This is a genomic window from Streptomyces sp. NPDC030862 (genome assembly GCF_055571835.1).
On the sequence record NZ_JBVIEN010000003.1, the window covers coordinates 113,177 to 574,549 of the forward strand.

380 protein-coding genes, 4 tRNA genes, 5 pseudogenes and 1 riboswitch (2 of these 390 only partly in view) are annotated in these 461,373 nt (G+C 72.0%); of the genes and pseudogenes, 191 read left to right on the top strand and 198 right to left on the bottom strand.

Features of this window, described 5'->3' with window-relative positions; all coding sequences use genetic code 11:
* Together ACZ42X_RS08715 and ACZ42X_RS08720 are read left to right on the top strand one after the other, a co-directional pair.
* Positions 1-1,430: the 3' portion of a PP2C family protein-serine/threonine phosphatase gene (locus ACZ42X_RS08715; RefSeq protein ID WP_468287421.1), read on the top strand. The gene continues 139 nt to the left of window position 1, outside the view; only the last 1,430 of its 1,569 coding nucleotides appear in the window; its start codon lies off the left edge, out of view; its stop codon occupies positions 1,428-1,430.
* Between the two features lie 90 nt (positions 1,431-1,520).
* Positions 1,521-2,984, top strand: coding sequence for an aminopeptidase P family protein (locus ACZ42X_RS08720; protein ID WP_468285903.1), 1,464 nt, complete (start codon positions 1,521-1,523; stop codon positions 2,982-2,984).
* Between the two features lie 61 nt (positions 2,985-3,045).
* On the opposite strand, the gene ACZ42X_RS08725 is transcribed toward ACZ42X_RS08720, so the two are convergent.
* Entirely contained in the window at positions 3,046-3,486 is a 441-nt protein-coding gene (locus ACZ42X_RS08725) for an ATP-binding protein (protein WP_468285905.1), read from the bottom strand.
* 191 nt (positions 3,487-3,677) lie between these two features.
* Here ACZ42X_RS08725 and ACZ42X_RS08730 point away from each other — a divergent pair, with 191 nt between their 5' ends.
* The 9 genes from ACZ42X_RS08730 (at position 3,678) to ACZ42X_RS08770 (ending at position 13,392) form a co-directional block, all read left to right on the top strand.
* Positions 3,678-4,466 (top strand): hypothetical protein, encoded by a 789-nt coding sequence (locus tag ACZ42X_RS08730; RefSeq protein ID WP_468285907.1) that lies wholly within the window; start codon positions 3,678-3,680, stop codon positions 4,464-4,466.
* 85 nt (positions 4,467-4,551) lie between these two features.
* A complete protein-coding gene (locus ACZ42X_RS08735; protein ID WP_468285908.1) occupies positions 4,552-5,322 on the top strand; it encodes a YcnI family copper-binding membrane protein in 771 nt (256 codons plus the stop codon).
* 42 nt (positions 5,323-5,364) lie between these two features.
* Entirely contained in the window at positions 5,365-6,075 is a 711-nt protein-coding gene (locus ACZ42X_RS08740; protein ID WP_468285910.1) for an SCO family protein, read from the top strand.
* Complete coding sequence (locus tag ACZ42X_RS08745; protein ID WP_468285913.1) at positions 6,072-6,575, top strand: copper chaperone PCu(A)C; 504 nt, start codon at positions 6,072-6,074, stop codon at positions 6,573-6,575. The genes ACZ42X_RS08740 and ACZ42X_RS08745 overlap by 4 nt, the downstream gene beginning before the upstream one ends.
* Before the next feature lie 21 nt (positions 6,576-6,596).
* Positions 6,597-8,510: a copper resistance CopC/CopD family protein gene (locus tag ACZ42X_RS08750; protein ID WP_468285916.1), complete on the top strand. Its 1,914-nt coding sequence runs from the start codon at positions 6,597-6,599 to the stop codon at positions 8,508-8,510.
* Positions 8,507-9,751, top strand: a complete 1,245-nt coding sequence (gene efeB, locus ACZ42X_RS08755; protein ID WP_468287424.1) for an iron uptake transporter deferrochelatase/peroxidase subunit — start codon at positions 8,507-8,509, stop codon at positions 9,749-9,751. The genes ACZ42X_RS08750 and efeB overlap by 4 nt, the downstream gene beginning before the upstream one ends.
* 56 nt (positions 9,752-9,807) lie before the next feature.
* Positions 9,808-10,743 (top strand): prephenate dehydratase, encoded by a 936-nt coding sequence (gene pheA, locus ACZ42X_RS08760; RefSeq protein ID WP_468285919.1) that lies wholly within the window; start codon positions 9,808-9,810, stop codon positions 10,741-10,743.
* Between the two features lie 547 nt (positions 10,744-11,290).
* Positions 11,291-12,568, top strand: coding sequence for a serine--tRNA ligase (serS, locus tag ACZ42X_RS08765; RefSeq protein WP_468285922.1), 1,278 nt, complete (start codon positions 11,291-11,293; stop codon positions 12,566-12,568).
* Positions 12,565-13,392, top strand: a complete 828-nt coding sequence (locus ACZ42X_RS08770) for an HAD family hydrolase (protein WP_468285925.1) — start codon at positions 12,565-12,567, stop codon at positions 13,390-13,392. The genes serS and ACZ42X_RS08770 overlap by 4 nt, the downstream gene beginning before the upstream one ends.
* A gap of 209 nt (positions 13,393-13,601) precedes the next feature.
* Here the strand turns inward: ACZ42X_RS08770 and lpdA are convergent, their stop codons facing one another.
* The 5 genes from lpdA to ACZ42X_RS08795 form a co-directional block, all read right to left on the bottom strand.
* On the bottom strand, positions 13,602-15,005 hold the full coding sequence (gene lpdA, locus ACZ42X_RS08775) for a dihydrolipoyl dehydrogenase (RefSeq protein ID WP_468285928.1): 1,404 nt from the start codon (positions 15,003-15,005) through the stop codon (positions 13,602-13,604).
* 91 nt (positions 15,006-15,096) lie between these two features.
* Positions 15,097-15,816: an ABC transporter permease subunit gene (locus ACZ42X_RS08780; RefSeq protein ID WP_468285931.1), complete on the bottom strand. Its 720-nt coding sequence runs from the start codon at positions 15,814-15,816 to the stop codon at positions 15,097-15,099.
* Between the two features lie 16 nt (positions 15,817-15,832).
* Positions 15,833-16,744: an ABC transporter ATP-binding protein gene (locus ACZ42X_RS08785; protein ID WP_468285934.1), complete on the bottom strand. Its 912-nt coding sequence runs from the start codon at positions 16,742-16,744 to the stop codon at positions 15,833-15,835.
* Positions 16,745-16,793: 49 nt separating this feature from the next.
* Positions 16,794-17,714, bottom strand: a complete 921-nt coding sequence (locus ACZ42X_RS08790; protein WP_468285935.1) for an ABC transporter permease — start codon at positions 17,712-17,714, stop codon at positions 16,794-16,796.
* Positions 17,711-18,679: an ABC transporter ATP-binding protein gene (locus tag ACZ42X_RS08795; protein ID WP_468287427.1), complete on the bottom strand. Its 969-nt coding sequence runs from the start codon at positions 18,677-18,679 to the stop codon at positions 17,711-17,713. The genes ACZ42X_RS08790 and ACZ42X_RS08795 overlap by 4 nt, the downstream gene beginning before the upstream one ends.
* Positions 18,680-18,929: 250 nt before the next feature.
* Here ACZ42X_RS08795 and ACZ42X_RS08800 point away from each other — a divergent pair, with 250 nt between their 5' ends.
* From ACZ42X_RS08800 to ACZ42X_RS08815, 4 genes are all read left to right on the top strand, one after another.
* Positions 18,930-19,775: a M24 family metallopeptidase gene (locus ACZ42X_RS08800; RefSeq protein WP_468285938.1), complete on the top strand. Its 846-nt coding sequence runs from the start codon at positions 18,930-18,932 to the stop codon at positions 19,773-19,775.
* On the top strand, positions 19,775-21,547 hold the full coding sequence (locus ACZ42X_RS08805; protein ID WP_468285940.1) for an SDR family oxidoreductase: 1,773 nt from the start codon (positions 19,775-19,777) through the stop codon (positions 21,545-21,547). The genes ACZ42X_RS08800 and ACZ42X_RS08805 overlap by 1 nt, the downstream gene beginning before the upstream one ends.
* Before the next feature lie 56 nt (positions 21,548-21,603).
* Entirely contained in the window at positions 21,604-22,539 is a 936-nt protein-coding gene (locus ACZ42X_RS08810; RefSeq protein ID WP_468285942.1) for a MerR family transcriptional regulator, read from the top strand.
* Between the two features lie 188 nt (positions 22,540-22,727).
* Entirely contained in the window at positions 22,728-23,276 is a 549-nt protein-coding gene (locus tag ACZ42X_RS08815; protein WP_468287430.1) for an RNA 2'-phosphotransferase, read from the top strand.
* 12 nt (positions 23,277-23,288) lie between these two features.
* Here the strand turns inward: ACZ42X_RS08815 and ACZ42X_RS08820 are convergent, their stop codons facing one another.
* On the bottom strand, positions 23,289-24,188 hold the full coding sequence (locus ACZ42X_RS08820; RefSeq protein WP_468285945.1) for an LLM class flavin-dependent oxidoreductase: 900 nt from the start codon (positions 24,186-24,188) through the stop codon (positions 23,289-23,291).
* Between the two features lie 209 nt (positions 24,189-24,397).
* Here ACZ42X_RS08820 and ACZ42X_RS08825 point away from each other — a divergent pair, with 209 nt between their 5' ends.
* Complete coding sequence (locus ACZ42X_RS08825; protein WP_468285948.1) at positions 24,398-25,258, top strand: HAD family hydrolase; 861 nt, start codon at positions 24,398-24,400, stop codon at positions 25,256-25,258.
* Between the two features lie 19 nt (positions 25,259-25,277).
* On the opposite strand, the gene ACZ42X_RS08830 is transcribed toward ACZ42X_RS08825, so the two are convergent.
* The 5 genes from ACZ42X_RS08830 to ACZ42X_RS08850 form a co-directional block, all read right to left on the bottom strand.
* On the bottom strand, positions 25,278-26,402 hold the full coding sequence (locus tag ACZ42X_RS08830; RefSeq protein ID WP_468285951.1) for a M23 family metallopeptidase: 1,125 nt from the start codon (positions 26,400-26,402) through the stop codon (positions 25,278-25,280).
* A gap of 213 nt (positions 26,403-26,615) precedes the next feature.
* Positions 26,616-28,148 (bottom strand): sensor histidine kinase, encoded by a 1,533-nt coding sequence (locus tag ACZ42X_RS08835; protein WP_468285954.1) that lies wholly within the window; start codon positions 28,146-28,148, stop codon positions 26,616-26,618.
* A gap of 37 nt (positions 28,149-28,185) precedes the next feature.
* Complete coding sequence (cydD, locus tag ACZ42X_RS08840) at positions 28,186-31,851, bottom strand: thiol reductant ABC exporter subunit CydD (protein WP_468285957.1); 3,666 nt, start codon at positions 31,849-31,851, stop codon at positions 28,186-28,188.
* Positions 31,852-31,873: 22 nt separating this feature from the next.
* Complete coding sequence (gene cydB, locus ACZ42X_RS08845) at positions 31,874-32,878, bottom strand: cytochrome d ubiquinol oxidase subunit II (protein ID WP_468285960.1); 1,005 nt, start codon at positions 32,876-32,878, stop codon at positions 31,874-31,876.
* Positions 32,879-32,910: 32 nt separating this feature from the next.
* Positions 32,911-34,428, bottom strand: a complete 1,518-nt coding sequence (locus ACZ42X_RS08850; protein ID WP_468285963.1) for a cytochrome ubiquinol oxidase subunit I — start codon at positions 34,426-34,428, stop codon at positions 32,911-32,913.
* Between the two features lie 197 nt (positions 34,429-34,625).
* Between ACZ42X_RS08850 and ACZ42X_RS08855 the strand changes: the two genes are divergently transcribed.
* Positions 34,626-35,000, top strand: coding sequence for a cyclophilin-like fold protein (locus ACZ42X_RS08855; protein WP_468285965.1), 375 nt, complete (start codon positions 34,626-34,628; stop codon positions 34,998-35,000).
* A gap of 20 nt (positions 35,001-35,020) precedes the next feature.
* On the opposite strand, the gene hisC is transcribed toward ACZ42X_RS08855, so the two are convergent.
* Positions 35,021-36,139, bottom strand: coding sequence for a histidinol-phosphate transaminase (gene hisC, locus ACZ42X_RS08860; protein ID WP_468285968.1), 1,119 nt, complete (start codon positions 36,137-36,139; stop codon positions 35,021-35,023).
* Positions 36,140-36,531: 392 nt separating this feature from the next.
* Between hisC and ACZ42X_RS08865 the strand changes: the two genes are divergently transcribed.
* From ACZ42X_RS08865 to ACZ42X_RS08875, 3 genes are all read left to right on the top strand, one after another.
* A complete protein-coding gene (locus ACZ42X_RS08865) occupies positions 36,532-37,638 on the top strand; it encodes a LacI family DNA-binding transcriptional regulator (RefSeq protein ID WP_468285971.1) in 1,107 nt (368 codons plus the stop codon).
* 193 nt (positions 37,639-37,831) lie between these two features.
* The gene (locus ACZ42X_RS08870) at positions 37,832-38,929 is read left to right on the top strand and encodes a metallophosphoesterase (RefSeq protein WP_468285974.1); all 1,098 of its coding nucleotides are present in this window, start codon (positions 37,832-37,834) and stop codon (positions 38,927-38,929) included.
* Between the two features lie 158 nt (positions 38,930-39,087).
* Positions 39,088-39,957 carry a hypothetical protein gene (locus ACZ42X_RS08875; protein ID WP_468285977.1) on the top strand — a complete coding sequence of 290 codons (870 nt, stop codon included), beginning with the start codon at positions 39,088-39,090 and terminating at the stop codon, positions 39,955-39,957.
* A 69-nt stretch (positions 39,958-40,026) separates the two neighbouring features.
* Here the strand turns inward: ACZ42X_RS08875 and thiC are convergent, their stop codons facing one another.
* Entirely contained in the window at positions 40,027-41,808 is a 1,782-nt protein-coding gene (thiC, locus tag ACZ42X_RS08880) for a phosphomethylpyrimidine synthase ThiC (protein ID WP_468285980.1), read from the bottom strand.
* A 199-nt stretch (positions 41,809-42,007) separates the two neighbouring features.
* Between thiC and ACZ42X_RS08885 the strand changes: the two genes are divergently transcribed.
* On the top strand, positions 42,008-43,363 hold the full coding sequence (locus tag ACZ42X_RS08885) for a YibE/F family protein (protein WP_468285982.1): 1,356 nt from the start codon (positions 42,008-42,010) through the stop codon (positions 43,361-43,363).
* Between the two features lie 30 nt (positions 43,364-43,393).
* Here ACZ42X_RS08885 and ACZ42X_RS08890 read toward each other — a convergent pair whose 3' ends face one another.
* The 3 genes from ACZ42X_RS08890 to ACZ42X_RS08900 form a co-directional block, all read right to left on the bottom strand.
* The gene (locus ACZ42X_RS08890; RefSeq protein ID WP_361424341.1) at positions 43,394-43,828 is read right to left on the bottom strand and encodes an SsgA family sporulation/cell division regulator; all 435 of its coding nucleotides are present in this window, start codon (positions 43,826-43,828) and stop codon (positions 43,394-43,396) included.
* Between the two features lie 290 nt (positions 43,829-44,118).
* Positions 44,119-44,337 carry a DUF5326 family protein gene (locus ACZ42X_RS08895; protein WP_468285984.1) on the bottom strand — a complete coding sequence of 73 codons (219 nt, stop codon included), beginning with the start codon at positions 44,335-44,337 and terminating at the stop codon, positions 44,119-44,121.
* Between the two features lie 125 nt (positions 44,338-44,462).
* The gene (locus ACZ42X_RS08900) at positions 44,463-44,780 is read right to left on the bottom strand and encodes a cupin domain-containing protein (RefSeq protein WP_468285987.1); all 318 of its coding nucleotides are present in this window, start codon (positions 44,778-44,780) and stop codon (positions 44,463-44,465) included.
* 52 nt (positions 44,781-44,832) lie between these two features.
* Here ACZ42X_RS08900 and ACZ42X_RS08905 point away from each other — a divergent pair, with 52 nt between their 5' ends.
* The 4 genes from ACZ42X_RS08905 to ACZ42X_RS08920 all read left to right on the top strand — a co-directional run bounded on the left by ACZ42X_RS08905 (position 44,833) and on the right by ACZ42X_RS08920 (position 48,007).
* On the top strand, positions 44,833-45,213 hold the full coding sequence (locus tag ACZ42X_RS08905; RefSeq protein ID WP_403548044.1) for a phage holin family protein: 381 nt from the start codon (positions 44,833-44,835) through the stop codon (positions 45,211-45,213).
* Positions 45,213-46,361 carry a cystathionine gamma-lyase gene (locus ACZ42X_RS08910; RefSeq protein ID WP_468285990.1) on the top strand — a complete coding sequence of 383 codons (1,149 nt, stop codon included), beginning with the start codon at positions 45,213-45,215 and terminating at the stop codon, positions 46,359-46,361. Before ACZ42X_RS08905 ends, ACZ42X_RS08910 begins: the two co-directional genes overlap by 1 nt.
* A 227-nt stretch (positions 46,362-46,588) precedes the next feature.
* The gene (locus ACZ42X_RS08915) at positions 46,589-47,485 is read left to right on the top strand and encodes a LysR family transcriptional regulator (protein WP_361424105.1); all 897 of its coding nucleotides are present in this window, start codon (positions 46,589-46,591) and stop codon (positions 47,483-47,485) included.
* Positions 47,486-47,527: 42 nt separating this feature from the next.
* Positions 47,528-48,007 carry an NUDIX domain-containing protein gene (locus ACZ42X_RS08920; RefSeq protein ID WP_468285993.1) on the top strand — a complete coding sequence of 160 codons (480 nt, stop codon included), beginning with the start codon at positions 47,528-47,530 and terminating at the stop codon, positions 48,005-48,007.
* 14 nt (positions 48,008-48,021) lie between these two features.
* Here the strand turns inward: ACZ42X_RS08920 and ACZ42X_RS08925 are convergent, their stop codons facing one another.
* Positions 48,022-49,569 carry a globin domain-containing protein gene (locus ACZ42X_RS08925; RefSeq protein ID WP_468285995.1) on the bottom strand — a complete coding sequence of 516 codons (1,548 nt, stop codon included), beginning with the start codon at positions 49,567-49,569 and terminating at the stop codon, positions 48,022-48,024.
* Between the two features lie 484 nt (positions 49,570-50,053).
* A complete protein-coding gene (locus ACZ42X_RS08930; protein ID WP_468285997.1) occupies positions 50,054-51,268 on the bottom strand; it encodes an MFS transporter in 1,215 nt (404 codons plus the stop codon).
* A gap of 141 nt (positions 51,269-51,409) precedes the next feature.
* Between ACZ42X_RS08930 and ACZ42X_RS08935 the strand changes: the two genes are divergently transcribed.
* Together ACZ42X_RS08935 and ACZ42X_RS08940 are read left to right on the top strand one after the other, a co-directional pair.
* A complete protein-coding gene (locus tag ACZ42X_RS08935) occupies positions 51,410-51,877 on the top strand; it encodes a MarR family winged helix-turn-helix transcriptional regulator (RefSeq protein WP_468285999.1) in 468 nt (155 codons plus the stop codon).
* A gap of 10 nt (positions 51,878-51,887) precedes the next feature.
* Positions 51,888-52,340 carry a GNAT family N-acetyltransferase gene (locus ACZ42X_RS08940; protein WP_468286002.1) on the top strand — a complete coding sequence of 151 codons (453 nt, stop codon included), beginning with the start codon at positions 51,888-51,890 and terminating at the stop codon, positions 52,338-52,340.
* A gap of 42 nt (positions 52,341-52,382) precedes the next feature.
* On the opposite strand, the gene ACZ42X_RS08945 is transcribed toward ACZ42X_RS08940, so the two are convergent.
* Positions 52,383-53,759 carry a serine hydrolase domain-containing protein gene (locus tag ACZ42X_RS08945; protein ID WP_468286005.1) on the bottom strand — a complete coding sequence of 459 codons (1,377 nt, stop codon included), beginning with the start codon at positions 53,757-53,759 and terminating at the stop codon, positions 52,383-52,385.
* 131 nt (positions 53,760-53,890) lie between these two features.
* Here ACZ42X_RS08945 and ACZ42X_RS08950 point away from each other — a divergent pair, with 131 nt between their 5' ends.
* From ACZ42X_RS08950 to ACZ42X_RS08960, 3 genes are all read left to right on the top strand, one after another.
* The gene (locus ACZ42X_RS08950; protein WP_468287434.1) at positions 53,891-54,562 is read left to right on the top strand and encodes a HEAT repeat domain-containing protein; all 672 of its coding nucleotides are present in this window, start codon (positions 53,891-53,893) and stop codon (positions 54,560-54,562) included.
* 3 nt (positions 54,563-54,565) lie between these two features.
* On the top strand, positions 54,566-55,570 hold the full coding sequence (locus ACZ42X_RS08955; protein ID WP_468286007.1) for a MerR family transcriptional regulator: 1,005 nt from the start codon (positions 54,566-54,568) through the stop codon (positions 55,568-55,570).
* Positions 55,571-55,861: 291 nt separating this feature from the next.
* Entirely contained in the window at positions 55,862-56,302 is a 441-nt protein-coding gene (locus tag ACZ42X_RS08960; protein WP_468286010.1) for a pyridoxamine 5'-phosphate oxidase family protein, read from the top strand.
* A gap of 75 nt (positions 56,303-56,377) precedes the next feature.
* Here ACZ42X_RS08960 and dnaB read toward each other — a convergent pair whose 3' ends face one another.
* Positions 56,378-57,868 (bottom strand): replicative DNA helicase, encoded by a 1,491-nt coding sequence (gene dnaB / locus ACZ42X_RS08965; protein WP_361424136.1) that lies wholly within the window; start codon positions 57,866-57,868, stop codon positions 56,378-56,380.
* A gap of 423 nt (positions 57,869-58,291) precedes the next feature.
* Between dnaB and ACZ42X_RS08970 the strand changes: the two genes are divergently transcribed.
* Positions 58,292-59,629, top strand: coding sequence for an MATE family efflux transporter (locus tag ACZ42X_RS08970; protein ID WP_468286012.1), 1,338 nt, complete (start codon positions 58,292-58,294; stop codon positions 59,627-59,629).
* A gap of 92 nt (positions 59,630-59,721) precedes the next feature.
* On the opposite strand, the gene rplI is transcribed toward ACZ42X_RS08970, so the two are convergent.
* The 4 genes from rplI to rpsF form a co-directional block, all read right to left on the bottom strand.
* Positions 59,722-60,168: a 50S ribosomal protein L9 gene (rplI, locus tag ACZ42X_RS08975; RefSeq protein WP_468286015.1), complete on the bottom strand. Its 447-nt coding sequence runs from the start codon at positions 60,166-60,168 to the stop codon at positions 59,722-59,724.
* Between the two features lie 18 nt (positions 60,169-60,186).
* Positions 60,187-60,423, bottom strand: a complete 237-nt coding sequence (gene rpsR, locus ACZ42X_RS08980; protein WP_005315025.1) for a 30S ribosomal protein S18 — start codon at positions 60,421-60,423, stop codon at positions 60,187-60,189.
* Between the two features lie 78 nt (positions 60,424-60,501).
* Entirely contained in the window at positions 60,502-61,080 is a 579-nt protein-coding gene (locus tag ACZ42X_RS08985) for a single-stranded DNA-binding protein (protein ID WP_468286016.1), read from the bottom strand.
* Positions 61,081-61,151: 71 nt separating this feature from the next.
* Positions 61,152-61,442 (bottom strand): 30S ribosomal protein S6, encoded by a 291-nt coding sequence (rpsF, locus tag ACZ42X_RS08990; protein ID WP_003956532.1) that lies wholly within the window; start codon positions 61,440-61,442, stop codon positions 61,152-61,154.
* Positions 61,443-61,713: 271 nt separating this feature from the next.
* On the opposite strand from rpsF, the gene ACZ42X_RS08995 reads away from it, so the two are divergent.
* The 3 genes from ACZ42X_RS08995 to ACZ42X_RS09005 all read left to right on the top strand — a co-directional run bounded on the left by ACZ42X_RS08995 (position 61,714) and on the right by ACZ42X_RS09005 (position 64,402).
* Positions 61,714-62,028, top strand: a complete 315-nt coding sequence (locus ACZ42X_RS08995; RefSeq protein WP_468286018.1) for a hypothetical protein — start codon at positions 61,714-61,716, stop codon at positions 62,026-62,028.
* Between the two features lie 151 nt (positions 62,029-62,179).
* Entirely contained in the window at positions 62,180-63,298 is a 1,119-nt protein-coding gene (locus tag ACZ42X_RS09000) for a lipid II:glycine glycyltransferase FemX (RefSeq protein WP_361424151.1), read from the top strand.
* A gap of 72 nt (positions 63,299-63,370) precedes the next feature.
* Positions 63,371-64,402, top strand: coding sequence for an alanine racemase (locus ACZ42X_RS09005; RefSeq protein WP_361424154.1), 1,032 nt, complete (start codon positions 63,371-63,373; stop codon positions 64,400-64,402).
* A gap of 48 nt (positions 64,403-64,450) precedes the next feature.
* Here the strand turns inward: ACZ42X_RS09005 and ACZ42X_RS09010 are convergent, their stop codons facing one another.
* On the bottom strand, positions 64,451-65,971 hold the full coding sequence (locus ACZ42X_RS09010; protein WP_468286021.1) for a glycosyltransferase family 87 protein: 1,521 nt from the start codon (positions 65,969-65,971) through the stop codon (positions 64,451-64,453).
* A gap of 150 nt (positions 65,972-66,121) precedes the next feature.
* On the bottom strand, positions 66,122-68,512 hold the full coding sequence (locus ACZ42X_RS09015; protein ID WP_468286022.1) for a transglycosylase domain-containing protein: 2,391 nt from the start codon (positions 68,510-68,512) through the stop codon (positions 66,122-66,124).
* A 24-nt stretch (positions 68,513-68,536) separates the two neighbouring features.
* On the opposite strand from ACZ42X_RS09015, the gene ACZ42X_RS09020 reads away from it, so the two are divergent.
* The 4 genes from ACZ42X_RS09020 to ACZ42X_RS09035 all read left to right on the top strand — a co-directional run bounded on the left by ACZ42X_RS09020 (position 68,537) and on the right by ACZ42X_RS09035 (position 72,383).
* Complete coding sequence (locus tag ACZ42X_RS09020) at positions 68,537-68,689, top strand: hypothetical protein (protein ID WP_468286024.1); 153 nt, start codon at positions 68,537-68,539, stop codon at positions 68,687-68,689.
* A gap of 510 nt (positions 68,690-69,199) precedes the next feature.
* On the top strand, positions 69,200-69,892 hold the full coding sequence (locus ACZ42X_RS09025; RefSeq protein ID WP_468286027.1) for a PadR family transcriptional regulator: 693 nt from the start codon (positions 69,200-69,202) through the stop codon (positions 69,890-69,892).
* A gap of 50 nt (positions 69,893-69,942) precedes the next feature.
* Positions 69,943-71,025, top strand: a complete 1,083-nt coding sequence (locus tag ACZ42X_RS09030) for an inositol-3-phosphate synthase (protein WP_468286030.1) — start codon at positions 69,943-69,945, stop codon at positions 71,023-71,025.
* 89 nt (positions 71,026-71,114) lie between these two features.
* Positions 71,115-72,383 carry an MFS transporter gene (locus ACZ42X_RS09035; protein WP_468286033.1) on the top strand — a complete coding sequence of 423 codons (1,269 nt, stop codon included), beginning with the start codon at positions 71,115-71,117 and terminating at the stop codon, positions 72,381-72,383.
* A 108-nt stretch (positions 72,384-72,491) separates the two neighbouring features.
* Here ACZ42X_RS09035 and ACZ42X_RS09040 read toward each other — a convergent pair whose 3' ends face one another.
* The gene (locus ACZ42X_RS09040; RefSeq protein WP_468286035.1) at positions 72,492-73,973 is read right to left on the bottom strand and encodes a CCA tRNA nucleotidyltransferase; all 1,482 of its coding nucleotides are present in this window, start codon (positions 73,971-73,973) and stop codon (positions 72,492-72,494) included.
* Positions 73,974-74,135: 162 nt separating this feature from the next.
* On the opposite strand from ACZ42X_RS09040, the gene ACZ42X_RS09045 reads away from it, so the two are divergent.
* The 7 genes from ACZ42X_RS09045 to trxA all read left to right on the top strand — a co-directional run bounded on the left by ACZ42X_RS09045 (position 74,136) and on the right by trxA (position 83,715).
* A complete protein-coding gene (locus ACZ42X_RS09045; RefSeq protein WP_468286038.1) occupies positions 74,136-76,442 on the top strand; it encodes a DUF6049 family protein in 2,307 nt (768 codons plus the stop codon).
* 46 nt (positions 76,443-76,488) lie between these two features.
* Entirely contained in the window at positions 76,489-78,714 is a 2,226-nt protein-coding gene (gene murJ, locus ACZ42X_RS09050; RefSeq protein ID WP_468286040.1) for a murein biosynthesis integral membrane protein MurJ, read from the top strand.
* 129 nt (positions 78,715-78,843) lie between these two features.
* Complete coding sequence (locus ACZ42X_RS09055; RefSeq protein WP_468286043.1) at positions 78,844-80,577, top strand: protein kinase family protein; 1,734 nt, start codon at positions 78,844-78,846, stop codon at positions 80,575-80,577.
* A gap of 27 nt (positions 80,578-80,604) precedes the next feature.
* Positions 80,605-81,312 carry an RNA polymerase sigma factor SigM gene (gene sigM / locus ACZ42X_RS09060; RefSeq protein WP_468286045.1) on the top strand — a complete coding sequence of 236 codons (708 nt, stop codon included), beginning with the start codon at positions 80,605-80,607 and terminating at the stop codon, positions 81,310-81,312.
* The gene (locus ACZ42X_RS09065; RefSeq protein ID WP_468286048.1) at positions 81,309-82,217 is read left to right on the top strand and encodes an anti-sigma factor; all 909 of its coding nucleotides are present in this window, start codon (positions 81,309-81,311) and stop codon (positions 82,215-82,217) included. Before sigM ends, ACZ42X_RS09065 begins: the two co-directional genes overlap by 4 nt.
* Before the next feature lie 126 nt (positions 82,218-82,343).
* Entirely contained in the window at positions 82,344-83,318 is a 975-nt protein-coding gene (trxB, locus tag ACZ42X_RS09070) for a thioredoxin-disulfide reductase (protein WP_468286050.1), read from the top strand.
* A 49-nt stretch (positions 83,319-83,367) separates the two neighbouring features.
* Positions 83,368-83,715, top strand: a complete 348-nt coding sequence (gene trxA, locus ACZ42X_RS09075) for a thioredoxin (protein WP_361424196.1) — start codon at positions 83,368-83,370, stop codon at positions 83,713-83,715.
* A gap of 66 nt (positions 83,716-83,781) precedes the next feature.
* Here trxA and ACZ42X_RS09080 read toward each other — a convergent pair whose 3' ends face one another.
* From ACZ42X_RS09080 to rpmH, 9 genes are all read right to left on the bottom strand, one after another.
* Positions 83,782-84,399 carry a GNAT family N-acetyltransferase gene (locus ACZ42X_RS09080; protein ID WP_468286054.1) on the bottom strand — a complete coding sequence of 206 codons (618 nt, stop codon included), beginning with the start codon at positions 84,397-84,399 and terminating at the stop codon, positions 83,782-83,784.
* Between the two features lie 304 nt (positions 84,400-84,703).
* Positions 84,704-85,810, bottom strand: coding sequence for a ParB/RepB/Spo0J family partition protein (locus ACZ42X_RS09085; RefSeq protein ID WP_468286057.1), 1,107 nt, complete (start codon positions 85,808-85,810; stop codon positions 84,704-84,706).
* Complete coding sequence (locus ACZ42X_RS09090; RefSeq protein ID WP_361424344.1) at positions 85,807-86,883, bottom strand: ParA family protein; 1,077 nt, start codon at positions 86,881-86,883, stop codon at positions 85,807-85,809. The genes ACZ42X_RS09085 and ACZ42X_RS09090 overlap by 4 nt, the downstream gene beginning before the upstream one ends.
* A 253-nt stretch (positions 86,884-87,136) precedes the next feature.
* Entirely contained in the window at positions 87,137-87,847 is a 711-nt protein-coding gene (gene rsmG / locus ACZ42X_RS09095; protein ID WP_468286060.1) for a 16S rRNA (guanine(527)-N(7))-methyltransferase RsmG, read from the bottom strand.
* Between the two features lie 123 nt (positions 87,848-87,970).
* Entirely contained in the window at positions 87,971-88,483 is a 513-nt protein-coding gene (locus tag ACZ42X_RS09100) for a Jag family protein (RefSeq protein WP_468286063.1), read from the bottom strand.
* Between the two features lie 14 nt (positions 88,484-88,497).
* The gene (yidC, locus tag ACZ42X_RS09105) at positions 88,498-89,742 is read right to left on the bottom strand and encodes a membrane protein insertase YidC (protein WP_468286065.1); all 1,245 of its coding nucleotides are present in this window, start codon (positions 89,740-89,742) and stop codon (positions 88,498-88,500) included.
* A 3-nt stretch (positions 89,743-89,745) separates the two neighbouring features.
* The gene (gene yidD, locus ACZ42X_RS09110) at positions 89,746-90,072 is read right to left on the bottom strand and encodes a membrane protein insertion efficiency factor YidD (protein WP_361424212.1); all 327 of its coding nucleotides are present in this window, start codon (positions 90,070-90,072) and stop codon (positions 89,746-89,748) included.
* Positions 90,069-90,440, bottom strand: coding sequence for a ribonuclease P protein component (gene rnpA, locus ACZ42X_RS09115; RefSeq protein ID WP_468286069.1), 372 nt, complete (start codon positions 90,438-90,440; stop codon positions 90,069-90,071). Before rnpA ends, yidD begins: the two co-directional genes overlap by 4 nt.
* Positions 90,441-90,460: 20 nt before the next feature.
* Positions 90,461-90,598, bottom strand: coding sequence for a 50S ribosomal protein L34 (gene rpmH, locus ACZ42X_RS09120; protein WP_018846094.1), 138 nt, complete (start codon positions 90,596-90,598; stop codon positions 90,461-90,463).
* A gap of 369 nt (positions 90,599-90,967) precedes the next feature.
* On the opposite strand from rpmH, the gene dnaA reads away from it, so the two are divergent.
* From dnaA to ACZ42X_RS09175, 11 genes are all read left to right on the top strand, one after another.
* The gene (dnaA, locus tag ACZ42X_RS09125) at positions 90,968-92,722 is read left to right on the top strand and encodes a chromosomal replication initiator protein DnaA (RefSeq protein WP_468286073.1); all 1,755 of its coding nucleotides are present in this window, start codon (positions 90,968-90,970) and stop codon (positions 92,720-92,722) included.
* Between the two features lie 912 nt (positions 92,723-93,634).
* The gene (dnaN, locus tag ACZ42X_RS09130) at positions 93,635-94,765 is read left to right on the top strand and encodes a DNA polymerase III subunit beta (protein WP_355352164.1); all 1,131 of its coding nucleotides are present in this window, start codon (positions 93,635-93,637) and stop codon (positions 94,763-94,765) included.
* 137 nt (positions 94,766-94,902) lie between these two features.
* Positions 94,903-95,781, top strand: a complete 879-nt coding sequence (gene gnd, locus ACZ42X_RS09135) for a phosphogluconate dehydrogenase (NAD(+)-dependent, decarboxylating) (RefSeq protein ID WP_468286076.1) — start codon at positions 94,903-94,905, stop codon at positions 95,779-95,781.
* An 84-nt stretch (positions 95,782-95,865) separates the two neighbouring features.
* On the top strand, positions 95,866-96,987 hold the full coding sequence (gene recF / locus ACZ42X_RS09140; RefSeq protein WP_468286078.1) for a DNA replication/repair protein RecF: 1,122 nt from the start codon (positions 95,866-95,868) through the stop codon (positions 96,985-96,987).
* Between the two features lie 5 nt (positions 96,988-96,992).
* Positions 96,993-97,607 (top strand): DciA family protein, encoded by a 615-nt coding sequence (locus tag ACZ42X_RS09145; protein ID WP_468287437.1) that lies wholly within the window; start codon positions 96,993-96,995, stop codon positions 97,605-97,607.
* 410 nt (positions 97,608-98,017) lie between these two features.
* Positions 98,018-100,090: a DNA topoisomerase (ATP-hydrolyzing) subunit B gene (gene gyrB / locus ACZ42X_RS09150; RefSeq protein ID WP_468287440.1), complete on the top strand. Its 2,073-nt coding sequence runs from the start codon at positions 98,018-98,020 to the stop codon at positions 100,088-100,090.
* A 41-nt stretch (positions 100,091-100,131) separates the two neighbouring features.
* A complete protein-coding gene (gene gyrA, locus ACZ42X_RS09155; RefSeq protein WP_361424231.1) occupies positions 100,132-102,777 on the top strand; it encodes a DNA gyrase subunit A in 2,646 nt (881 codons plus the stop codon).
* Between the two features lie 3 nt (positions 102,778-102,780).
* Positions 102,781-103,404: a DUF3566 domain-containing protein gene (locus ACZ42X_RS09160; RefSeq protein WP_468286082.1), complete on the top strand. Its 624-nt coding sequence runs from the start codon at positions 102,781-102,783 to the stop codon at positions 103,402-103,404.
* Between the two features lie 94 nt (positions 103,405-103,498).
* Positions 103,499-103,572 (top strand) — tRNA-Ile (locus tag ACZ42X_RS09165).
* Between the two features lie 155 nt (positions 103,573-103,727).
* Positions 103,728-103,862 (top strand): DLW-39 family protein, encoded by a 135-nt coding sequence (locus ACZ42X_RS09170; protein WP_003958712.1) that lies wholly within the window; start codon positions 103,728-103,730, stop codon positions 103,860-103,862.
* Between the two features lie 186 nt (positions 103,863-104,048).
* Positions 104,049-105,371: a hypothetical protein gene (locus ACZ42X_RS09175; RefSeq protein WP_468286087.1), complete on the top strand. Its 1,323-nt coding sequence runs from the start codon at positions 104,049-104,051 to the stop codon at positions 105,369-105,371.
* Between the two features lie 13 nt (positions 105,372-105,384).
* Here the strand turns inward: ACZ42X_RS09175 and ACZ42X_RS09180 are convergent, their stop codons facing one another.
* Positions 105,385-106,617 carry a serine/threonine-protein kinase gene (locus ACZ42X_RS09180; RefSeq protein ID WP_468286088.1) on the bottom strand — a complete coding sequence of 411 codons (1,233 nt, stop codon included), beginning with the start codon at positions 106,615-106,617 and terminating at the stop codon, positions 105,385-105,387.
* A 54-nt stretch (positions 106,618-106,671) separates the two neighbouring features.
* Positions 106,672-107,220, bottom strand: a complete 549-nt coding sequence (locus tag ACZ42X_RS09185) for a helix-turn-helix domain-containing protein (RefSeq protein WP_361424242.1) — start codon at positions 107,218-107,220, stop codon at positions 106,672-106,674.
* A gap of 151 nt (positions 107,221-107,371) precedes the next feature.
* Here ACZ42X_RS09185 and ACZ42X_RS09190 point away from each other — a divergent pair.
* Positions 107,372-107,444: transfer RNA gene (locus ACZ42X_RS09190), tRNA-Ala, on the top strand.
* Positions 107,445-107,861: 417 nt separating this feature from the next.
* Here ACZ42X_RS09190 and ACZ42X_RS09195 read toward each other — a convergent pair.
* Complete coding sequence (locus ACZ42X_RS09195; protein ID WP_468286092.1) at positions 107,862-108,293, bottom strand: arsenate reductase ArsC; 432 nt, start codon at positions 108,291-108,293, stop codon at positions 107,862-107,864.
* A 69-nt stretch (positions 108,294-108,362) separates the two neighbouring features.
* Here ACZ42X_RS09195 and ACZ42X_RS09200 point away from each other — a divergent pair, with 69 nt between their 5' ends.
* From ACZ42X_RS09200 to ACZ42X_RS09210, 3 genes are all read left to right on the top strand, one after another.
* Positions 108,363-108,671, top strand: a complete 309-nt coding sequence (locus tag ACZ42X_RS09200; protein WP_468286094.1) for an ArsR/SmtB family transcription factor — start codon at positions 108,363-108,365, stop codon at positions 108,669-108,671.
* A complete protein-coding gene (gene arsB, locus ACZ42X_RS09205; protein WP_468286096.1) occupies positions 108,668-109,750 on the top strand; it encodes an ACR3 family arsenite efflux transporter in 1,083 nt (360 codons plus the stop codon). The genes ACZ42X_RS09200 and arsB overlap by 4 nt, the downstream gene beginning before the upstream one ends.
* Before the next feature lie 182 nt (positions 109,751-109,932).
* Positions 109,933-110,298 (top strand): DUF6344 domain-containing protein, encoded by a 366-nt coding sequence (locus ACZ42X_RS09210; protein ID WP_468286099.1) that lies wholly within the window; start codon positions 109,933-109,935, stop codon positions 110,296-110,298.
* 4 nt (positions 110,299-110,302) lie between these two features.
* Here the strand turns inward: ACZ42X_RS09210 and ACZ42X_RS09215 are convergent, their stop codons facing one another.
* Positions 110,303-110,992: a DUF5324 family protein gene (locus ACZ42X_RS09215; protein WP_468286101.1), complete on the bottom strand. Its 690-nt coding sequence runs from the start codon at positions 110,990-110,992 to the stop codon at positions 110,303-110,305.
* 179 nt (positions 110,993-111,171) lie between these two features.
* Here ACZ42X_RS09215 and ACZ42X_RS09220 point away from each other — a divergent pair, with 179 nt between their 5' ends.
* Both ACZ42X_RS09220 and ACZ42X_RS09225 read left to right on the top strand, forming a co-directional pair.
* Complete coding sequence (locus ACZ42X_RS09220) at positions 111,172-111,705, top strand: peptidylprolyl isomerase (RefSeq protein WP_468286103.1); 534 nt, start codon at positions 111,172-111,174, stop codon at positions 111,703-111,705.
* Positions 111,706-111,782: 77 nt separating this feature from the next.
* The gene (locus tag ACZ42X_RS09225) at positions 111,783-112,646 is read left to right on the top strand and encodes a rhomboid family intramembrane serine protease (protein ID WP_468286106.1); all 864 of its coding nucleotides are present in this window, start codon (positions 111,783-111,785) and stop codon (positions 112,644-112,646) included.
* A gap of 238 nt (positions 112,647-112,884) precedes the next feature.
* Here the strand turns inward: ACZ42X_RS09225 and crgA are convergent, their stop codons facing one another.
* A complete protein-coding gene (crgA, locus tag ACZ42X_RS09230) occupies positions 112,885-113,142 on the bottom strand; it encodes a cell division protein CrgA (RefSeq protein WP_355352097.1) in 258 nt (85 codons plus the stop codon).
* Between the two features lie 152 nt (positions 113,143-113,294).
* On the opposite strand from crgA, the gene ACZ42X_RS09235 reads away from it, so the two are divergent.
* The 5 genes from ACZ42X_RS09235 to ACZ42X_RS09255 all read left to right on the top strand — a co-directional run bounded on the left by ACZ42X_RS09235 (position 113,295) and on the right by ACZ42X_RS09255 (position 116,783).
* Positions 113,295-114,062: a DUF881 domain-containing protein gene (locus ACZ42X_RS09235; protein WP_468286110.1), complete on the top strand. Its 768-nt coding sequence runs from the start codon at positions 113,295-113,297 to the stop codon at positions 114,060-114,062.
* Positions 114,063-114,175: 113 nt separating this feature from the next.
* Entirely contained in the window at positions 114,176-114,337 is a 162-nt protein-coding gene (locus ACZ42X_RS09240) for a hypothetical protein (protein ID WP_355352091.1), read from the top strand.
* Positions 114,334-114,972 (top strand): aminodeoxychorismate/anthranilate synthase component II, encoded by a 639-nt coding sequence (locus tag ACZ42X_RS09245; RefSeq protein ID WP_468286114.1) that lies wholly within the window; start codon positions 114,334-114,336, stop codon positions 114,970-114,972. Before ACZ42X_RS09240 ends, ACZ42X_RS09245 begins: the two co-directional genes overlap by 4 nt.
* Positions 114,969-116,069: a class E sortase gene (locus ACZ42X_RS09250; protein WP_468286116.1), complete on the top strand. Its 1,101-nt coding sequence runs from the start codon at positions 114,969-114,971 to the stop codon at positions 116,067-116,069. Before ACZ42X_RS09245 ends, ACZ42X_RS09250 begins: the two co-directional genes overlap by 4 nt.
* 36 nt (positions 116,070-116,105) lie before the next feature.
* Positions 116,106-116,783, top strand: coding sequence for a class E sortase (locus ACZ42X_RS09255; RefSeq protein WP_468286118.1), 678 nt, complete (start codon positions 116,106-116,108; stop codon positions 116,781-116,783).
* A 77-nt stretch (positions 116,784-116,860) separates the two neighbouring features.
* Here the strand turns inward: ACZ42X_RS09255 and pknB are convergent, their stop codons facing one another.
* The 6 genes from pknB to ACZ42X_RS09285 form a co-directional block, all read right to left on the bottom strand.
* Positions 116,861-118,867, bottom strand: coding sequence for a Stk1 family PASTA domain-containing Ser/Thr kinase (gene pknB / locus ACZ42X_RS09260; RefSeq protein WP_468286121.1), 2,007 nt, complete (start codon positions 118,865-118,867; stop codon positions 116,861-116,863).
* 145 nt (positions 118,868-119,012) lie between these two features.
* Positions 119,013-120,473, bottom strand: a complete 1,461-nt coding sequence (locus ACZ42X_RS09265) for a peptidoglycan D,D-transpeptidase FtsI family protein (RefSeq protein WP_468286123.1) — start codon at positions 120,471-120,473, stop codon at positions 119,013-119,015.
* On the bottom strand, positions 120,470-121,912 hold the full coding sequence (locus ACZ42X_RS09270) for an FtsW/RodA/SpoVE family cell cycle protein (RefSeq protein WP_468286126.1): 1,443 nt from the start codon (positions 121,910-121,912) through the stop codon (positions 120,470-120,472). Before ACZ42X_RS09270 ends, ACZ42X_RS09265 begins: the two co-directional genes overlap by 4 nt.
* A 27-nt stretch (positions 121,913-121,939) precedes the next feature.
* The gene (locus tag ACZ42X_RS09275; RefSeq protein ID WP_468286129.1) at positions 121,940-123,430 is read right to left on the bottom strand and encodes a Stp1/IreP family PP2C-type Ser/Thr phosphatase; all 1,491 of its coding nucleotides are present in this window, start codon (positions 123,428-123,430) and stop codon (positions 121,940-121,942) included.
* 138 nt (positions 123,431-123,568) lie between these two features.
* On the bottom strand, positions 123,569-124,078 hold the full coding sequence (locus tag ACZ42X_RS09280; RefSeq protein ID WP_468286132.1) for an FHA domain-containing protein FhaB/FipA: 510 nt from the start codon (positions 124,076-124,078) through the stop codon (positions 123,569-123,571).
* Between the two features lie 10 nt (positions 124,079-124,088).
* A complete protein-coding gene (locus ACZ42X_RS09285; protein ID WP_361424293.1) occupies positions 124,089-124,949 on the bottom strand; it encodes a DUF3662 and FHA domain-containing protein in 861 nt (286 codons plus the stop codon).
* 407 nt (positions 124,950-125,356) lie between these two features.
* Here ACZ42X_RS09285 and ACZ42X_RS09290 point away from each other — a divergent pair.
* The 4 genes from ACZ42X_RS09290 (at position 125,357) to ACZ42X_RS09305 (ending at position 128,471) form a co-directional block, all read left to right on the top strand.
* Positions 125,357-125,443: transfer RNA gene (locus ACZ42X_RS09290), tRNA-Leu, on the top strand.
* 407 nt (positions 125,444-125,850) lie between these two features.
* Positions 125,851-126,726 (top strand): AfsR/SARP family transcriptional regulator, encoded by an 876-nt coding sequence (locus ACZ42X_RS09295; protein ID WP_468286135.1) that lies wholly within the window; start codon positions 125,851-125,853, stop codon positions 126,724-126,726.
* Positions 126,727-126,828: 102 nt separating this feature from the next.
* Positions 126,829-127,620, top strand: a complete 792-nt coding sequence (locus ACZ42X_RS09300; protein ID WP_468286138.1) for a 4'-phosphopantetheinyl transferase family protein — start codon at positions 126,829-126,831, stop codon at positions 127,618-127,620.
* 26 nt (positions 127,621-127,646) lie between these two features.
* Positions 127,647-128,471, top strand: a complete 825-nt coding sequence (locus tag ACZ42X_RS09305) for an AfsR/SARP family transcriptional regulator (RefSeq protein ID WP_468287443.1) — start codon at positions 127,647-127,649, stop codon at positions 128,469-128,471.
* A 105-nt stretch (positions 128,472-128,576) separates the two neighbouring features.
* Here the strand turns inward: ACZ42X_RS09305 and ACZ42X_RS09310 are convergent, their stop codons facing one another.
* The 20 genes and pseudogenes from ACZ42X_RS09310 to mftA form a co-directional block, all read right to left on the bottom strand.
* Positions 128,577-129,326 carry a thioesterase II family protein gene (locus ACZ42X_RS09310; protein WP_468286141.1) on the bottom strand — a complete coding sequence of 250 codons (750 nt, stop codon included), beginning with the start codon at positions 129,324-129,326 and terminating at the stop codon, positions 128,577-128,579.
* Positions 129,327-130,586 carry an LLM class flavin-dependent oxidoreductase gene (locus ACZ42X_RS09315; RefSeq protein WP_468286143.1) on the bottom strand — a complete coding sequence of 420 codons (1,260 nt, stop codon included), beginning with the start codon at positions 130,584-130,586 and terminating at the stop codon, positions 129,327-129,329. It lies immediately after the preceding gene.
* 56 nt (positions 130,587-130,642) lie between these two features.
* Entirely contained in the window at positions 130,643-131,167 is a 525-nt protein-coding gene (locus tag ACZ42X_RS09320) for a flavin reductase family protein (RefSeq protein ID WP_468286146.1), read from the bottom strand.
* Positions 131,168-131,184: 17 nt separating this feature from the next.
* A pseudogene (locus tag ACZ42X_RS09325) lies at positions 131,185-132,586 on the bottom strand (type I polyketide synthase); the annotation flags it as partial.
* On the bottom strand, positions 132,543-148,658 hold the full coding sequence (locus tag ACZ42X_RS09330; protein WP_468286149.1) for an SDR family NAD(P)-dependent oxidoreductase: 16,116 nt from the start codon (positions 148,656-148,658) through the stop codon (positions 132,543-132,545). The pseudogene ACZ42X_RS09325 and the gene ACZ42X_RS09330, both read right to left, overlap by 44 nt.
* 108 nt (positions 148,659-148,766) lie before the next feature.
* Entirely contained in the window at positions 148,767-150,143 is a 1,377-nt protein-coding gene (locus tag ACZ42X_RS09335; RefSeq protein WP_468286152.1) for a methylaspartate mutase, read from the bottom strand.
* On the bottom strand, positions 150,140-150,643 hold the full coding sequence (locus tag ACZ42X_RS09340; protein WP_468286155.1) for a cobalamin B12-binding domain-containing protein: 504 nt from the start codon (positions 150,641-150,643) through the stop codon (positions 150,140-150,142). Before ACZ42X_RS09340 ends, ACZ42X_RS09335 begins: the two co-directional genes overlap by 4 nt.
* Entirely contained in the window at positions 150,636-151,886 is a 1,251-nt protein-coding gene (locus ACZ42X_RS09345; RefSeq protein ID WP_468286158.1) for a type III PLP-dependent enzyme domain-containing protein, read from the bottom strand. The genes ACZ42X_RS09340 and ACZ42X_RS09345 overlap by 8 nt, the downstream gene beginning before the upstream one ends.
* Complete coding sequence (locus ACZ42X_RS09350) at positions 151,883-153,412, bottom strand: class I adenylate-forming enzyme family protein (RefSeq protein WP_468286161.1); 1,530 nt, start codon at positions 153,410-153,412, stop codon at positions 151,883-151,885. Before ACZ42X_RS09350 ends, ACZ42X_RS09345 begins: the two co-directional genes overlap by 4 nt.
* Positions 153,413-153,643: 231 nt before the next feature.
* Positions 153,644-154,378 (bottom strand): mycofactocin biosynthesis peptidyl-dipeptidase MftE, encoded by a 735-nt coding sequence (gene mftE / locus ACZ42X_RS09355; protein WP_468286163.1) that lies wholly within the window; start codon positions 154,376-154,378, stop codon positions 153,644-153,646.
* On the bottom strand, positions 154,375-155,781 hold the full coding sequence (gene mftF, locus ACZ42X_RS09360) for a mycofactocin biosynthesis glycosyltransferase MftF (protein ID WP_468286167.1): 1,407 nt from the start codon (positions 155,779-155,781) through the stop codon (positions 154,375-154,377). The genes mftE and mftF overlap by 4 nt, the downstream gene beginning before the upstream one ends.
* A 34-nt stretch (positions 155,782-155,815) precedes the next feature.
* Complete coding sequence (locus tag ACZ42X_RS09365) at positions 155,816-156,649, bottom strand: mycofactocin-associated electron transfer flavoprotein beta subunit (protein ID WP_468286170.1); 834 nt, start codon at positions 156,647-156,649, stop codon at positions 155,816-155,818.
* Positions 156,646-156,963, bottom strand: coding sequence for a ferredoxin family protein (locus ACZ42X_RS09370; RefSeq protein WP_468286174.1), 318 nt, complete (start codon positions 156,961-156,963; stop codon positions 156,646-156,648). The genes ACZ42X_RS09365 and ACZ42X_RS09370 overlap by 4 nt, the downstream gene beginning before the upstream one ends.
* A complete protein-coding gene (locus ACZ42X_RS09375; protein ID WP_468286177.1) occupies positions 156,960-158,279 on the bottom strand; it encodes an FAD-dependent oxidoreductase in 1,320 nt (439 codons plus the stop codon). The genes ACZ42X_RS09370 and ACZ42X_RS09375 overlap by 4 nt, the downstream gene beginning before the upstream one ends.
* Positions 158,276-159,256, bottom strand: coding sequence for a mycofactocin-associated electron transfer flavoprotein alpha subunit (locus ACZ42X_RS09380; protein WP_468286180.1), 981 nt, complete (start codon positions 159,254-159,256; stop codon positions 158,276-158,278). Before ACZ42X_RS09380 ends, ACZ42X_RS09375 begins: the two co-directional genes overlap by 4 nt.
* Positions 159,253-161,211 (bottom strand): mycofactocin system FadH/OYE family oxidoreductase 2, encoded by a 1,959-nt coding sequence (locus ACZ42X_RS09385; RefSeq protein WP_468286183.1) that lies wholly within the window; start codon positions 161,209-161,211, stop codon positions 159,253-159,255. The genes ACZ42X_RS09380 and ACZ42X_RS09385 overlap by 4 nt, the downstream gene beginning before the upstream one ends.
* Positions 161,208-163,112 carry a mycofactocin system FadH/OYE family oxidoreductase 1 gene (locus ACZ42X_RS09390; RefSeq protein ID WP_468286186.1) on the bottom strand — a complete coding sequence of 635 codons (1,905 nt, stop codon included), beginning with the start codon at positions 163,110-163,112 and terminating at the stop codon, positions 161,208-161,210. Before ACZ42X_RS09390 ends, ACZ42X_RS09385 begins: the two co-directional genes overlap by 4 nt.
* A complete protein-coding gene (gene mftC, locus ACZ42X_RS09395) occupies positions 163,103-164,326 on the bottom strand; it encodes a mycofactocin radical SAM maturase (protein ID WP_468286189.1) in 1,224 nt (407 codons plus the stop codon). The genes ACZ42X_RS09390 and mftC overlap by 10 nt, the downstream gene beginning before the upstream one ends.
* Positions 164,323-164,613, bottom strand: a complete 291-nt coding sequence (gene mftB / locus ACZ42X_RS09400; protein ID WP_468286191.1) for a mycofactocin biosynthesis chaperone MftB — start codon at positions 164,611-164,613, stop codon at positions 164,323-164,325. The genes mftC and mftB overlap by 4 nt, the downstream gene beginning before the upstream one ends.
* 13 nt (positions 164,614-164,626) lie before the next feature.
* Complete coding sequence (gene mftA / locus ACZ42X_RS09405) at positions 164,627-164,749, bottom strand: mycofactocin precursor MftA (protein ID WP_386228152.1); 123 nt, start codon at positions 164,747-164,749, stop codon at positions 164,627-164,629.
* A gap of 201 nt (positions 164,750-164,950) precedes the next feature.
* Between mftA and ACZ42X_RS09410 the strand changes: the two genes are divergently transcribed.
* The 14 genes and pseudogenes from ACZ42X_RS09410 (at position 164,951) to ACZ42X_RS09475 (ending at position 212,653) form a co-directional block, all read left to right on the top strand.
* Positions 164,951-165,799 carry a mycofactocin-coupled SDR family oxidoreductase gene (locus ACZ42X_RS09410; protein WP_468286195.1) on the top strand — a complete coding sequence of 283 codons (849 nt, stop codon included), beginning with the start codon at positions 164,951-164,953 and terminating at the stop codon, positions 165,797-165,799.
* Positions 165,800-166,007: 208 nt separating this feature from the next.
* A complete protein-coding gene (locus ACZ42X_RS09415; protein WP_468286197.1) occupies positions 166,008-167,633 on the top strand; it encodes an MFS transporter in 1,626 nt (541 codons plus the stop codon).
* Between the two features lie 94 nt (positions 167,634-167,727).
* Positions 167,728-168,546 (top strand): ABC transporter ATP-binding protein, encoded by an 819-nt coding sequence (locus tag ACZ42X_RS09420; protein ID WP_468286200.1) that lies wholly within the window; start codon positions 167,728-167,730, stop codon positions 168,544-168,546.
* The gene (locus tag ACZ42X_RS09425) at positions 168,546-171,086 is read left to right on the top strand and encodes an ABC transporter permease (RefSeq protein ID WP_468286203.1); all 2,541 of its coding nucleotides are present in this window, start codon (positions 168,546-168,548) and stop codon (positions 171,084-171,086) included. Before ACZ42X_RS09420 ends, ACZ42X_RS09425 begins: the two co-directional genes overlap by 1 nt.
* A gap of 282 nt (positions 171,087-171,368) precedes the next feature.
* Positions 171,369-172,499, top strand: coding sequence for a cytochrome P450 (locus ACZ42X_RS09430; RefSeq protein ID WP_468286206.1), 1,131 nt, complete (start codon positions 171,369-171,371; stop codon positions 172,497-172,499).
* 36 nt (positions 172,500-172,535) lie between these two features.
* The gene (locus ACZ42X_RS09435) at positions 172,536-172,745 is read left to right on the top strand and encodes a ferredoxin (protein WP_468286209.1); all 210 of its coding nucleotides are present in this window, start codon (positions 172,536-172,538) and stop codon (positions 172,743-172,745) included.
* A 138-nt stretch (positions 172,746-172,883) separates the two neighbouring features.
* Positions 172,884-174,218, top strand: a complete 1,335-nt coding sequence (locus tag ACZ42X_RS09440; protein ID WP_468286212.1) for a sensor histidine kinase — start codon at positions 172,884-172,886, stop codon at positions 174,216-174,218.
* A 162-nt stretch (positions 174,219-174,380) separates the two neighbouring features.
* Positions 174,381-175,586 carry a DUF993 family protein gene (locus ACZ42X_RS09445; RefSeq protein WP_468286215.1) on the top strand — a complete coding sequence of 402 codons (1,206 nt, stop codon included), beginning with the start codon at positions 174,381-174,383 and terminating at the stop codon, positions 175,584-175,586.
* Entirely contained in the window at positions 175,583-176,995 is a 1,413-nt protein-coding gene (locus ACZ42X_RS09450) for an FAD-dependent oxidoreductase (RefSeq protein WP_468286217.1), read from the top strand. The genes ACZ42X_RS09445 and ACZ42X_RS09450 overlap by 4 nt, the downstream gene beginning before the upstream one ends.
* 211 nt (positions 176,996-177,206) lie before the next feature.
* Positions 177,207-189,092: pseudogene (locus ACZ42X_RS09455) on the top strand (type I polyketide synthase); the annotation flags it as partial.
* A 97-nt stretch (positions 189,093-189,189) separates the two neighbouring features.
* Positions 189,190-204,639: an SDR family NAD(P)-dependent oxidoreductase gene (locus ACZ42X_RS09460; protein ID WP_468286220.1), complete on the top strand. Its 15,450-nt coding sequence runs from the start codon at positions 189,190-189,192 to the stop codon at positions 204,637-204,639.
* The gene (locus ACZ42X_RS09465; protein WP_468286223.1) at positions 204,636-210,656 is read left to right on the top strand and encodes a type I polyketide synthase; all 6,021 of its coding nucleotides are present in this window, start codon (positions 204,636-204,638) and stop codon (positions 210,654-210,656) included. The genes ACZ42X_RS09460 and ACZ42X_RS09465 overlap by 4 nt, the downstream gene beginning before the upstream one ends.
* A gap of 70 nt (positions 210,657-210,726) precedes the next feature.
* Positions 210,727-211,626 carry a proline iminopeptidase-family hydrolase gene (locus ACZ42X_RS09470; RefSeq protein ID WP_468286225.1) on the top strand — a complete coding sequence of 300 codons (900 nt, stop codon included), beginning with the start codon at positions 210,727-210,729 and terminating at the stop codon, positions 211,624-211,626.
* Positions 211,627-211,747: 121 nt separating this feature from the next.
* A complete protein-coding gene (locus ACZ42X_RS09475; RefSeq protein ID WP_468286228.1) occupies positions 211,748-212,653 on the top strand; it encodes an ACP S-malonyltransferase in 906 nt (301 codons plus the stop codon).
* A gap of 46 nt (positions 212,654-212,699) precedes the next feature.
* On the opposite strand, the gene ACZ42X_RS09480 is transcribed toward ACZ42X_RS09475, so the two are convergent.
* Entirely contained in the window at positions 212,700-212,954 is a 255-nt protein-coding gene (locus ACZ42X_RS09480) for a phosphopantetheine-binding protein (protein ID WP_468286231.1), read from the bottom strand.
* A gap of 171 nt (positions 212,955-213,125) precedes the next feature.
* Here ACZ42X_RS09480 and ACZ42X_RS09485 point away from each other — a divergent pair, with 171 nt between their 5' ends.
* Positions 213,126-214,619, top strand: coding sequence for an AMP-binding protein (locus ACZ42X_RS09485; protein WP_468286234.1), 1,494 nt, complete (start codon positions 213,126-213,128; stop codon positions 214,617-214,619).
* Positions 214,620-214,708: 89 nt separating this feature from the next.
* Here ACZ42X_RS09485 and ACZ42X_RS09490 read toward each other — a convergent pair whose 3' ends face one another.
* The 7 genes from ACZ42X_RS09490 to ACZ42X_RS09520 form a co-directional block, all read right to left on the bottom strand.
* Positions 214,709-217,297 carry a helix-turn-helix transcriptional regulator gene (locus ACZ42X_RS09490; RefSeq protein ID WP_468286237.1) on the bottom strand — a complete coding sequence of 863 codons (2,589 nt, stop codon included), beginning with the start codon at positions 217,295-217,297 and terminating at the stop codon, positions 214,709-214,711.
* A 141-nt stretch (positions 217,298-217,438) separates the two neighbouring features.
* The gene (locus tag ACZ42X_RS09495) at positions 217,439-218,086 is read right to left on the bottom strand and encodes a LuxR C-terminal-related transcriptional regulator (RefSeq protein WP_468286239.1); all 648 of its coding nucleotides are present in this window, start codon (positions 218,084-218,086) and stop codon (positions 217,439-217,441) included.
* A gap of 163 nt (positions 218,087-218,249) precedes the next feature.
* Complete coding sequence (locus ACZ42X_RS09500) at positions 218,250-218,405, bottom strand: hypothetical protein (protein ID WP_361425795.1); 156 nt, start codon at positions 218,403-218,405, stop codon at positions 218,250-218,252.
* Between the two features lie 209 nt (positions 218,406-218,614).
* On the bottom strand, positions 218,615-219,901 hold the full coding sequence (locus tag ACZ42X_RS09505; protein ID WP_468286241.1) for a sensor histidine kinase: 1,287 nt from the start codon (positions 219,899-219,901) through the stop codon (positions 218,615-218,617).
* Between the two features lie 217 nt (positions 219,902-220,118).
* A complete protein-coding gene (locus tag ACZ42X_RS09510; RefSeq protein WP_468286244.1) occupies positions 220,119-220,271 on the bottom strand; it encodes a hypothetical protein in 153 nt (50 codons plus the stop codon).
* Positions 220,272-220,287: 16 nt separating this feature from the next.
* A complete protein-coding gene (locus tag ACZ42X_RS09515) occupies positions 220,288-220,947 on the bottom strand; it encodes a response regulator (protein ID WP_468286247.1) in 660 nt (219 codons plus the stop codon).
* Positions 220,920-222,182, bottom strand: coding sequence for a sensor histidine kinase (locus ACZ42X_RS09520; protein ID WP_468287446.1), 1,263 nt, complete (start codon positions 222,180-222,182; stop codon positions 220,920-220,922). The genes ACZ42X_RS09515 and ACZ42X_RS09520 overlap by 28 nt, the downstream gene beginning before the upstream one ends.
* Before the next feature lie 278 nt (positions 222,183-222,460).
* On the opposite strand from ACZ42X_RS09520, the gene ACZ42X_RS09525 reads away from it, so the two are divergent.
* The gene (locus ACZ42X_RS09525) at positions 222,461-223,198 is read left to right on the top strand and encodes an ABC transporter ATP-binding protein (RefSeq protein WP_468286250.1); all 738 of its coding nucleotides are present in this window, start codon (positions 222,461-222,463) and stop codon (positions 223,196-223,198) included.
* Entirely contained in the window at positions 223,192-225,648 is a 2,457-nt protein-coding gene (locus tag ACZ42X_RS09530; RefSeq protein ID WP_468286253.1) for an ABC transporter permease, read from the top strand. The genes ACZ42X_RS09525 and ACZ42X_RS09530 overlap by 7 nt, the downstream gene beginning before the upstream one ends.
* A gap of 50 nt (positions 225,649-225,698) precedes the next feature.
* Here the strand turns inward: ACZ42X_RS09530 and ACZ42X_RS09535 are convergent, their stop codons facing one another.
* Positions 225,699-226,217: a MarR family winged helix-turn-helix transcriptional regulator gene (locus ACZ42X_RS09535; protein WP_468286256.1), complete on the bottom strand. Its 519-nt coding sequence runs from the start codon at positions 226,215-226,217 to the stop codon at positions 225,699-225,701.
* A 179-nt stretch (positions 226,218-226,396) separates the two neighbouring features.
* Between ACZ42X_RS09535 and ACZ42X_RS09540 the strand changes: the two genes are divergently transcribed.
* From ACZ42X_RS09540 to ACZ42X_RS09550, 3 genes are all read left to right on the top strand, one after another.
* Positions 226,397-227,881, top strand: coding sequence for a DUF2252 domain-containing protein (locus tag ACZ42X_RS09540; protein ID WP_468287450.1), 1,485 nt, complete (start codon positions 226,397-226,399; stop codon positions 227,879-227,881).
* 148 nt (positions 227,882-228,029) lie between these two features.
* Entirely contained in the window at positions 228,030-228,794 is a 765-nt protein-coding gene (locus tag ACZ42X_RS09545; protein ID WP_468287453.1) for a hypothetical protein, read from the top strand.
* Positions 228,795-228,916: 122 nt separating this feature from the next.
* Positions 228,917-229,261: a rhodanese-like domain-containing protein gene (locus ACZ42X_RS09550; protein ID WP_468286259.1), complete on the top strand. Its 345-nt coding sequence runs from the start codon at positions 228,917-228,919 to the stop codon at positions 229,259-229,261.
* Positions 229,262-229,335: 74 nt separating this feature from the next.
* On the opposite strand, the gene ACZ42X_RS09555 is transcribed toward ACZ42X_RS09550, so the two are convergent.
* The 5 genes from ACZ42X_RS09555 to paaA are packed head-to-tail and all read right to left on the bottom strand — an operon-like array spanning position 229,336 to position 232,887.
* Entirely contained in the window at positions 229,336-230,397 is a 1,062-nt protein-coding gene (locus ACZ42X_RS09555; RefSeq protein ID WP_468286261.1) for a 2Fe-2S iron-sulfur cluster-binding protein, read from the bottom strand.
* Complete coding sequence (gene paaD / locus ACZ42X_RS09560) at positions 230,398-230,925, bottom strand: 1,2-phenylacetyl-CoA epoxidase subunit PaaD (RefSeq protein WP_468286263.1); 528 nt, start codon at positions 230,923-230,925, stop codon at positions 230,398-230,400. It lies immediately after the preceding gene.
* Positions 230,919-231,644: a 1,2-phenylacetyl-CoA epoxidase subunit PaaC gene (gene paaC, locus ACZ42X_RS09565; protein WP_468286265.1), complete on the bottom strand. Its 726-nt coding sequence runs from the start codon at positions 231,642-231,644 to the stop codon at positions 230,919-230,921. The genes paaD and paaC overlap by 7 nt, the downstream gene beginning before the upstream one ends.
* Positions 231,641-231,928, bottom strand: a complete 288-nt coding sequence (gene paaB / locus ACZ42X_RS09570; RefSeq protein WP_361425744.1) for a 1,2-phenylacetyl-CoA epoxidase subunit PaaB — start codon at positions 231,926-231,928, stop codon at positions 231,641-231,643. Before paaB ends, paaC begins: the two co-directional genes overlap by 4 nt.
* Entirely contained in the window at positions 231,925-232,887 is a 963-nt protein-coding gene (paaA, locus tag ACZ42X_RS09575) for a 1,2-phenylacetyl-CoA epoxidase subunit PaaA (protein ID WP_468286267.1), read from the bottom strand. Before paaA ends, paaB begins: the two co-directional genes overlap by 4 nt.
* A 95-nt stretch (positions 232,888-232,982) precedes the next feature.
* Between paaA and ACZ42X_RS09580 the strand changes: the two genes are divergently transcribed.
* Genes ACZ42X_RS09580 through ACZ42X_RS09590 form a run of 3 tightly spaced genes read left to right on the top strand, consistent with a single transcriptional unit; the run spans position 232,983 to position 235,809 of the window.
* Positions 232,983-233,861, top strand: coding sequence for a DUF5819 family protein (locus ACZ42X_RS09580; RefSeq protein WP_468286270.1), 879 nt, complete (start codon positions 232,983-232,985; stop codon positions 233,859-233,861).
* Positions 233,858-235,108 carry an HTTM domain-containing protein gene (locus ACZ42X_RS09585; RefSeq protein WP_468286272.1) on the top strand — a complete coding sequence of 417 codons (1,251 nt, stop codon included), beginning with the start codon at positions 233,858-233,860 and terminating at the stop codon, positions 235,106-235,108. The genes ACZ42X_RS09580 and ACZ42X_RS09585 overlap by 4 nt, the downstream gene beginning before the upstream one ends.
* 26 nt (positions 235,109-235,134) lie before the next feature.
* On the top strand, positions 235,135-235,809 hold the full coding sequence (locus ACZ42X_RS09590) for a TrmH family RNA methyltransferase (RefSeq protein WP_468287456.1): 675 nt from the start codon (positions 235,135-235,137) through the stop codon (positions 235,807-235,809).
* A 10-nt stretch (positions 235,810-235,819) separates the two neighbouring features.
* On the opposite strand, the gene paaN is transcribed toward ACZ42X_RS09590, so the two are convergent.
* A complete protein-coding gene (gene paaN, locus ACZ42X_RS09595) occupies positions 235,820-237,514 on the bottom strand; it encodes a phenylacetic acid degradation protein PaaN (RefSeq protein ID WP_468286274.1) in 1,695 nt (564 codons plus the stop codon).
* 270 nt (positions 237,515-237,784) lie between these two features.
* On the opposite strand from paaN, the gene ACZ42X_RS09600 reads away from it, so the two are divergent.
* Both ACZ42X_RS09600 and ACZ42X_RS09605 read left to right on the top strand, forming a co-directional pair.
* Positions 237,785-239,308 (top strand): 3-hydroxyacyl-CoA dehydrogenase, encoded by a 1,524-nt coding sequence (locus tag ACZ42X_RS09600; RefSeq protein WP_468287459.1) that lies wholly within the window; start codon positions 237,785-237,787, stop codon positions 239,306-239,308.
* Positions 239,305-239,907: a TetR/AcrR family transcriptional regulator gene (locus tag ACZ42X_RS09605; RefSeq protein WP_468286276.1), complete on the top strand. Its 603-nt coding sequence runs from the start codon at positions 239,305-239,307 to the stop codon at positions 239,905-239,907. Before ACZ42X_RS09600 ends, ACZ42X_RS09605 begins: the two co-directional genes overlap by 4 nt.
* Before the next feature lies 1 nt (position 239,908).
* Here ACZ42X_RS09605 and ACZ42X_RS09610 read toward each other — a convergent pair whose 3' ends face one another.
* The gene (locus ACZ42X_RS09610) at positions 239,909-240,448 is read right to left on the bottom strand and encodes an Lrp/AsnC family transcriptional regulator (protein ID WP_361425720.1); all 540 of its coding nucleotides are present in this window, start codon (positions 240,446-240,448) and stop codon (positions 239,909-239,911) included.
* A 183-nt stretch (positions 240,449-240,631) separates the two neighbouring features.
* Here ACZ42X_RS09610 and pdhA (ACZ42X_RS09615) point away from each other — a divergent pair, with 183 nt between their 5' ends.
* The 7 genes and pseudogenes from pdhA (ACZ42X_RS09615) to ACZ42X_RS09645 all read left to right on the top strand — a co-directional run bounded on the left by pdhA (ACZ42X_RS09615) (position 240,632) and on the right by ACZ42X_RS09645 (position 248,487).
* Positions 240,632-241,765 (top strand): pyruvate dehydrogenase (acetyl-transferring) E1 component subunit alpha, encoded by a 1,134-nt coding sequence (pdhA, locus tag ACZ42X_RS09615; RefSeq protein WP_468286279.1) that lies wholly within the window; start codon positions 240,632-240,634, stop codon positions 241,763-241,765.
* Positions 241,765-242,790, top strand: coding sequence for an alpha-ketoacid dehydrogenase subunit beta (locus ACZ42X_RS09620; RefSeq protein WP_468286282.1), 1,026 nt, complete (start codon positions 241,765-241,767; stop codon positions 242,788-242,790). Before pdhA (ACZ42X_RS09615) ends, ACZ42X_RS09620 begins: the two co-directional genes overlap by 1 nt.
* Positions 242,790-244,139 (top strand): dihydrolipoamide acetyltransferase family protein, encoded by a 1,350-nt coding sequence (locus tag ACZ42X_RS09625; RefSeq protein ID WP_468286285.1) that lies wholly within the window; start codon positions 242,790-242,792, stop codon positions 244,137-244,139. Before ACZ42X_RS09620 ends, ACZ42X_RS09625 begins: the two co-directional genes overlap by 1 nt.
* Before the next feature lie 100 nt (positions 244,140-244,239).
* Positions 244,240-245,082: an NTP transferase domain-containing protein gene (locus ACZ42X_RS09630; protein WP_468286288.1), complete on the top strand. Its 843-nt coding sequence runs from the start codon at positions 244,240-244,242 to the stop codon at positions 245,080-245,082.
* Positions 245,058-246,380, top strand: a pseudogene (locus ACZ42X_RS09635) (molybdopterin molybdotransferase MoeA); the annotation flags it as partial. The gene ACZ42X_RS09630 and the pseudogene ACZ42X_RS09635, both read left to right, overlap by 25 nt.
* Positions 246,381-246,400: 20 nt before the next feature.
* The gene (locus ACZ42X_RS09640) at positions 246,401-247,459 is read left to right on the top strand and encodes a potassium channel family protein (protein ID WP_468287462.1); all 1,059 of its coding nucleotides are present in this window, start codon (positions 246,401-246,403) and stop codon (positions 247,457-247,459) included.
* Between the two features lie 47 nt (positions 247,460-247,506).
* On the top strand, positions 247,507-248,487 hold the full coding sequence (locus tag ACZ42X_RS09645; RefSeq protein WP_468286291.1) for an NAD(P)H-quinone oxidoreductase: 981 nt from the start codon (positions 247,507-247,509) through the stop codon (positions 248,485-248,487).
* Positions 248,488-248,577: 90 nt separating this feature from the next.
* Here the strand turns inward: ACZ42X_RS09645 and ACZ42X_RS09650 are convergent, their stop codons facing one another.
* The 5 genes from ACZ42X_RS09650 to ACZ42X_RS09670 all read right to left on the bottom strand — a co-directional run bounded on the left by ACZ42X_RS09650 (position 248,578) and on the right by ACZ42X_RS09670 (position 253,874).
* Positions 248,578-249,120: a bacterial proteasome activator family protein gene (locus ACZ42X_RS09650; protein ID WP_361425696.1), complete on the bottom strand. Its 543-nt coding sequence runs from the start codon at positions 249,118-249,120 to the stop codon at positions 248,578-248,580.
* An 88-nt stretch (positions 249,121-249,208) separates the two neighbouring features.
* Entirely contained in the window at positions 249,209-252,061 is a 2,853-nt protein-coding gene (locus tag ACZ42X_RS09655; protein WP_468286295.1) for an ABC transporter permease, read from the bottom strand.
* Positions 252,058-252,801, bottom strand: a complete 744-nt coding sequence (locus ACZ42X_RS09660; RefSeq protein ID WP_361425690.1) for an ABC transporter ATP-binding protein — start codon at positions 252,799-252,801, stop codon at positions 252,058-252,060. Before ACZ42X_RS09660 ends, ACZ42X_RS09655 begins: the two co-directional genes overlap by 4 nt.
* Before the next feature lie 96 nt (positions 252,802-252,897).
* Complete coding sequence (locus ACZ42X_RS09665) at positions 252,898-253,599, bottom strand: PadR family transcriptional regulator (protein ID WP_468286298.1); 702 nt, start codon at positions 253,597-253,599, stop codon at positions 252,898-252,900.
* Between the two features lie 95 nt (positions 253,600-253,694).
* Positions 253,695-253,874, bottom strand: a complete 180-nt coding sequence (locus ACZ42X_RS09670; RefSeq protein WP_468286301.1) for a hypothetical protein — start codon at positions 253,872-253,874, stop codon at positions 253,695-253,697.
* Between the two features lie 118 nt (positions 253,875-253,992).
* On the opposite strand from ACZ42X_RS09670, the gene ACZ42X_RS09675 reads away from it, so the two are divergent.
* The gene (locus ACZ42X_RS09675) at positions 253,993-254,418 is read left to right on the top strand and encodes a hypothetical protein (protein ID WP_468286303.1); all 426 of its coding nucleotides are present in this window, start codon (positions 253,993-253,995) and stop codon (positions 254,416-254,418) included.
* Between the two features lie 260 nt (positions 254,419-254,678).
* Here ACZ42X_RS09675 and ACZ42X_RS09680 read toward each other — a convergent pair whose 3' ends face one another.
* Positions 254,679-256,322 carry a protein kinase domain-containing protein gene (locus tag ACZ42X_RS09680; protein ID WP_468286306.1) on the bottom strand — a complete coding sequence of 548 codons (1,644 nt, stop codon included), beginning with the start codon at positions 256,320-256,322 and terminating at the stop codon, positions 254,679-254,681.
* Positions 256,323-256,823: 501 nt separating this feature from the next.
* Between ACZ42X_RS09680 and ACZ42X_RS09685 the strand changes: the two genes are divergently transcribed.
* Positions 256,824-258,476, top strand: coding sequence for a protein kinase domain-containing protein (locus tag ACZ42X_RS09685; protein ID WP_468287465.1), 1,653 nt, complete (start codon positions 256,824-256,826; stop codon positions 258,474-258,476).
* 21 nt (positions 258,477-258,497) lie between these two features.
* Here ACZ42X_RS09685 and ACZ42X_RS09690 read toward each other — a convergent pair whose 3' ends face one another.
* From ACZ42X_RS09690 to ACZ42X_RS09700, 3 genes are all read right to left on the bottom strand, one after another.
* Entirely contained in the window at positions 258,498-259,526 is a 1,029-nt protein-coding gene (locus ACZ42X_RS09690) for a phosphotransferase (protein ID WP_361425675.1), read from the bottom strand.
* A 15-nt stretch (positions 259,527-259,541) separates the two neighbouring features.
* Positions 259,542-259,922: a pyridoxamine 5'-phosphate oxidase family protein gene (locus tag ACZ42X_RS09695; protein WP_468286308.1), complete on the bottom strand. Its 381-nt coding sequence runs from the start codon at positions 259,920-259,922 to the stop codon at positions 259,542-259,544.
* An 89-nt stretch (positions 259,923-260,011) separates the two neighbouring features.
* The gene (locus ACZ42X_RS09700) at positions 260,012-260,668 is read right to left on the bottom strand and encodes a response regulator (RefSeq protein WP_468286311.1); all 657 of its coding nucleotides are present in this window, start codon (positions 260,666-260,668) and stop codon (positions 260,012-260,014) included.
* Between the two features lie 340 nt (positions 260,669-261,008).
* On the opposite strand from ACZ42X_RS09700, the gene pdhA (ACZ42X_RS09705) reads away from it, so the two are divergent.
* The 5 genes from pdhA (ACZ42X_RS09705) (at position 261,009) to ACZ42X_RS09725 (ending at position 266,682) form a co-directional block, all read left to right on the top strand.
* The gene (gene pdhA, locus ACZ42X_RS09705) at positions 261,009-262,181 is read left to right on the top strand and encodes a pyruvate dehydrogenase (acetyl-transferring) E1 component subunit alpha (protein ID WP_468286314.1); all 1,173 of its coding nucleotides are present in this window, start codon (positions 261,009-261,011) and stop codon (positions 262,179-262,181) included.
* A gap of 2 nt (positions 262,182-262,183) precedes the next feature.
* Entirely contained in the window at positions 262,184-263,164 is a 981-nt protein-coding gene (locus tag ACZ42X_RS09710) for an alpha-ketoacid dehydrogenase subunit beta (protein ID WP_468286316.1), read from the top strand.
* A gap of 30 nt (positions 263,165-263,194) precedes the next feature.
* Entirely contained in the window at positions 263,195-264,625 is a 1,431-nt protein-coding gene (locus ACZ42X_RS09715) for a dihydrolipoamide acetyltransferase family protein (RefSeq protein WP_468287468.1), read from the top strand.
* 96 nt (positions 264,626-264,721) lie between these two features.
* On the top strand, positions 264,722-265,375 hold the full coding sequence (locus ACZ42X_RS09720; protein WP_468286319.1) for a GntR family transcriptional regulator: 654 nt from the start codon (positions 264,722-264,724) through the stop codon (positions 265,373-265,375).
* The gene (locus tag ACZ42X_RS09725) at positions 265,372-266,682 is read left to right on the top strand and encodes an MFS transporter (protein WP_468286321.1); all 1,311 of its coding nucleotides are present in this window, start codon (positions 265,372-265,374) and stop codon (positions 266,680-266,682) included. The genes ACZ42X_RS09720 and ACZ42X_RS09725 overlap by 4 nt, the downstream gene beginning before the upstream one ends.
* A 15-nt stretch (positions 266,683-266,697) precedes the next feature.
* Here ACZ42X_RS09725 and ACZ42X_RS09730 read toward each other — a convergent pair whose 3' ends face one another.
* Positions 266,698-267,522: a maleylpyruvate isomerase family mycothiol-dependent enzyme gene (locus ACZ42X_RS09730; RefSeq protein WP_468286324.1), complete on the bottom strand. Its 825-nt coding sequence runs from the start codon at positions 267,520-267,522 to the stop codon at positions 266,698-266,700.
* Positions 267,523-267,657: 135 nt separating this feature from the next.
* Here ACZ42X_RS09730 and ACZ42X_RS09735 point away from each other — a divergent pair, with 135 nt between their 5' ends.
* Together ACZ42X_RS09735 and ACZ42X_RS09740 are read left to right on the top strand one after the other, a co-directional pair.
* The gene (locus ACZ42X_RS09735; RefSeq protein WP_361425651.1) at positions 267,658-268,443 is read left to right on the top strand and encodes a carbon-nitrogen family hydrolase; all 786 of its coding nucleotides are present in this window, start codon (positions 267,658-267,660) and stop codon (positions 268,441-268,443) included.
* Positions 268,444-268,509: 66 nt separating this feature from the next.
* On the top strand, positions 268,510-270,339 hold the full coding sequence (locus tag ACZ42X_RS09740) for an NHL domain-containing thioredoxin family protein (protein ID WP_468286327.1): 1,830 nt from the start codon (positions 268,510-268,512) through the stop codon (positions 270,337-270,339).
* A gap of 8 nt (positions 270,340-270,347) precedes the next feature.
* Here ACZ42X_RS09740 and ACZ42X_RS09745 read toward each other — a convergent pair whose 3' ends face one another.
* Entirely contained in the window at positions 270,348-270,578 is a 231-nt protein-coding gene (locus ACZ42X_RS09745; RefSeq protein ID WP_355351920.1) for a hypothetical protein, read from the bottom strand.
* Between the two features lie 101 nt (positions 270,579-270,679).
* Positions 270,680-271,978 (bottom strand): M18 family aminopeptidase, encoded by a 1,299-nt coding sequence (locus ACZ42X_RS09750; RefSeq protein ID WP_468286329.1) that lies wholly within the window; start codon positions 271,976-271,978, stop codon positions 270,680-270,682.
* Between the two features lie 123 nt (positions 271,979-272,101).
* Between ACZ42X_RS09750 and ACZ42X_RS09755 the strand changes: the two genes are divergently transcribed.
* Positions 272,102-272,350 carry a hypothetical protein gene (locus ACZ42X_RS09755; protein ID WP_361425639.1) on the top strand — a complete coding sequence of 83 codons (249 nt, stop codon included), beginning with the start codon at positions 272,102-272,104 and terminating at the stop codon, positions 272,348-272,350.
* Positions 272,351-272,526: 176 nt separating this feature from the next.
* On the opposite strand, the gene ACZ42X_RS09760 is transcribed toward ACZ42X_RS09755, so the two are convergent.
* Positions 272,527-274,353 (bottom strand): acyl-CoA dehydrogenase, encoded by a 1,827-nt coding sequence (locus tag ACZ42X_RS09760; protein WP_468286332.1) that lies wholly within the window; start codon positions 274,351-274,353, stop codon positions 272,527-272,529.
* A 137-nt stretch (positions 274,354-274,490) separates the two neighbouring features.
* Complete coding sequence (locus ACZ42X_RS09765; protein WP_468286335.1) at positions 274,491-274,838, bottom strand: winged helix-turn-helix transcriptional regulator; 348 nt, start codon at positions 274,836-274,838, stop codon at positions 274,491-274,493.
* Positions 274,839-274,913: 75 nt separating this feature from the next.
* Between ACZ42X_RS09765 and ACZ42X_RS09770 the strand changes: the two genes are divergently transcribed.
* From ACZ42X_RS09770 to ACZ42X_RS09785, 4 genes are all read left to right on the top strand, one after another.
* Positions 274,914-275,522 carry an NADPH-dependent F420 reductase gene (locus tag ACZ42X_RS09770; protein ID WP_468287471.1) on the top strand — a complete coding sequence of 203 codons (609 nt, stop codon included), beginning with the start codon at positions 274,914-274,916 and terminating at the stop codon, positions 275,520-275,522.
* 62 nt (positions 275,523-275,584) lie between these two features.
* Positions 275,585-276,037, top strand: a complete 453-nt coding sequence (locus ACZ42X_RS09775; RefSeq protein WP_031072101.1) for an SseB family protein — start codon at positions 275,585-275,587, stop codon at positions 276,035-276,037.
* A gap of 88 nt (positions 276,038-276,125) precedes the next feature.
* The gene (locus tag ACZ42X_RS09780; protein WP_468286338.1) at positions 276,126-276,707 is read left to right on the top strand and encodes an LURP-one-related family protein; all 582 of its coding nucleotides are present in this window, start codon (positions 276,126-276,128) and stop codon (positions 276,705-276,707) included.
* Between the two features lie 66 nt (positions 276,708-276,773).
* Complete coding sequence (locus ACZ42X_RS09785) at positions 276,774-277,241, top strand: GNAT family N-acetyltransferase (RefSeq protein ID WP_468286341.1); 468 nt, start codon at positions 276,774-276,776, stop codon at positions 277,239-277,241.
* A 117-nt stretch (positions 277,242-277,358) separates the two neighbouring features.
* Here ACZ42X_RS09785 and ACZ42X_RS09790 read toward each other — a convergent pair whose 3' ends face one another.
* The gene (locus tag ACZ42X_RS09790; RefSeq protein WP_468286344.1) at positions 277,359-278,615 is read right to left on the bottom strand and encodes a DUF4241 domain-containing protein; all 1,257 of its coding nucleotides are present in this window, start codon (positions 278,613-278,615) and stop codon (positions 277,359-277,361) included.
* Between the two features lie 133 nt (positions 278,616-278,748).
* Between ACZ42X_RS09790 and ACZ42X_RS09795 the strand changes: the two genes are divergently transcribed.
* A complete protein-coding gene (locus ACZ42X_RS09795) occupies positions 278,749-279,729 on the top strand; it encodes a pirin family protein (protein WP_468286347.1) in 981 nt (326 codons plus the stop codon).
* A 66-nt stretch (positions 279,730-279,795) separates the two neighbouring features.
* A complete protein-coding gene (locus ACZ42X_RS09800) occupies positions 279,796-280,935 on the top strand; it encodes an AI-2E family transporter (protein ID WP_468286350.1) in 1,140 nt (379 codons plus the stop codon).
* Here ACZ42X_RS09800 and ACZ42X_RS09805 read toward each other — a convergent pair.
* Positions 280,893-283,124 carry a SpoIIE family protein phosphatase gene (locus tag ACZ42X_RS09805; protein ID WP_468286353.1) on the bottom strand — a complete coding sequence of 744 codons (2,232 nt, stop codon included), beginning with the start codon at positions 283,122-283,124 and terminating at the stop codon, positions 280,893-280,895. The two genes, ACZ42X_RS09800 and ACZ42X_RS09805, sit on opposite strands and share 43 nt — an antisense overlap.
* Positions 283,125-283,247: 123 nt before the next feature.
* On the opposite strand from ACZ42X_RS09805, the gene aspS reads away from it, so the two are divergent.
* Positions 283,248-285,065, top strand: a complete 1,818-nt coding sequence (gene aspS / locus ACZ42X_RS09810) for an aspartate--tRNA ligase (protein WP_468286356.1) — start codon at positions 283,248-283,250, stop codon at positions 285,063-285,065.
* A 107-nt stretch (positions 285,066-285,172) separates the two neighbouring features.
* Here the strand turns inward: aspS and ACZ42X_RS09815 are convergent, their stop codons facing one another.
* The 7 genes from ACZ42X_RS09815 to ACZ42X_RS09845 all read right to left on the bottom strand — a co-directional run bounded on the left by ACZ42X_RS09815 (position 285,173) and on the right by ACZ42X_RS09845 (position 295,292).
* Positions 285,173-285,937 carry a colicin immunity domain-containing protein gene (locus tag ACZ42X_RS09815; RefSeq protein ID WP_468286359.1) on the bottom strand — a complete coding sequence of 255 codons (765 nt, stop codon included), beginning with the start codon at positions 285,935-285,937 and terminating at the stop codon, positions 285,173-285,175.
* 41 nt (positions 285,938-285,978) lie between these two features.
* The gene (locus tag ACZ42X_RS09820; RefSeq protein WP_468286361.1) at positions 285,979-290,562 is read right to left on the bottom strand and encodes a putative T7SS-secreted protein; all 4,584 of its coding nucleotides are present in this window, start codon (positions 290,560-290,562) and stop codon (positions 285,979-285,981) included.
* Positions 290,563-290,577: 15 nt separating this feature from the next.
* The gene (locus ACZ42X_RS09825) at positions 290,578-291,204 is read right to left on the bottom strand and encodes a hypothetical protein (RefSeq protein WP_468286364.1); all 627 of its coding nucleotides are present in this window, start codon (positions 291,202-291,204) and stop codon (positions 290,578-290,580) included.
* Positions 291,201-291,677, bottom strand: a complete 477-nt coding sequence (locus tag ACZ42X_RS09830) for an SseB family protein (RefSeq protein ID WP_468286367.1) — start codon at positions 291,675-291,677, stop codon at positions 291,201-291,203. Before ACZ42X_RS09830 ends, ACZ42X_RS09825 begins: the two co-directional genes overlap by 4 nt.
* A gap of 32 nt (positions 291,678-291,709) precedes the next feature.
* Positions 291,710-292,294 (bottom strand): hypothetical protein, encoded by a 585-nt coding sequence (locus tag ACZ42X_RS09835; protein ID WP_468286370.1) that lies wholly within the window; start codon positions 292,292-292,294, stop codon positions 291,710-291,712.
* Between the two features lie 8 nt (positions 292,295-292,302).
* Positions 292,303-293,910, bottom strand: coding sequence for a methionine--tRNA ligase (metG, locus tag ACZ42X_RS09840; protein WP_468286372.1), 1,608 nt, complete (start codon positions 293,908-293,910; stop codon positions 292,303-292,305).
* Positions 293,911-294,011: 101 nt separating this feature from the next.
* Entirely contained in the window at positions 294,012-295,292 is a 1,281-nt protein-coding gene (locus ACZ42X_RS09845; RefSeq protein ID WP_468286375.1) for a VWA domain-containing protein, read from the bottom strand.
* 549 nt (positions 295,293-295,841) lie between these two features.
* On the opposite strand from ACZ42X_RS09845, the gene ACZ42X_RS09850 reads away from it, so the two are divergent.
* A complete protein-coding gene (locus ACZ42X_RS09850) occupies positions 295,842-297,902 on the top strand; it encodes a PhoX family protein (RefSeq protein ID WP_468286378.1) in 2,061 nt (686 codons plus the stop codon).
* A gap of 20 nt (positions 297,903-297,922) precedes the next feature.
* Here the strand turns inward: ACZ42X_RS09850 and ACZ42X_RS09855 are convergent, their stop codons facing one another.
* The 5 genes from ACZ42X_RS09855 to ACZ42X_RS09875 form a co-directional block, all read right to left on the bottom strand.
* Positions 297,923-298,927: a hypothetical protein gene (locus tag ACZ42X_RS09855; RefSeq protein ID WP_468286380.1), complete on the bottom strand. Its 1,005-nt coding sequence runs from the start codon at positions 298,925-298,927 to the stop codon at positions 297,923-297,925.
* Positions 298,927-300,405 (bottom strand): APC family permease, encoded by a 1,479-nt coding sequence (locus tag ACZ42X_RS09860; protein WP_468286383.1) that lies wholly within the window; start codon positions 300,403-300,405, stop codon positions 298,927-298,929. Before ACZ42X_RS09860 ends, ACZ42X_RS09855 begins: the two co-directional genes overlap by 1 nt.
* Positions 300,406-300,462: 57 nt before the next feature.
* Entirely contained in the window at positions 300,463-302,406 is a 1,944-nt protein-coding gene (locus ACZ42X_RS09865) for an FUSC family protein (RefSeq protein WP_468287474.1), read from the bottom strand.
* A 61-nt stretch (positions 302,407-302,467) separates the two neighbouring features.
* Positions 302,468-302,695, bottom strand: coding sequence for a DUF2630 family protein (locus ACZ42X_RS09870; protein WP_468286386.1), 228 nt, complete (start codon positions 302,693-302,695; stop codon positions 302,468-302,470).
* Positions 302,696-302,713: 18 nt separating this feature from the next.
* Positions 302,714-303,676: an endonuclease/exonuclease/phosphatase family protein gene (locus ACZ42X_RS09875; protein ID WP_468286388.1), complete on the bottom strand. Its 963-nt coding sequence runs from the start codon at positions 303,674-303,676 to the stop codon at positions 302,714-302,716.
* A 186-nt stretch (positions 303,677-303,862) separates the two neighbouring features.
* On the opposite strand from ACZ42X_RS09875, the gene ACZ42X_RS09880 reads away from it, so the two are divergent.
* A complete protein-coding gene (locus ACZ42X_RS09880; protein WP_468286391.1) occupies positions 303,863-304,264 on the top strand; it encodes a hypothetical protein in 402 nt (133 codons plus the stop codon).
* Between the two features lie 48 nt (positions 304,265-304,312).
* Here ACZ42X_RS09880 and ACZ42X_RS09885 read toward each other — a convergent pair whose 3' ends face one another.
* Complete coding sequence (locus tag ACZ42X_RS09885; protein WP_468286394.1) at positions 304,313-305,380, bottom strand: LLM class flavin-dependent oxidoreductase; 1,068 nt, start codon at positions 305,378-305,380, stop codon at positions 304,313-304,315.
* A gap of 119 nt (positions 305,381-305,499) precedes the next feature.
* Between ACZ42X_RS09885 and cbiE the strand changes: the two genes are divergently transcribed.
* Together cbiE and cobM are read left to right on the top strand one after the other, a co-directional pair.
* Positions 305,500-306,750 (top strand): precorrin-6y C5,15-methyltransferase (decarboxylating) subunit CbiE, encoded by a 1,251-nt coding sequence (gene cbiE / locus ACZ42X_RS09890; protein ID WP_468287477.1) that lies wholly within the window; start codon positions 305,500-305,502, stop codon positions 306,748-306,750.
* A complete protein-coding gene (gene cobM / locus ACZ42X_RS09895) occupies positions 306,747-307,496 on the top strand; it encodes a precorrin-4 C(11)-methyltransferase (RefSeq protein WP_468286397.1) in 750 nt (249 codons plus the stop codon). Before cbiE ends, cobM begins: the two co-directional genes overlap by 4 nt.
* Before the next feature lie 4 nt (positions 307,497-307,500).
* Here the strand turns inward: cobM and ACZ42X_RS09900 are convergent, their stop codons facing one another.
* Positions 307,501-308,619 carry a cobalt-precorrin-5B (C(1))-methyltransferase gene (locus tag ACZ42X_RS09900; RefSeq protein ID WP_468286400.1) on the bottom strand — a complete coding sequence of 373 codons (1,119 nt, stop codon included), beginning with the start codon at positions 308,617-308,619 and terminating at the stop codon, positions 307,501-307,503.
* Between the two features lie 11 nt (positions 308,620-308,630).
* Here ACZ42X_RS09900 and ACZ42X_RS09905 point away from each other — a divergent pair, with 11 nt between their 5' ends.
* From ACZ42X_RS09905 to ACZ42X_RS09915, 3 genes are all read left to right on the top strand, one after another.
* Entirely contained in the window at positions 308,631-309,386 is a 756-nt protein-coding gene (locus tag ACZ42X_RS09905) for a cobalt-precorrin-6A reductase (protein ID WP_468286403.1), read from the top strand.
* The gene (locus ACZ42X_RS09910) at positions 309,383-309,697 is read left to right on the top strand and encodes a hypothetical protein (protein ID WP_468286405.1); all 315 of its coding nucleotides are present in this window, start codon (positions 309,383-309,385) and stop codon (positions 309,695-309,697) included. The genes ACZ42X_RS09905 and ACZ42X_RS09910 overlap by 4 nt, the downstream gene beginning before the upstream one ends.
* Positions 309,698-309,778: 81 nt before the next feature.
* Positions 309,779-310,561 (top strand): CehA/McbA family metallohydrolase domain-containing protein, encoded by a 783-nt coding sequence (locus ACZ42X_RS09915; protein WP_468286408.1) that lies wholly within the window; start codon positions 309,779-309,781, stop codon positions 310,559-310,561.
* 2 nt (positions 310,562-310,563) lie between these two features.
* Here ACZ42X_RS09915 and ACZ42X_RS09920 read toward each other — a convergent pair whose 3' ends face one another.
* Positions 310,564-312,063 (bottom strand): alpha/beta hydrolase, encoded by a 1,500-nt coding sequence (locus ACZ42X_RS09920; RefSeq protein WP_468286411.1) that lies wholly within the window; start codon positions 312,061-312,063, stop codon positions 310,564-310,566.
* A gap of 108 nt (positions 312,064-312,171) precedes the next feature.
* Here ACZ42X_RS09920 and ACZ42X_RS09925 point away from each other — a divergent pair, with 108 nt between their 5' ends.
* A complete protein-coding gene (locus tag ACZ42X_RS09925; protein WP_468286414.1) occupies positions 312,172-312,345 on the top strand; it encodes a hypothetical protein in 174 nt (57 codons plus the stop codon).
* Positions 312,346-312,351: 6 nt separating this feature from the next.
* On the opposite strand, the gene ACZ42X_RS09930 is transcribed toward ACZ42X_RS09925, so the two are convergent.
* The 4 genes from ACZ42X_RS09930 to ACZ42X_RS09945 are packed head-to-tail and all read right to left on the bottom strand — an operon-like array spanning position 312,352 to position 316,191.
* On the bottom strand, positions 312,352-312,795 hold the full coding sequence (locus ACZ42X_RS09930; RefSeq protein WP_468286417.1) for a hypothetical protein: 444 nt from the start codon (positions 312,793-312,795) through the stop codon (positions 312,352-312,354).
* Positions 312,792-314,294 (bottom strand): precorrin-3B C(17)-methyltransferase, encoded by a 1,503-nt coding sequence (gene cobJ / locus ACZ42X_RS09935; protein ID WP_468287480.1) that lies wholly within the window; start codon positions 314,292-314,294, stop codon positions 312,792-312,794. The genes ACZ42X_RS09930 and cobJ overlap by 4 nt, the downstream gene beginning before the upstream one ends.
* Positions 314,295-314,317: 23 nt before the next feature.
* Positions 314,318-314,965, bottom strand: a complete 648-nt coding sequence (locus ACZ42X_RS09940) for a precorrin-8X methylmutase (RefSeq protein WP_468286420.1) — start codon at positions 314,963-314,965, stop codon at positions 314,318-314,320.
* Entirely contained in the window at positions 314,962-316,191 is a 1,230-nt protein-coding gene (locus ACZ42X_RS09945; protein ID WP_468286423.1) for a cobalamin biosynthesis protein CobG, read from the bottom strand. The genes ACZ42X_RS09940 and ACZ42X_RS09945 overlap by 4 nt, the downstream gene beginning before the upstream one ends.
* A gap of 10 nt (positions 316,192-316,201) precedes the next feature.
* Positions 316,202-316,350: riboswitch (cobalamin riboswitch) on the top strand.
* A 36-nt stretch (positions 316,351-316,386) separates the two neighbouring features.
* On the opposite strand from ACZ42X_RS09945, the gene cobN reads away from it, so the two are divergent.
* From cobN to ACZ42X_RS09960, 3 genes are all read left to right on the top strand, one after another.
* Positions 316,387-320,025: a cobaltochelatase subunit CobN gene (gene cobN / locus ACZ42X_RS09950; protein WP_468286426.1), complete on the top strand. Its 3,639-nt coding sequence runs from the start codon at positions 316,387-316,389 to the stop codon at positions 320,023-320,025.
* The gene (locus ACZ42X_RS09955; protein ID WP_468286428.1) at positions 320,022-320,729 is read left to right on the top strand and encodes a GNAT family N-acetyltransferase; all 708 of its coding nucleotides are present in this window, start codon (positions 320,022-320,024) and stop codon (positions 320,727-320,729) included. The genes cobN and ACZ42X_RS09955 overlap by 4 nt, the downstream gene beginning before the upstream one ends.
* 87 nt (positions 320,730-320,816) lie before the next feature.
* Positions 320,817-321,998, top strand: coding sequence for a DUF418 domain-containing protein (locus ACZ42X_RS09960; protein WP_468286431.1), 1,182 nt, complete (start codon positions 320,817-320,819; stop codon positions 321,996-321,998).
* Here ACZ42X_RS09960 and ACZ42X_RS09965 read toward each other — a convergent pair whose 3' ends face one another.
* The 3 genes from ACZ42X_RS09965 to ACZ42X_RS09975 all read right to left on the bottom strand — a co-directional run bounded on the left by ACZ42X_RS09965 (position 321,999) and on the right by ACZ42X_RS09975 (position 324,707).
* Positions 321,999-322,937 carry a nucleoside hydrolase gene (locus ACZ42X_RS09965; protein WP_468286434.1) on the bottom strand — a complete coding sequence of 313 codons (939 nt, stop codon included), beginning with the start codon at positions 322,935-322,937 and terminating at the stop codon, positions 321,999-322,001. It lies immediately after the preceding gene.
* Between the two features lie 107 nt (positions 322,938-323,044).
* Positions 323,045-323,449, bottom strand: coding sequence for a hypothetical protein (locus ACZ42X_RS09970; RefSeq protein WP_468286437.1), 405 nt, complete (start codon positions 323,447-323,449; stop codon positions 323,045-323,047).
* Positions 323,450-323,510: 61 nt separating this feature from the next.
* A complete protein-coding gene (locus ACZ42X_RS09975) occupies positions 323,511-324,707 on the bottom strand; it encodes a D-alanyl-D-alanine carboxypeptidase family protein (protein ID WP_468286440.1) in 1,197 nt (398 codons plus the stop codon).
* A gap of 179 nt (positions 324,708-324,886) precedes the next feature.
* Here ACZ42X_RS09975 and ACZ42X_RS09980 point away from each other — a divergent pair, with 179 nt between their 5' ends.
* The 4 genes from ACZ42X_RS09980 (at position 324,887) to ACZ42X_RS09995 (ending at position 327,021) form a co-directional block, all read left to right on the top strand.
* Entirely contained in the window at positions 324,887-325,309 is a 423-nt protein-coding gene (locus ACZ42X_RS09980; RefSeq protein WP_468286443.1) for an SsgA family sporulation/cell division regulator, read from the top strand.
* Positions 325,310-325,340: 31 nt separating this feature from the next.
* Positions 325,341-325,757: a fluoride efflux transporter FluC gene (locus ACZ42X_RS09985; RefSeq protein ID WP_468286446.1), complete on the top strand. Its 417-nt coding sequence runs from the start codon at positions 325,341-325,343 to the stop codon at positions 325,755-325,757.
* 43 nt (positions 325,758-325,800) lie between these two features.
* Entirely contained in the window at positions 325,801-326,145 is a 345-nt protein-coding gene (crcB, locus tag ACZ42X_RS09990; protein WP_468286449.1) for a fluoride efflux transporter CrcB, read from the top strand.
* Between the two features lie 99 nt (positions 326,146-326,244).
* The gene (locus tag ACZ42X_RS09995; RefSeq protein ID WP_468286452.1) at positions 326,245-327,021 is read left to right on the top strand and encodes a (2Fe-2S)-binding protein; all 777 of its coding nucleotides are present in this window, start codon (positions 326,245-326,247) and stop codon (positions 327,019-327,021) included.
* 1 nt (position 327,022) lies between these two features.
* Here ACZ42X_RS09995 and ACZ42X_RS10000 read toward each other — a convergent pair whose 3' ends face one another.
* From ACZ42X_RS10000 to ACZ42X_RS10015, 4 genes are all read right to left on the bottom strand, one after another.
* Positions 327,023-327,643 (bottom strand): hypothetical protein, encoded by a 621-nt coding sequence (locus tag ACZ42X_RS10000; RefSeq protein WP_468286454.1) that lies wholly within the window; start codon positions 327,641-327,643, stop codon positions 327,023-327,025.
* Complete coding sequence (locus ACZ42X_RS10005) at positions 327,640-328,869, bottom strand: MAB_1171c family putative transporter (RefSeq protein WP_468286457.1); 1,230 nt, start codon at positions 328,867-328,869, stop codon at positions 327,640-327,642. The genes ACZ42X_RS10000 and ACZ42X_RS10005 overlap by 4 nt, the downstream gene beginning before the upstream one ends.
* A gap of 24 nt (positions 328,870-328,893) precedes the next feature.
* Positions 328,894-329,457 carry a toxin gene (locus tag ACZ42X_RS10010; RefSeq protein ID WP_468286459.1) on the bottom strand — a complete coding sequence of 188 codons (564 nt, stop codon included), beginning with the start codon at positions 329,455-329,457 and terminating at the stop codon, positions 328,894-328,896.
* A 75-nt stretch (positions 329,458-329,532) separates the two neighbouring features.
* On the bottom strand, positions 329,533-329,976 hold the full coding sequence (locus ACZ42X_RS10015) for a hypothetical protein (protein WP_468286462.1): 444 nt from the start codon (positions 329,974-329,976) through the stop codon (positions 329,533-329,535).
* Positions 329,977-330,423: 447 nt separating this feature from the next.
* On the opposite strand from ACZ42X_RS10015, the gene ACZ42X_RS10020 reads away from it, so the two are divergent.
* Positions 330,424-331,233 (top strand): VOC family protein, encoded by an 810-nt coding sequence (locus ACZ42X_RS10020; protein WP_468286465.1) that lies wholly within the window; start codon positions 330,424-330,426, stop codon positions 331,231-331,233.
* 21 nt (positions 331,234-331,254) lie between these two features.
* Here the strand turns inward: ACZ42X_RS10020 and ACZ42X_RS10025 are convergent, their stop codons facing one another.
* On the bottom strand, positions 331,255-332,496 hold the full coding sequence (locus tag ACZ42X_RS10025; RefSeq protein WP_468286468.1) for a serine/threonine-protein kinase: 1,242 nt from the start codon (positions 332,494-332,496) through the stop codon (positions 331,255-331,257).
* Positions 332,497-332,675: 179 nt separating this feature from the next.
* On the opposite strand from ACZ42X_RS10025, the gene ACZ42X_RS10030 reads away from it, so the two are divergent.
* The 4 genes from ACZ42X_RS10030 (at position 332,676) to ACZ42X_RS10045 (ending at position 338,168) form a co-directional block, all read left to right on the top strand.
* Entirely contained in the window at positions 332,676-334,625 is a 1,950-nt protein-coding gene (locus ACZ42X_RS10030) for a hypothetical protein (protein ID WP_468286471.1), read from the top strand.
* Positions 334,626-334,644: 19 nt separating this feature from the next.
* Complete coding sequence (locus tag ACZ42X_RS10035; RefSeq protein WP_468286474.1) at positions 334,645-335,418, top strand: bestrophin-like domain; 774 nt, start codon at positions 334,645-334,647, stop codon at positions 335,416-335,418.
* Positions 335,419-335,491: 73 nt separating this feature from the next.
* On the top strand, positions 335,492-335,995 hold the full coding sequence (locus tag ACZ42X_RS10040; protein ID WP_468286476.1) for a flavoprotein: 504 nt from the start codon (positions 335,492-335,494) through the stop codon (positions 335,993-335,995).
* A gap of 76 nt (positions 335,996-336,071) precedes the next feature.
* Positions 336,072-338,168 carry a SpoIIE family protein phosphatase gene (locus tag ACZ42X_RS10045; protein ID WP_468286479.1) on the top strand — a complete coding sequence of 699 codons (2,097 nt, stop codon included), beginning with the start codon at positions 336,072-336,074 and terminating at the stop codon, positions 338,166-338,168.
* A 91-nt stretch (positions 338,169-338,259) separates the two neighbouring features.
* On the opposite strand, the gene ACZ42X_RS10050 is transcribed toward ACZ42X_RS10045, so the two are convergent.
* Complete coding sequence (locus ACZ42X_RS10050; protein WP_468286482.1) at positions 338,260-340,215, bottom strand: protein-arginine deiminase domain-containing protein; 1,956 nt, start codon at positions 340,213-340,215, stop codon at positions 338,260-338,262.
* 258 nt (positions 340,216-340,473) lie between these two features.
* Entirely contained in the window at positions 340,474-341,214 is a 741-nt protein-coding gene (locus ACZ42X_RS10055) for a TetR/AcrR family transcriptional regulator (RefSeq protein WP_468286485.1), read from the bottom strand.
* A gap of 148 nt (positions 341,215-341,362) precedes the next feature.
* Here ACZ42X_RS10055 and ACZ42X_RS10060 point away from each other — a divergent pair, with 148 nt between their 5' ends.
* Positions 341,363-342,736 (top strand): serine hydrolase domain-containing protein, encoded by a 1,374-nt coding sequence (locus ACZ42X_RS10060; RefSeq protein ID WP_468286486.1) that lies wholly within the window; start codon positions 341,363-341,365, stop codon positions 342,734-342,736.
* A 26-nt stretch (positions 342,737-342,762) separates the two neighbouring features.
* Here the strand turns inward: ACZ42X_RS10060 and ACZ42X_RS10065 are convergent, their stop codons facing one another.
* The 4 genes from ACZ42X_RS10065 to ACZ42X_RS10080 form a co-directional block, all read right to left on the bottom strand.
* A complete protein-coding gene (locus ACZ42X_RS10065; protein WP_468286489.1) occupies positions 342,763-343,413 on the bottom strand; it encodes an NADPH-dependent F420 reductase in 651 nt (216 codons plus the stop codon).
* A gap of 70 nt (positions 343,414-343,483) precedes the next feature.
* The gene (locus tag ACZ42X_RS10070) at positions 343,484-344,269 is read right to left on the bottom strand and encodes a DUF72 domain-containing protein (RefSeq protein WP_468286491.1); all 786 of its coding nucleotides are present in this window, start codon (positions 344,267-344,269) and stop codon (positions 343,484-343,486) included.
* A 59-nt stretch (positions 344,270-344,328) separates the two neighbouring features.
* Positions 344,329-345,021, bottom strand: coding sequence for a twin-arginine translocation signal domain-containing protein (locus ACZ42X_RS10075; protein WP_468286494.1), 693 nt, complete (start codon positions 345,019-345,021; stop codon positions 344,329-344,331).
* 90 nt (positions 345,022-345,111) lie between these two features.
* On the bottom strand, positions 345,112-345,600 hold the full coding sequence (locus ACZ42X_RS10080; protein WP_468286496.1) for an ATP-binding protein: 489 nt from the start codon (positions 345,598-345,600) through the stop codon (positions 345,112-345,114).
* 189 nt (positions 345,601-345,789) lie between these two features.
* Here ACZ42X_RS10080 and ACZ42X_RS10085 point away from each other — a divergent pair, with 189 nt between their 5' ends.
* Positions 345,790-346,635 carry a helix-turn-helix domain-containing protein gene (locus ACZ42X_RS10085; protein ID WP_468286499.1) on the top strand — a complete coding sequence of 282 codons (846 nt, stop codon included), beginning with the start codon at positions 345,790-345,792 and terminating at the stop codon, positions 346,633-346,635.
* A 14-nt stretch (positions 346,636-346,649) separates the two neighbouring features.
* The gene (locus tag ACZ42X_RS10090) at positions 346,650-347,015 is read left to right on the top strand and encodes a DUF397 domain-containing protein (RefSeq protein WP_468286501.1); all 366 of its coding nucleotides are present in this window, start codon (positions 346,650-346,652) and stop codon (positions 347,013-347,015) included.
* A gap of 394 nt (positions 347,016-347,409) precedes the next feature.
* On the opposite strand, the gene ACZ42X_RS10095 is transcribed toward ACZ42X_RS10090, so the two are convergent.
* From ACZ42X_RS10095 to ACZ42X_RS10105, 3 genes are all read right to left on the bottom strand, one after another.
* A complete protein-coding gene (locus ACZ42X_RS10095) occupies positions 347,410-347,919 on the bottom strand; it encodes an NUDIX domain-containing protein (protein WP_468286504.1) in 510 nt (169 codons plus the stop codon).
* A 177-nt stretch (positions 347,920-348,096) separates the two neighbouring features.
* Positions 348,097-348,450 carry a hypothetical protein gene (locus ACZ42X_RS10100; RefSeq protein ID WP_468286506.1) on the bottom strand — a complete coding sequence of 118 codons (354 nt, stop codon included), beginning with the start codon at positions 348,448-348,450 and terminating at the stop codon, positions 348,097-348,099.
* A gap of 16 nt (positions 348,451-348,466) precedes the next feature.
* The gene (locus ACZ42X_RS10105) at positions 348,467-349,450 is read right to left on the bottom strand and encodes a transcriptional regulator (RefSeq protein ID WP_468286508.1); all 984 of its coding nucleotides are present in this window, start codon (positions 349,448-349,450) and stop codon (positions 348,467-348,469) included.
* A gap of 23 nt (positions 349,451-349,473) precedes the next feature.
* On the opposite strand from ACZ42X_RS10105, the gene ACZ42X_RS10110 reads away from it, so the two are divergent.
* Both ACZ42X_RS10110 and ACZ42X_RS10115 read left to right on the top strand, forming a co-directional pair.
* On the top strand, positions 349,474-350,178 hold the full coding sequence (locus ACZ42X_RS10110) for a protein kinase domain-containing protein (RefSeq protein ID WP_468286510.1): 705 nt from the start codon (positions 349,474-349,476) through the stop codon (positions 350,176-350,178).
* Positions 350,175-350,639 carry a GNAT family N-acetyltransferase gene (locus ACZ42X_RS10115; RefSeq protein WP_468286513.1) on the top strand — a complete coding sequence of 155 codons (465 nt, stop codon included), beginning with the start codon at positions 350,175-350,177 and terminating at the stop codon, positions 350,637-350,639. The genes ACZ42X_RS10110 and ACZ42X_RS10115 overlap by 4 nt, the downstream gene beginning before the upstream one ends.
* Positions 350,640-350,703: 64 nt before the next feature.
* Here the strand turns inward: ACZ42X_RS10115 and ACZ42X_RS10120 are convergent, their stop codons facing one another.
* From ACZ42X_RS10120 to ACZ42X_RS10130, 3 genes are all read right to left on the bottom strand, one after another.
* Positions 350,704-351,369: a class I SAM-dependent methyltransferase gene (locus tag ACZ42X_RS10120; RefSeq protein WP_468286515.1), complete on the bottom strand. Its 666-nt coding sequence runs from the start codon at positions 351,367-351,369 to the stop codon at positions 350,704-350,706.
* A 97-nt stretch (positions 351,370-351,466) separates the two neighbouring features.
* Entirely contained in the window at positions 351,467-352,033 is a 567-nt protein-coding gene (locus tag ACZ42X_RS10125) for a DinB family protein (RefSeq protein WP_468286518.1), read from the bottom strand.
* A gap of 34 nt (positions 352,034-352,067) precedes the next feature.
* Positions 352,068-353,114, bottom strand: a complete 1,047-nt coding sequence (locus tag ACZ42X_RS10130; RefSeq protein ID WP_468286520.1) for a hypothetical protein — start codon at positions 353,112-353,114, stop codon at positions 352,068-352,070.
* A 236-nt stretch (positions 353,115-353,350) separates the two neighbouring features.
* Here ACZ42X_RS10130 and ACZ42X_RS10135 point away from each other — a divergent pair, with 236 nt between their 5' ends.
* Both ACZ42X_RS10135 and ACZ42X_RS10140 read left to right on the top strand, forming a co-directional pair.
* Positions 353,351-354,634: an extracellular solute-binding protein gene (locus ACZ42X_RS10135; RefSeq protein ID WP_468286523.1), complete on the top strand. Its 1,284-nt coding sequence runs from the start codon at positions 353,351-353,353 to the stop codon at positions 354,632-354,634.
* Between the two features lie 336 nt (positions 354,635-354,970).
* Positions 354,971-355,708: pseudogene (locus ACZ42X_RS10140) on the top strand (dienelactone hydrolase family protein); the annotation flags it as partial.
* 85 nt (positions 355,709-355,793) lie between these two features.
* Here the strand turns inward: ACZ42X_RS10140 and ACZ42X_RS10145 are convergent.
* A complete protein-coding gene (locus ACZ42X_RS10145; protein WP_361425465.1) occupies positions 355,794-356,159 on the bottom strand; it encodes a PH domain-containing protein in 366 nt (121 codons plus the stop codon).
* A 244-nt stretch (positions 356,160-356,403) separates the two neighbouring features.
* Between ACZ42X_RS10145 and ACZ42X_RS10150 the strand changes: the two genes are divergently transcribed.
* The 9 genes from ACZ42X_RS10150 (at position 356,404) to ACZ42X_RS10190 (ending at position 363,811) form a co-directional block, all read left to right on the top strand.
* Complete coding sequence (locus ACZ42X_RS10150; protein ID WP_468286527.1) at positions 356,404-356,850, top strand: MarR family winged helix-turn-helix transcriptional regulator; 447 nt, start codon at positions 356,404-356,406, stop codon at positions 356,848-356,850.
* Positions 356,851-356,878: 28 nt separating this feature from the next.
* A complete protein-coding gene (locus ACZ42X_RS10155) occupies positions 356,879-357,355 on the top strand; it encodes an aspartate carbamoyltransferase (protein WP_468286529.1) in 477 nt (158 codons plus the stop codon).
* A gap of 8 nt (positions 357,356-357,363) precedes the next feature.
* Complete coding sequence (locus ACZ42X_RS10160) at positions 357,364-358,404, top strand: saccharopine dehydrogenase NADP-binding domain-containing protein (protein WP_468286532.1); 1,041 nt, start codon at positions 357,364-357,366, stop codon at positions 358,402-358,404.
* Between the two features lie 71 nt (positions 358,405-358,475).
* The gene (locus tag ACZ42X_RS10165; protein WP_361425453.1) at positions 358,476-358,673 is read left to right on the top strand and encodes a hypothetical protein; all 198 of its coding nucleotides are present in this window, start codon (positions 358,476-358,478) and stop codon (positions 358,671-358,673) included.
* A gap of 94 nt (positions 358,674-358,767) precedes the next feature.
* Positions 358,768-359,625 carry a GNAT family N-acetyltransferase gene (locus tag ACZ42X_RS10170; RefSeq protein WP_468286535.1) on the top strand — a complete coding sequence of 286 codons (858 nt, stop codon included), beginning with the start codon at positions 358,768-358,770 and terminating at the stop codon, positions 359,623-359,625.
* A gap of 31 nt (positions 359,626-359,656) precedes the next feature.
* Positions 359,657-361,012 (top strand): TrkH family potassium uptake protein, encoded by a 1,356-nt coding sequence (locus ACZ42X_RS10175; protein WP_468286538.1) that lies wholly within the window; start codon positions 359,657-359,659, stop codon positions 361,010-361,012.
* Positions 361,005-361,745, top strand: a complete 741-nt coding sequence (locus ACZ42X_RS10180) for a potassium channel family protein (protein ID WP_468286541.1) — start codon at positions 361,005-361,007, stop codon at positions 361,743-361,745. The genes ACZ42X_RS10175 and ACZ42X_RS10180 overlap by 8 nt, the downstream gene beginning before the upstream one ends.
* Positions 361,746-361,760: 15 nt before the next feature.
* Positions 361,761-363,137 (top strand): dihydrolipoyl dehydrogenase family protein, encoded by a 1,377-nt coding sequence (locus tag ACZ42X_RS10185; RefSeq protein ID WP_468286544.1) that lies wholly within the window; start codon positions 361,761-361,763, stop codon positions 363,135-363,137.
* A gap of 44 nt (positions 363,138-363,181) precedes the next feature.
* The gene (locus tag ACZ42X_RS10190) at positions 363,182-363,811 is read left to right on the top strand and encodes a YdeI/OmpD-associated family protein (RefSeq protein ID WP_468286546.1); all 630 of its coding nucleotides are present in this window, start codon (positions 363,182-363,184) and stop codon (positions 363,809-363,811) included.
* Here the strand turns inward: ACZ42X_RS10190 and ACZ42X_RS10195 are convergent.
* Positions 363,791-364,141: a J domain-containing protein gene (locus tag ACZ42X_RS10195; RefSeq protein ID WP_468286549.1), complete on the bottom strand. Its 351-nt coding sequence runs from the start codon at positions 364,139-364,141 to the stop codon at positions 363,791-363,793. The genes ACZ42X_RS10190 and ACZ42X_RS10195 overlap by 21 nt on opposite strands.
* Before the next feature lie 118 nt (positions 364,142-364,259).
* On the opposite strand from ACZ42X_RS10195, the gene ACZ42X_RS10200 reads away from it, so the two are divergent.
* Positions 364,260-364,436: a hypothetical protein gene (locus ACZ42X_RS10200; protein WP_468286552.1), complete on the top strand. Its 177-nt coding sequence runs from the start codon at positions 364,260-364,262 to the stop codon at positions 364,434-364,436.
* 43 nt (positions 364,437-364,479) lie between these two features.
* The gene (locus ACZ42X_RS10205; protein WP_468286555.1) at positions 364,480-365,451 is read left to right on the top strand and encodes a universal stress protein; all 972 of its coding nucleotides are present in this window, start codon (positions 364,480-364,482) and stop codon (positions 365,449-365,451) included.
* 26 nt (positions 365,452-365,477) lie between these two features.
* Here ACZ42X_RS10205 and ACZ42X_RS10210 read toward each other — a convergent pair whose 3' ends face one another.
* The 4 genes from ACZ42X_RS10210 to ACZ42X_RS10225 all read right to left on the bottom strand — a co-directional run bounded on the left by ACZ42X_RS10210 (position 365,478) and on the right by ACZ42X_RS10225 (position 367,117).
* Complete coding sequence (locus ACZ42X_RS10210) at positions 365,478-365,903, bottom strand: hypothetical protein (protein ID WP_468286558.1); 426 nt, start codon at positions 365,901-365,903, stop codon at positions 365,478-365,480.
* Between the two features lie 23 nt (positions 365,904-365,926).
* Positions 365,927-366,097: a hypothetical protein gene (locus ACZ42X_RS10215; protein WP_468286561.1), complete on the bottom strand. Its 171-nt coding sequence runs from the start codon at positions 366,095-366,097 to the stop codon at positions 365,927-365,929.
* Between the two features lie 99 nt (positions 366,098-366,196).
* Entirely contained in the window at positions 366,197-366,553 is a 357-nt protein-coding gene (locus ACZ42X_RS10220) for a PRC-barrel domain-containing protein (protein ID WP_468286564.1), read from the bottom strand.
* A gap of 165 nt (positions 366,554-366,718) precedes the next feature.
* Entirely contained in the window at positions 366,719-367,117 is a 399-nt protein-coding gene (locus ACZ42X_RS10225) for a hypothetical protein (RefSeq protein ID WP_468286566.1), read from the bottom strand.
* 251 nt (positions 367,118-367,368) lie between these two features.
* On the opposite strand from ACZ42X_RS10225, the gene ACZ42X_RS10230 reads away from it, so the two are divergent.
* The 3 genes from ACZ42X_RS10230 (at position 367,369) to ACZ42X_RS10240 (ending at position 371,391) form a co-directional block, all read left to right on the top strand.
* The gene (locus ACZ42X_RS10230; protein WP_468287482.1) at positions 367,369-368,187 is read left to right on the top strand and encodes an ABC transporter ATP-binding protein; all 819 of its coding nucleotides are present in this window, start codon (positions 367,369-367,371) and stop codon (positions 368,185-368,187) included.
* 109 nt (positions 368,188-368,296) lie between these two features.
* Entirely contained in the window at positions 368,297-369,298 is a 1,002-nt protein-coding gene (locus ACZ42X_RS10235; protein WP_468286569.1) for an ABC transporter substrate-binding protein, read from the top strand.
* A complete protein-coding gene (locus ACZ42X_RS10240; protein WP_468286572.1) occupies positions 369,298-371,391 on the top strand; it encodes an iron ABC transporter permease in 2,094 nt (697 codons plus the stop codon). Before ACZ42X_RS10235 ends, ACZ42X_RS10240 begins: the two co-directional genes overlap by 1 nt.
* A gap of 11 nt (positions 371,392-371,402) precedes the next feature.
* Here the strand turns inward: ACZ42X_RS10240 and ACZ42X_RS10245 are convergent, their stop codons facing one another.
* The 3 genes from ACZ42X_RS10245 to ACZ42X_RS10255 all read right to left on the bottom strand — a co-directional run bounded on the left by ACZ42X_RS10245 (position 371,403) and on the right by ACZ42X_RS10255 (position 373,913).
* The gene (locus tag ACZ42X_RS10245; protein WP_468286575.1) at positions 371,403-371,885 is read right to left on the bottom strand and encodes a hypothetical protein; all 483 of its coding nucleotides are present in this window, start codon (positions 371,883-371,885) and stop codon (positions 371,403-371,405) included.
* Positions 371,886-372,234: 349 nt separating this feature from the next.
* Positions 372,235-372,663 (bottom strand): hypothetical protein, encoded by a 429-nt coding sequence (locus tag ACZ42X_RS10250; protein WP_468286578.1) that lies wholly within the window; start codon positions 372,661-372,663, stop codon positions 372,235-372,237.
* 86 nt (positions 372,664-372,749) lie between these two features.
* Positions 372,750-373,913 carry an amidase domain-containing protein gene (locus tag ACZ42X_RS10255; RefSeq protein ID WP_468286581.1) on the bottom strand — a complete coding sequence of 388 codons (1,164 nt, stop codon included), beginning with the start codon at positions 373,911-373,913 and terminating at the stop codon, positions 372,750-372,752.
* Positions 373,914-374,339: 426 nt separating this feature from the next.
* Between ACZ42X_RS10255 and ACZ42X_RS10260 the strand changes: the two genes are divergently transcribed.
* Positions 374,340-374,630: a hypothetical protein gene (locus ACZ42X_RS10260; RefSeq protein ID WP_468286584.1), complete on the top strand. Its 291-nt coding sequence runs from the start codon at positions 374,340-374,342 to the stop codon at positions 374,628-374,630.
* Between the two features lie 8 nt (positions 374,631-374,638).
* Here the strand turns inward: ACZ42X_RS10260 and ACZ42X_RS10265 are convergent, their stop codons facing one another.
* Positions 374,639-376,150 (bottom strand): MFS transporter, encoded by a 1,512-nt coding sequence (locus ACZ42X_RS10265; protein ID WP_468286586.1) that lies wholly within the window; start codon positions 376,148-376,150, stop codon positions 374,639-374,641.
* 221 nt (positions 376,151-376,371) lie between these two features.
* Between ACZ42X_RS10265 and ACZ42X_RS10270 the strand changes: the two genes are divergently transcribed.
* From ACZ42X_RS10270 to ACZ42X_RS10295, 6 genes are all read left to right on the top strand, one after another.
* Complete coding sequence (locus ACZ42X_RS10270) at positions 376,372-378,195, top strand: IucA/IucC family protein (protein ID WP_468286589.1); 1,824 nt, start codon at positions 376,372-376,374, stop codon at positions 378,193-378,195.
* Positions 378,196-378,204: 9 nt separating this feature from the next.
* Positions 378,205-379,728 (top strand): pyridoxal phosphate-dependent decarboxylase family protein, encoded by a 1,524-nt coding sequence (locus ACZ42X_RS10275; protein WP_468286591.1) that lies wholly within the window; start codon positions 378,205-378,207, stop codon positions 379,726-379,728.
* Positions 379,725-381,527, top strand: coding sequence for an IucA/IucC family protein (locus ACZ42X_RS10280; protein WP_468286593.1), 1,803 nt, complete (start codon positions 379,725-379,727; stop codon positions 381,525-381,527). Before ACZ42X_RS10275 ends, ACZ42X_RS10280 begins: the two co-directional genes overlap by 4 nt.
* Positions 381,524-382,135: a GNAT family N-acetyltransferase gene (locus ACZ42X_RS10285; RefSeq protein WP_468286595.1), complete on the top strand. Its 612-nt coding sequence runs from the start codon at positions 381,524-381,526 to the stop codon at positions 382,133-382,135. The genes ACZ42X_RS10280 and ACZ42X_RS10285 overlap by 4 nt, the downstream gene beginning before the upstream one ends.
* Positions 382,132-383,457: a lysine N(6)-hydroxylase/L-ornithine N(5)-oxygenase family protein gene (locus ACZ42X_RS10290; protein WP_468286598.1), complete on the top strand. Its 1,326-nt coding sequence runs from the start codon at positions 382,132-382,134 to the stop codon at positions 383,455-383,457. The genes ACZ42X_RS10285 and ACZ42X_RS10290 overlap by 4 nt, the downstream gene beginning before the upstream one ends.
* Positions 383,458-383,547: 90 nt before the next feature.
* On the top strand, positions 383,548-384,234 hold the full coding sequence (locus ACZ42X_RS10295) for a pyridoxamine 5'-phosphate oxidase family protein (protein ID WP_468286600.1): 687 nt from the start codon (positions 383,548-383,550) through the stop codon (positions 384,232-384,234).
* Here the strand turns inward: ACZ42X_RS10295 and ACZ42X_RS10300 are convergent.
* Entirely contained in the window at positions 384,218-384,436 is a 219-nt protein-coding gene (locus ACZ42X_RS10300) for a hypothetical protein (protein ID WP_468287518.1), read from the bottom strand. The two genes, ACZ42X_RS10295 and ACZ42X_RS10300, sit on opposite strands and share 17 nt — an antisense overlap.
* A gap of 101 nt (positions 384,437-384,537) precedes the next feature.
* Between ACZ42X_RS10300 and ACZ42X_RS10305 the strand changes: the two genes are divergently transcribed.
* Positions 384,538-385,677 carry a hypothetical protein gene (locus ACZ42X_RS10305; protein ID WP_468286603.1) on the top strand — a complete coding sequence of 380 codons (1,140 nt, stop codon included), beginning with the start codon at positions 384,538-384,540 and terminating at the stop codon, positions 385,675-385,677.
* A gap of 16 nt (positions 385,678-385,693) precedes the next feature.
* On the opposite strand, the gene ACZ42X_RS10310 is transcribed toward ACZ42X_RS10305, so the two are convergent.
* Complete coding sequence (locus ACZ42X_RS10310) at positions 385,694-385,843, bottom strand: hypothetical protein (protein ID WP_468286606.1); 150 nt, start codon at positions 385,841-385,843, stop codon at positions 385,694-385,696.
* Positions 385,844-386,017: 174 nt separating this feature from the next.
* Here ACZ42X_RS10310 and ACZ42X_RS10315 point away from each other — a divergent pair, with 174 nt between their 5' ends.
* Both ACZ42X_RS10315 and ACZ42X_RS10320 read left to right on the top strand, forming a co-directional pair.
* On the top strand, positions 386,018-387,463 hold the full coding sequence (locus ACZ42X_RS10315; RefSeq protein WP_468286609.1) for an MFS transporter: 1,446 nt from the start codon (positions 386,018-386,020) through the stop codon (positions 387,461-387,463).
* 232 nt (positions 387,464-387,695) lie between these two features.
* Complete coding sequence (locus ACZ42X_RS10320; protein ID WP_468286611.1) at positions 387,696-388,724, top strand: terpene synthase family protein; 1,029 nt, start codon at positions 387,696-387,698, stop codon at positions 388,722-388,724.
* 4 nt (positions 388,725-388,728) lie between these two features.
* Here ACZ42X_RS10320 and ACZ42X_RS10325 read toward each other — a convergent pair whose 3' ends face one another.
* A complete protein-coding gene (locus ACZ42X_RS10325) occupies positions 388,729-389,439 on the bottom strand; it encodes a CAP domain-containing protein (RefSeq protein WP_468286613.1) in 711 nt (236 codons plus the stop codon).
* Positions 389,440-389,652: 213 nt separating this feature from the next.
* Here ACZ42X_RS10325 and ACZ42X_RS10330 point away from each other — a divergent pair, with 213 nt between their 5' ends.
* Positions 389,653-389,916, top strand: coding sequence for a hypothetical protein (locus ACZ42X_RS10330; protein ID WP_468286615.1), 264 nt, complete (start codon positions 389,653-389,655; stop codon positions 389,914-389,916).
* Positions 389,917-390,006: 90 nt separating this feature from the next.
* Here the strand turns inward: ACZ42X_RS10330 and ACZ42X_RS10335 are convergent, their stop codons facing one another.
* The 8 genes from ACZ42X_RS10335 to ACZ42X_RS10370 form a co-directional block, all read right to left on the bottom strand.
* Entirely contained in the window at positions 390,007-390,783 is a 777-nt protein-coding gene (locus tag ACZ42X_RS10335; RefSeq protein ID WP_468286617.1) for an ABC transporter permease, read from the bottom strand.
* Between the two features lie 5 nt (positions 390,784-390,788).
* Positions 390,789-391,628 (bottom strand): ABC transporter ATP-binding protein, encoded by an 840-nt coding sequence (locus ACZ42X_RS10340; RefSeq protein WP_468286618.1) that lies wholly within the window; start codon positions 391,626-391,628, stop codon positions 390,789-390,791.
* Positions 391,629-391,810: 182 nt separating this feature from the next.
* A complete protein-coding gene (locus ACZ42X_RS10345) occupies positions 391,811-392,869 on the bottom strand; it encodes a polyprenyl synthetase family protein (RefSeq protein WP_468286620.1) in 1,059 nt (352 codons plus the stop codon).
* 230 nt (positions 392,870-393,099) lie between these two features.
* Positions 393,100-393,822, bottom strand: a complete 723-nt coding sequence (locus ACZ42X_RS10350; protein ID WP_468286622.1) for a GmrSD restriction endonuclease domain-containing protein — start codon at positions 393,820-393,822, stop codon at positions 393,100-393,102.
* Between the two features lie 222 nt (positions 393,823-394,044).
* Entirely contained in the window at positions 394,045-394,773 is a 729-nt protein-coding gene (locus tag ACZ42X_RS10355; protein ID WP_468286624.1) for a DUF2470 domain-containing protein, read from the bottom strand.
* Positions 394,774-394,874: 101 nt separating this feature from the next.
* Positions 394,875-396,830, bottom strand: a complete 1,956-nt coding sequence (locus tag ACZ42X_RS10360; RefSeq protein ID WP_468286626.1) for an ABC transporter permease — start codon at positions 396,828-396,830, stop codon at positions 394,875-394,877.
* Between the two features lie 50 nt (positions 396,831-396,880).
* A complete protein-coding gene (modA, locus tag ACZ42X_RS10365) occupies positions 396,881-397,699 on the bottom strand; it encodes a molybdate ABC transporter substrate-binding protein (protein WP_468286629.1) in 819 nt (272 codons plus the stop codon).
* 135 nt (positions 397,700-397,834) lie between these two features.
* Entirely contained in the window at positions 397,835-398,230 is a 396-nt protein-coding gene (locus tag ACZ42X_RS10370; RefSeq protein WP_468286632.1) for a TOBE domain-containing protein, read from the bottom strand.
* A gap of 244 nt (positions 398,231-398,474) precedes the next feature.
* On the opposite strand from ACZ42X_RS10370, the gene ACZ42X_RS10375 reads away from it, so the two are divergent.
* The gene (locus ACZ42X_RS10375; protein ID WP_468286635.1) at positions 398,475-399,698 is read left to right on the top strand and encodes an MFS transporter; all 1,224 of its coding nucleotides are present in this window, start codon (positions 398,475-398,477) and stop codon (positions 399,696-399,698) included.
* Here ACZ42X_RS10375 and ACZ42X_RS10380 read toward each other — a convergent pair.
* Positions 399,620-400,534: an NAD(P)-dependent oxidoreductase gene (locus ACZ42X_RS10380; RefSeq protein WP_468286638.1), complete on the bottom strand. Its 915-nt coding sequence runs from the start codon at positions 400,532-400,534 to the stop codon at positions 399,620-399,622. The genes ACZ42X_RS10375 and ACZ42X_RS10380 overlap by 79 nt on opposite strands.
* A 127-nt stretch (positions 400,535-400,661) precedes the next feature.
* Between ACZ42X_RS10380 and ACZ42X_RS10385 the strand changes: the two genes are divergently transcribed.
* Positions 400,662-401,003 (top strand): winged helix-turn-helix transcriptional regulator, encoded by a 342-nt coding sequence (locus ACZ42X_RS10385; RefSeq protein WP_468286640.1) that lies wholly within the window; start codon positions 400,662-400,664, stop codon positions 401,001-401,003.
* A gap of 20 nt (positions 401,004-401,023) precedes the next feature.
* Here ACZ42X_RS10385 and ACZ42X_RS10390 read toward each other — a convergent pair whose 3' ends face one another.
* The gene (locus ACZ42X_RS10390; protein WP_468286643.1) at positions 401,024-401,956 is read right to left on the bottom strand and encodes a hypothetical protein; all 933 of its coding nucleotides are present in this window, start codon (positions 401,954-401,956) and stop codon (positions 401,024-401,026) included.
* 216 nt (positions 401,957-402,172) lie between these two features.
* Between ACZ42X_RS10390 and ACZ42X_RS10395 the strand changes: the two genes are divergently transcribed.
* Positions 402,173-403,261, top strand: a complete 1,089-nt coding sequence (locus tag ACZ42X_RS10395; RefSeq protein WP_468286646.1) for a PP2C family protein-serine/threonine phosphatase — start codon at positions 402,173-402,175, stop codon at positions 403,259-403,261.
* A gap of 139 nt (positions 403,262-403,400) precedes the next feature.
* Complete coding sequence (locus ACZ42X_RS10400) at positions 403,401-404,366, top strand: UbiA family prenyltransferase (RefSeq protein ID WP_468286649.1); 966 nt, start codon at positions 403,401-403,403, stop codon at positions 404,364-404,366.
* Positions 404,367-404,436: 70 nt separating this feature from the next.
* Here the strand turns inward: ACZ42X_RS10400 and ACZ42X_RS10405 are convergent, their stop codons facing one another.
* The 8 genes from ACZ42X_RS10405 to ACZ42X_RS10440 form a co-directional block, all read right to left on the bottom strand.
* Positions 404,437-405,156, bottom strand: coding sequence for a helix-turn-helix transcriptional regulator (locus tag ACZ42X_RS10405; protein WP_468286651.1), 720 nt, complete (start codon positions 405,154-405,156; stop codon positions 404,437-404,439).
* 189 nt (positions 405,157-405,345) lie between these two features.
* Entirely contained in the window at positions 405,346-406,317 is a 972-nt protein-coding gene (locus ACZ42X_RS10410) for a DMT family transporter (protein WP_468286653.1), read from the bottom strand.
* Between the two features lie 2 nt (positions 406,318-406,319).
* Complete coding sequence (locus tag ACZ42X_RS10415; RefSeq protein ID WP_468286656.1) at positions 406,320-407,246, bottom strand: ATP-grasp domain-containing protein; 927 nt, start codon at positions 407,244-407,246, stop codon at positions 406,320-406,322.
* A gap of 29 nt (positions 407,247-407,275) precedes the next feature.
* A complete protein-coding gene (locus ACZ42X_RS10420; protein WP_468286658.1) occupies positions 407,276-408,022 on the bottom strand; it encodes an SDR family oxidoreductase in 747 nt (248 codons plus the stop codon).
* 16 nt (positions 408,023-408,038) lie between these two features.
* A complete protein-coding gene (metX, locus tag ACZ42X_RS10425; RefSeq protein ID WP_468286661.1) occupies positions 408,039-409,157 on the bottom strand; it encodes a homoserine O-acetyltransferase MetX in 1,119 nt (372 codons plus the stop codon).
* Position 409,158: 1 nt separating this feature from the next.
* Entirely contained in the window at positions 409,159-410,127 is a 969-nt protein-coding gene (cysK, locus tag ACZ42X_RS10430; protein WP_468286664.1) for a cysteine synthase A, read from the bottom strand.
* 121 nt (positions 410,128-410,248) lie between these two features.
* Positions 410,249-411,070: an arginase family protein gene (locus ACZ42X_RS10435; RefSeq protein ID WP_468286666.1), complete on the bottom strand. Its 822-nt coding sequence runs from the start codon at positions 411,068-411,070 to the stop codon at positions 410,249-410,251.
* 3 nt (positions 411,071-411,073) lie between these two features.
* On the bottom strand, positions 411,074-411,841 hold the full coding sequence (locus ACZ42X_RS10440) for a YqcI/YcgG family protein (protein ID WP_468286669.1): 768 nt from the start codon (positions 411,839-411,841) through the stop codon (positions 411,074-411,076).
* Positions 411,842-412,044: 203 nt separating this feature from the next.
* Between ACZ42X_RS10440 and aac(3)-VIII the strand changes: the two genes are divergently transcribed.
* On the top strand, positions 412,045-412,929 hold the full coding sequence (gene aac(3)-VIII / locus ACZ42X_RS10445) for an aminoglycoside N-acetyltransferase AAC(3)-VIII (RefSeq protein WP_468286671.1): 885 nt from the start codon (positions 412,045-412,047) through the stop codon (positions 412,927-412,929).
* 104 nt (positions 412,930-413,033) lie between these two features.
* Here the strand turns inward: aac(3)-VIII and ACZ42X_RS10450 are convergent, their stop codons facing one another.
* Positions 413,034-416,762, bottom strand: coding sequence for a hypothetical protein (locus ACZ42X_RS10450; protein WP_468286674.1), 3,729 nt, complete (start codon positions 416,760-416,762; stop codon positions 413,034-413,036).
* Positions 416,763-416,813: 51 nt separating this feature from the next.
* Positions 416,814-418,076 carry an aminotransferase class III-fold pyridoxal phosphate-dependent enzyme gene (locus ACZ42X_RS10455; protein WP_468286676.1) on the bottom strand — a complete coding sequence of 421 codons (1,263 nt, stop codon included), beginning with the start codon at positions 418,074-418,076 and terminating at the stop codon, positions 416,814-416,816.
* Between the two features lie 100 nt (positions 418,077-418,176).
* Between ACZ42X_RS10455 and ACZ42X_RS10460 the strand changes: the two genes are divergently transcribed.
* Positions 418,177-420,135: a phosphoribosyltransferase gene (locus ACZ42X_RS10460; protein ID WP_468286678.1), complete on the top strand. Its 1,959-nt coding sequence runs from the start codon at positions 418,177-418,179 to the stop codon at positions 420,133-420,135.
* A gap of 29 nt (positions 420,136-420,164) precedes the next feature.
* Here the strand turns inward: ACZ42X_RS10460 and ACZ42X_RS10465 are convergent, their stop codons facing one another.
* The 12 genes from ACZ42X_RS10465 to neoA form a co-directional block, all read right to left on the bottom strand.
* On the bottom strand, positions 420,165-421,028 hold the full coding sequence (locus ACZ42X_RS10465) for a PIG-L deacetylase family protein (RefSeq protein ID WP_468286681.1): 864 nt from the start codon (positions 421,026-421,028) through the stop codon (positions 420,165-420,167).
* Positions 421,021-422,073, bottom strand: a complete 1,053-nt coding sequence (locus ACZ42X_RS10470; RefSeq protein ID WP_468286684.1) for a glycosyltransferase family protein — start codon at positions 422,071-422,073, stop codon at positions 421,021-421,023. Before ACZ42X_RS10470 ends, ACZ42X_RS10465 begins: the two co-directional genes overlap by 8 nt.
* Entirely contained in the window at positions 422,066-422,317 is a 252-nt protein-coding gene (locus ACZ42X_RS10475) for a DUF6137 domain-containing protein (RefSeq protein ID WP_468286686.1), read from the bottom strand. Before ACZ42X_RS10475 ends, ACZ42X_RS10470 begins: the two co-directional genes overlap by 8 nt.
* Positions 422,314-422,991 (bottom strand): histidine phosphatase family protein, encoded by a 678-nt coding sequence (locus ACZ42X_RS10480; protein WP_468286689.1) that lies wholly within the window; start codon positions 422,989-422,991, stop codon positions 422,314-422,316. The genes ACZ42X_RS10475 and ACZ42X_RS10480 overlap by 4 nt, the downstream gene beginning before the upstream one ends.
* A complete protein-coding gene (locus tag ACZ42X_RS10485; protein WP_361426288.1) occupies positions 422,988-423,887 on the bottom strand; it encodes a radical SAM family protein in 900 nt (299 codons plus the stop codon). Before ACZ42X_RS10485 ends, ACZ42X_RS10480 begins: the two co-directional genes overlap by 4 nt.
* A gap of 61 nt (positions 423,888-423,948) precedes the next feature.
* On the bottom strand, positions 423,949-425,574 hold the full coding sequence (locus ACZ42X_RS10490) for a GMC family oxidoreductase (protein WP_468286693.1): 1,626 nt from the start codon (positions 425,572-425,574) through the stop codon (positions 423,949-423,951).
* A 141-nt stretch (positions 425,575-425,715) separates the two neighbouring features.
* Positions 425,716-427,500: an ABC transporter ATP-binding protein gene (locus ACZ42X_RS10495; RefSeq protein ID WP_468286696.1), complete on the bottom strand. Its 1,785-nt coding sequence runs from the start codon at positions 427,498-427,500 to the stop codon at positions 425,716-425,718.
* The gene (locus ACZ42X_RS10500) at positions 427,497-429,362 is read right to left on the bottom strand and encodes an ABC transporter ATP-binding protein (RefSeq protein ID WP_468286698.1); all 1,866 of its coding nucleotides are present in this window, start codon (positions 429,360-429,362) and stop codon (positions 427,497-427,499) included. The genes ACZ42X_RS10495 and ACZ42X_RS10500 overlap by 4 nt, the downstream gene beginning before the upstream one ends.
* Positions 429,359-430,624 (bottom strand): glycosyltransferase family 4 protein, encoded by a 1,266-nt coding sequence (locus ACZ42X_RS10505; protein ID WP_468286701.1) that lies wholly within the window; start codon positions 430,622-430,624, stop codon positions 429,359-429,361. Before ACZ42X_RS10505 ends, ACZ42X_RS10500 begins: the two co-directional genes overlap by 4 nt.
* 91 nt (positions 430,625-430,715) lie before the next feature.
* A complete protein-coding gene (locus ACZ42X_RS10510) occupies positions 430,716-431,903 on the bottom strand; it encodes a 2-deoxy-scyllo-inosose synthase (protein WP_468286704.1) in 1,188 nt (395 codons plus the stop codon).
* 107 nt (positions 431,904-432,010) lie between these two features.
* Complete coding sequence (locus tag ACZ42X_RS10515; RefSeq protein WP_468286707.1) at positions 432,011-433,285, bottom strand: DegT/DnrJ/EryC1/StrS aminotransferase family protein; 1,275 nt, start codon at positions 433,283-433,285, stop codon at positions 432,011-432,013.
* An 82-nt stretch (positions 433,286-433,367) separates the two neighbouring features.
* Entirely contained in the window at positions 433,368-434,390 is a 1,023-nt protein-coding gene (gene neoA, locus ACZ42X_RS10520) for a 2-deoxy-scyllo-inosamine dehydrogenase (RefSeq protein ID WP_468286710.1), read from the bottom strand.
* A 205-nt stretch (positions 434,391-434,595) separates the two neighbouring features.
* Between neoA and ACZ42X_RS10525 the strand changes: the two genes are divergently transcribed.
* The 4 genes from ACZ42X_RS10525 to ACZ42X_RS10540 all read left to right on the top strand — a co-directional run bounded on the left by ACZ42X_RS10525 (position 434,596) and on the right by ACZ42X_RS10540 (position 438,409).
* A complete protein-coding gene (locus tag ACZ42X_RS10525) occupies positions 434,596-435,096 on the top strand; it encodes a hypothetical protein (RefSeq protein ID WP_468286712.1) in 501 nt (166 codons plus the stop codon).
* Between the two features lie 726 nt (positions 435,097-435,822).
* Positions 435,823-436,344, top strand: a complete 522-nt coding sequence (locus ACZ42X_RS10530; RefSeq protein ID WP_468286715.1) for a hypothetical protein — start codon at positions 435,823-435,825, stop codon at positions 436,342-436,344.
* Complete coding sequence (locus ACZ42X_RS10535) at positions 436,334-437,530, top strand: MAB_1171c family putative transporter (protein WP_468286717.1); 1,197 nt, start codon at positions 436,334-436,336, stop codon at positions 437,528-437,530. Before ACZ42X_RS10530 ends, ACZ42X_RS10535 begins: the two co-directional genes overlap by 11 nt.
* 75 nt (positions 437,531-437,605) lie before the next feature.
* Positions 437,606-438,409, top strand: a complete 804-nt coding sequence (locus ACZ42X_RS10540) for an APH(3')-V family aminoglycoside O-phosphotransferase (RefSeq protein WP_468287485.1) — start codon at positions 437,606-437,608, stop codon at positions 438,407-438,409.
* A gap of 233 nt (positions 438,410-438,642) precedes the next feature.
* Here the strand turns inward: ACZ42X_RS10540 and ACZ42X_RS10545 are convergent, their stop codons facing one another.
* The 3 genes from ACZ42X_RS10545 to ACZ42X_RS10555 form a co-directional block, all read right to left on the bottom strand.
* Positions 438,643-440,118, bottom strand: coding sequence for an amino acid permease (locus tag ACZ42X_RS10545; protein WP_468286720.1), 1,476 nt, complete (start codon positions 440,116-440,118; stop codon positions 438,643-438,645).
* A 393-nt stretch (positions 440,119-440,511) separates the two neighbouring features.
* On the bottom strand, positions 440,512-441,084 hold the full coding sequence (locus ACZ42X_RS10550; RefSeq protein WP_468286721.1) for a hypothetical protein: 573 nt from the start codon (positions 441,082-441,084) through the stop codon (positions 440,512-440,514).
* A 19-nt stretch (positions 441,085-441,103) separates the two neighbouring features.
* On the bottom strand, positions 441,104-441,604 hold the full coding sequence (locus ACZ42X_RS10555) for a hypothetical protein (protein WP_468286724.1): 501 nt from the start codon (positions 441,602-441,604) through the stop codon (positions 441,104-441,106).
* 282 nt (positions 441,605-441,886) lie between these two features.
* Here ACZ42X_RS10555 and trhA point away from each other — a divergent pair, with 282 nt between their 5' ends.
* Together trhA and ACZ42X_RS10565 are read left to right on the top strand one after the other, a co-directional pair.
* The gene (gene trhA, locus ACZ42X_RS10560) at positions 441,887-442,672 is read left to right on the top strand and encodes a PAQR family membrane homeostasis protein TrhA (protein ID WP_468286726.1); all 786 of its coding nucleotides are present in this window, start codon (positions 441,887-441,889) and stop codon (positions 442,670-442,672) included.
* Positions 442,673-442,735: 63 nt separating this feature from the next.
* Entirely contained in the window at positions 442,736-443,095 is a 360-nt protein-coding gene (locus tag ACZ42X_RS10565; RefSeq protein WP_468286729.1) for a hypothetical protein, read from the top strand.
* Between the two features lie 151 nt (positions 443,096-443,246).
* Here ACZ42X_RS10565 and ACZ42X_RS10570 read toward each other — a convergent pair whose 3' ends face one another.
* From ACZ42X_RS10570 to ACZ42X_RS10590, 5 genes are all read right to left on the bottom strand, one after another.
* Positions 443,247-443,660: a CBS domain-containing protein gene (locus ACZ42X_RS10570; protein WP_468286731.1), complete on the bottom strand. Its 414-nt coding sequence runs from the start codon at positions 443,658-443,660 to the stop codon at positions 443,247-443,249.
* A 48-nt stretch (positions 443,661-443,708) separates the two neighbouring features.
* Positions 443,709-445,205 carry a DEAD/DEAH box helicase gene (locus ACZ42X_RS10575; RefSeq protein WP_468286734.1) on the bottom strand — a complete coding sequence of 499 codons (1,497 nt, stop codon included), beginning with the start codon at positions 445,203-445,205 and terminating at the stop codon, positions 443,709-443,711.
* Positions 445,206-445,528: 323 nt separating this feature from the next.
* The gene (locus ACZ42X_RS10580; protein ID WP_468286737.1) at positions 445,529-445,732 is read right to left on the bottom strand and encodes a cold-shock protein; all 204 of its coding nucleotides are present in this window, start codon (positions 445,730-445,732) and stop codon (positions 445,529-445,531) included.
* A 284-nt stretch (positions 445,733-446,016) separates the two neighbouring features.
* A complete protein-coding gene (locus ACZ42X_RS10585) occupies positions 446,017-446,280 on the bottom strand; it encodes a hypothetical protein (RefSeq protein WP_468286740.1) in 264 nt (87 codons plus the stop codon).
* Positions 446,281-446,291: 11 nt separating this feature from the next.
* Entirely contained in the window at positions 446,292-446,825 is a 534-nt protein-coding gene (locus ACZ42X_RS10590) for a DUF5994 family protein (protein WP_468286743.1), read from the bottom strand.
* A 385-nt stretch (positions 446,826-447,210) separates the two neighbouring features.
* Here ACZ42X_RS10590 and ACZ42X_RS10595 point away from each other — a divergent pair, with 385 nt between their 5' ends.
* Positions 447,211-447,990 carry a YhjD/YihY/BrkB family envelope integrity protein gene (locus tag ACZ42X_RS10595; RefSeq protein WP_468286745.1) on the top strand — a complete coding sequence of 260 codons (780 nt, stop codon included), beginning with the start codon at positions 447,211-447,213 and terminating at the stop codon, positions 447,988-447,990.
* A 98-nt stretch (positions 447,991-448,088) separates the two neighbouring features.
* On the opposite strand, the gene ACZ42X_RS10600 is transcribed toward ACZ42X_RS10595, so the two are convergent.
* Positions 448,089-449,276, bottom strand: a complete 1,188-nt coding sequence (locus ACZ42X_RS10600) for a glycosyltransferase (RefSeq protein WP_468286748.1) — start codon at positions 449,274-449,276, stop codon at positions 448,089-448,091.
* Between the two features lie 636 nt (positions 449,277-449,912).
* On the bottom strand, positions 449,913-451,049 hold the full coding sequence (locus tag ACZ42X_RS10605; RefSeq protein WP_468286751.1) for a toll/interleukin-1 receptor domain-containing protein: 1,137 nt from the start codon (positions 451,047-451,049) through the stop codon (positions 449,913-449,915).
* A 452-nt stretch (positions 451,050-451,501) separates the two neighbouring features.
* Here ACZ42X_RS10605 and ACZ42X_RS10610 point away from each other — a divergent pair.
* A pseudogene (locus tag ACZ42X_RS10610) lies at positions 451,502-451,666 on the top strand (tyrosine-type recombinase/integrase); the annotation flags it as partial.
* Positions 451,667-451,717: 51 nt separating this feature from the next.
* Here ACZ42X_RS10610 and ACZ42X_RS10615 read toward each other — a convergent pair.
* A tRNA-Gly gene (locus ACZ42X_RS10615) sits at positions 451,718-451,791 on the bottom strand.
* A 482-nt stretch (positions 451,792-452,273) separates the two neighbouring features.
* On the opposite strand from ACZ42X_RS10615, the gene dcd reads away from it, so the two are divergent.
* Positions 452,274-452,849: a dCTP deaminase gene (dcd, locus tag ACZ42X_RS10620; RefSeq protein WP_126888692.1), complete on the top strand. Its 576-nt coding sequence runs from the start codon at positions 452,274-452,276 to the stop codon at positions 452,847-452,849.
* A 2-nt stretch (positions 452,850-452,851) separates the two neighbouring features.
* Complete coding sequence (locus ACZ42X_RS10625; RefSeq protein ID WP_361426215.1) at positions 452,852-453,349, top strand: phosphoribosyltransferase; 498 nt, start codon at positions 452,852-452,854, stop codon at positions 453,347-453,349.
* Positions 453,350-453,420: 71 nt separating this feature from the next.
* On the opposite strand, the gene ACZ42X_RS10630 is transcribed toward ACZ42X_RS10625, so the two are convergent.
* The 3 genes from ACZ42X_RS10630 to ACZ42X_RS10640 form a co-directional block, all read right to left on the bottom strand.
* A complete protein-coding gene (locus ACZ42X_RS10630; RefSeq protein ID WP_468286755.1) occupies positions 453,421-454,299 on the bottom strand; it encodes a Yip1 family protein in 879 nt (292 codons plus the stop codon).
* A 201-nt stretch (positions 454,300-454,500) separates the two neighbouring features.
* Positions 454,501-456,762 (bottom strand): heterodisulfide reductase-related iron-sulfur binding cluster, encoded by a 2,262-nt coding sequence (locus ACZ42X_RS10635; RefSeq protein WP_468286757.1) that lies wholly within the window; start codon positions 456,760-456,762, stop codon positions 454,501-454,503.
* Between the two features lie 84 nt (positions 456,763-456,846).
* Entirely contained in the window at positions 456,847-457,392 is a 546-nt protein-coding gene (locus tag ACZ42X_RS10640; RefSeq protein ID WP_468286758.1) for a sugar transferase, read from the bottom strand.
* Between the two features lie 251 nt (positions 457,393-457,643).
* Here ACZ42X_RS10640 and dnaK point away from each other — a divergent pair, with 251 nt between their 5' ends.
* The 3 genes in view from dnaK to dnaJ are tightly spaced (at most 30 nt apart) and all read left to right on the top strand, a layout consistent with a single transcriptional unit that may run on beyond the window.
* Positions 457,644-459,491, top strand: coding sequence for a molecular chaperone DnaK (dnaK, locus tag ACZ42X_RS10645; RefSeq protein ID WP_361426203.1), 1,848 nt, complete (start codon positions 457,644-457,646; stop codon positions 459,489-459,491).
* Positions 459,488-460,231 (top strand): nucleotide exchange factor GrpE, encoded by a 744-nt coding sequence (gene grpE / locus ACZ42X_RS10650; protein ID WP_468286761.1) that lies wholly within the window; start codon positions 459,488-459,490, stop codon positions 460,229-460,231. The genes dnaK and grpE overlap by 4 nt, the downstream gene beginning before the upstream one ends.
* Positions 460,232-460,261: 30 nt before the next feature.
* A protein-coding gene (dnaJ, locus tag ACZ42X_RS10655) for a molecular chaperone DnaJ (protein WP_468286763.1) crosses the window boundary here: on the top strand, positions 460,262-461,373 show its 5' portion. The gene runs 70 nt beyond the window's last position; the window shows 1,112 of its 1,182 coding nt (coding positions 1-1,112); its start codon is at positions 460,262-460,264; its stop codon lies beyond the right edge, outside the window.

Consider the following 461,373-nt stretch of genomic DNA (forward strand, 5'->3'; position numbering starts at 1 on the left):
AAGTGGCTGGAATCGATCCCACGGTTCCCGCCCCCGCGCACACTGCGACGCCCTCCCCGCCGGGCATCCCGACCCCGCCGACCGCTCCCGGTACGGCCACGGGCCCGCCGCCCGGCCCCGCGCCCGCCGCGCTGATCCAGGACCGCCTGGCGGGCTGGGTCTCCGACCTCACCACCCTCCACGAACTCACCGAGCGCCTCACCCGCACCGCCACGCTCGACGACGCCCTGCACGAACTGCTCCGCGCCGGTGCCGCGCTCGTCGGCGCCCGCCGCGGCATGGCCGTCCTCGAACCGGCCGACGGCCTCGGCCCCGCCACCACCGTCGGGCTGGGCCTCGCCCACGCCGACCTCGGCACCATCGAGACCGTGCCGCGCAGCGCCACCTCGTACGGCCGCATCCTGGAGGGCCTGCCCGACGGGCGGCCGCCGGATCCAGTCGCCGTCCCCGACCTGCTCGGCGAGGAGGACCTCGACCCCCGCCACCGCGAGGTCGCCGCCCGCCTCGGCTTCGCCGCCAGCTACGCCGTACCGCTCGCCACCGAGGCCGCCGGGAAGCTCGGCGCCGCCGTCTGGCTCTACGACGAGCCCGCCGAGCCGCCCGAGCGCGCCCGCCACCTCGTCGGCCTCTACGGCCGGCACGCCTCCGAGCACCTCGCCCGCCTCCTCGAACTCGAACGCGCCCGCGCCACCCTGGCCACCCTCACCGAGGAGCTGCTCCCGAGCCGGCTCCCCCGCGTCCCCGGTGTCCGGCTCGCCGCCCGCCGCCGCACCTCCGCCCGCGGCGGCGGCGACTGGTACGACGCGCTGCCGCTGCCCGAGGGCGCCTTGGGCCTCGCCGTCGGCTCCGTCGCCGGCACCGGGCCGAGCGCCCTGGCCGCGACGGGACGGCTGCGCGCCTCGCTGCGGGCGTACGCCGTGATGGAGGGCGAGGACCCCGTCGCCGTCCTCTCCGACCTGGAGCTGCTGCTGCGGCTGACCGAGCCGGCCCGCTCCGCCACCGCGCTCTTCGCATACGCCGAGCCCGCCCTGCGTAAGGTCGTCCTGGCCGGGGCCGGGCACACGCCGCCGCTGATCGTGGGCGAGCGGCGCACGGAGTTCATCGAGACCTCGCTCTCCGCGCCGCTGGGCATGCTCGCCTGCTGGGAGGCGCCCAGCGTGGAGATCACCATCGAGCCCGGCGAGACCGTGCTCCTCTACACGGACGGCCTGCTGCGGCGCACCGGCGAGTCCGGCGAGCCCGAGTCCATGGACCGGGCGTTCGCGCGGCTGCACGCCGCGGCCGCGAGCGTCCCGAGGGCCGACCGGGCCGACCCGGGCGCGATCGCGGACCACGTGCTGCGGACGCTGTCGCCGGAGGACGGCGCGTACGACCGGGACGACGCGGGCGACGCGGGCGACGTGGTGCTGCTGGCGGCCCGTTTCGACTGATCCGCGCGGGTGACTTACGGCCCTGGGAGCGGCTGCCGCCCGACCGTACGATGGGGATTAGTTCAGCGTCGTACAACAGGAGGCGGACCCGTGGCCGAAGAGCTCACCCCGGAGACCCCGGACGAGGCCGAAGAGCCCATCAAGCAGCGCAAGAACGGCCTGTACCCGGGCGTGTCCGACGAGCTCGCCGAGAACATGCGGACCGGCTGGGCGGACACCGAGCTGCGCGACCTGCAGCCGATCCCGCAGGCCGACCGCACCGCCGCCCGGCGTGCCGCGCTGTCGCGGCGCTTCCCCGGCGAGCGGCTCGTCATCCCGTCCGGCAACCTGAAGACGCGGTCCAACGACACCGAGTACGCCTTCCGGCCGTCGACCGAGTACGCGTACCTGACCGGCGACGACACCCACGACAGCGTCCTGGTGCTGGAGCCCCGGCGCGGCGGCGAGGGCCACGAGGCGACGCTCTACCTGCTGCCCCGCTCCAACCGCGAGAACGGCGAGTTCTGGCTGGACGGCCAGGGCGAGCTCTGGGTGGGCCGCCGGCACGCGCCGGCCGAGGCCGAGCAGCTGTTCGGCATCCCCGCCAAGGACGTCCGCGAGCTGGCCGCCGCCCTCAAGGAGGCCACCGGCCCGGTGCGCGTCGTACGCGGGCACGACGCCGGCATCGAGGCCGCCCTGACCGACAAGGTCACCGCCGAGCGCGACGAGGAGCTGCGCGGCTACCTCTCCGAGGCGCGCCTGGTGAAGGACGCCTTCGAGATCGGCGAGCTGGAGCGCGCCTGCGCGTCCACCGCGCGCGGCTTCGAGGACGTCGTACGCGTCCTGGACAAGGCCCAGGCCACCAGCGAGCGGTACATCGAGGGCACCTTCTTCCTCCGCGCCCGGGTCGAGGGCAACGACGTCGGCTACGGCTCCATCTGCGCGTCCGGCCCGCACGCCACCACGCTGCACTGGGTGCGCAACGACGGCCCCGTGCGCGAGGGCGACCTCCTGCTGCTCGACGCCGGTGTGGAGACCACCACCTTCTACACCGCGGACGTCACGCGCACGCTGCCCGTCAACGGCCGCTTCACCGAGCTGCAGCGCAGGATCTACGACGCCGTGTACGACGCCCAGGAGGCCGGCATCGCGGCGGTCAAGCCGGGCGCCAAGTACCGCGACTTCCACGACGCGGCGCAGCGCGTGCTCGCCGAGAGGCTCGTCGAGTGGGGCCTGGTCGAGGGCCCGGTCGAGCGCGTCCTGGAGCTGGGCCTCCAGCGCCGCTGGACGCTGCACGGCACCGGCCACATGCTCGGCATGGACGTCCACGACTGCGCGGTCGCGCGGACGGAGACGTACGTGGACGGCGTCCTGGAGCCGGGCATGTGCCTGACCGTCGAGCCGGGCCTGTACTTCCAGGCGGACGACCTGACGGTGCCGGAGGAGTACCGCGGCATCGGCGTCCGCATCGAGGACGACATCCTCGTCACGGAGGACGGCAACCGGAACCTCTCCGCCGCGCTGCCGCGCCGGTCGGACGAGGTCGAGGCGTGGATGGCGGAGCTCCAGGGCTGACGCGTCGCGGACGCCTCACGGACGCGTCACCCGGGCCGGCCGGGTGCGGTGCCCCGGCCGGTCAGGACGCCACCAGCGGTGCGTCCGGCTTCCACTTGACGATCTTGTCGAAGCTCACCACCGCGCCGCCGCGCCCCGACCTGTTCCCGATGTGGACGTGGTCCGCCAGCTCCTCGATGAGGCTCAGGCCCCGGCCGTGCTCGGCCTCCGGCGTCGCCCTGCGGGGCGGGCGCAGGGGGCCCATGGGGAAGCCCGGGCCCGAGTCGGCCACCTCGATGCGGCACTTCTCGCCGTCCAGGTACGCGGTCACCCGGTACTCGGCGGAGCCGTCCCCGGAGCCGTGCTCGACCGCGTTCGCGCAGGCTTCGCTGAGCGCGAGCGACAGGTCGTACGAGATCTCCGGATCGACGCCGGCGGTTTCCATGGTGCCCAGGAGGAGGCGGCGGGCGAGCGGCACACTCGCAGCCTCGCGCCGCAAGTGGAGAGACCACCAGATGCTCATGCTCCAGCCTCCTGGCTGCGGCTCGACATATCGATTCGTATTGCCCCCACTTGTCGGTCGTAAGCGCGACGTTGACGCCGAAACCCTCATTCGGCGGATGTGCGTAGCCCGTACGCCGTTGTATGTCGCAAAGGGCATCTTCCGGACCTGCCGTGTGGCGGCGCGGGGCTCGGTGCGATGATGGCCCGGCCATGTCTGCCCTTCTCGCCGCGCCACGGCTGCTGAGGGCCGCGGTGTTCGCCGCGGTCTGCGTCGTGCTGTCCGGAGTCGGGCACGCGCTGGCCGCCTGTGCGACCGTCCCGTGGTGGACGCTGGCCGTCGGGTTCGCCGGCGTCTTCGCCGCCGTCGCGCCGTTCGCCGGCCGGCAGCGGACGCTCCCGGTCATCGCCGCCTCGCTGGCGGGCGGACAGCTGGCGCTCCACACGCTCTTCGGGCTCGGACAGGGCCGGCACCTGGCGCTCGGCGGCGCCCAGGCGGACGAGGCGCTCATCCGGACCGCCGCCAAGCTGGTGTGCGGGGCCGGAGCCTCCTCGCTCAGCCCCGCCGACGCCCGGCGGATCGTCACCCTGGCCGGCATCGACCCGGCGACCGCCGCCGCGGGGCACTCGGGGCACGTCGGCCATGCGGCCGAGTCCGCCGCCGGGCTGTGGCCCAGCCTGCCCATGGTCCTCGGCCACCTGCTGGCGGCCGCGGCGACCGGCTGGCTGCTGCGCCGCGGTGACCTCGCGCTGCTGAAGCTCGCCCGGCTCTCCGCGCACGGCGCCACCGAGGTCGCCGACGCCGCGCTCGTACGGGGCCTGCGCGCCGCCCTCGTCCTCGTACGCACCCTGGTCTCCGGGCTGCCCGCGCTGCCCGCGGGCGGGCCGTGTCCGCCGCGTACCGACGACGACCGTCCGGCGCCCGCCGCGGCGGAGGCACTTCTCCACACGGTGATCAGGCGCGGCCCCCCGGCCGTATTCACCTGCGTCCTCGCAGCCTGACACGGCCCACTCGACGGGAGCGGGCCGTGGTGCGCGCCCGCGCGCACGCCGCCTACCTCTCATCGCATGTGGAGTGTGTTCCCCCATGAACGTTTCGCGTACGCACGTGTCCCGCGTCGCCCTCGCCGCCGGCGTCGCCGTCTCCTCCGTCGTCCTGCTCTCCGGCACCGCCTTCGCGCACGTCAGCGTGCAGCCGCAGGGCGAGGCCGCCAAGGGCGGGTACGCCACCGTCAACTTCAAGGTGCCGAACGAGCGCGACAACGCCTCGACCGTGAAGCTGGAGGTCTCCCTCCCCGCCGAGCACCCGCTGGCCTCGGTCTCGACGCAGCCCGTCCCCGGCTGGAAGGCGGAGGTCACCAAGACCAAGCTGGCCACGCCGCTGGAGGTGCACGGCAAGAAGATCACCGAGGCGGCCACGAAGATCACCTGGACCGCGTCCGGCTCGAAGATCGCACCCGGTGAGTTCCAGCAGTTCACGGTCTCGCTGGGCCGCCTCCCCGAGAGCACCGACAAGCTCGTCTTCAAGGCCCTCCAGACGTACGACAACAACGAGGTCGTCCGCTGGATCGAGGAGCCGAAGGAAGGCGCCCCGGAGCCGGCGACCCCCGCGCCCGTCCTGAAGCTGTCCGCCGCGACGGACGACCACCACGGGGGCGGCGCGGCCGCCGGCGCGTCCGACGACGACAAGGCGAAGGCCAAGGGCCACGGTGCGGAGACGAAGGCGTCCGCCGCCGGCTCCGCGGGCTCTTCCGACACCACCGCCCGGATCCTGGGCATCGTCGGCATCCTGGTCGGTGCCGCCGGTGTCGCCTTCGGCGTCCTGGCCGGGCGGCGCCGTACCGACGCGTCGGCCTGACGGCGCGGCCCGCAACGCCCGCACCCTCCGAGAGAGAACCTGATGCACCTCCAGAAGTCAGACGACGTGCAGGCCCGTCCCCGCCGGCGTACCCCGCTCATCGCGGCGGTCGCCGGCGTGGCGGCGCTCGCCCTCGCCGCCGGCGGCTTCGCCCTGGCGCAGGGCGACGACTCCGAACCGTCCGCGAACGGGCCCGTCGTCCTCTCCGGCGAGCAGTCGCAGAAGGCCGCGACCGTGCTCGACCGGCCGATGCCCAAGCCCGACCTCGTCCTCACGGACACCAAGGGGCAGCCGTTCGACCTGCGCGAGCGCACCAAGGGCAAGCCGACGCTGATCTACTTCGGCTACACGCACTGCCCCGACGTGTGCCCGATGACGTTGAGCAACATCGCCCTCGCCAAGTCGAAGCTCCCCAAGGCCGACCAGGACAAGCTCCAGGTCGTCTTCGTCACCACCGACCCCGAGCGGGACACCGCCGCCGAGCTCGCCAAGTGGCTGCCCGCCGCCGGCGACCCCTCCTTCACCGGGCTCACCGGCGACTTCCCGACCATCCAGGCGGGGGCGCGCCAGCTCGGCGTCGGCATCGACCCGCCGAAGAAGGAGAAGGACGGCTCGGTCGTCTCCATGCACGGCGCGCAGGTCTTCGCCTTCTCGCCCAAGACCGACCAGGGCTACGTCCTGTACGGCGAAGACACCACCTGGCAGGCCTACGCCAAGGACCTGCCGAAGCTCATCAAGGGGGAGGCTCCGTGACCCCCGTGACCCCTCTGACGGCCGTGACCCCCGGGGCCCTCAGGACACGGCCCCGTACCGCCGTGGCCGCCGCCATAGCCCTGGCGGCCGCCCTCGCCCTGGGCGGCTGCTCGTCCCAGGAGGCGGACGGGAAGCCGGAGCTGAAGGTCAGCGGTGCCTTCATGCCGAAGCCGGTCGGCGACATGGCCGCCGGGTTCCTCACCATCGGCAACAGCGGAGGCGCCGCCGACAAGCTGACCTCCGTCACCAGCCCGCTCTCCGACGACGTCCAGATCCATGAGGTGAAGGACCAGAAGATGCGGCGGGCGACGTCCTTCGAGATCCCCGCCAACGGTGAGCTGCGGCTCGAACGCGGCGGCAGCCACATCATGTTCATGGCCATCAAGCGGGAGCCGAAGCAGGGCGACAAGGTCGCCGTCGAGCTGCACTTCGAAAGGTCCGCCCCGATCACGGTGGACCTCCCGGTGGAAGCGGCCGGCCACAATCCGGCGCACCGATAGGGATCCGGGGGACACACCACCATGACAGCCACCACCGCCCTGTCCCGGCCGCACGGGTTGTCCCGGCTGCTGCTCGTCGCGGCCGTGCTGCTCGGCGCGCTGTTCACCGGCGCGGCACCCGCCTCCGCGCACGCCGCACTGACCGGGAGCGACCCGAAGGACGGGGCGGTGGTCGCCACCGCGCCCAAGGGCGTCACGCTCACCTTCTCCGAGCAGGTCGCCATGGACGACGACTCGATCCGGGTCCTCGAACCGAGTGGCAAGCGCGCCGACACCAAGAAGCTGCGCGACCTGAGCACCGGAGCGGTCGTCCGCTACGGCGTCGACCTCCACGCCGGGCTGCCGAACGGCACGTACACCGTCGCCTGGCGCGCCGTCTCCGCCGACAGCCACCCGATCGCCGGCGCGTTCACCTTCTCCATCGGAGCGCCGTCGAAGACGAGCGTCGCGCTGCCGCGGCAGGAGGCGGGCGGCGGTGCCGTCGGCGTCCTGTACGACATCGCCCGCTATGTCTCGTACGCCGGTTACATCCTGCTGGCGGGTGGCGCCGCCTTCATCCTGGCCTGCTGGCCGCGCGGCGCCTCCCTGCGCCCGCTGCAGCGGCTCGTCGTACGCGGCTGGCTGGCGCTGACCGCCGCCACGCTCGCGCTGTTGCTGCTGCGCGCGCCGTACACGGCGTCGGGGTCCCTCGCCGACGCCTTCGACCTGGGCGCGCTCGGCACCGTCCTGGAGACCAAGACGGGCGCCGCGCTCGTCTCGCGGCTGCTGCTGCTCGGCGCGGCGGCGCTCTTCGTGGCCGTGCTCTTCGGCGCGTACACGCGGAACGACGACGAAGCGCAGACGAAGGACCTGTCCTTCGGGCTCGCGATCGGCGGCACGGTGATCGCCGCCGGCATCGCGGGCACCTGGGCGCTCTCCGAGCACGCCTCCGCCGGACTCCAGCCGGGCATCGCGATGCCCGTCGACGTCCTGCACCTGCTGGCGATGGCCGTCTGGCTGGGCGGGCTCGCCGCGCTGCTCGTCACCCTGTACCGCGACCCGTCGATCGAGCGGACGGCGGTACGGCGGTTCTCGCGGCTCGCGTTCGGGTCCGTGGTGGTCCTCGCCGCGACCGGGATCTACCAGTCGTGGCGGCAGGTCGGCTCCTGGTCGGCGCTGACCGGCACCTCGTACGGGCAGTTGCTGCTGGTCAAGGTCGCGCTGGTCGCCGTGCTCGTGGGGGTCGCGTGGACCTCGCGGCGCTGGACGGGGCGGCTGGCGGAGACGCCGGTCACCGCCACCGAGGAGGAAGAGGGAGAAGAGGGAGAAGAGGGGGGAGAGGAAGAGGAGCAGCCGGTCACCGTGCCGGAGGACGGCGAGCGGGCCGCCCAGCTCGCCCGCCAGCGGGCCGCCGTGGCGGCCGCCCGCGCCAAGCGGTCGCGCGACGCCGACCCGGGGCGCGCCGGGCTGCGCCGCTCCGTCCTCGCCGAGGCGGCCATCGCCGTCGTCCTGCTCGCCGTCACGACCGTACTGACGACGACCGAGCCCGGCCGTACGGAGGAGGAGGCGGCAGCAGGGCGTACGCAGCCGGCGGCCACCGCTCCCGTGCCGGACCGGCCCATCGACCTGCGCCTGCTCTTCGACACGGGCGGCGTGAACGGAAAGGGCACCGTGCGCATCAGCCTCACGCCCGCCCGTTCCGGCGCGAACGCCCTGCACGTCTTCGTGGACGGCGCGAACGGCCGGCCCCTCGACGTCCCCGAACTGAAGGTGTCCTTCACCCTGGACGCCCAGCAGATCGGCCCGCTGCCCGTCACACCGGACCGGGTCGCGGCAGGGCACTGGAGCGCCGAGCGCGTACAGATCCCGATGCCCGGCGAGTGGCGGCTCCAGGTCACCGTGCGCACCTCCGACATCGACCAGACCACCATCGACAAGAACGTGAAGATCGGCTGACCGTGAACGACCACCTGGAACTCTCGAGGCGACGGCTGCTCGGCACCGTCGGGGCGGCCGGCGCGACCGGGCTGGTGCTCGGCGCGGCCGGCGGCGCCGCCGCCTACGCCGCCACGTCGGGCGCCGAGCCGGGCACACCGCTGGCGGCGGTGGGCCAGGCCACCGTGCCGTTCCGGGGCGCGCACCAGGCGGGCATCGTCCAGCCGCTGCAGGCGCGCGGCCACCTGGTGGCGTTCGACCTGGCGCCGGGCGCGGGGCGCCGGGAGGCGGCCGCGCTGATGCGCCGCTGGTCGGCGGCGGCCGAGCTGCTGATGGCGGGCGAGCCGGTGGGCGACGGGGACAGCGGCGTGGCCCTGGACGCGGGGCCCTGCTCCCTGACCGTCACCTTCGGCTTCGGCGCGTCCTTCTTCGACCGTACGGGGCTGGTGGCGCGGCGCCCGGCGCAGCTGGACCCGCTGCCCGCCTTCTCCTCCGACCAGCTGGACCCGAAGCGGTCGAACGGCGACCTGTGGGTGCAGATCGGCGCGGACGACGCGCTCGTCGCCTTCCACGCGCTGCGCGTGATCCAGCGGGAGGCGGGCGCGGCCGCGAGGGTGCGCTGGCAGATGAACGGCTTCAACCGCTCCCCCGGCGCCACCGCCCACCCGATGACCGCCCGCAACCTGATGGGCCAGGTCGACGGCACCGGAAACCCGAAGCCGTCCGAACCGGACTTCGACGAGCGGGTCTTCGTCCCGAAGGGCGGCCCCCAGCCGTGGATGGCGGGCGGTTCGTACGCCGTCGTGCGCCGCATCCGGATGCTGCTGGACGACTGGGAGAAGCTGCCCCTGGCCCGGCAGGAGCGGGTCATCGGGCGCCGCAAGTCGGACGGTGCCCCGCTGACGGGCGGGAGCGAGACCACCGAGCTCGACCTCGACAAGACGGGTCCCGACGGCAAACTGGTCATCCCCGACAACGCCCACGCCCGCATCTCCGCGCCGGAGCAGAACGGCGGCGCGGCGATGCTGCGGCGCCCGTTCTCCTTCCACGACGGCATCGGCCCGGACGGGACACCCGACGCCGGGCTGCTGTTCATCGCCTGGCAGGCCGACCCGATGACCGGCTTCGTACCGGTGCAGCGCAAGCTGGACCGGGGGGACGCGCTGTCGTCCTTCATCCGCCACGAGGCGAGCGGCCTGTACGCGGTCCCGGGCGGCCCGGCCGAGGGGGAGTACGTGGGCCAGCGGCTGCTGGAGGGCTAGCCACCTCGAACACCGGCCCTCGCGGCGGACTGGGCCGAGCGGACTATGGTGACGGTATGTCGGCCACGCGCTATACGTATCTCGGTCCCGAGGGCACCTTCACCGAAGCGGCCCTGCGTACGCTCCCGGAAGCCGCCACCCGGGAGCTCGTGCCGATGGTCTCGGTGCCGGCGGCCCTGGACGCCGTACGCAACGGGGAGGCCGCCGCCGCCCTCGTACCCATCGAGAACTCGGTGGAGGGCGGGGTGACCGCGACCCTCGACGAGCTCGCGGCCGGCGAGCCGCTGATGATCTACCGCGAGGTGCTGCTGCCGATCGCGTTCGCGCTGCTGGTGCGGCCCGGCACGAAGCTGTCCGACATCAAGACGGTGACCGGGCACCCGGTGGCCCAGCCGCAGGTGCGCAACTGGCTGCGGGCCCACCTGCCGGAGGCGGTGTGGGAGTCGGCCGCCTCCAACGCGGACGGGGCCCGGCTGGTGCAGGAGGGCCGGTACGACGCCGCCTTCGCGGGTGCGTTCGCGGCGGCGACGTACGGGCTGGAAGCCCTGGTGACCGAGATCCACGACGCCGAGAACGCGGAGACGCGGTTCGTGCTCGTGGGCCGGCCCGGCCGGCCCGCCGCGCCGACGGGCGCCGACAAGACCTCGGTCGTCATCTGGCTGGGCGACGACCACCCGGGCGCGCTGCTGGAGCTGCTCCAGGAGTTCGCGGTACGGGGGGTGAACCTGATGCTCATCCAGTCGCGCCCGACCGGCGCCGGCATCGGCAACTACTGCTTCGCCATCGACGCCGAGGGCCACATCGCGGACCGCCGGGTCGGCGAGGCGCTGATGGGCCTGAAGCGCATCTGCCCGAAGGTGCGGTTCCTGGGGTCGTACCCCCGCGCGGGCATGGCCCCCGAGGAGGTGCGCGCCGCGCGGCCCGGTACGTCGGACCACGACTTCACGGCCGCCTCGGACTGGCTTGCGCGCTGCTTGGACGGCCGGGCCTGAGGCTCGGGCCTGGGCTCGGGTGCCGGGCGCCGAAAGTTATCCACAGGGCCGCTTCTCGACCTGGGGACAAGTCGACACGGCAGAGCCGACACACGTCACTAACGTCGACAAATCGCCCCAGTCACCGTAGGTGCTCCCAGGTACCCCCACGGGGTGCCATGTCGCCCCTCGTCAGCCTCATCCCCTTGATCACCCCCTTAGGGGGTGGAATTCCCACTCGAATGAGCGCCAGAACGGGGTTTGACCAAGGAATCCCGTGGTTCGATTGCCGCATTCGCCGTGATCTTTTCCGGAGTCCACAGAACTTCCGCACAGTCTGTGGATAACTCAGCATGCGGACAGTCCCCTGTGGACAACACCCCCGCGCACACAGCCGCGTGACCCGCTCCCGCCCTCCGTGCACCCGCCCGGGAATCACTCCTTCCGGACAAGGAAATCCCCCTTTATCACCCGCCACTCGGCGCACATGTTTCCCAGATGAGGCCACAACGGAGTGTCCGGCGATATCGGGTGGGGTGGCGCGAGCACGCGACGGTAGCCTGGTGGGGTGATTGACCTTCGCCTGCTCCGTGAGGACCCCGACCGTGTTCGCGCCTCCCAGCGCGCCCGTGGAGAGGACGTCGGCCTCGTCGACGCCCTGCTCTCCGCCGATGAGCGGCGCAGGTCGTCCGGCGTCCGCTTCGACGAACTCCGCTCCGAGCAGAGGGCGCTCGGCAAGCTGATCCCCAAGGCGTCCCCCGAGGAGCGCGCCGAGCTCCTGTCGAAGGCCGAGCTGCTCAAGGCGGACGTCAAGGCCGCCGAAGCCGAGCAGAACGAAGCCGACGAGGAGACCCGCCGCCTCCTGCTCAAGCTCGGCAACCTCGTCCACCCCGACGTACCCGTCGGCGGCGAGGAGGACTTCGTCGTCCTGGAGACGCACGGCACGATCCGCGACTTCGGCGCCGAGGGCTTCGAGCCCAAGGATCACCTGGAGCTCGGCGAGGCGCTCGGCGCCATCGACGTCGAGCGCGGCGCGAAGGTCTCCGGCTCGCGCTTCTACTACCTGACGGGTGTCGGCGCGCTGCTGGAGCTCGCCCTGGTCAACGCCGCGATCGCCCAGGCGACGGCGGCCGGCTTCACCCCGATGCTGACGCCGGCGCTCGTGCGCCCGCGCGCCATGGAGGGCACCGGCTTCCTCGGCCAGGCCGCCGAGAACGTGTACCACCTGGAGAAGGACGACTACTACCTCGTCGGTACGTCCGAGGTGCCCCTCGCCGCGTACCACATGGACGAGATCATCGACGCCGACAAGCTGCCGCTGCGCTACGCCGGCTTCTCGCCGTGCTTCCGCCGCGAGGCCGGCACGTACGGCAAGGACACGCGCGGCATCTTCCGCGTGCACCAGTTCGACAAGGTCGAGATGTTCTCGTACGTCGCCCCCGACGAGGCCGAGGCCGAGCACAAGCGGCTCCTGGACTGGGAGAAGCAGTGGCTGACCTCGCTGGAGCTGCCGTTCCAGGTGATCGACGTCGCCACCGGTGACCTCGGCGCGTCCGCCTCGCGCAAGTACGACTGCGAGGCGTGGATCCCGACCCAGGGCAAGTACCGCGAGCTGACGTCCGCCTCCAACTGCGACGGCTTCCAGGCGCGCCGCCTGTCCGTCCGCATGCGCGACGGCAAGAAGGTCCAGCCGCTGGCGACCCTGAACGGCACGCTGTGCGCGGTCCCGCGCACCATCGTCGCCCTCCTGGAGAACCACCAGCTCGCGGACGGCTCCGTGCGCGTGCCGGAGGTCCTCCGCCCGTACCTCGGCGGCCGCGAGATCCTGGAGCCGGTCTCCAAGTGACCTCCCGCCCGTACGGCTTCCCGTACAGACTCGTCGCGACCGACCTCGACGGGACGCTGCTGCGCTCCGACGAGTCGATCTCGGCCCGTACGCGCGATGCGCTCGCCGCCGTGACGGCGGCGGGCGCCGCGCACATCGTCGTCACCGGGCGGGCGGTCCCGTGGACCCGCCACATACTGGACGACCTCGGTTACGACGGTCTCGCGGTGTGCGGCCAGGGCGCGCAGGTCTACCACGCCGGCGAGGACCGCCTGCTGACCTCCGTGACCCTCGACCGCCAGCTCGCGGGCCTCGCCCTCTCCAAGCTGGAGGCGGAGGTCGGCCCGCTGGCGCTCGCCGCGAGCCGCGACGGCCTCGACGGCGAGGTCCTCGTCGGCCCCGGCTACCGCGTCCAGGAGGGGCCGCTGCCGTACGTCGCGTACGACGACCCCACCGAGGTCTGGGCCGCCCCGCTGACCAAGGTCTACATCCAGCACCCGGATCTCGACGACGACGCCCTCGCCCTCGCCGCCCGCGAGACCGTCGGCGGCCTGGTCGACGTCGTCATGGCGGGCCCCGGCGTGGTGGAGATCCTCCCCCTGGGCCTCAGCAAGGCGACCGGTCTGTCCCTGGCGGCCCGCCGCCTGGGCCTGAAGGCCGCGGACACGATCGCGTTCGGCGACATGCCGAACGACATCCCGATGTTCGCCTGGGCCGCGCACGGCGTCGCCATGGCCAACGCCCACGACGACCTGAAGGCCGTGGCCCACGAGGTCACCGCCTCGAACGAGGCGGACGGCATCGCGGTGACGCTGGAAGCGCTGCTGGCCGGCGCCGACGCCTGAGTTCCAGAGCTGCTGAGCTCCTGAGCTCCTGAGCTCCTGAGCAGGGCACCGGGTGGGGGCGGCCCGCACGGCCCGCATCGCGGGACGCGCGCTCGAAGCGGCCGCCCCCGGTCTCGGTGGGACCCGCCCCACCAATGTCCCGCGCGCACGCGCCGCGGCGCCACCGGATTAACCACCGGTGACGCCGCGGGGCCTCATGCGGAGAGGCCTCAGAAGTTGATCATGTGGCCCGCGAGGCCGTGCACGGCCTCCTTGACCGCCTCGCCCAGCGTCGGGTGCGCGTGGACGTTCCGCGCCACCTCGTGGACGGTCAGGTCCCACTGCTGCGCCAGCGTCAGCTCGGGCAGCAGCTCCGTGACGTCCGGCCCGATCAGGTGCGCGCCGATGATCTCGCCGTACTTCGCGTCGCTGATCAGCTTCACGAAGCCGGTGGTGTCACCGAGCCCGTGCGCCTTGCCGTTCGCCATGAAGGGGAACTTCGCGACCTTGACGTCGAAGCCCTTCTCCCGCGCCTGCTCCTCCGTCCAGCCGAAGCTGGCGATCTGCGGCTGGCAGTAGGTGGCGCGCGGGATCATCGGGTAGTCGAGCTCCATCGTCTCCGCGCCCGCGATGGTCTCGGCCGCCACGACGCCCATCGCCTCGGCGGTGTGCGCGAGCATCAGCTTCGCGGTCACGTCACCGATGGCGTAGATGTGCGGCACCGACGTGCGCGAACGCCCGTCGACGTCGATCGCGCCGCGCTCGGTGAGCTTCACGCCCGTGTTCTCCAGGCCGTAGCCCTCGACGTTCGGCGCGAAGCCGATCGCCTGGAGCACCTTGTCGGCCTCCAGCACCTGCTGCTTGCCGTCCTTGCCGGTCACGGTGACCCGAACCTGCGGACCCGACTCGTCGATCGTCTCGACGCGCGTGGAGGTCAGGACGTCGATGCCGAGCTTGCGGTACTGCTTCGCCAGCTCCGCCGAGACGTCCTTGTCCTCCAGCGGCGCGATCCGGTCCAGGAACTCGACGATGGTGACCTTCACGCCGTAGTTGTGGAGCACGTACGCGAACTCGATGCCGATCGCGCCCGCGCCCGCGATCACGATCGAGCGCGGCAGCTCCTGGCTGAGGATCTGCTCCTCGTACGTCACCACGCGCTCGCTGCGGCGCGTCCCCGGCAGCAGGCGCGGGGTGGCGCCGGTCGCGATGATGCAGTGGTCGAACGAGATGGTCGTCTCGCCGCCGTCGGTCAGCGCGACCCGCATCGAGTTCGCGTCCAGGAAGGTGCCCCGGCCCGTGAACTCGGTGATCTTGTTCTTCTTCATCAGGAAGTGGACGCCCTTGACCCGGCCGTCCGCCACCGTGCGGCTGCGCCGGAAAGCCTCGCCGTAGTCGAAGGACACCTCGCCGTCGACCTTGATGCCGTACGTCTTCGCCTCGTGCGTGAAGAGGTGCGCCAGCTCGGCGTTGCGCAGCAGCGCCTTGGTGGGGATGCAGCCGACGTTCAGGCAGACACCGCCCCAGTACTTCTCCTCGACCACCGCGACGCGCTTGCCCAGCTGGGCGGCGCGGATCGCGGCGACGTATCCGCCGGGGCCTGCTCCGAGTACGACGACGTCGAAGCGGTCTGACATGGCTTGCTCCCCAGGTTGTGAGTGCGTGCGAGTCGTTCGGCCCCACAGTAATCCCGGGGAGCAGCGGCCACCCGCCGTTGAGACGTACGCCCTACTCGTCCCCCGCCAGGGTCAGCGTCCGCAGCTTCTGCCCCGCGTACCAGGTCGCCGCCACCGTCACCCCGGCCAGCAGCACCGTCGCCACCGGCAGGGCGACGTCCGAGGCGATGAGCCCCTCGCCGCTGACCTTCTCGGCCACCGCCAGCGCCCACTGCTGGACGCTCAGCGTGCGCGCCCCGGCGATCAGGGAGCCGAACAGGGCCTCCCACAGCAGCGCGTACACGAGCCCGATGACCACCGCGTGGCGGCTGACCGTGCCGAGGAGCAGGAAGAGCGCGCTGTACGCGATCGAGGCGACGAGCGCGGCGACGGTGTACGCGACCGCCACCTGACCGCCGTTGCCGTTGAGGATCAGCCCGGCGAGGAACGTCGGCACGGCCGAGAAGACCATGGTCACGGCGATGGCCACGATGAGCTTGGTGACGATGATGGTGGGCCGCTTCACCGGCTTGGCGAGCAGATAGACGATCGAGCCGTCGTCGATCTCCGGCCCGATCGCGCCGGTCCCGGCGATGACGCCGATCAGCGGCACCATCGTGGCGAGCGCGAACCCGCCCAGGACGTCGGCGGCGATCTGGTCGTCGGCGCCGTTGAAGGCGCGGACGGCGGCCGCGATCAGCAGCAGCAGCGCGGGCAGGACGAAGAGGATCGCGGCCCGGCGGCGGCCGAGCAGGGCCCGGTAGGTGAGCCGGGCGACAGTGGGGTTGTACATGGTCGTGAGGCTCCCTTCAGGCCGTGACGAGGTACGAGAAGACCGATTCGAGGGACTCGTCCGAGGGCGAGACCGTCAGCAGCCGGATGGAGTGCGCGCGGGCGACCTGCGGCAGCAGCTCCGTGAAGCGGCCGAAGTCCACCGCCTGGATGCGCAGGGCGCCTTCCGTCACGTCCACCTCGATGCCGGCGGTCGACGGGTCGGCGATCAGCGCGGCCGCCAGCGCCCGGTCGTCGCTGGAGCGGACCAGGTAGCGGTGCGGGCGGTCTGTCATCAGGCGCCGGATGCGGCGGAAGTCGCCGCTCGCCGCGTGCCGTCCGGCGACGACGACCTCGATGTGGGAGGCGAGCTGCTCGACCTCCTCCAGGATGTGCGAGGAGAACAGCACCGTGCGCCCCTCGGCGCCCATCCGCCGCAGCAGCTCCATGAGTTGCATGCGCTGGCGCGGGTCCATGCCGTTGAACGGCTCGTCCAGCAGCAGCACCGACGGCTCGTGGACGAGGGCCGAGGCCATCTTCACGCGCTGCCGCATGCCCTTGCTGTACGTCGCGATCTTGCGGTCCTGCGCGTACTCCATCTCCACCGTGGCCAGGGCCTTCTGGGCCTCGGCCGCGCCCAGGCCGTGCAACTCGGCGTTGGCGACGACGAATTCGCGGCCGGTGAGGAAGTCGTACATCGCCTCCCGCTCCGGTACGACGCCGATGCGGCGGTAGACGGACTCGTTGCGCCAGATCTGCTCGCCGTCGAGGGTGACCGAGCCGGTGGAGGGGGCGAGGAAGCCGCCCATCATGTTGATCAGCGTGGACTTGCCCGCGCCGTTCGGGCCGAGCAGTCCGGTGACGCCCGGCCCGATGGTCATGCTGATGTCGTTGACGGCCACGACATTGCCGAACCACCGCGAGACGTGGTCGATGGAAAGAGTGCTCATGGGCGCAGCCCATTCCTTGGAAGGGTGGTGGTGGGCGACGGGAGGGCGGTCACAGCCCGACCTTTCGGTAGCGGCGCATCAGGACGCCGTACGAACCGGCGATGAGCGCGAGGACGACCAGCAGGTACACCGCGCCGGCCCCGGCGCCCGGCCCCGCCTCGGCGGGGAAGGACGAGGTGGCGCCGAGGAAGGCGGTCTGTACGCCGTCGATGAGGGTGATGGGCGAGAACAGGCCGAGCCACGGGACGGCGCCCAGGGAGTCCGTGCCCCAGGCGATGGCCTGGAGCGTGGAGACGGCGCCGTACGAGATGGTGAGCGCGGCGATGACGGCGGCGACGCCGAAGCCGCGGCGGGGCGTCAGCGCGGCCAGGACGAGCCCGATGCCGCCGAAGAGCAGGGACAGCAGCGCCACGGAGACCAACCCCTGTGCGAAGCCCTTGGTCTGGTCGGCGAAGTCCATCTTCGCCAGCAGAGACCCGACGTAGAGGATGAGCAGCGGCGAGGCGGTGAGGATGAACAGCGCCGACGCCATCGCCCCGTACTTGGCGAGCACGTAGTCGACGCGCTCGATGGGGCGGGAGAAGTACAGCGGAACGGTCTTGAACCGCAGGTCGCGCGAGACGGACTGGGGCGCCTGGGCGGCCAGGTAGAGCCCGATGAGCGCCTGCGTGAAGATCGCGTACCGGGTGTACTCCATGGGGAGTTGCGACATCTTGGTGGTGACGGCCACGGCGACGACGACCAGCGCGGGGATGCACATCACCGCGAAGAGGATCATCGGCAGGACCTTGGACTTGGCGCTGCGGCCCAGTCCGTACGCGCCGCGCAGCGACTGCGAGAAGAGCGAGCGGCGCGCGTAGGCCCGGCCGAGGCGCGGCCCGTCGTAGCTGCGGTAGCCGATGTTGTGAATCTGGGTCTGGGACGGGCCGTGGTTCGAGGGTGGGGACTGGATCGGGGTTTCGGGGCTCATCGGGCCTGCGCCTCCAGGGGTTCGGCAGCGGTGGCTTCCGGCCGGAAGACCTCGGCGATGTGGTGCCGGCGCTGTTCCATCCGTACGAGCCCGAGGCCGAGCTCGGCGACGGTGTCGCGCACGGTGTCGTACGTCTCCTCGCCGGTCGCCTCCAGGAGCAGGATGTGCCCGGCGCCCGGCAGACCGTCCTCCACGCGCGCGTGCAGGCTGATTCCGGCGGCCGTGAGCGCCTCGCGCAGCGCCGCCGTGCCGTCGGGGTGGGTGTCGGAGTCGGTGACCTCGACCGCGAGGGTCGTGGTGACCTGGGTGAAGTCGCTGGTGGAGCTGGAGCGCAGCAGCCGGCCGCCGTCGATGACGACGACGTGGTCACACGTGCGCTCCAGTTCGCCGAGGAGGTGGGAGGTGACCAGGACCGAGATGCCGAAGTCGGTGTAGACGCGGCGGATCAGGCCGAGCATCTCGTCGCGGCCGACCGGGTCCAGACCGTTGGTCGGCTCGTCGAGCAGCACCAGCTGCGGGTCGTGCACCAGGGCCTGCGCGAGCTTCACCCGCTGCTTCATGCCGGTCGAGTAGCCGCCGATGGGGCGGTAGCGCTCCTCGTACAGACCGACGTGGCGCAGGGTGTCGGCGGTGCGCTCGCGCGCCGCCGTGGGCGGCAGGCCGGACATGCGCGCCATGTGGACGACGAACTCGGTGGCCGAGACGTCGGGCGGCAGGCAGTCGTGCTCGGGCATGTAGCCGACCCGCTCGCGGATGGCGGCGCCGCTGGTGGCGACGTCGAGGCCGAGGACCTCGGCGCGGCCCTCGGTGGCGGGGGACAGCCCGAGCAGGATCTTGATCATGGTGGACTTGCCGGCTCCGTTGGCACCCACCAGTCCGGTCACACCGGGCCCGATGTCCAGGGAGAGCCGGTCGAGAGCGGTCACCCGGGGGAACCGCTTGCTGAGGCTTTCGGTCGCGATCACAGTCACGCTTCGACGGTAGTGGCGCAGACCACATCGGGCGTCAGACCTGGCGGCTGGATCGGTGTCCGACTCAAGGCGTACGGGCCCGTAGGGGCCTGGCACCGGAGTCGGGCCGTGGCTCCGGGGTGCGCGGTTTTCCACAGGCGGTGCACGACCCTTGACGCAGCCGCCGGGCATTGTCACATTCATCAGTGTCAAGTTACGGACGCGTAGCGCGCATATCGCACCGCACACGGGACGGACTGGTGGCATGGGCTCTGTTGGGACAGCTGAACGCACCACGGAAGAGCTGCGCGGGTTCAGGGAAGTGCAGCGCCTGGCGTACGAGTGCGCCGAAGCGGTCGCCGCGCGGCTTCAACCGGGCGTGACCGAGCGCGAAGCGGCGCAGATGCAGCGCGCGTGGCTGCGCGAGCGGGGCGTACGGGACTGGTTCCACCTCCCGTTCGCCTGGTTCGGCGACCGCACGGCGTTCGTGAACTTCCGGATACCGCTGCAGTTCTTCCCGACGAAACGGCGGCTGGAGGCGGGGATGCCGTTCATCCTCGACATGGCGCCGGTGTACAAGGGCTTCACCGCCGACATCGGGTACTCGGGCTGCCTCGGCCTCAACCCGGTCCACGACAAGCTCCTGGCCGACCTGCGCGAGCACCGTGAGCTGATCCTGCGCGAGGTGCGCGAGCGGCGCCCGCTGCGGGAGATCTACGAGGACGTCGACCGGCTCATGGTGCGGCAGGGGTACGCCAACCGGCACCGCGCCTACCCCTTCGGCGTGATCGCCCACAAGGTCGACCGGGTCAAGGAGCGCCGCTGGTCCCCGACGCTCTTCGGCTTCGGTACGCAGTCGCTGAAGGGGCTGGCGAGCGACGCGCTGCACGGCCACCGGGACGGCTGGTCGCCGCTGTGGTCCCCGTACCGGTTCTCCGACCACCCGCCGCGGCCGGGGCTGTGGGCGGTCGAGCCGCACCTCGGCTTCCGGGGGACGGGCGCGAAGTTCGAGGAGCTGCTGGTGGTCACGGACTCGCGGGACCCGCAGGAGAGCGCGTTCTGGCTGGACGACGATCTGCCGCACGTGCGGCGCTGGGCGGAGGGTGAGTGATGACGTCGCTGAACGCGCGGGAGCGCTGGGTCCGTACGGGCGGGATCGAGCTGTGCGTCGCCGAGCTGGGGGACCCGTCACGACCGACGGTCGTGCTGGTCCACGGCTACCCGGACTCCAAGGAGGTGTGGTCGGAGGTCGCGTCCCGGCTCGCCGACGACTTCCACGTCGTGCTGTACGACGTACGCGGCCACGGCCGGTCGACCGCGCCGAAGCCACTGCGCGGCGGGTTCACGCTCGAGAAGCTCACCGACGACTTCCTGGCGGTCGCGGACGCGGTCAGCCCGGACCGGCCGGTGCACCTGGTCGGGCACGACTGGGGCTCGGTCCAGTCGTGGGAGTTCGTCACGGTGAAGCGCACCGAGGGCCGGATCGCCTCCTTCACCTCGATGTCCGGCCCGTCCCTGGACCACTTCGGCCACTGGATCAAGCAGCGCATGACCCGGCCCACCCCGCGCAGGGTCGGCCAACTCCTCGGCCAGGGCGCCAAGTCCTGGTACGTGTACCTGCTGCACACGCCGAAGCTGCCGGAGCTGGCCTGGCGCGGGCCGCTCGGCAAGCGGTGGCCGGCGCTCCTGCGCCGCGTCGAGAGGCTGCCGGACACCGGCTATCCGACCGCGTCCCTGCCCTCGGACGCGGCGCACGGCGCCTGGCTGTACCGGGACAACGTCCGGGCCCGGCTGCGGCACCCGCGCTCCGACGCGTACGCCCACGCGCCCGTGCAGCTGATCGTGCCGACCGGTGACGTCTTCCTGTCGGAGCGGCTCTACGACGGCCTCGGCGCGTGGGCCCCGAGGCTGGTGCGGCGCACCCTGCCCGCCAAGCACTGGGTGCCGCGGACCCGGCCGGACCAGCTGGCCGCGTGGATCACCGAGTTCGTGACGGCCCACGAGGAGCGGGACCAGGGTGCCGAGCTGCCGGACCCGGTGGCCTCCGGGCGGCCGTACGCCGACCGGTTCGGCGGGCAGCTGGTCCTGGTCACCGGTGCGGCGGGCGGCATCGGGCGGGCCACCGCCTTCGCGTTCGCCGAGGCGGGCGCGCGGGTGGTGGCGGTCGACCGGGACGCGGAGGGCGCGGCCCGCACGGCCGAGCTGGCGCGGCTGATCGGGGCGCCGGGGGCCTGGGCCGAGGTGGTGGACGTCAGCGACGAGCAGGCCATGGAGAAGCTCGCCGAGAAGGTCGCCGCCGAGTACGGCACGGTGGACGTGCTCGTGAACAACGCCGGGATCGGCATGGCCGGTTCCTTCTTCGACACGACGAGCGAGGACTGGAAGAAGGTCCTCGACGTCAATCTGTGGGGCGTCATCCACGGCTGCCGGCTGTTCGGCCGGCAGATGGCGGAGCGGGGCCAGGGCGGCCACATCGTCAACATCGCCTCGGCGGCCGCCTTCCAGCCCTCCCGCGAACTGCCCGCGTACAGCGCGTCCAAGGCGGCGGTGCTGATGCTCAGCGAGTGCCTGCGCGCCGAGCTGGCCGGGCAGGGCATCGGGGTCACGGCGATCTGCCCGGGCATCGTGAACACCAACATCACCGCCACCGCGCGCTTCGCCGGGGTGTCGGAGGACGAGGAGAAGCGCCGCCGGAAGCGGACGGCCAGGCTGTACGGGCTGCGCAACTACCCGCCGGAGAAGGTCGCCGACGCGATCCTGCGCGCCGTCGCCGGGAACCGGGCGGTGGTACCGGTCACCCCGGAGGCCCGGGGCGCCCACCTGCTCTCCCGCCTCGCGCCCCGCGGCCTGCGGGCGCTGGCCCGGGTGAAGCCTCCGGTGTAGTCCGGGGCCGGTCGTACCATCCCTCGCGAGAGGGTCCGGGCAGTGAGGGAGCGGATGTGGACGAGCGGGCCGAGTACCGGATCGAGGACCTGGCGCATCGCAGCGGGGCCACGGTCCGCACCATCCGCGCCTACCAGGACCGGGGACTGCTGCCGAAGCCGGAGCGGCGTGGGCGGTCCAACGTCTACGGCGAAGCCCACCTGAACCGGCTCCGGCAGATCGCCGACCTGCTGGACCGCGGCTACACGCTCGCCTCCATCAAGGAGCTGCTGGAGGCGTGGGACGCGGGCCGGGGCCTCGGCGGGGTGCTGGGGCTGGTCGCGGAGGTGAACGGTCCGTGGACCGACGAGAAGGCGGACCGCATCACCCGGGCCGAGCTGGACGCCGCCTTCGGCGGCACGCCGGACGAGCGCGCCGTGGAGGAGGCGGTCGAGCTCGGCGTGCTCGAACGCGTCCCCGGGCGCGACGACGAGTTCGTCGTACCGAGCCCCCAGGAGCTGGCCGTGGCCGCGGAGTTGTACGCCGCCGGGGTCCCGCTGCTGGCAATCGCCGGACACCTGCGGGAACTTCGCGGGCAGGTGGAACACATAGCCCACCGCTTCCTGGAGTTCACCACCGAGCACGTCTTCGCGCGTTATCTGGAGCACCGGCCGCCGACGGACGCGGACGCGGCGGAGGCGGCGACCCTGGTGCGGCGGCTGCGTCCGCTCGCCCAGCAGACGGTCGACGCCGAACTGGCGCGTGCCATGCGGACGTTCGCGACCCGCCACCTTCAGCAGCACCTCGCGCCCGACACCGCGCCTCCGCCGGACGAGGAGCCCAGGGCGGTACCGCTGCCCGCGGCCACAATTCGCGCCGTACACAAGCTGGTCGGCCCCGAGAACGCTCCCGCGTTCATCGCTGCGGCCGCCGAACGTGAGGTCGCCGCACGGACATTGGACTCAATTGCGGCAAACCACCGCAAAAGTAATGGAGTTGGCCAATCCCCCTGAGGAACAAGGTAAGTTGTCCACAGATTCGTCAATTCCTCTGTGGAAAAGCGGTGTTGGCTGTGGATCAAACCTACCGACCGTAATTTCTGTGGCAAGAGGTGCGTGATCCCTGACACGCTGCGAGCATGGATGGCGTGGACGGCACAGGAGGCCCGGGCGGTCTGTACGACGCGGGCAGCGAGTACGGCATGGACGACAGACGCATCGTGAAGGTGTCGAAGTACCTCTCGAAGCACCTGCGCCACCAGCCCGACCGCATCGGCCTCACCCTCGACCCGCACGGCTGGGTCGGGATCGACGACCTGCTGCGAGCGGCCGCCGACCACGGCGTACGGATCAGCCGGGCCGAGCTGGAGCATCTCGTCGCCGTCAACGACAAGCAGCGCTTCACGATCGACCGCGAGGGCGACCGGATCCGCGCCAACCAGGGCCACACGGTCGGCGTCGACCTCGACCTGCCGCCGGCGACGCCGCCCGCGTACCTCTTCCACGGCACCGTCGCCCGCGCGCTGCCCGCGATCCGCGCCGAGGGCCTGCGCCCCATGGCGCGGCACCACGTGCACCTGTCGCCGGACCGGGAGACCGCGACGCGCGTGGGCGCCCGGCGCGGCCGGCCCGTCGTCCTCAGCGTGGACGCCGGGGCCATGGCGCGCGACGGCCACGTCTTCCACGTGACCGCCAACGGCGTGTGGCTCACCGACGCCGTGCCCCCGGCGTACCTGCGCTTCCCCGGCTGAGCCGCCGGATGGTCAGGCGAGCTGCGCGGCCGCCTCGGTCGCGATGCGCTCGAAGACCGCCGGGTCGGCGGCGAACCGCGTCTCCGGGATCGGCGTGTGGACGACGATCTCGGTGAAGCCCAGCTCTCGATGGCGCCCCGCGAAGTCCACGAAGGCGTCGACCGACTCCAGCACCGCGCCGCCCTCCGGCGTGAACCCGGTCAGCAGGACCTTGTCCAGCTCCGCCACATCCCGCCCGACGTCCGCGCACGCCTTGGCGAGCCGCTCCAGCTGCCCGCGTATCGCCTCCCGTGAGTCCTCGGGCGTGCCCGTCTCCGCCAGCTTGGGGTCACCGGTCGTCACCCACGCCTGGCCGTGCCGCGCCGCGAGCTTCAGGCCCCGCGGTCCGGTCGCCGCCACCGCGAACGGCAGCCGGGGCCGCTGCACGCAGCCGGGGATGTTCTGCGCTTCGCGCGCCGAGTAGAACCGGCCCTCGTGCGTGACCGTGTCCTCGCTCAGCAGTCGGTCGAGCAGCGGCAGGAACTCCCCGAAGCGGTCGGCGCGCTCCCGCGGCGACCACGCCTCCTGCCCCAGCGCCGTCGCGTCGAACCCGATGCCACCCGCTCCGATGCCGAGCGTGACGCGGCCGCCGGAGAGGTCGTCGAGGGTGATCAGCTCCTTGGCGAGCGTGACCGGATGCCGGAAGTTCGGCGAGGTGACCAGCGTGCCGAGCCGCATCCGCCCGGTCGCCGCGGCCGCCGCGGTCAGCGTCGGTATCGCGCCGAACCAGGGACCGTCACGGAAGGGCACCCGCCACGAGAGGTGGTCGTAGGTGTACGCCGCGTGGAAGCCGAGCTGCTCGGCCCGCAGCCACGCGTCGCGGCCGCCTTCGTGCCAGCGGCGGTACGGAAGGATCACGGTACTCAGGCGCATACGACGACCCTACGTGGCACCACTGACATTCCCTCCGGCCCCGGGCAACCACCCGCGGCCCCGCCCCTTTGCCCCACCTCATGGGCCACGCCCCTTCCCCCCGCCCCATGGACAACTTCCGTCGCCGTCCGGTCACTCTCGGCCAATCCCGGTGGCTCACATGTGCATATGCCCGCACGACCGTGCATCGGGTACGGGACAATGGAACGGTGACCTTCTCAGCGACCTCTCCCCGACCGCGGCCGACGGATCACAGACGTCCCCGCCTGATCGCCACCGACCTGGACGGCACGCTTCTGCGCGACGACAAGTCGGTTTCCGACCGTACGGTCGCCGCGCTCGCCGCCGCCGAGGAGGCGGGGATCGAGGTCTTCTTCGTCACCGGCCGCCAGGCCCGCTGGATGGACGTCGTCGCCGCCCATGTCCACGGCCACGGCCTGGCGATCTGCGCCAACGGCGCGGCCGTCGTCGACCTGCACGCCGGCGGCAGGCTGGTGGAGGTCCGCCCGCTGGAGCGGGACGCCGCCCTCCACGTCGTCCGGGCCCTGCGCAAGGAGGCGCCCGGCACGGCGTTCGCGGTCGAGCTCACCACCGGCTTCCACCACGAGCCGCAGTACACCCCCGTCTTCATCGACGCCGGCGCCACCGTCGCCGAGGTGGAGAAGCTGCTGCACGAGGACGAGCCCGGCACCGGCGCGCCCATCCTCAAGATGCTCGCGCACCACAGCGAGCTCACCCCGGACGGCTTCCTCGCCCTCGCCCGCGCCGCCGCCGGCGACCGCGCCGCCATCACCCGCTCCAGCACCACCGCCCTGCTGGAGATCAGCGGCCTCGGCGTCTCCAAGGCCAGCACCCTCGCCCTGTGCTGCGCCGAACGCGGCATCTCCGCCGACGAGGTCGTCGCGTTCGGCGACATGCCGAACGACATCGAGATGCTGACGTGGGCCGGCCGCTCGTACGCGATGGGCAACGCCCACCCGGACGTCGTCGCCGCCGCCTCCGGCCGTACCGCCGCCAACAACGAGGACGGCGTCGCCGTCGTCATCGAGTCCATCCTCGCGGGCGTCTGAACCCCCGCACCCCGCGAGGTCACTCGCGCAGCCGCACCCCGTGCTCGCGCAGCCAGCGCACCGGGTCGACGGCGGAGCCGTAATGCGGAGTGAGCCGCACCTCGAAGTGCAGGTGCGGCCCCGTCGAGTTGCCCGTGGTCCCCGCCTGCCCGATCCACTGCCCCGTCCGCACCCGCTCGCCCTTGCCCACGCCCGGCGCGGCCAGGTGCGCGTACTGCGAGTACCAGCCGTTCTCGTGCCGTACGACCACCTCGATGCCGAAGGAGCCCCCGCACGACACCGACTGCACCCGCCCCGCGCCGATCGACCGCACCGGCTCACCGAGCTCCACCGCGAAGTCCTGGCCCGTGTGGCGGTGGGACCAGCGCCCGCCCGCGCTGTCGAACCGGGCCGACAGCCGGTAGTCCGCCACCGGCGCCACCCAGGCGGGGCCTCTGCCGCGCGCGCCACGGCCTCCGGCCGCCGCGGCCTTCCCCTCGCGCCGGTCGATCCGTACCGCGCCCCGGCACCGGCCCGCCGCCACGCTGCGCTGCGCCTCGGCGTGGAGCCGCTGCTGTGCCTGCTCCAGCCGGGCCTCGATCTCCCGCTTGACCGCCGCGAGCCGGGAGGTGCGCAGGTCCAGCGCGTGCCATGCTGCACGCGCGTTCCGCTCGGCGACCGTGAGGCGGCGCTCGGCCGCGCCGGCCTGCTCCATGAGCCGGTTGACGGACCGGGCCGCCTGTCCGGCGAGCCGCTGCGCGGTCATCACCTCGTTCGGGTCGTCGGCCAGCAGCAGCCGCGCGGTCAGGGCGAGGGAGCCACCCGTGCGGTATTGCAGCCGGGCGACCTCGCCCACCCGGTCGTGCAGGACGGCCACCTCGCGCCGCTTCTCGCCGAGCTCCTCCTGGAGCCGGGCGGCCGTGGCCCGCTGCGCGGCGGCCGCGCGCCTGCCCTGCTCGTACGCCTCGGTGGCCCGCCCCGCCTCCTCGTACAGCCGCGCCACCTCGGCCCCCGCCGCGACGGGACCGTCGTGCCGCTCGTGCCGCTCATGCCGCTCATGCCGCTCGTGCCCGGCGGCCTGCGGGGGCGGCGGCAGCAGGACCAGCACGGCCACCACCAGCACGAGCAACGGGCGGCCGGCGGCCGTGCGGGGACGGAGAACCATGCTGGGATGGTGACGCCGTGGCCCCCGGTTCCCGTGGACCCGAAGGGTCCCGTACCGCCGACCGGCTTACGCCCGTACGCCCACCCGGCCTACCGCGCCGCCCCACCGGCGTACAGCGCCGGTTTACGGCGGTGCGCGACAGGGGCGCGCCGCAGGGTGCACAACAGGGGTGCGCGACAGCGGCTTGCTCCAGCGGCCTGCTCCGGCAGCTTCCTACAGCGGCGCCTCCCACACCACCGTCGTACCGCCGCCGCCCGCCCCCAGCCCCGGTGCCAGGCGGCTGGAGCCGCCCAGTGACTCCGCCCGCCGGGCGAGGTTCCGCAGGCCGCTGCGCCGCCCGCCCTCCGGGACGCCCACGCCGTCGTCGGCGACGGTCAGCCGTACGCCCTCAGTGCCGTCCGCCAGCCTCGCCGTCGCGTCCACCACCACCTCGATGTGCCGCGCCCGCGCGTGCCGGAAGGCGTTGGACAGCGCCTCGCGCAGCGCGGCGATGAGGTTCTTGCCGGTCAGCTCGCCGACCGCCGCGTCCACCGGGCCGACGAAGCGGTACGAGGGCTTGAAGCCCAGCGGTACGGCCGCCGCGTTGATCTCCCGCAGCACGCGTGTGCACAGCCCGGACGGCGCCTCGCCCGGTCCCTGCTGGAGCGCGAAAACGGCGGTGCGGACCTCCTGGATGGTGGTGTCCAGCTCCTCCACGGCCTTCGCCACGCCGTCGCGGACGGCGGGTACCGCCGAGCCGCGCTGGACGCCCTCCAGCGTCATCCCCGTCGCGAACAGCCGCTGGATGACCAGGTCGTGCAGGTCACGGGCGATCCTGTCCCGGTCCTCGTACACCGCGAGCCGCTCCCGGTCGCGCTGGGCCTCCGCCACCATCAGCGCCAGCGCGGCCTGGGAGGCGAACCGCGCCGCCAGCGCCCGCTCCGCGCCGGTGAACGGGCGGGCGCCGGGCGCGCGCGGGGTGGCGAGCGCGCCGAGCACCCGGCCGCCGCTCCACAGCGGCAGCAGCATGCCCGGCCCGTACGGCCGGGCCAGCGCAGCGTTGACCTCCCGCATGCGCGGGTCGCCCGCCGCGTCCCCGACGTACACGGCCTCCCCGGTCAGGAGCCGCTCGACGACCGGGCTCCCGCGCGGGATGACCACGCCCAGCGCCTTGCCGGCCTCGGGCTCGTCGGAGTCGACCGCGACGACCTCCAGGCCCTCGTCCGCGGGCAGCAGCACGACTCCGGCGGCCGCGTCGGCGAGCCGCCGGGCCTGTTCGGCGACGACCGCGAGCGCGTCGTCGGTGTCGCCGCCCGACAGCAGGGCCGTGGTGACGGCGACCGACCCGTCGATCCACCGCTCACGCCGTCGGGCGGCCTCGTAGAGCCGGGCGTTGCCGATCGCGATCCCCGCCTCGGCGGCCAGAACGCGCACCATGCGCAGCTCGGACGGGGTGAACTCACCACCGCCCCGCTTCCCCGCCAGGTACAGGGTGCCGAAGTCCTCGCCCTGGACACGGACCGGCACCCGGAGGAAGGTCCGCTGCGGCGGGTGCGACGCGGGCGGCGAGCCGTCCGGTACGCCGTACTCGACGAGGGCGGCCAGGCCGCCCCCGCCCTCCTCGTCGAGGACCCGGAGAGCGGCGTACCGCGCGTCGGCGAGCTCGGCGGCGGTCCGGCAGATCCGCTCCAGGGTGGCGTCCAGTTCCAGCCCGGTGCCGACCGACCGCATGGCCTCCAGCAGCCGCGGCACGCGAGGATCCGTCATGGACCCGAGCGTAATAAGTCCCTTTTAGGGGCGAAAGTCAGGCACGTGCCGCCGCGTGGAGCGCATCGGCCGCCTGCTCCCGCTCCCGCATGCGCCGCAGCGGCCCCTCCGTGGCGGCCAGTTCGGCGTACGGCCCCCGCTGCACGATCCGGCCGTCCTCCAGGACGACGACCTCGTCCACCGCCTCCAGGCCGTGCAGCCGGTGCGTGATCAGTACGGTCGTACGGCCCTCGGTGGCGCGCAGCAGATCGTCGGTGAGCGCGTCGGCGGTGGCCAGGTCGAGGTGCTCGGCGGGCTCGTCCAGTACGAGGACGGGGAAGTCGGCCAGCAGCGCGCGGGCGAGCGCGAGCCGCTGGCGCTGACCGCCCGAGAGCCGGGCGCCGTGCTCGCCGACCAGCGTGTCCAGGCCGTCCGGCAGCGCGTCGGCCCACTCCAGCAACCGGGCCCGGTCCAGCGCACGGCGCAGTTCGTCGTCGCTCGCGCCCGGACGGGCCAGGCGCAGGTTCTCCCGGATGGTGCTGTCGAAGATGTGGGCGTCCTGGGCGCACAGCCCGACGAGGCGGCGTACGTCGTCGCCGTCGAGCGCGCCCGCATCCACGCCCCCGATCCGGTACGTGCCCGCGCGGGCGTCCAGGAACCGCAGCAGGACCTGGGCGACGGTGGTCTTGCCCGCCCCGGAGGCCCCGACGACGGCGACCCGCCGTCCGGCCTCCAGCCGCAGGTCGAAGCCGGCGAGGGCGTCCCGCTCCTGTCCGGCGTACCGCGCGGAGAGTCCCCGCACCTCGACCGGGAAGGGCCCCTCGGGCGCTGCCGCCGGCTGTTCCGGCTCGTGTACGGGGACGGGCGCGTCGAGCACCTCGTACACCCGCTCGGCGGCGCGCCGGACGCGCTGGCGGTACTGGACGGCCAGCGGAAGCCCGATGACGGCCTCGAACGCGGCGAGCGGGATGAGGACGAGGACGGCGAGCGACACGCCGTCGAGCCGACCGTCCCGAACCGCCTGCACGCCCACGAGCGCGGCCGCCGCCACCGTCAGGCCGGTGACCAGCGCGGAGAGGCCGCCGCCCAGCGCGGTGGCGGACGCCTGCCGGGAGGCGATGCGCGTCAGCGCGGCATCCGCCTCGCGCACCCGCTCCGCACGCCCCTTGAGGGCTCCGGCCACCGTGAGCTCGGCACACCCGCGCAGCAGGTCGACGGCGCTCACGGCCAGAGCCCCTCGCGCGGGCGCGAGCCGCTGCTCGGCCCGCCGAGCGGTCGCACCGCTGACCAGCGGCACGCCCACCCCCGCGAGCAGGAGCCCGGCCGCCAGGACGGCTCCCGCCTCGGGCAGCAGCCACGCCGTGAACCCGACCGCCCCGGCGCCGACGACGACGGCGGTCCCCGCGGGCAGCAGCCACCGGAGCCAGTAGTCCTGGAGGGAGTCCACGTCGGAGACGAGCCGCGACAGCAGGTCACCCCGGCGAGCCGTCCGCAGCCCGGCGGGCGCGATCCGCTCCAGCCTCCGGTACACGGCGACCCTCACGTCGGCGAGCACCCGCAGCACGGTGTCGTGCGCCACGAGCCGCTCGGCGTACCGGAACACGGCCCGCCCGATCCCGAACGCCCGCGTCGCCGTCACGGCGACCATCAGGTACAGCACGGGCGGCTGCTCCGAGGCCCGCGAGATGAGCCACCCGGACACTCCCATGAGCCCGACGGCCGACCCCAGTGCCAGACTCCCCAACCCCAACGCCACCCACAGCCGCGTCCGCCACTCGGCAGCCATCCCCCGAATCCGCCGCAACACGGCAGCACCCGAACCACCAGACACGCCACCCTCACGACCCGCAGCGCCCGCGCCCGGAGCCACGCCCGGAGCTGTGGGCGACGCCCCCGCACCCCCAGGCACAGCCACAGGCACGCCACCCTCGCGGCGCGCAGCAGCCGCCTCCGCCGCCACGCGGCCCGAAGGGCCCGCGCTGCCGCCCGCGCCGGGGCCCGCGGGGGCGTCAGCCCCCACGAAGAACCTCTCCTCCGGGGTCCGGGGCGGAGCCCCGGTTACGGGAAGGGGAGGGGTGGGGGAAGAGCCGCGCAGCCCCACCACCCGGTCCGCGACCTCCAGCAGCGCCGGCCGATGCACCACCAACAGCACCGTCCGCCCCGCCGCCAGCCTCCGCACCGCGGCCACCACCCCCGCCTCGGTCTCCCCGTCCAGCGCCGCCGTCGGCTCGTCGAGCAACAGCACGGGCCGGTCCGCCAGAAACGCCCGCGCCAGCGCCAGCCGCTGCCGCTGCCCCGCCGACAGCCCGGCGCCGTCCTCGCCCAGCACGGTCCCGGCCCCCGTCGGCAGCGCGTCGACGAACTCCGCCGCCCCCGCGTCCCGCAGTGCCCTCGCGACCGCCGCGTCGTCCGCGTCAGGCCGGGCCAGGCGCACGTTCTCCGCGATGGTCCCGGCGAACAGGTACGGCCGCTGCGGCACCCACGCCACCTGCTCCCGCCACCGCTCCAGGTCCAGCGACCCGAGCTCGACGCCCCCGACCAGAACGCGGCCGCCATCGGCCACCGGCTCCGCGAAGCCCAGCACCACATCCAGCAGCGTCGACTTCCCGACCCCGCTCGGCCCGACGAGGGCCACGGTCTCGCCCTCCTCCACGACCAGGGAGGCCGCGTCGAGCGAGGGCTCGGCGCGCCCGGCGTGGCGTACGGTCACGGCGTCCAGCTCAAGGCGCACCGGCCCGGCGGGCACGGCGCCCGTGCCCCCCGCCCGCACCGGGGTCTCCAGGACGTCGAAGATCTCCTCCGCGGCCGAAAGCCCCTCCGCCGCCGCGTGGTACTGCGCCCCCACCTGCCGAAGCGGCAGATACGCCTCGGGCGCCAGGACCAGGATCACGAGCCCCGTGTACAGGTCCAGATCCCCGTGGACCAGGCGCATGCCGACGCCGACGGCCACCAGCGCCACCGACAGCGTCGACAGCAGCTCCAGGGCGAACGACGACAGGAAGGCGATCCGCAGGGTCCGCACGGTCGCCTGCCGGTACTCCGAGGTGATCGTCCGGATCGACTCGGCCTGCGCCTTCGCGCGTCCGAAGACCTTCAGGGTCGGCAGCCCCGCCACCACGTCCAGGAAGTGCCCGGAGAGCCGGGACAGCAGCTTCCACTGCCGGTCCATCCGGGCCTGGGTGGCCCAGCCGATGAGCACCATGAAGACCGGAATCAGCGGCAGCGTGCCCACGATGATCGCCGCGGACACCCAGTCCTCGGTGACGATCCGCGCGAGGACGGCCACCGGGACGACCACGGCCAGCCCGAGCTGCGGCAGGTACCGGGCGAAGTAGTCGTCGAGGGCGTCCACGCCCCGGGTGGCCAGGGCCACCAGCGACCCGACGCGCTGCCCGCTCAGCCACCCCGGCCCCAGCTCGGCCGCCCGCTCCAGCAGCCGCCCCCGCAGCTCGGACTTGACCGCCGCGCTGGCCCGATGGGCGGCGAGCTCGGTCAGCCAGGACACGAGCCCCCGCCCTGCCGCGACCGCCGCCAGCAGCAGGATCGGCGTCGTCAGGTCGGACGCCCCCAACCCGCGCTGGAAGGCGCCCACCACCACCTCGGCGATGAGCATCGCCTGGGCGACGACCAGACCCGCGCCGAGCAGACCGAGCACCACCACCGCCGCCAGGAAGAGGCGAGTGGCGCGGGCGTACCGGAGCAGGCGCGGGTCGATCGGTTTCACGTGAAACATTCCCTACAAGCGACTAGTGAGCGGCGTCGGCGATGTGCTGCGTACCGATGCGCTTGCGGAACACCCAGTACGTCCAGCCCTGGTACAGCAGCACCAGCGGCGTGGCGATCGCCGCACACCAGCTCATGATCTTGAGCGTGTACGGGCTGGACGCCGCATTGGTGACCGTGAGGCTCCACCGCGGGTCCAGCGAGGACGGCATGACGTTCGGGAAGAGGGTCAGGAAGAACATCGCGACCGTGGCCGCGATCGTGACGCCGGACAGCGCGAACGACCAGCCCTCGCGCCCCGCCTTGATGGCCACGACCGCACCGATGAGCGACACCACGGCGACGACCATCACCACCAGGCTCGACCCGTCACCCCGCGAGACCTGCGTCCAGCTCAGGAAGGCCAGGGCGAGGGCGGCGGTGATCAGCCCGAGCGTCAGCGCCAGCTTGCGCGCCCGCACCCGGATGTCCCCCACCGTCTTCAGCGCGGTGAAGACCGTGCCGTGGAAGGTGAACAGGGTCAGGGTGACGAGCCCGCCCAGAAGAGCGTACGGGTTGAACAGGTCCGCGAGCGTGCCCACGTACTCCTTGGTGGCGTCGATCTTCACGCCGCGCACGATGTTCCCGAAGGCCACGCCCCACAGGAAGGCGGGGATCAACGAGGTCCAGAAGATCGCCTGCTCCCAGTTGTGCTGCCACCGCTCCTCCGGCCGCTTGGCGCGGTACTCGAAGGCCACACCGCGCACGATCAGGCACACCAGGATGAGCAGCAGCGGCAGGTAGAAGCCGGAGAAGAGCGTGGCGTACCAGTCCGGGAAGGCGGCGAAGGTCGCACCGGCGGCGGTGAGCAGCCACACCTCGTTGCCGTCCCAGACGGGCCCGATGGTGTTGATCAGCACCCGCTTCTCGACCCGGTTGCGGGCGAGCAGCTTGGTGAGGACACCGACTCCGAAGTCGAATCCCTCCAGGAAGAAGTAGCCCGTCCACAGGACGGCGATGACGACGAACCAGACGTCGTGGAGTTCCATGCCTCAGCTCCCAGTCCTTGAGTGAAGGGCCATCAGTACGAGAAGGCCATCGGCCGGTCGGCGTCCTGACCGGCGCCCCGGTCGTGGCCGCCGATCTTCGTGGGCGGGTTCAGGTCGGACTCGGTCAGCTCGGGCGGTCCGGCCTTGACGTACTTGACCAGCAGCTTGACCTCGACCACGGCGAGCACCGCGTACAGGGCGGTGAAGACGATCATCGAAATGAGGATCTCGGTCTGGGAGACACCGGGGGAGACGGCGTCGCGGGTGCGCAGCACGCCGTAGACCGCCCAGGGCTGGCGGCCCATCTCGGTGAAGATCCAGCCCCAGGAGTTGGCGATCAGCGGGAAGGCCAGCGTCCACAGGGCGACGAGCCAGTACAGCTTGGTGAACTTGGCGCTGAGCGGTGTGCGGAAGAGCACGAGGTTCGGCACCTCGTCGTCGCCGGTCCGCAGCCGCTCGGGCAGCAGGAACCGCTTCCGGGTCAGCCACAGCCCGAGGAGGCCCAGCGAGAAGGACGCCATGCCGAAGCCGATCATCCAGCGGAAGCCCCAGTAGGCGACGGGGATGTTGGGCCGGTAGTCGCCGGGACCGTACTTCTCCTGCAGCGCCTCCTGGGTGTCGTTGATCCCGGGGACGTACGACTCGAAGTCGCTGTGGGCGAGGAAGGACAGCAGGCCCGGGACCTCGATGGCGACCTTGTTGTGGCCCTTGTCGACGTCTCCGTACGCGAAGACCGAGAAGGGCGCGGGGCTCTCGCCGTCCCACAGGGCCTCGGCCGCGGCCATCTTCATCGGCTGCTGCTCGTACATGACCTTGCCGAGGAAGTCACCGCTGATCGCGGTGAACATGCCGCCGATCACGACGGTGACCAGGCCCAGCCGCAGCGAGGTGCGCATCACCGGCACGTGCTTCTTGCGGGCCAGGTGGAAGGCGGCGATGCCGACCATGAACGCGCCGCCGGTGAGGAAGGCCGCGGACATGGTGTGGAAGACCTGGGTGAGGGTGGTGTTCTGGGTGAGCACCAGCCAGAAGTCGGTGAGCTCGGCCCGCCCGGTGGCAGCGTTGATCTTGTACCCGACGGGGTGCTGCATCCAGGAGTTGGCCGCGAGGATGAAGTAGGCCGACAGGATCGTGCCGATCGAGACCATCCATATGCAGGCCAGGTGGATCCGCTTCGGCAGCTTGTCCCAGCCGAAGATCCACAGACCGATGAAGGTCGACTCGAAGAAGAAGGCGATCAGCGCCTCGAAGGCGAGCGGGGCGCCGAAGACGTCGCCGACGAAGCGCGAGTAGTCGGACCAGTTCATGCCGAACTGGAACTCCTGCACGATGCCGGTGACGACACCCATCGCGATATTGATCAGGAAGAGCTTCCCCCAGAACTTCGTCGCCCTGAGGTACTTCTCCTTCTCGGTCCGCACCCAGGCGGTCTGAAGACCCGCGGTGAGGGCGGCGAGGGAGATCGTCAGCGGAACGAAGAGAAAGTGGTAGACGGTAGTGATACCGAACTGCCACCGCGCCAGGGTCTCTGGCGCCAGAGCCAGGTCCACGACATCTTCTCCTTACGGCCTTGCATCTACGGTCTGTCCGCCCTCACCGCCCTCTGATTCCGGTGGATCACGGGAGGAACCAGACGAGCTTGTGAATGCGTTCACAATCACAAGCAATTATGACTCACACGAAATCCGTAGCACTACCCGGGGGTCCCTCTTCCCTAGAACTTCAACATATTGTTGAATTTCTTGGTATGAAGATCCGCATCTCCTGGCCTGCCGGCCACACCACCGCGACCATCGAAGAAACCCCCACGAGCAAGGCGCTCGCAGGGGTTCTCCCGATCACCTCCACCGCCCGTACCTGGGGCGAGGAGGTCTACTTCGACACACCCGTCTCCACGTCACCGGAGCCCGACGCCCGCCAGGTGGTGGAGCCGGGCACCGTCGCCTTCTGGACCGAGGGCGACGCCCTGGCCCTCCCGTACGGACCCACGCCGATCTCGCGCGGCGACGAGTGCCGCCTCGCGAGCCCGTGCAACGTGCTCGGCAGCCTCGACGGCGACCCCCGCGTCCTCGCCACCGTCCGCGACGGCGACCCGATCCGCGTGGAGCTCGTCGGCGACTAGCCCGTGCCGTAGAGGTCCCGTCAGAACCTCTCCTTGCGGAACGACTCCGCCACCCGCAGGAAGACGTCGTTCCCCTCGCTCTCGCCGATCGTCACCCGCACACCCTCGCCGGGGAACGGCCGCACGACCACGCCCGCCTCGTCGCAGGCCTCCGCGAAGGCCACGGTCGCCTCACCCAGGCGCAGCCAGACGAAGTTCGCCTGCGTCTCGGGCACGGTCCACCCCTGGGCCACCAGCCCCTCGTACACCCGCGTGCGCTCGCACACCAGCGAGCCCACCCGCCCCAGCAGCTCGTCCTCGGCGCGCAGCGAGGCCACCGCCGCGTCCTGCGCCAGCTGGCTGACACAGAAGGGCAGCGCCGTCTTGCGCAGCGCCGCGGCGACCGGCTCGTGGGCGATGGCGAAGCCCACCCGCAGACCGGCCAGGCCGTACGCCTTCGAGAACGTCCGCAGCACGCAGACGTTCGGCCGGTCGCGGTAGATCTCGATGCCGTCGGGCACGTCGCTGTCGCGGATGAACTCGCGGTACGCCTCGTCCAGCACCACCAGCACATCGGACGGCACCCGGTCCAGGAACCGCTCCAGCTCCGCCCGCCGCACCACCGTGCCGGTGGGGTTGTTGGGGTTGCAGACGAAGATCAACCGCGTCCGGTCGGTGATCGCGTCCGCCATCGCGTCCAGGTCGTGCACATCGCCATCGGTGAGCGGGACCTGCACCGGCGTGGCACCGCTGATCCGGGCGATGATCGGGTACGCCTCGAAGGAGCGCCACGCGTACATCACCTCGTCGCCGGGGCCGGCGGTCGCCTGCACCAGCTGCTGGGCCACGCCCACCGAGCCGGTGCCCGTGGCCAGGTGGGACACGGGCACCCCGAAGCGCTCGGAGATCTCGGCCATCAGGCCGGCGCACGCCGCGTCCGGGTAGCGGTTGAAACCGGACGCGGCGGCGACCGCGGCCTCCATCACGCCCGGCAGCGGGGGGTACGGGTTCTCGTTCGAGGACAGCTTGTACGCGACCGGGCCACCCGCGCCGGGCGCCGCGGCGGGCTTGCCCGGCTTGTAGGTGGGGATGTCGTCCAGCGCGGCCCGCAGCCTCGGGCCCGTACCGCTCGCGCCGCTCGTCCCGCTCGTCTCGCTCACCGTGGTCCTCCTCGACCGTCCGTACCACCAATACTGCTCACCTTATGAGGATTCCGCCGCCCTGCGAATGCCCTGCGGGCAACGGTCACGACACGCGGGCGCAGGCGCGACGGGAGAGGCGGCGGCACAGGCGGGGGCGCTCGGCAGGGTGGCGCGCGCCGGTGGCTCACGCCGTGGCGCGCATCCCCCGTAGTGGTGAGTTGAGCCCTCTCCGAGACCTCGGGCATATGGCATGCGCGTACGCGCCGACAAGTTGCGGAGCCCTGCCCATCCGCTGAACGACCTGTGTTTTTAAGGTCGTTGGGGGTGGGGCACCATGCAGAAACGTCCCTGTCAACGGATGAATATGCGACCGGCTCAACCTGCCGCCCTCGCCCTACTATCGGCACGCCATGACAGCAGCAGGGAAGCACCAGGTGAGCCGGGCACAGACCCGGGGAAGCCGGCAGGGTCGAGCGGGCATCCGGGACGTGGCCGCCGCAGCCGGGGTCTCCATCACGACTGTCTCCGACGCGCTCAACGGCAAGGGCCGGCTCCCGGACGCCACCCGCCGCCATGTCCGCGAGGTCGCCGACCGACTGGGCTACCGCCCGTCCGCCGCGGCCCGCACGCTCCGTACCGGCAAGTCCGGCCTCATCGGCCTGACCGTGACGACCTACGGGGATGAACCTTTCACCTTCACCGAATTCGCGTACTTCGCCGAGATGGCCAGGGCCGCCACCTCCGCCGCGCTCGCCCGCGGCTACGCCCTGGTCATCCTGCCCGCCACCTCCCGCCATGACGTCTGGTCGAACGTCGCCCTCGACGGCACCGTCGTCATCGACCCCTCCGACCACGACCCGGTCGTCACCGAGCTCGTCCGCCAGGGCCTGCCCGTCGTCTCCGACGGCCGCCCGGCCGGCACCCTCCCGGTGACCGCCTGGGTCGACAACGACCACGAAGCCGCCGTCCTCGACCTGCTCGACCACCTCGCCGCCGCCGGCGCCCGCCGGATCGGTCTGCTCACCGGCACCAGCACCGACACCTACACCCGCCTCTCCACCACCGCGTACCTCAACTGGTGCGAGCGGGTCGGACAGGACCCGGTCTACGAGGCGTACCCGGCCCACGACCCGTGCGCCGGCGCCGTCGCGGCCGACCGGCTGCTCGCCCGCCCGGACCGCCCGGACGCCGTCTACGGCCTCTTCGACCCCAACGGCACCGACCTGCTCGCGGCAGCGCGGCGCTACGGGCTGCGCGTCCCCGACGACCTGCTCCTGGTGTGCTGCAGCGAGTCCACCGTGTACGCCGCCACCCAGCCGCCCATCACCACGCTCTCTCTCAAGCCCCGCCGGATCGGCACCGCGGTCGTCCAGCTCCTCATCGACGCCATCGAGGGCATCGACTCCGACCGGCCGGTCGAACAGGTCATACCGACCGAGCTGATCGTGCGGACGTCGTCCCAGCGGCGCTCCACCCGTACGACCGTCAGCCCTCCCCGATCGCCCTCCCAGGAGTGACAGCGGACCCGCCCCGCGTTCTGACCAGGGGCAGATCTTCCCAATTGGGGCGAAACAGCCAGTAGCCCAGGGGTGGACCCGGATTCACCACCCCTGGTGCGTCACACAGCTGGGGCCTCATTCCTATGATGGGCGGACGACACCGCGGGCCGCCCCGACCAGGCCGGTCTGCCAGGTGTAGGGCGTCGCGACGGTGGTGGAGGGGTCGATGACTCAGGGGGCCGGTCAAGGACCCGTGGTGCGGACGGCGACGTTGCGTGACTTCCGCGTACCGCCGTACGCGCAGGTACCGGTGCAGGGTCACGCCGGGCACCCCGGCAACGCGTTCCCGGAGGGGGAGTTCCCGGAGGGGTACACGCCCACCGAGCGCGACCTCCCGGTGATCAACAGAGGCGACACCGTGCAGGTCGCCACCGCCCCGCCGCCGGCTCCGGCACCCCTCACCGAGCACGCCCCCGCCCCCGTACCGGGCCCCGGCCCGCTCTACGTGGTCGGGGACGTCCACGGGTACCTCGACGAGCTGGTCGCCGCCCTGCGCGAGCAGGGCCTCATCGACGCCGACGGGCACTGGGCCGCGGGCAACGCCCGCCTCTGGTTCCTCGGCGACTTCACCGACCGGGGCCCCGACGGGATCGGCGTCATCGACCTCGTCATGCGGCTCTCCGCCGAGGCCGCGGCGGCCGGCGGCTACTGCAAGGCCCTGATGGGCAACCACGAGCTGCTGCTGATCGGCGCCAAGCGGTTCGGTGACACCCCGGTCAACTCCGGCGCGGGCACCGCCACCTTCCAGGCCGCCTGGCTCCTCAACGGCGGCCAGAAGAGCGACATGGACCGGCTCCAGGACGTCCACCTGCAGTGGATGTCCCGGCTGGACGCGATCGTCGAGGAGGACGGCCATCTGCTGCTCCACTCCGACACCACCGCCTACCTGGAGTACGGCTCCACCATCGAGGACGTCAACGACACCGTCCACGAGATCCTCACCCGCAACGACGCGGACGAGTGCTGGGACCTGTTCCGCAAGCTCACCAAGCGCTTCGCCTTCCGTGACGAGGGCGGCCCTCTGGCCGTACGCGAGTTGCTGGCGGCCTACGGTGGACAACGCGTCGTGCACGGCCACAGCCCGATCCCGTACCTGCTCGGGGAAGTGGGTTCCGAGGACGGCGAGGACGGCGGCGGCCCGTCCGTCGAGGGGCCGCACGTGTACGCGGACGGGCTCGCGATCGCCATGGACGGCGGTGTGACCATGGCCGGAAAGCTACTGGTCGTCCAACTCCCCTTGTACAACTGAGCCCTGACTCGTCCCGAGCCGGTCAGGCGATTTCCGGAATTCCTCTGTCACCCCCTGCCATAACCGCTCTACCATCGGGTTATCCGTAGCAGGCTCTCCTCCGTTTCCGCCAAATGCCCGTTCTACGCGGGCAAACCGGCCCTACGGAGCATCGGGGGATGCACATGAACAGCGCTCCGCACCTGCTGACCGAGGACCGCTCCGAATACGAGCGCCTCCTCGACGAGGCACTGCGCAACGCGCAGGAACGTCCGGAACTCGCCGCGATCGGGCAGCGGCTCAACGCCGAACAGCTGCGCACCATGGCCCTGAACGCGACGGCGCTCATCACCGGGGCCGCCGCCGCCGAGTACGACCACTTCGTGAAGGTGCGCGAGGAGTCGCGCAAGCCCACGCGCCTGTCCGCCCTCGACTCCGTGCTGTCCGGCTCCGACGACGGGACGGTGAGCGGCCCGGGCGCCGGGCTCGGCGTCGTCGTCACCGTGCTCGCACCGGTGCTCGCCGGCACCGCCGCGCTCATCTTCCTGCTCGTCGGCTATCTGCTCATGGCCCTCGACCCGGCACCGTCCTTCGCGAAGCCGCTGCTCACCGCCGGGTGGTTCTTCGCCGGCGTGACGGCTCTGAGCATCCTGGCCGCCGCCATCGGCCTGCTCATCGCCGCCCTGCGCAACAGCTCGACGCAGGTGCCCGCCCAGGAGCCCGGCGGTGAACTGCCGGACGAGATAGCGCGGGCACGCGAGGCCTGGCGGCATGCGCTGCTGGAGCGGGGCATCGTCCCGTTCCTGCGCGACGCCCTGGTCGATCCGAGCGCCGATCCGACCTCCGGCGTCCCGCCGCGGCCGCTCGGGCGCCTCCCGAAGGTCGGCTACAGCGGGCCGGACTTCTCCAGCCCGGGCGAGGGCGGTTCGGCGTCCCGGCCGGCCTTCACCAGCCCGGACTTCACCAGCCCCGACTTCGCCGGTCCGGAGTTCGGGAGCCGGGACTTCGGGAGCCGGGACTACGGCGGCCCCGAGCACCGGTCGGAATGACCGGTGCTTCGGGGCGCGTGTTTCACGTGAAACATCCGTTCGGCACCGCGAGAGCGGATGGCCGCCGGGTCAGTCCGCCAGCGGCAGGTAGACCCGGTTTCCGGCAGCGGCGAACTCCGCGGACTTCTCCGCCATCCCGGCCTCGATCTCGTCCTGCTTGAGATCACCGCCGTGCTCCCGCCGGATGTCCTGCGAGATCTTCATCGAGCAGAACTTCGGACCGCACATGGAGCAGAAGTGCGCGGTCTTCGCCGGCTCCGCGGGCAGCGTCTCGTCGTGGAACTCCCGAGCGGTGTCCGGGTCGAGAGCCAGGTTGAACTGGTCCTCCCACCGGAACTCGAACCGCGCGTCCGACAGCGCGTCGTCCCACTCCTGTGCACCCGGGTGCCCCTTGGCCAGGTCCGCCGCGTGCGCAGCGATCTTGTACGTGATGACACCGGTCTTCACGTCGTCCCGGTTCGGCAGGCCGAGGTGCTCCTTCGGCGTGACGTAGCAGAGCATCGCGGTGCCCCACCAGGCGATCATCGCCGCGCCGATACCGGAGGTGATGTGGTCGTAGGCCGGGGCCACATCCGTGGTGAGCGGGCCGAGCGTGTAGAACGGCGCCTCCTCGCAGATCTCCTGCTGGAGGTCGATGTTCTCCTTGATCTTGTGCATCGGGACGTGGCCCGGGCCCTCGATCATCGTCTGCACGTTGTGCCGCTTGGCGATCTGGTTCAACTCGCCGAGCGTACGCAGCTCCGCGAACTGCGCCTCGTCGTTGGCGTCCGCGATCGAACCGGGCCGCAGACCGTCGCCGAGCGAGTACGTCACGTCGTACGCGGCGAGGATCTCGCAGAGCTCCTCGAAGTTCTCGTACAGGAACGACTCCTTGTGGTGCGCCAGGCACCACGCGGCCATGATCGAGCCGCCCCGGGAGACGATGCCGGTCTTGCGGCGCGCCGTCAGCGGCACGTAGCGCAGGAGCACACCGGCGTGGACCGTCATGTAGTCGACGCCCTGCTCGGCCTGCTCGATGACCGTGTCCTTGTAGATCTCCCAGGTGAGCTCCTCGGCCCTGCCGTCGACCTTCTCCAGCGCCTGGTAGAGCGGCACGGTGCCGATCGGCACGGGCGAGTTGCGCAGCACCCACTCGCGGGTGGTGTGGATGTTGCGGCCGGTGGAGAGGTCCATGACCGTGTCGGCGCCCCAGCGGGTCGCCCAGGTCATCTTCTCCACCTCCTCCTCGATGGACGAGGTGACCGCGGAGTTGCCGATGTTGGCGTTGACCTTCACCAGGAACCGCTTGCCGATGATCATCGGCTCGATCTCCGGGTGGTTGACGTTCGCCGGCAGCACCGCGCGGCCCGCCGCGATCTCCTCGCGGACGACCTCCGGGGAGACGTTCTCGCGCAGCGCGACGTACTCCATCTCCGGCGTGATCTCACCGCGGCGCGCGTACGCGAGCTGCGTCACCGCCTGTCCGTCGCGGCCCCGGCGGGGCTGGCGCGGACGGCCCGGGAAGACGGCGTCGAGGTTGCGCAGCCCGCCGCGCGGCGAGGTGTGCTTGATCCCGTCGTCCTCGGGGCGGACCGGGCGACCGGCGTACTCCTCGGTGTCGCCGCGCCCGATGATCCAGTTCTCCCGCAGCGGCGGCAGGCCGCGGCGTACGTCGGTCTCGACATTCGGATCGGTGTACGGCCCTGACGTGTCGTACAGCGTCACGTCCTTGCCGTTGGTGAGGTGCACCTTGCGGACCGGCACACGGAGGTCGGGGCGCGAGCCCTCGAGGTACCCCTTGTGCCATCCGATGGACTTCCCGGCCTCGTCGTTCTGGTTCGAGGCAGGCGTGCGTGCGTCCTGAACGGTCATCGTGACCTACTCCCTACGCCGGCATTACCCGGTAACAGGTTCGGCGGTCGACGCAGCGGCTCCCGTACGTCTCGTACGGAGATCAGCGCCCTCTCAGCCCGGTGCTCCGAGCTCCCGCGTGTGCAAAGGTGTCACCACGCTAGCGTCCTTGCGGCCGCGCTGAACAGAGGGGGCCCCACGTTCTTGCGATGATCGGTCCGTGACTTCCTCGCACGAGACTCCCGAGCCGGACCGGCACGCACTCGGTCATGCGCACGGCCATGCGCACAGCCACGGCCCCGCCGCGCCGGTCTCCCGGCATCTGCGCAAGGTCATCGCGGCCGTACTGATCCCCTTCGCCACGGCGGTCGTCGTCGGACTGGCCATCCTGTGGCCGGGCGGCGCCCCGGCGCACGAGCGCACCGGCGTGGGCTTCGACCGGCAGACCGAGCAGGGCACGGTCGTCCGCGTCGAGCGGGTGGACTGCAAGGACGTGAACGCCGCCCAGGTCCCGCCGACCGGCGACACGACGACGCCCCAGGGGCGCGAGGCGGTCAACGCTCAGCAGGGCAAGTGCGCGAAGGCGACGGTCGAGGTCACCACGGGCAAGGACAAGGGCCGCAGGTTCGTGGAGGTGGTCCAGCCCGACTCGCCCCGCCAACTCGACGAAGGCCAGGGCGTCGTGGTGGCGTTCGCACCCGACGCACCCCGCGATCTGCAGTACTCCGTCACGGACGTGGACCGCAGGATCCCGGTGGCGCTCCTCGCCGGCGTCTTCGCGCTGGCGGTGGTGGCCGTCGGCCGGATGCGCGGCCTGATGGCGCTGACCGCCCTCGCCCTGAGCTTCCTCGTCCTGACGCTCTTCATCCTCCCGGCGATCCTGCAGGGGTCCAACCCGCTGGTCGTGGCGGTGGTGGGGTCGAGTGCGATCATGCTGATGGCGCTCTACCTGTGCCATGGCCTGACCGCCCGTACGTCGGTGGCGGTGCTGGGCACGCTCATCTCGCTACTGCTGATCGGCCTGCTCGGCTCCGCCTTCATCGGCTGGGCGTCGCTCACCGGCAACACCGACGACTACACCGGCCTGATCCACGGGCTCTACCCGAACATCGACATGTCCGGTCTGCTGCTGGCCGGCGTGATCATCGGCTCGCTCGGTGTGCTGGACGATGTGACGGTGACCCAGACGTCGGCCGTGTGGGAGCTGCACCAGGCCGACCCGAAGATGGGCCCACGGGCGCTGTACCGGGCCGGCATCCGCATCGGCCGCGACCACATCGCCTCGGTGGTCAACACGCTGGTGCTGGCCTACGCGGGCGCGGCACTCCCGCTGCTGCTGCTCTTCTCCATCGCGGAGAGCAGCGTGGGAACGGTCGCCAACAGCGAGATCGTGGCCCAGGAGATCGTACGGACGCTGGTCGGCTCGATCGGGCTGGTCGCCTCGGTACCGGTCACCACCGCGCTGGCCGCACTCGTCGTCTCCGCCGACCGGCCGGGCGCCACCGGAGTGCCCGGTCCCGCCGCCGCGACGGCGACGGCGGGACGGGGCGGCCGGGGCCGACGGCGCAAGAGGTGACGGGTTCCGGGAGGTGGCCGACCCGGAGGCTCAGCCGGCGTTCTCCTCGGCGAGGATCCGGCCGAGCGCATCCTCCAGGTCCTGCTCGAAATCACCGAGCGTGAGCTCCTGGCCCAGCGGCACCAGCTTGTCGGTGCGGTCCAGGAACGCCACCAACGGCGGCGCGCTCGCCCGGAACAGCGCCCGGTCGGCGCCGACCTGCAGGCGGATGCTGACGTCCGACAGGTCCTCCGGCCCGGTCGGCGCGATGTGCACATCGCCCTCGCCGCTCGGCGCGTTGATCCCGTCCAGCAGCAGTTCCCGGCCGAACGTCCAGGTCACCGGCGCGTCTCCGGGCAGGTGGAAGGTCATCCGGACCGCGAAGGGATCCTTTGTCTCGTAGCCGAGCTCGACCGGAATCCTGAAGCAGAGCTCCTCGGAAACGATGAAACTCATCAGGACCTCGGCCTGAACGGACTCGCGCATCATGTACCCCGCAGTGGATGAAGCAGTGGTGAACAACGCCCTCTTGGTTTAATCGTCATCGTCCGGGAGGGACTGGAGGATCACAAGGAGTGAGTTTTCAGGTACTGCGGGCGACTCGATCTTGCTGCGACGATTCTGCACAGCCGCGCCGCGTCGCCGAGGAAGGAAGGCTGCCACTCTAGTGGCAGCCTTCTGCGGGGGTGAGGTTTCGCGGGGACCGTTCCCCCGCCCGGGCTAACGCCCGTTCTGGTGGCCGGAAACGTGACGGGGCGCTGTGAAGACCCCCGCCGTCACCACTCGTCGCGGGACGACGAGGACGACGTGAACTTCCGTACGACGTAGATCAGTCCGCCGACGAGCGCGACGAAGACCAGCACCTTGAACAGCAGCCCGACCAGCATCATGACCGCGCTCGTGATCAGACCACCGAAGACCAGCACCGCGATGAGGGGTATGGCAACCCACTTCACCCACCACGGCAGCCCCGCCAGAAGCTCCTTCACCGCCATCGTCCCTGCCTCGTCTCTCTGCGCCGCCGGATCTGTGGACCTTGACGTCTTCGATGCTAGGCGCGCGCAGGCGGCCGGCGGGGACTCCGCACCCCTCGCTCTTCCCTGATCGTTCCCCTAGGGAGTCAGCTCTCGGGGGGAGAGAACACCACCAGGACCCGCAGGTCCTCGGTGATGTGGTGGAACTTGTGCGCCACGCCGGCCGGGACGTACACCACGCTGCCCCGCCCCACCTGTGTCGTCTCCAGCCCCACCGTGATCGACGCCCGGCCGCTGACGATGACGTACACCTCGTCCTCGTTGTGCGGCTTCTGCGGGTCGAGGTCGCCGGCGTCGAGCGCGTACAGGCCGACCGACATGTTCCGCTCGCGCAGGAACTGCAGATACGCGCCGTCGTTGGCGGCGCGTTCCGCCTCCAGCTCGTCCAGTCGGAATGCCTTCATCGCCCGTCCCGCCCCTGCGCTCGCTTTGGTCCTGTCTGCCACGATCAGACACATGATGAATTTCGTAGTCAAGACGATCGCGAACGCGGCCGCCCTGGCGGTGGCGATCTGGCTGCTCCAGGACATCACGCTCACCGGTGACAGCACCGGCAAGAAGACGCTGACGCTGGTCCTGGTCGCCCTGGTATTCGGCGTGGTGAACTTCCTCGTCAAGCCGGTGGTGAAGCTGCTCACACTGCCGCTGTTCATCCTCACGCTCGGCCTGTTCACGCTGGTCGTGAACGCGCTGATGCTGCTGCTCACGTCCTGGCTCGCCGACGAGCTCGACCTGAGCTTCCACGTCGAGGGCTTCTGGACCGCCGTCCTGGGCGGCCTGATCATCTCGATCGTGTCGTGGGCCCTCAACGTCATCCTTCCCGACGGCAGGGACTGATGGACGACACCCGCCACGGAGAGGGCACCAGAGCGGTACGGGCCGGTCTGCCCGAACCGCGGAAGTACGAGCCCACCCTGCCCGGTCCGGTGTTCGCCGCCCACTACCACCTCCCGGGCGAGCCGACCGGCCCGTACACGTACGGGCGGGACGAGAACCCGACATGGTCGCGGCTGGAGCGGGCCATCGGGGAACTGGAGGCGCCCGAGGACCCGGACGGCGTCGAGACCGTGACCTTCGCCTCCGGCATGGCGGCCATCTCGGCGGTGTTGTTCTCGCAGCTCAAGGCCGGAGACGCGGTCGCCCTGCCGGCCGACGGCTACCAGGCGCTGCCCCTGGTGCGCGAGCAGCTGGAGGCGTACGGGGTCGAGGTACGCACCGCGCCGACCGGCGGTGACGGGCAGCTGACCGTCCTGGAGGGCGCGCGGCTGCTGTGGATCGAGACGCCGTCCAACCCGGGCCTGGACGTGTGCGACGTCCGGCGGCTGGTGCGGGCGGCGCACGCCGGGGGCGCGCTCGTCGCGGTCGACAACACCCTCGCCACCCCGCTCGGGCAGCGCCCGCTGGAGCTCGGCGCGGACTTCTCCGTGGCCAGCGACACCAAGGGCATGACCGGCCATGGCGACATCCTGCTCGGCCACGTCACCTGCCGCGACGCACGGCTGGCCGCCTCGGTACGACGCTGGCGCAAGATCGTCGGAGCGATTCCGGGCCCCATGGAGGCCTGGCTCGCGCACCGTTCCCTGGCCACGCTGGCGCTGCGCGTCGACCGCCAGTGCGCGAACGCGCTGGCACTCGCCGAGGCCCTGGACGGCCGCGACGACGTCACCGGACTGCGCTACCCCGGGCTGCCGGGGGACCCCTCCCACCCGGTGGCTGCGGGTCAGATGAGGCGCTATGGGTCGGTCGTCTCCTTCGTCCTGCCCGACCAGGCGTGGGCCGAGCGCTTCCTCGACGCGCTACGGCTCGTGGACGACGCCACCAGCTTCGGTGGCGTGCGCTCCACGGCGGAGCGCCGCGCGCGATGGGGCGGGGACGCGGTGCCGGAGGGCTTCGTCCGCTTCTCCGTCGGCGCCGAGGACACCCGCGACCTGGTGGCGGATGTGCTGCGGGCGCTGGACGAGGCGGCGTCGGCTCAGCCGGGATGACCAGGGACGGTACGCGGAAAGGGCGGCCCGAGCCTCCCCCCTCGTGGCTCGGACCGCCCCGCTTGACGCGCGGAGATTCCGCGTGAACAAGGCTAGTTGACTCAGCGTCAGTGTCCAATCACAGTAGCGACAGCGACCTATCGACTTATTTATAGTTGGACGGTCCTGAGGAGCCGTCAGGCAAGCGCTGTCCTGCCGACGCGCCGGGAAGGTGGGAGGGGTCGGGCATGGACCTTGCCCTGCTGCGCACGTTCGTCGCGGTGCACCGGGCCGGCTCCTTCACTCGCGCCGCCGCCCTGCTGGGTCTCTCCCAGCCTGCCGTCACGAGCCAGATCCGCACCCTGGAGCGGCAGCTGGGGCGTCCGCTGTTCCTGCGCCAGGCCCGCGGGGTCACGCCCACCACCATCGGCGACGAGCTCGCCCACCGGGCGGCCCCGCACCTGGACGCACTGGTCGAGATCGTGGAGACGGGGCTCGACGAACAGACCGGCGTCCGCACGCTCCACCTCGCCGGGCCGCCGGAGTTCACCGCCGTACGCGCCCTGCCCGCCCTCACACCACTGATCTCGCAAGGGCTCACGCTGCGGACGTCCCTGGCCGGGGCCACGGAGGAGCTCCTGGAAGGGCTGGCCGCCGGGCACCACGACCTCGCCCTCACCACGGCCCGGCCCCGCGGCGGCCTGCTCACCGCCACCCCCCTCTGCGACGAGGAGCACGTGCTGGTCGCCTCCCCGCGCTGGGCCGCCCGGCTCGGGCCCGGCGTCCTGCTCCGCAAGGGCGCGGTGGTCCTGGAGCAACTGCCGGTGGTCGAGGTCCACGAATCGCTGCCGTTCGTCACCCGCTACTGGGCCGCGGTCTTCGACTCCAAGCCGGCCGCCGCGGCCACCGTCATCGCCCCGGACCTGCGCGCCGTCCTGGAGTCGGCCGCCTCGGGCGCGGGACTCGCCGTACTGCCCCGCTATCTGTGCGAGGACGACCTGGAGCGGGGCCGGCTGGTTGCGCTGCTCGACCCGCCCGTGCCGCCGCTGCGTACGTACTTCCTCGTCGTGCGCACCGGCACGCTGGGCCTGCCGTACATCGCGCGAGCGCACGAGTCGCTGCTGCGGGCCGCCGCCGACTGGTGACGAAGGAGTTTCAGGAGGTCCGATGCGGGCCATTTTGAAGCCATGACCGAACGTCCAGTGGTCAAGCGCACCGCACGCGCCATCCTCCTCGACGGCGACGACCTGATCCTGATCAAGCGTACGAAGCCCGGTATGGATCCGTACTGGCTGACGCCGGGCGGCGGAGTCGAGCCGGATGACGCCACGGTCGTCGACGCGCTGCACCGAGAGGTCCACGAGGAGCTCGGCGCCAAGATCACCGATGTGGTGCCCTGCTTCGTCGACACCGTCGAGCACATCGTCGACGGCGGTGTCTCGGGCGTGAAGGTGCAGCACTTCTTCGTCTGCCGGCTGGAGTCCATGGACCCGGCCCAGCGGCACGGCCCCGAGGTGGACGAGCCGCAGGGCGAGTACGAGGTCGTACGGGTGCCCTTCAGCCGCGTCGGGATCGCCGCCGTCCACCTCGTACCGCTGTCGCTGCGGCACTACCTGGACGGCAACATCGAGGGCGTGCGCGCCATGCACGCCCCCGACCTGGGGTAACCGGGCCCCGTCGATCAGCCCGCCGCGGCGACCAGCTCCTCGAGGGAGTCGTGCCGGATGCGCTCGTACGGCATACCGACGCCCCGCAGCGCGTCGACGCCGCTGCGGATCATGCCGGGCGGTCCGGAGAGGTACGCGTCGTACTCGTTCCACGGCCCGTACTCGCGCACCATGTCGGGCAGCTGCGTCTTGCCGTCGATGACGGCGCGTACCTCCAGCCACGGGTGCGACTGCTGGAGCCGCAGCATCGTGTCGATCTCGTACAGGTCGTGGTCGGAGCGAGCGCCGTAGAAGACCTCGACGGGGCGTCGTGCACCGTGCTCGGCGACGTCCTCGACCAGCGCCTTGATGGGCGCGATGCCCGTGCCGCCGCCCACGCAGAGCAGGCCGCTGTCGGTGGTGTGGTCGACGGTCATCGAGCCGGCGGGCGGGCCCAGGCGCAGGACGTCACCGGGGCGGGCGTGCTGGACCAGCGCGTTGGACACCCAGCCGGCGGGGACGGCCTTGACGTGGAAGGTGAGCAGGCCGTCCGGGCGCGGGGCGGAGGCGAACGAGTAGTTCCGCCAGATCCGGGGCCACCACGGCGTCTCGACGCTCGTGTACTGCCCGGCGAGGAAGGGGTACGGCTGGTCGGGGCGAACCGTGATGACCGCGATGTCCGGCGTTCTCAGATCGTGCGAGACCACCTCGGCGTGCCACCAGGCGGGGGCGTGCTTCTCGTTCTCGGCGGCGGCGTCGATCATGATCTGGGAGATGGTGGTGTACGTACGGACCCAGGCGGCCTCGGTCTCGTCGTCCCAGGTCGTCGTCGCGTACCGGCTCAGCGCACCGAGGAGGGCCTCGCCGACGGCCGGGTAGTGCGACGCCTCGGTGCCGTACTTGCGGTGGCCGCGGCCCAGGTGCTGGAGGTAGTCGGTCAGCACGCCGGGGTCGTCCATGTGCTCGGCGGCGGTCAGCAGCGCCTTGAGGAGCCGGTCGCGCTGGGCGTCCATGGCGGCGGGGAAGAGGGACCGCAGCTCGGGGTGGCGCGTGAAGAGCAGGGCGTAGAAGTACGAGGTGACCTTGTCGGCCACGGGACCCACCTCGGCGAGCGTGCGCCGTACGCGTCGGGCGTCGGGAGAGCCGGTCTCCGGGGCTTCGGGCCGGGGGGCTTCAGACGGGGCGCCCTCGGGCGCCTGGGAACTGGTCTCGGGCGCTGCGGCGGGTCCTGCGGTGGGTGCTGCCGCGGCCGCGGCGGACTCCGGCGCCGGGTGATCCTCGGCGGCGGGGTGCTCGGCGGCACGGTCCTGACCCGGCCAGTCCCCGGGAGCGGCGGGCTCGTCGGCCGGGTGCCCGGTGGGCGGGGGTGTGCGGGTCGCGCTGTCGCGCACCATCCGTATCGACGTCAGAGGGCGGCGGGGGGCGCCTATTCGTTCCTGGGCCGCCCCCTCCTCCCGTCGCGGCTCGGCGTCGGAAGTGGCCGGGCCGACCGTGACGGGTTTGCGCGGCGTGAACCAGCCGCTGCCTCCGCCGCTGTCACCGGAAGTGGCGTTGTCGGCCGACGTGGTGGTCGGAGCGTCCATAGAGTGCCTCGCCTCGAACATCTTTCGGTCGGTGTCCGGACTTCCATGGGCCCGGAACGTGGCTCACATACCCGCTCTGCCCGTGTCATCTCATCGCTGCCCGCCGCCACAGTAGCCTCGGCGCGCTACGGGCTTGGATGAGCGTCATCCTTTGTGACGTTGACCGCAGCCGGTTTGTCGCAGCATGGCACCAGTCACCGGTTCGCCGGAGTGAGTGTGGAAAGCCCGGATTTTCGCACCCGCTTCCCGTTAGGCTTCTTTGCCTCCATGTCCTGCCGACCGGATCTCCGCGTCGGACATGGAATCACCGAATGCAACACACTCGTCCAGCTCCACCTCCAACTCTGCACAGAGCTGGTGCCTGATCTTCACGTCTGCGAGGGGCACGAACGATGTTTCACGTGAAACCGCCCGCGAGCACGTCCTCCCGGCCCGGGTAGCGCCCGGGCCGGGAGGACGGAGGCGAAGGAAACCGCCCGACGTCTCACACGACCGCCGTCTTGCTGGCCGGCTCCTGGGTCGTCGCACCGGCGACGACTCGACTGGTGCGGCGGCCGGCCCGGCGCTCCAGGGCGCTGGAGAGGACGGCCAGAGCGAGCGCGGAGGCGGCGAGCACGGCGCCGACCCAGTTCGGAGCGGTGAAGCCGAAGCCGGCCGCGATCACGATGCCGCCGAGCCAGGCGGAAAGCGCGTTGCCGAGGTTGAAAGCGCCGATGTTGACGGCGGAGGCGAGGGTGGGCGCGCCGGAGGCCTGGTCCAGGACCCTCTTCTGCAGCGGCGGTACGGTCGCGAAGCCGAGGGCTCCGATCAGGAAGATCGTGACCGCGGCGGCGATCTGCTGGTGTGCGGTCACCGTGAAGAGGGCGAGCACCAGGGCGAGGGCGCCCAGCGACCCGTACAGCAGCGGCATGAGCGCCCGGTCGGCCAGCCTGCCGCCGATCAGGTTGCCGCCGACCATGCCGAGGCCGAACAGGACGAGCAGCCAGGTGACGGAGGACTCCGCGAAACCGGCGGCCTCGGTCATCATCGGCGTGATGTAGGTGATCGCGGCGAAGACGCCACCGAAGCCGAGCACGGTCATCGCCATGGCGAGCAGCACCTGCACGTTGCGGAACGCCGCGAGCTCATGGCGCAGCCTTACGCCTTCGGGCTTGGGCTGTTCGGGCACCAGCTTGGCGACGCCCAGCAGGCCGAGCACGCCGAGGGCGGCGACGACGAAGAAGGTCGCCCGCCAGCCGACCGTCTGGCCGATGAACGTGCCGGCCGGTACGCCGACGACATTGGCCACGGTCAGACCGGTGAACATCATCGCGATCGCGCCGGCCTTCTTCTCCGGGGCGACCAGGTCGGCCGCGACGACCGAGCCGATGCCGAAGAAGGCGCCATGGGCGAGCGAGGCGACGACCCGGCCGAGGAGCATCAGGCCGAAGGCGGGCGCGATGGCGGACAGGAGATTGCCGACGATGAAGAGTCCCATCAGCAGCATCAGCATGCGTTTGCGGGAGACCCGGGTGCCCAGGACGGTCATCACCGGGGCACCGAGGACGACGCCGAGGGCGTAGCCGGTGACGAGGTAACCGGCTGTAGGAATCGACACTCCGTAGTCACCGGCGACCTGGGGCAGCAATCCCATGATCACAAACTCAGTGGTTCCGATACCGAACGCCCCGATGGCCAGGGCGAGGAGCGCTAGCGGCATGGGTTCTGCCTCCAAGACGATTGCGTGTGCGCCTTACGAGCGTCGACAATAATTGCAGACGCTGTTTAATTGCAAGCGCGGGCTATTGCAATCGTCGTCTATCCTGGTGGGCAAGCCGCTCCGGGACGGAGGAGAGACCCCATGACAGCGACAGACCCGGCCCTTACCGCCCTCTCGCAGGGCTGGTGCGCACTCTCTCTCCTGCACGGGAAGATCGAGGCCCATATCGAGCGGGCGCTCGAGGGACAGCACGGCCTGAGCGTGCGTGAGTACTCCCTGCTCGATGTCCTCAGCCGCCAGCACAACGGTCCGGGCGGCCACCTCCAGATGAAGCAGGTGGCCGACGCCGTCGTCCTGAGCCAGAGCGCGACCACCCGCCTGGTCACGCGCCTTGAGGACCGCGGCCTGCTCACGCGTTATCTGTGTGACACCGACCGGCGGGGCATCTACACGGACGTCACGCCGGCCGGCCTGGCCCTCCTCGAGAAGGCCCGGCCCACCAACGACGCCGCACTGCGCGAGGCGCTCGACGAGGCCGCGAAGAACCCGGACCTCGCCCCCCTCGTCAAGGCCGTGGAAGAGCTGCGCGCTCCCGCCGCCCTCCCCTAGCGTGCGAGCCATGAGCGATCTTCACATCAGGCCCGCACGCTCCGCCGATCTCCCCGCGATCGTGGCAATGCTCGCCGACGACCCCCTGGGGGCCCAGCGCGAATCGCCCGACGACCTCTCCCCTTACGCAGCCGCCTTCGAGCGGCTGTCCAGCGATCCCAACCAGCAGCTGGTCGTCGCCGTACGCGACGACCATGTGGTCGGAACCCTGCAGCTGACGATCATCCCGGGGCTTTCTCTGCGCGGCTCCACCCGGTCGGTCATCGAGGGAGTACGGATACACGCCGACGAGCGGGGCCATGGACTCGGCACACAGCTCATCGAGTGGGCCGTCGAGGAATCACGGCGCCAGAACGTCCAACTGGTCCAGTTGACGTCCAATGCCTCGCGCACCGATGCCCATCGCTTCTACGAGCGGCTCGGCTTCACGGCATCGCACGTCGGATTCAAGATGGCCCTCTAGAGAGCCGCTCCTGTGTTTCACGTGAAACACAGGAGCGGAGCCTCACAGGCCACGCCAGCCGGCCTCGTCCACGCCACCGGGCACGGCGTCGCTGGCCTCGTACGGCTCCCGAGTGAACACGAACGACCCCAGGTCGAGATGGCTCACCGATCCGTCCTGCCGCCGCACCACCCGCAGCGTCTCTCCCGCGTAGTAGCCGTCGAGGCCGATCCAGGTGGACTCGCTCTCCGCCCGGAAGCGCGACGCGCGCCCTTGACCCCGCAGCGGGCGCAGATCCACTCCCCCGCCGGCCACCACCGCCAGACCGTAGGCGTACGTCCCCCAGTACCAAGGGCCGGTCAGCTCCAGCAGCGCCGGATCGACGTCGGGCAGCGGCCGCCACGGCTCGGGGATGCGCGGCTCGGCCTCCGCCACGATCCGTACGAGATCGGCGGCGACGGCGCCTGGCAACAGTCCGGAGGTGGCGTTGGCGAGCACCACGGCCGCCAGTCCGTCCGCCACGCTCACCCACAGCCCGGCGAGGAAACCGGGCAGTGAGCCGCTGTGCCCGATGAGCGTGCGGCCGTCCCTGCGGACCAGCTGCAGTCCGAGGCCGTACCCGCTGTCCCAGTCGCCGCTCTCCGGCGGCGCGGCAGGCGTGCGCATCTCCCGTACCGACTCCGCGCGCAGCACGCGGTCGTCGCCCTCGGCGAGAAAGACCGCGAACCGGCAGAGGTCACCGGCCGTCGACCAGAGCTGCCCGGCCGGCGCCATCAGTCCGAGGTCCTCCACCGGTTCCGGCAGCATGACGTCCGCCCAGGGATGCACCGCCCAGCCGCCGGCGTGCGGGGTGACGGGCTGCGTGCTCGTACGGTGCAGCCCCAACGGCTCCAGGATCTCCGTGCGCAGCGCCTCTTCCCACGGCACCCCGCGCACTGCCGCCACGAGTGATCCGAGGAGCGTGTAGCCGGTGTTGGAGTAGTGGTGCCGTCGGCCCGCCGGGTGCAGAAGCGGACGCTCTCCCAGCACGTCGGCGAGGTCCGGCCGCAGCGTTCCCGGCGTCCGCTCCCACCAGGGGGCGGGTGACTCGGCGGCGAGTCCTGCGGTGTGACCGAGCAGCTGAGCGATCGTCACCTCACCCACTCCCGTACCCGGCAGGTGCTTCTCCAGCGGGTCCGCCAGGTCGAGCAGCCCCTCATCCCGCAGCCTCAGCACCAGCACGGCCGTGAACGTCTTGGTGATGGAGCCCACGCGGTACTGCGTATCGGCGTCCGGCGCATCCCCGTCCACACAGCTGCGCGAGCCCGTCCACACCACCTCGCCGTCCCGGACGACGGCGCCGACGAGGGAGGGCGTACGGCCCTCGGCCTGGGCGGTGGCCACCCGGTGCAGGAGGGCCCGTTCGGTGCTGGGCAGCAGAGCTTCGAAGGTTGAGGTCATGCCCCAGGTGTATCGGCCGGGGCCGCGGGGCGTCGACCGGCTTTCCGTCCCCCGGAAAATCCCCATCTCGGATAAAGCTTGACCTTGACACGATGACAGGCCCTTCACTGCTTGCCGAGGAGGTGGTCACGATGACGACCACACAACGGGAAGCAGACGCCGTAGGAGTGCTCCAGGGGTTGGAGGCCGGCCGTTCGTCCACGCGGCTGCGGGCAGCTCTGGCAGTCGGCACGACGCCTGACCCGCGCTTCGTCGACAAGCTCGTCGAACGGTGCGCGATCGAGCCGGAGTTCTTCGTCCGCGACATGCTGACCTGGGCGCTGGCCCGCCACCCGGTGTCCGTGACGCTTCCCCGGCTGTTCCGCGAAACCCGCTCGGAGCAGGCGCAGGCACGGAGCCAGGCGCTGCACACGCTGTCCAAGATCGGTGATCGGCGGGCATGGCCGGCGATCACCGGGACACTCCTGACCGACGCCGACGAGGAGGTGGCGCGGAGCGCCTGGCGGGCCGCGGTCGTGCTCGTACCGGAAGGCGAAGAGTCCGCTTTGGCCACGGTGCTGGTGACACAGCTCGGGCGCGGTGAGCGGGAGACTCAGCTGAGCCTCAGCCGGGCGCTGGTCGCGCTGGGTGATGTGATGGTGCCGACGCTGCTTGCCGCAACGGCGGCCCCCGACCCGTGCGTGCGCGTGCACGCGCTCGCCACACAACGACTGCTGCGTGACCCGGACACCGGGTTCGAGTTCGCGATCGAGGAGGCGAAGCGCGTCGTGGCTCTCGGCGGGTCCGGACAGGAGGGACTGTAGGACGTGTTGATCGGCGAGGTGGCGCGACGGTCCGGGGTCAGTGCCCGCATGCTCCGGCATTACGAGTCACTCGGTCTGGTGCGCCCTTCCGGTCGTACCGACTCGGGCTACCGGCGGTACTCGGGGGAGGACATCCAGCGGATCTTCCATATCGAGACCCTGCGGTCGCTGGGGCTGTCACTACGGGAGATCGGGCGTGCGTTCGTCGATCCCGGCTTCACACCCTCGGCCCTCGTCGACGACCTCATCCAGCAGACGCGGGAACGCATCGCGGCGGAGACCGAACTGCTCACGCGGCTGCGCCGGATCGATGCCGCGGACCCCGCCGGCTGGGAGGACGTCCTCCAGGTCGTCGCACTCCTCCAGGCCCTGGCGTCGAAGAGCCCCAGCGCTCGTCAGCGCGCGGCCATGTCCTCGGTCGACGAGGTTCCGCTGCCGACGGAGGCCCTGGTCGAGGCGGCACTGAACGAGACGGACCCGAACGTCGCCGGGGCCCTTCGATGGGCGCTGGCGAGCTCGGGTGACCACGCCTCGGCGCTGCTGGCGCAGGGCCTCGGCTCACCCGTGGCCGCGGTGCGGGAACGTGCCGTTCGCTCCCTCGCCGAGATGCCCGGCGGCGGAGCCACCGCGCATCTGCGGGATGCCCTCGCCCACCCCGACGTCGTGGTCCGCGGGCATGCGGCTGTGGCGCTCGGGACGCATGGGATGACCGACACGCTCCCGACGCTCATCGAGATGATCGTGGAGGGGAGAAACGACACCGACGCGGCCGATGCGCTGAGCGTGCTGGCCGGCGACTCCACGACGGCGGACCGGATCGCGACCACACTCGTCGACCACCTCACCCGTGACGCGACTGCGGCGCCCGCACGCGGACGACTGACGCAGGCGCTGGCGGGCATTCCCGGGACGAGAGCGTCACACGCCCTCGTGGAGCTGACGCGCGACGCGGACCCTTCGGTGGCGCTGACCGCCGCGTACCTTCTTCAGCTGCGCGCCGCGGGCTGACTGTCGGGTCTCGTCGTGCGTGGCATAGGCAGCGCTCGCTGACCGGTAGTTCTTCCGCCGTCTGAGATCGACGGCACGAGCCACTCAGTCTCACCAACGAGCGATCCGGTCCAGTAGGCCCGCAAGCGAAACCTTAAAAAGAGACCGAACTAAATAGTCTGCAACAAAACTATCTGCTACGGTCTTCTTTGTTGCGACAGCCAGCAGGGAAAGACCACACGTTTGCCGCGCAGCCGACTGCCTGCCCGCCCATCGACCCGCCTCATCCAGGCCACCGAAAGGCTGACCGCCATGACCGAGCCGACCGCCACCGAGACCACAGCCGGCACCACCCAGAACGACGGCCCGGCCCCCCGAGTGCTCACCACCCAGGAGCTCTCCCACCTATTGAGCCGGCAGCAGTTCGGCGTACTCGCGAGCGTCAGGAGCACCGGCCACCCGCACCTGTCGACCGTCCTCTACGACTGGAACACCGAGGAGCGCGTACTGCGGGTCTCCTCCACCGCCGACCGCCTCAAGGTCCGCCAGTTGCGCCGCGATCCGCACGCCTCGCTGCACGTCAGCGGCCCGGACGTCTGGTCGTTCGCCGTGGCGGAGGGAGAGGCGGAAATAGTGGACCCGGCCGACGGGGCGGCCCCCGGCGCGCAGCCGCTGCCTGACCGGCGCGTGACCATCCTGCTCCGGGTCTCGCGCCTGTACGGAACCGCCCTGGACGTCCCCGCCCAGGACTGAGGAACCAGCGCCGAAAACCTCATGTACGGGGCTGAGACTGTGCCACGAGCGGTGAGACCCTGCACAACCGACGGCTCACGTCTGCGCCATGTCGACGAAGCGGGAGTAGTGACCCTGGAAGGCCACCGTGATCGTCGCCGTCGGACCGTTACGGTGCTTCGCCACGATCAGATCGGCCTCGCCCGCACGCGGTGACTCCTTCTCGTAGGCGTCCTCACGGTGCAGCAGGATCACCATGTCCGCGTCCTGCTCGATCGAACCCGACTCACGGAGGTCCGAGACCATCGGCTTCTTGTCGGTGCGCTGCTCGGGCCCACGGTTCAGCTGGGAAAGGGCGATGACCGGGAGCTCCAGCTCCTTCGCCAGCAGCTTCAGGTTTCGCGACATGTCCGAGACCTCCTGCTGGCGGCTCTCGGCGCGCTTGGAGCCGCCCGACTGCATCAGCTGGAGGTAGTCGATGACGACGAGTTTCAGATTGTTGCGCTGCTTCAGGCGCCGGCACTTGGCCCGGATCTCCATCATCGACAGGTTCGGCGAGTCGTCGATGTAGAGCGGCGCCTGGGAGACGTCCGGCATGCGGCGCGCCAGGCGGGTCCAGTCCTCGTCCGTCATCGTGCCGGAGCGCATGTGGTGCAGCGCCACGCGCGCCTCCGCGGACAGCAGACGCATGGCGATCTCGTTGCGGCCCATTTCCAGCGAGAAGATCACGCTCGGCAGGTTGTGCTTGATCGAACACGCGCGGGCGAAGTCGAGGGCGAGCGTCGACTTACCCATGGCGGGACGGGCCGCGATCACGATCATCTGGCCGGGATGGAGGCCGTTCGTCAGGGCGTCGAAGTCGGTGAAACCGGTGGGAACGCCGGTCATCTCGCCGCTGCGCGAGCCGATCGCCTCGATCTCGTCGAGCGCGCCCTCCATGATGTCGCCGAGGGGGAGGTAGTCCTCGCTGGTGCGCTGCTCGGTGACGGCGTAGATCTCCGCCTGGGCCTGGTTGACGATCTCGTCGACGTCCCCGTCGGCCGCGTATCCCATCTGCGTGATCTTCGTGCCGGCCTGCACGAGGCGGCGCAGCACCGCGCGCTCGTGGACGATCTCCGCGTAGTACGACGCGTTGGCCGCGGTCGGGACCGACTGGACCAGGGTGTGCAGGTAGGGGGCGCCGCCGACACGGTTGATCTCGCCGCGCTTGGTCAGCTCCGCGCCGACCGTGATGGGGTCGGCGGGCTCGCCCTTGGCGTAGAGGTCGAGGATCGCGGTGTAGATGGTCTCGTGGGCCGGCTTGTAGAAGTCGTGGCCCTTGATGATCTCCACGACGTCCGCGATGGCGTCCTTGGAGAGCAGCATGCCGCCGAGCACCGACTGCTCGGCGTCCAGGTCCTGCGGCGGCACCCGCTCGAAGCCTCCGGCACCGCTGTCCCACGGGCCGTCTTCGCTGCCGCGCTCGTGCTGCTCCTCGCGACTCCGGGCACGGCCGCGGGCATCGCTGCCGCGCTGGCGGGTGACGGGCAGACGGTCACCGGGACCGGCGTCGGCCCAGGGGTCGTCCAAGGGCTCGGGGATGTTCACCGGCCCACCTCCTCCCGTCCGCTCCGCGGACCTCGCCGTGCCACTCTTTCTACGGCACGGCACTGACAAAACGAGGCGCTCGACTCCGCTTTTCGCGTGCCGAGCGCCGGACCACGTTAGGCCCGCGGGCACCGTCAGCCAATCTGGTTATCCACAGGGCCTGTGGGTGAAGAGCCAGATGCTGTGGAGAACCCCACAGAACCTGTGCACGGAGCGGGGGACAGCCGTGTGGACAAACTCATAGCCACGCCACGACAGCGCCACTGACCTGGTGTTTTTCCATCCACCGGCTGTGGGGGAGAAAAACTTTCCCCACGCCGACAAGATCAGAACAAACGGCCCACACCCGAAGCGACCACACCATTGCAGGTAAGGATCAATCAGCCATTGCGTCTCTTACCTGTGGACGGTTAGATTGAAACCATGACCCAGGCCCCCGCGCCCCCCGGAAGCGCCCGCCGCCGACACGACCGCGAGATCATCGCGCTCGCCGTCCCCGCGTTCGGAGCGCTCGTCGCCGAACCGCTCTTCCTGATGGTCGACAGCGCCATCGTCGGCCACCTCGGCACCCCCCAGCTCGCCGGCCTCGGGATCGCGGCCGCCCTGCTGGCGACCGCCGTGAGCGTCTTCGTCTTCCTCGCGTACGCCACCACGGCCGCCGTCGCCCGCCGCGTCGGCGCGGGAGACCTCCCGGCCGCCATCCGCCAGGGCATGGACGGCATCTGGCTCGCGCTCTTCCTGGGTATCGCCGTCATCACCGTCACCCTGCCGATGGCACCCGGGCTGGTCGACCTCTTCGGCGCGTCCGACACCGCGGCGCCCTACGCCATCACCTATCTGCGTATATCCAGTCTCGGCATACCGGCCATGCTCGTCGTACTGGCCGCCACCGGCGTCCTGCGCGGCCTCCAGGACACCAGGACGCCGCTGTACGTGGCCATCGGCGGTTTCGCCGCCAACGCGGCCCTGAACGCGGCACTGGTCTACGGCGCCGACCTCGGCATCGCGGGCTCCGCCTGGGGCACGGTGATCGCCCAGTGCGGCATGGCCGTCGCCTATCTCGTCGTCGTCGTACGCGGAGCACGACGCCATGGCGCCTCCCTGCGGCCCGACGCCGCCGGCATACGCGCCAGCGCCCAGGCCGGCGTCCCGCTGCTGGTCCGTACGCTGTCGCTGCGCGCGATCCTGATGATCGCCACGGCCGTCGCGGCACGCCTCGGCGACGTCGAGGTCGCCGCTCACCAGATCATCCTCTCCCTGTGGAGCCTGACAGCCTTCGCCCTGGACGCGATCGCCATCGCCGGGCAGGCGATCATCGGGCGCTACCTCGGCGCCGGCGACACCGAAGGGGCCCGTCAGGTATGCCGGCGCATGGTCCAGTGGGGCATCGCCTCCGGCCTGGTCCTCGGCGCGCTGATCGTGCTGGCGCGACCGCTGTTCATCCCGCTGTTCACGGGCGACGAGACCGTGCAGGACACGCTGCTGCCCGCGCTGCTCGTGGTGGCGCTGTCCCAGCCGATCTCCGGAGTGGTCTTCATCCTCGACGGCGTCCTCATGGGCGCGGGCGACGGACCGTATCTGGCGGGCGCGATGGTGGTGACACTGGCCGTCTTCGCGCCGGTCGCCCTGCTGGTTCCCGTCTTCGGCGGCGGCCTGACAGCCCTGTGGTGGGCCATGGCGCTGATGATGACCGTCCGCATGCTGACGCTCTGGCTGCGGACCCGCTCAGGGCGCTGGCTGGTCACCGGCGCCACCCGCTGAACGGCATGTTTCACGTGAAACACGACAGAAGGGCCGCACCCGGCTGGGTGCGGCCCTTCTGCACTGCTGAACGCAGAACGCGAACGCGTCGCTTAGGCGGCGACGATCTCCACGTTGAGCTTCGCGACGACCTCGGCGTGCAGACGCACGGAGACCTGGTGCGAGCCCAGCGTCTTGATCGGCGAGCCGAGCTCGACACGGCGCTTGTCGACGTCCGGGCCACCGGCAGCCTTGATCGCCGCGGCGATGTCGGCCGGAGTCACGGAGCCGAAGAGACGACCGGAGTCACCGGCGCGCACGGCGTGACGCACCTTGACGCCCTCGAGCTGGGCCTTGACCTCGTTGGCCTGCTCGATGGTCGCGATCTCGTGGATCTTGCGGGCGCGGCGGATCTGCGCCACGTCCTTCTCGCCACCCTTGGTCCAGCGGATCGCGAAACCACGCGGGACCAGGTAGTTGCGAGCGTAGCCGTCCTTGACCTCGACGACATCGCCGGCGGTGCCGAGACCGGACACCTCGTGCTTGAGGATGATCTTCATGATTCGGTCACCCTCTCCTTAGCGCGCGGTGGACGTGTAGGGCAGCAGCGCCATCTCACGGCTGTTCTTGACGGCCGTGGCGACGTCACGCTGGTGCTGCGTGCAGTTGCCGGTCACGCGGCGGGCACGGATCTTGCCGCGGTCGGAAATGAACTTCCGCAGCATGTTCGTGTCCTTGTAGTCCACGTAAGCGGTCTTGTCCTTGCAGAATGCGCAGACCTTCTTCTTCGGCTTGCGCACAGGCGGCTTCGCCATGATGTATCTCCTGTGTGATCAAGAAGTTGTGGTGCGAGCCCTGGCCCGTGAAGGCCTGACCCCACAAGGCCCTGAGGCCTAGAAGGGGGGCTCGTCCGAGTAGCCGCCGCCGGAGCTTCCGCCCCAGCCGCCACCGCCGCCGCCGGCACCCTGCTGGCCGCCACCGGCCGGCGCGCTGGTCGCCCAGGGGTCGTCGGCAGGAGCCGCGCCACCCTGCTGGCCACCAGCCGGGGCTCCGCCCCAGTTGCCGCCGCCCTGCTGGCCGCCACCGTAGCCACCCTGGCCACCGCGACCGGTGGTCTTGGTGACCTTGGCCGTGGCGTTCTTGAGGCTGGGGCCGACTTCCTCGACGTCCAGCTCAAAGACCGTGCGCTTGACGCCCTCGCGGTCCTCGTAGGACCGCTGCTTCAGCCGGCCCTGCACGACGACGCGCATGCCGCGCTGGAGCGACTCGGCGACGTTCTCCGCCGCCTGGCGCCAGACCGAGCAGGTCAGGAAGAGGCTTTCGCCGTCCTTCCACTCATTGGTCTGACGATCGAAGGTGCGGGGAGTGGACGCGACACGGAACTTCGCGACCGCCGCACCGGACGGGGTGAAGCGCAGCTCGGGGTCGTCGACAAGATTGCCGACGACCGTGATGACGGTCTCGCCTGCCATGGGGAACCTCTCGGCGGGATTGCTTCTGGCTGCTTGCTGCTACTCGAACCCGACGACCTCTGAGCGGAAGCTCAGTGGGTCTCGGGGCGGAGGACCTTGGTCCGGAGGACCGACTCGTTCAGGTTCATCTGGCGGTCGAGCTCCTTGACGACCGCAGGCTCGGCCTGCAGGTCGATGACCGAGTAGATGCCCTCGGGCTTCTTCTTGATCTCGTAAGCGAGACGACGACGGCCCCAGGTGTCGACCTTCTCCACCTTTCCGTTGCCCTCACGGACGACGGAGAGGAAGTTCTCGATCAGGGGGGCGACAGCGCGCTCCTCCAGATCGGGGTCGAGGATGACCATCACCTCGTAGTGACGCATGTGGAACCCACCTCCTTTGGACTCAGCGGCCACGGTCGTTCCGTGGCAGGAGGGTCGTGATGCGTAAGCAACGGTATCCGCCGCCACTGACAATCGCCCTCAGTGAGTGAGAGCTCGTGATCAGGGCATGGGCAGACACCGGCGCAGACCGTACAGAGTACCCGCACAGCGGCTTCCGGTTGAAATCCCGTGGTGAGGGGACGCAATCTGTACACATCGGGTGCGTGCGGCGCTACGATGCGCCGCCTTCGGCACAGCCAGGAGGTACCTCATGGCTCAGGCATTTCACCGTCATCCCTCCTCGTCCCTCTTCGCCACGGACGGCAAGCCCCATCCGGTCCCGGACACGCTGATGGTCGTGACCCTGGTCCTGGGCGCTGTCGCCTTCATCACCGCGCAGTTCCACAGCCTCCACCTGGTGAGTTCCTGGGCGGGGCTGGTGGGCATCCTCACCGGCGCCTACGGCCAGTACGTCTCCGAGACGACCCGTGAACGGACGCTGCTGATCATCGGTCTGGGAGCGTCGGCGGTCGGCTTCTTCCTCGGGATGGCGCGTGGAGGCCTGTTCGGCGGTGTCCTCGGCTAGCACCGAACCGCCCGCGCACACACGCTGATCCCTCCGACAGCGCGCACTCCGCCTCCACCAATACGGGGCGCTCCCCGGTGCCAGTAGGCTTCGGCGCGAGAGCCGGAGCCCCTGATCCCATGGGGACACACCTGCCGAGGAGCGCCCCGCAATGAGCCTGACCCTGAGGACCATCAGCCGTGAGCAGCATCTGGCGTACATCCAGAGCCTGCCGTCGGCGAGTCACTGCCAGGTCCCTGCGTGGGCGGACGTGAAGACGGAGTGGCGCTCGGAGAACCTGGGCTGGTTCGACGCGAGCGGCCAGCTCGTCGGCGCCGGCCTGGTGCTGTACCGCCAGCTCCCGAAGATCAAGCGGTACCTCGCGTACCTCCCCGAGGGCCCGGTGATCAACTGGTACGCGCCCAACCTGGACGACTGGCTGCAGCCGATGCTGGCGCACCTGAAGAACCAGGGCGCCTTCTCGGTGAAGATGGGCCCGCCGGTCGTCATCCGCCGCTGGGACGCGGGCGCGATCAAGTCCGGCATCCAGGACCCGGACGTCAAGCGCCTGCGCGACGTCGAGGCCACCCACATCGAGCCGCGCGCCTTCGAGGTGTCGGACCGGCTCCGCAAGATGGGCTGGCAGCAGGGCGAGGACGGCGGCGCCGGCTTCGGTGACGTACAGCCCCGCTACGTCTTCCAGGTCCCGCTGGCGAACCGTTCGCTCGACGACGTCCTCAAGGGCTTCAACCAGCTGTGGCGGCGCAACATCAAGAAGGCCGAGAAGGCCGGCGTCGAGGTCGTCCAGGGCGGTTACCACGACCTGGAGGAGTGGCAGCGGCTGTACGAGATCACCGCCGTACGCGACCGCTTCCGCCCGCGGCCCCTCTCCTACTTCCAGCGCATGTGGACCGTCCTCAACAACGAGGACCCCAACCGCATGCGGCTCTACTTCGCCCGCCACAACGGCGTGAACCTGTCGGCCGCGACCATGCTCGTCGTCGGCGGGCACGTCTGGTACTCCTACGGCGCCTCCGACAACATCGGCCGTGAGTTCCGGCCGTCGAACGCGATGCAGTGGCGCATGCTGCGCGACGCCTACGCGATGGGCGCGACCGTCTACGACCTGCGCGGCATCTCCGACTCGCTCGACGAGACCGACCACCTCTTCGGCCTGATCCAGTTCAAGGTGGGCACCGGCGGCGAGGCCGTCGAGTACATCGGTGAATGGGACTTCCCGCTGAACAAGCTGCTGCACAAGGCGCTCGACATCTACATGTCGCGCCGCTGAGGCCCGCGTAGTCTCGTAAGCCTCGTACACACCGTCGATACACCGCAGCCACAGAAAGGTTCCGGGCCGGCCATGGCGCTCTCCCTCTACGTCGACACCGCTCGCTGGCGGGCGCACCAGAAGACCGTGATCGACCAGTTCCCCGGTCTGGTCCCGGTCTGCAAGGGCAACGGCTACGGCTTCGGCCACGAGCGGCTGTCGGACGAGGCGTCCCGCTTCGGCGCCGACATGCTCGCCGTGGGCACGACGTACGAGGCGGCGCGCATCAAGGACTGGTTCGGCGGGGACCTGCTGGTCCTGACGCCGTTCCGGCGCGGTGAGGAGCCGGTGCCGCTGCCGGACCGGGTGATCCGGTCGGTGTCGTCGGTGGACGGCGTGCACGCGCTGGTCGGCGCCCGGGTCGTCATCGAGTGCATGAGCTCGATGAAGCGGCACGGCATCGGTGAGCACGAGCTGGGCCTGCTGCAGAGCGCCATCGAGGACGTACGCCTGGAGGGCTTCGCGCTGCACCTCCCGCTGGACCGTACGGACGGCACCGACGCCGTCGAGGAGGTCATCGGCTGGATGGACCGGCTGCGGGCGGCCAGGCTGCCGCTGCACACGATGTTCGTCAGCCATCTGAAGGCCGAGGAGCAGGCGCGGCTCCAGCAGCAGTTCCCGCAGACCCGGTTCCGCGCGCGGATCGGTACGCGGCTGTGGCTCGGTGACCACGAGGCGACGCAGTACCGGGGCGCCGTCCTGGACGTGACGCGCGTGTCGAAGGGCGACCGCTTCGGCTACCGCCAGCAGAAGGCGGCGTCGGACGGCTGGCTCGTCGTCGTGGCGGGCGGTACGTCGCACGGAGTGGGCCTGGAGGCCCCCAAGGCGATGCACGGCGTGATGCCGCGCGCCAAGGGTGTGGCCCGCGCCGGTCTGGCGACGGTCAACCGCAACCTCTCGCCGTTCGTCTGGGCGGGCAAGCAGCGCTGGTTCGCGGAGCCGCCGCACATGCAGGTGTCGATCCTGTTCGTCCCGTCCGACGCGCAGGAGCCGAAGGTCGGCGACGAGCTGGTGGCCCACCTGCGGCACACCACGACGCAGTTCGACCGCCTGGTCGACCGCTAGGACCATCGGGCTCCGCGCACGGCCCCGCCCGGCCCTCGGCGCGGGGCCTCAGTCGCGTACGGCATCGCGCCGAACGTCCCGCCCCACGCCACGCCCCACGCCCCACTCCACCCGCGGTCCCTCGACCGCGGGTGCCGCGTGCTGCGGGGTATGCGCACCGCGCCCCAGCGCGAAGACGTCCTCCGCGCCGTCCAGGACGCCGCCGGACGGGTCGTCGCTTCCGTCGCGGCGTACCGGGTCCCGCTCCGGCAGCAGGATGTCGCGTACGACCATGGCGCACAGCAACAGCGTCCCGACGAGGTGCAGGACGATCGCGAACTGGTAGCCCTCGGTCGGCAGCCCCTGCTTGTTGCCGCTCGACGTGTACGCCAGGTACATCCAGATCCCGAGGAAGTACATGACCTCGCAGCCCTGCCAGATCAGGAAGTCCCGCCAGCGCGGGCGGGCGAGGGCGGCGAGCGGGATCAGCCACAGCACGTACTGCGGCGAGTAGACCTTGTTGGTGAGGATGAACGCCGCGACCACGAGGAACGCCAGCTGCGCGAAACGCGGGCGGCGCGGCGCGGTGAGGGCCAGCGCGGCGATTCCGGCGCAGGCCAGCACCATCAGCAGGATGGCGTACGTGTTGACGGCCTCGACGTCGATGTCCACGCCCGTGCGCTGCGTGATGATCAGCCAGAAGGAGCCGAAGTCGATGCGGCGCTCCTGGCTGAAGGAGTAGAACTTCTTCCAGCCCTCGGGGGCCAGCACCATCACCGGCAGGTTGACCGCCAGCCAGGAGGCGGCCGTGCCCAGCAGGGCCGCCCCGAACTCCCGCCACCTCCAGGCCCGCCAGCACAGCAGGAACAGCGGCCCGAGCAGGAGGAACGGGTAGAACTTGGCGGCCGTGGCGAGTCCGAGGAGCAGCCCGCACGCGAGCGCCCGTCCCCGTGACCACATCAGCATGGCGGCGGCGGTGAGGGCGACGGCGAGCAGGTCCCAGTTGATGGTGGCGGTCAGCGCGAGCGCCGGCGCCAGGGCGACGAGCAGCGCGTCCCAGGGGCGACGGCGGTGCGTGCGCGCCACGCAGACGGCGAGCACGGCGGCGCAGACCATCAGCATGCCGGCGTTGACCATCCAGTAGGCCTGCTCGCGTGACTGGACGTCCCCTCCGAAGGGACCGGTGATCCACGCGGCGACCTGCATGAACAGCCCGGTCAGAATGGGGTACTCGAGGTACTCCATGTCGCCGCCGAGCCGGTCGAAGTAGGGGATCAGGCCGTCGGCGAACCCGCGCGCCAGGAACAGGTGCGGGATGTCGGAGTAGCAGGCGTGGGTGTACTGCGAGCTGGTGCCCCGGAACCAGGCCCAGTTGTAGCAGGGCAGCTTCTGGACCATCCCCAGCGCGAACATCCCGATCGCGACGAGCGCGACGACCCGCACCGGTGTGAGCGGACCACCACCGGACCGCGCCCAGCGGCCGAACGGTCCGCCGATCAGCTCGCTGCCGGCGGCCGCGACCTCGTCCCGCCGCGTCGGGGGCACGACGGGCAGGTCCGGGTGCACGTGCGTCTCCTGTGGGCTCGGCATGGGGGACATCCTGCCGTACGCCTCTGTGGATCCGTGCGGCCTGTGGACAACCCTGGGCAACGGCGAGGGCCGCCGCACCCGCCCGCGTACGTCGTGTACGCGGCAGGTGCGGCGGCCCTCGTCCGGCTCGCCTGCGGGGTTGGTCCAGCGCTAGCCGTCCACTCCGCCGAACCAGCCTCCTCCGTTGCCTTCACCACCGTTGCCGTTGCCACCGTTGCCGTTGGTGCCGCCGCCTGTCGGCGGTGTCGGTGTGGGTGTCAGGCCTCCGGTGGTACCGCCGTCGGCCGTTCCGCCGGTGTCCGTATCGCCGCCGCCGGTGTCCGTACCACCGCCGCCGGTCTGGCCGCCGTTCTGCCCCTTGCAGTCCCAGTCGAGCGGGCCGCAGGAGTCGGAGGGCGTGGGGCTCGGGGACGGCGTGGTCTCCGACGGGGACGGGGACGGCGTCTCCGACGGGCTCGCCGACGGCGTCGGGGACGGCGTGGGCTTCGGGCTCTCGGCACCGCCGCCCCATACGGGCTCGGCGCCCAGGTCCTCGGGCTCCGGGAACTTCAGGACCTTCTCGCCCTTGAGCGCCTCGGACATGTACTTCTGCCAGATCTCGGACGGGAACGACGAGCCGTGGATCTTCTTCTGACCACCGGTGCCGAACATCTTCAGGAACTCGCGGTTCTTGCTCGACGCGTTGTCGTCCATCCGGTACATGTCGATGGCGGTCGACAGCTGAGGCGTGTAGCCCACGAACCAGGCCGACCGGTTGCCGTCGGTGGTACCGGTCTTGCCGGCGACGTGGCGGCCCGGGATGGCGGCGTTGTTACCGGTGCCGTCCGGGTGTTCCACGACGTCCCTCAGCACGTCGGTGACGTTGCTCGCGACGGCGGAGGAGAACTTCCGGGAGGCCTTGTCCTCGTGCTTGTAGACGGTGTGCCCGCTCTTCTTCACTTCCTTGACGGAGTAGGGCTCGCGCTGCTCGCCGTTGGCCGCGAAGGTCGCGTACGCACCCGCCATGCGGATGGCGCTCGGGTCGGAGATGCCGATCGAGAACGACGGCACGTTGCCCTTGGCGAGGCTCTCCGGCCGCAGGCCGGCGTCGATGGCCGCCTGCCGCACCTGCGGGATGCCGACGTCCATGCCGAGCTGGACGAAGGGCGAGTTGGCGGAGTGGATCATGGCCTTGCGGAGGTTGATGTCGCCGTAGCTCTGATCACCGTCGTTGACCTGCAGCCACTCCTTGCCCTCTTCGTTCTGCCAGACGGAGCCGTCGTAGTTCTTGATCTTGAGCTTGTTGTCACCGTTGTAGATCGCGGTGTCCGGGTCGATGATCCGGCGCTGGCTCTCGCCCTGCTCGGCCCCCAGTTCCGGGTTCCGGACGCCGTCGCGCATCGCCGCGGCCAGCACAAACGGCTTGAAGGTCGATCCGACCTGGGCACCGGTCTGGTCGGCGTTGTTGGTGAAGTGCTTGGTCGCGTCGGTGCCGCCGTAGATGGCGACGATCGCACCCGTCTTGGGGTCGACCGAAGCGCCGCCGAACTGGACGTGCGTGTCCGTGTCCGGGCGCTGCTCGGGGTCGATGTGCTTGTCGTGGACGCTCTTGACGGCCGTTTCGAGCTGCTTGACCTTCTCCTTGTCGAAGGTCGTGTAGATCTCGTAGCCGCCCTCGGCCAGCTTCTGCGCCGAGATGTTCTCCTCGTTGTTGTTGATGAAGTAGGCCTTGGCCAGGTCGACCAGGTAACCGGTCTGGCCGCCCAGCGTCGCGCTCTTCTTCGGCGGCTCGATCTTCGGCAGCTCGGTGTACTTGGCCCGCTCGGCAGCGTTGAGGTGCCCGTCCTTGACCATCTCGTCGAGGATCCACCTCCACCGCTTGGTGGCGCGCTCGGTGTTGTCCTTCGCGTTCGCGGCCGGGTCGATCTCGGGGGCGCCGGCCGGGTCGTAGTACGTGGAGCCCTTCAGGAGCGTGGCGAGGAACGCGCACTGGTCGGGCTTCAGTTCCTTCGCGTCCATGTCGAAGTACGTCCGGGCCGCGGCCTGGATGCCGTACGCCCCGCGGCCGTAGTACGAGGTGTTGAGGTAGCCCGCCATGATCTTGGGCTTGTCGACCTCGTTGCCGACCTTTATCGAGATGAACAGTTCCTTGGCCTTGCGGCTCAGGGTCTGGGACTGGTCGTTGAGCATGGCGTTCTTGACGTACTGCTGGGTGATGGTCGAGCCACCCTGCGTCTGCCCGCCCATCGCCATGTTGACCACGGCGCGGCCGATACCCCTCGGGTCGATGCCCGAGTCGGTCCAGAAGGTCTTGTTCTCCGCCGAGATCACCGCGTTCCGCATGGCCACGGGGATCTGGTCGTACGCGATGATCTGCCGGTTGATCTCACCACCGGTCGCGGCCATCTGCGTGCCGTCGGACCAGTAGTAGACGTTGTTCTGCGCCTTGGCGATCTTGTCCTCGTCGGGCAGATCGACCCACGCGTACGCGATCGTCGCAGCGCCCATCAGCGCGCCCGCGAACCCGAGGAACAGCCCTGCCATGAGCTTCCAGGACGGCATCCAGCGGCGCCACCCGTACTTGTCATGGCGGGGATAGTCGATCAGGCGCTTCTTTCCGGGCTGCCCACCGGCGCCACGGCCTCCGCCCCCGCCGCGGCCCCGCCCGCCACCGCGCTGGGCGGCACGCCGGGCCTCGGCTCGGCTGCCGTACTGGGGCTCCGTACCGTACGCGTCTGAAGGGGACCCGTGACCGGTTCCCCGTGCTTGAGCCGCCCGGCGGCCTGAGGGCTGCTGGGCGGCTCGCCTGGCCGCGGCACGCCCGCCACCCTGTGGCTGCGGCGGTTTGCGACGGTGCTCGCTCATCGAACGACTACTCCTCGGGCAGGCGAGTACGCCTGGAAGCGGCAGTGAGTTCCGGTCCCCCCGAAATGACTACGGACCAGCCCTGGCTCGGGCTCATCCGCCATGCACAGAGTGCACTCAGGACGAGGACGCCCCCTGACGCCGCTTGGTTCCCGGTGCTGTGCATGCCGCACAGACTACGCACGGCCAAAACCCACCTAGAGGCGAAGTTCACCCCAAATCAGGCAACTCGTGTGCTGTGAATCAGTGATGTGACGCCGCTCACTATGGCCTCACTTGTCGCGAGGAGATCACCGTTCTATCGTCTGGATGTATCGAGTCGATACATCAGCACGGCATAAGCGACGGCTTGAGCAAGCGAGACGGTGACGGAGGAGGCGACGCATGAGCAGGCGCTCCGGCATCCTCGAGTTCGCCGTCCTGGGCCTGCTCCGCGAGGCGCCGATGCACGGGTACGAGCTGCGCAAGCGGCTCAACACCTCGCTGGGGATCTTCCGGGCGTTCAGTTACGGGACGCTTTACCCCTGCCTCAAGACGCTGGTCGCAAACGGCTGGCTGATCGAGGAGCCGGGCAGCGCGCCCGAGGACGCCCTCGCCGCTTCGCTCGCGGGGCGCCGCGCGAAGATCGTCTACCGGCTGACGGCCGAGGGGAAGGAGCACTTCGAGGAGCTCCTCTCCCACACCGGTCCGGACGCGTGGGAGGACGAGCACTTCGCGGCGCGCTTCGCCTTCTTCGGGCAGACCGAGCGCGAGGTGCGGATGCGCGTGCTGGAGGGGCGCCGCAGCCGCCTGGAGGAGCGTCTGGAGAAGATGCGCGCCTCCCTGGCCCGTACGCGCGAGCGCCTGGACGACTACACGCTTGAGCTGCAGCGCCACGGCATGGAGTCCGTGGAGCGCGAAGTGCGCTGGCTGAACGAGCTCATCGAGAGCGAGCGGGCGGGGCGGGATCAGAGACGATCCGGCCCACAAGCCCCGGGGGACGCCGCTCAGCAGGACAACACATCTGGAGAGACGGGCGGCCTGCCCCGGCACGGGGGCAGCACCCGGCCGGATCCGTCCGACGACACCGCTAAGTGAGGCCCTGCGACTTGCAGGGCCTCGTCGAGAACACACAGGGAGCAACCGGAATGGGTTCGGTTCGCGTAGCCATCGTCGGCGTGGGCAACTGCGCCGCCTCGCTGGTGCAGGGCGTCGAGTACTACAAGGACGCCGACCCGGCGGGCAAGGTGCCGGGTCTGATGCACGTCCAGTTCGGCGAGTACCACGTCCGGGACGTCGAGTTCGTGGCCGCGTTCGACGTGGACGCGAAGAAGGTGGGTCTTGACCTCGCGGACGCTATCGGCGCCAGCGAGAACAACACCATCAAGATCTGCGACGTGCCGTCGACGGGCGTGACCGTCCAGCGCGGCCACACCCTGGACGGTCTGGGCAAGTACTACCGCCAGACCATCGAGGAGTCCTCCGAGGCCCCGGTCGACGTCGTCCAGATCCTCAAGGACAAGCAGGTCGACGTCCTCGTCTGCTACCTGCCGGTCGGCTCCGAGGACGCGGCGAAGTTCTACGCCCAGTGCGCCATCGACGCCAAGGTCGCCTTCGTCAACGCCCTCCCGGTCTTCATCGCCGGCACCAAGGAGTGGGCCGACAAGTTCACCGAGGCCGGTGTCCCGATTGTCGGTGACGACATCAAGTCCCAGGTCGGCGCCACCATCACGCACCGCGTGATGGCCAAGCTCTTCGAGGACCGGGGCGTCATCCTGGACCGCACGATGCAGCTGAACGTCGGCGGCAACATGGACTTCAAGAACATGCTCGAGCGCGAGCGCCTGGAGTCCAAGAAGATCTCCAAGACGCAGGCCGTCACCTCCCAGATCCCCGACCGGGACCTCGGCGAGAACAACGTCCACATCGGCCCGTCCGACTACGTGGCCTGGCTCGACGACCGCAAGTGGGCGTACGTCCGCCTGGAGGGCCGCGCGTTCGGTGACGTCCCGCTGAACCTGGAGTACAAGCTCGAGGTGTGGGACTCCCCGAACTCCGCGGGTGTCATCATCGACGCCCTGCGCGCCGCGAAGATCGCCAAGGACCGCGGCATCGGCGGCCCGATCCTCTCGGCGTCCTCGTACTTCATGAAGTCCCCGCCGGTCCAGTACTTCGACGACGTGGCCCGTGAGAACGTCGAGAAGTTCATCCGTGGCGAGGTCGAGCGCTGAGGCGACGCCGAGCGCTGAGCGGCACCCGCTCTGTCGAAGGTCCCCGTGGCATCTGCCCGGGGGCCTTCGCCGTATGTGACCCTTGGGCCATGCCCGTCGTACGTGATCTGCGCGTACTCCTCCGCTTCGCGGACTTCCGCCGCCTGCTCGCCGTACGACTGCTCTCCCAGTGCGCCGATGGTGTCTACCAGGTCGCCCTCGCCACGTACGTCGTCTTCTCGCCCGAGAAGCAGACCTCACCCGCGGCGATCGCCTCCGCCATGGCGGTGCTGCTGCTGCCCTACTCCCTCGTCGGCCCGTTCGCCGGCGTCCTGCTCGACCGCTGGCGGCGGCGCCAGGTCCTGCTGTACGGGAACCTCCTGCGCGCGGTGCTCGCCGTCGGAACCGCGTTCCTGATCCTCGCCTCCGTGCCGGACTGGCTCTTCTACGCCTCCGCGCTCTCGGTCACGGCCGTCAACCGCTTCGTCCTGGCGGGGCTCTCCGCCGCGCTGCCCCGGGTCGTCGACGCGGAGCGACTGGTGGTGGCCAACTCCCTGTCGCCCACCGCGGGGACCCTGGCCGCGACCGCGGGTGGCGGCCTCGCCTTCGCCGTACGGCTGCTCTTCGCCGACTCCGACGCCGCGGTGGTCGCGCTGGGCGCACTGCTCTACCTGTCCGCGGCGCTCGCTTCCCTGCGCATGGGGCGTGAGCTGCTCGGCCCTGACCCCGAGGTGGTGCAGCCGCGGCTCGGGGCGGCGCTCACCTCGACCGTACGGGGCCTGGCGAGCGGGCTGCGGCATCTGGCGGAGCGCCGGGACGCGGCCCGGGCGCTGGCCGCGATGACCGTCATGCGCTTCTGCTACGGCGCGCTGACGGTGATGGTGCTCATGCTGTGCCGCTACGCCTGGGCCGCGACCGAGAAGGAAGGGCTCGCGCTGCTGGGGCTGGCCGTCGGGATCTCGGGGGCCGGGTTCTTCGCCGCGGCGGTGTGTACGCCGTGGGTGATCGGGCGGGTGGGCCAGTACGGCTGGATGGCGGTGTGTGCCGGGTCGGCCGCGGTGCTGGAGCCTGCGCTGGCACTGCCCTTCGCGCTGGTGCCGATGCTGATCGCCGCCTTCGTGCTCGGGCTCACTACACAAGGAATGAAGATCGCCACCGACACGGTGGTCCAGAAGTCGGTGGACGACGCCTATCGGGGACGGGTCTTCTCCCTCTATGACGTGCTCTTCAACGTCGCCTTCGTCGGCGCCGCGGGCATGGCCGCACTGATGCTGCCTCCCGATGGCCGGTCCGCCGCACTGGTGACCATGGTCGCCGCTCTGTACGCGAGCCTGGCCGCCCTGCTGCTGCGGTGGAAACGCGTGGGCGCCGCGCGCTGAGGTCCCCGTCTCCATAGAGCGAGGGCGATGTTTCACGTGAAACATCGCCCTCGGCTGTCGGTCGCGGTCGCCATGTTTCACGTGAAACAGGGCAGTGCGGTCATGCGGTCACGTGTGAGCGGACTCGCCCTGGGCCGCCCACCACTCCTTGAGTGCGGCTACGGCGGCGTCGTACTCCATCGGACCATTCTCCAGGCGCAGCTCCAGCAAGAACTTGTACGCCTGCCCCACGGCCGGCCCGGGACCGATCCCGAGCACGTCCTGGATCTGGTTGCCATCCAGGTCGGGCCGGATCGCGTCCAGCTCCTCCTGCTCCTGAAGCTTGGCGATGCGCTCTTCAAGTCCGTCGTACGCCCGCGAGAGAGCGGCCGCCTTGCGCTTGTTCCGTGTCGTGCAGTCGGACCGGGTCAGCTTGTGCAGCCGGCTCAGCAGCGGCCCCGCGTCGCGCACGTACCGGCGTACGGCCGAGTCGGTCCACTCGCCGGTCCCGTAGCCATGGAAGCGCAGGTGGAGCTCCACCAGACGTGCGACGTCCTTGACCATGTCGTTGGAGTACTTCAGCGCGGTCATGCGCTTCTTGACCATCTTGGCGCCGACCACCTCGTGGTGGTGGAACGAGACCCGCCCGTCGGGCTCGAAGCGCCGCGTCCGCGGCTTGCCGATGTCGTGCAACAGCGCAGCCAGTCGCAGAACCAGGTCGGGCCCGTCCTCTTCGAGGTCGATCGCCTGCTCCAGCACGATCAGCGAGTGGTCGTAGACGTCCTTGTGCCGGTGGTGCTCGTCACTCTCCAGCCGCAGCGCGGGCAGCTCGGGCAGCACCCGATCGGCGAGACCGGTCATGACCAGCAGGCCCAGGCCCTTGCGCGGGTGCGCGGAGAGGATGAGCTTGTTGAGCTCGTCCCGCACGCGCTCGGCGGAGACGATGTCGATGCGCTCCGCCATCTCCGTCATCGCGGTGATGACCTCGGGCGCCACCTCGAAGTCGAGCTGCGCGGCGAACCGTGCGGCGCGCATCATCCGCAGCGGGTCGTCCGAGAAGGACTCCTCCGGTGTGCCGGGTGTCCGCAGGACACGCGCGGAGAGGTCCTGAAGACCGCCGTGGGGGTCGATGAACTCCTTCTCCGGCAGCGCGACCGCCATCGCGTTCACCGTGAAGTCGCGACGCACGAGGTCTTCCTCGATGGAGTCGCCGTAGGAGACCTCGGGCTTGCGGGAGGTCCGGTCGTACGCCTCGGAGCGGTAGGTCGTGATCTCGATCTGGAACTGCTGGTCGGCGTCTCCGACGCGGGCGCTCTTCTGTGCCCCCACCGTGCCGAAGGCGATCCCGACATCCCAGACGGACTCCGCCCACGGCCTCACGATCTTCAACACGTCCTGCGGACGGGCGTCAGTGGTGAAATCCAGGTCGTTGCCGAGCCGCCCGAGCAGCGCGTCCCGCACCGAGCCGCCGACGAGGGCAAGGCTGAACCCGGCCTCCTTGAAGCGGCGGGCGAGATCGTCGGCGACGGGGGACACGCGCAGTAGTTCACTGACCGCGCGGCGTTGCGCCTGGCTCAGTGCGGTCGGGTTCTCTTCGTTGGGGTTCGGCACAGCAGAAAAGGTTACGTGCCCTGGCCCGCCGGGGCGTCCCCGTTTCGGCCCGGGCATGTGGAGCACTCCGCGGCACTTAGCCCCAGCTGGTCTCGTTACCATGCGTGGACGCAGAATCCGACAACCACCAACGGCAACCAGACGACGAGGGACGGGCAGCGCGTGGCCGAGGCGGCAGACTTCCAGGGCACCCGCCCCTCCCCTGCCCGCCGGTGGCTGCGGCGTTCGGCCTCGGTGGTCGCTGCTCTGCCCCTGCTCGCCACCCTGCTGTACGGCCCCCTGGCCTCCTCCGCGCATGCCGACGAGAAGGCTCCTGGATCACGGACCGTGGATGTGTCCCTGGACACGTTGGCCCCGAGCACGCCCACGGAGGGAGACACCCTCACCATCACCGGTTCGGTGACCAACCAGGGCAAGCAGACGGTCAGCGGGGCGACGGTGGATCTGCGGGTGGGATCCGCGCTGCCCAACCGGGGCACGATCGACGAGGTGGCCCAGCGCAAGGGCTTCACGCCCAGCAGTGACGGCACCGCGGTCGCCCCCGCCTACGCGTATCCGATCCCGACGCTCCCTGCGGGGACCACCCAGGACTTCCGTCTCTCCGTGCCGGTCGACAAGCTCGGCCTCGGCAAGGCGGGCGTGTACCAGCTCGGGGTGTCGCTGACGGGACGGACGCCCAGCGATCCGTACAACCAGGTGTTCGGCATCGAGCGCACCTTCCTTCCCTGGCAGCCGGAAGACACCGAGAAGAAGACCCAGGTCACCTACCTCTGGCCGCTGATCTCCTCGACGCGGCTGTCCGCGGAGACCGGCTCGGACGATCAGCAGACCCCGGTCTTCGAAAACGACGACCTGGCCGCCGAGCTCGCCCCCGGCGGGCGGCTGGAGCGTCTCGTCTCCCTCGGCTCCGAGCTCCCGGTCACCTGGGTCATCGACCCCGACCTCCTCGCCACCGTGGAGGCGATGACCCGGAACTACCAGGTCAAGGACGGGGACACCGACGTCCCGGGCCGCAACCAGGCCGTCGCCAAGCAGTGGCTGAACTCCCTGGAGAAGGCGGTGGAGGGCGGCAAGGTGATCGCGCTTCCCTACGCCGACCCCGACCTGGCGTCGCTCGCCCACCGCGGCAAGGACGTCTCCGGCTCCCTCAGCCATCTCCAGCCGGCCACCGAGCTCGCCGAGACCACCGTGGAGACGATCCTCCACGTGAAGCCGTCCGTCGACTTCGCCTGGCCGGTCGACGGAGCGCTCGACCCGTCCATCGTCGACATCGCCACCTCCGCCGGCGCCGACAAGGTCATCGCGCGCAGCGACAGCGTGCGCGACACCCTCCCGTACACGCCGACGGCCGCCCGGCCCATCGGTGGCGGCACCACGGCCGTCGTGGCCGACGAGGCGCTGTCCACCGCCTTCCACGGCGACATGACCAGGGCGGAGAACTCCACGCTGGCGGTCCAGCGGTTCCTCGCCCACACCCTGACCGTGACGCAGCAGCAGCCGGAGAAGCAGCGCAGCGTCGTCGTCGCGCCGCAGCGCATGCCGACCGCCGCTCAGGCCCAGTCGATGGCGAGCGCGCTGAGGGGCCTGTCCGCCCAGCGTTGGACGCTCCCCGCCGACCTGATCACCGCGGCGGCCGCCGAGCCCGACCCGCGCGCCACCACCCAGGTCCCCAACGCGTCCCGCTACCCGCAGCAGCTGCGCCGCCATGAGCTTCCCGTCCAGGCCTTCCAGGACATGAAGGCCACGCGGGAGACGCTGGACAACTTCAAGGTGATCCTCACCGCGGCCTACCGGGTGGTGACACCGGTGGGCAACGCGATCAACCGTGAGATGTCGACCTCCTGGCGGGGGCGGCCGGACGCGGCGGGGTACCGCAGCGGCGTGCTGGCGCATCTGAAGAGCCTGACCACCGAGGTCAAGCTGATCGAGAAGTCCGACCTGACCCTCTCCGGCCGCAGCGCCACGATCCCGGTGACCGTGCAGAACAAGCTGCTGCAGGGCATCGACCACCTGGTGCTGCGGCTGACGTCCTCCAAGCCGACCCGCCTGAAGCTCAACGGAAGCGACACCGTCTCCGAGCAGCCGGTGAGGATCGACGGCGGCCACAGCCAGTCGGTGAAGTTCACCGCCTCCGCCAACGCCAACGGCCCGGTCCCCATGACGGCGCAGCTGTACACGGAGGACGGCAGGCCGTACGGCAAGCCGATGCACTTCACCGTCAAGGTCTCCGAGATCACGCCGACGGTGATGCTCGTCATCGCGGGTGGTGTACTGCTGCTGGTCCTCGCCGGCGTCAGGATGTACACCCAGCGCAAGCGCGCCGCCGCCCGGGAGGCCTCCGCGGAGGAGGCCGCTGCGGAGGAGACCGCCGCGGAGGAGGCCGATCCGCAGCAGCCGAGTGACCCTACGCCGGACACCCGGGCGCAAAGCACCGAGCCGTCCGGCCCGGGTGAGAAAGTGGACCGTTGAGCGATGTCGTGGCCGGCCGGCCGGGGACGATGAGGTGGGGTTATCCATGAACGCGCCGTACGACGGTGACCGCGGCCAGGGCGCGGGTGGCGGCGGTACGCCTCCCGGCGGGACGCATGCGGCGCCCCCGGCGGGCCAGGTCCCGCCACCGGCGTCACCGCCTGCCTCCGATCCGTACGTCCCGGACCCCTACGTCCAGGACGCCTACGACCACGACCCGTACCGGGCGCACGACCTCTCCGCGCAGGACCCGGTGGGCGAGGCGCTCTACGACCGCGCCGCGCACCCGCCGCCCCCGCCCGGCACGTATCAGGAGCCGCAGCCTCTCTACCAGCAGCCCACAGCTCCCGAGCACGCTCCCGACCCCCACGTCTGGGCACAGACCCCGCCGCCCGAGCCCGCCGGCCCTTCCCGCCACCTTCCGTACGGTGACGATCCGCGGACCGTTCAGTACACCGGCGTCGACGACCTCGTCACCCGGGCCGGTGAGGAGGAGCCCGCGCCGGACGCCTTCGCCCACCTCTACCGGGACCAGCAGGGCCTCGGCCGCCCGCCCGCCGCAGGCAATCCCGGCCCCGGTGAGCCCGAGCCCGAGCCGGTGCCCGCGGCGGCGCCGGCCCCCGCCGCGCCGAAGAAGTCCGGCGGCCGCGCCTCCGGCCTGCTGAAGTCCAGCGCCGTGATGGCCGCCGGCACGCTCGTCTCCCGCCTGACCGGATTCGTCCGCAGCCTGGTCATCACCGGAGCGCTGGGCGCCGCCCTGCTCGGTGACGCCTACACCGTCGCGGCGACCCTGCCGACGATGATCTACATCCTCACCGTCGGCGGCGGTCTGAACTCGGTCTTCGTACCGCAGCTCGTCCGCTCGATGAAGGACGACGAGGACGGCGGCGAGGCCTACGCCAACCGGCTGCTGACCCTGGTCATGGTCACCCTGGGCGTGATCGTCGCGCTCGCGGTGTTCGGCGCCCCGCTGCTGGTCCGCGCGATGTCGGACACCATCGCCGGAGACGCGGCCGCCAACAGCGTCGCGGTCACCTTCGCCCGCTTCTGCCTGCCCACGATCTTCTTCATGGGCGTGCACGTGGTCATGGGGCAGATCCTCAACGCGCGCGGCAAGTTCGGCGCCATGATGTGGACCCCGGTGCTGAACAACATCGTCGTGATCTTCACGTTCGGGATGTTCATCTGGGTCTACGGCACGTCCGCGGAGACCGGCATGCGCGTCGAGACGATCCCGGACGAGGGTGTCCGGCTGCTCGGCATCGGCACCCTGCTCGGCCTCGTCGTCCAGGCGCTGGCGATGATCCCGTACCTGCGTGAGGCGGGCTTCCGCTTCCGGCCCCGGTTCGACTGGAAGGGCCAAGGCCTCGGCAAGACGGTCAAACTCGCCAAGTGGACCGTCCTCTTCGTCCTCGCCAACCAGGCCGGTGTCGTCATCGTCACGCAGCTCGCCACGGCGGCCGGCAAGGCCTCAGGCAAGGACGGGGCGGGCATCCTCGCCTACTCCAACGCCCAGCTGATCTGGGGCATGCCGCAGGCCATCATCACCGTCTCCGTCATGGCCGCGCTGCTGCCGCGCATCTCCCGCGCCGCGCACGACAACGACCCGGGCGCCGTCCGCGACGACATCTCGCAGGGACTGCGGAACTCGGCCGTCGCGATCGTGCCGATCGCGTTCACCTTCCTCGCGCTCGGCCTGCCGATGTGCACCCTGCTCTTCGCGACCGCCTCCGACGAGGCCGCGCGCGGCATGGGGTACATGCTCATGGCCTTCGGCCTCGGCCTGATCCCGTACTCGGTGCAGTACGTCGTGCTGCGTGGGTTCTACGCGTACGAGGACACGCGTACGCCCTTCTACAACACCGTCATCGTGGCGGCCGTCAACGCGGCCGCGTCCGCGGTCTGCTACGTGGTGCTGCCGTCCCGGTGGGCCGTCGTCGGCATGGCCGCCTCGTACGGGCTCGCCTACGCCGTCGGTGTCGGGGTCGCCTGGCGCCGGCTGCGGAAGCGGCTCGGCGGCGATCTGGACGGCTCGCACGTCGTACGGACCTACGCGCGGCTGTGCATGGCGTCCATCCCGGCGGCGATGGCCGGCGGCGCCGTCGGTCTCCTCCTGCTGAGGACGCTGGGCGCGGGTGCCCTCCGCTCTCTGGTGGCGCTCGTCGCTGGTGGGGTGGTTCTGCTCGGCGTCTTCTTCGTAGCGGCGCGGAAAATGCGGATTCAGGAGCTCAACGCCATGGTGGGCATGGTCCGCGGCCGCCTGGGCCGCTGACGATCCGGCACGAGCGGGCCACCGGGGCAACCATCGTGGGCCACCGCGTGTCGTGCATGGCAGCGGACTGTGGGCACAATTGGCATGGCTGTTGGATATGGCGCAACGGATGGGGAGGCAGGAACGACGGTGGCGGAACGTAGCACGGCCGCCGTCGACGTGGCCGACAACAGCGGTGACGACCCGCTGACCGCGAAGGCGGACAAGGCCGCGGCCGACGGGGTGGCGGAAGCGCAGGACACGGCGGACGGATCCGCCGACAACACCGACGGCGAGCGGCGGACCGGCGGTCAGCCCTCCCGTGTGACACCCGAGCTGCACAGCGGCCACAAGCTGGCCAGACGCTACCGGCTCGAGGAGTGCGTCACCCGTCTGGACGGCTTCAGCAGCTGGCGTGCCGTCGACGAGAAGCTGCGTCGCGCCGTGGGGGTGCACGTGCTCCCCGCGAACCATCCCAGGGCCCGCTCGGTGCTGGCCGCGGCACGTTCCTCGGCGCTGCTCGGCGACCCCCGGTTCGTCCAGGTCCTGGACGCGGTCGAGGAGAACGAGCTCGTCTACGTCGTCCACGAATGGCTGCCGGACGCCACCGAGCTCACCGCCCTCCTCGCGGCCGGGCCGCTGGAGCCGCATGACGCGTACCAGCTCGTCAGCCAGGTCTCCCAGGCCATGGCCGCCGCTCACCGCGAGGGCCTCGCCCATCTCCGCCTCACCCCCGGCGCCGTCCTGCGGACCTCCAGCGGCCAGTGGCGCATCCGCGGGCTCGCCGTCAACGCCGCCCTGCGGGGCATCAGCGCCGAGCGCCCGCAGCGCACCGACACGGAGGCGATCGGCGCCCTGCTGTACGCGGCGCTGACCCAGCGCTGGCCGTACGAGGACGACGCACACGGCCTGTCCGGGCTGCCCAAGGGTGTCGGGCTCATCGCACCCGACCAGGTCCGGGCGGGGGTGCACCGCGGCCTGTCCGAGATCGCCATGCGCGCCCTCGCCAACGACGGGGCGACGGCCTCCCGCCAGGAACCCGCCTGCACCACCCCCGACGAGCTCGCCAAGGCCGTCGCGGCGATGCCCCGCATCCGCCCGCCGGAGCCTGAGTTCCCCGCCCCGCCGGACTACCAGCGCACGACCTACCAGCAGGGCACCTACGGCCGGCCCAAGCCGCGACCGGCCGCCACTGCCACCCAGCCGACGCCCATGCCGCCGCCCCCGCTGCAGAGCCGTACGGGCAAGGCACTGAAGTGGGCGGTGTCGGCACTCCTCATCGCCGCACTGGGCCTCGGCAGCTGGCAGGTGGCCGACAAGCTGCTCGACCAGCCCAAGGCCTCCGAGGACCCGAAGCCGAGGCAGACCACCTCCACGTCCGGTGGTGGAGGTCAGCAGAAGACGAGGGTCCCCGTCCCGCTGAAGATCCAGGAAGCCAGGGAGTACGCCCCCGACGGCTCCCCGCAGAACGTCAATGACGTCCAGAAGACCTACGACAACGACAGCGGCAGCTACTGGCGGACGAAGTACTTCCTCGACGGCCCGGAGCTCGAGCCCTCGATCAAGCAGGGTGTCGGCATCGTGTACGACCTCGGCGCGGACAAGGACGTCTCGGGCGTCTCCATAGGGTTGCGCTACGGCGGACCGCACACGACCATCACGCTCTACGCCGCCGATTCGCTGTCACCGTCCGGCTCCGTGGACACCATGAAGAAGATCGCTTCCGGACAGAGCAGCGGTACGAGCCTGCAGGTGTCCACCAAGGAGCCGGTGAAGAGCCGGTACGTGCTGCTGTGGATGACCGCGATGCCCTACTCGGCGCAGGACGGCTACAGCAGCGCGGGATACAAGCAGGCCATCACGGACGTGAAGTTCACCGGCTGACAGAGAGACGCGGGAGGGGGCGCACCGTTGGACGATGCCGAACTGGGCGGCACGAGCGACCAGGAACTACTGGCTCGCCATGTCAGCGGTGACCCTGACGCCTTCGGTGAGCTCGTGCGCCGCCACCGCGACCGGCTCTGGGCCGTCGCCCTGCGGACGCTGGGGGACAGGGAGGAAGCCGCCGACGCCGTCCAGGACGCCCTCGTCTCCGCCTTTCGGGCCGCCCACACCTTCCGCGGCCAGTCCGCCGTGACGACATGGCTGCACCGCATCACCGTGAACGCCTGCCTGGACCGGGCCCGCAAAGCCGCGTCCCGCAAGACCTCGCCCGTGGAGGACACCGAGCGGCTGGAGCAGCTGCTGGAGCCCCATGAGTCGGCCGAGGCACCTGCCGAGCGGCACGACCTTCACCGGGAGCTCCTGGCCGCGCTGGCGAAACTGCCTGCCGATCAGCGCGCCGCGCTGGTGCTGGTCGATATGCAGGGCTACCCCGTCGCGGAGGCCGCCCGCATCCTCGACGTGCCCACGGGAACGGTGAAGAGCCGGTGCGCCCGGGGGCGGGCGAGACTGCTCCCCCTGCTCACTCATCTGCGTGGTGACACCGTGGGTAAGGGTGGGTCCGAAGGGGGAAGGAACCGGACGCCAGGGACATCCGTCCCACCTGCGTCGGGAGCAAGCCGTGATGCAGGACCCCAGGATCCTGCTGCTGTGAAGGGCGGAGGTGGACGCGCGTGACATCCACGGCCGACACGACTCAGCATCCGGATGTCTCGGAGATCTCCGACCTCACCGAGGGGCTGCTCTCACCATCGCGTACCGCCGATCTGCGACGGCATCTGGACGACTGCGCACTGTGCGCCGATGTCCGTACCTCGCTGGAGGAGATCCGCGGGCTGCTCGGCACGCTTCCCGGGCCCGCCCGCATGCCGGCCGATGTCGCCGGGCGCATCGATGCCGCGCTGGCCGCCGAAGCGCTCCTGGACGCCACCGCTCCCGCTGCGAGTGAGCACGTTTCACGTGAAACATCGACCCCGCCGAAGCCGGCCGAGCGGACCCCCGCGGACCGTCCGGCCGGGCCTTCCTCCGGGCGGCCCGCCGGCCGGCCGAACGCGGCCTCGGGCCCCGGCCGCGCGGGTGCCGCGCGCCAGCGGCGTCGCAGGATGCTCCTCGGCACGGTCTTCGGCGCCGCGCTGGTCGCCGTGAGCGGGCTGCTCCTCCAGGGGATCCAGTCGTCAGGGGACGGGGGCGGTAACGCCCGGAAGGCCGACAGCCCTGTCACTGCCGCCGATACGGCGACTTTCTCCGGCGTCCCTCTCGACCATCATGTAGAGGCCCTGCTCGCCATGGAGACCTTCACCGCGACGCCGGAGAAGCAGGACCAGCGCAGCCTGGGGGCCAATTCGGTGAAGCGCTCAGGTGACGTGGCCGTCCCGGACTGTGTCCAGGCGGGGACCGGTCGTACCGAGCAGGCTCTCGCCGCTGAGCTGGGGGAATACCAGGGCAGGAAGGCTTTCCTCGTGGTCCTGCCGCACTCCGCGGACGCCCGACGGGTCGATGCGTACATCGTCGACGCGTCCTGCACCACGACGAAAGCACCCAAGGGAGACGTGCTGCTCACGCACTCCTACCCCCGTCCCTGACATCACGCTGCCGTGCCGCCTGGGCACTGCGGGAATGCGCGCCCCGTAGGATCCGTTGGGTGGGGTGAGAGTCCTTGACCCGGCCCCGTAGGCAGTAGGCAGTCTGCAGAGACGAGGAAGAAACCCGTGAGCGACGTCCGTAACGTGATCATTATCGGCTCCGGGCCCGCCGGCTACACGGCAGCGCTGTACACGGCGCGTGCCTCGCTGAAGCCGCTGGTCTTCGAAGGTGCCGTCACCGCCGGTGGTGCGCTCATGAACACGACCGAGGTGGAGAACTTCCCCGGTTTCCGTGACGGGATCATGGGCCCGGACCTCATGGACAACATGCGGGCCCAGGCCGAACGCTTCGGTGCCGAGCTCATCCCGGACGACGTCATCGCGGTGGACCTCGCCGGCGACATCAAGACCGTGACGGACACCGCCGGGACCGTTCACCGCGCGAAGGCCGTCATCGTCACCACCGGCTCTCAGCACCGCAAGCTCGGCCTGCCGAACGAGGACGCGCTGTCGGGCCGGGGCGTCTCGTGGTGCGCCACCTGCGACGGCTTCTTCTTCAAGGACCAGGACATCGCCGTGGTGGGCGGCGGTGACACCGCGATGGAGGAGGCGACCTTCCTCTCCCGGTTCGCCAAGTCCGTCACCATCGTCCACCGCCGGGACACCCTGCGCGCCTCCAAGGCCATGCAGGAGCGTGCCTTCGCCGACCCGAAGATCAAGTTCGCCTGGGACAGCGAGGTCGCCGAGATCCACGGTGAGCAGAAGCTGTCCGGTCTGACCCTGCGCAACACCAAGACGGGTGAGACCTCCGAGCTGTCGGCGACCGGTCTGTTCATCGCCGTGGGCCACGACCCGCGCACCGAGCTCTTCAAGGGCCAGCTCGAGCTGGACGACGAGGGCTACCTCAAGGTGGAGGCTCCGTCCACGCGCACGAACCTCACGGGCGTCTTCGCCGCCGGTGATGTGGTGGACCACACCTACCGCCAGGCGATCACCGCCGCCGGCACGGGCTGCTCCGCCGCCCTGGATGCCGAGCGCTACCTCGCCGCGCTCGGTGACAGCGAGAAGGCCGCCGAGCCGGAGAAGACCCCGGTCGTCTGACCGCACCCTGTTCCCCACTCCCACACCCCGTTGAAACAAGGAGGCTGCCGTGGCCGGCAACCTGCACGACGTGACCGACGACTCCTTCGAGGCCGAGGTCCTCAACAGCGAGAAGCCCGTACTCGTGGACTTCTGGGCCGCCTGGTGCGGTCCGTGCCGCCAGATCGCTCCGTCGCTGGAGGCCATCGCCGCTGAGCACAGCGAGGACATCAAGGTCGTCAAGCTGAACATCGACGAGAACCCGGCCACCGCTGCCAAGTACGGCGTCATGTCCATCCCGACGCTGAACGTCTACCAGAACGGCGAGGTCGTGAAGACGATCGTCGGCGCCAAGCCGAAGGCCGCGATCGTCCGCGATCTCGACCCCTTCATCGGTGGCGAGATCAGCAAGGCCTGACGCCTCCGTTTCACGTGAAACAGTGAGCGGCCCATCCCGGTCAGGGATGGGCCGCTCACTTTTCTGTCAGAGCGGGCGCAGCACCGGGTCCTTCTGGACCGCTCCTAGCAGGCGGTCGAGCGCCAGCTCCACGTCTTCCTTCCAGGAGAGTGTGGTGCGCAGCTCCAGCCGCAGCCGGGGATGGACCGGGTGCGGTCGGACGGTCTTGAACCCCACCGCCAGAAGGTGGTCGGCAGGCAGCACGCAAGCCGGCTCCTTCCAGCGAGCGTCTCCGAAGGCCTCGATCGCCTTGAAACCGCGCCGGAGCAGGTCCTTCGCCACGGTCTGCACCATCACCCGGCCGAGCCCCTGGCCCTGGTACCCCGGCATGATCCAGGCCGTCATCAGCTGCACGGCGTCGGGCGACAGGGGACTCGTCGGAAAGGCGGTCGAACGCGGCACATACGCGGGCGGCGCGTAGAGCACGAACCCGACCGGTACCTCGTCCACATAGACGACGCGACCGCAGGATCCCCAGTCCAACAGGACCGCGGAGATCCAGGCCTCCTTCTCCAGATCGGGAGTTCCGGCCTTTACCGCGGCCTCTCCGCTGACCGGGTCAAGTTCCCAGAAGACACACGTTCGGCAACGCTTGGGGAGATCCGGGAGGTTGTCCAGCGTGAGCGGTACGAGCCGACGCCCCATGAAGGCTGTTCCTCACTTCCTTCGCGTGCCGCCCCGAGAGCGGCTGCCAGCGCGCTCCGTTCCCGGAGCAGGCTGCCGATGAACCCACCGACCGCACCGAGTCCCAGGCCTGCTGTCACCAGTCGGCCGCGGCTCACCTCTCGCATGCCCGGTTCTCCCTCCATAGTGGGTCAGGGGGATGCGCATACCAGAACGCATCGTATCGATCGGGCGATGACACGCATACGGGAAGACGGCAAAGGGCGGGCCGTGTACCGGTGAACACCGGTACACGGCCCGCCCTCACGGCTGCGCCGAACGAGGGTCAGCCCTGGTCGTCCTGCTGCTCCTGCTCCGCGAGGCCCTGCGCCAGAACGCGTCCTTCGCCAGGGGCGAGGGTCGACAGGATCCGGTCGAGATCCTCCATCGAGGCGAACTCGACGACGATCTTGCCCTTCTTCTGTCCGAGGTCGACCTTCACCCGGGTCTCAAAGCGGTCCGACAGCCGGGTGGCGAGCTCGCTCAGCGCCGGCGACACCCGGGCACCGGCCCGCGGCCCCTTCGGCTTGGCCGGAACACCGCTGGGCTCCGACTCCATCAGCTTCACGATCTCCTCGACCCCGCGCACCGAGAGGCCTTCGGCCACGATGCGGTACGCCAGTTTGTCCTGCGCCTCGGGGTCCTCCACCGACAGCAGCGCCCGGGCGTGCCCGGCCGACAGCACACCGGCGGCCACCCTGCGCTGAACGGGCGGCGACAGCCGCAGCAGCCGCAGCGTGTTGGAGACCTGGGGACGCGAGCGCCCGATCCGGTCGGCCAGCTGGTCGTGGGTGCAGTTGAAGTCCTTCAGAAGCTGGTCGTAGGCAGCGGCCTCCTCCAGCGGGTTCAGCTGCGCCCGGTGCAGGTTCTCCAGCAGGGCGTCCAGCAGCAGCTTCTCGTCCTCGGTCGCACGGACGATCGCGGGGATGCGCTCCAGCCCTGCCTCCCGGCAGGCCCGCCAGCGCCGCTCGCCCATGATCAGCTCATAGCGCTCGGGGCCCAGCTGCCGTACGACCACCGGCTGGAGCAGCCCCACCTCCTTGATCGAGGTGACCAGCTCGGCCAGCGCATCCTCGTCGAACACCTCACGCGGCTGGCGAGGGTTCGGCGTGATCGCGTCCAGCGGCAGCTCGGCGAAGTGCGCCCCGGCCGGCGTCTCACCCTCGGGTACCGCCTCCGGCTCCGGCTGCACTGACAGCGCCGGTTCCACGGGCCCGGAGGCGTTCGGAAGCGTCGCGACCTTGGCGGCCGCCACCCCCCGCTCCGCCGTCAGTGCGGGAATGGCCCCCGGAGAGGTGGACCCGACTCCCACCGAAGGCGCCTGCCTCTCCTGGGGAGCAGCGGGGATCAGCGCACCGAGCCCACGCCCCAGTCCCCTACGTCGCTCGCTCACTGGATCCCCTCCGACATGCTGTGCTTGCTGATCTGGCTGCCCACGTGGGCGTGCTGCGGGTCGTAGTAGACACCAGCCCCCCGCAGGGCGATCTCGCGGGCCGCCTCCAAGTACGAGAGCGCACCGCTGGAGCCCGGGTCGTACGTCAGCACCGTCTGCCCATAGCTGGGTGCCTCCGAGATGCGGACGGACCGCGGAATGCTGGTCCGCAGCACCTCGTCACCGAAGTGGCTGCGCACCTCGTCGGCGACCTGCGAGGCGAGCCTGGTCCGGCCGTCGTACATGGTGAGCAGGATCGTCGAGACATGGAGCGTGGGGTTGAGGTGCCCGCGTACCAGCTCGACATTGCGCAGAAGCTGCCCCAGCCCTTCCAGCGCGTAGTACTCGCACTGGATGGGGATCAGCACCTCCGCGCCCGCCACCATGGCGTTGACCGTCAGCAGTCCCAGCGACGGAGGGCAGTCGATGAGGATGTAATCCAGCGGCTGCTCATACGCCTGGATCGCCCGCTGCAGTCGACTCTCCCGCGCCACGAGCGAGACCAGCTCGATCTCCGCACCGGCGAGATCGATGGTGGCCGGGGCACAGAAGAGGCCTTCGACGTCCATGACGGGCTGGACCACGTCGGAGAGCGGCTTGCTCTCCACCAGGACGTCGTAGATCGAAGGAACTTCGGCATGGTGGTCGATCCCGAGCGCCGTGGAGGCGTTGCCCTGCGGGTCCAAGTCGATGACCAGCACACGTGCGCCGTGCAGAGCCAGAGAGGCGGCGAGGTTGACCGTCGTGGTCGTCTTTCCTACCCCGCCCTTCTGGTTGGCGACCACCATGATGCGGGTCTGCTGAGGGCGGGGAAGCCCCTCACCGGCACGGCCCAGCGCCTCCACCGCCAGTTGGGCAGCATGACCAATGGGGGTGTCGTCCATCGGGGGCGGTGTTTCACGTGAAACATCCTCCCCCGCCGATTCGGTACGGGGACCGGGGACCGGATCGGTCATCGGTCCCGCGATGTTGGCGTCGGACCGCAAGGATTCACTCTCCTCGGCTTCAGGCTCGCGATGGGGAGAGCCTGCCATGCTTTCGGGGTCGTGAACCAGCGAGGCCCGTGGTTCTGTGGAGAACTCCACCTCTGTGGACAGCTCTGTAACCCCCACGGGGGGCTTACGGCCGCGCGGCGTGGCAGCCGCGCGGCCGCGGCTGATGATTCCCTGCAGCAGTGAGCGACGTTTCACGTGAAACATTGATGCACTCGCCGCCCAGCGCGGGCATCACGACACTCCGAAATGCGTACGTATGAGGATCGACAGCGGGAAAACCTCGCCCGGGCCCTCAGCGACGACGGCGGGACGTCCGCGCGGCCTTGGCGCGCTTGGCGGCGAACCGAACCCCACCAGGGCTCTCGCCAACCTCCACCCGTACGACCGTCGACAACGGGTCGACGATGCCCTCACCGACGTGCAGCACCGAGGTCTGGACGACACCCAGCTTGCTGAGCGCGGCCCGGGCGCCCTGGAGCTCTTCCTCCGCGGTATCGCCCTTCAGCGCGAGCATCTCGCCGTAGGGACGCAGCAGCGGTACACCCCAGCCCGCCAGACGATCGAGCGGCGCAACGGCACGGGCGGTCACCACATGGACCGGCGGCAGCTTGCCCAGCACTTCCTCGGCACGGCCGCGCACCACGGTCACATGGTCCAGGCCGAGCAGCTCGACGACCTCCTGGAGGAAGTTCGTACGGCGCAGGAGCGGCTCGAGGAGCGTGATCTTCAGGTCCGGGCGGACCAGCGCCAGCGGGATGCCCGGCAGGCCGGCACCGGAGCCGACGTCGCAGACCGTGACACCCTCGGGCACGACCTCCGAGAGCACCGCGCAGTTCAGCAGGTGGCGCTCCCACAGCCGTGGCACCTCACGGGGCCCGATCAGGCCGCGCTTGACCCCCGCGTCCGCGAGAAGCTCGGCGTACCGGACAGCTTCCGGGAAGAACTCGCCGAATACCGTCCGCGCTTCTTGGGGCGCATGGGGAAGCTCTTCTGCCTCCGTCACGGGGAACCGTCCTTCCGTACCGCATTGGCGCACCGCAGTGCCGAGCGGCAGTGCAGTGCTGAGTATCAGGCTGACAAAGATCGGCCCCGCCTGCGAACAGACGGGGCCGACATGAAGGGAGACTCAGGCAGGGAGCACGACGACGAAGCGCTGCGGCTCCTCGCCCTCGGACTCGCTGCGCAGGCCGGCGGCGGCCACCGCGTCGTGCACGACCTTCCGCTCGAACGGGGTCATCGGCTTGAGCTTCACCGGCTCACCCGTGCTCTTGACGTCGGCCGCGGCCTGGGCGCCCAGCTCGGCGAGCTCGGTGCGCTTCTTGGCCCGGAAGCCGGCGATGTCGAGCATGAGGCGGCTGCGGTCGCCGGTCTCCCGGTGCACGGCGAGGCGGGTCAGCTCCTGAAGCGCCTCCAGCACCTCACCGTCGCGCCCCACGAGCTTCTGCAGGTCGCGGCTGCCCGTGTCGCTGACGATCGAGACCGCGGCGCGGTCCGCCTCGACGTCCATGTCGATGTCGCCGTCGAGGTCGGCGATGTCGAGCAGACCCTCGAGGTAGTCAGCCGCGATCTCGCCTTCCTGCTCCAGGTGGGTCAGGGTGTCGACACCCTCGGCGGCGGCGGAGGTGGTGCCTTCCGTCACGGATGGACTCCTTCTTACTTCTTGGACGACGGGTGCTTGGGCCGCTGCTGGCCCTTGCGCTGTCCGGACTTGGCTTGGCGTGCGGAACCTCCGGCGGCCCCGCCCTCCTGCTTCGGCTTGGCGTCCTGAGGCTCGTCGGCCTTCTTCTCCAGGGACGTCTTCGCCGCACCCTGCGGGGTGGCGGGACCGGCCTGGCGCTTCGCCTTGGGCTGGCGCTTGGGCTGCTGGCGGCGGGCCGCCGCGGCGCTCTGCGCCTCGGCGACGGCCGGGTCCACCGTGGCCACGGTGCCGTCGGCCTGGGCCGAGAACCCGGCCTTGGCCAGGGCGCCGATGAAGCGGCGCTCGTTGTCGTTGCGGTCCGGGCCCTTGGCCACGATCGCCTGGACGACGCTGCGGCGGCGGCGACCGCGGACCTCACCGTGCGAGGTGACGCTCTTCAGCAGGCGCTGCAGGTACTGGTCCTGGGCCTTGCTTCCCGGCGTCGGGTTCTGGTTGATCACGTACATCTGCTGGCCCATGGTCCACACGTTGGTGGTCAGCCAGTAGACGAGGACACCGACCGGGAAGTTGATGCCCATGACGGCGAAGATCACCGGGAAGATGTACATCAGCATCTTCTGCTGCTGCATGTACGGGGTCTTCACCGTCAGGTCGACGTTCTTCTGCATCAGCTGGCGCTGGGTGAAGAACTGCGACAGCGACATCAGGATGATCATGACCGCGGTGACGATCCGAACGTCCAGCAGTGAGGCGTTGAGGGCCTCGACCTTGCCCGGGTCGTCCATGAACTTGGCCGCGATCGGGGCCCCGAAGATGTGGGCCTCACGAGCGCTGTCGACCAGCCGCTGGTTGAGGACGCCGATCTCGTCACCCGAAGCGATCTTGCTCAGTACGTGGTACAGCGCGAAGAAGAACGGCGACTGCGCCAGGATGGGAAGGCACGAGGAGAGCGGGTTGGTGCCCGTCTCCTTGTACAGCTTCATCATCTCTTCGGACTGACGCTGCTTGTCGTTCTTGTAGCGCTCCTGGATCGCCTTCATCTTCGGCTGGAGCGCCTGCATGCCACGGGTCGACTTGATCTGCTTGACGAAGAGCGGGATCAGGCAGATCCGGATGAGCACCACGAGGGACACGATGGACAGGCCCCAGGCCCAGCCGGTATCGGGACCGAAGATCGCCCCGTACAGCTTGTGGAACTGGACGATGATCCATGAGACGGGCGTGGTGATGAAGGCGAACAGACTGGCAATCGTGTCCACTAATCAGGCTCCTTGAGCATTGGGCGAGGTCTCTGCGGCCGGGCTCGGATCGGCGGAGTGCCCGCCCTTGCCACCGCGCAGCGCGGCACGCAGCAGTTCGTGCCAGCGCGGGCGCTTCCGTGGAGGGACATGGTCCACACCGCCCGGCGACCACGGGTTGCACCGCAGGATCCGCCAGGCGGTCAGGGCCGTGCCCTTCACCGCGCCGTGCCGGTCGATCGCCGTATATCCGTAGTGGGAACACGACGGGTAGTACCGGCAGACAGGGCCGAGCAGCGGGCTGATCGTCCACTGGTACAGCTTGATCAGAGCCAGCAGCGGGTACTTCATCGCGCGCCCCCTCCCAGCAACCGCTGAAGGGCGGCGTCCAGGTCTCGGGCCAGCTGTGCGTGATCGGCGTCACCCGCTCCGGGCAGCGCCCGTACTACCACCAGGCTACCGGGGGGCAGGGCGGGCAGCCGGTCGCGCATCAGGTGCCGCAATCGGCGCTTCACCTGGTTGCGGACGACCGCACCGCCCACGGCCTTGCTGACGACGAAACCCGCACGTGTCGGGGGAGCGCTCTCCCCTGACGCGTGCGGGTCCGTTGCACCGCTGCGTAGATGGACGACGAGGAACGGGCGGCCGGCCCGGCGTCCTCGGCGTACCGCGGTCGCGAAGTCCTCGCGCCGCCTCAGCCGATTCTCGGTAGGCAGCACGTCATGACCTGTTTAAGCGATCAGGCGGACAGGTTGGCGCGACCCTTGCTGCGGCGGTTCGCCAGGATGGCGCGGCCGGCACGGGTGCGCATGCGCAGACGGAAGCCGTGGGTCTTGGCACGACGACGGTTGTTCGGCTGGAAGGTGCGCTTGCTCACTCGGGGGCTCCAGAAATGATTCGTTGGTGGCGGGACATCGCCTGGCTGTCACCGTGCGCCCACGAGTAGCTCGCAATACGCCCGAGTGCACCGCTTCACGATCACTGACCGTGATCTTTGCCCATCGGAGGCAGGCGGCAGCAGCCATCGACAACTCGACCTGGTTACGGTACGCGCGGCTACGCCATCCGGTCAAACCGGCACCGCGCCGGGCCCCGCTGTGCACAGGCTGTGGACAACAACTTGAACCACGTGAGCCGCCACGACTACCGTGGCTGAACTCGGATTCTTTCCGTTGTGTCCTTGCCTGTCCGTCCCGTCCCGTCCCGAGAACCACACATTCGTGGGACCTGTGAGAGAGCGTGCCTTGTGGCTGACGTACCTGCTGATCTTGCCGCAGTGTGGCCACGCGTGCTCGAGCAGCTCCTCGGTGAAGGCCAGCAAGGCATCGAGCCCAAGGACAAGCAGTGGGTCGAGCGGTGCCAGCCGCTCGCCCTGGTGGCCGACACGGCGCTCCTCGCCGTACCCAACGAGTGGGGCAAGCGGGTCCTGGAGGGCCGGCTCGCACCGCTGATCAGCGACACGCTCAGCCGCGAGTGCGGGCGCCCCATCCGGATCGCGATCACCGTCGACGACTCCGCGGGCGAGCCGCCCGCACCTCCGGCGCCCCCCGGCCGGCAGCAGCCGCGCTACGACGACTACGGCCACCGGCCGATGCCCGACGACGGGCTGCCGACCGCGCGCCCGGCCTACCCCGAGTACCAGCAGCACCGCCCGGAGCCCGGCGCCTGGCCGCGCACCCAGGAGGACCTCTCCTGGCAGCAGCAGCGCCTCGGCGGGTTCCAGGAGCGCGACCCGTACGCGGGCCCCCGCCCCCAGCAGCCGCACCACGACTACCGCGGCCCGCAGCGCTCCGAGCACGGGGCGTCGTCGCCGTACGAGCCCCAGCGCGACGGGCGGCGCGAGATGCCGGAGCCGCAGTCGCCGTCGCAGTCCCACCCGGGCCCGGCCGGCCCTGGCGGTGCGTCAGTCACGGGCGGCACCGGGCCTGGAGGGGGCGCGGGGGCAGGAGGCGGACGGCCCGGTGAGCAGCACGCGCGGCTCAACCCCAAGTACCTCTTCGACACCTTCGTCATCGGCTCGTCGAACCGGTTCGCGCACGCGGCCGCCGTCGCGGTCGCGGAGGCGCCGGCCAAGGCGTACAACCCGCTCTTCATCTACGGCGAGTCGGGCCTCGGCAAGACGCACCTGCTGCATGCGATCGGCCACTACGCGCGGAGCCTGTACCCCGGTACGCGTGTGCGGTACGTGAGCTCGGAGGAGTTCACCAACGAGTTCATCAACTCCATCCGCGACGGCAAGGGCGACACCTTCCGCAAGCGCTACCGCGATGTGGACATCCTGCTCGTCGACGACATCCAGTTCCTGGCGAGCAAGGAGTCGACGCAGGAGGAGTTCTTCCACACCTTCAACACGCTCCACAACGCCAACAAGCAGATCGTGCTCTCCTCCGACCGGCCGCCCAAGCAGCTGATGACGCTGGAGGACCGGCTGCGCAACCGCTTCGAGTGGGGCCTGACCACCGACGTACAGCCGCCGGAGCTGGAGACACGGATCGCGATCCTCCGCAAGAAGGCGGTGCAGGAGCAGCTCAACGCCCCGCCGGAGGTCCTGGAGTTCATCGCCTCCCGGATCTCGCGCAACATCCGCGAGCTGGAGGGCGCGCTGATCCGTGTGACGGCGTTCGCCAGCCTCAACCGGCAGCCGGTGGACCTGGTCCTGACGGAGAGCGTCCTCAAGGACCTCATCCCGGGCGGCGAGGACGCGGCACCCGAGATCACGGCCGGCGCCATCATGGCGGCGACCGCGGACTACTTCGGCCTGACGGTGGAGGACCTGTGCGGCTCGTCGCGCAGCCGCGTGCTGGTCACCGCCCGGCAGATCGCCATGTACCTGTGCCGGGAGCTGACCGACCTGTCGCTGCCGAAGATCGGCGCCCAGTTCGGCGGCCGCGACCATACGACGGTGATGCACGCGGACCGCAAGATCCGTGCGCTCATGGCGGAGCGGCGCTCGATCTACAACCAGGTCACCGAGCTCACGAACCGCATCAAGAATGGCTGAGGCACCGCTGACGGCACCGCTGAGGCGCGGCTGACACACGGCTACGGCTACGGCACGGCACGGGACGGCTGCTGCGCACGGCTGCGGCCCCGCTGCGCGCGGCTGAAGCGGGGCGGAAACCCCTTCCAAGGGCGCTCCTGGGACCCGTCCCGGGGGCGCCCTTCGTCATGTCCGCCCCCGCTGCGGACACGCCGCTGTTCGAATACGTACGGCTCCGGGACCCTTCTCCACAGATTCGGGGGAGATCTTCGGTCCACAGGGTGGGGACTGTCGAGTTGTCCAGACAGCGTCCACAGGCGAGCCTGTTGGTATCGCGTTCCCCCAGGTCAGCGGGTTGTGGAATTGTGGCCGAGCGCCCTCCACAACCTGTGGATGAAGATTTCTTCCACAGGCGGCCGACCCGGTTGTCCACCGGCGGCCCACAGGCAACGGTCCATGGTCCACAGCTTCTCCACACCGCTGTCCACTGTTCGGCAACGCAACACCCGAGCTCACCGGCCGGAGTGAAAGCGGTCACACGAAGATGCCGGATTGGGCTGTGGGGAAGCTGGGTAAAACTGGGGACGGCGCTGGGGAGAACCCTGTGTGTGCTGTGCATCGCGTGTGCACAACTTCGGCGCGTCCACAGACGGCCCCGGTTGTCCACGGGTGCCGCCCACAGGGGCGGTGGACAAAAAACGCGGCCTGACCTGCGCGGACGACGTTATCCACCGTTTCCACAGGCCCTACTACTACTCCCACTTAGAGTTACCGGGGAATTCGCTTCGAAGAGGGCCCTGTGCACAACTCGGCGCCGGAGCCCCAACCGCCTCATGGCTCGACTTGACCCCGAGCCGCACCGACTGTCCGCGGCGTGCGTCAGACTGGTTCTCGCAGTCGACGAAGAGCCAGCAACAGCAGGAGGCGGTTCCGGTGAAGATCCGGGTGGAGCGCGATGTACTCGCGGAGGCGGTGGCCTGGGTGGCCCGCAGCCTCCCGGCCCGTCCGCCGGCGCCCGTACTCGCGGGCCTTCTTCTGAAGGCCGAGGACGGCGCGCTCAGCTTCTCCAGCTTCGACTACGAGGTCTCCGCGCGGGTCTCGGTCGAGGCCGAGGTGGAGGAGGACGGCACCGTCCTGGTCTCCGGCCGCCTGCTGGCCGACATCTGCCGCGCCCTCCCCAACCGCCCGGTGGAGATTTCCACAGACGGTGTACGGGCGACCGTGGTCTGCGGCTCCTCCCGCTTCACCCTCCACACCCTGCCTGTGGAGGAGTACCCGGCGCTGCCGGAGATGCCGTCCGCGACCGGCACCGTGCCCGGCGAGGTCTTCGCCTCCGCCGCCGCCCAGGTCGCCATCGCGGCGGGCCGCGACGACACGCTGCCCGTCCTCACCGGCGTACGGATCGAGATCGAGGGCGACACGGTCACGCTGGCGTCCACCGACCGCTACCGCTTCGCCGTCCGCGAGTTCCTGTGGAAGCCGGAGTCGCCGGACGCCTCCGCCGTCGCCCTGGTGCCCGCCAAGACGCTGCTGGACACCGCGAAGTCGCTGACCAGCGGCGACACGGTCACGCTGGCGCTGTCGGGCTCCGGCAAGGGCGAGGGCCTCATCGGTTTCGAGGGCGCCGGCCGGCGGACCACCACCCGTCTCCTCGAGGGCGACCTGCCGAAGTACCGGACGCTCTTCCCGACGGAGTTCAACTCGGTCGCGGTGATCGAGACCGCGCCGTTCGTCGAGGCCGTCAAGCGTGTGGCCCTCGTCGCCGAGCGGAACACTCCGGTCCGGCTCACCTTCGAGCAGGGCGTCCTCATCCTGGAGGCCGGTTCCAGCGACGACGCACAGGCTGTGGAGCGCGTCGACGCGCAGCTGGAGGGCGACGACATCTCGATCGCCTTCAACCCGACCTTCCTGCTGGACGGTCTGAGCGCGATCGACTCCCCGGTCGCCCAGCTGTCCTTCACCACGTCCACCAAGCCCGCCCTGCTGAGCGGCAAGCCGGCCGTCGACGCCGAGGCGGACGAGGCCTACAAGTACCTGATCATGCCGGTGCGCCTCAGCGGCTGAGCGGGCCGAACCGCGGTCCGGGGGCCGCTCGGCCGAGCAGCCGAGTGAGCGCCCGACCCCACAGGTGTGCACCCGCGTCCGGGCGTAGTCTCGGACGCGGGTACGAACTCGGCACACAAACGATTGAGGAATGTCTGATGGAGCTCGGTCTCGTCGGTCTCGGCAAGATGGGCGGCAACATGCGCGAGCGCATCCGCCGCGCCGGTCACACCGTCATCGGGTACGACCGCAACCCGGACCTCGCCGACGTCCACAGCCTCGAGGAGCTTGTGAGCAAGCTCAAGGGCCCGCGCGTCGTGTGGGTCATGGTCCCCGCGGGCGCCGCGACGCAGTCCACCATCGACGAGCTCGCCGAGCTGCTCTCGCCCGGCGACGTGGTCGTCGACGGCGGCAACTCCCGCTGGACGGATGACGAGAAGCACGCCGAGGAGCTGGCCGCCAAGGGCATCGGCTTCGTCGACTGCGGCGTCTCCGGCGGCGTCTGGGGCCTGGAGAACGGCTACGCGCTGATGTACGGCGGCGACGCCGAGAACGTCGCGAAGGTCCAGCCGATCTTCGACGCGCTGAAGCCCGAGGGCGAGTTCGGCTCCGTCCACGCGGGCAAGGTCGGCGCCGGCCACTTCGCGAAGATGGTCCACAACGGCATCGAGTACGCCATGATGCAGGCCTACGCCGAGGGCTGGGAGCTGCTGGAGGCCGTCGACTCCGTCACGGACGTGCGCGAGGTCTTCCGCTCCTGGCAGCAGGGCACGGTCATCCGTTCCTGGCTGCTCGACCTCGCGGTCAACGCGCTGGACGAGGACGAGCACCTGGAGCAGCTGCGCGGCTACGCCCAGGACTCCGGCGAGGGCCGCTGGACCGTCGAGGCCGCCATCGACAACGCGGTGCCGCTGCCCGCGATCACGGCGTCACTGTTCGCGCGGTTCGCGTCCCGGCAGGACGACTCGCCGCAGATGAAGATGATCGCCGCGCTGCGCAACCAGTTCGGTGGCCACGCGGTCGAGAAGAAGAACTAGCGAAGCAGCACCAGCACAAAGGCATCCACAGGCTGTGCACATCTCGGTGTGCACGGCCATGCCGGGGGAAGGTCGGCGCACATCATGCACGTCACGCATCTGTCGCTGGCCGACTTCCGCTCGTACGCCCGGGTCGAGGTCCCGCTCGAGCCGGGCGTCGGCGTTTTCGTCGGCGCGAACGGCCAGGGCAAGACCAACCTCGTCGAGGCGGTCGGCTATCTCGCCACGCTCGGCAGCCACCGGGTCTCGTCCGACGCTCCACTGGTACGGATGGGGGCCGAGCGCGCCGTCATCCGCGCGGCCGTCCGGCAGGGCGAGCGGTCACAGCTGGTCGAGCTGGAGCTCAACCCGGGGCGGGCGAACCGGGCCCGGATCAACCGGTCCTCGCAGGTCAGGCCGCGCGATGTGCTGGGCATCGTACGGACCGTGCTCTTCGCGCCGGAAGACCTGGCGCTCGTCAAGGGCGATCCGGGGGAGCGGCGGCGCTTCCTCGACGAGCTGGTCACCGCGCGCTCGCCGCGGATGGCGGGGGTGCGCTCCGACTACGAGCGGGTGCTCAAGCAGCGCAACACCCTGCTGAAGTCGGCGGCCATGGCGCGGCGGCACGGCGGGCGCTCCATGGACCTCTCCACGCTGGACGTGTGGGACCAGCACCTCGCGCGTACGGGCGCGGAGCTGCTGGCGCAGCGGATCGACCTCGTCGCGACGTTGCAGCCGTTGGCCGACAAGGCGTACGAGCAGCTCGCGCCGGGCGGCGGGCCGGTGTCGCTGGAGTACCGGGGGCCGGTCGCCGCCGGGGTGCACGGGCGGGAGGCGCTGTACGAGGGGCTCCTCGCGGCGCTGGCCGAGGTGCGCAAGCAGGAGATCGAGCGGGGCGTCACGCTGGTGGGCCCCCACCGTGACGATCTGGTGCTCAAGCTGGGCGAGCTGCCCGCGAAGGGGTACGCCAGCCATGGCGAGTCCTGGTCCTACGCCCTGGCGCTGCGGCTGGCCTCGTACGACCTGCTGCGCTGGGAGGGTAACGAGCCGGTGCTCGTCCTCGACGACGTCTTCGCGGAGCTGGACGCGCGGCGGCGCGAGCGGCTGGCGGAGCTGGTGGCGCCGGGGGAGCAGGTGCTGGTGACGGCGGCGGTCGACGATGACGTGCCGGGGGTGCTGGCGGGTGTGAGGTACGCGGTGTCGGAGGGGACGGTGGAGCGGCTGTGACGGGCATGTCCGTACCCGGGCCCTCTTCCGTACCCGGGCCCTCTTCCGTGCCCGGGTCTCCTTTGCCGGGGGCTTCTGTACCGGGTCCTCCTCTGCCCGGGCCTTCCGTACCGGAGCCGTCGGGCGTCGACCTGGCGCGGGTCGCGCTGCGCGCGGCGAAGGAGCAGGCGAAGGCGCGGGGCGCGGCGGCGCAGCAGAAGAAGCAGGCGCGGCGGGGCGGCGGCCTGCGCTCGGGCGCGCGGGCGGACGGGCGCGATCCGCTGCCGCTGGGCGCCGCGATCAACCGGCTGATCACCGAGCGCGGGTGGGAGACCCCGGCGGCGGTCGGCGGTGTGATGGGCCGGTGGCCGCAGATCGTGGGCGAGGACCTGGCGAAGCACTGCGTACCGCTGCGGTACGACGAGGACCCGGAGGAGCGGGTGCTCACGGTGCAGTGCGACTCCACGGCGTGGGCGACGCAGCTGCGGCTGCTGGCGCCGCGGCTGGTGGCGCGGCTGAACGAGGACCTGGGGCAGGGAACCGTGCGGGTCATCAAGGTGCTGGGGCCCGGGGGGCCGCGGCGGGGGTACGGGCCGCTGCGGGCGCCGGGGAGTGTGGGGCCGGGGGACACGTACGGCTGACGTGGCCGGTGCTCGTCCCCCACCCCACCCCTCCCCTTCCCTTGACCGAGGGCTCGGCCCCGGACACCCATTCCTTCCCCCGTATCCCCTCGCGCGCCCGAACCCCCACCCACCCCCGGGCCGACGCCCCTGCGACCCCCGCGACCCCCGTGACAGACGCGAAGAGTGAGGCCCCCGTCACCGTCGCTGGAGGTTGACAGGTCGAAGCGCTGAGTGGCGGTGTGAGCCTCTTGAAGCCCCTTCCCGGATATGGGGAGTAGGTGGGCGCCGGTTCAGGGCGGCACATGCGTACTCAGGTACCGGCAAACCCCCATGAGTGTCGGCGTCACCGGTACACTGGTAGGTAATCCCGCCCACTGCGGAACATGTCGAACGACGCAGCCGCTCCCGGACCCCCGGAGAGACGGCTTGTGCTGTGCCAGAAAGGGCGCTTCGTGGCCGATTCCGGCAACCCCAACGAGAACATTCCGTCCACTGCTGCCGGCGCGACGACGCCATCCTCGTCGTCGTACGACGCCAGCGCGATCACCGTCCTCGAGGGTCTGGACGCGGTCCGCAAGCGACCCGGCATGTACATCGGGTCGACCGGCGAGCGTGGACTGCACCACCTGGTGTACGAGGTGGTCGACAACTCCGTCGACGAGGCCCTGGCCGGGCACGCGGACACCATCGACGTCACCATCCTCGCGGACGGTGGCGTCAAGGTCGTGGACAACGGGCGCGGTATCCCCGTGGACATCCACCCCGTCGAGAAGAAGCCGGCCGTCGAGGTCGTGCTCACCGTGCTGCACGCGGGCGGCAAGTTCGGCGGCGGCGGTTACGCCGTCTCCGGTGGTCTGCACGGCGTGGGTGTGTCCGTCGTGAACGCCCTGTCGTCGCGGGTCTCCGTGGAGATCAAGCGGGACGGGTTCCGCTGGACCCAGGACTACAAGCTGGGCGTGCCCACCGCCCCGCTGGCCAAGCACGAGGCGGTCGAGGACTCAGGCACCTCGGTGACCTTCTGGGCCGACCCGGACATCTTCGAGACGACCGAGTACTCCTTCGAGACGCTCTCGCGCCGCTTCCAGGAGATGGCCTTCCTCAACAAGGGCCTGCGGATCTCGCTGACCGACGAGCGCGAGTCGGCCAAGGCGACGATGAACGCCGACGACCCCGACGCGGCGGAGACCGCCGAGGAGGCGCCGGCGCGCACCGTCTCGTACTACTACGAGGGCGGCATCGTCGACTTCGTGAAGTACCTGAACTCGCGCAAGGGCGAGCTCATCCACCCCACGGTGATCTCGGTGGAGTCCGAGGACAAGGAGCGCATGCTCTCGGTCGAGATCGCCATGCAGTGGAACTCGCAGTACACCGAGGGCGTGTACTCCTTCGCGAACACCATCCACACCCACGAGGGCGGTACGCACGAAGAGGGCTTCCGCGCCGCGCTCACCGGTCTGGTGAACCGTTACGCGCGCGACAAGAAGCTGCTGCGCGAGAAGGACGACAACCTCACCGGTGAGGACATCCGCGAGGGTCTGACGGCGATCATCTCCGTCAAGCTGGGCGAGCCGCAGTTCGAGGGCCAGACCAAGACCAAGCTGGGCAACACCGAGGCGAAGACGTTCGTCCAGAAGGTCGTCAACGAGCACCTGACGGACTGGTTCGACCGCAACCCCAACGAGGCCGCGGACATCATCCGCAAGTCTATCCAGGCCGCCACCGCCCGCGTCGCCGCCCGCAAGGCGCGTGACCTGACGCGGCGCAAGGGCCTGCTGGAGTCGGCGTCCCTGCCGGGCAAGCTGTCCGACTGCCAGTCGAACGACCCGTCCAAGTGCGAGATCTTCATCGTCGAGGGCGACTCCGCCGGCGGCTCGGCCAAGTCCGGCCGCAACCCCGAGTACCAGGCCATCCTGCCGATCCGAGGCAAGATCCTGAACGTCGAGAAGGCCCGGATCGACAAGATCCTCCAGAACACCGAGGTCCAGGCGCTGATCTCCGCCTTCGGCACCGGGGTCCACGAGGACTTCGACATCTCCAAGCTCCGCTACCACAAGATCATCCTCATGGCGGACGCCGACGTCGACGGCCAGCACATCAACACGCTGCTGCTGACCTTCCTCTTCCGCTTCATGCGGCCGCTGGTCGAGGCCGGGCACGTGTACCTGTCGCGCCCGCCGCTGTACAAGATCAAGTGGGGCCGGGACGACTTCGAGTACGCGTACTCGGACCGTGAGCGCGATGCGCTCGTCGAGCTCGGCAAGCAGAACGGCAAGCGCATCCGCGAGGACTCGATCCAGCGCTTCAAGGGTCTGGGCGAGATGAACGCCGAGGAACTGCGCATCACCACCATGGACCAGGACCACCGGGTGCTCGGCCAGGTCACGCTGGACGACGCGGCCCAGGCCGACGACCTGTTCTCGGTGCTGATGGGTGAGGACGTGGAGGCGCGGCGCTCGTTCATCCAGCGCAACGCCAAGGACGTTCGCTTCCTCGACATCTGAGTCGGTCTCAGCTGACCGTACGAAAGGACTGAAGACCAGCAATGGCCGACGAGAACACCCCTGCCCCCGTGATGCCCGAAGAGGAGCCCGCCGTCCCCGGTGTGGGCCTGCGCGTCGAGCCCGTCGGGCTCGAGACCGAGATGCAGCGCTCGTACCTGGACTACGCGATGTCCGTCATCGTGTCCCGCGCGCTGCCGGACGTACGGGACGGCCTCAAGCCCGTCCACCGCCGCGTGCTGTACGCGATGTACGACGGCGGGTACCGCCCCGAGAAGGGCTTCTACAAGTGCGCCCGCGTCGTCGGTGACGTCATGGGTACGTACCACCCGCACGGCGACACCTCCATCTACGACGCGCTGGTGCGCCTGGCCCAGCCGTGGTCGATGCGCCTGCCGCTGGTGGACTCCAACGGCAACTTCGGTTCCCCGGGCAACGACCCGGCCGCCGCCATGCGGTACACCGAGTGCAAGATGATGCCGCTGTCCATGGAGATGCTCCGGGACATCGACGAGGAGACCGTCGACTTCCAGGACAACTACGACGGCCGCAACCAGGAGCCGACGGTCCTGCCGTCCCGCTTCCCGAACCTCCTGGTCAACGGGTCCGCGGGCATCGCGGTCGGCATGGCGACCAACATCCCGCCGCACAACCTCCGCGAGGTCGCGGCCGGTGCGCAGTGGGCGCTGGAGCACCCCGAGGCCAGCCACGAGGAGCTCCTGGACGCGCTGATCGAGCGGATCAAGGGCCCGGACTTCCCGTCCGGCGCCCTCGTCGTCGGGCGCAAGGGCATCGAGGAGGCGTACCGCACGGGCCGCGGCTCCATCACCATGCGCGCGGTCGTCGAGGTCGAGGAGATCCAGAACCGCCAGTGCCTGGTGGTCACGGAGCTGCCCTACCAGGTCAACCCGGACAACCTCGCGCAGAAGATCGCCGACCTCGTCAAGGACGGCAAGATCGGCGGCATCGCGGACGTCCGCGACGAGACGTCGTCCCGGACCGGCCAGCGGCTGGTGATCGTCCTCAAGCGGGACGCGGTCGCCAAGGTGGTCCTCAACAACCTCTACAAGCACACCGACCTCCAGACGAACTTCGGCGCCAACATGCTGGCGCTCGTCGACGGTGTGCCGCGCACGCTCTCCCTCGACGCGTTCATCCGCCACTGGGTGACGCACCAGATCGAGGTCATCGTCCGGCGTACGAGGTTCCGCCTGCGCAAGGCGGAGGAGCGCGCCCACATCCTGCGCGGTCTGCTCAAGGCGCTCGACGCCATCGACGAGGTCATCGCGCTGATCCGGCGCAGCGACACCGTCGAGATCGCGCGCGAGGGCCTGATGGGCCTGCTGCAGATCGACGAGATCCAGGCCAACGCCATCCTCGAGATGCAGCTGCGCCGGCTCGCCGCCCTGGAGCGCCAGAAGATCGTCGCCGAGCACGACGAGCTCCAGGCGAAGATCAACGAGTACAACGAGATCCTTGCCTCCGAGGCGCGCCAGCGCCAGATCGTCAGCGAGGAGCTCGCGGCACTCGTCGAGAAGTACGGCGACGACCGCCGCTCCAAGCTGGTGCCCTTCGACGGCGACATGTCCATCGAGGACCTGATCGCCGAGGAGGACATCGTCGTCACGATCACGCGTGGCGGCTATGTGAAGCGCACGAAGACGGTCGACTACCGCTCGCAGAAGCGCGGCGGCAAGGGCGTGCGCGGTACGAAGCTGAAGGAAGACGACATCGTCGACCACTTCTTCGTGTCGACGACGCACCACTGGCTCCTGTTCTTCACCAACAAGGGCCGGGTCTACCGCGCCAAGGCGTACGAGCTCCCCGACGCCGGGCGGGACGCGCGCGGCCAGCACGTCGCCAACCTGCTGGCCTTCCAGCCGGACGAGAAGATCGCCGAGATCCTTGCCATCCGCGACTACGAGGCCGCGCCGTACCTGGTGCTCGCCACCAAGGGCGGCCTGGTGAAGAAGACCGCGCTGAAGGACTACGACTCGCCGCGTTCCGGTGGCGTCATCGCGATCAACCTCCGCGAGACGGAGGACGGCCGCGATGACGAGCTGATCGGCGCGGAGCTGGTGTCGGCCGAGGACGACCTGCTGCTGATCTCCAAGAAGGCGCAGTCGATCCGGTTCACCGCGACGGACGACGCCCTGCGCCCGATGGGGCGTGCCACCTCCGGCGTGAAGGGCATGAGCTTCCGCGAAGGCGACGAGCTGCTGTCGATGAACGTCGTCCGGCCGGGTACGTTCGTGTTCACCGCGACGGACGGCGGGTACGCGAAGCGCACCCGTGTCGACGAGTACCGCGTCCAGGGGCGTGGCGGCCTCGGTATCAAGGCTGCCAAGATCGTGGAGGACCGCGGTTCGCTCGTCGGCGCGCTGGTGGTCGAGGAGACGGACGAGATCCTCGCCATCACGCTGTCCGGTGGTGTGATTCGTACGCGAGTCAATGAAGTCAGGGAGACGGGCCGTGACACCATGGGCGTCCAACTGATCAACCTGGGCAAGCGCGATGCCGTCGTCGGTATCGCACGGAACGCCGAGGCGGGTCGCGAGGCCGAAGAGGTCGACGGGACCGAAGAGGTAGACGGCACCGAGGGTGCCGTCGAAGGCACCGAAGTGACGGCCGAAGTGACGGCCGAGGCCGCCGGGGGTACGGAGCCGCCGGCCGGGGAGCACGAGGAGTAAAGCGTGAGTGGAGCCACGGGCGCCGGATCGGCCGCTTCCGGAGCGAACGGTGCCCGTGGCCCTGCCACGGACTCCCAGGGGGTTACGGTGACCACGTACGACAACGGTCCATTGCCCGGAGAGCGGCCCGCCGGTCAGAAGAAGGCCGCGAAGGGGTCACAGCCGTACCAGCCGCCGCAGGCGTACGCCACCCAGCAGAACAGCGGCGGTACGGCCGGGGCGCGTCAGCCCCGGCCCGAGGTGAAGACCGTGCCGCGTACGCGCAAGGCGAGGCTGCGGGTGGCCAAGGCCGACCCGTGGTCGGTGATGAAGGTGAGCTTCCTGCTCTCCATCGCGCTGGGCATCTGCACGGTGGTGGCGGCCGCGGTGCTGTGGATGGTCATGGACGCCATGGGCGTCTTCTCGACCGTCGGCGGCACGATCAGCGAGGCCACCGGCTCCAACGAGAGCAACGGCTTCGACCTCCAGGCCTTCCTCTCGCTGCCGCGCGTGCTCATGTTCACGTCGGTGATCGCGGTCATCGACGTGGTGCTGGCCACCGCGCTGGCGACGCTGGGCGCGTTCATCTACAACCTCTCCGCGGGCTTCGTGGGCGGCGTCGAGCTCACCCTCGCCGAGGACGAGTGAGCGGGGCCTCCGGCGGGAGGTTCGCGGATTTGGGAACTCGCCGCTCCGTGCGCTAATCTTCAGAGGTCAGCGCGGGCGGCGAGTCCGACGCGGCGGGGCTATAGCTCAGTTGGTTAGAGCGCATCCCTGATAAGGATGAGGCCACAGGTTCAAATCCTGTTAGCCCCACAGTGACGGCGATCGGCCCGGTCGGAGGAATCCGACCGGGCCGATCGCTTTTCCCGTGCCTTCTTCGGCGGACGTAGGTCACCGTATGGTCTCGGCCGGTGTGTATAGTCGGGCGCCATAAGGTCTCCTACGTCAACGAAAGACGAGGTCGCGCGGTGAAGAAGCTTCTCCTGGTCGCACTGGCCGCCATCGGCGGGCTCCTCGTGTACCGCCAGATCCAGGCGGATCGCGCCGAGCAGGACCTGTGGACGGAGGCGACCGACTCCGTGCCCGCAGGTTCCGGTGTGTGAGACGACACGCAGTCTGCGTACGGGCCCCGGCCGCTGAAGCGGTCGGGGCCTCGTGCTGTCCACCGTTCCCGACAGCGAATATTTAGGTTGCGCCTGCAAAGTGGCTGAGGGGCGGCAGACAGCGCGGGGACGGGCGGGGCAGGATGGTGCCCGCTCGGAGCTGGTACGCGTACGGAGGGGAAGAGCGTGAAGAGGCGGCGGGGCGGCGGCAAGGCGGCGGCCGGGACGGTTGCCAGGGCGGTCGCCGGGGCGGCGGCGATGGGCGCCGTGGTGGTGCTGGGCGCGCAGACATGGGCGGCCGGGCAGGCTCGCGCGGCCGGGCAGCCGACGCCGTACACCTTCGCCGAGGGCGCCCGGCAGGTGAAAGGTGCCGCCAGCACCAGTGAGGCCCCGCGGCTGACCACCGGCGGGACGTACCGGGACACCATCGACCGCGGCGAGAAGCTGGTCTACCGCATCGACCTGGACGCGGAGCGGGACGCGTACGTCTCCGCCGTGGCCGTACCCAGGCCGGGCACCGAGGTCGGCTACTCCGACGGCCTGGAGGTCTCGCTCCAGGACCGCGACGGGTACGAGTGCAGCTCCAACGACGGCCGGTTCCGCTCCGCCGAGTTCCCGCGTCCGCTGGCCGCCTACGCGCACCGGACCATCGAGAAGGGCTCCACCTCCTGCCAGAAGGCCGACTCGTACTACGTGGTCGTCGAGCGCACGACAACCGACGGCAAGGGCGGGGCCGAGCCGTGGGAGCTGGAGCTCCGGCACCAGACCGAGCCCAAGGTGAAGGAGGTCGGCCCGACGGCCGCGCCGTCGGCCTGGCCCAGCGCCTCGCCCCCGCCTCCGGCCGGCGGCCCTCGCGAACGGCACGGCGGCGCCGGCTTCTTCGACGCGACCGGCCTCACGCAGGGCGAGTGGACCGACCGGATCGAACCCGGCCAGTCCCGCTTCTACCGGGTGCCGGTGGACTGGGGCCAGCAGATCTTCGCCAGCGCGGACCTCGGCAGCTCGGCGGGCGGCCAGGGCTTCGTCGGCAGCGCGCTCTCCATGACGCTGTTCAACCCCATGCAGGGTGTCGTCGGTGACGTCGGCTCGGTCTCGTACGACGGCAAGCAGAAGGCGGCGGCGCTCGACCCGCTGCCGCCGGTGCGGTACGAGAACCGCTTCGACTCCAGCGCCAAGTTCGAGGACATGCGGTTCGCGGGCTGGTACTACCTGCAGGTCAGCCTCAGCCCCGAGGTGGGCGAGAAGTTCGGGAAGAAGCCGTACGGGCTGACGCTGCGCGTCAACGTCCGGGGCGAGGCGCGGCCGGCGCCCGCGTACGACGGTCCGGCCGGGATCTTCAGCGTCACGCAGGACGACAAGGAGCAGGCGGCCAGCGGGCAGAGCGGCCCGGAGGCGGAGCGCAGCGGCACGATGAAGGCCGTCGCGGCGGCCGGGATCGGCAGCGGGACCGTGCTGGTGCTCGGGCTCGGGGTGTGGACGCTGCTGGCGCGGCGGCGCGCGGCGCTCTGAGCGGAGCGGGCGTTCAGATCTGGGTGAGCGCCCAGATCCCGACGGCGAAACAGAGCAGCGCGGTCAGTAGCACCGGTACCGCCACCTTCGCGGACGGCCCGGGCCGCTTCGGCACGGGGCGGGCGGTGGGCTGCGTGGTGGCCTGTGCGGCGGTGTAGGGGCGCGTCGGTGTCGCCGGAGCCGGCGGGGCGAGGTGGAAGCTCCCCGTTTCGGACGGCGTGGACGGCGCGGGCTGCGCGTACACAGGGGCCGTCACGGGCGCGGGCGGCACCGCGACGGCTTCGGGCGCGGGTGTGGGTGCGGGCGTGGGCACCTGTGCGGGCATGGGAGCCGGTGCCGGTGCCGGCACCGGGTCCGGAACGGCCGTGATGGGTCCCTCCGGGCCGAAACCGGCCGGGAGCGGACCGAGTTGGTCGAAGACCTCGACGGGCTCCTCGGTCCCGTCGGCTTCGGGCAGCAGCTCGACCGCCGCCGCCAGCGCCTTGCGCGCGCCCGTCGCCGTACGGAAACGGGTCTGCGGGTCGGGCTGGAGCAGGCCCGCCAGGACCTGCCACAGCGGCTCCGGGATGCCCTGCGGGGCGCCGGGCGTGCCGTACACCGTGAAGTGGTCCACCAGCGCCTGTGCGTCCGGCTTCTGACCCTGCAGCAGGTACAGGGCGACCAGACCGACCGCGAACAGGTCGGCCGGGAAGTCGGGCTCCGCGCCCATCAGTTGCTCGGGTGCGAAGTAACCCGGCGTACCGACCACGTAGTTCGTCTCGGTCAGCCGGGGCTCGCCCTTGCGCATCGAGATGCCGAAGTCGGACAGCCGCAGATGCGGCCGTCCGGTTCCGGTCGCCTCCAGCAGGATGTTGGCCGGCTTGATGTCGCGGTGCACGACCCCCTCCGCGTGCACCGCGGCCAGTCCGGACAACAGCTGATCGAGCAGGGTGCAGACGAAGCGGGGCGGCAACGGCCCGTAGTCCCCTATGACATGGGCCAGCGACCCACCGCTCACCAGGTCCATGGTGAACAGCACCTTGTCGTCGTCCGCGGCCCAGCTGGCCGGGGCGAGGACGTGCGGGTGGTCGATCCTCAGCGCCTGTTCGCGTACGAAGCGCAGCAGCGTGTGCGCGTCGCTCTGCTGGAGCACCTTGGCCGCGACGTAACGGCGCCGGCGGTGGTCCCAGGCGCGCCAGACGGCGCCCACACCACCACGCCCGATCGGGTCGGCCAACTCGTACCGACCCGCGAAGACCTCACCCATCGCGCTGCGCCGCTCCCCGTCCGTCCGCTCCCGCTCGGCCTGCTGTCAGCTGTGTCAGCTCTGGTGCGACTCGTAGTGGGCGACCGCGTCCGCGGTGCGCCCGGCGCCGTACACCCGGAGGAACTCTGCCAGCTCCGGGTGGGTGGGTGCGAGCGAGTCGGCCGCATCGATGATGTCACCGGCCGCCGAGACGGAGCGCAGCAGCGACTGGATCTCCCGGACCACGCGCTTGACCGTCGGCGCCCCCGAGCTGGCGGTCGTCTGGCTGGATCCGGTGAGCACCGAGCCTCCCTGGGACCTCTTGATCTCGTCCATCCGGTCGGTGGCCTCGGCGGCGCTCACGCTGCCGTCGGCGACCTGGCTCGCCAGCTCCTGGAGGGCCTGCACGCGCTGCACCACGGCAGGATTGCCGATCTTGGCGCGCTGACCGCTCATCAGCTGGGAGAGCATCGGAGCCGACAGCCCGAGCACCGCCGCGAGACGGGCCTGGTTCAGGCCCAGATCGTCGATGAGCCGGCGGAAGAGCGCCCCCAGTGGCTCCCCGTACCAACTGCGCTGGAGCTCTCTGGCTCTCGCGGTCGCTTCCTGCTGTGCCGTATCCATATGCGTCTCCCCATCGCTGTGGTTCGCGGCTGCGAACCTGTCCAGCATCTTACGGAGAGTGGTCGTTCCGGGGGAGTCCCAATCCTTTTGCGGTACACCCCCCGGCACCCGGTACTCTGGTCTGCGGCACCGGCCGCTCGTCGGCCGGCGCGGGGCCTTAGCTCAGTTGGTAGAGCGCTGTCTTTGCATGGCAGATGTCAGGGGTTCGACTCCCCTAGGCTCCACACCTCTTGCGCCCCCTCCGACCTGCGGATCCGCCGGTCGGAGGGGGCCTTTCGTTGCCGTACGCCCCCGACCTCCGAGGACCGCCGTCGGCGCGTAGCACCGCGGGTTGGTCCGACGGATGCGACCCCCGTGTGACGACCTCAACGGCCCTTCGTCCGCAGAGTCGTGCGCTTCCGGCCCGAGGAGGCGTACGCATGAGGGCAGACCGGTCGACCGTCCCGCCGCCGGTGGTGGCCCGGGATGTGGGGCCGCGCGTTCGTGCTCGCGGCCGGAGCGCTGGTGCTCGCCGCCGTGGCGGTGGGCGTCCACCTCTTCAGGCGGCCGCCGCGTGACGCGCGCGCGGCGGCGGACCTCCTGGCGGTGGGGCTGCTCCTGGCCATGTGCCTGGCTCCGGCCACCCGCTTCGGGTACCTGCTCTACCCGTTCGTGCTGGCCGGCTGGTTCCGGCTGGCGTCGATCTCCTCGATGAGCCCTTCGACGAGCTTCCTGATCTCGTCGCGGATGGGCCGTACGGCTTCGACGCCCTGGCCGGCCGGATCGTCCAGCTTCCAGTCCAGGTAGCGCTTGCCGGGGAAGACCGGGCAGGTGTCACCGCAGCCCATGGTGATGCAGACGTCGGACGCCTTGACCGCGTCGACGGTGAGGATCTTGGGCGTCTCGGCGGACATGTCGATGCCGACCTCGCGCATGGCCTCGACGGCGGCCGGGTTGACGGCGTCGGCGGGGGCGGACCCGGCGGAGCGCACCTCGATCCGGTCCCCGGCGAGGTGGTGCAGCCAGGCGGCGGCCATCTGGGAGCGGCCCGCGTTGTGCACGCAGACGAACAGCACGGAGGGCTTGTCGGCCATCGAGGTCTCTCTTCGCACGTATCAGCCGTCGGCACGTATCAGCCGTCGGTGATGTGAGAGTATCAGTCCATGATGACGTCAGTCGACACTGATCTGATCCGGGTTCTGGCCGACCCGCTGAGGCTCCGGATCGTGACCCTGCTCGCCCGCGAGACCCTCTGCACCACCCACCTCGTGGAGGAGACCGGGGCCCGCCAGACGAACCTCTCCAACCACCTGAGGGTGCTGCGGGAGGCGGGGGTCGTGGACACCGAGCCGTGTGGCCGGTTCACGTACTACAGGCTGCGCCCGGACGTCATCGCGCACCTTGCCGACCGATTCGCCGAGCTGGCCGCCACCGCTCGTACCGCCGCCGACAACAAGAGGGCCTGTCCGTGACCCGTACCGAAGCACCCGCGACCACCACCGGGGAACCATCCGTCGTCGCGAAACTCTCCACGCTCGACCGCTTCCTCGCCGTCTGGATCCTCCTCGCGATGGCCCTCGGGCTGGGCCTGGGCCGCGCGATCCCTGGTCTGAACGACGCGCTCGCGAAGGTCGAGATCGGCGGAATCTCGCTGCCCATCGCCGCCGGCCTGCTGATCATGATGTACCCGGTCCTCGCGAAGGTCCGGTACGACCGTCTCGACGCGGTCACCGGCGACAAGAAGCTGATGCTCTCGTCGCTCGTCGTCAACTGGGTCCTCGGCCCCGCGGTGATGTTCGCGCTGGCCTGGGCCTTCCTGCCCGACCTGCCCGAGTACCGCACCGGCCTGATCATCGTCGGCCTCGCCCGCTGCATCGCCATGGTCGTCATCTGGAACGACCTCGCCTGCGGCGACCGTGAAGCCGCCGCCGTCCTCGTCGCGCTCAACTCGGTCTTCCAGGTCCTCGCCTTCGGCCTGCTCGGCTGGTTCTACCTGGACCTGCTGCCCGGCTGGCTCGGCCTGGGCGACGGGGAGTCGCTGGACATCTCCATGTGGGGCATCGCGCTCAACGTCGTCATCTTCCTCGGCGTGCCGCTCGCCGCGGGCTTCCTGACCCGCCGCATCGGCGAGAAGAAGCTCGGCCGTGAGACGTACGAGACCGGCTTCCTGCCGAAGATCGGCCCGTGGGCCCTCTACGGCCTGCTCTTCACGATCGTCATCCTCTTCGCCCTCCAGGGGAAGACCATCACCTCGCAGCCGCTCGACGTCGCCCGCATCGCGCTCCCGCTCCTCGTGTACTTCGCGGTGATGTGGTTCGGCACGTTCCTGCTGGGCAAGGCCATCGGCCTGACCTACGACCGCACCGCGACGCTCGCCTTCACCGCCGCCGGCAACAACTTCGAGCTCGCCATCGCCGTCGCCATCGCCACCTTCGGCGTCACCTCCGGCCAGGCCCTCTCGGGCGTCGTCGGCCCGCTCATCGAGGTACCGGTCCTCGTGGCGCTGGTGTACGTCTCCCTCGCCTGGCGGAAGAAGTTCGCCGCCGCGTGAGGCCGCACGGGGCCCTGTCCGAGATCGCGGACAGGGCCCAACTTTTACTGCTCCACTTTTGTTGCTCCGGATGAGTGCAGTTCATCGGAAGATCTGCCGGGGCGCGGCGCCGGTGCTCGCGCTTTCGGGACACATACACATCATGAGAAAGGTATGCAAATCGCCCAAGAAAGCGAGGGGCCATGGCCGCCGTCAGCTTCACGTCGTACGTCCGGACGCTCATCTCTCCACTGATCGCCCTGCTGACCGCACTCCTCGGAGCCCTGGGGTTCGGCCACGGCGCCGCGGCGAACGGCCACGGCACCGCGGCGAAGGCGGCGCCGGCGCTCCCGGCCGCCTCGGCCTCCGGCTCCGCCTCGGCCTCCGCCTCCGCCGTCGTGCCCGTGCAGCGCGCCGCGTCACCCGTACGCGTACGGCCCCGGGCCCTGCCGCCCACGATCAAGCAGCGCATCCGCGCCGAGGCGCACGGATCATCGCCCTCCGTGCGCCATCTGCCGGCTGCCGCCCCCGCTGAGCCCGACCTGACGGACCTGGCCCTCGCGGCCTAGCGGCCTAACGGTCCTCGCGGTTCCGGTCGGACGCCTCGCTCTCCGCCTGCTTGGCCTCCACCTCCGGGTCCAGCGGCGCCACACTGCCGTCGACCGACGTGACCGGGCCCTCCGAGACCTCGGTCGCAGCCGGCGGCTCCACCAGCCAGTCGGGGTTGGCCTGCTTGTCCCACCACTTCCACGCGGCGAACGCGGCACCCGCCAGCATCCCCGCGAGCGCCACGCCCTTGAACATCCGCCCGGCCTTCGCCCGGCGCTCGTGCCTCCGGACGAGCCGCTGGATCTCCCGGGCCGTCACCTGGCCCCGCAGCGCGGCCACCGCCGCGGCCGAGCGGTTCATCGCCTCGGCCCGTACGGGCTGGGCCGCCGCCATCGCCTTCTCCATGCGCGGCGCCGTGTACCGCGCCGCCTCGCGCGCGGCCTTGCGGGTCTGCGTCATCGCACGCTGCGCGGCCTTGTCGAGCTTCGGCGGCACATGCGGCGCGACCATCGAGTCGTACTGGGCACGGGCCTGCGTACGGGCCTGATGCGCGGCCATCGAGACCTTCGGCGCGACCCTTACGCGCGCTTCGGTCGCGTAGTGCACGGCCGAGTCCTTCGCCGTGCTCGCGTAGGGCGCCACCACTTCCGCGGCGTGCCGCACGCTGTCCATTGCCGAATCGGTCGCGGCGCGCACGCTGTCCTTGCGGGTCACGGGATCCTCCTCCTCGGTGGCGGGGTCGCTATTCGCCTTTCCGTCCTTTTTGAAATCATGCCTGCCGCCCTCATCCTCGGCATGCGGTACGGGCATCCGGGGCATCGGCCGCCTCCCGTGGGAGGATCGGCGGACGTCGGAGCAGACCGACGTCAGACCAGACTTACGGAAGGCACACCGTGGCCGAGCAGCTTTACGCCACCCTGAAGACCACCATGGGCGACATCGCGATCCGGCTCCTGCCGTTCCACGCCCCGAAGACGGTCAGGAACTTCGTGGAGCTCGCCAAGGGCGAGCGCGAGTGGACCAACCCGGCCACCGGCGTGAAGAGCACGGACCCGCTCTACGACGGCACGGTCTTCCACCGCGTCATCGGCGGCTTCATGATCCAGGGCGGCGACCCGCTGGGCAACGGCACGGGCGGCCCCGGTTACGAGTTCGCCGACGAGTTCCACCCGGAGCTGGGCTTCACCAAGCCGTACCTGCTGGCCATGGCCAACGCCGGGCCGGGCACCAACGGCTCGCAGTTCTTCATCACGGTCGCCCCGACGACCTGGCTGACCGGGAAGCACACCATCTTCGGCGAGGTCGCCGACGACGCGAGCAAGCGGGTCGTGGACGCGATCGTCGCCACCCCGACCAACCCGCGCACCGACCGTCCGGTGCAGGATGTGGTCATCGAGTCCGTCGTGATCGAATCCCGCAAGAGCTGAGGCCTGACCGGGCACTTTTCGCCCCGCCCCGTCCGTCCCTAAGGATGGACGGGGCGTCGCGTTGAGAGGGGAACCCCATGGAGCAGGCGCAGGCGCCGAGCTGTTATCGCCATCCGGGCGTGGAGACCGGCATCCGGTGCACCCGCTGCGAGCGGCCGATCTGCCCGGACTGCATGGTCGAGGCGTCGGTCGGCTTCCAGTGCCCCGAGTGCGTGCGCGGCGGGTCGGGCACCGGCGACGCGCCCTCGGACAGCCGGCCGCGTACGGTCGCGGGCGGTGTGATCACGGCCGGCGACCCCCAGCTCATCACCAAGATCCTCATCGCCGTCAACCTGGCGGTGTTCCTGGCCGTACGGGCCAAGCCGGAGCTGCTGCACCAGCTGGACCTCATCGGGCTCGCCTTCGTGCCGCAGCTCGGCGAGGTGGTCGGCGTCGCGGACGGCGAGTGGTACCGGCTGCTGACGGCGGCGTTCCTGCACTGGGAGATCTGGCACATCGGCTTCAACATGCTGGGCGTGTGGTGGCTCGGCGGCCCCCTGGAGGCGGCGCTCGGGCGGGCCCGCTACCTCGCCCTCTATCTGCTCTCCGCGCTCGCGGGCAGCGCCTTCACCTACCTCGAGGCGGATCTGAACTCGCCCTCTCTCGGGGCGTCCGGCGCGGTCTTCGGTCTGCTGGGCGCGACGGTGGTGCTCATGCGCCGGCTCAAGTACGACATGCGGCCGGTGATGACCCTGCTCGTGCTGAACCTGGTGCTGACCTTCTTCTGGGACAACATCGCCTGGCAGGCGCACATCGGCGGGCTGGTCGCCGGCGCGGTGATGGCGTACGGGATGGTCGGCGTCCCGCGCGAGCGGCGCCGGGTGACCCAGTGGGCGGCCTGTGGGCTGATCGTCGTGTTGACGCTGGCGGCTGTGGTTCTGAGGACCGCCGCGCTCAGCTGAGCACAAGCTTTCCCCATCGTTGTCCACAACGGGTGGCGGATCTTGTGCACCGGGTGGGGAACGTCTGTGCCCCTCGCTGTTGACCTGCGGTTTTACGCGGCGAGGCGAGGGGTGTGCGCAGTCACATCGGCGTCAACATCGTGGAGGTTATCCACAGATCGTCTGACCTTTTTCCACTGGCCTGTGCACAACGCTGTGGATAACCTCTGGGTACGGCTTGACGGCTACGCCGTAGCCGTCACTTCCACTGGGTGGAGACGCCGAAGCCGCCGGCGATGAAGCCGAAGCCGACCACGATGTTCCAGTTGGTGAGCGACTTGATGGGCAGCGAGCCGTCGGTGACGTAGAAGACGACGATCCAGGCGAGCCCGATGGCGAAGAGCGCCAGCATCACCGGTGCCACCCAGCTGCGGTTGGTCAGCTTGATGGTGGTCGCCTGCTTCGCGGCCGGCGGCGGCGTGAAGTCGGCCTTCTTGCGGATACGTGACTTCGGCACGAGGGACTCTCCTGTCGATGCGCTGCGTGACCGCGCAGGGAACTGTGGCGTGTGTGCTGCTGTCGCCGGGGCTGAGAGCGAGGGGGACCACTGCCTCACCCGGGCGTCCGTTAGCGTAGTGCTTCCGCGGCGCTGAAGGAGATAAGGGTACGTTGAGCAATTCCGCCGACTCTCCAGCAGAGCCCGCCCGGCGCCGCACCTGGCGACCGGTCCGGGTGCTCACCGCCGGCGTCTTCGCGCTCGCCGGCCTGATCTTCGTGACGAGCTTCAACACCGCCAAGGGCACCAACATCCGCGAGGACGCCTCGCTGCTCAAACTCTCCGACCTGATCGCCGAGCGCAGCCGGAAGAACGCCGAGCTCGACGAGTCCACCGCGGTGGTACGCGGCGAGGTCGACGCCCTGGCCCGCCGCGACGACGGCTCCACCAAGGCGGAGGACGAGAAGCTCGGCGCCCTGGAGAAGACCGCGGGCACGACGCCCGTCGCCGGCCGCGGTCTGACCGTCACCCTCAACGACGCCCCGCCCGACGCCCAGGCCGCCCCCGGCTACCCGGAGCCGCAGGCCAACGACCTGGTGATCCACCAGCAGGACCTCCAGGCGGTCGTCAACGCCCTGTGGAAGGGCGGCGCCCAGGGCATCCGCGTCATGGACCAGCGGCTGATCTCCACCAGCGCGGTCCGCTGCGTCGGCAACACCCTCATCCTCCAGGGCCGCGTCTACTCCCCGCCCTACAAGATCACGGCAGTGGGTGACACCGGGAAGCTCCAGCGCGCGCTGGAGGGCTCCACGGCCGTCCAGAACTACCTGCTGTACGTGAAGGCGTACGGTCTCGGCTGGAAGGTCGACGAGCACGACGCGGTGACGCTGCCCGGCTACTCGGGCCCCGTGGATCTGCACTACGCCAAGCCGACTTCCTAGGGACACGACCTGGGAGCCGGGCGGTCAGCTGTGGACAGCTGACCCATCGGGCGGTCCGGACCCGTACTCTGGTGCGGTATCGAAGGGCATTCGAGGAAGGACCAGCAGACGTCATGTACGGCTGGATCTGGCGGCATCTGCCGGGCAACGCCTGGGTGCGGGCGGTCATTTCGCTCGTCCTGATCCTGGCGGTGGTCTACGTGCTCTTCCAGTACGTGTTCCCCTGGGCGGAGCCTCTGCTTCCGTTCAACGATGTGACGGTGGACGGACAGTGAGCGCGCGCATCCTCGTCGTCGACAACTACGACAGCTTCGTCTTCAACCTGGTCCAGTACCTGTACCAGCTGGGCGCCGAGTGCGAGGTCCGGCGCAACGACCAGGTCGAGCTGAGCCACGCGCAGGACGGCTTCGACGGCGTCCTGCTCTCGCCGGGCCCCGGTACGCCCGAGGAGGCCGGGGTCTGCGTCGACATGGTCCGGCACTGCGCCGACACCGGTGTCCCCGTCTTCGGCGTCTGCCTCGGCATGCAGTCGATGGCCGTGGCGTACGGCGGCGTCGTCGACCGCGCCCCCGAGCTGCTGCACGGCAAGACCTCGCTCGTCACGCACGAGGGCCGCGGCGTCTTCGCCGGGCTGCCGTCGCCCTTCACCGCGACCCGGTACCACTCGCTGGCCGCGGAGCCGGGCGATCTGCCCGACGAGCTGGAGGTCACGGCGTGGACGGAGGACGGCATCATCATGGGGCTGCGCCACCGTGAGCTGGCGGTGGAGGGGGTCCAGTTCCACCCGGAGTCGGTGCTCACGGAGCACGGGCACCTGATGCTCGCCAACTGGCTGGAGCAGTGCGGCGACACCGGCGCGGTCGGCCGGTCGGCAGGGCTCGCGCCGGTGGTGGGCAAGGCCGTCGCGTGACCCCCGTGCGCCCGGAGCACGAGCACGGTTCGCCGTGGTTCCGGGCCGCGAACCTCCCGCCGGAACCAGATCCTCCGCTTCCGGCGCCGACGTACGAGACGCCGACGTACGAGACGTCGACGTACGACCCGTCTTCGTACGAGGTGCCCGGGGCACCCGCAGTGCCCGAAGCGCCCGAGGTGCCCGAGGCACCCGACCCCGAGACGATGGCCCTCCGCACCGAGGACACCCGCCGCGCCGCGCCCACGCCAGAGCCCACGTCCGACCGCCCCGCGCCCGGCGGCCGCGCCGAGCGCCGCAAGGCCGCCAAGGGCCGTGGCCGCCGCCGCGCCGGCAAGCACGCCCCCGCGCCGGCCGCACCGTCCCCGGCCGGCCCCGACCGGCCGCTGACGCGCGTCGAGGCCCGGCGCGCCGCCCGCGCCCGCAAGGACAGCGTCGGCGTGGTCGCGAGCCGCGTGCTGGGCGAGCTCTTCATCACCTTCGGCGTCGTGATGCTCCTCTTCGTCACGTACCAGCTGTGGTGGACCAACATCCGCGCCGGCCTGCAGGCCGACGAGGCGAAGAAGGGCATCGAGGAGGCCTGGGCGGAGGGCCGCAAGCCCGGCGCGTTCGAGCCCGGCCAGGGCTTCGCGATCATGTACATCCCGAAGCTCGACGTCGTCGTGCCGATCGCCGAGGGCATCGACAAGGAGAAGGTCCTCGACCGCGGCATGGTCGGCCACTACGCCGAGGGCGCCCTCAAGACCGCCATGCCCTCCGACAAGCAGGGCAACTTCGCGGTCGCCGGGCACCGCAACACCCACGGCGAACCGTTCCGCTACATCAACCGCCTCCAGCCGGGCGACCCCATCGTCGTCGAGACGCAGGACGCGTTCTACACGTACGAGATGACGAGCATCCTGCCGCAGACGCCGCCCTCCAACATCGCGGTGATCCAGCCCGTCCCGGCAGGCTCCGGCTTCAAGGGCCCCGGCCGCTACCTCACGCTCACCACCTGCACCCCCGAGTTCACCAGTACGTACCGCCTGATCGTGTGGGGCAAGATGGTCGAGGAACGCCCACGCAGCAAGGGGAAACCGGACGCGCTCGTAGGCTGACGACCGACTTCCAGACTTTTCGACGGGACAGATGCAGTGGCACGTGCGCGCAGCCGGATCGCCGGCTTCATCAGTGTCTTCGGTGAACTGCTGATCACCGCGGGCCTGGTGATGGGCCTCTTCGTCGTCTACTCCCTGTGGTGGACGAACGTGCTCGCCGACCGCGAGGCGGACAAGCAGGGCGAGGACGTACGCCACGCATGGGTGTCGGCCGGCCCCGGCGCGCTCGACACCAAGGGCGGCATCGGCTTCCTCCACGTACCGGCGATGAAGAACGGCGAGGTGCTGGTCAAGAAGGGCACCGACCCCGACACCCTCAACCACGGCGTCGCCGGCTACTACACCGACCCCATCGCCTCCGCGCTGCCCTCCGCTAAGCAGGGCAACTTCACCCTCGCCGCGCACCGCGACGGCCACGGCGCGAAGTTCCACAACATCCACAAGCTGAAGCACGGCGACGCGATCGTCTTCGAGACGAAGGACCTCTGGTACGTCTACAAGGTCTACAAGACCCTCCCGGAGACGTCGAAGTTCAACGTCCGCGTCCTGGACCCGGTCCCGAAGGAGTCGGGCAAGACGAAGCCGGGCCGCTACATCACCCTGACGACCTGCACGCCGGTCTACACCTCGGACTACCGCTACATCGTCTGGGGCGAGCTGGAGCGCACGGAGAAGGTCGACGCCGAGCGCACCCCGCCCGCCGAGCTGCGCTAGCGGCACGCGCACGGCCCCGCGTACGACAGAGCCCCGACACCCTCACCGAGGTGGGTGCCGGGGCTCCGTCGTACGCGTCAGTCCTTGGGCAGGATGGCGCCGGAGGGGCCGCCGAAGAAGCCGCCGTCGCCTTCGTCGCCGTTGTTGCCGTTGCCGTTGCCGTTGCCGCCCACGGTCTTCACGTTGACCGGCTGGTTCGGCTGGGCCGGGGTGCCGGGCTGCGGGTCCTGGGCGATCACGAAGGCGGTGTCGTCCTTCGGGCCGTCGACGTTGCCGAGCTGGAGCCCCGCCTGCTGGAGCGCCTGCTTGGCCTGGCCGAGCTGCTGCCCGACCAGCTGCGGCACCTGGGCCTGCTGCTGCGGGCCCTTGGAGACCTTCAGGGTGATCTCGCTGCCCTTCGGGGCCTTGCTGTTGCCCGCCGGGTTCTGGTCCAGGACGGTGCCCGCGGGCTGGTCGGAGTCGACGTCCTCCCGCTTGACCTTGAACTCCAGCGTCTCCAGCTGGCTCTTCGCCGCGTCGAACTGCTGGCCGGTGACCGGGGGCACGTTCACCTGGGCCTGCTTGGAGACCGTGAGGGTGATCGTGGCGCCCTTCTCCTGCTGGGTGCCGCCGTCCGGGCTCTGCCGGATGACCTCGCCCGGCTGCTGCTCGGACTCCTCGTACTTCACGTCGACCTCGAAGCCCTTGTCCCGGAGCGCCTGCCGCGCGCTCTCCTCGGACTTCTCCGTGACGTCCGGCACCTCGATCTTCGGGGCGCCCTCCGAGAGCCAGACCTGGATGGTCTCGCCCTCCTTCATCTCGGCGCCCGGGTCGGCCGCGGGGGCCTGCCGGCAGATGCTGTCCTTGGGCTGGTCGCAGCGCTCGGTGCCGGCCTGGGACACCTTGACGCTCACGTTGTCCGCCTGCTTCTGCGCCTTCGGCAGCGTCTGACCGACGAGGTTCGGCACCGGGATCTGATTGGCGCCACCCTCCTTGCTGTCGAAGACGGCGCGGCCGATCAGGATCGCGCCGACCAGCACCAGGATGCCCGCCAGGGCCAGCAGGACGGTCGAGGTGCTCGACTTCCGCTGGCGGCGGCGGTCCGGGCGGTCGTCGTAGCCGTAGCCGCCGTCGTCCGGGTTCACGGGCGGCAGCATCGACGTCTGCCCGGCCGGGTCGGCCTGGCGGAGCGCCGTCGTCGGCTGCTCGTCGGGGGCGTACCCGCCGTAGCCGACGGTGCCCATGGCGGCGGTCGCGGCGACCGGCTGGCCGTCGAGGCACGCCTCGATGTCGGCGCGCATCTCGTCGGCCGACTGGTAGCGGTAGTCCGGGTCCTTGACCAGTGCCTTCAGGACGATGGCGTCCATCTCGGGCGTGATCTCGGGGTCGAAGTTGCTCGGCGGCTGCGGCTCCTCGCGCACGTGCTGGTACGCCACCGCGACCGGCGAGTCGCCGACGAAGGGCGGGCGCACGGTCAGCAGCTCGTACAGCAGGCAGCCGGTGGAGTACAGGTCGGAGCGGGCGTCGACCTGCTCGCCCTTGGCCTGCTCCGGGGAGAGGTACTGGGCGGTGCCGATCACGGCGGCCGTCTGCGTCATGGTCATACCGGCGTCGCCCATGGCGCGGGCGATGCCGAAGTCCATGACCTTGACCTGGCCGGTGCGGGTCAGCATGACGTTGGCCGGCTTGATGTCGCGGTGGACGATGCCGGCGCGGTGCGAGTACTCCAGGGCCTGGAGGATGCCGACCGTCATCTCCAGCGTGCGCTCGGGCAGCAGCTTGCGCCCGGAGTGCAGCAGCTCACGCAGGGTGGAGCCGTCGACGTACTCCATCACGATGTACGGGATGGAGATGTTGTCGACGTAGTCCTCGCCGGTGTCGTAGACCGCGACGATCGCCGGGTGGTTGAGCGAGGCGGCCGACTGGGCCTCACGGCGGAACCGGGCCTGGAAGGACGGGTCACGGGCGAGGTCGGCCCGCAGCGTCTTCACGGCGACGGTGCGACCGAGCCGGGTGTCGTGGGCGAGGTAGACCTCCGCCATGCCACCGCGGCCGAGCACCGAGCCCAGCTCGTACCGGCCGCCGAGGCGACGCGGCTCTTCCATAACTGTTCCAGCCCTCTCCGTCAGTCCCGACCGCACCCCTCTGTGTGGTCCGGCGGTGTGCTGTCCGCGCATACGCTACCGGCCACGGCGAGCCGAGCGGACCGCGACCGCCAGCTGATACGCGACCGGTACACAGCCACAGCCGTCACTTCTTGCTGTCCAGAACCGCCTTCATCACATCGCGGGCGATGGGTCCGGCCAGGCCGCCACCGCTGATGTCGTCGCGGGTCGCGTCGGAGTCTTCGACGATAACCGCTACGGCGACCGGAGAGCCGCTGTCGTCCTTCGCGTATGAGATGAACCACGCGTAGGGGCGGGCCTTGTTCTTCTCGCCGTGCTGGGCGGTACCCGTCTTGCCACCGACCGTGACGTTCTCGATGGCCGCCTTGCCGCCGGTGCCGTTCTTGACGGTGTTCTCCATCATCTGCTGGACCAGCTGCGCGGTCTTCGCCGACATGGGCCGGCTCATCTCCTCGGGCTCCGTCGTCTCCAGGACGTCGAGGTCGGGGCCGGTGACGCGGTCGACCATGTACGGCTTCATCAGCTTGCCGTCGTTGGCGATGGCCGCCGTGACCATGGCCATCTGGAGGGGGGTGGCCGCGGTGTTGAACTGCCCGATGGAGGAGAGCGCGTTGCCCGGGCGGTCCATCTGCGTGTCGTAGACCGACTTGGCGGCGCGGACGGGGGTGTCGATCTCCCCGTTGTTGAAGCCGAACTTCTCCGCCATCTTCACCATCTCGTCACGCCCGACCTCGTCACCGAGCTTGGCGAAGACCGAGTTGCAGGAGACCTCCATGGCCCGGTTGAGCGAGGCGTTCTCGCAGCCCTGGGCGTGGTTGACCATCTCGCGGCGGGTGTGGGGCAGGATGTACGGGTCCGGCGTGTCGGTCGGTGCGTTGATGTCGGTGACCTTGCCCGCCTCCAGCGCCGCCGCGGCGGTCAGCACCTTGAAGGTGGAGCCGGGCGGGTAGACCTCGCGCAGCGCGCGGTTCAGCTTCGGCTTGTCCTTGTCCTTCTCCAGCGCGACCCACGCCTCCTCGTCCTTCGCGCTGTAGCCGGCGAAGGTGGACGGGTCGTACGACGGGGTCGAGGCGAGCGCCAGGATCTTGCCGGTGGACGGCTCGATGGCGGCGACGGCGCCCTTCTTCTTGCCGAGGCCCTCGAAGGCGGCCTTCTGCGCGGCGCCGTTGAGGGTGGTGATCACGTCACCGCCCTGCTTCTTGTCGCCCGTGAACATCGACATGGTGCGGTCGAAGAAGAGCCGGTCGTCGTTGCCGGTGAGGATGCCGTCCTCGAGCTTCTCGATCTGGTTGGCGTCGTACGCCTGCGACGCGTAGCCGGTGACCGGCGCCCACATGGGGCCGTCGATGTAGGTGCGCTTGAACTTGTAGAAGGGGTCCTTCGAGTCGATGGAGCCGGTGATCGGCTTGCCGTCGACGATGATGTTGCCGCGCGGGTTGGCGTACCGCTCGATGATGACCCGCTTGTTGCTCGCGTGCGTGGAGAGCTCGCCCGCCCGGACGTACTGGATCCAGTTGTCCCGGATGAGCAGGGCGAGCACCAGCAGGCCGCAGAAGATCGCGATATGGCGCAGGGGCTTGTTCACGGTCGGACCACCTGGGTCATCTCGGCGTCGGGGGACGGGGCGGGGGCCGGCGCGGGACGGCGCGCGGTGTCGCTGATCCGCAGCAGGATGGCGATCAGGGCCCAGTTCGCGATCACGGACGAGCCGCCGTACGCGAGGAACGGCATGGTCATACCGGTCAGCGGGACGAGGCCCATGACGCCGCCGGCCACCACGAAGACCTGGAGGGCGAAGGCGCCCGACAGGCCGGTCGCCAGCAGCTTGCCGAACGGGTCGCGGGCCGCGAGCGCGGTGCGGATGCCCCGCTCCACGATCAGCGCGTACATCAGCAGGAACGCCATGACGCCCGCGAGGCCGAGCTCCTCGCCGACGGTGGCGAAGATGAAGTCGGAGTTGGCGGCGAAGCCGATGAGGTCGGAGTTGCCCTGGCCGAGTCCGGCGCCGAGGGTGCCGCCGGAGCCGAAGGACATCAGCACCTGGGACATCTGGTCACAGGCGGCCGCCATGTTGGAGCCCTCGGGCGCCGTCTTGATGCACTCGAACGGGTCGAGCCAGGCGGCGACGCGGGACTTGACGTGGGTGGCGGTCGAGCCGACGACCACCGCGCCGCCCACGGCCATCAGCAGACCCATGATGATCCAGCTGGTCCGCTCGGTGGCCACGTACAGCATGATCACGAACATGCCGAAGAACAGCAGCGACGTACCGAGGTCGTTCTCGAAGACCAGGATGAGCAGGCTGACGGCCCAGATGGTGAGGATCGGGCCCAGGTCGCGGCCGCGCGGCAGGTACAGCCCCATGAAGCGGCGGCTGGCCAGCGCGAGCGCGTCGCGCTTCACCATCAGGTAGCCGGAGAAGAAGACCGCGATCACGATCTTCGCGAACTCACCGGGCTGGATGGAGAACGGACCCACCTTGATCCAGATCTTGGCGCCGAAGACGTCGGTGCCGAGACCCGGGACGAGCGGCAGCAGCAGCAGGACGATCGCCGCCACCATGGAGATGTACGTGTAGCGCTGCAGGACGCGGTGGTCCTTGAGGAGCATCAGCACCAGCAGGAACAGCGCGACGCCGATCGCCGAGTACATCAGCTGCTTGGGGGCGTCCGGGCTGTAACTGCCGAACTGCCGCATCGACCTGGCGATCACCCGGGGCGACTGGTCCAGCCGCCAGATCAGCACCAGGCCCAGGCCGTTGAGCAGCGTCGCCAGCGGCAGCAGGATCGGGTCGGAGTACTTCGCGAACTTCCGCACCAGCAGGTGCGCGACACCCGCGAGCAGCGCCAGCCCGACGCCGTACCCGAGCATGCCCGTCGGGACCTTGCCGTCCAGGGCCAGGCCGACGTTGAGGTACGCGAACACCGGGATCGCGACGGCGAAGCCGAGCAGCGCCAGTTCGGTGTTGCGGCGGCTCGGCAGGTCGATCGCGCCGATGGTGGTCGTGTTGGTGACAACGCTCATGGTGGTGAAAGGCCCCCCTACGGGTCCTTACTGCTTGCCGCAGTTCGAGGCCAGCTTCTGCTCCTCCTCCGAGAGGCTGGGGCCCGGGGAAGGAGTGGCAGTGGCTGCGGTGGGCTTGGTGGTGGTGGGGACGCCGGTCGTGCCGCCGGCCTGGCCCTCACCGGGCGGTGCGGCGTTCGCGCGGTCCGCCGCCTCCCGGCGCTGCTCCTGCTTCTTGCAGGCGGAGGCCTGGACGGCCAGCTCGTCGATCTTCGCCTGCGCCTTGGCGCGGCTGCCGCCGATGATGGTGTCCTCGACCGTCTTGCGCGCGTAGTCGGGGAGGTACTTGAGTTCGATCTCGGGGTGGTCCTTCTCGACCTCCGAGAGCGAGACCCCGGCCAGGTCCTGGCTGATGCCGCGGTAGAGCGCGACATGCCCGTCGTTGGCGCCGACGTAGTACTGCGTCTGCGTCCAGCGGTAGCCGCCGTACAGCCCGCCGCCGACCACGGCGAGCGCGAGCACGATGTAGAAGGAGCGCTTCAGCCAGACGCGGTTCTTGCGGGGCTTGGTGAAGTCGTCGTCGCCGTACGCGCCGAAGGAGCCCTCGGGCGGCATGCCGTCGTAGCCGAGGTCGTCGCCGCTGCCGGGCGGGCCGAAGCCCCCCTGCGGCGCTTGGGGGGCGGGGCGGCCGAGGCCGGAGGCGCGGCCCGCCGGCGTCTCCATGGCGCCGCCGTCGTTCAGCTGGGGCTGGTTCTCGGCGACCGCGCCGACGATGACCGGGGTGTCGCTGAGCTGTCCGGCGAGGGTGTCGCCGCCGTCCACGTCCAGGACGTCCGCGACGATCACGGTGATGTTGTCGGGGCCGCCGCCGCGCAGCGCGAGCTGGATCAGGTCCTGGACGGTCTCCTGGGGGCCCTGGTAGCTGGCGAGGGTCTCCTCCATCGTCTGGTGGGAGACGACGCCGGACAGGCCGTCGGAGCAGATCAGGTACCGGTCCCCGGCCCGCACCTCGCGGATGGACAGGTCCGGCTCGACGTGGTCGCCACTGCCCAGGGCGCGCATCAGGAGCGAGCGCTGCGGGTGGGTGGTGGCCTCCTCCTCGGTGATGCGGCCCTCGTCGACCAGCCGCTGCACCCAGGTGTGGTCCTGCGTGATCTGCGTCAGCACGCCGTCGCGCAGCAGGTACGCGCGCGAGTCGCCGACGTGGACCAGGCCGAGGCGCTGGCCCGTCCACAGCAGGGCGGTCAGGGTGGTGCCCATGCCCTCCAGCTGCGGGTCCTCCTCGACCATCATCCGCAGCTGCTCGTTGGCGCGCTGCACGGCCGTGCCGAGCGAGGTGAGGATGTCCGAGCCGGGGACGTCGTCGTCGAGGGTGACGATCGTGGAGATCACCTCGGAGGAGGCGACCTCGCCGGCGGCCTGGCCCCCCATGCCGTCGGCGATCGCGAGCAGGCGGGGACCGGCGTAACCCGAGTCCTCGTTGCCCTCGCGGATCATGCCCTTGTGCGATCCGGCGGCGAAGCGCAGTGAAAGGCTCATGCGCACCTGCCCTGTCGACTCTGCCTCGGGGTACAGCCGGTCTCGAGCCACACTGCCCACCCTCCGGTCGGGAGCCGGTGCCGGTCGCCTGTGGGCGCCACCGCTGCGGCTCGCTCGCTCCGCTCGCTCATTGTCGTACTACTTCCGCAGCTCGATGACGGTCTTGCCGATGCGGATCGGCGCGCCCAGCGGAATGGGGGTCGGGGTGGTGAGTCGGGTCCGGTCGAGATACGTGCCGTTGGTGGACCCGAGATCCTCGACGATCCACTGGCCGTCACGGTCCGGGTAGATCCTGGCATGCCTGCTGGAGGCGTAGTCGTCGTCCAGCACGATCGTGGAGTCGTGCGCACGGCCCAGGGTGATGGTCTGGCCCTGGAGGGCGACCGTGGTGCCGGTCAGGCTGCCCTCGGACACGACCAGCTTGGTCGGCGCGCCACGGCGCTGGCGGCCGGCCTGCTGGCGCTGGGGCGGCGGGGCGGAACCCTGCCGTGCCGCCTGCTGCGGGCGCGCGGCGTCACGGCGCGAACCGCGCTGTGTGACGCGCGTACCGAACAGGTCGCTGCGGATGACCTGGACGGCCACGATGACGAACAGCCACAGTACGGCGAGGAAACCCAACCGCATGACCGTGAGGGTCAGCTCTGACATTGCCCCCGCTTCACCCTTCGGCTTGCCGGTAAACGATGGTGGTGCTGCCCACGACGATCCGCGAGCCGTCGCGGAGCGTAGCGCGGGTGGTGTGCTGCCCGTCCACCACGATGCCGTTGGTGGACCCGAGATCCTGGATCGTCGAGGGCGTTCCGGTCCGGATCTCGCAGTGGCGGCGCGATACGCCGGGGTCGTCGATCCGCACGTCGGCGTCGGTGCTGCGACCCAGCACGAGCGTCGGGCGGGAGATCTGGTGGCGCGTGCCGTTGATCTCGATCCAGCGGCGCACCTGGGCGCCGGGCATGGGGCCCGGACCGGCCGGCGGGCGGCCGGCGGCGGGCGGACGGTTCATGCCCGGCGGCGGCGCCGCGGGCATGGGAGGGGCGCCGGCCGGAGGGTATCCGTAACCGCCGGGGCGACCGCTCGGTGCGGGGCCGGCCGGTGCGGCCGGGCCTGCGGGGCCTGCCGGTCCCGCGGGTGACTGCGACTGTGACGTACTCGACGCGAGGGTGCGGCTGCGCACCCGGTACAGCCCGGTGTCGAGGTCGTCGGCCTTCTCCAGGTGGACCTTGATGGGTCCCATGAAGGTGTACCGCTGCTGCTTGGCGTAGTCGCGGACCAGGCCGGACAGCTCGTCGCCGAGCTGGCCCGAGTACGGGCTGAGGCGCTCGTAGTCCGGCGCGCTCAGCTCGACGATGAAGTCGTTCGGCACGACGGTCCGCTCGCGGTTCCAGATCGTCGCGTTGTTGTCGCACTCCCGCTGGAGGGCGCCCGCGATCTCGACGGGCTGGACCTCGGACTTGAAGACCTTGGCGAAGGTGCCGTTGACCAGGCCTTCGAGTCGCTGCTCGAATCGCTTCAGGACTCCCATGGGGCACCTCCTCCGTCGTTGCCGTCCTGGTACTGCTTACTGATCGTATCCACGCGTCGGGAAATCGGCTGGTTCCCCTTCTCTGGCCTGTGGATGAGTGTCACCTCTCACACGGATCGTAGAGGGGGCCTCCTGACAGTGTCCCGCACCCCGGGTGCACCGTGGAGGAGTGGGTACGGCGGGATCCGGTTCGCCGCCTCCCCGTCGTCTTCGCCCTCCCCCCTCCCCTCCCCTCTTTCCCGGTGGCTCTCCGCCTGCCCCTCCGCCCGCGCCTCCCCCCTGTCTCTGTTCGGGGGCCGGGGCGCCGAAACAAACGGATGTGAACCCACCCCTGGCGACGTGCTAATCTTCTGATGTCGCAAGGCGCTCCGGCCGAAAAACCGGGGCCGACAGCGGCAACACCCAATGCGCGGGTGGCGGAATAGGCAGACGCGCTGGATTCAGGTTCCAGTGCCCGAAAGGGCGTGGGGGTTCAACTCCCCCCTCGCGCACCAGGGGACACCGAGTGTCCTTGTAGCACCGTAGAGACGGGCCCATCGTGATCACGATGGGCCCGTCTCTTTGCTTGCACGTGTGTCTGCCCTACGTCGGCTCATGGCCGGCCGGTCCACCGCGTGCGTGGCGCCCGTCAGCGCCCGTCATCGAATCCGCACGACGGTGTGTTTCGCGGTCCTTGCGTGCAGCGCCCGATTTGATGAATCCCCTGGTCACGCTGCGTTGTGCTGCATATGTAACGGCAATGATACTCTCAGTACACGTGTCATTTCCCTGTGCGTCCGAGGTGAAGGGAACGTGAGGCGTTGTGACGGAGCCTGGGAGCGAAGTAACGACTTGACATACTCGCTGTGCTGCTTTTTTATCGGCCCGGCTGGACGTCGCACGCGGATCAGGGGGAGACGGCGTGGACATCAACTTACTGGGCGCCTTGTGCGTCACGGAGAACGGGGTGTCCATCGCCCCGACCGCACCCAAACCTCGGCAGGTGCTCGCGCTTCTCGCGCTCCACGCCGACCAGGTGGTGCCGGTCACGGAACTCATCGAGGACCTGTGGTCGGGACAGCCTCCTCGTAGCGCACGTACCGCCCTGCAGACCTATGTCATGCAACTGCGTGAGCTCATAGCCACCGCACTGGTGAAGGACGGTCCCTCCGACGGAGGGCCGCGCGACGCCAAGGACGTGCTGACGACCTTGCCCGGCGGGTACCTACTGGTTTCCGGCGGAGGTACAAGCGACGTACGCGAGTTCGAGCGACTTTCGGACACCGGGCGCCGCGCCATGGACACCGGGGACTACGCGGGCGCCGCCCGCAAGCTGCGCGACGCCCTGGGGCTGTGGACCGGCTCCGCCTTCACCGACGTGCAGACGGGCACGCAGCTGGAGATGGAAGCCCTGCGCCTGGAGGAGAGCCGGCTCTGCGCACTCGGCCTTCGCATCGAGGCCGACCTGCACCTCGGACGGCACCGCGAACTCCTCGCGGAACTCACCATGTTGACGGGCCGTTATCGCGCTCACGAGAACCTGCATGCCCAGTTCATGCTGGCGCTGTACCGTTCGGGGCGGCGCGGTGAGGCACTCGACGCCTACCACCGGCTGCGCGGCACCCTCGTACGGGAGATCGGACTGGAGCCGTCCACGCCGTTACAGCGGCTCCAGCAGTCGATCCTCATGGCCGACCCCGAGACGCCGCTGTCGTCGGACCCGCTGGCCGCCTTGTCCGCGAAGCCCGAGCGTGGGCTCGCCCCATGTATCTCCCGCAGTTTATCTGACGCCGGGTAACGGAGACGCCGCAGGGCTCCTCCGGCCGCCAGTTGGCTGCCCCACGGCAGACTGCGACGATGCTTGGAGACGCCCAGCATGACCAGTGATCAGCCAGTTCCCGTGACGCCGGTGAATCTGTGGATCTGCCCCAACGAGGAGTTGGCTCCGGGCGTGGCCGGCGTGCTGGCCCGGCACTGGCTCGACGAACACGAGAAGCAGGTAGCCGACCGGTTCCTGCACGAACGCGACCGCCGGCAGTACGTGGTCGCGCACACCCTGGTGCGGCGCGCCCTCGCCCTGGAGTCGGGAATCCCCGAGGCCGAACTCGTCATACGGCGCTCCGCCCGCGGGAGGCCCTTCCTGCAGCACCCGGACGGCGGACTGCCCCGCGGTGCGGGGGACCTCGACTTCAACCTCTCCCACGTGAACGGCCTGAACCTGCTGGGCACCGTGCGCGGGAGCCGCATCGGTGTCGACGCCGAGCGCCTCGACCGGGAGGAGCGCTCCATCGACGCCGTCGTGGAGATGCTCAGCCCCGAGGAACGGGACTGGGTGGCCAGGGCGCCGTGGGGGCGTCCGCGCCGCCGGCGTGCCATGCGGTTGTGGACTCTGAAGGAGGCGTATTCCAAGGCGCGCGGCCTGGGGCTCCGCCTGCCTTTCGACACGTTCTCCTTCGCACTGGCCGAGAACCGCGGGGTCGAGGGTTTCCGGCCGCCGGGGGACGACCGGGCCGGGCGGTGGCGGTTCATCGAACTCGAACCGCTCCCCGGTGTGCTCGCCGCCGTCGCTCTGCAGGACGACGACGGCCGGGGTGCGGTACTGCGACTGCACCACGGTTTCCCCTGGGGCCGGTCGCCGACCCACCACGTCGCTCTGCCCGAACCGGTCGGGGCGCCGGACGCATATCGATGAGGAGCTCGATCACGATGGTGGAGACCGTGAAGATTCAGATTTTGGGTCCGTTGAGCGCCGAGGTCAACGGGGGATCGTTCGTTCCGACAGCGGCCAAACCGCGGCAGATCCTGGCGCTGATGGCGCTGTACGCGGGACGTGTGGTGACCGTGCCCCTGCTGATGGACGAGATATGGGGAACCGAGCCGCCGGCGAGTGCCCTCTCCACCATGCGGACGTACATCCTGCAGCTGCGCAGGAGGATGGCGACCGCGATGGGGCCGAGCGCGTCCGGCAGCGCGAAGGATGTGCTGGCCACCCGGCACGGCGGCTATCTGCTGCAGATTCCCGACGGTGGCGGTGTCGACGTGCACGACTACGAGCGGCTGGCGCGCGCGGGGCATGCCGCGTTCGAGACGGGTGACGACGAGATGGCGGCCCGGCGGTTCAGGGCGGCGCTCGACCTGTGGCAAGGGTCCGCCCTGGTCGACGTACGTGTCGGGCCCATCCTCGAGCTGGAGATGAGACGGCTGGAGGAGAGCCGGCTGGCCACCATCGAGCGGCGTATCGACGCCGACCTGAGACTGGGTCGCCATGCCGAACTCATCGCCGAACTTACCGAGCTGACGGCGCGTCATCCCGAGCACGAAGGGCTGCACTCCCAGGTCATGGTGGCGCTGTACCGGTCGGGACGGCAGGCGGCAGCGCTCGACGTCTACCGGAGACTGAGGGAGCGGCTGATCGACGAGCTCGGACTGGAGCCCTCGCCTCAGCTTCAGCGGCTGCACCAGGCCATGCTCTCCGTCGACCCGCTGCTGGACGTGCAGGCGGGACCGCGCCGCACCTCGACGTACGACCTCTTCGCGGCGTGACGGCCCGCCTTTCCGCGTCCGAGTGGCGGGGAAGATCAGCGGAATCCGGGCCCGGATGGGGATACCGTGGCCCGGATTCCGCAGCTTCGCAAGGGGCGGGGAAGATCAGCGAAGGTGAGCGCGGATCGCCGCCATGACCTGGGCCGCCTGTGCATTGAGATAGAAGTGGCCGCCGGGGAACACCTGCAGGCTGAACGCGCCGCTGGTGTGCTCCCCCCAGGCGCGCGCCTCGTCGAGCGTGACCTGTGCGTCGGCGTCGCCGGTCAGGGCGAACACCGGGCAGCTCAGCCGCGGCCCCCCGGCCCACCGGTACGTCTCGGCCGCCCGGTAGTCGGCCCGGATCGCCGGCAGGATCATGCGCAGGATCTCCGGGTCGCCCAGCACCTGGCTGTCGGTGCCGCTCAGCCGCGTGACGTCCGCGATGAGCCCGTCGTCGTCGCGCAGGTGGACCCGCTCGTCACGCGTGGTCGACGGGGCGCGACGGCCCGAGGCGAACAGACCGTGCAGCGTGAGCCCGTCCGCTTCCAGCCGACTCGCCAGCTCGAACGCCAGCGAGGCTCCCATGCTGTGCCCGAAGAACGAAACCGGCCGGTCGAACCAGGGGCGCACCTCGTCGACCAGCGCGTCGACGAGCGCCGGTATGGAGTCCAGGCACGGCTCGTGACGCCGGTCCTGACGCCCCGGGTACTGGATCGCCAGCACGTCGACGTCCGGTGACATCGCCTGCGACACCGGGAAGTAGAACGATGCCGAGCCTCCCGCGTGCGGGAAGCAGATCAGGCGATGAGGGGCGTCGGCGGCGGGGTGGAAGCGCCGGACCCACGTCCCGGTGTCGACGGTCGTCTGCTCGGCCACTCACGCCCCCAGCTCGGGCGAGATCACGTAGTCGGACACGTCCACGGCGTTCTTCCGGATCCGGCCGAGCGCCGCCTTCACCGGGGCGGCGAGCCGTTCCCGCTTGGCCGTCTCACGGGCCTCGCGACGCTCGACGAACTCCGGCATCACCTCGCGGGCGAAGAGCTCGAGCGACTCCAGGATGTGCTCGTGCCGGTTCTTGCCGACCTGCACCGAGAAGATCAGCTGGTCGACGCCCGCCTGCTCGTACTGGCGGATGACCTCGGCGACCTGCTCCGGGGTGCCGATGCCACGCCGGAGCGAGGTGATCTGCTCCAGCATCGCCTTGGCCTCGGCGGTCGGCTCCTCGCCGTCCGCGGGCGCGGCCGGCTCACGGGTCAGACCGACGGAGGCGCGGTTGTCCTGGAAGTCCTGCCACACGTCGGTGACGCCCGGACGGTGTTGACCGGTGATGTAGTAGTGCATCAGCGAGTACGAGAAGAAGTGCGCGCCGTCCAGACCACGGTCGAGGGCGGTCTCCTCGTCCGGGTGGCACATGAACGGGAAGACCACCGAGAAGTTGGGGTTGACGTCGCGGCCCGCCGGGACGCACTCGTCGGAGGCGATGATGTCGTAGTAGGTGTCCACCCATTCCTTCGCCTCCGCAGGGGAGACGAAGGAGAAGGAGAGGGCGCCGATGCCGTTGCGCGCCGCGGTCTCGATGGTCGTACGGGCGCTGCAGGCCATCCAGAGCGGCGGGTGCGGCTTCTGCTTCGACTTGGGCAGCAGGTTGCGCGGCGGGACATCCACCCACTTGCCCTGGTGGCCCGTGAACGGGGTCTCCGTCAGCAGTCGGGTGATGACCTCCAGGGACTCCTCCCACTGGTCCTTCTTGGTGTCCCGGTCGACGCCGAAGGCGCCCAGCTCCAGCTGCGAACTGCCCGCGCCGCTGCCGAAGTCGACCCGCCCGCCCGAGATCAGGTCCAGGGTGGCCAGGCGCTCGGCGACCCGCACGGGGTGGTTCACCGCGGCCGGCAGGGAGACGATGCCGTGGGCGAGACGGATGTTCTTGGTGCGCGCGGCGGCCGCGGCGAGGAAGACCTCGGGGGCCGAGGAATGCGAGTACTCCTCCAGGAAGTGGTGCTCGGTCGCCCAGGCGTAGTCGAAGCCGAGTCTGTCGGCCAGTTCGATCTGTTCCAGGGACTCGTTGAACAGGCGCTCCTCGCTGTCCTCCTCCCACGGCCGGGGCAGCTGGTGGTGGTAGATGAGACCGAATCGCATGCGGAGTGACTCCTTGGTTGCTGAGCGGGCGGCCGTGCCGCCGCGGGACGGGACGTTCAGGCCGCGGGCCGGTGGAACGCGGAGCGATAGAAGAGCAGGGGGGCGTCGTCGGAGCCGGTGACCTCCACGGCGCGCACCCGGCCGACGACGATCTCGTGGTCGCCCCCGGGATGCACCGCCTCGAGCGTGCAGTCCGCCCAGGCGAGCGACCCCGCGAGCACGGGTGAGCCGGTGGCCGGACCCGGGGTCCAGCGGACCCGGTCGAAGCGGTCCGCGCCACGCAGCGCGAAGGACCGGCACAGGGCCTCCTGGCCCGCGGTGAGGATGTTGACGCAGAACGCGCCGGACGGTGCGATCCGCGGCCAGGTCGTGGACGTCCGGGCCACGGAGAACGTGACGAGCGGCGGCTCCAGGGACAGCGAGGCGAACGACTGGCAGGTGAAGCCGACCGGCTCGTCGCCGTCCGGCCCGTCGGCCAGCGAGGTGACGATGGTCAGCCCGCTGCAGAAGTGGCCGAGGACCCGCCGGAACTCGTCCGGGGCGATCCGGTGGTCGAAAACGGTGCGCGCAGGCGCAGGCATGGGGACTCCCGTCAGTGCGGCGCTTCTTCGAGGATCACGTGGGCGTTGGTACCGCTGATTCCGAACGAGGAGACCCCCGCCCGGCGCGGCCGGCCGGTCTGTGGCCACGGACGCGCTTCGGACAGCAGCCGGACCAGACCGGTGTCCCAGTCGACCTGTGGCGTCGGCCGGTCGACGTTGAGCGTGCGCGGCAGGGTGCCGTGCCGCATCGCGAGGATCATCTTGATGATCGACGCGACGCCGGCGGCGGCCTGGGTGTGCCCCAGGTTGGACTTCACCGAACCGAGCCACAGCGGCCGGTCGGCGGGCCGGTCCTGGCCGTAGGTGGCCAGCAGGGCCTGGGCTTCGATCGGGTCTCCCAGTTTGGTCGCCGTACCGTGCCCGTCGACCGCGTCCACGTCGGCGGCCGTCAGACCCGCGCCGTTCAGCGCCTGTCGGATCACCCGCTGCTGCGCCGGTCCGTTCGGCACCGTCAGACCGCTGGAGGCACCGTCCTGGTTGAGGGCGGAGGACCGTACGACGGCCAGGATGCGACGCCCGTTGCGCTGGGCGTCGGACAGTCGCTCCAGGAGGAGCATGCCGCTGCCCTCGCCCCAGCCGGTGCCGTCCGCCGCCGCCGCGAAGGACTTGCACCGGCCGTCCGGGGCGAGCCCCCGCTGCTTGGTGAAGTACTGGAACGTCTCCGGTGAGGCCATCACCGTCACCCCGCCGGCCAGGGCGAGCGAGCACTCGCCCGTGCGCAGCGCCTGGGCCGCCAGATGCAGGGCGACCAGCGAGGAGGAGCAGGCCGTGTCGACCGTGACGGCCGGGCCCTCCAGACCGAGGGTGAAGGCGATCCGGCCGCTGATCAGGCTGCCGCCGGTACTGGCCCCCTCGTACTCGTGGTACATCAGACCGGCGAAGACTCCGGTCCTGCTTCCCTTGAGGGAGAGCGGGTCGATGCGCGCATTCTCGAGGGTTTCCCACGCCGTCTCCAGCAGCAGTCGCTGCTGCGGGTCCATTTCCAGCGCCTCGCGCGGCGAGATGCCGAAGAGCTCGGCGTCGAAGCCCGCCGCGTCGTGCAGGAACGCTCCGTGGCGCGTGATGCTCTTGCCCGGGGCACCGTGCTCCGGGTCGTAGAGGCGGTCGACGTCCCACCCGCGGTCCGTGGGGAAGGGGGCGACGCCGTCACGTTCCTCCAGCAGCAGCCGCCACAGGTCGTCGGGGGTGTCGACCCCGCCGGCGAACCGGCAGGCCATGCCCACGACGGCGACGGGCTCGGACGTGGTCTGCGCCAGCTGTTCGTTCTCCCGGCGCAGTCGCTCGTTGTCCATCAGCGAGGCGCGCAGCGCCTCGACGATCTCCTCGGTGTTCATGCCTGCTCCCAGCCTCCGCCTCAGTCGGTCTTCCTGGCCGCGAGGGCCGTACGGACCAGATCACTGACGTCCATGTCCGCGATCGCGCTCCGGGAGGGGTCCGCCTCGCCGTTCGCATCGTTCGACGGCTCGGTCCCGCGCTGCGGCGGAGCAAGCTCCTCGAGCAGGTACCGCGCCAGCACTTCGGGGTTCGGGTAGTCGAACATCATCGTGGCGGGGAGCCTCAGCCCGGTCTCGGCACCCAGCAGGTTGCGCAGCTCGATCGCGGCCAGGGAGTCGAGGCCGAGTTCCGTGAAACCACGGCTCATGTCGATCGCGTGCGGGGCATCGTGGCGCACCGCGGCCACCTGGTCGCGTACGAGGTCCAGCAGGATGCGCAGCTGTTCGTCCTCGGCGAGACCGGAGAGCCGCTCCTCCAGGCTCTGGTCCACGGCCGGCGTCGGGGCGGCGCCCGCCGGGGCGGCGGCCGCGACGGCCCGGGCCGGGACCTGGTCGGCCGGTACGAGACCGTGCAGGGGTGCGGGGACCTTCTCGGCCGCGGCGAGCGCCGCACCGTCGATCCGCAGCGGCACCTGCACGGTCTCACCCGTGGTGAGCGCGGTGTCGAACAGCGCCAGACCCTCCTTCGGGGTGATCGCCGGGGTGCCCAGACGACGCTGCCGCTCGAACACGGCCCCGTCCAGGACGGCCCCCATGCCGTCGCCCTCCCACAGGTGCCACGCGAGTGAGGTGGCGGGCAGGCCTGTGGTGTGGCGGTGGTGGGCGAGGGCGTCGAGGAAGGTGTTGGCGGCGGCGTAGTTGGCTTGTCCGGCGTTGTCGAGGAATGCGGCGGTGGAGGAGAACAGGACGAAGGCGGTGAGGTCGATGCCGCGGTCGGCGGTGTATTCGTGGAGGTGCCAGGCGGCGTCGGCCTTGGGGGCCAGGACGGTGTCCAGTCGTTCGGGGGTGAGGGAGGTGAGGAGGCCGTCGTCGAGGACGCCGGCGGTGTGGACGATGCCGGTGAGGGGGTGGGCCCCGGGGATGGTGTCGAGGAGGGTGGTGAGGGCCTGACGGTCTGCGACGTCGCAGGCGGCGAGGGTGACGGTGGCGCCGATGGCGGTGAGTTCGTCGTGGAGTTGGGTGGCGCCGGGGGCGTCGGGTCCTCGGCGGCTGGTGAGGAGGAGGTGGCGTACGCCGTGTTCGGCCACCAGGTGGCGGGCGACGAGTGCGCCGAGGCCGCCGGTGCCGCCGGTGATCAGAACGGTGCCCTCCGGACCCCACGGGCTCGCACCCGTACCGCCGGAGACCTGCGCCAGGCGAAGGACGAGCGCCCTGCCGCCCCGCAGGACGAGCTCCGGCACGCCGGACGCTGCGGCGGCGCCCAGCGCCTGGTCGGACTCGGCCGTGGCGTCCAGGTCGACCAGGACGATCCGGCCGGGGTGCTCCGCCTGCGCCGCGCGCACCAGACCCCACACCGGGGCCTGGGCGACGTCGGGGCTCTCATCCGCCGACACGGCCATCGCGCCGTGCGTGGCCACGACCAGCCGCGAGGCGGCGAACCGCTCATCCGCCAGCCAGGCCCGCAGCGCCGCCAGCACCCGGTGCACGGTTGCGCGCGCACCGGACGCCCCCGGGCCGGCCGATTCCACGGGTAGCAGCACGACTTCCGGGACGTCCCCCGTCGATGCCGACACCGACACGGTGTCCAGCACCGGAAGCGGCTCGTCGGAGGGAGCCAGCGTCGGGCCCGCCACCCAGGAGAACCGGTACAGGTCCTCGACGGGCCGGCCGTTCGCCGCCCCCAGCTGCTCGGTGGAGACGGGGCGGGACACCAGCCGTTCCACCGTGGCCACCGGCCGGCCGGCGGCGTCGGCCACCTGAAGTGTGGTGACCTCCTCACCCCTCACCCGGCGCAGCAGCACGCGCAGCGAGGTGGCACCGGTCGCGTGGACGGTCACCCCGCTCCAGACGAACGGAAGCTGCGTGGCCCCCGCGTCCTCCTCGTTCAGCAGGTCCACATGGCTCGCGGCGTCGAGGAGGGCGGGGTGGAGGGTGAAGTGGGTGGCGTCGGTGTGGGCGTGGTCGGGGAGGGTGACTTCGGCGTAGATGTCTTCGCCGTGGCGCCAGGCTGCGGTGAGGGCTTGGAAGGTGGGGCCGTAGGTGTAGCCGCGGGTGTGGAGTTTGTCGTAGGCGTTGTGGGTGGGGATGGGGGTGGCGCCGGGTGGGGGCCATTGGGTGAGGTCGGTGGGGTTGGTGGGGGGTGTGGGGGTGTGGGGGGTGAGGGTGCCGGTGGCGTGGCGGGTCCAGTCGGTGTCGGTGTGTTCGGGGCGGGTGTGGATGCTGATGGGGCGTGTTCCGTGGGTGTCGGTGGGGCCGACGAGGATCTGGAGGGCGAGTGCGGTGTTGTCGGTGGGGAGGGTGAGGGGGGTGTGGAGGGTGAGTTCTTCGAGGTGGGGGGTGTTGGTTTCGTCGCCGGCGCGGATGGCGAGTTCGACGAGTCCGGTGCCGGGCAGGAGGGTGGTGCCGAGGACGGTGTGGTCGGCGATCCAGGGGTGGGTCGCCAGCGACAACCGCCCCGTCAGGACGGCGCCGCCGCCGTCGGGCAGCGTGATGACCGAGCTGACCAGCGGATGGCCCGCGGCGATCTGTCCGTGCCCGGTGGCATCGGCGGCCACCGTCGGCGCCGGGGAGGTGTCCAGCCAGAACTCCCGCTTCTCGAAGGCGTAGGTGGGCAGGTCGACGCGGCGGGCGCCGGTGCCCGCATAGAAGGCCGCCCAGTCGACGGGGGTGCCGGTGGTGTGGAGACGGGCGAGGGCGGTGACGGTCTCCGTGGCCTCGTCCCGGTCCCGGCGCAGCGTGGGCACGTAGACGCCGGTGTCGGTGGTCTGCTGGGCCATGGCGGTCAGCACCGCGTCCGGGCCGAGCTCCACGTACGTGGTCACGCCTGCCGCGTCCAGAGCGCGGACCGCGTCGGCGAAGCGGACGGCTTCGCGGACGTGCCGCACCCAGTACTCCGGGTCGGTCACGTCGGCGGTGGTGTCCCCGGTGAGGGTGGACACGATCGGAAGGGCCGGGGCTCGGTAGGTCACGGACTGTGCGACCGTGCGGAAGTCCTCCAGCATCGGTTCCATCAGCGGGGAGTGGAACGCGTGCGACACCCGCAGCCGCGTCGTCTTACGGCCCTCAGCCTCGAAACGCTCCTTAATGGCCAGGACCTCGGCCTGAGCACCGGAGACCACCACCGCAGACGGGCCGTTGACCGCCGCGATACCGACCGTGTCGGACAGCAGCGGGCGGACCTCGTCCTCACTCGCCTGGACGGCGACCATCGCCCCGCCCTGCGGCAAGGCCTGCATCAGCCGGCCCCGCGCCACAACCAGCCGCGCCGCATCCGTCAGCGACAGCACCCCGGCCACATGCGCGGCCGCGAACTCACCGATCGAATGCCCCGCCAGGTAATCGGGACGCACACCCCACGACTCCAGCAGCCGGAACAACGCCACCTCGATCGCGAACAACGCAGGCTGAGCGAACTCCGTGCGGTCCAGACGCTCCGCGTCCTGGCCCCACATCACGTCCTTCAGCGGCAGACCGACCTCCGCCACAACCGCGTCGAAGGCCTCCGCGAACACCGGGAACGCCTCATACAGCCCCCGGCCCATCCCCAACCGCTGCGCACCCTGCCCACCGAACAAGAACGCCGTCACACCATCGGCACGGGCCGTGCCGCTCACGACGCCCGGTGCCGGCACGCCCTCCGCCAACGCGGCCAGGCCGCGCAGGGCCGCCACGCGGTCCGTGGCGACGACTGCGGCGCGGTGCTCGAGCGCCGCACGCGATGTCGCCGAGGAATAGGCAGTGCCGACGAGGTCGAGCTCTGGGTCGGCTTCGAGGAGCGCCTTCAGGCGTTCGGCCTGGGCGGGCAGGTTGTGGGAGGTGTGGGACGACAGGAGCAGGGCGGTGGGCGACATGCCCTCGGAGGGGATGTCCGGCTCGGCGGCCCGCTGCGCGACGACGGGTGCGGGAGCCTCCTCCAGGATGAGGTGCGCGTTGGTGCCGCTGAGCCCGAAGGACGAGACGGCGGCGCGGCGCGGTCGGTCGGTCTCTGGCCACGGACGGGCTTCGGTCACCAGTCGGACGTTCCCTGCGGTCCAGTCGACCTTGGGGCTCGGCTCGTCCACGTGCAGCGTCTTCGGTATGACGCCCTCGCGGAGCGCCATGACCGCCTTGATCACACCGCTCACGCCGGACGCCGCCTGGGCATGCCCGATGTTCGACTTGATGGAGCCGAGCCACAGCGGCCGGTCCTCGGGACGCCCCTGCCCGTACGTCGCCAGCAGCGCCTGCGCCTCGATCGGGTCACCCAGCGTCGTACCCGTGCCGTGTCCCTCGACGAGGTCGACGTCGGCCGTGGAAAGCCCCGCCACCGCCAGCGCACGTTGGATGACGCGCTGCTGGGAGGGGCCGTTGGGGGCGGTGAGGCCGTTGCTCGCACCGTCCTGGTTGATCGCCGAGCCCTTGACCACCGCGAGGACGCGGTGGCCCTTGGCCCGGGCGTCGGACAGCCGCTCCACCAGCAGCAGACCGACACCCTCGGACCAGCCGGTGCCGTCGGCCGCGCCGGCGAACGCCTTGCAACGGCCGTCGGGAGCGAGTCCGCGCTGCTGACTGAAGTCGACGAAGATGTCCGGTGTCGGCATCACGGTCACGCCGCCCGCGAGCGCCATCGTGACCTCCCCCTGGCGCAGCGCCTGCACGGCCATGTGCAGGGCGACCAGGGAGGAGGAGCAGGCGGTGTCCACGGTGACCGCCGGGCCCTCCAGACCGAGCGTGTAGGCGACCCGGCCGGAGGCGATGCTGCCGGCGCTGCCGTTGCCCAGGTAGGGAGAGAGGTCGTCCGGCACGGTGCCCGGACGGGTGCCGTACTCGTGGTACATCACGCCGACGTACACGCCGGTCTGGGTGCCGCGCAGGGTCGTCGGGTCGATGCCGGCCCGCTCAATGGCCTCCCACGAGCTCTGGAGGAGCAGCCGCTGCTGCGGGTCCATGGCCAGCGCCTCGCGCGGCATGATGCCGAAGAACTCGGGGTCGAACTCGGCGGCGTCGTGCAGGAAGCCGCCGTTGACGGTGTACGTCCGGCCCGGGGTCCCGGGCTCGGGGTCGTAGAGGCCCTGGGCGTCCCAGCCGCGGTTGTCCGGGAAGCCGGAGACCGCATCGCGGCCCTCGGACACCAGGTTCCACAGTTCCTCCGCGGAGGTGACCCCGCCGGGGAAGCGGCAGCTGATGCCGACGATGGCGATCGGGTCGTCGTCGACGGCCTGCGCGGAGGGCGTCGCGGACGGCACGGGGACCGTCGTCACCGCGGGCGTACTGCCGGACTTCTCCTTGATCAGGGCGACCACGGCACGGCAGTTGGGATGGTCGAAGACCAAGGTGGCGGGCAGTTTCAGACCGGTGGCGGCGTTGAGCGCGTTGCGCAGCTCGACCGCGGCGAGCGAGTCGAAGCCCAGCTCCTTGAACGCCCGGTCGGCACCCACCGAATCGATGCCACTGTGCCCGAGCACGGCGGCCACCTCAGTACGCACCAGCTCCAGCAGCGCACGGTCCTGCTCGGCGTCGGAGAGACCCGCGAGCCGCTGCTGCAGTGCGCCGGCCGTGGAGGTGGCGGCGGCCGACCGGTCTGCCGCATGGCGCGCCGGGCCGCGGACGAGGCCGCGCAGCAGCGCCGGAGTTCCGTCGGTGCGGGAGCGCAGTGCCGCCCGGTCGACGCGCAGCGCGGTCACCTGGTGGGCGCCGGTGGCGAGCGCCGCGTCGAACAGTTCGAGGCCCTCCGCCACGTCGAGCGCGGGCGTTCCGAGCCGCTTCATCCGATCGAGGTCGGCGTCGACGACCGGTCCGAGGCCCGTGTCCATCGCCCACATGCCGTACGCGAGCGCCGTCGCGGGCAGCCCTGCGGCGCGGCGGTGGTGGGCGAGGGCGTCGAGGAAGACGTTGGCGGCGGCGTAGTTGGCCTGTCCGGCGGCGAGCACCTGGCCGCCGGCGGAGGAGAACAGGACGAAGGCGGTGAGGTCGATGCCGCGGTCGACGGTGTACTCGTGGAGGTGCCAGGCGGCGTCGGCCTTGGGCCGCAGCACCGTCTCGAACTGCTCCGGCGTCAGCGTTCCCACCAGCCCGCTGTCGATGGTGCCGGCGGTGTGGACGATGCCGGTGAGGGGGTGGGTTGTGGGGATGCTGTCGAGGAGGGTGGCGAGGGCCTGGCGGTCTGCGACGTCGCAGGCGGCGAGGGTGACGGTGGCGCCGGCGGCGGTGAGTTCGTCGTGGAGTTGGGTGGCGCCGGGGGCGTCGGGTCCTCGGCGGCTGGTGAGGAGGAGGTGGCGTACGCCGTGTTCGGTGACCAGGTGGCGGGCGACGAGTGCGCCGAGGCCACCGGTGCCGCCGGTGATCAGGACGGTGCCCTCCGGACCCCACGGGCTCGCACCCGTACCGGTCGAGCGGACCAGACGCGGTACCGCGAAGCGACCGCCGTGGACGGCGGACTCCGGCTCTCCGGAGGCCGCGGCCGTAGGCAGGGCGGCGAGCGACTCCACCGACCCGTCGGTGTCCAGGAGCGCGAAGCGTCCCGGGTTCTCCGCCTCGGCGGCACGCACCAGACCCCACACCGGAGCCTGGGACAGGTCCAGGGTGTCCTCCAGGCGCGCGGCCACCGCGTAACGGGTGACGAAGACGAGCCGTGACCCGCCGAACCGGTCGTCGGCCAGCCAGGTCCGCACCGCTTCCAGAACCGCGAGGGACACCTCCCGGGTGGCCTGGGGGACCGTGTCCGAGACCGCCGGCGCAACCGGGCACAGCACCACGTCCGGCATCGGCCGCCCCGCGTCCACCGCCGCTGCCAGCGCGGCGAGATCGGCGAACTCCGGCACTGCGACGTCGAGGTCCACCGGCCCGGCGAGTCGGGCCACGGTGCTCGTCGTCTGCGGAAGCGGCAGACCCTGCCAGGCCACCCTGAACAGGGAATCGCCCTGCACACTCCGGGACGCCTTCAACTGCTCGGTGGAGACGGGGCGGGACACCAGCTGTTCCACCGTGGCCACCGGCCGGCCGGCCGTGTCGGCCACCCACATCGCCGACAGCTCGTCGCCGCGCACCCGGCGCAGCAGCACGCGCAGCGAGGTGGCACCGGTCGCGTGGACGGTCACGCCGTTCCAGGAGAACGGCAGGAGGGTGTCGCCGTGGGCTTCGCCCTGCGGGTCGAGCAGATCCGCGTGCATCGCGGCGTCGAGGAGGGCGGGGTGGAGGGTGAAGTGGGTGGCGTCGGTGTGGGCGTGGTCGGGGAGGGTGACTTCGGCGTAGATGTCTTCGCCGTGGCGCCAGGCTGCGGTGAGGGCTTGGAAGGTGGGGCCGTAGGTGTAGCCGCGGGTGTGGAGTTTGTCGTAGGCGTTGTGGGTGGGGATGGGGGTGGCGCCGGGTGGGGGCCATTGGGTGAGGTCGGTGGGGTTGGTGGGGGGTGTGGGGGTGTGGGGGGTGAGGGTGCCGGTGGCGTGGCGGGTCCAGTCGGTGTCGGTGTGTTCGGGGCGGGTGTGGATGCTGATGGGGCGTGTTCCGTGGGTGTCGGTGGGGCCGACGAGGATCTGGAGGGCGAGTGCGGTGTTGTCGGTGGGGAGGGTGAGGGGGGTGTGGAGGGTGAGTTCTTCGAGGTGGGGGGTGTTGGTTTCGTCGCCGGCGCGGATGGCGAGTTCGACGAGTCCGGTGCCGGGCAGGAGGGTGGTGCCCAGGACGGTGTGGTCGGCGATCCAGGGGTGGGTCGCCAACGACAACCGCCCCGTCAGAACGATCGCGTCCGACTCCGGAGAGGCCACGACGGCACTCAGCACCGGGTGGTCGACCGGCGTGAGGCCGGCGGATCCGACGTCGCCGGACGTACCGGTCGGGTGCAGCCAGTAGGACTCATGCTGGAAGGCGTAGGTGGGCAGATCGAGATGCACGCTCGGCTGGTCGCCGTAGTACGCCGTCCAGTCGACGGGGGTGCCGGTGGTGTGGAGGCGGGCGAGAGCGGTGACGGTCTCGGTGGCCTCGTCCCGGTCCCGGCGCAGGGTGGGCACGAAGGTGGCGGTGTCGGTGGTCTGCTGGGCCATGGCGGTCAGCACCGCGTCGGGGCCGAGCTCCACGTACGTGGTCACGCCTGCCGCGTCCAGAGCGCGGACCGCGTCGGCGAAGCGGACGGCTTCGCGGACGTGCCGTACCCAGTACTCCGGGTCGGTCAGGTCACCAGTGGTGTCCCCGGTGAGGGTGGACACGATCGGAAGGGCCGGAGTTCCGTAGGTCACTGACTGTGCGACCGTACGGAAGTCCTCCAGCATCGGTTCCATCAGCGGGGAGTGGAACGCGTGCGACACCCGCAGCCGCGTCGTCTTACGGCCTTCCGCCTCGAAACGCTCCTTGATGGCCAGAACCTCGGCCTGCGTGCCGGATACGACGACGGCCTGCGGGCCGTTGACCGCGGCGATACCCACGCTCTCCGTCAGCAGCGGGCGGACCTCGTCCTCACTCGCCTGCACGGCGACCATGGCCCCGCCCTGCGGCAGCGCCTGCATGAGCCGGCCCCGTGCCACAACCAGCCGTGCCGCGTCCGTCAGTGACAGCACCCCGGCCACATGAGCGGCCGCGAACTCACCGATCGAATGCCCCGCCAGGTAGTCGGGCTTAATGCCCCACGACTCCAGCAGCCGGAACAGCGCGACCTCGATCGCGAACAGCGCGGGCTGAGCGAACTCGGTGCGGTCCAGACGCTCCGCGTCCTGGCCCCACATCACGTCCTTCAGCGGCAGACCGACCTCGGCCACGACCGCGTCGAAGGCCTCCGCGAAGACGGGGAACGCCTCATACAACCCCCGGCCCATCCCCAGCCGCTGCGCACCCTGCCCACCGAACAAGAACGCGAGCTTTCCGCCCATGGCCTCACTGACGCCGGCGCCGCCGGCGATGGCGTCCAGGGCGCGCTCCAGGTCGGCGCGGTCGTTGGCGAGCGCGACCGCACGGTGCTCCAGCGTCGCTCGTGAGGTGTGCAGTGCCCGGCCTGCCGCGGCGAGATCGCCGTCGGTCACCGTGTCGAGGAAGGTCCGCAGCCGTGCGGCCTGGGCGCGGACGGCCGCCGGGGTCTTGCCGGAGACCGGCCAGGCGACGACCGGACGCTCGGCGGAGACCGTCTCGGACGGCACGTCCTCCGGCGCCTGCTCGATGATCACGTGGGCGTTCGTGCCGCTGATGCCGAAGGAGGACACGCCGGCGCGGCGCGGGTGGTCGCTCTCCGGCCACGGCCTGGGCTCGGTGAGCAGCTCCACCGCTCCGGCTTCCCAGTCCACCTGGGGCGAGGGCTCGTCCACGTGCAGGGTCCGGGGCAGCACCCCGTGCCGCATCGCCATGACGGTCTTGATGATCCCGGCAACGCCGGCGGCGGCCTGGGTGTGCCCCATGTTCGACTTGATCGATCCCAGCCACAGGGGCCGGTCGGCGGGACGGCCCTGACCGTAGGCGGCCAGGAGCGCCTGCGCCTCGATCGGGTCACCCAGCGTCGTACCCGTACCGTGCGCCTCGACGGCGTCCACGTCCGTGGGCGCCAGCCCCGCCGTGGCCAGCGCCTGCTCGATGACGCGCTGCTGGGAGGGGCCGTTGGGGGCGGTCAGGCCGTTGCTCGCACCGTCCTGGTTGATCGCCGAGCCCTTGACCACCGCGAGGACGCGGTGGCCCTTGGCCCGGGCGTCGGACAGCCGCTCCAGGACGAGCACACCGACGCCCTCGCCCCAGCCGGTGCCGTCGGCGGACGCGGCGAAGGACTTGCAGCGGCCGTCGGAGGACAGACCACGCTGCCGGTTCATGTCGATGAAGGTGTCCGGTGTCGACATCACCGTCACGCCGCCCGCGAGCGCCAGGGAGCACTCGCCGGCGCGCAGTGCCTGGACCGCCCAGTGCAGGGCGACCAGGGAGGAGGAGCAGGCGGTGTCCACGGTGACCGCCGGGCCCTCGAGACCGAGCGTGTAGGCGACCCGGCCCGACACGACACTGGCGAGGCTGCCGTTGCCCAGGTAGCCCGCGTACTCCTCGGACACCCGGCCGCCGAGCCGGGTGGCCCAGTCGTGGTACATCACGCCGGCGAAGACACCGGTGCTGGTCCCGCGCACGGACAGCGGGTCGACGCCCGCTCGCTCGAACGCCTCCCAGGACACCTCCAGCAGCAGCCGCTGCTGCGGGTCCATGGCCTGGGCCTCGCGGGGGCTGATGCCGAAGAACTCCGGGTCGAACTCGGCCGCGTCGTAGAGGAACCCGCCCTCGCGGGTGGAGGACTTTCCGGAGACTCCCGCCTCCGGGTCGTACAGGGCGTCCACGTCCCAGCCGCGGTCCTCGGGGAAGGGGGAGACCGCGTCGCGGCCCTCGGCCACCAGTTCCCACAGATCCTCGGGCGAAGCCACCCCGCCCGGGTAGCGGCAGCTCATGCCCACGATGACGATCGGGTCGTCGTCGGTGACGACGGCGGCGGAAGCGGAGGGGCGGACGGAGGCCTGCTCCTGGCCCGCGCTCAGCTTGCTCGCGATGTGCTCGGCCAGAGCGCGCGGGGTCGGATAGTCGAAGACCAGGGTGGCGGTCAGGCGCAGACCGGTGGCGGCGTTGAGCGCGTTGCGCAGCTCGACCGCGGCGAGCGAGTCGAAGCCGCTCTCGCTGAAGGCCCGGCCCACGTCGACCGCGTCCGGGCCGTCGTGCCCGAGCACCGCCGCGACATGGGTGCGGACCAGGTCGATCAGGGCCTCGGCACGGTCCGCGTCGGACAGTCGGGAGAGGCTGTCGGCGAGCGAGTCGGCGACCGACACGGCGCCGCCCGCCGCAGGCGCCGCGGCCGCCGTCCGCCGCGGCACCCGGGCCGGCACAAGGGCGCTCAGAACGGCGGGAACGCCGTCGGCGCGGTCCCGCAGCGCGGTGCCGTCGATCCGGACCGGGACCAGCGCAGGGGCCGTGAGGCGCAGGGCCGCGTCCAGCAGGGCCAGGTTCTCGTCCGCGGACAGCGGCTCCAGACCGAGCTTCGCGATGCGCTGGAGCGCGGCCACGTCCAGTCCCGCGCCCATGCCGACATCACCCGTCCACAGGCCCCACGCGAGTGAGGTGGCGGGCAGGCCTGTGGTGTGGCGGTGGTGGGCGAGGGCGTCGAGGAAGGTGTTGGCGGCGGCGTAGTTGGCTTGTCCGGCGTTGTCGAGGAATGCGGCGGTGGAGGAGAACAGGACGAAGGCGGTGAGGTCGACGCCGCGGTCGGCGGTGTACTCGTGGAGGTGCCAGGCGGCGTCGGCCTTGGGGGCCAGGACGGTGTCCAGACTGTCCTGGCTGAGGGAGGTGAGGAGGCCGTCGTCGAGGACGCCGGCGGTGTGGACGATGCCGGTGAGGGGGTGGGTTGTGGGGATGCTGTCGAGGAGGGTGGTGAGGGCCTGACGGTCTGCGACGTCGCAGGCGGCGAGGGTGACGGTGGCGCCGATGGCGGTGAGTTCGTCGTGGAGTTGGGTGGCGCCGGGGGCGTCGGGTCCTCGGCGGCTGGTGAGGAGGAGGTGGCGTACGCCGTGTTCGGCCACCAGGTGGCGGGCGACGAGTGCGCCGAGGCCGCCGGTGCCGCCGGTGATCAGAACGGTGCCCTCCGGACCCCAGGGCGCCGGCGCATCCTCGGCGGAGGCGGGGGCGGGTGCGGTCCGCACCAGGCGCGGTACGCGTATCTCCCGGCTGCGGACGGCGAGTTCGGGTTCGCCCGTGGCCAGGGCCGAGGCCAGTAGGGCCTCGTCCGTGTCGGCGTCGGCATCCACCAGGACGATCCGGCCGGGGTGCTCCGCCTGCGCCGCGCGCACCAGACCCCACACCGGGGCCAGCGCGAGGTCGACGGTGTCGTCCGCGCTCGCGGCGACCGCGCCCCGTGTCACGAGAGCGAGCCGGTCATCGGCGGCGGACTCGTCGGCCAGCCACTCCTGCAGCCTGGCGAGGACCCCGTACGCGGTCGCCCGCACCGCGTCCGGGACCTCGCCGACGGCGGCGTCCACGGGCAGCACGGTCCAGCCGTCGAGGCCCGCGGAGGCCGGCGCGGTGACCGAGGACCACTCCACGCGCAGCGGCGCCGCACCACCGTGTGCGGAACGCAGCTGGGCGCCGTCCACGGGGCGCAGTGCGAGCGAGTCGATCCGCGCCACCGGCGCGCCGGACGCGTCGGCGATCGACAGGGCCACGGAGTCCGGGCCCGTGGCGGTGATCCGCACACGGATCGCGGAGGCCCCGGAGGCGTAGAGCGACACACCGGTCCACGCGAACGGCAGCCGGGTGCCTTCCGGGACGGGCTCGTGCGCGGCGAAGTCCGTGGCGTGCAAGGCGGCGTCCAAGAGCGCCGGATGCAGGCCGAAGGCGCCGGCCTGTGCCGCGGTGTCACCGTCCAGGGCCACGTCGGCGTACACCTCGCCGCCCTGCCGCCACACCGCCTTCAGGCCGTGGAAGACGGGGCCGTAGCCGTAGCCGTTCGCGGCCATGTCCGGGTACAGGGTGCTGATGTCGACCGCCTCGGCGCCTGCCGGTGGCCACTGGGCCGTGGCGGGGAGCGCGGTGTCCTGCTGCGGGGCGGCCGGGGCGAGCACACCGGTGGCGTGCCGGGTCCACGGCTCGTCGTCCGCGGCATCCTCGGCACGGGAGAAGAAGTCGACCGTGCGCCGGCCGTCCGCCTCCTCGGCGCCCACGACGATCTGCAGGGCGACACCGCCCGTGGCCGGCAGGGCCAGGGGAGCCTGCAGGGTGAGCTCCTCGACCGTGGCGCACCCCACCTCGTCTCCCGCGCGTACCGCGAGCTCCACGAAGGCGGTGCCCGGCAGCAACGGGACACCGGCGATGACGTGGTCGGCCAGCCACGGGTGGGTGCGCAGCGACGTCCGCCCGGTCAGCACCGCGCCGCCGGCGCTTCCGTCGGCCGCGGCCAGGCGGACGACCGAGCCGAGCAGCGGGTGCCCCGCCGCGATCTGTCCCAGGCTCGCCGGATCGCCGCTCGGCGCAGGGGCGCTCAGCCAGTACCGCCGTCGCTGGAAGGCGTAGGAGGGGAGCGGGATGCGCCGGGCATCCAGGCCCTCGTAACAGGCGTCCCAGTCGACGTTCGTGCCGCAGGTGTGCAGCAGGGCCAGCGCGGACAGCAGCTCCCGCCGCTCGTCACGGCCCCGGCGCAGTGCGGGGACGAACGTGACGCCGGGGGCGGTGACACACTCCTGCCCCATCGCCGACAGTACGGCGTCCGGGCCGAGCTCCAGGTATCCGGTGACGCCGGCCGCCTCCAGGAAGCGGACGCCGTCGGCGAAGCGGACCGCCTCGCGGACGTGCTCCACCCAGTAGTCGGGCGAGCACAGCTGCTCCGCCGTGGCAAGCTGCCCGGTGACGTTGGAGACGACCGGGATCCGCGGGGCGGAGTAGGTCATGATCCGGGCGACGCGGCGGAACTCGTCCAGCATCGGCTCCATCAGCGGCGAGTGGAAGGCATGGCTCACCCGCAGCCGCTTGGTCTTGCGGCCCAGCTCCTCGAAATGCGCCTGCACGCCGAGGACGGCGTCCTCGGCGCCGGACACGACGACGGAGGAGGGGCCGTTGACCGCGGCGATCCCGGCCCGTTCGGTGAGCAGCGGACGCACCTCGTCCTCGGTGGCCTGGACGGCCACCATCGCACCGCCCGCCGGCAGCTGCTGCATCAGCCGGCCGCGCGCGGCGACCAGCGTCGCGGCGTCCTCCAGGTTCAGCACTCCGGCCACGTGCGCCGCGGCCAGCTCGCCCACGGAGTGCCCGGTCAGATAGTCGGGGCGCACGCCCCAGGACTCGACGAGCCGGAACAGCGCCACCTCGACGGCGAACAGCGCGCACTGCGCGTAACGCGTCTGGTCGAGCAGCTCCGCCTCCGGGGACCCCTCCTCGGCGAAGAGCACGTCCCACAGGGAGACGTCGAGCTGGAGGTCGAGATGGCCGATGGCGGCCTCGAGCGCCCTGGCGAAGACCGGGTACGTGTGGCACAGCTCGCGGCCCATGGCGAGCCGCTGGCTGCCCTGCCCGGTGAAGAGGAACGCCAGCCGGTGGGCGGTGTCCGCGCCCTGGGCCGACGGGTTGAGGAAGAGGCCCGGCGCCGAGTGCTCGTCGACGACGGCCCGCAGCGCACTCTCGAACACGCCTCGGTCCTCGGCGAGGACCACCGCGCGGTGCGGGAGCGTGGCGCGTGTGGTGGCCAGCGAGTGGCCGATGTCGGCGAGGGACGCCTCCGGCCGGTCGGCCATGAACGTCAGCAGGCGCTCGGCCTGTGCCCGCAGTGCCGGAGCGGTACGGGCCGAGACGACCAGCGGCAGGATCCGCCCGTCGCCCTCCGCGTCGCCCTTCGCGCCGCCTTGCGCGCCGCCCTCCGCGGCGGCGTCGCCCGACTCGTCGAGGGCTGGCGGTTCCTCCAGGATGACGTGGGCGTTGGTGCCGCTGATGCCGAACGCCGAGACGCCCGCCCGGCGCGGCCGGTCGCCCCGCTCCCAGGAGCGCGCCTGGGTCAGCAGCCGTACGTTGCCGCTCTCCCAGCGGATGTTCGGGGACGGCTCGTCCACGTTCAGCGTGCGGGGCAGCTTGCCGTGCCGCATCGCCATGATCATCTTGATCATGCTGGCCGCCCCGCCCGCCGCCTGGGTGTGGCCCAGATTGGTCTTCACCGAACCGAGCCACAGCGGCTCGTCCTCGGGGCGGTTCTGGCCGTACGTGGCGAGGATGGCCTGGGCCTCGATCGGGTCGCCCAGCCGCGTGCCGGTGCCGTGCGCGTCGACGGCGTCCACGTCGGCCGAAGCCAGCCCGGCATCGGCGAGGGCCTGGCGGATCAGGCGCTGCTGCGCGATACCGCTGGGCGCGGTCAGACCGTTGCTGGCGCCGTCCTGGTTGACGGAGGTGCCGCGCACGACCGCGTGTACGGAGTGCCCGAGCCGCCGGGCGTCGGAGAGGCGCTCGACCACCAGCAGGCCGACGCCCTCGGAGAACCCGGTGCCGTCGGCGGCCGCCGCGAACGCCTTGACGCGGCCGTCGGCGGCCAGACCCTGCTGGCGGCTGAACGAGGTGAAGATGCTGGGGCTGCCCATCACGGTCACACCGCCGACGAGCGCCAGCGAGCACTCACCGCGGCGCAGCGCCTGCGCGGCCAGGTGCAGGGAGACGACGGCGCCGGAGCAGGCCGTGTCCAGCGTCATCGCCGGGCCCTCCAGGCCCAGCGTGTACGAGATGCGGCCCGACGCGACGCTCGGGGCGGTGCCGATCATCAGGTAGCCGTCGAGACCCTCCGGGGCCTCGGTCGCCTTGACGCCGTAGTCGTGGACCTCCGCCCCGAGGAAGACGCCGGTACGGCTGCCGCGCAGCGAGTCCGGCGCGATGCCCGCGTGTTCCAGCGCCTCCCAGGCCGTCTCCAGGGCGAGCCGGTGTTGCGGGTCCATGGCGAGGGCCTCGCGCGGACTGATGCCGAAGAAGTCCGCGTCGAACTGCGTGGCGGTGTCCAGGAAACCGCCCTTGGTCACGTAGCTCTTGCGGGGCGTCGCCGGATCCGGGTCGAACAGCCCGTCCAAGTCCCAGTCGCGGTCGGCCGGGAAGTCGGAGAGCACGTCACGGCCCTCGTCGACCAGGTCCCACAGGTCGTCGGCGCTTTCGATGCCGCCGGGGAACCGGCAGCCGATGCCGACGACCACGATGGGGTCGTCGTCGTCGACGGTGCTGCGGGGCACCGGTGCGAGCGTGTCGATCTCCGGGGAGGAGCCGAGGAGTTCGCCGCGCAGGAACACGGCGAGCGCCTCCGGGGTGGGGTGGTCGAACCCGACGGTGGGCGGCAGCGTGAGTCCGGTGGCCGCGTTCACCCGGGCGTGCAGGGCGACCAGACCCAGGGAGTCCAGGGCCTGCTCCCTGAACGGTGCGTCGGGCTGGACCGCGGCCGGAGGCTCGGGCTGGATGGCGCGCAGGACCTCGAGTGCTTCGGCGCGTACCAGGTCGAGCAGGACGCGTACCTGCTCGGCGTCCGGCAGCGGCTGCAGCCGGGCCACGAGCGCGGTACGCGTGCCCGACGCGTCGTCCGGCTCGTGCCGGGTGTCAGAAACGAAGCTTCCGGACCCGCTCATCTGCACACTCCACACCTAAAATTCCACTGCCGCACAAGGAAATGTCGATATGCCCGAGAAACACTCGGAGCCGAAACTCTAGGACGCGGGCACAATGCCCCCACACCCCTATGGGCCCCTATCGCTCCACTCACCCCACACCAGTTCTGCGTCGATCGATTCACCCGAATCTCGGGGTGGTTCATCGAATCGCCGGCGAATGTGATGGAGGTCGTTCATCAGGTCTGCGGAGCTGATCCTTCTCGATCCGCCGAGTTCCGCGATTCCGCTGAGCGGGAGGTTCCCGATGTCCACCCAGCGGAGCCTGCCGTCCGCGTCGATCCGGCTGCGTGTGAGGCCGGCGTTGTCGGGGTGCACGCAGTAGGGGACGTCGAGGTATCCCCGGCGGAACGCGGTCAGCAGGGCGCGGCCGATGTCCGGGTCGAGCCCCAGGACGGCCTCGACCAGCGCGAGGGCCTCCCGGTACGTCGGGGAGTCGGCCGGCCCGTCCGTGCCGTACGGGGCCTGGGGGTGGCGGCGGGCCGTCAGCTCGGCCGCCCGGCCGGCGAACTCCAGGGCCAGCACGTTCTCGTGGACCGTGGGGATGCGACGTGCCTCCGCTGCGGTCTTGACGATCAGTCGCTCCGCACCGGTGGTGACGGCCAGTTCGGCCGCGCGGCCCAGCAGCCGGTAGGCGCCCCGGGACGTCTCGGGGTACACCCCCATGTACGTGTAGACGACGATGTGCCAGTTGCGGGTGGGCAGCAGGTCGGCGCACAGCCGGCGCAGCGCGGCCACCGCCTCCTGGTCCTGGCCCATGTGGGTCTGCTGCGCGTAGCTGAGCGACAGCGACCGGATGCCGTGCTGGGCGAAGAACATCGCTTCCAGGAAGCTGATGGCGACCAGCTGGCTGGGCGGGCACAGCTGGCCCATCATGCAGCCGCCGAAGGTCTCCAGGTGCGGCTCGATCCCGAGCTCGCGCAGCCGGCTGTACAGCCGGCAGCAGTCCGCCCAGTTCTGGACGGCCTCGGCGAGCGGCGTCCGCCCGTAGGGCAGGCAGTACGAGACCGGCCCGCCCTCGGTGGCGTTGAGCCGCAGTCGCATCATCGCCCGGAAGATGCCGGCCGGTGTGGCCGATCCATGCCTGACCTGCACCGGGAAGGTGTGGTCGCGCAGGCCCTCCAGCACCGCCTCGGTGGTGGCGGCCGGATGGCTCACGATGGGGTACCCGTTGAGCCGGATGCCCTGGCGCAGGGCGCTCTCGACGGCATCGAGGTCACCGACGCGGGTGTAGCTGTCCAGGGTGAGCGTGCCCACCGTGGTGGCCCGCGCCTCCTTCGTGGCCAGCAGACCCGCCCGCATCCTCACCGGGTCGCCGAAGCCCATGCGGGGCTGCACCACGAGACGTCCGTCGCCTCCCTCGCGGCGGACGAGCTCCCCGAAGTCCACAGGGGCGGAGGCGTGGGTGAGGGGCCGCGGGTCGCGGACGGGGCGGCTTTCGGTCACGCCGATATCCGGGCAGGATCCGGGAGCTGCCGGAGCTCGGGCCGAGGCAGGGCCGTCAGGAAGGACTGGAAGGCCGCGATCGGGTCCTTGCCGTCCTCGAAGACGGCGTCGAATCCGGCGGCGACCAGCTCGCCCGCCCGGTCCCGGTCCTCGCCGTCGTCCGTGCCGAGCTTCCCGCCGATCACGATCGGCGTCGCCGCCAGCGGGTCGCAGTGGCGGAGCCGCTCGATGGCCCGTAGCCCGTCCTGGTACCCATGGCCGTTGACGCTGCTGATGACGACCATCTCCGGTCGGTGCCTGCTGCACTCGGCGACCAGCACGTCGTCGGGCACGCAGGGCCCGAGATTGACCACCTCGTAGCCGCACTCCTCGATGAGCAGCTGCAGGAAGACCAGATTCCAGGTGTGCGAGTCGGAGGCCAGCGAGCTGACGACGACGGTTCCCTTCGAAGGCACCGGCCGCGCGTCCGCCACCGCCTCCACGGAGGCCCGCTCACTCATCGTCGCTCTCCGGGTCGCGGTAGGTGCGCCGGTGCTCGATGCGCGAGACGGAGACGACCCGGCCGCCCTCGACCGCCACCTCGGTGGGGGCCGGGCGGCCCAGGAACATGAGCAGACTCGACGTGGGTCCGTACGCACCGGTGTTGGGGATCCGTACGAGGTCTCCGGGGGACAGCGGCGGCACCTCGATCTGCCGGCCCAGCACGTCCCCCGGCGTGCACAACGGTCCGACGAGGCTCGCCTGCTCGCGCTCGCCCTCCGCGTCGACGTGCACCGCCACCGGCAGCAGCCTGCCCAGGCCCGACATGCCGCCGAAGGTGTTGATGCCGGCGTCGAGGATGACGAACTTCTTGCCCCTGCTGACCTTCACGTTGCTCACGCGGGCCACCAGGGTCCCGCTGTCGCCGGACAGATAGCGGCCGGACTCCACCGCGAGCCGTGGGAATCCCTCGCGCCAGTGCGGGAAGTGCACGTCGAGCGAGGCCTCCAGCTCGGTCCTCAGCTTGGGGTAACGGGCCCGCTCGCCGGCCTGCGCGTACGGCACGGAGAAGCCGCCGCCGATGTCGAGCAGCCGCAGCGGCACCCCCAGTTCGTCCTGGACGGCGGCGGCCACCTCGATGGTGTGCGTGAGCTCGCCGATCAGAGCGGCCTCGTCGGGGGCGTTGCTCTGGGAGAACAGGTGGAGTCCGGCCACGGAGGTGCCGGGCACCTCGCGCAGCTGCCGGGCGAGCGCGGGGATCGTCTCGCTGTCGATGCCGAACTGGGTGGGGGCCCCGGTCATCCGGATACTGGTGGTGGCACCCGCCTTCGCGCTGTTGATGCGCAGCAGGCAGTCCGCGACGACTCCGTGCCCGACCGCCGCCTCGCCGATGTGTTGCAGGTCGGTGAGCGACTCGGCGGAGAAGGTGCGCACCCCGCTCGCGATCGCCTCGTGCAGCTCTTCCGGGGTCTTGCCGGGTCCGGTGTACAGGATGTCGTGGCCGGCGTATCCGGCCTCGAGGGCCGCCGCGAGCTCGCCCGTCGAGCTGATCTCGGCCTTGCAGGCCGGGCCGTCGCCGTCGCGCAGCGCGCGGACCAGATCGACGTGGGGGTTCGCCTTGAAGGCGTAGAAGACCTCGAACCCCTCCGGCAGCCAGCCGAACAGGTCTCGCCGGGCGGCACGGACCCGGTCCAGGTCGTACACGTACAGAGGGGTGCCATGGCGCCGGGCGAGTTCGGTCGGATCGGTGGACCGGGTGCTCATTCCCCACCCCTGTCGAGCAGCAGGGCGGCGAGCTCCTGCCGCGCGTTCTTGCCGTGCTGGGTGAGCGGGAAGTCGGTCAGGACACGGCAGACCGCCGGGACCTTGGCGGGTTCCAGACGCGTGGCCATCTCCTTGAGGACCGTGGACGGCGGTAGGTCGCTCTCCACGAACAGTGCCAGGTCGTGCCCCTCGCCCGGAGGGAGCACGGCGGCGGCGCGGACTCCGGGGATGTCCATCGCGGCGTCCTCGATCTCCAGGGTGCTCATGCGGAAGCCCTTCCGCTTGAACATGTCGTCGCGGCGGCCCCGGAAGTACAGGTAGCCGTCGGCGTCCAGGTAGCCGTAGTCACCGGTGTGCAGGCACGGACTGCCGGTGCCGGCCAGGCGCCGGAAGGCCTGCGCGGTGGCCTCCGGGCTGTTCCAGTAGCCGGGCATCACGTGCGGGCCGACAGCGACGATCTCACCGACCTCGCCGGCGGGCACCTCGCGGCCTTCCGCGTCCAGGATCAGCACCCGGGTGCCGGGCAGCGGCAGACCGACCGAGTCGGGGCGCTCCCGGTCCTCTTCGGGCGGCATCACGGTGATGCGCTTGGCCTCGGTCTGTCCGTATTGGCGCACCACCCGGACGCCCGGGAAGTGCTCGCGGAGCCCGTCGATCGTCGACTGGGGGAGGGCGGCACCCGTGTTGGTGAACATCCGCACCGGAGGCGGGGCCCCGCCGTCGCGCCGGGACAGCGTGAGCAGCATCGAGGCGTAGGACGGCACGATGGGCACCACCGTGGCACCGGTCTCCCGCATGCGCCGCAGCAGCAGCAGGTCGGACTCCCGGTCGGCGAGCACGATCTCGCAGCGGGCGATGCAGGTCATCACGACCTTGTACAGGCCGTAGTCCCAGGACATCGGGAAGCTGCAGAAGACCACGTCGTCGGAGCGGTAGCCGAGGGCCTCGGTGAGCGCGCGGGAGGCGAAGGCCACCTGCGCGTGCGGACACACCACCGCCTTCGGGGCGGCGGTGCTGCCCGACGTGTAGATGAGGGTCGCCACGTCGCTCGGGCGCACCGTCTCGGGCTCGAAGCGGTCCTCGGCGTCGAGCAGTTCCTCGACCTCGGCCCACAGGCCGTCGAGCAGGTGCACCGGGCCGGCGACCTCGCGCAGCCCGCCGGCGGTCGCGGCGTCACCGACGAGGAGTTTGGGCTCGGCGCTGGCGACGACATAGCGCAGGTGGAAAGGCTTCATCCGCGGGTTGACCGGAACGAAGATCGCACCGCACCGGGCCGCACCGTAGAACAGGGCGGCCAGTTCCCGCCCGGTCGGGAGCTGCAGCACGACACGGTCGCCCCGGCCGACGCCCTGGGCGCGCAGCCAGCGGGCGACCGCCAGGCTGTACGCGTGGAGCTGGCGGTAGGTCCACACACCGGACGAGTCGCGGACCGCGGGGGAGTCCGGCGCCTCGGCGACGGCATCGTCCAGCAGACCGTGGACGAGCTCTCCCGGTTCTTCGTGCGCAGAATTCGAGTGGCTGACCAATGCCGCACTCCTGTCTCGAGTTGTGGCTCGGTTCGTTCAGGGAAACACCGGATACGACGTCCGGAACGAAAACCTCGGCGACCACGTTAGGTTCGGCGCAGTCCGGGTCACACCCCTACCTCCCCCTATGAAATGCGCCGGACCGCACAATGCCTCGACGACCGGAGCCCGGCGGCACTTCGCAAATGCCGCCGGAGTGCCGCCGGAATGGGAAAAGAGGGGAGGGCGCGGTCAGCCCGCCCCGCACGAGGGGTCGGCTCCCTCGGCCTCCGCCGGGCTGTTCGGTGCCCACGCGGCACTCGCCGTGATCAGGTCCGCCGTCCACGCCTCCAGTTGCCGGTGCCCGTCGGCGGCACGCGCCCCGACCGGGTTCCCGAGCACTCCGTTGGGGGACACCGCGCGCACCCCGAAGCGCCGCAGGCGGGGAAGGAGCTCCGGCAGCGGCCGCTGGTCGCCCCCGACGGCACGGTCGCGGTGCACCGCGTCCGGCCGCAGTGCCAGCATCGCCGCGGTCTCGGTACGGCCGGCGTGTGCGTCCGCCGGATCACCCGAGGGCTCCCAGAAGTGCACGGTGCGGCCCTCCGACCGCAGTCGGGAGACGGCACGGCGGACCGGGGCGGCGTTGCCGCCGTGTCCGGAGATCAGCACCACGGCCGCGAAGTGATCGGCGGAGCGCACCAGCTCGGTCAGCAGCAGTTCTGTCGCCTCCTGCCCGATGGACAGCGTGCCGGGGAACCCGGCGTGCTCGCCGCTGGAGCCGTAGTGCACGGGTGGCGCCACGACGGCCCATGCGCGGGCGCGGGCCAGCCGCTCGGCGAGCGCGACCGCGATGTCGGTGTCCACGGTGAACGGCAGGTGCGGGCCGTGCTGTTCGGTGGAGCCGACGGGGACCACGAGCACACTCGCCGAGGCCGTGGCGGCGATGTCCGGCCAGGTCAGGTCGGCGAGCCGGCGGGCCTCGCTCACAGGGTGCGCACCCCGTCCCGCCCCGGCCAGTCGGCGGCGTCGGGCAGCAGGGGTGCGGCGGTGCGGTGTCGCAGCGCGCCCCACCACACGCCGGCGCCGTACGCCAGGTCGTCCGCGACCCGGGCGGCCAGCCATCGCGGCAGGTCCAGCCCAGGGCGCTGTCGACGCCAGTCGACCACATGGCGGGCGAGCGCGGCGGCCAGCAGCAGCCGACCCCGTCGGTGCGTCGCCAGGGCCGGCACCGCGGCAGGCCACCACGCACGGGTCGAGGCGTCCGCGAGCAGCCGCCCGACACCCCAGTGGCCCCGCAGGGCCAGCTCGAGCGACTCGTTCGCGGGCACGCCGATCCCGCTCAGCTTGCGCGGCAGCATCGCGGCGGTGCCGAGCGCGGTCGCGGCCGCGACGCCCGGACGGCCCGCGGCCAGCGCGGCCCAGCAGAGCAGGCTCCAGCCGGAGGCGCGTACCGGGGCGACGGCGCGGCCGTGGCGCAGCGCGAGAGGGGCGGCGGATGTGCCGTAGCCGAACCGCTGGCGCAGCAGCGCCGGCCAGGTCGTCCGGGGGGTGTGCCGTACGACGGACGACGGTTCGTAGCGCACCTGATGCTTTCCCGGGGCGGTCAGCCGCCACACGAAGTCGACGTCCTCGCCGAAGCGCAGGTCCTCGTCGAAACCGCCGAGCTCCCGCAGCACCGAGGCCCGGACCACCAGGGCGGCCGTGGGCACGTAGCTCACACGGCTGCCGGGGCGGACCACGGAGGGCAGGGGCCCCAGGTCGAGCGGGGAGCGGTGCTCTTCGTAGCGCTCCAGCGGCGTGGGCCCCGGCAGGCTCGCCACCCGTGGGGCGACGGCGGCCACTTCGGGGTCGGCGAAGTGGGCGAGCAGCGGCGCCAGCCAGCCCTCCTCGGGGACGACGTCGGCGTCCAGGAAGGCCACGAACTCGGTACGGGCCAGCCGCCAGCCCGTGTTCCGGGCGGCGGCCGGCCCCCGTGACACGGGGTGGCGGGCCGCGGCCCGGGGAAGGGGCACGGCAGACCCGTCGTCGACGACCACGACGGCGGCGACAGGGCCGGGCGAGGGAGGGTGGTGGGCGCCGCCCGGGTCGCCCTTGACCGGGATCACGACCGTCACGTCGGCAGCGGTCGGCCCGGTGCCGGAGTGCACGGGGTGCGCCATCCCGCACCGCACCAGCTGACCGGCCAGGCGGCGGTGGCCGGGGCGGTCCGCCACGGGCTCTCCGGCGAACCAGCCCGCCACCAGTGCCGCCGCCGGCCCGTTCAGCCGAAGTACCCGGTAGGGGGAGCCGCCGAGGAGAGTGCGCCCGCCCGACAGCCGGCGCGTCGCCGGGTCGGCGGACAGCCGGAGCACGGCGGGGGAACCCGTGTCCTGTGCGGTGGGTCGGCTCATCCGGTGAAGACTCCGTTCGCGTGGACGACGCTGCTCACGTCCGTGCCCTGAGGTGCTCCAGCAGCAGCCGGGCCGCCTCGACGGGGCTGCCCGGCGCGACTAGGCGCGGCGGGACGCGCGGCGTGGTGTGGGCCCCCGTGAGGGCCATGAGCCGGTCGCGGGGCAGGTCGCCTGCGGGGGCGGGCAGATAGCGCGGACGGGCCCGGTAGGGGCGGACCGGGCCCGTCCGCACTCCGGAATCCGGGGACGCGGGCACGGTGACCGAGGGGACCGGCCGGGTGCGGGCCGCGAGCACGGCACGCAACGGCGCACGGCGCGGCACGGCGGTGCCGGGTTCCACCGAGCACACCGCGGGAAGCGGTACGTCGAGCACTTCACGGCGCCCGCCGTCGAGCCGGCGTACCGCCCGCAAGCCGCCGTCGTCGACGTCCAGTTCCGTCAGCCCGAGGGCCTGCGCGGCGCCCAGCAGGGCCGCCAGGAACGCGGGGGTGCTGCCGGTGCCGCGTTCCGCCGAGCGGTCCCCGCACATCACCAGGGCCGGAGTGACGCCCCTCGCGGCAAGCCCCGCGCACAGGGACACGGCGGTCGCCGCCCCGTCGCCCGACGGGCCGTCGATCCGCAGGACCTCGTCGGCGCCGGCGGCCAGCGCGTCGCGCAGTACCTCCTCCACCGTCGGCGGGCCCACGGTCACGGCCAGACAGCGGCCCCCGAGTTCCTCGGCGACACGCACCGCGAACTCCAGCGCACACCGGTCGGCCGGACCGGCTCCTCCGGCGTAGGGGTCGGTCGTCACCCGTCCGGTGAGCGGGTCCACCGCGGCACGCGGGTCGCCGAATCGCAGAGCGGCCGCCACCAGCACGACGCTCACCCCTTCCGGAAGGCGACGCCGTGGCCGCCGTCGGGGTAGGTCCAGGTGATGGCCCCGTCGGCGTCGCACACCTGGTAGCAGGTTCCGCACTCGAAGCACTGCTCGTAGTTGAACAGGATCGAGCCGTCGCTCGTCGGCACGAACAGCCGGGCCGGGCAGGCGTGCACGCATACGCGGGTCGAGCAGCCACGGCACACGTCGGAGTCCACGGTGATGTGCGGCCGTTCGGAAACCCGGAACTCCACGGTGGACATCCGGTCCTCGAAGGAGGGGTCGGGCAGGCCGCCCGGCCGCTCGGAAGGCGTGGGAGTCATCCGAAGGACCTCCACCCGGTGAAGGAGTCGGACAGGACATGACGCAGACGCACCCCGTGCCGCCGGGCCGCGGATCGCGCGAGCGCGCGCAGCCGCGGTTTGGGACGCCGGTTGTCGACCGTGAAGAAACCCTGGGCGAGGTCGCACAGCAGCCGGGGATAGGCCCGTTGCACCCGGTCGGAGAAGACCAGCTGCGGCACCCGGCGCAGTCTGCGCAGGTCCTGGAGCACGAAGGAGTCGTCCAGCGCCCGCCGGTAGCCGGCGAGCGCGGCGGCGGAGGTGTCCGCGCCGGCGCAGGCGGCGGCCGCGGTGCGCCCCGCGTGCATGCCCGAGCCCAGCGCGTAGTTCACGCCCTCCAGCCACACGCCCGCCGCGAGGCACATCGCGGCCGCGTCGCCGGCCACCAGGATGCCGTCGCCGACGAGTTCGGGCATGGTGTCGTAGCCGCCCTCCGGAATCAGGTGCGCGGAGTACTCCTTGAGTTCGCCACCCCGGATCAGCGGGGCCACCGCCGGGTGCGCCTTGAGTTCCGCGAGTACCTCCTCGGGCCGGACACCGGAGGCGGCGAGCCCGGTCAGCGACAGGACGACGCCGATGCTGACGGAGTCGAGGTTGGTGTACAGGAAGCCGCCGCCGGGGATGCCGCCGGTGCCGCCGAGGATCTCGATGTCCTGGCCGTGGCGGCCGCTGAGGCCGAAGCGCTCCTCGATCACCTCGCGGGGCAGGGCCAGGGTCTCCTTGACCCCCAGGGACGTGTGCTCGGCCTGCCGGCCGGGGACGCCGGCGAAGAGCCCCGCCTCCTTGGCGAGGAAGGAGTTCACCCCGTCGCAGGCGATCACCACGCCCGCGGTGAGCTCCCCGTCCGGGCGGTCGGTGCGGACTCCGGTGACCCGGCCGTCGGCATCGCGCAGCAGCCCGGTGGCCGTGGTGGACGGCACGAGGACGGCACCCGCCTCCTGGGCGAGCGAGACGAGCCAGCCGTCCAGCTCCGCGCGGAGCGCCGTGGCGCCGTTGTACGGGGCGGAGCCCCAGTCCTCGGTGCGGAAGTCCACGGTGAGTGCCTGGTGGTCGGTGAGCAGCATGGTGGAGCGGCGGGTCACCCAGCGCTGCACCGGCATGTGCTCCGGCCATCCTGGGGCGAGTTCGTCGAGGACGCTGCCGTAGACCACGCCTCCGTACACGTTCTTGGCCCCGGGATAGGGGCCGCGTTCGAGCAGCGCGACGGACCGCCCGGCGCGTGCCGCCTCGAGCGCCGCCGCCGCTCCGGCGGGGCCGGCGCCGACGACCACGACGTCGAAATCCGGGTGCTTGTTCATCGGATCGCTCCGCTCTCCTCGGCGTCGGCGACATGCCCCGAGGTCTCCGGGATCCCCAGCAGCCGGGCGATTTCGGTCAGCACGGCCGTGGCGTCGGCCACGATGCCGAGGTCGGCCATGGACGTCATCGGGCAGTGCGGGTCGGTGTTGACGCTGACGACGTGGCGCGGGGAACCGAGCCCGCCGGTGTGGTGCGGGGCTCCGGAGACACCGAACGCGACGTACAGGTCCGGGTCGACGGTGACGCCCGTGGTGCCGATCTGCCGCTCGTAGCCCAGCCAGCCGGCGTCGGTGACCACGCGGGTCGCGCCGTGGGAGGCGTCCAGGGCCGCGGCCACCTCGGCGAGCAGCCCCACCGCCGCGGCGGAGTCGAGCCCGCCACCCGCGCAGAACACCCTTCGGGCCTCGGCCAGGGAGTCCGCCGCACCGGAACCGGTCACCGTCGCCAGGGAGCGGGCGTCGGCGACCGGCCGGGCCGGGTCGAGTGCGAGCGTGGTGACCACCGGGGGCCCGGGGGCCGGTTCGGCGCCGCTCAGTCCCGGCACCAGGGTGGCCACGAACGGCCCCTCGACGGTCAGTTCCACCAGGGCCCTGCCGTCCCAGCGCAGCACGTCGGCGCCGTGTTCCCGTACGTGTGACGCGCCGGCGAGCAGCGGGCGGCCGAGTTCGGCGGCCAGCCGCGGTGCCAGGTCGCGGCCGTCGGGCGAGGCGGGCAGCACCACGGTGTGCACCGGCGAGAGGACGGGGGCCAGACAGGCCGCCAGCGTGCCGGGCGCCGTGCCGGTCTCGGCGGCCCACACCCGTCGTGCCGAGGTGAGCGGGACGTGGGCCCCGCCCGTCCCGGTGCCGACCAGCAGGACGGCGCCGCCCGCTTCGGCGGTGGCCTCGTCCGCACCGGCGGGCAGGTCGCCGTCCCGTACGACGAGGACCGCGACGGCGGGAAGCGGGGCGGGAAGCGGGGCGGGAAGCGTGTTCATACCGCCACTCCCGCCCGGTGTCCTTCGACGACCGCCGCGTGCGCCCGGCGGGGCGCCAGACAGTCGCCCGCCCGCCGCACGGTGAACGGCGCGTCCTTCAACGCGTGCCAGAGCGCGTCCTCCGGGGCCTGGTGCACCGCGCACACCACCCAGTCGTAGCGCTCCTGCACGACTTCTCCCGTGGTGTGCGTGAGCACGTCCAGCTCCACTTCCGCACCGTCGCCGCGGGCACCGGTCACCACCTGGTCGGTGGCGTGCTCGATGCCCTTGGCGTGCGCGCGTACTGAATAGGTCTCGAGATCGAGGGTGATGCCGAGGTCCTGCCCGACGACCATGCCCGGCGTGCTGATGCGGACCCGGCAGCCGCGGTCGGCCAGTAGTTCGGCGACGGACGTCGCCTGGTGGAAGGAGAGTTCGTCCACGATCAGGACGCGGTCCCCCGCACCGGGCGCCGCCCGGCCCTCCAGGACGTCGCGCACGTCGACGACACGGTCGAGCCCACCCGCCCAGTACGGGGGCTGGGGGCGGGCCCCGGTCGCCAGCACCACCGCGTCCGGCGCGGCCGCACGCACCGACTCGGCGGTGGCCTCCACGCCGGTGTGGATCCGCACACCGTGCCGGTGGCACTCGGCGAGCAGGTTGCGCACCACGTCCAGGAACTCGGCGCGGCCCGGTGCCGTGGCGGCCACCTGGACCTGCCCGCCCGTCGTCATGGCACGCTCGTACAGCGTCACCCGGTGTCCGCGCTGAGCCGCGGTGGCCGCGGCCTGCAGACCGGCCGGTCCCCCGCCGACCACCAGGACCTGTCGCGGCCGTGGCCCGGGCGGCGGCAGGGAGACCGCCTCACGGCCCGCCCGCGGGTTCTCGATGCACCCCAGCCAGCGGTTCAGGCCCATCCGGCCCACGCACTCCTGGTTGCAGGACATGCAGGTGCGGATGTCGGAGGTGCGCCCGGCACGGGCCTTGACCGCGAAGTCGGGATCGGCGATCTGACCGCGGACCACGCCCACCAGGTCGCAGTGTCCCTCGGCCAGTGCCCGTTCGGCCTGCACCGGGTCCTTGATACGGCCCACGCCGACCACGGGCAGCCGTACGGCGCGTCGGATGGCGTTGGCGACGAAGAGGGCGTAGCCGGGCGGCACGGTCATCGACGCCTCGATCATGTACAGCGTGGACGTGGCCACGCCGATGGAGGTGTTGATGTAGTCGACCTGTCCGGTGGCCTCCACGAGCCGGGCGGTCTCGACCGCCTCGTCGACGGTCGTGCCGCCCTCGATCAGTTCGTCCCCGCACAGCCGCACGCCCAGCGCTCGGTCGGGGCCGAGCGCTTCGCGCACCGCGTGGACGATCTCCAGCAGGAGGCGGGTGCGCTTGGCGAGCGAACCGCCGTAGGCGTCCGTGCGTACGTTGGTGGCGGGGGACAGGAAGCCACGCACGATCGAGGAGTGCGAGCACTGCAGCTCCACCCCGTCGAAGCCGCCCTGGGCGCAGTGCCCGGCCACCGTGGCGTATCCGGCCACGATCTCGGCTATCTCGCCGGTGGTGACGGCCTTGGGAACCTCGCGGAACAGCGGGTCGGGAACCGGGGACGGGGCCCACACCGGCAGCCGCGAGTACATCGAGGAGGCCTGGCCGCCGTTGTGGTTGAGCTGCGCGAGGATCGGCGTCCCGTGGGCGTGCACCGCCTCGGTGATCCTGCGGTAGCCGGACACCGCCTCGGGCCGGTAGCCGTGGATCAGCTTCTCGTAGGGCCAGTCCGTGACGTGGGTGGAGTGCTCTTCGGTGATGATCAGCCCCGCCCCGCCGGCGGCGCGGGCCGCGTAGTAGGCGGCGTGCTGTTCGCTGGGCAGGCCGTCCTCGGCGTAGTTGGTCAGGTGCGCGGAGAACACGATCCGGTTGGCGACCGTCAGGGGGCCGAGGCGCAGCGGCGAGAACAGGTGGCGCAGTGCGGTCATCGCAGGGTTCCGCCTTCCAGTGCCAGGGCCGCCCGGCGGCCCTCGAGCACGGCTTCGTGCACCGTCCTGGGCGCCACGCAGTCCCCGGCGCGCGGCTCGGCCTCCAGCGAGGTGTCGGGCAGGCGGTGACCGCAGTGCACGACCGCGGCACACGGCAGCGAGCGCCGCTCCCCCGTCAGCACGTCCTCCACCAGGGCGCCGTCGGCGTCCACCGCCCGCAGGGTGTGGCGCTTGAGCAGCGTCACGCCGGCCCGCCGTAGCCGGGTGTTGGCGTCGGCGAGGTCGCCGGTCAGCGCCAGTTGCGTGCCGATCACCTGGTCCTGGGTGACGATCGTGGTGGGCCGGCCGTCGGCGGCCAGCAGCTCGGCGACCGCGGTGCCGGTGGCGTCGCCGACCGGGTCGTGCACCAGGACCGCACCGTCGGGCAGCCGTGCCCGCCCGGCCAGGACGTCGATGGCTTCGACGACGTGCCCGCCGACGTCGTAGAGCCGTGGCCCCGGACGGGAACCGGTGGCCAGCACCACCGGGCGGCCCGACAGGTCGCCCTGGACGGTCTCGGTTCCGGTGCGCACCCGCACACCGAGCCGGTGCACCTCGGCCTCCAGCCAGTCCGCGAGCGGAGACCAGTGCTCACCGGCGTCCCGCAGCGTCCCGCCCAGCCGGGCGCGGCGCTCGGTGAGCTCCACGCGATGGCCCCGCCCGGCCAGCACCCGGGCCGCCTCCAGGCCGGCGGGTCCGCCGCCGACCACGAGCACGTCCAGTGCGCGGTCGGACGTCACCCGCCCGCCGAGGGGGGTGTCCTCGGTCTCGTGGCCGCTCGCCGGGTTCGCGACGCAGGAGACGACCGGGTTGCGGTCGTCCCGCACCCGGCACTTCTGGTTGCACCGCACGCAGGGGCGGATCCGTTCGGGACGTCCGGCGCGTACCAGTGCGACGAGGTCGGGATCGGCGATCTGCGCCCGGGTCATCTCGACCAGGTCGGCGACGCCGTCGTCCAGCGCCCGCTGGGCCTGGGCGGGATCGGTCACCGACCCCTGGAGCACCACGGGCACCGCTTCGCCCACCGCCGTGCGCACCGTGCGGCACAGCTCGGTGTTGAAGCCGGCGGGGGTGTGGAAGTCCGGCCGGGTGGCGGAGACCGACATGGCGGAGCCGCGGACGACGACCAGATAGTCGACGCATCGCGCCAGCTCCCGGGCGACGCCCGCGGACGCCTCCGGGGTGAGGCCGGCCCACGGGGCCAGTTCGTCGCAGGACAGCCGCAGTCCCAGGACGCGGTCGGTGCCGAGAGCGTCGCGGACGGCGTCCAGCACCTCGCGCAGCAACCGTGTCCGGTTCTCGGCCGTGCCGCCGTAGCCGTCGGTGCGCAGGTTGGTGAGGCCGGAGAGGAACTGGCGCAGCAGGCTGTGCTGGCCGGCGTCGATCTCCACACCGGCCAGGCCGTTGGCGGAGGCGAGACCGGCGGCGGCCGAGAAACCGTCGGCCAGCCGGCCGATCTCGGGCTCCTCCATCTCCATGGGCATCTCCCGGCTGGTCACGTCCGCCACGCGGGACGGCGCCCACAGCGCCGACTGGTGGTGGGCGGAGGAGCCCTGCGAGCCGGCGTGCCCCAGCGAGGCCAGCACCAGCGTGCCGTGCGGTGCGCACGCCGCGGCGACCGCGGCCCAGCCGGGGCCGCAGTCGGCGGCGAGCGGGGCCCGCTCATAGGGCCAGTCCGAGGGGTGCACACTCGCCGTCTCCGTGACGATCAGTCCGGCACCTCCGGCCGCCCGGCGCCCGTAGTAGTCGACGTGACGGCGGGTCAGGGCGCGCCCCTTGCCGAGGTTGGTCTCGTGCGGTCCGAACATCACGCGGCTGGGGGCCGTGCGGGGTCCCACGACGACCGGATCCGTCAGGCGCACGTCCGGCCGGCCCCTCGGAGGTCCGCCAGCGGGCTGGTGTCGCACGGCCGGTCGGGGGCCGTCGCCGGCGCGGGCGGGCCCCAGCCGATGCTGACCGGCACGGGACGGGGGCGCGGGGCACGCGCGGTGCGGTGCGAGTGGTCGCCGCTCGGCCGCGGCACCTGCTCCGTGCCGACGGCGGCGAGCGCCGACTGCGCCGCGCCCTTCACGCACTCCGGGTCGGGGCCGTCCAGCGGCAGCCCGGTGAAGAACTTGGCGGCCATGCAGCCGCCCCGGCACACGTCGTACGCCGAGCACGCCGTGCACGCCCCGCCCGTCTGCGGGGCGCGGAGCTCCGCGAACAGCGGGGACGTACGCCACACCTCGGCGAAACCGCCGGGGGAGCGGACGTTGCCGGCGAGGAACTCGTCGTGGATGGCGAACGGGCAGGCGTACACGTCGCCCACCGGGTCGATGAGGCACACCACACGTCCGGCACCGCACAGGTTGAGCCCCGGAAGTGCACCGTCGCCGAGCGCGTTGAGGTGGAAGAAGGAGTCACCGGTGAGCACACCCTCCCCCTGGTCGAGCAGCCAGTGGTAGAGCCCGCGCTGCTGCTCGGCGGTGGGGTGCAGCTCGTCCCAGACGTCGGCCCCGCGCCCGGCGGGCCGCAGACGGGTCAGACGCAGCTGGGCTCCGTGTGCGTCGGCGATCGACTTGAACGCGTCGAGCTGACCGACGTTGTGCCTGGTCACCACCACGCTGAGCTTGAAGCCGGAGAAGCCGGCGTCCGCGAGGTTGCGCATGGCCCGCATCGCCGTCGCATGGGAACCCGCGCCGCGCACGGCGTCGTTGACCTCGGCGGTGGCGCCGTCCAGCGAGATCTGGACGTCGACGTAGTCGCTCGCGGCCAGCCACCGGGCCCGCTCGGGCGTCAGACGCACCCCGTTGGTGGAGAACTTCACGCCCACCTGGCGCGTGGTGGCGTGCTGTACGAGCTCCCAGAAGTCCGGCCGCACCGTCGGCTCGCCGCCGCCGATGTTCACGTAGAAGACCTGCATGCGCTGCAGCTCGTCGATGACGGCCTCGCACTCCTGGGTCGTCAGTTCGCGCGGGTCGCGCCGACCGGACGAGGAAAGGCAGTGCACGCACGACAGGTTGCAGGCGTACGTCAGCTCCCAGGTCAGACAGATCGGGGCGTCGAGCCCGGTCTCGAAATGGTCGACGAGCCTCACGCGGCACGCTCCAGGGAGGTTCCGGGACGGGGTTCGATCACGGCGCCGTCCGCCAGGGTGGCCAGGGCCCGCAGGTAGGCGCCGCGCTGCTCGGCGGCCACCCCCGCACCCGCGAGCGCGGCGTGGACGTCAGGGTGGTCGCCCAGGGTCCGTACGACGTCGACGAGCAACGGGGTCTTGAGGAAGCTCAGCCGACGGGTGCGGAAGTCGTAGGCGAGCGCGCCGAACGGCTCCGGGCGCAGCGCCACGCTCGGCGAACACCGGTAGGGGCGCTCGGGAGTGAACACATCCGGCTCCTGGCTAGTAGACACCGCACATGCCGTCGATCGACACCTCTTCGACGAGGAGCTCCTCGGCCACCGGTTCTCCGGCGCCGGACTCCGGCAGGGCCGGGTTCTCCTCGGCCGCTGCTTCAGTGCCCATGACGGACTCCCTTCGACAACACGTCAGACGACGTTTCAGAAAAGATGATGTGTTTCCTCGGTAAGCGCAGTCCACCCCTACTTATCTAGGGGTTGTTCGCGCTCTGTCGGCCGCCGGAGGGCTTTGATAATGAGACGCAGAATCACCCGACGGCAAAGAAGAGATCCTGATGGATCCGACGTCCGAACAGGGAGGGTCCCCATGGGACGAGTGGCTGGGAAAGTGGCGCTGATAACCGGGGCCGCGCGCGGGCAGGGAAGAAGCCACGCGGTGCGGCTGGCCGAGGAGGGCGCCGACATCATCGCGGTCGACCTGTGCGAGGACATCGAGGGCGTGCCGTACCCGATGGCGTCGTCCGACGACCTGGAGGAGACGGCGCGGCTGGTCGAGAAGACGGGCCGGCGCATCGTCACCCGGCGGGCGGACGTGCGCGACCGTGCCGGGCTGAAGACCGCCGTGGACGAGGGCGTGGCCGAGCTGGGCCGTCTCGACGTGGTGGTCCCCAACGCGGGCATCCTGCCCATCGGAGCCGGGCGCCCGATCAGCGCCTTCGCCGACACCGTCGACATCAACCTCGGCGGAGTCGTCAACACCGTGCACGCCGCTCTGCCGCACCTGGGCGAGGGCGCCTCGATCATCGTCATCGGTTCGATGACCGCGCTGCAGCCCGGCCACGGCGACGTCTCCCCGGCCGGCCCCGGATTCGCGGCGTACCGCTTCTCCAAGCACGCGCTCGTCGAGTACGTCAACACGCTCTCCCAGCTCGTCGCCGGCAGCGGCCAGCGCGTCAACGCGGTGCACCCGACCAACGTCGACACGCACATGCTGCTCAACGACGCCGTGTACAAGGTCTTCCGGCCCGACCTGGACGAGCCGGTCCGTGAGGACGTCGACCCGGTCTTCACCGGCCTGCAGTCGATGCCGGTGCCGTTCGTCAACCCCATCGACGTCTCCCACGCCGTGGTCTACCTCGCGTCCGACGAGTCCCGTTACGTCACCGGCCTGCACCTGAAGGTCGATGCCGGCGCCACCGTCAAGCTCGGCCTGTGAGACGGCCGTCAGGGGCCGCCCGTCCGGGCGGCCGGGCCGGGTGCCCGATGCACTGTCCGAGTCCCATGGAAAAGAACCTGAATTCCCGTCGTGACCGGCGGATTTCTGACTGAAGGGAAGTCGAGGAGGAAATGGTGGCGTTTTCATACCTCGCGGAACCGACGTGCCCCACGGTCGGATCCGCATGCGGTGACAGGGGGGCCGGACGATGACTGCGGTCGGGGACAAAACCGCTCTGGGAGGCGACGCGGCTCAGCCCGCGCCGCGTGCCGGGCGCAAGGAATGGCTGGCGCTCGGCGTGCTCGTACTGCCGCTGCTGCTGACCTCGATGGACATGACGGTGCTGTACTTCGCGGTGCCGTCCATCTCGGGCGAGCTCCATCCCAGCAGCACACAGCAGCTGTGGATGATCGACATCTACGCATTCGTGCTGTCCGGCCTGCTGATCACGATGGGCAGCGTCGGCGACCTCATCGGCCGGCGCCGGCTGCTGATGATCGGTGCGTGCCTGTTCGGCGCGGCCTCCGTGCTCGCCGCGTACGCCGGCAGCGCCGAGACGCTCGTCATCGCCCGTGCCCTGCAGGGTCTGGGCGGCGCCACTCTGATGCCGTCCACCCTGTCTCTCGTCAGCAACATGTTCCGCAACGAGCAGCAGCGCCGTACGGCCATCTCGATCTGGGCGATCGGCAACTCCGCCGGCTCGGCCATCGGCCCGGTCATCAGCGGTGCACTGCTCAACAACTTCTGGTGGGGCTCGATCTTCCTGATCAACATCCCCGTGCTCGCGGTCATGCTGATCCTGGTCCCGGTGCTCGTCCCCGAGTTCCGCAGGCCGCGGGCCGACGTCGGCCGCTTCGACGTCCTGAGCGCCGTGCTGTCGCTCGTCGGCGTCCTCGCCGTCATCTGGGGACTCAAGGAGGTCGCCACCGACGGTCTCGAAGTCCCGCGGGTGGCCGCGATGGTGCTCGGTGTCGCCGTGCTCGGCGTGTTCCTGTTCCGGCAGACGCGGCTCAGCCATCCGATGATCGACCCGAAGCTGTTCCGCCGGCGTGGCTTCAGCCCGGCGATCAGCCTCAGCCTGCTGTCGTTCGCCTGCCTGATCGGCTACAGCGTCTTCACCACCCAGTACCTCATGGACGTGCTGGACATGAGGCCACTGGAGGCGGCCCTGTGGACCATGCCACCGCCCGCCCTGACCATGCTGATCGCTCCGTTCGCGGTGGTGCTGGCCAACCGGGTCCCACCCGCCTACGTGATCGGGGCGGCGTTCGCCCTCGTCGGTGCCGGGTTCCTGGTCATGACCCGGGTCGAAGCGGAGCAGAACCTCCTGGTGGTCATCTCGGGAGCCACCGCCATCGGAGTCGGGGCGGCCATCGTGCTCACCCTGGTCACCGACCTGGTGGTCGCCGCAGCGCCGCCGGAGCGCGCCGGGTCCGTCTCGGCCCTCACCCAGACCTTCCAGGACTTCGGCGGCGCTCTCGGCATCGCCGTGTTCGGCAGCATCGGGGCCGCCGTCTACCGGGGCGCCATGGCGGACGACAGGCCGGCCGGCGTCACGCCGGACGTGTTCGAGAGCGCGCGGCAGACCCTCGGCGGCGCCGTCGAGGCCGCAGGTGCGCTGGGCGCGCGTCAGGCGCAGGCGCTGCTGTCGGTGGCGGACAAGGCGTTCGTGGACGCGATGCACGTCGCGGCGTGGTTCGGCGCCGTCGTGGCCCTCGCGACCGCGGTGTTCACGGTGTGGCGGCTCCGGCACGTGCGCAACACCCCGCAGCCGCCGCCCGAGCCCGGACCGGAGCCGCAGGCCGCGTCCGTATCGGCCACGCGGGCCGGATAGGGGGGTTAGGTACACCCCCTTTCCGCGCTCTAGAGCCATACCGGGTCCGGAGGCCCGCTCATAGTCTCGATTTAAGAGATCCGCAGTGAGACATATGAGAGTTCCGCAGACTGAGGAGAGACAAGTGGACACACTTGGCAACCGCGGAGTCACCGAGACTGTCCGTTTGGACTCCGTGCACAAGGTCTACAAGAGGGGCAGCACGTCCGTTTCCGCGCTGGCCGGTGTGTCCGTGGCTTTTCACCAGGGCACCTTCACGGCTGTGATGGGGCCCTCCGGTTCCGGCAAGAGCACCCTGCTGCACTGCGCGGCCGGGCTCGACGAGCCCACCGACGGATCGGTCGTCATCGACGGTGTCAGCCTCAAGGGCAAGAGCGAGACCGAGCTGACGCTGCTGCGTCGTGACAAGATCGGCTTCATCTTCCAGGCGTTCAACCTGCTGCCCGCCCTGACGGTCGAGCAGAACGTGATCCTGCCTCTGCAGTTGGCGGGCCGCCGGCCGAACAGGAACTTCGTCCGGCAGGTCATCGCCGGCGTGGGCCTGAGCGACCGCGCCGGTCACCACCCCGCGGAACTCTCCGGTGGCCAGCAGCAGCGTGTCGCCATCGCCCGGGCCCTGGTCAGCCAGCCGGCGGTGATCTTCGCCGACGAGCCGACCGGTGCCCTGGACACGCGCACCGCGCGAGAGGTCCTCACGCTGCTCTCCGACTCCGTGAGCAAGGGCGGGCAGACCATCGTGATGGTCACCCACGATCCGGTGGCCGCCTCCTACGCGGACCGGGTCGTCTTCCTCGCCGACGGTCAGGTGGCGAGCGAGATGTACAACCCGACGGCCTCCGTGGTGGCCGAGCAGATGACCCATCTCGGTGACGCCGTCGCGGCGCGCACCGGTGCGGCCGTGGGGGGCATGTGATGTTCAAGCTCTCCCTTCGTACCGTGCGCTTCAGGTGGCGCAGTTTCCTCGCGACGTTCGTCGCGATGTGTCTCGCCGGCGTCATCATGACGGCCGGTGGCGCGATGATGGAGACGGGCCTGCGTGCCGTGCTGCCGGCGCAGCGCCTGAACGCCGCCCCGATCGTCGTCGCGGGCAACGGCGAGTACGAGCAGGCCGGCAGCCCCGTCGCCCACCTCAGCGAACGCGTCCGTGTCGACGCCTCGCTGGCCGGCGAACTGTCCTCGCTGCCCGGCGTGGACAAGGCGGTCGTCGACTGGTCCTTCGCCGCCGCGGCCCTCAAGGACGGCAAGCCCGTGGGCAAGAAGGAGGAGTCCTTCGGGCACGGCTGGCAGTCCGCGGCGCTCATGCCGTACGAGCTCGCCGAGGGCAGGGCCCCCACCGCGCCCGGCGAGGTCGTGCTCGACGCCGGGGTCGCCCGGGAGGCGGGAGCCGGGGCCGGCAGCCGGATCGACGTGGCGCTCAAGGGCGGAACGCAGGAGTTCACCGTCACCGGTGTCGCCCAGCCCACCGGTGAGGCCGTGGAGTCCAGCCTGTTCTTCTCCGAGGCCGACGCCCAGCGGTTCGCCCCGGTGCCGGGCCAGGCCGACTCCATCGGCCTGCTGGTCAAGCCCGGTACGGACGTCACCGCCCTGGAGCAGCAGGTGGACCGGGCCATCGCGGACAGCGGCGCGGTCACCCTCACCGGGGACGAGCGCGGCAAGGCCGAGTACGCCGACGTCGACATGACCGACCTGATCGTCATCGCCGGCCTCCTCGTCGCCCTCGCACTGATGGTGGGCATCCTCGGCGTGGCGTCGACGCTCTCGCTCTCCTTCCAGCAGCGCATGAAGGAGATGGCGACGCTGCGCGCCATCGGCGCCACTCCCCGGCAGGTGCGCCGCATGGTGGTGGGCGAGACCGTCAGCATCTCCCTCATCGGCACCGCAATTGCCGCCCTGCCCGGTCTGGCCGCGGGCAAGTGGCTGTTCGACGCCCTCACCGACACGGGCATCGCCCCCGAGGGCTTCGTCTTCTACCGCGGCTGGCTGCCGACCACCGTGGCGTGTGTGGTGGCGCTGATCTCCTCGGCGACCGCCGCGATCATCGCGGGCCGGCGCTCGGCACTGGCCAAGCCCACCGAAGCGCTCGCCGAGGAGGGCGAGGAGAAGTTCCGACTGGGCAAGGTCCGACTGATCTTCGCCATCATCTGCTTCCTGATCAGCGCCAACCTCTGGTTCGTCGCGCTCAACCTCGTCACCGGGCCACTGATCGCGAGCCCGTCGACCTTCGCGTCCATCTTCTTCGCGGTGGGTCTCGCGCTGCTCGGCCCCGTGATCTCCCGGGCACTCACCAAGGTCTTCGGACCGCTGCTGCAGTCGGTGACGGGCCTGTCCGGATACCTCGCGGCACTCAACACCCGGGCCAGGGCCGTGCGGCTGGCCGCGGTGATCACCCCCGTCATGCTCCTGACCGGTATCGCCACGGCGAACCTGTACCTGATCTCGACCGAGAGCAGCGTCAAGAGCGTCTACACCGAGTCGCTGGTCAGCGACGCGGTGCTGCGCGGCGGCCCCGACGGTCTGGAGCCGGGCACGCTGGAGAAGGTCCGGGCGCTGCCCGAGGTCGAGACCGCCTCCGAGTTCGTCGCCAGCACCGGATTCATCGAGGCGCCGAAGGACCCGTGGGGCAACAAGGACCTGGAGGGCTGGCAGCTGCTCGGCTACACGCCGGACGCGGCTGCGGCGGTCGGGGCGGCGAAGGAGGCCGAAGGCAAGCTCGCCGACCTCGAAGGCAACTCGGTCGCCATCGCCAAGGAGTTCTCCAAGGAACTCAAGGCCGGCATCGGCGACACCCTCACGGTGCGGTTCGGTGACGGGAACACCGAGAAGCTGAACATCGTCGCGCTCGTCGACGCGAAGGCCAGCTTCGAGACGATCATGATGTCGGCGGACACCCTGGCCAAGCACACCCGCAGCACCCTGCCCAGCCACATCGTGGTCGCCCCGAAGTCCGGTGTGGACGACCCGCAGCTCGCCGCCGCGCTCGGCAAGGTCACGGCCCAGCTGCCGGGGACCGAGGTCGTCGACCGCGACCGGCTCACCGACGCCTTCGCCCACCACCTCGGTGCGCAGGCTCTCGTCAGCTACCTGATGATCGGCACGCTGCTCGGGTACATCACCATCTCCGTGATGAACAGCCTGTGGCTGGCGGTGCGCGGTCGCACCCGCGAGTTCGGTCTGCAGCGGCTCACCGGCGCCACCCGCGCCCAGGTGATGCGGATGATGGCCTACGAAGGCGGCATGACCGCCGGAATCGGCATCCTCCTCGGCACGCTCGTCGCCCCGATGACGCTGATCCCCTTCAGCCTCGCCCGGGCCGACTCCCTGACGCCGACCGGGCCCCTGTGGATGTACTTCGCCACGATCGGGTTCGCGGGTCTGCTCACCGTCGGTGCCACCCTGGTCCCGGCCTGGCAGGCGCTCAAGGTCCGGCCCCTGGAGGCCGCGGCGCCCGCCTGACCGGCCGGCACCCGCGCAGACCTCCCCACCACCGTTCAGCGCCCGCTTTCCTCCCCCGGAGCGGGCGCTGAACCATGTCCGGAGACCATGTCCGGAGACCACGTCCGGAACAGCATGGGAGGCGCGGCATTAGGGGTCAAATAGGGGGGCCGCGGAAATGACGTCCACCCCTAGCCTGATGGCATGACAGAGACTTCCTCCCCTGCGCAGAATGCCGATGAGCTGCCCGCATTTCCGATGGAGCGGAAATGCCCGTACAGCCCGCCGCCCGCATACTCCGAGATGCGCAGCAAGAATCCCGTCACCAAGGTGAAAATGGCGCTCTCCGGGCGTGAGGTGTGGGTGGTCGCCCGGCAGGAGGACGTGCGCCGCGTCCTCACCTCGCCGGCCATGAGCTCCAGCGTCAAGCTGCCCAACTACCCGCTGCAGTTCCCGGTGCCCGACGAGGTCCTGCAGACCATGGAGCTGCCGCTCGTGGCGATGGACGCACCGGACCACACGGTGCGCCGCCGCGCCCTCATCCCGGAACTCACCGTCAAGCGCATGCAGGCCCTGCGGCCGCGCATCCAGCAGGTCGTCGACGAGCACATCGACGCGATGCTGGCCACCGGCGGCCCGGTCGACCTGGTCCAGGCGCTCGCCATCCCGGTCCCCTCGCTGATCTTCTGCGAACTGATGGGCGTACCCGCCGAGGACACCGAGACCTTCCGCGCCTTCGCCGAGACGACCGTCAAGAGCGACGTGAGTCCCGAGGAAGTCGGCGCCGCCACCGCTCAGATGGACGTCTACCTCGGCAAGCTGGTGGCGGAGAAGGCCGAGCGGGGCACCGACGACCTGCTCGGCCGGATCATCGCCCGCAACAAGGAGACCGGTGCCCTCGAGCACGGGGACATCGTCGCGCTCGCGCGCATGCTGCTGTTCGGCGGCTTCGACACCATCACCAACATGATCGCGCTGGGCACGGCGATGCTGCTCCGCCATCCCGATCAGCTCGCGGAGATCAAGCGGGACCCGTCCCTGACCGGCAACGCGATCGAGGAGCTGCTGCGCTACCTGAGCATCGCCGACTCGGCCACGGCGCGCGTCGCGACGGAGGACATCGAGATCGCCGGGGTCACCATCCGGGCGGGCGAGGGCATCATCGCGCTGAACGGCTCGGCCAACCGGGACGAGACGGCCTTCGAGGACCCCGACACCTTCGACATCCACCGCGAGATCGAACTGCACTCGGCGTTCGGCCACGGAATCCACCAGTGCCCCGGCGCCAGCCTCGTCCGGGTCGAGCTGGAGATCGTCTTCAACACCTTGTTCTCCCGCATCCCCGGCCTGCGTCTGGCGGTCGCCGAGGAGGAACTCGCCTTCAAGAGCCACACGCTCATCCACGGCATGCACTCCCTTCCCGTCACCTGGTGACCCCCGGGACCGGTATGCGGGACGGATGGTTGCGCGATGCGTATCGACATCGACCGTGAGCGCTGTGTCGGCTCGGGCATGTGCGTGTACGCCCTGCCCGGTGTCTTCGACCAGAGCGACGAGGACGGCCGCGTGGTGTTGGCCGGAGGGGACTCGCCGACCGGGTACGGCGCCCCCTCCATACGGGCGTTGAGGGCCGCTGCCGCCGGCTGCCCGGTCGCCGCGATCTCCCTCGGCGAGGACTGAGCCGGGTCTCCCCCGCCGTGTCCGAGGTGGTGTCAGGTACACCCCGGTCCGGGTGCCGGGCCCCGTGTGCGCGAGGCCCGGAACGCCGAGACTGGTGGCGGGCCGGCACGGCACCGGTCGGACGACAGGAGGAGACAGGTGAGCAGGTCAAGGGTGCACGACACGTGGGTCACCGCGCTGCAGGGGCTGGTGCTGGCCGTCACCGCGCTCGTGGGCGGCGTGCTGCTGCTCGTGCTGACCGCCGTGTCGCTGGCTCTGCTTCCCATCGGGATCGGCCTGTTCACCACCCCGGCCGTCCTCGCGGCGGTTCGCGCGCACGCGACCTCCCGCCGCCGGCTCGCGGCGGCCTGGAGCGGTCAGGACATTCCCTCTCCCTACCGGCTGCTGCCCGCGAACGCCCGCCGGGGTGTGGCGGGCTGCGTACGGCGCTGCCGCGCCATGCTGAAGGATCCCGCCACCTGGCGCGACGTGGGATGGCTGGCACTCGACGCGACCGTGGGCTTCGCCGTCGCGCTCTCGCCGGCTCTGCTGACCGTCTACGGAGCGCACGGTGTCCTGCTGGTGTTCGGGCTGTGGCAGCCGCTGGCCGACGGCGACTCGACGAACTGGTACACCGTCGTACCCGTCACCGGCTGGGGCACCGCCTTCCTCGCCGCCCTGGTCGGGGCCGGTCTGCTGGCCGTGGCCGCCCGCGTCAACCCGGTGCTTCTGAGGACGTACTTCCGGCTGCTGGGCCCCGGCCCGCTGCTGGCGCCCGCCGCGACGGCCGCCGCGACGGCCGCCGCGCCCGGCAGGGACCGGCTGGCCGACGGCTGGCGCGAGGCGACCGACACCCTGCTGGTCGGGGCACGGCGCACCGAGCGGGCCGTGCGCGAGGCCGTGCAGGCCCGGCGACAGGGAACGGGTACGGGTTCGGCGTGGCCCGGTGCGGGCGGCCCGGAGCCGGCCCCTGCCCCCTATGCCGCGCCCGCCCCTGCTCCCTCGGCCGCGCCCGCCCCTGCTCCCTCGGCCGCGCCCGGCCCGGTGCCCCCCGGGCACCCCGCGCCCGTCCAGGAGTCCGTTCACCGTGCGGGGGCCGTCGGGGCACCCGCCGCGGCGGTCCTGGTCGCCGGGGTACGACGTCTTGCGGCTGCCATGTCGATGCCCGTGACGCTGGACGTCGTACCCCTCCCCGGCTGGGACCCGGTGGCCGAGCAGGCGGCCCTGCGCATGGTCGGTGAAGCCCTCGGCAACGCGGCACGGCACGCCGGCGCCCGGCGCGTGTGGGTGACGCTGTCCGTGCGGGAAGGGCTGCTGCACGTCGTGGTCCGGGACGACGGGCGGGGCGGCGCCCGCCTCGCCCGCCCCGGGGGCCTGGCCAGGCTGGAGCGGGAGCTGGCCGCGATCGGCGGCATGCTCAAGGTCGACAGCCCGGACGGCGGCCCCACGGAGATCGGCGCCGTCATTCCGTGGACCGTCTCGGCGGCCGCCTGAGGACATACGCGCACGACACCGAATCGGCTCCCGGCCCAGTACGGCCGGGAGCCGCATTCTGTTGTCACGGCCGCCTTGTTAGGGGTCGCTTAAGGGGTCTTGGGGTGCATTCCCGTCACTAGCGTTCGTGGTCGATTCGCCCTAGACCCCGGAGCTGACGACGTGATTGAACTCCCCGACGACACCGGTTCGCTGACGCGCTATCAGCCGAATCGAGAGCCGAGCGCCCTCACCCCCGACAGCACCCCGTTCCGCAGCCGGTCCGTGCTTGCCGCCGCTCCGGTCGTCGGCGACCCGTTCGCGCCGAACGAGCCCTTCGGCCCGCCGCTCGGCCCTCCGCCGCCGCAGGCCCTCGACTGGGAGGCCACCCTCGCCGTCCGCCGGCAGCTCTGGTCCCACGGGTTCACCGTCGCGGAGGCCCTGGACACCGCCCACCGGGGCGCCGGTCTGGACTGGCCGACCGCCGCGGAGCTGATCCGCCGCACCGGGGCTGCGGCCGCGGAGTCGGGCGGCCGGTTCGCCGCCGGTGTGTGGACCGACCAGCTCGACCCGTTCACCCCGCACTCCCGCGAGGCCGTCGTCGCCGCCTACGAGGAGCAGCTGGAGGTCGTCAACGAAGCGGGAGGCCAGCCGGTCATCCAGGCCAGCGCGGCTCTCGCCGGTGCCGTCGGCAGCGCCGAGGAGTACGCCGAGGTGTACGCGGGCCTGCTGCGCAGCTCCGCCCAGCCGGCGGTGCTGCACTGGCTGCTGCCCGAGTGGGTGCCCGGTCACGCCGGATACTGGGGCCACCAGGACCCGGCGGCGGCGACGGAGGCGTTCCTCGCCGTGATCGCCGACAACGCCGGCAAGGTCGACGGCGTGAAGGTCGCCCCCCTCACCCCCGAGGCCGAGATCGCCCTGCGGCGCCGGTTGCCGGAGGGCGTGCGCTTCTACACCGGCGACTACGACACGTACGCCGAGCTGATCGCCGGTGACGGACAGGGCCACAGCGACGCGCTGTCGCCGGTGTTCACCCCGATCGCGCCACTGGCCGGCCAGGCCCTGCGCGCCCTCGACGCGGGCGACCCGGACTCCTTCCGCAAGCAGCTCGGCCAGGCCGACGAGCTGTCCGCGCACCTGTTCCAGGGACCGGGCCGCAGCACGCTCTTCTTCAAGACCGGACTGGTCTTCCTCAGCTGGCTCTCGGGCCACATCGGCCATCACCGCATGGTGTGGGCCGAGCACGGCGCGCGGTCCGTGCCGCACCTGGCGAAGGCGTACCGGCTCGCGGACGAACTGGGCCTGTTCCCCGACCCCGAACTGGCCGCGCACCGCATCGCCCGGTTCCTCGACGTGTCAGGGGTCCCGCAGGAAGGCGTCAGCCGATGACCAGGGCGGTGGTGCTCGGCGGCGGCATGGCGGGCATGCTGTCCGCCGCCGTGCTCGCCGGGCACGGGAGCGACGTCACGATCGTCGAGAGCGACGCGTTCCCCGACCGGCCCGACCTGCGCAAAGGACTGCCGCAGGGGTACCACAACCACATGTTCATGAGCGGCGGGGTGCGTGCCGCCGACACCCTGCTGCCCGGGCTGTCGGACGCGCTGTACGCGGCCGGTGCGAAGCGCCGCGGCATGCCCGCCGATCTGCTGACCCTGTCCGCGGAGGGCTGGTATCGGCGGCACCGCACCGGCGACGCCCATGTGCTGCTGTGCAGCCGGGCCCTCCTCGACCACACGGTGCGCGAGCGGGTGCTGGCCGACCCCCGGATCACGCTGGTCGAGTCCGCCAAGGTCACCGGACTCGACGGATCGGCCGCCCGGATCACCGGCGTGCGGATCGAACGCGACGGCGATCCCGCCCGGACGCTTCCGGCGGACTTCGTCGTCGACGCCACCGGGCGCCGCTCCAAGGCTGCGGCCTGGCTGACCGAGCTCGGGCTGCCCGAGGTGCAGGAAGACCGCGTCGACGCCGGCTTCGCCTACGCCAGCAGGCTGTACGAGGCCCCGCCGGAAACCCCCGAGGACTTCCCCGGGGTGCTGATACAGGCGCAGAACGGCACCGGCGAGCCGGGCCGGGGGGCCGCGCTGCTGCCCAACGAGGGCAACCGCTGGATCGTCGCCCTGATCGGCACCCGGGGCGGCCAGCCGCCCACCGACGAACAGGGGTTCGCCGACTTCGCCCGTTCCCTGCGCGACCCCGTCATCGCCGACCTCATCGCGCAGGCCACGCCCGCCGGGCGCGTCCAGGCCTATCGGGGCCTGCCCAACTGGCGCCGGCACTACGAGAAGCTGCCCCTGCCCGAGGGCTTCGTCGTCATCGGTGACGCCGCCACCACGCTCAACCCCAACTACGCGACCGGCATGTCCATCGCCGCGCTCGGCGCGGTGGCGCTGCGCACCGAGCTGGACCGCACCGGTCTGGCGCCGGGGCTCGGCAAGCGGGCCCAGGCCGCGATCGCCCGGTCCTCCCTCGGCCCCTGGCAGATGGCGACCGGCACCGACCAGTGGTTCCCGGAGGCCACCTCCACCCTCAAGCGCGGCCCCGAGCTGCTGCGCCGCTTCACCGCCCGGTTCGCGCGCATGACCACGGAGCACGCCGGCCTGTCCGACGCCTCGTTCAAGGTGGCCGCGCTCGAGGCGCCGCCGAGCAGCATGATGACGCTGCCCGCCCTGCTGACCGTGTTCCGCGGGCCGCGCGAGCGGCCGCTGACGCGCCAGGAGGCGATGGCGCAGTACCCCGAGTTCGGCGACCTGCTCCGCCCGTCGGCCACGGGCGGCCAGCAGTCGCAGCCGGCGTGAAGCCGACGCCACCCGTCCCCATTTCCGGTGCGCGGTCCGGCAGCCCCGTTTTGTAGGGGCTGCCGGACCGATTAGGGGTTGGCGGGCCGATGAGGCGCGCTCAGGATTTGTAGGCGAATCCTTCTGCGCGACTCCTTCCGCATGACGCGCGTGAGTTCGTTAATCAATTCGAGGGGTGTCCTGGGTGAGCGGTGAGGAAATGCCTCCGGCGATGCCGTGGCTGATCTCGGGAAAGAGCGCGCAGGCGCTTCGTGCCCAGGCAGAACGGCTCCATTCGTACCTGACCGAGCAGCCCGGCGCGGAGCCGGCCGACATCGGTCTGTCGCTGGCCACGACACGGGCCGTCCTGCCCCACCGCGCGGTGGTCCTCGGGCCGGACCGAGAGAGCCTGCTGACCGGCCTCGACGCGCTGGCCGGCGAGAGGGCCGGCGGCACCGTCGTATCGGGAACGGTGACCGGCGGTCCTCCTCGCGTCGCGTTCGTCTTCCCCGGGCAGGGCTCGCAGTGGGCCCGCATGGGCGTCGACCTCCTCGACGCCTCACCGGTGTTCGCGGCACGGATGGCCGAATGCGCCGACGCCCTTGCGCCCTTCGTCGACTGGGACCTGGAAGGAGTGCTCCGCGAACGCCCGGGCCAACCCACGCTGGATCCGGTGGACGTGGTGCAGCCCGTGCTGTGGGCGGTGATGGTCTCCCTCGCCGCCCTGTGGCGCTCCTACGGCGTCGAACCCGCTGCCGTCGTGGGCCACTCGCAGGGCGAGATCGCCGCCGCCGCGGTGTCCGGCGCTCTCAGCCTCGACGACGCCGCCCGCGTCGTCGCCCTGCGCAGCCGCCTCATCCGCGAGGAACTGGCCGGCAAGGGCGGCATGATCTCGGTGGCGCTCCCCGCGGCCGCACTGCGTGATCGTCTGCGCCCCTGGGAGGGCCGCATCCAGCTTGCCGCGGTCAACGGACCCGGCACCGCCGTCGTGTGCGGCGAGACCGACGCCCTCGACGAGCTCTTCGACCAGCTCACGGCGGAGGGTGCGCGGGTGCGCCGGATCCCGGTGGACTACGCCTCGCACTCGCACTACGTGGAATCCCTCCGGGACCGGCTCATCGACGTCCTGGGCCCGATCCGTCCGCGAACCCCGGACATCCCGTTTTTCTCCACGGTCACGGGCGGTGTCCTGGACACCGCGGCGTGCGACGCCGAGTACTGGTACACCAACCTCCGGCAGACCGTCCGGTTCGAAGAGGCCGTACGGGCGCTGCTCGCCGACGGAATCGGCCTGTTCGTCGAATCCAGCCCGCACCACGTGCTCACGGTCGGCGTCCAGGAGACCGCCGACGCCGCTGGACGTGCGGTCTCCGCCATCGGCTCCCTGCGCCGCGACGAGGGCGGCCTGCTCCGGTTCGCCACCTCCCTGGCCGAGGCTTCCCTGCGAGGCGCACGGGTCGACTGGACCCCGTTCTACGCCGGGGCCCGGGTCGTCGACCTTCCCACCTACGCCTTCCAGCGACGCCGCTACTGGCTGAACGTGCCCACTCCGGGCGACGAGGTCGCCGGCATCGGACAGGAGCCCGTCGACCACCCGCTGCTGGGCGCCGAGGTCCGGCCTGCCGAGACGGGGGGCCACCTGTTCACCAGCCGTCTCTCCCTCGGTACCCACCCCTGGCTCGCGGACCACGAGGCGCTCGGCGCCGTCCTGTTGCCCGGCAGTGCCTTCGTGGAGCTCGCCCTCCGGGCAGGTGACCAGGCCGGCGGCGGCACCCTCGACGAGCTGACCCTGCACGCCCCGCTGGTGCTGCCCGAGCACGGTGGCGTCGCTCTCCAGGTGATGCTCGGCCCGGCCGACGACAACGGCGACCGCGCCGTCAGCATCCACTCGCGGGCCGACGGCGACGACGTGCCGTGGATCCGGCACGCCGGCGGTGTGTTCTCCGCACGGCGCGCCGAGGCCGGCTTCGAGCTCACCCAGTGGCCGCCGGCCGGCGCCGAGCCGATCGGTCTGGACGGCGCCTACGAGGAACTCTTCGGCCGCGGCTACGCCTACGGCCCTCTCTTCCAAGGGCTGACAGCCCTGTGGCGGCGCGGCGACGAGATCTTCGCCGAGGTGCGCCTGCCCGAGCAGGCCCACGCCGACGCCCAGCGGTTCGGGCTGCACCCTGCGCTGCTCGACGCCGCCCTGCACGCCGAGCTCGTCGGCGACGGCGAGCCCGGCGACGAAACGGTTCTTCCGTTCGCGTGGACCGACGTCTCGCTGTACGCCGTCGGAGCCACCTCGCTGCGCGTGCGGCTGGCGAGCGACGGCCGCGGAAACACCGAACTGCAGGCCGCCGACGACACGGGCGCCCCCATTCTCGGCGTGGGATCCATCGCCGCCCGAGCGGTCTCCGCCGACCAGCTCGGTGCCGCGGGTGCCCGCCGCGACCTCCCCTACCGCCCCGTGTGGGTCCCGGCCGCGGCCGACGCCGCCGCGGCCGGGGCGGCCGACGAGGCAGGCCGGTTCGCCGACCTCGCCGCGCTGCGCGCCGCCGAGCCGGTCCCCGGGACGGCCGTCGTCGAACTCTCCGCGCCCGACGGCGCTGTACCCGACGCCGCTCGCGCCACCGCCCACCGCGCCCTCGAACTCGTCCAGACCTGGCTGGGCGACGAACGGTTCAGCGGATCCCGCCTCGTCGTCGTCACACGCGGCGCGGTCGCCATCGAGGGCGACCCCGCCCCCGACCCCGTACTGGCCCCCGCCTGGGGCCTGGTGCGCGCTGCCCAGGCGGAGCACCCCGGCCTCTTCGTGCTGGCCGACGTCGACGCCGCCTCCGAGGCCGCCCTACAGGCCGCGCTCGCCACGGGCGAGTCCGAACTGGTGCTGCGCGGCGGTCAGACGTACGTACCGCGCCTGGTACGCGCCGAGACCGAGGACACCACCGGCACCGCCCTCGACCCGCAGGGCACCGTTCTGATCACCGGCGGCACCGGTGGCCTCGGCGCACTGGTCGCCCGCCACCTGGTGGCCGAGCACGGCGTACGCCACCTCCTCCTCACCAGCCGCCGGGGCCCCGACGCCCCGGGTGCCACCCAACTCCACGACGAACTCACCGCCGCCGGCGCCACCGTCACCCTCGCCGCCTGCGACGTCGCAGACCGCCAGGCCCTCGCCACCCTGCTCGACGCCATCCCCACGGCCCACCCCCTCACCGGCGTCGTCCACGCCGCCGGCGTCCTCGACGACGGCCTCCTCACCTCCCTCAGCCACGACAGTCTGGACACCGTCCTGGCCCCCAAGGCCGATGCCGCCTGGCACCTGCACGAGCTGACCGCCGACCGCGACCTGGCGCTGTTCGTCCTGTTCTCCTCCGCTGCCGGTGTCCTGGGCGCCGCCGGGCAGGCGAACTACGCCGCCGCCAACGTGTTCCTCGACGCCCTCGCCGCCCACCGCAAGGCTGCCGGGCTGCCCGCGGTCTCCATGGCGTGGGGCCTGTGGGCCGAGGGCACCGGCATGACCGGACAGCTGGGCGAGGCCGACATCGAACGGCTGCGCCGACAGGGCTTCCCCGCCATGACGACGGCCGAGGGACTGGCCCTGTTCGACCAGGCGCTCCACTCCGCCGAGCCGCTCCTGCTGCTGCTCCACCTCGGGATGGCCGCACTGCGGGCCCAGGCGGCCGCCGGACTCCTCCAGGGGATCCTGCGCGATCTCGTGCGCGTCCCCGTCCGCAAGGCGGCCGCTGCCAGCGCCGCAGGCACCGGCTCGCTGGCCGACCGGCTTGCCCGGCTGCCCGAGGCGGAACGCGACAGCCTGCTCCTGGACCTGGTGAGCACCCATGTCGCCGACGTCCTCGGCCACGAATCCGCCGACGCCGTCGATTCCGACCGTGCCTTCAAGGAACTCGGCTTCGACTCGCTCACCGCGGTCGAACTGCGCAACCGGCTCACCACCGCGACCGGACTGCGCCTACCCGCCACCCTGGTCTTCGACCACCCGACCGCCCGCTCCGCCGCCCTGTACCTGAAGCAGGCGGCGCTCGGCTCCTCCTCCGGGGCCGTCCCCGCTCCCGCCCCGGCCGCGGTCCACGACGAGCCCATCGCCATCGTCGCCATGGCCTGCCGGTTCCCGGGAGGCGTCGAGAGCCCGGAGGACCTGTGGCGGCTGGTCTCCGAAGGCGCGGAGGCCGTCACCGAGTTTCCCACCGACCGCGGCTGGGACATCGAGGACGTCTACCACCCTGTGCCCGGTACGCCGGGGAAGACGTACACCCGCTCCGGCGGCTTCCTGCACGACGCCGCCGAGTTCGACGCCTCCTTCTTCGGTGTCAGCCCCAACGAGGCGCTGGCCATGGACCCGCAGCAGCGCCTGCTGCTGGAGACGTCCTGGGAGGTCTTCGAACGGGCCGGTATCGACCCCGCGGTCCTCAAGGGCAGCCCCACCGGCGTGTTCACCGGTGCGATGTACCACGACTACGCCCGCTCCCGCGCCACCGGCTCGATCGCCTCCGGACGGCTGTCCTACACCTACGGCCTGGAGGGTCCGGCCGTCACGGTGGACACCGCCTGCTCGTCGTCACTGGTGGCGTTGCACCTGGCGATCCAGGCCCTGCGCACCGGTGAGTGCTCCCTGGCGCTGGCGGGCGGCGTGACCGTCATGGCCACCCCCGAGGTACTCGTCGAGTTCGGGCTCCAGCAAGGTCTGTCCCCGGACGGCCGCTGCCGCTCCTTCGGCGACGGCGCCGACGGCACCGGCTTCTCCGAGGGCGTGGGCCTGCTGCTGGTGGAGCGGCTGTCCGACGCGCGTGCCAACGGCCACCCCGTGCTCGCCGTGGTGCGCGGTACGGCCGTCAACCAGGACGGCGCGAGCAACGGCTTCTCCGCCCCCAACGGCCCCTCCCAGCAGCGCGTGATCCGGCAGGCGCTGGCGAACGCCGGCCTCGCCGCAAGCGATGTGGACGTCGTCGAGGCGCACGGTACGGGTACGACGCTGGGCGACCCGATCGAGGCGCAGGCGCTGCTGGCGACGTACGGGCAGGAGCGTCCCGAGGACCGGCCGCTGTGGCTCGGCTCCATCAAGTCGAACATCGGGCACGCCCAGGCGGCGGCGGGCGTCGCCGGCGTGATCAAGATGGTCCAGGCGATCCGCCACGATTCCCTACCGGGCACCCTGCACGCCGACGAGCCCTCGTCCCAGGTGGACTGGGACGCGGGGAACGTGCGGTTGCTGACGGAGTCGCGGCCGTGGCCGGAGACCGGCCGTCCGCGTCGGGCGGGCGTGTCGTCGTTCGGGATCAGTGGCACCAACGCCCACGTGATCATCGAGCAGGTGACGGGGGCCCCGGAGGTCGCGGAGGTCGCGGGGGCAGCTGAGGCGATCCCGGTCGCGGACGTCGTCCTGCCTGTGGTCCCCCTGGTCCTGTCGGCGAGGACTGAGGCGGCTCTGGCGGGCCAGGCCGAGCGGCTGCAGTCCCGTCTGGAGTCGGGCCCGGAGCTGCGCCCTGTCGATGTCGGTTTCGCCCTGGTGAGCGATCGGGCTGCGATGGAGCATCGGCTTGCCGTTGTGGGTGCTGACCGCGGTGAGCTGCTGGCTGGTCTGTCGGCGTTCGTGGAGGGCCGGCCGACGGCGGGTGTGGTGCAGGGCAGTACGCGGGCTGCGGGGCGTACGGCGTTCTTGTTCGGTGGGCAGGGTGCGCAGCGCCTGGGGATGGGCCGGGGGTTGTACGAGGCGTTTCCGGTGTTCGCGGAGGCCTTCGACGCGGTCGTGGCCGAGGTCGGTCTGCCGCTGAAGGACGTGATGTGGGGCCAGGACGCGGAGCGTCTGGACCGCACCGAATTCGCTCAGCCCGCGCTGTTCGCGATCGAGGTCGCGTTGTTCCGGCTGGTGGAGTCGTGGGGCATCAAGCCCGATTACCTGGCGGGGCATTCGATCGGTGAGTTCGCGGCCGCGCATGTGGCCGGGGTGTTGTCGCTGGCGGATGCGGCGCGGCTGGTTGTGGCGCGGGGCCGGCTGATGCAGGCGCTGCCGCAGGGCGGGGCGATGGTCGCCGTCCAGGCGAGTGAGGACGAGGTCCGCCCGCTGCTGACGGACACGGTCGGTATCGCGGCGGTCAACGGCCCGCAGGCCGTGGTCGTCTCCGGCACGCAGGCCGAGGTTTTGGCCATCAAGGAGCGTTTCGAGGCGGAGGGCCGTAAGGCGACGCGGCTGCGGGTGTCGCACGCGTTCCACTCCCCGCTGATGGAACCGATGCTGGAGGAGTTCCGCACGGTCGCACAGTCCGTGACCTACGGGACCCCGGCCCTTCCGATCGTGTCCACCCTGACCGGGGACACCACTGGTGACCTGACCGACCCGGAGTACTGGGTACGGCACGTCCGCGAAGCCGTCCGCTTCACCGGCGCGGTCCGTGCTCTGGACGCGGCAGGCGTGACTACGTATGTCGAGCTTGGCCCGGATTCGGTGCTGACCGCGATGGCCCAGCAGACCACCGACACCGGCGTCTACGTGCCTACCCTGCGCCGGGACCGGGACGAGGTGCGGGAGCTGGTGACGGCGGTGGCGCTGGTGCACTGCCAGGGCGTGGCCGTGGACTGGACGGCCTTCTACGCGGGCACCGGTGCCCGCCGTGTCGATCTGCCCACCTACGCCTTCCAACGACGCCCTTACTGGCTCGCCGAGGTCACCGGTGAGACCGTCGTCATCGGTGGCAGCACACCGTCGCTCGTCGATCAGCCTGACGTCGCCGCCGGCACCAAGAGGTGGCAGGCGATTCTCGCGCAGCCGGGTGGTGAGCGCGATCGCGCCGCGCTCACCTTCGTCCGGCAGCACGTGGCCACCGTGCTCGGCCACGAGATCCTCGACGAGGTGGAACCGGACCGGGCCTTCACCGAGCTCGGTTTCGACTCCGTGGCCGCGAGCGAGCTGCGCAAGCGACTCGCCACGGCCACCGGGGCCGAGCTGCCCGCCACGCTCGCGTTCGATCACCCCAACGCCCGCGCCGTGACCGACCTTCTGCTGGCCCTCCGGGAAGAGGCCGACGAGAGCCCGGCCCAGTCGGTCATCGCCGAGCTCGACCGGCTCGAAGCCGTCCTGTCCGCGGCTCCCGAACTGAACGGTGACACCTCTCGGGTCACGGCTCGGCTCGAAGCGGTCCTGCGCTCCTGGCGCGACGCCCGGCAAGGCGCCGTGGCGGACGTACCCGACGACTTCGCGTCCGCCACCGACGACGAGCTCTTCCAGACACTGGACAACCTCGAGATTGGTTCATGAGCGATGGGGAACGACGACAAGCTTCGCGACTACCTCAAACGCGCGACGGCCGATCTCCAGCAGACCAAGCGGCGGCTGCGTGAGGCGGAGGCCAGAAACCACGAGCCGATCGCGATCGTGGCGATGAGCTGCAGGTTCCCCGGCGGTGTCGGATCACCGGAAGAGCTGTGGGACCTTGTCGACTCCGGCCGGGACGCCATCTCCCACTTTCCCGAGAGCCGCGGCTGGGACACGGAGGCGCTCTACGACCCCGAACCCGCCACACCCGGCAAGACGTACTCCCGCGAGGGCGGTTTCCTGCACGACGCCGGTGAGTTCGACGCCGACTTCTTCAAGATGAGTCCCAAGGAGGCCCGGGAGACCGATCCCCAGCAGCGGCTGCTGCTGGAGACCGCCTGGGAGGCCCTGGAGCGAGCGGGCATCGACCCGACCTCGCTGAAGAAGTCCAGGACCGGCGTCTTCGCCGGCGTCGTCTACCACGACTACCTCGTGGGCGGTGGCACCGGAAGCCTGGCCAGCGTCGCATCCGGACGCATCGCGTACGTGCTCGGTCTCGAGGGGCCCGCGGTCACGGTGGACACCGCCTGTTCGTCGTCGCTGGTGGCGTTGCACCTGGCGATCCAGGCCCTGCGTACCGGTGAGTGCACCCTCGCCCTTGCCGGCGGTGCGACCGTCATGGCCCATCCGCACTCCTTCGTCGGCTTCAGCCAGGACCGCGGGCTGTCGCCCGACGGCCGCTGCAAGTCCTTCGCCGCATCGGCGGACGGTACCGGCTGGGGCGAGGGCGTGGGCATGCTCGTGGTGGAGCGGCTGTCCGACGCGCTCGCCAACGGCCACCCCGTCCTGGCGGTGGTGCGCGGTACGGCGGTGAATCAGGACGGTGCGAGCAACGGCATCTCCGCTCCCAACGGTCCCTCCCAGCAGCGCGTGATCGAGCAGGCGCTGACCAACGCCCAGCTGACTGCGGATCAGGTCGATGCGGTGGAGGGTCACGGTACGGGTACGACGTTGGGTGATCCGATCGAGGCGCAGGCGCTGCTGGCGACGTACGGGCGGGGGCGTCCTGAGGGCCGGCCGTTGTGGTTGGGGTCGCTGAAGTCGAACATCGGGCACGCCCAGGCGGCGGCGGGTGTCGGTGGCGTGATCAAGATGGTCATGGCGATGCGCCATGAGACGCTGCCGAAGACCCTGCACGTGGACGAGCCGAGCACGAAGGTGGACTGGACGTCCGGCGACGTCCGGCTGCTGACGGAGGCCCGCCCGTGGCCCCGGACCAGCCGTCCCAGGCGGGCCGCAGTCTCCTCGTTCGGCTTCAGCGGCACCAACGGCCATGTGATCATCGAGGAGGCTCCTCCCGCTGAGCCGGCCGAGAACCTCGTGGCGTCGGTGGGGAACGCGACGGTCGTCCCGCTGCCGGTGTCGGGCAGGGGAATCGACGCCGTCCGCGCCCAGGCCCGGCGTCTTCTCTCGCTCGCCGAGTCCGACGACGCGCCCACCGTGCCCGACCTCGGTTACTCCCTGGCGACCACCCGGGCCGCGCTCCAGGACCGTGCCGTGGTCGTGGCGAGCGACCGGGCCGAGCTGCTGCACCGGCTTGCTGCGTTGGCGGAGGGCGTGCCGGCACCGGGCGTCGTGAGCGGCACGGCCCGTGCCGATGGTGTGACGGCGTTCTTGTTCGGTGGGCAGGGTGTGCAGCGGTTGGGGATGGGCCGGGGGCTGTATGAGGCGTTCCCGGTGTTCGCGGAGGCCTTCGACGCGGTGCTCGCGGAGGTTGGTCTGCCGCTGAAGGAGGTGATGTGGGGCCAGGACGCGGAGCGTCTGGACCGTACCGAGTTCGCTCAGCCCGCGTTGTTCGCGATCGAGGTCGCGTTGTTCCGGCTGCTGGAGTCGTGGGGTGTGCGTCCCGACTACTTGGCGGGGCATTCGATCGGTGAGTTCGCGGCGGCGCATGTGGCCGGGGTGTTGTCGTTGGCGGATGCGGCGCGGTTGGTGACCGCGCGGGGCCGGTTGATGCAGGCGCTGCCGCAGGGCGGGGCGATGGTCGCCGTGCAGGCTGCCGAGGACGAGGTACGTCCGCTGCTGTCCGACACGGTCGGTATCGCAGCGGTCAACGGCCCGTCTGCGGTGGTGGTCTCCGGCGCGGAGGCCGAGGCACTGCGCATCAAGGCCCATTTCGAGGGGGAGGGCCGTAAGACGACGCGGCTGCGGGTGTCGCACGCGTTCCACTCCCCGCTGATGGAACCGATGCTGGAGGAGTTCCGCACGGTCGCACAGTCCGTGACCTACGGGACCCCGGCCCTTCCGATCGTGTCCACCCTGACCGGGGACACCACTGGTGACCTGACCGACCCGGAGTACTGGGTACGGCACGTCCGCGAAGCCGTCCGCTTCACCGGCGCGGTCCGTGCTCTGGACGCGGCAGGCGTGACTACGTATGTCGAGCTTGGCCCGGATTCGGTGCTGACCGCGATGGCCCAGCAGACCACCGACACCGGCGTCTACGTGCCTACCCTGCGCCGGGACCGGGACGAGGTGCGGGAGCTGGTGACGGCGGTGGCGCTGGTGCACTGCCAGGGCGTGGCCGTGGACTGGACGGCCTTCTACGCGGGCACCGGTGCCCGCCGCGTCGACCTGCCCACCTACGCCTTCCAACGACGCTGGTTCTGGCGTGACCCCGAACAGGTGACGGCTTCGTCGGCGCCCGCGACCACGGACGAGGTCGACACCGTCGCCTGGGACGTCATAGAGCGGGCGGACGGGACGGCCATGGCCACCCGTACGGGTGCGCCCGTCGAAGCCCTTGATGAGGTGCTGCCCGCCCTGAAGGACTGGCGCCGACGGCTGCGCGAGCAGGCACGGACCGACGGGTGGCGCTACCGCGTCGCCTGGCGCCCGGTCCGCCCGGGAACCGGCACCGGGGACCGGGACGTTCCGGACGGCACCTGGCTCCTGGTCGTTCCCGAAGAAGATGCCGACGCCACCCGGATCCGCGCTCTCGCCGACGGGTTCGCAGCCCACGGCCTGTCGACCGTACGTCTGGAGGTCGGGGACCAGGACCGGGCCGCCCTCGCTCGCGAGCTGAGCCGTCACACCGCGGCGGCCGGGGTGCTGTCCCTCCTGGCCCTGGACGACCGGCCGCACCCCCACCATCCGGCGCTGTCCCGGGGCACCGCCGCCACGGTCACCCTGGTGCAGGCGCTCGGCGACGCTCGACTCGCCGCCCCGCTGTGGTGCGTCACCGCCCAGGCGGTCGCGACCGGTCCCGCCGACGAGGTCGTCCCCTTCCAGGCGTCCGTTTGGGGCCTGGGCGCGGGCCTCGAACTCGACCTCCCCGAGCAGTGGGGCGGCTTGATCGACCTGCCCGGCACCGTCGACGAGGACACCGTGCGCAGGCTCTGCGCGGTCCTCGCCGCACCCGGCGACGAGGCCCAGATGGCGCTGCGCGGCGGCCGGGTGCTCGGCCGTCGCATGGTCCGTGCGCCGCTGAGCGCCGAGGCCCCGGTGCGCGACTGGCGTCCGCGCGGCACCACGCTGATCACGGGTGGCACCGGTGGCCTCGGCGCCCATGTGGCCCGGTTGCTCGCCGAACGGGGCGCCGAGCACCTGCTGTTGACCAGCCGCCGCGGTCCCGACGCCGAGGGCGTCACCGATCTGGTCGCCGAACTCGCCGCCTGCGGCACCGAGGTCACCGTCGAGGCGTGCGACGTCGCCGACCGCGACGCGCTGCGCGCCCTGCTCGACACGGTCTCCGAGGACCGGCCGCTGACCGCCGTGGTGCACGCTGCCGGTGTGATGCAGCGCATCGCCCCCCTCTCCGAACTGACCCTGGACGAGGTCGCCGCCGTCGCCGACGCGAAGGTCGGTGGTGCCCTGCACCTCGACGAGCTGCTCGGCGACCGAGCCCTGGACGCGTTCGTGCTCTTCTCCTCCGGATCGGCGGTCTGGGGCAGCGCCGGACAGGCTGCCTACGGCAGTGCCAATGCCTTCCTCGACGCCCTCGCCGAACGCCGGCGCGCCCGTGGTGCCACGGCGACCTCGGTCGCCTGGGGGTCCTGGGACAGCGGCATGGTGGACGCCGAGCTGGGCGCGGCGCTCGGCCGGATCGGCACGCCGCCGATGGAGCCCCGGCTTGCCGCCGGCGCCCTCGGCCGGATCCTCGACCACGACGAGCACCGGGTGGTCGTCGCCGACATCGACTGGTCCCGTTTCGCCCCCGTGTACGCCCTGGCGCGCCCGCGTCCCCTCCTTGACGCCGTGCCCGAGGCGCTTGCCGCTCTCGAAGGCGGTGGAGAGCAGGCCGGCCAGGCCGCTGGCGGCGAGGAGTTCGTCCGACGGCTGAAGGACCTGCCGGCGGTCCAGCGCAGCCGGACGCTGCTCGATCTGGTCCGGGGCCATGTGGCCGTCCTGCTCGGCTACGACGACCCGGCCGCGCTCGATGCCGCACGCCCGTTCACCGACCTCGGATTCGACTCCGTGGCCGCCACGGACCTCAGGAACGCCCTGTCCGCCGCCACCGGCAGGAGGCTGCCGGCCACGCTGGTCTTCGACCATGCCACTCCGGCCGCGGTCGCCGCCCACCTGGTCGAGGAACTGTGCCCGGACGGCGACGGCGGCCAGGTGCTGTCCGTACTGGCCGAGCTCGACCGGCTGGAGGAGGCGCTGGCGGCTCTGCCGGCCGAGGACGTCGAACGCCACCGGATCCCCCGTCGTCTGCAGGCACTGACGGCGAGGCTCGGCGGAGTCGCCGGAGCGGTCGCCGGGGCCGGGCCGGCCGGTGGCACGGCATTGGACCACCAGCTCACCGAAGACGCCACAGCGGACGACGTCTTCGACTTCATCGACAAGGAACTCGGCCTGACCTGACCAGGCCACCGCTCCCGGCGTGCGACCCGCGCCGGGAGCACACCGCCCACCGGACCGCGTCGCGTGTCCGGCGCGGCGCCACCGAACCACCAGGACCATGCGGATTCCACAGGACGTTGCGAGGCGGGGAATGGCCGACGATCAGAAGCTCCTTGACTACCTCAAGCGGGTCACTGCGGACTTGGCCCTGACCCGCAGGCAACTGCAGGAGTACGAGGCCAGGGAGCAGGACCCGATCGCCATCGTGGCCATGAGCTGCCGCTATCCCGGTGGCGTGAGCTCTCCCGAAGACCTGTGGCGGCTGGTGTCGGACGGCGTGGACGCCGTGTCCTCCTTCCCCGCCGACCGCGGCTGGAACCTGGACGCGGCCGACGACGCGGACTTCGCCCGGGTGGGCGGCTTCATCGACGGCGCGGCGGAGTTCGACCCCGAGTTCTTCGGGATCTCACCGCGCGAGGCCGTGGCCATGGACCCCCAGCAGAGGTTGATGCTCGAACTTTCCTGGGAGGCGCTGGAACGCGCCGGTATCCCCGCCGACAAGCTTCGCGGTGGACAGGTCGCCGTGTTCACGGGTTCCGGCTTCCAGGACTACGGCGACCTGCTCAACGCGGCACCCGGGGCGGCGGGCCCGTTCATGGGCACGGCCGCGGTGGCGGCCGTCATCGCCGGCCGGGTCTCCTACGCGCTCGGCCTCGAAGGCCCTGCCGTCACCGTGGACACGGCGTGCTCGTCGTCGCTGGTCGCCATCCACCTCGCTGCTCAGGCCCTGCGGGAGCGGGAGTGCAGCCTCGCCCTGGCGGGCGGTGTCATGGTGATGTCGACGCCGGGCCCGTTCATCGGCATGGCCACGCAGGGCGGCCTCGCCGCCGACGGGCGCGCCAAGGCCTACGCCGATGCCGCCGACGGCACCGGCTGGGCCGAGGGCGCCGGTGTGCTCGTCCTGGAGCGGCTGTCCGACGCCCGGGCCAAGGGCCACCCGGTCCTCGCGGTGGTCAAGGGCTCGGCGATCAACCAGGACGGTGCGAGCAACGGGCTGACCGCCCCCAACGGCCCCTCCCAGCAGCGCGTCATCCGCGAGGCGCTGAGCAGCGCGAGCCTCTCCGCCGCCCAGGTCGATGCCGTGGAGGGCCACGGTACGGGTACGACGTTGGGTGATCCGATCGAGGCGCAGGCGCTGCTGGCGACGTACGGGCAGGGGCGTCCCGAGGACCGGCCGTTGTGGTTGGGGTCGCTGAAGTCGAACATCGGACACGCCCAGGCGGCGGCGGGTGTCGGTGGCGTGATCAAGATGGTCATGGCGATGCGCCACGAGACGCTGCCGAAGACCCTGCACGTGGACGAGCCGAGCACGAAGGTGGACTGGACGTCCGGCGACGTCCGCCTGCTGACGGAGGCCCGCCCGTGGCCCGAGACGGATCACCCGCGCCGCGCCGCCGTGTCCGCCTTCGGCGTCAGCGGCACCAACGCCCACCTCATCCTGGAGAGGGCTCCCGAGCCGGAGCCGTCTGGGCCGGGCCATGACAACCCCGCCCCGGCCGCCTGGCCCGTCGGCACCCCGCTGCCGTGGCTGCTCTCCGCGCGCAGTGCGGACGCCCTGCGCGCGGTGACCGAGCGGGTCGGCTCCTACGTCGCCGAGCACGCCGACCTCCGTGCCCTCGACCTGAGCCACTCCCTGGCGACCAGCCGGGCCTCGCTGGAGCACCGCGCTGTCGTGCTTGCGGGAGACGCCAGCTCCGCCACGACGGCGATGGCCGCCCTCGCCCGTGGCGAGTCCCACCCCGACGTGCTGCGCGGCATCGCCTCTGAGAACGGCGTAACTGCGTTCTTGTTCGGTGGGCAGGGTGCGCAGCGGTTGGGGATGGGCCGGGGGTTGTATGAGGCGTTTCCGGTGTTCGCGGAGGCCTTCGACGCGGTGCTCGCGGAGGTTGGTCTGCCGCTGAAGGACGTGGTGTGGGGCCGGGACGGCGAGCGTCTGGACCGCACGGAGTTCGCTCAGCCTGCGTTGTTCGTGATCGAGGTGGCGCTGTTCCGGCTGCTGGAGTCGTGGGGCATCAAGCCCGACTACTTGGCGGGGCATTCGATCGGTGAGTTCGCGGCGGCTCATGTGGCCGGGGTGCTGTCGCTGGCGGATGCGGCGCGGCTGGTTGTGGCGCGGGGCCGGCTGATGCAGGCGCTGCCGCAGGGCGGGGCCATGGTGGCCGTGCAGGCGAGTGAGGACGAGGTCCGCCCGCTGCTGACGGAGAGCGTGGGTATCGCGGCGGTCAACGGCCCGCAGGCCGTCGTCGTCTCCGGTGCGGAGGCCGAGGCACTGCGCATCAAGGCCCATTTCGAGGGGGAGGGCCGTAAGACGACGCGGCTGCGGGTGTCACACGCGTTCCACTCCCCGTTGATGGAACCGATGCTGGAGGAGTTCCGCACGGCCGCCCGGAAGGTGACCTACCACCCGCCGAAGGTCCCGATCGTGTCGACGCTGACCGGGGACACTGCTGGTGACATGACCGATCCGGAGTACTGGGTACGGCACGTCCGCGAAGCCGTCCGCTTCACCGACGCAGTCCGCGCCCTGGACGCGGCAGGCGTAACCACCTACGTCGAGCTCGGCCCCGACGCGGTGCTGACCGCCATGGCCCAGCAGACCACCGACACCGCCACCTTCGTGCCCACGCTGCGCCGGGACCGGGACGAGGCCACCGAGACCGTCACCGCCCTCGCCCGCCTCCACACCACCGGCACCCCCGTCGACTGGACGGCGTACTACGCCGGCACCGGCGCCCGCCGCGTCGACCTGCCCACCTACGCCTTCCAACGCCAGCGCTACTGGATCACCCCTGAGGCCGGCGCGGGTGATGTCGCCTCCGCCGGCCTGGACGCGGCCGACCACCCTCTCCTGGGCGCGGCGGTCGCCCTGGCCGACACGGACGGCGTGGTGCTGACCGGCAGGCTGTCGACGGCGACGCAGCCGTGGCTCGCCGACCACGTCGTGGGCGGAACGGTTCTTTTCCCCGGCACCGGCTTCGTGGAACTGGCAGTCCGCGCCGGTGACCAGGTCGGCTGCGACGTCGTCGAGGAACTGACGCTGGAGGCGCCGCTCGCTCTGCCCGCGCAGGGCGCGGTGCAGGTGCAGTTGGCGGTGGGAGCGGCCGACGGCTCCGGCACTCGGACGCTCACGGTGCACTCCCGCGGTTCTCAGGACGCCCCCTGGACCCGGCATGCCACCGGGGTGCTGGCGCGCGGCGCCGTCCCGGGCCGCCTGGACCCGGCCCAGTGGCCGCCGGCCGGCGCCGAGCCCCTCGACGTCGAGGGCCTGTACGCCGACCTGGCCGGACTCGGCCTTCAGTACGGTCCCGTATTCCAGGGTCTGAAGGCGGCCTGGCGCTCCGGCGACGACGTCTACGCCGAGGTCGCCCTCCCCGAGCAGGGGCGCAAGGACGCCGAGCGGCTCGGTCTGCACCCTGCAGTCCTCGACGCCGCCCTGCACGCCGTCAGCTTCACCGGCGTCACCGGCGGCCAGGCTGCGCTTCCGTTCGCGTGGTCGGGGGTGAGCCTGCACGCCGTGGGCGCGTCCACCGTCCGCGTACGGTTGACGCCCACGGGATCGGGCGTCGCCCTCGCGGTCGCCGACACCGACGGCCGTCCGGTGGCCACGGTCGAGTCGCTGGTGCTGCGACCGATATCGGAGGAGCAGCTGGCCGCGGCTCGGGCCGGCGGCACCCACGACGCTCTGTTCCGGGTCGAGTGGACCCCGGTGCCCGCCGCGACCGGTCCGCTGCCGCAGGACGTGGCAGTGGTGCGTACCACTGCCGGATCGGACGCGGGTGCGGTGCGGGCGGCGACGGCGTCGGTGTTGGAGGCGCTGCAGTCGGACACGAGTCGGCTCGTGGTGGTGACGCGGGGTGCGGTGGCGTTGCCGGGTGAGGATGTCACCGATCTGGCGGGTGCGGCCGTGTGGGGTCTGGTGCGTTCGGCGCAGTCGGAGGACCCGGGCCGTTTCGTGCTGGTCGACACCGATCAGGAGGACGTGGAGACGGCGGCGTCCCTGGCGCTGGGTGCGGGTGAGCCGCAGGTGGTGGTCCGGGACGGTGCGGTGTTCGGTGCCCGCCTCGTTCGTCAGCCCGTGGCCGACGAGCCGTTGGCCAAGCCGCGTTTCTCGGCTGAGGGAACGGTGCTGGTCACCGGCGCGACGGGCACACTGGGCGGGTTGTTCGCGCGGCATCTGGTGTCGGAGTACGGGGTGCGGCGTCTGCTGCTGCTCAGCCGGCGCGGCGAGCGGGCACCGGGTGCGGCCGAGTTGACGGCGGAGCTGTCGGGGTTCGGCGCCGAGGTGACGGTGGCGGCCTGTGACGCGTCCGACCGTGAGGCCTTGGCGGCGCTCCTTGCCGGGGTCGATGACCTGTCGGCGGTGGTGCATGTGGCCGGTGTCCTGGACGACGGTGTGATCGCTTCTTTGACTCCGGAACGGCTGGAGAGGGTCTTCCGTCCGAAGGTGGACGCGGCGCTCAACCTGCACGAGCTGACCGCGGACCGTGACCTGACGGCGTTCGTGCTCTTCTCCTCCGGGTCCGGAACCCTCGGTACCCCGGGTCAGGGCAACTACGCGTCGGCCAACGCCTTCCTCGACGCGTTGGCGACTCATCGCCAGGCCAACGGCCTTCCCGCACAGTCCCTCGCCTGGGGCCTGTGGGACGGCGGCATGGCCGGATCCCTCGACGAAGCGGAACGCGAGCGTATCTCCGAGAGCGGCATCCACGCCCTCAGCCCCGAGGAGGGCACTGCCCTCTTCGACACCGCGCAGCGGTGCGCGGATCCCGTCCTCGTCCCGGCCAGGTTCGACCTGGGCGCGCTGCGCACACAGGGCGACACTCTTCCCGCCCTCTTCCGCACCCTGGTCCCCAGTGCGGTACGGCGCCGGCGCAGCACCGGCACATCCGGGCCCGAAGCCGGTGCGCTACGGCAGCGGCTTGCCAGGCTCCCCCAGGACGAGCGACTGCCGGCGCTGCTCGACGTCGTCCTCGGCCGGGCGGCGCTCGTCCTCGGCTTCGCGGAGGCCGACGCCATCGAGGCCGAGCGCGCCTTCCGCGACCTTGGCGTCGATTCCCTGGCCGCGGTCGAGCTCCGCAACGGACTGAACGAGGACACGGGGCTGCGGCTGCCCGCCACCCTTGTCTTCGACTACCCCACCCCGACCGAACTGGCCCGCCACCTCCTCGATGAGCTGTCGGACGACGACGCCGATGGACCGGTCGCCCTGGCCACGGCGACGGCCGTCACGGACGGCGATCCGATCGTGATCGTGGGGATGAGCTGCCGGTACCCGGGCGGGGTGGAGACGCCGGAGGAGCTGTGGCGGCTGGTGGCCGACGGGGTGGACGGGGTGACGGAGTTCCCGGCCGACCGTGGTTGGAACGTCGAGGAGTTGTACGACCCGGCGTCCGAGCGGCCGAACACCAGTTACGTCAAGCACGGCGGCTTCCTGCACGACGCCGCCGACTTCGACCCGGCGTTCTTCGGGATCTCACCGAACGAGGCGTTGGGCATGGATCCGCAGCAGCGGCTGCTGCTGGAGACGTCGTGGGAGGCGATCGAGCGGGCGGGCATCGACCCGGCCACGCTGAAGGGCTCGGCCACCGGGGTGTTCGCCGGGATGATGTACCACGACTACGCGGGCAACAGCGGCACAGGCTCCGTCGCCTCCGGGCGGGTCTCGTACGTGTTCGGCTTCGAGGGGCCGGCTGTCACGGTCGACACGGCGTGTTCGTCGTCCCTGGTGGCGCTGCACCTTGCGGTGCAGGCGCTGCGGTCGGGTGAGTGCTCGCTGGCGCTGGCCGGTGGTGTGGCGGTGATGGCGACGCCCGAGGCGTTCGTGGAGTTCAGCCGGCAGCGGGGGCTGTCGCCTGACGGCCGCTGCAAGTCCTTCGCCGCCTCCACGGACGGCACGGCCTGGGGTGAAGGTGTGGGCATGCTGCTCGTGGAGCGGCTGTCGGATGCCCGTCGTCATGGTCATCCTGTCCTTGCGGTGGTCAAGGGTTCGGCGGTGAACCAAGACGGTGCGAGCAACGGCCTGACCGCGCCCAACGGCCCGTCGCAGCGTCGGGTGATTCGTCAGTCACTCGCCAACGCCGGCCTCACCACGGGCGACGTGGACGTCGTGGAGGCGCACGGTACGGGTACGACGCTGGGTGATCCGATCGAGGCGCAGGCGCTGCTGGCGACGTACGGGCAGGACCGGCCGGCCGAGCGGCCGTTGTGGCTGGGTTCGTTGAAGTCGAACCTGGGTCATACGCAGGCGGCTGCGGGTGTGGGCGGCATCATCAAGATGGTCGAGGCGATCCGGAACGGGGTGTTGCCTAAGACCCTGCACGTTGATGAGCCGTCGTCTCAGGTGGACTGGGATTCGGGGAACGTGCGGTTGCTGACGGAGTCGCGGCCGTGGCCGGAGACGGGCCGTCCGCGTCGGGCGGGCGTGTCGTCGTTCGGGATCAGCGGCACCAACGCTCACGTGATCATCGAGCAGGCACCGGCCGAGGAGCCGTCCAAGGCTCTCCCGGCTGACAAGACGCTTCCCCTCGTGCCTTGGCTGCTGTCCGCGAGGACGGACGAGGGCCTGCGGGGACAGGCCGAGCGGCTGAAGTCCCACCTGGAGTCCCGCCCAGACCTGCGTCCCCTGGACGTGGGCTTCTCCCTGGTGAGCGACCGGGCTGCGATGGAGCGTCGCCTCGCCGTTGTGGGTGCCGACCGTGATGAGTTGCTGGCTGGTCTGTCGGCGTTCGTGGAGGGTCGGTCGGCGGCGGGTGTGGTGCAGGGCAGTACGCGGGGTTCTGGGCGTACGGCGTTCTTGTTCACCGGGCAGGGAGCACAGTGGATCGGGATGGGCCGGGGGCTGTACGAAACGTTCCCCGTCTTCGCGGAGGCCTTCGACACCGTGCTGGGCGTGATCGAGCTGCCCTTGCGTGAGGTGATGTGGGGTGAGGACGCGGAGCGTCTGGACCGCACCGAGTTCACCCAGCCCGCGCTGTTCGCGATCGAGGTCGCGCTGTTCCGACTACTGGAGTCGTGGGGTGTGCGTCCCGACTACCTGGCGGGGCATTCGATCGGCGAGTTCGCGGCCGCTCATGTGGCCGGGGTGCTGTCACTGACGGACGCGGCACGGCTGGTGACCGCGCGGGGCCGGCTGATGCAGGCCTTGCCGCAGGGCGGGGCGATGGTCGCCGTCCAGGCGAGTGAGGACGAAGTACGCCCGCTGCTGACGGAGAGCGTGGGTATCGCCGCGGTCAACGGCCCGCAGGCCGTGGTCGTCTCCGGTGCTCAGGCCGAGGTCCTGGCCATCAAGGAGCGTTTCGAGGCGGAGGGCCGTAAGACGACGCGGCTGCGGGTGTCGCACGCGTTCCACTCCCCGCTGATGGAACCGATGCTGGAGGACTTCCGTACGGTCGCACAGTCGGTGACCTACGGAACTCCGGCCCTTCCGATCGTGTCGACGCTGACCGGGGACACCACCGCCGACCTGACCGACTCGGAGTACTGGGTGCGGCACGTCCGCGAGGCTGTCCGTTTCGCCGACGCGGTCCGCGCTCTGGACGCGGCAGGCGTGACCACCTACGTGGAGCTCGGCCCCGACGCGGTGCTGACCGCCATGGCCCAGCAAACCACCGACACCGGCGTCTACGTGCCCACCCTGCGTCGCGACCGGGACGAGGCCACCGAGACCGTCACCGCCCTCGCCCGCCTCCACACCACCGGCGCCCCTGTCGACTGGGCGGCGTTCTACGCGGGCACCGGCGCCCGCCGCGTCGACCTGCCCACCTACGCCTTCCAACGCCAGCGCTACTGGCTCGACTCCCTTGAGTACTGGGCGGACGCCTGGGCCGGTGCGGACACCGGTGGTGTCACCTCGGCCGGCCTCGACCCCGCGGCGCATCCACTGCTGGGCGCGGTGGTGGCGTCCCCGGACGCCGACGGCGTCGTCCTCACGGGCCGGTTGTCGACGGCGTCCCAGCCGTGGCTGGGAGACCACGTGGTCGGCGGCACCGCGCTCTTCCCGGGCGCCGGCCTGGTCGAGCTGGCGATCGCCGCCGGCGACCGCGTGGGCTGCGACCGACTGGAAGAACTCACCCTGGAAGTGCCGCTCGTTCTGCCGGAGCGCGGCGGCATTGCCGTGCAGGTCGTGGTCGGCGCCGCCGATGAGGACGGTTCCCGTCCGGTCAGCGTGTACACGCGCGCCGACGACGACGGGCAGCCCTGGACGCGGCATGCCACGGGCGTGCTGTCCACCGCCACCGTCGCATCGGGCGTCGCCTTCGACCTCGCTCAGTGGCCTCCGTCCCGTGCCCACGCTGTTGATCTGCGGGGCTGGTACGACACCCTCGCGGAGGCGGGTCTGGAGTACGGGCCGGTGTTCCAGGGACTCACGGCCGCTTGGCGCGACGGCGAGGAGATCTACGCCGAGGTGTCCCTGCCCGAGGACGCCGACGTGGAGGGCTTCGGCCTGCACCCGGCGCTCCTGGACGCCTGCCTGCACGGGACCGGGCTGCTCGACGGCGGTGCCGACTCGGTGAGGCTGCCGTTCGCGTGGACCGGGGTCTCGCTGTACGCCACAGGGGCGTCCCGTGTTCGCGTCCGGCTGTCCCGCACGGGTGCCGACGGTGTCACCCTGGCGATCGCCGACACTCAGGGGCGCCCGGTGGCCTCGGTCGACGCCCTGGTCCTGCGCACCATGGCGGCGGACCGGCTGACGGCTGCCGGGTCCGGTTTCCACGAGTCGCTGTTCCAACTGGACTGGGTGAAGCTGCCCGCCGGCCGGTCCGGTGACCAGCCGCAGGACGCGGTCGTCTTCCGCAGTCCGTCTGGTGCGGATGCGGCGGCGGTGCGGGCGGCGACGGCCGCGGTGCTGGCCGCACTGCAGGCGGCCGAGGGTCGGCTGGTGGTGGTGACCGGCGGTGCGATGGCCTTGCCCGGGGAGGATGTCACCGATCTGGCGGGTGCGGCCGTGTGGGGTCTGGTGCGGTCGGCGCAGTCGGAGGACCCTGGGCGGTTCGTTCTCGTCGACACGGACGACCCGGCGGCCGTGCCACTGGCGCTGGCCTCGGGCGAGCCCCAGGTCGTCGTGCGGAACGGTGTGGTGCACGGCGCCCGTTTGGTGCGCACACGGGCGGCACAGGATGAGGGGGCCGCGGGCACCGCGCCCGCTTCGGCCTTCTCGGCTGAGGGGACGGTGCTGGTCACGGGTGCGTCGGGCACCTTGGGCGGGTTGTTCGTGCGGCATCTGGTGTCGGAGTACGGGGTGCGGCGTCTGCTGCTGACCAGCCGGCGCGGCGAGCAGGCACCGGGTATGGCCGAGTTGACGGCGGAGCTGTCGGAGTTCGGCGCCGAGGTGACGGTGGCGGCGTGTGACGCCGCGGACCGCGAGGCCTTGGCTGCGCTCCTCGCCAGGGTCGATGACCTGTCGGCCGTGGTGCATGTGGCCGGTGTCCTGGATGACGGTGTGATCGCCTCTCTGACTCCCGAGCGCTTGGACACCGTGCTCCGTCCGAAGGTGGACGCGGCGCTCAACCTGCACGAGCTGACCGCAGACCGCGGCCTCACCGCGTTCGTGCTGTTCTCCTCGGCCTCCGGAACACTCGGCAATCCCGGCCAGGGCAACTACGCGGCGGCCAACGCCTTCCTGGACGCGCTGGCCGCCCACCGCCAGGCCAACGGCCTTCCCGCACAGTCCCTCGCCTGGGGTCTGTGGGGCGGTGGCATGGCCGGCGAGCTGAGCCAGACCGACCTCGACCGGATGAACAGCACCGGGGTGTACACGCTCAGCCCTGAGCAGGGCTTGGAGCTGTTCGACACGGCGTCGGCGCTGCCCGCGCCCGCCCTGGTCCCCATGCGCCTGGACGTCAAGCGACTCGGTGCCGGTCCCGGTGAGCTGCCGGAGCTGTTCCGCGGCCTGGTCCGCCGCCCCGCCCGCAGGACGGTCGGCGGCGCGGGGACGGACAGCGGCGCTGCTTCAGCCCTGGTCGAGCGCCTGGCAGGCAAGTCCCCCGAGGCGCAGGAGGAGGAGGTGCTGGGCCTCATCCGCGCCACGTCCGCCGCGACCCTCGGTCACGCCGGCCCGGAGTCGATCGACCCCGAGCAGGCGTTCAGCGAGCTGGGCTTCGACTCGCTCAGCGCGGTCGAGTTCCGCAACCGCCTCGGCGGGGCCGTCGGCAGGCGGCTGCCTGCCACCCTCGTCTTCGACTACCCCACCCCGGCGGTCCTCGCCCGGCACCTGGTCCAGGAGATCACCGGGACCGCCGACGACGGCGCCGCCGTGGCCGCGGCCGTGGCCGTGGCCGATGACGACCCGATCGTGATCGTCGGCATGAGCTGCCGGTACCCGGGCGGCGTGGAGACGCCGGAGGAGCTGTGGCGGCTGGTGGCCGACGGGGTGGACGCGGTCTCGGAGTTCCCGGCCGACCGCGGCTGGAACATCGACGAGCTGTACGACCCGGCGTCCGAGCGGTCGAACACCAGTTACGTCAAGCACGGTGGCTTCCTCCACGACGCCGCCGACTTCGACCCGGCCTTCTTCGGCATTTCACCGAACGAAGCCCTCAGCATGGACCCGCAGCAGCGCCTGCTGCTGGAAACGTCCTGGGAGGCGATCGAGCGGGCGGGCATCAACCCGGCCACGCTGAAGGGCTCGGCCACCGGCGTGTACGCCGGGATGATGTACCACGACTACCAGGACAACACGAACACCGGCTCCGTCGCGTCCGGCCGCGTCTCGTACACCTTCGGGCTGGAGGGCCCCTCGGTCACCGTCGACACGGCGTGTTCGTCGTCGCTGGTGGCGCTGCACCTGGCGGCGCAGGCGCTGCGCTCGGGCGAGTGCTCGCTGGCTCTCGCCGGCGGTGTGGCGGTCATGGCGACGCCGGAGGCGTTCGTGGAGTTCAGCCGCCAGCGCGGCCTTGCTCCCGACGGCCGCTGCAAGTCCTTCGCCGCCTCCACCGACGGCACCGCTTGGGGTGAGGGTGCCGGCATGCTCCTGCTGGAGCGGCTGTCCGACGCCCGGGCCAACGGCCACCCCGTCCTCGCCGTAGTCCGCGGCATCGCCGTCAACCAGGACGGCGCGAGCAACGGCCTGACCGCGCCCAACGGCCCGTCCCAGGTCCGGGTCATCCGGCAGGCGCTCGCCAACGCCCGGCTCGGTTCCCACCAGATCGACGCGGTGGAGGCGCACGGCACGGGCACCACCCTGGGCGATCCGATCGAGGCGCAGGCGCTCCTGGCCGCCTACGGCAAGGACCGCCCGGAGGATCGACCCCTGTGGCTCGGTTCCATCAAGTCGAACATGGGGCATACGCAGGCAGCCGCGGGTGTCGGCGGCATCATCAAGATGGTCGAGGCGATCCGGCGCGGGGTGCTCCCCAAGACCCTGCACGTGGACGAGCCGACCCCGCAGGTGGACTGGTCGGCGGGCCATGTCCGGCTGTTGACCGAGGCCCGGCCGTGGCCGGAGACCGGCCGCCCCCGCCGGGCGGGCGTGTCCTCGTTCGGCATCAGCGGGACGAACGCCCACGTCATCATCGAGCAGGCCGCCGAGCCCGAGCCCGCCGTGCCGCAGACCCCGGTCACGCGTACTCTCCCCGTCGTCCCCTTCGTCATCTCCGGCAAGACCCCGGAGGCCCTGCTCGGCCAGGCCGAGCGGCTGAAGTCCCACCTGGCGTCCCGTCCCGATCTCCGCCCGCTGGACGTCGCCTACTCCCTCGCCACTCGCCGCACCGCACTGGACTTCCGGGCCGGGGTGACGGCTGCCGACCGCGATGAGCTGTTGGCTGGTCTGGCCGCGCTGGTGGAAGGCCGGCCGGCGGCGGGTGTGGTGCAGGGCAGCACGCGGGCTGCGGGACGTACGGCCTTCTTGTTCACCGGGCAGGGAGCACAGTGGATCGGGATGGGCCGGGAGCTGTACGAAACGTTCCCCGTCTTCGCCGAGGCCTTCGACACCGTGCTGGGCGTGATCGACCTGCCCTTGCGTGAGGTGATGTGGGGTGAGGACGCCGAGAGGCTCAACCGCACCGAGTTCACCCAGCCTGCGTTGTTCGCGATCGAGGTGGCGTTGTTCCGGCTGCTGGAGTCGTGGGGCATCAAGCCCGACTACCTGGCGGGGCATTCGATCGGTGAGTTCGCGGCCGTGCATGTGGCCGGGGTGCTGTCGCTGGCGGACGCGGCGCAGCTGGTGACCGCGCGGGGCCGGTTGATGCAGGCGCTGCCGCAGGGCGGGGCGATGGTGGCCGTGCAGGCGAGTGAGGACGAGGTCCGCCCGCTGCTGACGGAGAGCGTGGGTATCGCCGCGGTCAACGGCCCGCAGGCCGTCGTCGTCTCCGGCACGGAGGGCGAGGCACTGCGCATCAAGGCCCATTTCGAGGCTGAGGGGCGTAGGACGACTAGGTTGAAGGTGTCGCACGCGTTCCACTCGCCGCTGATGGAGCCGATGCTGGAGGAGTTCCGCACGGCCGCCCGGAAGGTGACTTACCACCCGCCGAAGGTCCCGATCGTGTCGACGCTGACCGGGGACACCACCGCCGACATGACCGATCCGGAGTACTGGGTGCGGCACGTCCGCGAAGCCGTCCGCTTCGCCGACGCCGTGCGAGTCCTGGAGTCCGAGGGGGTGACCCGTTTCCTGGAACTCGGCCCGGACGCGGTGCTGACGGCGATGGCGCAGCAGTCGCTCGCGTCGGAGACGGCGGTGCTGACGGCCGCGCTCGGCCGGGACCGGCCCCAGGTTCCGACGCTGCTGGGCGCCGTGGCCCGGCTGCATGTCTCCGGTCTCACACCCGACTGGGCGGCCTTCTACTCCGACACCGGAGCCCGTGCGCTCCACGACCTGCCGACCTACGCCTTCCAGCGCAGCACGTACTGGCTGGAGAGCACGTTCGGGACGGGGCCCACGCTGTCCGGGATGGGCATCGGCTTCTCCGGGCACGCGCTGCTGGGCGCGGCTGTGCCGCTGGCCGACATGGACGGTGTGGTGCTGACGGGGCGGTTGTCGATGGCGTCGCAGTCCTGGCTGACCGATCACGCGGTCGGCGGCACCGTCCTTTTCCCGGGTACCGGACTGGTCGAGCTGGCGATCCGCGCCGGTGACGAGGTCGGCTGCGACCGGCTGGAGGAGCTCACCTTGCAGGCTCCGCTGGTCCTGCCCGAGCGCGGCGGCGTCATCGTTCAGGTGTCCGTCGGCACGCCCGGGGATACGGGTGCACGGCCGGTCGCCATCCACTCGCGTGCCGAGGGCGACGACGAGCCCTGGGTGCGTCACGCCACGGGAACCCTGTCCTCCGCCGAACACGACACCCCGTTCGACCTGTCCGTATGGCCGCCGAAGGGTGCGGAGCCGGTCGATGTGGAGGGTCTGTACGACGGGCTGGCGGAGGCGGGTCTGGAGTACGGGCCGGTGTTCCAGGGACTCACGGCCGCTTGGCGCGACGGTGAGGAGATCTACGCCGAGGTGTCCCTGCCCGAGGACGCCGACGTGGAGGGCTTCGGCCTGCACCCGGCGCTTCTGGACGCCTGCCTGCATGCGATCGGGCTGCGCGACACCGACGAGAGCCGGGCGGCGCGGCTGCCGTTCGCATGGAACGGAGTGACCTTCCATGCCTCGGGAGCCACCCGCGTACGCCTGAGGGTGGGTCCCGCCGGCTCGGACGGTGTCGCGCTGCAGGTGGCCGATGGCCTGGGTCGTCCGGTGGCCACGGTCGAGTCGCTGGCGTTGCGGGAGGTCTCTGCCGGGCAGCTGGCATCGGCCCGGTCGGCGTTCCACGAGTCGCTGTTCCAGCTGGACTGGGTGAAGCTGCCGGTCGTGCAGGGAGGACCGCTGCCGAACGAGGTCGCGGTCCTGCGCACCGCCCCTGGCACGGACGCCGCCGCGGTGCGGTCGGAGGTCCAGCGCGTGCTGGCCGAACTGCAGTCGGACACGAGTCGGCTGGTGGTGGTGACCGGCGGTGCGGTGGCGTTGCCGGGTGAGGATGTCACCGATCTGGCGGGTGCGGCCGTGTGGGGTCTGGTGCGTTCAGCCCAGTCCGAGTCGCCCGACCGTTTCGTGCTGGTCGACACCGATCAGGAGGACGTGGAAGCGGCGGCGTCCCTGGCGCTGGGTGCGGGTGAGCCGCAGGTGGTGGTCCGGGACGGTGCGGTGTTCGGCGCCCGGCTCGCTCGGACACCGGTGCCGCCATCGGGCGAGGCCGTCCAGGCGTCGGTCTTCTCGGCTGAGGGGACGGTGCTGGTCACGGGTGCGTCGGGCACCTTGGGCGGGTTGTTCGCGCGGCATCTGGTGTCGGAGTACGGGGTGCGGCGTCTGCTGCTGACCAGCCGGCGCGGCGAGCAGGCACCGGGCATGACCGAGTTGACGGCGGAGCTGTCGGAGTTCGGCGCCGAGGTGACGGTGGCGGCCTGTGACGCGGCCGACCGCGAGGCGTTGGCTGCGCTCCTTGCCGGGGTCGATGACCTGTCGGCGGTGGTGCATGTCGCCGGTGTCCTGGACGACGGTGTGATCGCCTCCCTGACTCCCGAGCGCTTGGACACCGTGCTGCGTCCGAAGGTGGACGCGGCGCTCAACCTGCACGAGCTGACCGCAGACCGCGGCCTCACTGCCTTCGTGCTGTTCTCCTCCGCTGCCGGTGTCTTCGGTAATCCGGGCCAGGGCAACTACGCGGCGGCGAACGCCTTCCTCGATGCTCTGGCGGCTCATCGCCAGGCCAACGGCCTTCCCGCGCAGTCCCTCGCCTGGGGTCTGTGGGGCGGTGGCATGGCCGGTGAGCTGAGCCAGACCGACCTCGACCGGATGAACAGCACCGGGGTGTACACGCTCAGCCCTGAGCAGGGCTTGGAGCTGTTCGACACGGCGTCGGCGCTGCCCGCGCCCGCCCTGGTCCCCATCCGGCTGGATCTGAAGGCCCTGCGCACCGCCGCCGACGATCTGCCCGCCCTGTTCCGGGGCCTGATCCGCACCACCCCACGACGCACCGCACCAGCCGGCGGCGGGGCGGACGCTCCGGCCCTGTTCCGGCAGCAGCTCGCCGGCCTTCCGTCCGAGGAGCAGCAGGCCCTGCTGCTGGACACGGTCCGGGCCAACGCCGCCGCCATCCTCGGCCATGCGGACGCGAACGCCGTCGACCCGGACCGGGCCTTCAGCGAGCTGGGCTTCGACTCCCTCAGCGCGGTGGAGCTCAGGAACCTGCTCAACGGCGTCACCGGGCTGCGACTGCCGCCCACGCTCGTCTTCGACTATCCCGATGCCAGGGCGCTGGCCGACTACATGCGATCCGAACTCGTTCCGGACTCGGGCGGCGCCCCCGAGGGTGCGGCCCCGGGCGAGGAACAGATCCGCGCCGTCCTGACGTCCCTGCCGATCGGCAGGCTGCGGGACGCAGGTCTGCTGGACGCGCTGCTCGAACTCGGCGGGATCCACGACGTACGGGCCGAGGCGGACCAGGCCGACGAGGACTTCGAGGGCTCGATCGACGACATGGACACCGAAAGTCTCATCAGCCTGGCGCTCGGCGGCGGGGAAGCGGGAGAACTGTGATGACCGGCTCAGACCAGCAGAAGATCGTCGACGCGCTCCGTACGGCACTCAAGGAGACCGAGCGGCTGCGGGCCCAGAACAAGAAGCTCACGGCCACCCTTCGCGAGCCCATCGCCATCGTCGGGATGAGCTGCCGTTACCCGGGTGGTGTGGAGACGCCGGAGGACCTGTGGCGGCTGGTGGCCGACGGGGTGGACGCGGTGTCGGAGTTCCCGGCCGACCGCGGCTGGGACGTCGACCGGCTCTTCGACCCGACCTCTGAGCGGCCGAACACCAGTTACGTCAAGCACGGCGGCTTCCTGCACGACGCCGCCGACTTCGACCCGTCCGTCTTCGGGATCTCACCGAACGAGGCGCTGGTCATGGATCCGCAGCAGCGGCTGCTCCTGGAGACGGCCTGGGAGGCGATCGAGCGGGCGGGCATCGACCCGGTCACCTTGAAGGGGTCGGCCACCGGCGTGTTCGCCGGGATGATGTACCACGACTACGCCGCCAACGCGAACACGGGCTCCATCGCCTCCGGCCGGATCTCCTACGCTCTCGGTCTCGAGGGCCCCTCGGTGACCATGGACACCGCCTGCTCCTCCTCCCTCGTCGCGCTGAACTCCGCGGTGCAGGCGCTGCGGTCGGGTGACTGCTCGCTCGCCCTGGTCGGCGGCGTGTGCGTGATGGCCACGCCGGAGACTTTCGTGGAGTTCAGCCGTCAGCGGGGGCTGTCGCCTGACGGTCGGTGCAAGTCGTTCGCCGCTGCGGCGGACGGCACGGCCTGGGGTGAGGGTGTGGGCATGCTGCTGGTGGAGCGGCTGTCCGACGCGCGTGCCAACGGCCACCCCGTGCTCGCCGTGGTGCGCGGTATGGCCGTCAACCAGGACGGTGCGAGCAATGGCCTGACCGCGCCCAACGGTCCGTCGCAGGCGCGTGTCATCCGGCAGGCGCTGGCCAATGCACAGCTTGCCTCCGAGCACGTCGATGTCGTGGAGGCGCACGGTACGGGTACGACGCTGGGTGATCCGATCGAGGCGCAGGCGTTGCTGGCGACGTACGGGCAGGACCGGCCCGCCGACCGGCCGTTGTGGCTGGGTTCGTTGAAGTCGAACCTGGGTCATACGCAGGCGGCTGCTGGTGTGGGCGGCATCATCAAGATGGTCGAGGCGATCCGGAACGGGGTGTTGCCCAAGACCCTGCACGTCGATGAGCCGTCGTCGCAGGTGGACTGGGGTTCGGGGAATGTGCAGCTGCTGACGGAGTCGCGGCCGTGGCCGGAGACGGGCCGTCCGCGTCGGGCGGGTGTGTCGTCGTTCGGGATCAGCGGCACCAACGCCCACGTGATCATCGAGCAGGCTCCGGAGGCCCCCTTCCAGGAGCCCCCGGCCGCGGACGCGGTTGTGCCCGCGGTCCCCTTGGTCCTGTCTGCCAAGACTCCGGACGCCCTGCTCGGCCAGGCCGAGCGGCTGAAGTCCCACCTGGAGTCCCGCCCAGACCTGCGTCCCCTCGACGTGGGCTACGCCCTGGTGAGCGATCGGGCTGCGATGGAGCGTCGGCTCGCCGTTGTGGGTGCTGACCGTGGTGAGTTGCTGGCTGGTCTGTCGGCGTTCGTGGAGGGTCGGTCGGCGGCGGGTGTGGTGCAGGGCAGCACGCGGGGTTCTGGGCGTACGGCGTTCTTGTTCACCGGGCAGGGTGCGCAGCGGCTGGGGATGGGCCGGGAGCTGTACGAAACGTTCCCGGTGTTCGCGGAGGCCTTCGACGCGGTCGTGGCCGAGGTCGGTCTGCCGCTGAAGGACGTGATGTGGGGCCAGGACGCGGAGCGTCTGGACCGCACCGAATTCGCTCAGCCCGCGCTGTTCGCGATCGAGGTCGCGCTGTTCCGGCTACTGGAGTCGTGGGGCATCAAGCCCGACTACCTGGCCGGGCATTCGATCGGCGAGTTCGCGGCCGCTCATGTGGCCGCGGTGCTGTCGCTGACGGACGCGGCACGGCTAGTGACCGCGCGCGGCCGGCTGATGCAGGCGCTGCCGCAGGGCGGGGCCATGGTCGCCATCCAGGCGAGTGAGGACGAAGTACGCCCGCTGCTGTCCGACACGGTCGGTATCGCGGCGGTCAACGGCCCGCAGGCCGTCGTCGTCTCCGGTGCTCAGGGCGAGGCACTGCGCATCAAGGCCCATTTCGAGGGGGAGGGCCGTAAGACGACGCGGCTGCGGGTGTCGCACGCGTTCCACTCCCCGCTGATGGAACCGATGCTGGAGGAGTTCCGCACCGTCGCACAGTCGGTGACCTACCACCCGCCGAAGGTCCCGATCGTGTCGACGCTGACCGGGGACACTGCTGGTGACGTGACCGACCCGGAGTACTGGGTACGGCACGTCCGCGAAGCCGTCCGCTTCACCGACGCGGTCCGTGCTCTGGACGCGGCAGGCGTGACCACCTACGTCGAGCTCGGCCCCGACGCGGTGCTGACCGCCATGGCCCAGCAGACCACCGACACCGCCACCTTCGTGCCCACCTTGCGTCGCGACCGGGACGAGGCCACCGAGACCGTCACCGCCCTCGCCCGCCTCCACACCACCGGCACCCCCGTCGACTGGACGGCGTACTACGCAGGCACCGGCGCCCGCCGCGTCGACCTGCCCACCTATGCCTTCCAACGCCAGCGCTACTGGCTCGACATGCTGGACTACCTCGCCGACTCCTGGGTCGCGCCCGAGCTGGGCGGCGTGGCGGACGCCGGCCTGGAGCCGACCGGTCACCCACTGCTGGGTGCCGCCGTGAACCTCGCTGACAGTGGCGGTGTGGTGTTGACCGGTCGGTTGTCGGTGGCGGCCCAGCCCTGGCTGGCCGAGCATGTCGTGGGCGGTACGGTCCTCTTCCCCGGTACCGGGCTGGTGGAGCTGGCGATCGTGGCCGGCGGCCGGGTCGGCTGCGACCGACTGGAGGAACTCACGCTGAGCGCACCCCTGGTGGTGCCACAGGACGGGAGCACCGTCGTCCAAGTCGTCGTGGAGGCGCCGGACGACTCCGGTGTACGCCGCACCGTGCGGGTCTACACGTGCGCCGAGGGTTCCGATGGCGACCAATGGACGTTGCACGCGACCGGCGTGCTGACCGTGCGGGGCGCCGAACAGGACACGGGCCTGGCCGAGTGGCCCCCGGTGGGGGCTCAGCGGGTTGATGTGGAGGGTCTGTACGACGGGCTGGCCGAAGCTGGTCTGGAGTACGGGCCGGTGTTCCAGGGACTCACGGCCGCTTGGCGCGACGGTGAGGGGGCGGTCTATGCCGAGGTCTCCTTGCCTGAGGACGTCGATGTCGAGGGCTTTGGTGTGCATCCGGCACTGTTGGACGCATGCCTGCATGCCATCGGCCTGGAGGCCGACGGTGGTGAGGATCGCTCGGCGCGGCTGCCGTTCGCGTGGGCGGGTGTGACGTTCCATGCTTCGGGCGCGACTCGCGTCCGGCTGAGGCTGACGTTCGCAGGGGATGCGGTTTCGCTGGACGTGGCCGATGGCCTGGGCCGTCCGGTGGCCACGGTCGAGTCGCTGGCGTTGCGGGAGGTCTCTGCCGGGCAGCTGGCATCGGCCCGGTCGGCGTTCCACGAGTCGCTGTTCCAACTGGACTGGGTGCAGCTGCCGGCAGTACGGAGCAGGCCGTTGCCGGAGGGAACGGCGGTGCTCCAAGTAGCCCCCGGTGCGGATGCGGCGGCGGTGCGGGCGGCGACGGCCGCGGTGCTGGCCGCACTGCAGACGGCCGAGGGACGGCTGGTGGTGGTGACCGGCGGTGCGATGGCCCTGCCCGGGGAGGATGTCACCGATCTGGCGGGTGCGGCCGTGTGGGGTCTGGTGCGGTCGGCGCAGTCGGAGGACCCTGGGCGGTTCGTTCTCGTCGACACGGATGACCCGGCGGCCGTGCCACTGGCGCTGGCCTCGGGCGAGCCCCAGGTCGTCGTGCGGAACGGTGTGGTGCACGGCGCCCGGCTCGCTCGGACACCGGTGCCGCCATCGGGCGAGGCCGTCCAGGCGTCGGCCTTCTCCGCCGAGGGGACGGTGCTGGTCACCGGCGCGACGGGCACCTTGGGCGGGTTGTTCGTGCGGCATCTGGTGTCGGAGTACGGGGTGCGGCGTCTGCTGCTGACCAGCCGGCGCGGCGAGCAGGCACCGGGTATGGCCGAGTTGACGGCGGAGCTGTCGGAGTTCGGCGCCGAGGTGACGGTGGCGGCGTGTGACGCCGCGGACCGCGAGGCCTTGGCTGCGCTCCTTGCCGGGGTCGATGACCTGTCGGCCGTGGTGCATGTCGCCGGTGTCCTGGACGACGGTGTGATCGCCTCCCTGACTCCCGAGCGCTTGGACACCGTGCTCCGCCCGAAGGTGGACGCGGCGCTCAACCTGCACGAGCTGACCGCAGACCGCGGCCTCACCGCCTTCGTGCTGTTCTCCTCGGCTGCCGGTGTCTTCGGTAATCCGGGTCAGGGCAACTACGCGGCGGCGAACGCGTTCCTCGATGCTCTGGCGGCTCATCGCCAGGCCAACGGCCTTCCGGCGCAGTCCCTTGCCTGGGGTCTGTGGGGGGCTGAGGGAGGCGGTATGGCGGAGGGGTTGGATCAGGCGGACCGGGGGCGTATGCAGCGCACGGGGGTGCAGGCGATCTCCGTCGGGGAGGGTCTGGAGCTGTTCGACACGGCGTCGGCGCTGCCCGCGCCCGCCCTGGTCCCCATCCGGCTGGATCTGAAGGCCCTGCGCACCGCCGCCGACGATCTGCCCGCCCTGTTCCGGGGCCTGATCCGCACCACCCCACGACGCACCGCGAGCGCCATGACGGACCCCTCGGTGCTGCGCAGGAGACTGGACGGACTCGACGCCGCGGAGCGGGAGCGCGCGCTGCTGGACCTGGTGCTGGAGACTGCGGCCACCGTGCTCGGGCATGCCGGTACGGACGCCATCGACCCGGAGAAGGACTTCCTGGAGGCGGGAGTCGACTCGCTGAGCGCGATGGAACTGCGCAGCCGGCTGAACGCGGCCTCGGGGCTGGACCTGCCCGCCATGGCGGTCTTCGACAGCAAGAGCCCGGCAGGACTGGCGCGCCGGATGGCCGAGGCAGCCCTCAGCGGCCCCAGCGACCCCAGCGGCCTCAGCGGCCCCGGCGACCGCCCGGCGACCGCCGCCGAAGGCGCGCGGGAGCCGGACACCGTCATCGGGCTGTTCCGCAGCACCGTCCTGGCCGGGCAGACGACGAAGGCGTTCAACCTGCTGCGGGCGGTGGCCGATCTCCGGCCCACGTTCGAGGCGTACGAGGACCTGCCGGCCCCCCTGGCGCCGGTGAGGCTGGCCGACGGACCCGCCCGACCTCGGCTGATCTGCCTCAGCACCCCCATGGCGACCGGGGGAGTGCACCAGCATGCCCGGCTGGCCGCGTACTTCCGCGACGTACGCAGCGTGGCGACACTGCCGTCGCCCGGGTTCCGAGGCGGCGAGCCGCTGCCGGGGTCGGTCAGCGCGCTGTGCTCGGCGCTGGCCCGGTCCGTGCAACAGGCGGCGGAGGGCAAGCCGTTCGTCCTGCTGGGCTACTCCTCCGGCGGGCTCCTCGCCCACGGCGTGGCGGCATGCCTGGAGGAGGAGCTGCGCACTCCGGCGGCCGGTCTGGTCCTCGTGGACACGTACCGCGTCACGCGGGAAGCGGGCGGCGGGATGCAGGCCCAGGTCTTCGAGCAGCTGGCCGGGGCTCTGGTCGACCGCGACTCGGAGTTCGGGCTGTTCGACACCGCGGGGCTGTCCGCGATGCGCGCCTACTTCGACCTGCTGCCGCAGCTCTCGCTCGCTCCGCTCGCCGCACCGGTCCTGTTCGTCGGCGCGGAACGCTCCTTCCTCTCGGGCGGTACGGAGTCCGCCGGAGCCGACGACGGCTGGCAGGCCCGGCCGTGGCATCCGGAGCACACCTACCGGACGGTGCCGGCGACCCACTTCACCATCGTCGAGGAGGACGCCGAGCACACCGCCCGCGCGGTGGAGGAGTGGATCACAGGGGTGCTGTAGGGGCGGTGCGGGCGCCGTGTCGGCCCTACGGTCGCCAAGGCTGTTCAGAACCGGCTGAGAGGTGAGGGACATGGCGTTGCCGGCACCGAGTGCCAAAGGATCCGTTCCGTTCGGCGAGTACAAGACGTGGTACCGCGTCACCGGAGACCTCGGCTGCGGGCTCCCGCCCGTGGTCGTGGTCCACGGCGGACCCGGGTCCACTCACGACTACCTGCTGCCGCTCGCCAGGCTCGCCGAGGAGGGCCACCCCGTCGTCCACTACGACCAACTGGGCAACGGGGGCTCCACTCATCTGCCGGGCCGGGGCGCGGACTTCTGGACGGTGGACCTGTTCCTGGCGGAGCTGGACAACCTGCTCACGGCCCTCGGCGTCGCCGACGACTACGTGCTGTACGGGCAGTCGTGGGGTGGTCTGCTGGTCGCCCGGCACGCCGCGGCCCGGCCCGCCGGGCTGCGCGGCCTGGTCGTCGCCAACTCCCCGGCCTCCTACCCGCTGTGGCTGGAGGAGATGGCGGTGCTGCGGTCCCAGCTGCCGCCCGGCGTCAACGACACGCTCCTGCGGCACGAAGCCGCCGACACCACGGACAGCCAGGAGTACTACGAGGCGATGACGGTCTTCTACGAGAAGCACGTCTGCCGCCTCAAGCCGTGGCCGCGCGAGTACCAGGCGTCCTTCTACGAGGTCTACAACGACCCGACGGTGTACTACGCCATGAACGGGCCGAACGAGTTCCATGTCATCGGCAGCCTGCGCGACTGGGGCGTGGAGGACTGCCTGCCCGACATCGCGGTGCCCACCCTGATCCTCTCGGGCCGGTACGACGAGGCCACGCCGAAGACGGTCCAGCCCTACCAGGACCTGATACCGGACGCCCGCTGGGTGATCTTCGAGGAGTCGAGCCACCTGCCCCACCTGGAGGAGCCCGACGCCTTCCACGAGGTGCTGACCACGTATCTGAAAAGCCTGTGAAGCCGCTGCCGACCGGTACCGCTAAGGGGCTGATAGGGGTTCTTGACGCGGCGCCCCCGACCGGAGACTGAGAGCCATGGAGACTGACGACCGGACGGGCACTGCCCTGGTATTTCCTGGAATGGGGCCCTCCCCGTTCTCCGAGGTGGCCAAGTTCATGCTGGTCAATCCGTATGCCCGGGAGCTGTACGCGGAAGCGGACGAGGTCCTCGGGTACTCGCTCTTCGACCGCTTCAGCGAGGCGGAGGGCGACTATTCGGAATACGCGCAGCTCGCGTTCATGGTGAACTGCCTGGCGCTGGCGCGGTGGGCGGAAGCCGAGTTCGGCCTCGATCCGCTCTACTGCACCGGGCCCAGCTTCGGCGGCAAGGCCACGGCGGTGCGTTCCGGGGCGCTCTCGTTCGCCGACGGCGTGCGGCTGACCGCGAGGTTCGCCCGCTGCCTCGACGCGTTCTTCGCGGAGGAGTATTCGGAGCGGGTCGCGACCCTCTCCTTCGCCCGCACCCCTCCGCCCGCGCTGAGGGAGGTGCTGGCGGAACTGACCGAGCGGGGCGAGTGGCACGACGTGACGTGCGTCGTCGACGAGGACTTCGCCATGGTGACGCTGCGCACGTCCGGGATCGAGTGGCTGCGGGAGCGACTGCGCGCCGTGGGCGGGCTGCCGCTGTACGTGATGGAGCCGCCGATGCACTCCGCCGCCTTCGGGGGCCTGCGTCGCAGGACGGAGTCCGAGGTCATGGCGGGCCTGGAGTTCCGCGACCCGGTGATTCCCGTGGTCGCCGACCACGACGGGGCCCTGCTGACCACCGGTGAGCAGGTGCGCACGATGCTGCTGGACGGCTGCGTCCGCCCCGTCGACTGGCCCGTCACGCTCGCCTCCCTGAGGGACAAGGGCATCGGCCGGCTGTGCGTCGCCGGCCAGGACGCTCTGTTCTCCCGGGTTCCGGTGGCGGCGAAGCGCTTCGACGTGATCAAGGCCGACCCGAGACGGGCCATGATGCCGCGCCGCCGCGCCGCGGCCGCCTGAGACACGTGTCCCGGGCAGCCCCGGCCCGGTATGCGGCCGGGGCGGCTCAGCCGGTGGAGGCCCCGGTCATCGAACGCAGCGCCCCCCAGAGCGAGGCGGGGGTGGCGAAGGTCTCCGGCTTCAGCGCCTCGTCCATGAACTTGACGTCGTACGCCGCTTCCAGCGCCCCCAGCAGCTCCACCGTGGCCAGCGAGTCCAGCCCCGCGTCACGCAGTGCGGTGTCGGGGGTCAGATCGTCCTCGGCGGTGAGGAACGGCAGGTACTCCCTGAGCAGTTCCTCGAAACGCTGGTCCCAGTACATGGTGAATCCACCCTTCCCGCAATGCCGTTCGTCGGTTTCCAGGAATGGACGCTACGAGCGGATACGGACCCAGGGGCACCCGTTGCGCACCCCTAACTTTCAGGCCCGGACCACGGGCCGGCATTGATCGCCGCCCGCGGACCCCGGACCTCGCGGATCTCCGGAGGAAGAATGACCGAGCATCAGCAGCACGCCCTCCACCAGCGCTTCCTTCGAGGGCTCTCCCTGTCCCCGGACCGCCCGGCGCTGCGGATCGGCACCGAGGAGGTGACCTACCGCGCGCTGCACGAGCAAGCCCTGATCATGGCCGGCTCCGTGGGATCGGCGAAGACCGTGGGCGTGCTGTCCGGCAAGAGCGTCACCGCGTACGTCGGCATCCTCGCCGGACTGTACGCGGGTGCCACCGTCGTACCGCTGCACCCCGGCTTCCCCGCCGCCCGCACCCGGCGCATGCTCGAGGTGTGCGGCACCGAGGCGGTGATCGCGGACGGTCTCGGGCGTGCGGCGCTGCGGGAGATCTACGGCGACGCGCCGGACGTCCCGGTCGTCGAGGCCGACCCCGCGCGGGCGCTGACGGCGCCGCGCCCGGTCGACGCGTCCGACGTGGCCTACCTGCTGTTCACCTCGGGTTCCACGGGCCGCCCCAAGGGCGTGCCGATCACGCACGGCAGCACCCACGCCTACTTCCGGCTCCTCGACGCCCGCTACGACTTCGGCCCCGACGACGTCTTCACACAGACCTTCGACCTCAACTTCGACTGCGCGATGTTCGACCTGTTCTGCGCCTGGGGTGCGGGTGCCACCGTGGACGCGGTGCCGTCGGCCGCCTACCGCGACATCCCGGCCCACCTCGCCGAGCGAGGCATCACCGTATGGTTCTCCACCCCCAGCGCCATCTCCCTGATCCGGCGCATGGGCGGTCTCCGGCCCGGGTCCCTGCCCGGACTGCGCTGGAGCTTCTTCGCCGGGGAGGCACTGCGCTGCACCGACGCTGCCGACTGGCACGCTGCGGCGCCCGGATCGGTCCTGGAGAACATCTACGGCCCGACCGAGCTGACCGTCACCATCACCGGGCACCGCTGGGACCCCGAGTCGTCACCGCGGCTGGCGGTCAACGGGCTCGTACCGATCGGCTCCGTCCACGAGGGTCACGACCACGTACTGCTCGCCGAGGACGGGAGCGAGGACGACGTGGAGGGCGAACTGCTCATCACCGGGCCGCAGATGACCGCCGGATACCTCGACCCCGAGGACGACCGCGGCCGGTTCGCGGAACGCGACGGCCGCCTGTGGTACCGCACGGGAGACCGGGTACGCAGGCTGCCCGGCGGCGAACTCGTCTACCTCGGCAGGCTCGACTCGCAGGTACAGGTGCAGGGCTGGCGGGTCGAGCTGGCCGAGGTCGATCACGCGCTGCGCGCCTGCGAGGGCGTCGAGGACGTCGTCACCGTGGCTCGGCCCGTGGAGGGCAGCACCGAGCTCGTCGTCTTCTACACCGGCCGGATACGTCGCCCCGCCGAGCTGGCCCGGGCGCTGCGGGAGCTCCTGCCCCAAGGCATGCTGCCCCGGCACTACGAGCACGTCGCGCAGTTCCCGCTCAACTCCAACCGCAAGGTCGACCGTCCGGTCCTGGCCGCCCGGGCGGCGGAGCTGCTGCGGTCCTGAGCCGGCGGCCCGCCGCGGTGGGGCTCATCGTCGAGGTGAGCCCCGCCGCGCAGGCGGTGTGCGGTGCCGGAACCGCACACCGCACGTTCTCACCAGTCGACAGGGCGGCCGCTGCCCATCGCCAGGTTCACCGGCAGCTCCCCGCGGCAGCTGATCTGCAGCTTGCGGTACACGCGCGTCAGATGCTGCTCGACCGTGCTCACCGTCAGATAGAGCTTGGCGGAGATCTCCCGGTTGGTCAGTCCCTGCGCCGCGAGCGTGGCCACCCGCTGCTCGGACGTACTCAGCCGGGCCGCCGACCGGGAGGCATCCGGCTCGCGCAGCGCCGGGTCGGTCTGGGCGTCCGAGAGCGGCGCGTCGGGCAGGATCTCCCGGCACAGTGTCCCCGCCTCGCACTCCTTGGCGAGGTTCCACGCCGTGCGGATCAACGCGCTGCCCTTCGCCGGCGCGGTGCCCTCGCTCTGCATCGCCTGCCCGAGCTCCGCCATGGCGCGCGCCGCCTCCAGGCGGTCGCCGGAGCGGTGCAGCTCGTCGACGGCCTGCGTCAGCAGCACCACGCGCTGCTTGGCGGAGGACGACGTCAGGGCACGCATGCGCAAGGACAGGCCCCGCACCCACGGCCGCCGCGCATCGGGCAGGGCCATCTGCTGCAGCACCAGCTGCTCGGCCCGCTGCGTATGGCCCAGGCGTAGCAGCGCCTCGGCCGCGTCGGTACGCCAGGGCAGGAGCGCGGGCCGGTCGACGCCCCACTGCTCCATCAGGTGACCGATCTCCATGAAGTCGGCCAACGCCGCCTGCGGCTGCTGGCAGGCCAGCAGGTGCAGCCCCCGGGCCCGCAGGAAGCCCAGGCCGTACATCCCGGAGAACAGGTGGCGCGGCCCGGGCTGGTCGACCAGTCGCGCTGCCTCAGTGCTCTCCCCCATCAGGGTGCGCGCGCGCACGAGGACGGCGGTCGGCGCGAACCGGAAGGAACACCCGGTCCGCTCCGGCAGATGGTCCAGGGCGGCCTGCGCGTGCGTGCAGGCCCCCCGCAGGTCGCCCATGCGGAGCAGCGTTTCCGCGTGCAGGGACGCGAAGACGGCGCTCCAGCCGGGTGCGTCGCGCAGCTCCGCCTCCCGCACCAGGTTCCGGAGCCACGGCACGGCGCGCTCGGGGTGGTCCGAGTGCACCAGCGAGCGCAGGGCCTGGGTGATCGGTTCGACCGTGGCGTCCGTCAGCCGTGTCTCCTGCAGCAGGCGTTCGACGCCGGCGGTGCCGGTCGCGAAGGCGGTGTCGACGAGCGATGCCCCGGCCGCGGCCGGGTCCTGCCCGTCCAGCAGCCGGGCGGCATCGGGGACGCGGCCGTGCGTGAGCAGTAACTGCACCAGTGGCTGCGCGTGCTCGATGCCGGGGTGGGGACCGCTCAGCAGATCGGCCAGTCGGCGCTCGGTGGCGGCCGGGCTGAACCGCCAGCTGAGCCGAGCCAGCCGGATCCGCACCGCGGCCCGCTGCCGCTCGTCCGGGCACACCTCCACGGCGAGTTCGAGGAGGCGGACGGCCTGGCGTGCCTCGTCCCGGGACAGGAGGTCCTCCGCAGCCTCCCGCAGTACGTCGGTCTCGGCCTGGGTGGCGTGCCACGGCACGTCACCGGCGTGGGTGGCTGCGGCCAGCAGCTGACCGGCCGCCGCTGTGGCCGCCATGCCGTCCCGGTCCAGCAGCAGTGCCGCGCGCCGGTGCAGTGCCGCGCGCCGGTGTCCGGACGCCCCGTCGAGGACGGCGGTCCGTGCCGCGGGGTGCCGGAAGCGGGCACCGGTCAGCAGGCCGGCCGCCCGCAGCGCGGCCAGGTCCCGGTCGACCGAGGCCGGAGCGATGCCGAGCAGTCGCTGGACGAGCTCGGGCGAGGAGAACTCGTCGAGCACCGCGGCGGCGAGGGCCACGACCGGGGCCGTCGGACCACTGCGCTGGACGCAGGTGACGACGGCCTGGGAGAACGGACCGCCGCGCTCGGACGCGGGCTCCTCCAGAAGAGGGCCCTCGCCGAGCCCGGTCGGCTCCGCCAGCAGGGCCCGCAGGAGAAGCGGATTGCCGCCGGTGACCGCGTGCAGGTGCTCACCGGGCAAGGGCCGCCCGGCGGCTTCCGCGGTCTCGTCGGGGGACAGGCAGCCGAGCCGGAACCGCCGGGATCCCGGCTGACGCATCAGCTCCGTCGCGAGTTCCGGGTACCGGCCCGTATAGGGCGAGACGGCGACGAGGAGCAGCACCCTGGACGTCCGGGCGTGTCGTGCGAGGTACTGCAGGTACTGGACCGAGAGGTCGTCGGCGTACTGCGCGTCGTCGACGTACAGCAGCACCAGGCCGTCCTCGGCCAGCTCCCGCAACTGCAGGGAGAAGTCCCGCATGGCCTCGGTGCGCGCGGCGCGGTCCGGATCCGCCGTCAGGGACGGCTGCGCGACCGCCGGGTCGCTGCACACCATCTGGCGCAGGACGCCGAGCGGCGCTTCGCGCTCGGCGGGAGAGCCGACCGCACCGAGCACGACGGCCCCTGCCGTGCGGGCCAGGTCGGCGAGAGTGTCCACCACGGCGCTCTTGCCGCACCCCGCGGGGCCTTCGACGAGAAGCGTCCGGAACTCACCCGCCTCACACTCCGTGAGTACCTCTATTCCGGCATCGATCACCGATGCCCTGCCCACCAGATTCATCCTGACCCCCGTCGTCGGATTCTGTACCCCTCTACGGTGACCACCCTTCGGGCGGAGTCCTACAGGAGAGGTAGAGCGCCGATGGATTAGGGGGCCAGGGGGCCTGGAGCAGGGCAGCCGCAGGAGCCGCCGGGACGTGCCTCAGGACCGGTTGAGGTAGGCCAGCACGGCGAGGACCCGGCGGTTGTCGTCGTCCGACGGGCTCAGGTTCAGCTTGCTGAAGATGTTCGACGTGTGCTTGGCCACGGCGCGCTCGGTGACGACCATGCGCTGGGCGATGGCCGCGTTGGACCTGCCCTCCGCCATGAGCTCCAGCACCTCGCGCTCCCGGGGCGTCAGAGTGCCGACCGGCTCCTCGTTGGTGTTGCGCGCCAGAAGCTGGGAAATCACCTGTGGGTCCATGGCCGTTCCTCCGGCCGCCACGCGCCGCACCGTGTCGATGAACTGTGCGGCGTCGAAAACCCGGTCCTTGAGCAGATAGCCGACGCCTCCGCTGCCGTCCGCGAGCAACTCGCGGGCATACAACTGCTCCACGTGCTGGGACAGCACGAGGACGGGAAGACCGGGGATCTGCCGCCGTGCGTGGAGAGCGGCCTGCAGTCCTTCATCGGTGAAGGTGGGAGGGAGCCGGACGTCCACCACCGCCACATCCGGTTTCAGCGAGACGAGCGCGTGCATCAGTTCAGGACCGTTGTCGACTGCCGCGACGATTTCGCAGTCGTACGCCTCCAGCAGTCGCACGAGGCCGTCTCGCAACAGGAACAGGTCTTCGGCCAGGACAACTCGCACGGCAGCGCTCCAGGATCGGCAATCGTCGAACACCCGGGGACCGCTCGACGCGTACTCCGGTGAATGTGCGAACGAATCTACCGAGCCCGGCCGGTTCCCCATGCGGTTTCGAGTCGCCCCACCGGCCACCGTGCGACACGGGTCGACGGGCCGGTCCTCTCGATCAAGGCTCGTAACTCAATAAGCCCGCGTCCAGAAGCTCGTTGACCCACAGGTCCACGTCCGCTCGCATGTTGGCGCGATCCTTCTCCCAGATCCGGGCGAGGGTGTCCGCAGCGGCGATGCGGTCACCATCGTGCTGGCAGATCGCGATCCACATGGCGGCTCCCGCCGGACTGCACCGAAGGCGCGCCGAGGCCGCCTCCGAGAACAACTCCAGGTACCCGTCTTCCGACAGGAACACCGTCACCCCAGGCGCTGGCCGAACCCGCACGCATCCTCCCGGCATCCGTCGACGTCTCACGTCTCTGCGTTCGCGAGCAGTGCCGCGTGGATCGCATGCGAACTATTCCCGTGCGGACCGAGCCGCTAACCCGTGTGGGTCTGGGCGGCCAGCGGACAGGGGATCTCCAGCGTCACCGTGGTGGGCCCCCCTGCCGGACTGCTGACGGCCACCACGCCGTCGAACGCGCCGACCCTCTGCTCGATCCCGCTCAGTCCGGATCCCGCGCCGGCCACCGCCCCGCCGCGGCCGTTGTCGGTGACACTGGCCCGCAGCAGTCCGTCGCCGTGGTGGATGGCGATCCACAGCTGGTTCGCACCCGAGTGCTTCGCGGCGTTCGTGAGTATCTCGCTGACCGCGAAGTACACGGCGGACTCGATGGGGTCCTCGGCTCGTCCGGGCAGATCGATGTCGATCTCGACGGTCATGGGCATCCGCAGCGCCAGCGCCCGTACGGCATCGGGCAGGCCTCGTTCCGCCAGCACCGGCGGATGGATCCCGCGCACCAGGTCGCGCAGCTCGGAGAGCGCTTCCGCCGAGGACTTGCGGGCCTCCGCCAGCAGCGCCTTGGCCTGCTGGGGATCCTTGTCCATCAGCATTTCGATCGTGCCGAAGCTCATGCCCATCGCGACGAGCCGGGCCTGTGCACCGTCGTGCAGATCCCGCTCGATGCGGCGCAGTTCCGCGGCTGAGGCGTCCAGGGCTTCGTGGCGGGTCTCGGTGAGCCGGTCGATGCGCTGGATGAGCTCCACCTCTCTCGGGGGGCCCAGCAGAGCACGGCTGAGTACGAAGTGGAAGCGGAGCAGCGGCCGGCCGACACGGCTGCAGAGGGCGAGGAGCCCCGCGCCGACCAGAGCGGCCAGAAAGGCGGTGCCCCAGCCGGTGACCGGTACGAAGGTGTACCAGTTCCTGGCCTCGCCGTCGGAGAGGGGCATCCACAGACCTGCCGGCAGCAGGAGGCCGTGCACTCCGTACACCAGCAGGGCGGGGGGCAGGAAGGCGGTGACGAAGCCGGCGGTCAGGTCCACCAGGAGCCACCCCAGGTCGCGCCAGGTGGCCGGGTCCTTCAGCATCAGGCCGCAGCGGTCCAGCCGCCCGGCGAGGCCGCTCCGTACGTCGTCGGGGAAGGGCCGGTACGGAACGGGGATGGTGACCTGCGCCCACTGCGCGGCGAGCCGGCGGCGGGAGTTCGCGTGGGCACGCACCAGGGAAAGGACGATCGGTGTCGTGAGGACACCGACCCCGACGGGGATGAGGACGATCGACAGGACCGCCAGGGAGAGGAGCGTGATCCCTCCTGCGAGTGCGACAAGGGCAACGCTCAGCCCCTGCACACCGGCCAGCAGGGTGCCGCGGATCCTCGCCTTGCTCACGTCGCTCCTCCTAGGGCCTCTGCTCTCGGCTTCGATGCAAGCATGACGGGCTGAGGCGGCGAGGTCACTGGTGTCGGAGCCCGAGTAGGGGTGTACCTGGCATCACCCCCTGTCTTCGCCCTTTGCCTCCCGGCGCAGGGCAGGACCGACCGTGTGGGGGTGCACGTGTACCGGGGCGGCCCCTATCCCCCTTGGGGGAGTTCGGGCCGCCGCCGGGTCAGCGCTCGGTCGCGGCGGTGCGCTGGTTGATGTCCGGGATGCCGTCGTGGTCCTCGTCGCGCGTCTCCTCCTCGTACAGGCGGCGGTAGATGCCGTTGCGGTACCGGATGAGGAGGGCGGCCAGGAAGGCGGCGATGAGGGAGCCGATCACTCGTCGTGCGCTCGGGTCACGCCCGCAGGTAGGCCAGCACGGCGAGCACCCTGCGGTGGGTCTCGTCCGTGGGCGGCAGGTCCAGCTTGGTGAGGATGCCGCTGATGTGCTTGCCGACCGCCGCTTCGGAGACCACCAGGTCGCGGGCGATCGCGCCGTTCGACTTGCCCTCCGCGATCAGGGCCAGGACCTCGCGCTCGCGTGGGGTGAGGCGCTCCAGCGGGTCACGGCGGCGGCGCAGCAGCTGGCGCACCACCTCCGGATCGACGACGGTCCCGCCGTTCGCGACCTCGTGGAGCGCGTTCACGAACTCCTCGATCTGGCCGACCCGGTCCTTCAGCAGGTAGCCGACGCCCGATCCGTCGCCGGAGTCGAGGAGTTCGGAGGCGTAGGCCCGCTGCACGTACTGGCTGAGGACCAGCACCGGCAGGGTGGGCCGCTTCTCGCGCAGACGCACGGCCGCGTGCAGCCCCTCGTCCTGGAAGCCGGGCGGCATGCGCACGTCCGTCACGACGATGTCGGGTGCGTGCTCCCCGACGGCGGCGACCAGCGCCTCCGCGTCGCCGACGGCCGCGACCACCTCGTGGCCACAGCGCTCGAGCAGGCCGATGAGGCCTTCCCGCAACAGCACGCTGTCCTCGGCCAGTACTACGCGGAGCGATCGGTCCACTCGCAAGGGAACTCCACACGCAACAGAGTCGGTCCGCCCGGCGGACTGGACAGGGAAAGTCTGCCATCCAGCACCGACACCCGGTCCGCGAGACCGGTGAGCCCGCTGCCCGCGGAGGCGTCGGCGCCGCCGCGGCCGTCGTCGTGCACCTCCAGGGACAGCCGGCCGTCGCGGTGACCGCCCGTCACGCGCGCCCGTGTGGCGCCGCTGTGCTTCGCTATGTTGGCGAGCGTTTCGCAGACCACGAAGTACGCGGCCGCCTCCACGGCTTGGGGGAGCCGCCCGGGCAGTTCGAGGTCGACGTCCACCGGCACCACGGAGCGGTCGGCGGCGTCGGCGACCGCCGCCTCCAGGCCGTAGTCCGCGAGGACCTTGGGGTGGATGCCGTGGATGAGCTCGCGCAGCTCCGCGAGCGCCTTGCCCGCCTCCTCGTGGGCCTTGGCCAACTGGTCGGCGAGCGGGCCGGGCGGCGCGTCCAGCCGGGCGAGGCCGAGCGTCATCGTCAGGGCCACCAGCCGCTGTTGGGCCCCGTCGTGCAGGTCGCGCTCGATGCGGCGCCGCTCCGCCTCGAAGGCGTCGACCAACCGGACGCGGGAGCGCGCCAGTTCGACGACCTTGGCCCCCAGGTCCCCGTCCCGGGAGGCGATCAGGAGCCGGGTCAGCTCGCCGCGGGCACCCGCCGCGACCCCGAGCACGTACGCGCCCAGCGCCATCAGGCCGAGTCCCAGCACGACCACCCCGAAGGCGGCCGGCCAGGTGGTGACCGTCCACAGCTTGAGCACCTTCGCCTCATGGCCGTCGCCGACCGTGGCCATCAGCAACGGTGTGGCCACCATGGACACCGGGAAGAGCAGCGCGACCGTCACCACGAGGGCGTCGACCGGCCACAACAGGACGGCGAACAGGAGCGTGTAGCCGAGCTCCCGCCAGGTCGCCTGTTCGCGCAGGCGGGTCGTCAGCCAGTTCCACAACCCCGGCAGGGCCGGCTCCCGGTGCTGGCCGGCCGTCGGGTCCACGTCGACCAGGCGCAGCCTGCGCCGCTCCACCCAGGCCACCGGGATCCCCGCGAGGGCGACGACGACGAGCAGGGGCAGGCCCACCAGGAGGATGGCGAGGGCCGCGCCGAGCACGGCCACGGTCGCCATCACCACCAGGACGGCGACGCCCGTCACCGAGCCGGTGACGAGATACGCCACCGAGCGCCACGGCCACGCCGACAGCAGGAAGCCGGGCCGGGACATGGCCTGCCACACATTCCGGGGGTGCATGGGATCACCGTAGGAGCCGCATGCGGTGCGGTGCCATCGGTCCAGCCGGTGCATCCGGGGTAGGGCCTGCCCTACTCCAAGTCTCGTTCCTGCCGTACTGCGTGGCGGTGCCCTTGCGCGGTTTCGTGGAGACATCGCGGAAGAGGGGGAGGCAGCGCGGCGTCCGTTGGGATGGCCTGGCCGGCGCCCTTCCCCAAGCTTCCGTCCCGCCCAGAGGCGCGGGAGGACCGAGACCACACGAGTGGGGACAGATGAGTAACGACGCGATCCAGTTGCGCTCCGCCACCAGACGGTACGGAACGGGAGACCATTCCGTCACCGCCCTGGACGCGGTCTCGCTCTCCTTCCCCAGGGGGACGTTCACCGCCGTGATGGGCCCTTCGGGCTCCGGCAAGTCGACGCTGCTGCAGTGCGCGGCGGGCCTGGACCGGCTCACGTCCGGTTCGGTGACGGTGGGCGGGACCGAGCTGACCAAGCTGAGCGAGACCAAACTGACCCTGCTGCGCCGCGAGCGCATCGGCTTCGTCTTCCAGGCGTTCAACCTGCTGCCGTCCCTGACCGCCGAGCAGAACGTGGCGCTGCCCCTGCGGCTCGCCGGCCGCCGCCCCCCGAAGGGCCGGGTCCGCGAGGTGCTCCGGCAGGTAGGGCTCGCCGACCGGGCGCGGCACCGGCCGACGGAGATGTCCGGCGGCCAGCAGCAGCGGGTCGCCCTGGCCCGCGCGCTGATCACCCGCCCCGAAGTCCTCTTCGGCGACGAGCCGACGGGCGCGCTCGACTCGCAGACCAGCCGCGAGGTGCTGGCCCTGCTGCGTGGGATGGTCGACCACGAAGGCCAGACGATCATCATGGTGACGCACGACCCGGTGGCCGCCTCCTACGCCGACCGCGTCGTCTTCCTCGTCGACGGGCGCGTCAACGGCGAGCTGATCGGCGGTTCCGCCGAGGAGATCGCCGCCCGCATGACCAGGCTGGAGGCCGTGCCGTGCTGAGCACCGCCCTGCGCACCCTGCGCACCCGCTGGATCACGTTCGTCGGCAGCTTCGTCGCCCTCTCCCTGGGCGTAGCGCTGATCGCCGTCATGGGGCTGGCCCTGGCGTCGTCGCTGGACGCCCCCGAACGCAAGCCCGAGCGGTTCGCCGCGGCGCCCGTCGTCGTCAAGGGCGCGGACACTCTGCGGGTGCCCACCTCGATCGGCGACCGGGTACAGAAGCTCGCACATCCGCGCCCCGTGCCCGAGGAGGCCGTCGCGAAGCTCAAGGAGCTCGGGCCAGTCGTCGAGGACCGGTCGTTCGCCGTACGGGCCGAAGGAGGGCCCCGGGACCTGGTGGGCCACCCCTGGTCCACCGCCGCCTTCACCCCGTACCGCCTCGACGAGGGACGCGCGCCCCGCGCCGCCGACGAGGTCGTCATCAGCGGTGACTGGGCCGAACCGGGCTCCCGGGCGAGGACCGACGGCGGGACCGTCCAGGTCGTCGGCACGGTCGACGGACCCGGCTTCGAGAACGCGGTCTTCTACACCGACCGCCGCGCCGCCGAACTGGCGCCGCACAGCACCCAGCTCGTGGTGGACGCCGACGCCGAGGCCGTGCGCGAGGCGGTGCGCGGCAGTGAGGGCGTACAGGTCCTCACCGGCGACGCGCGCCGGTTCGCCGACGCCGACCCCGAGCGGGACAGCGAGGCCCTCACCGCGATGAACGCGATGTTCGGTACCGCCGGCGGCGTCACCGGGTTCGTCTCGGTGTTCGTGGTGGCGTCCACCTTCGCGTTCGCCGTCGCCCAGCGGCGCCGCGAGTTCGGGCTGCTGCGTACCGCGGGCGCGACGCCCGGGCAGCTCCGCCGCATGGTGTTCGCCGAGGCCCTCGTGGTCGGCGTGCTCGCCTCCGCCGCCGGGTGCGTGCTCGGCGCGTACGGGGCGCCACGGCTGGCCGCGTGGGTCGTGGACGGCGGACTCGCGCCGCGCTGGTTCACCATCGGCGACTACACCTGGCCGTACCACATGGCCTTCTGGACGGGCCTGCTCGTCGCGCTGTGCGGTGTGGTGGCCGCGTCCTGGCGGGCGGGGAGGACCGGCCCCACGGAGGCGCTGCGCGAGGCGTCCGTGGACACCAAGGCCATGACGTGGGGCCGCTGGCTGTTCGGCGGGGCCCTGCTGCTGACCGCCGCCGTGACGCTGGGGCTGGCCCTGCTGGACGACCCGGGTGACCTGCTGCACCGCAAGACCTATGTGAGCCGGCCGATGCTGCTGATCACCGGGGTGGCGCTGCTCGCGCCGGTGCTGGTGCGGCCGCTGGCCCGGTTGATCGCCTGGCTGCCGGCCCAGCTTCCCGGCGCCGCCGGCATGCTGGTGCGGGAGAACGCCTCCGCCGGTGTCCGGCGCACCGCCGCCGTCGCGGCGCCCGTCCTGGTCACGGTCGCGCTGGCGGGCTCGCTCCTGGGCGCCACCGCCACGTTGAACGAGGCGAAGGCCACGGAGGTGCGCGAGCAGACGGCCGCCGACTTCGTGGTCACCCCGGCGGGCGGCGCCGGTTTCGACCGGGCGACGCTGGAGAAGCTGCGTGCCGTGTCCGGCGCCGTGGTGTCGGCGACCTCGCCGAGCGCCGTGTACGTCCTGGAGGAGGGCGTGGCGCTCGTCAGGTCCGACGCCCGCGCGGCCGACCCCGCGCTGCTCGCCGCCACCACCCGGCTGCCGGTCGCCGCCGGGAGGGTGAGCGACCTCGACGACGACTCGATCATCGTCAACGAGGAGTGGGAACGGCACTCCGTGGGGCAGCGGGTGGACGTGTGGCGCGGTGACGGTACGAAGAAGTCGCTGCGGATCGCCGCGGTGATGGCCATCGGCACCGGTGACAACGGCGTGTACGTCACGCCGCGCAACGCTCCGGGCGCGCCCGTCGACCGGGTCGACGTCGGCCTCGCGGACGGGGCGGACACCGCCGCGGTGGCAGCGGGGCTGCGCGACGCCCTGCGGGCCTCGGGCGGGCAGGTCTTCACCAAGGACCAGTGGGTGCAGGCCAGTTATCCCGAGACCAACCGGACCACCCGGCTCGGCTTCCTGCTGGTCCTCGGCATCGCCCTCCTCTACACGGGCATCTCGCTGGCCAACACCATGGTCATGGCGACCTCCGACCGGGTCCGCGACCTGGCCGTACTGCGCCTGGCCGGGGCCACGACGTGGCAGGTGCTGCGCCTGGTGGGCGCCGAGGCGCTGATGGTGGTCGCGGTCGGCGGGGTGCTGGGACTCCTGGTCGCCGTGCTCAACCTGATGGGCATGTGGGGTGCCCTGGGCCTGCTGTCGGTGTGGACCTCGATCGAGATCCCGTGGGCGGTGATCGGCACGACCGTGGGCGCCTGCGCGGTGCTCGCCGTGGTCTCGGCCGTCGCCCCCGCCGGACTTGCCCTGCGGCGCAGGGCCGTGGAGCTGGCGGGCGTACGGGAGTGACGGGAGTGACCCCTGACCCCTGACAGACGCCGGCGCGGTGGCGGCAGCCCCTATCGGCCGGTGTCGGGAGGCGGGGCGTCGGCCGCGGCGTTGTAGCGGAGCAGGTACGCGGCGAAACGGTCGAGGTCCTCCGTGGACCAGTCGGCGAGGCGGGCCTCGTAGGCGGCGCGGCGGCTGGCGTGGGTGGAGGAGAGGAGCCGGCGGCCGGCCTCGGTGGGGTGCAGGACCTGGACACGGTGGTCGTTGAGGTCGGGGCGTCGTTCGACGAGGCCCAGCTTCTCCAGGACGGCGATCTGGCGGCTGACGGTCGACTTGTCGAGCATGTAGTGGGCCGCGAGGTCGGTGGCGCGGCAGCCGTGGCGGTGGTCGATGTGCGCGAGGAGCGTGTACGAGACGAGGGGCAGCTCCGGGTGCAGCCGGGCGGCCGCGGCGCGGGCGCGGCGGGCGAACGCCGTGAGCTCGCGCTGGATGACGTCGAGGGCCTCGTTGCGGGCGTCGTGGACCTGGACCTCGTGGACCTCGTGGAGGTCGCGGACGTCGCGGACGGACTCGTGGCGCGCCCCGGGCATCGGTCGGCCTTCCTCTGGGGGTGTGCGGCGTGTGCGGTCTGGGGTGTGCATGAGGCGGGTACCGCGTGGCGCGCGGGTTATCCACAGCGAGTTGTCCACAGGGGGAGACGCGTGTGCGAAAGCGGCGGTACGGTCGGCGTCATTCGAGCGGTGGGGGTGTGCGGATGGACAGGGACGTCATGTACGTGGCGGGCGGGGCGGATGCGGCGGATAGGGCGGACGAGGCATACGAGGGGGCACACGAGGGCGGCGGGCGGATACCGGTGGTGCCGGGGTTCGCACAGCGGACCGCCGGGGCGGGCGGCGCGACCGGCGGCGCGGCGGCCGAGTCCCCGAAGGCGCGCGGCAAGGCGCTGCGCGCCCGGGTGCCCAGGGCCGCGCAGGGCGAGCTCGTCCTCGGCGAGGGGCGGCCGGACGCGGTGCGCGCGGTGGAGGAGTCGAGCCGGGACCGGGTTCCCGCGCTGGCGCCGATACGGGTCGGCCGGATGGCCGCGACACCGTTCGCGTTCCTGCGCGGCGCGGCCGGGCTGATGGCGTACGACCTGGCGGGGTCGCCGGTCACCGGCATCGGCGCGCAGATCTGCGGGGACGCGCACGCGGCCAACTTCGGGCTGTACGGCGACGCGCGCGGCCGGCTCGTGATCGACCTGAACGACTTCGACGAGACCGCGGTCGGCCCCTGGGAGTGGGACCTCAAGCGGCTGGCGACGTCGCTGGTGCTCGCCGGGCGGGTGGCGGGCGCGGACGAGGACGTGTGCCGGGCGGCGGCGTTCGACACGGTGGGCGCCTACCGGCGGACCATGCGGCTGCTCGCCCGGCTGCCGGTGCTGGACGCGTGGAACGCCATCGCCGACGAGGAGCTCGTCTCGCACACGGACGCGCGGGACCTGCTGGGCACGCTGGAGCGGGTGGAGGAGAAGGCCCGGGCCAACACCAGCGCCCGCTTCGCCGCCAAGTCGACGGAGGAGTGCGCGGACGGCGGCCGCCGGTTCGTGGACGCCCCGCCCGTGCTGAGGCGAGTGCCGGACGCGGAGGCGGCGGCGGTCGCCGCGTCGCTGGGGGAGTACGTGCGGACGCTGCCGGAGGACCGGCTGCCGCTGCTCGCGCGGTACGCCATCCACGACGTGGCGTTCCGGGTGGTCGGCACCGGGAGCGTGGGGACCCGCTCGTACGTGGTGCTGCTGCTCGACCACCGGGGCGAGCCGCTGGTGCTGCAGGTGAAGGAGGCACGGCCCTCGGCGCTGCTGCCCTACCTGACCCGGGTGGGGTTCGGCGCGCCGGGCGTGGAGCACGAGGGGCGGCGCGTGGTCCTCGGGCAGAAGCGGATGCAGGTGGTCAGCGACAACCTGCTGGGGTGGACGACCGTCGAGGGCAGGCCCTACCAGGTGCGCCAGTTCCGCAACCGCAAGGGCAGCGTGGACCCGGCGGCGCTGTCGGCGGACCAGCTGGACGACTACGGACGGATGACCGGCGCGCTGCTGGCCCGGGCCCACGCGCACAGCGCCGATCCCCGGCTGATCGCCGGGTACTGCGGCAAGAACGACGAGCTGGACGACGCGGTCGCCCGGTTCGCCGTGGCGTACGCCGACCGCACGGAGGCGGACCACGCGGAGCTGGTCGCCGCGGTCCGGAGCGGGCGGATAGCCGCGGAGCTGGGGGTGTGACCGGCGAGGGGGCTTCCGCCCGTACGCTGGTCGGGTGACGACCCCGAGCGACGACGTGACCGGCGAGCAGAGCACCGACCAGACCGCCCGGACCGGCCCGGCTGACCAGGCCGACCAGGCAGGCCAGGCCGAGCGGCCCGAGGCGCGGCTGGAGCGGGCGGTGCGCGCGGCCGAGCAGGCGCTGATCGAGTTCGAGATCGCGGTGGAGACCTTCCGGGTCGAGGTGGAGAACTTCTCCCGGCTCCACCACCAGAAGCTCGGCCCGATGTACGCGCGCCTGGACGAGCTGGACGCCCTCATCGCCGAGGCCCGGGCGGCCCGCACCGGTGACCCGGAGGACCTGCGCAAGGCGCGGGAGGCCCGGGCGATGGTGCTGCCGATGCCCGGTGTCGAAGAGCTCTTCCACCACTGGGTCGACTCCGACGGCCTGTCCCCCGAGGCCGCCGCGATGCTCACGGACCGGCCCGTGCAGCCCCCGAAGCGGGTACGGGTCCGCGACGAGGTGCGCAAGCTCTACCGCGAGCTCGCGCGCAAGGCCCACCCGGACCTGGCCCGCGACGAGGAGGAGCGGCAGCGGCGCGAGGAGTTCATCACGCGCGTCAACGCCGCCTACGGCCGTGGCGACGAGGCGCTGCTGCGGGAGCTGTCCGAGGAGTGGGCGCGCGGCCCGGTGCCGGCGGCGGCCGAGCTGAGCGAGAGCGAGGAGCTCTACGCCCGGCTGGACTGGCTGGCACGCCGCAAGGAGCTCCTGACGATCGTGGCCCAGGACCTGGAGGAGAGCGCGATCGGCGCGATGCTCCGGATGGCGCCCGACGACCCGGACCGCCTGCTGGAGGAGATCGCCGAGCAGCTGCTCGCGCAGGTCGCCGAGCGCGAGACGGAGCTGGCCGCGCTCACGCGCCAGGTGCAGTAGGTTCGAGGCGTACGTGACACGAGGCGTACGTGACACGAGGCGTACGTGACACGAGGCGTACGTGACAGATGGCGTACGTGAGACGTGACGTGCGTTCGATGCGACGAGAGAAGGCGTGACCCATGAACTTCGCCCAGCTGCCCGCGGTGGACGCCGCGTCCGTCCCGGCCGACGGGCTGGTACTGGACGTCCGCGAGGCCGACGAGTGGGCGGCCGGACACGTCGAGGGCGCGCTGCACGTGCCGATGAGCGACTTCGTGGCCCGCTTCGGCGAGGTGACGGAAGCGGTGGCCGACGGGCGGCGCGCCTATGTGATGTGCCGGGTCGGCGGCCGCTCCGCCCAGGTCACGCAGTACCTGGTCCAGCAGGGCGTCGACGCCGTGAACGTCGACGGCGGCATGCTCGCCTGGGAGGACGCCGGCCGCCCGATGGTCACGGACAACGGCACCGAGCCCTTCGTTCTGTAGCAGCCGTACGGAACGGAACGGAAGGGACGGACGGGCCGAGGGCCCGGCCCGTCGTCCCCCGGCGCGTCGGCGCGTCAGCGGTCGAAGTCGAGCTCGACCTCCGGTGTGGCGGGATGCGACTGGCAGGCCAGCACATAACCCGCCTCGGTCTCCTCGGGCTCCAGCGCGTAGTTGCGGTCCATCCGGACCTCGCCACTGACCAGGAACGCCCGGCAGGTCCCGCAGACGCCGCCCTTGCACGCGTACGGCGCGTCCGCGCGGGCGCGCAGCACCGTGTCGAGGAGCGACTCCGCCTCCTGCACCGGCCAGGTGCCGGACCGGCCGTCCAGGGTCGCGGTCAGGGTGGCGTGCGCGGGTATCGCGGCCGCCCGCACGGCGGCGGACGCCGTCCCGTCGTCCACGTGGAAGATCTCCTGGTGGACGCGGCCGCGCTCCACACCGAGCCCGCGCAGCGCGCGCTCGGCCGCCTGCACCAGCCCGAAGGGCCCGCACAGATACCAGCCGTCCACCTCGCCGACCGGCAGCAGCCGGGGCAGCAGCTCGGTCAGCCGCTCGCGGTCGAGCCGCCCGGACGGCAGCCCCGCCTGCTGCTCCTCGCGCGACAACACGGTGACCAGCTGGAACCGGCCGGGGAACCGGTCCTTCAGGTCGGCGACCTCGTCCACGAACATCGTCGAGGCGGCGGTGCGGTCGCTGCGTATCAGGCAGAACCGCGCCTCCGGCTCCCGCTCCAGGACCGTCGCCGCCATCGACAACACCGGCGTGATGCCGCTGCCGCCGACGATCGCCGCGAAGCGCCCGGGGCGCGGCGCCAGCAGGAACCGGCCCATCGGATCCATGACGTCGACCGTGTCCCCGGCGGCGAGCTCCTTGAGCGCGTACGTCGAGAACTCGCCGCCGTCCACCAGCCGGATGGCCACCTTCAGCACGGGGTCCACGCCCGGGGGCGCGGCGGGGGAGCAGATCGAGTACGTCCGGCGGATCTCCTCTCCCCGGGCCGTGGTGTGGCGCAGGGCGACGTGCTGGCCGGGGGTGTGGCGGAAGGCCTCGCGCAGCTCGGACGGCACGTCGAAGGTGACCGCCACCGAGTCGTCCGTGAGCCGCTCGACCTCGCTCACCCGGAGCGGGTGGAACATCTACAACTCCTTGAAGTGGTCGAACGGTTCGCGGCAGGTGGTGCAGCGGCGCAGCGCCTTGCAGGCGGTGGAGGAGAACCGGCTCAGCAGCTCCGTGTCGGTCGATCCGCAGTGCGGGCAGCGGATCGCGAGCGACACCGGCACCGGCCCGCCCCCGCCTCCACCCTGGTGGCGGGGCGGCGCTATGCCGAAATCGGCGAGCTTGCGGCGCCCTTCCGCGCTGATGTCGTCGGTCGACCAGGCGGGGGAGAGCACCGTCACCACGGAGACCTCCGGTACGCCGTGGTCGTGCAGCACCCGCTCGATGTCCGAGGACATCGCCTCGATGGCCGGGCAGCCGGTGTACGTCGGGGTCAGCTCGACCTCCACCCGGCCGGGGGCGAGGACGCGCACCCCCCGCAGCACGCCGAGCTCCTCCAGCGTCAGTACGGGCAGCTCGGGGTCGGGAACCGAGCCGGCCAGCCGGCTCAGCTCCTCCTCCAACGCCGTCCGGTCCGCTTCCGTCCGGTCCGCAGTGCCGGTCACCATGACGCCCCCGGGTGGCTGCGGTGCAGGTGCTGCATCTCGGCGAGCATCCGGCCGAACGGCTCCGTGTGCAGGCCCTGCCGTCCGGCGCCCGCTCGCCACGCGCCGCCGCGCGGACCGTCCGGCACGGTGAGCGTGGCCCGCTCCAGGACCGCCGTCACCGACGCCAGCCAGTCGGACTCCAGCTCCGGCCAGTCGACGTCGAGCCCCTCCACCGGCTGGAACAGCTCACCCGTGAAGCGCCACAGCGCCTGGCAGGCCCGGCGCATCCGCTCATGGCTCTCGGCGGTGCCGTCGCCGAGCCGCAGTGTCCACTGTTCGGCGTGGTCCTGGTGGTAGGCGACCTCCTTGACCGCCTTCGCCGCGAGCCCGGAGAGGTCGCCCGCGTCCGCCGCCGCGGCCAGCCGGCCGTACAGCAGCCGCTGGTAGGTGGAGAAGTACAGCTGGCGGGCGATGGTGTGGGCGAAGTCGCCGTTGGGCTGCTCCACCAGCTGGACGTTGCGGAAGGCCCGCTCCTCACGCAGGTACGCGAGCTCGTCCTCGTCCCCGACGAGGGAGAGCAGCACGCGCGCCTGGCCGAGGAGGTCCAGCGCGATGTTGGCGAGGGCCACCTCCTCCTCCAGGACGGGGGCGTGGCCCGCCCACTCGCCGAGCCGGTGCGACAGCACCAGCGCGTCGTCGCCGAGGGCGAGCGCCGCGGCGGTGCTCACGGTGGCGGTCACAGGTTCTTCACCCCCTCCGGGACCTCGTAGAAGGTCGGGTGCCGGTACGGCTTGTCGGCGGCCGGCTCGAAGAACGGGTCCTTCTCGTCCGGCGAGGAGGCGGTGATCGCCGAGGAGGGCACGACCCAGATCGACACGCCTTCGTTCCTGCGCGTGTACAGGTCGCGGGCGTTGCGCAGGGCGAGCTCCGCGTCCGGCGCGTGCAGGCTTCCCGCGTGAGTGTGGGACAGCCCGCGGCGCGAGCGCACGAACACCTCCCACAGCGGCCAGTCGCTGGTCGTCATGCCGTCGCCTCTCCGTGCTTCGCGGCGTACGCCGCCGCCGCTTCCCTGACCCAGGCGCCCTCTTCGTGCGCCCGCCGCCGCTGGGTGATCCGCTGTTCGTTGCAGGGCCCATTGCCCTTGAGGACGTCCCAGAACTCCGCCCAGTCGATCGGGCCGAAGTCGTAGTGTCCGCGCTCCTCGTTCCACCGCAGGTCCGGGTCCGGGAGCGTGAGCCCGAGGGCCTCGGCCTGCGGCACGCAGATGTCGACGAATCGCTGGCGGAGCTCGTCGTTGGAGTGCCGCTTGATCTTCCAGGCCATGGACTGCGCCGAGTGCGCCGACTCGTCGTCCGGCGGGCCGAACATCATCAGCGAGGGCCACCACCAGCGGTTCACCGCGTCCTGCGCCATCGCGTGCTGCTCGGGCGTGCCGCGCGAGAGCGCGAGCAGCGACTCGTACCCCTGGCGCTGGTGGAAGGACTCCTCCTTGCAGATCCGGACCATCGCGCGGGCGTACGGGCCGTAGGAGCAGCGGCACAGCGGCACCTGGTTGGTGATCGCGGCGCCGTCCACGAGCCAGCCGATGGCGCCGACGTCGGCCCAGGTCAACGTGGGGTAGTTGAAGATCGACGAGTACTTCTGGCGGCCCGAGTGCAGCTTGTCGAGCAGCTCGTCGCGGCTGACGCCGAGCGTCTCCGCGGCGCTGTAGAGGTACAGGCCGTGACCGGCCTCGTCCTGCACCTTGGCCATGAGGATCGCCTTGCGCCGCAGCGAGGGCGCGCGCGTGATCCAGTTCGCCTCGGGCTGCATGCCGATGATCTCGGAGTGGGCGTGCTGCGCGATCTGCCGGACGAGAGAGGCGCGGTACGCCTCCGGCATCCAGTCGCGCGGCTCGATCCGCTCGTCGGCGGCCACGGCGGCGTCGAAGGCCGCCTCGTACGCCTCCTGCGCGCCCTGCGTGTCCGTGGTCACTGCCGTCATCGGGCCCCCTACCGACCGATCGTTCGGTTGAATGACTTCAATGGTGAGTCGGCGGCCCGTAAGGTGTCAACCCTGTGGATAACTGCGGTGGATCGATGCGGATGGATGCGGATCGGGGCGGGATGGACTCGTACGACAAGGAGCGCGGGCACACCGAGCCCGCCGCGCACCCGGTGACCAGCACCGCGGCTGCCCCCCGACCTGCCGACCCCGTCCCCGCCGACGCGGAACCCGCTCCCGGCTCCGCCCCCGACGCGGAACCCGCCCCCGACGCCGACGCAGGCTCCGCCTCCGGCGCCGGGCGCCGGGTGCAGGCGGGCATAGCCGGGCTCTCGCTGCCGTACCAAGTCGTCGCCTCCGTCGCCGTCGCGGTCGTCGCCGTCTTCGCCTGCTACCACGTGGCCATGGTGTTCCTGCACGTCGCGCCGTCGAACACGCTCACGAAGCAGCACGGCGAGGCGGTCGACCAGTGGGTCTTCCCCGAGTTCGAGCAGAACTGGAAGCTCTTCGCGCCCAACCCGCTCCAGCAGAACATCGCCGTCCACGCCCGCGCCGAGGTCATACGCCCCGACGGCAGCCGCCGGACCACCGAGTGGATCGACCTCAGCGCCGACGACGGCGAGGCCATCCGGGGCAACCTCGCCCCGAGCCACGTGGACCAGAACCAGCTGCGCCGCGGCTGGGACTTCTACGCCAACTCGCACACCGCCGACAACCGCGCGAACGGCATGCGCGGCCGGCTCTCCGAGCGCTACATCCGGCGCATCACGATGCTCCGTCTGGAGGCCCACGACCTCGGTGGCCGCGTCGACCGCATACAAGTGCGCAGCTCCACCCGGGCCGTCGGGGCCCCGCCCTGGAGCGAGGAGAAGACCGACACCCGCGCCTACTACCGCACGCTCCCCTGGTGGACGGTGACCGCCGCCGACCTGCCCGCAGGCGTCGACAACGGCCGTACGGAGGCGCACCGGTGAACCAGACCCCCGCCACGTCCCCGGCCTCCGCCCCGGTCCGCGCTCCCCAGACGCTCGACCGCCGGCTCGCCCGCGCCGTCCAGCGCGTCACCGCCACGGCCCTCGGCCCGTACCAGTCCGCGATCATCCGCATCGGCTTCGCGGCCACCTGGTTCTTCTTCCTGCTGCGGGAGTTCCCCCACCGCCATGAGCTGTACGGACCCGAGGGTCCCTGGGCCTGGGAGATGGGCCAGGAGCTGATCGCGCAGAACCACTCCTTCACCGTCCTGATGTGGTCGGACAGCACGGTCTGGTTCGAGATCGTGTACGCGGTCGCCATGCTCTCCAGCGTGCTGCTGCTGATCGGCTGGCGCACCCGCACGGTGTCGGTGCTCTTCATGGCCGGGGTCCTGTCGCTGCAGAACCGCTCCATCTTCATGGGCGACGGCGGCGACAACGTCGTCCACCTCATGGCCATCTACCTCGTCCTCACCCGCTGCGGACAGGTCTGGTCCCTCGACGCCCGCCGCGCCCGCCGCGCCGCCCGAGAAGCCGCGGGCACGGGCTTCCGCCGCGACCCCGTCGGCCCCGCGCTCTGGACGGTGCTCGTCATCCCCCTGGTCGCCGCGACCGTCCTCAGCGACCGCACCGGCGAGACCTGGCTCCTGGTGCTGCTGTGGCTCCTGTGGGCGGCGCAGGGCCTGTGGTGGCTGGTGTGCCGGTACGCGCCCGGCGAGCCGCGCGTCCTGCTCGACGCCTTCGCCAACCTCGCCCACAACGCCACGCTCGCCGTGATCATGGCCGAGGTGTGCCTGATCTACGCCACCGCCGGCTGGTACAAGATCCAGGGCTCGCGCTGGCAGGACGGCACCGCGCTGTACTACCCGCTCCAGCTGGACTACTTCACGCCCTGGCCGTTCCTCTCCGACGTCCTCGCCGGCAGCGGCGTGATCGTGATGCTGGTGACGTACGGCACGGTGATCGTGCAGGTCGCCTTCCCCTTCACGCTCTTCAACCGGCGCGTCAAGAACGTCCTGCTGGTCGCGATGATGCTGGAGCACGCGGGGATCGCGCTGCTGCTCGGGCTGCCGTTCTTCTCGCTCGCGATGATCACCGCGGACGCCGTCTTCCTGCCGACCGCCTTCCTGGTCTGGCTGGGCGCACGGGTCAGCCGGGGCCGGGAGCGGCTGCTGCCCCGCTCGAAGCGCCCGCCGGCCGAGCAGCGGCCCGCCGACGCGCCGCCCGCCCCCCGTACCCTCGTGGGGTGACCAGCCAGACCAGCCAGACCAGCGAGATCAGCCAGACCGGCGAGACCAGCGAGGTCCCCCTCCAGCCCGTCCAGTACGACGAGGGCTACGGCCCCGAGATCGGCGTCGGCCCGCACCCCCTGCCGTGGCCGCAGGGCGAGCGGTACGACCCCGAGCTGCTCGCCCACGGCGACCGGCGCAACGTCGTCGACCGCTACCGGTACTGGACGCGCGAGGCGATCGTGGCCGACCTGGACACCCGGCGCCACGACTTCCACGTCGCCGTGGAGAACTGGGGCCACGACTTCAACATCGGCTCCGTCGTACGCACCGCCAACGCCTTCCTGGCGAAGGAGGTGCACATCGTGGGCCGCAGGCGCTGGAACCGGCGCGGAGCGATGGTCACCGACCGGTACCAGCACGTGCGCCACCACCCGGACACCGAGTCGCTGACCTCCTGGGCCGCCGCAGAGGGGCTGCCGATCATCGGAATCGACAACCTCCCTGGGGCCGTCCCCCTGGAGCGGACCGAGCTGCCGCGCCGCTGCGTGCTGCTGTTCGGCCAGGAAGGCCCGGGCCTCACGGAGGAGGCCCGGGAGCACGCGGCGATGGTCTGCTCCATCGCGCAGTTCGGCTCCACCCGGTCGATCAACGCCGGCGCGGCCGCGGCGATCGCCATGCACGCCTGGGTGCAGCGCTACGCGGAGATCGACACCCCCTAGATCCCGGGGCCTATGCCTGGCGGCGCACCTCCACCACCCGGAAGCGGTTCGCCACGAAGGCGCCGTCGCACAGCGCGGCGTTCGCCGCCGGGTTGCCGCCGGAGCCGTGGAAGTCGGAGAACGCCGCCGTCTGGTTGACGTACACCCCGCCCGTCAGGTTCAGCGACAGCTGCGCCGACTCCTCCAGGCAGACCTCCTCGACCGCGCGCTCGACATCCGCCGAGGTCGTGTACGCGCCGACCGTCATGGCGCCCTTCTCGCGCACCGTGCGCCGCAGCAGTTCCAGCGCGTCGGCGGTCGAGTCGACCGAGACGGCGAAGGCGACCGGGCCGAAGCACTCCGACATGTACGCCGCTTCCGCGTCCGGCTTGGAGCCGTCGAGCTTGACCACGACGGGCGTACGGACGACGGCGCCGGGGAAGTCCGGGTTGGCGACCTCGCGGGAGGCCAGGGCCACCTCGCCGAGCCCGGCGGCCGCCTCCAGGCGGGCCTTCACGTCCGGGTTGACGATGGCGCCCAGTAGCGCGTTGGCCCGGGCGTCGTCACCGAGCAGCCCGTCGACCGCGGCCGCCAGGTCGGCCACGACCTCGTCGTACGTCTTCGGTCCGGCGTCCGTCGTGATGCCGTCGCGCGGGATGAGCAGGTTCTGCGGGGTGGTGCACATCTGGCCGCTGTACAGGGAGAGGGAGAACGCCAGGTTCGACAGCATCCCCTTGTAGTCGTCGGTGGAGTCGACGACGACGGTGTTGACGCCCGCCTTCTCCGTGTAGACCTGGGCCTGACGGGCGTTGGCCTCCAGCCAGTCGCCGAAGGAGGTCGACCCCGTGTAGTCGATGATCCGGACCTCCGGGCGGACGGCGAGCTCCTTGGCGATGCCCTCGTCCGGCCGCTCGGCGGCCAGCGCCACCAGGTTGGGGTCGAAGCCCGCCTCCGCCAGCACCTCGCGGGCGATCCGGACCGTCAGCGCCAGCGGCAGCACGGCGCGCGGGTGCGGCTTGACCAGGACGGGGTTGCCGGTGGCCAGGGAGGCGAACAGGCCCGGGTAGCCGTTCCACGTGGGGAAGGTGTTGCAGCCGATCAGCAGCGCGATGCCGCGCCCGACGGGCGTGAACGTCTTGCGCAGCTCCAGCGGGTCCCGCTTGCCCTGCGGCTTCGACCACTCCGCGTCCTGCGGCGTGCGGGTCTGTTCGGCGTACGCGTACGCCACCGCCTCCAGGCCGCGGTCCTGCGCGTGCGGCCCGCCCGCCTGGAACGCCATCATGAACGCCTGCCCGCTGGTGTGCATCACGGCGTGCGCGAACTCGTGCGTACGGGCGCTGATCCGGGCCAGGATCTCCAGGCACACCAGGGCGCGGGTCTCGGCGCCGGCGTCCCGCCAGGCGGCCATGCCCGCGCGCATCGCCGGCAGCAGGACCTCGATGTCGGCGTGCGGGTACTCCACGCCCAGCTCCGGCCCGTACGGCGAGACCTCGCCGCCCGTCCAGCCGTCCGTGCCCGGCTGGTCCAGCTCGAAGCGGGTGCCGAGCACCGCCTGGTGCGCAGCGAGGCCGTCGGCGGCGCTCAGTGAGCCGCCCTCCCCGTACGCCTTCGGGTGCTCCGGGTGCGGCGACCAGTAGGCGCGGGTGCGGATCGCTTCGAGGGCCTGATCCAGCGTGGGCCGGTGCCTCTCGGACAGGTGGTCGGGGGTGAGCTGAGCGGCGGCCATGACGGACCAACTCCTCGTCGAGCTGGGCAGGGACAGGCGGACAGAGCTAGAGTAACCGAACGATCGGTCGGGACAAGGGGGCCTCCCGAACCTGTGGACAACTCATCGGGGAGGATCACTGTCATGACCGACAACCAGGCAGAGAGCCAGGCCGCCGAGCCCACCGGCACCACGGCCGTCGAAGCCGCCGATGCCGCGAGCGTGACGGCCGTCGAAGCCGCCGCCGAGGGCGCCGCGGCCGTGGAGCCGGGCGCCGCCGAGGCCGCGAGCGTGACGGCCGTCGACCGGGCCCGCACCGTCGCCGTCGTCGGCACCGGCACCATGGGCCAGGGCATCGCCCAGGTCGCCCTGGTCGCCGGCCACCCCGTCCGCCTCCACGACACCGTGCCCGGCCGCGCCCGGGAGGCCGCCGCGGCCCTCACCGGCCGCCTCGACCGGCTCGTCGAGAAGGGCCGGATATCGACGGAGGACCGCGCCGCCGCCGTCGCCCGCCTGCGGGTCGCCGACGGCCTCGACGACCTCGCCGACGCCGCGCTCGTCGTCGAGGCGATCGTCGAGCGGCTCGCGGTCAAGCAGGAGCTCTTCACCGCGCTGGAGGAGATCGTCTCCGACGACTGCCTCCTCGCCACCAACACCTCGTCGCTCTCCGTCACCGCCATCGCCGGGGCGCTGCGCCTGCCCGGCCGCTTCGTCGGCATGCACTTCTTCAACCCCGCGCCCCTGCTCCCGCTGGTCGAGATCGTCAGCGGCTTCGCCACCGACGAAACCGCCGCCACGCGCGCGTACGCCACCGCCAAGGCATGGGGCAAGACGCCGGTGCGCTGCGCCGACACCCCCGGCTTCATCGTCAACCGCATCGCCCGCCCCTTCTACGCGGAGGCGCTGCGCCTGTACGAGGATCGGGCCGCGGACCCGGCCACCATCGACGCCGTCCTGCGCGAGTGCGGCGGCTTCAGGATGGGCCCCTTCGAGCTGACCGACCTCATCGGGCAGGACGTCAACGAAGCGGTCACCCGGTCCGTCTGGGAGGCCTTCTACCAGGACCCGAAGTTCACCCCGTCCCTCGCCCAGCGGCGCCTGGTCGAGTCGGGACGCCTCGGCCGCAAGACGGGCCGGGGCTGGTACGCGTACGGCGAGGGCGCCGAGCGCCCCCGGCCGCGTACCGAGGCACCGGCGCCGGCGCCCGCCAAGATCACCGTGCACGGCGGTCTCGGCCACGCCGAGCCGCTCGTCGGCATGATCGAGGACGCGGGCATCAAGGTCCGGCGCCACAAGCGCGGCAACTACATCATCCTTCCGGGCGGCGGGCATCTGACGCTCGCCGACGGTGAGGCGGTCTTCGAGTACGAAGGCGAGGAGATCGTCTACTTCGACCTCGCGCACGACTACAGGACCGCCACCCGCATCGCCCTGGCCACCGCCCCGACCACCTCGCCCGAGACTCTGCAGGAGGCCGTCGGTCTCTTCCAGGCGCTCGGCAAGGACGTCACGGTGATCGGTGACGTACCCGGCATGATCGTCGCCCGTACGGTCACCATGCTGGTCGACCTCGCCGTCGACGCGGTCGAGCGCGGTGTCGCCTCCGCCGAGGACATCGACACCGCCATGCGCCTGGGAGTCAACTACCCGGCCGGACCCCTGGAGTGGGGCGCTCTGCTCGGTTACGAGTACGTGGCCGACGTGCTGCGCGCCCTGCACGAGCGCTACCCGACCGGACGTTATGCCCCCTGTCTGGGCGTCGCCCGCAAGGACCACGAGGAGAGGGCCGCGATGAAGGACCGGGACAGCCGATGACCACCGCCAGGCGTGACACGTACACCCCCGAGACGCTGCTGTCCGTCGCCGTCCGGGTCTTCAACGAGCGCGGCTACGACGGCACCTCCATGGAGCACCTCTCCAAGGCAGCCGGGATCTCCAAGTCCTCGATCTACCACCACGTCACGAGCAAGGAGGAGCTGCTGCGGCGCGCGGTCAGCCGGGCCCTGGACGGGCTCTTCGCGGTCCTGGACGAGCCGGGGGCCGCGCGCGGGCGGGCCATCGAGCGCGTCGAGTACGTGACCCGGCGCACCGTCGAGGTGCTGATGGACGAGCTGCCGTACGTGACGCTGCTGCTGCGCGTCCGCGGCAACACGAAGACCGAGCGGTGGGCGCTGGAGCGGCGCCGCGAGTTCGACCACCGGGTCGCCGACCTGCTGAAGGCCGCCGCGGCCGACGGCGACCTCCGCGCCGACGTGGACATACGGCTCGCCACCCGGCTGCTCTTCGGCATGATCAACTCGCTGGTGGAGTGGTACCGGCCGCAGCCGGGCGGTGACGCCGAGCGCCAGCAGCTCGCCGACACCGTCGCCCGCCTCGCCTTCGACGGGCTGCGTACGGTCCGGGGCGCTGCGTAGGTCAGGCCTCGTCCGCCGGCAGCCGCCGGTTCAGGTCCGTCTCCTCGAAGACCAGCAGCGTCCGCGTCGACAGCACCTCCGGGATGGACTGGAGCCTGGTCAGGACCAGCTCGCGCAGGGTGCGGTTGTCCGGCATGTGCACCAGCAGCAGGACGTCGAAATCGCCGCTGACCAGGGCGATGTGGGCAGCTCCGGGGAGGGCCTGGAGCTTCTCACGGACCGTGCGCCAGGAGTTCTGCACGATCTTGAGCGTGATGTACGCGGACGCCCCCTGCCCGGCCCGCTCGTGGTCCACCCGGGCCGTGAAACCGCGGATCACCCCGTCGTCGATGAGCCGGTTGATCCGCGCGTAGGCGTTGGCGCGCGACACGTGGACGCGGTCGGCCACGGAGCGTATCGAGGCGCGGCCGTCCGTTTGGAGGATCCGGAGGATGTCGCGGTCGATCGCGTCGAGCGGGCGCGGCGCCTGGTCCGGCTCGCCTCCCGTCGGCCGCAGCTCCCCGCCGTCCGGCCTGCCGTCGGCCATTTGTTCAGCTGCCATGCCCCCCCGCCTCTCCTCCATGGACGACCTGCCTTCATCCCAGGCTGTGGAGAACCGTTTGTCCACAGGCTGAAGGTGCCTGTAGCCAAAATGCATCCACGACCGAACAATCGGTAGGTGAGGCGCGTCACAGTCGCGCCGCCCTTCGGGTCTTATGCCCCGCTCCCACGAGGAGGTGCTGTCATGACGGTCCAAGAGCTGCCTGGTGCGGCCTCTTACCGGCCCGCCCCGCCCCCGGCGTGGCGGCCGCGCACCGATCCCGCACCGCTGCTCCCGGACCCCGAGCCGTACCGGGTGCTCGGCACGGACGCCGCGGCCGGGTTCGCGCCGGAGCTGCTGCGCAGGCTGTACGCCGAGCTGGTGCGCGGCCGCCGGTACAACGCCCAGGCGACGGCCCTCACCAAGCAGGGCAGGCTCGCGGTGTACCCGTCGACCACCGGGCAGGAGGCCTGCGAGGTCGCCGCCGCGCTCGTGCTGGAGGAGCGGGACTGGCTCTTCCCGTCGTACCGCGACACGCTCGCCGCGGTGGCCCGCGGCGTCGACCCCGTCGAGGCGCTGACCCTGCTGCGCGGTGACTGGCACACCGGGTACGACCCCCGCGAGCACCGGGTCGCGCCGCTGTGCACCCCGCTCGCCACCCAGCTGCCGCACGCCGTGGGCCTGGCGCACGCCGCCCGTCTCAAGGGCGACGACGTGGTGGCGCTCGCCATGGTCGGCGACGGCGGCACCAGCGAGGGCGACTTCCACGAGGCGCTGAACTTCGCGGCGGTCTGGCAGGCACCGGTCGTCTTCTTCGTCCAGAACAACGGCTTCGCCATCTCCGTCCCGCTCGCCAAGCAGACCGCGGCGCCGTCCCTGGCCCACAAGGCCGTCGGGTACGGCATGCCGGGCCGGCTCGTCGACGGGAACGACGCGGCCGCCGTCCACCAGGTCCTCTCCGAGGCGGTGGCCCGCGCCCGGCGCGGCGGTGGCCCGACGCTCGTCGAGGCCGTGACGTACCGCATCGACGCCCACACCAACGCCGACGACGCCACCCGCTACCGCGGCGACGGCGAGGTCGAGGCGTGGCGGGCGCACGACCCGATCCGGCTGCTGGAGCGGGAGCTGACCGAGCGGGGCCTCCTCGACGAGGAGGGGATACGGCAGGCCGCCGAGGATGCCGAGGCCATGGCGGCGCGGCTGCGCGAGCGGATGAACGCCGACGCGGAGCTGGACCCGATGGACCTCTTCGCGCATGTCTTCGCCGAGCAGACGGCACAACTGCGGGAGCAGGCGGCACAGTTGCGCGCCGAGCTCGACGCCGAGGGTGAGGCGTGATGACGACGGCGACGAAGACTGCGGCGAAGACGGCGGCCAAGCCCGCCACCATGGCGCAGGCGCTCCAGCGGGCCATGCGCGATGCGATGGCCGAGGATCCGTCCGTCCACGTCATGGGCGAGGACGTCGGCACGCTCGGCGGTGTCTTCCGGGTGACGGACGGGCTGGCCAAGGAGTTCGGCGAGGACCGCTGCACGGACACCCCGCTCGCCGAGGCGGGCATCCTGGGCACGGCCGTCGGCATGGCGATGTACGGGCTGCGGCCGGTGGTCGAGATGCAGTTCGACGCCTTCGCCTATCCGGCGTTCGAGCAGCTGATCAGCCATGTGGCGCGGATGCGGAACCGCACGCGGGGCGCGATGCCGCTCCCGATCGTGGTGCGCGTGCCGTACGGCGGCGGGATCGGCGGCGTCGAGCACCACAGTGACTCGTCCGAGGCGTACTACATGGCGACTCCGGGGCTCCATGTCGTCACGCCCGCGACGGTCGCCGACGCGTACGGGCTGCTGCGGGCGGCGATCGCCTCCGACGACCCGGTCGTCTTCCTGGAGCCGAAGCGGCTCTACTGGTCGCGGGCCGAGTGGTCGCCGGACGCGCCGGAGCCGGTGGAGCCGATCGGCCGCGCGGTGGTACGGCGGACCGGGCGCAGCGCGACGCTCGTCACGTACGGGCCGTCCGTGCCGGTCTGCCTGGAGGCCGCCGAGGCGGCGCGGGCGGAGGGCTGGGATCTGGAGGTGGTGGACCTGCGGTCGCTGGTGCCGTTCGACGACGAGACGGTGTGCGCGTCGGTACGGCGCACGGGGCGCGCGGTCGTCGTCCACGAGTCGACCGGTTTCGGCGGCCCGGGCGGGGAGATCGCCGCGCGCATCACGGAGCGGTGCTTCCATCACCTGGAGGCGCCTGTGCTGCGGGTGGCCGGCTTCGACATCCCGTACCCGCCGCCCATGCTGGAGCGGCACCACCTGCCCGGCGTGGACCGGGTGCTGGACGCGGTGGCGCGACTGCAGTGGGAGGCGGACAGCTGATGGCCCAGGTGCTGGAGTTCAAGCTGCCGGACCTCGGTGAGGGACTCACCGAGGCGGAGATCGTGCGCTGGCTGGTGGAGGTCGGGGACGTCGTCGCCATCGACCAGCCCGTCGTCGAGGTCGAGACGGCCAAGGCGATGGTGGAGGTGCCGTGCCCGTACGGGGGCGTGGTGACCGCGCGGTTCGGCGAGGAGGGGACGGAACTACCCGTCGGTGCACCGCTGTTGACGGTGGCCGTCGGGGCGGAGGCCGGGTCTTCCGGGGAGTCTGCCGAGTCCTCCGGAGAATCGAAGGCGGCGTCCGCCTCCGAGGAGGCGTCCGGGAACGTCCTCGTCGGATACGGGACGGGCGCGCCGGCCGCGCGCAGGCGCCGCGTGCGGACGGGCTCCGCCGCGCCTGCCGCCGCCGCGCCTTCCGCGCCGGTGGCCCCCGCCCCCGCCCCGGCTCAGGCGTCGGCGGCTCCGGTGTCTCCGGACGGCCCGGTGCCGGTGATCTCGCCACTCGTGCGGAAGCTGGCCCGGGAGCGCGGCCTCGACCTGCGCCAGGTGCGCGGCTCCGGTCCCGACGGGCTGATCCTGCGCGCGGACGTGGAACGGGCGACCGCCGAGCGGACCGCACCCGCCCCCGCCCCCGCGGAGGCCGCTCCCGTGCCCGCCGCGACCGGCGAGCGGGTGCCCCTGCGCGGCGTGCGCGGGGCGGTCGCCGACAAGATGGCCCGCAGCCGGCGCGAGATCCCCGAGGCCACGTGCTGGGTCGACGCCGACGCGACGGAGCTCATGGCCGCGCGCGCCGCGATGAACGCGGCCGGGGGCCCGAAGATCTCCCTGCTGGCGCTGCTGGCCCGTATCTGTACGGCCGCGCTCGCCCGCTATCCGGAGCTGAACGCCACGGTGGACACCGAGGCGCGCGAGATCGTGCGCCTGCCCGCGGTGCACCTGGGCTTCGCCGCCCAGACCGACCGGGGCCTGGTCGTCCCCGTCGTACGGGACGCGCACCGCCGCACGGCCGAGTCGCTGTCGGCGGAGTTCGCCCGCCTGACGGAGGCGGCGCGCGCCGGGACGCTGACCCCGGCCGACCTGACCGGCGGCACCTTCACGCTGAACAACTACGGGGTCTTCGGGGTGGACGGCTCGACGCCGATCATCAACCACCCGGAGGCGGCCATGCTCGGCGTGGGCCGGATCATTCCGAAGCCCTGGGTGCACCAGGGCGAGCTGGCCGTACGCCAGGTCGTCCAGCTGTCGCTCACCTTCGACCACCGCGTGTGCGACGGCGGCACGGCGGGCGGGTTCCTGCGGTACGTCGCCGACTGCGTGGAGGCGCCCGCGGTGCTGCTGCGCACCCTCTGACGCCCTCCGGCCGCCTCCAGCGCCCTTCGCCGGCACGGCCCCCGGATCGTCCCACCGACCCGGGGGCCGGGGCCCGCGCGGCCCGGGGAATACTGAGGGGGTGACCCGATGTGACGTTGTCGTGCTTGCCGGGGGATCGGCCAAGCGGCTCGGCGGAGTGGACAAACCCGGGGTGAGCGTGGGCGGACGCGCCCTGCTGGACCGGGTGTTGGCCGCCTGCCGGGAGGCCCCGCGGGTCGTGGTCGTCGGCGGTCGGCGGGCCACCGTACGCCCCGTGGTGTGGGCGCGGGAGGAGCCGCCCGGGGGCGGGCCGGTCGCCGCTCTCGCGGCCGGGCTACGGCAGGTGGAGACCGACACGGTGCTCGTCCTGAGCGGGGACCTGCCGTTCCTGGAGGAGGGCAGCGTACGGAAGTTGACCGAGGCCCTGCGGGACGGGACCGCCGAGGGCGTGCTGTCCGTGGACGCCGAGGGGCGCGACCAGCCGCTCGTCGCCGCGTACCGCACCGAACCCCTGCGGCGCGAAGTCGCGCTGTTGGCAACGGAATACGGCGGCTTGTCCGGTTTGCCGCTGCGGTTGCTCACTCAGGAGCTGGATCTCGTACGGCTCCCCCTCGGACCGCTGGCCTCCTTCGACTGCGACACCTGGGAGGACATCTCCACGGCCCGTGCCCGCATCAGGGAGCATGGGCACGTGCTGGACGAATGGATCACCGCAGTCAAGGCCGAACTCGGCATCGAGCTGGACGTCGACACCGGCCTCCTCCTCGACCTGGCCCGTGACGCCGCCCACGGCGTCGCCCGGCCCGCCGCGCCGCTCACCACCTTCCTGGTCGGCTACGCCGCGGCCAAGGCCGGCGGTGACGGCCCCGAAGCCGTCGCCGAGGCGGCGCGCAGGGCCGCGGCGCTCGCCGACCGCTGGGCGAAGGAAGCCGAAGAGGAATGACCGGACCGGGAGCGCAGGAGCGGCACCGCGCCACACCCTGGGGCGAGGCCCGGGCCGTCGCCGCCCGCGAAGGGTGGGCGGGACGGGCGCGGTCCCGTCGGCTGGCGTCGGCAGACGCGCTCGGGCGGGTGCTCGCCGAGCCGCTCGTCGCGCTCACCGACCTGCCGTCGTTCGACACCTCGGCCATGGACGGCTGGGCCGTCGCCGGGCCCGGCCCGTGGACGGTGGCCGGGAGCGGCTCCGTGCTGGCTGGTCACGCCACGGCCGCCGAGCTGCCCGACGGCTCGGCGGTACGGATCGCCACCGGCGCCCGGGTACCGCGGGGTGCCACCGCCGTGGTCCGCGCCGAGCACTCCCGTACGGAGGCCGACGGCACCCGGCTGCACGCCGAGCGCGAGGTCCTGCCCGGGCAGGACATCCGCCCCCGGGGCCAGGAGTGCCGCTCCGGCGACGAACTGCTGCCCGCGGGCAGCCCCGTGACGCCCGCCGTGCTGGGCCTCGCCGCGGCCGCCGGCTACGACGACCTGCCGGTCATCGAGCTTCCCCGCGTGGAGGTCCTCGTCCTGGGCGACGAGCTGCTCACCGCCGGGCTCCCGCACGACGGGCTCATCCGTGACGCCCTCGGGCCCATGCTCGGCCCCTGGCTCACCGCACTCGGCGCGGACGTCATCGCCACCCGGCGCATCGGCGACGACGCCGAGGCGCTGTACGCGGCGGTCACCGGGTCCTCGGCCGATGTGGTGGTCACGACCGGGGGCACGGCCGCCGGGCCCGTCGACCACGTCCACCCGGTCCTCCGCAAGGCCGGCGCCGAGCTGCTGGTCGACGGCGTGAAGGTGCGCCCGGGCCACCCGATGCTGCTCGCCCGCCTCGCCCCCGGCACGCACCTGGTGGGGCTGCCCGGCAACCCGCTCGCCGCCGTGTCCGGGCTGCTCACCCTCGCCGAGCCCCTGCTGCGCGGCCTCGCCGGCCGACCGGCCCCCGAGCCGCACACGACCCCTGAGCCGTACGCGGCGTCCGGCCCGCACGCGCCCGCCGGCCCGGCCGTGGCCCCGGAGCCGTACCGGCTGGCCGTACGCGACGAGGTGCAGGGCCATCCGTACGACACGCGGCTCGTGCCGGTCGTGCGGCGGGCCGGGCAGGCCGTGCCGCTGCACTACAACGGCCCGGCCATGCTGCGCGGCATAGCGGCGGCCGACGGGCTCGCGGTCGTTCCTCCGGGCGGCGCCGCGCCCGGTGACGTCCTGGAGATCCTCGGCCTGCCCTGGCCATCGACCACCGAAGGGTGTTTCACGTGAAACTTCCCGGCCATGACGCGATGGCCAGGCGGGCCGAAGAGCAGCTGATCACCTCACGGATCAGGCTGCCCCGCCAGGTCATGGAGCGCCCGCTGCGGCAGGTGGCCAAGCGGCTGCTGATGGCCCTGTGCGTCCTCGCGCTGACCGTCTTCATCGTCGTCGTGGACCGACACGGCTACCACGACAACGCCGACGGGAAGGTCGGCGTCCTCGACGCCGTCTACTACGCCACCGTGACGCTGTCCACGACCGGATACGGCGACATCGTCCCGCACAGCGGCAGCGCGCGGCTTGTCAATGTGCTGCTGGTGACGCCGCTGCGCGTGCTGTTCCTGATCATTCTCGTCGGCACCACTCTCGAGGTCCTCACCGAGCGCACCCGGGAGGAGTGGCGGCTGAACCGCTGGAGGTCCACGTTGCGCGACCACACCGTCATCGTCGGATTCGGTACGAAGGGCCGCTCGGCGGTCCAGACGCTCTGCGCGACCGGTCTGAAGAAGGAGCGGATCGTCATCGTCGACCCGAGCGACAAGGTGATCGAGACCGCCAACAGCGACGGGCTCGTCGGGGTCGTCGGCGACGCGACCCGCAGCGACGTCCTGCTGAGAGCCGAGGTACAGCGGGCGCGCCAGATCGTGGTGGCGACGCAGCGCGACGACACGGCGGTGCTGGTCACCCTGACGGCGCGCCAGCTCAACCGCGGCGCCAAGATCGTCGCCACTGTCCGCGAGGAGGAGAACGCGCCCTTGCTGCGCCAGTCGGGCGCGGACGCCGTGATCACCAGCGCCAGCGCGGCGGGCCGGCTGCTCGGCCTGTCGGTGCTGAGCCCGAGCGCGGGCACGGTGATGGAGGACCTGATCCAGTCGGGCAGCGGCCTCGACCTGGTCGAGCGGCCGGTGATAAAGGCCGAGGTCGGCAAGAGCGTGCGGGAGACCGACGACCTGGTGGTCAGCGTGCTGCGCGGGCACCGGCTGCTGGGGTACGACGACCCGGAGGCGAGCCCGCTCCAGCTGACGGACCGGGTGATCACGATCGTCCGGGCCAAGCCCGTCACACCGCTGAGCACGCCGCCGGAGTAGCGGCGGCCCCGGAGCGACGGGAGGGGAGCAGGAGTAGCGTCGCCGCCATGCATGCGATCACGATTCCGGAACCAGGTGGACCAGAGGCGCTCGTCTGGGCCGAGGTGCCCGATCCCGTGCCGGGCGAGGGCGAGATCCTCATCGAGGTGGCCGCCGGCGCCGTCAACCGAGCCGACCTGCTCCAGCGGCAGGGCTACTACGACCCGCCGCCCGGGACTTCCCCGTACCCGGGGCTCGAATGCTCCGGGCGCGTGGCGGCGCTCGGCCCCGGCGTCGCGGGGTGGGCCGTCGGCGACGAGGTGTGCGCGCTGCTGGCCGGTGGCGGCTACGCGGAGAAGGTCGTCGCGCCGGTGGGGCAGGTGCTCCCCGTGCCCGAGGGCGTGGACCTGGTGACGGCGGCGGCGCTGCCCGAGGTGACCGCGACGGTGTGGTCCAACGTGTTCATGGTGGCGCACCTGCGGCCGGGTGAGACTCTCCTCGTCCACGGGGGCTCCAGCGGCATCGGCACGATGGCGATCCAGCTGGGGAAGGCGGTGGGCGCGCGGGTCGCGGTCACGGCCGGCGGCCCCGAGAAGCTGGCGCGCTGCGCCGAGCTGGGCGCGGACATCCTGATCGACTACCGCGAGCAGGACTTCGTCGAGGAGATCAAGAAGGCCACGGACGGCGCGGGCGCGGACGTCATCCTCGACATCATGGGCGCCAAGTACCTGGACCGGAACATCAAGGCGCTCGCCGTGAACGGCCGCCTCGCGGTCATCGGGCTCCAGGGCGGCGTCAAGGGCGAGCTGAACCTCGGGGCGCTGCTGGCGAAGCGCGCGGCGGTGACGGCGACCTCGCTGCGGATGCGGCCGCTGGAGGAGAAGGCGGCGATCGTGGCGGCGGTGCGGGAGCACGTCTGGCCGCTGCTCGCGGCGGGCACGGTGCGGCCGGTGGTGGACCGGGCCTTCCCGATGCCGGAAGCCCCGGAGGCGCACCGCACGCTGGAGTCGAGCACCCACGTGGGCAAGGTCCTGCTGGTCACCCCCTGACCGTACGCACGGGCGAGGCCCGGCCCCCGTGAAGGGAGCCGGGCCTCGAAGCGCCGTCCACAACAAGCCCTACAGGTGACAGAACAAGCCCTACAGGTACGGGCCCGAGCGGATGGCGCCGTGGGAGCGGTCGTCATCGTCGTGGTGCGCGGCGGCGGGAAGCGCGCGGCGCATCTGCTCCAGCTGGGCGCGGGCCGCCATCTGCTGGGCGAACAGCGCCGTCTGGATGCCGTGGAACAGGCCCTCCAGCCAGCCCACCAACTGGGCCTGCGCGATGCGCAGCTCCGCCTCCGACGGGACCGCCTCATCCGTGAAGGGCAGGGACAGGCGCTCCAGCTCCTCGACCAGCTCCGGCGCCAGACCGTCCTCCAGCTCCTTCACGGAGCCGCGGTGGATCTCCTTGAGGCGGACCCGGCTCGCCTCGTCCAGAGGAGCCGCGCGGACCTCTTCCAGCAGCTGCTTGATCATGCTGCCGATGCGCATCACCTTCGCGGGCTGCTCGACCATCTCGGTCACCGGGATCTCGCGCGGCTCGTCGTCGCCGTCCCCGCCGCCGAGCGCCATCCCGTCCTGCCCCACTACGAGGATGTGGGGGTTGCTCTCCTGCGACCGTTCATTCCTCGGCATCTCCATGGCGCCCATTCTCTCGTACACGTGCGTCATCACACGGTCTGCCCCTGGAGGAGGGTGATCCACCCTCCTCCAGGGGCACATGTACGGCCTACGTGGCGGCGCGGCGGGCCAGCGCCCCCCGGGAGCGGGTCACCAGGGCCGCGAGCAGCGCCGCGCCCAGCGGGACGGCGACCAGCAGGGCGGCCAGCGTCTCCCACGGGACGATGATCGGCACGTGCGGCGGCGGGCTGAACGTCATCCCCTGGTCCAGTGCCTCCTGGTACCACTTCATCTCCTGGCGCCGCTCGGTCAGCCGGAGCCCGATCGCGGGCAGTACGCCCGCCGCCGAGCCCAGCACCACACCCATCACGGCGACCACCCCGCACTGGAAGCCGCTGAGCGTCCGGCGCACCCGCGGCGGCGCCCCCACCGCGGCCAGCGTCTTGAGGTCGGCCTCGGCGTCGGCCTGGGCGAGCCCGGTGGCGATACCGGCCGCGCCGATGGTGATGAGGGTCGCGAAGACGGTCAGCGACAGCAGCACGATGCTGTTCTCGCTGACGAAGCCCTCCTCCACGTAGAGCTCGACACCGACGCCGGTCTTGGCGAGGTCGTCGTCCAGCTTCTGGCGCTGCTCACCGTTCGGCATGGTGCCGGTCGTGAAGAGCGCGCCCAGCGGCTGCGTGGTCAGCCCCGCCGCCTTGGCCGCGGCCGGCGACATGATCCCCGCCACGCCGTACCCCTTGGTGCCCTCGGCCACCTGGTACGCGGGGAAGGACTTCAGCAGGCCCGGGCGCTCCTTGCCGGCCATGGCGGCCTCGTCGGCCGCCTGCTGGTCGGTGATCAGCCGGATGGAGATGTTCCGGCTCTTGTCGACCATGGGCCGCGAGAAGGCCACGACCTTGCCCTCGGCCAGGGCCTTCGCGGCCCCCGGGTCCTCGACCCCGAGCACCGCCAGCAGCTTGGCGTCGGCGACGACCAGTCCGGACTCGCTGAACGCCATGGTCTCCGTGCTCTGGCAGCGCCAGTCGCGCCCGAGCTTGCGGCGCTCCTCCTTGCTGAGCTTCTCCGACGGGTCGGAACCGTCCGGCATGGTGACCCACAGCGGGCACTCGTTGGCCTTCGGGATGACGACCTCATGGGTGCCGCAGCCCTCGGCGCTGCTGTACACGTCGCAGCCGGCTCTGCCGACCACGATCCGGTCCATATCGGCCCGCAGGTCGACGGGCAGGTTCTTCTGGACCGCGTCGCGCACCGCCGGGACATCCCGGCCACCGCCCTCCCGCACCAGCACGGAGACCGCGCCGTGCGGCAGCTGTGCCTCGTAGCCGGCCCGCTCCTGCGCGTCGCGGCTCACCGTGTACGTCGCCACGGCCACCGTGCCCGCGACCGCGGCCAGTACCGCGGCGACCGCCGGGGCCGTACGGCCCCGGTTGCGCACGGCGTCCCGCAGCGCCAGTCGTGGCGACAGCGGCAGCCAGCGGCCCACGCGCCCGAACAGTCCGACCAGGGCCGGGGTCATCGCCACCGCGCCGAGCTCGGCGAGGGCGCTGCCGGCCGCGACGAGGAGGAACTGGTCGGAGAAGACCGACCCGTACAGCGCGATCGCGGCGCCCAGTGCCACCGCGCCCAGCCCGATCAGCGGCAGCACCCGGCTGCTGCGGCGCACCCCGCGGCGACCGGTGAGCGACGCCAGCACCGTCTGGCGCGAGGCCGTGACGGCCGGCACGATCGCGGCGAGCAGGCCGGTCAGCACCGCCAGCAGTCCGATGCCCAGCAGCTCCAGCGGGCGGACGTCGAAGCTGCCGAACCGCCGGCCGATGGTCTCCTCCAGCACCGGCTGGAGCGCGAAGGTCAGGACGATGCCGAGGACCGTGCCCGTCACGGCCGCCGCGGCGCCGATCACGAGGCCGCCGGCGAGGACGATGGCCCGGATGTGGTGGCGGTCGCCGCCGTTGGCACCGACCAGGCCCAGCTGGCGGCGCGAGCGGCGGGCGCCGACGGCGAACGCGGGACCGGCCAGCAGGCAGATCTCCAGCATCGCCAGGCCCACGACCGTACCGGCGGCAGCCAGGGCGGCCGCGTTGGCGGCACCGCTCTGCTCGTACGGAGCCCAGCCCTCCTCGGTGTACAGCGGGACGTCGGACTTGGCGGGCGGGTCGAGGAGGACGGCGCGCGAGGTCACCGTCACGCCCTTGGCGTTGGCCTCCTTGACCATGTTCCACGTGAAACCACCGGGCACGCGGAGCAGGTGCGTGGTGATCGTGGCCGTGCCGGACAGCCCCTCCGCCTTGAGCGCCTTGTCGAGCGGGGCCAGGAACGCGCCGGGCACGGCGATGACCTCGTCGTCCTTGAGCCCGTTGGGCATCTCGTACGTGCCGACGATGCGGTACTCGCGGTCCAGGCCGCGCGCGGTGAGCGTCGAACCGACACGCAGGCCGCTGGCCTCCAGGAAGTGGCCGGTCACGGCCACCTCGTCGGCCTTCTTCGGGAACCGGCCGTCCAGCAGGTTCACCAGGCCCTCGGCCATCGGGTCGTCGGCCTTGAGCTCCCGGATCTGGGCGTGCAGCAGACCGTACGCGGTGCGCACCTTCCCGGAGCCGACCGAGTCCGGCAGGACCGTCGCGCTCGCCGGGAACGCCTTGGAGACGTCCGTCGCGCCTTCCGGGTACGGCTTGCCGTCGAACTCCCCGACCGGCGTGGACTGGTCGCCCTCCGGGTTCTGGTACAGCGGCGCCCCGCCGTACCCCGGGTCGGATATCCGTGCGTCCGCGGCACCCAGCGTGCGCGTCACCTTCTCCTCGGTGGACAGCTCCGCCGAGCGCAGGGTCAGATCGGCGGCGCTGACACCGAGGATGGGCAGCGCGATCATCGCGAGGACGAGGAAGCTGCGCCCCTTGAAGCGCCAGGCGTCACGGCGGGCGATGCGCACCGCCGCGCGCCACGAGTGGAACCAGTTGTTCACTGTTCGGCCGCCTGGCCCGTGAGCAGGGAGTCGGCGTCGCTGCGGATGGTCTGGTCGACGACCGCTCCGTCGCGCAGGAACACCACGCGGTCCGCCCAGGCGGCGAAGCGCGGCTCGTGGGTGACGAGGACACCGGCCGCGCCCGCGTCGCAGCGGGCGCGCAGCAGGGCGAGCACCGACTCGCCGGTCTCGGAGTCCAGGGCGCCGGTCGGCTCGTCGGCGAGGACCAGCCGCCGGTCACCGACGAGTGCGCGGGCGATGGCCACGCGCTGCTGCTGGCCGCCGGACATCTCGTCGGGGAACCGGTCGGCGAGGTGGCCGAGGCCCATCTCCTCCAGCGCGGCGATGGCCTCGCCGCGCGCCTTGCGGGCGGAGGTGCCGTCGAGCTCGCGCGGCAGGGCGACGTTCTCGGCGGCGGTGAGCGCCGGGATGAGGTTGTAGTCCTGGAAGACGTACCCGATGCTGCGGCGGCGCAGGGCGGCGAGCGTCTTGCGGTCGGCGTCGGTGATGTCGGTGTCCTCGACGATGACCCGCCCGGAGGACGGGGTGTCGAGGCCGCCGGCGATGGTCAGCAGCGTGGACTTGCCGGAGCCGGACGGCCCCATGACGGCGACGAGTTCACCGGGGAAGACGTCGAGGTCGATGCCCCGCAGCGCGTGCACCTCGGTGGCGCCGGAGCCATGGACCCGGGTGAGCCGCTGGAGTTGCAGCACCGGCTGCTCGGACTGGCGTGGTGACATGGAGGGGTCCCCCCTTGGGCATACGCGCGCGCGTGCGGGCGTACGCAGCGGATGTTCGTACGAGAGTGGTCTGGGGTGATGCTCAGCCGGTGCGGGTCACGGGCCGGCGGCCTTGCCCGCGCGCGCGGCGGTGGCGGTGCCTCCCACAGCACCACCCGTGGGAGCGGAGCCGGGCGAGCCGGGTGAGCCGAGTGAACCGAGTGGCCCGGGCGAGCCGGCCGTGTCGGCCGTGTCCGTCCGTCCGGTCATGACGGCGTGGGACAGCCGGATGAGCCGGGCCTCGCAGTGGTCCAGCCAGCGCGCCTCGGCCTCCGTCTGGAAGATCAGCTGCTCCAGCACGAGCAGCCAGGCCACGTCGTCGCGCTCGCGCGACGCCCCGCTCTCCAGGGTGGCGATCGCCTGGTGCTTGAGCCGGGTGTAGTCCTGCATCGCCCTGACGGTGTGACGGCGCTGCGACTGGATGACGGCCCGGATGTCGACGCCGGGGGCGCCGACCGCCATGGCGAGCTTGATGGCCAGCTCGTCGCGTGCCGGACTGGTGCGGTCGACGGGCTTCTCGAACCAGCTCCTGAGCTCCTCGCGGCCCGCCTCGGTGATCGCGTAGAGCGCGTGCCCGGCCTCGTCCTCGCCGCCCTGTTCCACCATGCCGTCGCGCTCCAGGCGGCTGAGCGTGGTGTAGACCTGGCCCACGTTGAGCGGCCAGGTGGAGCCGGTGCGCGACTCGAACTCCGTACGGAGCTGGGAGCCGTAGCGCGGCCCGTGTTCGAGGAGGGCGAGCAGCCCGTGGCGGATGGACATACTCAGTATGTATACCGAGTATGTCGAGCCCGGCAACCGTCGCCCGGAGGATCCGGAGCGTCCCTCTCAGGGGGGATCGACGGGGCGGGAAAGGATCAGCGGCGGCGCATCCGGAGTCCCAGGAAGCCGAGTCCCAGGCCCATCATGGCGAGCCCCACACCCAGGGTGAGAACGGGAAGCTGCCGGTCAGCGGCGGTCTCGGCGGAGGTTTCGGCAGCCCGCGCGGCGGGCTCGTACGCGTCGGCGGCCGGCGTACGGGAGGGCTCCCCGGGCACCGCGGCGTCCGTCTCCGGTACCTCGTCCCACGGCTCGTCCCCGTCGGGGGCGTCCGGCGCTGTTGCAGTTTTGGTACGTGACGGGTCTCCCGCGCCCGACTCCGTCCCCGACGGGTCCGTGGACGGCGACGCCGACGGCGACGGTGGCTGGGGCCGCCCCGGCCGCTCCCGCCCCGCCCCGGCCGGCCGCCCGGCGAGCGACGGCGACGTCGACGGCCCGCCCGGCACCTGGGCCGGGTGCAGCGCCCCGTCCGCGCCTCCGGGAAGCGTGGGGGACGTCTCAGCCGACGGAACCTCTGGCGAGGCGCCCGGACCGCTGGGTACCGGCGCGACCGGCGCCGGGACCGGGACCGGTGTGGCCGGCCGTGCCGCCGCGCTCCCGGCGGGGTTCAGCGGCCGGACGGCGGGCCGGCCCGCGCCCGGCGGCGTACCCGGGGGCGTGCTCTCGTCCGCGTACGCGGAGCCGACCGGCGCGACCGCCCAGACGAGCAGTATGAGGAACGCGCACCGCGACCGTGAGCCGAGTTTCGGAGTCACCGCGTGACCCCCTCCCGTGGCGAGCCACTTCGTACAGTGGCCTCAGCGTCACACGGGGCGGGGGCCCCGGCATCCCGGGCGGCCCCAGGGCCACCCGCAGGGGTTACGACGGCGGAATCCACCGACGGATGCACCGACGGATCCACTGACGGATCCACTGACGGATCCACCGACGGTCGGCCGCGCACTCGACCGACGCGAGCGGGCGAGCGGCCGCGCGATCAGCGTCCGCCGGTCACTGACCCGGGTCGCCCGTCGCGTCCCCGGTCACTGACCCGGGTCGCCCGTCGCGACCGTCAGCTCGAAGGTCTGGTTGCCCGGCACCACGGCGGTCCCCTCCGTCGGGAACTGCGAGATCACCTGGTCCTCGGCGTACTGCGGGTTGTCCACTTCCTTGACGCTGTACTTCCAGCCCGCCGCCTGGAGGCACGACTTGACCGACAGCACGTCCTTGTAGGTGAAGCTCGGCGCCTGCACCTTCTGCGGGTCGTCGCTGTCCTCCCGGGCGTCCGTGCACTCTTCCTTGTCGATGGTGCGGTTCCGCTCCGGCGGCTTGTGCCCCGCCTGGGCCTGCTCACCGGAGGCCGTGGCGCCGCCCGCCGCCGGGCTCGGGTCGTCCTCGCCGCCGCTGAGCGCGACCGCCGTGACGACGCCGCCGATGACGATGAGCGCCGCCACGACCGCGCCCACGACGACCGACGTGTTGCCGCCGCGCTTGCCGCCGCTGCCACCGGGGGCCGGGGCCGACTGCGGCGCGATCGTGTACGGCGGCGGAGTCGGCTGGTACGGCGCCGGGGCCGGGGTGTGCGCCTGCTGCGGGTAGCCGTAGCTCGGCGGCGCCGGGGTCGGCGCACCGTACGGGCCGGGAGCCGGGGTCGGAGCCGGGCCGGGGCCGGGCTGGTACGGGGTCTGGACGCTGTGCGGGCCGGGCGCCGGGGTGGTGTGGTCGACCGGCGGGAAGACCGCCGAGCCGACGCCCGCGCCACTGTTCACCGGCCCGCCACCGGCCACGATCACCGGCGCGCCGGTCTGACCGGCCGACAGCAGCCGCAGGCACTCGTCGCGCATGGCGGCAGCGCTCGGGAAGCGCTCGTTCGGGTTCTTCTTCAGCGCCCGCGCCACCAGCGCGTCCATCGCCGGCGTGACCGCTCGGTTGATGGAGGAGGGCGCGACCGGCTCCTCCTGCACGTGGGCGTACGCGATGGCCAGCGGCGAGTCGGCGTCGAACGGGATGCGGCCGGTCAGCAGCTGGAAGAGCATGATGCCGACCGAGTACAGGTCGGAGCGCGCGTCGACGCCGCGCCCCAGCGCCTGCTCCGGCGACAGGTACTGCGGCGTGCCGACCACCATGCCGGTCTGCGTCATCGAGGTGACGCCCGACTGCATGGCGCGCGCGATGCCGAAGTCCATCACCTTGACCACGCCGCGCTTGGTCATCATCACGTTGCCCGGCTTGATGTCCCGGTGGACCAGGCCCATCTCGTGGCTGGTCTCCAGGGCGGCGAGCACGTCGGCCGTGACCTTGAGCGCCTTGTCGGCCGGCATCGCGCCGTAACTCTGGATGTCGGACTGCAGGACGGACCCGAGGGGCTGGCCCTCGACGTACTCCATGACGATGTACGGCATGACCGAGCCGTCGAGCTCGTCCTCGCCCGTGTCGAACACCGAGACGATGTTGGTGTGCTGGAGCTTGGCGACGGCCTGCGCCTCGCGGCGGAACCGCTCGCGGAAGGACTGCTCGCGCCCCAGCTCCGTGTGCAGCGTCTTGATGGCGACCTGGCGGTCCAGGGCCGTGTCGTACGCCAGGTACACGGACGCCATGCCGCCTTCGCCGAGCAGATCGCGAAGCTGGTACCGGCCGCCCGCGACCGAGCCGCCCGCATAGCGGCCCCGTGCGCCGTCCTGGCTCATTCCTTGCTCCCCCGTGCGCGCGCGTGGCCGCGGTGATCCGGTTTTACGGGCCCAGTCTGCCCGAGGGCCGGGACACGTCAAGCCGGGTGCCCGTTCCGTGACCGTACGCACAAGAAGCGTCTCGGAAGCGTTACACGCCGGGGACGCAATTTGCACAGGTGTACGTGGAACCGATTGGATGGCCGGTCCATCCGGAACCGGCCCGGCGCGCGGAGGCTGTAGCGTGACGGGGCGTAGTACCCCTTAGGAACACGGCGGCACACCGCAGGCACACCCAGCACGCGGGCACAGAAACGACGGCGAGGACTGATGGCACCCGGATCCGAAGCAGGCGGCGGCGGAGGAGTGTCGGATGGCGGCGGAGTGTCGGACGGCGGAGCGCGCGACGCCCGGGCGGACGCGAGCGACTCGCCGGACCAGCGTGACGGGCGCGACCAGCAAGGCCACCGTGACCAGCGGGACCAGCGGGATGAGGACAGCGGGTCCCGCGGCGGCCGCGAGATCCGCGACGAGGCCTCCGACTGGGGCGTCGGCGGCCTCGTCGGTGACGGCCGCTACCGCCTGACCCACCGCCTCGGCCGCGGCGGCATGGCCGAGGTGTTCGCCGCCGAGGACGTACGCCTCGGGCGCACGGTCGCCGTCAAGCTGCTGCGCGCGGACCTCGCCGAGGACCCGGTCTCCAAGGCCCGCTTCACCCGCGAGGCGCAGTCCGTCGCCGGGCTGAACCACCACGCGATCGTCGCCGTGTACGACTCCGGCGAGGACGTCGTGGGCGGCCAGTCCGTCCCCTACATCGTGATGGAGCTGGTCGAGGGCCGCACCATCCGCGACCTGCTGCACACCGCCGAGGCGCCGCCGCCCGAGCAGGCGCTGATCATCGTCTCCGGCGTGCTGGAGGCGCTCGCGTACTCGCACCAGCACGGCATCGTGCACCGCGACATCAAGCCCGCGAACGTCATCATCACCCACAGCGGCGCCGTCAAGGTGATGGACTTCGGCATCGCCCGCGCCCTGCACGGGGCGTCCACCACCATGACGCAGACCGGCATGGTCATGGGCACCCCGCAGTACCTCTCGCCCGAGCAGGCGCTCGGCAAGGCCGTCGACCACCGCTCCGACCTGTACGCCACGGGCTGCCTGCTCTACGAGCTGCTCGCGCTGCGGCCTCCGTTCACCGGCGAGACACCGTTGTCCGTGGTGTACCAGCACGTCCAGGACATCCCGGTGCCGCCGTCGGAGGTCTCCGACGTGGCGCCGCCGGAGCTGGACGGGCTGGCCATGCGCGCGCTCGCCAAGGACCCGGACGACCGGTTCCAGAGCGCCGAGGAGATGCGCGGCCTGGTCCAGTACGGGCTGCAGATGCTCCAGCAGCAGGGCGGCCACTCCGGGACCTGGAACACCGGCCCCGTCGACACGCACGATGGCCTCCGCACCCCGGCCGGCGGCGTCGCCGCGACCTCGGTCATGGGCCACGCCGTCCACGGCGAGACCTCGCAGGGCCCGATACTGCCGCCGATGAACCCCGACGACGGGGCGTACGCGTACGGGTACGACGGCGGCCACGGCGGCAAGGGCGGCTCCGGCCGCGGCAAGCTGGTGCTGTTCGTCGCCCTCGCGCTCATCGCGATGGTCGCCGGTGCGGTGTACGCGCTCAACAAGGCCGAGACCCCCAAGGACAGCCAGGACACCAAGACGCCGAAGACGACCGCGCCCTCCACGCCCGGCAAGGACAGCAGCCCGTCGCCGAGCGACGACCCGACGGAGGAGACCCAGGAGCCCGACGGCTCCTCGGGCGGCGGCAACAACTGGAACGACAACCCGCCGTCGTACCGCCCGCCGACGGACTCGAAGACGGACGAGCCGTCACCGTCCGGCGGCACCCCCTCGTCCCCCGGCACGACCGACGGCGGTACGGACCAGGGGACGACGGACGGCGGCACGGACACCGGGGGTCAGACGGACGGCGGACAGACCGACGGCGGCCAGACGGACACCGGTGGTCAGACGGACGGCGGCCAGACGGACGTCGGTGGTCAGACGGACGGCGGTCAGACGGACGTCGGCGGTCAGACCGACGGCGGCAACACCGCCACCGGCGGCCAGGCGGACGGCGGCAACGCCACCACCACGGGCTCGACCACGCAGGGCCAGTAGCCGTCCGAGTGCGAGGGCGCGTTACGCCGTGAAGGCGTCGCGCACCGCCTCGTACTCCCGCGTCCACCACACCGCCAGGGCCGACGCCGCAGGAAACTGCGGGTCGGCCCTGCCGTCGTGCAGCTGGTAGCGCCAGCGCAGTATCCAGAAGTCGTTCAGCCGCTCCCACCACACCCGGTGCACCGCCGCCGCCAGCTCGGCCGCGTCGGCACCGGCCGCCCGCCGGTAGGCGCGCGCGTACGCCCGTACCTTGGCCAGCTCCAGTTCACCCGCCGGCTGGACGAAGAAGATGACGGCCGCCCGTACGGCCTCCTCGGCGCGCGGCTGGACGCCCAGGCGGTCCCAGTCGATGATCGCGGCGGGCTCCGCGCCCCGGTAGAGCAGGTTCAGCGGATGGAAGTCGCCGTGCACCCAGCCGCCCGCGTCGGCCCGCGGGGGGCGGCGGTGGGCGTGCTCGGCGAGGAGCCGGCGCCGTTCCAGCAGCCGGTGCTCGGCGAGCTCGTCGAAGGTGTCGCGGGGGCGGCGGGCGCGGGAGAGGGCCAGCAGCCGGTCGATGAGCCGGAAGGTGTCCTCCGGGTCGGCGCTGCGGTGCCCGTGGTCACGGTCCGGGTGCGGTTGCGGCTCCATCACCTGCTCCAGGCAGGTGTGGACGAGCCCGAGGAGCGCGCCGAGGCGCCGGGAGCCGGCCGTCGTCAGCTGGGCGCCGTCCCGGTGGCGGCCGTCGACCCACGGGTGGAGCGCGTAGCACCGGCCGCCGATCTCGGCGACGGTCCGGCCCTCGGTGTCCGCGAGCGGCGGGGCCACCGGGACGCCGAGGTGGTGCAGGCGCTGGGTGGCGCGGTGCTGGCGGACGATGGTGTCGCGGTCCGCGGTGGGGGCGTCGAGGTGCTGTTTCAGGAAGTACGCGCCGCGGGTGGTGGCGAGGCGGTAGCCGCGGTTGAGCAGGCCCTGGGTGACGGGGACGCAGGAGAGCGGCTCGCCGGGGCCGTCGTAGCGGCGCAGCAGCGCACTCAGGGGTGGGGCGGGGGGTGTTGCAGATGAGCGCGGCACTCCGCAGATGTTAGATCACGCAGCGTGGGGGGTGTGCACGGAGACGAACCTCGGCTCGACGCGCAGGTAGGCCGGGTCGAGGTGGTGCGGGGCCGGGCCGAAGAGGGCGAGCTCGCGGGGCGTGGGGTCGGCGAGGCGGGCGGTGCCGGTGACCTGGACGGACCACAGGACGTCGGCGCCGGAGCCCCAGTTGTCGGCGCCGTACGCGACGACGGTGCCGTGGCAGGCGCGGTGGTGGCCGAGGCGCCGGTCCATGCGCAGCACGACCTCGCCGTCGCCGCTCACGATGTGCCGCGCGGGCGCCACGGCGGGCATGGCCCGCAGGCTGGTCGCGATGCGGCCGTACGGCACGCGCCCGAGCAGCTCGATGGCGCGCGGTTCGTCGGTGAGGGGCATGGCTCCACCCTCGCGTGCCCCCGCGCCCCCGTAGAAGGGCCGCCCGGCCCGGCGGGGACGGGCCCTAAGTCCCGCGTGCGGCGCAGGGCTCAGCGGCGCTCGGTCTGGAGGCGGGCCACGTACGCGGCGGCCTGGCTGCGGCGCTCCATGCCCAGCTTGGAGAGCAGGCTGGAGACGTAGTTCTTGATGGTCTTCTCCGCCAGGTGCAGCCGCTCGCCGATCGCGCGGTTCGTCAGGCCCTCGCCGATGAGGTCGAGGATCCGGCGTTCCTGCTCCGTCAGGGAGGCGAGTCTCGCGTCGCCCTTCGGGGCGCCGTCGCGCAGGCGCTCCAGGACGCGGGCCGTGGCCACCGGGTCCAGCAGGGACTTGCCGGCGGCGACGTCGCGGACCGCCGTGAGGAGTTCGCTGCCGCGGATGGCCTTCAGGACGTACCCGGAGGCGCCCGCCATGATCGCGTCGAAGAGGGCCTCGTCGTCGGCGTACGACGTGAGCATCAGGCATTTCACGGAGTCGTCGTGGGAGCGGATCTCGCGGCAGACCTCGACGCCGCTGCCGTCCGGGAGGCGTACGTCGAGGATGGCGACGTCCGGACGCGTCGCCGGGATGCGGGAGAGGGCCTCCGCCGCCGTGCCGGCCTCGCCGACGACCTCGATGTCGGGTTCACCCGAGAGCAGCTCGTGCACGCCACGGCGTACGACTTCGTGGTCATCGAGCAGAAATACCGTGATTTTTCCGTCTTCGCGCACGGAATCAGTCTCACATACTCACTCTTCCCGTGCCCGGGGTCCGCGGGATAACGTGCCCGTGTTCCGGCGGCCCGCAAGGCTGTGACCAGTGCTCTTTTCGTTCCTCGCCCCCGCAATTCTCGATTTACTTGGAAATCCAAGCAAAATCGCAGGTCAAAGGGGGTTTCGCAGTAATGCGGCGCACTGGGTAACGTGCCTTTGACGGGGTGCTCGCCGGGGCACCTGTCACGCCTGTTCCCGGCCGAGGGCACCCACCCCGTGCGCGTACGTACGGAAACAGGCGGAGCCGACTGGCCTACCCGGCGGACCCCGGGGGCCGGACAGACGGAGGAGCACGCACGTGACCGTGGAAGGCACTGCCGCGCGCAAGCCGCGACGCAGCAGTAAGCGCACCAGCGCGAGCGGGACCAAGGCAGCCGGCGCCCAGGGCGGCGCCGAGCCCCAGCTCGTACAGCTGCTCGACCCCGAGGGCGAGCGCGTCCAGCACCCCGAGTACGACATCGACCTCAGCCCCGAGGAGCTCCGCGGTCTGTACCGCGACATGGTGCTGACCCGGCGCTTCGACGCGGAGGCCACCTCCCTCCAGCGCCAGGGCGAGCTGGGCCTGTGGGCCTCGCTGCTCGGCCAGGAGGCCGCCCAGATCGGCTCCGGCCGCGCGCTCCGCGACGACGACTACGTCTTCCCGACGTACCGTGAGCACGGCGTCGCCTGGTGCCGGGGGGTCGATCCGACCAATCTGCTCGGAATGTTCCGTGGCGTGAACCACGGCGGCTGGGACCCGAACAGCAACAATTTTCACCTGTACACGATCGTGATCGGGTCGCAAACGCTGCACGCCACCGGATACGCCATGGGCGTGGCGAAGGACGGCGCGGACAGCGCGGTCATCGCCTATTTCGGTGACGGCGCATCCAGCCAGGGTGACGTCGCCGAGGCCTTCACCTTCTCCGCGGTCTACAACGCCCCCGTCGTCTTCTTCTGCCAGAACAACCAGTGGGCGATCAGCGAGCCCACCGAGAAGCAGACCCGCGTCCCGCTCTACCAGCGCGCGCAGGGCTTCGGCTTCCCCGGCGTCCGCGTCGACGGCAACGACGTCCTCGCCTGCCTGGCCGTGACCCGGTCCGCCCTGGAGCGGGCGCGGCGCGGCGAGGGCCCGACGCTGGTCGAGGCGTTCACGTACCGCATGGGCGCGCATACCACCTCCGACGACCCGACCCGCTACCGCCACGACGACGAGCGGGCGGCCTGGGAGGCCAAGGACCCGATCCTGCGGCTGCGGACGTACCTGGAGAAGCAGGGGCACGCCGACGCCGCCTGGTTCGAGGAGCTGGAGGCGGAGAGCGAGGCGCTCGGCAAGCGCGTCCGCGAGGCGGTGCGGGCCATGCCCGACCCCGACCACCTGGCGATCTTCGAGAACGTGTACGCCGACGGGCACACGCTCGTCGATGAGGAGCGCGCGCAGTTCGCCGCCTACCAGGCGTCGTTCGCCGACGCGGATGGCGAGGTCAAGTAACCATGGCTGTACAGAAACTCCCGCTCGCGAAGGCGCTCAACGAGTCGCTGCGCACGGCGCTCGAGAACGACCCCAAGGTCCTCATCATGGGTGAGGACGTCGGCAAGCTCGGCGGCGTCTTCCGCGTGACCGACGGCCTCCAGAAGGACTTCGGCGAGGAGCGGGTCATCGACACCCCGCTCGCCGAGTCCGGCATCGTCGGCACGGCCATCGGCCTCGCGCTGCGCGGCTACCGGCCGGTCGTCGAGATCCAGTTCGACGGCTTCGTCTTCCCCGCGTACGACCAGATCGTCACGCAGCTCGCCAAGATGCACGCCCGCTCGCTGGGCAAGGTCAAGCTGCCGGTCGTCGTCCGCATCCCGTACGGCGGCGGCATCGGCGCCGTCGAGCACCACAGCGAGTCGCCCGAGTCGCTCTTCGCCCACGTCGCCGGGCTCAAGATCGTCACGCCGTCGAACTCCTCGGACGCCTACTGGATGCTCCAGCAGGCCATCCAGAGCGACGACCCGGTGATCTTCTTCGAGCCGAAGCGCCGCTACTGGGACAAGGGCGAGGTCGACACCGAGGCCATCCCGGGCGAGCTGCACCGCGCGCGCACGGTGCGCGAGGGCACCGACCTGACGCTGGCCGCGTACGGGCCGATGGTGAAGGTGTGCCTGGAGGCGGCCGCGGTCGCGGCGGAGGAGGGCCGGTCGGTCGAGGTGCTCGACCTGCGCTCGGTCTCGCCGCTCGACTTCGACAGCGTGCAGGCGTCCGTGGAGAAGACCGGGCGGCTGGTGGTCGTGCACGAGGCGCCGGTCTTCTTCGGCTCCGGTGCCGAGATCGCCGCGCGCATCACGGAGCGGTGCTTCTACCACCTGGAGGCGCCGGTCCTGCGGGTGGGCGGCTACCACGCGCCCTATCCGCCGGCCCGGCTCGAAGAGGAATACCTGCCGGGTCTCGACCGGGTGCTCGACGCCGTCGACCGCTCGCTCGCGTACTAGAGGAGGCCCGCTGTGATCCGCGAGTTCAAGATGCCGGACGTCGGCGAGGGCCTCACCGAGGCCGAGATCCTGAAGTGGTACGTCCAGCCCGGTGACACCGTCACCGACGGGCAGGTCGTCTGCGAGGTGGAGACCGCGAAGGCGGCGGTGGAGCTGCCGTGCCCGTACGACGGGGTGGTGCACGAGCTGCGCTTCCCGGAGGGCACGACGGTCGACGTCGGCGAGGTGATCATCTCGGTGGAGGTCGCCGGTGGCGCCGCCGCCGAGGAGCAGCCGCAGACCGCCCAGCCGGCGGCGGCGGAGCTCGCCGCGAAGGACGCGGCCGGTGCGGCCGGTGACGCCGACGCCGAGCCGCAGGGGCGCCAGCCCGTGCTGGTCGGGTACGGCGTCGCCGCGACGTCCACCAAGCGCCGCCCGCGCAAGCAGGCGCCCGGGGCCACGCCCCAGGAGCCCGCTGCCGCGGCCATCCAGGGCGAGCTGAACGGCCACGGCACACCATCGCCGGCCCCGGCCCCGGCCCCGGCCTTCCAGGAACCCGGGCCCCGGCCGCTGGCCAAGCCGCCGGTGCGCAAGCTGGCGAAGGACCTGGGGGTCGACCTGGCCACGGTCACCCCGACCGGGCCCGGCGGGACCGTCACCCGCGAGGACGTCCACGCGGCGGTCTCCCTGGCGGCCGCCTCGGTCGCCGCGCCCGCCGCCGTACCCGTACCGGCTCCCGCCGCGCAGCCGCAGCCGGAAGCTCCGGTGGCTCCCGAGGCCGGCCGGGAGACGCGCATCCCGATCAAGGGCGTGCGCAAGGCGACGGCCCAGGCGATGGTCGGCTCGGCCTTCACCGCGCCGCACGTCACCGAGTTCGTCACGGTCGACGTCACCCGCACCATGAGGCTCGTCGAGGAGCTCAAGTCCGACAAGGACATGGCCGGGCTCCGGGTGAACCCGCTGCTGCTCATCGCCAAGGCGCTCCTGGTCGCGATCAAGCGCAACCCGGAGATCAACGCCTCCTGGGACGAGGCCGCCCAGGAGATCGTGGTCAAGCACTACGTGAACCTCGGCATCGCGGCGGCCACGCCGCGCGGTCTGATCGTGCCGAACATCAAGGACGCGCACGCCAAGACCCTGCCGCAGCTGGCGGAGGCGCTCGGCGAGCTGGTGGCCACCGCCCGCGAGGGCAAGACCACCCCGGCGGCCATGCAGGGCGGCACCGTCACCATCACCAACGTCGGCGTCTTCGGCGTCGACACCGGTACGCCGATCCTGAACCCGGGCGAGTCCGCGATCCTCGCGGTCGGCGCGATCAAGCTCCAGCCCTGGGTCCACAAGGGCAAGGTGAAGCCCCGTCAGGTCACCACCCTCGCCCTCTCCTTCGACCACCGGCTGGTCGACGGCGAACTCGGCTCCAAGGTCCTGGCGGACGTCGCCGCGATCCTGGAGCAGCCGAAGCGGCTCATCACCTGGGCGTAGGCCCCCGCGCACGGCTCATGTGAGGCCCATGTGAGGCCCGTCCCATTTCCGGGGCGGGCCTCACGCTTGTACCCATCATGTATCTAAGCTGTACGCATGCCCCCAGCCCCTTCCGCGTCCCCTCCTGCCGCCGACCGCGTCTACACCCACGTCAAGCAAGCCGTCCTCGACCGCCGCTACCAGGGCGGCACTCTCCTCACCGAGGGCGAACTCGCCGAAGCCGTGGGGGTGTCCCGTACTCCCGTGCGGGAAGCGCTGCTCAAGCTGGAGATGGAAGGGCTGCTGAAGCTCTACCCCAAGAAGGGCGCCCTCGTCCTCGCCGTGTCGGCGCAGGAGATCGCGGACGTCGTCGAAACCCGGCTGCTGGTCGAGGAGTTCGCGGTCCGCAAGGCCGTACCGGCGTCACCGCGGCTGATCGAGCGGCTGGAGGAGCTGGTGGAGGAGCAGCGCCGCCGCGCCGAGGACGGCGACCTGGCGGCCGTCGCGCTGACGGACCGCACCTTCCACGCCGAGATCGTGGGCCACGCGGGCAACCAGATCCTCTCCCGCCTCTACGACCAACTGCGCGACCGGCAGCTGCGGATGGGCGTCGCCGTCATGGAGGCCCACCCCGACCGCATCGCCAAGAACATCGCGGAGCACGCCGAGATCCTCGCCGCCGTCCGCGACGGGGACGCCGAGCGCGCCGCGCAGTGCGTGCACCGCCACGTCAGCCGCGTCAAGGACCTGGTGCGGGGTGAGGAGCGGTGAGCCACGCCACTCCCGTGCCCGCCCTGCCGCACGATCCTCCGGGCGGCCGCCGCGCCGCCCTCGTCTGGGGCGTCGGCGTCTGCGTCTACCTGGTCGCCGTCATCTTCCGTACGTCCCTGGGCGTCGCGGGGCTGGACGCCGCCGACCGCTTCGGCATCAACGCCTCCGCCCTGTCCACCTTCTCCATCCTCCAGCTGCTCGTCTACGCGGGCATGCAGATACCCGTCGGCCTGATGGTCGACCGGCTCGGCACGAAGAAGGTCCTCACGCTCGGCGTGGTGCTGTTCACCGTCGGCCAGCTGGGCTTCGCCCTCTCGCCGTCGTACGGCATGGCGCTGGCCTCGCGCGCGCTGCTGGGCTGCGGCGACGCGATGACGTTCATCTCGGTGCTGCGGCTGGGCACGCGCTGGTTCCCCGCGCGGCGCGGGCCGCTGATCGCGCAGGTCGCCGGGCTCTTCGGGGTCGTCGGCAACCTCGTCTCGACGATCGTGATCGCGCGGACGCTGGACGGGCTGGGGTGGACGGCGACGTTCGCCGGCAGCTCGCTCGCCGGTGTGGTCGTCCTCGTCCTGCTCGTGCTGTTCCTGAAGGACCACCCCGAGGGGTACGAGCCGGAGCCCGTGCGCCACGCGGGCGCGGCGTTCGTCCGCCGCCAGATCGCGCGGTCGTGGCGCGAGCCCGGCACCCGGCTCGGCATGTGGGTGCACTTCACCACGCAGTTCCCGGCGATGGTGTTCCTGCTGCTGTGGGGCCTGCCGTTCCTCGTGGAGGAGCAGGGCCTCGCGCGGGGCACGGCCGGCGACATGCTGACGCTGACGGTGCTGGCCAACATGGTCTTCGGCATGACCTACGGCCAGATCATCGCCCGCCACCACGGCGCGCGCGTGCCGCTCGCGCTCGGCACGGTCGCGGCGACGGCGGTCGTGTGGGCGGCCACCCTCGCCTACCCGGGGGACCACGCCCCGATGTGGCTGCTGGCCACCCTCTGTGTCGTCCTCGGCGCGTGCGGGCCCGCCTCGATGATCGGCTTCGACTTCGCCCGGCCGGCCAACCCGCCGGAGCGGCAGGGCACGGCCTCCGGGATCGTCAACATGGGCGGGTTCACCGCCTCGATCACGACGCTGCTCGCCGTCGGCCTGCTGCTGGACGCGACCGGCGACGACTACCGGATCGCCTTCTCGTCGGTCTTCGCGCTCCAGGCGCTGGGCGTCACGCAGATCCTGCGCCTGCGGGCCCGTACGGCGCGGCGGGAGCGGGACCGGCTGGTCGCGAGCCGGGTGGAGACCGTGCACGTCCCCGCGGCGTAACGCGCTCCCGGCGCCTTACGGCGTTACGGCGAAGTGCGCGAGGATCGCGTCGGCCAGCTCCTGGTCGCCCTCGACCTTGATCCGGTCCGCCACGGCCGAGGGCCGCACGCGCCCGCACGCCAGGCGCATGTACGTCTCCCAGTCCGTCGCGATCGTCACGGCGGGCCCGAGGGACGGCGCGCCGTCGATCGTGCCGCGCCCCTCCGCGTCGACCCGTACCGTCCGCAGGAACTCGACCGGCCCGTGGATGTCGAAGACGACCGCGGTGTTCGGGGGCGCGCCCGCGTCCTTGGCGACGACCCGGGGCAGCACGTGCAGGAAGTTGTCGCGGGCGACGTACGCGCCGGGGGAGTCGAGGTTGCCGGGCTGCCCGAGCGCGGTGCGCAGGTCCTGCTCGTGGACCCAGACGTCGAAGGCGCGCATCCGGTAAGCGAGTTCCAGCGACTGCTGGGCGCCGAGGGGGGCGCGGATCAGGGTGTCGGGGGCGCGGTTCTCGTTGCGCAGCTGGCGGGCGCGGCGGATGAGGACGTACTCCAGTTCGGCCGTCATCTCCGGGGCGGTGTGGTGGCGCCGCGCGTCGACCTGCACCTCCATGTAGCGGGCGAAGTCGCCGCGCACGTGGAACAGGTCGCGGGGCAGGGAGTGGATCGGGCGCGGGTCGCCCAGCATCTCGCACTCCATGCCGATGACGTGCGACACGATGTCGCGCACCGACCAGCCCGGGCACGGTGTGGCGCGGTTCCACTCCCCCTCGGCGAGCGGCTGCACCAGCTCGGCTATCGCTTCGATGGAGTGGGTCCAGGCGTCGGCGTAGTTCTGGAGGCTGGGATGGACGGTCACGGGACCCCTCGGGCGGTTGGTACGCGGGCTGGGTGCTGTGCAGTTAAGTTACGCTGCCGCGAGGCACCCCGGCAGTGCTTTCGTGTGACGATCGTAGGCCGGAGTTGACGACTCGAATGCCAGGACGGTGGTAGTGTGCGCGCCTCGCTGATCCAGATCGCGGTAGACCCGGACGAATCGCCCCAAGCCCGTCGTACGCGCGTGGCGTCGCTCGTGGCCGGACAGCGCGGGGTCGCCGATCTCGTCGTCCTGCCGGAGCTGTGGCCCATCGGCGCCTTCGCGTACGAGTCGTTCGAGGCGGAGGCCGAGCCGGTGCCCGGCGGCCCGACGTACGAGGCGATGGCGAAGGCCGCGGCCGAGGCGGCGGTGTGGCTGCACGCCGGTTCCGTCGTGGAGCGCGGGCCCGACGGGCTCCTCTACAACACCTCGCTCGTCTTCTCCCCCTCCGGCGACCTCGCCGCGACGTACCGCAAGATCCACCGCTTCGGCTTCGACCAGGGCGAGGCCGTGCTGATGGCGGCAGGCTCCGAGCTCGTCACCGCCCCGGTGCCGGACTTCCCGCTGGGCGTCGCGACCTGCTACGACCTGCGCTTCCCCGAGCTGTTCCGGGGCCTGGTCGACGCGGGCGCGCTCGGGTTCGTCGTCGCGGCCGGCTGGCCCGCGCGCCGCCGTGACCACTGGACGCTGCTGGCCCGGGCGCGCGCCGTCGAGAACCAGGCGTACGTCCTCGCCTGCGGTACGGCCGGTACGCACGCGGGCGTCGAGCAGGCGGGCCACAGCATCGTCGTCGACCCGTGGGGCGAGGTCCTCGCGGAGGCGGGCCCGGGTGAGGAGACCCTGACGGTCGAGCTGGACCCGGAGAAGGTGGCCACCACGCGGGACCGGTTCCCGGCCCTGAAGGACCGCGTCCTGGGCCGCTGAGGACCCGCGGGGGAGCGGCTGGAACCGCCGCTCCGCGGGGGCGTGCGCGGATGGCACCCTTGAACCATGAACGACTCCGCTCGCGCCTCCGCGCCCCGCCGTGCCCGTGTCCGCGCCCCCGAGCTCGTCGGCAAGGGCGGCTGGCTCAACACGGGCGGCAAGGACCTGACCCTCGCCGATCTGCGCGGCCGCATCGTCATCCTCGACTTCTGGACGTTCTGCTGCATCAACTGCCTCCACGTCCTCGACGAGTTGCGCGAGCTGGAGGAGAAGCACCGCGACACGGTGGTGATCATCGGCGTCCACTCGCCGAAGTTCGTGCACGAGGCCGAGCACCAGGCCGTCGTCGACGCCGTCGAGCGGTACGGCGTGCACCACCCGGTCCTGGACGACCCGGAGCTGGCCACCTGGAAGCAGTACGCCGTACGGGCCTGGCCCACGCTGGTCGTCATCGACCCCGAGGGGTACGTCGTCGCCCAGCACGCGGGTGAGGGCCACGCCACGGCCCTGGAGCGGCTCGTGGCCGAGCTGGAGGCCGAGCACGAGGCCACGGGCACCCTGCGGCGCGGCGACGGCCCCTACGTACCGCCGGAGCCCGTCGCCACGCACCTGCGCTTCCCGGGCAAGGCGCTCCTGCTGGACGGCGGGAACTTCCTGGTCTCCGACACCACCCGCCACCAACTGGTCGAGCTGGCACCGGACGGCGAGAGCGTCGTACGCCGGTACGGCTCCGGCGAGCGCGGCTTCGCGGACGGCACGGCCGACCGGGCGCGCTTCAACGAGCCGCAGGGCCTCGCCCTCCTGCCCGAGGGCCGCGTCGTCGTCGCCGACACCGTCAACCACGCCCTGCGGCTCCTGGACCTCGCCGACGGTGAGGTCTCCACCCTCGCCGGCACCGGCGCGCAGTGGTGGCAGGGCTCCCCCACCTCCGGCCCGGCCCGCGAGGTGGCGCTCTCCTCCCCCTGGGACGTCGCCTGGTGGCAGGGCAGGGTGTGGATCGCCATGGCGGGCGTCCACCAGCTGTGGGCGTACGACCCCGAGCACGGCACCGTCTCCGTCGCCGCCGGGACCACCAACGAGGGCCTGGTCGACGGCCCGGCCGACGAAGCCTGGTTCGCCCAGCCGTCCGGGCTCGCGGCCGCCGGCGACCGCCTGTGGATCGCCGACTCGGAGACCAGCGCCCTGCGCTGGATCGACGCCGACGGCGCCGTCCACACGGCGGTCGGCACCGGTCTGTTCGACTTCGGCCACCGCGACGGCGCGGCCGGTCAGGCGCTGCTCCAGCACCCGCTGGGCGTCACCGCCCTGCCGGACGGCTCCGTCGCCGTCTCGGACACGTACAACCACGCCCTGCGCCGCTACGACCCTTCCTCCGGTGAGGTCACGACCCTCGCCACCGACCTGCGCGAGCCGAGCGACGCGGTGCTCGTCGGCGACGACATCGTGGTCGTCGAGTCGGCCCGGCACCGCCTGACCCGGCTGCGGCTCCCCGAGGAGGCCGTCCAGGTGGAGGCGGTGGCCCACCGCACGCAGCGCGAGGCGACCGAGGTCGCGCCCGGCACGCTGCGGCTGGACGTGGTCTTCCAGGCCCCGGCCGGCCAGAAGCTCGACGACCGGTACGGGCCCTCCACCCGGCTGTTGGTGTCGTCGACGCCGCCGGAGCTGCTCGCGTCCGGGGACGGCACGGGCACGGACCTGTTCCGGGAGCTCGCGCTGAACCCGGAGGTCACGGAAGGGGTCCTGCACGTGTCGGCGATGGCCGCCTCGTGCGACGACGACCCCGAGAACGAGTATCCGGCGTGCCACGTCCACCAGCAGGACTGGGGCGTCCCGGTGAAGGTCACGGCCGGGGGCGCCACGCGCCTGCCCCTGATCCTCGCGGGACTCGACGCGTAGGTCCCTCGTCAGAGCGGCGGGCGGCGGTCGTCGCGCGGGTCGACCATCGGGTCGACCACGGGGGAGACGACCGCCCTGCGGCGCCGGTAGATGCTGGTGAAGGTCGCGACACCGATGAGACCGACCGCCATCAGGATCAGCCCCACGAGATCGAGGTTGACGCTCTCGGCTTCCCAGTCGGTCGCGAAGGTGAGGATCGCACCCACCCCGATGAGGATGATGCAGCCACCCAGGCCCATGATTTCCCGCCTCCTCGTCAACACAACGTAGGCGTTCCGGGTACCCGGACCCGGAACGCCTACGCGGCAAGGGGCGGTGTCAGTCCGTCAGCCGTCAGCCGTCAGTCCGTCAGGAACGCGGTGAGCGCGTTGGCGAGCATGAACGGGTCGTCGGCGCCGCACAGTTCGCGGGCGCTGTGCATCGACAGGATGGCCACACCGATGTCGACCGTCTGGATGCCGTGGCGCGCGGCGGTGATCGGGCCGATGGTGGTGCCGCACGGCATGTCGTTGTTGGAGACGAACGACTGCCACGGCACGCCCGCCTTCTCGCACGCCGCCGCGAACACGGCCCGCCCGCTGCCGTCCGTGGCGTACCGCTGGTTGACGTTCACCTTGAGGAGGGGGCCGCCGTTGGCGCGCGGGTGGTGCGTTGGATCGTGGCGCTCCGCGTAGTTGGGGTGCACGGCGTGGCCCGTGTCGGACGACAGGCACACGGTGCCGGCGAAGGCACGCGCCCGGTCCTCGTAGCCGCCGCCCCGCGCGAAGACCGAACGCTCCAGGACCGTGCCGAGGAGGGGACCCTGGGCGCCGGTGTCGGACTCGGAGCCGTTCTCCTCGTGGTCGAAGCCGGCGAGGACGGGGATGTACGCCAGGCCGTCGCCCGCGGCGGCCGCGGCGGCGAGCGCGGCGGCGCCCGCGTGCACGGACAGCAGGTTGTCCATGCGGGGCCCGGCGAGCAGCTCGCGGTCCCGCCCGAGGTAGGCGGGCGCCTCCAGGGCGTGCACCATCAGGTCCCAGCCGGCCACGTCGTCGGCGGCCACGCCGGCCTCCTGGGCGACGAAGGCGATCAGGTCGCCGTCGCGGACGTCGTCGCCGAGGCCCCAGATGGGCTGCATGTGCCGCTGGCGGTCCAGCTTGAGGCCGTCGTTGGCCTGCCGGTCCAGGTGGATGGCGAGCTGCGGCACGCGCAGCAGCGGCCGGTCCACGTTGGCGAGGACGTGGCTGCCGTCGCGCAGGGTCAGCCGGCCGGCCAGACCCAGGTCGCGGTCGAGCCAGGTGTTGAGCAGCGTCCCGCCGTACGTCTCCACGGCGACCTGCCGCCAGCCGTGCGCGCCGGTGTCGGGGCGGGGCTTGACGCGCAGGTTGGGCGAGTCGGTGTGCGCGCCGATGATCCGGAAGGGGGTGTGCGGGGCGGCGCCCTCCGGTACGTACCAGGCGATGATCGCGCCACCGCGGATCACGTACTTGCCGCCGGTCGTCCCGTCCCAGGCGGCGGTCTCCTCCACCTGCTCGAAACCGGCCTTCTCCAGCCGTTCGGCGGTGTTCGCGACGGCGTGGTACGGGGACGGGGAGGACGCCAGGAAGGACATCAGGTCGTCGGTGTGGCCGCGGTCGAAGCGGGCGGGAGAGCTGGTCATGAGATCACCATACGGCGGGCACCCGGGCCGGGCCCGGGCGATTGCGAGGCCGATTGTCAGTGGTGGCTGCGACGATCGGAACGAGTCCACCGCAATGGACCGAACGCGACCGGAGGTGTCCTGGTGACCACGACGACGACCGGCTCCACCCGCACCCGTGCCCTTGCCGCCCTCGCCCCGCTCCCGGCGTGCGCCGCGTGCGCGGCCCCCGACGCGCAGTGGCGTGCCCAGCTCCTGATGCCGCTGTGCGCGGCGTGCGCCGACGCGGCGACGGGGACCCCGGAGCGGGACCCCGTGCGCCTCGGCGACCTCCTGCCGGTGACGGCGGCGGTGCTGATCGCGCGGGCGTCGATACGGGCCTCGGCGGCGTGACGGGCGCGGCGGGCGCGGCGGCGGGACGCGCGTCGGCGGCGTGACCGGTGCGGTCGGCGTGACCGGCGTGACCGGCGCGGTCGGGGCCGTCGGCGCCGTCGCGTCAAACGGGCGGCGGCCCGCCCCCGGGAACCTCGGGGAGCGGGCCGCCAGGACCAGGCCGCGTTGCTTGGGACTTAGAACGCGGACTCGTCCAGCTCCATCAGGGCGTTGTCGACGCCCTCGGCGATGGCGCGCTCGGTCGAGACGCCCGGCAGGACGTTGGCGGCGAAGAACTTCGCGGCCGCGATCTTGCCCTCGTAGAACGCCTTGTCCTTGGCGGACGCCGTCGGAAGCTTCTCGGCGGCGACGGCGGCACCGCGCAGCAGCAGGTAGCCGACGACCACGTCACCGGAGGCCATCAGGAGGCGGGTGGTGTTGAGACCGACCTTGTAGATGTTCTTGACGTCCTCGCCGGTGGCGGTGAGGTCGGTCAGCATCGTGCCGACGATCGCCTCCAGGTCGACGGCCGCCTTGGCGAGCGCGTCGCGCGCCGGGGCGAGGTCCTCGCCGCCGGTGCCGACGGCCAGGAACTTCTTGATCTCCTCGGCGAGCGCGTTCAGCGAGGCGCCCTGGTCACGGACGATCTTCCGGAAGAAGTAGTCCTGGCCCTGGATCGCCGTCGTGCCCTCGTACAGGGTGTCGATCTTGGCGTCGCGGATGTACTGCTCGATCGGGTACTCCTGGAGGTACCCGGAACCGCCGAAGGTCTGGAGCGACTGGGCGAGCTGCTCGTACGACTTCTCGGAGCCGTAGCCCTTCACGATCGGGAGGAGCAGGTCGTTCAGGCCGATGAGCGCCTTGGCGTCCTCGCCGGCCGCTTCCTTGACCTGGATCTCGTCCTGGATCGCGGCGGTGTACATGACGAGGGCGCGCATGCCCTCCGCGTACGCCTTCTGCGTCATCAGCGCGCGGCGCACGTCGGGGTGGTGCGTGATGGTGACCTTGGGCGCGGTCTTGTCCATGAAGTTCGCCAGGTCCGGGCCCTGCACGCGCTCCTTGGCGTACTCCAGCGCGTTCAGGTAGCCGGTGGAGAGGGTGGCGATCGCCTTCGTGCCGACCATCATGCGGGCGAACTCGATGATGCGGAACATCTGGCGGATGCCGTCGTGCTTGTCGCCGATCAGCCAGCCCTTGGCGGGGTGCTGGTCGCCGAAGGTCATCTCGCACGTGTTGGACGCCTTGAGGCCCATCTTGTGCTCGACGTTCGTCGCGTACACGCCGTTGCGCTCGCCCAGCTCGCCGGTCTCCCAGTCGAAGTGGAACTTCGGCACGAGGAAGAGGGACAGGCCCTTGGTGCCCGGGCCGTGGCCCTCGGGGCGCGCCAGCACGTAGTGGAGGATGTTCTCCGACATGTCGTGCTCACCGGACGTGATGAAGCGCTTCACGCCCTCGATGTGCCAGGAGCCGTCCTCCTGCTGGATCGCCTTGGTGCGCCCGGCGCCGACGTCCGAGCCCGCGTCGGGCTCGGTCAGCACCATGGTGGAGCCCCACTGCTTCTCGACGGCGATCGAGGCGATCTTCTTCTGCGCCTCGTTGCCCTCCTCGAAGAGGATGCCGGCGAAGGCCGGGCCGGAGGAGTACATCCAGATCGCCGGGTTCGAGCCGAGGATCAGCTCCGCGTACGCCCAGATCAGCGAGCGCGGCGAGGTCGTGCCGCCGATCTCCTCGGGCAGGCCCAGGCGCCAGTACTCGGAGTCCATGAAGGCCTTGTAGGACTTCTTGAAGGTCTCCGGGATCGGCGCGGTGTTCGTCTCCGGGTCGAACACCGGCGGGTTCCGGTCGGCGTCCGCGAAGGACTCGGCGAAGTCGTTCTCGGCGAGACGGCGCATCTCGTCGAGCACGCTCTTCGCGGTCTCGACGTCCATCTCCTCGAACGGACCGGTGCCGTAGACCTTGTCGCGCCCGAGGACCTCGAAGAGGTTGAACTCGATGTCGCGGAGATTCGACTTGTAGTGCCCCATGGCGACGGCTCCGTAAGGCTCGGGGAGGCGGAATCCTCGTACACGTACCAGCAAGTAGCTACGATGATGCTACCCGTCGGTAATAAGAGCAACCCCTATCGGGCGATCTGTGACGAGCGACGCGCCCCGGGACCCCCTCAGGCGTCGTCGCCCCACCCCTGCGCCTCCGCGTAGGCGTCCGCGTGCTCCGCCGACCAGCGGCCCAGGGCGCGGATGGGCTCCAGCAGGGTCACGCCCAGGGGCGTGAGGGCGTACTCCACGCGGGGCGGTGACTCGGCGTACTCGTGGCGCTCCACCAGCGCGTGGCCCTCCAGGCGCCGGAGCGTCTCCGTGAGGACCTTGGCGCTGATGCCGCCGATCGTCGTGCGCAGCTCGCGCGGTCGGCGCGGGCCGTCGGCGAGGGCGTAGAGGACGACCGCGTTCCAGGTGTGGGCCAGCAGGTCGAAGCCGAGGCGGGCGCGGCAGTCGGCGAGCCGGTCGTCCATGAAGTCCCCTCCGTAGCAGGCGGCTTGGGCACCGGATGGTTACCGATGGGCCGCCTAGCGTAAGCCGACATGAACATGCGCATCGGCATCCTCGGCAACGGAAACATGGCGGAGGCCCTCGGCACCCACTGGGTGCGCGCGGGCCACCGCGTACGCATCGGCGGGCGCACCCCCGACAGGGCGGCGGAACTGGCGCGCCGCATCGGCGCCGAAGGGGCGGGCACCCTCGCGGACGTCGCCGCGTTCGGCGACGCGACGCTGCTGGCCGTCCCCTACGGCAGCGCCCTCGACGTCGTGGCGGCGACGGGCACCGCCCTGCGGGGCCGGGTGCTCATCGACTGCACCAACCCCGTCGGCCCCGGCTTCCTGCTCACCACCGACGGCGGCCCCTCCGCCGCGCAGCGCATCGCGGAGGCCTCCGGCGCCCGCGTCGTGAAGGCGTTCAACCACTGCGCGGACGCGGTGTGGCGCCTCGCCCCGCCCGCCGTACCGCTGTGCGGCGACGACGAAGAGGCCCTGGAGACCGTACGCACCCTCGTACGCGACATCGGCGGCGAGCCGCTCGACGCGGGCGGGCTGGAGCGCGCCGGGCTGCTGGAGGCGACCACCGCCTTCCTCATCGGGCTCTGGCTGTCCGGACAGGACCCGCGCGCGATGCTGCCGGCGCCGCCGACGGCTGTCTGAAACCGTGCCCGGGGCGGGTGGTGGGCCCACGAGGCCGCTTCGTACTCAGTACCCTGGTGGCCATGTACGGCTACGACCAGAACCAGGGCGCCCAGCAGCAGTACGCCCCGCCCCAGCAGGGGTACGCGCAGCAGCCGCCGCTGTACCCCGAGCCGTCGCCGCCCTCGCTCGCCGACGCCGTGCGGGCGTTCACCACCGGATCGCTGTCCGCCGAGGACTTCCAGCAGATCTTCGCCACCTCGAAGGTCTACTGCCCGCGCGGTGACAACCCCGGCTTCCTCGCACTGCACAACACCCAGCAGCCGGTCATCCCGATGTTCACCTCGCTGAAGGAGCTGCGGCGGTACGCGGGCAAGGAGTCCAAGTACTTCGTGATCACCGGCGCCGAGGTGATCGACCTGCTGCCCACCGGGTACGGCTTCGTCCTCGACATGGAGGGCGACCACCGGATCGTCTTCGACGCCAAGGCCGTCGAGCAGATGGTCGACTTCGCGATGCGGCGGATGTACGGCTAGGACCCGTTGGGACCCGTCCCAGGGGCCGGGGAGTTCTCCGACCTGAGGATGAGGAACCGGCCTCGCTGCGCCGCATAGCGTTCCGCGTATGCAGCAGATGAGTGAGTTCCGCATGGCCCAGAAGATCACCGCGCTCGTGAACCGCTATGTGATCACGGCCCCCGACGGTGACCAGGTCGTCGCCTTCGCCGAGCAGAAGCGGATGAAGCTCAAGGAGGAGGTCACCCTCTGGACCGGCGAGGACCGCTCCGAGGTGCTCGCCCGCTTCAAGGCCCAGAGCATCGTCGACTTCGGCGCCACGTACGACGTGACCGGCGCCGACGGCACCCCCATCGGCAGCTTCCGCAAGGACGGCAAGGCCTCGCTGCTGCGGTCCACCTGGCACCTGACCCAGGGCGAGGAGCCGCCCGTGACCGGCAAGGAGCGGAGCCAGGGGATCGCGCTGGCCCGCCGTGCCGTACAGCTGGCGGACGCGGTCCTGCCGATTCCGGTGCCGATTCCGTTCGTGTTCCACTTCGACTTCGCCCGGGAGGACGGCAGCCCCGTCATGTCGGTCGAGCGGAAGTGGGGACTCCGCGACCGGTACGCGATACGCGTCGAGGACCCGTCGCTCGACCGGCGGCTCGCCCTGTGCCTGACCGTCGCCCTGGACGCCCTCCAGTCGCGCTGAGCGGACGCGCTCCGGGTGCGTAAATGCAGGTGACCGGCCGTCGGCGGGGCACTTAGGGTGCCGGGCATGACAACTGCTCTCCGCCTGGAGAAGATCACCCCCGACAACGTCCTCGACGCGTGCAAGCTCACCGTCCGCCCGGACCAGGAGCGCTTCGTCGCCCCGGTCGCGCGGTCGCTGGCCGAGGCGTACGCCAGGCCCGACACCGCCTGGCCCCGGCTGGTCTTCGACGGTGACCGGCTCGTGGGCTTCGTGATGGCCTTCTTCGACATCAGCTTCGCCCCCGAGTGCGAGGACCCGCGCCCGCGCTCCGGTCTGTGGCGGCTGGCCATCGCCGCCGGTGAGCAGGGCAAGGGGTACGGCCGCTTCGCGGTCGAGGCGGTCTGCGAGGAGATCCGCAGGCGCGGCGGCACGCGCGTGACGGTGACGTGGGTGCCGGGGGCGGACGGGCCGGAGGAGTTCTACCTGCGGCTCGGCTTCCAGCCGACCGGCGAGAAGGCGGAGGACGAGATCATCGGCGAACTGGACCTCTGAGCGACCGGTCCCCCGCTCCCTCACCGCCGCCCCCGCCGGCCCTCCGGGTAGGACGGCGGCTTCCTGGCCCGGCTCCCGCCCCCGCCGGCCTGCCTCAGTCGGTCGGCGGCAAGAGCCTCAGAGCCTCAGCACCTCCAGGTACCCCACCTGTACGTCCACGCAGGCGAGGTCCCCGGACGCCGTGCGGCCCAGCCAGACGGCGTAGGTGCCGTCCCCGCCGGTCGCGAACGCCAGCAGGTCGGCTGCCGTCGCCTCGTCCGACGTACGCATGAGGAACATCGAGTCCTTGCTCCCCGAGAGGTCCTCTCCGGCGGTCTCGTCGTTCTCGAACAGGGCCCGGGCGTAGAGCCCCTTCAGCCGCTCCCAGGCGGCGCCGTCCGCGAAGCACCCCGTCGCGCTGTCGGTGCCGAAGCCGTACGCCCCGCCGTCCGGGAGCAGCCGGGGGTCGTGGTCCTCGCCGAGGGCCATCTCCCACCGCACCGGCGGCTCGTCGCTCAGGCGGAGCCGTACGGCCGGAAGGTCGGTCGCGGTGACCCGGCGGCCCGCGAACTCGGAGTCGTAGGCGTACGAGAACCGGGCCGTCTCCAGCGTGTACGTGCCCGGTGGTACCGGGATCGCGAACTCCGGGCCGCCGGAGTTGTCGGGGGCGTCGACGGCCAGGACGCCGCTGGGTATCCGGATCTCCAGGCTCCGGTCCGGTTCCAGCACCGTCATCTCGCCGTAGTAGCTCGCGGTCAGGCGCGTACCGGGCCGGAACAGCGCGCCGCGGTCGCCGTAGCCGCCGGGGCGCGGCGGGCGCCACTCCTCCCGCGGCTCGTCGCCCGCGGCGGGCACCTCCGCGTCGCGGAGCTCCACCGGGCCCAGGTGCGGCGAGAACAGCGGCCACTCCCCGAAGGCCGGCCGCGCCAGCCACCGCTCCTCCTCCGCGAGGTCCGGCGTCGTCACGAGGAGGCCGCCGCCCGGCCCGGGCCGGTGGCGCTCCAGGGACCCCCGCCCGTCGGGGAAGAGCTCCAGCGTCGTGGAGGCGCAGCGGTCGTCGAACTCCGGGGTGCCGGCGTCGGCGTACACCCAGTGCCGCGTGAGGCGGTGGAGCAGCCTGTCCCCGTCGAGCAGCCGCATGTCCAGGTGGTGCGTACGGCGGCCCTCGGCGTCGTACACCCACACGCCCGCGTAGTGGTCGCGCCAGGACACCAGCCGGACCTCCAGCGGCGCCTCGCGGCCCGGTGTCCGGAGCGCCACGGCGTACGGCAGCCCGGCGCCGTCCCGCGCGAGCGCCGCCTCCCGGCTCAGGGGCCGTACCAGCGCGCGGGCCGCCAGGTCCCAGCCCTCGCCGTACGCCACGTCGACGACGACCGTCTGCGTCTCGTTCTCCATGCGACGGATGATCGCAGCCGCCACTGACAACGGGGACGGCACGGGGGAATGACGGAGCGCGGGGCCGTGTTCCCATGGCAAGAAGTTCAGTCTTCAACTAAACTGGACGCAGCCCCACCCCGAGGAGGACGCCATGCCTGCCGTGACCGCCGAGAACCCGCTCGCCCTGCCGCGCGTCACCGCACCGGCCCAGGCCCCGGCGCGGCCCGTGCTGGCCGTGACCACCGCGCCCAGCGGCTTCGAAGGGGAGGGCTTCCCGGTGCGGCGCGCGTTCGCCGGGATCGACTACCGGTACCTCGACCCGTTCATCATGATGGACCAGATGGGCGAGGTGGAGTACGCGCCCGGCGAGCCCAAGGGCACCCCCTGGCACCCGCACCGCGGCTTCGAGACCGTCACGTACCTCCTCGACGGCACCTTCGTCCACCAGGACTCCAACGGGGGCGGCGGTACCATCACCAACGGCGACACCCAGTGGATGACCGCCGGGTCCGGGCTGCTGCACATCGAGGCGCCGCCGGAGCAGCTCGTCATGTCCGGCGGCCTCTTCCACGGGCTCCAGCTGTGGGTGAACCTGCCCGCCAAGGACAAGATGAAGGACCCCCGCTACCAGGACATCCGCGGCGGCCAGGTCCAGCTCCTCGCCTCGCCCGACGGCGGCGCCCTGCTGCGCGTCATCGCCGGTGAGCTCGACGGGCACCAGGGCCCCGGCATCACGCACACGCCCATCACCATGGTCCACGCCACCCTGCGCCCCGGCGCCGAGGTCATCCTGCCCTGGCGCGAGGACTTCAACGGCCTCGCGTACGTCCTCGCCGGGCGCGGCTCCGTCGGGCACGAGCGGCGGCCCGTCCACATGGGGCAGACCGCCGTCTTCGGCGACGGGGGCTCGCTGACCGTGCGCGCCGACGTGCGGCAGGACGGCCACACCCCCGACCTGGAGGTCGTCCTCCTCGGCGGGCGGCCCATCCGGGAGCCCATGGCGCACTACGGGCCGTTCGTGATGAACACCCGCGCCGAGCTCCAGCAGGCCTTCGAGGACTTCCAGGCCGGCCGCCTCGGCCGCATCCCCGCCGTCCACGGCATGAAGCCCGGCGGCCTCCAGGGCAGCTGACGCCGCGTCACCCGGCCGGGGCCCGTCCACGGGCGGCCCCCGGCCGGGCGTGGTGCGCTGGGGGGCGTGCACACCCTGCTGCCCGAGCCCGTCCGGCGCCTCGCCGCCTGGTGCGTCGTCATCCTGCTCCTGACCGGCGTCGCCGCCGTCGGCGTCTGGCTGTGCGTCACCTTCCAGACCGCCGTGACCCCGGTCCTGCTCGCCCTCCTCGGCGCGGCGCTCCTCGGGCCGCTCCACCGGCGGCTCCTCGCCATGAAGGTGCAGCGGTCGCTGGCCGCCGGGCTGACCTGCGCCGCCGTCGTGGCCGTGGTCGGCGGCGCGACGTACGTCGTCGCCCGGGTGCTCATCGACACCGGCGACCAGATCCTCGCCTCGCTGCGGCGCGCCGCGGACGGCCTCGCCCCGCACTTCGGCGCGGCCGGCACCTCGCTCGGCGACCTCGCCGCCAACGCACGCGAGCTGCTCGGGAAATTCGGCGGTACAGCGGCCTCCGGAGTGATCAGCGGGCTCAGCGTGGTCGGCGAGGTGATCGCGATGACCGTCCTCGCCCTGCTCCTGGTCTTCTTCTTCCTCCGCGACTCCGGACGCGCGATGGCGGCGCTGCGCTCGCTCGCGCCGCGCCACAGCGCCGACCACGTCGAGGCCATGGCCCGCCGCGCCTTCGGCGCCATGGAGGGGTTCATGCGGGGCACGACGTTCATCGCGCTGATCGACGCGGTGCTCATCACCATCGGCATGCTGATCCTGCGCGTGCCCGGCGCCCTCGGCCTCGGCGCGCTCGTCTTCGTCGGCGCGTACATCCCGTACCTCGGCGCCTTCATCTCCGGCGCCGTCGCCATCCTCGTCGCACTCGCCGACCGGGGCTGGGTTATCGCGCTGTGGGCGGTCGGCGTCGTCCTCGCCGTACAGCTGCTGGAGGGGCACGTACTCCAGCCGGTGATCCAGTCCCGCACGGTACAGATGCACCCGGCCGTCGTCATGCTGGCCATCACGGCGGGCGCGTCGGTCGCCGGCATCCTCGGCATGCTCCTGGCGGTGCCGCTGACGGCGGCGGCCTTCGGGGTGCTCGGCGAACTGCGCAGGCGGTACGCGAGCGGCCACGCCGGAGGCGCGGGCGGGGGCGGGGGTGGTTACGCGGGGGGCGCGGGCGGCCGCGCGGGCGGTTACGCCGGGGGCGCGGGCGAGGGCGGGTCCTCCGCGTCGTAGAACGCCTCGAGCACCGCCGACTCCACCGCCTCGCCAGGCCCAGCCGACTCCCCAGACTTCACCGACCCCCCAGGCCCCACCGACTCGCCAGGCCGCGCGGGTCCCGCCCACGCCTCAGGCCCCGCCCCCTCCCGGATCTCGAACCAGATCGACTTGCCCTCGCCCCGCGGGTCCACGCCCCAGGACTGCGCCAGCATCTCCATCAGCAGCAGGCCCCGGCCCGACGAGGCCATCTCGCCCGGGCGCCGCTTGTGCGGCAGCTCGTCGCTCGCGTCCGCGACCTCGACGCGCAGCAGGCGCGCCCCGCGTTCGCCCGTCGCCTCGGCGACCAGCAGCGCGTCGCCGTCCGTGTGGACGAGGACGTTCGTCAGCATCTCCGAGACCATCAGGACCGCCGCGTCCACCTGCTCGGGGTCCGCCCAGTCGTGCAGCAGCTCCCGCAGCTGCTGCCGCCCCGCCGCGATGCGCTCCGGCTCCGCCTGGGCGACGGTCAGCGCGGTGCGGCGGACCGGCACCCGCTGCGCCGCGCCCCCCGGCGTACGCGACAGCAGCAGCACCGCGATGTCGTCCTCGCGCCGGTCGGCGAACGGCCCCGTGGTGTAGTGCGAGCCGGGCCCGTGCACCGCCTGGACCAGGCAGTCGGCCAGCACCTCCAGCCCGTCGGCGGCATCGTGCTGTTCCAGCAGCTTGCGGATCCGGACCCAGCCCGACTCCAGGTCGTGCCCGCCGGTCTCCAGCAGCCCGTCCGTGCAGATCATCAGCGTCTCGCCGGGCTCCAGCGTGAGGCGCGTCGTCGGGTAGTCGGTGTCCGGGACGATGCCGAGCGGCAGGCCGCCCGCGGTGGGCCGCTGCACCACCGTCCCGTCGGCCATCCGGATCGCCGGGTCGGGGTGCCCGGCCCGCGCGATGTCCACCGTGCCCGTCGCCGGGTCGACCTCCAGGTACAGGCAGGTCGCGAAGCGCCCGCCGTGGTCCCCCTCGGCGCTGTCGGTGATCCCGTACAGGAAGCGGGAGGCGCGCGACAGCACCGCGTCCGGCCGGTGGCCCTCGGAGGCGTACGCGCGCAGGGCTATCCGGAGCTGCCCCATCAGGCCGGCGGCCCGTACGTCGTGCCCCTGTACGTCGCCGATGACGAGAGCGGTACGCCCGGCCGGCAGCTGGATCACGTCGTACCAGTCGCCGCCGACCTGGAGGCCGCCCCCCGTGGGCACGTACCGCGCTGCCACCTCCATGCCGGGGATCGCCGGGCCGAGCACCGGCATCATCGTGCGCTGGAGGCCCAGCGACAGCTCGCGTTCCGACTCCGCGACCCCCGCGCGCGCGAGCGCCTGCGCCAGCATCCGCGCCACGGTCGTCAGCACGGACCGCTCGTCGGGCGTGAAGGCGACCCGGTGCTTGAACGCCGCCATCCAGGCACCCATCGTGCGCCCCGCGACGATCAGCGGCAGGAAGGCCCAGGACTCCCTGCCGAAACGCTGCGCCAGGGGCCAGGTGGCCGGGAAGCGGTCGCGGTACTCCTCCGGCGACGGCAGGTAGATCGCCCGCCCGGACCGTACGACCTCGGCCGCCGGGTAGTCCGTCTCCAGCGGCATGTCCGTGAAGGGGCCGTCGTCGCCCGCGTTGTGCCCGTGGTGACCGATGATCGTCAGCCGGTCGCCCGCCACCCCGAAGACCGCGAGGCCGTCCGGCGAGAAGCCGGGCATCGACAGCGACGCCGCCACCCGCAGCACCTCCGCCGTGGACCGCGCCTCCGCCAGCGCCCGCCCCGCGTCCAGCAGGAACGCCTCGCGCGAGCGGCGCCAGTCGCCGGTGACGGGGGTGCGGGCGGCGGTGCCGGCCGGCGGCTCCGCGACCTCCTGGAGCGTGCCGACGAGGTGGTAGTCGGTGCCGTCGATGAAGGGCCGGGAGCGGCTGCGTACGGTACGGAGCACCCGGCCGGTCTCGTCCACGATCCGCAGACGCGCCTCGGCGAGGGTGCCCTCGGCGACGGCGAGGTTCACGATGCCGTCGATCTCGTTCCAGTCGACGGGGTGGAAGCGGGAGCGTACGGCGGCCTCCGTCAGCTCCGCCGGCTCGGCGGGCAGCCCGAGCAGCCGGGCCGCCTCCGCGTCGAGCGTGACGATCCCGGTCGCGTTGTCCCAGCGCCACAGGCCGGTCGCGATCGCGGCCAGGACGTCCTCGGTGCGCATTGACCCACTCTAAGAAGACGGGCAGACCGCCCGCCACCGGCGATCTCGGAAACCTCGCCGAGGCGCGGCCGGTACCCTTGACGCGTCGAGCCCTATCCCTATCCCGAGACTGGATGAACGACGATGCATCGGTACAGGTCCCACACCTGCGGCGAGCTCCGCGCCTCTGACGTCGGTACCGACGTCCGGCTGAGCGGCTGGCTGCACAATCGGCGCGACCTGGGCGGCATCCTCTTCATCGATCTGCGCGACCACTACGGCATCACGCAGCTGGTCGCCCGGCCCGGCACCGCCGCGTACGAGGCGCTGGACAAGCAGACGAAGGAGTCCGTCGTCCGCGTCGACGGCAAGGTCGTCTCGCGCGGCACCGAGAACGTCAACCCCGACCTGCCGACCGGCGAGATCGAGGTCGAGGTCGCCGAGGTCGAGGTGCTGGGCGCCTCCGCCCCGCTGCCGTTCACGATCAACGCGGACGACGGCGTGAACGAGGAGCGCCGCCTGGAGTACCGCTTCCTCGACCTGCGCCGCGAGCGCATGCACCGCAACATCATGCTGCGGTCCGCCGTGATCGCCGCCATTCGCTCCAAGATGGTGGCGCTCGGCTTCAACGAGATGGCGACGCCGATCCTCACCGCGACCTCCCCCGAGGGCGCCCGTGACTTCGTCGTGCCGTCCCGCCTGAACCCGGGCAAGTTCTACGCGCTGCCGCAGGCGCCGCAGCAGTTCAAGCAGCTGCTGATGATCTCCGGCTTCGACCGCTACTTCCAGATCGCGCCCTGCTTCCGCGACGAGGACGCGCGCGCGGACCGCTCGCCGGGCGAGTTCTACCAGCTCGACGTCGAGATGAGCTTCGTCGAGCAGGAGGACGTCTTCCAGCCGATCGAGAAGCTCATGACCGAGCTCTTCGAGGAGTTCGGCGGCGGCCGCCCCGTCACGTCCCCCTTCCCGCGGATCCCGTTCCGCGAGGCGATGCTGAAGTACGGCAACGACAAGCCGGACCTGCGCGCCCAGCTGGAGCTCGTCGACATCACGGACGTCTTCGCCGACTCCGAGTTCAAGGCGTTCGCGGGCAAGCACGTGCGCGCGCTGCCGGTGCCGGACGTCGCGTCGCAGACCCGCAAGTTCTTCGACGGCCTCGGCGACTTCGCGGTCGAGCACGGCGCGAAGGGCCTGGCCTGGATCCGCGTCGGCGAGGACATGTCGTTCACGGGCCCGATCGCCAAGTTCCTCACCGAGGACAACGTCAAGACGCTGACCGAGCGCCTCTCCCTGGCCCCGGGCCACGCGGTCTTCTTCGGCGCCGGCGAGTTCGACGAGGTCTCCAAGATCATGGGCGCGGTCCGCGTCGAGGCCGCGAAGCGCGCCGGCCACTTCGAGGAGAACGTCTTCCGCTTCTGCTGGATCGTCGACTTCCCGATGTACGAGAAGGACGAGGAGACCGGCAAGATCGACTTCTCCCACAACCCCTTCTCGATGCCCCAGGGCGGCATGAAGGATCTGGAGGAGAAGGACCCGCTGGACATCCTGGCCTGGCAGTACGACATCGTCTGCAACGGCGTGGAGCTCTCCTCCGGCGCGATCCGGAACCACGAGCCCGAGATCATGCTGAAGGCCTTCGAGATCGCGGGCTACGACCGCGACACCGTCGAGCACGAGTTCGCGGGCATGCTCCGCGCCCTCCGCTTCGGCGCCCCGCCGCACGGCGGCATCGCCCCGGGCGTGGACCGCATCGTCATGCTCCTGGCGGATGAGCCGAACATCCGCGAGACGATCGCCTTCCCGCTGAACGGCAACGCCCAGGACCTGATGATGGGCGCCCCGACGGAGCTGGACGAGTCCCGCCTCCGCGAGCTGAACATCGCGCTCCGCAAGCCGGTGGCCCCGAAGTCGGCGGAGTCCCGCCCGGTGACCGAGTCGGTCCACCCGGACGCGGCGCGGTAAGCGACACGAGGCACTGACGAAGGGCCCGGAACCGTACACACGGTTCCGGGCCCTTTCGTACGGAGGCCTTCAGGCCGATCCGCCATGCCGCCGGCCGCGGATCGGGGTCATTCCCCGTCTGCCCCTCGCGTCGTCTCCCGGACGAGGCTGCGGATCCTCTCCCGCAGCTCGCTGTCCGTCAGGTCGCCGGCTTCCCTGAGTTCAGGGTCGGGCGTGTAGTCCTCGAGCACCATGAACACGTGATCCAGGAGCTCGGCCAGGTCCCCGGTGGCCCGTTCGCCCTGGGAACGCGCTGCCCTCCGGGCTTCCCACCACCCGTCTGCGAACTGCGCCGCGGTGCATGTGCCCTGAGTGAAGCTGCTGAGCAGTGACACGAGTCGAGCCGAAGCAGTGCCCGGTGGGACATGACCCGGGTGCGACCACGCTCTGTGGGCGGGCGGGTAGGTGGCGGCGATCTCCCGCAGATACGGCCACCGCTCCTCGACCGTCCGTGCGTATCGCCCGAAACGTGCCCGTGCCGCATCGACCCCTTCAGCCACCGCGGCGTTCAGGAACGCCTCGGTCCCGGCGATCAGCGTGTATCCCGGCGCGGGAAACAGCACGGCTCCTTGCAGGTCCGGCGTGTACAGAAGCGCAGGTGGCACCACACCGACGAGGCCCGCCTCGCTGGCCCGACGGGGCACCGCCGTGGCCGAGGTGCTGTGGCTGACGGCCGCAGTCGGGGCGTCGAGGACGTGCTGCGTACCCACAGCCCGGCACCCCGCTTCGATGCGGCGCACCACGGCGGCGTCAAGGCGCGCGCTCGCGGGGACCGGAGCCACGTTCTTGCCGGACAGCCATGCCGGCGCGAAGCCTCCGTCCGGTCCGAGCAAGGGACCTTCCTGCTCGGGCCGGCTCTCATAGGGAGGTGGTGTCACCACAAGAACCCCTTGTGAATTATTCCTTCGAACTGCTGATCACTCAGGCGATAAGCGGACCAGAACGTCCCATCTGTGTGGAGCATGACCATCTTCTGTGAAGACGGATCGATGAAGCCGACAGCTTGTCCCTGATTTCGGTAATTATATCGATAGATCTTCGTGTCGGAAGAGGTCATGTGCTGCCGCATGCTCTCTTCGAACCTCTGCAGGTTGGCCTTGTTCAGGTTCCCAGGGATATCCAAAAAGTCACCAGCGTGGGCGTGGAATTTCTTGCTCATAACCTTCTGACTTGAGAAGTCTGCTTTTTGCTCCCACCTGCCCTTGGCGTCCTTTGGGCATGGGGATAGACCCAGGGGGTCGGACCACGTGTGAGGGTTTTCGACGTATGCCGCCGGGTTCGGCGCCGGGGCCAGGCCCAGTGGGTCCTGGGTGAGGTAACGAGCCGACTCCGAGTCGTAGTAGCGGAAGTGGTTGTAGTGGAGTGCCGATTCAGGGTCGAAATACTGGCCTGGGAAGCGGAGGGGGGTGTACGCCGTGGCGTCGCGGTTCCACGTCGTCGTGCCCCAGAGGGTTGATCGGGTGCACCACGCCACGTCCCCCGATTCGTCGACGAGTTCCGTAGGCGTGCCGATGAGGTCGGTGACGATGGCGAAGAAGCGCTCGTCGTCCGTGTCCGTGCGGCGTTCCGTCTGGGACAGGGGGCGCAGGCCTGCGTGGTCCCAGGTGAGGGTGACGTGGTCGGTCGTCTGCTCGCAGAGGGTCGTGCCGTCCCAGGTGAAGTGGACCGTTTCCACAGCTGAACGCTTGGATATGCGGCGGCCCAAGGGGTCGTACGCGTAGCGCCAGACCGTCCCGTCCGGTGTCGTCACCGACGTCAGCCGGTCTTCCGCGTCCCACTCGTAGCGCCAGGTGTCCGGCTTGCGGGAGAGACGCGTCTTCTGGCGCAGGATGATACGGCCCTGTGCGTCGTGCTCGTAGCGGATGGAGCCCGCGCGGGTGAGGAGGGTACCTGTGTAGGCGCGGGCGCCCGTGGCCTCCTGGCCGGGGTGGGAGGCGGGCCACGAGGCCTCCGTCTGGTTGCCCGCCTCGTCGTAGGCGTACCGCTCCGTCCAGCCCTCCGCGTGGACGGCGGTGACCCGGCCGGTCACGTCGACGTCGAAGGTGCGGGTGCCGGAGAGCTGGTCCTGGATGCCGATCAGGTTGCCGTCCGCGCGGTAGGTGTAGGCGCGGCGTTGGACGGTGCGGCCTGCTCCGGTGACGTGCTGGTCGGTGAGACGACCCAGTGAGTCGAATGCGTGGGTCAGCGTGACCGTGTCGCCGATGTGGCGGGCGAGTTCCCGGCCGATCGCGTCGTGTTCGAAGGTGAGGGTGCGGCCGGCCGTGGTCAGCTCTGTACGGCGGCCTGCCGCGTCGTAGGTCCAGGTGCTGACGGCGCCGCTGGGGGTCCGGCGGCTCGTACGGCGGCTCAGGGTGTCGTAGCCGAACTCCATCCGGGCCCCGTTGACGGTCTCGGACCGGAGGCGGCCGTACTTGTCGCGCAGGCGTGTCAGCGTCGCGTCCGGGCCGGTGGCCATGGCGAGCTCGTCGAAGACGTCGTACTCGAAGGTCGTGACGGCCCCCGCCGCGTCCTTGCGTACGACCTGTCCCAGCGCGTTGCGCTCGTACCGCACCGTCTGCCCCACGCCGTTGGTCCGGGCGATGAGGCGGCCCGCCGCATCGTGCGCGTAGGAGAGTGTGCGGTCGTCGAAGTCGCGCTCGGAGACGAGGCGCCCAGCGGGGTCGTACGTGTACGTCCAGCGCAGCCCCTGCGGGTTGACGACCTCGGTCAGCCGCAGGTTGGAGTCGTGGAGGAATGCGTAGCGGGCCCCATTGGGTTCGGTCCGGGCCGCCAGCAGGTCGAAGTCCGTGTAGTCGAAGCGGGTGACGGCACCCATGGGGTCCGTGTGGGTGAGGCAGTTCCCTTCTCCGTCGTACGTCCAGGACTGCTCGCTGCCATCCGGGTCGATGCGCCGGGCCAACCGGCCCTCGACCGTCCACGCCAGGCGGGTCGTCGCACCGAGCGGGTCGATGATGGTGACGGTCCGGCCGAGTGCGTCGCGCTCGTAGCGCGTCGTGGCTCCCAGCGGGTCGGTGACCTCTATGGGTAGCCCTGCAGCGTTGCGGCGTACGACAGTCGAGTGTCCGAGGGCGTCGGTCACCTGGGTCAGGTCGCCCGCTTCGTCGTACGAGAACCGGGTTGTGGCGCCGGTGGCGTCGGTGACGGAGGTGCGGTTTCCACGCTCGTCGTAGGTGAGGCGTGTCACCGTGCCGTCCGTGCCTCGCACGCGCTGCGGAAGCCCGCGCTCGTTGCGGTCCAGGGTCAGCCGTCTGCCGTCCGGGCGGACGGCTTCGATCAGCCGGCCCGCGTCGTCGTAGGTGTATCGCGTGACATGGCCGACCGGGTCGGTGCGGGAGAGCAGCCGGTTGTAGCGGTCGTACTCGAAGCGGGTGACCGCTCCCGTCGCGTCGATTTCACCGACTATCTGGACACGGTCGTTGACGAGGTAGCGCGTGGTGTTGCCCAGGCCGTCGGTGATCGTGTGCGACCGCAGTCCGGTCTCAGGGTCCGTGTCGTCCCAGGTGAAGCGGGACTCCATGCGGCCGTTGGGGGCGGTTTGGTACACACAGCGGTGCTGGCCGTCGTAGACGTAGTCGAAGTGACCGCCGTTGGTGTCCGTCCACGAGGTGATCCGGCCGTGTTCGTCGCAGCCGAAGCGGAGAGGGCGGCCGGAGGAGTTGACGACCTCGGTGAGGTGGCCGCCGGTGTAGCCGTAGCGGCGGATCTCCTGGTCGGTGCCGTCGGCTGCGGCGCCCGCGAGGTGCAGGGCGGTGACGCGGCCCTCGGCGGTGGTGAGCTTGAGGTGGTAGCCACCGTGGTGGACGATCGCCGTCGGGGTACCGGCCTGGTCGTACTCGAAGGAAGTCCAGCGGCCGTTGCGGTCGTCGATCTGGGCGAGGAGCGCCACGTCCGCACTGTGGTCGGCGAAGCGCCAGATCCGGCCCGTTTCCGGGTCGGTAACCGTGTAACCGTCCTGGTCGCGGTCCAGCGGTAGGCGGGCACCATGGGTCGGCATGACCGGCACACCGGGGGCCGGATGCGGGTAGGCCAGCAGACTGCCGTCCTCGCGGACGAAGATCAGGCCTTCGGAGTCGATCTCCAGACGCTGGTCGATGGTCGACGCCCACGCCGGCCCGAACCAGCGGCCCGCTCGGTACGACGACTCGAAGGTACGGCTGAACACAAGGGGCAGAGAGCCCGGCAGGGAAATGTCGGTCTGCGGCAGGACCATCCGGCCGGTGGCCATGTCGATGGGGTCTCCATCGCAGACCTTGTCGTTACAGTTTCGACCATTGCCTTCCGGGTCGTCACGGTGACCTTCACGCCCCTTGCCTCCCCCCGCGGCGCCGTCAAGGTGCTTGAGCCGCGCGATGGTCTTGATGGCGCCTGCCCCCTTGGTGGGCATGGCCAGTTCGAAGAGCAGCCGGCCGCCGAACTCGCTGGGGTCCTTCTTGGCGGATTCCCAGGCACTCTTCAGGGCTCGGTCGGGGTGGGCGGCCGTGGAGACCAGGCCGGCCAGGGTCATGTTGAGGTTCTTGTAGTACTCGGCCGGGTGTGTCCGGTTGTACGGATCGAGTGGGTAGACGCCCCGGATGAAGTTGAGCGTGCCGGCTCCCGCTTTCACGAAGCCGCCGGCCATGTGGGTGAGCTCGGTCGACGTGGAAACGGTGTAGTCCATCAGGTCGGCCTTTGCCCGGTTCAGGCCGGTGGGCACGTCCGGCGCGTGTGCCAGTGCGGAGGCCATGGCCGCTTTCGCAGTTTCGGCCGCGTCGTTGCGCTGCCGACGCGCACGCGTGAGAGCCTCTTGGGCGTCGTCGCGCTTCGCCTGCCCGGGGTCGGTGAACGGGCCGGGCTTTTCAGGAGGGTTCGGCTGGTCAAGCGCCTGGTTGTAGGCGTCGACCTTCTTGTTGTACGCGTCGACCGCGGCCTGGGAGGCCGCCTGGCCCTCCTTGTACAGGGCGATGGCCCTCTTCGCCTCGCCCTGCGCCCAGGTGACCACCTCGGCGTACGTCCTGAGCGCCTTGGCCGCGTCCTCGCAGGCATCGGCGGCGTGCAGCCAGTCGGGCGGCAGCAGCGCGAACTTCTCCCGGAAGGCCTCGGCCGCCTCCCCCTTCCACTCGCCGGTGTCCAGCCGCTTCATGCCCTGGGCGACCAGGTCGAAAGCCCTGCGGAAATCGACGAGATCCTTCACGGTCTTGCTGATCTGGGCCGGGTTGCCGTGGATGAGCTCGTTGGCCTCCTCGGTCTCACCCAGCTGGAGCTCACCGATCTCCGCGCCCAAGGACGACGCGGTGCGGTCGCCCATGTCCCGGACCGCGTCCGCGAGCTCGGCGGAACCCGTTCTTTCGATCAGGTCACCCGCCATCTCGGAGCCCTTGTCGACCGCCTGCCCGAGCTTCTCCTTCCCCCACTCGGCCATGTCCCCGACGCGGTCGTAACCGGCGTCGGCGACCTTGCCCCACACGTCCCAGCTCGACATCAGCGCCCCCGCTACTTACTGTCGCGTCCGCTCGACCGCTTCCTGCGACGGATCCAGGGCCTCGCGGGCCTTCGCATCCGCGTACTCACGTTCCTCCGCGGAGATCGCGCCGTACCGCTCCATGGAGTGCATCTGCGCGTTCAGCACGTCATAACGCGTGTCCCGCCACAGCTGCTCCGTCTCCGCCTGCGCCCGTTCCATCGACTCGGCGCTGTAATCGGCGTTGTCCGTGGGGAGCTGCGACTTGATCTCGTCCCAGTCCTTGGCCGCCACCTCGTCCTCCGACAGGTGGGGATTGCCATTGACCGAATTCACCGCGATCTTGATCGTGTCTTTGATGTACCGGTCCTGCTCCTGGAGCCCACCGGCCGCCACGCCCACCGCTGCCGCGAAGTTGGTCCCCTTCTGCAGCAGAGTGCGCACGCCCCAGCCCCAGCGCTCGCAGAACGTCTTGAACTCCGCGGCAAGACCCGAGTGACCCATGTCCATGGCCGACAGGGCCAGATCGTCGAAGCCGTGCCCCGCCGTGGCCTCACCGATCCCACCGTGCTCCTTGAGCTCGCCGTGGGCCTTGTCGATACCGGACTTGATCAGCTGTAAGGCGGCCGGCGACATCGCCAGATTCGGCCCGTCACCACTCATTGCGTCCCCCCGAGGTCCACAGCCGCCGATTCCGGCACGACACCGGCCACCGGCGGGAAGAGCATCCCGTCATCACTGCCCGCATCAAGGGCCACACCCGCCGGTACACCCAGCGCGGGCACCATCACATCCAGCAACCGCGCACCCAGAACGGTCCGGAACTCCCACGCCCGGTCCGCCTCCCCCCGAGCACGAGCGAACCGCTCCAGCGTCCCCTCATTCGAAAACGCGCAAATCCAGCGGACACCCCCCTGCTCGGCCGTCCACAGCGACCCGTACGGGTCAACCGGCACCAACACCGCCGTACGCCGGAACTCACCCAACAGCACGGCGAACTCCCGCTCGACGGAAGTTGATTGCTCGTACGGCCCAGGCGAAGCGCCCAATGCCCCCGCCAAGTCGGCCAGTCGTGTGCGCTGTTGAGAACGCGCGCCTTCCTGCTGTTCCCCCTCGACCCCCATGGGGGCGATCATCCCACGATCAGATTTTCGATTGCAACGTTACTTTACGGTTCATCCATGGGGGAGGGGGTGAAGCCGTCGGGACGGGTGAGGCCCGCGAGGGAGAGGGCGTCGGATACGGCCGGCCAGGAGTCGGGGTCCGGGTGGTAGCCCGTGGACTGGTGGGTGAGGGACGTGGCCGTCCAGCCGTCGCCGTCGTGGGTGAAGGGCTCGGCGAGGTCGTCGGGTGTCTGCTCGGAGGCCCAGGCGGCGAAGTCCCCCGGCGTGCGGATCGCCCGGCCCTCGGTGCCGGGGCGCACGGCGGCCCGGATCGCGGGGTCGCCGACGTACCCGTAGAGGCGTGGTCCGGTCGGCGAGATGGCGGTGGTGTGGCGCAGGCGCGGGACCGCGTCGCCGGAGAAGGTGACCTTGGCCGAATGGGCCGTGTCCAGCGCCTCGACGCGGCGGCTGTACCGCTGGATCGCCGTGACGGTCAGGCGGCCGTCCTCGAAGGTCTGGCCCACGCGTACGGGGCCCGACCAGCACCGTACGACGCACACCGGGCCATCCACCGAGTAGATCTCCAGCTGGGGTACGGCGAGGCCGCCGGCTCCGGGTGGGAGCGCGGCGGCATCGGCGTCGGTGTGCATGGGGCGGGTCAGGCCTTCTTCGGGTCCTCCAGGCGGGGGAAGAGCACCGCGCCCTTCGTGACCGTCGCGCCGGCGGGCAGCTGCCCCCACGTGGCGGCGTCCTGGACGCGCTGGTCGGCCAGGGCGCCCAGGGCGGGCTCGGCGCCCAGGGAGTCCCACAGCTTGGCCGAGGTGTCCGGCATCACCGGGTTCAGCAGGACCGCGACCGCGCGCAGGGCCTCCGCGGCGGTGTAGAGGATCGTCGCCAGGCGGGCCCGGCCCTCCTCGCTGTCGTCCTTGGCCACCTTCCACGGCTCCTGCTCCGTGATGTAGCCGTTGACCTGCTTCACGAAGTCGAAGATCGCCAGGATGCCGCCCTGGAAGTCCAGCTCCTCGCCGATCTTCCGGTCCGCCTCCGTGACCGCCGTGGCCAGGCCCGCCTGGACGGCCTCCTCCGCCGCTCCGGACGCGGTCGCGGCGGGCAGGGCGCCCTCGAAGTACTTGCCGACCATCGCCGCCACGCGCGAGGCGAGGTTGCCGTAGTCGTTCGCCAGCTCGGAGGTGTAGCGGGCGGTGAAGTCCTCCCACGAGAACGACCCGTCGCTGCCGAACGCGATCGCCCGCAGGAAGTACCAGCGGTACGCGTCCACACCGAAGTGCGAGGTCAGGTCCTGCGGCTTGATGCCCGTCAGGTTCGACTTCGACATCTTCTCGCCGCCGACCATCAGCCAGCCGTTCGCCGCGACCTTGCCCGGCACCGGCAGTCCCTGTGCCATCAGCATCGCGGGCCAGATCACCGCGTGGAAGCGCAGGATGTCCTTGCCGACCAGGTGCACGTTCGCCGGGAACGTCTCGTCGAACTTCGCCGGGTTCTCGTTGTAGCCGACCGCCGTGGCGTAATTCAGCAGCGCGTCGACCCACACGTAGATGACGTGCTTCTCGTCCCACGGGATCGGAATGCCCCAGTCGAACGTCGACCGCGAGATGGAAAGGTCCTGAAGGCCCTGCTTCACGAAGTTCACGACCTCGTTGCGGGCCGACTCCGGCTGGATGAAACCGGGGTTCTTCTCGTAGAAGTCGAGCAGCTTCGGGCCGTACTCGCTCAGCTTGAAGAAGTAGTTCTCCTCCTTGAGGATCTCCACCGGCTTCTTGTGGATCGGACACAGCTTCGTGCCGTCCTCCGCCTCGATGAGATCGCCGGGGAGCTTGTACTCCTCACAGCCCACGCAGTACGGGCCCTCGTACCCGCCCTTGTAGATCTCGCCCTTGTCGTACAGGTCCTGCACGAATTCCTGGACGCGGTCCGTGTGCCGCTTCTCCGTGGTGCGGATGAAGTCGTCGTTCGCGATCTCCAGGTGCTCCCAGAGGGGCTTCCACGCCTCCTCGACGAGCTTGTCGCACCACTCCTGCGGAGTGACGTTGTTCGCGTCGGCCGTGCGCATGATCTTCTGACCGTGCTCGTCCGTGCCGGTGAGGTACCACACCTTCTCGCCACGCTGACGGTGCCAGCGGGTGAGCACGTCGCCTGCGACGGTCGTATAGGCGTGGCCCAGGTGAGGAGCGTCGTTGACGTAGTAAATGGGGGTCGTGACGTAGTACGCCTTCGTCCCCTGCTTCTCGGATCCAGTGGCCGCCATGGTCGAAATCCTATCCGCCGCCGCGCGCTGCCCTCACCTTCGTTTCAAGGGGGGAGACGGCCGGGCCCCGGCCGTCTCCCCCCTCGGGCGTACGTCGTCGGTCAGACCGACCAGTCCGCGAGGAGCTCGCGGTAGAACGTCGCGTGCGGGACCTCCCGGGGCTCCGGGCCCGCGTGGAAGAAGCCCGCGTTCTCCGCCTGCAGCTTGCGCAGGTAGTCGAACGCCTTCGCGTCCTTCTCCCCGAACGCCACGAACCGCCACTGGATGCCGCCCGCGCGAGCCGCCGCGTCCGCCAGCGCCTGCGTCGCCGCCGTCTTCGACTCCGGCGCGCCGTCCGTCTGGAAGATCACCAGCGCCGGGCGGTCGGCCGCGCCGGACTTCTCGTGCAGCGAGAGCACCTCCGCGATCGCCCGGTCGTAGTTGGTCCGGCCCATGCGGCCGAGGCTGTCGTGCAGGGCCTCGATCTTGCCGTCGACGTCGTCCAGGGTCACCTCGCCGGTGCCGTCGATCTCCGTCGAGAAGAACACCACCGGGACGGTGGCGTCCTTGTCCTCGTCCAGGTGCGCGGCGAGCGCGAGCGCCTGCTCGGCGAGGTGCTGGGCGCTGCCGTCCTTGTAGTACGGGCGCATCGACCCGGACCGGTCCAGCACCAGATACACGCCGGCCCGCGCGCCGGTGAGGCCGCGCTTCTTGAGTACGGAGCCGGCGGCCTTGTACGCGTCCACGACCGCGCCCTGGGGCGCCCGTGCCTTGACGCGGGCGAGCGTGTGCGCGGGCTTGCCGGCGGGCGCCGTCGGCTGCTCTTCGGCGGGCTCCGCCGATGCGGCCGCGGCCGCGGGCGTGGGCGTGGTGTCGTCGGTGCTGTCGTCGCTGTCGGTGCCGTCCTCGCTCTCGGCGGGGGCCGGCGCTTCGGCGACGGGCTCCGGCTGCGCCTCCGGCTCGGGCTCCGGCTGGGGCGCGGGGGCCTCGGCGGCAGGAGCTGCCTCTGGCTCTGCCTCGACCTCGACCTCGGCCTCGGGCTCCGGCTGGGCCTCGGCGGCCTCGGGCTTGGCCTCCGGCTCCGGGGCCTCCGCAGCGGCGGCCACCTCCGGCTCCGGGGTCTCGGCGGCCACGACCTCGGCCTCCGGCTCCGGCTGGGCCTCGGCGGCCTCGGGGGCCGCGGCCTTGGTCTCCGGCTCCGGGACCTCGGCGGCAGGCGCAGCGTCCGCCTCTGGGGCCTTCGCAGCGTCCGCCTCCGGGGCCTCCGCAGGCTTGGGTACCCCGGCCGCCTCGGGTGAGGGCTCAGGCGCCTCGGGCGTCCCCGGCGCCGACGTGGACGACGCGTCCCGCGCCGGGGGGATCGTCGTGCGGCGCGGGCGAGGCGCGTCGAAGGCGGCGGCCACCAGGTCCGCTGCCGCCTGTTCCGCGGAGGACGACTCCGCCGGAGAAGGCGCCGCCGAAGACGACTCCGCCGGAGAAGGCGCCGCCGAAGACGACTCCGCCGAAGAGGGCGCCGCGGACGAGGGCGCCGCAGGGGAAGACACCGCAGGGGCCGATTCCGCGGGGGAAGCAGGTGACTGCGACGGAACCGTCGTCGTCGGGGGCACCGCCCGTTCCGTCTGGGGCGGGACGGAGGGGGCCGTGGCCGCCGACTCGTTACGCTCCGCACGGTCGCGTCCAAACACCTTGCGCAGCAAGCTCCGAATGCCCATGGGCGAGGCCTTTCGCATGTTGGGTGCCGTGTATGTCCGTACTGCCGGAATCATCCCCGGCCGGGGCGGACACGTAAGGTTAGCCGCCCCGTGTGGCGCCGAAAGGCAAGGGGCAATCGCGTCAACCCCGCCCCCGACGCCCTCGATTCATGCATCGTTCATCTTGTCGCCGCCGCGCTGCTCATATCCGCACTTAGCGTCACGCCGGACGGAATTCGCGAAACGAGGAAGAGGAACGAAGTGCGCAGACTGCTGCCGCTGCTGAGCACCCACTCGCACGGGGGCGGTCGGTCCGCCCTCACCTGCCGCTACCGCTGCGGTGACGCCTGCTTCCACGAGGTGCCGAACACCAGCGACAACGAGTACGTCGGCGACGTCATAGCCGGCGCCCTCTCGCGCCGGTCGATGATGCGGGCCACCGCCGCCGTGACCGTCGCCGCCACCGCGGGCGGCGCCCTCGCCGTACAGGGCGGACAGGAGGCGGTCGCCGCCACCCCGGCGGTCCCTGCCGCCGGGAAGAGCGCGGGCAAGAGCGCGGGCGCCCGCGGGCTCCGCTTCGCCCCCGTCGCGCCCAACACGGACGACAAGGTCACCGTCCCCGACGGCTACGCCCAGAGCGTCGTCATCCGCTGGGGCGAGCCCATCCTGCGCGGCGCGCCCGCCTTCGACGCCGACAAGCAGTCCGCGAAGGCGCAGGCCGGGCAGTTCGGGTACAACAACGACTTCCTGTCGCTGCTGCCCCTGAAGGGCGAGTACGGGCGCCAGGTGATGGTCGCCAACCACGAGTACACGGACGAAGTCCTGATGTTCAAGGGGTACGACCCCGAGAACCCGACCCGTGAGCAGGTCGAGATCGCCTGGGCCGCGCACGGGCTGTCCGTGGTCGTCGTGCAGGAGGAGCACCGCTCCGGCCGGCTCACGCCCGTGACCCGCCACCCGCTCAACCGCCGCCTCACCGCCACCAGCGCGTTCGAGCTCACCGGTCCGGCGGCGGGCGGCGACCTGCTCAAGACCAGTGCCGACCCGGCCGGCCGTACGGTCCTGGGCACCCTCAACAACTGCGCCGGCGGCACCACCCCCTGGGGCACCACGCTCCACGGCGAGGAGAATTTCAACCAGTACTTCGCCCACGGCTCGTCCCCGACCGACAAGCGGTACGGCATCGGTTCCGGCGCCACCGAGCGCAAGTGGGAGCGGTTCGACAAGCGCTTCGACGTCAAGCAGGAGCCCAACGAGCCGCACCGCTTCGGCTGGGTCGTCGAGCTCGACCCGTACGACCCCGACTCCACGCCCCGCAAGCGCACCGCGCTCGGCCGCTTCAAGCACGAGGCCGCCCAGCCGCGCCTGACGGCCGACGGCCGGCCGGTCGTCTACATGGGCGACGACGAGCGGTTCGACTACTTCTACAAGTTCGTCTCGTCGAAGCGGATGATGAAGGGCACCTCGCGCCGCGCCCGCGAGCACAACCTGACGCTGCTCGACGAGGGCACGCTGTACGTCGCCAAGCTCACCGGCGACTCCCCGGGCGACGTCGACGGCACCGGCAAGCTGCCGAACGACGGCGAGTTCGACGGCAGCGGTCAGTGGATCCCCCTCGCGACGGGCACGACCAGCCACGTCCCCGGCATGACCGCCGAGGAGGTGTACGTCTTCACCCGCGTCGCCGCCGACAAGGTGGGCGCCACCAAGATGGACCGCCCCGAGGACGTCGAGCCGTCCCCGCGCACCGGCCGCGTCTACGTCGCGCTGACGAACAACAAGGACCGCGGCGCGGCCGGCAAGGCCGGTGCCGACGAGGCCAACCCGCGCAACACCAACAAGCACGGCCACGTGCTGGAGCTCGCCGAGCACTGGGACGACCCGGCCTCCGACGGCTTCGCGTGGCGGCTGTTCCTCGTCGCGGGCGACCCGGAGGACCCGGCGACGTACTTCGCGGGCTACCCCAAGGAGAAGGTCAGCCCCATATCCTGCCCCGACAACGTCGCCTTCGACCCGTACGGCAACCTGTGGATCTCCACCGACGGCAACCAGCTCGGGTCGCACGACGGCCTGTTCGCCGTCGCCACGCAGGGCGAGCGGCGTGGTGAGCTGAAGCAGTTCCTGACCGTGCCGACCGGCGCCGAGACGTGCGGGCCGGTCATCCAGGAGCGGCGCGTGCTCGTCGCCGTCCAGCACCCGGGCGAGGTCGACGGCGCGTCCGTCGAGAAGCCCGCCTCCGCCTGGCCGGACGGACCCGGGAAGCTCGTCCGCCCGGCGGTCGTCGCCGTGTACCGCAAGGACGGCCGGAACATCGGCGTCTGACGCGTCTGACCCACGGGGGGTCACGAGGTGGTGCGGGCCGTCCCCCCGCGCCACCTCGTGTACTGCTGCGCCGGGTCGCCCGTGTACGCCCACGGCATCCACGACGCCCGCGCCCCCAGCAGCCCGAACAGCTCCCCGTACACCTCCGGCAGGCCCGCGTGGCAGGCGGCGTGCGTCAGGAAGTTGAGCGGCTCGACCTCCTCCGGCCGGACCGGCCCGGGCGCGCGGCCGCCGATCCAGCGGTCCCGCGTGCGCCGCACCTCCGTGGCCGCCAGCTCGTGCTTCCAGTGCTGGTCGAAGCCGCGCACCGGGCCCCGGCCGTGCCCGCTCTCGACGACGTACCGGTACTCCTCCACCCGCGCGATCTGCACCAGGACCGGCAGCGGCGAGCCGGGCGGCGCCGCGCCCGCCGCGTCCCGCGCGAAGTCGTACATCGCGCCGTGGGTGCCGTGCCACCGCGCCGACCAGTAGCGCAGCAGCTGGACGTGGCCCTCCAGGTTGTACGGGTCGCGGCGCCGCAACTCGTCCCACCAGCCGCGCAGTTCACGGCGACCGACACCGCCCTCGTACAGCCGCGCCACCGTCAGCAGCGACACCCACGGCATCGGGTCGGCGGGCCGCGCGTCCGCCGCGGTCAGGCAGGCGAGGACCGTGGCGTCGAGGCGCGCCCGGTCCACCGCGGCGCCCGGGCCGGGCGGCGTGCCCGCCGCGATCGCGGTGGTGAAGACCCGTACGACCTCGGTCGCGGCCCGCAGCACCGCCGCGTCCGGGTGGTCTGGCTCGGCCGCCCGCCACGCCTCCACCACCGTGGAGTCGGCCGCCGCGTGGGCCAGCATCCGCAGCCGCAGGGTGCGCCGGGCCCGGTCCCCGTCCGATGCGGCCAGCAGGTCGCGTACGCCCTGCCAGCGGCCGATGACGATGTCGTGCCGGGCGGCGGTCAGCGCCCGGTCCCCGAAGTCCGGGTCGAAGTCGGGCGTGAAGCGGGCCGAACGGCGGTGGGCCGACCGCCGGCGGGCGGCCGCCATCAGAAGTCCGTCGCCAGCGGCTCGCCCGCGCCGCCGCGCCGTTGCCCCGGAACACCGCCGTACGGTTCCGCCGCCGCCATCGCGCGCACCGCGTCGAGCCGCGCCGGGCAGCGGTAGTACGCGCTGCCCTTGCGCCAGTACCAGAGCATCGGCACGAGCCCGGCGGCCAGCCCGCCCAGGCCGACGGTCACCGAGGTGGGGCTCAGCTCCTCCAGCGCCGTGACGAACACCCAGAACATGTACGCCGAGCCGAGCAGCGGCCACGCCCCGCCCAGCACGAAGTCCCGTACGGAGGCGAACAGCATCCTCCGGTAGGCCACGACCGCGGCGATGCCGGCGAGGCCGTAGTAGAAGGCGATCTGCAGGCCCATGGCGTGGACCGCCTCGCCCAGGATGTCGCCCACCGAGCCGAGCGCCGTGGCCGCCGCGAACAGCGCCAGCGCCACCGCCCCCACGACGGTGACGGCCACCCACGGCGTGTTCCAGCGGCGGTGTACGGAGCCGAGGGCGGCCGGCATCGTACGGTCCCGGCCCATCGCGAAGAGGGAGCGCGTCACCTGGATCAGCGTGGTCTCCAGGGTCGCGACGGTGGACAGCATGACCGCCAGGATCAGCAGCTTGCCGCCCCAGCCGGGCCAGATCGCGCGGCCGAGCAGCGCGAGGACACCCGTGCCGACCTCCGCGATCTCGTGGGAGGACAGGATGATGTTGACGGCGATCGTGAACGCCTCGAAGAGGAGGAAGACGATCCCGATGCCGACGAGCGCCGCGAGACCGGCGGTGCGGCGGCTGTTCCGGGTCTCCTCGCTGAGGTTGCTGGTGACGTCCCAGCCCCAGTAGCAGAAGGCGGCGATCAGCGCGCCGGACGCGAAGCCCGAGACGCCGTCGAAGTGGGAGAAGCCGAGCCACGACCAGTCGAAGGCGGCGGCCGAGCCGCGGTGCAGCAGCGCGCCGCCCACGAAGAGCAGGAGGACGGCCAGCTCGACGCCCGTGATGAGGAGTTGGGCCCGCGCGGTGAGCCGCGCCCCGCCCAGCACCACCAGCAGCATCACCAGGAACCAGCCCGCTCCGACGGCGGTGGCGAGCGTGGTGTCGGCGGCGAGGTACGGGTCGAACAGCGCGAGGGTCAGCTGTCCGGCGGGCAGCGACCCGGCCACCATGAAGATCGTGGCGGCCACCACCAGGGCCCAGCCGGAGAGGAACCCCAGGAAGGGGTGGAGGGTGCGTCCCACCCAGGAGTAGCCGGCGCCCGCGTTGACGTCGATCCGGCCGAGCCGGCCGAAGGCCAGCACGATGCCCAGCATCGGGATCGCGCAGTAGAGCAGCGCGGCGGGCGCGGCGAAGCCGACGGCGCCGACGAGGACGGCGGTGGTGGCGGCCAGCGAGTACGCGGGGGCGCTGCCGGCGACGGCCATCACGATCGTGTCGAACGTACCGAGGACATTGGGCTGGAGACCCCTGGGAGTGATGCTGCGCATGGCGAATGTCCTTGGAAGGCACGGCATATGACGGCATATAGCGGTAGGTGCGGTGGTTCAGGAGCGGTGCTGCACGCGTGGATCGTGCGCATCGTAGTCGGGCCCGGGCGAGGCGATCGCGCGGGCCGCCCGCACCTCCTGGCGCAGCGGCCCGAGCACGCTGCTCCCCTCTTCCCCGCCGCCGTCGTCCCATTCCGCCCGTACGCCCGTGATGACGTGGCTCGTGCGCAGGCCCGCCGCCAGTTCGCGCAGTTGCCGCTCGACCTCCGCCGCCTCGGCGGGGTCGGGTGGCGGGGCGCCGTGGTCGACGCGGACCCGGGCGGCGGTCGTCGCGTCGATAATTCGCTCGACGGCGACGACCAGCGGCCACCAGGCGGTGGCGCGGGTGCCGGTGGGCGGCGGCTCGGTCAGCGCCCGCTGGAACTCGGCCCGTACGGTCGACAGGTCCCGGTACAGGCGGCGCCGGGCGCGGACCCGCGCGCCCGGGTCGCATTCCGCCTCGGGGCCGAAGGCGCGGGAGACGTAGCGGGCGGCGTCGGCGACCGCGTCGGCGAGGCGGTCGCCGATCCGGGTGTGCCAGCTCTCCGGCCACAGCAGGTAACCCGCGACGAGCGTGATCGCGCACCCGAGGAGCGAGTCGTACAGGCGCGGCAGGACCAGCTCGAAGCCCTGCCGGTTCAGCCAGTCCGAGAGGAGCAGGATGACGGGCGTGATGGCGGCCGTCTGGAAGGCGTACCCCTTCGCCGAGAACGCCGGGATCAGCGCGGCCAGCAGCATCATCACGGGCACGTCCCACCAGCCGCGCGGCACCTCCGCGAGGACGAGCGCGGCGATGGCGAGCCCGGCGACCGTGCCGAGGGCGCGCAGCACGGCGCGGGAGAAGACCGAGCCGAAGTCGGGCTTGAGGACGAAGGTGACGGTGAGCGCCACCCAGTACGAGCGGGGGACGGCGATCAGGGAGACGAGCGACTGCGCGATGCCGATGCACACCGCGAGGCGCAGCCCGTAGCGCCATGAGCCTTCGGAGACGAGGGCGTCGCGGGCGGCGCGCCGGGCCCGTACGGAGAGTGCGGCGGGACGGTCGAGGCGGTCGAGCGAACCGGTCTCCGTGCCGTGGACGACGGTGGCGGCGTGGCGCAGGGCGTGGTCGACGGCGCGCTCGGAGGGGGTGGTGGGGCCGGGGAGGCGCAGCTGTGGGGGCGGGGCGGGCCGCTCGCTCTCGACGGCCGCCGCGAGGGCCTCCACCGCCGCCGGGATCGCGGCGGGCAGCGGGCGGCCGCGCAGATGGGCCGCGGGCGCGGCCTCGACGATGGGGATCACGGCGTTGAGCTGCGCCAGCTGCCGCACCAGCGTCGGGTTGCGCCCGTGGTCGCGGGCGCGGCGGGCGAGGACGAGGTCGTACGCGGTGTTGAGGGCCCGGGTGACGGCGGGGCGGCGGTCCTCGTACGCGGGCGTGCCCGCCGCCGCGAGGAGCGCGGCGATGGCGCGGTAGGTGGCGGCGACGGCCACCCGTTCCGGTACGCCGCCCCGCAGGGGCCAGCCGAGCAGCGTGAGGGCGAGGACGACCGCGCCGCCGAGGGTGAGCAGCAGCGGCGCCTTCCACCAGGGGCTCGGCATGGGCAGGCCGGCGCCGACGACGGCGTTGAGGAGCAGCAGCAGCCCGGAGACGGAGGCGACGGCGCCGATCGACGAGATCATGCCGGAGGCGAGCGCGATCAGCGTGAGTACGGCGACGGCGGCCCAGCCCTCCCCGTACACCAGCGTGCCGAGGGTGACGCCGAGCGCGCCGAAGAGCTGCGGCACGGCGATGTTGAAGATCCGCATCCGGTACGCGTCGGCGGTGTCGCCGATGACCCCGGACAGGGCGCCCATCGACACCAGGGCCCCGTACAGCGGCTGCCCCACGGCGAGGCCGACCGCGAGGGGCGCGGTGAGCGCGACGGCGGCGCGGGCGACGGCGGCCCACGGGACGGGCGCGGGCTGCGGGCGCAGGGCCCGCATCAGCCACTCGGGCGGCGCGAGCCGGACGGCCCTGCTGGTCTCCGCCACGTGGCTCGGGGGCTCAGTAGGCCTCGTCACCGGGCGGGCGGACCGTCGCGGTGTCGGGGTCGCCGCCGAACTCCTCCTTGGCGCGCCGCTGCCGCAGCAGATCCCAGCACTGGTCGAGCTGGGCCTCCAGGGACCGCAGGCGCGCCCGCTCGTCGTCGGTGAGGGCGCCGGAGCGGTCGTGCAGGGCCCGTTCCTCGCGGACGAGTGCTCCGATGTGGTCGAGGATTTGCTCGTTGTCCATGGACTCCACCTTCCCGGATCAGGGACGGGCGTGCAGGTCGAGCTCGACGAGCAGGGACCGGTGGTCGCTGCCCGGCACGTCGAGGAAGCGGGCGCCGCGCACCGAGAAGTCGTCGCCGACGAGGACGTGGTCGATCTGGACGTACGGCGGCGGGAGCGGCCTTTCGCGCGGCCACGACGGCGTGCGGGCGTGCCCCGCGAGGCGGGCGGCGTCGTGCAGGCCGCCGGCGTCGAGTACGGCCCGGAAGGCTGCGTGGTCCTGGCTCGCGTTGAAGTCCCCGGCGACGAGGAGCGGGTCGCCGCCGCGCGCCTGCCGGTGCCGGGCGGCGTCCTCGCGCAGCAGCCCCAGCTCGCGCTTCCACGCGGCGATCTGCCCGGGCAGCGGCGGCAGCGGGTGCGCGAGCCGCAGCCGTACGTCCCGGCCGTGGACGCGCGCGGTCGCGCCGGGCATGCCCAGGGCGGAGGGCAGCGCGGGATGGGGCGTGAGCGGGTACCCGCCCAGGATCACGGACCCGGCGGACCCGGGCCCCACGACCTGCGCGCGGTACGGGTACGCGGCGCTCAGCGTGCGTACGCAGGCGGGGTCGCACTCGGAGACGAAGACCAGGTCCGGCCGCTCGCGCCGGATCACCCGCAGCAGTCCGGGTGTCGCCTGCCCGAACTCGACGTTCGACGCCAGCACCCGGAGGCGGGCCGCCGCCACGACGGGCCGGTCGCGGGCGCTGGTGGTGTCCGGGCCGTACGGCTGGACGTACCAAGCGGTGACCGCGAGGACGGCGGCCGCCCAGCCGACGAGCGCGGGGCGGCGGGCGGCGAGGGCGACGAACAGGGCGCAGGCGGCGGGGACGGTGAGCCAGGGGAGGAAGGAGAGCAGCTGCGGTACGGGAGTGACGGCGTCGGTGTCGAGAAGCCGGCAGACAGCGACGAGGGTGGGTGCGGCGAGGAGCAGCGCGACGGCCCAGAGGGCGGCACGGCGGGGCACCCCGGAATTCTGGCACGTACGGGGCGGCCGCGGGGCGCCTTGGACGGGGGCGGACCGGCCTCGGGGTGGGCGCTCACCGGGCTCGGACCGGGCTCGGGCCGGCCTCCGCGTCACTGATCCACTTGCCGGACGGCCGCCACCGGTGTGCTCTGAGGGAGTGAAGTGAGTGCGTGGAAGGAGCCACCCATGTCCGCACCCGCCACACCCGGCTACACCCGCGCCCGCCACCGCGACGAGAGCCGGACCCGGACCCGTACGGGCTGGAGGATGGCCCTCGTCCTCGGTTTCCTCTTCGCCCTCTACGCCCAGCACATCGAGCGCGACGGGCGCACGATCACCTTCGGTATCGCGATGCTGGGCCTCATCAGCGGCGTGGTCTTCGGCGGCCTGTACTACCTCCTGCGCCGCACCCAGGCGTTCCTGCCGCGCGAGCTGCGGGCGGCGGCGTACGGCGCGCTCGTCGGGCTGGGTGTCGGCTGGCTCTACAGCCTGAGCGGCGCCAGCGTCCTGACGGCGGCGGCGGTGTCGCTGGTGGTGGCGGCGGGGGCGGGGCTCATCGCGTTCTACGTCTTCTACACGCACGAGTGAGTACGGGCACGAGTGAGTACGGGCACGAGTGAGCCGTCCGCGCAAGCGCTAGCGCGTCGTGGCCGGGTGGGGCGGGGCCGTCTCCGGGACGCCCGCCGGGCGCAGGGCCGCGAACTCCTCGCGCAGGACGGGGACGACCTCCTCGCCGAGCAGGTCCAGCTGCTCCAGGACCGTCTTGAGCGGCAGCCCCGCGTGGTCGAGGAGGAACAGCTGGCGCTGGTAGTCGCCGGCCGTGCGGCGGAAGGTGAGGGTCCGCTCGATGACCTGCTGCGGGGAGCCGACGGTCAGCGGCGTCTGGGCGGTGTACTCCTCCAGCGAGGCGCCGTGCCCGTACACCGGGGCGTTGTCGAAGTAGGGCCGGAACTCCCTTACCGCGTCCTGCGCGTTGCGCCGCATGAAGACCTGGCCGCCCAGGCCCACGATGGCCTGCTCGGGGTCGCCGTGACCGTAGTGCGCGAACCGCTCGCGGTAGAGGGTCACCATCCGCTTGGTGTGCTCCTGGGGCCAGAAGATGTTGTTGTGGAAGAAGCCGTCGCCGTAGTACGCGGCCTGCTCGGCGATCTCGGGGGAGCGGATGGAGCCGTGCCAGACGAAGGGCGGTACGCCGTCCAGCGGGCGCGGCGTGGCCGTGAAGCCTTCCAGCGGCGTACGGAAGTGGCCCGTCCAGTCGACGGACTCCTGCCTCCACAGCAGGTGGAGAAGTCCGTAGTTCTCGATGGCGAGCGGGATGCCCTGCCGGATGTCCTGCCCGAACCATGGGTAGACGGGCGGGGTGTTGCCGCGCCCCAGCATCAGGTCGACGCGGCCGTCCGCGAGGTGCTGGAGCATCGCGTAGTCCTCGGCGATCTTCACCGGGTCGTTGGTGGTGATGAGGGTCGTGGACGTCGACAGCACCAGCCGGCGGGTGCGGGCGGCGATGTACCCGAGGAGGGTCGTCGGGGACGACGGCACGAAGGGCGGGTTGTGGTGCTCGCCGGTGGCGAAGACGTCGAGGCCGACCTCCTCGGCCTTGAGGGCGATCGTCACCATGGCCGCGATCCGCTCGTGCTCGGTCGGCGCCCGGCCGGTCGTCGGGTCGGGGGTCACGTCGCCGACGCTGAAGATCCCGAACTCCATCGCCCTCACACCTCTCGAAACCGGGGTCGGTAGGGACACGGGTACCCGTCGGCGGGCCCGCCCAGAGGTGGTGGGCACGTGACCACCCGATAGGGTTCGGGCCCGTGAGCAGCAGCCCCATAGATCCCGGTCCCGTCCCTGTGGCCGTCGTCGGCATCGGCGCGGACGGCTGGGCCGGGCTCGGTGACGCCTCCCGGGACGCCCTGCGCGGCGCCGAGGTCGTCATCGGCGGCGACCGGCAGCTCGCCCTGCTGCCGCCCCAGGAGTGCCGGGGTGAGCGCGTGGCCTGGCCCTCGCCGCTGCGGCCCGCCGTGCCCCGGCTGCTGTCCGCGCACGCCGGGCGCCGGATCGCCGTGCTCGCCAGCGGTGACCCCCTGTTCTACGGCATCGGCCGCGCCCTCGCCGAGACCGTCGGCCCCGAGCGGCTGCGCGTCCTGCCGCACCCGTCGTCGGTCTCGTACGCCTGCGCCCGTCTCGGCTGGCCCCTGGAGGACACCGAGACCGTCACGCTGGTCGGCCGGCCCCTCGCCTCGCTGGCCGCCGCGCTGCACGACGGGCGGCGGCTGCTGGTGCTCAGCGCGGGCGCGGCGACGCCCGGGGAGGTCGCGGCCCTGCTGCGGGAGCGCGGCTTCGGGCCGAGCGCCCTGCGCGTACTGGAGCAGCTCGGCTCCCCGGAGCGCGAGCGCGTCCTGACCGGCACCGCCGACGACTGGCCCCACGCGCCCGGCGACCCGCTCAACGTCATCGCCGTCACCTGCGCACGCGCCGACGGCGCCCTGCGCCTCGGGGCCGTGCCCGGCCTGCCCGACGCGGCGTACGAGAACGACGGCCAGCTCACCAAGCGCCATGTGCGCGCCGCGACGCTCGCCGCGCTGGCGCCCGCGCCCGGCGAACTGCTGTGGGACGTCGGCGGCGGCTCCGGCTCGATCGGCATCGAGTGGATGCGGACGCACCGCACCTGCCGCGCCATCGCCATGGAGCGCTCCGCCGAGCGGGCCGCACGCATCACCCGCAACGCGGAGGCGCTGGGCGTCCCCGCGCTGCGCGTGGTCACCGGGCCCGCGCCCGAGGCCCTCGCCGGCCTGCCCGCGCCCGACGCGGTGTTCATCGGCGGCGGGCTGACCGCGCCCGGGCTCCTCGACGCCTGCTGGGACGCCCTGCGGCCGGGCGGGCGGTTCGTCGCCAACACCGTGACCCTCGAATCCGAGGCGCTGCTCGCCGACCGCTACCGGCGGTACGGCGGCGAGCTCGTACGGCTCGCGGTCGCGCATGCCGTCCCGGTGGGCGGTTTCACCGGCTGGCGCCAGGCCATGCCGGTCACGCAATGGTCCGTTACCAAGCCCGGAGCACCTGGAGCAGTTTCACGATGACCGTCTACTTCATCGGTGCGGGCCCCGGCGCCGCCGACCTGATCACCGTGCGCGGCGCGCGCACCCTCGCCTCCTGTCAGGTGTGCCTGTACGCCGGCTCGCTCGTGCCGCGCGAGCTGCTCGCCGAGTGCCCGCCGGGGGCGCGGCTCGTCGACACCGCGCGCCTCGACCTGGACGCCATCACGGCGGAACTGGTCCGCGCCCACGAGGAGGGCCACGACGTCGCCCGCCTCCACTCCGGCGACCCGTCCGTCTTCAGCGCCGTCGCCGAGCAGATGCGGCGGCTGGACGCGGCCGGCATCCCGTACGAGGTCGTGCCCGGTGTACCGGCCTTCGCGGCCGCGGCGGCCGCGCTGAAGCGGGAGCTGACCGTGCCGACCGTGGGCCAGACGGTCATCCTGACCCGCATCGCCGAGCAGGCCACGCCCATGCCCGAGGGCGAGGACCTCGCCACCCTGGGCCGCAGCGGCGCGCTGCTGGTGCTGCACCTGGCGGCCCGGTACGTCGACCGCGTCGTCGCCGAGCTGGTGCCGCACTACGGCGAGGACTGCCCCGCCGCCGTGGTCGCTCTCGCATCCCGGCCGGACGAGGTGATCCTGCGGGGCACGCTCGCGGACATCGCCGCGGCGACGAAGGAGGCGGGCATCACGCGGACGGCGGTGATCCTGGTGGGCCGCACGCTGGGTGCCACGCAGTTCCGTGACAGCCACCTGTACTCGCCGGAGCGGGACCGGCACGTCTGCTGACGCTTCAGCCCTTCACCTCGCTGCGGCCGACGACCGTCCCGGCCCGGTCGATGCAGACGACGTCCACCGCGACCGGGGCGCCGCGCAGCACGGCGAGGGCCTGGTCGCGGGCGGTGACGGCGACCAGGTCGCCCAGCGGCACGCCCCGCGCGGCGCACAGCTGCAGCGCGGCGAGCCCGGTGTTGGCCTCCGTCACCCGCGCCGCGAGCTCCTCGTCGGCGCCGCCCGCGCGGGCCAGTTCCGCGAGGAACCCCTTGTCGACCTGGGAGCGCGCCGAATGGAGGTCGAGGTGGCCGGCGGCCAGCTTGGACAGCTTGGCGAAGCCCCCGCAGATGGTGAGCCGCTCGACCGGGTGCCGGCGTACGTACTTCAGCACCGCGCCCGCGAAGTCGCCCATGTCCAGGAGCGCGTCCTCGGGCAGCCCGTAGAGGGAGACGACCGTCTTCTCGGACGTCGAGCCCGTGCACCCGGCGAGGTGCGTGCGGCCCGCCGCCCGGGCGACGTCCACGCCGCGCCGGATGGAGTCGATCCAGGCGGAGCAGGAGTACGGCACGACGACCCCGGTCGTACCGAGGATGGACAGCCCGCCCAGGATCCCGAGGCGGGGGTTCCACGTGGAACGGGCGATCTCCTCGCCGTCGTCGACCGAGACCGTGATCTCGACGTCGCCGGTGCCGCCGTGCGCGGCGGCGACGCGGGCGACGTGCTCGCGCATCAGCTGCCGGGGCACGGGGTTGATGGCCGGCTCGCCCACCTCCAGCGGCAGCCCGGGCCGTGTGACCGTCCCGACGCCTGGCCCGGCGCGGAACACCACGCCGACGCCCGGCGGGAGCATCCGGACCGTGGCCCTGATCAGTGCCCCGTGCGTCACATCGGGATCGTCCCCGGCGTCCTTGACGATCCCGGCCATGGCGCGGTCGTCCGTCAGCTCCTCGGTGGCGAGGGCGAAGGCGGGTGTCTGCCCCTTCGGCAGGCTGATGGTCACCGGGTCGGGGAAGTCCCCGGTGAGCAGCGCGGTGTACGCGGCGGTCGTGGCCGCCGTGGCACAGGCCCCGGTCGTCCACCCGGAACGGAGCCCGGTGTGCTTGAGTTGCGCACTGCGCCCACCCGTCGCCTCACCCATGGACCGTCACCGTGCACATACTCCTCCTCGGCGGTACGACCGAGGCCCGCCGCCTGGCCGAGTCCCTGCACACGCAGGCCGCCGTGCGGGTGACCACCTCGCTCGCGGGCCGCGTGGCCGCCCCGCGGCTGCCCCCGGGCGAGGTGCGGATCGGCGGCTTCGGCGGAGCGGAAGGCCTCGCCCGCTGGCTGCGCGCACACCAGGTGGACGCGGTCATCGACGCCACTCATCCCTTCGCGGACACCATCAGCTCGAACGCGGCCCGGGCGGCCGCCGCAGCCCATGTTCCCCTGCTCGCCCTGCGCCGTCCCGGGTGGGCCCCCGCCGAGGGCGACGACTGGCACCTGGTGGACACCCTCCACGAGGCGGCGGACACGGCCCGGCGGCTCGGCCGCCGCGTCTTCCTCACCACCGGCCGCATGGGCCTCGCCTCCTTCGCCCACGTCACCGACGCCTGGTTCCTCCTCCGCTCGGTCGACCCCCCGGAGCCCCCCTTCCCGCCCCACCTGCAGGTCCTCCTCGACCGCGGGCCCTTCACCCTGGAGGGCGAGCGCGAGGTGCTGCGCCGCCACGCCGTCGACGTCCTGGTCACCAAGGACAGCGGCTCCACCGCCACGGCACCGAAGCTGGCGGCCGCCCGCGAGGCCGGCCTCCCGGTCGTCGTGGTCCGACGGCCGCCGGTGCCGGCGGGGGTCGCGTCGGTGGGGACGGTGGAGGAGGCGGTGGCGTGGGCGGTTGCCCTGACCGCCGGGCCGGGCACCGAGTGACCGCCGCGCGGCGGCGGCCGACGGATGGGTTCGCGTCGGCCCTGTGCGCGGTGGTGCTGGTCCTCCTCCACGCCGTCGGCGGCTTCTTCGTACTCAATGCCCTGCTCACCGAGTCCGAAGGCCCCTGGGACGTGACCGTCACCGACACGGTTCGGCTGATGGCCGTGCTCGGCCTGGGCACCGAACTGCTGGCGACGGCGGTCACGGCGGCCTTCGTCGCGCTGGGATGCGTACGACGGTGGTGGAACGCCGTTGCCGCCGTGCTGACCCTCACGGCGATCATCCGGATGGTCCTCGCTCCGGGGCCGTGAGGGCTTCCTGAGCCGGCCTCGCCCTGCTCACGCGTCGAAGGCGTCCTGCGCGACTACGCGTCCACCGGCCACGAGTTCCTCATGTTCTCCGAGCAGAACCACTACACGACCCGGGCCCACATCGACGCCGAGGGGCTTGAGGGCGACGGCATGCTGATCATTCCTGGGGCGGAGCTCGACAACGAGTGCGTCCTCCACGACCACCACCTCAGCCACGTCAACCCGTCCGACTCCTGCCATGTGCCGCACAAGTCCTCGCTGACGGCGATCGCGGAGCTCGCCCACGCCGACACCAACTCCCTCGTGGTGTTGCTGCACCCCAAGTACCCGGGTCGGCCGTACCACGAGTTCGTCGGCGTCGACGCCCTTGAAATCGTCAACGGCTGGTACCTGCACCGCCCGGAGGACCACCACAGCCCTTTCGCCTTCGACGTTTGGGACCACCTCCTCCAGAACGGCCACCGGGTGTGGGGGGTGGGCGGCGATTGCAGCGTCAAACACAATGACTTCAACCAGGCATGGATCGTGGTGTGCGCGGCGGAGCGGACCGTCGATTCCATCGTCTCGGCCATTCGCCACGGCCGGTTCTACGCCTCCACCGGCGTGACCATCGACAAGGTGGTCGTCGACGGAATGACGATCACCATCGAGACGCAGGACGCCCACCGCATCTACGCCATCGTTGATGGGGCCCCCGGCCACCTTCTCCCCACGGCGCCCACCGCGACGTACTCCATGCCCCACCACGCGCGGTACGTCCGGTTCGAATGCGTCGGCCCGGACGACACCTGGAACGGCGACTACAGCTGGGACCCGTCCCTCTGCCTCCAGCGGGCCTGGACCCAACCCATCTGGGTGCGCTGAGATCAGCGAGCGGCATGGGCGCAATACGTGTCCCGGTCCGGGCGCTCGCCGGTCAGGAGGAAGTCCGTCACCGCCCTGTCGCCGCAGGCGTTGCCGTGCGCCAGGTAGGACCCGTGGCCGCCTGCGTCGACCGTGACCAGGCGGGCGCGGTCGCCGAAGGACTCGCGCATCTTCAGGGCGCCGACGTACGGGGTCGCGGGGTCGCGGAGGTTCTGGAGCATCAGGATGGTGGAGGGGCCCTCGTCGGTGATGCGGGTGGGCTTGTCCGTGGGGGCGTCCTTCCAGAAGGAGCAGGGCGTGATGTTCACCGGCATGCCGGCCGTCAGGGGGTGGCGGGCGCGGTCGGTCGTCACGGCCTGCTGGTGAGCGGGTATCGAGGAGGGCCAGCGGACGTCGTTGCAGACGACCGCGAGGGTGACGGCCGCGTCGGTGTCGCTGAGGGCGCCTGCGACGTCGGGGGTGAGGGTCGGTATCGCCTGAGGGTCCTGGGCGGCGCGGACGAGGCCGGCGACCCGGGTGAAGTCGTTGGTGTTGAGGGCGTTCTGGAGGGACTGGCGCAGGCGGTTGCCGGTCAGGGGGACGCCCGGGGTGGTGGTCGGACGGGGCGCGTGGTCCAGCTGCGCCGCCAAGGCGAGGAACAGCGGGCGCACGTCCTGCGGGCGGTCCGCGAGGCGCAGGTGCTCCGGGGTCGTGGGAGCCGAGGCCCAGGCCGCGAAGTCGGGGAACCGGTCCTCGGCGCCCCGCGCCATGTTCGCCAGCCAGCCGCGCTCCACGCGCGAGGGGTCCGGGTCGCCGTTGCTGTCCAGGACCCAGCGGTCCGTGCGGTGCGGGTACTTCTGCGCGTACACGGCGCCGACGTACGTCCCGTACGACAGGGCCCATGCCGACAGCCGCTCCTCGCCCAGCGCCTCGCGGAACCGGTCGATGTCGCGTACTTCGTTCGCCGTGGTGAGGCTGCGCAGCACCGGGCCGCCATGGCGGGCGCACGCCTCGGCGACGCGCCGGGAGCGGGTGACGTTCTCGGCGATGGAGCCGTCCGGGGAGGGCCATGAGCGCAACGTCACCAAGTGCCGGTCGGCCTCGGGGAGACGGCAGCTCGCGGTGGTGCTGCCGCCCACGCCCCGCGGGTCGAGGCTGACGAGGTCGTACGCCCCGGACAGCTCCTTCCGCAGCGCCTCGCCCTTCTGGGAGAGCATGCGCACCCCGGAGCCGCCCGGCCCGCTCGGTATCACCAGCAGCGTCCCGCGCCGCTCCTCCGGGCGCTCGCTGCGCAGGCGGGACACGGCGACGGTGAGCTGCGGGCCGTCCGGGTCGCGGTAGTCGACCGGCACGGTCAGATCGGCGCACTCCTGGCCGGGCAGCGCTCCCTTGTGCGTACAGGAGCCCCACGCGAGGGCGGGAGCGGCGGCCCCGGCCGAGGGCGCGGCTAAGGCGGTCAGGGTCGCGGCGACCGCCGACGCGGCGACGGCGAGCGCGAGGGTTCGTAAGGTGCGAGTGGTCATGCCTCGACGATCCCCGACCGGCCCGGTCCCGCCCATCCGGTGGCCCCGACAGCCGGTGCGGGGGCCAGCACCAGTGCGACCAAGGGCTTCGACTGCCACGCTGGGGCCATGACGAAGGAAACCGCCGGCGGCCCCCCGCAGGTCGACGCCGCCACCACTGACGTGCGGCACAAGCTGGACGAGCTCATAGCCGACTTCGAACGGCTCCACGGACCGGCTGATCCCCGGCGCGTAGCCGCCAAGCGTGCCAAGCTCACCGGCGCCGTTCCCGACGCCACCTGACGGCGGCTATCCGGCGCCGAAACGCGCCAGATGCCCCCGCAGCGCCGCCTCCATGTCGTCGACGCCGCCCTCAGTCGGCAGAGGGGACGGTGTCTCCTCACCGTCCTCCACGGCGAGGCTCGATATGAACCGCACCTGGTCCGGGGCGGGGGCGAAGTGGTCCCGGAGCCAGGTGGCGAAGGGGGCGACTTCGTCGGGGGTCACCTGGGTGAGGGTGATGAAGGCGCCGTCCGGTTCGCGCATCGCCGCTGTGCCGTCCACCCAGAGGCCCGGGGCGACTTCGAGGGTGAAGTCGAGCATCGGCGTGCCCAGGATGCCCGACTCGCGGTACTCCAGCTCCGCGCCGGGGAACGCCTCGCGCAAGGCGTTCCCCAGTGCAGGCAGTGTGGCGCGCCAGGCACCGCCGTCGTCCGCGGGCGGGTAGAAGGCGATGTGCGGGCGCGCCGTCACGCCTCCGGGTACCTCCGCGGCGTCCACGCCACCACGCGGTCGGAGCCGTCGGTCCGCCGCACCGCCTGGGTCTGGGAGGAGCCGATCAGCAGCAGGGTGCGCATGTCGACCTCCGTCGGGTCGAGGTCCATCAGCGGCAGGACGCGGACCGACTCCTCCGGGCCGCCGACGTCGCGGGCGACGACCACCGGGGTGTCCGGGGCGCGGTGTTCCAGCAGCAGTTCGCGGGCCTTGGCGACCTGCCAGGTGCGGGAGCGGGAGCCGGGGTTGTAGAGGGCCAGGACCAGGTCCGCCGAGGCGGCCGCGCGCAGGCGCTCGGCGATGACCTCCCAGGGCTTGAGGCGGTCCGAGAGGGAGATCGTCGCGTAGTCGTGGCCCAGCGGGGCGCCCGCCTTCGCCGCGGCGGCGTTCGCGGCCGTGACGCCGGGCAGGACGCGGACCGGGATGTCGAGGTACGGGTCCTGGGAGGCGACCTCCAGGACCGCCGTCGCCATGGCGAAGACGCCCGGGTCGCCGCCCGAGACCACCGCGACGCGGCGGCCGCGCCGGGCCAGGTCCAGGGCGAACTCGGCGCGCTCGGACTCGACCTTGTTGTCGGAGCCGTGGCGCCGCTGTCCCGGCCGGAGCACCGGCACCCGGTCCAGGTAGGTGGTGTAGCCGACGAGGTCGTCGGCGTTCACCAGCGCCCCTCGCGACTCCGGCGTCAGCCACGGCGCGCCCGCCGGGCCGGTGCCGACGACCACGACCTCGCCGCCGGTCTCCCGCGCCTCCGGGACCTCCGCGTCGATGCGCGACGGCAGCACCGCCACCGAGAAGTACGGCACCGTCTGCGGATCGACCGAGGCGAGCTCCCCGGTGCGCTCGCCGGACATGAACGCCCGCTCCACGTACCGGGCGTCCTCCAGCCGGCCCGCCCGCTCCAGCGCGCGCCGCACCGTGGGGAAGGTCCGGCCGAGCTTCATCACGACCGCCGAGTCCGTGGCCGCGAGCCGCGCCGTCAGCTCGTCCTCCGGCAGCGTGCCGGGGATGATCGTCAGCACCTCCTCGGCCTCGCACAGCGGCTCCCCGAGCCGGGCCGCCGCCGCGCTCACCGACGTGACGCCCGGGATGACCTCGGTGGCGTACCGGTGCGCCAGGCGCTTGTGCATGTGCTGGTACGAGCCGTAGAAGAGCGGGTCGCCCTCCGCCAGGACCGCGACCGTGCGGCCGGCGTCCAGGTGGGCGGCGAGCCGGGCCGACGCCTCCTCGTAGAAGTCGTTCAGCGCGCCCCGGTAGCCGCCCGGGTGGTCGGTGGTCTCCACCGTCAGCGGGTACATCAGCCGCTCTTCGATCTGGTCCTCGCGGATGTGCTCCGCCGCGATGGACCGGGCGATCGAACGGCCGTGGCGCGCGCAGTGGTACGCGATCACGTCGGCGGCCGCGATGGCCTTCACCGCCGCCACCGTCATCAGGTCCGGGTCGCCGGGGCCGAGCCCGACCCCGTACAGCTTTCCGCTCATGGCCGTCGTGCCCGTCGTGCCCGTCATGCCTGGATCTCCGCCTCGTGCGCGATCGCGTTGATCGCCGCCGCCGCCATCGCGCTGCCGCCCCGCCGGCCCCGGACCACCAGGGACTCCAGACCGGGGAAGGCCGCCAGCGCGTCCTTCGACTCGGCCGCGCCGATGAAGCCCACCGGGATGCCGAGCACCGCCGCGGGGCGCGGCGCGCCCGCGTCGATCATCTCCAGGAGCCGGAAGAGCGCGGTCGGGGCGTTGCCTATCGCGACGACCGACCCCTCCAGCCGGTCGCGCCACAGCTCCAGCGCGGCGGCGCTGCGCGTGGTGCCCAGCTCGGCGGCGAGGGCCGGCACGGACGGGTCGGAGAGGGTGCAGACCACGTCGTTGCCGGCGGGCAGCCGCTTGCGCGTGACACCGCTCGCGACCATCTGCGCGTCACACAGGATCGGCGCCCCGGCGCGCAGCGCCTCGCGGGCGCGGGCGACGACGTCCGGTGTATAGGCGAGGTCGCGGACGAGGTCGACCATGCCGCAGGCGTGGATCATCCGCACGGCGACCTGGCTCACGTCGGCCGGCAGCCCCGCGAGATCCGCCTCGGCGCGGATCGTGGCAAAGGACTGGCGGTAGATCTCCGCCCCGTCCTTCTCGTAGTCGAACACTCTGCTCTCGCTCATCTCGTCGGTCCTTGTACGGTCACGGTCGTCTGGTACGCGCCTTCGGCGGTCGCCACCACGTCCACCCACGCGACGCCTTGGGGATGGCCGCACCGGCGCGCGCAGCCCGACCAGTGGACCGGCAGGCCGCCGTCCACCGGGCGCGCGTCCGCCCGTACGTCGGCCAGGGCCTTCGCGCAGCCCGGCCGGCCCGTGCAGGCGGTCACGCCGACCCACGGCGAGTCGGCACGCGTGAGGAACCCGGTCCGGTCCAGCGCGCGCAGCCGCTCCTCCGCGGCCGCCCGGTCCGGGAAGCCCGGCAGTACGAAACCGCGCCAGGGCGTGACCCGCACCTCCTCGGCCGGCAGCAGCGCCCGGAACTGCGCCGTCGTCACCCGGCCCAGCCGCGCCAGCACCGAGACCGTGTCGTCGCCGACCAGCCCGGGCGCGAGAGGTGCGCCCGCCGGGACCACGGCATCCCGCACGGGTTCCGCCGCGATCGACGCCCGCCGCAGGTGTTCCGCCACGTCCACGTCCTGCCCCGCCGGCAGCTCCCGCACCCGCCACGCGCCCGTGCCCGCCTCCCGGGCCGCCGCGAGGAACGCCTCCGCCGCCGCCAGCGCGGCCCGCGGCGCGTCGGCGCCCGCCACCCGGTACGCGCCCGGGCCGCCGGCCTGCACGAGAGCCGTGCCCGCCGGTTCTGCGAGCAACGTCACATCCGGGGTCAGCGCCGCCACATCCCCCCGGCCGTCGTCGACGGCGAAGAGGAAGCGCCCGGAGAGCTCCAGCGTCCACTCCTCGGCGCACAGCAGCGCGTCCAGGCGCGCGGCCCACGCCTGCACCTCCGGGCCGGCGAGCGGCGAGACGACCATGTTCCGTACGCGCTCGTGCCGTTCGGACTCCGGCAGCAGCCCGGCGTCCCGCAGCAGCTCCGCGAGGCCGAGCCCGCAGCCCTCGCCGAGGCCCCGCAGTTCGAGGTTGCCGCGCGAGGTGAGGGAGAGGTGCCCGTCGCCGAGCCGGTCCGCCGCGTCGGCCAGCGCCAGCACCTGACGGGGCGTCAGTACGCCGGTGGGGATGCGCAGTCGGGCCAGCGCACCGTCGTCGGCCCGGTGCAGCCGCAGCGCGCCGGGGCAGGCGTCACCACGGTCGCGTACGCGGTCACGGTCACGGTCCCGCGCGCTGTCCCGTATGTGAGCTTCGCCCCGGTCCTGAGGCATGGGTGGGCTGGGCGGCATGGCGGCGAGCATACGCGCAGCCTCTACTATGCAGACGGCACAGGGTCCCAGGGCCCTAGGGAGGAAGCCCGGTGGGAATCCGGCGCGGTCCCGCCACTGTGAGTCCGCCGACAACTCCGCCGACAACGGAGACGACGGACGAGTCAGGAACTCCCGCCACCCACGACCACCCGGGGCGAGGACACCCCGAGGAAGGCCCGGCACGCCGTGATCCTGCTGCTGTCGCACTCCGACACCGACCTGCTGAGCGCCCGCGCGGCCGAAGGCCCGGTCGCGTACCGGTTCGCCAACCCCGCCCGGCTCGCTGCGAATGGGGGTACCTCCCATGCCGAAGGCGATGGGGGAGACCTGCCCGGGCTGCTGGACGGCGCCGACCTCGTCGTCGTACGCCTCCTCGGCGGCATCCGCGCCTGGGAGGAGGGCCTCGACGCCCTGCGCGCGAGCGGCAAGCCGCTGGTCGTGCTGACCGGCGAACAGGCCCCCGACGCCCAGCTCATGGAGACGTCCACCGTCCCCATCGGCATCGCGGCCGAGGCCCATGCCTACCTCGCCCACGGCGGCCCGGACAACCTGGAGCAGCTCGCCCGCTTCCTGTCCGACACGGTCCTCCTCACCGGCCACGGCTTCGAGCCGCCGGCCGCCGCGCCCACCTGGGGCCCGCTGGAGCGGACCGCGCGCACCGCCACCGGCCCGACCGTCGCGGTGCTGTACTACCGCGCCCACCACATGAGCGGGAACACCGCCTTCGTCCACACCCTGTGCGACGCCATCGAGGACGCGGGCGGCCAGGCGCTGCCCCTGTACGTGGCGTCCCTGCGGGCCCCCGAGCCCGAGCTGCTGGACACCCTGCGCACCGCCGACGCCGTCATCACCACCGTCCTCGCCGCCGGCGGCACCAAGCCCGCCGAGGCCCAGGCCGGCGGCGACGACGAGTCGTGGGACGCGGGCGCGCTCGCCGCCCTCGACGTACCGATCCTCCAGGCGCTGTGCCTGACGAGCCCGCGCTCCGCCTGGGAGGAGAACGACGAAGGGCTCTCGCCGCTCGACGCCGCCAGCCAGGTCGCGGTCCCCGAGTTCGACGGGCGGCTCATCACGGTGCCGTTCTCCTTCAAGGAGATCGACGCCGACGGCCTGCCCGCGTACGTCGCCGACGCCGAGCGCGCCGCGCGCGTCGCCGGGATCGCCGTGCGCCACGCCCGCCTGCGTCACATCCCGAACGCCGACAAGCGCCTGGCGCTGGTCCTCTCCGCGTACCCCACCAAGCACTCCCGCATCGGCAACGCCGTCGGCCTCGACACCCCCGCCTCCGCCGTCGCGCTGCTGCGCCGACTGCGCGAGGAGGGCTACGACTTCGGTACGGACGAGGTCCCCGGCCTTGCCTCCGGCGACGGCGACGAGCTGATCTATGCGCTCATCGAGGCCGGCGGCCACGACCAGGAGTGGCTCACCGAGGAGCAGCTGGCCCGCAACCCGGTCCGCATCCCGGCCGCCGACTACAAGCGCTGGTACGCCGGTCTCCCGGAGGAGCTCCGCGAGAGCGTCGAGCGGCACTGGGGCCCGCCGCCGGGTGAGATGTTCCTCGACCGCTCCCGTACCGCCGAAGGCGACCCAGACGGCGATATCGTCCTCGCCGCCCTGCGGCGCGGGAACCTGCTCATCCTCATCCAGCCGCCGCGCGGCTTCGGCGAGAACCCGATCGCGATCTACCACGACCCCGATCTGCCGCCGTCGCACCACTACCTGGCCGCCTACCGCTGGATCGCCACCCCGGCCGCCGACGGCGGCTTCGGGGCGGACGCCATGGTCCACCTCGGCAAGCACGGCAACCTGGAGTGGCTGCCCGGCAAGAACGCCGGCCTGTCCGCCGCCTGCGGCCCCGACGCCGCGCTCGGCGACCTGCCGCTGATCTACCCGTTCCTCGTCAACGACCCGGGCGAGGGCACCCAGGCCAAGCGCCGTGCCCACGCCACGCTCATCGACCACCTGGTGCCGCCGATGGCGCGCGCCGAGTCGTACGGCGACATCACGCGCCTGGAGCAGCTGCTCGACGAGTACGCGCAGATCTCCTCCATGGACCCGGCCAAGCTGCCCGCCATCCGCGCCCAGATCTGGACGCTGATCCAGGCCGCCCGGCTCGACCACGACCTCGGCCTTGAGGACCGGCCGGACGACGACGGCTTCGACGACTTCCTGCTCCACGTCGACGGCTGGCTCTGCGAGGTCAAGGACGCGCAGATCCGCGACGGCCTGCACGTGCTGGGCGGCGCGCCGACCGGCCCCGAGCGCGTCAACCTGGTCCTGTCCATCCTCCGCGCCCGCCAGATCTGGGGCGGTACGCAGTCCCTGCCCGGCCTGCGCGAGGCCCTCGGCCTCGACGAGTCCGCCGCGACCCGTACCACCGCCGACGAGGCGGAGGCCACGGCCCGCGCGCTGGTCGAGGCGATGGAGGCCGCCGACTGGAACCCGGCCGCGGTCGCCCGGGTGGCGGAGGGCCACGGCCCGGACGTGACGCGGATCCTCGACTTCGCCGCCCGCCAGGTCGTCCCGCGCCTCGCCGCCACCACCGACGAGCTCGACAACGCCGTGCACGCCCTGAACGGCGGCTTCGTCCCGGCCGGCCCCTCCGGCTCCCCCCTCCGGGGCCTGGTCAACGTCCTGCCGACGGGCCGCAACTTCTACTCCGTCGACCCCAAGGCCGTCCCCTCCCGCCTCGCCTGGGAGACCGGCCAGGCCCTCGCGGACTCGCTGCTCCAGCGCTACCGCACCGACAACGGCGACTGGCCCACCTCCGTCGGCCTGTCCCTGTGGGGTACGAGCGCGATGCGCACCGCCGGCGACGACGTCGCCGAGGCGCTCGCCCTCCTCGGCATCCGGCCCGTCTGGGACGACGCCTCGCGCCGCGTCACCGGCCTGGAGCCCATCCCGCTCGCGGAGCTGGGCCGCCCGCGCGTCGACGTGACGCTGCGCATCTCCGGTTTCTTCCGGGACGCCTTCCCGCACACCATCGGGCTGCTGGACGACGCCGTGCGCCTCGCCGCCTCCCTCGACGAGCCGGCCGAGGACAACTACGTACGGGCCCACGCGCAGGCCGACCTCGCCGAGCACGGCGACGAACGCCGCGCCACCACCCGCATCTTCGGCTCCCGGCCGGGCACGTACGGCGCGGGCATCCTCCAGCTGATCGACTCGCGCGACTGGCGCACCGACGCCGACCTCGCCGAGGTGTACACGGTGTGGGGCGGTTACGCGTACGGGCGCGGCCTCGAGGGCAAGCCCGCCCGCAGCGAGATGGAGACGGCGTACAAGCGCATCGCGGTGGCGGCCAAGAACACCGACACCCGCGAGCACGACATCGCGGACTCCGACGACTACTTCCAGTACCACGGCGGCATGGTCGCGACCGTCCGCGCGCTCAAGGGCACGGCGCCCGAGGCGTACATCGGCGACTCGACCCGCCCGGAGAGCGTCCGCACCCGCACGCTCGTGGAGGAGACCTCGCGCGTCTTCCGCGCCCGCGTGGTCAACCCGCGCTGGATCGAGGCGATGCGCCGCCACGGCTACAAGGGCGCGTTCGAGCTGGCGGCGACCGTCGACTACCTCTTCGGGTACGACGCCACGACCGGCGTCGTCGCCGACTGGATGTACGACAAGCTGACGGAGGCGTACGTCCTCGACCCGGAGAACCGCGCGTTCCTCCAGGAGGCCAACCCCTGGGCCCTGCACGGCATCGCCGAGCGGCTCCTGGAGGCCGAGTCGCGCGGCATGTGGGCGAAGCCCGATCCGCAGGTGCTGGAGCAGCTGAAGCAGGTGTTCCTGGAGACCGAGGGCGACCTGGAGGACAAGTGACCGGCGGCGTGGAGCTCACCGTCTCCACCGAGGACGAGGAGCTGGACGAGCTCCTCGACCGCGAGCTGACGGCGTTCAACACGGCGGCCACCGGCGCCGACGACCACACCGACGTGTACATCCGCGCCACGGACGGCACGACCGGCGAGGTGGTCGGCGGGCTCACCGGCTGGACGTGGGGCGGTCTCGGCGCGGTCGACATGCTGTGGGTCCGCGAGGACCAGCGGGGCACCGGCCTCGGCACCCGGCTGATGCGGGCGGCCGAGGACGAGGCGCGGCGGCGCGGCTGCGGCCGCATGACGGTCTCCTCGTACACCTTCCAGGCGCCGCCCTTCTACCGGCGCCTCGGGTACGTCGAGACGGGCCGCGTCCAGGGCGTGCCGGGCGGCCACGTCGACGTGTACTTCGAGAAGCCGCTGGATCCGTCGGCGGCGGCCCCGCCGTTCCAGGTGGCCGTGGTGCTGGACTACCCGGCCGACGCCGTGGAGGACGCCCTCGCCCACGAGGAGCGCACGCTCGCCCTGCTGCCCCGCCACGGCGGCCGGCTGGAGCGGCGGCTGCGCACGGCGGACGGCCGGTCGGAGGTCCACCTGCTGGCCTTCCCGTCCGAGGAGGCCTACCGCGCCTTCCTGGCGGACCCGGACCGCGCACCGGACGGGCGCGTCACGGCGCGGGTGCTGGAGGTCGGCGAGGTGTACGACTGAGCCGCTGGGGGCTGCATCCTTCGATGTAGTCCCGGTTCGTCCGCCCTCACGACGATTTCGGCGGGGCGCGCCGGAACGATGGAACGCATGACCGACACACTGCGCGCTCCCGAACGGACCGGCACGAAACGGCTCGCCCTCCTCGACGTCCTGCGCGGAGCGGCCATCCTCGGCACCCTCATGACCAACGTCTGGGTCTTCACGGCCCGCGGCGCCGAGTGGGGCGTGCTGCAGGGGGGCCTCGGGCAGGTGACGTTCGGGTCCTTCCCCGAGGCCGCCGAGGGGGTGTTCCGGCTGCTGGCGGACGGGAAGTTCCTGTCGCTGCTGACGATCCTCTTCGGCGCCGGGCTCGCCATCCAGTACGCCTCGGCGGCGCGGCGCGGGCAGCCGTGGCCCGGGCGGTACAAGTGGCGGGCGCTGTTCCTCTTCGCGGAGGGGACCGTGCACTTCGTGCTGGTCTTCGCGTGGGACGTGCTCATGGGGTACGCGGTGACCGCGCTGCTGGTGGCGTGGCTGCTGACGCGCTCCGAGCGGGCGCGGCGCCGGGTGATGTGGTGGGCGGCCGGCGTGCACCTGACGCTCATGGGCCTGCTGACGGCGGTGCTGGCCACCGCCGACAACGACCCGGGCGGCGCCGGCGAGGACGGGGTCTCCCCGGCCGTCGTCGGGCTGTACGCGCACGGCGGCTACCTCGACCAGGTCGCCTTCCGCCTGGAGAACGCCATCGCGCTGCGCCTGGAGCCGGTGCTGAGCTTCTTCCTGCTGCTGTTCCTCTTCCTGCTGGGCGTACGGCTCTTCCGGGCGGGCGCCTTCGGCGCGGACGAGGCGGCGCGGCGGCTGCGGGCGCGGTTGCTGGGCTGGGGCCTCGGGCTCGGTGTGCCGCTCAACGTGGCGGTGGCGCTGGCCGGTCCGGACTTCTTCCTGCTGGGCCGGTACGGCGCGGCGCCGCTCATGGCCGTCGGCTACATCGGGCTCATCGGCGCGCTGGTGGACCGGGTGCGCCGCCCGGGGCCGCTGATGACCGGACTCACCTCGGTGGGCCGGACGGCCCTGTCCGGGTACGTGCTGCAGAACCTGCTGTGCATGCTCGCCTCGTACGGCATCGGCCTGGGCCTGGCCGCGCGGCTGGGCGACTCCTGGCGGCCGTGGTGGGTGATGGGCCTGTGGGCGGTGGTGTGCGCGGTGCTGATGGTGGGTTCGACGCTGTGGCTGCGCCGCTTCTCCAACGGCCCGCTCGAATCCGTGCAGAAGTGGGCGCTGCGGCGCTGATCAGCGAGCGCCCAGGACGCGTACGGCGTCGACGATGAGGTCCCAGAAGCCGGGGACGTCCACGTCGACACCGACGTACGCGTTGGGCGCGGCGCCCGTGACCCCGTCGAGGTCGACGACGGTGGCGCCGCGTGTGTGCGTGCCGGTGAGCTCGATGGCGACGGGCGCGTGGACGAGCGTGACGAGGCCCGGGTCGATGAGGTGGGCCACGGTCAGCGGGTCGTGCAGCGGCGGGGCCGGGAAGCCGAAGACCTCGCGGTAGGTGGCGCCGAAGTACGTGAGCAGCTCGGTGCACAGGCGCGCCAGCGGCGTACCGAGGGCGTCGATGCGGGCGACGACGTCGGGGGTGGCGAGCGCCTTGTGGCTGACGTTCAGGCCGATCATGGTGACGGGCAGGCCGCTGGTGAAGACGATGTCGGCGGCCTCCGGGTCGGACAGGACGTTGAACTCGGCCACCGGGGTCCTGTTGCCGCGCTCCGTCGACCCGCCCATCAGCACGATGCGGCCGATCCGCCCGCCCAGCTCGGGGTGGGCGAGCAGCAGCGCGGCGATGTTGCTGAGCGGGCCGGTCGGTACGAGCGTGACGGGCTCGGGGTGCGCGAGGAGCGTGTCGCGCAGGAAGGTCACGGCGTCCCGGTCGTCGACGGGCACGGTCGGCTCCCCGAACCCGGGTCCGTCGAGCCCGGACTCGCCGTGGATGTTCCGCGCGACGATCCCGGAGCCGTGCAGCGGCCCCGCGAGGCCGGCGGCGATGGGCACGCCCTCGATCCCGGCGACGGTGCAGACGCGGCGGGCGTTGAGGGTCGTCTTCTCCACCGTCTGGTTCCCGGCGACGGTGGTGATGCCGAGCAGCCGGATGGCAGGATGCGCGGCGGCGAGCATGATCGCGAAGGCGTCGTCGTGGCCGGGGTCGCAGTCCAGGATCACGGGGACGGGCATGGCGGCGGCCTCCTGACGCGGGTGCGTGCGCGTACGGGACTACGCTCCCGCGTCCGGGGCCGCCGTGTCACGGACCTCCGCGGGCCCGCGCCCGGTCACGTGCCCGCTCACTTCAGCGGCTTGCACACCTCGGTGACCGGCTTCGTGGCACCGTCGGGCGTGTAGGTGACCCTCTTGCCGTCCTTGTGGAACGTCACCTTGTACTCGCGGTTGCTCTCGCCCGGCTTGAGGATGGCCTGGACGAAGTGCCCGGTGCCGTCCACGACGATCGCCCGGCCCTGGTCGATGATCACGAAGGCGTTGCCCTGCCGCAGGCCGCAGAACGGCAGCCCCTTGACGCTCGTGATGGCCTCGCCCACGCGGTACGTCGGTGACGGCGTGGGCGCCGGCTGGGGCGCGTGCACGCCCGCCGGGGCGGAGGCCGGGGCGGCCGCGGCCGGGGCGGCGAACGCGGCGCCCAGGGCGAGGGCGCCGGCACAGGCCGTGGTGATCAGGTAGCGGGACACACGCATGGCATCGGTCCTTCCGCGAGGGGCCCCCGAGCACGTCATGAGTAGCCCGTTTCGCAGATCATTACTCCAACGGAGTGTCCACGCGCCGCCGCACCCACCACAGCGTCGCCGCCGCGACGCACGCCGAGACGACGAAGGTGACCGGGAGGAAGACGCGCGGGCCGTCGTCCCGCGCGGGGGCCTGGGCCTGGGCCCGGGCCTTCGGGGCGGCAGTGGCCGGGGCCGAGGCCGGAGCACCGGCCGCCACGGGCACCGGGGAGGCGTCGGGGCCGCGTTTCGGCGGGGCCAGCAGGGAGCCGACCGGGTGCGCGCGCGGGGCGGCGGCGAAGCCCCAGTCGAGCAGCTTGCGCGCCTCCTCGTAGACGGCGTACGCGCCGCCGGAGCGCGGGTTCATCACCGTGACGACGAGCGTGCGCCCGTCCCGGCGGGCGGCGGCGATCAGGGTGTGGCCGGCGCCGCTGGTGTAGCCGTTCTTCACGCCGAGGATGCCGGGGTAGCGGGCCACGCCGTCGTCGCCGGTGAGGAGCCGGTTGGTGTTGCGGATGCCGTACGACCAGGTGCCCGCCGGGAACTTCGCGTACGGCGTCGCGCAGTAGCGGGCGAAGTCCGGGTCGCGCAGGCCCGCGCGGGCGAAGACGGCCAGGTCGTACGCGGACGAGACCTGGCCCGGCGCGTCGTAGCCGTCCGGCGAGACGACCCGGGTGTCGCGGGCGCCGAGCGCCTCGGCGGTGGCCTGCATCTCGCGGACGGTGGCCGCCCAGCCGCCGTTGAGGCCCGCCAGCACGCGCACGGCGTCGTTGCCGGAGCTGAGGAACACCCCGCGCCACAGGTCCGCCACCCGGTAGGTGATCTCCTCCTTGATGCCGACCAGGCTGCTGCCGTCACCGATCCCGGTCAGCTCGTGCCTGCTGACCGTGTGCGGCCGCTCCGGCGACAGCCCCGGCAGCGCGGCCAGCGCGAAGAGCACCTTGAGCGTGGAGGCGGGCGGCAGCCGCTTGTGCGCGTCGTGCGCGGCGAGCACCGCACCGCTGCGCGCGTCCGCGACCAGCCACGAGCGAGCGCTCAGCACCGGCGGCCGCGCCACGCCCGGCGGCAGGCGGACCTGGGTGCCGGGACGGTGCAGGAGGGACGCGTCCACGGCCGCGGCGGGGCGCGGCGGGGCCGGCTCCACCGGGAACGGCGGCGCGGCGGACGGGAGGGCCGGCAGAAGGGAAGGCCCCAGGTAGAGGGCGGCGGCCGCGAGCGAGCTGACGATCATTCAGTCACGTTAAAAAGCCGCCGTCAGCCCCGCAGGGCGAGTGCGCCGTACGGACGACAGCGTGCCCCGGCCGCATCAATCGCCGCTGTGCGGGCACTGGGAAAGCTCGGGCACCGAACCGGTCGGCACCGAACCGGCCGGCACCGAACCGACCGGACGAGCTCTCCCGGAGGGACGACATGCAAGCGGACGCGGTCCTGCGCGACAAGGTCTTCATGCGGCTGCTCCCGCAGACGGGCCAGGAGATCCCCGTACTGGCACACATGGCGTACGACCCCCAGGACCCGTATGCCATCACCGTCAACTTCACGCACGGCGGCTGGACCTACGCCGAGTGGCGCCTCGACCGCGACATGCTGCGCGACGCGCTGGAGGGCGTGACGGGCGGCGCGGTCGGTGAAGGGGACGTACGCGTGTGGCCGGAGGTGAACGGTACGCGGGAGGAGCTGTGCATCGAGCTGATGCACAGCGCGGTCTTCACGGCGTGGGCGCCGTCGATGCGGGGCTTCCTGGACCGGACGTACGCGGCGGTGCCGGCGGGCGAGGAGCACGTGGAGCTGGACGCGTTCCTCGCCGAGGTCCTGCGGACCGGGAGCCGGTGAGCTCCTGAGACCGGCCTGACACCCTGGTCCCATGGGTGTCGTACGGAATGAGGAGCTCGTCGTCGTGGGCGCGGTGGCGGCCGGGGGCGCGCTGGGGGCCGCCGGCCGGTACGGGGTGTCGCTGGCGTGGCCGGCGGCGCCGGGCGGCTTCCCGTGGGCCACGCTGGGGATCAACGGCGTGGGCTGCGCGCTCATCGGTGTCCTGCTGGTGGTGATCACGGAGGGCGGGGTCCCGGTGCACCGGCTGGTGCGGCCGTTCCTCGGCACGGGTGTGCTGGGCGGGTTCACGACGTTCTCGACGTACGCCATGGACATCGAGCGGCTGCTGCGGCGGGGAGAGACCGCCAGCGCACTGGCCTACCTGGCGGCGACGGTGCTGGTGGCGCTCGCCGGCGTCTGGGCGGCGGCCCGGCTGACGCGCCGGGCGCTGGTGCGGAGGGCGGCGTGAGGGCGGGCGGCGGAGACCTGCGAGGCCGTCCGGTGGTGTCCGGGTGAACTGGCTCCTCGTGATCGTCGGCGGCGCGGTCGGCGCGCCACTGCGGTACCTGACCGACCGGGCCGTGCAGGCCCGCCACGACTCGGTCTTCCCCTGGGGCACCTTCACGGTCAACGTGACCGGCTGCCTGCTCCTGGGCCTGCTGACCGGCGCCGCGTCCCAGGCGCAGCTGCTGCTGGGGACGGGGCTGTGCGGGGCGCTGACGACGTACTCGACGTTCTCGTACGAGACGCTCCGGCTGGCCGAGACGGGCGCGAAGCCGTACGCGGTCGTCAACGTGGCGGCGAGCGTGGCGGCGGGTCTGGCGGCGGCGTTCGCGGGGGCGGCGCTGGTGCGGTGAGGGCCACGGAGTGACCGTTCGGCGCGCGCACCGATGTGACGCCTGGTAATAATGAGGCAAGGCTTGCCTAACCCCGCAACCCGCCTCCCGAGGACGTGTATGCCCGCCACCGCCGTACTGCCGCAGCGCCCCGCCCTGGCGCCGGTCGCCGACGCGTACCGCCGGATGGCCGCCGCCTCGCCGTACCTGCGGATGGAGGTGGCCGAGCAGCCCGCCCCGAGCGGCGACTGGGTCCGCGCCCGGCGGCTCGCGGAGGACCCCGACGCCGTGGCGACGCTCGTCGCGGCCGAGGAGCGGCGCATCCACGAGACCTACGGCGTACGGCCGCGGCCCGACGTCGCGCCCACCTGGGTGCTGCACCGGTACGCCTTCACCGCCGCGCTCGCCATGAGCGGCCCCTGGTACCTGGAGCGCCGGGTGCCGCGCCTGACGGCCGACGGCGTGACGTACGGCTGGCGGACGCGGCGGCTCGTCGTGGCGCCCGGGACGGAGACCGTCGCCGCCGCGTCCGAGGCCGTCCTGGAGGCCGAGCTGCGCGCGGCGGTGGCCGCGCACCTGGCCCCGGTCCTGGAGGCGTTCCGGCCGCTCGTGCGGCGGGGCGAGCGCGGCATGTGGGCCCTGGTCACCGACGCGCTGGCGCAGGGCCTGTGGCACCTGGGGCGCGGGCTCGGCGACCCCTGGGCCGCCGTGCGCGCCGCCGACGCCCTGCTTCCGGGCGGCACGGCCCCGCTCCCCGGTGCGGCCGCCTTCCGCCCGGACCCCGCGCCGGAGGCGTGCGGTGAGCCGACGCGCACCCGCGTGAGCTGCTGCCTGCTCTACACGCTGCGGCCGGAGGACACCTGCGCGACCTGCCCCCGGCAGCAGCGCAGGTCCTAGGTCAGACCACCAGGAACGCCGCCGCCGTCGCCGCGCCCAGGCTCGCGCCCGCCACCGTCTGGGCGACCGTGTGGTACCGCAGCGCCACGCGGGACCAGCACACGGCGGCCGTCATGGCGTAGGCCAGGAGCCACCAGGGGGAGTGGACCGCGGAGAGCAGGGCCACGACCGCCGAGGCGACGGCGGAGTCGACGGAGATCTTCCAGACGGTGTTGACCGCCAGCAGGCCCACCGTCATCGCCCACAGCGCCAGCATCGCGACGAGGATGCCGGTCGGCGCGTGGCCGAGGGTCATGATCAGGGAGCCGGTGCCGATGGACCCGAGGATCACGAAGAAGATCGGCGCGCGCTTGGTCCGGTCGACGACGTGCCGGTCGCCCCAGGTGCCGCGCTTGCGTTCCCACTCGATGTACCCGGCGGGGACGAGGCCCGCGCACAGGGCGCCGAGGAGGCCCCACAGCAGGCCGCTCCAGTGGCCTGCGGACGCGTAGCCGATGGCCGTCATGCCGACCAGCAGGACGTTGCGGGGCTGCAGGACGTCCGTGACGGTACGGGCCACCCGCTTCGGCTCGGCGGGCTCGATGCCCTCGACGGGTTCGGTCCGCTCGGTCGTGCCGCTCATGCGCGCTCCTCCGCGAGCTCCGGGAGCTGGGCCGCCCGCTCCCCGTCGACCGTCCGGTACGCCCCCGCGACGCAGACCAGCCACGCCACCTCGTCGTCCTGGTCGGCGGCGTGCTTCGCCTCGATGGCCGCGGCCCTCCCGGCGGGCGCGCCGGCCGCCTTGGCGGCGAGGGCCGCCTTGATCCAGTACGCGTCCGCCAGCGGCCCCGGCTCGCCGCCCGCCGCCTCGCGGGCCGCGTCGACCAGGCCGTCGGGGACGTAGTGCCGCAGCTTCTCGACCGCGTCCGCGATGTCGGCGGCCCAGCGGTCCACGCGCAGGTCGGCCGGGGTCCCGAACCGCGTCAGCTCGCGCGCGAGCGACGCCGGCGGCTCGAAGGGCTGGTCGGGGAAGGCGATCATCAACTCCCGCCACAGCGGGTGCAGTTTCGCCTGCGCCCGCCACAGCTTCACACGCCGCCAGCCCTTGCTGAACGCCGGGATGGACGCGCCGACCGCGAAGAAGGCGAACAGCACGATCTGCGCGAGTTCCGTCACCTTGTCGAAGGTCTGGGCGAAGGCGTGGCTCGGCTGCTCGACGACGCTGATCCACAGGAACAGCGTCCGGCTGACGGTGTATCCGACGCCGATGAACATGGCGAACGTCATCATGCCGAGCCCGACCCGCAGGTGGCGCAGCGTGGCACCCGCGGTCGCCAGGGCCCACTGGTAGGCGCAGACGGCGGACGCCGCGCCCAGGTAGAGGTAGAAGACGCTCATGTAGAGCGTGGCGCCCCACTGCCCGGCGTGGTCCGAGACGAACCGGTCGGAGGGGACGGACCGGTCCACGACGGTGAAGAAGAGCACGGTCAGCAGGATCAGCGTGGCGACGGACGCCTTCGCCGCCACGTGCTGCACCATCCGCGCGAACCGCACGTGGCGCGGCACGGCGCCGCCCTCCGGGTAGTGGCCGTAGATGGCCACGATGTAGCTGAGGATGGCGAGGATCGCGATGGTCGCCGTGTAGTGCTTGATGAGGACGGCGAGGTCGACGACGGGGCTGTTGTTGAGCCCGATGCGCACGGCGTGGGTCTTGGTCCACAGGGCCGCGGCGAACCCGGCGTAGCACCCCCACAGGGCGCGGCGGCGCTTGTCCTCCTCGTCGCCCCACAGGGCGGCGGGCATGCGCCACAGCGCGACGGCGGTCATGAGGCCGGCTATGAGGTAGCCGGCGATGTCCAGGGCGGTCACGAGGGGTCCTTCACGACGAGTCCTTCACGACGACGAGTCTTTCTTGGTGCGGCGGAAGAGGCCGCGCCGCCGGTGGGCGACGGGCCGGGAGAGCGAGTTCGCGAGGCGCCCCACCATGTCGTCGCTCGTCACGTCCCGGGCCATCCGGGGGATGAGCGAGGCGCCGAACTCGGCCACCCGTTCGTCATGGGTGTCGTACTGCGCGCGCGCCTGCACGGTGGCGCCCGAGTGGAGGACGCGTGCGATCAGCGAGGTGTCGAAGACGGGGAGGAGGCGGCGCAGCTGCTCGGCGTCGAGGCTGGTGCCGTGGTCGAACCACTCGTGGCACAGCTCGTGCAGGATGACGTGTTGCGTCTGGTACGCGGTGGGGCGGCGGCGGTAGAGGACGAAGCTGGTGTTCCCGGAGGTGAGGCGCAGCCCGCAGGCGGCGTTGACGCGGGCCAGGCGGTCGGGGAGTTCGCGCAGCACGATGGTGCGGCCCCGGGCCGCCTCCATGTTGGCGACGAGCGCCTCGATGGTGAAGGGGGCGGGGATGGGCAGGTCCGCCAGACCGGCTTCGCACTCTTTGCGCAGTTTGCGCAGGGACATGGATGCTGCCTCTTACGTCCGTCCGACTGTCCACGCGCCGTGGTCACGCGTGCGTGTGACATGCGGTCGGCGAGTTTACCGGCCCGGCCCGTCGCCCCCGTCCTCCCTCTTCTTCGTCTCCTCCAGCAGGGAGAGCGCGAACTCCAGGAGCTCCGCCGGGATGCCGTCCTCGTCGTTGCCGCGCGCCGCCACGCCGCTGATCTCGCCGGTGCGGCGCTTGGCGAGGAACTGCAGTCCGGCGACGACGTCGTCCACGACCTCGGACTCGTCCTTGAAGAAGCGCCAGTCGACGCCGAAGCCGAGGCCGAGCGCCTTGAGGATGTCCTCGGAGGGGTGGGTGACCTTGCCGGCCAGGATGTTGGAGAAGTAACTGTGCGACAGGGAACCGCCGCGCTGTTTGACGAGGTCCGCGAAGAAGCGCCCCGAGACCTTCTGGCCGGGGAAGGTCTTCTCGACCATGTACTCGACCTTCTGCTGCAACGTCCGTAGCTCGGGCGTGCGTTCTTCGCCGTTGGTCATCCGGTCCCCACGTTGCGCGATAGTCGAGTGCGGTCAACGGGCTCGTACTGTAACCGACCCGGAACGTCGGCGTCTTTGCACCAGCGACAAAGCGGAGCTTCTCACTTCCGCATCGGATCCGGACTTGCGCAAGCACTCTACGTCACTGTTAACTCGAAAAAACACGGGCGGGGGGCCACGAGGGGAGTCCCTTGCCCGTGTGAACAGCCGTGTGCGCGCGGGGCCCGACGGAGTGTGCCCCGTACAAGGATGTAGCCCATCGCGACGGGGGATGCACGATGGGCTACATCCGCATTATGGCACCTCGTCATGCGCGGAGGACAGGCGCCCCGGCGGAGAATTAGCGGCCGTTTACCTTCCGTCTCGGCGCGCGGACCGACGGATGCCTCATTAGCGTGACAAAAGGGACCATGTTCGAGGTGTCGAGTCGGAGAGAGACGGAAGACCATGGCGGTACTACCTGAGGGCACCCCCTGCTGGGCGGACGCGATGTTCACCGACCTGGAGGGCGCGAAGAGCTTCTACGGCGACGTACTGGGCTGGACCTTCGGCGAGGCGACGTCGGAGTACGGCAACTACACGGAGGCGTATGCGGACGGGAAGGCCGCCGCCGCCGTCGTGCCGCCCATGCCGGGGCAGGAGGGCCAGGAGAGCCGGTCGGCGTGGTGCCTGTACTTCGCGTCGCCGGACGCCGAGGCCACCGCCCGCAAGATCCGCGACAGCGGCGGCGAGGTGATCATGGGGCCGATGACCGTCGGTGACTTCGGCACGATGGTGCTGGCCCGCGACCCCGGCGGCGTCGTCTTCGGCGTCTGGCAGGCGGGCATCCACGAGGGCTTCGCCGCGCGGGGCGTGCGCGGCGCGTACTGCTGGGCCGAGGTCTTCACCCGCGACCCCGAGAAGGCCGACCCCTTCTTCGCCTCCGTCTTCCCGTACCGGATCAAGCGGATGGAGGCGCCCGAGGACATCGACTTCGTCGTCTTCGACGTCGGCGACGACACCGTGCTCGGCCGGATGCGGATGACGGGCGACTTCCCGCCGGAGGTCCCGCCGTACATCAACGTGTACTTCGCCGTCGACGACTGCGACGCGGCGGTCGCGAGGGCGACCGCGCGCGGCGGGGTGCTGCGGTGGGGGCCGATGGACACGCCCTTCGGGCGGTTCGCGTCGCTGACCGACCCCCAGGGCGCGGCGTTCTCCGTCATCGACATGGAGCGCACCGAGGGCGAGATGCCGACGATGACCGAGGTGTCCTGACACCGAGGCAGCGGGCGGGGCTCAGTCCTCGGCGGCGCCGGCTTCCGGCGCGCCGGGCACCGTCGTCACCTGGCGCGGGGGCGTGTCGGCGGAGCTGCTGTCGGGCGAGAACAGCGCCATGCCGGCCAGGACGGCCGCGACGAACGCCACCGCGCCCGCGATGGCGCTCGCGACCCGGGGCCGCCGGCTGACGAACGCCCGCGCCTCACCGAGCCGCTGCGGGGCGGGCGCGGCCCGGCGCCCCCGCCCGCCGCCCGGGGCGGTCCGGGGCAGCGCGTACGTGGTCGGCGCCTGCGCCGGGGCCGGTCCCGGCATGGGGGCGGGCGCGGGCATGGGCGCGGGTCTCTGCGCCCGCCGGGGTGCCGGCGCGTGGGCCGGTCCCGGCCGGGGAGCGGACCCCGGCATGGCGGCCGGCATAGGAGCCGGCATCGGCGCGGGCATCGGTTCCGCGCGGCCCTGCCAGGCGCCCGAGCCGAACCAGTCCGCGACCTGCTGCGCCGACGGCCGGTCCTCCGGCTGCTTGGCGAGCATCCCCAGCAGGTACGCCTCGAAGGCGGGCGGTACGTCCGCGCCCAGCCCGCGCGGCGGCACCGGCGGGGTGTCGATGTGCTGGTACAGCGTGGCGGTCGCCGTGTCCGCCTGGAACGGCGGGCGGCCCGTCGCCAGCTGGTACAGCACGCAGCCCAGCGAGTACACGTCGGACGCCGGGCCCGCCGGGCGCCCCAGCGCCCGCTCCGGAGCCAGGTAGAGGCTCGTGCCGACGATCTGCCCCGCCGTCGTGAGCGCGGCCGCCGGATCGTCGACGAACCGGGCGATGCCGAAGTCGCCGAGCTTGACCGTGCCGTCCACGTCGGACATCAGGTTGCCGGGCTTGATGTCCCGGTGGACGATGCCCTGCCGGTGCGCGACGGCCAGGCCCGCCGCCGTCTGCGCGGCGATGGCCGCCACGCGGGGAGCGCGCAGCCGGCCCTCGGCGGCGAGCTCCTGCGCGAGGCTGCGGCCCTCGACGTACTCCATCACCAGGTAGAAGCGGCCCTCCCACGCCCCGAAGTCGAAGACCGCGACCACGTGGGGGTGGCTGAGCCGGGCCGCCGTCTGGCCCTCCAGCCGGAAGCGTGCCGCCGCCTGCGAGTCGGCGTCGTCGCCGAGCATCAGCTTGACGGCCACCGGCCTGCCGAGCACCTCGTCCGTGGCCCGCCAGACCTCGCCCATTGCGCCACGGCCGATGGCTGACTCCAACCGGTACCGATCCGCCACCAGCACGTGCGCACCAACCTCTATCCCGATCAAACCCGATCGACCCTGGGAGCAGGGTACCGACCCGGGAGATGAGGGTCGGTCAGCAAGGTCACCGCACAGGAGGGTTGCCGCTCGTCCATCGTGGTGCACCCGCCGCACGAACAGCGCAACCGGCAGGCGCCCGGCTTTCGGGACTCCGGCATATGACGAACGCTGATGCCGTGACGGACGCCGCCCGGCCCAGGCCCATGACGCGCGCCAGACCCCTGCTCTTCGCCGCCGGAGCCCTGCTCCTGGTGGCGCACGCGAGCGGGTGGCCCCTGGCGTCGCGGCCCCCGCGGGCGGCCGCGGACGGGGTGGGCAAACACGCCCTCGGGCTCTCGGTCACCGTCAACAAGCACCCGACGCCGGAGGCCGAGCGCATCGGCATCCGGGTCGGCCACGTGGTGGTCAAGCGGTACCGGGTGACCAATCGCTCCGGTGCCGACCTGCACCGGGTGACCGTCCACGACCCGGCCGTACCGGCGGGCGCGGTGCGCTGCCCGGGCGGGCAGGGCTTCTGGATGCGCGGGCTGACGTCCGTCACCTGCGTCTCCCGGGTGCCGGCCCTACCGGGGCACCACGCCGTCACCGTGCGCGCCCGCGCGCAGGTGCCGTCGGTGGGGATGCGCGTCGAGGCGTCCGCCAGGGCCGCGTACCAGGGCGTGGGCGGCGCGCTGACGCTCGCCGTGGGCGTCGCGGTACGGGACACGGGGGCGGGGGCGGCCGGCGCGGTGGTGCGGTACACCGTCACCAACCCCGGAAACCGGACCGTGTACGGCGCCCGGCTCACCGACACGGCGCTCGGCAACCCGCCGGTGAGCTGCGGGGGCCGCCCCGCAGTGCCGCAGGCGCTGCCGCCGGGGGGCGTCGTGGTGTGCGTGGCGCGGCTGGAGGGGCTGCGGCCCGGTACGTACCGGAGCGCGCCCGAGGTGCGGGGCAGCGACCGGCTGTTCACGCTGGGCCCGACGTGCGAGCGGCCCGTGCCGCCGCCGACGCTGGTGGCCCGCGCGGTGGCGCCGTTCGCGGTACGGGCCCCCCGGCCCCGCCCGGTCCCGCCCCCGCCGGGGCCCCCGGGCCCACCGGCTCCCCCGGGGCCGCCGGGGCCTGCTCCGGGGGCGCCCGGGGTGCCGGGCGTTCCGGGAGTTCCCGGCGTTCCCGGCGTGCCGGGGGCACCGCTGCCACCCGGTGTGGTGCCGGTTCCGGGGGCGGTGGTGCCGCCGTTGCCGCCGGTGCTGCTGCCGCCGGGGATCGCGGCGCCGGCGCCGGGTGTGGCGGGTGTGGCAGGTGTGCTGGGTGTACCTGGTGTGCCGGGTGCTGCGGGTGCTGCGGGTGCTGCGGCTGTTCCGGTTGTTCCGGGGGGCGTAGGTGTCGGGGCCGGGGTGGCCCCAGGCGTGGTGGCGGCCGCCGGTACGGGGGTCGCCGCCCTCGCCGGTGCGACGGGCGCCGCGGCCGGTGCCGCCGCGGCCGCGGGCGCCGGCTTGGGAGCGGCCGCCCTCGCGGAGGCGGCCGCGGCTGCGGGAGCCGCGGGTGCCGCTGTGCCGGGAGCTGCGGGGGCGGGCGCCGCTGTGCCGGGAGCCCCCGCCGCACCTGGGGCGGCGGCGGCGCCCCCTGGGACGGTGGCGGTCCCGCCGGGGGCAGCAGCAGCCGTACCGCCCGGAGAGGCGGCGGCCGTTCCACCGGGAGAGGCGGCGGCCGTACCACCGGGAGCGGCGGCAGCTGTACCGCCCGGAGCGGCGGCGGCCGTTCCACCAGGTGCGGCAGCGGCGGTCCCACCCGGAGCCGCCGTACCGCCCGGTGCGGCCGTACCGCCAGGAACAGCGGTCCCGCCAGGCGTCACCCAGCAACAACAGCAACAGCAACAACAACAGCAGGACCAACAACAACAGCAGGACCAGCAACAACAGCAGAACCAGCAACAACAGCAGAACCAACAGCGGCAGGACCAGCAACAGCCCCCCGGGCAGCGGACGCAGCCGGCCACCGAGCGGGGGCTCATCGCCCGCGCCGGGGCGTTGCTGGCCGAGGACGAGGAGACGAGCCTCGCCGTGTTCCTGTTCCTGCTCTTCCTGCCCGTGGCGATCGTCGCCGTGATGGCGGGCCGGCGCCTGTGAGAGCGAGCGAGGAAGCCCTATGAACCATGTGGTGAGCACGCTGGCGATCGGCCTGTTCGGCGCGCTCCTCGCCGCCGGCGGGGTCGTCCTCTGGCGCCACTACCGGCCGGTGGAGGACTGCGAAGCGGACGGCGGGGACGTCGTCGAGTACCTCTCCATGATGATCGCGCTCCTCTACGCGCTGCTGCTCGGCCTCGCCCTCGTCTCCGTGTGGGAACTGCGGGGCGACGCCGGTTCGAACACGTCCACCGAGGCGGGCGCGCTGCACCAGATGACGGTCCTCGCGGACGGCATGCCCCCGGCGCAGCAGAAGCGCATCGAGATCATGGCCGAGCGGTACGCCGTCCACGTGGTCCAGCAGGAGTGGCCGCTGCTGGAGGCGCAGCAGCCGCTGGGCGAACAGGGCTGGGTCCTGCTGCAGCAGCTGCGCGCGGTGTCGGAGGCGCCGCCCGACGCGACCCCGGCGCAGGAGGTGACGGCCCTGGAGATGCTCGGGCAGCTCAGCGTGCTGGACGAGGCGCGGCGGGGCCGGGAGTCGGCCGCGGGCGACTCCCTGTCGCCGCTGCTGTGGGCGGGGCTGGCGGTCGGGGCGGTCCTCTCCTTCTGCATCGTGTTCTTCTACGGCGTGGGCCGTACCTGGAGCCATCTGGTGATGCTGATGGGCATGGTGGGGCTGACGGTCTTCCTCGCCGTGCTCATCCACCACCTCGCGACGCCGTTCGGGGAGGTGATGGGGGTGGCGCCGGACCCGTTCACGGAGTACTTCCCCCGGGCGGCCACGGCGGGTGCCTGACCGCCGGGCGGCACCCGGCACCGGGCACCCGGCACCAGGCACCCGGCACCAGGCACCCGGCACACTGACCCGCATGCGCGAGAAGCCCTTCCTCTACGTCGTCGTCTGCGCCGCCGGTATCGCCGGGGACGTCCGCAGGCTGATAGCCGCAGCCCGGCAGAGCGGCTGGGACGTCGGCGTCATCGCCACCCCGCACGCCGTGCCCTTCCTCGACGTACCGTCCGTGGAGGCGCAGACGGGCTACCCGATCCGGTCCGCCTGGCGCCGCCCCGGGGACCCGCGGCCGCTGCCGCCCGCCGATGCCGTGGCCGTCGCCCCGGCCACGTTCAACACGATCAACAAGTGGGCGGCGGGCATCGCCGACACCCTCGCGCTCGGGACCCTCTGCGAGGCGTACGGCGCGGGCGTGCCCACCGCCGTCGTGCCGTGCGTGAGTGCCGAGCTGACCGCCCACCCGGCGTACCGGCAGAGCCTGGAACGGCTGCGCGGGATGGGCGTACGGATTGGCGAGGGCAGCGCCGCCGCCGGGGGCTTCCGGTGGGAGGAGGCCCTGGAGCTCCTCGCGCGACCGGCCTGACCCGGGTGCTCGCGCGCCCGCCGGGCGGCGGCGCACCGGCTGCGGGTGCCGCCGTTGTGGAGGGACGATGGGAGGCATGGGCGGTGCGGATGGGCTGCGGGCCGAGCGGGAAGCGGTCGACGGCGCGGAGGTGGGGCCTTCGCCGGTCGGCGGCCTGCTCGACGTGCTCGGTGTGGCGGCGATCGTCGTCGACGCGGACGGGCGCGTCGTCCTGTGGTCCCCGCAGGCGGAGGAGCTGGTCGGGTACAGCGCGCACGAGGCGCTGGGCAAGTACGCCGCACGGCTGCTGGTCGCGGAGGAGCACTTCGGACTCGCGCTGCGGCTGTTCGAGCAGGTGATGACCACCGGCCAGAGCTGGGCGGGCGTCTTCCCCGTACGGCGCAAGGACGGCACCACGCGGCGGCTGGAGTTCCGCAACATGCGGCTCCTGGACGACCTCGGGGACTTCTACGCCCTCGGGCTCGCCACCGACCGGGAGAAGCTGCGCCAGGTGGAGCGGGACCTGGCGCTGTCGGTGCGGCTGGTGGACCAGTCGCCGATCGGGCTCGCGGTCCTTGGCCCCGACCTGCGGTACGTGGCGGTCAACGCCGCGCTGGAGCGGATCGACGGCCTGGGCGCCGAGGAGCACCTGGGCCGCACGGTCGGCGAGGCGCTGCCGTACCTCGACGCCGACCGCACCGAGGCGGCGATGCGGCGCGTCCTGGATACCGGCGTACCGCTGCTGGACCGGCAGGTGGTGGGGCGGGCGCCGGCCGACCCGGACCACGACCACGCCTGGTCGGTGTCGATGTACCGGCTGGAGGACGTGGCCGGGCGGGCCATCGGGCTGGCGACCTCGGTCGTCGACGTGACGGACCGGTACCGGGCCACCGCCGAGGCGGAGCGGGCGCGGGACCGGCTGGCCGTGGTCGCGGACGCGTCCGTACGGATCGGCACCACGCTCGACCTGGAGCAGACCGCGCGCGAGCTGGCGGACGTCGCCGTGCCGGAGCTCGCGGACATCGCCGCCGTCGACGTCCTGGACAGGGTGCTGGAGGGCCGCCCGAGCCGGATGACGGCCCTGTCCGACGAGGAGGGCCCGGCGGTCTTCCGGGCGCTGGCGGTCTCGGCGGCGTACCGGACGCCCGCCGTGGAGGCGGCCGACCCGCCGGGCGAGCTGGCCCGCTACGGCGCCGACCGGCTCGTCACCCGCTGCGTACGCACCGCCCGCCCGGTCCGGGAGGCGCACCTCGACGAGCGGACGCTGTCGTGCGTGGCCCGCGACCGCCGGGCGGCGGAGCTGCTGGCCGAGGCGGGCGTCCACTCGTACCTGGCGGTGCCGCTGATCGCGCGCGGCGAGGTGCTGGGCGCGCTCGACCTCAAGCGGGCCCGCAACCCGGAGCCGTTCAGTGAGGACGACACGCTGCTCGCGTGCGAGCTGGCCGCCCGCGCGGCGGTGTGCATCGACAACGCCCGCCTGTACCGGCAGCAGCGGGAGACCGCGCTGACGCTCCAGCGCAGCATGCTGCCGGAGACGCCCCGCGACCTCGTCGGCCTGGACGTCGCCTCCCGCTACCAGCCGGCCGGGGCGCGCAGCGAGGTCGGCGGCGACTGGTTCGACATCATCCCGCTCTCCGACGAGCGGACGGCCCTGGTGGTGGGCGACGTGATGGGCAGCGGCATCAACGCCGCGACCAGCATGGGCCGGCTGCGCACGGCGACGCAGACGCTGGCCCGCCTGGACCTGGAACCGGCCGAGGTGCTGCGGCACCTGGACGAGATCACCGCCGGCATGGAGCCGTCCCTCGCGACCTGCGTGTACGCGGTGTACGACCCGCACCGGGCGGAGTGCCGCCTGTGCACGGCGGGACACCTCCCGCCGGTGGTGGTGCGCGGCGGCCACACGCCGGTGCTGGTGGACCTGCCCACCGCGCCCCCGCTGGGTGTCGGCGGCATCCCGTTCCGCGAGGTCACGGTGGACCTGGAGCCCGGCGACCGGCTGGTCCTCTACACCGACGGCCTGATCGAGACGCGGGAGCACGACATCGACGTACGCCTGGACGCCCTGCTGGCGCTGCTGCGCACCCTGGGGGACCGGTCGCTGGAGGAGTCCTGCGACCGCCTGCTGAGGGAGCTGCGGCACCCGGGGGACCACGACGACGTGGCGCTCCTCATGGCGTGCCCCTCCGGATGACGCCCCCGGTGCGCGACAGGCCCTGGCCGACCCCACACGGGAAACACGGGAGGAGGCCGTCGGGCCTCCCCCCGCGTTCACGCCCGTACGGCTACGGCTTCCACCACGCCCCGGAGGCGTCGCGCAGCGTGTTGGTGCCGCAGTGCACCTCGCCCATGCCGAGGTGGTAGGTGTCCCAGTCGTTGATGTACGACACCTTCAGCCCGGCGCGGGTGTACGCGTCGGTGACGGCGGCCGTGAAGACGTCCTTGCCGCCGATGACCGGGCCCCACTGCTTCGGGGCCAGGTACCGGTCACGCCCGAGCAGGACGCCGTTGACGGCGCCGGGGACGTACGCGCTGGTCATGACGGTCTCGGGGCCGGCGGGGCCCGCGGCGCGCTCGCCTTCGCGGGGGATGCGCTTCTGCTGGCCGTACTCGTCGACCGCGTCGGGCACCTCGCCCGCGCCCAGGCGCTTCAACCGCGGCACGCGCTCCCCGCGCTCGCCCTCCTCCGTCGCCTCCGCCTCCGTGCCGCGCGTGTAGAGCGCGGGGACGCGGACGACCTCGGCGTCGGTGACGCCGGTCTCGCGCTTGAGCGTCTCCAGGTTCGCCGCGATGCGCTGCGCGGCCATCGTGTTGTCGGCCACCAGCCACTTGGAGGCCAGCGCCTGCGCGATGGTCTCCTTCGGCGCGGGCAGGTCCGGGGTCCCCGGCACCGAGAACATCCGGGTCTTGCCGTGCCCGGCGTCCCGCGCGTCGCGCAGCAGCTTCAGCCCCGCCTCGGGGTCGGCGACGGCGATGGTCCAGCCGCGCGCGGTGCCCGGCGCCGGGAGGAACTGCACGAACTCGTCGACGTGCCCCACGTGCAGCCACGACGTGTCCAGCAGCAGCGGGTCCTGGAAGCCCTGGGACGCCAGCAGCGTGCGCATCGCGACGGCCGGCTTGGAGCCGGTGTCCTTGCGCTCGCCCATGATGATGCGCCCGGCCGGGTAGGAGCGCCCGCCGTGCGCGTACGGCGGGATGGTCTCCAGGTTGCCCATGGAGTTGAGGGTCCACTCCTCCTCGTCGCGGACCCCCGAGACCTGGACGACGCCGACGCCCCTGCCCCGCAGCTTCTCGAACAGCTCCCGCCCGGACTCGCGGTCCGGCTGGGCCGAGCGCAGCATCACGCGGATCACCTGGCGCCCCCCGCCGGGCGCGGTCATGCTGACGTATCCGGGCTCGACGAAGTCCTGGGCCCAGATGTCCTGGTACTTGTCGAAGGTGACGACCGGCGCGGCGATCCCCGCCGCCTTCGCCTCCTTCGCCAGCCCCGCCACGAAGGTCTGCTGGCTGCGCGCGAACGGGTCGTCGCCGGGGACCTTGGTGACCAGCATCTGCTGGGCGTTCTGCAGGTGGTGGTGGGTGAGCAGCGGCGCCACGCGGAGCGTGATGTCGTCCGAGGTGCTCTTCCCGCCGGCGGTGACGGTCAGGCGCAGGACGGCGCGGCCGCCCCAGCGGGTGTTGTCACGGATGACGTCGGTGGCCTCGACGCCGAACTCCACGCCGGCGCGCAGCTCGGAGGCGGTCAGCCGGGTCTCGGGCGTCACCCGCACCCAGGTGGCGGAGCGCTTGATGAAGACGCGGGTGGTCTTGGCGCCGCTGACGATGTTCAGGGTGCCGGTCGCGTTGGTGGGCACGTCCTTCATCGGCACGGACCGTACGCGCGCCAGGTCGGCGGCGTCGGCGGAACCGTTCACGACGGTGTCGGCGGCGTCGTTGCAGGCGGCGAGCCGGGCCTCGGACAGCGGCTTGCCGCCGGCCCCGCTGGTCGGGCAGCGCTTGGTGTCGTCGTCGATGTTCGGCAGGACGACCGCGCCCCGGGCGGCGCTCCAGGTGTCCTCCCCGGCGCTGTCGCTCGCCCCGGCGACGTCCACCCGGCCGTCCCGGTTCACGTCCGCCCGCAGGTCGGCCTGGGGCGGAGCCGGCGCCGCGAACACGGGCGCGGCGAGGGCGACGGGCGCCAGGACGGCGCCTATGACGGATATGGCGAGGCTCGCGCGTCTCGCGTGGCTCGTACGCACCATGCGTCCTTCCATGGGGGATGGCTTGTCGAGCCGGAAGAGGGCGCGTGGGTACGGTGCGTTGCCTGGGATCGCCGGGTCTGGCCGGTTCCCGACCGGAGGATGACCAGGGAACGGCCGAGGATCCGCCTCGGGCATGACGACGTCTCAGCGTGCCTTCGGCTAAGCGGCCCGCGTCTGCGCACGCCTGTGCCCGTCCGCGCCCGCCTGCGCGGGCAGATTTCCGGCCCCGCGAGGCCGGCAAGATCCGGAAGTTAGGCCCTAGCCCTTCGCGCCGCCGGTGACGCGGGTCTCCAGACCGTCCAGGACGCGGTCCAGGCCGTACGTGAAACTCTCCTCGCGGATCTGGCGCGGGTCCTTGTCCCGCTGGGCCGCGGCCCCCTCGCGCAGCCGGGGCAGGTCCCGCGCGGCCTCCTCGACGGCGGGCATGAGGCTCGCCACCCAGTCCCGTTCGTCCATACCGCTGCGCGCGATCATCGAGAGGTACGCGGCTTCGGACGTGGCCGTGCCGATGACGTACGAGAGCAGCGTGCCCATGGCCTGCTCGATCTCGTCCGGCGGAAAGCCCGCCGCTTCGAACAGCGCCAGCATCCGCTCCGACATGCGCATGACGTTCGGCCCGAGGTGGACGAGCCCGACCTGGCCCAGCACCGTCGCGACCCAGGGGTGTCGTAGCGCCATCGCGCGCAGGCTGCGGGCGCCGGCCGCGACCGGGGTGCGCCAGTCGGCGGGGTTGTCGGCCTCCGGCAGCTCCAGCTCGCCGTAGACCTCGTCCAGGACCAGCTCGATCAGCTCGTCCTTGCTGGCCACATGGCGGTAGAGCGAGGTGGCGCCGGCGCCCAGGCGGGTGCCGAGCTTGCGCATGCTCAGGGCTTCCAGGCCCTCCGCGTCCAGCAGCAGGACGGCCTCGGTGACGATCTGTTCCCGGCTCAGCGCGGGCTGCTCGCGCCCCCGGCGCGGGCGGGTCCACACCGAGGCGATCTGCTTCGGGTCGGCGGGCATCGTGGGCCTCTTTCATCGGGTGTCCGGCTGTCCCCGCCACGGTAGCGCACACCGTTCACGTGTTGCGTACGGCGAACGCGTCTGCGTACAGTGTTCGCAGGACGAGAACGGTGTGCGCAGGGCATGCCGTGATGCGGAGGAGGAACCCATGAGGGAGATCGCCCGGTGGCAGGCCAGGTTCGACGAGCTGCGCGCCGCACACCGTGTGCCGGGGGCTTCCCTCGCCGTGCTCGTCGACGGCGAGATCCACGAACTGGCCAGCGGCGTGCTGCACAAGGGCACCGGGGTGGAGGTGACGACCGACTCGGTCTTCCAGGTCGGCTCGATCACGAAGATCCACACCGCCACGCTGGTCATGCAGCTCGCCGAAGCCGGCCGGCTGGACCTGGACGCACCGGTCGTGGACGTCCTGCCCGAGTTCGCCACGGCCGACCCCGAGGCCACCGCGCGCATCACCACCCGGCAGCTCCTCAGTCACACCGGCGGGCTGACGTGCGACTTCACCCACGACACCGGACGCGGTGACGACTGCCTGGCGAAGTACGTGGAGGCGGCCGCGGGCGTCGCGCTCGACTGCCCGCCGGGCACGGCCATCTCGTACAGCAGCGTCGGATACAACGTGCTCGGCCGCATCGTCGAAGTCCTCACCGGTCAGACCTGGGACGAAGCGCTGCAACAGCGGCTCTGCGCACCCCTCGGCCTCACCGGCACCGTCTCCCTCCCCGAAGACGTCCTGCGCTTCCGCGCCGCGATGGGCCACCTCGGCGGGCCGGGCGAGGACCCGGCGCCCGCCCCCGCCTGGAACATGCTGCCGCGCTCGGCCGGCCCCTACGGCGGTGTCCTGTGCGCCACCGCCGCCGACCTCGCGCGGCTTGCCCGGATGCACCTCGACGGCGGTACGGCACCGGACGGCACCCGCCTGCTGACCGCCGAGAGCGTCGCGGCGATGCAGCGGCGCGTGGTGGACTCGCCCGACAAGTGGACGGTGGGCGCGGACGGCTGGGGCCTGGGCTGGACGCTCTACGACTGGGACGGAGTCCCCGGCTTCGGCCACGACGGCGCCACCATCGGGCAGTACGGGTTCCTGCGCGTCGTCCCCGGAGCGAACGTCGCCGTCGTCCTGCTGACCAACGGCGGCGGCTCGCGTCTCCTCTACACCGATCTGCTGCGTGAACTGCTCCACGAACTGGCCGGGGTGCGGATGCCGGCCCCCTTCGCCCCCGCCGCCCAGCCGCCGGCCGTGGACATCACGCCCTTCACCGGCACCTACCGGCGCGAAGGCGTCGCCATCACCGTCACCGAACGCGCCGGCAGGGGCCACCTCGTGTACGAATTCGTCGACGGCATGGCGGGTCTCTCACCCGCCATGGAGATGGACCTGATCCCGGTCTCCGAGACGACCTTCGCCGGGGCGGGCACCGGTCCCTTCGCCGAAGACTGGATGCCCGTGGTGTTCTCCACGCTCCAGGACGGCACCGGCGTCTGCTACATCGGCATGCGCGCCGCGCCCAGGGTCGCGTGAGTCCGGCAAGATCGGCAAGACACCCGCTAGGGCTTCGCCGGCAGCACCACCTTCATGCCGAAGCCGTACGACTTCAGGGCGCCCGCGAGCGGGATGAACAGCATGCTGTAGTGCTCCTGGCCCCGGGCGGTGTCGATGCCGCCCAGGTCGAGCAGGGCTTCCGGGGGCCAGCCGAGGTCGTGCAGCAGTCCGCTGACCGTGTGCTTGGCGTCGGCGTCGTCGCCGGAGAGGAAGATCGTGCTCGGCCCCTCCAGTGAGCCGGGCGCGACCATGACCATCGCATCGACCGTGCACAGCGTCTTGACGACCCTGGCCTCCGGGAACGTCCGCTGGATCTCCTCGCCGAGGCTCTCCACGGGGTGGGAGAGGGTGTTGTCCTCCCGGAACCCGACCGCCACGTCGAGCACCACCTTCCCCGCGAGGGCCGGGGCCCCGACCGTCTCCAGCAGCGGTACGGACGCCGTGCCCGGCGTCGCGTTGACCACCACATCGGCGGCCGCGACCGCCCCGGCGGGGTCCATGACCGCGACCTCTCCGTTGACCGCGGTCGCCAGGTCGGCCCGCAGCTCCGTGTCGTCCGCCCGTCGCGAACCGAACACGATGTCGTGGCCCGCCGCCGCCCACGCGGCCGCAAGTGCCTTGCCTACATGGCCCGTTCCGAGGATTCCGATTCTCATGGCCCGACGTTATGGCGGGCCGGTGTGCCGGGGCGTCGGCCAAAGGCCCGGTTCCGTCGGGCCATCGGCCCTACGCCGAAGGGTCCGCCGGCAGCGCCGGGGGCGTACGACTGACCGTGCGCCCCAGCGCAGCGGCCGCCCGCGCGAACTTCGCCGCGTCGATGACGGCCGCGCCGCCGGGGTCGTTGTTGAAGTACACGTACACGTCCTCCGCGTCCGTCCAGGCGTCCGCGATGCGCCGCGCCCACGAGGCGAGCGCCTGGCGCCCGTAGCGCGGCGGCGGATCGGCGAGACCGGCGTGGAAGCGTACGTACCCCCAGGGCGCCGTCCGCCACAGCGGCGTCACCGGCCGGGACCACCGGTCCGCCCAGCAGAGCGCGGCGCCGTACCGCTCCAGCACCGCCCGCAGCGCGCGCTCGTCCCGCCACCACGACTCGTGGCGCAGCTCCACGGCCACCCGTACGCCGCCGGGAAAGCGGCGCAGGCACGCGTCGAGCAGCTCCACGTCCGCCTGGAGGTTCGGCGGGAGCTGCACCAGCACGGGCCCCATCCGCTCCCCGAGCCCCGCCGCCCGCCCGAGGAGCCGCGCCACCGGCTCCTCGGGCTCCCGCAGCCGCTTGATGTGGGTGAGGTACCGGCTGGCCTTGACCGCCATGACGAACCCCTCCGGCGTCCGCTCCCGCCAGGAGGCGAAGACCTCGGTGCTGGGCAGCCGGTAGAAGGCGTTGTTGTTCTCGACGGTGGCGAAGTGGCGCGCGTACTCCTCCAGCCACAGCCGCTGCGGCAGCTTGGCGGGGTAGAGCACGCCGCGCCAGTCCTTGTACTGCCACCCCGAGGTTCCGACGAGCAGGGCCATGCCCCATCCCTGCCCGTCGGGGCCCGGTCCCTATCGGGGCCGGTCGGGCGCACCCGGCGTCAGGCGGGCACGGAGCTCTGGTTGAGGATGGTGTCGAAGGCGGTGAGCTCGCCGACCGGGTCCCCGGCGGCCGCGGTGGTGCCCGGGGCGTAGAACGGGACCGGCGCCTGCAGGCTGTAGAGCTGGTTGACCGGGGGGAAGGCCTTGATGTCGGTCGCCCGCAGCGTGGCGAACTTCGCCGGGTCGGTGGTCGCCCGCGCGATTTCCTCGCCGGTGGCCTTGTCGGTCACCGTGAGGGCGAGACCCAGGTGGATGAGCATCTCCAGACCGCCGCTCGCCTGTACCTGCAGGACACTGAGCGGTACCCGGGCTTGGTCCGACAGGGTCAGGGTGATGAGAGCGCCGCTCTGGGGGGTGCTGGGGCTCGTATCCGCCTCCATCCGGAACCCGAGGACCTCCAGGACGAGCCCGTCGGTCTCGCTCGTCCTGACGAGGACGTTGAGCCCACCCTTGAAGTCGAGTGTGAGGACGCCCAGGGTGTTCAGCTTCAGCGGCACGTTGGCGGCGTAACCGCTGAGGGGGATGTCCACTCCCACCGGCGGCAGGGGGATCATCCCGGGTGCCTGCGCGGCCCGTGAGCGCAGCTGCCCCGCATGGGCGCTCCCCGCGAACAGCGCTCCGGCACCCGCCGCCGCGACGGCGACCGCCGCTCCCCTCAGAAACCCACGACGGTCGCTTTCGCCCCTGGGCATGCCACGTTCGATCATTCTGTTGGTCTCCGTTTCTCCGCTGGGCATCCGCCGTGCGGACGCGCAGAGTTACGTGTACCGCACAGAGGGTGCTCACGGATCGGAACACGCGTGAACCACCGGATCGGTGACGCCGAACTCGGTGGGAGGGAGCGCTATCGCCCGCACTCCACCCAGAGCAGCTTCCCGGGCCTCCCGTGCAGCCCGCCCTGCAACTCGTAGGCCCCCCCAGTTGTCAGCGCAGCTCTGCACGAGATGCAGCCCCCGCCCGCGCTCGTCGTCCGCGCCGGGGCTGGGTACGACCCCTCTGAAAGGCGCCGGGATGTGCGGATTGGCGTCCCACACGCTGAGCCTCAGCCGTACGGGCTCTTCGAGCGCACGGAGGCGCAGCGTGTAGGGCTCGGCGGAGTACCGGTGCGCGTTGGTGACGAGCTCACTGGCGAGCAGCTCGGCGGTGTCGAGGAGCCCGGCCATGCCGTGGGCGGCGAGGACGGTGCGGAGGGTGTGGCGGGCTACGCGCGGGGCGCGGGGATCGTGCGGGAGGTGGAGGGTGTAGGCCCAGGACGGCGATACGGTGGCCATGGAAGTCTCCGATCACGGAGGTGAGTTGGTTGGTGCCTGGTGGCTCTGTCGCCCCGTCGGGCGGTGCGCTTCCAGGTGGTAGGCCCAGGTCCCAAGCTAGCGAGTTCGCTTAATGTATTCACCGATTCGCGCTGAATCTGTAGAGCATCCACCTGTGTGGGTGACGCCTCGACCGAAGGAGAGACGCCAGTGAGGGGCACCCCAACTGCCCGCCAGCTGCGCTTCGGGGTCGAACTGCGCAAGCTGCGGGAGCGTGCCGGACTTTCCGCCACCGACGCCGGCCGGCTGCTCGGCATCAGGCAGACGCAGGTCAGCAACATGGAGGCGGCCCGGTTCGGTGTGAGTCCCGAGCGGATTCGCACGTTGGCCCGGCACTACTCGTGCACCGACGACGCCCTCGTCGAAGCCCTGATCGAGATGGCCACCGTGCGCAAGCGCGGCTGGTGGGAGGAGTACCGGGACATCCTCCCGGCCGCGCTCCTGGACCTGGCCGAACTCGACGCCTACGGGCGCGAATTGCGCACGGCACATACCTCGCACATTCCCGGCCTGCTCCAGATCGCCGACCACGCCCGGGCGGTGTTCGAAACCATGGTCCCGGCGTACACGCCACCGGAAGTCGAGCATCGCGTCTCGCACCGGGTGAAGCGGCAGGCGGTCCTCTTCCAGGACAACCCGCCCCGGTACCGGGCGATCATCCACGAAGCCGCGCTCCGCATGCAGTTCGGGGGAACAGCGGTGCAGAAGCGGCAGTTGCACCACTTGCTGGACATGAACGAGCGCGAGCACATCACCATCCTGGTGATCCCGTTTTCCGCCGGGGCGTACCCGGGGGCCGGGCAGTCCATCTACTACGTCCACGGGCCGGTGCCCCAGCTCGACACGGTCCAGTTGGATCAGTCGCACGGCCCGAAGCTGATCGACGCCGAGGCGGAACTGAGGGTCTACCAGCTCATCCTGGAACGCATGGAGTCGATCGCGCTCAGCCCGGGCGACTCCCAGGACTTCATCCACAGCATCGTCGGCAACCTGTGAGGGGAAGGAACGACATGACTGCGACCGCCTGGCAGAGGTCGTCGTACTGCGGCACCGGCGAGGCGTGCATCCACGTCGCCACCACCGCAAGCGGCGCCATCGCCCTCAGGGAAAGCGCGGACCCGAGCGGCGCCATCCTCACCACCACGGCGGACAGGTTCCGCGTGCTCCTCCGGGCCCTGAGGGCAGGGAGCGACTCCGTACCGGGGTTCGAGTTGTCGTACGGCCCCGGGGGCGAGGTCCGCCTGCGCGCGGCGGGCGGCGGCGGTGCGGTCGTTACGACGAGCCGGGCGCGCTGGGACGCGTTCGTGAAGGGCGCGGTAGCGGGGGAGTTCGACCACCTCGTGGAGGAGCGGAGCGCCAGCATCCGCGTGAGGTGAGGGTGCGGCCGCCCTCCTTTCCCGAGAGTCGCGGCCTCCGGCGCCCCGTCAAGGGCGCTGCGCGTCGGCTGCGCCGATGGGCTCCGCCCACCCTTGACAGGCCGCCTCCACCCGCGATCTTTCTCTCGGGAGGGCGGCCCGGGGGTGAGGGCCGGCGGGGACGTCTGTTTGTGGTGCGGGCGAGCTGCCGGGCGGCAGGCCGGTGGGTGGATTGCGCGGCAGTGGAATGGGGCGGCCCGGGCCGCCTTAGCGCCTGCGGCCCGTCCGTCGGCTGGGGCACAAGCTGGTGGCCGAGGTGTGAGTGGGTTGCCCTCAGTACGGGCGAGCCGTGGTGTCTCGTCGCGTTGCCGGGTCTGTTTGATCAAAGACCCGCTGCGATCGATTCCCTGGACGGTCAGTGCCAGACAGGCGTTCCGTCGTGCAGATATACCGGCCGCCCTTCGTCGAGGGCTCGGACCGCCGCGTTCAGCCTGACCCTCATCCGCTGGCTCACCAGTTCCTGCGCCTTGTCCAGCGTCACGTACGCGGCCTCGGACAGCTCCTCGTCCTGCGGTCGCAGTTCCCCCGGCACATCGACGGTGACGCCGTCGAAGATGAAGGCGATCTGGTCGTCCCACGGCCCGTGGGGGGACACCCAGTCGACGACCACGAGCCCGCGCACGGTGACGTCGAGGCCGAGTTCCTCGCTCAGCTCCCTCACGGCTGTCTCCTCCGGCGGTTCGTTCGCCTCGGCCATCCCGCCTGGCAGGTCCCAGCCCGGTTTATAGGTCGGGTTCACCAGCAGCACCCGGCCGGCTGCATCCCGGAGGAGCACGTCGGCCGCGACCCGCTTCCGAGGCTGGGTGGCGTTGCCCTCGGCGAGGTAGGGCTTCCAGGCGTCCGGGTCGTCGGGCGATGGCTTCATGAGGTGGTGCCTCCCGGGGACGGCGGGATGATGTCGGCTAGGAGCAGGAACTGGCGCGAAGCTCGGCCCCGGGGCCGCCAAGCATGAATCAGACCGTCCGCCGGGGAGAGTCGCCGCAATACCTAAAGAGACGTGCCCGTCCGGATGGCCCGGACGAGCGCGTCGTCGTTCCGGAGGTCAGACGGTCCGCTCGATGCGTTCGAAGATGTCCGCGTCCGTCTCCCGCTGCCAGGCCGGCAGCTCGGCCCAGTCGGCGACGTATCCAGGCTTCGGGTCCTCGAAGTGCCTGAACATCTGGGCGGTCCAGCAGATCGCGACGAAGCGCCCCTTCTGCTCGCGGGTGAGCCGAGTGGCGTGCCCTTCGCTGACCTTGATGAAGTCGCGAACCTGTCCGTACACGGCCGCGGCAGCCTCACGCTCCCACTCGGGCGTCTCGTCCCACGGCGTGACATAGCCCGGCTTCGGTTCACCGGGGTAGTACTTGGTCACACCGGCGATCCACGCCTCACGGAAGATCCGACCGTCGCTCATGCACGTGTCCCTCTCGTCATGCGGTGCGCTGAAGCGCCGCCATTCGTTGATCCAGACTCGAGACTCGGCCATCGGACATGAGCGGGGCAAGACGCCCTCGGAGCCCGTCCAGCTTCTTACCGATGAATCCCGAGTTCGACTGGCCGGCCAGGCCGATCACTGTCTCCGCGTAGTGCACGACCTGGTCGATGTCGCGCCGGTGGACTCCGAGGGCGGCAAGGTCACTCAGCACGGCAGCGCGGCGGCGCAGCGACAGAGGTTGGGCGAGGGCTGCGGTGAGGGCGTCTTCCGCCAGGTCGGGGCGTCCGAGCTGGAGGTAGCAGGCACCTCGTTCCTCGGCGAGGCGGGAGCCGTCGAAGCGGAGCCAACTGCCGTTGTGGGAGTGGCCGCCGAGGGAGAGAACCTTCTCGGCGTCGTCGAGGGCCCGGGTGCAGCCGTCGATGTCGCCCATGGCCGCGTACGCCTGGGCCTGGACGGCTGCGACCCAATAACGGGTGGACAGTGCGCTGTCCCCGCGTCGGGCGATCCCAGAAGCTGCCGCCAGCAACGGCTGCGCGGCGAACGCGCGGCAGGCGTACAGCTCGACGTAGGCGTGGCGCGTCATGGCGCAGGCCCAGAGATCGTGGTCCCCACCGGCATGGGCCGCTTGGGCGGCCAGCGTGTAGCACTGGGCGGCGTCGGTGTACCGGTTGGCGTCGAAGAAGAGTTCCCCGGCGAGCTGGTAGACGTCAGCCGTCATCATGCACAACCGGGTCCGGTCCGCTGCGGTGCGCGCCTCGGCCAGGCCCTTCGTCAGGGCATCGAGCTGCTTGCGGACCGCTGGCAGGGCGGTCTGCTTGGAGTCCGAAAGGGTGTAGAGCTGCCACAGGCCGCGGTGCAGATCCTCCGCCGTCTCCACGAGAGCTGTCACCGCGTGTCCTCGGGATGCCCCGTCCGAACCGGGCAGGGTGACCAGCGCGCCGGTGACGGCGAGCAGACCCAGGACATCGCGGCGCTTCATATCGTCATCACAAGGCCGCCGAGATGGCGCAGGAGGACAGCAACCTTGTGTGCCTCATCGGTGCGGGCGCGCTGAACCCCGGCTACCGGATCGACGCCGGAGCCTGGGAGGGTGGCCGGTGGCTCGCGGTGCGGTGGGTCGACGGCATCCCGGTGTGGCGGGCGTTCGCACTGGCCCGTGGACCCGAAGGTGACCGCCCCTCGGTGCGACCCTGGCTCCTGGGTGTCGCCCGGACGTGGGCCGAGTGCTTGACGCGGATGCACGCCGCCGGGTGGGCCCACGCCGATGTCCAGCCCACTAACACCCTGATCGCGAAAGATGGTCGCGCCGAGGTCATCGACTACGCCCTCGCCTGCGGCCCCGACGGCGGGCCACGGCTTCCCTACCGTGGCGCGCTCACCCACACCACCGCCCCTGAGGTCGCGGACGCCATCCTCGCCACCAGTGCCGACACCCACATCCAGGCAGAGCCACCGGCCGACATCTGGGGACTGGGCGCTTCACTGTTCTGGTGCTGGACCGGTCGTCGGCCGGTTGCTGCCTACGACGACGACACCCCGCGCGAGAACAAGCTCAGGGCCATCGTGAAGACAGCCACGCTGCCGCTGAACGACGTCCGCCCCTGGGCGTTCCCCGAGTTCGAGCAAGCAATCCGCGCCTGCCTGACCCCGGCCCCGGAGGACCGGCCGTCCGCGACCGATCTGGCCGCCCTCCTCACCACGTCGTGATCACTCTCCGACCGCTCCTTTACGCCGATGCCGCGGCCATCCGCCGTATCTACAGCGGGGCCGCCGTCAGGTTCCTGGGACGCCCCGCGATGACCGACAAGGAGGCCGAGGAGTACGTAAGGCGCGTGCAGGAATGGGCCGCCGCCGAACCCGTCGAGCAATACGTCCTTGGTGTGGACGTCGCCGGAGACCTGATCGGCGTCGTCAAACTGGGCCGCCGTCCCGACGGGCACGGACGGTTGGGCTATGTCCTGCGCGAGGACTGCTGGGGCCGGAGCTATACGACGAGCGCCGTCCAGAAACTCGTCGCCTTCGCCTTCACCACTGCTGGTCTCGAATCGCTCGGGGGTAAGCACCACCCCGATAACCCGGCCTCGGGTCGGGTGCTGACCAAGGCGGGATTCACGCGGCTCGGAATCCGAGACGACATGATCGAATACCACCTGTCCGACAGGCCTTGAGCGTCCAGCGGCTCGACGGGGCCGAGGCCGCGCACCGCCCCCAGCTGTGGCCCGTCAGGCGTGGTCAACGGGGCAGGCTCTGCGTGACGCGCCACAGGCGGCGGGGCAGGTCGCCCTCCTCGAAGGGGTGGACCTCGTCCAGGGTCCAGCCGTCGGCGAGGGAGTCGACCAGATCGCGCGGGAAGAAGTGGACGGCGAAGCCGCCGTGCTCGTAGACGTCGTCACCGTGCGCGGTACCGGCGCCGTAGTGCGCGTCGCCGGTGTGCCGCACGGTGTAGACGAAGACCCCGCCGGGCCGCAGGACGCGGCGGACCTCGCGGACCACGGCGTGGATCTCGCGCGTGGACAGGGCCATGCACAGCAGCATGTGCGCGAAGACCGCGCCCACGGAGGCGTCCGGCAGGGGCAGCGGGTCGCGGACGTCGTGCGCGGCGGTGGTGACCAGACCGTCCACACCCTGGGCCCGGGCGGCCTCACGCAGCTGGTCGAGCCCGGTGGCGGAGAAGTCGGTGGCTTGGACGGTGAAGCCCTCGCGCGCGAAGTACAGGGCATCGCGCCCGTGCCCGGCGCCGAGCTCCAGCACGTCCCTCGCCCCCGCCTTGCGGAACACGTCGGCCGCGTGAACAGCCGCTGCCGACGGCTGCTCCCCGTACATGCCGGGGTGCGCGGCGTACGTGCTCTGCCAGTGCCGCCGCTGCGCCTCCCCGAGGTCCCGCTCGCCGTCCACCATGGTGCTCTGCTCGCCTTCCCTCGCTGCTGCCGGACCGCCTGGTCAGCTTAGGGGCGTCGCAAGCGCGTCCGGTGGCGGTGATGCGCCTGGGGCCCGGTCACTGGCCCACCCTCCCGTCGACGCATTCGCGCAGCAGGTCCGCGTGGCCGCAGTGGCGGGCGTACTCCTCGATCCGGTGGACCATCAGCTCGCGGATGCTGATGCCGTCCCTCCCCACGCGCTCGCCCAGGTCCGGGTACCCGGCCAGGGCGGCGTCCGTCGCGGCCTGTTCGCGCTCCAGGTCGGCGTACGCGGCGTCGACCACGGCCTGGTCGGCGACGGCTCCGTCGAAGTCCGCGTCGCGGGCGCCGTACAGCTTCGGGAGCGGGTCGGCTTCGCTGATCCAGTCGCGCCAGTCGCGTTCCACCTCGGCGAGGTGCCGGACCAGGCCGAGCAGCGACATCGTCGACGGCGGGACCGACCGCCGGGCCAGCTGCTCGGGGGTGAGGCCCTCGCACTTCATCCGCAGGGTGAGGCGGTAGTTGGACAGGAAGTCCAGCAGGGTCGCCAGCTCGCCCTCCGGGGTGACCTCGTTCTCGCGGGGGTCGTCCCCGGGGTCGGCCCACATGTCGGGGTAGACGGTCGCCTGGGTCCAGCGTGCGGGTCGGTCGCTCATATGTCGCATGGTCGTCCGTAAGGGCGTTCAAGCGCCACCGGGTTTACTGGATGCTCCAGCGGTGCGGATGCTCCGGATCGGCGGGGCAGGCGAAGACGTTGAGCTCACCGGAGCGGCCCACGGTGACCTCGGTGGGAGTGACGTACGGGCGAGTGGGCCGGTCCCGCTCCTCCAGCGGCATCCAGCTGCCGCTGCCGCCGTCCCACTCCGAGCTGTCGATGGTCAGCAGCAGGCGCATCGGTGTCGCGCAGCTCAGGCGGTCCATGGGGTACGGGTCGGTCTTGTGCCAGGAGGCGAAGCCGCCCACGCGCCAGCCGGGCGGGATGGACAGGTCGTACTGGTAGCCGATGGGGTGCGCCGGGCAGCCGCAGGCCGACGGCTCGGTCTCCGTTTCGAAGGCCGCCGCCTCGAGGGCCTCCTCCCAGGCGTCGATGCGGGCGCACAGCTCCTCGGGCAGGAGGCCCGCGAAGGGGTACGTGACCACCTGCTCCGGGTGCAGCACGCAGGGCTCGGGGACGAAGCCGTCGGAGCCGACCACCGGCGGCTGCGGCGGCGTGGTCAGCACCTCGCCGACCTCCCACGACCGACGCCAGCGCAGGTGCAGCTCCAGCTCGTAGCGGCCCGGGCCGTGCGCGCTGAAGGGGCACCAGAACACCTGGAGCAGGTCGCAGTCGCCCGGCCCCTCCGGCAGGTCCGGGACGTCCCGCCGGTACAGCTGCGCGAGGCCGATCATCGGCAGCGGGTCGCTCTCGTACTCCCCGGTGATCCGGTGCTCCCGGTGCAGCTCCTCCAGGAGCTTCCGCTCCTCGTCCGTGGGGCCGGGGTCCCGCTCGCGGGACCACGCAGCGGACAGGACCTCGCGGTAGCGGTGGACGTCCGCCGGCCGGCGCCCCTGGGCGCGCCCGTGGGCCTCGCCGCACACCGGCCACGGCTCGTCCGCCGGCCACAGCATGGGGCCGCCCACGGAACTGGCCGACACCTCCGGCACGCCCCGGCGCGGGTGGAGTCGCGTCGTGGTTCCCCGGAATGCGGCCAGCTCCGGGAAGAGCGCCTCGACGTCGAGCGGGCGCGGCGGCGTAGTCCTCGTCATGGACACGACCCTAAAACGGTGCCTGGTGAAGCCCTCGTCAATGCTCCGGACGGGCGCCGCATTGGACACCGCGGAAGGGTCTACGCGCGTCATCTTCGGCGTTGGCATATCGGAAAACACCAGCCGCAACAGCCGCAGTTGGAGCAATGGCCACAACCGCCGAGTAGGGGGCGCAATACGTCCGGAGCCAGGGGAGAATTCCGGCCGCACCGTCCAAAAAGCAAGAGGAAATATTCGTGCGACCAAGATTCTTCGGCGCGTCCGCCTCCGTGGCCGCACTCGGACTGCTGGGCTCCCTCGTCACCGGCTGCGGCTCGTCCGGGAGCGGCGGCGACAAGACGACGCTGCGCCTGGTGGCCGCCGAGTACGGCACCAGCCCGGCGACCAGCTCCAAGGCGTACTGGGACAAACTGGCCGCCGCCTTCAGCGCTGCCCACCCCGGCAAGAAGGTCGAGGTGACGCTCTACCCGTGGGCCGATGTCGACCGCGAGGTCACCCGCATGGTGAAGGAGGGCAACGCCCCGGACGTGGCGCTGATGGGCGCGTACTCCGACTTCGCCGCGGAGGGCCGGCTCTACGCCGCCAGTGAGCTGCTGTCGGTCAGGGCGGAGTCGAACTTCCTGCCGCCGCTCGCGGAGGCGGGTTCGTTCCACAACACCCTCTACGGCCTGCCCTTCGTGGCCAGCAGCCGGCTGCTCTTCTACAACGAGGAGCTGTTCGAGAAGGCCGGGGCGCAGCCGCCGAAGAAGTGGTCGGACCTGAAGGAAGCGGCCGAGGCGCTGAAGGACGAGGGCGTGTCCTACCCGTACGCCCTGCCGCTCGGGCCCGAGGAAGCGCACGCCGAAGCGATGATCTGGGAACTGAGCAACGGCGGCGGGTACGCCGACGACGGCGGCAGCTACAGCATCGCGTCCGAGGAGAACACGGAGACGTTCCGCTGGATCAAGGACAACCTGGTCGCGCCCGGCCTGACCGGCCCGGTCCCGCCGGCCGAACTCAACCGGCAGGAGGCCTTCGCCGCCTTCCTGCGCGGCGAGGTCGGCATGCTGAACGGCTACCCCTCGCTCCTCCACGAGGCGAAGGCGAAGGGCATCAAGGTCGGCACCCTGAGCATGCCGGTGTCGGACACGCTGGGCGACGGTCGGGTCCCGCCGTCGGTGGGCGTCGCCGACTGGATGATGGCCTTCAAGCACGAGGACAACCGCGAACTGGCGGGTGATTTCCTGGAGTTCGTCTACCAGGACAAGAACCTCAACGAGTTCGCCGGGCGTTACCACCTGCTGCCCTCGACGGTGAGCGCGACGCAGACCAGCAAGGACGCGGCGGCGGACGCCAGCGGCGAGCAGTTCCTGGCCGCGCTGCGCGGTGCCCGGCTCTACCCGGTCAACGAGCCGTCCTGGCTGCAGGTCAGCAACATCATCAAGCGGAACATCGGCAAGGCCGTCGCGCCGAACGCCGACCCGAAGCTCGTGCTGGAGGAGATCGCCCAGCAGGCTCGCGAGGTGTCGAAGCATAAGTAGGGCTCGTAGCAGGGCCAGTTGGCCTCGTACCGGGGCCAGTAGGGCTCGTACCGGGGCCGCCCTCGGGAACCTCCCGGGGATCGTCCTCCCTCCAAGGCCGTACGGCGTCGACCGGACGCCCGGCCACCCGTCGCCCGCCATGTGCCCACAAGGTGCGCGCGGCGACGCCCTGTTCCGTGCGGTCCGTCGGCGGGCTAGGCTCTGCCGTCATGCATACCGGGACGGCCTCGCGCCACTCACGGATCGGTGACCCGGTGCTCTCCTGAGTGCCGCACGGGCTCCGCCCTCGTCGTGTTGATCACTGGTTTCCACAGGTCAACCACGACAGGAGAGCTCTTGCCCACTACGACACTGCTGGTTCCCACCGCGGACGGCCAAGCCGACGCGTTCGCCGCCTTCCCCGAGGGTGGCGGGCGGCACCCGGGGGTGCTGCTGTACTCGGACGCCTTCGGCCTGCGCCCCGTGCTGGAGGACCGCGCCCGCGAGCTCGCCGGGCACGGCTACTACGTGCTCGTCCCGAACCTCTACTACCGGCACGGCCCGGCGCCGGTGACCGAACTGCCCGCGCACATCGGGGAAGAGGTCCGGCCCGAGATCATCGGGCGGCTGATGCCCTTGGTGGAGCGGCACACCACCGCACGCGTCCTGCGCGACGCCGACGCCTACCTCGGATTCCTCGCGGCTCGGCCCGAAGTCGCCACCGGACCCGTCGGCGTGATCGGGTACTGCATCGGCGCCGCCCTGGCGATGCGGACCGCCGCCGCCCGCCCCGACCGGGTGGCCGCCGTCGCCGGGTTCCACCCGGGCTTCCTGGTGACCGACGCCCCCGACAGCCCGCACCGCCTGGTCTCGGGGCTCACGGCCCGGGTCCACCTCGGCCTCGCCGAGGGCGACATGTCACCCGAGGCCATCGGCGAGCTCAACCGGGCCCTGGAGGGCGCCGGTGTCGCGTACACGACCGAGGCCTACCCCGGCACGGTGCACGGCTTCACCATGCCCGACACCGACGCCTTCGACGCCTCCGCGCTGCGGCGCCACTGGGACCGCCTACTCGACCTCCTGGGCCGCGCCTTGCCCGACGACCGCGGGGGCGTCGCCGGCGCAGGCTGGGGCTCTCCCAGCGGCGGGCCGCCGGGGGTGCACCTGCGCCGTGCCGCGGCTAGCGGGCCACGAACTGCGTCAGGATCGCCTGCACCTCGTAGATGTCGACGCCCTTGGTGAAGGTCTTCTGGATCGGGGTCTGGCTGCCCGAGAGCCAGAGCTTGAGCTCCGCGTCGAGGTCGAAGGTGCCGGCGGTCTCGACCGCGAAGTGGGTGATGCTGCGGTACGGGATCGAGTGGTACTCCACCTTCTTGCCCGTGATGCCCTGCTTGTCGACGAGGATCAGGCGCCGGTCCGTGAAGAGGATCGTGTCGCGGATCAGCAGGTACGCGGCGTGGACCTGCTCGCCGTTGCCGAGGAGACGGGCGTAGTCCTGCTGCGCCGTCGCCGGGTCGATGGTGTGGGCGTTTCCGAACAGCGCCATGGCAGGCCCCCCAGGTGGTGATGTTGCGTGATCGTCGCACTGTATACCCGGCGCGGCGCTCACAGCAGGGTGCCGAGCAGGGCGATGAAGGGCGGTACGGACTGGCCGAGCGTCCCGCGCCACAGGTGCGGGGCGGAGGCTGGCAGGACCAGTCCGGCGGCGGTCATGAAGGCGCGCGCGTCCGATGGTGCGGGAACCGGCAAAGTAGTTGCAGAGTGGGACTGGTTAGTCCTAGGTTGCAACCATGTCCGGTTCCCCCGACGACGCTTCCGCGGAAGCGTTCTCCGATGCCCTCGTCGACTTCGTACGGGCCTTCGGGCTGCTCGACCCCGCTCGCACGCCGTGCGGCGCGCCCATGTCGACCGCCGAGGCGCACGCGCTCACCGTGCTGCGCCAAGGGCGGGTCCCGCAGCGCCTGCTGGGGGAGCGGCTGAGCCTGACCAAGTCCACCACCAGCCGGCTCGTGGACCAGCTCGTGGCGCGCGGGTGGGCCGACCGGGTGCCGGACCCCGGGGACGGGCGGGCGCAGCTCGTCGGCCTGACCGAGGACGGCGTACGGGTCGCCGCCGACGTGGCGCGGCGGCGCGCCGAACGGCTGGGCCGGCTGCTCGACCGGGTGCCCAAGGCGCAGCGGCCCGGCGTGATCCGGGCGCTGCGCCTACTGGAGGAGGCCTCTCATGAGGAGAAGTAGCAGGAGAAGCAGCAGCAGGAGGCGGGGCGTGGTCCTCGCCGCCGTCGCGGTCGTGCTGGCAGGTGGCGCCGGGTGTCAGGCCGCGGCCGAGCCGTCCCCGCAGGACCGGCAGCGGCAGGTCGCCCGCAACGGCGCCTCCGTCATGCCCTTCGACCTCGAACGGACCACGCACCACTTCCGGCCCTCCCCCGACGGGCTGCTGCAGGAGGTGCGCAGCGACGTCCCCGGGGACGCGGAGCAGGTACGGCTCATCCGCGAGCACCTGGCGCACGAGGGAGAGCGGTTCCGGCGGGGGGACTTCGGCGATCCCGCCCGCATCCACGGCACGGCCATGCCGGGGCTCGAGGAGCTCGCCGCGGGCGCCGAGCGCATCGAGATCAGCTACGCCGACCGCCGCGACGGCGCGTCCCTGCGGTTCCGGACCGCCGACCCCGCCCTCGTCGACGCCCTGCACCGCTGGGCAGCGGCCCAGACCTCCGACCACGGCGACCACGCGGAGCACTGAGCCGAGCCATGAGGACACTCGTCATCGGGGGGTACGGCGCCGTCGGGGCGGCCGTGACGTCCGCGCTCACGCGGTGGTTTCCCGGGCGTGTGGTCCCCGCCGGGCGGGACGCGGCCCGTGCCCGGCGGCTCGGCGGCGTACGGGTCGATGTGACCGCGCCGCCCGGGTTGTTCGTGCGGGAGGTGCTGGAGCCGCTCGGCGACATCGGCGTGGTGGTCTTCTGCGTCGAGCCGCCGGACGCCGGTATCGCCCGGGCCTGCCTGGAGCGCGGCGTCCACGTCGTCGACGTCGGCGCGAGCCGCCGCCTCCTGGACGCGGTGGCCGCGCTGGACGCCCCGGCGCGGGAGGCGGGCGCCACCGGCGTGCTCAGTGTGGGGGTCGCGCCCGGGCTGACGAACCTGCTGGCCCGCCGCGCGCACGAGGCCGTCGGCGGGGCCGGTCGCCTCGACCTGACCCTCCTCTTCGGCGCCGGCGAGCACCACGGTGTCGACGCCCTGCGCTGGACCCTCGCGGGGCTCGCCGAGCCCGCCGCCCCGGGGGCGCGCCCCGCGCGCGTCACGCTGCCCGGGTACGGGGCCGTCAGGACCGCGCACCCCTTCCCGTTCTCGGACCAGTTCACGCTGGTCCGCACCCTCGGCGTCCCGTCGGTCACCACCCGCCTGTGCCTGGACTCGCGGCCGCTGACCGCCGCGCTGTTCGCCCTGCGCCGTACGGGGGCGGTACGGGCGGTGGCGCGACGCCCGGGTGCGCTGGGCGCGCTGGCCGCCGCCCTGCACCGCGTACGGCTGGGCGGCGGGCAGGGCTTCGCGGTACGGGTCGACGCGCGCGGGCCCGGGTCGCACGGGCGGCAGGCGACCTACGCCCTCACCGGACGGGAACAGAGCGGCGTCACCGGCCTGGTCGCCGCCCATGTGGCGCGCGGGCTGCTCACTGGCGGGGTTCCCGAGCCCGGCGTGCACCACATCGAGCAGCTGCCCGCCTTCGCCGGGCTTCCGGAGGCCGTGGCGGCCGACGGCGGCGACCTTGGGGTGAAACTTCACCACCTGTGATGATCATGACGATTTGATTGCGGTGGTGGGGATGTGCGTACTTCGCGTCGCCGGAGGTCGTTCCTCGGGGTGTGAGCGGTATCGAGATGCGGGAGGGTGGCGGCGCGCCCGTCGCCCGTGCGCTCCTGAGCACGTACGCGCGCAGGCTGCCCAAGCCGTCGTTCCGGCTTTCCGGACCGTCGCTCCCCGCCGTCTGGCGGACGGTGATACTCGTGCTGGCCGTCGTCACCATCCTGTGGGGAGCGCTGATGGCCGTCGCGGCCGGGTGAAGCCCGATTGTGGGGTCGGCGGCCCCGACGTTTGATGGGGGGAGGCATCGACCGTCCGCCCCGCCGAGAGCGCCCGCCCCGAGGGAGACCAGCCGTGGATCTCGTCCTGCGTCCCGGAAGGCCCGACGACGCCGCCGCATGCGGCCGGATCTGCTACGAGGCGTTCGCCGGCATCGCCCGCGAGCACGCCTTCCTGCCCGACTTCCCCACCACCGAGGTCGGCGTCGGCACCATGGAGATGCTGCTGAACCACCCCGGTTTCTACAGCGTCGTCGCCGAGCTCGACGGCCGCGTCGTGGGAAGCAACTTCCTCGACGAGCGCTCCCCGATCGTCGGCGTCGGCCCGGTCACCGTCGACTCCGACGTCCAGAACGGCGGCGTCGGCCGCCGCCTGATGCGCGACGTCATGGACCGGGCCACCGAGCGCCGTGCCCCCGGCATCCGGCTCCTCCAGAGCGGCTACCACTCCCGCTCGTTCGCGCTCTACGCCGGCCTCGGCTTCCAGTTCCGCGAGACGGTGGCCTGCCTGCAGGGCCCGCCGATCGGCGGCACCGTGCCCGGCTACCTGGTGCGGCCCGCGCGCGAGGAGGACCGACCCGCCTGCGACGACCTGTGCCGCCGGGTCCACGGCGTCGACCGCGGCGGCGAACTCGCCGACGCCATCGCCCTCGGCACCGCCCGCGTCGCCGAGCACGAGGGCCGTATCACCGGCTACGCCACCGACCTGGCCTTCTTCGCCCACGCCGTCGGCGAGACGACCGAGGACGTCCGCGCCCTCATCGGCGCGGCCGAGGAGTTCGGCGGGCCCGGCATCCTCGTCCCCGCGCGCAACAGCGCGCTGCTCCAGTGGTGCCTGGGCCGCGGGCTGAGAGTCCGGCAGCTCATGAGCCTGATGACCATCGGCCTCTACAACGAACCGAACGGCGCCTACCTCCCCTCCATCCTGTACTGACGGCGACCGACGGCGACTGGCGACGACTCCCGTGGACCGGCGACGCACGTTCACCAGGCACCCGGCCCGTACGGTCGTCCTGTCCTTCGCCGTCGCCGTCCTGGCCGGTACGGCGCTGCTCGCCCTGCCGCCCGCCACCCAGGACGGCCACGCCGCGGACGCCGTCACCGCGCTGTTCACCGCCACCTCCGCCGTGTGCGTGACCGGGCTCGTGGTCGTCGACACCGGCACGTACTGGAGCGGCTTCGGCGAGGGCGTCATCCTGGCCCTCATCCAGGTCGGCGGCTTCGGCATCATGACGCTGGCGTCGCTGCTCGCCCTGCTCGTCTCGGGCCGGCTGCGCCTGCGGATGCAGCTGACGGCGGCGGCCGAGACGAAGAGCCTCGGAATCGGCGACGTACGCCGCGTGCTGCTCGGCGTGGCGGTTTCCACGCTCGCCGTGGAGCTGGCGATCGGGGCCGTCCTGGCCCTGCGGCTGCGGTTCGGGTACGAGCGGGGCATCGGCGACGCGGTGTACCTCGGGTTCTTCCACGCGGTGTCGGCGTTCAACAACGCCGGGTTCGGGCTGCACGCCGACAACCTCACGCCGTACGCCCGCGACCCGTGGGTGACGCTGCCGATCGCGGCGGCCGTCATCCTCGGCGGCCTCGGCTTCCCGGTGCTGCTGGAGGTGGTGCGCCACCGTCGCCGGCGGCGTACGACGGGGCGGCGGCGCTGGTCGCTGCACACCAAACTGACGCTGGTCACCACGGCCCTGCTGCTGGTCGTCGGTACGGTGCTGACCTGCCTGCTGGAGTGGGACAACCCCGCGACGTTCGGGCCGTTCGGCGCGAGGGAGCGCGTCCTGCACGGCTTCTTCCACTCCGCGATGTCCCGCACCGCGGGCTTCAACTCCGTCGACGTCGGCGGCCTGGAGGCGTCCACGCTGCTGATGACCTGCATGCTGATGTTCATCGGCGGCGGCAGCGCCGGAACCGCTGGAGGCATCAAGGTGACCACCTTCGCGGTGCTGGGCGTGGCGATGCTCGCCGAGGTGCGCGGCGAGCCGCACTCCGAGGCGATGGGCCGCCGCCTCGCCCCGCACACATTGCGCCAGGCGCTGACCGTGGCGCTGCTGGGCGTGGGGCTGGTCGTCGCCTCGACGCTGGCCCTGGAGACGCTGCACAAGGCGCCGTTGGAGGCGGTGCTCTTCGAGGCGGTGTCGGCGTTCTCCACGACCGGGATGTCCACGGGCATCACGGCGGACTTCGCCACCCCGGGCCGGCTGATCCTGATCATGCTCATGTTCGTCGGGCGGCTCGGGCCCATCACGCTCGTCTCGGCCCTCGCCCTGCGCGAGCGCACCCGCCGCTACCACCTACCGGAGGAGCGACCCGTCATTGGCTGAACACCGGTCCTTCCCGCACCGGCGGCGACGTCGCAGCGAACGGCCCGCGCCGCCCAAGTCCGCCCCGCCCAAGTCCGCCCCGCGCGACCAGCGCGTGGCCGTGATCGGCCTCGGCCGCTTCGGCAGCTCGCTCGCGCACGAGCTGACGCGGCGCGGCTGGGACGTCCTCGGTATCGACACCGACCCGCACCTCGTCCAGCAGCACAGCGACACCCTCACCCACGCCGCCGTCGCCGACTGCACCGACCCCGAGGTGCTGCGCCAGCTCGGCGTGGACGAGTTCCCCAGCGTGGTCGTCGCCATCGGCACCGACGTCGAGGCGAGCATCCTGGTGGCCTCCAACCTCCTGGACATCGAGGTGCCCAACCTCTGGGCGAAGGCCATCAGCCGCCAGCACGGCAGGATCCTCGAACGGCTCGGCGCCCACCACGTGGTGCTGCCGGAGCACGAGATGGGCGAACGCGTCGCCCACCTGGTGACGGGCCGGATGCTCGACTTCATCCAGTTCGACGACGACTACGCGCTCGTCAAGACCGTGGCCCCCGCCAGCGCCACCGGTATCCCGCTCGGCGAGAGCCAGGTGCGCAGCCGGTACGGCGTCACGGTCGTCGGCATCAAGCGGCCGGGGCAGGACTTCACGTACGCCACCGCCGAGACGGTCATGGAGCGCGGCGACGTCATCGTCGTCACGGGCCGTACGCAGGCGGTGGAGACCTTCGCGGAACTGAACTGACCAGGGAGTGGCCGGATGGCGCGGGACACGGACGTCGTGGTGATCGGAATGGGCGTGGGCGGTGAGCACGTCGCCGGGCGGCTGGCCGAGGCGGGGCTCGACGTCGTCGGCGTGGAGGCGGAGCTCGTCGGCGGGGAGTGCCCGTACTGGGCGTGCATCCCCAGCAAGATGATGATCCGCGCCGGGAACCTCCTCGCCGAGGCGGGCCGCGTCCCCGGCACGGCCGGTACGGCCACGGCGACCCCCGACTTCGGGCAGGTCGCGGCGCGCATCCGGGACGAGGCGACCGACGACTGGGACGACCGCGCGGCCGTGGACCGCTTCACCGGCAAGGGCGGCCGTTTCGTCCGCGGGCGGGCCCGGCTCACCGCACCGGGGCGGGTCGAGGCCGGCGGCGAGGCGTACGCCGTGCGGCGCGGGGTCGTGCTGGCGACCGGCAGCCGCCCGCAGGCGCCGCCGGTGCCCGGCCTGGACGCGGTCCCGTACTGGACGAACCGCGACGCCGTCTCCGCGAAGGAGGCCCCGGACTCGCTGCTGGTGCTCGGCGGCGGCGCCGTCGGCGTGGAGCTGGCGCAGGCGTTTGCCCGCTTCGGCACGGCCGTGACGGTGGTGGAGGCGGCGGACCGGCTGCTTCCGGCGGAGGAGCCGGAGGCGGGCGAGCTCGTCGCGGGGGTGCTGCGGGAGCAGGGGCTCACCGTACGCACCGGGGCGCGCGCCACGGGCGTACGCCATGACGGGGACGGTTTCCACCTCACGCTCGACGGCGACGGAGCGGCTCTCACGGCACGGCGGCTGCTGGTGGCGACCGGGCGGCGGGCCGTGCTGAGCGGCCTCGGCCTGGAGACCGTCGGGCTGGACCCGGAGGGGGCCCGCGCGCTGGAGGTCGACGGACGGATGCGGGCGGTCGGCGCCGACGGCGTGTGGGGCGTCGGCGACGTCACCGGGCGCGGTGCCTTCACGCACGTGGCGATGTACCAGGCGGAGATCGCCGTACGCGACATCCTCGGCGAGCCGGGTCCGGAGGCGGACTACCGCGCCGTGCCGCGCGTGACGTTCACCGACCCCGAGGTCGGCTCGGTGGGGCTGACGGAGCACGCGGCACGCGAGCGTGGGCTGCGGGTGCGTACGGGAACGGCGCAGGTGCCGTCGTCGACGCGCGGCTGGATCCACCGGGCGGGCAACGAGGGGCTGATCAAGGTCGTGGCCGACGCCGACCGGGGCGTCCTGGTCGGCGCGACCTCGGCGGGCCCGGCGGGCGGCGAGGTGCTGTACGGCCTCGCGGTCGCGGTGCAGGCGGAGGTGGAGGTGGCACGGCTGCGTCACATGATGTTCGCGTACCCGACCTTCCACCGGGCGGTGGAGGGCGCGCTCGCGGACCTGGACCTGAGCTGACACTCCGTCACCCGGCTTGTCAGTGGCCGGGGCTAGGCTGAGGTATGGACGAAATCGACGGGGTCGAGATCATCACCTGCGCGGACGGCGAGGCGTTCGAGCGCTGGCTGGCCGCGCACCACACCCGCCACGAGGGCGTGTGGATCAAGGTGGCCAAGAAGAGCTCCGGCGTTCCGTCGGTCACCTCCGACGAGCTGGTCGACATCGGCCTCTGCTACGGCTGGATCTCCGGTCAGCGGCGGTCCCTCGACGCGCGGTACTACCTCCAGAAGTACGTGCCCCGCCGCCCCCGGAGCCTGTGGTCGCGCGTGAACGTCGAGAAGGTCGAGGCGCTGACCGCCGCCGGGCGGATGCGCGAACCGGGCCTCGCGGAGGTGCGCAAGGCCCAGGCGGACGGGCGGTGGGAGGCGGCGTACGCGTCCCAGCGCACGGCCACCGTGCCGCCGGACCTCACGGCCGCCCTCGACGCGGACCCCGGCGCCCGCCGCGCCTTCGAGGCGCTCGACAAGACGGGCCGGTACCAGCTCATCCTCCCGCTGCTCCAGGCCGCCACCCCGGAGAGCCGGCGGGCCCGGCTCGACAAGGCGCTCGCCTCGCTGCGTACGACGGGAGGCACGGCGGGCACCTCACCGGCCTCTCCGGCGTCACCGGCCTCACCGGCCTCTCCGGCGTAGGTCCCGGCCCCGGAGCGGCTCCACCCGCACCGGGCCCGCCCGCAGCGGCGGCTCGAACGGGTCCGACCGGGGCACCGGCCGGTGCCGGGCGGCCGGTCGCGCGTGAGCGGCGTCGTACGCCGCGCGCCGCTCCGGGTCGTGCAGCAGGGCGTACGCCGCCACCACCCGGTCCAGCTCCTCCCGGGCGCCCGGCGTACCGGGGGCCGCGTCGGGGTGCAGGGCGCGGACGAGCGCGCGGAAGGCGGCGGTGACCTGCGCGTCCGAGGCCGTCGCCGGGACGCCGAGCACCGCGTAGGAGTCGCCGGGGTCGCGCCGCGGAGGAGTCGCCACCGCCCTTCACCTCCCGTCCCGTTCCCTCCCGTCCCGAGTTCCGCGTTGCCCACTTCCGGGATATAAAAATTGAGCGAGCCCTTGTCAAGTGCAGTCCGCGTGAGAAGGGAGTCCGTTCATGGAGGCACTGGTCTGGCTGCTCGTCCCCCTGATGGCCGCTCTCGGCGTAGGCGTCTGGGCCTGGTACGTCTCGCGCCCGAACTCGCTCGACCTCTGGGCCGACGTCGAGCGGTACGACCGGCTGCGCGCCGGCCTGAGCTCGCCCCGCCGACCCGGCCTTACACGCCGCACTTAGCGGGTACGCGTTCCGTCTCGTCCTCATCGAGAACGGAGCAGACATGAGCTACGCCGTACCTCACCGCGACCGTCGACCGGTCATCGTCGGTGTGGAGGACTGGCACGGCCAGGAAGACCTGGTGCGCTTCGCGGCGGGGCAGGCGGTGCTGCACGGCACCGCCCTGCACGTCGCCCACGCCGTGCGGGCCGAAGGACCGGAGAGTCCCGCCGACCGGGCGGGGGCGGATCTCGTCCAGCGGTACGAGCGGATCGTACGGGCCGAGTTCCCCGAGCTCACCGTGGCCGGTGAGCTGCCCACGGGCCACGCCGCGGCCGTGCTGGTCGAGCGCTCCGCCGCCGCCGCGATGATCGTCATCGGCCACCGGGGCAGCGGCGGCTTCCCGCGGCTGCCCCTGGGGTCGGTCAGCTGGCAGGTCGCCACGCACTCCGAGTGCCCGGTCATCGTCGTACGACCGGGAGAGGCGGGGGACGTAGGGGACGCGGGGGACGTGGGGGATGTGGGGCGGAGCCGGGAGTCCGGGGGCCTCGGGGGTCCCCGGGAGAACCGGGTCGTGGTCGGCGTGGCGACGGACGAGGTGTCCCTGGCCGCGCTGGACCTGGCGTACGAGGAGGCGGAGCTGCGCGGCGCCCGGCTGGAGCTGGTGCACGGCGCGTACCACCCCGGCATGGTGCCGACGGGGCCGGTCGGCATGGTGCCGCCGGACTTCTCGGTCATGGACGACGGCGCCGAGGCCTTCCTCCGCAAGGAGATCGAGCTGCGCCGCGACCGGCACCCGGGGGTGGAGGTCGATGTGCGCATCGACCACACCCGCCCCGCCAGCCTCCTCGTCGAGGCGGCGCGCGACGCGTCGCTGCTCGTCGTCGGCACCCGCGGCCGCACCGGGCTGCGCCGGCTGCTGCTCGGCTCGGTCAGCGCCGAGGTCCTGCACACGGCGAGCTGCCCGGTGGTGGTGGTCCCGACGGCCGCCGACGACGTCGCGGACGCCGAGGCCATCAAGGCCGCCGGGGCGTGAGCGGGCGGCGTCCAGGGCCCGTCGCCCTAGCGCCCGAGGCGGCGCCGTAGCGCGCGCCGGACCCAGCGCCGCACCGGCCGGAGGAGCCGCCGCACCCAGCGGCGCGCCCGGCGCAGCGGGTGGATGGCGCCGGGCGCGGCGTACGGCGGCGGCTCGGGCAGCAGGGGCACGCGCGGCATCAGGTAGCGGATGCTGCCGCGCACCATGACGCACAGGGGCGTGCCGTCCACGTCCTCCACGAGCACGGTGAAGGGCCGCGGCGGGTCCCCGGGCAGCTCGCCGGGGAGCTCGGCGGCCAGTTCGCGGACGCCCCGGCGGCCGTGCTCGTGCCGTACGGCCACCACCTTGCCGTCGACCAGGACCTCGACGTCGTGCGCGGCGCGCCCGAGCAGGACGGTGATCGAGTGGCCCTCCTGGTCGAGGTGGAAGCGGTGGCGGTGGGGCGCGGACATCGTCCCCGGGCCCTGCTTGCTTCCTACCTGATGGGTCGCGTACGGCCCCGGCGGGACCAGCGGACGGCGAAGAAGATCACGTTGAGGACGAGCACGACGATGCCGATGATCAGCAGGTACATCAGGCCCTCGACGGCGACGCCGATGAGGCCCAGGATGATGGCGACCAGGATCAGGAACAGGAACAGCGCCATGGGTGGAGCACCTCCTCCGGTGGAGTGACCGGCGATGAGTGACCGGCGGTGAGCGACCGGGCGGCCGGCGGAGGCCGGTAGTGGCCGGTCAGTGGCCGGTCAGCGGCGTGCGAGTCTGCGTTCGCCGTGGGCGCCCGCCCGGTAGGGCAGGCCGTAGTGCTGGAAGATCGCTTCCTCGCCGTCGGCCGGGAGGACGCCGTCCATGTCGATGGACGGGGCCTTGCGGACCTCGCCCTTGGCGTACGGCACCTTGAGGTAGTCCGGCCCGGCGATGGCGTCGTCGAGGGGCACGAACACCAGGCGCTGCCGGGTGGGCAGGCCGGTGCGTACGGTGGCCATGGCGGGTTCGTCGGTGCCGGTGTCCACGTAGACCGCCTCCAGCACGCCGATCTTGTGGCCCTTGGGATCGACGACGTCGTGGTTGCGCCACTCGCGGATGTCTGCTGACCGAATCATGCGTGCTGCCCTCTGCGCGGGTGGTTGGCCGTGGGCGAGCGACACGCGGGTGCCGGGCACCCGCTTCGTGACGGCCGCTCTCCCGTCCAGCCTGCCCCGGCGCGCCGGACGCCGCCACACGGAGCCCGGGCGGCACCCCTGGCCGCCCTGGTCGTCCTAGCCGTCCTAGCCGTCGGTGTAGCTGAAGTCGCCCACCGTCCACGCGCTGACGTCCTCGATGGCCACCCGGTACATCCCGCCCGTCTCCGGGATGCCGACCGTGCCCTGGAGGATCCGGGCGACGTGGAAGTGCAGGTGCGAGGGGGCCGTACCGCGGGAGCCGTCCGCGCCGTCCGCGCCGTTCTCCCCGTCCGCGTGGTCCGTGCCGCTGAAGACGCCGGCGAACGCGCTCAGCCGCGCCGAGTCCCGCAGGACCTCGGCGACGCGCTCGCGCCACACGGCCTCGGGGGCGAGCCGCCCCGTGATCACGGCGCCGTTCACGACGACGGTCAGCGACATCTGATTGGACCGCTGGGACTCCACCGTGGCCGCGACGTCCACGAGCAGGTCATCAGGCTTCGTCATGCGGCCGACCCTACAATCCCGGCCGTCCCGGCGGCAGCCGCCCGGGCGAGGGAGGCTTGATCCGTCGGTGACGTATACCCAAGTTCCCTGTGGGGCAAGCGTGGTGACGGGCGAGGAGGGGGCGCACGGGGGTGCGGGAGATCTCGACATGGTCACAAGCGGCCGGATTCGTGTGACATCCCTAAGGTGTGCCTTACCTAAGTTGTATGGTGGCGCCGTTGGTCCGGCCGAGGGGAAGGGACGTGGAGTCCATGGGCGAGGTCCGCCTGGTGGCGAAAAACCTTGAGGTCGGGCATGGTGGCGGCCGTCCGGTGCTGAAGCAGGTGGACCTCTCGCTGCGGGCCGGTGCGATCACCGTGCTCGTCGGGCCCAACGGTTGCGGAAAATCGACCCTGTTGCGGACCGTCGCCGGTCTGCTGCCGCCGCTCGCCGGCGAGATACGCGTCGACGACGCGCCGCTCGACTCGTTCGCGCGCCGCACCCTGTCCCAGCGCCTCGCCTTCCTGCCGCAGACCTCGCAGGCCCCCGCCGGGGTGACGGTCCGTGAGCTCGTACGGCACGGCCGGTACGCCCACCGGGGCGCCCTCGCCCGGCACACCGCCGAGGACACCGAGGCCATCGACTGGGCCCTGGAGGTCACGGACGCCGCGCCGCTCGTCGAGCGCCGGCTCGACGAATTGTCCGGCGGCGAACGCCAGCGCGCCTGGCTGGCGATGGTGCTGGCCCAGCGGGCCGGGGTGCTGCTGCTGGACGAGCCGACCACGTACCTCGACATGCGCCACCAGTTCGAGGTGCTCGACGTGGTGCGGCGCCTCGCCCGCGAGCACGGCATCGCCTGCGGGGTCGTGCTGCACGACCTGATGCAGGCGGCGGCGTACGCCGACGACGTCGTGGTGGTCGCGGACGGCGGGGTCGCGGCGGCGGGCGCGGCCGAGGACGTACTGACCCCGGACGTCATCGAGCGCGCCTTCGGCCTGCGCGTCAACGTCGTACGTGACCCGGAGACCGGCTACCTCGCCTGCTTCCCGCAGCGGTCCGAGGCGTCCCTGGGGGAGTCCGCCGCATCCTGAACCGCGCGCCTCCCCAACCGCGCGCGTCTCCAACCACCTGCGTCCCCAACCACCCGTGTCCCCAACCGCCCGCGTCATCCCTTACCCAAGGCACAAGGAGAGTTCGACCATGCAGAGAATGCTGCGCGCCCTCGCGACCGGCGGTACCGCCGCGGCCCTCATACTCACCGCCACCGGCTGCGGCGGCGGCACGGTCGGCGACACCGCCGGTGACAAGAAGACGGGCGGCGCCGACAAGGCCGCCACCGGCAAGATCACCGTCGACACCGCGCAGGGCAAGGTCACCCTCGACAAGCCCGCCACCAAGGTCGTGGCGCTGGAGTGGACGTACACCGAGGAGCTCGTCGCCCTCGGCGTCACCCCGGCCGGCAACGCCGACAACCAGGGCTACGGCACCTGGATCACCGCCAAGGGCGCGGCCCTGCCCGGCAAGGTCACCGACGTCGGCAACCGCAACGAGCCCAGCCTGGAGAAGATCCGCGCCCTCCAGCCCGACCTCATCGTGATCGACAACGACCGGTCGAAGGCCAACCTCAAGCAGCTCCAGGACATCGCGCCGGTGCTGTCGTTCACGTACACCACCAAGCCGCAGCTCGAGACGATGAAGAAGAACTTCGGCGAGCTGGCGAAGGCGGTCGGCAAGGAGGACAAGGCCGCCGAGGTCACGAAGCAGATCGACACCAAGGCCGCCGACCTCAAGGCGCGTCTCGACAAGGCCGGCAAGGGCGGCATGAAGTACGCGCTCGCGCAGGGCTTCACCGCCAACGGCACCGCCTCGATCCGCATGCTGACGGACGACGCCATCGCGCCGCAGGTGCTGGGCCTGGCCGGGATGAAGAACGGCTGGAAGGGCCAGCCGGACGCGTGGGGCATGACCACCGTCGGCGTCGAGGGCCTGACGCAGGTCGAGAAGGACGCCACCTTCCTCTACGTCGCCGCCGACAACGACAACCCCTTCACCGGCGCCTTCAAGGACAACGCCGTCTGGAAGGGCCTGCCGTTCGTCAAGAACGACAAGGCGCTGCCGCTCGACCCGGGCACCTGGCTCTTCGGTGGTCCGCTGTCGGCGATGCACATCCTCGACGAGACCGGCAAGGCCCTGAAGGTCTGATGGCTCGGGAAGGACTGACGGCGGACGCACCCGCCCGTCCGCGCCGTCCGGCCGACAGCCGCCGCCCACGGGCCCTGCTCGTGGGCGGCGCCCTGTCGCTGCTCCTGTGCCTGGTCGCCGTGGTCCACCTCGGTCTCGGGGTGTCCGGCGTGGGCATCGGCGACATCGTGGACCTGCTCCTCGGCCACGGCGACGCGCGCACCCACGACGTCCTGATGGGCAGCCGCATGCCGCGCACCCTGACCGGGCTCGTCGTCGGTCTCGCGCTCGGCGTCTCCGGCGTGCTCATCCAGGGCGCCACCCGCAACCCGCTCGCCGCGCCCGACACGCTCGGCGTCAACGCGGGCGCGTACCTCGCCGTCGTCGTCGTCGCCTTCTTCGGCGTCGGCCTCGGCCCGCTGCCCGCCGGTGGGGCGGCGTTCCTCGGCGGGCTCGTCGCCATCGCCGTCGTGTACGCGCTCAGCAGCGGCGGCGTCATGACGCCCGGCAAGGTGCTGCTCGCCGGCGCGACGGTCGGGCTGGCCGCCACCGCCGGGGCCGAGTTCCTCCAGATGCTCGACGTCAACGCCACCCGCGGGCTGTTCTTCTGGGGCAACGGCACCCTGATGCAGTCCGGTCTCGAACGGCCGCTCGTCCTCGGCGCGGTCGTCCTCGCCGGCGCGCTGATCGCCCCGCTGCTGGCCCGGCCGCTGGACCTGCTGTCGCTCGGCGACGAGACCGCCCAGGCCATGGGCGTACGCGTGGAGCGCATCCGCCCGGCGGCCTTCCTCGTCGCGGTGCTGCTGTCCGCCGCCGCCGTCACGCTCGCCGGGCCCATCGGCTTCGTCGGGCTCATCGCCCCCGTCGTCGTACGGCAGCTGGGCATCCGCGCGCACGCCGCGATGATGCCGATGGCGGCGCTGCTGGCGGCGGCGCTGGTCCTCGGCGCGGACGCGGCGGCGCAGCTCATCGTGAAGCCGTCCGCGACGCAGCCCGCCGAGATCCCGGTCGGCGTGGTCACGGCGCTGATCGGCGGCCCGGTCTTCATGCTGCTCGCGCGCCGGGTCAGCACCGGGGACGCCGATACGGGCGCGGCCGTCGCGGTCTCCGACCAGCGGCGCGCCCCGGCGTACGCCGTCGTCCTCGGCGCCGGGCTGGCCGCCCTGGCGCTGGCGATGGCGGTGTCGCTGCGCATCGGCGACGTACAGATCAGCTGGGGCGGGCTCGTCACCGCGCTGTTCTCCACCGCCGACCAGATCACCGAGTCCGTGGTGGCCTACCGGCTGCCGCGCATCCTGGTCGCGGCCCTCGCCGGGGCCTGCCTGGCCGTCGCGGGCGCCGCCGTCCAGGCCGTCGTACGCAACCCGCTGGCGGAACCGGGGCTCGTGGGCGTGACCGGCGGGGCCTCGTTGGGCGCGGTCGCCGTCATCCTCGTCGTCCCGTCGGCGCCGCTGGTGGCGCTGCCGGCGGCGGCCGCGGTCGGCGGCGTCCTGATGCTCGCGGTGGTGCTGCTGGTGGCGCGGGGCAGCGCCAAGGGCGGCCGGGGCGGGCTCGACCCGACCCGGGTGGTGCTGGTCGGCCTGGGCGCCGCCGCCACCTCGATGGCCCTGGTCAACATCATGGTCGTCGGCGCGCAGATGAACATCTCCACGGCGCTCGGCTGGCTCGCGGGCAGCACGTACGCCCGTGACTTCTCGGCACTGGCCTGGCTCGCGGTGCCCGCGCTGGTCGCGGTCCTGCTCGTGGCCGCCGCCCGGCCGGTGAACCTGCTGTCGCTCGGCGACGAACTGCCGCGCGCCCTCGGCCTGGAGCTGGGCCGCGCCCGGCTCCTCGTCCTCGGCGCGGGCGCGGTGCTCGCGGCGGGCACGGCGGCGGCGGTCGGCGCGGTCGGCTTCGTCGGCCTGGTGGCCCCGCACCTCGCCCGGCGCGTCGTCGGCAGCGGCACGGCCCGCATGGTGCCGATGGCGGCGGTGCTCGGCTCCGTCCTGGTGGTGTCCTCGGACGCACTGGGCCGCTGGCTGCTGGCCCCGACGGAGATCCCGGTCGGCATCGTCACCGCGCTGGTGGGGGCGCCGTACCTGGTGTGGCTGCTGCGTCGGACGCGGGAGGTGTGAGGACCCCTCCGTCACGTGTCTGGCAGGAGGAGCCACACCTCGGAGAAGGCGAGACCGTGCTCGTGGGTCACCGCCCCGCAGGGACAGCCAAGTGTGACCCGCCGCCAGTCGCAGGCCACCGTCCAAGGCCCGACCGTGCCTCCGCACCCCGGGCAAGCCACGGTCTCGGCCGTCCACACCCCGGGGGCGGGCCTGCCGTGGCGACGGAACGGCCCCGCGTACGAGACCTGCCAGGGCACGGCCGGGGGCGTGAGCGCGTCGGTCCCGGGCGGGGACGCCGTGGCCAAGGCGGTGAACAGCGCGACCAGCTCGGGCAGCAGGGCCTCGCCCGCCCCGGTCGTCGCCGGCCCGGCCGGGTACCTCGGGGCCGCCGCCGCGGCCGGTGGGTTGGGATGGGCGTGCCAGGGCAGCAGGGCGCCAGCGACGGCGGCCAGCAGGGCGGCGGCGGGCGGGCTGACGGCGCCCGCGTCGAGATGGTGCAAGGCGGTGCGCACGACGCGTTGGAGCCGCCGGTCCCGGTCCACGGCCGCCGCCCGGCGCGCCGCCGCGCCCCGCCGCCTCGGCAGCCCGGGTCAGCCGGGCCAGGACGGCCCCCGCCGCCTCGACGTCCGCCACGCCGGGCCGCCACTCCGCGGCGGCCAGCAGCCGCCGCGCCCGCCCGGATTCGCGAGTGAGGGCGCGCGTCGGCAGCGGCTGGGTGCCGGGGGTTCCCCCGTGGGTGTCCTGCCCGCTCGTCATGGGGCCGGCGCCTCCCTGTGAGGTATGGAGCTCGGTCCCAGGAGGGTACGTCGGCCTGACACGTGCGCCCCGGCCGAGCCGGGGCGCAGCATCACTGTCACCTGGTCACGGTGTGACCGGCGAAGCGGGGGACTTGTCGCGGCCCTTGGGGTTCTCCCCGAGCGCGACGAACCACGCCTGCTCGTGGCGGCTGAGGGTGAGCCGCTCGCTGTACCGCTTCCCCTCCTTGTCCGTGCCCGACAGCTCGGCGGTGGCGAAGTCCGGCCCGAAGTCATGCGCGATGTCGACCCGGGTCACCTTGAGGCCCCTGCCTCCGCTCGCCTCGACCCGCTCAGCGGCCTCGGCGTCCGCCTCGTTACCGGGCGGCGCGAGGGCCGCCAGCGCCGAGGTATCGCCAGCGTTGAGGGCGGCCACATAGGCGTTCACCGCTCCACGCTCGTCTTTGGCGCCGGATGCGCCGCCGGTTGTGGTCGTGGTGCCACTGCAAGCCACGAGCAGAGCGCATGCGATCGCCGTGCCCACCGAGCTGGGCATGAGCCGTGACTTCCTCACGCTGTCCTCCAGATGCATGACCGGGGGTGAATCGCTACTCGACTGTCCGCTGCCACCACTTACGGCGCTCAGGTGCGGTGGGCATACCACCAAGCACCCCGGTTCCCGTTGACGATGTAGCTGAGCTTCTTATTGAGTGTGCTGTTGGTGTGGTAGGTCATGTACTTCTCGCTGCCCTGGGTCGCGGTGACGATCATCGTGTGATCGATGTACCCGTTCCTGTCCCAGTCTGCCTGCAGCACGTCAGCGCCTGCCATCGACCAGATGCTGGGCAGCATCTGCGTCCGCTTGGAATGTGCGGCGGCGAACCAGTACCAGTTTTCCGCACCCGCCCAGGTGTAGCTCGTGGTTGATGACCAGCTGCCGTAGAACCACTTCCGGTTGTCCTTCCGCGACGCCATGCTCCCGGAAGTCATTCCCCAGCCGCCTGCACGCATGGCCTGTGAGATGAAGTTCGTGCAGTCATTTCCGTACACGCGATAGTTGCTGTTCGGCGTGCGCCAGTACCTTTTCGCGTAATCCTCCATTTTGGAGTAGGAGTATGCGTAAGCCACTTTCTTGGGCTTGGGAATGGGATCGATCTTCTCCGACGACGGGCCCGTCTTCGGACCCTCCTGCGGCGGGATGACCTCCGGCTCGGTCGGCGCCGGCGCTCCAGGCTCCGGCGCTGGCTCGGTATAGCGCTGGGGTGTCGGCGATCCCACCTGCGTGCTAGGCGTCGGCCCGTTGGGATCTACTGCCGCAGTGTCCCTGTCCAGGACCCAGCCGCCGTCTGCGCTGACGAACTCCAGCGTGTGCGGCAGCTCGAACTCTTCGGCCTCCGGCTCTCCCGGCTGCACGTCGGAGTAGAACAGCTTCGTGTGCTCCGTCACGTTCAGGGTGGCCCGGTCGGCCACGACCTGGAACGTCTCGGGGGCTACGGTCACCTCAGCTCTCGTATAGCCACCGTCCAGCGACTTGTACGTCAGGCCACGGGCGATCAGGACGTTGCGCGCCTGCGCATAGTGCGTGGTCATGGTGGACGACATCGGCGTCACGGCGGCGGCGGAAAAGGCCGTCTGCGGCTGGGATGTGACAAGCTCGGCTCGGTGTTGCAGATAGGCACGCCCAGCTTCCAGCAAGGAACCGGAATCCGCCTCCCCTGCCATCGTGGCTGAGGCTGAAATTCCGTTTGCTGTGGCCGGGGTGGCGGTAGCGAGCATTCCGGCGAACAGCGCCGCGGCAGTCGTCACGCTCAGTGGGCGACGGATAATCCGTCTCGGTTTCCGGGCAGCCGGAAAGTCCTGGTACATGTCCCCCCTATGGCCTTCGAAAAGGCAGATCTACACGGAGTGTGTCTGGGCATGCCTACCAGCAAGGCGGGGATGTGGCGGTCCACGTACGTGGATTTCGACTGATTGTTGAAGGGTTTGTGGCTTGAAGACCTCGTAGCGCTTCGTACTCGGTGTTCGGCTCTCGGCGGTGTAAGGCGGGCCGGCGGTCCAGCGTGGCCGGTAGCTCGCTACCGCTCATGCTCGGTGCCGGCACTTCGCGAGACCGAGCCGGGCGTCCACTCGGCACCCGCTTCCGGACCAACCCGTATGCGCGCACCGTTCATGCGCCGAGCAACGCGGCATCAAGCCCCTGTACGAGGTGCTCCCCCCACCGGAGCCCGCGCCGTGAGCGCCCCGGCGCAGCCGGGCCGGGTTGGTGCGGGCGCCATGTGGCTCGTCTCCGTGATGGATCCGCCGTCGATCGTCCCGACCGCGTGGGCCGACAGCGCCTACGCCCTCGCGGAGGTACCCCTCGGCGTGCGGTTCGACGTCGTGCGCGCCACCGAGTGCCTGGGGGTGCGCGCCCTCGGCGCCTTGGCCAACGCGGCCGTGTCGCTGGGGCCGGTGCTGTACTGCCGGCCGCGCCAGGCCGTCGAGTTCCACCTGCTGCGGGCGTACGGGTGGGGGCGGTCATGACGGCCTGATCAAGCCGCCCCCGCCATCCGGGCCGACGGCGTCTCCTGGGCGGTCGCGTCCGCAGTCGCCTCCGGCGTCGGACGCAGTGTCCGTGACGCCAGCACCCCCACCGCGCAGACCAGCGCCGCCGCGAGGCACACCGCCGTGAAGCCGTCCGCGAAGGCCGCGCGGGCCAGGGGCTGGAGCGCGGTGGGGACGAGTTCGAAGCGGCCGGTTTCGACGGCGGCGCGCACACCCGCCTCAGGGCCCAGGCCCTCGCCCACCCGGGCCGAGAACAGGGCACCGAACACCGCGATGCCGGTCGCGGTGCCGAGGGGGTAGCAGGCGTTGGTGAGGCCCGAGGCCATGCCGGCGCGGTCGGCCGGGACCGCTCCCACGGCCACGCCCATCAGGGGCGGGAAGATCACGGCCCCGCCGATGCCCAGCAGCACCAGGCCGAGCGCCGTGACCGCGAAGTCGGCCCCGGAACCCGCCGCCGCCAGCGCCAGCAGCCCCGCCCCCTGCGCCGCGAAGCCCCCCGCCACCAGCGCGTCCGCCGTGTAGCGGCGCTGGAGGCTCGCCACGAAGAGGCCCGCGATCAGCAGGCTGCCGGTCAACGGCAGGAGGTGCAGGCCGACTTCGAGCGGCGTGTACGCGTGCGCCGACTGGAGCCACAGGGTGATGAAGGCCAGCACGCCCAGGCTCGTCAGCCGGGCGAGGAACCCCAGCAGCGCCGCGCCCGAGAAGGCGCGCACCCGCAGGAGCGCCAGGTCGATCAGGCCGTCGCCGCGCCGCTGGGCGGCGACCAGGGCGAGGGCGAGCCCCACGCCGACGGCCGCCGAGAGCACCACCTGCGGCGACGTCCACCCGGCCTCCGGCCCGGCGATCAGCGGGTAGTGCAGCGCCAGCAGCGCCCCGACGCCGAGGAGTGCGCCGAACGGGTCGATGCGGCGCCGGGTGTCGCGCGGTGCCGCCGACTCGGGCATCCGGGTCAGCGCGCCGGCCACCACCAGCACCCCGATCGGCACGTTCACCAGGAAGATCCACCGCCAGCCGAGGAGGTCGACGAGGACGCCGCCGACCACGGGCCCGAGGGCCCCCGCGGCGGAGGCGATGGCGGCGAACGCCGCTATCGCCCGCTGGCGGCGGGCCCCTTCGGGGTAGGCGGCGGCGATCAGCGCCAGGGTGGGGGCGAAGACGAGCGCGCCGCCGACGCCCTGCGCGGCGCGGGCGGCGATGAGCGTGCCGACGTCGGGCGCAAGACCACATCCGGCCGAAGCAAGGGTGAAAAGCGCCATCCCGGCGGTGAAGACGGTCCGGCGCCCGATCCGGTCGGAGAGCGCACCCGCGCTGAGCAGCAGGGCGCCGAAGGCGAGCGAGTACGCGGAGACCGTCCACTGGACCTGGCCGAGCCCGCTCTCCAGGTCGCGGGCGATACCGGACAGGGCGACGTTCACGACCGTCACGTCCAGCGTCATCATCACGCCACCCGCGCTGACGAGGGCGAAGGTCCATCGGGGCGTGCGTCGGCGGGAAGCCACCGCTGAGCACCTCCAATTCGGGTCCGGGCCGGGGGTGGCAGAAGCCAGGGAGGAACCGCGCGCACGCCGTATCCGAAACACCTGACGGATCGTCAAGTCCCGTGCGCCGTCGCGTGGCTGAAAGTTGACCTTGTCCCTAAGGTAAGCCTAACCTAATCTAGCCCCGCCCGGACGTCCAGACGTTCGAGCGCAATGATCCGGCCAGACATCGGAGCTGCCTGATGCCCCTTTCCGCCGACCATCCCGTGCCCGCTCTGCCCGAAGTGGCCCCCGCGGCCTGGCGCGAGGCCAACCGCCGCCTCCTTGCCAAAGCGCTCGGCGAGTGGTGTTTCGAGGACATGCTGAAAGCGGTCGAGACCGGTGAAGGCGGCTACCGCGTCGACCTCGACAGCGGTACGACGTACGCGTTCGACGCCACGCCCGGCGCCTTCGGCTGGCTGCGCGTCGACCCGGACTCGATCACCCGCACCGCCACCAGCATGCTGGGCAACTCCATCGCCCAACCCGCCTGGGACGCGCTGCAGTTCCTGATGGAGGCGACCTCCACCATCGGCAGCGACCCCTCCACCATCGCCACCTACTTCACCGAGCTCTCCGCCACCCTCGCCGTCGACGCCGCCCGCCTCACCCACGGCGGCGAGACCGTGGCCGAGCTGCGCGCCCTGGACCACTCGGAGCTGGAGTGCCGGATGACCGGCCACAACCTGCTCGTCGCCAACAAGGGCCGGATCGGCTTCTCCGCCACCGACGTACGCCGGTACGCCCCCGAGTCCGCGCAGCCGCTGAAACTCCAGTGGATCGCCGTCCACCGCGGCCTCGCCGAATTCCGCGGCACCTCCGAGCTGTCCGAAACCGCCATCCTGGAAGAGGAGTTGGACGCGGAGACCCGCAGCCGGTTCACCGCCGTCCTGGAGGAGGCCGGGGTCGACCCGCAGGGTTACGTGTGGATGCCCGTGCACCCCTGGCAGTGGGACCACGCCGTGCAGATCGTGCACGCCGCCGACGTCGCGCAGAACCGCATCGTCCCGCTGGGCGAGAGCCCGGACGCGTACCTGCCCGGCCAGTCCATCCGAACGATGGCCAACGCCACCACGCAAGAGCGGTACGACGTCAAACTGCCGCTGAAAATCCTCAACACCCTGGTCTGGCGCGGCATACCGCCGCACTGCACCATGGGCGCCCCGGTCGTCACGCAGTGGCTGCGCGGGCTCGTCGAGCGCGACCCGTTCCTGACCGACACGTGCCGCACCGTCTTCCTCGGCGAGGTCGCCTCCGTCACCGTCCAGCACCCCTACCTGTCGAAACTCCAGGACGCGCCCTACCAGCACCTGGAGACCCTCGGCTGCATCTGGCGCGACTCCGTCTCCGCGCGCAAGGACCCCGACGAGCGGGTGCGCACCTTCGCCTCGCTGCTGCACGTCGACAGCGCCGGCGACGCCTTCGTCGCCGAACTCGTCCGCGCCTCCGGCCTGGACCCGCAGGAGTGGCTGCGCCGCCTCTTCGACACGCTGCTCACGCCGATCCTGCACGTGCTGTACCGGTACGGCGTCACCTTCAACCCGCACGGCCAGAACACGCTGCTCGGGTACGACGAGAACGACGTCCCGGTCCGGCTCTACCTGAAGGACTTCGTGGACGACGTCTGCGTGTCGTTCACCGACGTGCCGGAGCGCGGCCCCGAGCCCGACGGACACGACCACGTGCTGCCCCGCAAGCACCCGTCGATCATCAAGCAGCACGTCATGGACCAGGTCTTCGTCGGCCACTTCCGCTACCTCGCGCCGCTCTGCGCCGACCAGCTCGGCGTACCGGAGAAGACCTTCTGGCGGCTGGTGCGGCAGACCATCCTCGACTTCCAGCGGCAGTTCAAGGAGCGGTTCCCCGAGCTCGCCGGGCGGTTCGCCGAGTACGACCTGCTCACCCCCGAGATCCCCCGGTACGGCCTGAACCGCGACCGGATCGTGGTCACCCGGTACACCGACCGCGCCCTGCGCCACGCGCTGTACCCGAACGGCACGCACCCCAACCCGCTCGCCGAGGACTGAGGAGGCAGCGTGATCCCGTTGGCCCAGACCCAGACCCGACCCGTGCCCCCTTCCTTCCCGCCGTCCGTGCTCGCCGCCTCCCAGGAGGGCCTCGCCGAGGTCCTCGCCACCCTCGCCGAGGCGGTCGACGCCGCCGGCGCCGCCCGCCGCCCCGCCGGACCGATCCCGGCGGGCGCCCCCGCCGACGTCCTCGCGGCGGCGGCCGAGACGCTCGGCCCGGCCGAACTCCCCGCCGAGGGGCTCGGCGCCAAGGCGGCGCTCCAGCTGCTCGCGACCGTGCTGCTGGAGCAGGGCATCGACCTCTCCCACCCGCGCGCCGCCGCCCACCTCCAGGCGCCGTCCCTGTCGGTCGCGGTCGCCGCGGACACCCTGGCCGCCGCCGGGAACGCGTCGCTGGACACGTACGACTCCGGCCCCTCCGGCATCGCCGTCGAGCGATGGCTCATCGGCGCCCTCATCCGCCTGGCCGGGCTCGGGGAGCGCGCCGACGGCGTCCTCACGCCCGGCGGCTCGCTCTCCAACCTGATGGGCCTGCTACTCGCCCGCGACGCCGCCGCGCTGCGGCGCGGCATCGACGCCCGCCGGGACGGCGTGGCGGCGCTGCCCGGCCCGGTGGTGTTCTGCTCCGAGCTCGCCCACTTCTCCACGCACCGGGCGTGCGCCGCGCTCGGCCTCGGCGAGGCCGCCGTGCACCCGGTGCCCGTCGACGAGCGCCGCCGCATGCGGCCCGAGGCGCTCGCCGCCGCGCTGGCGGAGCTCGGCCCGGACCGGACGCCGATCGCGGTGGTCGCCACCGCCGGGACCACGGACTTCGGCTCCATCGACCCGCTGCCGGAGATCGCCGAGATCGCTTCCGGGCACGGCATGTGGATGCACGTGGACGCGGCGTACGGCTTCGGCGCGCTCTTCTCCGACCGGCTGGCCGACCGCCTCGCGGGCCTGGAGCTCGCGGACTCCGTCACCCTGGACCTGCACAAGATCGGCTGGCAGCCCGCCGCCGCGAGCGTGCTCCTGGTGTCGGACACCACCGCCTTCACCTCGCTCGACCGCGAGGTGGCCTACCTCAACCCCGTCGACGACTCCGAGGCCGGTTTCGACGGCCTGCTGGGCCGCAGCCTCCAGACCACCCGCCGCCCCGACGCGGTGAAGGCCGCCGCCACGCTGCTGACCTACGGGCGGGAGGGGCTCGGCCGCATGGTCGACGTCTGCCACGACCTGGCCCGCCATGCCGAGCGCCGCATCCTCGCGGAGCCGGAGCTGGAGCTCGTCGCCCCGGCCGAGCTGACGACGGTGGTGTTCCGCTACCGCACCACGGACCCCCGGCGCTCCGACGAGCTGAACGGCGCCCTGCGCCGGCGGCTGCTCGAATCCGGCGCCGCGCTCATCGGGCGCACGGAGGTGGCGCAGCGCGTGTGCCTGAAGTTCACGCTGCTCAACCCCACCGCCACCACCGACGACATCGACGGTCTCGTGGACACGGTCCTCGACGCCGGCCGCACCTGCGAACGACTCATCGAGGAGGGCGCCGCATGAGCATCACCACCCCGGCGGCAACCACCCCGGCGGCAGCCACCACCGCCCCCGACCCGCTGCACGCGCTCGACCCGCGCGGCGCCGCCGAACACGCCCACGTCGAGGCCCTCCTGCGCTGCTGGCTGCGCGAGACCGGCACCCCCGTCACCCCCGGTCCGCTCCGCGTGGAGCTGCCCACCGCCGGGCTCGCCCTCGTCACCGAGGTCACGCACTGCTCGCCCACCGGCTGGCACCGCTTCGCCCCCGCCCGCCTGGAGGGCCCCGGCGGCCCGCTCGGCCAGTCCGCCGACCCCGTCACGGCCGTGGCCCTGCTCTCCACGGAGGCGGCGGTACGCGGCGGAAGCCGCCCTGGCGGAGTCCCCTCCGGCGAGGTCGCGGACCTGGTGGAGCGCACCGCCGAGTCCGTACGCCGGGTGGCGGCCTTCATCGCCGACCGCCGCGCCCACCCGAAGCCGCCCCCGGAGGTGGACGGCTTCCTCGACGCCGAACAGGCGCTGCTGCTCGGCCACTTGAACCACCCGGCGCCCAAGAGCCGGGACGGCATCTCGGACCACGAGGCGCGGGCGTACTCGCCGGAGCTGCGCGGCTCCTTCCGGCTGCACTGGTTCTCCGCCGACGAGTCGGTCGTCTCCCACGACGCCGTCGAAGGCGCCCCCTCGCTGGCCGGCCGCGACACCGTCGCCCTCCTCGCCGACCTCGCCGAACGGCGCCTGGACGACGGCCGGGTGCTGATCCCCGCGCACCCCTGGCAGGCCCGGGACCTGCTGCACCGGCCGCGGATCCAGGCGCTCGTCGCCTCCGGCGCGCTGAAGCCGCTCGGTGAGCTGGGCCCCGAGTGGTGGCCCACCTCCAGCGTGCGGACCGTGTACCGGCCGGACGCCGACGTGATGCTGAAACTCTCCCTCGGGCTGCGGCTGACCAACTCCCGCCGCGAGTCGACCCGTACGGAGCTGCGCCGGGGCCTGGAGATCAACCGGCTCCTCGACGCCGGATACGCCGGGGCCACCTTCGCCGCCCACCCCGGCTTCGCGATCACCCGCGACCCCGCCTGGATCGCGGTCGACGAGCCGGGCCGCCCGGAGGGTCCGGACGTCACCGGCCTCGACGTCGCCGTGCGCGAGGTCCCGGACGGCATCGCGGACCTGCGCTGCCTGGTCGGCCTGGTGGCGCCGCGCCCCGGCCTCGGCCGCAGCGCGCTCGGCGACCTGGTCGCGGCGCTCGGCCCGGGCGCGGCCGAGCAGTGGACGGCCGACTACACCGACAAGGTGCTCGTGCCGATGCTGCACCTGTACGCCGCCACCGGCATCGGCCTGGAGGCCCACCAGCAGAACACCCTGGTCCGGCTGGACGCGACCGGACGCGTCACCGGCTCCACCTTCCGCGACAACCAGGGCTACTACCTGGCCACTTCGTACCTCCCGGGTCTGCTCAAGCAGCTCGGCGCCGACTCCTCCACGCTCGCCGTCGTCGACGACGCCCTCGTGGACGACCGGCTCTCCTACTACCTGCTGCGCAACCAGGCGCTGTCGGTCGTCGGCTGCCTCGCCGTCGACGGACTCGCCGACGAGCGTGACCTCCTCGCCGTCCTCGCCGACCGGCTGCGCGCGGCGCTCCCCGCGCTCGCGGAGGCGGGGCCCGAGGGCGACCGGCTGGCGCGCCGCTGGCTGGAGGCGGACACCCTGCCGTGCAAGGGCAACCTGCTGACCCGGCTGCACGGCATCGACGAGGTCCTCGCGCCGCTCGACGCCCAGTCCGTCTACCTCGACGCCCCCAACCCGCTCCAGGAGGCCACCGCATGACGTCGACGCACCCCGCGTCCGAGGACACCGCCACCGACACCGACACCGACACCGTCCCCGGCCCGCCGCTGCCCGTGCTGCCCGCGCCCTGGTCGGCCCGGGTCGCCCGGGCGGAGGGCGCCGACCTCGACGTGGTGCACGGCTGGATGCAGTCGCCGCACATCGACGCCTTCTGGCACCAGGCCTGGCCGCGCGAGCGCTGGTACGAGGAGATCGCCGGGCACCTGTCCGGTGACGCCATCCTGCCGGTCCTGGTCGACCTGGACGGCGAGCCGTTCGCGTACATCGAGGTCTACCGGGTGATCCGCGACCGCCTCGCCGGGCAGTACGCCGAGCTGCCGTACGACCTGGGCGTGCACATCGCCATCGGCGAGGCCGCCCGCACCGGTCAGGGCCTCGGCAGGCGGCTGCTGCGCGCCCTCGCGGAGGGGCTGCTCGCCGCCGACCCCGCGTGCACCCGCGTGGTCGCCGAACCGGACGTGACCAACGCGCCGTCGCTCAGGGCGTTCGAGGCCGCCGGGTTCCGCCCGGCCGGAAAGGTGTCCTTCCCCGACAAGACGGCCGCCCTGATGGTCCATCCGCGTACCGAGGAGGACATGCCCCGATGACGCAGGAACAGCTCGTCTCCGAACACGACGTGGTGGCCATCGGCTGCGGCCCCTTCAACCTGGGCCTGGCCGCGCTCGCCTCCACCGTCGACGACCTCGACCTGGTCGTCCTGGAGGAGCGGCCGGAGCTCACCTGGCACCGGGGCATGATGTTCGGCGACGCCTCGATGCAGGTGAACTTCCTCGCCGACCTCGTCACCCTCGTCGCCCCCTGGCATCCGCTGTCGTTCCTGGCGTACCTCCACGACATGGACCGGCTCTACACCTTCACCGTGCGCGAGAACTTCTTCCCCTCGCGCCGGGAGTACGAGGACTACCTGCGCTGGGCGGCCGCCCGGCTGCCCTCCGTCCGCTTCTCGCACCGCGCCGAGGAGGTCCGCTGGGACGCCGGGGCCGAGCGGTTCACCGTGGACGTCGTCCGCGGGGACGGCACGCGGCTGCGGATGCTCGCCCGCAACCTGGTCCTGGGCATCGGCACCGCGCCGCACGTCCCGGAGGCGCTGGCGGACCTGCCCGAGTCGCTGCTGCTGCACACCTCGGACTACCTCTACCGGGCGGCCGACGTGGCGGCGGCCGGGAAGGTCACGGTCGTCGGCTCCGGGCAGTCCGGCGCCGAGGTCGCCGTCGACCTGCTGACCCGCAACCTCGACGGCGGCCCGGCGGTGAGCTGGCTGACCCGTACGTCGTCGTTCGCGCCGCTCGACTACACCAAGATGAACCTGGAGCTGACGACCCCGGCGTACATGCGGTACTTCCACTCCCTCCCCGAGGGCGTGCGCGACCGGCTCGTCGGCGAGCAGTGGCAGTTCTACAAGGGCATCTCCACCGACACCCTGGAGGAGATCCACGAGCTGCTCTACCGGAGGCAGCTGGAGCACGGACTGGCCGACGTGGAGCTGCGCTTCGGCATCACCGTCGAGTCCGCGGCCGTGGACCCGACCGGCCGCGCGGCGGTCCTGACCTGCCGGCACCGCGACACGGACCGCGTCTTCGAGCACACCACCGGTCTCGTGGTCGCCGCCACCGGCTACCGCAACCGGACGCCCGCCTTCCTGGCCCCGGTGGACGAACTGCTCCAGCGCGACGGGCGCGGGCGGCCCCGCGTACGCCTGGACCACTCCGTCGAGCTCGCGGACGGAGTGAGCGGCCGGGTCTTCGTCGCCAACGCCGAGATCCACGCGCACGGCGTCTCGTCGCCGAACCTCGACATCGGCGCCGTACGCAACGCCACCATCCTCAACGCGATCACCGGGCGCGAGACGTACCGGCTGCCGAAGCACAGCGCCTTCACGCGCTTCGAGCCGCCGGGGCCGACGGCGTAGACGAGGGATATCGTCGCGTGACGCCCGTCGCGCGACGATATCGGCAACTTTCATGGCGCTGTTGCGGCGGAATCGATAGGTTCCTCGGGTATGGAGATCAACTCGGCGTCCCGCACGCTTCCCGTCACCGACCGCACGCGCCACCGTCGGCTGCGCGAGCAGGGCAGCACGGACCGCGCCGCCCTCGACGCCATCCTCGCCGCCGGTTTCCTCTGCCACCTCGGAGTCGTCGTCGACGGCCACCCCATGGTCGTCCCGACGGTGTACGGCTCCGACGGCAGGTGGTTGTACGTGCACGGCTCCGTCGCCAGCCGCAGCCTGGTCGCCGCGCCGGAGGCGACGGTGTGCGTCACGGTCACGCACATGGACGGGCTGGTCCTGGCGCGGTCGGTCTTCGAGCACGGCGTCAACTACCGCAGCGCGATGGTCTACGGCGTCCCGCGCCTGGTGACGGACCCGGAGGAGAAGCTCGCCGGCCTGCGCTGCCTCACCGAGCAGGCCACGCCGGGCCAGTGGGACTACGCCCGCCGCCCGAACCGCAGGGAACTGGCCGCCACCGCGCTGCTGGCGCTCTCCCTGGAGGAGGCGTCCGTCAAGATCCGCACCGGCGGCCCGGACGAAGGCGACGGCCCGGACGCCGAGCTCGGCCTGTGGGCCGGGGTGGTGCCGATGTCCACGGTCTTCGGTGAGCCCGAGCCGGACCCGGCCCTGGGCGACGGCGACGACGGTGCCGCGCCGCCCCCGCCCCACATCGCCGCGCTCAGTGGGCGCCGGTGAGCTCCCCGCTGAGCTTCCCGTGCAGCCGGGCGCTGGGCTCGTCGAGCCCAGTGATCTCCACGCTCTTGCCGCGCTGGGCGTACGTGCGCACGACGGCGTCGAGGGCGGCGATCGACACCAGCGGCGCCGGCGCGACCCCGGCGACGATCACCGCGGCCGCCAGGTAGCCCAGGCCGTGCTCGCGGTTGAGCGGCACGGTCACCAGTGGGACGGGAGCCGGTTGACCCCCAGCCGTGGTGGGGATCACTGCGGGCACGGAGCCGCGCGGCCGTCACCGCCGTCCGCGGCCGCCGTTGGACAGGCATGACCGTGATCTTGTCGTCCTCGCCGTGGCTCTTCTCCTCGGACGAGACCTTCAGCATGCGCCCGTTGCACTCCGCCCAGTTCGGCAGCAGCTGGCTCGTGGACGTGCCCGCCGCGGCGCTCGCGCCCCTGGCCGCCGGGCCGGACGCCGCCCGCAGGCTCTGGGCGCGCCGCGGGTACCTGGAGGGCAGCCGGGCGAACCGGGCGCTGGCCCGGATGCTGCGGGAGCGGCCGCAGGACTTCGGCGCCATCGGGCACATCGTGCTCGGCGCGGACGCCGTGGAGGTCGGGCCAGGCGTCCGCAGCTTCAGCGGCGTGCTGCACGTCATCGCCCCCGAGTGCATCGACGGCCTGCAGCGGCTGAAGGTCATCTCCGACGCGGCCGCGTACGGCGACGAGCCGCACGTGCTGGAGCAGTCGGTGATGCGGCTGGAGATCGTGTGCGGGGACGACCGGCGCGACCGGCTGCGCCGGCTGCACGGCCTCGCGGACACGTACCTCAACACCGCGACCGCGCAGGACCGCCTGATCCGCTGCCCCGTCATCCGCGGACTCATGGACGCCGACTGGGAGCGGGAGGGCACCTTCGACCCGCGCCGGGGCCTGACGTCCCCCACGGGGCTCCCGGTCTTCGACATGGCGGAGGTGACGCGCGCCCTGGCCTGCCTGTCCCGGTCCCCGCGCCCCGACGCGGCCCACCTGACCGCGTCCGACGACGGTCTGGAGCTCCTGTGGAGCGACCCCTCCGCGCCGCTCTACCGCGAGCTGTTCCACGGCCGCGTGACCCCCGTCGGCGTCGTGCGCGCCGTGGAGGCGCGGCGCGCGGCATGCGCCGCGCTCGCCGCACTCCCGAAGAGGCGCCTGGAGGGCTACGGCCACCTCATCCGGTACGCGCCCGAGCTCGTCCGCTGGCAGGCGTGCCGCTTCCTCCCCGTGGACGAGCTGCACCACGACTCCCGCTCCTCCTACCCCTGGCAGGACGCCATCCACCACCGCCTGCCGGCGGAGACGGTCGCGGCGGCGGAGAGGCTGGTCGCGCGCTACGAGAGGGTCCGCCCGAGGCCGGCGACGAAGGCGTACAAGCAGTACAAGCAGGAGGTGGCGGAGTACGGCCTGTGGCGGGATCTCCTCGACGACTGACGGCCCGGCCGCGGGGTCATGGCGTAACGCCGCGCGCCGGAGCTCCCCCGAAGGCCGGTGGGGTGGTCGCGCCGTCCGGTTCCCGCAGCAGGCGCTCCTCGTAGCGGCCCAGCGCGAGGAGGGCGCACAGCAGGAGGGGAGGAATCAGCAGGGCTAAGAAGATCACGACGGATCCTTCCGAAGAAAGCCTTCCTTCTTCGCGTTGCCGCCCGGATGGGATGAAAACCCCCGACTCCCGGCCTGCTGCCGTCGCCCCCTTCCGGGAATACCCCCGCCGGGTATAGCGTCTTAGTCCTCGCATACCCCCAGGGGGTATAGTTCTCGGCGAAGGGGCAGAGTGATGTCAACCGTCAATCCGCGGCGCTGGTGGGCACTTCTCGTGCTGGCCACCGCGCAGTTCATGGTCATCATGGACACTTCGATCATCGGCGTGGCACTCCCGGAGATGCAGCGCGACCTGGGCTTCTCCCAGGGGGACCTGCAGTGGGTGTTCAACGCGTACGTCATCGCCTTCGGCGGGCTGCTGCTGCTCGGCGGGCGGCTGTCCGACCTGCTCGGGGCCCGGCGCGTCTTCGTCTCCGGCTGGGTCGTGCTGACCGCCGGCTCCGTGGTCGCCGCCGCCGCGAGCACCGCGTGGGTCGAGGTCGCCGGGCGTGCGGTGCAGGGCGTCGGCGGGGCGCTGATCGCGCCGGCGTCGATGACGCTGCTGATGATGCTCTTCGGGCACGACCCCAAGGAGCTGGGCAAGGCGCTCGCCCTGTACGGCGCCGCGGCGCCGGCGGGCGGCACCGCCGGGGTGTTCCTCGGCGGCGTGTTCACCGAGTGGGCGAGCTGGCCCTGGGTCTTCATCATCTACGTGCCGATCGGCATAGCCACCCTGCTGGCCACCGGCCTGCTCCCGGCGGTCGCGGGACGGCGCGGCTCGGTGGACGTCCTCGGCGCGGTGTCCGTCACCGCCGGTCTCGCGCTCGCGGTGTTCGCGGTCGTACGGGCCCCCGAGGTCGGCTGGGGCGACGCCCAGACCGTCCTGGAGCTCACCGGCGCCGCCCTGCTCCTGGCGCTGTTCCTGGTCGTCCAGCGGTCGGTCAGGGCCCCGCTCATGCCGCTCGGCGTGTGGCGCACCCCCGGCCTCGGCGTCTCCAACCTGGCGATGACGCTGCTGGGCGCCGCGTGGATCCCCATGTGGTACTTCCTCAACCTCTACCTCCAGCAGGTGCTGGGCTACGGGGCGTTCGCCAGCGGCGCGGCGCTGCTGCCGATGACCGGGCTCCTGATGGTCTTCATGACGCTGCTCACCGCCCGGCTGTTGGGCCGCTTCGGGGCCAAGCCGCTGATCGCGGGTGGTCTGCTGGTCCTCGCGGCGGGCCTGGTGTGGCTGTCGGCCGTCGAGCCGACCGGCACGTTCCTGGTCGACGTGCTGCCCGCGTCCCTGGTGGCGGCGACGGGCATGTCCCTCGCCTACATCCCGGCCATGATGTCGGCGATCTCCGGCGTACCGCAGGAGCAGGCCGGCCTGGCCTCCGGCATCGTCAACACCACCTACCAGGTGGGCTCCGCCCTCGGCCTGGCCGCGCTCACCGCACTCGCCACCTCGCGGGGAGCGGGCGCGCTGGGCGACCTGCCGGCCCTCACCGACGGCTTCCGCGCCGCGTTCCTGGGCGCCGCCGCGGTCGCCGCGGCCGGCGGCGTACTCACCGCCCTGCTGATGCGCGGCGCGAAGTCCCCGGCGGCGGCCGCCCCGGCCGAGGCACCGTCGTCCGCGCCGAGCGAGCGGGTGGGCTCCTGACCCATGGAAGCGAGGAACCCGGGCCATCCGGCACCGCGACGGTGCCGGACGGCCCCTTCCGCCCCGTCGCCCTCTTCCCTTTTGAAGGATTTCCCGGGAAACGTTTTCAGGCTCCGGGAAAGTGGCGCGGCACCGCCGGAAGATGGGGCGGTCCGGTAACTCACCTCGCGAGAGGACCCAGGCAATGAGCCTTTCATCAAGCGGTGCGGATTTCCCCCCGATCTACTGTCCGTTGGAGTCCGCCATTCATCCGCGTGCCCGGCAGATCGAGGCGCGGGCGGAGGAATGGGTGCGCGGCAGCGGAATGTGTGCGACGCCGCACGAGAGTGACTGGGTGGTGGCGTCGCACAGCACGGACTTCTTCGCCCGCTTTGCGCCCGTCGCCGACGACGACCGGCTGCTGGCGACCTCGCTGTGGGTCTACTTCGGCTTCGCGTTCGACGACGCGCGCTGCGACAACGGCCCGTTGAGCAGCCGCCCCGCCCAGTTCAACGCCCTGGCGGGCCACATCCAGCGGGCGGTCGAGGCGCCTTCCGCGGTCCCGGCCGGGGAGCGCTTCGTGCGGCCGCTGCAGGACATCGTGGCCCGGTTCCGGTCGTTCGGTACGCCGGCGCAGGTCCGCCGGTTCGCCAACGCCCACCGGGCGTGGCTGTCGGGCGTCGCCTGGCAGATCGGCAACCAGGCGTCCGGCCGGATGCCGGAGCTCGACGAGTACCTGGCCATGAGGCTGCTGGCGGCCGGCGGGGAGCCGACGTTCGCCATGCTGGAGCTGGCCACGGGCCTGGAGGTGCCGGACAACGAGCTGCACGCGCCCGCCGTCCGGGCGCTGACCGAGATGGCCATTCTGGTCGCGGCGCTCGACAACGACCGGCACTCGCTGCGCAAAGAGGTGTCCCGGGGGCACACGGACCAGAACATCTACAACGTGTTCGTCCACCACCACGACATGAGGGTGGCCGAGGCGGTCGACGCGGCGACCCGCCTACGGGACCGGGTGCTGACCCGCTTCATGACGCTGCACGACCGGATCCGGCCCCGGGCGGGGGTCGAACTGGCCTGTTATCTCCAGGGCCTGCGCCACGGCATCCGGGGCAACGCCGAGTGGGGCCTGCGGGTGCCGCGCTACCTCAGCCTGGGACACGTGCCGGACGCCATGGACGAGGCCCCGCTGGAGTGGGCGCCGGAGCCCGCCGACACCACGCCCGCCCCCCTGCCCGGCGCGCCGACGGTCGCCTGGTGGTGGGACGAGTCCCTGGGCTGAGGCCTCAGCGGGGGACGCCGAGCACCAGCGCCCACCACGGGCCCCCGGGGCCCAGCCTGAGGCCCACACCCGCGTGACGGTACGCGCAGGTCACGAGGGAGTCGCGGTGGTCCGGGCTGTCCATCCAGGCCTGCACGGCCTCGGCGGCACTGTCCGGACCGGACGCGATGTTCTCCGCGACCTGGCGGTACCGGTAGCCGGTGGCCGCCACCCGGTCGCCGACGTCGGAGCCGTCGGCTCCGCTGTGTGAGAGCTTCCGCGTGCGCGCCATGTAGGCGGTGTGCCCTTGCGCCGCCTCGGTCAGGTCGCGGTGTTCACGGACGGCGGGGCACCCGGCCTTCGTCCGCTCGTGGTTGAGGCGGACGATGACCTCCGACCGCGCGTGCGGCAGGGACGGCTTGGACGCCGGCTTGGGGTCGGACTGCGGCCCGGGCCCGGGCTTGGACGCCGGCTCCGGCGCGGGTCGCGGCCCCGGCTTCGGCGCGGGCTTCGCTGCGGGCTTGGGCGTCGGGGGCTTGAGCGCGGGCTTCGGCTTGGGCCGAGCAGCTCCTCCGCCGCCAGGGGGCCGCCACTGGGGCGCGGCGGACGACTGCCACGCCGGTGCGGGCTGTGCCTCGTAGCGGGGCGGATCGGGAGGTACGGAGCCGGCGCTCGGCGCGGCACCCAGCAGCGCCAGCGCGGCGGCCAGGGAGGTGCCCGCACGGAAGATTCTCACCCGCTCACGTTAGGAAAACGGCGGGAACGACACACCGTCCGACCGGGAAAGAACGACAACGGGATCCGCATTTGATGCGGTTATTCATGCGGTATTTCCGGACCCCTTTAGAGGGAAGGACAGGTCCTTTATGGGGTTTGCGGCGCCGGGGCGGGCGTCGGGATTGGTACGGTCAATTCCGTTCAGAATTCCCCTGCCTTGGGAGAGCTAGCCATGTCGTTCCTTCGCCGTGCGGCGGCTGTTTCGGTTCTGGCGGTCGCGGTGGCCGCGGGCGGTGTCACGCCGACCGCCCTTGCCGCACCGTCCGCGATCAGCTTCGACGACCCCTTCGGCGGTGGCGGTGCCGAGGGGCCCGGCGGTGGTGGCGGTGGCGCCGGGCGCCACGACCGGCCCATGCACTTCGGACCCTTCGAGATCCCCCGTAACGGCAACTTCAGCGCCGGCTTCGGGTGGAACACCTCGAACCGCGACGGCTGAGGACGGCGACCGCGTCACGCCGACGCGGGCTCGGATGACGAAGACGACGAAGACGGGGTGCGGCCTGCCGCACCCCGTCTTCTCGTGCGGTCACCGCTTCAGCGTGGCCGCACTGGCGACGAGCACTCCCACGACACACGCGAGGATGAGGAAGGCGTCACGGACGAAGATGCCGGTCACGCCCTCGTGCGTGGCCGCCTCCGCCGCCGCCTGCACCGCGTACGTCATCGGCATCACCTGCGCCATGGCGTCGAGCGACCCGTGCATCTCCTGGCGCGGCACGAACAGCCCGCACACCAGGAACTGCGGCAGGACCCCGGCCGGCAGGAACTGCACCGCCTGGAACTCGTTGCGGGCGAAGGCGCTGACGAGCAGGCCGAGGGCGAGGCCCAGCAGCGCCCCCAGCATGGCGATGACCATGAGGAGGTAGGCGGGGCCCTTGATGTCGAGCCCGAGGGGCCCGACGGCCAGCAGCGTGGAGAGGACGGCCTGCAGCAGCGCGAGCAACGCGAACGCCAGGCTGTAGCCCAGCACGATGTCCAGCCGCTGCACGGGCAGGGTCAGCAGCCGCTCCGCCGTTCCCGAGGTGCGTTCCCGCAGCGTGGAGACGGACGCCACGAGATACATGACGATGACCGGGAAGATGCCGAAGACCTGCGGGCCCACCCGCTCGAACGACTCCTCCGCGTCATGGAACATGAGCTTGAGCAGCACCATCAGCATGCACGGGATCACGAGCATCAGCGCCGCGCTGCCGCGGTCCCGGGAGATCTGCTGCAGCACGCGGTGAGCGGTGGCCGCGGTGATCGCCGGCGAGAACGGCAGGGACCGCCCGAACGGGCGGGAATGGGGGCTCGGTGCCCCCATGTGGTTCACCATCGGGACTCCGGGGCGAAATAAGAGGCGTTGGGGTCGGGCAGCGAGTCATCGGCGATCAGCGGCCCCGGTACGCGGTCGATGCCCTGCTGCGGCCGCTCATCGAGGGTCTGCGACGACTTCACCAGGTGCATGAACGCCTCCTCCACGCTGTGGCAGCGCGTGTGCAGGAGCAGGTCCTCGCGGCCGGCCGAGGCGAGCAGCCGGCCGGCGCGCATCAGCAACAGCCTGTCGCAGCGGTCGGCTTCGTCCATGACGTGGCTGGAGACCAGAAGGGTGGTGCCTTCCTCGGTGAGGCGCTTGAAGACGGACCACAGCTCCTTGCGGACCAGGGGGTCGAGGCCGACGGTGGGCTCGTCCATCACCAGCAGGTCCGGGGTGCCGAGCAGCGCCACCGCCAGGGAGACGCGGGAGTACTGGCCCCCGGAGAGGCGGCCGACGGGCTTGTCGGCGTACTCGGCGAGGTCCACCTCCTTCACCACGCGGACCACGGCGTTCTCCCGGCGCCAGCCCCGCAGCCCGAGGGCGGCGGAGAAGTACCGGAGGTTCTCCAGCACCGTCAGGTCCTGGTAGACGGACGGCGCCTGGGTCACGTAGCCCACCTTGGAGCTGAGGGACGGCGATCCGGCCGGGAAGCCCAGCACCTGCACATGGCCCGACGTGCAGGGCTGGATGCCCACCACGGACCGCAGGAGCGTCGTCTTTCCACAGCCGCTCGGCCCGAGGAGACCGACGATGGTGCCCCGGGGCACAGTGAAGCTGATGTCCTGCAGGAGCAGGTGGTTCCCGCGAGCGACATGGAGGCCGTACACACTGATCGCCGGCGGACCGGACATCCGCCGACTCCTCATGTGAATATCGTTCTGCTCCAAAGAACCACTGTTTTCGGCTAGTTCAGACCGCGGCCGCTGTGGGGGCAGTGCTGCCGCCGGAATTCAGAACCTATCGTTCGGGACATTGGTTACGAAACGTCGACGAGGGTGTTGACGACGCGAACGGTCTGCGCGCGCCGCGGCCGTCATCGGTCACGACGCGTCAGCCGCAGCGCGATGTCGTGCAGCAGCCGGTACACCTCCGGCACCGGCTCCGCGCGCGACAGCGCCCGCAAGGCGGCCGTCAGTTGACGCTGCGCCTCGTGTTCCGTCTGCTCCCGGCCGCCGGCCTCCTCGATCAGGGCCGCCGCCAGGGCGATGTCCGCCTCCGTGAGCGGCCGGGGACTGGCGTACAGCTCGGCGAGCCGCCTGCTCGCCGCGCCGTCGCCGGACAGCGCGGCGACCACCGGCAGGGACTTCTTGCGCGCGGCCAGGTCCGCGCCGACGGGCTTGCCGCTGCGGTCGCTCGTGCCCCAGATCCCCAGCAGGTCGTCGGCGCACTGGAAGGCGATGCCCAGACAACGGCCGAAGTCCCGCAGCCCGTCCACCCGCTCCGGGGACGCCCCGGCCAGTACGCCGCCCACGGCGCAGGCACAGCCCATGAGGGCTCCGGTCTTCCCCGCCGCCATGCCGAGGTAGTCGGCCGTGACCACGGACGTGGCCTGCTCGAAGGCGACGTCCTCGCTCTGGCCCCGCATGAGGTGCACCAGGGCGTGCACCAGCTCCCTGGTCGCGGCCCGGCCGGCCGGCTCCGGGAGCCTGGTGAGCACGTGCACGGCGCTGACGAGCATGGCGTCGCCCGCCAGCACGGCCGCCGGGGTCCCGTAGACGGCCCAGGCGGCGGGCCGGTGCCGGCGCAGGGGGTCCCCATCGATCACGTCGTCGTGCAGGAGGGAGAAGTCATGGACCAGTTCCACCGCCACAGCGCCCGGAACGGCGCACTCCGCGGCGCCCCCCACCGCCTTCGCCGCCAGGAACGCCAAGGCGGGTCGTACCGCCTTGCCGCCGCGTTCACCGGTACGGGCCTCCGGCGCGGTCCCGTCGGCCTCGTGCCAGCCGCGGTGGTATCCGGCGATGCGGCGTTCCGGCGGCGGAAGGAGCATGACCTCGTCGTGCAGCGCCGGGGACACCAGGTCGTGGGCCCACTGGAGGACGGACGACAGGTCCGTCGTCGACTCGGAGCCGAGTGCCGTCAGAGCCGACACGACGCCTCCTCGCGGTGGTGGGGCGTGGTGGGAGGAAAGCACGGTAGTTCGAAGCTCATCACCCCAGCTAAGCCGAGGCGGAAGAGCAGAAACGTTCCGTGCGTGGGCGGGTGGGAGAGTCCACCTTCTCGGCGTAAATGAACGATCGGCGGTTCATGCGCAGTTCCCTTTTCCGCGCCCGATCCTCCTTGCCCGGTTGTCCTTTGCGGCACGGCGCATGCGCGTCGCCCTTACTTGGCGACCTCGTACGTCACCTTCGTGTCGGGGCAGTTCTGGGCCAGGTCGAAGAGCGTCTGGTGCTCGGCCTCGTCGAGGCTGAGCTGCCACCGCAGCTTGGTCGCGACCCAGTCGGCCGCGTACCGGCAGTGCACGTCCTCGGCCGGCGGCAGCCACTGGGCCGGATCCTGGTCGCCCTTGGCGCGCTTGGACTTCGCGGTGACGGCGACGAGCGTGTACGGAGCGTCGAGGTCGTTCGCGTACGCCCGTCGGCGTGCCGCGCTCCACGCGTCGGCGCCCGACCTCCAGGCTTCCGCCAGGGGCACCACGTGGTCGACCTCCAGTCCGGATGCGGACCTGACGGTCCGCGCGTCGTAGTAGGAGAACCACGACCCTCCGCTCAGCGCGCATCGCTGGCCCAGCGTCGGCGCCTCGACGGCCTCTGCGATGAGCACCTCGGCGCGGGTGGTGCAGCCGTCGGCGTCCGCGTCGATCCAGTACGTGAAGGACTCCCGGGTGTAGCCCTCGGGCGACTCCTCGGCGAGGCCGAGCGCCTCGATCGCGTCGGCGAGGGGGATCGTCACGGGCGCCTTGGCCACCTCGCCGGGCGGAGCGGCGGCCGCGGCGCTCGGCGTCACGGCGGTGGCGGTCGTCGATCCGGCGGTGATCGGCACGGCGGCGATCGTCAGGGCGGTCGTGGCCATCGCGATGGCCGTGCGGTATCCAGCGTTTCTCATAGGCGTAGGTGTAGCGGTCCCGCCTCGTGCGCCACCGTGAGCGCGCCCGCGGCGCTCACCCGTGCGGACGCCACTTTCACGTGCCCGCCACTTTCCCGTGCCCGGCACCTTCCTGCCGCGGTGCGTGACGCCGTGGTGGTGTGTACAGCGCGGCGGCCAGGGGAGCGGCGCGGATGATGGCCGCGACCAGGTCCCGGGGGGCGGGCGGGGTGGGCGGGCGCGTCATGGCCGCTGGAAGGTGCGGCGGCGGTGGGAGCAGCCGCGCGTGGTGGCGAGGAGTTCCTGGATCCGGTCGCCGGCCTCGTCGGCGTTCCGCATCGGGGCGGGAAACGGCAGGCGGGCGTCGTGGTGGCCGCGGGGGTGTTCGAGGCGGAGGGTGAGGGCGTACCGGTCGAGGGCGAGGGGGAGGACGCGGACGACGCCCTGGAGCCGTTGGGGGTCGATCAGGCGCGTCAGCCGCTCGACCGCCTCGGGGTGGGAGTCCGCCAGGTGGATGAGCATGGCGGGCTCGTGGGTGGCCAGCGGGTCCGGTGCGGTGAGGACGATCTCGTCGAGGCCTACGTGGAGGACTCCCTCGGCCGTCTCCAGGGTGGCGCGCGCGGCGTCGAGGCGGAGGCCCACCGTGTCCGCGTCGGGTGCCGGGGTGACGGGCGTCAGCCAGCCGGAGAGGGTCACCCGGGCGCGCACCCGGTCCCGTACGGCGGTGGGCGCGATGTCCGTGAACTCGACGAGTGCGGCCAGCCCGCCACGCGGAGCCGCCGCGGCCCGCCCGGCCAGGCAGCTGCCGGCGGGCAGCCGCAGCCCCAGCCGGCCGCGCTCGTCCACGTGGTGAACGTCCATCAGGTGGCAGCTGTGGCCGTCCGTGGTGACGGTCAGGGACGTCGCCGCGGCGAGGACGGATCGGACCCGCTCCGCGGGGGTCGGCTCGGCGGCGCGTACGTCGGCGCTCACGGTCTCCACCTCCAGTTAGGTAAGGCTCGCCTAACCTAGCGTGGAGGCGTGGGTCGGCGCCAGTGCGCGGAGAGTGCCGGTACGCGGAGGGGGCCGGGCTCCTACCGGGTCACCAGGGTGACCTCGGTGGCCTTGACGCTCGTGAACACCGGTGTGCCGTCGGCCAGTCGCAGATCCGCGGCGGCCGCCGGGGTGATCTCGGCGACGAGGTCCGGGGCCTGGTCCGAGGTGACCAGGACCCGCATGCGGCTGCCGACGGCCGTGATCTCCCGTACGGTGCCGGGCCAGGTGTTGCGCGCACTGCCGGTGGGCCGCTCGCGGTGCAGGGACACCGCCTCGGGCGGGATGATCGCGAGGGCGTCGGCACCGGCGGCCACCGGCTCGGCGGCGACGACGGCCGAGCCGTCGGGGAGGGCGAGCCCGTCGGGTGTGGCGGTGCCCGGCCAGGCGTTGCGGCCCAGCATCCGCGCCACCCACGGGGAGCGGGGGTGCCGGGTCACCTCGGCCGGGGCGGCGTCCTGCAGCGCGCGGCCGTCCTCGAGGACCAGCACCCGGTCCGCGAGCGACACCGCCTCGACGGGGTCGTGGGTGACGATCAGGCACACGCCGCCGAAGCCGTCGAGGTGGCGGCGCAGGGTATGGCGGACGTGGGCGCGGGTCGTCTGGTCCAGCGCCGCCAGCGGCTCGTCGAGCAGCAGCAGCCGCGGCCGGGCGGCGAGCGCGCGGGCGAGGGCCACCCGCTGGGCCTGGCCGCCGGAGAGCTGGGCGGGGCGGCGCTGGGCGAGGTGGCCGACGCCGAGGCGGTCCAGCCACCGCTGGGCGGCGGCCCGGGCCTCGGCGCGGGGCACGCCGTGGGTGCGCAGCCCGTACGCGGTGTTGGCCAGGGCCGACAGGTGCGGGAACAGCGCGCCGTCCTGGGGCACCCAGGCGACACCGCGCCGGTGCGGCGGCAGGTCGGTCACGTCGGTGTCGCCGAGGCGGAGGCGGGCGTGGGCCCGGTCGGTGAGCGCCAGCAGGGCCCGCAGGAGGGTCGTCTTGCCGGCGCCGTTGGGTCCGACGACGGCGATGGTGGTGCCGGGCGCGGCGTCCAGGACGAGGTCGGTGAAGCCGGTGACCTCGGCGTGCAGGGCCCAGCGATGGGCATCGGCGGGCGGGGCCTTTGGCCCGGGTGCGGTCACGGGCGCGGTGCCGGGGAGGGGTGCCGTGGCGTCGTCGTGCCGGTCCGGCAGCGTGCCCCCGGCCGTGCGCGCCCCGCCGCCGGGCGTCGCGGTCCAGCGGCCGCGCAGCGCGACGAGTACGGCCATCGCGATGGCGAGCAGCAGCAGGGACACGGAGGTCGCGGCCTCCGGCTGGTCCTGGAGGAGCAGGTACACCTGGAGCGGCAGCGTCTGCGTCGTCCCGGGAAGGTTGCCCGCGAAGGTGATGGTGGCGCCGAACTCGCCCAGCGCCCGCGCCCACGTCAGCGCGGCGCCCGCCGCGAGGCCCGGTGCGACCATCGGCAGGGTCACCGTGCGGAACACCCGGAACGGCGAGGCGCCGAGGGACGCCGCGGTCTCCTCGTACCGCTTGTTCAGACCGGCGAGCGCCCCCTCCAGGCTGATGACCAGGAACGGCATGGCGACGAAGGTCGCCGCGACGACCGCGCCGGAGGTGTGGAACGGCAGCGTGACGCCGAACCAGTCCTCCAGCCAGGGCCCGAGCACCCCGCGCCGCCCGAAGGCGAGGAGCAGCGCCACGCCGCCCACGGTCGGCGGCAGCACCATCGGCAGCAGCACCAGCGACCGGACGAGCGCCTTGCCGGGGAACGGCACCCGGGCCAGCAGCCAGGCGAGCGGCACCCCGAGCAGCAGCGACAGACCGAGCGCCCAGAAGGACACGACGAAGGACAGCCGCAGCGCCTGGAGGGACTGCTCGGTGCCGAGGTGCGCGCCCAGCTCGCCCCACGAGGTGCGCGTCAGGATGCCGAGGAGCGGCAGCAGCAGGAACGCGACCGCCAGCAGTGCGGGCAGCGCCAGGGCGGCGGGCGCGTGGCGGCGGTGCGGGCGGAGGCGCTTCATCGGTACGTCCTGCGGGGGTCGGGGGAGTTGCGGGCCGGTGTGCGCGGCGGTTACGGCTTCTGGAAGCCCGCGTCCCGGAGGATCCTCTGCCCCTCGGGGCCGGACAGCCACGCCACGAAGGCGGCCGCCGCCTCGGCGTTCTTGGAGTCCTTCAGCGTGGCGGCCGGGTACTCGGCGATGGCGTTCTGCGCGTCGGGGATGGCGACGGCGTCGACCTTGTCCGGGGCGCTGTCGGCGTCGGTCCGGTAGACGAGGCCGGCGTCGGCCTCGCCCAGCTCGACCTTGCTGAGCACGGCGCGGACGTTCGGCTCCTGGGAGACCGGCTTCACCGTGATCTTCTGCGCGTCGAGGATCTTCTTGCTGTACTTGCCGACCGGCACCTCGGGCGCCGCGAGGACGACCTTGAGCTTCGGGTCGCCGAGGTCCTTCAGCTCGTCGACCTTCTCGGGGTTGCCCTCGCGGACGGCGATGACCAGGCGGTTCTTCGCGATGACGGCCGGGGTGCCGGTCTCGCCCCGGACGCCGTCCATGCTCTTGGTGTCCGCGGTGACCAGCGCGTCGGCCGGTGCCCCGTTCTTGACCTGGGCGACGAGCTCCTGGGAGCCGGCGAAGGAGAAGGTGATCTTCGTGCCGGGGTGGCTCTTCTCGTACGCGGCCCCCGCGGTCTTGAAGACGTCGGTCAGGGAGGCGGCGGCCAGCACGGTCAGGTCGGCCTGCGGCGCGGCGTCCTTCGCGCCCCCGTCGGGCCGGTCGCGGTCGGTGCCGCAGGCGGCGAGCGGTACGAGCAGGGCGGCGGTGAGGACGGCGGCAGCGGCGGTACGGCGCCGGGCGCGGTTCCGGGTGCGGCCGGGGACACGGGTCTGGGACATGGGGTCGACTCCTGGTGTGACGTGCGCGGGGGTGGAACGCGCCGCCGCGGCGCGGTGAACGGACGAGCCGCGCCGGGACGGCGACGCCGCTGCCAAGGGACTTCCGCGTGACCCGCCGGCCGGTTCTCCGGTCGGTCAGGCGCGGTCGATGTGCACGTTGGTGGACTTCACGCGGGCGGTGGCCCGCATGCCGACCTCCAGCCCCAGTTCCTCGACGGCCTCGCGGGTGAGCAGGGAGACGAGTCGGTGCGGCCCGGCCTGGATCTCGACCTGGGCGGCGACATCACCGAGCTTGACGGCGGTGACGATGCCGGGGAAGGCGTTGCGGGCGGTGGTGTACGTGTCGTCGTCGTCTCCCGGGCCGGCCTGCGCGACCTCGATGGAGAACGCGGCCAGGTCCCGGCCGTCGATGAGGCGGCGGCCCGCCTCGTCGCGGTGGGTCGCGACCCGGCCGGCGTCCGCCCAGCGCCGCGCGGTGTCCGGACTGACGCCCAGGAGCCGAGCGGCCTGGCCAATTGTGTAGGACTGCATGTGCGCCACGCTAGGGCTGTTTCGCTCTTATCTGCAAACCTTTGAGGCTTCCTCCATGGCAGGTGGGAGGCGCGTCGGTCGAAGCGCCAAGCCGGGCCCGGCCCCGTACCCGCTCACGTCGCGGCGACGGCACCGGCACCCTGAGCCGCCCTGGGCAGATGCGGTGAAAGATCCGGCGGCGGGCTCGCAGAATCGGTTGATCCTCCACTGCTGCCCGGCACCTGCGTCCGGGAGACTCGCGTCCGTGAACGAAACAGCGCCGCCGGCGCCCTGGCTGTCCCCGGGAGTGAAGGGCATCGGCGCGGCGAGCTTCCTGGCGGACGTGGGGCACGAGATCCCCACGGCGCTGCTGCCGTCCCTGCTGACCTCCACGCTCGGCGCACCGGCCGCCGCCCTCGGCGCGATCGAGGGCGTCTCCGACGCGCTCGCCGGGGCGGCCCGCTTCGGCGGCGGCGTCCTCGCGGACGATCCGGCCCGGCGCCGCAAGGTCGCCGTCGGCGGTTACGCCACCACCGCGGTCCTGGGCGCGGCCACCGCCGGAGCCACGGCGGTGTGGCAGGTCGGCGTCCTGCGCGCCGCCGCCTGGACGGCCCGCGGGCTGCGGGTCCCCGCCCGGAACGCGCTCCTCGCCGACATCGTCCCGCCCCGGGCGTACGGCCGGGCCTACGGGTTCGAGCGGATGATGGACAACCTGGGCGCCATCTTCGGTCCGCTCCTCGCCCTGGGCCTGGTGGCGTGGCTCGGCGTGACGTGGGCGATCGGCCTCTCCGCCGTCCCCGGGCTGCTGGCCGCCGCCGCGATCGTCTACGCGATCCGCAGGACCCCGCGCCCCACCCGGCGCGACCGGGTCCCGCTGCGGATCCGCGTCACGCCGGTCCTCCGGGGCGACCTCGGCCGGCTCATGGCGGCCGTGGCGGCGTTCGAGGCGGGCAACGTCGCCGCCACCCTCCTCATCCTGCGCGCCACCGAACTCCTGAGCCCCGCGCACGGGACACGGACGGCGACGACCCTCGCGCTCGGCCTGTACACCGCGTACAACGTCGCCGCGACCGCCGCCTCGGTCCCGGCCGGCCGCCTCGCCGACCGCCTCGGCCCCCGGGGCCCGGTCCTCGTCCTCGCCGCCGGTGTCGCCGCGTTCGCCCTCTCCTACGGCCTCTTCGCCGTCACCCCCGCGGCCCTCGCCGTCCTGGCGGTCCCCTTCGTCCTGGCCGGCCTCGGCATCGGCGCGGTCGAGACGGCCCAGCACTCCGCGGTGGCCGCCCTCGCCCCGAAGTCCGTGCGCGGCTCCGCCTTCGGCGTGCTGGCCACCGTGCAGTCCCTCGGCAACCTCGCCGCCAGCGCCGTCGCCGGCATCCTGTGGACCGCCGTGTCCCCGACCGCCGCCTTCGCCTACCTCACGGCCTGGATGCTCCTGGCGCTGGCCGGGCTGTTCTTCTTGAGGACCTCCGTCAGGGCGGAGACGCTGTGATCGCCGTAGCCGGCGTCGACCGCCCGCCGGAGCAGGTCGTGGAAGGGCTTGTGCCACTCCGTGTCGAGGCCCGCCTCCTTGCCGAGCTCCTCGTCATGGGCGGCCCCGGCCAGGAAGAGGTTCACCGAGGAACCGGGCGCGCTGTAGTCGCCGCGGTCGATCTCCTCGGCGAAGACCGGTAGGACCGAGTTGATCATCTCGAACCACTTGACGCTGAACCGCACCATCGAGGCCGCCGTCAGCCCGCGGGCCTGCAGGGCGGCTGCACCCTGGAAGAAGCCGACCAGCGCGGGCAGCAGGGTGCCGCCCACCGCCATCTCGTACAGGGCGGCGAGGTCGGCGTCGGGACCGAGGTAGACGGTGTCGCCGCCCAGCACCCGCAGCGTCGGCGCGAACTCGTCGAAGACGCCGCGGTCCCCGCCGTAGTACAGGAGCGTGTCCTCCGCGCCCATGGCGGACGGCACGTTCTTGATCGCTCCGTCGAGATGGCGCGCGCCGTGCGCGAGCGCCCATGCGGCCATCTCCCGGGCCCCGGCCGGCGAACCGCTGTTGAGCGTCACGAGGGCCCGCCCCTCGAGCGCGCCGGCCGCCGGCTCCAGGGCCTCGATGGTGCTCTCGTACGTGGTCAGGCAGGCGATGACGAGCGGACTCGCCGCGATCGCCGCGTCCAGGGCGGGAGGCTGGACCGCCCCCTTGGCCACGAGCGGCACACCCTTCGACGGCGTCCTGTTCCAGACGGTGGTCGGGTGCCCGGCGCCGATGAACGCCTCGGCCAGAGCACTCCCCATCGAGCCGAGCCCGACAACGGTTACGGGAATGCGGTCATGCTCGATCATGCGTCGCTCCTGCCTGATGCCGAACGCGGTCTCAGCGCGATGTCCGTTCCATGCTGGGGTGACGCCAACTCGCCTGCAAGTACCGACAATTTCGTCCGGTACCCACATTCTTGTGAGGGGAATTCCGTTGAACAAGCGGACGTATACGTGCGGACTGGACGCCGCCATCGACGTCATGGGCGGCAAGTGGAAGGGGCTCATCCTCTTCTGGCTCGCCGAAGGCCCGCTGCGCTTCGGCGCGTTGCGCCGGACGGTGGCCGGCATCAGTGAGCGGATGCTGACCCTGCAGTTGCGGGAGCTGGAGGCCCGCGGCCTGGTGCACCGCGAGGTCCACCACCAGGTCCCGCCGAAGGTCGAGTACTCACTGACCGACTTCGGCCACTCGCTCGTCACCGCTCTCGTCCCGCTCGGCGAGTGGGGCGAGGAGCACATGGAGCGCCTCGCGGGCGAGGCGCCGCCCTCACCGTGACCTGCGCCGGGACCCCTCCGCTAGCGGAGCGGCGGGGGAGCCGTCGGAAGCGGTGCCGTCGACGGCGACGTCCACTGCGGCGCCGGGCGGGACTCGTACAGCACCGTGTGGAACCGTCCGGCCGACTCCAGGCCCTCGGGATCCGCGCCGAGCGCCCGGACCGCCTCCACGGCGTACGCCTGCTCGCGCGCGTCCGTGAAGCGCCGCTGCGGCCAGGTGCGGGCCGGGTCCGCCACGGTGCGCATGCCCCGCGAGGCGAGGGCCTCCGCGATGCCCGCGTACGACACGGTGCGCAGGACGAAGGCGCTGACCCACACCGGCGGGCGGGCCGCGTCCAGCAGCGCGTCGAACGTGCGCCGGGTGACGTAACTCCCGCCGCCGGTCATGGTGAGGAGCCCGACGCCCGAGACGGCGCGGCGCAGGCCCGGACCGGCCGGGCCGCGTTCCAGGTTGTCGGTGAACGCCTCGTCCAGCAGTCCCACCGCCCGTGCGTACCGCAGTGCCCGGCCGGCGATGTCCAGGCCGACGACCGGGACGGCGTCCGCACGCCGGCGCCGCGCGTAGAACTCCTTGTCCCACGCCATCAGCTCCTCGGTGGACAGCCGCCGCGCCCGCGGGCAGGTGTAGTGCTCGTACAGCTCCGCGAGCGTGAGGTCGTGGTTGAGGAGAGCGGCGTTGACGCCGTACGAGCAGCACACGTCCAGCACGGCGGGTGAACCCCGGCCGCCGCGCGGCGCGGCGGTGCGCCACTCGGCCACGGTGCGCCTGAAGACGGCCTGGGCGTGGTGGGGGATCTCGTACCGCAGCGGTGCCAGCCGTGCGAAGTACGCTCGCGGGTCCGGCTGGTCGTAGACGTCGTCGAACTTCGCTTTGCCGCTGTCCGAGCCGTCCGAGCCGTCCGCGCTGTCCCCGCTGTCCGCGCTGTCCGGGCCGCCGAGGCCGGAGCCTGTCATGGAGAGCTCCTCTCCCTCACGTCATGCGTGCCGTCCCTGCCGTCCATGCCGTCCGCCATCGTGGCCGCCCGGGGCGGCGCGGGGGGCGTGTGCACCGGGGGCGCACGGGTGCAGGCTCCGCGCCGGTGGTCATCGGCCGCCCGGCCCACCGGGTCGTACGTACCGCCATGCGAGGACATCCGATCGACGTCCTATATGTCCCGATATCATGCCTTCATGATCTCGCTTGGCCGACTGCGGCCGCGCCGCCCTCCCCGCGGCAGATGGGACGCGGCGCTGCTGTCGCCCCTGGTCCTCACGGCCCTCATCGTCGGCCTGGCGTTCTCCACGCCGAGGGAGATCGCCTTCAGCCGTCTCCTGCCCGCCGCGCCCGCGCTCGCCGCCGCGATGTGGCCGGTGCTGCCCACCCTGCTGCTGGGGGCGTTCTGCCTGCTGGTCATGATCACCCTGAGCTTCTTCCACACCGACCTGGGGACGCCGTACACGGGGGCTGCGATCGTCGCGGTCACCCTGGCCGCCGCGTACGCGAGCCACCTCCGGCTCCAGCGGGAGCAGACGCTCTTCCACGTCCGGCTCGTCGCCGACGCGGCACAGAAGGTGCTGCTGCGCCCCCTGCCCGGCCGCATCGACGGCGTCGAGATCGAGTCGCTGTACCTGGCGGCCCAGGAGCAGGCCCGCATCGGCGGCGACTTCTACGAGGCGGCCGACACCCCGTACGGGGTCCGGCTGCTCATCGGTGACGTGCGCGGCAAGGGGCTGTCCGCGGTGGGCGCGGCCGCGGCCGTGACCAGCTCCTTCCGGGAGGCCGCGTACGACGAGCCCGACCTGACGGGCATCGCCCGGCGCCTGGAGACCAGCATCATCCGCCACATCGCCGCCTTCCCGGGGCCGGACCTGCCGGAGCGCTTCGCCACCGTTCTCCTCGCGGAGATCCCCCGCTTCGGTGGCCGGATCACGCTCCTCAACTGCGGGCACCCGCCGCCCCTGCTCGTGCACCACGGGCGGACCCACGTCCTGGAGCCGTCCACCCCCTCGCCGCCCCTCAACCTCGCAGCGCTGATCGGAGACGCCTACTGCGTCGACACCGCCGCCTTCGTCCCGGGCGACCACCTGCTCCTCTACACCGACGGCGTGACGGAGACCCGGGACCACGCGGGTGAGTTCTTCCCCCTCCCGGAGTGGATGGCGGAGCAGGAGCCGGCGTCACCCCGCGAGCTGCTCGACCGGCTGCACCGCGACCTGCTCCGCTACAGCCGGGGAAGGCTCGACGACGACATCGCGGCCCTCGCCCTGCGGTGCGCCTGACGGCCGTCCGGGCTGCCTCCCGTGTGCGCGTCCCCCCAACCGGCGCTGGCGCACGGCTGATTGGGCGCTTCCGCGGTGCACCCTGTGTACGCCGATGGTTGTATGGCCGGGGCCGGGCGGCGTTCCTAGGGTTGCGACCGTGATCAATCTCAGTGGGCACGTGATCGTCACCAGGCCGGCTCGAGTCCTGGATCTCCGTTGGCACTCCGCGTGGCACACGCTTGCGGAGACCGTTCGCCTCTGCTGGCACGAGGCCCGTCCGATCGTGCAGGTCGCCTTCCTCCTGCGGTTCGCGGTCGGAGTGGCGTCCGCGGCGCAGGTGCCGCACTCCCTCACCCGCCCCGCGCTCGGCATGGCGTCCCTGTGGTGTGCCGTGGTCTGCGCGTATCTGCTCAACGGTGTCACCGACGTCCGCGAGGACCGGGTGAACGGCTCCCGGCGCCCGGTCGCCCGCGGCGACCTCCCCGAGCGGACCGCCGCCCAAGGCAGCGTCCTGCTGGCCTGCGCCGCCCTCCTCCTCGGCGGGCTCGCCGGGCCCGGGGTGGTGCTCTGGACGGCCGGCTTCCTGGTCCTGGGCTGGGCCTACTCGGCCGAACCGGTGACGGCGAAGTGCTTCAGCGGGCGCTGCGCGCTGGTGGTCTTCGGACTGGGCGCGACGGCGTACGGGGCGGGCGTCTCGGCGTCCGGCGGCGAATGGACCGCGACCGGCGTGCTGGTCGCCGGGGTGATGCCGGCCTGGATGGCCCTGGTCGGCGCCGTGGTCAAGGACCTGGGTGACGTCAGCGGCGACGCGGCCGGCGGCCGCCGTACGGTCGCGGTCGTCCGTGGTCCGGCGGCCGCGCGGGCCCTGGCGGTGGCCGGTGCCCTCTCCGTCGGCGCGGCCGCACCGGCGCTGGCGCTGCTGTGGGTGACGCCTGCCCTGACGGTCGCGGTGCCGGTGGCACTCGGGTCGCTGTGGGTGGTCGTCCGGGTGGTGCGGGACGCCCGCCGCGAAGACGCCGACCGCGCGGAACGCCGCGGAGCCTACCGGGCCTTCATGGTCACCCAGTACGTCGCGAACCTCGCCGCGCTCGCCGGCCTGGTCCTGCTGCGGATCCTCGGCTGAACCGGTCCGCCTGAACGGAGCGAGACACGCCCACGTCGATCATCCCGACCGCGCCGCTCCGGCGGCGCGGTCAGCCCTTTCCGGGGAACATCTTGTTCAGCGCCTGCACCCGGGAGTTGATGCCGAGCTTGCGGTACGCGTTGTGCAGATGGCGTTTGACGGTCGCCTCCGTGATCTCGAAGCGCCGGCTGATCTGCCGGTTCGTCAGCCCCTCCCGTACCGCCGCGAGGATCTCCCGCTCCCGCAGCGTGAGCAGCTCCAGGGACTGCGGCTCCAGGGACTGCGGCTCCAGATCCGTCCGGGGTGGCGCCCCGGACGGCCGCTGCGGAGGGTCGGCGGGGGCCGGCGGCCGTGCGGCCTCCTCGTAGCCGCGGATCCCCTGGTAGAGACGCGCCCCCGTGACCGTACGGAACGTGGTGCTGATCTCCTGCTGCACCGCGTGCCGTTCCCCGGCCGGCATCAGGCCCGCCGCCCGCGTGACCGCCTCCTGCATGGCCTGCCAGAGCACCTCCGCCGCCCGGACCGACTCCGACACCGGGATCCGCTGGGTGACGCGGTGCGCGCCGAGCAGCCGGGAGTACTCCCCGGCACCCGCGACCTCCGCCGGCCGGCCGGTCTCCAGCGACTGCGCGCACTCGGCCACGATGTTCTGTGCCTGGTAGCGGCACTGCCGCCAGGCGTCTTCGCGGGTCGCCAGCGGGCTGCTCAGCCGTTGGAGTTCCGCCCGGTACGCCTCGACGATGGCGGACGTGGCGGTACGGAGCTGGTGTGCGGCCGCCTGACGACTCACTTCGCGCCTCCCCTTCCCGGGGCCGCGGCAGGCCCTGCCGATCCGCCCCGCAGCCTGATCGCGGAGAACGTAGCACCCTTCGTATCAGAGGAAAATGGGCGTCCGGAAAATGAGAATGCGAGAGCGCGGCGGCCCCGAAGCCACGGATTTCGTGGTTTCGGGGCCCGCCGGAGTGGAGAGGAGATTCCGTCACGACGTCCTGGCGCGTTGGGTGACGACGATGCAGGCGAGCACGACGGCCGCGGTCAGCGGCACGGCCGCACCGATCTCCTCACCGAGCAGCAGCACCGCCCATACGAGGGTCAACAGCGGCTGCGCCAGTTGGAGTTGGCTGGCCCGCGCCACCCCGATGAGCCCCATGCCCTTGTACCAGACGACGAAGCCGCCGAACTGCGAGACGGCCGCGATGTACGCCATGCCGACCAGCGCCTTGGCCGTGAGGTCCACCGGCTCGTGCGGCAGTGCCCACAGGGAGACGGCGAGGTTGACCGGGAAGGCCAGGACCACGCCCCAGGCGATGACCCGCCACCCCGGCATCCGGGCGGAGAGCCGCCCGCCGAAGGCGTACCCGGCCGCGCAGACGACGAGGGCGCCGAAGAGGTACAGATCGGCGACCGTCGGCGTGCCGTGGCTCTGCGAGAACGTGAAGGCGACGACGGTCGCCCCGCCGGTCAGGGCCGCGGCCCAGAACACCTTCGAGGGATGGCGCCGGGTGAGGACCGCGGAGAACGCCGCGGTGGCCATCGGCAGCGCGCCGATGACGATCGCCGAGTTCGCCGTGGACGACGTCTGCAGGGCGAGCGTGGTGAGCAGCGGGAAGCCGATCGCACAGCCGCCCGCGACGACCGCGAGCGCGGGCCAGTCGGCACGGGCCGGCAGCGGCGCCCGCGTCACCAGCAGCGCCGTACCCGCGATGACGGCGGCGAGCACACCGCGCACCCCGATGGCGCTCCACGGTCCGAAGCCGTCGAGGGCCCACACCGTACCGGGGAAGCTGAAGGAGAAGCTGAGCACGCCGAGTGCGGCGTAGAGGGTGCCGCGCGGCACGACCGAGGCGCCACCGGCCGGGGTCGTGGCGGAAGGGGTCGTGCCGGTCGGAGTCGTGCCGGCCGGGGTCGTGGCGGCCCGGGTCGGGGCTGTGGGGATCTGTTGCGTTGCCATGGTCATCCGTTCCTGCGGTCTCGGGAGATGTCTTCCAGCCGTGCGGCGATGGCCCGCGCGAACCGGGTCGCGGAGCCCTCCGCGAAGGGCATGCTCAGCGACGGCTCGCACACTTCGAGTTCGAGCAGCACGGGTCTGCCCGCGCCGTCGCGGATGAGGTCGACGCGGCCGTAGAGCAGCGGCCGTTCCAGCTCGAGTCGTGCCACCACCGCCTCCAGCGCGGCCGAGGCGACCGCCCGCTCGTCCTCGGCGGCCTCGCGCGCGGTGCGGGCGTCCTGGGTGGGGACGTCGACGGTTCCGTCCGGCAGGAGCAGCGCCCGCTTGCGGATGGCGTGGCTGTACGCGCCGTCGAAGTAGACGAGGTCGGTCTCACCGTCGCGGTCGACGGCGTCCAGGTAGGGCTGGATGAGCGCGTCGCAGCCCTGCCGGAGCAGCTTGGCGATGTGCCGCGTCGCCTCGGGCTCCTGCGCGCGGGAGAACCGCTGGACGTCCCGCGAGTAGGCGCCCACGGTCGGCTTGACCACGAACTCGGCGGCCCCGGGGTGCCGTTCGAGGAAGGCCCGCAGGGCGTCGGCGGGCTCCGCCTCCGGCGCCACGAAGCTGCTCGGTACGACGGGCACACCGGCCGCGTCCAGATCGCCCAGGTAGCTCTTGTCGAGGTTCCAGCGCACCACCGGGAGCGGGTTCAGAAGATGCGTCACGGCGGTGACGTGCTCGCACCACCGCAGGAAGCGCGGGAGTTGCTCGACGTAACTCCAGGGGGACCGCAGCAGTACGGCGTCGAAGAGCCCCCAGTCGATGTCCGGGTCCTCCCAGCTGCATATCTCGGCCCGCACGCCGGCGGCCTCACACGCCTCCAGCAGCAACGGCATGTCGTAGTCGATCGGAAGGCTGGTCGTGTCGGTGGCCAGGGCCACGTGGTTGCCCATAGGGGAAACGCTCCATTGATGTACCGGTGTTACCAGGGGACGGTTTCGCCGCGATGCGTGTACGAGCCGGTGGGGCCGTCGTCGCCGAGCAGGGCCATCGCCACGCCCGTCCGGGCGCCCTCCGGGATGGTGAGGTCTCCCTCGCCGTCGTTCAGGCCGGTCCGGGTGTAGCCGGGGTGCACGGCGTTCACCTTGATCGGGGTGTCGCGCAGTTCGTAGGCGAGGTGGACGGTCCACGAGTTGAGCGCGCTCTTGGAGGCGCTGTAGGCGGGGAGCGACTTGAACATGTCGCTGTAGGCGTACGAGTCGGGATCGCCGTGCGTGCCGACGGAGCCCAGCAGGCTGGACAGGTTGACGATGCGGGCGGCCCGGGACCGCCGCAGCAGCGGCAGGAAGGCCCGGGTCACCTCGACGACGGCGAACAGGTTGGTGTCGAAGGTCTGGCGCCACAGCGCGAGCGGCTGTTCCGACGGCCTCCTGCCGTACTCCTCGACGCGGATGGCGGCGTTGTTGACGAGGATGTCGAGCCGGCCGTACGACCGCTCGACGTGGGCGGCGGCGGCCCGGATGCCGGCGGCGTCGGTCACGTCGAGGACCAGCGGTTCCACCGGGAGGCCGGTCCGGCGCAGTTCGTCCACCGCCACGGTGACCGCCTCGCGGTCCCGTCCGGTGAGGAGTACCCGGACGCCTTCGGCGGCGAGGCGGCGCGCGGTCTCGAATCCGATACCGCGGTTCGCGCCGGTGACGAGGGCCAGCCGGGACGAGTGGTCGGGCATACGCACCTCCGGAGTGCTAGAGCGTGGTGAGGAACTTCGCGATGGGGAGCGCGAAGCGGTCGATGTCGACGAGGAAGGCGTCGTGGCCCTCGTCCGACTCCAGGGCCAGGAACGCGGCGTCCGTGCCTCCGGCGGCGAGACCGTCGGCGATCTCCCGTTGCTGTCCGGGCGGGAAGAGGATGTCGGTCTCCACACCGATCACCAGCGCCTTCTCCAGCGGTATGCGGGCCAGGACCTCGGCGGTCGGGGCGCCGCAGGACTCGCCGAGGTCGAAGCGGTCCATACAGCGGCTGAGGTGGAGATAGCTGTTGGGGTCGAACCGGCCGGAGAACTTCCGGGCGTGGCATTCGAGGTACGCCTCGACCTCGAACTCCGGACCGAAGGGGTCGTCGTCCGCGCGGCGCTCCGCCGCGATGCGGGCACGGCCGAAGCGGCGGTCCCACTCACGGGCCGAACGGTAGGTCGTCATGCCCAGCTTGCGCGCCGTGAGCATGCCGCGGTGCGGGTAGCTCTCCGCGTCGTAGCGGCCGTCGTTCCAGTGCGGGTCGAAGCGGATCGCCTCGCGTTGCAGCGAGCGGACCGCCGTCGCGAACGGCAGCGAGTTCGCCGCCCCGCAGATGTTCAGGTGGGCGCGGGCCAGCCCCGGGTGCCGGGCCAGGAGGGACAGCGCGCTCATCCCGCCCATGGAGGTGCCGATGACGCAGGCCAGCTGCTCGACGCCGAGGGCACGTACGGTGTGGGCGGCGGCGTCGGCGATGTCCTCCATCGAGAGTTCCGGGAAGTCGGGGCCGTACGGTACGCCCGTCGCGGGATCGACGGAGGCGGGCCCCGTCGAGCCCTTGCAACTGCCCAGTGAGTTGACGCAGATCACGTACCAGCGGTCGGTGTCGACCGGTCTGCCCGGCCCCACCATGGCCTCCCACCACCCCGGCGAAGGGTCCTGTGGGTGGGAGGCGACGTGGCTGTCGGGCGACAGGCCGGTGAGGATCAGGACCGCGTTGTCACGTTCCCGGGTCAGCCGTCCGAGCGTCTCGTACGCGATCCGCGCACCGGTCAGGGTGCCGCCGCGGAGCAGGGTGAACGTACGGGGCAGGGCGGAGAACCGGGCGGCCGGCGGGACGAATTCCCTGCTCACGTCAGTTCCCGGAGTCCAGCGACGCGAGCCACTCGTCGTCCGAGCCCTCGTTGACGCCCTCCATGAGGAACGTGGACAGATAGCGCTCCCCGGTGTCGGGCAGCATGGCGAGCAGCACCGAGCCCTCCGGGGCGGTCTCCGCGACGCGCAGCGCGGTGGCCAGGGTTGCGCCGGCGGAGATGCCCGCGAAGACGCCCTCCTCCGCGGCGAGCCGGCGCGCGGTGTCACGGCCCACCGTCTCGTCGACGGTGACCAGTTCGTCGATGACACGGTCGTCGAGCACGCTGGGCACGAAGTTGGGGGACCAGCCCTGGATCCGGTGGACGTTCCACTCCTTCTTGCCCAGGATGGCGGCGTTCTCCGGCTCGGCGGCGACGACCCGGACCCCGGGGCGGGCGGTCTTCAGCATCTGTCCGACGCCGGTGAGGGTGCCGCTGGTACCGAACCCGGTGACGAAGTAGTCCAGCCGCCTGCCCGCGAAGTCCGCGAGGATCTCCGACGCCGTGGTCTCCCGGTGGTAGGCGGGATTGGCCGGGTTGTCGAACTGGCGGGCCCGGAACCAGCCGTGCTTCTCGGCCAGTTCGTCGGCTATGCGGTTGCCGCCGCTGCTGCCGAGCTCGCCGGGGAAGAGGATCACCTTGCCGCCGTACGCCCGGATGAGCTGGCGCCGCTCCTTCGAGTACGTGTCGCCCATGACCGCGACGAAGTGGTAGCCGCGCGCCGCGGCCACCATCGCCAGGGCGATGCCGACGTTGCCGGAGGTGCACTCCACGATCGTGTCGCCGGGCTTCAGCAAGCCCTTGGCCTCGGCGTCGAGGACCACGGAGAGCGCGAGCCTGTCCTTCACCGAGCCGCCGGGATTGAACGCCTCCACCTTCACGTAGACCGTGGTGTGCGCGGGGGCGAGGCGGTTCAGCCTGACGATCGGTGTGCGGCCGACGGTGTCGAGGATGCTGTCGTAGAGGGGCATGGGGTCTCTCCTTGGCGGGCGGGTGAGAGGGGGCAGCCGCGGGCAACCGGGGGCAACCGGGCGAGCGAGCCGGGAAGGGAGCCGGGAAGGGGCCGGGGAGGGGCCGGTGAGGGGGCCGGGCCTACCGGCCGGCGAGGGCGCTCTCGAAGACGGGCGCGACCATGTCGAGGATCACGGCGACGGCGCGTTCGTTCTGGGCCTCGTCCAAGGAGGCGTCGAACTCGGCCAGTTCCACGCCGAGCAGCCGGTCGGCCGGAATCGTGTCGAAGACGGTCCGTATCTGCTCGGGGAGCAGGCCGTCGGGGACGGTGTAGTCGGCCGGTACGTGGCCCGGTTCGAGTACGTCCCAGTCGATGTGCACCCAGACCGGGCGGTCGCCGATGGCGTCCAGGATGGTCTCGGCCGTCGTCTCCCCGGGCGGGATGACCCGCACCCCGGCCCGGGCGATCAGCTCGGCCTCGGCCTCGTCGATGTCCCGGCTGCCGACCAGCACCGCCTGCGACGCCGGCAGCCCGGCACCGTGGCCGCTGTCCCACAGGCCGCACGCGGCGGCGAGGACCATCCCGCCCAGGTAGCCGGTCCCGGTCGTGTCCGGCGTGTTGAAGTCGCCGTGCCCGTCGATGTAGAGCACCACGGCGTCCGGGAGCTCACGGGCCACGACCGGCAGCGTGCCGATGCTCGCGGGGCAGGTGTTGGAGATCAGGACCGTCCGGTGCCCGGCGCGGATGCTCTCGCCGACGGCCCGGCCCAGTGCGGTCAGCTGCTCCCCGGCCTGCGGAAGGCTGACGCTCCAGTCGTCGTCGGCGGCGGGCGCGGGCTCGCCGATCCAGCGGCCGGTGAGTCCGTACCGCTGCTCCAGGGCGCGCGCGATGCGGGCCGCGCCCTCGATCATCCGGGGCTTCCGGTCGGCCACCCGGCCCTGGGAGACGATGAGTTCGATCATGGTTCAGGAAGTCCTCTGCGTGTCGTCGTCGGTGCGGGGCTGGAAGGGGCAGGTGTCGGAGCGCCCGGTGTTCTCCTCGATCAGGCCGTACTGCTGCCATTCGAGGGCACCGGCGCCGTAGGAACCCAATTGCGGGGAGTGCTGAACACCGTCGTAACGGTGTATTCGCTTGCGAATGTTGGCGCGCACTTTCCGCCCGCTCGGAGTGTCCCCGGCGAATACGTCGAACCGCTCCCGCGGATTGATGACGAGAACGAAGGAGCCGCCGAGATGACGGCTGCGGCGCACCCGGTGTGCGGGATTGCTCATATTGCAGAAAAGCGGCATTCCGTTGAAGCACATGGACCAGGCCTCGGACTCCGGATGCCGGGCGACGCCGGCCGGCCAGGGCGCGGGGTCGACCCGGTGCAGCTCCTGCAGGACGTGCCAGCCGAAGGCGTGGTGGTCCTCGACGGAGCCGGCCGTCACGGCTTCCGGCGAGAACACCACGACCAGCGGATACGCGGTGTCCAGCTGTCCGTCCCAGCTCCTGGCCTGCTCGACGTACTCCGTGAGGGCCGCCGCCAGGTGCCGGATGCCGTCGCTCCCGGCGTCGGCCACGAAGGCGAATCTCAGAAGCTGCTTGCGGAAGGCGTTCCGCGAGAACACACAGGGAAAGTCCGGGTCGGCGAGCCGCGCCGCGATCTCCTCGACCGCGGTGCGCTGCCAGCCCTCCTCGAATTCACTTGTCAGCGCCTGGGGAACGATTGCTGATTGCTGCGACGTGTGCACCTAGCCATCCGTTTCTGCGGTTACGGGCTGTGGCGATGGCCATGGTGTCCCGCGGAATCGGAGCGTCGCAATGGAGGGAAACGAAGGGTTGAGCAAGGGTGTATGGCGCGTACAGCGAAAGTTGTAGGGAAGGTGTTTTTCCCTCAGCAGCGGGCATGGCCGAAAACCGTCCTGCGCCCGGCGTACGCCGCTAGGTTCGGCGCGTGGACGAGAGGGAACTGATCGAGCGCGTCGGTGGCCCCGTCACACGGGCCCGCCTGGTGCGCGACCTCGCAGAGCTTGGTGTCGGCGCCGGCGACACCGTCATGGTGCACACCCGCATGTCGGCGATCGGCTACGTCGTGGGGGGCACGCACACCGTGATCGGCGCGCTCCTGGAGGCCGTCGGCGACGCCGGCACCCTCATGGCCTACTGCGGCTGGAACGACGCCCCGCCCTACGACCTCGCCGACTGGCCGCCGGAGTGGCGGGACGCGGCCCGCGCCGAGTGGCCCGCCTACGACCCGCTGCTCAGCGAGGCCGACCACAACAACGGCCGGGTCCCCGAGGCCCTGCGCCACTGGCCCGGAGCGGTCCGCAGCCGGCACCCCGACGCGAGCTTCGTCGCGGTCGGGCCGGCCGCTCACCGCCTGATGGACGACCACCCCTGGGACGACCCGCACGGCCCGGACAGCCCGCTCGCCCGGCTCGCCGAGGACGGCGGCCGGGTCCTGCTGCTCGGCGCCCCGCTGGACGCGCTGACGCTGCTGCACCACGCGGAGGCACTGGCCGAGGCACCCGGCAAGCGGTACGTCGCGTACGAGCAGCCGATCACCGTCGACGGCCGCCGGGTGTGGCGGCGGTTCCGGGACGTCGACACCGAGACCGAGGCGTTCCCGTACGGACGCGTGGTGCCCGAAGGGGTGTGGCCGTTCACGGTGGTCGCCGAGGACATGCTGGCCGCGGGCATCGGCCGCACCGGCCGCGTGGGCGCCGCCCCCTGCCACCTCTTCGAGGCTCCGGACGTGGTCCGGTTCGGCGTCGAGTGGATCGAGGGCAAGCTGGGCGAGGCGGCGGGCAAGCCGGGGGAGGCGGCCGGCGGTTCCTGAACCGCCGACCGCCGCCTAGCGCTGACCGCCTACCGCCTCCTACCGCCTCCGGCCGGCGCGGCGGCCGGTGGTCCGCCCGCCGCGACGGCCTCGGCACGGTCACTTCACGCGGCCACGTGCCCCGCACCGGCCTTCGCGCGGATGTCACGCCGAAGCCGCCCGTCCGCCGCGGCGACGGCCGCCGTCAGCAGCTCCTCCCGGTGCGGTCCGGCACCGTACGGCACGACCTCCAGGTCCGCCACGAGCCCGGCCAGCAGGCCCTCGCGGTCCAGCACCTCGGCGTACCGGTGCACCAGGAACTGCTTGCAGCGCCGGTGTGCCCGGGGCGCGGCGGCGACCCGCCGGGCCACGTCCGCCGCGTTCGCCTCCGTCACCACCAGCCAGGGCGCCCGCCGCAGGAGCGGGCCGTCACCACCGGGGCGCCCGGCGAACGCCCGCGCCACCGCGTCCCGCACGTCCGCGCGGGGGAGCAGCGCCGCGCCCAGCACGTCGGCCCAGCCCGGCGCGTCCGCCGCGGTGAACGCCGCCACCGCCGCGTCCGGGAACCGGGCCGCCACCAGGAGCGCCAGCTGCTGCACCGCGTTGTGCCCGGCGATCCAGTCGGCCGGGTCCTCCGTGGCGGCCAGCCGCCGCCACGCCGCGTCGAGCCGCGCCAGCGCGCCCTCGGAACCCTCGGTGGAGGCGGCCAGCACCTCGCTGCGGATCCGGCCGTCCGTGCACAGCATGCCGACGGCGGTGCCCAGCGGCAGGGTCTCCAGCGTCTCGAACAACTCGGCGTCGTCGTAGACGAGCCGGTAGTCGACGAGGGCCCGGAACACCTCGGCCCACTCCGGCTCCCGGAAAGCCTCCGGAAGGCTCGCGACGTCCTCCTCCGGCACGTACGAGAAGTCGTACGAGCCGTCGAAGAGGGTGCGGAACACCCCGAGCGCCAGCCGCATCTGCGCGAGGGTGAACCGTTCCGCGCCCGCCGGCGGGCGCGCCTCCACCTGGAGCGTCCACGTCCCGGCCAGCAGCACCCGCTCGCAGCGGAAGACCAGCTCGGGGAACCACGTGCCGCAGCGGTCCAGCAGGACCGTCAGCCCGGTGAGCCGTCCGGCCTCCTCCTCGGTGACGTCCGGCGGCTCCGTCCACTCGCCCTCCACCCGGTCGGGGCGGAACATCAGGCTCGCCTTGTGGATGCCCAGCGGCACGTCCAGTTCGAACGCGTCCCGGGTGAACCGCAGCAGCTTGTTGCCGCCCGGTCCGAACCGGTCCGACAGGCGCTGGAGTTCGCGCACTCCCGACGGGGCCCGCTCGGCGGGGTAGCGGGCGGTGCGGGCGAGCAGCCACTGGTGCAGCGCGTTGTGGAGCTGGTGCGGGTTGCCGGGCCCGTCCTCACCGCCGGCCGGTACGCCCTCGGCGGCCAGCTCCAGCAGCCGGCCCCAGGTCAGTTCCTCCTCCAGGGCGAAGCCGTCCGGCACCGGCGCCCCGCGCCACACCGCGACCCACGCACCGAACCCCTCGACCGCGCGCCGCTCGCCGTCCGAGAGGCCGAACGCGCCCACGAGGTCCAGCCACTGCTCCAGCAGATCGAGGTACGCGCGATACGGGCCCGGTTCCGGACGGTCCACCAGTTCCAGCAGCAGCCGCTTGAGGGTGCTGTCGTACGCCTCGATCAGGTCGCTCCTGGTCAGGTCCAGCAGCACCTGGTCCCCGCCATCGTCCCACGCTCCGGCACCCACGTAGGCCCGGTACGCGTCGTTCAGCGCCCGGCCGCGCCGTGCCGCGTCACCCGGGTCGGCGGCCGACAGGTCGACGCGGCAGCGCTCCACGGCCAGGTAGCGGGTGGCGAACTCCTCGTCCCGGGCGGCCAGTGCGAGCAACCGGTACGTCTCGGCGGGCGGCGCGGAGGAGCGCGCGGCGAACCGGCACAGCGCCTCCGTGCGGGCCGCGTCGTCCCGGGGGAGGGCGTCCACCGTGCGCCTGAGGACCTCCTCGCGCTCCGCCGCCGTGTACACGTCCAGGGCGTGCAGGGCGGACGACAGGGACGCCACCGCGTCCAGCAGGGCCAGCGCGGCCTCCGTGCCGCCCGCCCCGCCCGCCGCGAGGGCGAGGGCCGGGGTGAGCACGGTCTCCAGGGCCGTGTCCGGCACGGTGCCGGCCGCCTCCAGGCGGGCCACCGCGACCGCGACCCGCACGTCGGCGGTGCCCGTGGCCCGCGCCGCGGCCAGCCCGTGCACGTACGCCCGCGCGGCCTCCGGCACCAGCTCCGCGGCCCGTTCCGCCGGTACGCCGCCGTCGAGCAGCGCCTCCGCGGCACGGGCCGCGAACGCGGGCGACGCCACGTCGGCGCCGAGCCGGACGAACACGTCGGGGGCCGGCAGGAAACTGTCCCGCACGATCCGCTCCCGGACCCGCGACGACAGATGGGGCACCTCGTCCAGGCGGGCGACGCCCGGCATCAGCTCCGGGCCGGGCGGCGTGCCGTCCGCGCGGGCCGCCGCGGCGGCGTCGGCGGCGTCGCCGGCGGTGAACAGCAGCCGGCAGCCCTGCGGGACGGCGGTCATGCGCCGCGTCCCGGTCTCCACCGCGGGCGGCCGGCCGGTGCCGAAGTAGCACTCCTGCGTCCACGGGTCCGCGAGCGCGTACGACGCGGTCTCCGGGATGTCCTCCGGGCGCCCCCGCAGCACGGCGACGCCCTCCTGACGGAACATCACCGCGGCGTGCTCGGCCGGTGCGCCCCGCTCCACCAGGACGTGCCCGAGCCGCGCCCGCTGCTCGGGGTCGAGGCGGAGGTAGCGGCTCCAGGCGTCCTCCAGGCGCACGGACGTGAGGAACGACGAGGCGCGCACCCGGCGGGGCGGCACCAGGATGTCGACCGGCGCGGCGACGCACGTGGCGCGCCAGACGTCCCGGCAGGCGTCGGTGAGGGTCTCCAGCGACGGTTCGGGGTCGAACGCGGCGGCCGGGCGGACCTGCACCAACCGCGTCCGGGCGGTGTCCACCCGGCGCAGGAGTGCACCGCGCCACAGCGTCGTACCGGGGACGCCGGTCAGCCAGACCAGGCTGTTGTCTCCGTCGCCCAGGCGCTGGGCGGAGGCGAAGCCGAAGCCCAGCGACAGCTGGCCGACGAGCCGCCCGTCCGGCGTGAGTTCGGTGAGCCCGGTGACGGAGACGGTGCCCGCGTCGGTCTCCAGCACCCACTCGGAGTCCACGCGGGGCATGCCGAAGCCGCGGTGCACCCGCGTCAGCAGGTCGGTCAGGGCGGCCACGTCCGCGTCGCCCAGCAGCGGTGTCTCGCCCGGTGCGGCCGGGTCGGCCGCACCGGCCGGGCCCGCCGCGTCGACGAGGGGCTGCACGAACGCGGCGATGGGGGAGGGCCGGTACCCGGGGTCGGCCAGCCGCTGCTGGGCCACGGCGTGTTCGCCGTACCCGCTGAAGACGACCGCCGCGACCGTCGCGTACACGTCCTCGGGCCGCGGGCACACCAGGCTCTCGTAGCCGCCCGCGTTGACGTTGTCCTCCTGGTCCTCCGCACCCGAACTGCGGACGATCCAGGGCGCATCGCCGCACACCTCGCGGAGCCGCGCGGCGAGATCGGGGTGCAGCTCGCGCAGGAAATATGCGTATCCCGCGACGAGTTCCTTCTGCGTCGTTTCCGTCCCGCCCGCCCGCGCCGTGAATTCACGGGCGTCGGCCGGGTCGAGCGGGTACACCGGGAGTGCCACATCGGTGAATTGCGGGTCGCGGTGCAGCCGGAGCAGCCGGGCGCATTTCGCGCCGTACTTCGCGGTCTCCTCCGCCGATTCCTGCCCGGATGTTCCTGCGGTGCCGGTAACGGCTGGGCTGTCCATGGAAAGCCGCCTCAATGTCTCTGGTTTCCTTCGGGGTGTCGGGGGGCGGGTTCAGTCGTCGAGCAGCCGCGCCAGCAGCCCGGCGGTGGCCGCCCGGTCGCGCGGGGCCTCGCGCAGGCCGTCCATCACGTTCCAGGCGACCCGGTAGCGGGCCGCCTCGTCGACGCCGGCGCCGCCCGCGTACGGCGTCAGCCGGTCGCACACCCGGGTGAACCGCTGCTCGGCGTCGGTCAGCACGGCGTCGTCGAAGGCGGCCGACACGCCCTGGTTGTCGCCCGCGTAGAAGAGCAGGCCCTCGGCGTTCGCCGCCGCGTAGAAGGCGTCCTCCAGCTCCTCCGACGCCGGGACGAACTGGAAGAACGTGCCGTCGCCGGCGATCTCGACCGGCAGGGCCGCGTCCTCGAACGCCTTGCGGGCGTGGCGCAGGAACCGTTCGCCGGCCTCCCGGGCCGCCCGCTGCGGTTCCCCGGTGGCGACCCGGGCGAGCGCGGCGTCGGCCGCGGCCAGGATCGTCGGCTCGAAGAAGGAGGTGAACGACACCTCCTTCAGCGGCTTCAGCAGGGCGCGGGACCCGCCGACCGCGGACACCGCGTGCCCGTTGGCCATGCCCTTGGCGACCACCCACACGTCCGGCGCGAGGACCTCCGCGGTGGACAGGCCGGGCCCGTAGCGGAGGCCCACCTTCACCTCGTCCGCGACCAGCACGACCCCCGCCGCCGAGCACAGCCGGCGCAGCTCGCGGTACCAGGCGGGCGACAGGTGCATGTGGTCCGGCGACACGACCACCGCCGCGACCCGCTCGGGCGCGGCCAGCAGCTCCTCCAGGAGGCCGAGGTCGAAGAAGAAGTCCACCACCCCGTCCGCGTTGGGCTCCAGCGGCGCCGCGGACGGGAACCACATCGGGTCGTAGCCGTGGTAGCCGGCGCTCAGCAGCAGCGGCCGCCCGGTCGCCTCGCGCACGGCCAGCACGGCCGCCCGGACCGCCGCCGTACCGGACCGGAACAACCCCACGACGTCGCCGCCGCACAGGGCGTGCAGCCGCTCCAGGACCGCGTCGACCCGGGGGCTCCAGCCGGTGGCCGTGCCGTCCGCACCGGTCGCCGCCCGTGCGACGGCCTCCGCCACACCCGGGTCGCCGTGCCCCAGCAGAATCGAGCCCCGCGCATTGTCGAAATCGATCCAGCGAAATCCCGATTCATCGGTCACATAGGCGCCGGAAGCCGAAGTGAAAACCCGCGGCCGGTCCTTGTCGTCACGCGGGCACGTGGGAAATTCGGCCAGCAGGGAAGAGTTTTCCGTCATTGTTGATCCCATCGGAAAGTAAGGCGTTGAACGGTAATTCGGAAGGGGCGCAGAGTGTGCACGGGATCCGGGCGAGAACGTGCCGGAACCGGTGACTGTGAACCCTGGAGGAATGGACGTGGTGACGACCGGCGTGGCGATGCCAGCCCTGCACCGTGCTTTCGTGGACGCGGCCCGGCGGGACGGCGGCACGGCCGCCCTGCACGCCTGCGCCTGCTTCGCCGAGCAACTGCTCGCCGACGCCGCCGCGGCGCACCGGGCGGCCGGGGCCGACCCGGACGGGACTCCGACGGCCACCCGGCTCGCGCGGGCCGCCGACCGGTTGCGGGCCCTGTGCACCGAGCTCGCCCGCGACATGGCCGCCGGTCCGGCCGCACCCTCCGGCGACGCGGAGCAGCGGATCGCGGCCGTGGAGGAGGCCCTCGGCCTGGCCACCGCCACGACCGACGCGCTGTGGCGCTCCGCGGCGGCCGGGACGGACGAGTCGACCGCCGCGCTGCTGCGCCACGCCGCCGACTGGAAGACCCCGGAGTGCTACGGCTACGACCTGGCCGACCCCGAACTCTGCTTCGGCCAGGCCACCGAACACCTCACGGCCCGGTCCGCGCACGGGCCCGTGCTGGTCGTGGGCATCCGCACCGGAGGCTCGTACCTGGCGCCCTTCTGGCAGGCCGCCGCCGAGGACACCGGCTGCTCGGCGGGCCCCTGGCACAGCGTCCGCCCCGTGCGCGGCGCCGCCGGCATCACCCTGCCGGCTTCCGAACTCGCCGCGCTGCCGCGGGAACTGCCGCCCGGCACGACGCTCGTCCTGGTGGACGACCAGCCGGACACCGGCGCCACCGCGATCGCCGTACGCGACCGGCTGGTACGGCGCCTCCCCGGCGTGCGGGACGTCGTCCTGGCCGCGCCGGGACGGCTGTACGACCTGAGCGGCCCGGCCGTGCGCCTGCTGTCCGAACGGCCGGTCGTCCGCACGGAGGCACGCCTCTGGCAGCTCGCCGACGCCGGTGACACCGCCGCGCTCGTCGCCCGCGCCCGGGCGGCGGGTGTGCCCCTCGCGGCCGGCGCCGCCCACCGCGCCGAGCCCTTCCGGGGCCCGTTCGTCGCGGAGTACGGGACGGCCGGTGGCACCGCCCCCACGGCGGCGAGCGGCGGACCCCGCCGCATCGATCCGCGCAACCGGCCCTTCACACTCGTCAACGGAGCCGCCTCCGGTGCCGGAACCGACGCGGGGGAGGAGACGGAAGCGGAGGCGTACCACTTCCGGTTCATCGGCACCGGCCCGCACGGCCGGCAGTGCCACCGCGCCCTGCAGGAGCTGGGGGATCTGCTCCCGCCCGGCCACCTCTTCGCCGACGGCTACCTGGTGACGCGCCACGAGAACGGGCTGCGCCCGCTGCGCGAGGCCCTGCCGACGCTGACCGGGCCGGAGCGGCGGCGGGTGCTCCGCGAGGTCGCCGAGTCCTGGGCCGCGCTGCGCCGCGTCGGCGAGCTCGGCCGCCCGGGCGACCACGCCGTGTACGACCCGCGGGCCCGGCTCGACGGGGCGCTGCGGCGGCTGCGCGACCGCATGGGCCGGCCCCTGCCCGTCGACGGCGCCTGGACGGCCCGGTACCTGCCGGAGCGGGTGCCCCTCGGGGGCGTCGACGGCGTCCTGTTCCGCACCCCGCTGCCGTACGGCCACGGGTACTGGCACTGGCAGCTCGCCGGCGCCGGGCACGGGGAAGGCGGGGCCGGCGGCGACGACGGCCCCGCCCTGCGCGGCTCCTCCCTGCGGCGGTTCGGCCTGGACTGGATCTGGGGCGGAGGCGGCTGCCTGGAGAGCGAGATCGCCTCCTTCATCGTCGAGAACCGGCTCGACGCCGCCCACCGTGACCTGCTGCGGGAGGCCGTCGGCGCCGCCACGGGCGACACCCGGGCGTTCGACGCCGGTCTGCGGCTGGCCGGCGAGGCGCTGTACTGGAACGTCAAGACCTGGCTGCGGCGCTGCCCGGTCCTCACCGGAGCCACCGCCGACCGCGTCCGGACCGAACTGGCCGCGCAGGCCCGGTACGTCGCCGGCCTGGACTGAGCCGTGACGCCCGCCCCCGGCGGGGGCCCTCACCGGGCCCTCGCCGGGGCGGCCATCCAGACCCGCTCGGTGTGCGGCGCGATCCGGCCGCCCGCCGTGGGGCCCGGGCCGCCCGCCGTGGAGCCCGGGCCGGTCCCGTCGGGCCGGGAGCGCGTGCCCGCGAGGCCGCGCCGCGCGTGCCGCAGCGTCTCGCGTACGCACTCGTCGTCCGTCTGGCTGCCGTACACGTACATGCCGCGCACCTTCTGCTCCACGACACCCGAGATGTCGACGTCCGCGAAGGGCACCAGACCGCGCTCGTGCCGCAGCGTCCGATCGACGTCCGCGAGGTCGTGCTGGCCCGCGTAGGGCAGGTCCTCGTAGAACAGGACCAGCGGCCCGCCGTCCGCCACCGCGCCACGCACCGCGCCGTGCACCAGGAGGTGGTCGACGTGCCCGCCGACCGCGGCCGGGGCCAGCACGGTGTCGGCGCCCGACGTGCGCACCGCGTCGGCGACGGCCGCCTCCACCGCGCCGCGCACCCCGTCCGCCTCGGCCGGTGACGACACCTCGGTCTCGTCGTCGTAGCCGCGCAGACCGGCGTCGTCGAAGCCGAGCGGCCGGTAGTCCGCCAGGCCGCGCAGCCGGCAGTAGCGCAGCTCCTCCTCGCGGCGCCGCTCACTGATCACGCGCGTCCCGGCCCGCCGCAGCCGCTTCGGCAGCGCCCACGCGGACCGTGTGAACACCGTCAGGAGCGTCGCGTGGGCGGGGCGGCCCACCGCGGCCAGGAGCCCACCGCACGAGTACGCCACGTCGTCCGGGTGCGGCGAGACGAGCAGCGTCCGCCCCTGCCGCAGCCGCTCCGTCACGGCCCGGCCGGGCTCCTCGGGCAGGTCCCACGTGGGCTCACCCATCGTGGTCCTCCTCCTGCCCGGCCCGCTCCCCGCGGATGACCCCGGCGTACCGGGCGGCCACCTCACGCCAGCCGGTCGTCGGGCGCGGCTTCGGCCCGGGCCTCCGCCCGCCCGCCAGGACGCGGTCCAGCAGGCCGTCCAGCGTCGGGGCGCGCAGCGACGCGAACCGGGGCAGGTTGCCGCCCTCGCCGAGGGTCGCCACCGGCACGCCCAGCTGGACGGCCTCCGCCGCCGCGAAGTTGAAGGTCTCGTGGAACACCGACGGCAGCAGGAACAGCGCCGCACCGCCGAAGACCCGCTCCCAGTCGGTCCGGATGTCGTAGGCGTCCAGCACCTCGATCGGCCGGCCCGCGCCCTGGTGGGCGCGCACCAGCTCGCGGGCCTCCCGGCCCCGGCGCGACCAGGTGGCGAAGATGACCCGCAGCGGCACCCCGGCTCCGGTGAGCCGGCGCAGGCAGCGGTCCGCGTCCGCCGTGTCGATCTTGCCGAGCTGGAGCACCACGGGCCCCGACGGGTCGTACAGGTCCTTCGCCGGCACGTGGTCGGCGGCCCAGGGGATCACCGACCGGTGCGGGAAGCAGCGCGTCCAGGGCAGCTCCCGCAGGAACACCTCGCGCATCGGCCCGTCGGGGTGCGCGCCCCGCGCCGGGCACCCGTCCGCGACCGGCGCCCCCGGCACCGCGGGGGCCGCCGCGTGCACCGGACACGGCGGAGGCTCCGACAGGTCGGCCGACAGGCGGCTGACGTCGTGCCAGATCCGTACGGTGCGGGCGTGCAGCTCCGGCAGCCGCCGCCACGCCGCCCCCTCGAACAGCTCGCTCTCCACCAGGGGGAAGACCGCGTCCACCCGGTCGTGCTCCACGCGCGCGGCCAGCGCCTCCAGGTCGGCGCCCTCCGACGCGCGGTAGAAGTCCGCCTCGACCCCCGCCTCGCGCAGCGACCGCACCAGATGCCACAGGGCGGTCTCCACGCCGCCCCACGACGGTGAGTCGAAGCCCTCGTCGTAGATCTCGAACAGGGCCCGCCCGGCGGGCGCCTCAGCCATGGCGCACCTCCGACGGGCGGCCCGGGGCGGTCGCCGCCGTCACCCGCTCCACCAGGTCGTGCACCACGAACCGGCGCGTCGGCTGCGACCGCATCCACAGCGTGCAGTCGAAGTAGCCCTCCAGCCGGTTGAGGATGTTGACGAACTCGCGGTCGTCCACATCCACGAACCCCTGGGCGACGATGTCCCCGGCGTCGTCGCCGGTCTCGTCACTGAGGCACTTCAGGACGAGCATGCGGGTCATGCCGTCCTGGCCAGGTGCGTCTTGCTGTTCGCCACCACCAGGGAAGCGCATCCGTCCTCCGTTCTGTCCACGATGAACACACCGGTGTTGCTGATCTTGAAGCGGGTGCGGTGCAGCAGGGTGTCGTCCAGCCCCAGCAGCTCGAAGAGCACGGCCTGCAGCGTCTCGGAGTGCGACACGAGCACCCACCGTGCGCCGTCCCCGCCGACCGGACAGCGGGCGTCCAGGAACTCCCGTACGCGCCGCCGCTGCGCCACCCAGCTCTCCACGCCCGACACCTCGGCCGCCGGGCGCCGCAGCCGGTCCTCCAGCACGGCGTCCCACTCCCGGACCGTCAGGGCCCGGGGGAAGACCTCCGGCGCCCGCAGCTCCGCCAGCCGGCCGTCCGCCACCACGGGTACGCCCAGGGCGGCGCCCAGCACCTCCGCGGTGCGGGCGGCCCGCCGCTGCGGGCTGGAGTACAGCAGCACCGGCGGCCCGGGCGCCGGACCGGGACCCGGCGGGCGGACCGCCGGGTCCCGGGGGAGGTGGTCGGCGAGGGCACGGGCCTGCCGTTCACCGAGCGGCGTGAGTCCGGCATGCGGGTCGAAGCCCGGCAGGACGTCGTCGTCGCGCAGCACGTTCAGGCTCGCCTCGGCGTGCCGGACCAGCAGGAACCGCTGGACCGCCGTCATACGATCGGCAGCGGGATCCGGCCCTGCGGGACGCGCATCCGCTCGCGCGAGTTGTTGAACTCCTGGTTGGCGATGCAGGTGCCGCACGGCCAGTCGTCGAACTCCCGGATCGGGCCGAAGCCGTGCACCAGGTGCTTCGGCACCGAGTAGCAGTCGCACTTGACCATCCGGATCTCGTCGCCGGAGACCTGGTAGTTGTAGCCGTTGGTGATCTGGTCGCAGACGGCGTCGCGCTTGCCGGTCTCGAAGATGTGGTTCCAGCGGCGGAAGTACTCCGGCGGCGCCAGGAAGTCCGCCGGGTGCAGGTCCTGGTAGCGCAGGTTCACCGTGAGCGGCTGCCCCTTGAACGCCAGCAGCGGCATGAAGTGCAGCAGGCCCTGGTACCCACGGGACTTCAGCAGGTCGATGTACTCGTTGACCTCCTCGACCGACTGGCCCCAGTACACGGTCTGGAGCTCCGCCTTCAGCTCGACGGCGGCGTCGAGGATGCGGTCGATCTGCTCCTGCTTCAGGCCGCGCTTGGAGTTCATCGCCTCGGTGTGCCCGTCGACGGAGAACACCCACAGCAGGTCGGGGCGGCCCTCCAGGGCCCTGGGGAGTTTGGTGCCGTTGCTCAGCACCTCGATGCGGTAGCCCTCGGCGGCCCGCTTCTGGAGGTGGTCGACGATCTTCGGGTAGAGGGTGATCTCGCCGTCGGACTCCACCCGGAACAGCGCCGCGTCCGGCTCGTACTCGGCGAAGATCCGGTCCAGCGAGCGGATGGTGGCGGGCTGGTCCACCTTGGTCTTCTTGATCTCGCAGTAGGTGCACCGGATGTTGCAGGCGCCGTCCACGACGATGTTGCGGTAGGCACGGACCTGCCGCACCGGCGGCGGCCACGCGATGTCGGATGCCATGGCGGTTCTCCTTGTTGGGGGTCGGGATGGTGCGGTGGGGTGCGGTGCGCGGCGCCGGGACTCAGACGTGCACGGCGTGGCGCGACACGAGGTCGCCGGCCACCGCCTTGGCGCTGCGCAGCGCGTGGGCCTGGATGGTGAGGGTGGGGTTGAGGCCACCCGGGTACGGCATGAAGCTGCCGTCGGCGACGTACACGTTGGGCGCCGAGTGGACGCGGCCCCAGCCGTCCACCACCGACGTGGCCGGGTCGTCGCCGGCCCGGCACGTGCCGTGCAGGTGGCAGCTGCCCTGCGCGAAGCCGCTCTCCTCGTGCTGGATGCCGGTCGCGCCCGCCTGCCGCAGCAGCCGCTCGCACATGTCGGTCATGTACGCGAGGCGGCGCAGGTCGCGCGGGTCGGCCGTGTAGTCGATGACGACGGCCGGTACGCCGTCCTCGTCGACGTGGGGGGACAACCGCACCCGGTTGTCCAGGTTCGGGTGGTCGGCGAGGATCGTCTCGATGCGCAGCTCCAGCGCGTCGTGCCGGATGCGCTCGGGCATGTCGTTCTTCGACTCGTAGATCATTCCGCCGACGCCCGTGGGGCAGTCCGCGTCCAGGTAGTGGTCGAGGAACGCGATCGTGGAGAACGGGCCGGAGTGGGCGCGCCAGTCGGCGAGCGTCGTCGCGTCCGGGGCCTCGACCACACCGCTCACGTACTCGCTGAGCTTCATCGTCAGCCCGCGGCCCACCAGGCCGGAGTGGTTCCCCACCCCCTCCGGGGCGTGCCCGCCGCGGGACCGCAGCAGCAGCGCGGCGCTCTGGATCGCGTTGCACGCGACGACGAACGACCGGGCGCGGATCCGGTGCGTGGTGCGGCTCAGCCGGTCCAGGCAGGTCACCGACGTGACCGCGTCCGGGCGGTCCTGGTCCAGACGCAGCGCCCGCATCCCGGTGCGCAAGCTGAAGTTCGGGTGGCCGGCGAGCGGCGTGAGGAACACCGCGACGGCGTCCCCCTTGGCGCCCGTGGAGCACTGGTGGCTCACGCACAGCGAGTCCCGGGCGCACGCCGAACGTCCGCCGTGGGCGTGCCGGTTGATGGCCAGCGGGGTGGGGAAGGGCTCGTAGCCGAGCGCGGTGCCCGCCTCGTACAGCACCTCGGCCGCGGCCGTCGGCGGATGCGCGGGGCCACGGCTGCCCTCCCCCTCCTGGCCGCCGCACACCCCGAGCCGCCGCTCCAGCACGTCGTAGTACGGGGCGAGTTCGGCGAGTCCGTACGGCCAGCGCACATCGAGGTCACCGGCGTCGATCAGCTCGCTCGGGTCGAAGTCGAACGGCTGGTAGCGCCAGGAGGCGCCGCCGTAGAAGACCGTGCCGCCGCCCAGGTTGGACGTCGTCCACGGCCAGCCCTCGTCGGTCCAGCCGCCGTCGCCGTCGCGGGCCAGCGCCGTGCGGCACATGTCGTCCAGCTCGGGGTTGCCGAGGCCGGGGGAGAGCCGGAAGCCCTCCTCGATCATCAGGACGTCCAGCCCCTGCCGGACGAGCCGGTCGGCGGCCACCGACCCGCTGGCGCCGCTGCCGATCACGACGACGTCCCAGATCCGGTCGTCGTCCCGGGAATCCCACCCGTCGCGGTGCGCGGGTCCCAGCGGCTCGGGGTGCCATGCGTGCCGGGCGTCCGAGGGCAGGGTGCCCCGAAGGCGCTTCATCGTGTGCCTTTCGTCGAAGGTGAAGTGACTGTGTGGGGGGAGGGCGAGGGCAGAGGGGGTGGGAAGAGCGGTGCGCGCGCCTCAGGGGGATCGGTGCGCGCACCGCCCGGGCCGCTCACGACCGGGGGTACGTGTCCGGCGTCACGCCGTCGTGGCGGCCAGCCATCCCTGCTGCATGTCGGCGAACCGTCCGCCCGTCTCCAGCAGCCGCGCCGGTGGCCCGTCCTCCACCACCGCCCCGTCCTCAATGACCAGGACGCGGTCGGCGACGGCGACCGTGGACAGCCGGTGCGCGATGATCACCGCGGTGCGACCCGCGAGGACCCGGGTCAACGCCTCGTGCACGGCCCGCTCCGACGCGGTGTCCATGCTGGACGTCGCCTCGTCGAGGATCAGCACGCGGGGCGAGGCCAGCATCACCCGCGCCATGGCGATCAGCTGCCGCTGGCCGGCCGACAGGCCCGTGCCCCGCTTGTGCACGTCGGTGTCGTAGCCGTCGGGCAGCGCGCCGATGAAGCCGTGCGCGCCCACCGCCTCCGCCGCGGCGCGGATCTCGGCCCGCGACGCGTCCGGCCGGCCCAGCGCGATGTTCTCGGCCACCGACCCGGAGAACAGGAACGACTCCTGGGTGATCATCGAGACGGCGCCGCGCAGTTCGGCGTCGGCCAGCTCCCGCAGGTCTACCCCGTCCAGCGTGACCCGCCCGGCGGTGGGGTCGTAGAGCCGGGCCACCAGCTTGGCGATGGTGGACTTCCCGGCGCCGGTCGTGCCCACCAGGGCGACCGTACGGCCCGGTTCGAGCGCCAGGTCGACACCCGACAGGACGGGCCTGCCCTCCCGGCCGTAACGGAAGTGGACGCCCTCGAACCGCACGGCGCCCCGGCCGCCCGGCGGGGCGGAGGGCAGTGCCGCCGGCCGCTCCGGCTCGGCCACCGCCGGATGGCGCACGAACAGCGCGCCGATCTTCTCCAGACCGGCCGAGGCCGCCGAGAACGCGTTGGCGAAGCTCGCGAGCTCGTCGATCGGGTCGTACAGCCGGTGCACGTACAGCAGGAACGCCGTGAGCGTGCCCAGGGCCAGGTGGCCCTGGTCGATGCGGAGCACCCCCAGGGTCAGCAGCCCCACCAGCGACAGGTTGCCGATGAGCTTCACGCCGCCGCTGAACATGGCGCTCACCCAGCCGGCCTCCGCCCGCGCCACCGCGTACCCGGCGTCCAGCCCGCGCAGCCGCTCCGCGTTGGCCTCCTCGCGGCGGAACGCCTGCACGGCCCTGATGCCGTTGTACGCCTCCACCGTGTGCTGCACGACGCCCTCCACGGCCGTCCGGGTGCGGCGGTAGGCGCGCCGCGACCGGTGCCGGAACCAGCGCGTCAGCGCGTACAGCGGGACGAACAGCGCGATGACCACCGCGGCCATCGGCTGGTCCAGCCAGAGCATCACGGTGAGGATGCCGACCATCGAGAACAGCGCGGAGAACAGCCCGTCCAGGCCCATCTCCAGCATCTCCTCGACCGACTCCACGTCACTGGACAGCCGGGCGACGACCCGGCCCGACGGGTACGACTCGTGGAACGCCAGCGGCTGGCCCATCACATGGGTGAAGGCCCGGTGCCGCAGCTCGAACAGCAGGTCCTGGGCGATCCGCCCGGAGTAGCGCAGGAAGCAGTACTTGAGCGTCGCCGTGGTCAGCCCGGCGGCGAGCGCGGCGGCCGTGAAGCCGATCAGCGGCGTCCACCGTCCGTCCGCCGCCGCGGGCACGCCGCGGTCGATGGCCGCGGCGATCAGCAGCGGCGGGACCAGCCCGCACACGTTCTCCACCAGGGCCAGCGCCGTGGCGGCCGCCAGCCGCCGCCGCTTCGGCCACAGCAACATCCGCAGCAGGGCGTTCCGCTGGGCCCGGGACCGCGCCTCCTCGGAGCCGCTCACCTCGTCCGCCCCCTTCCCGCCATGCCGTTCTCCACCTCACCCTTCTCCGCCGGGTCCGACGTCACGTCCGGCGCCGGGACCCATGCGGGTCCGCCCACCGTGGGCAGCGACGGCCGGACCAGCAGCCGGTACTCCGGCTCCCGGGCCATCAGTTCCTCGTGGGTGCCCGTCGCGGCGACCCGCCCGTCCGAGAGGAACACCACCTGGTCGGCCAGGCGCAGCGTGCCCGGCCGGTGTGCGGCGACGACCGTGGTGACCCCGCCGAGCACCCCGCGCAGGGCGGCCTCGACCTCCCGCTCGGTCCGTACGTCCAGGGCCGACAGCGCGTCGTCGAGCACCAGCACCGACGGTCCGGGCAGGATCGCCCGTGCCAGCGCCAGCCGCTGCCGCTGGCCGCCGGACAGGCCGAGGCCCTCCTCGCCGATCACCGTGGACAGCTTCTCGGGCAGCGCCGAGACGAATCCGTCCGCGCGCACGGTGCGCAGCGCGTCCCACACCGCCGCGTCCGCCTGTTCCCCCTGCTCGGCGTCCCCGCCCTGTCCGGCGTCCGCGCCGTCCGTACCGAGCGTGACGTTGGCCCGCACCGTGCCGGAGAACAGCACCGGGTCGTCGAACGCGCTGCACACCGCCGACCGCAGGTCGGCCAGGGCCAGTTCGCGCAGGTCCACGCCGTCCAGCGTGATCCGCCCCGACGTCGGGTCGTCCAGCCGGGACAGCAGCGACAGCAGCGTGCTCTTGCCGGAGCCCGTCGCCCCGACCACGGCCACCACGGTGCCCGCCCGGATCGTCAGGTCGACACCGCGCAGCGCCGCCGCGCGGCCACCCGGGTGCGCGTAGTGCACGTCCTCCAGGCGTATCTCGCCGCGTACCGGTGAGGGCAGGGGGCGCGGCCGCTCCGGGTCGGTCACCGTCACCGGCTCGTCCCGCACCTGCCAGTACCGGTCGGCCGCGGCGGCCGCCGTCGACGCGTCGGCCGTCAGCCAGCCCAGCGTGTCCGCCGGCCAGCGCAGATAGGTGGCCACCGTCACGGCCGCCATCAGCGTGCCGAGGGACAGCGCGCCGGTGGCGACGCTGTGGCCGCCGTAGCCGATCATCGCCACGATCGCCAGGTCCGGCAGCGCCGTGATGATCCACCACAGTGCCGCCGTGTACGAGAGCTTCCGCAGCTCCAGACCGCGCAGCCGACGGGCCTGCCCGGTGAACCGGCGCACCGTCTCCGGCCCGCGCCCGAACACCTTCAGCACCCGCACGCCGAGCACCGACTCCTCCACGGTGGTGGACAGGTCGCCGCTCACCTCCTGCGCGGCCCGGGCCACCACCCGGAACCGCTGCTCGAACACCGTCGTGGCCACCACCATCGGCGCGTACGCCAGGAACACGATCAGTGCGAGCACCGGCGCCAGCCACGCCAGGACGACCAGCCCGACGACGAGCGCCGCGACGTTCACCGCCAGGTACACGGCCGAGAACGAGATGAACCGGCCGATCTCCGTCACGTCCGACACGGTCCTCGACAGCAGCTGACCGGACTGCCAGCGGGCGTGGAACGACAGCGGAAGCCGCTGGATGTGCGATGCCACGTCCGCCCGCATCGCCGTCTCCAGCCGGGTCGCCGGGCGCACCACGAGCAGCCGCCGGGCGCCCAGCAGGACCGCCTCGACGACGCCGAGCAGGGCGAACCCGCCGATGAACCACGGCAGGGCGGCGAAGTCCCGCTCCGCGACCGGACCGTCCACCAGCTGCTGGAGCACCAGCGGCATGGCCAGGCCGGCGAGCATCGACCCGAGGGCCGCGCCGCACGCCCCCGCCATCAGCCAGCGGTGCGGCCGCAGGTAGGGGGCACAGCGCCGCAGCGACGTCATGGCCTCCACCCGGCACCTCCCGCGGACGTCCGGCCGAGGGCCCGCCGGTAGTGCTCCAACGCCAGCTCGACGGTGTCCTCGCCGTACCGGGACAGCAGGTCCGGGACCGCCTTCGCCACCGACGTGCGGTGCCGGTCCGCGTCCGCGACCGCGTCGCCGGCGGCGCGGGCCAGCGCCGCCACGTCGCCGCGCGGGACGAGCAGCGCGGGCGTGACCGAGCCGACCGTGTCCCGCAGGCCACCGACGGCGTAGCCCGCCACCGGCGTTCCGCACACCATGGCCTCCAGGGCGCTGCCGCCCAGCTCCTCGTGCGCGGACGGCATGACGAGGACGTCGAGCGCCGTCATCACGGACGGCACGACGTCGTGCGGCAGGAACCCGGTGAACACGAATCGGTCCGTGAGCCCCGCCTCCTCGACGGCCTCCCGCATCCGCTCCCGCTGCGGCCCGTCGCCCACCACGAGGAACACCGCTCCGGGCGCGCCCGAGTCGGCGTCCCACCGCTCCGCCATGGAGACGAAGTCCCGCCACCCCTTCTCGTGCGCGACCCGGCCGACGAAGCCGACCACCGGCCGTCCGGCGGGCACGCCGAGCGACCGCACGTACTCCTCGGCCCTCGGCCGCGTCACCGGCCGTACGTCGCCGACCGAGTCGGGCAGCACGTCGACCAGGTCGCGGTCGAGCGGCAGCGCCCGCGCCACCGTGTCCGCGGTGCGCTCCGTGAGCGTCGACACCCGGCGGGCGTGCCGCAGCGCGTACCGCTCGGCGGCGTTCACCAGCCGGTGCTGGAGCCGGTCGACGCGGGACATCGGCTCGTACACGGCCAGCCGCGAGCAGTGCAGCGTGACGCTGTACGGCGCGCCGAGGATGCGCGACACGAGCGGCCCGGCGAGCAGCGCCCACAGCTGGCCGTCCGCGTGGACGTGCACCAGGTCGGGCTTCCAGCTGCGGCGCAGCCGCACGCAGGACGCCAGGACCGCGGCGAGCCACGCCTGGTTCAGCCCGACGAGTCCGGTCAGTTCCGAGCGCAGCCGGGGCAGCGGCGCCCGGGTCACCCGGACCCTGAGCCCGGGCCGGTCGACCCGCTCCCGGGGCAGGCCCGGAAAGCCGACGGTCATGACGAGCTGCTCCACGCCGCGGTCGGCCAGTTCCCGCGAGAGGCGGAGGATCTGCACCTGCATGCCCCCGACGGCGTCGAACTCCGCGGGCCAGGCGGTGACGCAGTCGTGGTGGAAGAAGGGGGTGAGCCGCAGCACACGCACGAAGAACTCCACGGAAGAGGACGGCGGTTGGCGAAGAGTGGGTGGCCGTACCGGTACAGGACGGTGCGGGCCGCCCCGGCCGAGGCCGGGGTTACGGAAGGTGACCGGCCGCCGGAGGGCCCGCGTACGCCGCCGCCGGCTCGGCGGTCCCGCCGCGGGCCGGGCCGCGGGCGGCCGACTCGTCGACGACCTCCTCCAGCAGCGCGAGGGGTACGGGCACGAGCGGCATGACGCCCGTGTGGAGCACCTGGCCCGGCGCGGACAGCAGCACCATCGGGGTGTGCCCGGGCGCGTTGTCGAGGTAGCCGCGCTTGTTGTCGTACGCCAGCCAGTTCTTGACCAGCGCGGTGTCGACGTGGTCCGGCACCGCCGGCTCCACCCCGGCGGCGGCGACGAGTTCGCGGTGCAGGGCGACGAGGTCCGCGTCGGCGTGGCCGAGGCGGCGGGAGACCTCGGCCGCGATGGTCATGCCGATGGCGACACCCGCGCCGTGGGCGACTTCGCCGCGGGAGGCGTGCTCGATGGCGTGCCCGGCGGTGTGGCCGTACTCCAGGACGAGGCCGGAACCCCGCTCGTGCTTGTCGTTCCGGGTGACGTCGGCCTTGGCGGCCAGGCTCTCGGAGATGATCCAGCGCAGCGTGTCGTCGTCGTAGCGGGTGTCGGGCCGCAGCGCGCCGGCGAGCCGGTCGAGCATGGACGGCCGGATGGCCAGGGCGTTCTTCACCACCTCGCCCATCCCGGACCGGATCTCGCGGGGCGGCAGCGTGCGCAGCATCGCGGTGTCCGCCAGCACCTCGACGGGCTGGTAGAAGGTGCCGATCAGGTTCTTGCCGAAGGAGGCGTTGACGGCCTGCTTCAGGGAGAGCACCGAGTCGAGCATGGCGACCACGGTGGTGGGTACGTGGACGAGGCGGATGCCGCGGAACAGCAGCGACGCCAGCAGGCCGGCGATGTTGCCGGTGACGCCACCGCCGAGGGCGACGACGACGGCGCGGCGGTCCGCACCGCGCCCGAGGGCCTGTTCGGCGAGTGCGGCGACGGTGGCGAGGCCCTTGTGGACCTCTCCCACCTCGTGGGTGAGGAGATGGGCCGGGCCGGCCTCCTTGTCGATGCGGGCGGTGAGGTCGAGCCCGTAGAGCTCGGCCACGGTGGTGTCCGCCACCACCAGGTAACTGCTGGCGCCGAGTGCGGCGAGGCGTGCGACGACGTCTTCGGCGCAGTCGGTGCCCAGTCGGTAGGTGAATGACGCGTCTTCCATCGCGATGGGGGTGATCTGCATGATCCTTCCCGATCCTCCGGCGGTTCGCGGGGCTGGGGCTGGGGCTGGGGCTGGGGCTGTTGGTGCGGGTGCGGGTGCGGGTGCGGGCGCGCGGCGCGGTGGCGCGGTCAAGGCGCCAGTTCGGCGCCGTGCCGGAGGACCTTCGCGAAGGCCGCGGCGATGTCGCCCATGTCGTCGGCGTCGCCGAGCAGGGCGGCGTGGTGCAGGGTCACGGTCCGTCGTGCGACGTCCTCGCACACCGGCAGCGCGAACCGCTTGGGGTCGATGCGCTCCTCGTGGTCCAGGCCCAGCGTGTACCGCTTGCGGGTCTGCGGGGCGTACAGCCTGTTGACCGGGATCGGGGCGTAGCAGGGCAGCACGGGGAAGCCGAGTTCGGCGGTGAGCGCGCTGGTCACGCTGGTGAGGGGGACGTCCTCCAGCACGCCCTCGGGCAGCCGGGCGGCGTACGTGTAGTACGTGCGGGAGGTGGTGCCCTCGGAGGTCTCCTGGGGACGCAGGCCGAGGTCGCCGAGGAGGGCGTCGAGCCGGGCGGCGTTGGCGCGGCGCGTCTCGTTCTGCTCGTCGAGGAGCGTGAGCTGCTCGGTGAGGATCGCGGCCTGGAACTCGGACAGGCAGCGGTTGTTGCCCATCAGCTCGCCGGTCTCGACGAGCTCCATGGAGCCCGGGGCGGGCGGGGTGGCGGACAGGACGCGGCCGTCGGCCCGCAGGTGTTCGACGCGGCGGGCGAAGTCCGCGTCACGGGTGATGACCGCGCCGCCCTCGCCGCTGGTGAGCACCTTGCTGTGCTGCATGGAGAACGTGCCGGCGGTGGCGAGCGCGCCGACCTTGACCCCCCGGTAGGTGGCGCCGTGCGCCTGGGCGCAGTCCTCGATGAGGGGCAGCCCGTGGCGTTCGGCGACGCGGGAGAGCGCGTCCATGTCGGCGACGGCCGAGTAGAGGTGGACCACCACGATGGCCCGGGTCCGCTCGGTGATCAGCGCCTCGACGGCCTCGGGGGACATGCACAGCGTGTCGGGGTCGACGTCGCAGAAGACGGGGACGGCGTTGACGCCGAGGACGGTGGAGCCCGAGGCGACCCAGGACAGGCCCGGGACGATCACCTCGTCACCGGCGCCGACCCCGCTGGCCTCCAGGGCCAGCATCAGGCTGGCGGTGCCGCTCGCGGCGGGCACACAGTGGGGTACGCCGTGATACTCGGCGAACGCCCGGGCGAAGCGCCGTTCGTAGGAGGCCGTGCCGCGATAGGGGCCGCTGATCGACCACCGGCCCGATCCGAGGACGTCCGCCACCGCGTCGTGGACTCCGGGGGCGGGCTGCGGCCAGGCGGGCCAGGGACGGGTGCGTAACGCGTCGCCGCCCTTCACTGCCAACCGGGAAACCATGGGACCTTCCTTCCTGAGGGCATGCCGTGGATGTGCGGATGAGGAACGGGAGGGTGAAGCCGTGCCGGGGGCGCGGCGTCGTTCAGGCCTGGAGGTTGAAGTACGAGCGGGTGTTGCCGTCGGCGCGGCGCAGCGCCACGTCGAGCGCCTTGGCGTAGTCGTCGAGCGCGAACTCGTGGCTGAGGAGGGCGTCCACGTCGACGGCGCCGGACGCCAGGACGTCGATGGCCTCTTCGAAGCGGGTGCCCGGGCCCATGGACGCCCGGACGGTGAGCACCTTGAGCACGATGTGGTGCGGGGCCATCACGGCGGCCTCCTCGATGCGGTAGCCGACCAGGCCGACGCGTCCGCCCGGGCGGACGGCCTCGACGGCCTCCTGCACCGCCGTCGGGTAACCGGACGCGTCGAGGACGACGTCGGGCACCGCATCGGGGTTCGCCCGGGTCAGCTCGACCAGCGCGCCCGGTTCGCCGGACACCGCGGCGGGCACGCCCATGGCGAGGGCGGCGGCGCGGCGCTCGGGCACCGGCTCGGCCACCGCGGTGACGGTGCCCCCGCGCAGCCTCACCGCTTGCGCCAGCAGCAGCCCGATGCCGCCGGCGCCCATGACGGCCACCTTCTCGCCCTCGGTGACCCCGAGCCGGTCCACCGCGTTGAGCGCGACCGCCAGCGGTTCGACCTGGCAGGCGGCGCGCAGCGGCAGGCTGTCGGGCAGCGGCCTGAGGTTGGCCACGGGGATGGTCATGTACTCGGCGCAGGCGCCGTCCCGGGTGAACCCCAGTTCCCCGAGGTCCTCGCAGAGCGTCGGCGTGCCGGCCTCGCAGTGCGCGCAGGTGCCGCACGAGCAGGTGAGGTCGCCGACCACGTTGCGGCCGATGAGGTCGGCCCCGCGCGGGCCGTTGACGTCGACGACCGTGCCGCTCCACTCGTGGCCGGGGACGACCGGGTAGGTGAAGCCGTGCCAGACGCCCTTGTAGAAGGAGAGGTCGCTGCCGCAGACGGAGTTGTAGGCGATACGGACGAGGGCCTCGCCGGGGGCCGGATCGGGTATGTCGCGGTGGGTCAGGAGGGCCCGCTCGGGGGCCTCGAACACCAGAGCTTTCATCGTGCCGAACCTCCGGGGTCAGGAGCGCCCGGCGGTCTCCGGGCGGGGTGCTGTTCGCTAAAGCGGATGAAGCTGAGCTTGATCGTACGCTGGCAGGACTTCAACTTGTCAACAGTGGTTGATGGTTGTTTGATGAGCAGGCAAAAGTTGTCCGCTAAAGCGGGCGGGCGTCCGGGAGCGGCCGGAACGGAAGGGAGAGGTGCGCATGGTGGGCAGCAGGTCGGCCCCTGAGCCGTCGGAGCGGCCGCTGCTGCGGAAGTTCGACCAGCGGCTCAACGAGTTGATCGCCGCCCTGTATCCGGACGAGCGCAAACGACCGGGCTACGCCCGGCTGGCCAAGGAGATCCGCGAGACCACGGGCGGTGCCATCTCCGGCACCTATCTCTGGGAGCTGGCCACGGGCAAGAAGCGCAACGTCACGCTGGAGCAACTGGACGTGCTGGCCGAGTTCTTCGGGGTGCCGCCCGAGTACTTCCTCAACGAGGAGACGGCCGAACGCGTCAACTCACAGCTCAAGCTGGCCACCGCGCTGCGCGACTCCCGCGTGCGCAACCTCGCCCTGCGAGCCGAGGGGCTGTCCGCGGAGAGCCTGGACGCCCTGCTCATCATGGTGAAAGAGGCCCGCAGGGTGCAGAACCTCGCATCGGTCGACGACCACGACCACACGGCCGCACCGGACGGCGGAACGTCCGGGAGCACGCCGTAGTCGGGGGACTACGGCACAACGGGGTCAGTAATAGCGGGGGCTACTGAATATGGCCGCTGGCGTCGACGGGGGCGCCATGCATGGGGAGGCTGTCATTTTTTCATCCATCGTTCATCGACCAGCAGACGCCACCGGAGGGCGAAGAAGCGTTTCCCCCTTTTCCGGGACTTCCTTGACGGACGTCTCGAAGGGCTCCTCCAGTTCGTCGGAAGGCTCCCTCACGGGATCCTGTGCGGAACGCCGACCACGTTTCCGCGCGGGACTGCCCGCCGGCATGTGCTAGAGACTCCTTCGCGGATTTCTTTACACATTTCTTCGCAGATCCCTTCGTAGCGGAGTGGTGACCCGTCACCGGCCCCACAGCCGGTTCCGGCCACGGCCACCGCCTGCCGCCCGTCCGTATACCGCCGCGACCACCACCACGGGACCCCGGGCCGCCCGGCGCGGGTCGCCCGCCAGGTGGGCCGGCCATGCCGTCATCCCGCCGTACGCCGTGCGGGCTCCGTCGCCACGGCGTCGCACGGTCGTGCCGTCATGCCCGCGCAGGGCCATGCCGTCATGCCGTCATGCCCGCGCACGGGCCTGCCGCCGTGCCGCCACGGCGTCACGCGGCGATGCCGGCACGCCGTCACGGCGGAGGGATACGGCACGGGCGCGACCGGCGGACGGACCGTTCACGCCACGCCCGCCAACGCCGTCCGAGGAAGGCCGAACGGTACACACCGCATGTCGTACAGGATCGCCAGGCTGCGCCGACGCTGTCGACCGCTGCTGGGCCAGCTCGCCCTGCCCCAACCCTTCTCCATCGAGTCGCTCTGCGCCCACCTCTCCGCCCGCCGCGGGCGGCCCCTCCACCTGCACGCCCTGCCTCTCCAGGCCGCCGCGGCCGGCGCGTGCGGGCTCTGGGTCGCCACCGACACCGACGACCACATCTTCTACGAGCAGCGCACCCCCCGCTCCCACCAGGAGCACATCGTGCTGCACGAGATCGGGCACATGCTGTTCGACCACCACGCCGTCGCGGACGTCTCCGCCGGCGCACCCGGTGGCCTCTTCGACGACCTCAGCCCGCGTCTCGTCCGCCGCATCCTCGCCCGCACCAACTACTCCACCCGTCAGGAGCAGGAGGCCGAGATGCTGGCCACCCTGATCCGCACCGGTGACACCGCGCCCGACCGGCACCCGCTGTCCGACCCCTACGGCAAACTGCACGCGGCCCTCGGAGTGAGCACCGACCATGACCAGTGACGTACCGGGAGACTGGGGCCCCACCCTCGACACCCTCAGCGTCTGCCTGCTGTGGGCCGCCGTGCTCTTAAGGGCCCGCCCCGCCGTACGCCACCCGCACCAGCGGGGACTGTGGCTCGCCGTGGCCTTCGCCGCCGTCGCGATGACCCTGCACCTGCAGCCGGTGGGCGCGTACGTCGCCACGCTCACCGAATCCCCGCGGGCCGTCTCCCTCGCCAAGAACCAGGCGGGCGTCGTGTCCGCCGGCGCCGTGCTGCACTTCGCCGTGTACGCCACCGGGGGACGGCCCCGCACCGGGACCGTCATCGTCACCACGGCCGCCGTGATGGCCACGCTCCTGGTGCTCGCCGCCCTCGGGGCCGCCCACGTGCCGGGCCACGGGCCGGCCTTCACACTCGCCCGCGCCCCCTGCGCCGCCTACTGGCTCCTCCTCATCACCGTGCACGTTGTGGCCTGCGCCCTGTGCGTCAAGGTCTGCTGGACGTACGGCCGCTGCGGCCCCAACCGGTCCGTCAACCTGGGCCTGACGCTCTTCGGCTGGGGCACCGCGCTCGCCGGGATCTACTGGCTCGCCCACTACTACCTGCTGACCGGCGGGTACCGCCCGGACACCCTGCTCCACCTCGTCCTCAGCCTGCACGCCGTGCTGCGCGCCGCCGCGCTCCTCGTACCGACCGTCCTCCAGCTGCGCCACGCCGCCGGCCACGCCCGCACCGTCTGGCGCATCTGGCCGCTCTGGCGCGACCTGGTGGACGCCGTGCCGCACGTCGCGCTGTCCGCCACCCGGTCCCGCCTCCTGGCCCTCCTCCAGTCGCAGCTCTCCTGGCGGCAGGTCGCCTACCGGAAGGTCATCGAGATCCGCGACGCCATCCTCATCCTCAGCCACTACACGGATCCGGCCGTTTCCCGCGGTGCCCGCGCCCACGTGGCGCACTGCGGCGTCCCGGCCGACCGCGCCGACGCCCATGCGACCGCCTGCATCCTCCGCCGGGCCCGCGCCGCCAAACTCGCCGGTGCCGAACCGGACCCCACCGCCGAGGTCTTCACCGCCAGCCAGGAAGCCGGCGACCTCGCCGCCGAGACCGCCTTCCTGCTCCTGCTCACGGAGGAGTACCTCTCGCCCTGCGTACGGGACTTCGACGCCGCCGCGGCCACCGCGCGCGACCCCGCCGCAGGCGGGCGGTGAGCCTCTTCCGCGCATGTCCGAAACCATTCCGGCAGCCGTGAAAAGGCCCGGAACAAGCACTCCGCCTCTGCCATGATGCCGACCATGGAAAGCACGTTGCGCCGGAAATACCCGCACCATGAATGGCACCCCGTCAACGAAGGAGATTCGGGCGCTTTCGTTTATCACCTCACCGGTTCCGAAACCGAGCTCTACGCGAAAATCGCCCCGCGCACCCCGGAGAACTCCGCCTTCGACCTCGCCGGCGAGGCCGACCGGCTGGAGTGGCTCCACCGGCATGGCATCCCCGTCCCCCGCATCGTCGAGCGCGGCGCCGACGACACCAGCGCCTGGCTCGTCACCGAGGCCGTCCCCGGCGTCGCGGCCGCCGAGGAGTGGCCCGAGCACCAGCGGTTCGCCGTCGTCGAGGCCATGGCGGAACTGGCCCGCACCCTGCACGAACTGCCCGTCGACGCATGCCCCTTCGACCGCCGCCTCGCCGTGGCGGTCGCCGAGGCCCGGCAGAACGTCCGCGAGGGCCTGGTGGACCTCGACGACCTCCAGGAGGAGCGCACCGGCTGGACCGGTGAGCAGCTCCTGGCGGAACTCCACCGCACCCGGCCGGAGAAGGAGGACCTGGTCGTCTGCCACGGCGACCTGTGCCCCAACAACGTGCTGCTGGACCCGGAGACCTGCCGGATCACCGGCGTGATCGACGTGGGCCGCCTCGGCGTCGCCGACCGCCACGCCGACGTCGCCCTCGCCGCCCGGGAGCTGGAGATCGACGAGGACCCGTGGTTCGGCCCCGCGTACGCCGAGCGGTTCCTGGAGCGGTACGGCGCCCACCGTGTCGACAAGGACAAGATGGCCTTCTACCAGCTGCTCGACGAGTTCTTCTAAGGGCTTTGCGGGGCGGAGCGGGCGGCTGTGCGCGCGGGCGTCACGGCCTGCAGCGGCGGAAAGGCCCGACGACGTCATCGCGGCCCTCACCCTGCGGCGCGCCCGACGTCGTATCACGGACAGGTGGGGGGAAAAGCGCCGACGGGGCGCCCAGGCGGTGTGCCCGGGCGCCCCGTCGGGGACGTGACGGCGCCGCGCGCCGTCCGCTGGGGGCCTGCGAGGGCCCGACCGGTTCAGCCGCGCGGCTGCCCAGTGGTCTCCAGCTGCTTCCCGTCGGCCGCGGCCCGCGCCGCGATCTGCGGGTTGCGGGACTTCAGCACGGCCCAGCCGACCGCCAGGCACACGGCCCAGCCGGCGCCCACGTACAGCGAGATGCGGCTGTCCGGGTCGATCGCGATCATGACGGTGACCATGACCAGGAACGCGACGGCGATCCAGCTGCAGACGGTGCCGCCGGGCGCCGGGAAGGAGGAGGCCGGCAGACGGCCGGCGTCCACGGCGCGGCGGTAGCGGATGTGGCTGATCAGGATCATCAGCCAGGTCCAGATACCGGCGGCGGTGGCGACCGAGGTGACGTAGGCGAAGGCCTTCTCCGGGACCACGTAGTTGAGGACCACGCCGATGCCCATCAGGGCCACCGAGAGGGTGATGCCGACCGCCGGGGTCTTGCTGGCGCTCAGTTTGCCCAGCGCCTTCGGCGCCTCGGAGTTGGCCGCCAGGTCGCGCAGCATGCGGCCCGTGGAGTACATGCCGGAGTTGCAGGAGGACAGGGCCGCGGTGAGGACCACGAAGTTGACGATCGCGGCGCCCGCCGGGATGCCGATCTTGGCGAAGGCGGCCACGAAGGGGCTGACGCCCGGCTGGAACTCGGTCCACTTGACGACCATCAGGATCACGCTGAGGGCACCGACGTAGAAGACGATGATGCGCCAGGGGAGCGTGTTGATGGCCTTGGGGAGGGTCTTCTCGGGGTTCTCGGACTCGCCGGCGGTGACGCCGACCAGCTCGACGGCGAGATAGGCGAACATGACGCCCTGCAGGGTCATGAGGCTGGAGCCGATGCCGTTCGGGAAGATGCCGTCGAAGGCCCACAGGTTGGACACGTGGGCGGTGTCACCGGCGGCGCTGAAGCCGAAGGTGACCACACCGAGGCCGATCACGATCATGCCGATGATCGCGGTCACCTTGATCATGGAGAACCAGAACTCGATCTCACCGAAGATCTTCACCGAGATCAGATTGGCCACGAAGAGGATCAGCAGGAAGACGAGGGCGCTGACCCATTGCGAGATCTGCGGGAACCAGAAGTTCACGTAGATCGCCGCGGCCGTCAGCTCGGCCATGCCGGTGACGACCCACATGAGCCAGTACGTCCAGCCCGTGACGAAGCCGAAGAAGGGGCCGAGGAACTCGCGGGCGTACTCCGCGAAGGAACCCGAGACCGGGCGGTACAGGAGCAGCTCGCCGAGCGCTCGCATGATGAAGAAGACGATCACGCCGGCGAGGGCGTACATCAGGATGAGGCTGGGCCCGGCCTTCGCGATGTTCGCGCCCGCGCCCAGGAAGAGGCCGACGCCGATGGCGCCGCCGATGGCGATCATCTGGACCTGGCGGCTTCCGAGCCCGCGCTCGTAGCCTTCCTCGGACGTCGCGCCCGCGCCGCCGTCGCCGTTGTCGCCGAAGTTCTTGCCGACCTGCGTCGAGGTCATGTGTGGTGCGCCTTTCCGCTCCAAACCGACCCGCGCCACACTCGGCGTCGGATCGGGTTCCGATCCCCCGGACACTGCTGGAGTTGCATGCCGGCGATCGGCCGGCTCAAGCGCCCCTGCGCGGACATGGGTGACGTCCGGCAGGCGGTCGTGCAGGTGTACCACGGTCGAAATCCAGCCACTGTGACGCAGCCCACGCGGCATTCCGGGCGAAAGGTTGTGAACGGCAGAAATGGCGCATCGTGGTGACCGGATCGTTATCCGGAGTGGCTCAACCGCTGAGCGGACAGTCGCGGGACGGCTTCACCGCGTGGCGCCGCGAGCGCCTTCCGCGTCACTCGGTACGTCCCCTCCTCGGAGGAGTGGCCGGATCCAGCCCGCCCGTGCGTGTGCTCAGTTCGCGTTGAACGACCAGAAGACCCCGACCTCGTCCGCGCTGACGGCGATCAGTTCCAGGTCCATCAGATGGTCGGTGAAGTGCCGGCCGCCCGCGAGCCCGCCGGCGAGGAAGTCCGGTGAGGCCGAGGTCCGCGCCAGCTCGGACGAGGTGCGGAAGACGGCGTCGGGACCGAACCGGCCGAGCACCGTCCGGGCGTCGGCCGGCACAGCGTCCCGGTCGGCGCGCGTCCGGACGGGCTGCATCTCGAAGAACCACTCCTGGGCCAGAGAGGCGAGCAGGTCGACGGCGGCACGGGCCGTGACGGGATACGTCCACGCGTGCACCTGCTCGGCCGTGAGCGGCAGGAACGGATAGGAAGGGCGGACGCTCTCCCGCCCCTCCTTGTCGACCTGCCACTCCAGGACCCGCCGGCCCCGGGGGTCGGTGACCGACCGCTCCATGACGGCCAGGACGTCCTCGGCCCAGTCGTCGTGCCGCCGGGGCCCGGTCATCGCGAAGGTGTACACGTCGTCGAGGAGCCGCTCAAGGGCGGCGTCCCAGGCGGTGCCGGCGGACCACGGAAGCACGGACCGGGAAGCCCGGCGCTCAGACGTTCGTCCAGGCGTCGAGGAAGGCTTCCCGTCCGTCGAAACCGGCCGATTTGTGGTCCGCGTGCACGATGCGCCAAGCGGTGAGTTCGAGGTCACGGAGCCATAGTTCACCGATGACCTGTGCCTTGAGGTCGGGCAGATGGTCGGACTCGGCGAGTGCCTGTCCGATCACCTCCCCGGCCGCCATGCGCTGGGGCGGGGTCATCTCGTCCACGGCCGAGAGGATCTGCCGGGCCAGACCGGCCCCCTCACCGGCCAGCGCACGCAGGACCAGCGTCTTGATGTTGGCAGGGAGCAGGTAGGCGGTGCCCGAGGACCTCCACAGGTCGGACCAGAAGTGTTCGCCCGCCTCGGTCGGGGCGGGGAGTGCGGCCAGCAGGCCGAGGAGGTGCGCGGTGGCGGCGTAGCCGTCGGAGTGGGCCGCTGCGACCACCGCGATATCGGCGACTCGCTCCACGTCGAGACGGCTCGCTTCCTGGTGTGGAGCCAGCCCCAAGCCATGTTCCAGCTGATGTGCGAGGGGGGCGGATGCGTGGGAGCGGAACTCGGGAAGCATCGGCTGTCCTTGGGCGTAGGCGAGCGGAGGGGCCCTGCTCGGGAGCCTTGATCGTGCCCATGGTGAGTCGGCGTTACACGACGTATCCGGGCCCGGTTGGAGGACGGATCAGGTGGGCCGGAACGCACGGGGCGGCGGAATGGGCCAAGTGGTGAGGCCGTCCGGTGGCCTGCGGGCGCCCGTCGGGACAGCCGTCGAAGGGAGGCTCCCTAGCATGATCACATGGTTCCCAGTGATGCCCAGCGGCCTGAGACAGGACGGGAAGCCGTCTCGCGCGACGACACCGAAGCGGGAAGCGATGCCCCCGCACACCATGACGATGCCGGGGAGGGGTTCCACCCGGTCGCGGCCCTGGCGGACCGGGCGGCCGACCTCGTCGCGCCGATCAAACCCAAACTGCGCGGCTGGCTCCATGCCGCAATGGTCCCCGCGTCGTTGATCGCGGGCGTCGTCCTCGTCTGCCTGGCACGCACCCCGCAGGCGGTCCTGGCCTGCGCCGTCTACTGCGTCACGGCCTGGCTGTTGTTCGGGACGAGCGCGATATACCACCTGGGTACGTGGGGGCCACTCGGCGAGGCGATACTGCGCCGCCTCGACCACGCCAACATCTTCCTCATCATCGCCGGCACGTGCACACCGCTGACCGTGCTCCTCGTCCCGCCCGGCCAGCGGTCGTTCCTGCTGTGGGCCGTGTGGACGGGTGCGCTGGCCGGTGTCGCCTTCCGGGTCCTCTGGGTCGGAGCTCCCCGCTGGCTGTACACCCCGTGCTACCTGGCTCTGGGCTGGGCACCGGTGAGCTACCTGCCGGACTTCCTGCGCACGGGCGGTGCGGCCGTACTGATCCTCGTGGTGAGCGGCGGTCTCCTCTACAGCGCGGGCGCGGTGGTCTACGCGCTCCAGCGCCCCGACCCCGCACCTCGCTGGTTCGGCTTCCACGAGGTCTTCCACGCCTTGACCGTGGCAGGCTTCGCCGCGCACTACATCGCCATCTCCCTCGCTGCCTACTGACCTCGTTCACCGGCGGCGCACCGCTTGAGGCGGGCGGACGGCCGGCGAATAGAATCGGCCCTCATGTCCAAGCCTGATGAGTTGCTCGTCGACATCGCTGCCAAGGTCGAGTCCGGACAGAGCAATCAGATGTCCCTGACCGTCGTCACCGGTGGGGCTGTGATCACCGGCCGGCTGGCCCCGGAAGCGGTGTGGCTGCAGCGTGTGTCGGAGGTCCTGACGGATTCGGCCCGCCTGGGCGAGTTCGCCGGCGTCTTCGGTACGTCGGCACCGAAGGACGGCCCGCCGACCCATCTGCACTTCCACGTCGCCCGGATCCTGCAGGGCACGGTGGGGATCCCGGAGACGGGTGGGATGTACCGCGTGTCGATCGAGGATGTCAGCGCCTGGACCGTGGGCGACTTCAGCTATACCGACCACTGATCAGCCACCACCGATCCGCCGCCACGGCGGAGGGCGGGCATACGTCGGGCCCGACCGGAACGCGCCGGTCGGGCCCTCACTGCTGTTCAGGGTGTGGCTTGCGCCTGCCCGCCGGTCAGTCCGGCGCGGGTGCACCCAGGGGTGAGGCGGTTCAGCGGGAGAGACTCAGGACGCCCGTGGTGCGGCCCTGGCCCTCGACCACGGGCAGCGCTCCGGACCGACCGTGGCGTATCGCGTGCTCGGTACCGGCCACCATGGTCACGGGCGAGGCGCCCGTTCCGTGGCCGCCGAGGATGTCGTGCAGGCGGATACGGTCCGTGTACGAGGAGTCGTCGCGGGCGGCGGTGAGCTGGGCGTGGGTGACCAGACCGGTGCCCCGGCCGTCCTCGTCGCAGAGGAGCAGGCGCCCGACGCGGGCACTGGCCATGACGGACAGGGCCACCTCGACGGTCATGCCTCCCCAGACCTGCGGCCCCGCCTCGTCCACGGCCTCGCTCCCGCTCGCCGAAGTGCTGGTCGCCGGGGTGCTGTCCGTGGGGTGGGGATGTGCTTGCACCGGTGTCACACGTGCCTCCTGCAGAGAATGGGCGGGCGTCGACCCGCGTACGAAGGTCTAGACGGCCGAGCCGGAGGCGGACCGCCGTTGGCCGGTACCGCGCATGGCCTGCGGAGGCCGGTTGCGCCGTCGGCGGGAGGCGGCGTCGCGCTGGGGGCGTTCGGCCACGGGTGCGGTGATGACGACCGGAATGCCGGAAGGAGCCTGCGCGCCGGTGATGCGGCTCAGCTCGGCCTCGCCGGAGCGGACTTGGGTGATGCGCGGGCGGATGCCCGCATCCGACATGAGGCGCACCATGCCGTTCCGCTGGTTCGGGGTGACGAGGGTGACGACGCTGCCGGACTCGCCCGCGCGGGCGGTACGGCCACCGCGGTGCAGATAGTCCTTGTGGTCGGTCGGCGGGTCGACGTTGACGACGAGATCGAGGTTGTCGACGTGAATACCGCGGGCGGCGACGTTCGTGGCGACCAGCACGGTGACGTGCCCGGTCTTGAACTGCTCCAGCGTTCGCGTGCGCTGGGGTTGCGACTTGCCGCCGTGCAGCGCGGCGGCCCGTACGCCCTCGCCCAGCAGGTCCCGGGTGAGCCGGTCGACGGCGTGCTTGGTGTCCAGGAACATGATCACGCGGCCGTCACGCGCGGCGATCTCCGTCGTGGTGGCGTGCTTGTCGGCGCCGTGCACATGCAGCACGTGGTGTTCCATCGTCGTGACCGCACCGGCCGAGGGATCCACGGAGTGCACGACGGGGTCGGACAGGTAGCGGCGGACCAGCAGGTCGACGTTGCGGTCCAGGGTGGCGGAGAACAGCATCCGCTGCCCCTCGGGACGCACGCGGTCGAGCAGCGCGGTGACCTGCGGCAGGAAACCCATGTCCGCCATCTGGTCGGCCTCGTCCAGCACGGTGATGCCCACCTGGTCCAGCCGGCAGTCGCCGCGGTCGATGAGGTCCTTGAGCCGGCCCGGGGTCGCGACGACGACCTCGGCCCCGTTTCGCAGGGCGCCCGCCTGCCTGCCGATCGACATGCCGCCCACGACCGTGGTCAGCCGCAGTTTCAGCGACCGCGCATAGGGAGCGAGCGCGTCGGTCACCTGCTGCGCCAGCTCGCGGGTGGGGACGAGGACCAGGGCGAGCGGCTGCCGGGGCTCGGCGCGCCGACCGGCGGTACGGGCCAGCAGCGCCAGCCCGAAGGCGAGCGTCTTGCCGGAGCCGGTGCGGCCGCGGCCCAGAACGTCACGGCCCGCGAGGGTGTTCGGCAGGGTCGCGCCCTGGATCGGGAACGGTACGGTCACGCCCTCGGCCGCGAGCGCGGCGAGCAACTGCCGGGGCATGTCGAGATCGGCGAACGCCTCGACGGCGGGCAGCGCGGGAGTGATCGTCCTGGGGAGCGCGAACTCACCCTGCACCGCGGTGGTCCGGCGGCCGTAGCCGCCCGAGCGGCCCGCCCCGCCGGGGCCGCCACGGGACGACGAGCCGAAGCGGCCACCCCCCTGTCCGGAGCCGGCACCGCCGTTACGGGTGCGGGAGAAGCGGTCGTTCGTGCGTGTGCGGTTCATGCGGAACCTTCCTCGATGCGGCGCATATCAAGGAATTTCCGCAGCGGATGAGCAGCACGGAGAATTGCCAGAATGGGCCTATGGGAACGCGAAAGCGAATGCGGCCGACGGAAAAATGCGTGGCCGGAAGCGCTGGAGATGGCCGGCGCGATGCGGGTCTGAAGCCGGGGCGCCGAATGTGGTGCACCACTCGGGGGTGACGACGCAGGACGACGGCGCGGACCTCCCGGATATTCCCGGGGTGAAAACCCTGCGGGAAATGCGTGCAGCTGGGGCCCGCACCCCGAAGGATGCGGGCCCCAGCTACGTCATACGCGTCAGCGTCAGGCGGGGACGATGTTCTCCGCCGTCGGGCCCTTCTGGCCCTGCGCGATGTCGAAGGCGACCTTCTGGCCTTCGAGCAGCTCGCGGAAGCCCTGGGCGGCGATGTTCGAGTAGTGGGCGAACACGTCGGGGCCGCCACCGTCCTGCTCGATGAAGCCGAAGCCCTTTTCAGCGTTGAACCACTTCACGGTGCCAGTGCTCATGTCATATCTCCTTTGGGGCACATCGGGATCCGCACTGCGCGGACGCCGTGTCGCCGCGATGATTGCCCCACCGGAAATGACCGGAAATACAAAAGTGCTCCCAGTGGCACAGAGGCCGACTGAGGGCACTTGAAGTTTGGGAACCACAACTGCAACTGACATCGACAGTAGCATGCCGCAGCGCCCGGCGGGTCGTTAATTATTTTCGCTCTGCCGTTGCGCCAGTAATACTCACCGCGCGGTTCGTCAAACCCTCATCTCGCGGGAACAGATATTGCTTCACTTCAGACTTCGTCCGTCCGCGTACGGTCCTCCTCGGACGACCGACTGCTGGCCAGCCAGGACCGCGCGGGTTCTGCCGGCTGGGTGGTGTCCACGGTCAGGTGGAGGCGGGTTCCGCCGTGCACGGTGTCGACGGGGTAGCTGCGCTGTTCCGTGGCGGCGAAGCAGCGACGGAGAACCTCCGCGACCTGCCGGGCGGTCTCGGGGGACGAGGCGATGATGCGCACGTCGGCGTGCCCGTGAGCGGGCAGTTCCGGTGAGTTCATAGGGGCCTCGTTCAACGGGAAGACCTGGGTGGGGTGGATGCGGCGTCGTCGCGCTCCGCCGACCGCGTCCGGTCGGGGAGTGCCGCCGCGTCCCTCGCCTTCCCGTCGCGGGCCGAGCCCTCCTCCGCCATGAGCTTGCTGGCGGTGAGCAGGCCCCCCGGAGCGATGGCGGCGGACATGAGCCGGGCGGCTGTGGCGGCATCGGCCTCCGGCGGGACGACCAGAAGGTCCATGCGGACGCGGGTGTAGGAGAGAAGGATCAGCTTGTGCGGGTCCTGCTCGTCGGCGAACCAGCCCACGCGCACGGTGTGCCCGGTCACGGGCACCTTGCGCGGAATCACGGGCCAGTGGGAGGGGTTCACCGTGATCCGGGTGACCCGGCCCCAAGGCGCGTCCAGCGCGTCCGTCAGGGCGGGGAGTTCACGGAAGAGGTCACGGGAGCGGGGCCACCAGGCCCCGTCCAGGAGACCTGCGACCGAGCCGGCCGGAACCAGTGACAGACGGGGCCGCTCATTGATGGTCGTACGTTCGATGGTCGCGGTCATCACGCGGACCTGCCTCCGGGCTCGTCTTCGACGTCCCGGTGTTGTTGCTCACCGAGAACGGCGCCGACGTCGGAGCCGGCGCGCGAAGTGCTCCCGGTGCCCCTACTCTACTCCGGATGACGGTCCGTGGACGGGCGCATGACCAGGCATTTTCCGAGGATCGGGGCCTTGCGCCGAGCGGGCCGGAGCGCCGTGAGCAGTCGAGGCCACGTCGTTCGGCGGAAGCGCCGAACCTCCGCGCCGCGTTCGCGTGGCCTCGGAACCGGGCTTCCCGGCCCGGTCAGCGCGTTGGTCGCGCCGCGTCCTCGCGCGACATCGCCGGCGTTCGTGGTAGTCGACAGGCATGCCAATGCCTTCCGATGCCCCGGGCCACGCCTCCCCGTACATGCGGCTGCGGCGCGTGCTTCGGCGTTCACCGGCAGGGCGCGGATGGAGACGGGGCACCGATCTGGAACTGTTCCAGCGTGGACTGGGCTTCGCGGCGCTCGGCTTTCTCACGCTGGTGCCACTGCTGCTCATCGTCTCCTCCGCTGATCCGCAGCACGGCCGGGGCTTCGCGCAGTGGCTGAGCGAAGGGCTTGGCGTTTCGGCGGCCTCCAGGGGACATGTGGAGCGGCTGTTCGCACCGGCCGGCCAGGCCCTGAGGACCACGACCACGTTCGGCATCGCCGCCCTGGCCGTTTTCGGGCTGAGCTTCTCGGCGGTCGTGCAGTCGGGCTTCGAGAAGGTCTGGGGCCTGCCCCCGGCCCGTTGGTGGGCCAGGTGGCGGCATGTGGTGTGGCTCGCCGTGCTCACCGGCTACCTCTTCGCCTCGGCCACGACGTTGCGTGGCCACGCCCCGACGGGCGCGCTGATCGCGGTGGTCAGCGCCGTCCTCTTCTTCTGGTGGTCACAGCGCATGCTGCTCGGTGGGCGAGTCCGCTGGCGTGCCCTGTTGCCCGGCGCGGTGGCGACGGTGCTCGGGCTGCTGGGCCTGAGGGTCTTCTCCCGGCTCGTGTTCTCGCCCCTGATTGCTTCCAACACCGTCAGCTACGGCCCGTTCGGCACCGTCCTGGTCGTCCAGTCCTGGCTGATCGGTGTGGGCGTCGTCGTCTTCGGCGGAGCGCTCGTCGGCCGCCTGGTGCACGAGGAAATCGTGCGAGTGGCTCTGAAACGGCGCCATTGAACCGATCGCCGAGGTGGCCCGCATCGGCTCATGCCGACCGCCTGCCGGCAGGGTGCCGGACGGCTTTCCGGCGCGTACCCGTAGGCGATCGACGACCGTCACCGCGGGATCGGGGCTGACGAGCCGACGGCGTCGAGCAGCAGCTGCGCGGCGACCGTCGCCCCATCGGTACGGACCGTGTCGGCCACGGCGATCGCGCGGGCGCGGGTCTGGGGGGCCAGGGCCGCCTGGAGCGCGGCCGACAGGGACTCGGTGGTCGGAGCCGGACCGTCGTGTGCGGCGCCGATGCCCAGCTCGGCCACTCGGCCGGCCCAGTAGGGGTGGTCCGCCCCCTGGGGCACCACCACCTGGGCCACACCGGCCTGCGCGGCGGTGGTCGTGGTGCCCGCACCGCCGTGGTGCACGACCGCAGCCACCCGGCGGAACAGTGCCTGCTGGTTGACTTCGCCGACGGCGAAGCAGTCGTCCTGGTCGTCGGTCGGGTCGAGCCCGGCCCAGCCGCGGGAGATGATCACGCGGCGGCCCTGCGCCCGGAGTGCCTGGACGGCCGCTCGGGCGACGTCCTTCGCAGCGCCCAGGGGCGTGCTGCCGAAGCCCACGTACACCGGCGCCGTCCCGGCCTCCAGGAACGCCACCAGATCGGCCGGAAGCGGGCGTTCGTCCGCCCCCAGCCACGCACCGGTCTGCACCACGCCGAGCGTCGTCGGCGGCCACGGGCTCAGAACCGGGTCCGTGGCCAACCACGGGCTGTCGGTGAAGGCGTAGTCACGAACGTTGTCCACCGCCGCCAAGCCGACCGCCGCGCGACGGGAGTTGAGGGCCTCACCGAACATCTCGTTCGCGTTCCGGGCGTCCACCTCCCACAGCTCCCGGTTGTCGCTCACCCCCGGCGGCAACGGCCGGCCTCGCCGCGCGGGCGGCGGCTGGTGCGGCGACGGCAGGCTGACCGGCGTATGACTCGCGTGCACGTAGCGGATGCCGAGCTTCTCGGCCACCGACCGCGCGGCGGACGTGACCGGCAGCGGCCCGGTCGCCACCAGCGCGTCACATCCCTCCGCCACCATGGCCATCGTGCCGAACTGCGCGTCCATCAAAGCAGCCATACGCTGCGCCAGACCCGCCGCCGACCCCGGAACCACCGTGGTCACCAGCGGGCGCACCGGTGCACCAACCGGCACCAGCGGCACCCCGACACCTGCGAACAGCTCGGCGAACTCCTCGTCCGGCGGCGCGCACACCCGAACCTCCGCGCCCAGCTCCCGCAGCCCCACCGCGAGCCCCACCATCGGCCCGACGCTCCCGCGCGCCCCATACGTCGACAACAACACACGCACTTCGCAACCCCCGTGGCCTCGTGTTTCCGGCTTAGGCCGGCGATTCTGCGGCACCACGGGGGCCTTGCCGCAAGCCCCCCGGCGCGCTATATCTTGATCATGGAACGAGGCGGGTGCTCCCTCTTCCCCCGTGCCGCCACCCGTGTGTGCGCCGCGAAAGCCGAAGCCTCCCACCGCAATGGGCCCGGGCTTCGCCGACAGATGGTGGTGTCGGCCCTGCAGACTTCAGCCACAAGGCAGACCTGGCTGGACAACAAACAAGGCCCTGGTCTCTGACCAGGGCCTTCGTCGTGGAGCGGGTGACGGGAATCGAACCCGCGCTCTGAGCTTGGGAGTCACTGCGTCTTCTGAGCTCAATCAGGCTTCGACCACTCTAACGCGTGCTAGGTGGAAACTTGTTGACTCGACCTGGAACCCGCCCTTTGACCGCGGTGCACCGTGCCTTCGGGCACGGTCACCTTCTGTCTGTAGCCTTAGCCGGAACGATCGGCGTCGGCCATGCCGACCGCTACGAGGCCGTGGAGGGACCGTACCGGACGCGGGCGGTTGCTGGGTTCGGTACCCGCGCTGCTGTAGGCCTTCGCGCACTTACTTGGCGACGTGGGCGACCTGACCCTCTGCGCCGTCGATATCATCGATCAGGCGCCCCCACTCATCGATGATGGTTTGACCGTCAATCACCTTCTGGATCGCAGCTTGGATATCGTTCATCAGAGGGCGGATATGACGACTGCCTTTGGCCGCCTCGCGGGCGCTATTTGCAAACCCTTGCAAGTTTGGCGTTACGACGGATGTGACGTTGACGAGTTCCCGCAGCGTGCGAAGGAACTCTCTAACGTCTTCTTTTTCGCTGCTTTCGATGCCACCCTCCGCCACGGTTCTGATGATGCTGATGATCCCTGGATCGATATCTACAAGCGCTGTGGAGTACCTGGAGCCCAATTGTGAAATCTCGCCAACAGGCTCCTCTAGCCGCTTCGCCAATTCTTGCGCCACCCTGAGACGGCCCGCGAATCCTGCTCCGCGTGCATCTGAGGCAGCCATCTCTGCGGTAGCCCAATCCATCTGCGCAGTAATGGCGTCTGTGATGACAGTAAAACGCTGGACTGTTTCCAGCCACTCAGGTAGTGCAGCCTCTGTGGTGGCCATAATCTCGATGAGTCCCGGTTCGTCACTCTCGTCGGTGATGTCGCCGAGAACAGGGGAAACCGCAGAGGAAGCCTGCTCGAGGATGTCACTCAAGCGGAGCGCCAGACCGTTAATGGCTTGGCGGTATTGCGGAGAACTCTCGTCGTCCAGTCTGAGCTGCCTCCAATCCACCCATTGACGTCGAGCGATTAGCGCAATCACTTCGTCCTCAGTTTCGCCGTCCGTGAGCTGCGGCACGTTCACGTAGTGAATCGGAAGTAGCAATTCGTCCAGACCGAGACTTGCCGCGTGGCCCGCAAAAGTGATTACCTCTCGACGGCATTCCTGACTCTTGAAGAATCGCGGGGTGATGATAGGGATCAGGAATGTCGTACTTGTGAGCGCTGTGTCGATCCGTGCTCGCCAAACATCCCCCCAAGCGATTGACGCATTGTCTACGAAGACCTTGAGTTCTTCGCCGGTCATGATCTCGAACTCATGGGCGATTGCTTGGGCAAGGCGACGGATCCGCCCTCCGTCCAATTCGTCATCCCGGTGGGTGTAACTCCAGAAGCCGACTGGCTCATCGCCGTTCATGGGTGGGATCTTACGGTTGGAGCGCTGGCTACGGACGGGTTTCGCGAGAAGGTTGGCGGAGCGGGTTCCGGTGGCCTGCCCGGTTTGGGGCCGAGCATGTTCAGGGGGCCGTACGCTGGTTGGCAACTCGGGCAGGCTTTGGATCTGCCCGCAATGTGTCCGAGTGGCCCCCTGGTCTTGCTCGGCGCGGGACCCGGACCGGGGAGGTGGCTAAAGCCGTGAGGTCGACCGCCCCAGCCGCAGGGGGTTTTCCCTTCAGCAACCCAGAGCCAGAGGCGTGCGGCCGGCGGCCGGGCTGGAGCGGGGCGGAGACAGGAGCGCAGGCCCGGGCGACGGGCCGCGCGCGCCGCGCTGTGCGCGGCGGGTGCCTTGATGAAGTAGGGAAAGTTCTACGGCGCTTGGAGCAGGTGCTTGCCGTCGCGTCGTGGCTCCGGACGTGCGGGCCATCCCCCATGGTCCGCGCCGGGCAGTCGTCGGAGAAAGCCGCGCTGATCTACCAGCACTCGGATCCTGAGCGTCAGCAGGAGGTCGCGAGCGGGCTCGACCAGCTCGTGCGGGCCGCTCGTCAGAAGGGCGCCGAACGGCCATCTGGTGCGGATCTGGTGCGCGACGCCTAGCGTGGTCCAGACAACAACAAAGCCCCGGGCCGCTGGCCTGGGGCTTCACTTTGGAGCGGGTGACGGGAATCGAACCCGCGCTCTGAGCTTGGGAAGCTCATGTTCTACCATTAAACTACACCCGCGTAACACGGACCGGAGGACCGGTCTCGCATCGTCGCTCACTGTACCTCATCGAAGGCCCCCGGTGTATTACGCCGCGGGGTCTTCGTGCTGCGTGGCGAGGTGGATCGGTGTGCGGGCGCGCCGAGTTGGGGCGTACGGTGGGGGTACGGAGTGCCGCCTGGAGCGGTGTCCTGTTGATCCCCTAATGTGGCTTTCTCGTCCACGCATTGGTTGGGGAAGGGACTTGATGGACTCCATGGAGCGCACCGTCGTCCGCTGTGCCGAGGGGCACGTGTTCAGCACCGCTTCGTTCCCGATGCAGCAGCTCGGTGCCGGGCGGATCGGGCCCGGGCGGCTCATCCGGTGTCCGCGGTGTGCGCGGTTGCGGCATGCCGTGCCGGTGGTGCTCGAGCGGCGCTAGGGGGCGAGTGAGCAGGTGACGGGTGGCGCGCGGGGTCCGTCCGATTGGGGCGGGCCCGCGCGCTCTGCGTATCCTCGGGGAGTGCTTCTCTCAGACAAGGACATCCGGGCCGAGATCGACGCCGGGCGGGTGCGCATCGACCCGTACGACGACTCCATGGTGCAGCCCTCGAGCATCGACGTGCGGCTGGACCGCTACTTCCGGGTGTTCGAGAACCACCGCTACCCGCACATCGACCCCGCGGTCGAGCAGGCGGATCTGACGCGGCTGGTCGAGCCCGAAGGGGACGAGGCGTTCATCCTCCACCCCGGCGAGTTCGTGCTGGCGTCGACGTACGAGGTGATCAGCCTGCCCGACGACATCGCGTCGCGGCTGGAGGGGAAGTCGAGCCTCGGGCGGCTGGGTCTGGTGACGCACTCGACCGCCGGGTTCATCGACCCCGGGTTCTCGGGGCACGTCACCCTCGAGCTGTCCAACCTCGCCACCCTGCCGATCAAGCTGTGGCCGGGCATGAAGATCGGGCAGCTGTGCATGTTCCGGCTGAGCTCGCCGGCGGAGTTCCCGTACGGCAGCGAGCGCTACGGATCGCGCTACCAGGGGCAGCGGGGGCCGACCGCCTCGCGGTCCTTCCAGAACTTCCATCGGACGCAGGTGTGAGCATGAGTGACGTACGGGAGAACCTGACCTACGAGAAGTTCGGGACCGCGATCCGCGAGCTCGCGCAGACCATCGCCGACGACGGGTACGAGCCCGACATCGTGCTCTCCATCGCCCGCGGCGGGGTCTTCGTCGCCGGCGGTCTGGCGTACGCGCTGGACTGCAAGAACATCCACCTGGTCAACGTGGAATTTTATACCGGTGTGGGTACAACGCTTGAAATGCCCGTTATGCTCGCTCCGGTCCCCAATGCCATTGACTTCAGCGACAAGAAGGTGCTCATCGCCGACGACGTCGCCGACACCGGCAAGACCCTGAAGCTGGTGCACGACTTCTGCCTCGGCACGGTCGCCGAGGTCCGCAGCGCCGTCATCTACGAGAAGTCGCATTCCCTCGTGAAGTGCGAGTACGTCTGGAAGCGCACGGACGACTGGATCAACTTCCCCTGGAGCGTGGAGAAGCCGGTCGTACGCCGGTCCGGCCAGGTCCTCGACGCCTGACGCCCGCCATCGAAAAGGCCCCCGCCGGTCGCGGCGGGGGCCTTTCGCGTACGTACGCGCCCTCAGAGCAATCAGAACGTGCCCAGCTTCAGCAGCGACAGCAGCGCCACCAGCTGGATCGCCGACGCGCCCAGCGCCTTCGGCCACGGCAGGTCGTGCGACGTGCGGACCATCGAGGTGAACAGCGCGCCCGCCGCCAGCCAGGACAGCCAGCCGATGACCTGGACCAGGGCGTTCTCGCCGCCCAGGAACATCGCGAACAGCAGCCGGGGCGCGTCCGTCATCGACATGATCAGCATGGAGAGGCCGATCGTCGGCTGCCAGGCCCCGTCGCCGCCCAGCTGGCGCGCCAGGGTGTGCGTCACGGCGCCCAGGATCAGGCCGCCGATGACGAAGATGACGCCGGTCACCAGGACGGACGGGATCGCCGTCGACAGCGTCGCGTTGATCGCCTCCTCGCGCGCCTGGTCGAAGCCGAAGAGCGCCAGCAGGCCGTAGACGAACGTGACGATGAGGGCCGGGGCCCAGACGGCGTGGTCGCGCATCTGCAGGAACGTCGGTCCCGGGCGCATCACGATGCCGCTGAGCAGCTGCTTCCACGGCAGGCGCGGGCCCGCGGGCGCGGCGGCGGGGGCCGCTCCGGCCTGGTAGGTGGCGCCGTCGCCGTAGTCGCCGTACTGCGCGTACTCGGCGTCGTGGATGCTGAAGGCGCGCGTGTGGCCCGGTTGGTTGGCCGCGTACGGGTCGTGCGGCGCCTGGCCCGGCCCTGTGGGGACCTGCTGCTGCGCGTAGGGGTCGCCGAAGTACTCCGGCTCCCCGTACGGCTGCGGCGCCTGCTGCTGCCCGTACGGGGGCGGCGGCGCACTGCCGTACGGCGCCTGCTGCGGCGCCTGCGGGTGTTGTTGCGGGGTGCGGTTGTCCCGGCCGCGTCCGATCCTGAATCCAGCCACGTCACCGAACGTACCCGGTCCCGTCGGCTCCGGCGTCCGGGGTGGGGGCGAAAGGCGCCTTTGCTGCGGAGCTGTGACATCCCCTAAGGGGTCCCCGACAGCCCCCCGAAGGCCCTCAGGGGCCCGGAGACGGACCCGGAGACGCGAACGGCCGGGACCGCCCGAAGGCGGTCCCGGCCGTTCGCCGTGTACGTACAGCCGCTACTTCACCGGCTCCGGCTCGGGGTCGGCGGCCGGCTCCTCCGTGTCCTCCACGGGCTTCTTGACGGAGTCCAGCAGCAGCTGGGCCACGTCCACCACCTGGAGGGACTCCTTGGCCTTGCCGTCGTTCTTCTTGCCGTTCACGGAGTCCGTGAGCATCACGAGGCAGAAGGGGCAGGCGGTGGAGACGATGTCCGGGTTGAGGGACAGCGCCTCGTCGACGCGCTCGGTGTTGATGCGCTTGCCGATCCGCTCCTCCATCCACATCCGCGCGCCGCCGGCGCCGCAGCAGAAGCCCCGCTCCTTGTGGCGGTGCATCTCCTGCTGGCGCAGGCCCGGGACGGCCGACATGATCTCGCGCGGCGGCGTGTAGACCTTGTTGTGGCGGCCCAGGTAGCACGGGTCGTGGTAGGTGATCAGACCGTCGACCGGCGTCACCGGGAGCAGCTTGCCCTCGTCGATGAGGTGCTGGAGCAGCTGCGTGTGGTGGATGACCTCGAACTCGCCGCCCAGCTGCGGGTACTCGTTCGCGATCGTGTTGAAGCAGTGCGGGCAGGTCGCGACGATCTTCTTCGACGCCTTGGGCTTCTTCGTCGAAGGCTCGTCCTCGTCCTCGCCGAACGCCATGTTCAGCATCGCCACGTTCTCCTGGCCGAGCTGCTGGAACAGCGGCTCGTTGCCCAGGCGGCGGGCGGAGTCACCGGTGCACTTCTCGTCGCCGCCCATGATCGCGAACTTCACGCCCGCGATGTGCAGCAGCTCCGCGAAGGCCTTGGTGGTCTTCTTGGCGCGGTCCTCCAGGGCGCCGGCGCAGCCGACCCAGTAGAGGTAGTCGACCTCGGAGAGGTCCTCGACGTCCTTGCCGACGATCGGGACCTCGAAGTCGACCTCCTTGGTCCACTCGACGCGCTGCTTCTTGGCGAGACCCCAGGGGTTGCCCTTCTTCTCCAGGTTCTTGAGCATCGTGCCGGCCTCGCTCGGGAAGGCGGACTCGATCATCACCTGGTAGCGGCGCATGTCGACGATGTGGTCGATGTGCTCGATGTCGACCGGGCACTGCTCCACGCACGCGCCGCAGGTGGTGCAGGACCACAGCACGTCCGGGTCGATGACGCCGTTCTCCTCCAGCGTGCCGATCAGCGGGCGCTCGGCCTCGGCGAGGGCGGACGCCGGGACGTCGGCGAGGGCCTCGGCCGACGCCTTCTCCTCGCCCTCCATCGTCTTGCCGCCGCCGGCCAGCAGGTACGGCGCCTTGGCGTGCGCGTGGTCGCGCAGCGACATGATGAGGAGCTTGGGCGAGAGGGGCTTGCCCGTGTTCCACGCGGGGCACTGCGACTGGCAGCGGCCGCACTCGGTGCAGGTGGAGAAGTCGAGGATGCCCTTCCAGGAGAAGTGCTCGACCTGGGAGACGCCGTAGACGTCGTCCTCGCCCGGGTCCTCGAAGTTGATCTCCTTGCCGCCGGACGTCATCGGCAGGAGCGCGCCGAGGGCGGTGGAGCCGTCGGCGTTCCGCTTGAACCAGATGTTGGGGAAGCCGAGGAAGCGGTGCCAGGCCACACCCATGTTGGTGTTGAGCGAGATCGTGATCATCCAGATGAAGGAGGTCGCGATCTTGATCATGGCCACGAGGTACGTGAGGTTCTGCAGCGTCGAGACGCTCAGCCCCTTGAAGGCCAGGACCAGGGGGTACGAGGCCCAGTACCCGGCCTCGTAGTGCTCGACGTGGTGCAGGGCGCCTTCCAGGCCGCGCAGCGTCATGATCGAGAGGCCGACGACGAGGATGACGGCCTCGACGAAGTACGCCTGCCAGGTGATGGAGCCGGCGAAGCGGGACTTGCGTCCCGGCCTGGTCGCCTTGCTCAGCTGGCGGATGGCGATCAGGACCACGATGCCCACGACCGTGAAGGTGCCGAGGGTCTCGACCCAGAGCTCCCACGGCAGCCAGTCGCCGATCACCGGGAGCAGCCAGTCGGCCTGGAACAGCTGGCCGATGGCGTTGGCGATGGTCAGGAGCAGGCCGAAGAAGCCGACCGCCACCCCCCAGTGCGCGATGCCGACGATGCCCCAGCGGTTCATCCGGGTGTGGCCGAGGAACTCCCGGACCAGCGTGATGGTGCGCAGCACGGGGTCGTTGGTCCGGGTCCCGGCGGGTACGGGCTGGCCGAGCATCACGAAGCGGAAGATCTGCAGGATGGCGCGGCCGAACAAGGCGACGCCGACCACGATGAGGGTCAGCGACACGATGATCGCGGCGAGTTGCATGGGGGCTCCTCGGGCCTGCGAGGGTGGGAGAAACTTAGGTACTACTAAGCGGTAACTTATTCAGTTCGAGCTGAGCGTACCCACTTATTCCGCCGCACTGTAGCCGCGCACGCGGTGATCTGCGTCGCTCGCCCGCCCCCTGGGCGCGAGGGCCCGCAGCAGCAGTGCCAGGTCCAGTCCGAGCCAGTGGTGCTCGACGTAGTGCTGGTCGAGCAGGAGCGGCTCGTCCCAGGGGAGCGCCGAGCGCTGCCGCCGCCGCAGCTGGGCGAGGCCGGTGAGGCCGGGGCGGACGCTCTGCCGCCAGGCGGCGGCCGCGCCGGGGGCGCCGGGCGGGAGGGGTTCGGGGCCGACGAGGGACAGGTCGCCGCGCAGCACGTGGGGCAGCTGGGACAGCAGGCGCAGGCGGCGGTGGGGTGTGGCCAGGTGGCGCAGGGTGAAGGGGCGGCCCGCCAGACCCGTTCTCGTCTCGCGTACGACGAGGCCGCCGGCGGGTCTTCGTGCGGCGACGGCGAGGGCGGCGGCGGCGAGCAGGGGTGCCGCCAGGGCCAGCAGGGCGGAGCCGAGGGCCAGGTCCAGCAGGCGCTTGGGGCCCGGGTCCGGGAGGCGTGGGGGATGCAGGGGTCGTCGCATGGCGGGCACCCGACCGTTCCAGGAAAGCGCGGCTTGCGCGGCTTTTGTCACCTTCCCTGAACAATCGCATGGTCCGGTATGGCCTGGGTAGAGCATGCCGGTATGCGGCGGGTCGGGGCGTCGGTCACGCGCGGTGCTTGCGCATAAGCCCTCGATAAAAGTTGAGCCGCTGCGACTCAGGTCTGTTGACTCGGTACGACCGGTCATGCATCCTTGAGCCTGTTCCACTCAAGTCAGCTGGAGGAATCGAAATGGCACGTGCGGTCGGCATCGACCTGGGCACGACTAACTCCGTCGTCAGCGTTCTGGAAGGCGGCGAGCCCACCGTCATCACCAACGCCGAGGGTGCCAGGACCACGCCGTCCGTCGTCGCCTTTGCCAAGAACGGCGAGGTGCTCGTCGGCGAGGTGGCCAAGCGCCAGGCGGTCACGAACGTCGACCGGACCATCCGGTCCGTCAAGCGTCACATGGGCACCGACTGGAAGATCGAGCTCGACGGGAAGAACTTCAACCCGCAGCAGATCTCCGCGTTCATCCTGCAGAAGCTGAAGCGGGACGCCGAGGCCTACCTGGGCGAGAAGGTCACGGACGCGGTCATCACCGTCCCGGCGTACTTCAACGACTCCGAGCGCCAGGCCACCAAGGAGGCCGGCGAGATCGCGGGCCTCAACGTCCTGCGCATCGTCAACGAGCCGACGGCCGCGGCCCTCGCGTACGGCCTCGACAAGGACGACCAGACGATCCTCGTCTTCGACCTCGGTGGCGGCACCTTCGACGTCTCGCTGCTGGAGATCGGCGACGGCGTCGTCGAGGTGAAGGCCACCAACGGCGACAACCACCTCGGTGGTGACGACTGGGACCAGCGCGTCGTCGACTACCTGGTCAAGCAGTTCCAGTCCGGCCACGGCGTGGACCTGTCCAAGGACAAGATGGCCCTCCAGCGCCTCCGCGAGGCCGCCGAGAAGGCCAAGATCGAGCTGTCCTCGTCCACCGAGACCTCGATCAACCTGCCCTACATCACGGCGTCCGCCGAGGGCCCGCTGCACCTGGACGAGAAGCTCACGCGCGCCCAGTTCCAGCAGCTGACCGCGGACCTGCTGGAGCGCTGCAAGGTCCCGTTCCACAACGTCATCAAGGACGCCGGCATCGCGCTGTCCGAGATCGACCACGTCGTCCTCGTCGGTGGCTCCACCCGCATGCCGGCCGTCGCCGAGCTCGTCAAGGAGCTGACCGGCGGCAAGGAGGCCAACAAGGGTGTGAACCCGGACGAGGTCGTCGCCATCGGCGCCTCGCTCCAGGCCGGTGTCCTCAAGGGTGAGGTCAAGGACGTCCTGCTGCTCGACGTCACCCCGCTGTCCCTCGGCATCGAGACCAAGGGCGGCATCATGACCAAGCTCATCGAGCGCAACACCACGATCCCGACCAAGCGGTCCGAGATCTTCACGACGGCTGAGGACAACCAGCCGTCGGTGCAGATCCAGGTCTACCAGGGCGAGCGCGAGATCGCGGCGTACAACAAGAAGCTCGGCATGTTCGAGCTGACGGGCCTGCCGCCGGCTCCGCGCGGCGTCCCGCAGATCGAGGTCTCCTTCGACATCGACGCCAACGGCATCATGCACGTGACCGCGAAGGACCTGGGCACGGGCAAGGAGCAGAAGATGACCGTCACCGGCGGCTCCTCGCTGCCGAAGGACGAGGTCGACCGGATGCGCCAGGAGGCCGAGCAGTACGCGGAGGAGGACCACCGCCGCCGCGAGGCCGCCGAGACCCGCAACCAGGGCGAGCAGCTCGTCTACCAGACCGAGAAGTTCCTCAAGGACAACGAGGACAAGGTCCCGGGCGAGGTGAAGACCGAGGTCGAGTCCGCGCTCGAAGAGCTCAAGGAGAAGCTGAAGGGCGAGGACACCGCGGAGATCCGCACCGCCACCGAGAAGGTCGCGGCCGTCTCCCAGAAGCTCGGCCAGGCCATGTACGCCGACGCCCAGGCCGCGGGCGGGGCCGCCGGTGCCGGTGAGGCTCCGGGTGCCGCCCAGGGTGCCGACGACGACGTCGTCGACGCCGAGATCGTCGACGACGAGAAGCCGAAGGGGGCCGCATGACGGAGGAGACCCCGGGCTTCGAGGAGAAGCCCGACGTCCCCTCTGGCGCCGCCACTCCCGACGACGCCGCCGAAGCCGCCGAGGCCACGTCCGCCGCGGGCTCCACGAGCCCCGCGGACGACGGCCCGGCGGCCCCGGCCGGGGACGTACACGCACAGGCCGCCGGCCTGACGGCCCAGCTGGACCAGGCCCGCACCGCGCTCGGCGAGCGCACCGCGGACCTCCAGCGGCTGCAGGCCGAGTACCAGAACTACCGCCGCCGCGTCGAGCGCGACCGGGTCGCGGTCAAGGAGATCGCCGTCGCGAGCCTCCTGACCGAGCTCCTGCCCGTGCTGGACGACATCGGCCGCGCTCGTGAGCACGGCGAGCTGGTCGGCGGCTTCAAGTCGGTGGCCGAATCGCTGGAGACGGTCGCCGCCAAGATGGGCCTGCAGCAGTTCGGCAAGGAGGGCGAGCCCTTCGACCCGACGATCCACGAGGCGCTCATGCACTCGTACGCGCCGGACGTCACCGAGACGACCTGCGTCGCGATCCTGCAGCCCGGGTATCGGATCGGCGAGCGGACCATCCGGCCCGCGCGCGTCGCGGTCGCCGAGCCCCAGCCGGGCGCGGCGCCCAAGGAGACGGGCACCGCCGGGTCCGACGCGGCCAAGGACTCCGCCAAGGAGTCGGCCGCGAAGGAGACGGCGCAGGAGAACAAGTCCGCCGACGAGGAGAGCGGTGGCCCCGAGGAGGGCTGACGCCATGATCGTCCGAGAGGAGGGACGTCGATGAGCACGAAGGACTTCGTCGAGAAGGACTACTACAAGGTTCTCGGCGTCCCCAAGGACGCCACCGAGGCGGAGATCAAGAAGGCGTACCGGAAGCTCGCCCGCGAGTTCCACCCGGACGCCAACAAGGGCGACGCCGCCGCCGAGGCCCGCTTCAAGGAGATCTCCGAGGCGAACGACGTCCTCGGCGACCCGAAGAAGCGCAAGGAGTACGACGAGGCACGCGCCCTCTTCGGCAACGGCGGCTTCCGGGCCGGCCCCGGCGGCGCCGGCACCTTCAACTTCGACCTGGGCGACCTCTTCGGCGGCGCCCAGGGCGGGGGCGGCGGTGCCGGCGGCTTCGGCGGCGGGCTCGGGGACGTCTTCGGCGGCCTGTTCGGCGGTGGCGCCCGGCCCGGCGCCGGCGCGCGGACGCAGCCGCGCCGGGGCCAGGACATCGAGACCGAGGTGACGCTCAGCTTCACCGAGGCGGTGGAAGGGGCCACGGTCCCGCTGCGGATGTCCAGCCAGCAGCCCTGCAAGGCGTGCTCCGGCACGGGCGACAAGAACGGCACCCCGCGCGTCTGCCCCACCTGCGTCGGCACCGGCCAGGTGTCGCGCGGCACGGGCGGCGGCTTCTCGCTCACCGACCCCTGCCGGGACTGCAAGGGCCGCGGCCTGATCGCGGAGAACCCCTGCGAGGTCTGCCACGGCAGCGGCCGCGCCAAGTCCTCGCGCACCATGCAGGTCCGCATCCCGGCGGGCGTCGCCGACGGGCAGCGGATCCGGCTGCGCGGCAAGGGCGCGCCCGGCGAGCGGGGCGGCCCGGCCGGCGACCTGTACGTGGCGGTGCACGTGGACGCGCACCCGGTCTTCGGCCGCAAGGGCGACAACCTCACCGTCACGGTGCCGGTCTCGTACGACGAGGCGGCGCTCGGCGGCGAGATCAAGGTCCCGACCCTCGGCGGGCCGCCGGTCACGCTGAAGATCCCGGCCGGTACGCCCAACGGCCGTACGATGCGCGCCCGGGGCAAGGGCGCGGTGCGCAAGGACGGTACGCGCGGGGACCTGCTCGTCACCGTCGAGGTGGCGGTGCCCAAGGACCTCAACGACAAGGCGCGCGAGGCCCTGGA

Bases quoted from the DNA above. Each gene is read 5' to 3' on its own strand.
- paaD (WP_468286263.1), bottom strand. From the start codon at position 230,925: ATGGTGACCGGCACTGCGGACCGGACGGAAGCGGACCGGACGGCGTTG.
- ACZ42X_RS08740 (WP_468285910.1), top strand. From the start codon at position 5,365: ATGCACCTCCAGAAGTCAGACGACGTGCAGGCCCGTCCCCGCCGGCGT.
- ACZ42X_RS09865 (WP_468287474.1), bottom strand. From the start codon at position 302,406: ATGCGGGCCCTGCGCCCGCAGCCCGCGCCCGTCCCGTGGGCCGCCGTC.
- ACZ42X_RS08985 (WP_468286016.1), bottom strand. From the start codon at position 61,080: ATGGCAGGCGAGACCGTCATCACGGTCGTCGGCAATCTTGTCGACGAC.
- ACZ42X_RS10460 (WP_468286678.1), top strand. From the start codon at position 418,177: ATGGACGTGGTGACGACCGGCGTGGCGATGCCAGCCCTGCACCGTGCT.
- ACZ42X_RS09880 (WP_468286391.1), top strand. From the start codon at position 303,863: ATGTCCGCACCCGCCACACCCGGCTACACCCGCGCCCGCCACCGCGAC.
- ACZ42X_RS09410 (WP_468286195.1), top strand. From the start codon at position 164,951: ATGGGACGAGTGGCTGGGAAAGTGGCGCTGATAACCGGGGCCGCGCGC.
- ACZ42X_RS10475 (WP_468286686.1), bottom strand. From the start codon at position 422,317: ATGACCCGCATGCTCGTCCTGAAGTGCCTCAGTGACGAGACCGGCGAC.
- ACZ42X_RS09485 (WP_468286234.1), top strand. From the start codon at position 213,126: ATGACCGAGCATCAGCAGCACGCCCTCCACCAGCGCTTCCTTCGAGGG.
- ACZ42X_RS09375 (WP_468286177.1), bottom strand. From the start codon at position 158,279: ATGAACAAGCACCCGGATTTCGACGTCGTGGTCGTCGGCGCCGGCCCC.
- modA (WP_468286629.1), bottom strand. From the start codon at position 397,699: ATGTCCCAGACCCGTGTCCCCGGCCGCACCCGGAACCGCGCCCGGCGC.
- ACZ42X_RS09745 (WP_355351920.1), bottom strand. From the start codon at position 270,578: ATGGGCCTGGGTGGCTGCATCATCCTCATCGGGGTGGGTGCGATCCTC.
- ACZ42X_RS10045 (WP_468286479.1), top strand. From the start codon at position 336,072: ATGGGCGGTGCGGATGGGCTGCGGGCCGAGCGGGAAGCGGTCGACGGC.
- ACZ42X_RS09925 (WP_468286414.1), top strand. From the start codon at position 312,172: ATGACGAAGGAAACCGCCGGCGGCCCCCCGCAGGTCGACGCCGCCACC.
- ACZ42X_RS09605 (WP_468286276.1), top strand. From the start codon at position 239,305: ATGACCACCGCCAGGCGTGACACGTACACCCCCGAGACGCTGCTGTCC.
- neoA (WP_468286710.1), bottom strand. From the start codon at position 434,390: ATGAAAGCTCTGGTGTTCGAGGCCCCCGAGCGGGCCCTCCTGACCCAC.
- ACZ42X_RS10240 (WP_468286572.1), top strand. From the start codon at position 369,298: ATGGCTCGGGAAGGACTGACGGCGGACGCACCCGCCCGTCCGCGCCGT.
- ACZ42X_RS08925 (WP_468285995.1), bottom strand. From the start codon at position 49,569: ATGGACGCTCCGACCACCACGTCGGCCGACAACGCCACTTCCGGTGAC.
- ACZ42X_RS10595 (WP_468286745.1), top strand. From the start codon at position 447,211: ATGCGGCTGCGGCGCGTGCTTCGGCGTTCACCGGCAGGGCGCGGATGG.
- grpE (WP_468286761.1), top strand. From the start codon at position 459,488: ATGACGGAGGAGACCCCGGGCTTCGAGGAGAAGCCCGACGTCCCCTCT.
- ACZ42X_RS09620 (WP_468286282.1), top strand. From the start codon at position 241,765: ATGACGACGGCGACGAAGACTGCGGCGAAGACGGCGGCCAAGCCCGCC.
- ACZ42X_RS10480 (WP_468286689.1), bottom strand. From the start codon at position 422,991: ATGACGGCGGTCCAGCGGTTCCTGCTGGTCCGGCACGCCGAGGCGAGC.
- aspS (WP_468286356.1), top strand. From the start codon at position 283,248: ATGCATCGGTACAGGTCCCACACCTGCGGCGAGCTCCGCGCCTCTGAC.
- ACZ42X_RS08930 (WP_468285997.1), bottom strand. From the start codon at position 51,268: ATGCCGCTAGCGCTCCTCGCCCTGGCCATCGGGGCGTTCGGTATCGGA.
- ACZ42X_RS10465 (WP_468286681.1), bottom strand. From the start codon at position 421,028: ATGGGTGAGCCCACGTGGGACCTGCCCGAGGAGCCCGGCCGGGCCGTG.
- ACZ42X_RS09010 (WP_468286021.1), bottom strand. From the start codon at position 65,971: ATGCCGAGCCCACAGGAGACGCACGTGCACCCGGACCTGCCCGTCGTG.
- ACZ42X_RS08725 (WP_468285905.1), bottom strand. From the start codon at position 3,486: ATGAGCATCTGGTGGTCTCTCCACTTGCGGCGCGAGGCTGCGAGTGTG.
- ACZ42X_RS09475 (WP_468286228.1), top strand. From the start codon at position 211,748: ATGGGGCCCTCCCCGTTCTCCGAGGTGGCCAAGTTCATGCTGGTCAAT.
- ACZ42X_RS09680 (WP_468286306.1), bottom strand. From the start codon at position 256,322: ATGAGCCAGGACGGCGCACGGGGCCGCTATGCGGGCGGCTCGGTCGCG.
- ACZ42X_RS09380 (WP_468286180.1), bottom strand. From the start codon at position 159,256: ATGAACACGCTTCCCGCCCCGCTTCCCGCCCCGCTTCCCGCCGTCGCG.
- ACZ42X_RS09270 (WP_468286126.1), bottom strand. From the start codon at position 121,912: ATGAGCGTTGTCACCAACACGACCACCATCGGCGCGATCGACCTGCCG.
- recF (WP_468286078.1), top strand. From the start codon at position 95,866: ATGCACGTCACGCATCTGTCGCTGGCCGACTTCCGCTCGTACGCCCGG.
- ACZ42X_RS09535 (WP_468286256.1), bottom strand. From the start codon at position 226,217: ATGCCCGGGGCGCGCCACGAGTCCGTCCGCGACGTCCGCGACCTCCAC.
- murJ (WP_468286040.1), top strand. From the start codon at position 76,489: ATGAACGCGCCGTACGACGGTGACCGCGGCCAGGGCGCGGGTGGCGGC.
- ACZ42X_RS10315 (WP_468286609.1), top strand. From the start codon at position 386,018: ATGTCAACCGTCAATCCGCGGCGCTGGTGGGCACTTCTCGTGCTGGCC.
- ACZ42X_RS10090 (WP_468286501.1), top strand. From the start codon at position 346,650: ATGACTGCGACCGCCTGGCAGAGGTCGTCGTACTGCGGCACCGGCGAG.
- pheA (WP_468285919.1), top strand. From the start codon at position 9,808: ATGTCGGCCACGCGCTATACGTATCTCGGTCCCGAGGGCACCTTCACC.
- ACZ42X_RS09785 (WP_468286341.1), top strand. From the start codon at position 276,774: ATGACAACTGCTCTCCGCCTGGAGAAGATCACCCCCGACAACGTCCTC.
- ACZ42X_RS10250 (WP_468286578.1), bottom strand. From the start codon at position 372,663: ATGCCCAGCTCGGTGGGCACGGCGATCGCATGCGCTCTGCTCGTGGCT.
- pdhA (WP_468286279.1), top strand. From the start codon at position 240,632: ATGACGGTCCAAGAGCTGCCTGGTGCGGCCTCTTACCGGCCCGCCCCG.
- ACZ42X_RS10230 (WP_468287482.1), top strand. From the start codon at position 367,369: ATGGGCGAGGTCCGCCTGGTGGCGAAAAACCTTGAGGTCGGGCATGGT.
- ACZ42X_RS09945 (WP_468286423.1), bottom strand. From the start codon at position 316,191: ATGCTCGCCGCCATGCCGCCCAGCCCACCCATGCCTCAGGACCGGGGC.
- ACZ42X_RS08995 (WP_468286018.1), top strand. From the start codon at position 61,714: ATGGCTCAGGCATTTCACCGTCATCCCTCCTCGTCCCTCTTCGCCACG.
- ACZ42X_RS08905 (WP_403548044.1), top strand. From the start codon at position 44,833: ATGATGAATTTCGTAGTCAAGACGATCGCGAACGCGGCCGCCCTGGCG.
- ACZ42X_RS09385 (WP_468286183.1), bottom strand. From the start codon at position 161,211: ATGACCGCACTGCGCCACCTGTTCTCGCCGCTGCGCCTCGGCCCCCTG.
- yidD (WP_361424212.1), bottom strand. From the start codon at position 90,072: ATGAAGTACCCGCTGCTGGCTCTGATCAAGCTGTACCAGTGGACGATC.
- cobM (WP_468286397.1), top strand. From the start codon at position 306,747: ATGACCGTCTACTTCATCGGTGCGGGCCCCGGCGCCGCCGACCTGATC.
- ACZ42X_RS10590 (WP_468286743.1), bottom strand. From the start codon at position 446,825: ATGACCGCGACCATCGAACGTACGACCATCAATGAGCGGCCCCGTCTG.
- ACZ42X_RS10395 (WP_468286646.1), top strand. From the start codon at position 402,173: ATGATCTCGCTTGGCCGACTGCGGCCGCGCCGCCCTCCCCGCGGCAGA.
- ACZ42X_RS09970 (WP_468286437.1), bottom strand. From the start codon at position 323,449: ATGCGTGTGTCCCGCTACCTGATCACCACGGCCTGTGCCGGCGCCCTC.
- ACZ42X_RS09915 (WP_468286408.1), top strand. From the start codon at position 309,779: ATGTTCTCCGAGCAGAACCACTACACGACCCGGGCCCACATCGACGCC.
- ACZ42X_RS09090 (WP_361424344.1), bottom strand. From the start codon at position 86,883: ATGGCAGGCTCTCCCCATCGCGAGCCTGAAGCCGAGGAGAGTGAATCC.
- pknB (WP_468286121.1), bottom strand. From the start codon at position 118,867: ATGGAAGAGCCGCGTCGCCTCGGCGGCCGGTACGAGCTGGGCTCGGTG.
- ACZ42X_RS09210 (WP_468286099.1), top strand. From the start codon at position 109,933: ATGGCCGCCGTCAGCTTCACGTCGTACGTCCGGACGCTCATCTCTCCA.
- ACZ42X_RS09000 (WP_361424151.1), top strand. From the start codon at position 62,180: ATGAGCCTGACCCTGAGGACCATCAGCCGTGAGCAGCATCTGGCGTAC.
- ACZ42X_RS10050 (WP_468286482.1), bottom strand. From the start codon at position 340,215: ATGGTGCGTACGAGCCACGCGAGACGCGCGAGCCTCGCCATATCCGTC.
- gyrA (WP_361424231.1), top strand. From the start codon at position 100,132: ATGGCCGACGAGAACACCCCTGCCCCCGTGATGCCCGAAGAGGAGCCC.
- ACZ42X_RS10455 (WP_468286676.1), bottom strand. From the start codon at position 418,076: ATGGGATCAACAATGACGGAAAACTCTTCCCTGCTGGCCGAATTTCCC.
- ACZ42X_RS09315 (WP_468286143.1), bottom strand. From the start codon at position 130,586: ATGCGATTCGGTCTCATCTACCACCACCAGCTGCCCCGGCCGTGGGAG.
- ACZ42X_RS09500 (WP_361425795.1), bottom strand. From the start codon at position 218,405: ATGTGGATCGCGATCTGCCAGCACGATGGTGACCGCATCGCCGCTGCG.
- ACZ42X_RS09490 (WP_468286237.1), bottom strand. From the start codon at position 217,297: ATGAATCTGGTGGGCAGGGCATCGGTGATCGATGCCGGAATAGAGGTA.
- ACZ42X_RS10450 (WP_468286674.1), bottom strand. From the start codon at position 416,762: ATGGACAGCCCAGCCGTTACCGGCACCGCAGGAACATCCGGGCAGGAA.
- ACZ42X_RS09470 (WP_468286225.1), top strand. From the start codon at position 210,727: ATGGCGTTGCCGGCACCGAGTGCCAAAGGATCCGTTCCGTTCGGCGAG.
- ACZ42X_RS10160 (WP_468286532.1), top strand. From the start codon at position 357,364: ATGAGGACACTCGTCATCGGGGGGTACGGCGCCGTCGGGGCGGCCGTG.
- ACZ42X_RS09430 (WP_468286206.1), top strand. From the start codon at position 171,369: ATGCGCAGCAAGAATCCCGTCACCAAGGTGAAAATGGCGCTCTCCGGG.
- ACZ42X_RS09660 (WP_361425690.1), bottom strand. From the start codon at position 252,801: ATGTCACCACGCCAGTCCGAGCAGCCGGTGCTGCAACTCCAGCGGCTC.
- ACZ42X_RS10420 (WP_468286658.1), bottom strand. From the start codon at position 408,022: ATGCCCGACCACTCGTCCCGGCTGGCCCTCGTCACCGGCGCGAACCGC.
- ACZ42X_RS10110 (WP_468286510.1), top strand. From the start codon at position 349,474: ATGGCGCAGGAGGACAGCAACCTTGTGTGCCTCATCGGTGCGGGCGCG.
- ACZ42X_RS08865 (WP_468285971.1), top strand. From the start codon at position 36,532: ATGACAGCAGCAGGGAAGCACCAGGTGAGCCGGGCACAGACCCGGGGA.
- ACZ42X_RS09820 (WP_468286361.1), bottom strand. From the start codon at position 290,562: ATGTCGAGCTGGGACGTGTGGGGCAAGGTCGCCGACGCCGGTTACGAC.
- ACZ42X_RS08785 (WP_468285934.1), bottom strand. From the start codon at position 16,744: ATGAGCACTCTTTCCATCGACCACGTCTCGCGGTGGTTCGGCAATGTC.
- ACZ42X_RS10190 (WP_468286546.1), top strand. From the start codon at position 363,182: ATGGACGAAATCGACGGGGTCGAGATCATCACCTGCGCGGACGGCGAG.
- ACZ42X_RS10130 (WP_468286520.1), bottom strand. From the start codon at position 353,114: ATGACGAGGACTACGCCGCCGCGCCCGCTCGACGTCGAGGCGCTCTTC.
- ACZ42X_RS09005 (WP_361424154.1), top strand. From the start codon at position 63,371: ATGGCGCTCTCCCTCTACGTCGACACCGCTCGCTGGCGGGCGCACCAG.
- ACZ42X_RS10575 (WP_468286734.1), bottom strand. From the start codon at position 445,205: ATGAACCGCACACGCACGAACGACCGCTTCTCCCGCACCCGTAACGGC.
- ACZ42X_RS08895 (WP_468285984.1), bottom strand. From the start codon at position 44,337: ATGGCGGTGAAGGAGCTTCTGGCGGGGCTGCCGTGGTGGGTGAAGTGG.
- ACZ42X_RS10215 (WP_468286561.1), bottom strand. From the start codon at position 366,097: ATGGCGCTGTTCCTGTTCCTGATCCTGGTCGCCATCATCCTGGGCCTC.
- ACZ42X_RS09695 (WP_468286308.1), bottom strand. From the start codon at position 259,922: ATGCCCCTCACCGACGAACCGCGCGCCATCGAGCTGCTCGGGCGCGTG.
- ACZ42X_RS10060 (WP_468286486.1), top strand. From the start codon at position 341,363: ATGAGGGAGATCGCCCGGTGGCAGGCCAGGTTCGACGAGCTGCGCGCC.
- ACZ42X_RS10565 (WP_468286729.1), top strand. From the start codon at position 442,736: ATGTCCAAGCCTGATGAGTTGCTCGTCGACATCGCTGCCAAGGTCGAG.
- ACZ42X_RS10540 (WP_468287485.1), top strand. From the start codon at position 437,606: ATGCCGACCATGGAAAGCACGTTGCGCCGGAAATACCCGCACCATGAA.
- ACZ42X_RS09435 (WP_468286209.1), top strand. From the start codon at position 172,536: ATGCGTATCGACATCGACCGTGAGCGCTGTGTCGGCTCGGGCATGTGC.
- ACZ42X_RS10410 (WP_468286653.1), bottom strand. From the start codon at position 406,317: ATGGCAACGCAACAGATCCCCACAGCCCCGACCCGGGCCGCCACGACC.
- ACZ42X_RS10010 (WP_468286459.1), bottom strand. From the start codon at position 329,457: ATGTCCCTGCGCAAACTGCGCAAAGAGTGCGAAGCCGGTCTGGCGGAC.
- ACZ42X_RS10470 (WP_468286684.1), bottom strand. From the start codon at position 422,073: ATGGCTGAGGCGCCCGCCGGGCGGGCCCTGTTCGAGATCTACGACGAG.
- ACZ42X_RS09770 (WP_468287471.1), top strand. From the start codon at position 274,914: ATGCGCATCGGCATCCTCGGCAACGGAAACATGGCGGAGGCCCTCGGC.
- ACZ42X_RS08815 (WP_468287430.1), top strand. From the start codon at position 22,728: ATGGACGACAGACGCATCGTGAAGGTGTCGAAGTACCTCTCGAAGCAC.
- ACZ42X_RS09555 (WP_468286261.1), bottom strand. From the start codon at position 230,397: ATGTTCCACCCGCTCCGGGTGAGCGAGGTCGAGCGGCTCACGGACGAC.
- ACZ42X_RS10220 (WP_468286564.1), bottom strand. From the start codon at position 366,553: ATGATTCGGTCAGCAGACATCCGCGAGTGGCGCAACCACGACGTCGTC.
- ACZ42X_RS09710 (WP_468286316.1), top strand. From the start codon at position 262,184: ATGGCTGTACAGAAACTCCCGCTCGCGAAGGCGCTCAACGAGTCGCTG.
- ACZ42X_RS09285 (WP_361424293.1), bottom strand. From the start codon at position 124,949: ATGGGAGTCCTGAAGCGATTCGAGCAGCGACTCGAAGGCCTGGTCAAC.
- ACZ42X_RS10380 (WP_468286638.1), bottom strand. From the start codon at position 400,534: ATGATCGAGCATGACCGCATTCCCGTAACCGTTGTCGGGCTCGGCTCG.
- ACZ42X_RS10330 (WP_468286615.1), top strand. From the start codon at position 389,653: ATGTCGTTCCTTCGCCGTGCGGCGGCTGTTTCGGTTCTGGCGGTCGCG.
- ACZ42X_RS10490 (WP_468286693.1), bottom strand. From the start codon at position 425,574: ATGAAGCGCCTTCGGGGCACCCTGCCCTCGGACGCCCGGCACGCATGG.
- ACZ42X_RS10285 (WP_468286595.1), top strand. From the start codon at position 381,524: ATGACGTCGACGCACCCCGCGTCCGAGGACACCGCCACCGACACCGAC.
- ACZ42X_RS10305 (WP_468286603.1), top strand. From the start codon at position 384,538: ATGACCGTGATCTTGTCGTCCTCGCCGTGGCTCTTCTCCTCGGACGAG.
- ACZ42X_RS09740 (WP_468286327.1), top strand. From the start codon at position 268,510: ATGAACGACTCCGCTCGCGCCTCCGCGCCCCGCCGTGCCCGTGTCCGC.
- ACZ42X_RS10585 (WP_468286740.1), bottom strand. From the start codon at position 446,280: ATGAACTCACCGGAACTGCCCGCTCACGGGCACGCCGACGTGCGCATC.
- ACZ42X_RS10390 (WP_468286643.1), bottom strand. From the start codon at position 401,956: ATGACAGGCTCCGGCCTCGGCGGCCCGGACAGCGCGGACAGCGGGGAC.
- ACZ42X_RS10125 (WP_468286518.1), bottom strand. From the start codon at position 352,033: ATGCGACATATGAGCGACCGACCCGCACGCTGGACCCAGGCGACCGTC.
- ACZ42X_RS10435 (WP_468286666.1), bottom strand. From the start codon at position 411,070: ATGATCGAACTCATCGTCTCCCAGGGCCGGGTGGCCGACCGGAAGCCC.
- ACZ42X_RS09985 (WP_468286446.1), top strand. From the start codon at position 325,341: ATGGGTGTCGTACGGAATGAGGAGCTCGTCGTCGTGGGCGCGGTGGCG.
- mftF (WP_468286167.1), bottom strand. From the start codon at position 155,781: ATGAGCCGACCCACCGCACAGGACACGGGTTCCCCCGCCGTGCTCCGG.
- ACZ42X_RS08890 (WP_361424341.1), bottom strand. From the start codon at position 43,828: ATGCGCGAGTCCGTTCAGGCCGAGGTCCTGATGAGTTTCATCGTTTCC.
- ACZ42X_RS09340 (WP_468286155.1), bottom strand. From the start codon at position 150,643: ATGAGTGAGCGGGCCTCCGTGGAGGCGGTGGCGGACGCGCGGCCGGTG.
- ACZ42X_RS09965 (WP_468286434.1), bottom strand. From the start codon at position 322,937: ATGCCCGTCCCCGTGATCCTGGACTGCGACCCCGGCCACGACGACGCC.
- ACZ42X_RS09780 (WP_468286338.1), top strand. From the start codon at position 276,126: ATGCAGCAGATGAGTGAGTTCCGCATGGCCCAGAAGATCACCGCGCTC.
- ACZ42X_RS08830 (WP_468285951.1), bottom strand. From the start codon at position 26,402: ATGGTTCTCCGTCCCCGCACGGCCGCCGGCCGCCCGTTGCTCGTGCTG.
- ACZ42X_RS10515 (WP_468286707.1), bottom strand. From the start codon at position 433,285: ATGGTTTCCCGGTTGGCAGTGAAGGGCGGCGACGCGTTACGCACCCGT.
- ACZ42X_RS10290 (WP_468286598.1), top strand. From the start codon at position 382,132: ATGACGCAGGAACAGCTCGTCTCCGAACACGACGTGGTGGCCATCGGC.
- ACZ42X_RS10350 (WP_468286622.1), bottom strand. From the start codon at position 393,822: ATGAGAAACGCTGGATACCGCACGGCCATCGCGATGGCCACGACCGCC.
- ACZ42X_RS09425 (WP_468286203.1), top strand. From the start codon at position 168,546: ATGTTCAAGCTCTCCCTTCGTACCGTGCGCTTCAGGTGGCGCAGTTTC.
- rpsR (WP_005315025.1), bottom strand. From the start codon at position 60,423: ATGGCGAAGCCGCCTGTGCGCAAGCCGAAGAAGAAGGTCTGCGCATTC.
- ACZ42X_RS10525 (WP_468286712.1), top strand. From the start codon at position 434,596: ATGGTGGGCAGCAGGTCGGCCCCTGAGCCGTCGGAGCGGCCGCTGCTG.
- ACZ42X_RS09900 (WP_468286400.1), bottom strand. From the start codon at position 308,619: ATGGGTGAGGCGACGGGTGGGCGCAGTGCGCAACTCAAGCACACCGGG.
- ACZ42X_RS09185 (WP_361424242.1), bottom strand. From the start codon at position 107,220: ATGGATACGGCACAGCAGGAAGCGACCGCGAGAGCCAGAGAGCTCCAG.
- ACZ42X_RS10145 (WP_361425465.1), bottom strand. From the start codon at position 356,159: ATGGCGCTGTTCGGAAACGCCCACACCATCGACCCGGCGACGGCGCAG.
- lpdA (WP_468285928.1), bottom strand. From the start codon at position 15,005: ATGTCAGACCGCTTCGACGTCGTCGTACTCGGAGCAGGCCCCGGCGGA.
- ACZ42X_RS10510 (WP_468286704.1), bottom strand. From the start codon at position 431,903: ATGCAGATCACCCCCATCGCGATGGAAGACGCGTCATTCACCTACCGA.
- rplI (WP_468286015.1), bottom strand. From the start codon at position 60,168: ATGAAGATCATCCTCAAGCACGAGGTGTCCGGTCTCGGCACCGCCGGC.
- ACZ42X_RS09035 (WP_468286033.1), top strand. From the start codon at position 71,115: ATGCCCGTCGTACGTGATCTGCGCGTACTCCTCCGCTTCGCGGACTTC.
- ACZ42X_RS10020 (WP_468286465.1), top strand. From the start codon at position 330,424: ATGGCGGTACTACCTGAGGGCACCCCCTGCTGGGCGGACGCGATGTTC.
- ACZ42X_RS09525 (WP_468286250.1), top strand. From the start codon at position 222,461: ATGAGTAACGACGCGATCCAGTTGCGCTCCGCCACCAGACGGTACGGA.
- ACZ42X_RS09750 (WP_468286329.1), bottom strand. From the start codon at position 271,978: ATGACCAGCTCTCCCGCCCGCTTCGACCGCGGCCACACCGACGACCTG.
- ACZ42X_RS10500 (WP_468286698.1), bottom strand. From the start codon at position 429,362: ATGACGTCGCTGCGGCGCTGTGCCCCCTACCTGCGGCCGCACCGCTGG.
- ACZ42X_RS09885 (WP_468286394.1), bottom strand. From the start codon at position 305,380: ATGGAGTTCGGGATCTTCAGCGTCGGCGACGTGACCCCCGACCCGACG.
- ACZ42X_RS09195 (WP_468286092.1), bottom strand. From the start codon at position 108,293: ATGGCCGACAAGCCCTCCGTGCTGTTCGTCTGCGTGCACAACGCGGGC.
- ACZ42X_RS08875 (WP_468285977.1), top strand. From the start codon at position 39,088: ATGCACATGAACAGCGCTCCGCACCTGCTGACCGAGGACCGCTCCGAA.
- ACZ42X_RS09790 (WP_468286344.1), bottom strand. From the start codon at position 278,615: ATGGAGAACGAGACGCAGACGGTCGTCGTCGACGTGGCGTACGGCGAG.
- ACZ42X_RS10065 (WP_468286489.1), bottom strand. From the start codon at position 343,413: ATGAGAATCGGAATCCTCGGAACGGGCCATGTAGGCAAGGCACTTGCG.
- ACZ42X_RS09320 (WP_468286146.1), bottom strand. From the start codon at position 131,167: ATGCCTGCGCCTGCGCGCACCGTTTTCGACCACCGGATCGCCCCGGAC.
- ACZ42X_RS08820 (WP_468285945.1), bottom strand. From the start codon at position 24,188: ATGCGCCTGAGTACCGTGATCCTTCCGTACCGCCGCTGGCACGAAGGC.
- ACZ42X_RS10360 (WP_468286626.1), bottom strand. From the start codon at position 396,830: ATGAAGCGCCTCCGCCCGCACCGCCGCCACGCGCCCGCCGCCCTGGCG.
- ACZ42X_RS08780 (WP_468285931.1), bottom strand. From the start codon at position 15,816: ATGTACAACCCCACTGTCGCCCGGCTCACCTACCGGGCCCTGCTCGGC.
- ACZ42X_RS08800 (WP_468285938.1), top strand. From the start codon at position 18,930: ATGGGCTCTGTTGGGACAGCTGAACGCACCACGGAAGAGCTGCGCGGG.
- ACZ42X_RS10225 (WP_468286566.1), bottom strand. From the start codon at position 367,117: ATGACGAAGCCTGATGACCTGCTCGTGGACGTCGCGGCCACGGTGGAG.
- ACZ42X_RS09240 (WP_355352091.1), top strand. From the start codon at position 114,176: ATGTACGGCTGGATCTGGCGGCATCTGCCGGGCAACGCCTGGGTGCGG.
- ACZ42X_RS10625 (WP_361426215.1), top strand. From the start codon at position 452,852: ATGAGTGACGTACGGGAGAACCTGACCTACGAGAAGTTCGGGACCGCG.
- ACZ42X_RS10035 (WP_468286474.1), top strand. From the start codon at position 334,645: ATGAACCATGTGGTGAGCACGCTGGCGATCGGCCTGTTCGGCGCGCTC.
- ACZ42X_RS09920 (WP_468286411.1), bottom strand. From the start codon at position 312,063: ATGACCACTCGCACCTTACGAACCCTCGCGCTCGCCGTCGCCGCGTCG.
- ACZ42X_RS09980 (WP_468286443.1), top strand. From the start codon at position 324,887: ATGCAAGCGGACGCGGTCCTGCGCGACAAGGTCTTCATGCGGCTGCTC.
- ACZ42X_RS09330 (WP_468286149.1), bottom strand. From the start codon at position 148,658: ATGAGCGGGTCCGGAAGCTTCGTTTCTGACACCCGGCACGAGCCGGAC.
- ACZ42X_RS10415 (WP_468286656.1), bottom strand. From the start codon at position 407,246: ATGGGCAACCACGTGGCCCTGGCCACCGACACGACCAGCCTTCCGATC.
- gnd (WP_468286076.1), top strand. From the start codon at position 94,903: ATGGAGCTCGGTCTCGTCGGTCTCGGCAAGATGGGCGGCAACATGCGC.
- ACZ42X_RS10095 (WP_468286504.1), bottom strand. From the start codon at position 347,919: ATGAAGCCATCGCCCGACGACCCGGACGCCTGGAAGCCCTACCTCGCC.
- dnaK (WP_361426203.1), top strand. From the start codon at position 457,644: ATGGCACGTGCGGTCGGCATCGACCTGGGCACGACTAACTCCGTCGTC.
- metG (WP_468286372.1), bottom strand. From the start codon at position 293,910: ATGGCGGCCACTGGATCCGAGAAGCAGGGGACGAAGGCGTACTACGTC.
- ACZ42X_RS10640 (WP_468286758.1), bottom strand. From the start codon at position 457,392: ATGCGACGACCCCTGCATCCCCCACGCCTCCCGGACCCGGGCCCCAAG.
- ACZ42X_RS08920 (WP_468285993.1), top strand. From the start codon at position 47,528: ATGACCGAACGTCCAGTGGTCAAGCGCACCGCACGCGCCATCCTCCTC.
- ACZ42X_RS09975 (WP_468286440.1), bottom strand. From the start codon at position 324,707: ATGATCGTCAGCTCGCTCGCGGCCGCCGCCCTCTACCTGGGGCCTTCC.
- ACZ42X_RS09540 (WP_468287450.1), top strand. From the start codon at position 226,397: ATGTACGTGGCGGGCGGGGCGGATGCGGCGGATAGGGCGGACGAGGCA.
- ACZ42X_RS09715 (WP_468287468.1), top strand. From the start codon at position 263,195: ATGCCGGACGTCGGCGAGGGCCTCACCGAGGCCGAGATCCTGAAGTGG.
- ACZ42X_RS08900 (WP_468285987.1), bottom strand. From the start codon at position 44,780: ATGAAGGCATTCCGACTGGACGAGCTGGAGGCGGAACGCGCCGCCAAC.
- ACZ42X_RS09180 (WP_468286088.1), bottom strand. From the start codon at position 106,617: ATGGGTGAGGTCTTCGCGGGTCGGTACGAGTTGGCCGACCCGATCGGG.
- paaA (WP_468286267.1), bottom strand. From the start codon at position 232,887: ATGACGGCAGTGACCACGGACACGCAGGGCGCGCAGGAGGCGTACGAG.
- ACZ42X_RS10200 (WP_468286552.1), top strand. From the start codon at position 364,260: ATGGAGGCACTGGTCTGGCTGCTCGTCCCCCTGATGGCCGCTCTCGGC.
- ACZ42X_RS09020 (WP_468286024.1), top strand. From the start codon at position 68,537: ATGGCGGGGATAGTCGATCAGGCGCTTCTTTCCGGGCTGCCCACCGGC.
- ACZ42X_RS10485 (WP_361426288.1), bottom strand. From the start codon at position 423,887: ATGGCATCCGACATCGCGTGGCCGCCGCCGGTGCGGCAGGTCCGTGCC.
- ACZ42X_RS09795 (WP_468286347.1), top strand. From the start codon at position 278,749: ATGCCTGCCGTGACCGCCGAGAACCCGCTCGCCCTGCCGCGCGTCACC.
- cydB (WP_468285960.1), bottom strand. From the start codon at position 32,878: ATGGAACTCCACGACGTCTGGTTCGTCGTCATCGCCGTCCTGTGGACG.
- ACZ42X_RS09835 (WP_468286370.1), bottom strand. From the start codon at position 292,294: ATGCACACCGACGCCGATGCCGCCGCGCTCCCACCCGGAGCCGGCGGC.
- ACZ42X_RS10100 (WP_468286506.1), bottom strand. From the start codon at position 348,450: ATGAGCGACGGTCGGATCTTCCGTGAGGCGTGGATCGCCGGTGTGACC.
- ACZ42X_RS10080 (WP_468286496.1), bottom strand. From the start codon at position 345,600: ATGGCCACCGTATCGCCGTCCTGGGCCTACACCCTCCACCTCCCGCAC.
- ACZ42X_RS08730 (WP_468285907.1), top strand. From the start codon at position 3,678: ATGTCTGCCCTTCTCGCCGCGCCACGGCTGCTGAGGGCCGCGGTGTTC.
- ACZ42X_RS09520 (WP_468287446.1), bottom strand. From the start codon at position 222,182: ATGTCCCGGCCCGGCTTCCTGCTGTCGGCGTGGCCGTGGCGCTCGGTG.
- ACZ42X_RS10535 (WP_468286717.1), top strand. From the start codon at position 436,334: ATGACCAGTGACGTACCGGGAGACTGGGGCCCCACCCTCGACACCCTC.
- ACZ42X_RS10055 (WP_468286485.1), bottom strand. From the start codon at position 341,214: ATGCCCGCCGACCCGAAGCAGATCGCCTCGGTGTGGACCCGCCCGCGC.
- trhA (WP_468286726.1), top strand. From the start codon at position 441,887: ATGGTTCCCAGTGATGCCCAGCGGCCTGAGACAGGACGGGAAGCCGTC.
- ACZ42X_RS10635 (WP_468286757.1), bottom strand. From the start codon at position 456,762: ATGCAACTCGCCGCGATCATCGTGTCGCTGACCCTCATCGTGGTCGGC.
- ACZ42X_RS08940 (WP_468286002.1), top strand. From the start codon at position 51,888: ATGAGCGATCTTCACATCAGGCCCGCACGCTCCGCCGATCTCCCCGCG.
- ACZ42X_RS08805 (WP_468285940.1), top strand. From the start codon at position 19,775: ATGACGTCGCTGAACGCGCGGGAGCGCTGGGTCCGTACGGGCGGGATC.
- ACZ42X_RS09645 (WP_468286291.1), top strand. From the start codon at position 247,507: ATGCATGCGATCACGATTCCGGAACCAGGTGGACCAGAGGCGCTCGTC.
- ACZ42X_RS10000 (WP_468286454.1), bottom strand. From the start codon at position 327,643: ATGAGCGGCACGACCGAGCGGACCGAACCCGTCGAGGGCATCGAGCCC.
- ACZ42X_RS08915 (WP_361424105.1), top strand. From the start codon at position 46,589: ATGGACCTTGCCCTGCTGCGCACGTTCGTCGCGGTGCACCGGGCCGGC.
- ACZ42X_RS09625 (WP_468286285.1), top strand. From the start codon at position 242,790: ATGGCCCAGGTGCTGGAGTTCAAGCTGCCGGACCTCGGTGAGGGACTC.
- ACZ42X_RS09760 (WP_468286332.1), bottom strand. From the start codon at position 274,353: ATGGGGCACTACAAGTCGAATCTCCGCGACATCGAGTTCAACCTCTTC.
- ACZ42X_RS09870 (WP_468286386.1), bottom strand. From the start codon at position 302,695: ATGGACAACGAGCAAATCCTCGACCACATCGGAGCACTCGTCCGCGAG.
- ACZ42X_RS09825 (WP_468286364.1), bottom strand. From the start codon at position 291,204: ATGAGTGGTGACGGGCCGAATCTGGCGATGTCGCCGGCCGCCTTACAG.
- ACZ42X_RS09995 (WP_468286452.1), top strand. From the start codon at position 326,245: ATGCCCGCCACCGCCGTACTGCCGCAGCGCCCCGCCCTGGCGCCGGTC.
- ACZ42X_RS09610 (WP_361425720.1), bottom strand. From the start codon at position 240,448: ATGGCAGCTGAACAAATGGCCGACGGCAGGCCGGACGGCGGGGAGCTG.
- ACZ42X_RS09460 (WP_468286220.1), top strand. From the start codon at position 189,190: ATGCGGATTCCACAGGACGTTGCGAGGCGGGGAATGGCCGACGATCAG.
- mftA (WP_386228152.1), bottom strand. From the start codon at position 164,749: ATGGGCACTGAAGCAGCGGCCGAGGAGAACCCGGCCCTGCCGGAGTCC.
- ACZ42X_RS10530 (WP_468286715.1), top strand. From the start codon at position 435,823: ATGTCGTACAGGATCGCCAGGCTGCGCCGACGCTGTCGACCGCTGCTG.
- ACZ42X_RS09550 (WP_468286259.1), top strand. From the start codon at position 228,917: ATGAACTTCGCCCAGCTGCCCGCGGTGGACGCCGCGTCCGTCCCGGCC.
- ACZ42X_RS09080 (WP_468286054.1), bottom strand. From the start codon at position 84,399: ATGGGGCGTCGGCTCGTACCGCTCACGCTGGACAACCTCCCGGATCTC.
- ACZ42X_RS10185 (WP_468286544.1), top strand. From the start codon at position 361,761: ATGGCGCGGGACACGGACGTCGTGGTGATCGGAATGGGCGTGGGCGGT.
- cysK (WP_468286664.1), bottom strand. From the start codon at position 410,127: ATGCCCCTCTACGACAGCATCCTCGACACCGTCGGCCGCACACCGATC.
- ACZ42X_RS10210 (WP_468286558.1), bottom strand. From the start codon at position 365,903: ATGTCCGCGCCCCACCGCCACCGCTTCCACCTCGACCAGGAGGGCCAC.
- ACZ42X_RS10545 (WP_468286720.1), bottom strand. From the start codon at position 440,118: ATGACCTCGACGCAGGTCGGCAAGAACTTCGGCGACAACGGCGACGGC.
- ACZ42X_RS08960 (WP_468286010.1), top strand. From the start codon at position 55,862: ATGACCGAGCCGACCGCCACCGAGACCACAGCCGGCACCACCCAGAAC.
- ACZ42X_RS10150 (WP_468286527.1), top strand. From the start codon at position 356,404: ATGTCCGGTTCCCCCGACGACGCTTCCGCGGAAGCGTTCTCCGATGCC.
- ACZ42X_RS08735 (WP_468285908.1), top strand. From the start codon at position 4,552: ATGAACGTTTCGCGTACGCACGTGTCCCGCGTCGCCCTCGCCGCCGGC.
- ACZ42X_RS09280 (WP_468286132.1), bottom strand. From the start codon at position 124,078: ATGTCAGAGCTGACCCTCACGGTCATGCGGTTGGGTTTCCTCGCCGTA.
- ACZ42X_RS10235 (WP_468286569.1), top strand. From the start codon at position 368,297: ATGCAGAGAATGCTGCGCGCCCTCGCGACCGGCGGTACCGCCGCGGCC.
- ACZ42X_RS10335 (WP_468286617.1), bottom strand. From the start codon at position 390,783: ATGGGGGCACCGAGCCCCCATTCCCGCCCGTTCGGGCGGTCCCTGCCG.
- ACZ42X_RS09960 (WP_468286431.1), top strand. From the start codon at position 320,817: ATGACCGACACACTGCGCGCTCCCGAACGGACCGGCACGAAACGGCTC.
- ACZ42X_RS10605 (WP_468286751.1), bottom strand. From the start codon at position 451,049: ATGAACGGCGATGAGCCAGTCGGCTTCTGGAGTTACACCCACCGGGAT.
- ACZ42X_RS10015 (WP_468286462.1), bottom strand. From the start codon at position 329,976: ATGACCAACGGCGAAGAACGCACGCCCGAGCTACGGACGTTGCAGCAG.
- rpsF (WP_003956532.1), bottom strand. From the start codon at position 61,442: ATGCGTCACTACGAGGTGATGGTCATCCTCGACCCCGATCTGGAGGAG.
- ACZ42X_RS09015 (WP_468286022.1), bottom strand. From the start codon at position 68,512: ATGCCGTCCTGGAAGCTCATGGCAGGGCTGTTCCTCGGGTTCGCGGGC.
- ACZ42X_RS09345 (WP_468286158.1), bottom strand. From the start codon at position 151,886: ATGAGCACCCGGTCCACCGATCCGACCGAACTCGCCCGGCGCCATGGC.
- ACZ42X_RS09415 (WP_468286197.1), top strand. From the start codon at position 166,008: ATGACTGCGGTCGGGGACAAAACCGCTCTGGGAGGCGACGCGGCTCAG.
- ACZ42X_RS09275 (WP_468286129.1), bottom strand. From the start codon at position 123,430: ATGAGCCTTTCACTGCGCTTCGCCGCCGGATCGCACAAGGGCATGATC.
- ACZ42X_RS10270 (WP_468286589.1), top strand. From the start codon at position 376,372: ATGCCCCTTTCCGCCGACCATCCCGTGCCCGCTCTGCCCGAAGTGGCC.
- ACZ42X_RS09940 (WP_468286420.1), bottom strand. From the start codon at position 314,965: ATGAGCGAGAGCAGAGTGTTCGACTACGAGAAGGACGGGGCGGAGATC.
- ACZ42X_RS10030 (WP_468286471.1), top strand. From the start codon at position 332,676: ATGACGAACGCTGATGCCGTGACGGACGCCGCCCGGCCCAGGCCCATG.
- ACZ42X_RS10040 (WP_468286476.1), top strand. From the start codon at position 335,492: ATGCGCGAGAAGCCCTTCCTCTACGTCGTCGTCTGCGCCGCCGGTATC.
- ACZ42X_RS09030 (WP_468286030.1), top strand. From the start codon at position 69,943: ATGGGTTCGGTTCGCGTAGCCATCGTCGGCGTGGGCAACTGCGCCGCC.
- ACZ42X_RS09200 (WP_468286094.1), top strand. From the start codon at position 108,363: ATGATGACGTCAGTCGACACTGATCTGATCCGGGTTCTGGCCGACCCG.
- ACZ42X_RS10295 (WP_468286600.1), top strand. From the start codon at position 383,548: ATGGAGATCAACTCGGCGTCCCGCACGCTTCCCGTCACCGACCGCACG.
- ACZ42X_RS10280 (WP_468286593.1), top strand. From the start codon at position 379,725: ATGAGCATCACCACCCCGGCGGCAACCACCCCGGCGGCAGCCACCACC.
- ACZ42X_RS09650 (WP_361425696.1), bottom strand. From the start codon at position 249,120: ATGGAGATGCCGAGGAATGAACGGTCGCAGGAGAGCAACCCCCACATC.
- ACZ42X_RS10340 (WP_468286618.1), bottom strand. From the start codon at position 391,628: ATGTCCGGTCCGCCGGCGATCAGTGTGTACGGCCTCCATGTCGCTCGC.
- ACZ42X_RS09720 (WP_468286319.1), top strand. From the start codon at position 264,722: ATGCCCCCAGCCCCTTCCGCGTCCCCTCCTGCCGCCGACCGCGTCTAC.
- ACZ42X_RS09855 (WP_468286380.1), bottom strand. From the start codon at position 298,927: ATGGCGGCCGCCCGCCGGCGGTCGGCCCACCGCCGTTCGGCCCGCTTC.
- ACZ42X_RS08970 (WP_468286012.1), top strand. From the start codon at position 58,292: ATGACCCAGGCCCCCGCGCCCCCCGGAAGCGCCCGCCGCCGACACGAC.
- ACZ42X_RS09370 (WP_468286174.1), bottom strand. From the start codon at position 156,963: ATGACTCCCACGCCTTCCGAGCGGCCGGGCGGCCTGCCCGACCCCTCC.
- ACZ42X_RS08790 (WP_468285935.1), bottom strand. From the start codon at position 17,714: ATGAGCCCCGAAACCCCGATCCAGTCCCCACCCTCGAACCACGGCCCG.
- ACZ42X_RS09805 (WP_468286353.1), bottom strand. From the start codon at position 283,124: ATGCGCACCGAGGACGTCCTGGCCGCGATCGCGACCGGCCTGTGGCGC.
- ACZ42X_RS09775 (WP_031072101.1), top strand. From the start codon at position 275,585: ATGTACGGCTACGACCAGAACCAGGGCGCCCAGCAGCAGTACGCCCCG.
- ACZ42X_RS08855 (WP_468285965.1), top strand. From the start codon at position 34,626: ATGAAGATCCGCATCTCCTGGCCTGCCGGCCACACCACCGCGACCATC.
- ACZ42X_RS08935 (WP_468285999.1), top strand. From the start codon at position 51,410: ATGACAGCGACAGACCCGGCCCTTACCGCCCTCTCGCAGGGCTGGTGC.
- ACZ42X_RS10120 (WP_468286515.1), bottom strand. From the start codon at position 351,369: ATGGTGGACGGCGAGCGGGACCTCGGGGAGGCGCAGCGGCGGCACTGG.
- ACZ42X_RS09025 (WP_468286027.1), top strand. From the start codon at position 69,200: ATGAGCAGGCGCTCCGGCATCCTCGAGTTCGCCGTCCTGGGCCTGCTC.
- ACZ42X_RS09450 (WP_468286217.1), top strand. From the start codon at position 175,583: ATGACCAGGGCGGTGGTGCTCGGCGGCGGCATGGCGGGCATGCTGTCC.
- ACZ42X_RS09830 (WP_468286367.1), bottom strand. From the start codon at position 291,677: ATGATCGCCCCCATGGGGGTCGAGGGGGAACAGCAGGAAGGCGCGCGT.
- ACZ42X_RS08945 (WP_468286005.1), bottom strand. From the start codon at position 53,759: ATGACCTCAACCTTCGAAGCTCTGCTGCCCAGCACCGAACGGGCCCTC.
- ACZ42X_RS09145 (WP_468287437.1), top strand. From the start codon at position 96,993: ATGTCCGTACCCGGGCCCTCTTCCGTACCCGGGCCCTCTTCCGTGCCC.
- ACZ42X_RS09765 (WP_468286335.1), bottom strand. From the start codon at position 274,838: ATGGACGACCGGCTCGCCGACTGCCGCGCCCGCCTCGGCTTCGACCTG.
- ACZ42X_RS08950 (WP_468287434.1), top strand. From the start codon at position 53,891: ATGACGACCACACAACGGGAAGCAGACGCCGTAGGAGTGCTCCAGGGG.
- ACZ42X_RS09225 (WP_468286106.1), top strand. From the start codon at position 111,783: ATGGAGCAGGCGCAGGCGCCGAGCTGTTATCGCCATCCGGGCGTGGAG.
- ACZ42X_RS10070 (WP_468286491.1), bottom strand. From the start codon at position 344,269: ATGGCCCTGCTCGTCGGAACCTCGGGGTGGCAGTACAAGGACTGGCGC.
- thiC (WP_468285980.1), bottom strand. From the start codon at position 41,808: ATGACCGTTCAGGACGCACGCACGCCTGCCTCGAACCAGAACGACGAG.
- paaN (WP_468286274.1), bottom strand. From the start codon at position 237,514: ATGGCCGCCGCTCAGCTCACCCCCGACCACCTGTCCGAGAGGCACCGG.
- ACZ42X_RS10075 (WP_468286494.1), bottom strand. From the start codon at position 345,021: ATGCCCAGGGGCGAAAGCGACCGTCGTGGGTTTCTGAGGGGAGCGGCG.
- ACZ42X_RS09640 (WP_468287462.1), top strand. From the start codon at position 246,401: ATGGCCAGGCGGGCCGAAGAGCAGCTGATCACCTCACGGATCAGGCTG.
- ACZ42X_RS09665 (WP_468286298.1), bottom strand. From the start codon at position 253,599: ATGTCCATCCGCCACGGGCTGCTCGCCCTCCTCGAACACGGGCCGCGC.
- paaB (WP_361425744.1), bottom strand. From the start codon at position 231,928: ATGACGACCAGCGACTGGCCGCTGTGGGAGGTGTTCGTGCGCTCGCGC.
- ACZ42X_RS08835 (WP_468285954.1), bottom strand. From the start codon at position 28,148: ATGACGGATCCTCGCGTGCCGCGGCTGCTGGAGGCCATGCGGTCGGTC.
- ACZ42X_RS10105 (WP_468286508.1), bottom strand. From the start codon at position 349,450: ATGAAGCGCCGCGATGTCCTGGGTCTGCTCGCCGTCACCGGCGCGCTG.
- ACZ42X_RS08910 (WP_468285990.1), top strand. From the start codon at position 45,213: ATGGACGACACCCGCCACGGAGAGGGCACCAGAGCGGTACGGGCCGGT.
- ACZ42X_RS09860 (WP_468286383.1), bottom strand. From the start codon at position 300,405: ATGCGCAGCATCACTCCCAGGGGTCTCCAGCCCAATGTCCTCGGTACG.
- ACZ42X_RS10580 (WP_468286737.1), bottom strand. From the start codon at position 445,732: ATGAGCACTGGCACCGTGAAGTGGTTCAACGCTGAAAAGGGCTTCGGC.
- ACZ42X_RS09580 (WP_468286270.1), top strand. From the start codon at position 232,983: ATGCGGATGGATGCGGATCGGGGCGGGATGGACTCGTACGACAAGGAG.
- ACZ42X_RS10370 (WP_468286632.1), bottom strand. From the start codon at position 398,230: ATGCAGTCCTACACAATTGGCCAGGCCGCTCGGCTCCTGGGCGTCAGT.
- ACZ42X_RS10205 (WP_468286555.1), top strand. From the start codon at position 364,480: ATGAGCTACGCCGTACCTCACCGCGACCGTCGACCGGTCATCGTCGGT.
- ACZ42X_RS08750 (WP_468285916.1), top strand. From the start codon at position 6,597: ATGACAGCCACCACCGCCCTGTCCCGGCCGCACGGGTTGTCCCGGCTG.
- ACZ42X_RS09480 (WP_468286231.1), bottom strand. From the start codon at position 212,954: ATGTACTGGGACCAGCGTTTCGAGGAACTGCTCAGGGAGTACCTGCCG.
- ACZ42X_RS09420 (WP_468286200.1), top strand. From the start codon at position 167,728: ATGAGAGTTCCGCAGACTGAGGAGAGACAAGTGGACACACTTGGCAAC.
- cobJ (WP_468287480.1), bottom strand. From the start codon at position 314,294: ATGAGCGGAAAGCTGTACGGGGTCGGGCTCGGCCCCGGCGACCCGGAC.
- ACZ42X_RS10600 (WP_468286748.1), bottom strand. From the start codon at position 449,276: ATGGTGGGGCTCGCGGTGGGGCTGCGGGAGCTGGGCGCGGAGGTTCGG.